The organism is Pseudomonas sp. AS2.8, assembly GCF_014190935.1.
Taxonomy (GTDB): Bacteria; Pseudomonadota; Gammaproteobacteria; order Pseudomonadales; family Pseudomonadaceae; genus Chryseomonas.
Map to the genome: position 1 here is coordinate 445,988 of NZ_JACHVV010000002.1, position 453,636 is coordinate 899,623.

The following is a 453,636-nucleotide window of genomic DNA, read 5'->3' on the forward strand; positions in this document are numbered from 1 at the left end:
TGGCCATGGCCCCGGTCTCCCCGGCCAGGGCGACGAATTCGCTACTGCGCGCCGCCAGGCCATCGGCGGCGGCCAGCAGACGGCGGCGGCGCTCTCCCGGCGGCAGCGCCGCCCAGGCGGGAAAGGCGGCCTGGGCCGCGGCCACCGCGGCGTCGGCATCGTCCAGGGTGGCGGCGGCCACCCTGGAGACCACCGCACCGGTCACCGGATGGCGACGCTGATAGCTGCGACCGTCGCCGGCCGGGCGGCTGGCGCCGCCGATGAGCAGGGATACCTCGACCATGACGCTACCTCTTGTTGTTGTGCATGGGGCGGTGGCGATCTAGCGCTTGTAGGTCTGCAGACCGGGCTTGATGCTCTTGTCGTCGAGGAACTGCTTCATGCCCTGCTCGCGACCGCCTTCCGGGTCCTGCAGCCGCGACTGGTCGAGCTTGGCGTAGAGGTAGTCCTCGTTCTGCTCCCAGGTCAGTTCGCGGCAGCGCTTGAAGCCGACCTTGGCGGCGCGCAGCACCACCGGATTCTTGTCCAGCAGCTCGCGGGCCAGGGCGGTGGTCACCTCGCGCAACTGGTCGCGCGGCACGCTCTGGTTGACCAGGCCCATGGCCGCGGCCTCGGGGCCGCTGAAGGTCTTGCCGGTCATCACATAGTAGAGGGCGGTGCGATGGCCCACGGTATCGGCCAGGGCCTTGCTCACCAAGTTGCCCGGCGGGATGCCCCAGTTGATCTCGGACAGGCCGAAGGTGGCCTCGTCGGCGGTGATGGCCAGGTCGCAGGCCACCAGCGGACTGAAGCCGCCGCCAAAGCACCAGCCGTTGACCATGGCGATGGTCGGCTTGGCGTACATGCGCAGGAGCTTCCACTGCCACTGGGAGGCTTCGCGGCGAATCTTTTCCTGCAGGATCTCGGGGCCGGCGTCGGTCTCGCGGAAGTATTCCTTGAGGTCCATGCCCGCGGTCCAGGCATCGCCGGCGCCGGTCAGCACCAGCACGCCGGCACTGGCGTCCTGCTCCAGGGTCTCCAGCACCTCGACCATCTCGCGGTTGAGGGTGGGACTCATGGCATTGCGTTTTTCGGGACGATTGAGCGTCACCCAGGCGATACCGTCCTCGATGTCCACTTTGACCGTCTGCCAGCGTCCGTCATAACTGCCCATGGCGTGTGCCTCTTGTTGTTGGGTGGGTATGGAGCTGAAGCTACGCCAGGGAATTAGTTAAGTCAATTAACTATTTTGCCGAGCGTGAACGATGCCGGTGAACGACAGGGGCGTCCGGGCAGACAGGATCCAATCGAGCGGCAACGGGTGCAAGACTCGTAACGCCATTCGTCCTGAGCGGGGCATTCCCAAGGCGAATGCCGTTGACAGAAAAGGTTAACCGTCATAACCATTGGATCCAATAGACAACAACAAGAGGTCCCGCTCATGTACCCGAAGAACGCCTGGTACGTCGCCTGTACCCCCGACGAAGTGCAGGACAAGCCTCTGGGTCGCCAGATCTGTGGCGAACCCCTGGTCTTCTATCGTGACGCCAATGGCCAGGTGGTGGCCCTGGAAGACTTCTGCCCGCATCGCGGCGCACCGCTGTCCCTGGGCTTCGTCCGCGACGGCACCCTGGTCTGCGGCTACCACGGCCTGGAGATGGGCTGCGGCGGCAAGACCCTGGGCATGCCGGGGCAGCGCGTCGGCGTCTTTCCCGCCGTACGCCCCTATGCCGCCGTCGAGCGGCACGGCTTCGTCTGGGTCTGGCCGGGCGACCAGGCCAAGGCCGATGCGGCGCTGATCCCCCACCTGGAATGGGCCGAGAGCCCCGACTGGGCCTATGGCGGCGGCCTCTATCACATCCAGTGCGACTACCGACTGATGATCGACAACCTCATGGATCTCACCCACGAGACCTATGTCCACGCCTCCAGCATCGGCCAGAAGGAGATCGACGAGGCGCCGCCGGCCACCCGCGTCGAGGGTGACGAGGTTATCACCAGCCGGCACATGGAAAACATCTCCGCCCCACCCTTCTGGCGCATGGCCCTGCGCGGCAACGGCCTGGCCGACGACGTCCCGGTGGATCGCTGGCAGATCTGTCGCTTCACCCCGCCCAGCCACGTGATGATCGAGGTGGGCGTGGCCCATGCCGGCCATGGCGGCTACGACGCCCCGGCCGCGGTCAAGGCCGCCAGTGTGGTGGTGGACTTCATCACCCCCGAGACCGAGACCTCCATCTGGTACTTCTGGGGCATGGCGCGCAACTTCAAGCCGGACGATGCCGAGCTCACCGCCAGCATCCGCGAGGGCCAGGGCAAGATCTTCGGCGAAGACCTGGAGATGCTCGAACGCCAGCAGCAGAACCTGTTGCGCTATCCCGAGCGCGGCCTGCTCAAGCTCAACATCGATGCCGGCGGCGTGCAGTCGCGGCAGATCATCGAACGGCTGCTGGCTGCCGAACAGGCCGCCACCGGCATCCCGGTCCGGCAGATCGCCTAGGAGACCCCTCATGCTCGATCTGATCGTCACCGCCATACAGCGCGAGGCGCCCACCATCCTGGCCTTCGACCTGGGCCGGGCCGACGGCGGCCCCCTGCCCGGCTTTGCCGCCGGCGCCCATCTGGAGATCGCCCTGGGCGACGGCCTGCTGCGCCACTATTCGCTGTGCGCCACGCCCGAACCCGCCCCGATCCGCTATCGCATCGCCGTTCTGCTCGTCCCCGACTCCCGCGGCGGCTCCCAGGCCATGCATCGCCTCCAGGTAGGCGATCGCCTGCAGGTCAGCGAGCCGCGCAATCTGTTCGCCTTGGTCCCCACTGCGCGTCGCACCCAGCTGCTGGCCGGGGGCATCGGCATCACCCCCATCCTGGCCATGGCCGAACAGCTCTATCAGCAGGGGGCGCACTTCACCCTGCGCTACCTGGTGCGCGACCGCGAACACGCGGCCTTCATCCCCTGGCTCAAGGCGGGGCCCTATGCCGAGCAGGTCAGGGTGCACTTCGACCAGCACGATCCGGCGCTGCGCCCCAATTTCCAGCACCTGCTCGGCCCGGCGGCACCGGACGACCACCTCTATGTCTGCGGCCCAGCCGGCTTCATGGCCGCGGTGGTGGACGCCGCCCAGGCCCAGGGCTGGCAACCCGGGCAGATCCATCGGGAATACTTCGCCGCCGATCCCGCCGCCCAGGGCGAGCAACGCCCCTTCGAGGTGGAACTGGCGCGCAGCGGGCGCCGCGTGCAGGTGCCGGCCGAGCGCAGCGTAGTCGAGGTCTTGGCCGATATGGGGGTCGTCCTGCCGGTGTCCTGCGGCCAGGGCCTTTGCGGCACCTGCCTGACCCCGGTGCTGGCCGGCGAACCCGAGCACCGCGACCTCTTTCTGTCCGCGGCCGAACACGCCGCCAACGACCGCTTCACCCCCTGCTGCTCCCGCGCCAAGGGCGAGCGTTTGGTGCTGGACCTCTGACGCCCCGAGCCCACCTAACCATCCCCTCTCCCTCCGGGAGAGGGCTAGGGTGAGGGCCGCCACGCCGTTAAACCAACACCCGCAACGCCCCCGCCTCACCCTCTTCCCCACCAAACCACCGCGCATACCCCAGAGTCGCCTGGGCATGCTCCCTCATGATGCCCTCGGCACGCGCCCCCTGGCCGCGCACCAGGGCGTCGAACAGCGCATGGTGCTGCAGGTGAGCGAAGTTGAAGCGGCGGTATTCGCGCTCGAGATTCCCGGCATCCACCGCCAGGGCACTCACCGAGGCGAAGGGCAGATGCTCGTGGCGCCCCAGGGCCAGGGCGATGGCCGGATTGCCGCTGGCCGCAACGATGGCCTGGTGAAAGGCCCGGTTGAGATCGTGGTACTCCTCCAGATCCTCCAGCAGCACATGGCCCTTGGCGAACAGCAGATCGCCGCGGCGCAGGCAGTCTTCCAGCCTGGCGCGCGTGGTCGCGTCCAGGCCACGTTCGGCGGCCTGGCGCGCGGCCAGGCCTTCCAGCACCCCGCGCACCTCCACCGCGCCCTCCAGATCGGCACCGGTCAGCGCCCGCACCTGATAGCCGCGGGCACCGCTACGCTCCAGCAAGCCCTCCTGGGCCAGGGTGCGCAGGGCCAGGCGCACCGGCATGCGCGACACGGCGAAGCGCTCGGCGGTGGGGATCTCCGCCAGGCGCTCGCCCGCGCCCAGCTCGCCGGACAGGATCATCTGCCGTAGGGCGGCCAGTACCCGCTGTCCCGGCTTGCTCATGGCTGTCCCTCTCCTTCATTGATCTCGGCCAGCAGCCACTGGCGAAAGGCCTGCAGCGACGGCAGTCCCTCGTTGCGCGGCGGATAGACCAGGTAATAGCTGCGGCGACTGACCAGCGCCGGGCCGCAGGCCAGCAACTCGCCCTGGGCCAATTCGTCTTCCACCAGCACCCGCGGCACCAGGCCGATGCCGATGCCGGCGCGCACCGCCTGGATCAGGTGCGAGGTCAACTCGAAACTCGGCCCCGGCCGCATCGCCCGGTGCGGCAGCTCGTGATGCCGGAACCACTCGCCCCAGGCCTGGGGATTGTTGGCCACACCGAGCAGCAGCTGGCCGGCGAGAGTGGCCGGTGTCGCGTCCGGCAAAGCGGCCAGGGTGGTCGGGCTGGCAATGACGACAAGCTGCTCGGCTTGCAGCGGATGGGCACGCAGCCCCGGCCAGTCGCCGCTGCCGACACTGATGGCGGCGTCGATCTCGCTGGCGGCGAAGTCCACCGCCTGGATGCGCGAATGCAGGTGCACCAGCATGCCGGGGTGGGCGGCGTAGAACCTGCCCAGGCGCGGCAGCAGCCACTTGGAACCAAAGGTCGGCAGCACCGCCAGGCGCAGGGTGCCCTGCCCGGAGGCGAAGGCCATGGCCTGCAGGGTGGCGCTGCGGATCTGCCCGAGCGCCAGGCCCAGCTCGCGACTGTAGGCGCGACCGACATCGGTGAGCACGATCTGCCGACCCTCGCGGCGAAACAGCGTCAACCCCAGCAACTGTTCCAGCGCCTGCACCTGGCGGCCGACGGCGCTCTGGGTCAGCGACAGCTCCTCGGCCGCCCGGGTGTAGCTCTCGTGGCGCGCCGCCGCCTCGAAGGACAGCAGCAGCGACATGGACGGCGTCAGGCGACGGTGATTCATTCAGGATCTTCCGGCATAGGCGGCGGAATCTTCGGTTGTGGCGCCGCCGCGCTGTGGTGAGAATGCCCACTATAGCCAGAAAAGGTCGACGCCATTCCTTCGCTCGCTGAAGGAGACGGCCGTCCGCCGCCAGAGAGCCCGCCTGATGAACATGATCGCCCGCCTGCCGGCCCCGGCGCCCCTCGCCGCCGCCTACACCGACTTCCTGACCACCCTCGCCGCCAGCGGCTTCCAGGGCGAGATCGCGCTGGACCATGCCAGTCGCACGGTCATGGCCACCGACAACTCCATCTATCAGCGCCTGCCCCAGGCGGCGGTCTTCCCCCGGGACAGCGCCGATGTCCAGCGCCTGGCCAGGCTGATGGGCGAGGCGCGCTTCCAGGGCGTGGTCCTGACCCCGCGCGGCGGCGGCACCGGCACCAACGGCCAATCCCTCACCGACGGCATCGTGGTCGACCTCTCCCGCCACCTGAACAAGATCCTCGAGATCAACGTCGCGGAGGGCTGGGTGCGGGTGCAAGCCGGCGTGGTCAAGGACCAGCTCAACGCCGCGCTCCGGCCCCACGGTCTGTTCTTCGCCCCGGAACTGTCCACCTCCAACCGCGCCACCCTCGGCGGCATGATCAACACCGACGCCAGCGGCCAGGGCAGCGTGACCTACGGCAAGACCCGCAACCACGTGCTGGAGCTGGACGCCTACCTGATCGGCGGCGAGCGCCTGCAGAGTCGCCCGGTGGACAGCGCCGAGCTGGACGCCCTCTGCGCCCGCGACGATCGCACCGGCGCCGTCTACCGCCGCGCGCGGGACATCGCCGAGAACCAGGCCGAACTGATCGAGGCGCGCTTTCCCAAGCTCAATCGCTGCCTGACCGGCTATGACCTGGCGCACCTGATCGAGGCGGATGGCCGCTTCAACCTCAACAGCGTACTCTGCGGCGCCGAGGGCTCTCTGGCCTTCATCGCCGAGGCCACGCTCAACGTCCTGCCGATTCCCAAGTATTCGGTATTGGTCAACGTCCGCTACGCCAGCTTCATGGACGCCCTGCGCGACGCCCGCGCCCTGATCGAACTGAAACCGCTGTCCATCGAGACGGTGGATTCCAAGGTGCTCCTGCTGGCCATGCAGGACATCGTCTGGCACAGCGTGGCGGAGTATTTTCCCGAAGACGTCGCGCGCCCCACCCTGGGCATCAACCTGGTGGAATTCAGCGGCGACGATCCCGAAGAAGTGGATGCCCGCGTCCAGGGCTTCCTCGAGCACCTGCGCCAGGACGATACCGTCGAGCGCCTCGGCCACACCCTGGCCATCGGCCGCAACGCCGTGACCCGCGTCTACACCATGCGCAAGCGCGCGGTGGGCCTGCTGGGCAACGTCCAGGGCGAGATCCGCCCGCAGCCCTTCGTCGAAGACACCGCGGTACCGCCCGAGCGCCTGGCCGACTTCATCGCCGAATTCCGCGCCCTGCTCGATGGCCACAACCTGCAATACGGCATGTTCGGCCACGTCGATGCCGGGGTGCTGCACGTGCGTCCGGCACTGGATCTCAAGGATCCACGCCAGGCGGCGCTGGTGCGGCCGATCTCCGACCAGGTGGCCGCGCTGACCCAGAAATACGGCGGCCTGCTCTGGGGCGAACACGGCAAGGGCGTGCGCTCGGAATACGCGCCAGCCTTCTTCGGTGACCTCTACCCCGCGCTGCAGGCGCTCAAGGGCGCCTTCGATCCGCACAACCAGCTCAACCCGGGCAAGATCGCCACCCCGCTCGCCAGCGGCGCCGAGCTGCTCAAGGTCGATGGCGTGACCCTGAGAGGCGAACTGGACCGTACCCTCGACGAGCGCGTCTGGCAGAGCTACGGCACCGCCATGCACTGCAACGGCAATGGCGCCTGCTACAACTATGACCCCGACGACGCCATGTGCCCGTCCTGGAAGGCCACCCGCCAGCGTATCCATTCGCCCAAGGGGCGGGCGGCGCTGATCCGCGAATGGCTGCGCCTGCAGGGCCAGGCCGGCATCGATGTGCTGGCCCCCGCCCCGCGTGGCGCGCTGAACTGGCTCAAGGCCCTGCCGCAACGCTGGCGCAATGGCCGCCAGGCCGAGGCGGACTTCTCCCACGAGGTCTATGACGCCATGGCCGGCTGCCTGGCGTGCAAGTCCTGCGCGGGCCAGTGCCCGATCAAGGTCAATGTGCCGGAATTCCGCTCGCGCTTTCTCGAGCTCTATCACCGTCGCTACCTGCGCCCGCTGCGCGACTACCTGATCGGCTCGCTGGAATTCAGCCTGCCGCTGTTCGCCCGCGCTCCGGGACTCTACAACGCCGTCATGGGTGCGACGCCCATCCAGCGGCTGTTCGCCGAGCGTATCGGCATGGTCGACAGTCCCCTGCTCAGCCGTTTCGACCTGGTGCCGGTCATGCATCAGTGGCAGGTCCAGATCGCCACCCCGGAACGCCTGTTGGCCTTGAGCGAGGAAGAGCGCGCCAGGACTATCGTGCTGGTGCAGGACGCCTTCACTCGCTATTTCGAGACGCCGCTCACCGCCGCCGTCCTCGAACTGGCCGCGCGGCTCGGCCAACGCGTCTTCCTCGCCCCCTATCGCGCCAATGGCAAGCCGCTGCAGGTGCAGGGCTTCCTCGGCGCCTTCGAGCGCACCGCAAGGCGCAACGCGGCCCAGCTGGCCAGCCTGGCCGGCTTCGGCGTCACGCTGGTCGGCCTCGATCCGGCCATGACCCTGGTCTATCGCCAGGAATACCCCAAGGTCCCCGGCATCGCCCGGATGCCCGAGGTGCTCCTGCCCCAGGAGTGGCTGCTACAGGTGTTGCCGAAAGAGCAGAAGGTAGTCGGCGACAAGGTGTATCGCCTGCTCGGCCATTGCACCGAGAAGACCAACGCCCCGGCCAGCGTCGGCCAGTGGCAGCAGGTGTTCGAACGCCTGGGGCTGGGCCTCAAGCCGGAGAGCACCGGCTGCTGCGGCATGTCCGGCACCTATGGTCACGAGGCACGCAACCTGGCGACCTCCAAGGTGATCTACGACCAGTCCTGGGCCCGCGCCCTGGCGGTACCGGCGGAACAGGGCGAAGCCCTGGCCACCGGCTACTCCTGCCGCAGCCAGGTCAAGCGCATCGACGACCGCCGCCTGCGTCATCCACTGGAAGCGGTGCTGGATGCGGTGCGGGGCTGACCGCCCTGTTGGGCTTCGCTGCGCTCAACCTAACCTCCAGGACGCACCCCTGCCGTAGGTTGGGCTGAGACAGCTCCATCGTCGAAGCCCAACAACCGGAGTTCGGCCCGAGGCGATGTTGGGCTTCGCTGCGCTCAACCCAACCTACAGGACGCATCCTTCCCGTAGGTTGGGTTGAGACAGCTCCATCGTCGAAGCCCAACAACAGCCGTAGGGTGGAAAACCGCGCAGTGTTTTCCACGCGTCCAGGCGCACGCTCGACCCGCCTGCTGGCAGATCGCTCGACAGAAGCGCGAGGAAAGAAAGGAAGGCACCAGACGACACGACCAGAAAAATCGCGCCCAAACAAAAAAGCGGCCACTAGGGCCGCTCTTCGATGGCTGCTGGCGTTCAGAACCAGACAACCTTTAAATGGCGCAGCGGACGGGACTCGAACCCGCGACCCCCGGCGTGACAGGCCGGTATTCTAACCGACTGAACTACCGCTGCGCATTACCTCGAGTGGTGGGTGATGACGGGATCGAACCGCCGACCCTCTGCTTGTAAGGCAGATGCTCTCCCAGCTGAGCTAATCACCCGTTTGCTCTCGAAGTGGGGCGCATTCTACGGAGGGGTTCCCGACCTGGCAACCCCTTTTTGAAAATAAATTTCCCAGCACTTCCAAAGGCTTAGCGCCGCCCTCCCGAGCAACCGGAGAAAGCGCGCATTCCCGACGACCACCGCGATCCGGGGTTGGCCTCCGGGGCGGGCGACGCGGATAATGCGCGCTTCGTTTTTGGGAGTGACACCATGTGGTTCCGTAATCTGCTCGTCTACCGTCTCACCCAGGAAGTCGCCTTCGAGACCGAAGCCCTCGAAGCCGCCCTCGCCGCCAAGCCGGCGCGCCCCTGTGCCAGCCAGGAGTTGTCCACCTACGGATTCGTCGCGCCCTTCGGCAAGGGCCCGGACCTGCCGCTGGTCCACGAAAGCCAGGGCTTCTTCCTGATCGCCGCGCGCAAGGAAGAACGCATCCTGCCCAGCAGCGTGGTCAAGGAAGCCGTGCAGGAAAAGGTCGACGAGATCGAAAACCAGCAGATGCGCAAGGTCTACAAGAAGGAGAAGGAGCAGATCAAGGACGAGATCGTCCAGGCCTTCCTGCCGCGCGCCTTCATCCGTCGCCAGACCACCTATGCCGCCATCGATCCCAAGCAGGGCTGGATCCTGGTCGACGCCTCCAGCGCCAAGCGCGCCGAGGACCTGCTCTCCACCCTGCGCGATGCCCTGGGCTCGCTGCCGGTCCGGCCACTGGGCGTCAAGCAGGCGCCGATGGCCACCTTCACCGACTGGGTCAAGGCCGGTGACGCCACCCATGGCCTCTATATCCTCGACGAGTGCGAGCTGCGCGATGCCGGCGAAGACGGCGGCGTGGTGCGCTGCAAGGGTCAGGATCTCACCAGCGAAGAAATCCAGAACCACCTGGGCGCCGGCAAGCTGGTCACCAAGCTGGCCCTGGCCTGGCAGGACAAGCTGGCCCTGCTGCTGGACGACAAGGTCACCATCAAGCGCCTGAAGTTCGAGGACCTCCTGCAGGATCAGGCCGAACAGGACGGCGGCGAAGACGCCCTCGGCCAGCAGGACGCCAGCTTCGTGCTGATGATGATGACCCTGGCGGAATTCCTGCCCCAGCTGATCGAAGCCCTGGGGGGTGAAGAATTGCCCCAGGGGCTCTAAGCTCACCTCAAGGCCGGCGCAGACCGGCCTTTTTTCTGCCTACCTGAAAAGGAGTTTGCCATGCGTGCCCTGGCCGCCTTCAGCCGTTTCGTCGGCAATACCTTCGCCTTCTGGGTGCTGCTCGCCGCCCTGCTGGCGTTCTTCGCCCCCGCGGTGTTCAAGCCGCTGAGCGTGGCCATCGTGCCGCTGCTGGGGGTGATCATGTTCGGCATGGGCCTGACGCTCAAGGTCGAGGATTTCGCCGCCGTCGGCCGCCACCCCTGGCGGGTGCTGCTGGGCGTGGTGGCCCACTTCGTCATCATGCCGGGCGTGGCCTGGGCGCTCTGTCAGCTGTTCCACCTGCCGCCGGAGATCGCCGTCGGCGTCATCCTGGTCGGTTGCTGCCCCAGCGGCACGGCGTCCAACGTTATGACCTGGCTGGCCAAGGGCGACTTGGCGCTGTCGGTCGCCATCGCCGCGGTGACCACCCTGCTCGCCCCCTTGCTGACCCCGGCGCTGATCTGGCTGCTGGCCTCTACCTGGCTGCCGATCTCCTTTGGCGGGCTGTTCTGGTCGATCCTGCAGGTGGTGCTGCTGCCCATCGCCCTGGGCCTGGTCGCCCAGCGCCTACTCGGCCATCGCGTCGGCGCCTTGGTCGAGGTGCTGCCGCTGGCCTCGGTGGTGAGCATCGTGGTGATCGTCGCCGCGGTGGTGGCCGCCAGCCAGGCGCGCATCGCCGAATCCGGGCTGCTGATCATGGCGGTGGTGATCCTGCACAACGGCTTCGGCTTCTTGCTCGGCTATCTCACCGGCAAGTTCTGCAAGCTGCCGGTGGCCCAGCGCAAGTCCCTGGCGCTGGAAGTCGGCATGCAGAATTCCGGGCTCGGCGCCGCCCTGGCCACGGCGCATTTCTCACCGCTGGCCGCGGTCCCCAGCGCCCTGTTCAGCGTCTGGCACAATATCTCCGGGGCGCTACTGGCGACCCTCTTCCGTCGCTTCAAGGACGACGACGCGCGTCCCTGAGGCCTCGTGCCACACCTGCCGGACCAGCGCCTGGCAGGTGGCTTCGGTAAAGGGCTGCGGCCGGGCGATGCCGTAGCCCTGGGCATAGTCGACCCCCAGGGCGGCCAGCGCCGCCACCACCGCCGCATTTTCGGCGAATTCGGCGATGGTCTTCTTGCCGGTGAGATGGCCGAGCTGGTTGATCGCCTCGACCATGGCGCTGTCCACGGCGTCCTCCAGGAGGTGACGGACAAAGCTGCCGTCGATCTTCAGGTAGTCCACCGGCAGGTGCTTGAGGTAGGTGAAGGACGACATCCCGGCGCCGAAGTCATCCAGCGAGAATCTCACCCCCAGGCCACGCAACTCGTCCATGAACAGCCGCGCCGCATCCAGATTGGCCACCGCGCTGGTCTCGGTGATCTCGAAGCAGATCCGCGTTGGCGCGATCTGCCAGCGCTGCAGTTGCTGCCTGACGAAATCCGCCAGGCCCGCCGCGCCCAGCGAATGTCCGGACAGGTTGATGGCCAGGGTGTCGAGCAACCCGTCGGGCAATTCGGCGAAACGTGCCAGGGCCGCGGCGATCACCCAGCGATCCAGGTCGGGCATCAGCCCATAGCGTTCGGCGGCCGGGATGAAGGCACCCGGCGCGATCAGCCGCTCGCCCTCCTCCAGCCGCATCAGCACCTCCACATGGCGATCCGCGACGGTCTCCTGACCCAGACCCAGGATCGGCTGGACGTACAGGCGGAAGCGGTCCTCGGCCAGCGCCCGGTGCAGGCGCTGCACCCAGGCCATCTCGCCATGGCGCTGGTCCAGCTCCACATCGCCCGGGGCGAAGACCTGGATGCGATTGCGCCCCTTGTCCTTGGCCGCGTAGCAGGCCAGGTCCGCCAGGCGCAGCGCCTCCTCGGGCGCCAGGGCCTGACCGCCCAGGTGCACCACGCCGATGCTCAGACCGACGCGAAAGCCCTGCCCGGCCGCTTCGAACTGCAGGGTACCCACGCAGCAGCGCAGGCGCTCGGCGACCGCCTCGACCTGCGCGGGCGTACGGTTTTCCAGCAGCACGCCGAATTCATCGCCGCCCAGGCGCGCCAGGCAATCGTCCTCGCCCAGCTGCTGACCGAGCAATTCGCACAGCTGGCGCAACAGGCGATCGCCATGGAAATGGCCGGAGGTGTCGTTGACGATCTTGAACTGGTCCAGATCGATGAACAGCAGCGAGGCACAGGCCAGGTCCTCGCGCGCCAGCAGGCGCTCCAGCCGGGTCTCGAATTCGCGGCGATTGACCAGACCGGTGAGGGCATCGTGACTGGCCTGCCAGGCCAGATCGTGCAGAAAGGCACGCTCGCGGGTCTGGTCGTGCATCACCAGCACCACCCCGGTGCCGGATTCGTCCCGCGGCAGCGTGGTCACCGTCAGGGCCACCGGCACCCGAGTGCCGTCGACGCGCACCAGCTGGTGCGCCTGGGGCTCGTCGCCCGCCAGCCAGTCCTGGCTGCGCAAGCGCTCGGCTAGCGGTCGGGTCGACGCCGGCTGATCCTCGGTCTGGATGTCGAACAGGTGGGTAACGGGCGTGCCCGCGGCCAGCCCCGGCCGCGCCAGCAGCCGTTCCGCCGCCGGGTTGTGATAGAGCAGCCGCCCCTGGGCATTCAGCGCCAGTACCGCATCGCCGAGGGACGCCAGGATGACCTGGATATGTTCCTTTTCAGCCTGCAGCGCCTGCTCGGAGCGCCAGCGCTGCTGCACCAGGCTGTGCATGCGCCAGAGGGCCAGCAGCACCAGCAAGGCGCCGACCAGGACGTTGGCGATGAACAAGGCCGCTACCAGTTGGCGGGACGCCACCCCCAGGCGCTCCGAGAAGGCCACCGTTTCCGGCATCATCCGGTCGTGCAGATCCAGCAGCTGCCGTTTCAGCGGAATCAGCGCCGGCCCCGGCCCCTGCAGCTTGATCAACTCGAAGCCTGTTCGCGCCAGGGCCTGAAATTCGTCCATGTAGGGATCGGTGATCTGCCAGCGGGCGATCACTCCCTCGAAGGGCTCCACATGACGGGCCATCTGGAAGAGCGCGATAAGACCGTCGATGTCGTCCGGGCTGTTGCCGGCCAAGCGCAGCAGCCGCGCCGCTTCGGCTCGGGAGCCGGCGCCATCGAGCTCCTGTCGCGCCGCCCGATCGAGATCGTTGACGCTGATGGACGCGAGATAGGCGTGATAGAACTCGGGACGCCCTTCATCCAGATAGGCGCCGAGCGACAGCATGGCGTTGCCTAGGCTCTTGCTCCACAGGCTTTCCGCAGAAACATAGGCGCGCACCGTCGACAGCAGTTGCAGGCTGACGATGGCGACCAGCGCCTGGCAGGACAGGATGATGACGAAGGGCCAGACGACCCGTAGCGTACGCAGCGCAGAGGAAGGCGACAGTGAAGACATACAGCGATCCGCAAAAGGAGACAGGCGAATTCTTGCCATTGAGCAGGCATGTCGGCCGTTTCGCGGAAAACTGTTGGTCTGGAAAACAGCGGCGCTGGATTACCGGCGCCAAACAAGCGACATAGACAGCCTCAGGCCATGCCGCTGCCGGAGGCTGCCGACGAACGGTAAGCCAAAGGCCACGGCTAGTTGAAGGACGCCTCCAGCCGCGCCTTCACCTCGGGCCATTCGCGATCGGTGATGCTGTACATCACGGTGTCGTCGAGCCGGCCATCCGCCAGCCGGCGATGATGACGCAGCAGCCCTTCGCGAACCGCGCCCAGCTTCCCGATGGCCGCCTGGGATCGGAGATTGGTCGCGGCGGTCTTGAGCTGCACGCGCACCAGCTGCCAGTGCTCGAAGGCATGGCGCAGCATCAGGTACTTGATGTTGCCGTTGAGTCCGCTGCCATGCTGCTCGCTGTCGAGCCAGGTCCAGCCGATCTCGGCGGCGGGGAGTGCCGGCAGGAAGTCGGCGAAGCGGGTGGTGCCCACCAGCCGGTCTGCGATGCGCACGGCGAAGGGCAAGGCGCGCCCCTCGCGCTGCTCGGCCAGCGCCTGGCGATACCAGTCCGGACGCAGGGGCCCGCTCAGGTAGTGCAGCGCTTCGCGATTGCGCTCGGCCAGGCTGACCAGCTCCAGCACGTCACCTTCCGCCAGGGGGTCCAGGCGCAGCGCACCACGTTGCAGGGAAATGGGCTGCGCTTGGAACATGACGGTCTCTCTCGCTTGAATCAGCCCGCAAACCTAACAGGGCCAGCCGTCCGGCTCAACCCACGGCGCCCCTCCACGCGCCGGAACTGACGTCTGGCGGCCCAAGGTGCGACACTTTGTCCGGGCGCGATGGGCGCCTGGAATGTCTGGAGTCGCCATGTCCCTGCCCAGCGGACTGATTATCACCGTTACCCTCGGCTATCTCGCCCTGCTGTTCGCCATCGCCTTCTACGGCGACCGCCGGCCACCGCTCAGGCCACGCCTGCGGGCCTGGGTCTACAGCCTGTCGCTGGCCGTCTACTGCACCAGCTGGACCTTCTTCGGCGCGGTCGGCCAGGCTGCCGATCAGCTCTGGTCCTTCCTGCCCATCTATCTGGGCCCCATTCTCTTCCTGCTGCTCGCGCCGCAACTGGTCAAGAAGATGGTGCTGATCAGCAAAAAGGAAAACATCACCTCCATCGCCGACTTCATCGCCTCCCGCTACGGCAAGTCCCAGACCCTGGCCATCGTGGTCGCGCTGATCTGCCTGGTCGGCGTCCTGCCCTACCTGGCGCTGCAGCTCAAGGGCATCGTCATCGGCGTCAACCTGCTGACCGGCATCAATGCCGAGTCCCTGAGCACCCGCGCCCAGGACACCGCGCTGTTCGTCTCCCTGGTGCTGGCGGTCTTCGCCATTCTCTTCGGCACCCGCAACCTGGACGTCACCGAGCACCATCGCGGCATGATGCTGGCGATCGCCTTCGAATCCCTGGTCAAGCTCGCCGCCTTCATCGCCGTCGGCCTCTGGGTCACCTATGGCCTGCACGACGGCTTCGCCGATCTGCTGACCCGTTCGCAGCAGGCACCGCAACTGCAGGAATACTGGCGCGAGACGCTGGACTGGCCGGGCCTGCTGATCCAGACCGGCGTGGCCTTCATCGCCGTGATGTGCCTGCCGCGCCAGTTCCATGTCACGGTGGTGGAAAACACCGATACCCGGGACGTCAACCTGGCGCGCTGGGTGTTTCCGCTCTACCTGGCGCTGGCCGCCCTGTTCGTCATCCCCATCGCCCTGGCCGGCCAACTGCACCTGCCCGGCGGCGTGCTGCCGGACTCCTTCGTCATCAGCCTGCCGCTGGCCCAGGAGCGTCCCTGGCTGGCCTTGCTGGCCTTCCTGGGCGGTGCCTCGGCCGCCACCGGCATGGTGATCGTCGCCTGCGTCGCGCTCTCCACCATGATCTCCAACGACATCGTCCTGCCCTGGCTGCTCAAGCGCCGGGGCCAGGTCGAGAGTCCCCATGCGGTGTTCAGCCACTGGATGCTCACGGTGCGCCGCGCCAGCATCGTGGTCATCCTGGTCCTGGCCTATTGCAGCTATCGCCTGCTGGGCTCCAATGCCAGCCTGGCCACCATCGGCCAGATCGCCTTCGCCGCCATCGCCCAGCTCGGACCGGCCATGGTCGGGGCGTTGTTCTGGAAGGCCGCCAATCGCCGGGGTGTCTTTGCCGGCCTCACCGCCGGGGCACTGCTCTGGGGCTACCTGATGGTGCTGCCGGTGGTGGCCAGCAGTCTGCAGTGGCCATTGCACGCCTTTCCCGGCCTCGCCTGGTTCGAGCAACCCGCGGGGGAGCGGACGCTGCAACCGACCACGGTCGGCGCCCTGGTCTCCCTGGCCGGCAACTTCCTGCTGTTCGCCCTGGTGTCGCTGCTCTCGCGCACCCGGGTCTCGGAGTACTGGCAAGCCGGGCGCTTCATCGCCCAGTACGCCCTGCCCCGGCCGCGCAATCGCGCCCTGCTGGCGGTCAAGCTGGAGGACCTGCGGCTGCTCGCCGCCCGCTTCGTCGGCGACGAGCGCGCGCGCCTGAGCTTCAGCCGCTTCGCCGAGCAGAGCGGCCTGACCTATCACCCCGCGATGAATGCCAACAGCGAATGGATCGCCCAGACCGAGCGCCTGCTGGCCGGGGTGATCGGAGCCTCCTCGGCGCGCGCCGTGGTCAAGGCCGCCATCGAAGGCCGCGACATGCAGGTCGACGACGTGGTGCGCATCGCCGACGAGGCCTCGGAGGTGCTGGAATTCAACCGGGCGCTGCTGCAGGGCGCCATCGAGAATATCTCCCAGGGCCTCAGCGTGGTCGACCAGTCGCTGCGCCTGGTGGCCTGGAACCAGCGCTACCTGGAGCTGTTCGACTATCCCGACGGCATGATCCAGGTCGGTCGGCCCATCGCCGAAATCATCCGCTACAACGCCCTGCGCGGCCTCTGCGGACCGGGCGATCCCGACGAGCACGTGGCCCGGCGGGTGGAGCGGATGCGCCAGGGCATTCCCCACACCTCGGAACGCACCTTTCCCAATGGCCGGGTGATCGAGCTGATCGGCAGTCCCATGCCCGGGCGCGGTTTCGTGATGAGCTTTACCGACATCACCGCCTTCCGCGAGGCCGAGCGCGCCCTGCGCGAAGCCAACGAGGGACTGGAGCAGCGCGTCGAGGAACGCACCCGCGAACTGTCCCAGCTCAACCAGGCGCTGGAGGAAGCCAAGGCCCATGCGGAAGCGGCCAACCAGTCCAAGAGTCGCTTCCTTACCGCGGTCAGCCATGACCTGATGCAGCCGCTGAGCGCCGCCCGCCTGTTCACCGCCGCCCTCGCCCACCAGGACGGCCTGGCCCAGGAAGCCCAGGAACTGGTGCGCAACATGGACAGCGCCCTGAGATCCAGCGAGGACCTGATCGCCGACCTGCTGGACATCTCGCGACTGGAGAACGGCCGCATCCTGGCCACGCCGGCCCCCTTCTCCCTGGCCACCCTGTTCGAGGCCCTGGGCGTCGAATTCAAGGCCCTGGCGCAGAATCAGGGCACCAGCCTGCGCATCCGCAGCAGTCGGCTGGTGGTCAACAGCGACAGCAAGTTGCTGCGGCGGGTGCTGCAGAACTTCCTCACCAATGCCCTGAGATACGCCCATGGCCGGGTACTGCTCGGCGTACGCCGCCAGGGCGAGAGCGTGAGCCTGGAGGTCTGGGACAGCGGCCCCGGCATCCCGGCGGACAAGCTGGAGCTGATCTTCGAGGAATTCAAGCGCCTGGACAGCCACCAGACCCGCGCGGAAAAGGGCCTGGGCCTGGGTCTGGCGATCGCCGACCGCCTCTGCCGGGTGCTGGATCACGAACTCTCGGTACGCTCCTGGCCGGGTCATGGCAGCGTCTTCAGCGTCAAGGTGCCCCTGGCGCCCGCCCTCGCCATCCAGGCGGCGGCCGCCAGCGAAGCCGCCCAGCCGCTGGCCGGCGATCCGGTGCTGTGCATCGACAACGAAGACAGCATCCTGCTCGGCCTGCGCAGTCTGCTGGGCCGCTGGGGCTGCCAGGTCTGGACCGCGCGCAGTCGCGAGGAATGCGCGGCCCTGCTCGCCCAGGGCGTGGTGCCGCGGCTGCTCATCGTCGACTACCACCTGAGCGATGCCGACACCGGCCCGGATGTCGCCGAGTGGATTCGCCAGGTCCTGGGTCAGGACATCCCCGGCATCGTCATCAGTGCCGATGGCCGTCCGGAATGCCTGGACCGGGTGCGCCAGGCGCGCCTGGATTTCCTGCCCAAACCGGTCAAGCCGGCTTCGCTGCGCGCCTTGCTGAGTCGGCAACTGGCCCTCTCCGGTTGAGGGAACACACAGGTGGCAGGGCAAGGCCTCGACTGACCTTTCGTTCAGCGCCGATTAAGGTTGCCGGAGGCCAGCGACACGGAACAATCCACAGCTTCTGTTGATAACTTTGTTGAAAACATGGTGGAAAAGAACCCGGAGCCTTGCTCTGCGGGCCCCCCAAACAAGTTGGTCATTTTTTAATCACTTTGATAAGTTCAACGTAATCAACAACTTAATTCAAAAGCAGGATTTTCGGCAGGGAAAACTCCGGTCCAGACAGGGCTTGACAAGCGCTAGCACAACTTGTGCACAACTCTAGGTAAAAATGACCAACGGATACCCTGGAGCCGTCGCATAATTGTCAAGTATTCGTGAAACAAATTTTTTCGAGCCGTCCGGGAGGCCGTATCGGGAGGCGGGCCGCAGGCTAGAGCCGACAGCTGCGGCCATACGCAGGCCAAAGGCTAGCCTTGTCCTCTGCCGGTCATCGGGTAGACTGCCTGCTTTTGCTCAGGGCTGTCGTGGCGACGCCCAACCTGTCAATCAGGCATGGACGCGCCAGCCCTTCTGGAATAGCTCAGTCACATGAACGTCTTCATCGCGGGTCAACACGGCCAACTTTCTCAGGCGCTGCAACAACTGCTGGCCGCCAAGGCCCAGGTAACCGTCATCGGCCGTGCCCAGGTGGATTTCACCCAGCTGGAGGCCCTTCATGAACGCGTCCTGGCCGCGAAGCCCGACGTCATCATCAATGCCGCCGCCTATACTGCCGTGGACGCCGCCGAGAGCGATCCCCAGACCGCCACCCTGATCAACGAGCGGGTGCCCGAGGTCTTCGCCCGGGCCGCCCAGCAGCTCGGCATCCCCCTGGTCCACTACTCCACCGACTACGTCTTCGATGGCAGCAAGGACGGTCGTTATCGGGAAGAGGATCCGACCTGCCCGCTCAATGTCTATGGCCGGACCAAGCTGGCCGGCGAGAACGCCGTGCGCGAACACGCCGAGCGTCATCTCATCCTGCGCACCAGCTGGGTCTATTCCTGGCAGGGCAACAACTTCCTGCGCACCATGGTGCGCCTGCTCAGCGAGCGCGACGAACTGAACATCGTCGACGACCAGATCGGCGCCCCCACCTGGACCCGCACCATCGCCGCCGCCACCGACCGCCTGCTGGCCCACAGCGGCAGGGACGAACTCTGGGGCACCTATCACCTGACCGCCAACGGCACCACCTCCTGGTTCGGATTCGCCGAGCAGATCGCCCAGCGCCTGCGCGAGACCGGTCAGCTGAAGGCCCGCCTCAATCCCATCCCCAGCAGTTCCTATCCCACCCCGGCCCATCGCCCCATCAATTCCCGGCTGTCCACCGAAAAGCTGGCAGCGGTGCTGGGCGAGCCGCTACCCGACTGGCAAGCGGCTTTCGGCCAGTGCTGGAGCGAGCGCGAACTTCAGGTGAGCGGCTGAAACGGGCCGTCGGTCATACTTCTGGGATCTGCTCCAGAACTACCCCAGCCTCTCGAAGTCAATGGCACTGACCCCGCTCACGCCAGTCAGGTACGTCATGGACAACCCTTTCCAACTCATCGCCGCGGCTTTCGAGCATGACTTCCGGGTCAATTTCCGGATCGAGCGCCTCGACGGCAGCGTCAGCCTGACGCTGTCCGACGACAGTGGCGTCAAGGTCAAGCGGTTGATCAGCAAGCAGCAATTGCATGACCATACCCGCCTCGCGCGATTGATCGACAGCATCCGGCTGGGTATCGCCATCGACGAAGGTCATGGCGTCACGGCCTTGCTGGCAGGTGGCAGCGGCACCGTGAATCGTCTGACCGTCGCGAACTGAGCAGGAAGCAGCACTATGCACACCATGGAAGGCGTCAGCGGCAGCCCGCTACAGGGCCCAAGTCCGGTCACCTTGCTCGATGGCCTGGCGGCGGCGGATTCGCTCATCCCACGCGCCTCGCTGTACCAGCTCACCTGCGCCCGTCTCGACGAGCAGCTGGCGCCGCTCAAGGTCTGGCCGACCCTGCCGGATCGTACCGGGCGCTTTTCCTTTACCTTGCTGGATCGCTGCGGACGCATCCTCTACCGCTCGCCGACCTTGCGTCAGGCGCTGTATCGGGAAGAGGAACTGCTCAATGGTGTGATCGCCAGTGCGCGGCTGGCTGCCGTGCAAGCCGGACAGGGCTTTCCGTCCTGGGGTGTGGTGGACGTCGCCTGCCCCATGTATGAGCTGCCTGTCACCCAACTCCCCTGTGCGGGATGTCGGCTGCTGAAGTGCAAGAGCTGAGAGAAGCCTTGCGGATAAATCGTTAACTGCTTGTTTATCATCTTTAAGTCTTCAACGTTCGAGACTAACGAATGCCAGGCATCCGTACTGCAAGTCTCGCGCTGAAGCGTTCTGCGCCGAGTCGTTACTCGGAATATCTCAGCATGTTGGCGCCCGTGGCCCGCAGCACCGCCATGGATTGCGGCGCCAGTGCGCCGGCCCGCAGCGATACGTCCTTGCGAACCTCGTCGATTACCGTTTTCAGCAGCTGGCTCTCGCCCAGTTGCCGGGCGCTGACCACCCGGTTGACCCGTGCGTCGTCACACTGCTGATCCTGCACCGTCAGCACAATACTGCCATCAGGGCGAGGCGCCGTGACCGAGCATTTATAAGTACTGAAAGCGGCAGTCAGTCTATCTATGGCGTTTTCCATTCTTCCCCCTCTTATTTGTCTAGAAGTGCATGGACGATCAAATACGACCCAACTGACAGTGATAGAAACAGCAAAGTTCTTGCGCTCTACTTGAATAAGACGAGCAATGGCGCTAGTGGCCGATTTTGTGAGCCAGCTCTTCTAATTGGCTTTTGCTGCGGAACTTTCAGCGAGGCAAAGTCGATAAGGTATGACCATTCATCCGCGTTGGTGGTCGTTTGGGTCCCTTTCTCCCAGCCCTGTAAAGGTGGCTGCAGAGCGCCCTCGGCACTCCGACCGGTGGAACCTTTGCTTCCGGCGCTCACTCGAAAGGGCTGAAACGGATACCCATCGCCTACCAGGAGCGCGCCATGAACGACAAAACCCCTCCCGTGATCAAAGACGAGCTTGCCGCTGACATCGATGAGCAGGCACACAAGCAGAACGCTGACCGGGTCCGTCGTCATCTGGGCGAGGCCGAGCAGGCACTGACCGACGAATTCCACACCCTGCTGGCGGACGCCGAGCATCTGCTCAAGCACACCGCCAGCATGGCCGGTGAGCAGGCGGACGAATTGCGCGCCAAGTTGAGCTCCAGTCTGGAGCGCTCCCGCGACGTGCTCAAGACCAAGCAGGACGACCTCTATCGCCAGGGTGTCGCAGCCAAGGAAACCACGGAGGAATACGTGGTCGACAACCCCTTCAAGGCCCTCGGCATCGCGGCTGGCGTCGGCTTCCTGATCGGTCTGCTGGCCTCGCGCCGCTAAGCCTGGGGGACTACCATGGACACCTCCTCTCCTCCACGGGAGTTGCCTGACGAGGCGCCCAAGCCATCGGTCAAGCGCCTCGCCGGCGCGGTGGTAGGACTGCTGCAGAGTCACCTGGAACTGCTGGGCATCGAGGTTCAAGAAGAGAAGGTTCGCACCTTCCAGCTGTTCCTCTTTACCGGCCTGAGCCTGATCTTCGGCTTGCTGGTGCTGGTCGGCGTCTCGGCGGCAGTCATCATCGCCTTCTGGGATACCTACCGCATGGCCGCCACGCTGGGTCTGTGCGCCTTCTATGCCGTGGCGCTGGTGATCTGCATCCTGCGGGCCCTGAGCCTGGTCAAGGGCGCAGCGCCCTTCCATGCCACCCTGGAAGAACTCAATCGCAACCGGGAGCGCCTACTGCCATGAACCAGCCGCTTACCTCTGCCACTAGCCAGGCGAAGCGCAAGGAACTGGTCCGGCTGCGCATGGAGATGTATCGCCAGCAGCTGATCTACAACGCCCAGCCCCTGCACAATCCCATCAGCCTCATCGGTGACCTGGTGCGACCGAACCGGGACAAGGTGGCCAACTCGGCGAAGAAGCCGCTGATGCTGGGTGCCACGGTGTTCCTGTCGCTGTTCGGCAAACGCCTTGGCGCGGTGGGCCGCCTGGCACGCATCGGCCTGGCGCTCTACCCGATCGTCAACCGCCTGCAGAATCGCCATCGCGAGCAGGCTGACCACCCGCTGCCGCCGCCGCGCTAGTGGCGTCGTGAAGAATGGCTCCCGCGGGAGCCATTCTGTCATCTGGCACCCTTATCGCATGGTTAAGCTGAATGCTCCGCCAACGATAAGGATAGCCCTGTGTTTTCTGGCCAGCCCACTGCCTTCTTCCAACCCTTCATCGACACCGCGACCGGGCGCATCGCTGGCGTCGAAGCCCTGGGCCGTCTGCGTCAGGCCGATGGCCGCCACCTCTCCGTGGGCCCCCTGTTCGCCGATCCCGACACCCCGACCGCGGAGCTGCTGCAGCTCGACCGCACCCTCAGGGACGATGCGCTGCGGCGCTTCGCCAGCGCGCCGGATGACTGGTTTCTCAGCCTCAACCTCTCGCCGCGCTGGATCAGCCAGCTGGACGATGGCGTCGCCTTGCCCAGCCTGGCGCAATTGCAGCGTTCCGGTATCAACCCGACGCGGATCGTCTACGAGATCACCGAGGCGGCCGGCGATCTGCCGAGCCTGACTCAGGCCGTCGCCCGCTACCGCGAACTCGGCATCCGCATCGCCATCGACGATTTCGGTTCCGGCTATTCGCAGCTGGATCGGGTACTGGATCTGCAGCCGGACATCCTCAAGCTGGACATGCGGCTGTTCCAGGCCGCCGCGCGGGGTGGCCCGCGGGGCGACGCGGTCAAGGCGTTGGCGCAGATGGCCGAAAAGACCGGCTGCTGGCTGATCGCCGAGGGTGTCGAAACCGAGACCGAACTCGACTTTGCCCTGGAGTGCGGCGCCCGCTACGTCCAGGGCTTTCTCTTCGCCGAGGCCACCGCCGAGATGGGCGCGAGCGACAGCCATCAGCAACGCTTCGCCGCGCTGCGCAGCCGCTTCGTCGATGGCAAGCTGGCCCAGCAGACGCGCTTGCTGGAGCTGCGCCAGCAACTCACCGAATTCGTCACCCAGCTCAAGCCCTGGGCGGAACACGGCGGCCCTCTGAGCGCCCTGCCCGATCCCCAGGCCTTTCCCGGACTGCTGCGCATCTACCAGTGCGACCGCGCCGGTACCCAGATCACCCCGAATCTGGAATGGAACGGCATGTTCTGGCGCGAAAATCGCCGCTATCTCAATCACAACTGGTCCTGGAGACCCTATTTCTACGCCCTGCTGGCCGAAGGCTGGAACGAGCGCCGCCTGGCGCTTTCGACGGTCTACCGCGACGCCACCACCAACCAGTACTGCCTGACCGCCAGCCAGTTCCTGGAAAGCGGTCAGCGCCTGCTGCTGATCGACCTGGACGCCAGCCAATTGCCGGGCTTTGCCAAGTAAGCGGTGATGATCGTATGTTGCCGAGGTCAGAACGCAGAAGCGCCGAACGGCAACCGCCGGCGCTCCCCTTATCGGTGATAGCTCGAGGACGGCCTTGGACTGGCAGACACTTCTTATCCGCGAACGGCTGGGCAAACCCCTGCACAGCCCGGATGAACTGGGGCGCAGCCCCTTTCACAAGGACCACGACCGCATCATCTTTTCCGGCGCCTTCCGCCGGCTGGGGCGCAAGACCCAGGTTCACCCCGTCACCAGCAACGATCATATCCACACCCGCCTGACCCACAGCCTGGAAGTCAGCTGCGTCGGGCGCTCCCTAGGTATGCGCGTGGGCGAGAGCCTGAGAGGCGCCCTGCCCGACTGGTGCGATCCGAGCGATCTCGGCATGGTGGTGCAGTCCGCCTGCCTCGCCCACGACATCGGCAATCCGCCCTTCGGCCACTCCGGCGAAGACGCCATCCGCTACTGGTTCACCCAGGCCGCCGGCCGCGGCTGGCTGGACGACATGAGCGAGGCGGAACGCCAGGACTTCCTGCACTTCGAAGGCAACGCCCAGGGCTTCCGGGTGCTGACCCAGCTCGAATACCACCAGTTCGACGGCGGCACCCGCCTGACCTACGCCACCCTCGGCACCTACCTCAAGTACCCCTGGACCTCGCGCTATGCCGCGGCGCCGGGGTACAAGAAGCACAAGTTCGGCTGCTACCAGAGCGAGCTGCCGCTGCTGGAACAGATCGCCGAGAAACTCGAATTGCCACTGCTGGGCCCGGAGCGCTGGGCACGGCATCCCCTGGTCTATTTGATGGAGGCCGCGGACGACATTTGCTACGGGCTGATCGATCTGGAAGACGGCCTGGAGATGGAGCTGCTGGACTATGCCGAGGTCGAGGCGCTGCTGCTGGGCCTGGTCGGCGACGACCTGCCGGAAACCTATCGGCAACTGGGCCCCAAGGATTCGCGGCGGCGCAAGCTGGCCATCCTGCGCGGCAAGGCCATCGAACACCTGACCAACGCCACCGCCCGCGCCTTCGTCGACCAGCAGGACGCCCTGCTCGCCGGCACCCTGGGCGATGACCTGGTCGAGCACATGGCCGGTCCGGCCAAGCTCTGCGTGCAGCGCGCCAAGGCCCTGGCCCGGGAGAAGATCTTCCACGACAAGCGCAAGACCCTGCACGAGATCGGTGCCTACACCACCCTGGAGATCCTGCTCAACGCCTTCTGTGGCGCCGCCCTGGAGCAGCATCGCGGGCGCGAGCCGTCGTTCAAGAGCCGCCGCATCCTCGACCTGCTGGGCAACAGCGCGCCCGATCCGTCCTGGACCCTGCACCAGGCCTTCATGCGGGTGATCGATTTCATCGCCGGCATGACCGACAGCTACGCCACCGCCATGGCGGCCGAGATGACCGGGCGTTCGAACCCGGTCTAAGGAGCGCCACGATGGCCACCGCACCCCATACGCGCAAGGGCCCTGGCAGTCGCTGGCTGGCCACCCAGGGCTGGAAGGCCTTTCCCTTCCAGCGCGAGGTGGCCAAGGCCATCGCCGCCGGCGAATCCGGTCTGCTGCACGCCACCACCGGCTCGGGCAAGACCTACGCCGTCTGGCTCGCCGCCCTGGACGCCTTCGTCGCGCCCAGGCCGACCACCGCCAAGGGCCTGCCCAGCAAGCGCAAGCAGGCACCACCGCCGCTCACCGTGCTCTGGCTGACACCCATGCGCGCCCTGGCGGCGGACACCCTGCGCGCCCTGGAGCGGCCGGTGCTCGACGAGGAGCTGGAGTGGACCCTGGGCCTGCGTACCGGCGATACCGGCAGCAGTGAGCGCGCCCGGCAGAATCGCCGCCTGCCGACGGCACTGGTGACCACCCCCGAAAGCCTGTCGTTGCTGCTGTCCCGCGAGGACGCCCAGGAAGCCCTGGGCCAGGTTCGCCTGGTGGTCATCGATGAATGGCACGAATTGCTCGGCAACAAGCGTGGCACCCAGACCCAACTCGCCCTGGCCCGTCTGCGTCGCTGGAATCCCGGACTGCAGACCTGGGGCCTCTCGGCCACCCTCGGCAACCAGGCCCATGCGCTGGACGTGCTGCTCGCCGGCGCCCCGGGCCAGCTGGTCCAGGGTCGTCAGGACAAGCGCCTGCAGGTGGACACCCTGCTGCCCGAAGGCGGCGTCGAACGCTTCGCCTGGGCCGGGCACCTGGGCATGCGACTGCTGCAGCAGGTGATCCGCGAACTGGAAGACAGCCCCACCACCCTGGTCTTCACCAACACCCGCGCCCAGACCGAACTCTGGTACCAGGCCCTGCTGCAGGCGCGCCCGGACTGGGCCGGGCTGATCGCCCTGCATCATGGCTCCATCGAGAAGCAGGCTCGCGAATGGGTGGAGGCCGGTCTCAAGAATGGCCAGCTCAAGGCGGTGATCTGCACCTCCAGCCTCGATCTCGGGGTGGACTTCCTGCCAGTGGAGCGGGTACTGCAGATCGGCTCGCCGAAGAGCATCGCCCGCCTGCTGCAACGCGCCGGCCGCAGCGGCCATGCCCCGGGCCGCGCCTCGCGGGCGACCCTGGTGCCCACCTACAGCCTCGACCTGCTAGATGCGGCGGCCACCCGTCGCGCCATCACCGCGGGCGAGATCGAAGCGCGCACGGCCCCGGCCAAGCCCCTGGACGTCCTGGTGCAGCATCTGGTGACCGTCGCCCTGGGTGGCGGCTTCGAACCGGACGACCTGCTACCGGAGATCCGCAGCGCCTGGGCCTATCGCCACCTCAGCGAAGGCGAGTGGATCTGGGCGCTGGCCTTCGTTCGCAACGGGGGCGCCTCGCTGTCGGCCTATCCGGACTATCGCCGTGCCGAGCCCGATGCCGAAGGCATCTGGAGGGTGCCCGACAAGCAGCTGGCCAAGCGGCATCGGCTGGGCATCGGCACCATCGTCAGCGAGACCAGCCTCAATGTGCAGTTCTGGTCCAAGGGCGGCGGCGGCAATCGCCTGGGCAACATCGAGGAAGGCTTCATCGCCCGACTACGCCCGGGCGACCACTTCCTCTTCGCCGGTCGTACCCTGGAACTGGTACGAGTGGAAAACATGACGGTGTACGTGCGCCGTGCCAGCGGGCGCAAGGCCGCCATCCCGCGCTGGAGCGGCAGTCGCATGCCCCTCTCGGATACCCTCGCCCAGCATGTGCTGGCCCTGCTCGAAGATGCCGAGGCGCAGCGCTACGAAAGCCCGGAAATGCGCCTGCTGCAACCTCTGCTGGATGTACAGCGGCAGTGGTCGGCGCTGCCCAGCGCCCATTACCTGCTTGCCGAGACCCTGGAATCCCGCGAAGGCTCGCACCTGTTCCTCTATCCCTTCGCCGGCCGCCATGCCCATCTGGGGCTGGCCAGCCTGCTGGCCTGGCGCCTGGCGCAGCGGCGTCCCTGCACCTTTTCCATCGCCGTCAACGACTACGGCCTGGAACTGGTCTCGCCGGTCAGCCTGGACTGGCAGGAACTGCTCGATGCCAGCCTCTTCACCACCGACAACCTGGTCAGCGATACCCTGGCCAGCCTCAACGCCGCCGAACTCGCCCAGCGTCGCTTTCGCGAGATCGCCCGCATCTCGGGGCTGATCTTTTCCGGCTATCCGGGGGCGCACAAGAGCAACCGCCAGCTGCAGGCCAGCAGCAGCCTCTTCTATCAGGTCTTTCGCCAGTACGACCCGGGCAACCTGCTGCTCGGCCAGGCCCAGACCGAGGTCCTGCGCCAGGAACTCGATGCCGATCGCCTGCAGCAGACCCTGACGCGGACCGGTGCCCTGCCCCTGCGCCTGGTGAATCTGGACCATCCCTCGCCCTTCGCGCTGCCACTCATGGTCGAGCGGTTGCGCGAGAGTCTGAGCTCGGAAAAGCTAGCCGACCGCATCACCCGCCTGGTCGGCGATCTGGAACGCGAAGCCGGGCCGGACGAGCGAGCACGCGCCTTCGATCCCGAATCCCTGGTGCAACCCAGCCATGACAGCGATCTGACGCCCCGCCGTGGCGCTACTGCGCGGCGTCCTCGCGTACAGAAATCCGGTCGTCCTCGATAACGATCCGGCCCTGGCGATAGAGATGGCCGATGGCCTTCTTGAAGTTGCCCTTGCTGACGCCGAACAACTGGTGGATCAGGGCTGGCGGACTGCTGTCGCTGAGCTCCAGCACCCCACCGCGCGCCTTGGCCAGGCTGATGATCTGCTCGGCGAGATCGGCGCCCGCGGCGGCTCCCTGGGCCTGCAGGGTCAGGCTGATCTTGCCGTCCGCCCGTATCTCGCGAATGAAGCCGCGCTCGCGCTGCCCCAGGCGCAACGGCTTGAAGGCCTCGTTGCGATGCACCAGGCCCCAGTGCTTGTTGTCGACGATCACCTTGTAGCCGAGGTCGGTCTGTTCGACGACCAGCAGCGGCACCGGCTGGCCGACCTTGTAGCGCGGCGGATCGCGATCCAGGTAGCGATCCAGGCGTGCGGTGGCGACGATGCGCCGGGTGCGGGCATCCAGGTGCACGTGCACCACGCAATGGTCGCCCACCTGCAGCGGACGCTTCTCTTCCGAGTGCGGCAGCAGCAGGTCCTTGGGCAGGCCCCAGTCGAGGAAGATCCCCACCCGGCCAACCTCCACCACCCGCAGACTGGCGAAACCGCCGACCTGCACCTTCGGCTTCTCGGTGGTGGCGATCAGGCGGTCTTCGCTGTCCAGATAGAGGAAGACGTTGAGCCAGTCGCCTTCGGCGCAGGGTTCGTCCCGCGGCGCATAGCGACGCGGCAGCAGCACCTCGCCGTCATTGCCGGCATCCAGGAACAGACCGATGGGGGTGTTGCGCAAAATCTGCAAGCTGTTGAAGCGACCCAACAAGGCCATGAACGGAGACTCCTGTAGAAAGCGGTCCATTTTACCGCGATCATCGAGGCCACTGCTTGGTCGCCAGCCTGCATCACCGAAAAGGTCGCTCGGCGGCACGCGCAGAGCTGATGGCGGCACGGCAGGGCTCGTGTGACGAGCCTCGACCCGACCTGACGTGATACCTGCCCCGCTCCGCGCTGGGAGTTGCCGAAGCCCCACCTGTGCTGCCTAGAACCGAAGCATCAGGTCATGGCGGATAGCGGCTGCTGGCGGCCTGGAACCACTGCCTGAGGGGAAGCCGCCCATGCTCGAGCGAGAGGTCCGCGCCTGTTGCTTCGGGTCACATCCGGTGCTCGCCTGACTCAGGCGGTCAGGCAGTCCGCGGCGAGCGGGATTTCGATGAAGAGACCAACGGTGTCAGCCTCGACCCGCATCGCGGCCACGACCGTATTCAACAGGAACGGATTGGTAGCCTGCTCGTTGGTCACTATGCGCTGGGTCAGCTTGATCGCCTGGTGGGCGTGGTAAACCGCTATCAGTATCTCATCGAGGTTCAGGCGACGAAGCTCGACGCGGTATCCGGCGAGGCCATGGCCCAGTGCGCGTCCTGCGCTTTCCAGTCCGTTTTTCACAGTAGATCCTTGGACCCTTGCGGTCCGGGGTAATGATTCGAACGAAATAATAGCACCTAGCCATTACCCAAATTGAGCACGTCATCACCGTTTCGACACCGCTGGCCTACAAGACCCGCCACGCCCGGGCTGAGCCCCTGCCTGCAACCGCTGGGCATCGCTTCGGCCGGTTGAACACGTACTCGTACAGCGACCTGGGTACGACCCGCGTTCGAATGCCTGAGCCACTGCCGGTATAGCTCGCGCCCCCCGGCATCTTCGTTCCAGCCGGCCAAGCGCTGCCCTCATGGCCACGGAAACGCTCTGCTTGAACGCTGGCGGGCGACATCTCGACGCTCAGGTCCCGAGTGCCGGCCTGCAATGAGGTATGGAGGAGGATGCAGGTGTGCATAGGCGCCTGAAAAACGTGGAGAACCAACAGGCGGTCACCACCGATTGCTGAATACGATGTAGTGCCCAGCTTCTCGCTTCCGACACTTTCTGTCCGGGAAACGATTCAGCACGGAGTGCTACTCGCAGTCGACCGGTCCAGGCCCGGGACCGCGCTCAGTGCCCCCTCCTCCAACAGCCATTTGCCCGCTCCAACTCGCGCTTCGACCATGGTCGGTAAAGTCAACATCGGGCAGCTCAAAGGTCTTGTTTTGCGCAAGCCAGTCTGAGACCATTCTTCGCTGTCAGGTGAGGCGGTCTCCACGGAGCTGCCGACCTGTCGAGAACCTGGAGTACATCAGGGCCAGCTTTCGCGGCATGGGTTTCTCCTCGTTTCAAAACTGTCGTCCTCGCGGACAACAACGTCATCTTATTCAAGGAGAAATCCATGTCTACTCGCCAAACTGGCACCGTCAAGTGGTTCAACGACGAGAAAGGCTTCGGCTTCATCACCCCCCAGAGCGGCCCGGACGTGTTCGTTCACTACCGTTCCATTCAGGGTAACGGCTTCAAGAGCCTGCAAGAAGGCCAGGCTGTTTCCTTCCTGGTCGTGCAAGGCCAGAAAGGCCTGCAGGCCGATGAGGTGCAGGTGATCTAATCACCCGCCTTCTCGAAAAAGCCCAACCCCCGGTTGGGCTTTTTTTTGCGCAGACGTTGGCCCCTTGCCAGCTTGCGCTATCGCCACTTAGGGATGAGGTGCGTTTCATGAAGACTCTCGCTGCCCTGCTCTGCCTGCTCCTGCTCGCCGGTTGCGCCGCCTTTCCCGGTGACGAACTCTCTTCCCAGCCGTTTCGCGCGCCCCTGAGCGAGCAACCGCAGCGCCCCAGGGTGCTGGTGGAATTTAACTTCTATCGCGGCACTGTCGAAGACGCCAAGGACGCGACGTCGATCGCCGTCGCCCGCGAAGGCCTGAAGCCGCGGCTGCGCGAGATCCTGGCAGGCTCCAGGCTGTTCGACCGCATCACCCTGGTGCCGGAACCCGGCAGACCCGACGACGCCCTGCTGCGCCTCAAGCTCTACAACAGCACCTCCTACGCCGCCGCCATCGCCAGTGGCCTGATTACCGGCGCCACCTTCTTTCTCGTCCCCGGTACCGCCAAGGACGACTACGTACTGACCGCCGAATGGATCGCGCCGGGAAGCGGTCCGTCCACCCGCGTACGCAACGCCAGCTCGGTGCGCACCTGGATGGGTGTCTGGTTCCTGCCGCTGGCCGCCAGCCATCAGGCGGGGACCGCCATCGAGGAAACCTTCGCCCGCCAGGTCAACGACGCCCTGCGCCAGCTGCAAAGCGCCGGCGTGTTCGCCGACCACTCCTCGCTCCAGGGGAACGGCGAAACGCCTGCGCCGGTCACACCTTGACCGGCAATCACGTAGACGAGGATCCCATGGCCGAAGAAAAGCGCAAAGCCGACGAACGCGAACTGCCCAAGGACGAAAAGCCCCTGCGCACCGAGCACGCCAAGACCGATGACGGGCGCGATCCCCCTTCGCCCAACAGTCCGGACCGCACCAAGGACGCCACGGGCTACAACTGATCCCGACCTTTTCGGAAACGACCGCCACGGCGGTCGTTTCTTTATGTACGCCCTGCCCCGCGGGGTTGGCTCGTTCCTCCCTCCTTACTGCATAATGCCCACACTCCGACGTCTATCGGCCCCTTTTCTCTTCAACTAGGCCGGTACCCTGCCAAGGTGTGTGTCCCGATGCGAAAGACCTTCCGATCTCTGGGCCTGCTGCTGAGCTGCTGCGCCCTGGGCTTTTCCCTGCCCGTCAGTGCCGATACCTCCTACCTGCCACCGCGAATCGAAAAGGCGATGCAGACCAACAAGATCCCCGGCAGCGACCTGTCGCTGGTGATGCTGCCCCTCGATGGGCCGGGCGAGAACGACTACTACAATGCCGACGTCTCGGTGAATCCGGCGTCGACCATGAAGCTGATCACCACCTTTGCCGCCCTGGAACTGCTGGGTCCCACCTACCAGTGGAAGACCGAGTTCTATACCGACGGCACGCTCAAGGACGGCATCCTCAACGGCAACCTCTACCTCAAGGGCGGCGGCGATCCCAAGCTGAACATGGAGCGGCTATGGCTGCTCATGCGCGACCTGCGCGCCAATGGCGTACTGGAAGTCACCGGTGACCTGGTGCTGGATCGCGGTCGCTTCGTGAAACCCAACCTGCCGGCCTTCAACGACGACGGCGAAGACGAGAACAAGACCTTCCTGGTCGGTCCGGACTCGCTGCTGGTCAATCTCAAGTCGGTGCGCATGGTGGTGCGTTCGGCCGATGGCCGGGTCAGCGTCTCCATGGATCCGCCGCTGACCAACGTCAACATCGACAACCAGATGCGCGCCACCGGCAAGAGCGGTTGCCCGGCCTGGCCCGAGGTGCGCTTCAATCCGGTGCCCCAGGCCGATGGCAGTACCAGCCTAGTGGTCAGTGGCCAGTTGCCGGATGGCTGCAACGCCCAGAGCTATCTGTCGCTGCTCGACCACCCGGCCTACACCGCCGGTGCGGTGCGGGCCATCTGGCAGGAACTGGGCGGCAGCATCAAGGGCCGTACCCGGGAGGGCAGCGTGCCGCGCAATGCCGAGGTGCTCGCCCGGGCCTTCTCGCCCGACGTGGTGGAGATCATTCGTGACATCAACAAGTACAGCAACAACACCATGGCCCAGCAGCTGTTCCTTTCCATCGGGGCGCAATTCCGCACCTCGGCGGATGCGGACGACAGCAAGGCGGCGCTGCGGGTCATCCGCTCGTGGCTGGCGCGCAAGGGCATCAATGCCAGTCACCTGATCATGGAGAACGGCTCCGGCCTGTCACGGACCGAGCGGGTCAGTGCCCGGGAGATGGCCGAGATCCTGCGCGCCGCCTGGCAGAGTCCCTATGGCCCGGAGTTCATCTCCTCGCTGCCACTGGCCGGCATGGACGGCACCCTGCGCAAGCGCATGAAGAATTCGCCGCTGACCGGCCAGGCGCACATGAAGACCGGCACCCTGAACAACGTACGGGCCCTGGCGGGCTTCGTCCGGGACGCCAACGCGCGCAACTGGGTGGTGGTCGCCATCCTCAACAGCAGCCGCCCCTGGGGTGCTTCGTCGATCCTCGACGAGGTGGTGCTGGATCTCTATCTGCGCAGCCGCCAGGACGGCGCGGTCGCCAACTGACGCGCAAAACAAAACCGGCGTCTGCTCGCGCAGACGCCGGTTTTGTTTACCACACTCGGCAAGGCAGGCCGGAAAGCCGACGTTACCGCGCTGCACCGCATTGGGCAAGAACTTTGTCCAACGCACCCTTGTGGGGCATTTTCGGGCCTTGAACGGGCCTAGATCATGCCGAGCAAGAGCAGTACCAGCAGGACGACCAGGATGGCGCCCACGATACCGGACGGGCCGTAGCCCCAGCTGCGCGAGTGCGGGAATACCGGAAGTCCGCCGATGAGCAGGACCAGCAGCACCAGAACCAGGATGGTCGAGAGAGTCATCTGCCATTCTCCATGAAGGCCAAAGGTCGACCGTCGCCGTAACAGGATGATACGAAGCGACGGGCTTATTCCATGGACCCGCGCCAGCGGCGGAAAATCCCGACGTCGTCAGCTAACCCTACCCGCCCTCGCCGCCTACCAGGTGACAGCGCACAAAAAAGCCTGGATCAGGGATCCGGGCTTGGTCTTGTCGCGGATGTCTGTCAGTGCGAGACGGCGCCGCTGGCGCCCAGACCGGTCTGGGATCTCACGAACTGCGGATAGAAGCGAGCACGCTCTTCTTCGGCCGCCGCCGATTTGTCGGTGATGGAGAAGAACCAGATACCAATGAAGGCCACGGCGATGGAGAACAGCGCCGGGTATTCATAGGGGTAGATCGGCTTGGCATGACCGAGGATGGTCACCCAGATGGTCGGGCCGAGCACCATCAGCGCCACTGCGGTAATCAGGCCGAGCCAGCCACCGATCATGGCGCCGCGGGTGGTCAGACGCTTCCAGTACATCGAAAGCAGCAGGATGGGGAAGTTGCAGCTGGCGGCGATGGAGAACGCCAGACCCACCATGAAGGCGATGTTCTGCTTCTCGAAGAGGATGCCCAGGGCGATGGCGACTACGCCGAGGGCCACGGTGGTCATCTTGGAGACGCGGATCTCGTCCTTTTCGTTGGCCTTGCCCTTCTTGATCACGCTGGCGTAGAGGTCATGGGAGACCGCCGAGGCACCGGCCAGGGTCAGACCGGCGACCACCGCCAGGATGGTGGCGAAGGCCACCGCCGAGATGAAGCCCAGGAAGATGCTGCCACCCACGGCGTTGGCCAGGTGCACCGCCGCCATGTTGTTGCCACCCAGCAAGGCGCCGGCGGCGTCCTTGAAGGCCGGATTGGTGCTGACCAGCAGGATGGCGCCAAAGCCGATGATGAAGGTCAGGATGTAGAAGTAGCCAATGAAGCCGGTGGCGTAGAACACGCTCTTGCGGGCTTCCTTGGCGTCGCTGACGGTAAAGAAGCGCATCAGGATGTGTGGCAGGCCGGCGGTGCCGAACATCAGCGCCAGACCCAGGGAGAAGGCCGAGATCGGATCCTTCACCAAGCCGCCGGGACTCATGATGGCCTCGCCCTTCGGGTGCACGGCGATGGCTTCGGCGAACAGGCGGTTGAAGTCGAAGCCGACGTGCTTCATCACCATGAAGGCCATGAAGCTGGCACCGGACAGCAGCAGCACCGCCTTGATGATCTGTACCCAGGTGGTGGCCAGCATGCCGCCGAAGAGTACATAGAGCACCATCAGGATACCCACCAGCACCACGGCGATGCTGTAGTCCAGGCCGAACAGCAGCTGGATCAGCTTGCCGGCACCGACCATCTGGGCGATCAGGTAGAGGGCGACCACTACCAGCGAACCGCAGGCGGACAGGGTACGGATGTCCTTCTGCTTGAGGCGATAGGACGCCACGTCAGCGAAGGTGTACTTGCCCAGGTTGCGCAAGCGCTCGGCGATCAGGAACAGGATGATCGGCCAGCCCACCAGGAAGCCGATGGAGTAGATCAGGCCGTCGTAGCCGGAGGTGAACACCAGGGCGGAAATGCCCAGGAAGGAGGCGGCCGACATGTAGTCGCCGGCGATCGCCAGGCCGTTCTGGAACCCGGTGATGCGCCCGCCGGCGGCATAGTAGTCCGCGGCGGAGCGATTGCGTTTGGAGGCCCAGTAGGTGATGCCCAGGGTGGCCCCGACGAAGGCCACGAACATCAGGATGGCGGAGACGTTCAGGGGTTGGCGCTGGACCGCGCCACTGATGGCATCGGCGGCCCAGAGCGAAGGCGAGAGGGCCAGCAGCGCAGCGGCCAGGGAAAGACGTCTCATGGCTGCACCTCCCGGAGGATTTCCGCGTTGAGCCGATCGAATTCCCCATTGGCCCGGCGCACATAGATGCCGGTCAGGACGAAAGCCGAAAGGATCAGACCGACGCCCAGGGGAATGCCCCAGGTCATGGCGGTCTCCGCATGGATACGGGTGCCGAGGACCTTGGGCGCGAAGGCGATCAGAAGGATGAAGGCGGAATAGAGTCCGAGCATGATGGCGGAAAGCGTCCAGGCGAATCGCCCGCGCTTCGCCACCAGTTCCTGGAAACGCGGACTGGCTTCAATCCGCCGGTAGGTGCTGTCATTCATTATTGTTGTTCCTTACAGCATGACGGGAGCGTCGAGCTCTACTCTAGGCCCGCCCGGTAAGGCTTCCAGACGACTTTAGTCGTACCCCTCCAGACCTCAGTAATCCCAGAGCCGACGCCAGCCCTGTAGCGGGTGGTGACCCTCGCCATCGACCACCGAAACGCTCGCCGTCATCCCCGCGCTGAGGTGGATATCCGCGGGTACGTCGAGTAGTTCGATACGCACTGGAATGCGCTGTGCCAGGCGCACCCAGTTGAAGGTCGGCTCGACGGTGGCCAGCAACTGGGCATCGTTGGCCGCATTGCGGTCGGTGATGCCGCTACTGATGCTCGCCACCCGTCCCTGCAGCGGCGCTGCCTGGTTCATCAGGCGCACCCGTACCGCATCGCCGGGATGGATGTGGGGAATCTTGGTCTCCTCGAAATAGGCCATGACGTAGAAGGAGCGGGTATCCACCAGCGCCATCACCGCCTGGCCGGTCTGCACATAGTTGCCCTCGGCGAATCTGAGGTTGGTGATCCGCCCCTCCCGTGGCGCCAGCACCCGGCTGCGATCCAGGTTGATCTGGGCCAGGTTCACGTCGCTCAGGGCTTCCTGGTACTGGCTGCGGGCGACCGCCACGTTGACCTGGGCGGTCTCGCGATCCTCGGCGCTGATGGCGCTGGAGCCCAGCCGCTGGCGCCGCGCCGACTCGCTCTCGCGCAGGCGCAACTGCTGCTGGCGCGTATCGGCCACCGCCTTGGCGTGGTCGAGATTGGCCTGGTAACGCTGCTGATCGATCTGCAGGAGCAGGTCGCCGCGCTTCACCAGCTGGTTGTCCACCACCGCCAGGCGCGTCACCCAGCCCGACACGTCGGGCGCCACCACCACCACATCCGCCCGCACCCGCGCATCGCGGGTCCAGGGTGTGTAGAGATAGAAATGCCACAGCCAGGTACCGGCCAGGATGGCCAGCAGTACCACGATCAGGGTTATCGCCACACGCAGGGTCTTGTGCATCGCCTTGGGGATCCTTTTGTAAGGGGCTCAGGTGGCCAGGACGGCAACGAGGCCGGCCAGCCAGAGCACGAACAGCGCACAGCCGAACAGGGCGCTGTGCCACAGATGGCGGCCGAGGCCGCTGCGCTGCAGCAGCCACAGCGACAGCGCCGTCAGCAGCAGCGCCAGGACGCCATAGACGAACAGCGGCCCCAGATAGACCCCGCCGATGGCCCATTCATGCAGATTCATCCGCGCCCTCCTCCGCTACTGCCTCTAGACAACAGCCACACCAGGTCTGCTGGAGCTGGCCGATGGCTCCGCGCGCCAGGCGACGCGGTTCATCGTCGGGAGCCTGGTCCAGCGCCAGGCGCAGGCGCTCCGCCGCCGTGTCCAGCGCCCCCGGCTGCAGGTCACCGAAGCCCACCGCCAGTTGCTCGGCGAAGCGCCCGAGAAAGGCATCCCGCGCCCGTGCCACTTCGCCCTGCGCCCCCGCCAGGCAGGCCCGCAGGTGCAGCAGTTCATTACCCAGGTCCAGTGCCAGCAGCCCCTGCTCCCAGCGCCCGCGCTCATCGGCCGACAACTGCTCGATATGCCGCGCCAGCAGCAGCAGGCGATCCGCCATGCGCCCGCCGAACCAGGTCTCGGCATTGGCCAGGGGGACCGTGGTCAGCCGCTGCAGGTCGTAGGTGGTGGCCTCGAGGATCCGGCGACTGGTGCGCCGCGGCGTGCGCAGGCTGATCAGGCGGAACATGAGCACGGCCGACCCGACACCGATCAATAGACTCTGCAGCTGGTTGAGCAAGGCGCCCATCTCCACCTGGCCGTGGTTGTTGGGCGAGACCAGCACCAGCAGATGGATGGCGAAGGCCGTCGCCGTTCCCACTACGCCGGGAGGCCCGGCCATCCCCAGGGCGGCGAAGAACAGCGGCACCCCCAGCACCAGGCACAGCAGCGGATAGCCGCTGATCTGCGGCAGCAGCACCTGGCTGATCAGGATGGCGACCGGCGCTGCATAGAGAATGCCCCGCAGGAAACCGAGGCCGATGGCGGCGGCGTTGTCGCGATTGGCGAACAGGCTGCAGATGACGCCGGCCATCAGCATGGCGCCGGGCGCGGACGGCCAGGCACTGGCCAGCCAGAACACGCCCACGGCCAGCAACGCACAGGCGCTGCGCAGGCCATAGAGCAGCGCCGTCTGGACATCGCGATGGCGGGCCAGCGCCGAGGGTGCCACGGCACTGAGCCGGGCCGTATGGACGCTGTCCAGGGCGCGACCGGCGAGCAGGATCTTGTCCAGCAAGATGGCGAAGCGGGCCAGCAGGTAGCGCTGGTCGTTGTCGAGCTGGGGCGAGGTGCCGGCAGCCGCTCTCAGACGCTGCAGAAGGGCCTCCAGCGCCGGAGCCTGGGGGTCGGCCAGGGTCACCAGCAGTTCGTCGCGCCAGGGCTGCAGCGCGGCCCTCCGTGGCTCGTCCAGGCCACGCCACTGGCGCATGGCGCCGCGAGCGGTGCGCAGCAGGCTGAGCAGGTCCCGCGATAACAGCCGCAACGCCCTGGCGCGCTGCCGGCCGCGTTGGCCTTCGAACCAGGCGTGATCGCGCTGCGCATCGACCGCCACCACCTGGCCGAGCATGGCCAGCAGCCCCTGGGTGGCATCCTGGGCCTCGGCCAGCTCCGCCCGGGCCGCCGCCACGCCCTGCTCCCAGGTGCGGCGTGCCTGGGCGGCCAGGTTCTGCTCCACCCGTTGCGGCCAGAACAGTGCGCTCACCGCCGAGGCCACGACGATCCCCAGGCAGATCTCGGTACAGCGGGCCACCGCCTGGTCGAACACCGTCAGCGGATGGGCGATGGCGGGCAGGCCGATGATGGCGACGGTATAGCCGGCCAGTACGAAGCCATAGGCGACGTGATTACGCAACAGCGTCGAGGCCGCCGTGCACAGCGCCATCCAGCCGGCCAGGGCGAGCAGGAACAGCCAGGGCGTCTGGGCGAAGAAGCCCATCAGCACCACCGCCATGCAGGTACCGGCGACGGTGCCGAGCAGGCGGAACAATCCTTTGGCCAGCACCATGCCGGACAGCGGCTGGGAGACGATCATTACCGTCATGCAGGCCCAGACCGGCTGTTCGAGACTGAAGCGGAAGGCCAGCCAGAGCGCCAGTCCGGCGGCGAACAGGGTCTTGCCGGCAAAGAGGAGCGCCGTCGGCGTGGGAGCGAGAAAGACCGTCCAGGGTAGACGCACGTCGGCTCTTGGATTGCGGGGGATCCAGCATAGGCCGCGCGGCCCAGGCGAAGTTCCAGCGGTTGTCCCGGACGAAAAAAAGGCGACCCGGGGTCGCCTGAAGTGCCTTGCGTGCTCGAGCGACGACGCTCCGTCGTCACCACTCCCTGCAGACTAGACGAGTTGCAGCCGCCGCTCTTGATCGAGATCAAGGTTTGCCGGGTTTTGTCCGGTCATGCCGAGCAGGCGGTCGATCAGGGCGCAGTCGGATTCGCGCCGCACCTGGGCGAACAGGGCCGCCGCCTCGGGATAGCTGCGCGTCAGCATGCCAAGCCACTGCTTGAGGCGTCCCGGGGCATAGCGCGGCGCCAGCTTGCGTTGCGCCATGCTCCAGAAGCGCTGCACCCGCGGCAGGATCTCGGCCCAGCTTTGCGGGACGGTCTCTTCTCCGCGTACGGCAGCGGCGATCTGCAGCGCCAGGTCCGGTCGCGAGACCAGGCCGCGCCCCAGCATGACCGAGGCCTGGCCGCTGACGCTGCGACAGCGCCAGTAGTCGTCCAGGGTCCAGATCTCGCCATTGGCCAGCACCGGCACGGACACCCGGTCCGCCACCCGCGCCACCCACTCCCAGTGCGCCGGCGGCTTGTAGCCCTCGACCTTGGTCCGCGCATGGACCACCAGCTGAGCCGCGCCACCCTCCGCCAGCGCCTCGGCGCAGGCCAGGGCGCTGTTCGGGCTGTCATAGCCCAGGCGCATCTTGGCGGTGACCGGAATGTGCGCCGGAACGGCCTGGCGCACGCTCGCGACGATGCGGTTGAGCAGCTCGGGCTCCTTGAGCAGCACCGCCCCGCCGCGCGACTTGTTGACGGTCTTGGCCGGGCAGCCGAAGTTGAGATCGATCACCGGCGCGCCCAGGGTGCAGGCGAAGGCCGCATTGTCGGCCAGGCAGGCCGGATCCGAGCCCAGCAGCTGCAGCCGCATCGGCGTACCGGACGGCGTACGCGCGCCCTGCTCCAGCTCCGGTGCCAGCTTGGCGAAGGCCGCCGCCGGCAGCAGACGATCGCAGACGCGGATGAATTCGCTCACGCACCAGTCGAGTCCACCCACCTCGGTCAGCAGTTCGCGCAGAATGTCGTCGACGAGGCCCTCCATGGGCGCCAGGGCGATCTCCATGCTCAGAGGTCCTCGTCAGGCAGCGCCTGGCCGTAGCCGGCCAGGAATTCGGGCGGCATGCGCCTGGGCTTGCCGGAAGACAGCTCGATACAAACGAAGGTCGTCCGGGCGCGCAGCAGGGTCACGCCATCGGCGGGGCGCTGCAGCTGGAATTGCCGGGTCATGCGCAGGCGGCGGTCCCAGTCCACCAGCCAGGTGCCCAGCACCAGCTCATCGTCCTGGTAGCCACTGCTGAGGTAGTCGATCTCGTGGCGCACCACGGCCATGGCGCGATCCAGGCGCTGGAAGGTGGCCAGATCCAGGCCCAGGGCCGCCGAATGCTGCCAGGCGCACTGTTCGAGCCAGCCGACGTAGACGGCGTTGTTGGCATGGCCCAGGCCGTCGATGTGCTCGGCACCGATGCGCAGCGGCAGGAGATGGGGCGTCGGTCTGTCCCACTGCATGAAGAGACCCTCTCGCGGGCAAGGTCGAAAGACGGGAAGCCGGACCGGATACGAACCTGGCCAGGTCATCGGTCGCGGATACTGGCACGAATCCACGGACAATAAAAAAGGGCCTGCATCGCTGCAGGCCCTTCTTCATGTTTGGCGCACTCGGGAGGATTCGAACCTCCGACCGCTCGGTTCGTAGCCGAGTACTCTATCCAGCTGAGCTACGAGTGCGTTTCGGTGCGTTTAGCCAGAACACCGCTGGTACTGCTGAAGCCAGAGGCTTCGTCGATTTGGCGCACTCGGGAGGATTCGAACCTCCGACCGCTCGGTTCGTAGCCGAGTACTCTATCCAGCTGAGCTACGAGTGCGTTGAAGCTGCGTATTCTAGCCTCCGTTTCTGACGTGTCAAGAAAATTTTCTTGTTTATCAGGTACTTACCAATCGGTCAGTACAGCGGAGCCAGTTTGAAGCAAATGGCGGTGAGGGAGGGATTCGAACCCTCGACACCCTTTTGAGGTGTACTCCCTTAGCAGGGGAGCGCCTTCGGCCACTCGGCCACCTCACCGCAACGGGGCGAAACTATATCGAAGGTTTGCCCGTTTGCAAAGAGAAAAATTCAAAAAAAATCAGTGGTTTGGTTCTTGGTCCTTTTCCTTCTGGATGCGCTGATAGATTTCCTCGCGATGAACCGCGACTTCCTTGGGTGCATTGACGCCGATGCGGACCTGGTTGCCCTTGACTCCCAGTACCGTCACGGTGACTTCATCACCCACCATCAGGGTCTCACCAACCCGACGAGTCAAAATAAGCATTCCATTCTCCTTAAGCTTTAACTCAGTCTGCACGTATGAACCGAAACGATCCCTGAATGGACCCTCTAGTCGCTATTGACCTCTGTCCATGCAAGTAAAGTTCCGCAGAACCCGCGTCAGATGAGGTCCCTGTGGCAGGGACCTCATCTGACCGGTCACTCGGCGCCGCGTGCGGGGGCGTCGAGCTCGAAAGCGGTATGCAGGGCACGGACGGCCAGCTCGAGGTATTTCTCCTCGATGACCACCGACACCTTGATTTCGGAGGTGGAGATCATCTGGATGTTGATGCTCTCCTTGGCCAAGGCTTCGAACATCTGGCTGGCCACACCGGCATGGGATCTCATGCCAACGCCGACGATAGAAACCTTGGCGATCTTGATGTCACCCACGGACTCCCGGGCACCGATCTCGACGCCGGTGCGCTTGAGGATCTCCAGGGCCGCCTGGTAGTCGTTGCGGTGCACGGTGAAGGTGAAGTCGGTGGTGTTATCGTGCGCGACGTTCTGCACGATCATGTCGACTTCGATGTTGGCCGCGCTGATCGGGCCGAGGATCTTGAAGGCCACGCCGGGGGTATCCGGCACACCGCGAATGGTCAGCTTGGCTTCGTCACGGTTGAAGGCGATGCCGGAGATGATCGGCTGTTCCATGGATTCCTCTTCATCAAGGGTAATGAGGGTGCCCGGACCCTCTTGAAAGCTGTGCAGCACGCGCAGCGGCACGTTGTACTTGCCGGCGAACTCCACCGAACGGATCTGCAGCACCTTGGAGCCGAGGCTGGCCATTTCCAGCATTTCCTCGAAGGTGATCTTGTCCAGGCGCTGGGCCTGGGGCACCACGCGCGGATCGGTGGTGTAGACGCCGTCGACATCGGTGTAGATCTGGCACTCGTCGGCCTTCAGCGCGGCCGCCAGGGCCACGCCGGTGGTGTCGGAGCCACCCCGGCCCAGGGTGGTGATGTTGCCCTGCTCATCGACGCCCTGGAAGCCTGCCACGACCACCACCTTGCGCGCCTTGAGGTCGGCGCGGATGCGGGCGTCGTCGATCTGCTGGATGCGCGCCTTGGTGTGGGCGCTGTCGGTGAGGATGCGCACCTGGCTGCCGGTATAGGACACCGCCTGGACGCCGCGCTTGAGCAGCGCCATGGCCAGCAGGCCGATGGTGACCTGCTCGCCGGTGGACACCATGACATCCAACTCGCGCGGATCGGGTTGCTCCATGATCTGCTTGGCGAGGCCGATCAGGCGATTGGTCTCGCCACTCATGGCCGATACCACCACCACGATCTGGTCGCCCGCCTCATGGAAGCGTTTCACCTTCTCGGCGACCTGCTCGATACGCTCCACCGTACCCACCGAGGTACCGCCGAATTTCTGTACGATCAATGCCATTGCTTGCTGCCCGTCCGCAGAAAAATCTGATTCAAGTTGTTGAGGGAGGAAGCGGGCCGCCCTCCCCGGCGACCCGCAGCGCTCTTAGAGGCTTTCCTCGGCGTACTGGCCGGCACAGGCCAGGGCCGCTTCGAGCTGGCTGGCATCGCTGCCGCCGCCCTGGGCCATGTCCGGACGACCGCCGCCCTTGCCACCGACCACGGCCGCGGCGCGCTTCATCAGCTCGCCGGCCTTGAGCCTGGCGGTCAGGTCGGCGGTGACGCCGGCCACCAGCACCACCTTGCCGTCGGCTTCGCCACCCAGCAGGATCATGCCGCTGCCGAGCTTGTTCTTGAGCTGGTCGACCAGCGCCAGCAGCGCCTTGCCGTCGAGGCCATCGAGGCGGGCGGTGAGCACCTTGGCGCCCTTGACGTCCTGCGCCTGGTCCACCAGGTCACCGGCCGAGGCACTGGCGGCCTTGGCCTTGAGCTGCTCGATTTCCTTTTCCAGCTGGCGATTGCGCTCGACCAGCGCGGCCAGCTTGTCCAGCACGTTGTCGCGACTGCCCTTGAGCAGGCTAGCGGCTTCGCGCAGCTGCTCCTCGGCGCCGTTGAGGTAGGCCAGGGCCGCCGTGCCTGTGATGGCTTCCACGCGGCGCACGCCGGAGGCCACGCCGCCTTCGCTGACCAGCTTGAGCAGGCCGATGTCGCCGGTCTGGGCGACGTGGGTACCGCCGCACAGCTCAACGGAGAATTCACCGCCCATGCCGACCACGCGCACCACGTCGCCGTACTTCTCGCCGAACAGCGCCATGGCGCCACGGGCCTTGGCCTCGTCGATGGCCATGACCTCGGTGGTCACCGCGCTGTTCTTGCGGATCTCTTCGTTGACGATGGTCTCGATGCGCTTGAGCTCCTCGGGTTTGATGGCCTCGAAGTGGCTGAAGTCGAATCTCAGGCGCTGGTCGTTAACCAGGGAGCCCTTCTGGTGGACGTGATCGCCCAGCACCTGGCGCAGCGCGGCGTGCAGCAGGTGGGTACCGGAGTGGTTCAGGGCGATGCCCTGGCGGCGGCTGGCATCGACCTGGGCCATGAGCGCGGTGCCGACGTTGAGGCTGCCCTTGGTGACCACGCCATGGTGCAGGAAGGCACCCTGGGTCTTGGTGGTGTCGCGCACGGCAAAGCCAACGCCGGCACTTTCCAGGGTACCGGTATCACCGACCTGGCCACCGGATTCACCATAGAACGGCGTCTGGTCGAGGATGACCACGCCCTCCTCACCTTCGGCCAGGCTGTCCACCGGCTGGCCGGCGCGGTACAGGGCGACGATGGTGCCCGAGGCACTGGTGGTGTCGTAGCCGAGGAAGCGGGTTTCGCCCTCGACCTTGACCAGGCTGTTGTAATCCACGCCAAAGGCGCTGGCGGAGCGGGCGCGCTCGCGCTGGGCTTCCATTTCGCGCTCGAAACCGGCCTCGTCGAGGTTGAGGTTGCGCTCGCGGGCGATGTCGTTGGTCAGGTCGACCGGGAAGCCGTAGGTGTCATAGAGCTTGAACACCACGTCGCCGGGGATGGTATCGCCCTGCAGTTGCGCCAGATCCTGTTCGAGGATCTTCAGGCCCTGCTCCAGGGTCTTGGCGAACTGCTCTTCCTCGGTGCGCAGTACGCGCTCGATGTGCGCCTGCTGCTGGACCAGCTCGGGATAGGCCTGGCCCATCTCGGCCACCAGGGCGGCGACGATCTTGTGGAAGAAGGTGCCCTTGGCACCCAGCTTGTTGCCGTGGCGGCAGGCGCGGCGAATGATGCGACGCAGCACGTAGCCGCGGCCTTCATTGGACGGCAGCACGCCATCGGCGATCAGGAAGCTGCAGGAACGGATGTGGTCGGCCACCACCTTGAGCGACGGAGCGTCGTCGTTGGCGCAGCCGATGGCTGCGGCCGAGGCCGCCAGCAGTTGCTGGAACAGGTCGATCTCGTAGTTCGAATGCACGTGCTGCAGCACCGCGCTGACCCGCTCCAGGCCCATGCCGGTGTCGACGCTGGGCGCCGGCAGCGGATGCAGGACGCCATCGGCGGTGCGGTTGAACTGCATGAAGACGTTGTTCCAGATCTCGATGTAGCGATCGCCGTCTTCTTCCGGCGAGCCGGGCGGGCCGCCCCAGATCTCGGCACCGTGGTCGAAGAAGATCTCGGTGCAGGGACCGCAGGGACCGGTGTCTCCCATGGTCCAGAAGTTGTCCGAGGCATAGGGCGCGCCCTTGTTGTCGCCGATGCGCACCATCTGCGCCTCGGGCACTCCGACTTCCTTGGTCCAGATGTCGTAGGCCTCGTCATCGGTGGCGTAGACGGTGACCCAGAGCTTTTCCCGGGGCAGACCCAGCCACTGGGGCGAGGTGAGGAATTCCCAGGCGAAGGTGATGGCGTCGCGCTTGAAGTAGTCGCCGAAGCTGAAATTGCCCAGCATCTCGAAGAACGTGTGGTGACGCGCCGTGTAGCCAACGTTCTCCAGGTCGTTGTGCTTGCCGCCCGCGCGCACGCACTTCTGGCTGGTGGCGGCGCGGGTGTAGCTGCGCTTTTCCATGCCGAGGAAGCAGTCCTTGAACTGGTTCATCCCGGCGTTGGTGAACAGCAGGGTCGGATCGTTCGCAGGGATCAGCGAACTGGAGGCGACCCGGGTGTGCCCCTTCTCTTCGAAGAAGCGGAGGAAGGCTTCACGGATTTCGGCGCTTTTCATATTCATTCCAGACAATGGGCTTTTCGACGCGCGTGACGGGCATCCGACTGGATCGCAGACGAGACGAACGGAGCGGGCGCCGCAGACGCGGCACGTGTGGAAAACGGACACGCATGTCTGGGAGTATATCGACGCCCGCGCCCCGGTGTCGCCCCGGTTGCGCAGGAAAAACGTCGTCGGAAGCCTTAGCGGCGGCGGTAGGCGGAGAAAGCGGCGATGACCGCCTCGATATCGGCCGCACTGACGTCCAGATGGGTGACCAGCCGCAGGCGCGCTGCCGGGCTGATACGGATGCCATGCTCGGCCAAAAAGGCCTGCAGGGCCGGCGCCTCGTCGCCCAGGGCGAGATAGACCATGTTGGTCTGCACCGGCTCCACCTGATAGCCGAGTTCGGCCAGGGCGGTGCCGAGTTGCGCCGCGTGGGCGTGGTCCTCGGCCAGGCGCTCGACCTGGTGGTCGAGGACATGCAGACCGGCGGCCGCGAGGATGCCGGCCTGGCGCATGCCGCCGCCCACCACCTTGCGCCAGCGCCGCGCCTTGGCGATGAGCGCGGCATCGCCGCAGAGCACCGAACCCACCGGCGCGCCGAGGCCCTTGGACAGGCAGACCGACACCGAGTCGAAATGCTGGCTGATCTCGCGCACCGTTACGCCGAGCTTGACCGCGGCGTTGTACAGCCGCGCGCCATCCAGGTGCAGGGCCAGGCCGTGCTCCCGGGTGAAGGCGCGTGCCGCCGCCAGATAGGCGAGTGGCAGCACCTTGCCGTGCATGGTGTTTTCCAGCGCCAGCAGCCGGGTGCGGGCGAAATGGAAGTCATCGGCCTTGATGTAGCTGCGCACCAGGTCAAGGTCGAGACTGCCGTCGGCGGCCATCTCGATGGGCTGCGGCTGGATGGAGCCGAGTACCGCGGCGCCGCCGCCCTCGTACTTGTAGGTGTGGGCCTGCTGGCCGACCAGGTATTCGTCGCCCCGCTCGCAGTGCGCCAGCAGGCCGAGCAGGTTGCTCATGGTGCCGCTGGGCACGAAGAGTCCGGCTTCCAGCCCGAGATCGCCTGCCAGACGCTGTTCCAGACGGGTGACCGTGGGGTCTTCGCCGTAGACGTCGTCGCCGAGTTCGGCGGCCAGCATGGCCTGGCGCATAGCTGGCGTGGGCTGGGTGACGGTATCGCTGCGCAGATCGATCATGAGGTCGCTCCTTATGCCGGGACCACGATGAGTCCGGCCCGCAGGCCGACGGCGACCTTGGGATTGGGGAAGATGATGCGCGCCTCGGCCTCGTCGACGATCCAGCGCTCGCTGCCGTCTTCGGCCAGCAGCGAACCCTGGCGCAGCGGCGAGAAGTTGGCCACGTCGTCGGCCAGGTGCAACTGGAAGCGCGGACTGGACTTGTACACCTGGCGCGCCACGCGGAATCTCAGCAGCGAGGAATCCGGTGGCGGCAGCTCGGCTTCGCGACCTTCGACCAGAGCTTCCAGCAGCAGGCGCAGGCGACTCAGGTCGAGCTCGCTGTTCTCGCCGAAGGGTCGTGCCTGGCCCAGCTCCAGGGTCAAGGCCTCGGCCTGGCATTCGGCGTAGGTATAGGCACTGAAGGTGATGCCCGGCTTGTCGTAGAGCAGCACGGCCTCGATGCCGGCGGCTTCGAGGCGCTGCAGCTCGGCTTCCGAGTGCTCGCGCCCGGCACTCCAGGGATACAGGGCGAAGCGCGGCAACGCCGAGGCGCGCAGCGCGGTGTGCAGGTCGTAGTGCAGTCGCGCCCGATCGGGCTTGCTGAAGAACTGCGCGGACAGGCGCTCCAGGTCGTTGGCGCGTTGCGCCTCGGAGCCCTCGGCCTGGGCATGGCGGCCATTGAAGAGGCGATTCAGATCCTGTTCGACATAGCGGGTGCCCCGGCGCATGGCGTCGGGATTGCCGTACATGAACAGCAGGCGGCAGGCGGGACGCAGGGCGCCGCTGGCGATGCCGCTGAGCAACGCGTCGAGCAGCTCCATGGGCGCCGTCTCGTTGCCATGGATGCCCGCCGAGAGCAGCAGGTCCATGCGGTTGTCGCGCGCCACCGGCGGGGTGACTTCCAGCACGCCTTCGGTCAGCCAGTGGAGACGGGTGCCGTCGGCAGTCAGTTGAATCTTCTCGGTCGGCTCGCGGCCGGCCAGGGTCAGGTCCAGCAGGCGGCCAAGCGCCAACCGATAACGTTCAGATGCAGCCATGCTCTACTCCGCTGAGCGACGTGTCGGGGCTAGATACTCAATGATCGTGGCCGCAACCGCAATCGGCGTCATGCACATGATTCTCATCGCCTTCGTCGGCGAAGGTCTCCAGGGCGATGGACAGGCCCAGGGCATTGAGTGCCTGGGGGCGCAGCACCAGGACCGGGGTCTGCTCTTCGTCATCCTGGGAGTCGGCGAAGATATTGAGGCCGCCAGCGCCATCGGCTTCCAGCCAGAGGTCGCGACCGGCCAGGCGGATGGCCAGGCGCTGGACCTGCAGCGTCTGCTGCTCGTCGGCGGTGGGTTCGAGGATGAGATCGAGAAGGTGGCTCATGGGGGCTCCGGACGTCAGGGCAATTGAAAGGGATAGACCGAGCCGAGGCCCAGCAACTGGGTCAACTCGTCGAGGGCGGTGCGGACTTCGCCCAGCAACTGGGGATCGGCGAGATCCGCAGGTGTCAGGCGGTCGCGGTAGTGGCGATCCACCCAGTCGAGCAGCTGGGCATGCAGCGCTGGAGTGAAGCGCACCCCCGGATTCACCGCGGCCAGCTCCTCGGCGGTGAGCGCCACCCGCAGGCGCAGGCAGGCGGGGCCGCCGCCGTTCTGCATGCTCTGCTTGAGATCGAAGACCTTGACCTCACCCAGCGGGCCTGCGCCCTTGACCTGGGCCTGCAGATAGTCCCAGACCACCGGATTCTGCCGGCACTCGTCGGGCACCACCAGCAATGCGCCCTGCCCCGGTCGATCCAGCAACTGGCTGTTGAACAGATAGGAGCGCACGGCGTCACCGACGCTGATCTCGCTGCGCCGCACGCAGAGGCGCTGCAAGGTGGCGCCGCGTCGGGCGAGCTTGGCTTGCAACTCGTCGAGCACGCGGTCGCTGTCGAGGAAGGCGTCTTCGTGGTGGAACAGCACCTGGGCATTGCCCACCGAGATGACGTCGTTGTGGAAGACGCCCTGGTCCACCACCGCCGGATTCTGCTGGGCGAACACCACGCCCTCCTCACTCAGGCCATGCAGGCGGGCGATGGCCTGGGAGGCTTCCAGGGTCTGCCGGGCCGGATAGCGATGGGGCTCGGGATAGCGCGGATCGAAGGCGCTGCGACCGAAGACGAAGAATTCCACGCCCGGGGCGCCGTGGTCGTGACTGAAGCGGGTGTGGTTGGCCGCGCCCTCGTCACCGAACTGGGCCACCGAGGGCAGCGGCGCATGGTGCTGGAAATGCGCGGGATCGCGAAACATCGCCTGGAGTATGCGCGCCGTGGTACTGGGCTCGAGACTGCGGTGGAACTTGCAGGCCAGGTTGGCCGGGGTGAAATGCACCCGGCCGTCTCGGGTATCGGCGCTGGGGCTGACGGTGGCGGCGTTGGCCGTCCACATGGCCGACGCGGAACTGGCGGACAAGAGCAGCGGCAAGGCTTCGCGCGCCGCGCCCTCCAGCACCTGGGCATCGCTGCCGGCGAACCCCAGGCGGCGCAGCGAGGCGATGTCGGGTCTTTCGTGGGGGGCCAGCACGCCCTGCTCGAAACCCAGCTCCATCAGCGCCTGCATCTTGGCCAGGCCCTGGCGCGCGGCCTCGCGCGGATTCGAGCACTGCTGCTTGCTGGCCTGGGAGGCCACGTTGCCATAGGACAGGCCGGCATAGTTGTGGGTCGGACCGACCAGGCCGTCGAAATTGACCTCCCGAGCAGCAGGGGCGTGGTGACTCATAGCTGTAGTCCTGGAGGCAGTTGGCTGGGCAGGGTCAGGGCGTCGCTTTCCAGCGAGGCGACCGGGAAGGCGCAGTAGTCCGCGGCGTAGTAGGCGCTGGGTCGATGGTTGCCCGAGGCACCGACGCCGCCGAAGGGCGCGGCACTGGCCGCCCCGGTCAGGGGCCGGTTCCAGTTGACGATGCCGGCGCGCACCCCCTGCCAGAAGCGTTCGTAGAGGGCCGGGTCGTCGGCCAGCAGCCCGGCCGCCAGGCCGAAGCGAGTGGCGTTGGCCAGCGCCAGGGCCTCGTCGAAGTCGCCGTAGCGCTGGACCTGCAACAGCGGCCCGAAGACCTCTTCATCGGGCAGGTCGGCGATCGCCGACACCTCGATGATCCCCGGCGTAAGCAACGCCCGCTGAGGTTCCGGCTGCCGCAGCTCCAGCAGTGCCCGACCTCCCTGCGCCAGGCGCTGTGCCTGGGTCTGCAGCAGGGCCTGGGCAGCAGCGAGGGAAATGACGGTGCCCATGAAGGGCGGCGGATCGGCGTCGAACGGACCGGTGCTGAGCCCGGCACTGACACTCACCAGGCGCGCCAGCAGAGCATCGCCCCAGGCCCCCTGGGGTACGAGCAGGCGGCGGGCGCAGGTGCAGCGCTGTCCGGCGGAGAGGAAGGCCGACTGGACGATGGTCACCACGGCGGCGTCCAGATCGGCCACCGGCGCCACCACCAGGGGATTGTTGCCACCCATCTCCAGGGCCAGCAATCGCTGAGGACGCTGCGCATTGAGACGATGCAGCGCCGCACCGGTGGCGCTGGAGCCGGTAAACAGGATGCCGTCCAGGCCCGGATGCGCGGCCAGGGCCTCGCCGGTGGTCCGGCCGCCCTGCACGAGATTGAGCACCCCGGCCGGCAGCCCGGCGGCGATCCAGCATTCCAGGGTCAGGGCGGCGAAACGCGGGGTCAGCTCGCTGGGCTTGAACACCACCGTGTTGCCAGCCAGCAGCGCCGGGACGATATGGCCATTGGGCAGATGACCGGGGAAATTGTAGGGGCCGAAGACCGCCAGGACGCCGTGCGGCCGATGACGGGTGACGCTGCGGGCGTCCGCCACGCTAGCTGAACGCTCGCCGCCACGGGCCGCCTCGGCCTGAGCGGAGATGGCCACCTTGGCGATCATGCTGCCGAGCTCGGTATCAGTCTCCCACAGCGGCTTGCCGGTTTCCTCGGCCAAGGCCCGGGTCAGCGCGGGACGGTGTTGCTGCAGCGCCTGGGCGAAGGCCTGCAGGATCTCCAGGCGCGCGGCCTGGCCGCGTCTTTCCCAGGCGGGAAACGCCTGGCGCGCCGCGGCGATCGCCTGGTCGACGTCCGCTGCGTCCGCGGCGGCGCCCTGCCAGAGCGCGGTACCGGCGTAGGGGTCGAGCGAGGTAAAGATCTCGCCGCGCCCGGGGCGCCACTGACCAGCGATATAGAGGCTATCCATGAGCTCTCCTCAGGGCATCAGGCGCACGGCGCGCACCTGGGCGCCGGCCATCAGCCGCAATTCGCGGGCAGTGGCCAGATCGACCACCAGGGTGCCGGACGCCAGGCGCGCGCGGGCGCTGGTGATGCGGCAGTCCTGGCATTTGCGGTTGTGGATCAGATAGACCTCGGCATCGTCGCCCGGCGTGCCGACAGCCAGCACCAGGCGCTGGCTGTCGCGGATCGCGCGCACCTTGGCGGTCTCGGCCTCGACGGTCGGACCCGCGTCGAAGATGTCGACGTAGCCCTGGTAGTTGAAACCCTCGGCCTCCAGCAGCCGGCGCGCGGCCTCGGTGTCCGGGTGTACCCGGCCGATCACCTGGCGCGCTTCCGGCGACAGGAAGCAGGTGTATAGCGGAAAGCGTGGCATCAGCTCGGCGATGAAGCCGCGATTGCCGATGCCGGTGAGATAGTCCGCCTGGGAGAATTCCATCTTGAAGAAGTGCCGGCCCAGCGCTTCCCAGAAGGGTGACCGGCCCTGGTCGTCGGACATGCCGCGCAATTCGGCGATGATGCGCTCGGCGAACAGCTCGCGGAATTCGGCGATGAACAGGAAGCGGGACTTGGACAGGAGCCGCCCGGCCGCGCCACCGCGCCGATCTGCGCGCAGGAACAGCGAGCAGAGTTCGGAGCTGCCGGTCATGTCGTTGGCCAGGAACAGCGTGGGGATCTGCCGATGGATGTCCAGTTCGCGCGAGGCGCTCACCGTCAGGCCGACCCGGTAGTTGTACCAGGGCTCACGGAGGCCGAGGGCGGCGGCGATCCCGGCGATGCCGATGACTTCGCCATCCTCTTCCAGGACGAACAGATAGTCCGCATCGGCGGATTCGACCTGGCGCAGAAAGCTGCGCTCGGCATTTTCCACCCGTTGCGCCAGGCGCTCTTCGCTGGCCGGCAGGGTGGTGAGACCGGCGCCGGCCGCCTGCGCCAGCTGCAGCAGCGCGGGCACATCGGCACGGGTGACGGGACGGACGATCATCGGACCTCCAAAGACGCTAGGGTCGGCTACAGCGCTACCAGACGAACCCGGTCGCCTTCGGCGATCTCCAGGGTGGCGATCTGCTCGGGGGAAAGGACGACGGCTTCGCCAGGCGTCCAGCGCAGCGGCGTGGCCAGCGCCCGGAAATTTTCCAGGCCATCGTTGGCGACCAGGAACCAGGGCGCTTCTTCGCCGGCCGGGTCACCTTCGCGCACCGGTGCCAGGCGGCTCTCGGCGATGGAGCGGATGGCCGTGGTGCGCGCGTGCAGGGTCGGACCGCCATCGAAGATATCGATGTAGTTGTCGGTCTCGAAGCCTTCACGGCTGAGGATGTCGAAGGTGATCTGGGCGCGGGGATGCACCTGACCCATGGCCTCCTGGGCGCTGTCGGGCAGCAGGGGCACATAGAGCGGATAGGTCGGCATCAGTTCGGCGAGAAAGGTGCGGCTCTTCTGTCCGGACAGGCGCTCGGCGGCGGCGTAGTCCATGTCGAAGAAGTTGCGCCCTACCCCGTTCCAGAACGGCGATTCGCCGTCGTCGTCCGCCAGCCCGACGATCTCCACCACCACCGTCTCGGCGAAGCGCGCCGGGTGGGCGGCCATGAACAGCAGGCGGGCGCGGGAATTGAGTTCGGCATGGGGGGTGTCGAGTAGCGGACGCTGGACGTAGAAGCTGCTCAGCACGCTGTTGCCGGTCAGGTCGTGACAGAGCGACAGCACATGGACCTTGTTGTGGATCTTCAGCTCGCGCGAGGCGTGGATGAAGGTCTCATTGCGAAAGCTGTAGAAAGGCTCGGAGAAACCGGCCGAGGCGACGATCGCCGAACAGCCCAGCAGCTCGCCGCTGCGGGTGTCTTCGAGCACGAAGAAATAGCTCTCCTCGCCATGAAAGCCCACCTCGGCCGCCAGCGACGACTCCGAGGTGCGGATCTTGTCGCGCAACCGTTCGGGGTTGTCGGGCAGCGAGGTGACACCAACCGGGCTATCCGCGGCGAGCCGCTGGACCAGGGGCAGATCCGCCGCGCGCGCAGGGCGCATTACCAGCATGAGAACTCCTTGTGTACGGATCCATCCCTGGATGCCAGCGGTACGCGTCCCGCGTCCGGAGATTAGCCTTGGGTGAGTCGCGCCAGGGCGCGATCCAGGCGGGCCAGGCCTTCGTCGATATCGGTGTCGGAGATGATCAGGCTTGGCGCCATGCGCAGCACGTCCGGGCCGGCCTGCAGGATCATCAGGCCTTCCTCGTTGGCGGCGGTGACGATGTCCTTGGCACGCCCCTTCCAGCGGTCGTTGAGCACCGCGCCGATCAGCAGGCCCAGGCCGCGGATCTGTTCGAACAGGGCATAGCGGGCATTGAGCTGCTCCAGACCGGCGACAAAGCGCTGATGGCGCGCGGCGACCCCAGCCAGGGTTTCCGGGGTGGCGACGATGTCCAGCAGCGCGGCGCCCACGGCGCAGCCCAGCGGATTGCCGCCATAGGTGCTGCCGTGCACGCCGGCGCTGAAGTGCTGGGCGACCTTCTCGGTGGTCAGCATGGCTGCCAGCGGGAAGCCGCCACCGATGCTCTTGGCGGTGGTGAGGATGTCCGGCACCACGCCATAGTGCTGGTAGGCGTAGAGATGACCGCTGCGACCGACCCCGCTCTGCACCTCGTCGAAGATCAGCAGGGCGCCATGGGCGTCGCACAGACGACGCGCGCCTTCCAGGTAGGCCTGGTCGGCCGGCAGCACGCCGCCCTCGCCCTGGATGGGTTCGAGGATGACCGCGCAGGTCTTGTCCGAAACCACGGCTTCGAGAGCGGCCAGGTCGTTGTAGGGCACGTGGCGGATGCCTTCGATCTTGGGACCGAAGCCATCGGAATACTTGGGCTGGCCCCCGACGCTGACGGTGAACAGGGTCCGGCCGTGGAAGCTGTTGGTGGCGGCGACGATCTCGTAGCGACTGCCGCCGCTGACGTCATGACCATAGCGACGGGCCAGCTTGCAGGCTGCCTCGTTGGCTTCGGCGCCGGAGTTGGCGAAGAACACCCGGTCGGCGAAGGTGTGGTCCACCAGCTTGCGCGCCAGGCGCAGCGCGGGCTCGTTGGTGTAGATGTTGGATACGTGCCAGAGCTTGCCGGCCTGCTCGGTCAGGGCGTTGATCAGCGCAGGATGGCCATGGCCCAAGGCGCTGACGGCGATACCGCCGGAGAAATCGACGTATTCGCGGTCGGCCTGGTCCCAGACGCGGGAACCCTCTCCTCGCACCGGAATGAACGCGGCAGGGGCGTAGGTCGGGACCATCACCTCATCGAAGGCGGCGCGTTGCACATTGGGTTGAGAGGCGGACATCGGGATTTCTCCTGCCGATCACGGCGGTGACTGAGGGGGATTGTAGGACGCCCTCCAAGCGCGGCATTGCGCCCAGGCGACAACTATTTACGGGCGAAAACGCAAACGGGCATCCGATTCGCAGTCTAGCGATTCGGACACCCGCTCTGGAAGTGCAAGGACGTACCTTCGGGTACGTCCGGGAGATCAGTTGGGCGCGACGCGGCTGGTGCCGTTGACGGTCATGATGCGCACCCGCTCGCCCACACGGAAGATCTCACCCTTGTTGACCGCCTGGACATAGGCGCGGGAGCCACCATCGTCTTCCTTCACGGTGATCTCGACACCGCTGGCCTTAGTGAAGCCTTCTTCGGTGGCCGCACCCAGCAGGCCGCCGGCGACCGCACCGATGATGGCGGTGACGAAGCTGCCACGACCGCCGCCAATGGCGCTACCGCCAATGCCACCGACCACGGCACCGGCACCGGCGCCGACGGGCGACTTGGTGCCCTCGATGGTGACCGGACGCAGGGCGGTAATGGTGCCGGTACGGACCGTCTGCACCTGCCGGGCCTCATCGCGCGAATAGACGTCGCCGGACTGATCGGAGGCGCAGCCGGCCAGCAGGGCGACGGCGGTCAGGGAAGCGGCGAGCTGAAGGACTCTGTTCATGGGGCAACTCCAAGGCAGTTGAAAGACTCTGGCCGTACCGAGCAGCGGTACGGGCACAGATCGCTATTATCCTTGACCCAGGGCGTCCGGGGAGGTTTCCGGCGACTGTAACGTCGGTACCTTGCGAACGCCTTAAGGTGCCAGGCGCTGGCGCTGCCAGCCGCCCTCTACGCGCTGGTAATCCAGCCGATCGTGGAGGCGGCTGGAGCGCCCTTGCCAGAATTCGATGCGCTGGGGCTTCAGGCGATAGCCGCCCCAGAACGGCGGCCGGCTGGGGTCACCGTCGGCGAAGCGCTGCTGCACTTCGGCCAGACGCTGTTCCAGCTCGTGCCGATCGGCGATGGGCTGGCTCTGCGGCGAGGCCCAGGCACCCAGGCGACTGCCCAGTGGACGGACCCGGTAGTAGGCGTCGGACTCCTCGGCGGACACCTGCTCCACCAGCCCTTCGATGCGCACCTGGCGCTCCAGCGCCGGCCAGAAGAAGGTCATGGCCGCACGCGGCTGCGCGGCCATCTGCCGACCCTTGGCGCTGTCGTAATTGGTATAGAAGACGAAGCCCTGGGCATCAACGCCCTTGAGCAGCAGCACGCGGCAATGGGGCTGGCCCTCGTCATCGACGGTGGCCAGCCAGCAGGCATTGGCTTCGACCGGAGGCTGCTCGGTACGCACTGCCTCTTCGAACCACTGCCCGAACAGGGCATAGGGATCGGCGGGCGCCTGGGCTTCGGTCAGGCCGTCGCGGGTGTAGTCGCGACGCATATCGGCGAGGGACGGTGACATGGAAGTCTCCTGCTAGGTCGGTATCGAACTAGCTTAACCAAGTCCCGCCCGGCCCGCCTGCTTCAGGACAAGCTTTGTGGCTAGCGCGCGGCCAGCGACTGCAGGCTGGCCAGCACGGTGGCGCGCGGCTGGATCAGCACCTCGACGCGGCGATTGACGGCACGACCGGCGGCGGTGGTGTTGTCGGCACGCGGGTGGGCAGCGGCCAGACCGCGCACGATCAGGCGATTGCCGCTGTAGCCGCTGAGACGGAAGATCGCCGCCACGGCCTGGGCACGCTGCAGGCTGATCTTATCGTTGAGCGCGGCGGCGCCGGTGCTGTCGCTGAAGCCGAGCACGATGACGGCGCTGTCTTCATCCACGCTCACCGACTTGGCCGAGCGGGACAGCGGGCCGAGCATCACCGGCAGCAGCATCTCGGCGCGATCTGGGTTGAAAGAGCTGTCCACCGGCGTGATCAGTACCAGGGCATCATCGCGACGCTCGACCTTGACGTTGCTGCCGGCCACGGCGACGCGCAGCTTCTGTTCGTGTTCATCCAGCCAGGCCTTGCTGACCTTGACCGGTACCGGCTTGAGGACTTCCGCCTTGGCCAGGGGCTTCACGTCTTCGCTGCCGAAGGGCCACCACCAGCGACTGCCCTTCTCGCCTGCCGCAGCGGCCTGTTCGGACTTGGCGGCGGGCGCCTTCGCCGCGACCTTGGCTTCGGCCTTGGGCTCGGCGGCCTTGGCCACCACCGGCTTGGCCGGCTCGGCCGCCTTGTCGCTGGCGCCGAACGGCCACCACCAGTGACTGCCGCTAGCGGCGGTGCTGGCCTGGGCGTTGCCCGGCTTGGTAGGCGCGGCGGCCTGGTCGCCAGTGCCCTGGAAGGAGCTGCAGGCGGATACGCCCATGCAGAGAATGAGGGTGGTGGATTTGATCAGCTTCATGCAAAGTTTCCCATCGGCAAGCCGGAGGACAGAGTGAATCAATGCCCCGGCCAGAGCCGGCGGCATGAGTGAACTTAAAGTAGTTTCGAGATTGTGGCCGCAAACCTACGCCGGGCAAAGCGGTGGAGTCACGAAATTTGCGCCTGTGCCGACCAGTGGCAGTGCCCCTGGCAGCGAGCGAAGGAAAATCCAGGCGAACCGTTGCGCCGTGCTGGGGGTACGCAAGACTGGAATGCTGCCGGCAAAACCCTACCAGCGCGATGCCGGTGGATTAGCGGCGAGCGAAGGTTCTGTTCAAGGCATGGCTATCCGCCAGGAGGCGAGAGCGTGGAAGGACTCATCGATGTCGCGACGCTGAAGCGCCTAGCCGCCAGCGCCGCAGCCATTACCCGGGACTGTCGTTGTCTGCAACGGGACCTGTCGGGGTGGACGGCGTGGCCGGTGGGCTACCGGGCAACGGAGTTCGCCCAGATCGGCACCCTGGCGCGTCACGCGCCCGAGGACGCCATTCTCGCGGAGTACCACCCGGCGGGCACTCACTACTGGTCGGCTGACGCCCCCATCGCGCCCCGCTTCTATCCCTACAACCAGAGCACGGTATGGCGGTGTCTGGGCTGCGAGCGCCTCTACCTGCGGCATGACGACGATGGCGCCTACCATGTGGCGCCGCGCATTCGCCTGCTGCAGAGCGCCCTGATCATCGATGCGCCCCACGCCAATGACGGGCGCGAAGCCGCGGCGACATGACCTCCGGCGTCCCGCGCCAGCGACCTGGCAAGGGTCGATCCGCAGGCCGTCTTTCGCCGTCCAAGGCCACTTTTGCGCCCTGGCGGATGCTCTAGATCGCAGCGTTTGGAATCCTCTCTCGTTACCTGAGGCGCAAACCGGGAATTAAGCCCACAATAGGCGCCGCGTATCCCGCGTGCGGGTGTGCGCCCATCAACGGTAAAAAACCTGGTCCCAGCAATACGATGGCAACTACAACTCGAACGGGCGTCGCTTGGTTTGTCGACGGTGCCTATGCCCTGAGCGCCTGGAATGGTTCGGTCTATGGCGCGAAATTCGACTATCTCAAGCTGCGGCTCTTCATCGAGCAGGATGCGGGCGAACCCATAGGCGACGCCTACTACTTCAACTGCGACAGCGACCCGCCCACCGTCGCCCAGACCAACTTCAACAAGTTTCTCAGCTCCGCGCCACCCAAGGGCGCCGGTCTCAGGGTCAAGCTCTATTGGCTGCAGAGCAAGGCTCATGAGTGGCCTGCCTCCGTGGGTGGCGGGCCGATCCTGCACCCGGTGACCGGTGAGCAGTACACCACCAAGAGCCAGAAAGGCGTGGATGTCGGCCTGGCGTTCAACCTGATGCGCTCCCATGCCAAGCGCGGCTGGAAGAAGCTCTACTTGGTGGCGGGCGACGGCGACTTCCACGAGGTAGTGCAGTACCTGGTGGAAAACGAAGGGGTCGAAGTCACGGTGATCGGCGCGCACTTCTCCATCAGTGGCGAGATCGCGCCCTATGTGCGGGTGATCGAGTTCAAGGACATCGAGGCGGCCATCGCCCGTTAGCCAACTGTCCTAGAGGCACTCCCCTACCGCGCGCGCTAGGGCTTGAGCGCGCGGATCCATCAGCACATAGGGGCCGAGGGTATTGGTGACGAAGCCAAAGGCCACCTCGCGTTCCGGATCGGCGAAGCCGGTCGAGCCACCCGCCCCCGGATGGCCGAAGGCCTGGGGGCCGAGGCCGTAGGTGGCATTGGCCTGGTCGGGTTGATCGAGCATGAAGCCCAGGCCGAAGCGGGTCGGCGTGAGCAAGGTCCGGTCCTCGCCCTGGCTGTGCTCCACCAGAGCCTCGCTGAGGGTCTCCCACTCCAGCAGATCGCCGGCGAGCAAACCGGCATAGAAGCCTGCCAGGCTGCGCGCATGGCCGTGGCCATTGGCGGCCGGCTGCTGGAAGCGGCGCCATTCGGCCCTGTTGGTGCTGGTGAGCACCCCGGACGGATTGCCGAAGGCCAGGGTCGACAGGGCCGCCGGATCGCTCATGGTGGTCTTGAGCAGGCGCTGCGCGGCGGCATCGCCCAGCACGCCCTTGCCCCGCACGATATGGGCGACGCGCTCGTCTTCGCTCGCCGGCAGGCCAATGTGGAAATCCAGGTCCAAGCGCCCGGCGGTCCGGGCCACGATGGCCTCGCCCGGGCCCCGGCCATCGGCGCGCCGGATCAGTTCGCCGAGCAGCCAGCCAAAGGTGATGGGGGCGTAGCCATGGGCGGTGCCGGGCGTCCACCAGGGGGCTTCGGCGGCAACCGCGGCGGTCATGGTGGACCAGTCATAGAGGGCATCACCCGCCAGGCGTTCGCGCAAGGCGGAGACGCCGGATCTGTGGCTGAGCAACTGTCGCAGGGTGATGTCGCCCTTGCCGGCCGCGGCGAATTCCGGCCAGCGTTCAGCGACCGGCGCATCGAGGGCCAGCTTGCCCTCCTCCACCAGTTGCAGCGCCGCTACCGTGGTGAAGGCCTTGGTGCAGGAGAACAGATTGAGCAGGGTATCGGTGTGCCAGGGTGTCTGGCCATCCTTGTCGGCCATGCCGCCCCAGAGATCCAGCACCGTTTCACCGCCGACCTGGACGCACAGCGCCGCGCCGCGGGTCTGGCCGGCCGCGAGCAACTCGGCGAAGGCTTCGCGGACGGATTCGAATCTCAGGTCGTGATAGCCGTGGACGGTCATAGGGTCTCCTGGATAGATGGGATAGTGCCGGGCACGGGGCCACGATCAGGCGGTTGATCATACCGCCAAGAGGGACGCCCTCACCCCAACCCTCTCGCGGAGGGAGAGGTAGCGGTCTGCGTAGGCGTTCAGCGGCAGGTTGGGTTGAGCCTGGCGAAGCCCAACGGCCATTGCCTCGGCGTCAGCCTGTTGGGCTTCGACGATGGAGCCGTCTCAGCCCAACCTACGGCTTATCGCAGCCAGGGCCATCCCCTACTGAATCTCCCGCCGGAACGGCGGCAGCGCATTGAGGATGGCCTTGCCGTAGCGTTGGGTCACCAGGCGGCGATCCAGCAGCGAGATGGTGCCGCTGTCCTGCTCGGTGCGCAGCAGCCGGCCGCAGGCTTGGATCAGTCGCAGCGAGGCGTCGGGCACGGCGATCTCCATGAAGGGATTGCCCCCGCGCGCCTCGATCCACTCGGCCAGGGCGGCTTCCACCGGATCGTCAGGCACGGCGAAGGGAATCTTGGCGATGACCACGTGCTCGCAATAGGCGCCCGGTAGGTCAACCCCCTCGGCGAAGCTGGCCAGGCCGAACAGCACGCTGGCCTCGCCGTCGTCGACGCGCTTCTTGTGCTTGTTCAGGGTCTCCTGCTTGGACAGGTTGCCCTGGATCAGCACCCGCTTGCGCCAGTCGCGCTCTAGGCCATCGAAGACGTCCTGCATCTGCCGCCGCGAGGAAAACAGCACCAGGGCGCCACGCGCGCCGTCGAGCATCGCCGGCAGTTCGCGGACGATGGCTGCGGTGTGCTCGGCGGCATTGCGCGGATCGGCCTTGAGATCCGGTACCCGCAGCACCCCGGCCTCGGCATGACGGAAGGGACTGGGCACCACGGCGGTGGCCGCCGAGCGCGGCAGGCCGGATCTCATGCGAAAGCGGTCGAAGGTGCCCAGGGCGGTCAGGGTGGCCGAGGTCACCAGGGCGCCGTAGGCGACGTTCCACAGGTGGCGGCGCAGCATCTCGGCGGCGAGGATGGGGCTGGCGTTGACCTCGATGTCGTACAGCGAACCTGTTTCGGCGAGGGTCATCCAGCGCGCCATGGGCGGGCTGTCTTCCGGGTCATCACAGGTAAAGGCCGTCCATAATTCCCAGTTGCCCTGGGAACGCGCCAGCAGACTGCCGAACAGCGGATACCACTCCTCGGCCTGATAGCTGGCCAGGCCGATGCTGGACTCACCGTCCATGGCCTGCTTGAGCATCTCGGTCAGGCGGGTGAAGAGGTCGGTGAGCTTGGCGAAGCCTTTCTTCAGCTCGATGCCCATCTCGCGCAGGTCTTCGGGGATCACCCCGCCGACGAATCTGTGCCGCGGCCGCTCGCGCCCTTCCATGTCCTCGCCCGCGCGAAAATCCGCCAGCGCTTCGCAGGCGGTGAACATGAATTGCTGCTGGGTGCGGATCTCCCGTGCCAGCTCCGGAACCTGCTCCACCAGCCGGCCGAGATCGCCCGGCAGGGGGTGCTGGGCAAGGAGCTTGGTGAGGTTCTTGGCGATCTGCTCCAGCCACTCGGCGGTGGACCTCAGCCGGGTGAAATGGGCGAAGTGGCCGATGGCCTTGTCCGGCAGGTGGTGGCCTTCGTCGAACACATAGAGGGTGTCGCGGGGATCAGGCAGGATGGCGCCGCCGCCCAGGGCCAGGTCGGCCAGCACCAGGTCATGGTTGGTGACGATGACATCGACCTTGGTCATGCCTTCGCGGGCGCGATAAAAGGCGCACTGCTGGAAATTCGGGCAATGGCGATTGGTGCACTGGCTGTGGTCGGTGGTGATGCGCGACCACTGGACGTCCTCGATGGCTTCCGGCCAGCTGTCGCGATCGCCGTCCCAGCGATTGCCGGCCAGGCGCTCGATCATCTTGCCGAACAATTCGTTGGACGCCTCGTCCACATCGATCTTGAAGCCATCCTCGGCGAACAGCTGGGCCGTGGCGTTCTGCGCCTGGCCCTCCTGCAGCAGCATGTCCAGCTTGGACAGGCACAGATAGCGCCCCCGGCCCTTGGCCAGGGCAAAGCTGAAGGACAGTCCGCTGTTGCGCAGGATGTCCGGCAGGTCCTTGTGCACGATCTGCTCTTGCAGCGCCACCGTCGCCGTGGCGATCACCAGGCGCTTGCCGGCCGCCTTGGCCGCGGGGATGGCGGCCAGGGCATAGGCCACGGTCTTGCCGGTCCCGGTACCCGCCTCCACCGCCACCACGGCGGGCTCGCCTTCGCGGTGGCCCTCCTCGTCCTGGGTGATGGCACCCAGGCCCTTGGCGGTCTCCGCGATCATCAGCCGCTGGCCATAGCGTGGCTTGAGCGACTTGGCTTCGAGGAAACGCGTGTAGGCGCCCTGGATCTGGGTCTTGAGTTCGGTGCTGAGCATGCCTGGTTCCGGGCGATGGCAAAGCAGCGCCACGTCCGGCGGACGAGCGCTGTATGCATCTACAGTAATGGATCTTGGGCGCTATGATAACGCGCCTGTCGTCAGGATGCGCCCGACGTTGAGGTCGCAGGCCGCTCAGGCACCCGGCAGCTGCGGCGGCAGCCGATGAAAGGCGCCAAAGATCAGCAAGCTCAGGCGGTCGAGCCAGGGATGGCGACGCAGGCGCAGGGCACGACGACTGGCGAAGACTTCACCCAGGTGCAGGAGCAGCAGGGCCAGGGCTACCAGGGCGAGCAATTGGGGGAAGGGACGAGCGAGAGGCAGGGCAATGGCGGCGGCTGCGGCGAGCCAGAACAGCAGGAGTAGAACTTTGCCGGTAAGGGACAGGGTTTTCATGGATTCCAGCAGGAGGACGAGATGGATCGGACCATAACGCCTGAAGCCGGAGAAAGTAAAGGCGGCGGACCAAGGTCCGCCGCCGGTGCATCACTCGCGGTCGATCTGGATCTCGACACGGCGGTTGGTGGCACGGCCTTCAGCGGTCTCGTTGGTGGCGATCGGTTGACGCTCGCCCATGCCTTTCACGGACACGACGCTGGCTGCCGGCACACCGGCCTGGATCAGGTAGTTGCTGACCGACTTGGCGCGACGCTCGGACAGACGCTGGTTGTAGGCGTCGGTACCCTTGCTGTCGGTGTGGCCGGTGATCGACAGACGAGTGCTGGCGGCTTCGCCACGCAGACGACCAGCGATACCGTCGAGCTGAGCACGATCCTGCGGACTGACTTCTGCAGAATCGAAGGCGAAGTGCAGGTCACGCGCGGTGATCACTTCCTGCTTCGGCAGTGGTGCCGGCGCGGGAGCCGGTGCGGGCGCCGGAGCCGGGGCCGGAGCGGGTTCCATGCGGGCGACCTGTTCGTTGCCCTTGCCATGCACCCAGCAATAGGCGCCAGCCGTGGTACCTATGCCCAGGGCCGCCATGCCAGCGACGTTACCACTCTGGGTAGCACCCGCCGCGCCGCCAACCAGGGCGCCTACGGCTGCGCAGACCGGCCAATCGGATTTCTGTACGCCGCCCGCACAACCAGCCAGCACGGTGCTTGCCAGGATGAGGGGTAAAGCTGTCCTTGCGATGCTCTTGCTCATGAAGGGTCTCCTATAGACCGGGTGCCGCGAGTTAGGCTCGTCTTTCGTTTTATGGCGCTGTCAGACTAATGGTGGCGTACACATCTTGACAACGCTGGTTGCTTAGTCAATCGCGATTTGATTAGGGTTCCCTTAATGGCAAACATATTCTCGTCCCGTACCCCGCAACAGGCTCTGGCAAGCCTGCTCGAACATCATCGGCCGGCGCGCCTGCTCTGCGTGGCGCGCAAGCCGCTACCGGCGCTGCAGGCCTATGCCGAGGCCCACCCCCACTGCCAGCTGGTGCAGGCCACGGTCCCTCTGGGCGAGCCGAGCCTACTGGGCGAACGCTACGATCTGGTGATCCTTGCCGACTGCCTGGAACATCTGCCGCTGCGAGCGGGCCGCGAATTGCTCGGCGGCCTGCGCAACCTCAATACCTCACGCCTGGCCGTGCTGGTGGACCTGGCCGCCAGCGAATGGCAGCTGACGGATTTCTACGCCCTGGCCCTGCAAGCCAGCGAGCGCTTCGCCCGCGACGGCCAGGTGGTCACCCTGTTCAGCTATGATCTGCACGACTACAAGCAGGTCCCGGACTGGCTCAACGCCCGGTTCTGGGCCAATCCGCAGAATTTCGGCAAGTACTGGTGGTGAGATGCAACCCATGGCCCCCTGCCCCTGTGGCTCGGACCGTCCGCTCGGCGACTGTTGCGGAGCCTTTCATGCCGGCACGCCGGCGCCCGATGCCGAGCACCTGATGCGCTCGCGCTACAGCGCCTATGTGCTGGGACTGATCGACTACCTGGTGGCCACCACGGCCCCTGCGCAGCAGGCGCTACTGGACCGGGAGGCCCTGGCGGCCTGGAGTCTGGGCAGTCGCTGGCAGGGTCTGCAGGTGCTGGATCATCGCCCCGAGCCCGGCGATCCTGACCATGCGCGGGTCAGCTTCGTGGCGCGCTGGGAAGATGGTCGTGGCGCCCACCGCCATGAAGAACGCTCGGGTTTCGTCCAGCGGGAAGGCCGCTGGTACTTTCTCGATCCGACCGCCAGGCCGCTGCCGGGGCGCAACGATGCCTGCCTGTGCGGCAGCGGCGCCAAGTTCAAGAAGTGCTGCGCCGGCTTCCTGTAACGCCGGCCGCGCCTATTCCCTGACCAGCGTCAGGTGATCGGTATCCGGCACCGCCACGGGTAACGCCTCGGAGGCCGGCCCCAGATCGCTGCCCACCGGCGCCAGGCTCAGGTGCGACAGCTCGACCCGCGGCGGCGCCACCGGCGCGGCCTGATCCTGCAGATCGGCGCCCACCGGTGCCAGGCCGAAATCCGGCGCCTGGACGTCGACGAAAGCCGCCATCACCGCATCCCGGGGCGCGACCGACAGCGCCCCGCGCTCGGTGGAAGACGCCGCGGTCGCCTCGGTGGCAGCTGGCGCCCGCGTCTCGACAGGTGCCGCAGCCGGCTCGCCTGTCTCGGCCATGGGCGCCACCTCGACCCGCGCCCCGGCCTGGGCCAGGGTGGCGCGATAGCGCTCGGCGGTGGCGGCGTCGAGGCGATTCTTGATGATCATGCGGCGACCGGAGAAGAGCACGGCGATGCGCTGTTCATCCGCCTGAAACAGCCGCATCAGATTCTGTCGGGTCTGCTGCGCATCGGCGCCAGCGACCAGCTCGCCCTGGAAGGCGATTTCATAGAGCACGGCGGACATGACGACCTCCTCGGTCACGACAAGAGCTGCAGGATGCAACGTCGCGCCGGAGGGGTCCAGTCCGCACGGTCGCCTGGCACCGGCGTTTTTTTGTTAGCCTGTGCCGAAGCGGCCCCGACTTGTGCAGCAATCGGTGCTTGTTAAACTGCGCAGAAAACGGGAGTGCCGCATGCTTCGCCAGGCCTTGTTCATTACCCTGCTCGGCGTCCTGCTGAGCAGCCTTGGCGGTTGTACCTACATCGGGCGCAACTATGAGGAGCCCCAGGTCGAACTGACCGGCGTGGAGCTGATCCGCGCACGGCTGTGGAGCCAGGACTTCGTGCTGCACTTCCGCGTCCAGAACCCCAACGACAGCACCCTGCCCGTGCGCAACCTGGCCTACACGGTCTACCTGAACGATCTGCTGCTGTCCCAGGGGACCGCCAACCTGCACTCGTCGGTGCCGGCCAATGGTCAGCGCAGCTTCTCGGTGCCAGTGCAGACTAATCTGTGGCGCTACGTGAAGGACGTCGGTCGCATGCTGGAAGACCCCAACCAGCCGATCAACTATCGGCTGCGCGGCCGAGTGAAGACCGGCTGGCTGTTCGGGCGCAGCGTCCATTTTTCTCGCCAGGGGCAGTTCGTGCCTGGCGCCTACATCCCGGAGTTATGAGATGAACCAGCACGTCCACGGTCCCGATTGCAATCACGACCATGACCACGATCACGGCCATACCCACCATGTGCATGGACCGCACTGCAACCATGGCCCGGCCCAGGAGCCGGTGCGCAATCCGCTGAAGGAAGTGGGTCGCAATGATCCCTGCCCGTGCGGCAGCGAGAAGAAATTCAAGAAGTGCCACGGCGCCTGATCCCTTCCCGGTAGGTTGGGCTGAGGCGGCTCTACCGTCGAAGCCCAACATAGCGGAGTCAGCCTGGACTGTTGGGCTTCGCTACGCGCAGCCCAACCTACTTCTGCGCGACCCTGGCGCGTTACCAGGGCTGTCCGCCGCGTTGCGACTCCAGCCGCCGGATGAATTCCTCCAGTACCAGGGCGTAGAGATCGTCCTTGAGCACCAGGTCCTCGACCCCGCAATCGATGTTGGGATTGTCGTTGACCTCGATCACCGCCAGCTTGTCGCCCGCCTGCTTGAGATCCACGCCATAGAGACCGTCGCCGATCAGGTTGGCGGTGCGGACCGCCAACTCGACCACCGCATGGGGTGCGTCCTGCACCGCCAGGGTGCGGAAATCGCCGCTGACCTCGGTGGCGCTGGCGCTGTGGTCGTAGATCTGCCAGTGGCCCTTGGACATGAAGTACTGGCAGGCGAAGATCGGCTCCTGGTTCAGCACGCCGATACGCCAGTCGTATTCGGTGTAGAAGAATTCCTGGGCCAGCAGCAGCACCGAGCGTTCGAAGAGTTCGGCGCTGGCCTTGCGCAGCTGGGCGGGGTCTTCGACCTTGATGACGCCGCGGGAAAAGGAGCCATCGGGAATTTTGAGCACCAGCGGAAAGCCCAGGCGCTCGCCAAGTCCTTCGAGTTGACCAGGATTGTCCTTGTAGAGGATCTCGGTCGCGGGCATGTCCAGCTTGTGGGCGCGCAGCAGGTCGGCCAGATAGACCTTGTTGGTGCATCTCAGAATCGAGCGTGGATCGTCCATCACCACCAGGCCTTCGCTTTCAGCCTTCTTGGCGAAGCGATAGGTATGGTGGTCGATGGCGGTGGTCTCGCGGATGAACAGGGCGTCGAATTCACCCAGCCGCGCGTAGTCCTTCTTTTCAATCAGCTCCACGTCCAGCCCCAGATGCTTGCCGACGCGCACGAAATTCTTTAGCGCCTTGGCATCGGAAGGCGGAAAGGCTTCCTTGGGGTCGTGCAGGATGGCCAGGTCGAAACGGTATTTCTCGCGGCGCCCCGGCTTGAGCCAGACGCGGCGACTGAAGCCGTCGAGGGCATTGGCGAAGAGGTCTTCCTGCTGTTCGTGCAGCTTGTGGATGCTGCCCAGCTTGAGGCCGCCGATGTGCCAGCCGGCGCGGTCGCGGCGGAATTCCACCAGCAGCAGCGGACAGGGAAAGGCCTCGAACACCTGACGCGCCAGGTCCTGCAGCGGCGCGATGTCGGTGTTGCCGAAATAGAGCGTGAGGGTGAAGCCGTCGGCGCTGCCATAGGGATGGCCAGCCAACGCCTTGGTCAGCAGTTTGTCCAGGTCCTCCAGCGCCAGGCCGTAGAGCGACTTGCGCGCCAGTTCGCTGATGGTGCGCACCGAGGGGATGACCTTGTGCCCGCGGGCTTCGGCGAGCAGCGAGCAGTAGTAGCCGTGGCCGAGGTACTTCTGGCTGCGGCAGAGATTGATCACCTGCACGCGTTTGCCGTTGTCCTGTTCGTTGGATTGCTCCAGGTATTCCTGGGCGGTGATGACGTCTTCGCTGGGATAGTAGGACGACCAGTCTTCCTTGCGTTCCACGACGATATACAGCTTGCTCACTGGACCTCCTGGTTGCGGGGCGTGGTCCCGGCGGAAACCCGGATGCCGCCGGACCACTCCAACTGTTGTAACGCGGGTGCTATTAACCGTTGCTTAACCATGCCAGGCTGCCCGCTCTGCTCCAGGAGAATCCTTCGCGATGAGTTTCATGCTCAGGCCCGCCGGGCTGGACGATCTGGCGGCGCTGGTCGATCTGGAAGCGCGCTGCTTCAGCTATGACCGCCTTTCCCGGCGCAATTTCCACTACATGCTCACCCGTGCGAACGCCGTGCTGATCCTGGCGGAAAATGACCGCCAGGTGGCAGGCTACGCCCTGGTGCTGTTCCACGAGAACACCTCGCTGGCGCGGCTCTATTCCATCGCCGTCGATCCCGAGGCGCGTGGCCATCGCCTGGGCCAGCGCTTGCTGGAGGCTGCCGAAGCCGAGGCGGTGGAGCGCGACTGCGCCTACCTGCGCCTGGAGGTCCGCCCGGACAACGCCGCCGCCATCGCCCTCTACGAGCGCAACGGCTACCTGCCCTTCGCCACGGTAGAGGACTACTACGAAGACCACAGCCAGGCGCTGCGCTTCGAGAAGCGCATCCGCCAGCCGCGCGAAGGCCAGGCCCGTCCGGTGCCCTTCTATCGCCAGACCACCGACTTCACCTGCGGACCGGCCAGCCTGCTGATGGCCATGGGCGCCCTGCAGCCCGGTCGCCCGCTGGAGCGCCGCGAGGAACTGCGGCTGTGGCGCGAAGCCACCACCATCTACATGACCGCCGGTCACGGCGGCTGCGGCCCCCACGGCCTGGCCCTGGCCGCGCTGCGCCGGGGCTTCAAGGTCACGCTGCAGGTCAATACCCGGGGCCCCCTGTTCCTCGATGGCGTGCGCAGCGAGGAGAAGAAGGAGGTCATGCGCCTGGTGCACGAGGACTTCAGCGCCGAGGTCAAGCAGTCGCCCATCGAGCGCCTCTACCGCACGCGCCTGGACATCGCCCACTGGGTCGACCAGGGCGCCTTCCCGCTGGTGCTGATCAGCTCCTTCCGGCTGACCAAGGCCAAGGGACCGCACTGGGTGCTGGTCACCGACTGCGATGAGGACTTCGTCTACCTGCACGATCCCGATGTCGACCACAGCCAGCATCGCCGTGAACTGGACTGCCAGCACATCCCGGTGTCCCACGCCGAGTTCGACAAGATGAGTCGCTTCGGCCGTGGCAAGCTGCGCGCGGCGGTGATCCTGCGCACGGGCTGAATCCGGGGTTGTACTGGACGTCGAACAGGGCCAGGATCAAGGCCGACAAGAACGACGGGGCGGTCCATGAGTCAGTCCGTGCGCAAGCGCAATCCCTCCTACGAATTGATGGAGGACCTGAGCGGTCACTCGGTGATCTATCGGGAGCATGGCTTTCCCTGTCCGCTGGTGCGCTGGCATTTCCACAAGGAATACGAGCTGCACCTGATCGTGGCCAGTTCGGGGACCGCCTTCATCGGCGACTACATCGGCAACTTCTATCCGGGCAGCCTGTTCCTCACCGGTCCGCATCTGCCGCACAACTGGATCAGCCGCGTCGCCGAGGGCGAGGTGGTGGCCAAGCGCGACATGCTGGTCAACTTCACCAACGAGACGGTGGACAACGCCACGGCGGTGTTTCCCGAACTCAGCGGCCTGGCGCCGCTGCTGGAACGCGCCCGCTACGGCATCGAATTCCAAGATCCGCAGCTGATCGCCCGCGCCCAGGCGTTGCTGCAACAGATCTCCGAGAGTGGCGGCGCCACCCGCCTCGGCCATTTCCTGGTGCTGATGGAGGCGCTGGCCACCTCGGAGCGCTACCAGCTGCTGTCCGGCAGCGTCGAGCCGGCCACCGCCAGCGAACAGGCGGTGGATCGCACCAACCGGGCGCTGAATTTCATCTTCGATCACTACCAGCGTGATTTCACCCAGGAAGAAGTGGCCGAGCACCTGGGCATGACACCGACCTATTTCTCGCGTTTCTTCCGCCAGGCCACGGGTCGCACCTTCGTCGAATTCGTCAACAGCCTGCGCATCAGTAAGGCCTGCGAGATGCTCTCCCACAGCAGCATGCCGGTCACCGACATCTGCTTCGAGGCCGGCTTCAACAACATCTCCAACTTCAATCGACGCTTCCACCAGCTCAAGGGCATGACCCCGCGCCAGTACCGCACCCTGACGGTACAGCGCCTGACCGAACAGAACGCCTGAGCGGCGATCCTGGATCCGGTTTGTTGCCAGCGTGAGCACCATTGAACAGACCTGGCGCAAAGTTCGGTTATGATCGAACTACCCATCCGTGCCGACCGAGGACAGAGCCATCATGAGCGAACCCTACACGCCCCCACGCGTCTGGACCCCCACCACCTCCGGCGGCAACTTCGCCAGCATCAACCGCCCCATCGCCGGGCCGACCCACGACAGGGAACTGCCGGTCGGTGAGCATCCCTTCCAGCTGTATTCGCTGGGCACGCCCAACGGCATGAAGGTGACCATTCTGTTGGAGGAATTGCTGGCGGCCGGACATGGCGACGCCGAATACGATGCCTGGCTGATCCGCATCAGCGAGGGCGAGCAATTCTCCAGCGGCTTCGTCGAGATCAATCCGAATTCCAAGATCCCGGCCCTGGTGGATCGCCGCGGCGCCGAGCCGCTGCGCGTCTTCGAGTCCGGCGCCATCCTGCTCTATCTCGCAGACAGCTTTGGCGCCTTCATCCCGAAGGATCACGCCGGTCGCACCGAGACGCTGAACTGGCTGTTCTGGCAGATGGGTTCGGCGCCCTTCCTGGGCGGCGGCTTCGGGCATTTCTATGCCTATGCGCCGGAAAAGCTCGAATACCCCATCAACCGCTACGCCATGGAAGCCAAGCGCCAACTCGATGTGCTCGACCGCCTGCTGGCCGAGCGTAGCTACGTGGCCGGCGAGGAGTACGGCATCGCCGACATCGCCATCTGGAGCTGGTACGGCAATCTGGTACTGGGCCAGCTGTACAACGCCGCGGAATTCCTCTCGGTGCAGGACTACACCCACGTGCAGCGCTGGGCCCAGGCCATCGCCGCCCGGCCGGCGGTGCAGCGCGGTCGGCGGGTAAATCGCACCTGGGGTGAGCCGGGCGAGCAACTGGCCGAGCGGCATTCGGCGGCCGATCTGGATTGACGCTCTATAGAAAGCAGCGGGGCCGTTGGGCTTCGCTGCGCTCAACCGCAACCTACGTGGACCGGGGTTGCAGCTCTCCCCGCAGTTGAACGCCCTTTCCATATTTCCTGCACATTTCCCCAGCAGCCTGACCGCTATATCAGTCAGGTCTGGCAGGCATGAGCAGGAAATCCCGCATTCTCGTCGTCGTTGTCTTGGTCGGTGCCGCCGTGGCGCTGGGGCTGGTGCTGCACGGGCGTTCGACCGATGCCGGTAGCGCCGCGCATGGCAGCCATGGCGGTCGGGCCTGGGGCGCGGCCGCCGGGCAAGGCCAGCCGATCACCGTGGCGGTGGGCCAGGCCGGGCATGCCGATGTGCCGGTCACCCTCACCGCCCTGGGCACCGTGGTGGCCAACGCCAGCGTTACGGTGACCACCCGGGTGGCCGGTCAGCTGGAGCAGGTGTTCTTCACCGAAGGTCAGCGGGTGAAGAAGGGCCAGCTCCTGGCGCAGATCGATCCGCGGCCCTACCAGGCCACCCTGGACCAGTATCGCGGTGACCTGGCGCAGAACCAGGCGCAGCTCAAGAGTGCCCAGCTGACCCTGGAGCGCTATCGCCGGCTGGTGGCCAAGGATTCGCTGGCCAAACAGGAGCTGGACACCCAGGTCGCCACCGTGGGCCAGTACCAGGGCGCGGTGCAGGCGGACCAGGCGCAGATCGCCGCCGCCCAGCTGAATCTGCAGTACGCCCGTATCACGGCGCCACTGGAGGGCTACGTCGGCCTGCGCCTGGTGGACCCGGGCAACTACCTGGCGGCCGGCGACACCACCGGCCTCGTCAGCATCACCCAGACCGATCCCATCGCCGTGACCTTCAGCCTGCCCCAGGCGACGCTCGCCAGCCTGCTGCCCAAGGTGCGCCAGGGCCGGACGCTGCCCGTCACCGCGCTGGGCCAGCTGGACAGCACGACGCTGGCCGAGGGCACGCTGAAGTTCATCAGCAACGAGATCGACACCAGCACCGGCAGCCTCAAGCTCAAGGCGCTGTTCGCCAACCCGGACGAGAAGCTCTATCCCAACCAGTTCGTCAACGTGCGCCTGCAGACCGACACCCTGAAGAACGCCGTGGTAGTTCCCGCCGCCGCGGTACAGCTGGGCAGCGACGGCAGCTTCGTCTATGTGGTGGGCGCCGATGACAAGGTGGAAAGACGCGGCGTGACCACCGGGCCGGCGCTGGGCGAGCGGCTGGCCATCACCCAGGGACTGGCGGGCGATGAGCGGGTGGTCATCCGCGGTATCGACCACCTGCGCGACGGCGCCCAGGTCCGCGTGGAAGGCGCGGCGGCGGCGGATGCCCGCCCATGAATCCGTCACGCCTGTTCATCCAGCGGCCGGTGGCCACGGTGCTACTGATGGTGGCGGTGCTGTTCGCCGGCCTCCTCGGCTATCGCCTGCTGCCGATCTCGGCGCTGCCGGAGGTCGACTATCCCATCATTCAGGTGACCACCCTCTATCCCGGCGCCAGCGCCAAGGTGCTGGCCACCGCCGTGACCGCGCCGCTGGAGCGCCAGCTGGGGCAGATGGCCGGCCTGGCGCAGCAGTACTCCACCAGCTCGGCCGGCGCCTCGGTCATTACCCTGAAATTCGATCTCAGCCTGTCGCTGGACGTCGCCGAACAGGAGGTGCAGGCCGCGATCAACGCCGCCAACAGCTATCTGCCGGACGACCTGCCCAATCCGCCCACCTACAAGAAGGTCAATCCCGCCGATGCCCCGGTGCTGACCCTGGCCGCCACCTCCGACAGCCTGCCGCTGACCCGGGTGCAGGACCTGGTCAACACTCGCCTGGCGCTGAAGCTGTCGCAGATCTCCGGGGTCGGCCTGGTGAGCCTGGCCGGCGGCCAGCAGCCGGCGGTGCGCATCGACGTCAACCCCAAGGCCCTGGCCGCCCACGGCCTGACCCTGGAAGACGTCTACACGGTGGTCAACGCCGCCAACGTCAACGGCTCCAAGGGCGGCTTCGACGGCCCGGACCACTCCATCACCATCGACGCCAACGACCAGCTGCGCAGCGCCGCCGAGTACGGCGAGCTGGTGCTCAGCTACGCGCAGGGCGCCGCCCTGCGGCTCAAGGACGTGGCCACCGTCGAGGAGGCGCCGGAAAACGCCTACCTGGCCGCCACGGCCAACGGCCGGCCGGCCATCGTCATCAACATCCAGCGCCAGCCGGGGGCCAATGTCATCGGCGTGGTCGACGCCATCCAGGCGCAACTGCCCAAGCTGCGCGCGGCCCTGCCCGACAACGTCCAGCTGACGGTGCTGGCCGATCGCACCCAGACCATCCGCGCCTCGCTTTCCGACGTGCAATTCGAATTGCTGCTGTCCATCGCCCTGGTGGTGATGGTGACCTTTCTGTTCCTGCGCAACGTCACCGCCACCCTGATCCCGAGCCTGGCGGTGCCGCTGTCGCTGGTGGGCACCTTCGGGATCATGTATCTGGCGGGCTTTTCGCTGAACAACCTGACGCTGATGGCCCTGACCATCGCCACCGGTTTCGTCATCGACGACGCCATCGTGGTGGTGGAGAACATCGCCCGCCACCTGGAAGAGGGCGAGCCGCCGCTGCAGGCGGCGCTGCGCGGTTCGCGGGAGATCGGCTTCACCATCATCTCGCTGACCTTCTCGCTGATCGCCGTGCTGATCCCGCTACTGTTCATGGGCGACGTGGTGGGTCGGCTGTTCCGCGAATTCGCCATCACCCTGGCGGTGGCCATCCTGGTCTCCATGTTCGTTTCCCTGACGCTCACGCCGATGCTCTGCGGCCGGCTGCTTCAGCATGTGCCGCCGGAGCGCCAGAGCCGCTTCGCGCGCTGGGGCGAGCGGCAATTCGAACGCCTGGTAGCGGGTTACGACCGCACCCTGAGCGTGGTGTTGGATCATCAGCGGCTGACCCTGGTGGTAGCCGTGGCCACCGTGGCGCTGACCGCCCTGCTCTATCTGCTGGTGCCCAAGGGCTTCTTTCCCAGCGAAGACACTGGACTGATCGTCGGTTTCACCCGTGCCTCCCAGGATGTCTCCTTCGACGCCATGGCCCGCCGCCAGCAGGCGCTGGTGCAAAGGGTGCTGGCCGATCCGGCGGTGGCCACGGTGACCTCGACCCTCGGCGTCGACGGCAGCAATGCCACCCTCAACCAGGGCCGCCTGCAGATCCAGCTCAAGCCCTTCGACGAACGCAGCGAGCGGGCGCCGGCCATTATCCAGCGCCTCAGGCAGGCCGCCGCAGGCGTTGCCGGCATTCGCCTGGACCTGGTGGCCAACCAGGAGCTGACGGTGGACGACCAGCTCACGCCCAGCCAGTACCAGTTCACCCTCGACGATGCCGACGGCACCCGGCTGGCCGCCCTGCTGCCGCGGCTGATGCCGCGTCTGCAGGCACGGCCGGAGCTGCGCGACGTGCTCGACGACTTGGAAGACCAGGGCCTCACCGCCCAGGTGGAACTGGACCGCGCCGCCGCCGCGCGCTTCGGCATCACCGCCGCCGACGTGGACACCGCGCTCTACAACGCCTTCGGCCAGCGGCTGATCTCCACCATCTTCACCCAGGCCAACCAGTACCGGGTGGTGCTGCAGGTACCCGGTGCCTTCCGGCAGACCCCGGCGGCCTTCGGCGACATCTATCTGGCGCCGGCGACCACCGCCACGGCCAGCGGCACCAGCACCAGCAGCACAAGCAGTAGCAGTAGCAGTAGCAGTAGCAGTAGCAGTAGCAGTAGCAGTAGCAGCAGTACGACAACTACCGGCAGCAGCCCCAAGGGCCTGGTACGCCTCACCGACATCGCCCGTATCGAGCAGCGCCCCGGCGCCCTGGCGCTGACGCGCCTGGGGCAATTCCCGGCGGTGACGCTGTCCTTCAACTTGGCCGACGGCTATTCCCTGGAGCAAGCGCAACAGGCCATCGCCCAGTGCCTGAGCGAGGCCCAGGCACCGAGCAGCGTCACCCTGAGGTACCAGGGCGCGGCCCAGGCCTTCCAGCAGGCGGCCGGCAACACCCTGTGGCTGATCCTGGCCGCGGTAGTGGTGATGTACATCGTGCTGGGGGTGCTCTACGAGAGCTTCATCCACCCGGTGACCATCCTCTCCACACTGCCCTCGGCGGCCATCGGCGCCCTGCTGCTGTTGTTGCTGACCGGCACCGAGTTCTCCCTGATCGCCCTGATCGGGGTGGTGCTGCTGATCGGCATCGTCAAGAAGAACGCAATCATGATGGTGGACTTCGCCCTGGAGGGGCGCCAGCAACTGCACCTGGCGCCGCGGGCGGCCATCCACCGCGCCTGCCTGCTGCGCCTGAGACCCATCCTGATGACCACCCTGGCCGCCCTGCTCGGCGCCCTGCCGCTGATGTTCGCCAGCGGCTCCGGCGCCGAGCTGCGCCGGCCGCTGGGGCTGGTGATCGTCGGCGGGCTGCTGGTCAGCCAGGTGCTGACGCTCTACACCACGCCGGTGATCTACCTGGTCTTCGATAGCCTCGGCGAGCGGCTGGGACGGCGTTGGCAGCGGAGCGGCGGACGATGAATCCCATCCGCCTGTTCGTGCTCAAGCCGATCGCCACCCTGTTGCTGAGTCTGGCGGTGCTGCTGCTCGGCCTGCTCGGCTACGCCCGCTTGCCGGTGGCGCCGCTGCCCAAGGTGGACTTCCCCACCATCGTGGTAAGCGCCAGCCTGCCCGGCGCCAGTCCCGAGACCATGGCCGCCACCGTGGCCACGCCGCTGGAGCGCAGTCTCGGCCAGATCGCCGGAGTCACCGAGCTGACCTCCAGCAGCAGTCAGGGCTCCACCACCCTGATCCTGCAATTCGACCTGTCGCGCAACATCGACGGCGCCGCCCGTGACGTCCAAGCCGGCATCAACGCCGCCCGCAGCCTGCTGCCCAGCGGCATGCCCAGCCTGCCTACCTATCGCAAGGCCAATCCCACGGAATCGCCGATCCTGATGCTGGCGCTCACCTCCAAGACGCGCAGCCCCGGCGAACTCTACGACCTGGCGTCGAGCATCCTGCAGCAGAAGATCGCCCAGGTGCAGGGCGTCGGCCAGGTGTCGATCCGCGGTAGCTCCTTGCCGGCGATCCGCATCGACCTGCAGCCCCAGCAACTGGCCCATGCCGGCATCGCCCTGGACAGCGTGCGCACGGCCATCGCCAATGCCACCACCCATGGCGCCAAGGGCGTGCTGCACGCCGAGGGCCAGACCTGGTCCATCGAGAGCAACGGCCAGCTGGAGCAGGCGGCGGACTATGCGCAGCTGATCGTCGGCTACCAGCAGGGCGCCGCGGTACGCCTGAGCGACGTGGCGCGGGTCTACGCCACCGTCGAGGACGTCTACGTCAGCGGCTCGCTGAACGGCCAGCCCTCGGTGACCCTGGGCGTCACCCGCCAGGCCGGCGCCAACATGCTGCAGACCCTGGACGCCATCAAGGCCCAGCTGCCGGTGCTGCAGGCGCTGGTGCCGGGCGACGTGGACCTGGTCCCGGTGATCGACCGCTCCGCCAGCATCCGCGCCTCGCTGCACTCAACCGAAGAGACCCTGCTGGTGGCGGTGGTGCTGGTGATCGCGGTGGTATTCGTCTTCCTGCGCGACCTGCGGGCTACCCTGGTACCGGCCGTGGCCTTGCCGCTGTCGCTGATCGGCACCTGCGCGGTCATGTACCTGCTCGATTACAGCCTGGACAACCTGTCGCTGATGGCGCTGATCATCGCCACCGGCTTCGTGGTGGACGACGCCATCGTGGGGCTGGAGAACGTCACCCGCCACCGCGAGCTGGGCCGCGGGCCGCTGCGCGCGGCCTTGATCGGCGGTCGCGAGGTGGCCTTCACCGTGCTGTCCATGACACTGTCGCTGATCGCCGTGTTCATTCCGCTGCTGCTCATGGGCGGCATCGTCGGCCGGCTGTTTCGCGAATTCGCCGTGACCCTCAGCGTGGCCCTGGTCATCTCCATGCTGCTGTCGCTGACCCTCACCCCCATGCTCTGCGCGCGGGTGCTGCGCGAGCGGTCACCCACGGCGCCGGTGCCGGCGCTCTATCGGTGGATCGAGCAGGGCCTCGCGCGCCTGCAAGGCGGCTATCTGCGCGGCCTGGACTGGGTCCTGCGGCACCCGCTGCTGACCCTGGCGAGCCTGGCGCTCACGGTGGTGCTCAACGTCTACCTCTATGTGGTGGTGCCCAAGGGCTTCTTTCCGGACCAGGACACCGGGGTGGTGCTCGGCGCCATCCGCGCCGACCAGAGCATCTCCTACCAGGCCCTGGCGCCCTATGTGAAGGAAATCGCCGCCCAGTTGCGTCGCGATCCGGACGTGGCCGCAGTGATAGCTTCCACCGGCGGCGGCATGTTCGGCTCGCGCAACTCGGCGCAATTCTTCATCCGCCTCAAGGACTATGGCGAGCGCAAGGACAGCGCCCAGCAGATCGCCAATCGCCTCAGCCAGCTCGGCAGCCGCCACGCCGGCATCCAGCTGTTCCTCATGCCGGCCCAGGACCTGCGGGTCGGGGGGCGTAGCGCCAACGCCACCTATCAATTCAGCCTGCAGGCCGACGACCTCGAGGCATTGCGCAGCTGGACGCCCAAGGTGGAAGCCGCCTTCAAGACCCTGCCGGAACTCACCGGGGTGGATTCCGATGCGCAGAACGGCGGCCAGGAAGCCCGTCTGGAGATCGACCGCGCCGCGGCCATCCGCCTGGGGGTGACCGTCAAGGAACTCGATACCTTCCTGGACAACGCCTTCAGCCAGCGCCAGGTCGCCACCCTCTATCGCACCCTCAACCAGTATCACGTGGTGCTGGGGCTGGCGCCGGCCTACACCCAGCACCCCGAGGTGCTCAAGCAGCTGTACGTGGTGACCGGCAGCGGCGCCCAGGTCCCGCTCGCCGCCTTCGCCCGCTTCACCGGCGGCAACGCGCCCCTGGCGGTGGCGCACCAGGGCCAGATGGCCACCAGTACCCTGGCCTTCAACCTGGCCGACGGTGTCTCCCTGGAGCAGGCCCAGGCGGCGATCCAGGCGGCGCTGGTCAAGGTCGGCCTGCCGCGGGAGATCCAGTCCGGCTTCCAGGGCACCGCCCAGGCCTTCGCTACCCTCGTCGCGCAGATTCCCTGGCTGGTGGCCGCGGCCCTGGCGGCCATCTACCTGGTGCTGGGCATGCTCTACGAGAGCTACATCCATCCGCTGACCATTCTTTCCACCCTGCCCTCGGCCGGGGTCGGCGCCCTGTTGCTGCTGCTGGCCACCGGCACCCAGCTGACCCTCATCGCCCTGATCGGCATCCTGCTGCTGATCGGCATCGTCAAGAAGAACGCCATCCTGCTGGTGGACTTCGCCCTGGTGGCCGAGCGCGACCGCGGCCTCTCGCCCGAGGCCGCCATCCGCGAGGCCTGCCGGCTGAGATTCCGGCCGATCCTGATGACCACCCTGGCCGCCTTCTTCGGCGCCCTGCCGCTGGCGCTGGGCAGCGGCGGCGACGACGCCCTGCGCCAGCCCCTGGGCCTGACCATCGTTGGCGGCCTGGCGCTGAGCCAGGTACTGACCCTCTTCACCACCCCGGTGGTGTTCCTCTGTCTCGACCGCCTGAGCCGCGCCAGCCGCCGGTTCTGGCGTCAGCATCTGCGCCGCGCCGCGGCCTGAAGGTAACGACCATGCCGCTCACGCGCCTCCTGCCCCCGCTGCTCCTGCTGACCCTGCTCACCGGCTGCACCGTCGGGCCCGACTACCAAAGGCCCAGCGCCCCGCTGTCGACCCAGTTCAAGGAAGCGGCCGGCTGGAAAGCCGCCCATCCGCGCGACGACCAGGCCAAGGGCGCCTGGTGGCAACGCTACGACGATCCCCAGCTCGATGCCCTGTTGAGCCAGGTGGCGGTCTCCAACCAGAATATCGCCCAGTATCAGGCGCTCTATCGCCAGGCTCGCGCCCTGGTCCGCGAAAGCCTCGCCGAGACCCTGCCCAGCGCCACCCTGGACGCCAAGACCACCCGCAGCGAAAACGCCAGCAGCAGCGACAGTGGCAGTACCGGTGCCAGCGGCGCCACGGTCAGGAACGCCGACAGCCTGAGCCTCGGCCTGAGCTGGGATCTGGACCTCTGGGGCAGGCTGCGCCGCACCCTGGAAGAAGACCGCGCCAGTGCCCAGGCCAGCGCCGCGGAGCTTGCCAACGCCACCCTCAGCGCCCAGGCGGAGCTGGCCCAGGACTACTTCCAGCTGCGCGTACTGGATCGGCGCCTGGCGCTCTATGAGCAGACCCTGGCCGATTACCGGCGCTATCTCGCGGTGATCCAGAACAAGTACGACGAACAGCTCGCCTCCCGTGCCGATCTGGCCCAGGCGCGGACCCAGCTGGAAAGCGCCGACGCCAATCGGCTGGCCCTGACCACCCAGCGCGCCCAGCTGGAACACGCCATCGCCCTGCTGCTGGGCAAGCCGCCAGCGGACTTCGCCCTGGCCGCCGATCCCCAGTGGCAGGCGCGGCTGCCGGAGATTCCCACGGGCCTGCCCACCGAGCTGCTGGAGCGCCGCCCGGACATCGCCCAGGCCGAGCGCCAGATGGCCGCCGCCAATGCCGCCATTGGCGTGGCCACTGCCGCCTATTACCCGGACCTGACCCTGAGCGCCAGCGGCGGCTACCAGAGCAGCCTGCTCGGCGAGCTGTTCAAGACGCCGAGCCGCTTCTGGTCGCTGGGACCGACCCTCTCCGGCACCCTGTTCGACTTCGGTGCCACCCGCGCGAGCGTCGACCAGGCCCGCGCGGCCTACGACGCCAAGGTGGCCAGCTACCGCCAGACGGTGCTCACCGCCCTGGGCGAGGTGGAAGACGACCTGGTGGCGCTGCACGTGCTCGGCCCCGAACTCGCCGCCCAGCGCCGCGCCGTGGCTGCCGCCCGCGATTCGGCCAGCGTGACCCGCGACCAGTACGAGGCCGGCATCATCGACTACCTGGACGTGGCCACCACCCAGGCGACCCAGCTGAGCCAGGAGCAGAGCCTGCTGCAGCTGGAATCCAGCCAGCTGGTGACCAGCGTGCAGCTGCAGATGGCGCTGGGTGGCGACTGGCAGGCCGCGCGCCTGGCCGACGCCCCCTGACAGTCATCTGCGGAGCTGCTAGCGTGCCCCTACCTTCCGCCGTCGAGATCCGCATGGGCCTGCTGCGTCTGTCCCTTTCCGCCAAGGTCTTCCTCGCCGCCCTGGCGCTCTGCGCCTTCGCCGTGCTGGGCATGGCCTGGGCTTCTTACCTGAGTTTCTCGCGGGATTTTCTCGGCTATCTCAATGGCCAGGCCGAACAGCGCCTGGATGCCCTGGTGCCACGCTTCGAGCACGCCTACGCCGAGCACGGCAACTGGAATTTCCTGCTCAACCAGCACCCGCCCGAGGCCTGGATCCAGCTGCTGCGACCGGAATTCCCCGCGAATACCAGCGTCCGGCCCTCCCCGCCGGTCTCGGATCTCACCGGCGCCTTTCTGCGCTTCTCGCTGCTGGATGCCGAGCATCGCTACCTGATCGGCTTTCGCGACCTGCCGCCCGTCCCGCTGTTGCGGGCCATCCGCTGGCAGGGCCAGGTCGTCGGCTGGCTGGCTCTGACGCCCTTCGAGGCGGTCATCAGCGACGGCGACCGCCGCTTCCAGCAGAGCCAGATCCGCTCCAGCCTGGTGATCGCCTTCGTCTGCCTGCTGCTGGCCGCCGCCCTGGCCTGGTGGATCGCCCGCACTCTGCTGCGTCCGATCCGGACCGTGGCCGCTGCCACCCATCGTCTGGCGGCCGGCGACTACGGCATCCAGCTACCCATCCGCTCCGCCGACGAGGCCGGTCAGCTGGCCCAGGACTTCAACCGCCTGGCCCGCGTCCTGGCCAGCAACGAGTTGCAGCGCCGCGCCTTCATGGCCGACATCTCCCACGAGTTGCGGACGCCCCTGGCGGTGCTCAGGGGTGAACTGGAAGCCATGGAAGACGGGATCCGCCCGCTGGATGTCGGTGGGCTGAAGTCGCTGCAGACCGAGGTCGGCTCGCTGAACAAGCTGGTGGACGATCTCTTCGAATTGTCGCTGGCCGAGGTGGGTGGCCCCACCTACCGCCACGAAGCGCTGGACCTGGCGACCCTGCTGGCGCTGACCGCCGATGCCTGGCGCCCGCGCTATCGCCAGGCCGGCCTGGAGCTGCGGCTGGAGCTGCCGGACACCCCGCTGCTGACCCGCGGCGACGAAGCGCGCCTGGGCCAGCTGTTCTACAACCTGCTGGAGAACAGCCTGAGGTACACCGAAGCCCCCGGCCAGGTGCACCTCGCCGCGCGCCAGGTCGGCAACCGGCTGCAGGTCGATCTGCAGGACTCCGCGCCCGGCGTTCCCGCGGCCGACCGCGAGCGGCTGTTCGAACGCTTCTACCGCGTCGAAGGCTCGCGCAGTCGCCGCAGTGGCGGTGCGGGCCTGGGCCTGGCGATCTGCCGCGGCATCGCCGAGGTCCATGGCGGACAGCTGCAGGCCCGGGCCTCGGCGCTTGGCGGCCTCTGGCTCGAATTGCGGTTGCCCGCCCTCGCTGACCGGAGCCCGGCATGAGCCAGACCATCCTGCTGGTGGAAGACGAACCCAAGCTCGCCGCCCTGCTGGGCGACTACCTCAAGGCCGCCGGCTTCAGCTGCGACTGGCACGCCGACGGCGAACGGGCCCTGGCCGCCCTCCGCGCCACACCGCCCGACCTGCTGCTGCTCGACCTCATGCTGCCCGGCCTCGACGGCCTGGAGGTCTGCCGCGCGGTACGTACCTTCAGCGCCCTGCCGATCATCATGGTCACCGCCCGGGTCGACGAGATCGACCGCCTGCTCGGCCTGGAGCTGGGCGCCGACGACTACATCTGCAAACCCTTCAGCCCGCGTGAGGTGGTGGCCCGGGTCAAGGCCGTGCTGCGCCGCAGCCGCGTGCCGGGCGGCGTGCCCGCGCCCAGCGGCCTGCAGCTGGACGCCGAGACCTACCAGGCCAGCTTCAACGGCCAGCCCCTGGAGCTGACCCCGGTGGAATTCCGCCTGCTGGCCACCCTGGCCCGGCACCCCGGCAAGGTGCTCTCGCGCGACCAGTTGCTCAACCACCTGCACACCGACTACCGCATCATCACCGACCGCACCGTCGACAGCCATGTGCGCAACGTCCGCCGCAAGCTGCACCGCCTCGATCCGGACTGCGAGCTGATCCGCTCCATCTATGGCGTGGGCTATTGCCTGGAGGCCTGACCCGCTCAGCCTGCCGTCGACCAGGCCGCACTCGCCGACCCCAGCCGCGTCGCCGGCCGCTGCCAGTGCAGGCGCAGGTCACCGATCTGCAGCGGCGGGCGCAACCGTAGCCCTGGACCCCAGGCGGTGGGCTCGGGTGCGGTGTCGTAGTCGGCCTCCCGCACGCCGGAATAAAGCGGCTCGCAGGCCACGGCGGGATGCTCGGTCAGCAGGCAGGCGGTGCGCGCCAGCGACAGGCGCGCACTCAGCGTACGGCCCTCGCGCAGGCGACCGGTGAGGCCGCGGATGACCGCGGCCGCCATCAGGTAGCCGGTGGCGTGGTCGAGCGCCTGGACCGGCAAGGGCACCGGTTGCTCACCGCCCTGCCAGTCGCGCCCGGCCGCGGCGATACCGCAGGACATCTGCACCAGGCTGTCGTAGCCGCGCCGCAGGGCCCAGGGCCCGGTCCAGCCGTAGGCGCACAGGGATACGTCGATCAGCGCCGGATTCAACGCCCGGCGCGCGGCGCTGCCATAGCCGAGCCGCTCTAGAGCGTCGGCGCGATAGCCATGCACCAGGACATCCGCGTCCGCCAGCAAGGCTTCGAACACCCGACGGTCGGCCGGCCGGCGCAGGTCCAGTCGCGCGCAGCGCTTGCCCAGGGTCACCTCGGGTGCCTGGGCCGGTTCGTCCCAGTCGGGCGGATCGATCCGCAGCACCTCGGCGCCCAGCCCGGCCAGCAGGCGGGTGGCGATCGGCCCGGCGAGAATGCGGGTCAGGTCGAGGACGCGGATGCCCTGCAACGGACGTTGTGGATCGGGCCGCCAACGGCTGGCGATATTCGCGGCTGTCCATTCCTGGGCCATCAGGGGTTCGGCGCCAACGGCCTGCCCCTGGGGATGCGCCTGCCACTCCGCCTGGGTGCGCAGCTTCGCCGCGCAGCCGCCCGCCGCGACGATGGCCGTCTCCAGGTCTTCGCCCAGGCCGCCCGCCATGGCCTGTGCCACGGCGTCATGGCTGTTGGCACAGCCGAGCACGGCGAGGGCGCGCTCCCGGTGATGGGGCGCATTGGCGTGCAACCGCAGCCAGCCGTCGCGGGTACGGTAGTCGCCGGTAACCGCATCCCAGACGGCGGGCAATTCCCAGCCCAGGGGACGCAGGGATGTCTTGAACCAGGCTGCGGCCAGGTGCCGGTCCACCTGCACCGGCAATCCGGGTGCCCCTTCGGCCAGCAGATCGGCGGCGGCCAGGCCGGTGACCCCGATCGCCGCCGTGGCGAGGTCGCTGACCGGAAAGCACGCGGCCAGGCTGTCGTTGCCCTGGACCTGCAGGGTGGCCGCCTGAGCGGTAGGCAGATCCAGGGCGGTGACGAGTTCGCCTAGCAAAGACGGGAAGGCGTCAGGCGTACGGGATGGATGGTTCAAGGGTCGATCCTCCACGGCAGCGGCAGGCAGTGTTGCCACAGTAGCCCTGCTGGTGCCCGCAGAACACAGGCGTTCGTCTGGCTACCGTCCAGCCCGACACGGGGACAAATCGCACTCTGCCTGGGTCTCCCCTTCATTGCCCCTCATCAGATCCGATCGGGAGACCCCATGACCGAACGTCAGCTGCTCATCGCCGGTGCCAGCGGCATCATTGGCCAGGCCGTGCTGGAAGCCTTTGCCCAGGCCGGCTGGTCCATCACCACCATCGGCCGCTCGCAACAGGCACCCAGTCGCTTTCCGCACCTGACCGCCGACCTGCTGGACCGGGACAGCCTGGCCGCGGCCAAGGCCGATCTCGCCGGCGTGACCCATCTCTTCTACAGCGCCCTCAAGCCCAACCCCGACCCGGGCGTCGAGGCGGACGAAAACGGCGCCATGCTGGAGAATCTGGTCGCCTCGGTACGGGATGCCGGCGCTCCCCTGGCCCGCATCACCTTCGTCCAGGGTGGCAAGATCTATGGCGCCCATCTCGGCGTCTACAAGACCCCAGCGCGGGAAGACGACAGCCGCCACTTCCCGCCCAACCTCTATTTCCGCCATGAGGACTTCGTGCGCAGCCTCGAAGCCGATGGCATTCGCTGGACCGCCCTGCGCCCCGACATCGTCATCGGCCATTCGCTGGGCTCGGCCATGAACCTCGGCAACCTGATCGGCCTCTACGGCGCCCTGTGCAAGGCGACCGGCACCGCCATGCAATTCCCCGGAACGGAGCAGGCCTATCGCGGCGCCCTGGTCAACGTCACCGCCGCGCCGCTGCTGGGTGAAGCCGCGGTCTGGGCCGCCGAAGAGGAGCGCGATGGCGCCTTCAATCTCACCAACGGCGATGTCTTTCGCTGGAGTCACGTCTGGCCGCAGTTGGCCGACTGGTTCGGGCTGGACGTCGGCGAGCCGCAACCCATCTCCCTGGCCCAGCGCCTGACCGCGCTGAAGCCGGTCTGGCAGACGCTGGCGCAACGCGAAGGACTGGCCGAGGCCGATCCCGAGCGGATCGCGCCCGGGGCCTTCGGCGATTTCATCTTCCATGTCGAGAAGGACGCCATCTTCGATGTGACCAAGGCACGGCAGGCCGGCTTCGGGCAGATGATGCTGAGATCGGACGAGGTCCTGCTCGCGCACCTGGAGGACATGCGTCGGCGGCGGCTGATTCCCTGAGGCATCCCGCTTCGTCCCGGGTGCGGGAAAACGCCCGGGACGGCGTGCGGTCTCAACCCCATCATCTCGCCATTGGAGTCCCACCTTGTACGCCGACACCCTCGCCTGGGGCCATGGCCCCCGTACCTTCGAAGTCTTTCTCGAGCCCACCTGCCCCTTTTCGGTCAAGGCCTTCAACAAGCTCGACGACCTGCTGGCCCAGGCCGGTCCGGACCGCATTACCCTGAAGATCCGCCTGCAATCCCAGCCCTGGCACCTGTTCTCCGGTGTGGTGGTGCGCTGCGTGCTGGCCGCGGCTACCCTCGACGGCGGCAAGGAGAGCGCCAAGGCGGTGCTGGCCGCGGTGGCGGCCCATCGCGAGGAATTCGAGTTCAAGGATCACGCCACCGGACCCAATCGCGACGCCACGCCCAATGACATCATTGCGCGCCTGGAAGGCTACAGCGGCCTGGCCCTGGCCGATGCCTTCGCCAATCCGGACCTGCAGCACGCCATCAAGTGGCACTGCAAGTACGCCCGGCAGAACGGCATCCACGTCTCGCCGACCTTCATGATCGATGGCCTGGTGCAGCCCGACATCAGTAGCGGGGATTCGGTCGTAGACTGGCTTGCGCGGCTGGAGTGAGCACCGGGTCTCAGGATCGCGAGGAGGCATAGTCCGGTCCCTCGCGCTATGCTCCGCGGCTTCCCCTCGACCCGAGACAGCCTCGTCATGGCTTGCCCTGCTGGAGCTCTATCCTGGAAGCCCTGAGCGTCTACCTGGGCCTGGCCGTTCTCGCCTTTGGCGCGGCCACCCTGTTGCCCCTGCAATCGGAAGCGGCCCTCGCCGGGCTGCTGCTCACCGAGCGCTATGCCACGCCACTCCTGCTGCTGGCCGCGACGCTGGGCAATGTCGCCGGCTCGACGCTGAACTGGTGGCTGGGTACCCATCTCGAACGCTTTCGCCAACGCCGCTGGTTTCCAGTGTCGGCGGAGCGCCTTGCGCGTATCCAGGCAGCCTATCAGCGCTGGGGCTGGTGGTCGCTGCTGCTCAGCTGGACGCCCGTGATCGGCGATCCCCTTACCCTGGTGGCCGGGGTGATGCGCGAACCCCTATGGCGCTTTCTAGTGGTGGTGACCCTGGCCAAGGCCACGCGCTACGCCGTGGTCTGGGGTCTTACCCTGGGCTGGCGCTGAACCGGCGCCCCACGTTGGCTTCCTGCGCATCCTGAAAGCATCCGTTGCCGCTGGCCACGGCGCGGACTGGCCGGTGTGGAATTTTCGACGGAATGCCGTGGCGCCTTAAGGCCTGCCGTAGACCTGCACAAGCGAGGCCCAGTGGGAGCCCAGCCGTATCAGCCCATGCACCTTGCGGCGGGTAGGAAGTCTGATGACTCTCAACAGCCTTCAGGAGCAGCTTTCCATGAGCGACAACATCCAAGACAAGGTCGTAGTCATTACGGGGGCCAGCAGCGGCCTGGGTGAGGCCACCGCCCGCATGCTGGCCCAGCACGGCGCGCATCTGGTACTGGGCGCTCGCCGGCTTGAACGCCTGGAGGCGCTGGCAACCGAGCTGCGGGCCACGGGCGCCCAGGTCGAGGTCAAGGCCACCGACGTGACCCGGGCCGAGCAGGTCCAGGCCCTGGTCGATCTGGCACTGGACCGCCATGGTCGCGTGGACGTCATGCTCAACAACGCCGGGCTGATGCCGCATTCGCCACTGGATCGGCGGCGCCTGGAAGACTGGGACCAGATGATCGACGTCAACATCAAGGGCGTGCTCTACGGCATCGCCGCGGTACTGCCGACCATGCAAACGCAGAAGAGCGGCCACATCATCAATGTCGCCTCGGTTGCCGGCCACAAGGTCCGCGCCGGCAGCACCGTCTATTCGGCCACCAAGCACGCCGTGCGGATCATCTCCGAAGGCCTGCGCCAGGAGGTCAAGCCCTATGGCCTGCGCACCACCATCCTCTCGCCCGGGGCGGTGGCCACGGAGTTGCCCAACACCATCACTGAAGCGGATATCGCGGAAAATGTCCGCAAGCTCTACGAGCTGGCCATCTCGGCCGACGCCTTTGCCCGGGCAGTCATCTACGCCCTGAGTCAGCCGGACGACGTGGATATCAACGAAATCCTCTTCCGCCCGACGCGGCAGGAATACTGACGCTTCTTCGTCAACCGGCCTGACGGGTCCGCTGGCCCAGCCAGGCCGCCTCGACGGCGGCCAGATCGGCCCGTGGGATGAGCTGCGCAGGAATGCAGCTGCAGCGCGACAGGTTAAAGACCTGGCGGCCCGCGGCGGTCATGACGTCCTGCATGACCTTGAGCCCGGGCAGGATACGGTTGTGCAGATGCTCGTCCAGGCCACAGGGCGATCTCGCGTCCGTGCTGCCTTCGTAGAAGCGTGGGGCCCGGGCATTGAGGTCGACGCCGGCCAGATAGATTTCGGTGAAACCCAGGTGATAGGCCAGTTGCAGGGCGATGAAGGCAACCGTCCGGACATCGAAGATGCCGTAGTCCATGTCCCGGCTGAAGCCGATGTCGCGGGCTCGACGACTGAGCAGGCTGAGCGTGCGTTCGGCCTGGTCGCGCTCCAGCCCCAGGTAGTGTTCCAGCCGGGTACTAGGCGCTCGTCGCAGCGCATGAGCCTTGGCCTGCCGGCTTCCGGCCAGCCGTTCGATCGCCGCGGGCCACAAGGCCAGCCGTTGCGCCTGCTCGATTCCGCGCGCGTAGAGATCAGGTTGCTGCTCGGCAAAGCTCAGGTCGCTGCAGACGTAGAAGAGCGGGCGGATGTCGGTCCCGCTCAGCTTGGCGATGGCGCCGTTCATGGTGATGATCGGCACGTCCTGCCAGGCGTCCAGGCAGAGTTCGGCAGCCGAAGGTCCAGAGGCCAGCAGCAGTACCGGGCCACGTTGGCTGTTGCGCAGGGGCGCGAAGTCCTGGCTCACAGCGGCGAGCCACCTGGACGCGCGTCATCAAGGCCCTTGGACAGGCGGTTTGAAAGCTGCTCGAGTGGCATACCACCAGCTCCCTGTACGGCAATGACGAAGGTTATTAGTCATACATATTCAACGGCCCCGATAAAAAAGTAACCGGCACCCTCGTGAATGACGCTACCAACGCTACGTTTTGCCGCTTAGGACTCACTTAAGGCGCCTGTACCTAATGTGGTGCCCATAGCAATTAAAAGACTTATCTATGAGCCAGCACGAGCCGAGGCAGCCCAGGGCTTGGAACGATCCGGAGATCCGCCTTGCCGCCCACCTGTATCGTGCCGGTCATGGGGCCTGAGGACGACTGCCTGGTCCTCAGGTGAGCTTTTAGCGGGTAGATAGGGATACCCCGGCGATCAGCGACATCGCGCGTCCAGGCGCCATCCACGCAGGGCCGCGGCCCTGCGTGGATGGCCCTCACACAACATGGCAGACTCCTGAGCCCGGAGGATCCGCACCCTGCCAACCGCGCTGTGCCTGCACAAGCGCGGTGGACAGGCGCGAGGACTATCGCCTCGCCGGCGAGCTAGGAACCGCGATAGGTGCTGAAGCCGTAGGGGCTGAGCAACAGCGGGATATGGTAGTGCTGCTCCGGCTGGGTGACGTCGAACACCACGGGGATTTCGGGGAAGAAGGCGCTGCGGCCCTGCTGGCGATAGTAATCGCCGGTCTTGAAGACCACCCGGTATTCACCCTTCTCGAAGGTCTTTTCCTTGGGAAACAGCGCCGGCACCCGGCCCTGCTCGTTGGTGACCTCTTCCGCCAGCGGCTGCCATCCCTGCCCTACCTGGCGCTCCAGGGTCACGTGCACTCCCGCCGACGGCTTGCCGTCTTCAAGGTTGAGCACATGGACACTCAGGGGGTTGGGCGCGGCGACCGCGAAGCCGGACAGGGCCAGGCCAGACAACAGCACGAACGTTTTCATGAAAATCTCCTTCAAGGATGAGAGGTGAGGTTGAGGTGTTCCGCGGCCGCCAGCGCACAGCGCTCGTCCGCCCCGCCACCGCCGGCACCGGCGATGCCCAGGGCGCCGACCAGCTGGTCGCCTTCGTAGAGCGGGATGCCACCGCCCAGCAGCAGCAATTCGGGCAGGGTGACGAGATTGGCCGCATCCGGGTTTTGCCGGGCACGCTCGGCCAGCGCCTGCGACGGGGTGCGGGTAGACAGGGCGGTAAAGGCCTTGCGCCGCGCCGCCTCGGCGTTGTGCGGTCCGACGCGGGTATCGCGTTGCAGGAGGATCAGTTGACCGCTGCGGTCGAGTACCGCGAGCGCGGCGCTGCAGGGCGCGGCCTGCGCCAGACGATGCGCGGCATCAAGGTCGAGATCGGGGTGCTGCGGCAGCGCCGCCTGCACCTGGCCGAGCAAGGCAGCGCCCAGCAGCGTGACGGTAAGGGAAGAAAGAAAGCGCGACATGATTCGAGGTCCAGAAGATGACCTCGCCAAATTATCTTGATCGTTCGGTCAGGAACGGGTACTGCGGGATGACAATTTTGTCAGAAGGATCAGCGGGATAGCTGTCCTGACCCGGCAAGTACCACTCCTTACCCGCGGCTTGAACATTCTTCCCTTGCGGCGCGTGAAGGCGGCACGCCGAGGCTCCCGTTGCGTTTATCCGTCTCTATTGCCGAGCAGCTTGAGTCGACAGTCGCCTCGCGAATGGCCCGTTGCCTTTAGAGGTGCACAGGCTCATCGAGCGCGAAAAATCATCGGACCACTATTGATCGATTAGATCAAAACATGCTTTATTGTGATCAGAACAATCACAAGGTAGGCATGACCATGAAATTCCGCGGCATCGTTCCCGCCCTCGTTACCCCTTTTGACGCCCAGCAACGGGTCGATGAAAACGCTTTGCGCGGTTTGATCGAAAACCTGATCGGCGCCGGCGTCCACGGCCTGTTCGTACTGGGCACCAACGGCGAGTTCTTCGCGCTCTCCGAAGCCGAAAAGCTGCGTATCGCCGAGCTCACCGTGGACGCCGCGGGCGGCCGGGTCCCGGTGGTGGCCGGTACCGGTGCCTTCGCCACGCATGAAGTGATTGAACTGAACAAAAAGATGGCGGATCGCGGCGTCGATGCCCTGTCGGTGATCACGCCCTACTTCAATGCCGTCAGCCAGAAAGAGCTGATCACGCATTACGAAGCCATTGGCGACGCCTCCCCGCTGCCGCTCATGCTCTACAACATTCCGGCCAAGACCGGCATGTCGATCGGTATCGGCGCCGTGGCCGCCTTGAGCCAGCACCCGCAGATCAAAGGGATCAAGGACAGCGCCGGCAACTTCGACGCCCTGGTGCAGATGCTGAAGTACCGCAGCGATGACTTCGCCGTCTTCGCCGGTACCGACTCCCTCATCTACTGGAACCTGCTGGCCGGCGGCGATGGCGCGGTGGCGGCCACGGCCAACGCGGTACCCCATGTGGTCATGACCATCTGGAACGCCTTCCAGGCCGGTGACCACACCACCGCCCGCGCCGCCCAGGAAAAGCTGCGGCCGCTGCGCGATGCCTTTGCCCTGGGCACCATGCCGTCGGTGCTGAAGAAGGCCGCCGACCTGCTCAACGTTCCGGTCGGCCCCTGCCGGGCCCCGGTCGCGCCGCTGGACGAAGCCACGGTGCACAAGCTCGAAGGCCTGCTGGCCATCTACCGCGACTGATCCGGAGCGCCCATGTCCCTCTATCATTTCCAGACCGTCAAACACCTGGTTCACGGCGCTGGCGCCCTGGATCAGCTCGGCGACAAGCTCGCCCTTCTCGACGTCCCGCTGCGCCGCGTGGTGCTGGTCACCCAGAACGCCATGCATGGCCTGGGCGTGACCGAGCGCGTCAAGGCGCAACTGGCCGCCCGCGACATCGACGTGGCGGTGATCGACAACGTCGAGATCGAGCCGACCCTTGAGAACATCGAGCAGGTCTTTCGCGAGCAGGTCGCGCCGCGCCAACCGGACGCCCTGCTGGCCATCGGCGGCGGCTCGGTGCTGGACGCCGCCAAGCTGTTCGCGGTCATGCTCACCAACGAGCAGTCGCTCAGGTCCATGCTCGGCATCGACCAGGTGGCCCGCGCCGGGCTGCCCACCGTGCTGGTCCCCACCACTGCCGGCACCGGCTCGGAAGTGACGCCCAATGCCATCGTCACCCTGCCCGACGAAGAGCTGAAAGTGGGCGTGGTCAGCCGCCACCTGCTGCCCGCTCTGGTGCTGCTCGATCCACTGCTGACCCTGAGCCTGCCCAAGGCCATCACTGCGGCTACCGGGATGGACGCCTTCACCCACTCCCTGGAGTCCTTCATCTCCAACAAGGCCAACCCGGTCAGCGATACCTTCGCCCTGGAGTCCATGCGCCTGATCGCCGGTAGCATCGTCGAGGCCTACCAGCAGCCGGATTCGGTACGCGCCCGCAGCGACATGCTGCTCGGCTCCACCTATGGCGGCGTGGCCCTGACCGCCGCCGGCACGGCCGCTGTCCATGCCCTGGCCTATCCCCTGGGCGGCAAGTTCCACGTCACCCATGGCGTGGCCAATGCCATGCTGCTGCCCCATGTCATGGCCTTCAACCTGGACAGTTGCGCGCCGCGCCTGAAGCGCGCCGCCCTGGTCTGCGGCCTGGCCCGCGAGGAAGACAGCGACGAAGCCGCCGCACACAAGTTGATCGAACAGATCGCCGCCTGGACCGCCACCCTGGAGATTCCGCAGGACCTGGCCGCCTTTGGTGTCCGCGAGGAACACCTGCCAGAGATGGCCGTGGCGGCGTCCAAGGTCACCCGACTGATGGTCAACAATCCCAAGCCGCTGAGCCTGGACGACATCCAGGCGCTCTATCGGCGGCTGCTGCCATGACCCGCCTGCTGATCCTGGCCGACGACCTCAGCGGCGCCGCCGACTGCGCCCTGGGCTTTGCCAAGGCCCAGGCGACCCGGGTGCTGCTCGACGCCGCGGCCCTGGATGCCCAGGCACCGGTGACGGCACTGGATCTGGACAGCCGTCGACTGGACGCGCGTGCGGCCGCCGCGCGCCATGCCGCACTGCTCGGGCACCCGGCGTTGGCGGGCGCCGCGCTCTACAAGAAGATCGACTCCACCCTGCGTGGCAATGTCGCCGCCGAGGTAGCGGCCCTCGCCCCGCGCGGCCTGGCCCTGGTTGCGCCCGCCTACCCGGCACTGGGCCGCACGACCCAGGGTGGCATTCAGTACCTGGACAGCGTACCGGTCGACCAGACCGATGTCTGGCGCAACGAGGGCCTGACCGGCAGTGCCGATCTGGTCGCTCAACTGACCGATCACGGCATCAGCTGTGCCCGGCTCGACCTCGCCACCCTGCGTCAGCCGGTGGCCCTGGCCGCCGCCCTGCGCCGCGCGCTGGACAGTGGTCTGCCCGCGCTGGTCTGCGACGCCGAGCGCCAAACGGACCTTGAGGCGCTGGCCCGGGCCTCCGCGCCCCTGGCGCAGCAGCTGTTCTGGGTCGGCTCCGCGGGCCTGGCCGAGGCGCTGCCTGCAGCGCTGGGCCTGACCGGCCACACCGCACTCCGCCCTCCAAGCGACGGCCCGATCCTTACGGTGGTGGGCAGCATGTCACGACACTCCCAGGCCCAGGCCGAGTGTCTGGTGGCGGGGAGCGGCCAGCACTGGCAGCGGCTGGCCCCTGCCTGGCTGCTGGAGCCGCAGCGCGCCGCCGAGCGTACCGCGCTGGCCGCAGCCCTCGCTCGGCAGCTCGCCCGCGGCGAAGACGTCCTGGTGAGTCTTGACCAGCAGGCCCGGGATCCGCGTCAGGCCGTGGCCCTGAGCCAGGCCCTGGCCGAACTGCTGCAGCCCGCCCTGCAGGAGGCCGCCGCCCTCATGGCCACCGGCGGCGAAACCGCTCGCGCCCTGCTCGCCCAGGCCGGCATCACCGCGCTGGACCTGCACAGCGCCCTCGCACCGGGCGTGGCCCTGGCCAGCACCCGCTGGCGTGGTCGCGCCCTGCGGGTAGTGACCAAGGCCGGCGGCTTTGGCCAACCCGACACCCTCCTCGACGCCTGGCGCCACCTGCGCGCCAGCCTACCCGCACAGGCCGCCACGGCCTGCCTGCAGAAGGAAGCCCACCATGTCTGAACGTCCCGTCATCGGCATCACCATGGGTGACGCCACCGGCGTCGGTCCCGAAATCATCATGAAGTCCCTGGCCCACGCCTCGGTGTACGACAGTTGCCGGCCGCTGGTCATCGGCGACGCCGGTCGCCTGGAGGATGCCAATCGCATCGTCGGCGGTCGCCTGCAGATCAACGCCATCGAGCGCCCCGATCAGGCACGCTTCCAACCCGGCGTGGTGGATTGCATCGACCTCGGGCTGATTCCCGCCGACCTGCCCTACGGCAAGCTGTCCGCCCTGGCCGGCGACGCCGCCTATCGCTACATCGAACGCACCGTGCAGCTCACCTCCGCCGGTGAACTCGATGCCATCTGCACCGCCCCGCTGAACAAGGAAGCCCTGCACGCGGGCGGCCATATCTTCCCGGGCCATACCGAGCTGCTGGCGCACCTCACCGGCACCGAGGAGGTGTCGATGATGCTGATGACGCCGATCCTCAAGGTCATCCACGTCACCACCCATATCGGCATCATCGACGCCATCGCACGCATTGAGCCGGGCCTGGTCAAGCGCACCATCGAACGCGCCCACGCCACCCTGCAGCGGGCCGGCATCCAGGATCCCCTGATCGCCGTCTGCGGCATCAACCCGCATGCCGGCGAGAACGGCCTGTTTGGCTACGGGGAAGAAGAAACCAAGATCCAGCCGGCCATCGACGAACTGCGCGCCCGTGGCTGGCGCGTGGAAGGCCCGCTGCCTGCGGACACCCTGTTCTTCCGCGCCGGTCGCGGCGATTTCGACTGCGTGGTGGCCATGTATCACGACCAGGGCCACGGCCCGGTCAAGGTCATGGGCCTGGAAGCGGGCGTCAATGTCACCGTCGGCCTGCCGGTGATCCGCACCTCGGTGGACCACGGCACCGCCTTCGACATCGCCGGTAAGGGCATCGCCGACGAGCGCAGCCTGATCGAGGCGCTGCGCCAGGCCACCGAACTCGCCAGCCGGCACCGCGCCAGCCAGGCCGCCTGAGGAGCCTGACCATGAAAGTCGTCTGCACCTCGCCGTCCTTCGCCAAGTACTCCCGGGAACCGCTCGAGCTGCTGGCCCGCCACGGCATCGACGTGGTGACCCTGCCCGCCGACATCGATGCCGAGGGTTTCATCGCCGCGGCCGCCGATTGCCAGGCGGCCATCACCGCCTTCAACGTCTTCGACGCCGCCACCTTCGCGGCCCTGCCGCAGCTGCGCCTGGTGTGCAAGCACGGCGTCGGGGTCGACAACATCGACCTGAACGCGGCCCGCGCCAACAGCGTGACCGTGTGCAACGTGCCCAACTCCAACCGCCATGCGGTGGCCGACTACACCTTCGCCCTGCTGCTGGCCTCGGCCCGCCAGGTGGCCCGCGCCGACCGCGAAACCCGCGCCGGCGAGTGGCCACGGTTGTTTGGCGCGGATGTCCATGGCAAGACCCTGGGCATCGTCGGCCTGGGCAGCATCGGCAAGGAAGTCGCGCGGCGCGCCAGTGGCTTCGCCATGCGCGTCATCGCCCATGACCCCTATCCCGATCAGGCCTTCGCCGACCGCGAACGCATCGAATTCCGCGCCCTCGACGAACTCCTCGCCGAAGCCGATTTCGTCACGCTGCACATCGGCCTGTCCGACGCCACTCGCCACCTGCTGGATACACGGCGACTAGGCCTGATGAAGCCGGGTGCCCACCTGATCAACGCCGCCCGCGGCGGCATCGTCGATGAAGAGGCGCTCTACCAGGCGCTGCACAGCGGCCACCTGGGCGGTGCAGCCCTGGACGTGTTCGAGGACGAGCCGGCCAGCCAGCACCCGCTGTACGAGCTGCCCACCGTGGTGGTGTCCCCGCACATCGCCGGCTACACCCCGGGCGCGCTGGACATCCTCAGTCTCACCTGCGCCCGCAACGTGGTCGCCGCCCTTACCGGCACCCGCACCCTGGAGTCCGTCGTCGTCGCCCCCTGACCCCCCTACCCCTTTCGGAACCTGATCATGGATAACAACAACAAGGCCACCAGGATTCGCTGGATCATCGCCGGACTGATGTGGACAGCGATCGCCATCAACTACATCGACCGGGTGGTGCTATCCGCCGCCGCGCCCTTCATCAGCAAGGAATTCGCCCTCAACGCGACCGAGATGGGGCTGATCATGTCGGCCTTCTTCTGGTCGTACGCCCTGCTGCAGTTGCCCGCGGGCTGGCTGGCCGACCGCTTCGGTCAGAAGGCCACCCTGGGCGGCGCGGTGCTCTGGTGGTCGCTGGCGACCGCTCTGACCGGCCTCGCCACGGGCTTCAAGTCGCTGTTCGCCTTGCGCATCGGCCTGGGCATCGGCGAGGCGGCGGCCTACCCGAGCAACGCCGGCATCACCTCGCGCTGGTTTCCCGACAAGGAACGCGCCACCGTCTCGGGCATCTTCGACAGCGGTTCCAAGTTCGGCGGCGCCGTGGCCATGCCGCTGATCGTCGGCCTGATCGCGCTGTTCGGCTGGAAGCTGACCTTCGTCATCAGCGGCGCCCTCGGCATCCTCTGGGCCCTGGCCTGGTTCGCCTTCTACCGCAACGACCCGGAAGACCATCCGCGCATCAACCAGGCCGAGCTGCGCTACATCCGCGAAGGCCAGCGGCGCCGCGAAGGTAATGGCGAGAAGCCGGCCATGCGCTGGTACGAGCTGCTGCGCTACCGCAACGTCTGGGCCATGTGCCTGGGCTTCTTCTTCATCAACTACAACTCCTACTTCTTCATCACCTGGCTGCCCACCTACCTGGTCAAGGAAAAGGGCATGGACCTCATCTCCATGGGCTTCATGGCGGCGCTGCCGCTGCTGATCGCCATGGTGGTGGAAGTCTTCGCCGGCTGGCTGTCGGATCGTATCTACCGCAGTGGCCGCTATTCGCTGACCACCATCCGCAAGACCTTCCTGATCGTCGGCCTGCTGATGGCTTCCTGCATCGGCCTGGCGGCCTTCGCCGAATCGGCCTGGATCGCCATCGTGCTGTTGTGCATCGCCAAATCCGGCACCACCGTGGCCGCCACCCAGGTCTGGGCCATGCCCGGGGATATCGCCCCGCGCGGCATGACCTCGATGCTGGCCGGCCTGCAGAACTCGGTGTCCAACATGGGCGGCGTGGTCGGCCCCATCGTCACCGGCTTCATCGTCGCCACCACCGGCTCCTTCAACATCGCCCTGCTGTTCTCGGCGGGGCTGATCGTGGCGGCCATCCTCAACTACCTGTTCCTGCTCGGTCGGGTGGAACCCATCGTCACCGAGGATGACCCGGAGGCGGACCTGCTGGGCGCTGGCCAACCCAGCCACTGACGTTTCTCGCTCAGGGCGTCGGCGGCCTGCCGGCGCCCTGTGAAAAAGCTCGTACAACAACAACACGGAGCGATTTCCATGCAGACGTTCGACGTGCAAAGCACCGCCATCATCATCGGGATGGTGGTGGCCTACATCCTCTTCACCACCTGGCTCAGCATCCGCCTGCGCAGCCGTACCAGCGGCGAGTTCATGGTGGCCGCGCGCAGCATGCCGGCCTTCGTGGTGGGCATCCTGATGATGTCGGAATTCATCGGCGCCAAGTCCACGGTGGGTACCGCCCAGGCGGCCTTCGAAAGCGGTTTCGCCGCCTCCTGGTCGGTGATCGCCGCGGCCATCGGCTTTCCGCTGTTCGGCCTGCTGATGGCGCGCAAGCTCTACGCCTCCGGCGAATTCACCATCTCCGGCTTCATCGCGCAGAAGTACGGCCTGTCCACCAAGCTGATGGTGTCGATCATCATGATCTACGCCCTCCTGCTGGTGAACGTGGGCAACTACGTCAGCGGCGCCGCGGCCATCGCCACGGTGCTCAAGATCAACCTGCCCACCGCCGCCTTCATTACCGCCATCGTCAGTACCCTGTACTACGCGTTCGGCGGGCTGAAGAGCGTGGCCTACGTCAGCATCCTGCACACCTCGGTCAAGTACGTGGGCGTGCTGATCGTCCTGGGCGTGGCCCTGCACATGACCGGTGGCTTCACCCCGGTCATGCAGAACATGCCGGAGCACTACTTCACCTGGGACGGCGCCATTGGCGGCAGCAAGATCTTCGCCTGGATCATCGGTACCGTCGGGGCGATCTTCTCCACCCAGTTCATCATCCAGGCGATCTCCTCGACCAAGGATGCGCGCGCCGCGCAACGCTCCACCTTCCATGCCTCGCTGCTGTGCATCCCCATCTCCCTGGCGCTGGGCTTCATCGGGGTCGCGTCCAAGTACCTGCATCCGGAGATGAGCAGCCTCTATGCCCTGCCCGTCTTCCTGCAGTCGATGCACCCGGTGCTGGCCGGCGTGGTGACCATTTCCCTGGTCGCCTCCATCTTCGTCAGCGTCAGCACCGTGGCCCTGGCCATCGCCTCGCTGGTGGTCCGCGACTTCTATGTGCCGCTGCGCAAGCCCACGCCCGAGCGTGAATTCAAGGCCACCCGGGTGATCTCGCTGATCATCGGCTTCGTGCCGCTGTTCTTCGTGTTCTTCGTCCCCGAGATCCTCAACCTGTCGTTCTTTACCCGGGCGCTGCGCCTGTCCATCGCGGTGATCGCCATGATCGCCATCTACCTGCCGCTGTTCGCCACCAACCGCGGTGCGACCCTGGGCCTGCTGGCCTCGACCATCACCACCAGCGTCTGGTATCTGCTTGGCAATCCCTATGGCATCGACAACATGTACGTTGCCCTGGCGACGCCCGCCATCGTCGTGGTCATCGAACGTCTCTTCCCCCAGCCCGCCGCCAAAGCCGCTCCTGCCGAGGTCCCCCATGTCCACCACTGAAATCGCCATCGCCGGCCGCCAGGACAGCTTCCTGCCGACGCCCTATCCACAGAACCACGCCGCCAACCTGCTGGCTCAGCCCGACGGCACCCTGCTGTGCACCTGGTTCGCCGGCACCCAGGAAGGCAAGGCCGACATCTCGGTGCTGCTGAGCCGCCGCGATCCGGCGAGCGGGACCTGGGGCGAGCCCGTACAACTGTCGGACGACCCCACTCGCTCCGAGCAGAACCCCATCCTGTTCCAGGCACCGAACGGTCCGCTGTGGCTGCTATGGACGGCCCAGGTGGCTGGCAATCAGGACACCGCTATCGTCCGTCGTCGGCTGTCCACGGATGGCGGCCACAGCTGGGGCGCCATCGAGACCCTGATTGACACCGCCGGGACCTTTGTTCGCCAGCCGCCGGTGGTGCTCGCCAATGGTGACTGGCTGCTGCCGATATTCCATTGCATCGCCCGCCCCGGCGAGAAATGGGTGGGTAGCCATGACACCAGCGCCGTGCTGATTTCGAGCGATCAGGGCCTTAGTTGGACCGAACATGCGGTACCGGAGAGCACCGGCTGCGTGCATATGAATATCCAGCCGCTGGGTGACGGCAGCCTGCTGGCGCTGTTCCGCAGTCGCTGGGCAGACTTCATCCACGCCAGCCGCTCCCAGGATGGCGGTCGCAGCTGGAGCGTCCCCACCCCGACGGCCCTGCCCAACAACAACTCGTCCATCCAGTTCGTTCGTCTCACCAGCGGCGAATTGGTCGTGGCCTACAACCCCACCAGCGCCGCCGACTACAGCGAACGCCGCGCCTCGCTCTATGACGAGATTGACGACGGCGACAGTCGAGTCGATCCGGTGGCGAAGGACGGTGAGCGCAGCGCCGTCTGGGGCGTGCCGCGCGGCCCCATGAGTCTGGCCGTATCCACGGACGAGGGTCACACCTGGCGACGCCTGGATGTCGAGGCCGGCGATGGCTATTGCCTGACCAACAACTCCACGGAGAAGCTCAATCGCGAGTACTCCTATCCGAGCCTGGTGCAGGCGGCCGACGGGGATGTGCACCTGGCCTTCACCTACTTCCGCCAGCGCATCAAGCACGTCCGGCTACCGCTGGCCGCGCTGCGTTAGAGGAGACGGCGATGACGACTCAGCCTCATGCCCTGGTCACCGGTATCAGCTCCGGCATCGGCGCGGCCATCACCCAGCGGCTGCTCGCCGAGGGCTGGCGGGTGACCGGCCTCAGCCGCCGCCCGCCGGAACAGTCCCATCCGGCGCTGACCTGGATCGGCGCCGACCTGGCCGATGACCAGGCACTGGATGCCGTGCTGGCTGATATTGGCCCGCTTGACGCCATCGTCCATGCGGCCGGCTTCATGCGCACTGCGCCGCTGGGCGCCCTGGATCCGGCCGATGGCGCCGCCATGTGGCACCTGCACGTGGCCGTGGCCAGTCGGCTGGTGGACCGCCTGATCGAGCGCCTCGCCGCAGGCGGTCGTATCGTGCTGATCGGCAGCCGCACTATGCAAGGCGCAGCTGGACGCAGCCAGTACGCCGCCACCAAGGCAGCGCTGGTTGGTCTGGTGCGCTCCTGGGCGCTGGAGTTGGCCTCGCGTGGAATCACTGTGAACCTGGTGGCGCCCGGGGCGACCGAGACACCCATGTTGCGCGACCCGGGTCGCGTAGGCACGCCGCCGCGGCTGCCCCCACTGGGCCGCTACGTGCAGCCTGAAGAGGTTGCGGGCCTGACCGCCTTCCTGCTCGGTCCGGATGCCGGCGCCCTCACCGGCCAGACGCTGACGGTCTGCGGTGGCACGTCGCTGTGATGTGGGGGAAGCGTGACTGCGCTAGAGTAGCGCAGTCTCTCCCGATGGATTCCCCATGAAGGTCGCCAAACGTCGCCAGGCCATCCTCGAACTGGTTCTCGCCGGTCACACCAACGTCGAAACCCTCTGCCGGCATCTGGGAGTGTCGGAAGCCACGGTCCGCCGCGACCTGACTGCCCTCGCAGAAGAAGGCCAGATCTTGCGGACCTATGGCGGCGCGACTCACATCGGCACCCGTGAGCCCGAGCCGTCCCTGGAGCAACGCAGCAACCAGTCCGGTCCGGAAAAGGCCCTGCTTGCCCGCGCCGCCCTCGCCCATATCAACGACCACGACACTCTGGTGCTGGACGGCGGCACCACCACCGCCGCCCTAGCGAAGCTGCTCAACGAAAGACGTGGTCTGCACGTCATCACCAACAACCTGCTGGCTGTGCCGCTGCTGCGTGACCTCCCTGAAGGCCATGTCACCCTGCTCGGCGGCGACCTGCGCCCTGGCAGCATGTCCACCTTCGGCCCGGCGGCCTTCACCATGCTGGAGCGGCTCTCGGCCGACAAGGTCTTCCTTAGCGCCGACGGCGTGGTGGCCGGCCGTGGCCTCTGCGAGGCCAGTACCGAGCAGGCGTACCTTAAGGAGCTGATGATCCAGCAGGCCGCCGAGGTCTTCGTGCTTGCCGACTCGACCAAGCTGGGTCGTGATCGCCAGCAACACTGGACGCCGCTCAAGACAGACTGGACCTTGATTACCGATGCTACGGCGACCGAGGTCCTGACCCCGTTTAGGCAGCAGGGCCTGGTTCGCGTCGAAGTGGTGTCCTGAGCGCTAACGCGCTGTCTACGCAGAGCCTTGGCGACAGGATCAGTCGTTGAACGCGGTAGGCGGCTGCGATCCACACGCCAGTTTCAGACCAGGCGTGCTCTGAGTGCCACCCCTAAACCGCTTCGCCGGCGCCTGACGCCAAGTATTGGCCAGCGCTTGGGCTGAGTGCATAGGGGCCACCTGCAGCCGATACGGCATTGGTTCGGTATGTGGCCACCCGGCGAAGCAGACGTACTCACACGCCTTTGCCGGCTTAGTTGGGTACCTACCCTGCGCAGCGAAAAGCGCGCTACTTACCCTTGCTCAGCTTCGAAGCTAAGGGCGGGCGGGCGGCTACGAAAACCTCCCGTCAGCCAAGCCAGATAGAGTCCACCGAGCATCAGCCAGCTGCAGCCAAGCATGATCGCCAAGCGGTCGAGGCTGATCATCAGCCAGAGCGTCGCCAACAGACCAATAAGCGGACACAGCAGATAGAGCACCAGTTGTAGGGGGCCACGCTTTTGGGGCTGACGCGCGAAGTGAACGATCACCGAGAGGTTCACCAGGCTGAACGCTAGAAAGGCGCCGAAGTTGATGAATGAGGTCGAGGTAGTGACATCGAGCCTCAGTGCTAGCAGCGCCACTACCGCACAGACCAGGATAGCGCCTACCGGCGTACCGAAGCGCGGGCTCAAGGTGCCCAGTAGCGCACGGGGCAGCACGCCATCGCGGCCCATGGCGAACATTAGGCGCGAGGCGCTGGCCTGCGCCGACAAGCCCGAGGTGAACTGGCCCACGATCAACCCGATCAGGAAGACCGACACAAACAGATCACCGCCGATATTGCGGGCGATCTCGTAAGCGGCCGCATCGCTGCTTTCAAATTGGGTAGACGGATGGGCCAACTGAACGAAATAGGCCGTGACCACGAAGATCAGTCCACCAATCAGGGTGATCAGCAGGATCGCCCGAGGAATGGTGCGCTGAGGGTCGCGGGTTTCCTCAGTCAGGGTGCTGACCGCATCAAAGCCTAGGAAGGAGTAGCAGGCTACCGCCGCGCCCGCCATCACCAGGGACAGGTTTACGCCTTCCCCCAGGAACGGCTGCAACGACAACAGCGGCTTGCTGGCATCGCCCAGCACGTAATGCACGCATAGCGCCACGAAGGCCAGCAGCACCAGAAACTGCACCAGCATCAGTACGCTGTTGATGCCCTTGGCCAGGTGCAGGCCCACGATGTTGATCACGCTGGTGACCAGGATGAACGTCAGCACCCAAAGCGCCTGGGGTAGCTGCGGGAACGCCGAATGGAGGTAGGCCGCGCCAATCAGCCAGATCGCCATCGGCAGGAAGAGGTAGTCCAGCAACACCGCCCAGCCGGCGATGAATCCGAGGTGATCGCTGATGCTGTGGCGCACATAGCTGTAGGCCGATCCCGCTACCGGAAACAGCTTGGCCATGCGCGCATAGCTTAGCGCAGTGAAGAACATTGCCACCGCAGCGGCCAGGTAGGCCGCCGATACGGCGCCGTGGGTGATCTCGGCAAGGATGCCGAAGGTGCCGAGCACGATAATCGGCGTCATGTAGGCGATGCCGAACAGCACCACCGCGCCTAGAGACAGGGATCGTTGCAGACGAGCCATTACTGGTTACTCCCATTTTATACGTTGTTATGGCAGGACCGAAGTCGGCAAAAGCGCGCGGCAAGGCCGCAAGGGGCGCGTCTGTGGCGCCCTTCAGAAAGGAAATGTCAGGGGATCAGTAGCTCACGCAGGCCATTGGCATGGTCGATACGCGTACCTGGCAGCGTCATGCGGCGCTCTTCCAGATAGCGGTAGTCACGGCGGGCTTCAGCTAGGCGATGAAAGTCCAAGGTAATGGACTGCGCGCAGGGCTCTCGACCGGCCTCCAGCAGCAGGCTGCCGTTGGGGTCGACCACCGCACTGCCGCCCGCGAATACCAGGCCGTCATCACCTACGCCGACCCGGTTGGTCATGACCGCATAAGCCTGGTTCTCCATCGCCCGCGCCATGATCGCGGTTCGGTGCGTCGGCCCGTAGGGGTCCATGTTGCCGTTAGTGACGATCAGCAGCTCTGCGCCGAGCTCGCCCAGGGCACGTGCGCTCTCCGGAAACTCGATGTCGAAGCACACCAGCAAGCCGACCCGTACGCCGTCCAGCAGCGCGGTAGCGTAGCGATCGCCCGGCGCGAACACGCCGCGATCCGACGCCCACAGGTGCGTCTTGCGGTAGGCCAGCACAATGTCCTGCCCGTCCATCAACACAGTAGTGTTATAGAACGTGCCGCCGTCGTCTTCGGCAAAACCGATGGCAACAGCCAGCCCACGCGCAGCCGCTGCCCTGCCGATGGCGGTCAGGCTCGGGCCATTCAAAGGCTCAGCCAGGGCTGCAACGTTTTCTGGCGTCGGAAAGCCCGTCAGGTAGGTCTCAGGGAACACCAGCAGGCGAGTGCCCGCCCTGCACGCCGCGATAGCCTGCAGGGCCTGGGCGAGATTGTGGGCCGTATCACCATCACGACCGGTGAGCTGAGCGAGTTCAACTTGCATGACGGGGCTCCGTTCTTGGTGTTGCATCAGGTGGGGGGCATACACAGAATGCGGACACCCCTCCGTCCGGAGTCGAGTATGGAGGCGGAGCCACACAGGCGGAATTACGCACGCGGGGTAACCCCATAGGGGTAGACAGATGACCATGACCTTGCACGACATCGCCTTCCATCAGACCGTGGCCGAACTCATCGAGGCGCTCGAACGCCCGCACTTTTGGCGTGCCATGACCCGCGCGCTGGCGCAGTACGTACATCACGACAGTTGGGTGGCCTTGATCTTTAGCGAGGGACGCCCGCAGGTGTTGGCTGAAAGTCCCAGCGACGACGGTGCACCGGACCGGCTCTTTCAGGACTACCTGCACGGCCTGTACCTGCTCGATCCCTTCTACATCGCCAGTCGCGAGAGCCAGCGGGAAGGTCTCGTGCGCTTGAGCGAAATTGCCCCGGACTGTTTCGAGCAAACGGACTACTACCAGCGCTACTTCAGCCTCAACGTGGTCGCTGACGAGGTCCAGTTCAATGTCGCCCTCCCCGGTGCTAGAACGCTGTGTCTGTCACTGGGTTCACGCCAGCGCTTCCAACCTGACCAGATAGCCCTGCTCTCTCTGGTAGCGCCCTGGGTTACCGCGTTGGTGCGCCAGCGCCTGCGCTACGAGCCGGAGCCCAGCGAGCCAACAGCCGCTCCCCCTTGGCAGGAGCGCCTTGAGCGGATGGCACGCCAAGTGGAAACGGCGCTGACCGGTCGCGAGCTGGAGGTGGCGCGTCTGGTCCTCAGCGGGTACTCCAGCAAAGAGGTGGCGCGCAAGTTAGCCATTTCGGCTGAGACCGTGAAGGTGCACCGCAAGCGCGTCTACAGCAAGCTGGGCATCAAGTCGCAGTCGGAGCTGTTCGCGGTGTTTCTGCAGGCTCAGCGCGGATGACGCCACAGATTTGCACCGCACAGTGCGATGAAGAAGGCAACCTGGGTCAGCATGACCATGAGGGGTCTCCTGTATGCGTGATGGGTTGATCAACCGGCGGTGACAGTCATGCCGCCATCGGCCATGACCACCGAGCCGACCATGAAGCTTGCGCGGTCCGAGGTGAGCAAGGCGACAATCTCGGCAGTTTCCTACGGCTGCGCAACACGGCCACTGGGCTCGGCGTCGCCGTGCTGGGCTAGATAACCCGGGCCGTCGCCGACCACATCATTAAGGATGTCGGTGACGACGTCGCCGACTCCGCCGCGTTGACGCAGATGCTGTGCTCTATGGCTTCGAGCGCGAACGTGCCGGTCAGTTGGGCTAGCGCGCCCCTTAGGCGCCGAGGGTGGGAAACGCACAGCCGGACGCGTATGAGGCCATGGTGACGATAGCTCCGGATTAGTTGGGCATCATTGTCTTGACGGCCTCGCGGCACCAGCATCGGTTGAAAGCGGTCGTAGCGAGGAAAGCCGGGAAGACGACTAGGTTTGCGCAGGTCGACACCGACCCGGAGTCGTTCGGCCGGGACCTAAATCAGCCACAGCCGCCAGGACCTACGTTCTTTGACCGACGACCGTGTCTGAGGGCCGGCGGATGTGGAAACGCGGCGCGAGTAGGTGGCGCGCCGCGCATGCTCACCGTGGGCCGGGCGCTGCCGCCCATCGTAAGAGGTGGCATAGCCCCCGCGTATTTTTTCCACCAATTAAAGATGGGTACTGCATGTCCAATAGACAAGAGCCGCCATTAGGGCTATCTGCGGGCGATTTCGATGAAGACCCTAGAGATCCGCGGCTCGAGCTGTCGCCTGCTGATGTCGCAGCCGAAGCGGAGCAAATTGCTCGGTACCAGGCTGAGCTGACGCTGGAGAAGACTCTGCTGGAGATCGACAAGCTCAACATCGAACTCACAGAGCTACGCGTCGACTCATTTCGAAAATGGGCCACGCTTGCAGCAGTAATCACAGGTATTATGATCACGCTTATATCGGCCTTGAATAAGGCCCCGGAGGCGCCGCCCTCCAAAGGAGTAGCGCATGAACGCACAAGCCATAAATGAGTCGAGACGCCGTCGGGTCGAAGCCACACGCGCTGAGGTTGACGCGGTCCTTGAGAAGTCTGCCAGGTACCGTAAGCGTCAGGCCAATCCTCTGTGGATCGCGGTGCCCGTACTCACCGGCGCGGCCTTTACTGCTGGCGTAGCCTATCTCGCCCACCTGCTCGTGTAACTCTGTCGCCGGTGAAGGAGCCCTCTCGCGAGGGCTTTTTTGTGCCCGCTATTCCTTCAAGCGCACAGACGCCAGGTCCCGTGGAGGAGCCGGCACTGCTCCTTCCCAGGCACCTGCCTGAGAGCCTAAAGGTGCGGGAATCAAGCACCCTAGTCGCTCGCTCAACCGCGTCCCAGTCGCTGAATCAGACTTTCAAGCAACTCCATGACCAGTTGGCGATCCTCGGCACTGAGGGTAGCCAGGCGCGTTTCGAGATGCCGGGCCTGATCCTGAGGACGGGCACTTGCCTCGGTCAGCAGGTCCGCTGCTTCACAGCCGAATACCTCCGCCAGGGACAATAAGCGCTCGATGTTAGGCATGACCAAACCGCGCTCGATGCGCGATACCGCCTCGTTGCCTATCCCCAATCGTTCGGCGATCTGCTCTTGGGTGAACCCGCAGCGAATGCGCTGCCGAGCAATAGCTCGCCCCACCAGACCTGCCAATGCCGCCGTATCGTACTCAGCCATGACGCCCTCCCTTCAACCTCAATGGTCGAGCGACACCCTGTTGACATGAAGAACATTTCAGGTTGAATATCAACCTATAGGGTTGTCTTGCTAAAGCTCGCCTAGCTGCTCATGGGCAGCTAGTGAGAGGGCTTGAATCCTCTTGGTCACCAGAGACATGGCTGGCTCGGCACCTTGGGCAATAGCACTTGTAAGGCTGCTGCTAACGCTGAGATACCTCCAAGCCAGCGAGTGCAGGCTGAAGTGCTGAGCGACCTGCCCGGACAGGATCGATTAATCGACCCCCAGACGGACGTTAGGAAAATCGAGGTATACGCATCATGACGCACACCAAGAACACGCGGATTTATCCGCTCCCGCAGAAAGGTATCGACGCCAGCTACTTCGCAAGCGACTTGTCGGACCTTTCAGATGACATCGAGCTGCGCTTTTCCATACTGAAGGACCTACTCGATCAGCTTGACGCGTGCACCCTGGAAACAGACTCGCTTCGCGCCACGATTATCAAGATGACCGCGCAAGATCTGTTGGATGAGATGGTCATCATCCATCGCCGCAGCAAAAGCATTACGAACGCCTCCGCACTGGGCCTATGAGCAGTCCAAGCCCGCAGAGTGGCTCGATAAATCTTGATTAACCGCCACTGGCTTCTTCGCCGCGCTGCTCGGACCGAGCTTTGATGTCGTCTAGCACACGCGACACCCTGACAGGCATGTTGAGCATCTTGCGAAGCGTCGCAATGTGGTTTTCAGCGACTTCGGGCGTTGAGCGCTTTGCGGGGACTACTCGATGTGCCGAGCGTGGACGATGGCCCATGCCGAGGTCTCTGTTCGCCACGGTCTGCACTGCCGGCCTGTCCCGCAATGCATAAGGCCGGAAACCTCCCGACTGCGCTCGTCTGATCAAGCCAAAAGCATAGGCCACCACGTTGCGTACCCCGCCGCTACGGTGTCTGGCGTCGAGCTCTGCCAACACCTGCTGACGCTGCTCCAAGGACAATTCATCAAGTGCCGTCAGCAGCTCCTGCAACTGCTCCTCATCAATTCCCGCGAGACAGGATGGAAGCGGAGCATTGCCCTTCGTGTTTTCCAGCTCTGAAGGATACGTACGTACTTTATACGTCTTACTACTGTACGTACTGTATTGGCCAATTGGTTCGTCGTGGACTTTGTTGGTCTGTGGCAGACCGGTTTGGCCTAAGCCGGACTCCACAGGTACCGCCCCGGAGATAGAGCTCCCAAACTCGCTTGGGATAGAAGCTCCAATAGGCACTGCCTCTTCACTGCGCTCACCCTGCGTGAACGCCTGACTTAGATGCTGCGCGATCCGCTGGATCGGATGCCCAGCCTCGTGCAGGCACGCTTGTAATAGACGGGCAAGCGTCTGGTCGGCAGTGCATGCCTGATCAAACGCTAAGGCACGCTCATGCACCCTGTAGCGCTCGCTCATCACCTTGCCCGTCATGGGGTCACGCTGCACACCGATCAGCGTGATCCAACCCGTCAGGCGCAGCACTTTCAGAACACGTCGCGCCGTCTCATAGCCCGCTCGCTGCCCTAACGGCGTGGTGGTGAGATAGCGTCGTAGCTGGCTCAGGCTCGTAAGCGAACTGACACCATCCGGGCCGCTCAGCACGCGCAAGACCTGCCAGCCGTTGCGCTCCAAGGGCGTCAGGCGCGGATCCACCAGCAGTGCGGTTGGCGTCGTGACCCAGTCAGTCGATGCGTAGCGCTCGTGTGCGGAATAGCTTGCCATTTCCTCTCCCCTACCAAGGCCTTTCGGCTGCCAGGCGAGTCTCTTTGGCACCAACTGGTCTGTCCCGGATAAATCCGGTTTGGCCCGTTACCGAATTTCTGTTGCATACCAAATGGTCTGCTGTAGACCAACATAGATGAGTCAGAGGTGGGGAGAGCCCCCTAGCTTCACGGCGGAGAAAGTCTAGGACTGTCTGGCAAGGCAAAGATTGGAACCAGTCTGGATGGCCTGACCACCAAACGGTCTTCACCCTGCCGCATGTCGCTCGTAATTAACGAGCCGCGATCATTGCTTGGTAGAGCCAAGGACGCTTGTGACCGGTTGCGGTCACGATTTGAGCGAGGTAGATTTGCCTGGTCATGGTCAATCCCATGACTAGGTGTAGCAACCTAAAGCGTTCGAGGCGCGGTAGCGCCATAGTCAGGGAGTCGTACGTGCGCGTATTGGCTTCATGATTCTATGGCGGGCCGTGTAGGGCAGGCTTTTGCCTGGCCGGTTCCCTCGGACGCCGGTTTGCTACCCCTGCACGGTCCGCCTCCCTTACCGTGTAGCAACGGCGGGTGGCGGCTCCTTAATCGTCCGAGGAGCAGTTAAAATGCCTATATCTCCTTTTAAGCCCGAGCTCCGCCTCGGCGCTACTTGCATGCCATATACCTCTACAACGGAGGTGTGCCATGGCTGAGAAGAAGCCCTGTGTCATCCCTTTCCCTAGCAAGCCAATCGCGCTTAACCAAATGGACCTTTCCACTCGGTCTATCGAAGCCGATGCGGATCTTCGTGCCTCGATGCTAGGTGACCTGCTAGTTCAGCTGGCAGAGCGCGATTCCGGTCATTCTGACGAGCTGCGGCTAAAGGTTGCCTGCAACATCGCTCAGGAATTGCTAGACGAGATGGTCACGCTATATCGCCGAGCGATCTCTAGTTCCCGGTGCGCCAACGCTCAAGCGACTATCGTCGATTAGAAGTTTTGACTGGGATGGTCTTTGACTGTCCCAGCCTAAAAAATCTTCACCCCTACACCTATAAAATTTTAGCGCCTAGCGTCTCATCTCAACGCTAGTGGTCGTTAAATGGTTAGACATATACACGCCACTACCACGCTATATAGGGCACTGCCCTCCGAAGGCAATACTCGTCGAGTTGAGAAGGGTGCCAGCTAATGTTCAAATAGACCGCCGCAACACATACGCACCAGTAGCTTAGCTGGATAGAGTACCGCCCTCCGAAGGCAGGGGTCGTGGGTTCGAATCCCGCCGAGTGCGCCATGTCCTTTCCCTTGTGACACAAGGGTTTAGCGCTTCTGACAGAAACCTGTCCTAGTCCTGAAAGTCGTTTTTGCCACAAATTTGCCACACGCAAGTGTGGCGGGAATGGTCGAAATGGCAACAATCAGGAATCGCGGCGAGTATCAGTGGGAAGCGCAAATTCGCCGTAAGGGCTATCCAGCCCAGCGCAAAACCTTTGAAACCAAAGCCGATGCCCAAGCCTGGGCACGCATGATCGAAAGCGAAATCGACCGGGGCATCTTTGTCTCTCGCGTTGAGGCTGAACGCACCGCCGTTCATCAACTCATTGATCGCTACATCTCCGAGATCGCTCCGAAACACAAAGGCGCGTACTCGGAAATCAAACGACTCGAAGCGCTCAAGCGCCATCCGTTGGCAACGCGCATCGTCGCCACCCTCACCTCCTCGGATTTTGCCCGCTACCGTGACGAGCGCTTGAAGATTCGCAAGGGCAACACGGTGAAGCGTGAGCTGGCTTTGTTCCAATGCGTAATCGAGGTCGCCCGCCGCGAATGGGGTATTCATCTCGCAGAAAACCCCGTGCGGATGGTTAGCCGCCCCCGCTACAACGACGAACGCTCGCGGCGGCTCGATCCGGTTGAAGAGCAATACATCCTCAGCGCGTTGGAGCTGTGCGAACGCCGTTCGGACGGCACCTATGCTGATGCCTCCCACAATCCTTGGATACGGCCCATTGTCCAGATAGCGATCGAGACAGCCATGCGCCGTGGCGAAATTTTCGAGCTGCGCTGGAAGCATGTGAACCTGGACCGCCGGACCGCGCATTTGCCAGCGACCAAGAATGGATTGCCGAGGACAATTCCGCTCTCACCGAACGCCATCCAACTTTTAAAAAGACTACAACGCTCGCTGTGCGGTCGAGTCTTCCCCACCACCACAGACGCTCTCAAAAAGGCTTTCGTAAGAGGTCTGGAGCGTGCGCGGGCAAAATACTTGGCAGACTGTGATCAAGCTGGTGTGGTGCCCCAAGGGGATTTCCTGCTGGACCTACGTTTTCACGACCTGCGGCATGAAGCTACTTGTCGGCTTGCCACCAAACTGCCGAACCTCATCGAGTTGGCTAGCGTGACTGGGCACCGTGAGGTCAACATGCTCAAGCGGTACTACAACATCACGGCTGAAGAGTTGGCGGCGAAGCTGGCGTAATAGGTGAGTTCCAAAATGCGGACGCCGTCGCGTATGCGTCTGCAGAACACACCTTCCCAACCCACACGCCGAAGGCCATGGTGTCCCCCTAATTTAAGTGGACGCCATTTCTGGCCCCTCGAGAGATGTGCAATTTGCCAATGTTTACGATGTTTAACCGGTGCCTAATGGCGCCTTAGCAGAGGCTTGAGCCGTGTACTGGGAAACTAGCATGCATAGTTTTTGGGGGATTGGACGCGGGTAACCGCGTCTGACTACCCAACAACCAGATCAGGGCGTAGGCGCTCGGTCGAACTGGCTCTTAGCTGGATCGCTGCGCAGCGGCAGACGAACTGCGGCGATCATGAGCCTAATCCAGTCGGCGCGCATGAACAGGCATGATCCGTACGCGTAACTCAAGGGATTGCTGATGCGGTTGCGGACTTAGAAGGTCAATGGGATTGGGCAACCGCTGCCGCATCGGTAGATGCCGGGCTAGCCTGCACAAAGCCTATTTCCCTCACGCTTACTTTTGGGCGACGGAATGTGGCTGTGATGCTCAAGTATCTATATAGGGGGCCGATAGAGACTAGCGTCTACGCCCTGATGCCGCTACGCCGCAGTGCCACGCTAAGCACATTCATTTGCATTGCTTAGGCGACCACTGGCCAGCGCTTGTGCCGAAGCTCGAATGCTGCGGCGCCTTGATGATTGAACGAGGAAACCACAGTGACCCTGCAGTCCCCGGAAGCCCTGCTTGAACACCTGAACAATGCCTTACGCCATCTACGTGGCGCCTGCACTGTCTTGGACAGTGATGACATTGACAGCAAGCTGTTGGCCGTGATGCGCCGTTTGCTACTGGCTCAGGTAATGGGCGACACCTGGGTGGTGGCGGTGGGCGGCTCCCAAGGGGCGGGCAAAACCACACTGATGGCCAGTCTGTACGGTTTGCTCGATGCCGAGCAAAAGTGGCTTGAGGGCAACGAGGGGCGCGGCGAGAAAATGCCCGTGTTAATCCTCGAACAAGACGGCGTGAAGCAGGTGCAAGGCTTCGTGCGTCGCCTGGTGCAGAATGAGAGCGCAGCAGGTTTCACGCTGCAGGATGTACAGGTTGAAGAGGCCGACTTTCAAAAAGCAATCAGCGACCCTAATGCTGAGGACCTACTGCCGGTGTTACGGGTGCCGCGGCGCTACTTCAACCGTGACAACCAGGCCTGGCTGCTGCTGCCCGGATATGAGCGGCAGGACCGTGAAAACCGCGCCTGGCAAGAGCTGATGCGCCAGGCCATGATCGCGGCCGGCGGCTGCATCGTGGTCACTGACGAAACCCGCATGGCCAACCAACAGCAGGTCGAGATCGTCAAAGACATGCTGGCAGGCGAGCTTGCCGGTGTGCACCCCTACGTAGTGGTTACCAAAACCGAGGCCAGCCAGGGCGACGACGCCAAGCGCCAGCAACTGCGCAACACTGCACAAGCCACGTTTCAAGTGGCGCCAGAGCGTGCCGAGACGCACATCATCCTTACCGGCACGGACGACCCTGCATACGTTAAGCAGTGGATAGAGCAGTTTGAGCGCGCACTGTACAACCTCAACTTCACTGGGCAGGCCAACCGCCACCTGCAGATCAGTGACTTGTCCGAGTTGCTAGGCAAAGACCTTACGCGCGTGCTCGGCCTGATCAGTGGCAAGGCGCAGTTGTACTTCAACAATGACACCAGTTCCGAAGGCGCGCGGGTGCTGGAGCTTGTACTAAGCGAGTTCGACGATGCGGCGCAGGCCCTGCGTGAAGAGCACCTAAAACAGGTCAATGAAGTGGTGGGCCATGCGCTGGACCGTGCCAGCAAAAAACTCGACGAAGCTCTCAAGACCGACCACGAAGGTTTCAAGAACTGGGTATCGAACGTGTTCGATACCACCAGTGAAACCAGGATAAAAATGAAGGCGTTGGTCACCAGCGCCTGGGCTGATGGCGCCGCACCACTGTTCACCCAGTATTCGCGGGAGTTAGAAAAACTGACGGCCAAACGCTTGGGCCGAGACGCCACAGCACCTACCGCAGGGGTCGCAAAACCATTGCTGACGGCAGCGCCGTCACGTGCGCTCAAGCAGGTCGGCTATATGCATAGCTCTGGGGAAATGGTGCGTTTTAATGCGCTGACGCCTGACGCCACCCACGATGTTCGGCAACTGCTGAGTGACCCTGTGCAGGATAGCAATGTCGTCTCGCAGCCGTTCAGCAAGGCGCTGAGCAAAAGTGTGAAGCTGATCCCGGCGCTCTCGCTGGAATACACCCGCTTGGTCTATGCGTTACCCGAGGTGGTAGGGCTCAAAGACGGCCTAGTGCCAGCCGATGCTGTACCGGCCGGCAATCTGGTTGAGGATGGTGTGCAAAGCCTGGGTGCAGGCGTTGAGCTGGGTAAAACCGCTATCAAGTCGTTGGCAGCAGTGATGGCGGTGGATGTGGCCAGCGATGGCAAGGCCGACATCCTCAATACCCTGCTTGGCAACACCCAGATCACCAGTGATGACCCAGGCGTCACCCTGCCTACAGTACCGCTTTCGCCGCACCCGGTGGCGATTGCAGCGACTGCCGCCGTTGCTGCGGCGTACCTGACTACGGTTGCAGTGACGCGGCTACGTTCGTTCGAGAAAGCCACCAGCGCCCAGGCGCATACCATGCTGCATGGGGTTCACGATGCCCATGTCGAGCACCTACGTGTGCAATTCGATCAGACTATGGCGGTAGCCCGGGCGCGCATCGTCGACTCGGTACGCGCACGCTACAAGATGGACGAAGCCTTGATGCTCAAGGATCGCCTAGCGTGCGCGCTAACAACGGTGAAATCACTGGCCGGCGACCTGCGCCATGACCTCGATGCCTCGGCCACCGGCCTGAACGTGCTTGCGGCCGGGCGCGATGTTTGAGATGTCGCCTGAACGCGCGCCCAACCTGGCCTTGGCGCACTGGCATGGCCTGAGAGCAGAGGATCCGCAGTGGGCCCTACGCGCCTATGCTCGGCTGGTGAGCACCTTTAGCTCGCAGGTGCAGCAGCGCTTGCAGGTCAAGGAGGCTGAGGCTGAGCCTTACGTGGTGGTGTTCGGCAAAACCCAGGTTGGCAAAACTACGCTGCTGCTCGACCTTATGGGGGTCGCCCCGGCGCAGATGACCAGGGTATCGACAGTGCTACGCGGTGGTCGCGAAGCCGGCCAGTCGGCGACAGCCACCACCATGGAGTACTGCCGCTCTGCCAGCGAGCAGTGGGGCCTGGGGTGCCAGGGTGAGCCTAAGTGGTTTGCCAGTGACCAGGCCATGGCTGAGGAACTTGGCAGTCTGCGCGCGCGCATGGAGGCCGGCAAGTTGCACACCAGCACTGCGCCTTGGGTAGTGCACATCCCAAGGGGCTGCTTTGTGGCCGATGCTAAAGGCCCGGGGGTACGCATGCTCGACCTTCCAGGAGACAAACCGTCCAACGAGCAAGAGCAGCGGCACGTGCATCTGATGGCCAAAACCTACTTGCCATTCGCAGACTTGATTCTGCTGGTGGGACGAGGTGATGACTTAAGCTTTTTGCGTGCCGGCGAACTTGCGCTGCCGGGCATCGAAGACTGGCAGGCCATGCCCTACCGGTTTCGGATCGTGACCACCTACTCGTACTTTGCCAAATCGGCGAAGGACTTTTTGCGCGAGCACCCCGATGCCGGCACGGCGCAGGTACGCCAACGGCTGTTAAACGAGGCACAACGTTTCGGCGCATTCAGCGAAGCGGCGCGGCAGAAGCGGTTGTTCTTCCCGCTTGAGTTCGGCAATAGCTGGCAGAACACCGCCAAGGATGACCCCCTGCTGCACACGCGCATGGCGCCGATCATTACTGGACTGCGCGATGAGCTACTGTCACAGATCCGCAGCAACACTACCCCCATGGGGCGCGTGCTCAGTACGCTCCAGGCCCACGTTAGCGTGCGCTACATTCAACAGCAGAAAACCTGCGCGGTTGAGCACGCGCTCAATGTGCTGGCCACTCGCCGGGATGCATCGGAAACCGAGGTAAAAAGTTGGGCAGCACTGAGCGAATCATCTACAACGCATTTTAAGGAAATATGCGACGTCATGGGCACACAGCCATGCCAGCAAGGCATTGCGGCCATCGACGCAGCGGCCGAGGCGTTGCAGGAAGACCTTGAAGAACACTACTGGCCGAAGGCCGGTAGTGTGGAGGACGATCGTGAAACCCTTTACACGTTGATCAGGGACTACCGCCGGGTACTGGCAGCCCTGCGCTTGGAAGTTATACCAGACAGTATCCCACCCAACTTTTGGCGGCAGGTGCGCAAGCAGTTCAACGAACCGTCAGCGCGCGCCATCGACAGTGCGCTGGAAGCTGCCTTTGGGCAGGTGCGCGGCGTACTCAACGGCTATTGGTTCGACACCTACCTGTCATCCGACAATTACCAGAAGGACCGAAAGCACGTACGTGCGGCCGGCACCGAGGCCCTAGAGCTGTTGGCCAGCCTATGGAAAAACCAGTGGCTCGAAGCCCTTATGGATACCGACCGTGCATTTACTAAGGCCACCAGCGCCGCTCACGCCCAGGCCGATGCGCACAAACAGGAAGCTGAGCACGCACTGCAACGACATCGCGTTATTACCCAGGCCATCGCCGAAAACGCCGCTGAGCTTGAACGAATTGCTCAGGATTCCAAGGATGACCTTGAGCGCTGCGAACGCTACGTTGGGCTTTTGAAAGACGAGTACGGCACTGAGCTTTGTCATCGCTACACCACGGCGCTAGCCGATGTCGAGCCGGTCGATTCATTGCTGGGGCTGTTGTCCTGCGTTGCGCTACGCCATCAGTACGCTGAGCTCATGCAGGTGTGCGGACCCGCGGCTGTCTGAGCCTCCAACATTCACTGTTTTAGAGTACCCATCGTGAGCGACCAAACCCAGGAAAAAGAAAATAGCCTTGCGGAGTTGATGGGCAGGATCTTAAAAGAGCCGCTAAAGCCGCTGGATGAGTCGGTCAGAGGCTTGAAGGATGAGCTTGCCGACATCAAAGAAGAGATTGAACACACGAAAAACTCCGTCGTCAGCGGTGTTGTCGAGGTGCTGAACAAACACGAGCGAAGCTCTAAAAACCGGGACGAAGAAACGCTGGAAGTTCTTCGCACCAGCCTCTCTGAGCAAGCGCAGGCGCTGGCGGGTACCGTAACCAGTCTGCAAGAGCATCTTCACGAACAGCAGGCAAGCTTGGCTGCCATGTTGGCACAGTGGCAAACCCATGCGAGCGCCGCCTATACCGAGCAGACCGCGAGCATAAACACTGCCGTCGCCGGCATCAGCCAGCGCCTTGAACAGCAGCAAAAAAGTACCCAGGCAGCGCAGCTAGCACTGCTCGGCGCCCTGAAGAGCGCTGCCGAGCACTCACAATCGGCCATGGCTAAAACCCACCATGACGGCCAAAAGCTGCGCGAGGCGTTTTCCGCCACACAGGCCGAGTTACTTGGCGCCTTGCACCAACAGGCCGAGGTGTTCAGTACCCGCCTCGACCAGAGCCAGGCTAAGGTACGTCAGCTAACCATCATCATTGGGGTGGTTTTCGGCTCAATGATCGCGTACGTAGTGTACGACCTGTTGGGCCGTGTCTAAAAATGTTTGTGAATCGCAAATTTGGCTTCGAGATGGCAAGGTCATTTGGGTATGAAGCCCTAACCAGTAAGTTCAGTCCCACCTAAAGCAAAGCTTGGTCGTAGTACCAAAATTTTCTAAAAGCTCGTTAAAAAACTGTCCTAGCTGGGTGCATCTAAACAAGTGAAAACTGATCTCTCAGATCAATTGAGAGATAACCAGATGCCAGTAGATTACGAAACCATTCAGAAAATACAGAAACTCGGTGATGACGTTCTCGTTGGTGTTACAGAGGTAGCCGCATTGACCGGGTTCAGCGTACTTACCGTACGCCAGCGGAAGCTGCCTGGCCTTGAGCCGGTACATGGATTATCAAGGCTTAGATGGAGGCTTGGGGACCTCAGGATCTGGATGCATACTGGAGATACGAGCACTCGCCCCCAACCTCCAAGGAAGGTTGTGCCTTCACAGCCGAAGCGCACGGGCAGACCTACGAAAAAGGCACAAGTAGAGGCGCGTCAGTGATCAATGCTTCCATCCAACCTCAATTTTTGCATGCGGGGAAGCAGTGACCATGGGCAGACAGAGAACCATCAGAGACCAGAACTTCTGGCGCTCGCCACGTCTCATGAATTGTACGACCGAAGATAAGGTTGCATTGCTTCACCTATTGACCGCGCCTGACAGCAACATCACTGGTGTCTACCCGCTCGTGCCGCGCATTGCGGGCGCAGAGCTCGGATGGACCGCAGATCAATGGCTACAGGTTATCCATCGGCTGCAAGATGAAGACCTTGTCAGGTATGACCACAGCCGCTTCGTTATCTGGGTGCGCCTTTGGTGGGACCATCATTCGGCAAGCCAAGTAACAGGTCCGAGACTGAGAGACCGCGCGGTCGGTGAAATCCGCCGTATACCTGGCGAATGGCTTGGTGAATTTCTAAATGACTTCAAAGAGCGACTGACCGGCGATCAGCAGCGCCTGGTTGAGGATTTGCTCCAATCAGACCGCATACGCGCACCTGAAGAGGTATCGATACCACAGCAATGCGGTATCGATACCCTATCTACTAACGCCCGCCCTAACAACAAACCTCAACCGAAAACACTAACCGAAACGTCGAGCGTGAGCTCCCGTGAGCTGGATATGTCGGGCATCCCTTCCGAATACCAGACTGATGTACACAGGGGGATAGTAAAAGCCATGACCAGCGGTAAGCTCAGCTTTGCGCCCCAGTTGGTCGTTGACGCGATAGCTGCAAATTACCGCTCGGCCTCAAGAAAGCCACAAAACGCAATGGCCCTCACGCTGTACTTAGCAGAGCACCTGAACAACGCTCCCTCAGCCAACCGCTTAAGGTCGTAAGCTCGTTCAAACGAGAAGCGCGGGATGACGGTTGCTTTCATTCGTCCGTGACTGATTCCAAACCTAGGATCCGGGCCAATTCGCGGTTGGATGAATCGACACGGAGGCGGCTAACTAGTCCCTGCTCTCGCTCCCGCTGCTTGAGCAGATAAGCCTCATCAAAGCACTGCACGATGTCATGCTCATTCAAGATCTTCGCCGAGACCTGTCGCTTCAGGCGGTTGATTATCTTTCGGGCGCTGAGCTGGGCTGCCTCTCGCACATGCGCACGCATTAGGAGATCTCGAAAAACCCAGTCCGAAATCCAACCTTTAGTGAATGCCCAAAACACCAAAAGCTGGAAAGTATCCCAAGCCATGCGCGATTGCCCGCTGAGGTAGCGCCTCAGCACTCGACCATCAGCATCACCGAAGCCGGACACTTTCAGCTCAGCAAGCTGACGTTCAAGCTTCATTTTGGACATGCCTGACTTCACGCCAACTCCGGCGAACAGATACTCGATCAAATCAACAGGCACGCGGATTACGAAGTTTTTCCTGCCGGTGCCTTGGTGATGCTTGATCTCACGAAAGACAGCCAGCAAGGCTTCAGACGGCTCGATATCCTGGGGACTTAGCTTCATGCAGCTATTGTTCAACTACTCCGCCGCTCTGTCAAAAGCATATTGACTTTCAAAAACGCGTGTTCCAGGCAGTACGGGACCCTTAGCTTATTTTAGAGCTTTCACCACATGCCGTAGCTGCAAGCAAAGCCCTGCAGCAAGCTGGGCACAATCTTGAGCTCCCCGGAGCAAACTCATGGTGTACCGCATTTGGTAAATACCTTACCCCGGTCCGCTTCGTCTTTTGGTGCCCGCCGAGATACCGACCGCCAATTTTTCTTCAACTATCCATTCAATATTGCACTACACCTTGTACCTAGCCATTTGCGCATTACCGATTGGCTAAAGATCCTCCACCCTTGCTACTTGATCGTTGCATCAATGATCTTGAAATGCTTCTTCAGGAAATTTATCGAGACATTGATTATTTACAAAAGTCCGCACACTCCCGAGATACCGAAAGTATTGCCGAACAGGTTTCCCCCACCACCCTCTCAAAGATGCTCTTCATGCTTACTAGCGCTCTGCCTTTGCATCCTCCTTACCTGTTCCCGCAGTTGTCACGCTAACGCGAGCAGCAACTGGGACAGGGTAGGGTTTGTACTCCCGCCATGAATGGCCTACGTACAACCGGCATAGCGGCAGTCGTTTCACTCCCTTGCTTTGCCTACCGTACCTCCTCAGGGCAAGCCCCGAGACCCGTTGAAGCGAAAAGCCCCATAATGTTGGTTTACACCCTTTAAAGCTGGTGTATCACAGACCTTCAGGTGTGCCACACAGAGCAAGAATCTCATGCTCAGCCAATCCTTGAACCCGCTGCGCCAGCCCGTGAAGCGATACGAGCGCCTTTTGCTCCAGACGTTGCTGTTTGAGTAATCGTTCCAGCAACAACAATTCGCCATCGGCTTCAAGTTCCGAAGTCGCCCAGAAGAATTGATTGCCCAGCGGTCAAGGACTTGCCAACCACGTGCGTGACACGGCGTCGACCGGAGGACAGAATCGAAGGTCGTACGCGCCAAGACCCAGAGGCAATTTTAACGGTTCGTGATCAGTCAGCATTGGCTAGTCCCGTTTTCTGCAAGAGATTGATCAATCGAGTGTTCTGCCTACTGGAGGATGATCGGAAACCACCTTTGATTTCCACCAGCCGGTAATTGGCTCATTGACCCGTGACCCCGCCCCAACGCTACATGCAAAGCCTTCGACTTGTTTTTACAATCAAAAAAAGACACGATCCAAGGACAGCCTTTGAGGCAGCTCACTCGTTCACAAAAAGGAATTATGTGTGCCGTTTGTCCAATGGATTTCAGACTTTTTATCTAGGCGTGGACTGCAAGAACCGGATAGTCGCCCGCTATTCGCCTATAAGACCTCATCAGAAGAATTCGAGACACTGCGTCAGCTTTTGCATGGGCTCAACGTGGGGCAACACGCGCACCCCAAATATGCTCAGGCCTGGCTACTCTTTGCGGCCGAATGGTGGAAGCGCGAATATCCGGGAGGAGCATGGCGTTGGGGACCACTGTGCGAGGCAGCCGGCCAGCAGGGGTTACCCTACGATAAGACCCGCAGACTGGTCATCGACGGACGCCACCTATGGCGTCTGCAGACCGCCATCAAGAATGAAGGTAAGCGTTTCATTGGCTTGGTCGCGGTGAATGGTGGCCTGCCCATGCGCCTGGTCGAGTCGGCACAAGGCGGGCTGTCCGGCCTGCTGCGCATGGTCACCGAACAGGCACTGCGTTACGAGCTGCAAGATGAGCAGCTACGTCAGGCCATCGAGGCCCAAGCCGAACTCCTACCCGCCTGCTACCAGCAGGCGCCGGTCTACGAGCTGCTCGACAATCTGGTCAAGGCGGTGCTGCACATACGCAAGACCTATGTCCTGCAGGGCGCCCAGGATCCGATCGCCAAGCTGCAGGAAGAATGCCCCCACTGGGAAGAACTCTTCCCCATCGCCCTCGACTCCCAGGCCGCCGCGAGCCTGATCAAGGGGCTGGTCAGAGGCGTCATCAGCATCACGCCGCAGTCCCGGCGGCCTCCTTTCCAGATCCAGCGCGGCCTACGCTTCAGTTCCGATGGATCCATGCCCGTATATGAGCTGTCCTTTGCGATGCAGGCCCAGGCTAGGCGCGATCAGGTTGCCGAGGCGCTGGGGATGGCCGTGGATACGCTGCCGCTACACTTCCAGCTACTGCTGCGTATCGGCGAGAAGGAGCACCTGGTTGGCGAAGCCCTGATCAGGGACGATGAATATCAGTTGATCGCCAGGCCACTGCCGGCCATTCACAATCTGCACGACGCAGCCCAGTTGATCGTCAGCCGCCGGGGCGCAACCTTTCACATCGCCGACCTGCCGGGCGGCGAAGCCCTGAGTCCTAACGAGCCGCTGATCTTCGAGAGTGCCTATCCCTTTGCCCGCCTGCTTGCCCAGGGCGATGCGCTGGTCAAAGGCGAGTCGGCACTGGCGGCCATGCCGGCAAAAACCGTCGTGTATACCGAAGAGGGCGAGGCTCGCGAGCTGTATGACTGCTTTGCCGACGGGCAAATGCTACTGGAGCTGCCCGCCGGCATTACCCGGCTCACCTATCGACAACAACCCTTCGTTGTCACCATCAGCGCCAGCGCTACCCGCCATCCCGATGCCTACTGGCAGGGGAACAGACTGGAGGCACTCTCCGTCCCGGGACCGCTGTTCCGCGGCACGCCGCGGCTGCGCATCGAGCAGGGGACAGGCTTCTCCGGCTATGCGCCCGCCCATGAGCTGTTTGTCCGCACGCAAGGCAAGGAGCTACCGCTCGCCCTGGCCCAGACGCCGGGGTTGTGCCGGCTGATCTGGCGCAAGGATGGCCATCGCCTACTGAACATCCGCGCCATGCTCCTCCCGGAGGAGGCGTCCATCACCTACGTTCCGGGCGCCAGCACCCTTGAGGGCAGCATTCGCCTTCACCTCTGGCCTGATGTGCCCGTGCGCTGCGAGAGCGAACAGATCGCGCTGGAGCGCCGCCATGACGGGACAGGCCTGACCCTCCGTCTGAAGAGCACCAGCAGCCGGCCGGCCACCACGGTTCCGCTCTGCCTGCAGTGGCCCGACGGCGAGCAGAGGCTCACGCTGCCCTTCCCGGGCTATGGTGTCACGCTGCTGCGCAACGAAACCCTTCTCAAACCGAATCAAGCCCTGACCCTCGAGGAGCTGATCGGCTGCCGCGCGGTGATGATGTCGGCACAGGGCGCCGAAAACTGGCAGATTCGCCTGACCTCCAGCGGCACCGACTCACGCTCCACCCTGTCGCAGGAAATTCGCTACACCGGGATCCGCGAAATCCGCCTGTTCGAGCTGATCCCGGCGATCCAGCAGATGATGTCCTGCCACCCGGGGCTCGATCATGCCGTGCAGCTGGAGCTGGTCCACGCCCACCAGACCCACGCCCGCCTGCAGGTGGGCCGCTACTCGACGCGCATCCGCCTGCACAGCCAAAGAGAGATGGCATCCCTGAGCGATGGTGGTCGTGATCTCCTACTTGAGCAGCCACAGGCCGAGGATCTGATCTTGGGCCTGCCGCTGGCCGAGCCGGAACATGACCCGGTCAGCCTGCCGCTGCATTTCTCCGAGCAGGTGTTCACCGGCAACTGGCTGGTCAGCCTGCCGACCGATGCCGTCGGTCCCTGGCTGCTGTACACCCCCGATGACTCCACGCTGCACAGCCGGCCGACCGTTGTGCCGCCGACCGCGAGCAGACTGTCAAAGCCCCTGACCCCGCTGCGTGAGGCGCTCTGCGAAGGCGATGGCGAAGAACGCATGCGCCTGCTCAGGGCCGCGCTGCGCACCATGGCCGCAGACCCGCAGGCTGACGACTGGCAGACGCTGGAGCTGCTGCTGGACCGGCTGCACCACCTGCCACTGGCCAGCCTGGATATCTGCCAGGCACTGATCCGCGAGCCGCAGGCGCTGGCCATGGCCACCCTGCTGCTGGACAATTTCTCCAGCCGCCTGGCCGAGCGCCTGCCCTGCGAGCTGCCCTTTGAGTGGCTGCTGATTGCCCCGGAGCACTGGTTCGACACCTTTGCGACACTGCGCCAGCGGCTGGCCGCCGACAATCCCCGCCTGCTGTCGCTGATCCGCACCGACATCCAGAGCAAGAGCCAGTTCCTGTCCCGCTGGCAGCCCGCGCTGCGCTTCATCTTCGATCAGGGCCTGCACCACTCCTTCGATCTGCAAAGCCCGGATGTGGGGTTCTTCCTGAAAAACCCAGCGATGCTCACCGCCTCCTGGCAGTCGCACCTGTTTGATGGCAAGAACTCGGCCATGCAGCAGATGTTCCGGCGCAACCCTGCCGAAACCCATCAATACACCGGCAGCGGCAATACGGATATCGGAGCCTTCCTGAAAACGCCCCACGGGCAAATGCTCCTCCGCTGCTGCAAGCTCCCTGCCAACGACTTCAAGCTAGCCACGGTCATACTGCCCTTCATGGCCGCCTTCGATACTTATGCCGGCCGTGGACGGCAATGGCAAGCCGACCCGGCACGCCTGTTCAGCCTCAGAAACGCTCGCCAGTTCGATAGCGTCTGGTTTGACTCCGCCTATCAACTCGGCCTGGCCATGGCGCAAGCCGCCTCGATGCAGAAGTGAATCCCATGCTCTATCAGAAGAACTATTTCTCCGCGCTTACCAGCAACCTGAGTACCCGCAGTGAGCGCGCCGCCCAGGGCCTGCTCAGCCTTGGAAACCCGCAGCTGCGCCAGTTTCTGCATGACCAGCTGACCGCCGCCCCTGGCACTCCGGGCGCCTGGCTGGCCGATCCGGTCTTCGAACCAACCTTCGGCTGGCAGGAAAGTGCTGAAACCATGGGTTCACTGGCCGGCGGCAACCTGCTGCACTGGCGCCTTGCCGATACGATGGCACACCCGCCCAAAAAGGAAGACGGAGAAGACCTTATAGATCCTTTTCCAAAAGACCGTAGATTGTTTACGCATCAGTTAGCAGCGTGGGAGATCCTCAACCGTGCCGAGCCGCAATCGCTGGTGGTGACCAGCGGCACCGGCTCAGGCAAGACCGAATGCTTCCTGGTGCCGGTCCTCAACCAGCTGGCCAAGGCCATCGACGCGGGCGAAGACCCAGAAAGCGTTCGCGCCCTGTTCATCTATCCGCTGAACGCGCTGATCAACTCGCAGCAGAACCGCCTGGATGCCTGGACCCACGGCTTCGGCGGGCAGATTCGCCACTGCCTGTACACCGGCGCGCTGGAGAATGAGCGCAAGACTTCCGACCGGCAGTACGATGGCCAGGTGATCGACCGCAAGAGCCTGCGCGCCAGCCCGCCGCAACTGCTGGTGACCAACGCGACCATGCTGGAGTACATGCTCATCCGCAAGGATGACGAGCCGATCCTGCAGAAGTCGGCCGGCAAGCTGCGCTGGATCATTCTGGACGAGGCGCACACCCACATCGGCTCCCAGGCCGCTGAGATGGCGCTGCTGCTGCGCCGGGTGATGCTGGCCTTCCAAGTCAAGCCGCAGGATGTGCGCTTCGTGGCGACCTCGGCCACCTTCGGCTCGGATACTCAGACCATCGAGAGCCTGCGCACCTTCCTCGCCGATATCGGCGGAGTGGATCCGCAGCAGGTGCATGTCGTGCAGGGACATCGGGATATCCCAGCGCTGCTGAACGCCACCCCGGTTGCCGAGCAGGACACCCCTGAAGCCATCGGTGCCATCGAGGCGGACCAGGAACAGTCGACGCTGCGCTACCAACGCTTGGAAGCCAGCCCCACCGCTCGGCGGCTGCGCGCCCTATTCATGCCTGATGGCCAGGTGAAACCACAAAACCTGCAAGGGCTGACCCGCGAGTCCGGTCTCACCCCGGCGCAGGTACTCGCCTGGCTGGATCTGCTGTCTGGCACCAAGAATGCCGAAGGGCTGTCCTTTCTGCCGCTGCGCGCGCACCTGTTCCATAACGTGATTCCGGCGATCCGCGCCTGTGTGAACCGCCACTGCAGTCACAAGGCCGGCACCGCGCTGGAGCATGCCGACTGGCCGTTCGGCATGGCCTATTTGGAGGAGCGGACTCACTGCCGCTGCGGTGCACCGCTGATGCCGCTGGTGTCCTGCGAGGAGTGCAACGAAAGCTTCCTGCAGGCGGCGACCAAAGGTAGCAGCGAGCTGGTCGACCCGACTCAGCAACAGGTCGACGAGTTTGCCCTCGACGAAGATTCTACGGGGGCCGAGGATCAGGCCGAAGATGCTGTGTCATCTATCCAGATCCTGATCACTAATCGCACCGTCAAGAATTACAGTGGCGACTTCCTCGATCGCACCACCCAGCGACTGACCCCCAATCGTCCAGAGGATGGCGGTATAGAGCTGCAGCTCTTCCGTACCATCAAGAACGAATGCCCTTGCTGTGGCGCCAATATCCAGGGCCGCAGCCTGCTACGTCCGGCGCGCATCGGCACGCCTTTCACCCTGAGCACGGTGATCGGCACCCTGCTGGAATTCTGTCCACCAGATCCGATGCCTACCGGCAAGCCTTTCCAGGGCCGCAAGCTGATCTCCTTCACCGATAGCCGCCAGGGCACGGCACGCATTGCAGTCAAGCTGCAGCAGGATTCCGAGCGCAACCGGATTCGCGGCCTGATCTATCAACGCCTGCTGCAGGCACACCCCGTCAACAGCCTTTCCGAAGAGGAGCTGCGCGAACTGCAGGAACTGCAGGAACTGGATGCCGCCCAGAAGCTGGGCCGATTCGAGCAGAAATACCTGGGGCAGTTGCTGGAGAAACAGGCCAATTCGGCAAAAGGCGCGGAAATCAGCTGGACCGACATGACCAACTATCTGGCCGGTACCCCAGAGCTGCAGATGGGCATGCTTGATTATTACAACAACCTCGCGCCGAACACCTTCGGCAAGCGGGACAGTGTCGCCTTGGCCAACATGCTGCTGGCCCGCGAGTTCTATCGCCGACCGAAACGCGCCAACAGCCTGGAAACTTTGGGCCTTGTGCAGGTGTGCTATTTCAAGCTGGCCAACGTTACCGGCAAACCCATGGCCTGGCCTGCGCACCTGGATATCGAGTCCTGGCGCATCTACCTGAAGGTACTGCTGGACTTCTTCGTCCGCGAAAATACTCTCCTGAACATCGACAAACACTGGCAGTCGTTGATCGGCGCACGCATCAGCCCCAAATGGGTCGTGGCGCCGGTCCTGGGGGAAAAGCCTGAAAAGCTGCATGGTCGCTTTGCCCGCTGGCCATCCGTCAATACCGTCAATGGCATCCAGTCGCGGGCCATCCTGCTGCTCTGCAAGGCATTCAACTGGTCGACCGCGCACCATCAGGACCAGATCGACTCGATCCTGAGCGAAGCCTGGCGGGTACTGACCCAGCAGGCAAAGCTGCTGATTTCGTCAGGCGACGGCTATCAGCTCGACCTCAAGGACCTGAGTTTCCGGCTGCCCGAAACGGTCTACCTATGCCCGGTATCGCGGCGCTTTATCGACACCCCGTTCGAGCAGCTCAGTCCCTATACGCCACGTACCGACCGCGAGATGGTCGTCAAGGTGACGCCCTACACCCTGCCGCGTCCGCCCGAGGCGCTCCTGCATGTGCCAGGTGATGAGGGCCTGCTGGCGGTCCGCGACTGGCTGAACAGCGAGCTGCAGATCCAGCAGTTGCGCAAGGATGCGCTCTGGTCGGACGTCATGGACCGGGTCATCGAGGGCGGCCACTACTTCCGCGCTGCCGAGCACTCGGCGCAGCAGTCGCAGCAGAAGCTAAAGGGCTACGAGAAGCTCTTTGAAAAAGGCAACCTGAACCTGCTGAGCTGCTCGACCACCATGGAAATGGGCGTGGACATCGGCGGCATCAGCGTGGTGGCGATGAACAACGTCCCCCCGCACCCAGCCAACTACCTGCAGCGCGCCGGCCGTGCCGGACGCCGCCGCGAGGGACGCTCGCTGGCCCTGGCCGTCTGCAAGAACACCCCGCACGACCAGAGCGTGTTCAACAACCCGCTCTGGCCGTTCAACACGCCTATGCGCATGCCAAAGGTGGCCCTGCAGAGCACCGATCTGGTGCAGCGCCACGCCAATGCCTGGCTGCTGTCGCACTGGCTCAAGCACGTGATCGCCGCCCAGGAAATCAAGTCGATGACCGCCGGTGCCTTCTTCCTCGACGGCGAACTGCCTATGTCGCTGGCCGCGCGTTTCTGCCTGTGGTGCGACAACCAGGCGGTCGATACCGAAACGCTGGTGGAACAGGCCCTCAAGGACATCACCCGCCGCAGCATCCTCGATACCGCCCCGCAGCGCGAGTTGTTCAAGCATTCCAGCCGCAGCATGGCCGAGATCATGCAGGCATGGCGGCAGGACCATTCGGCCAGCCACGCCCAGCTTCTGCAGATTGCAGACAAGAAGGCCGCCGCCACCCGCGCCATGGAGGCGCAACTCAACCGCATCGAGAAGGAGTACCTGCTCAGCGAGCTGGCTGACCGGCGCTTCCTGCCGGGCTACGGCTTCCCGACCGATATCGTCAGCTTCGACAACCGCTGCATGCAGACCTTGAAGCGGGAAGAAAACGACCAGCGCGAGGACAACCGCGCGCGCTACCGCTCACTGGCTTCCCGTGACCGCATAACGGGCCTGCGCGAATATGCACCGGGTGCCGAGCTGGTCATGGACGGGCTGATTTACAAATCCTCTGGCATCACGCTGAACTGGCACGCGCCTGCGTCTGCCGAAAACGTCAAAGAGCTGCAGCTGTTCAAGAAGGCCTGGCGCTGTGGGCAATGCGGTGCCAGTGACTCGGCCATCAATCCTGGACTGGAGATCAACTGCCAGGAATGCGGCGCCCCGATCGAGCGCGACAACATCCGTGAATACCTAGTGCCCGCCGGGTTTGCCGTGGACTTCTTCGACGAGCCACACAACGACGTCAGCCGCCTGCAGTATGTACCGGTCAAAGCGCCATGGCTGAACGTACCTGCCAACTGGGTCTGTCTGGTCAATCCGGCGCTCGGCCAGTTCCGCGCCAGCCAGCAGGCGCACTTGTTCAACTACACCTCGGGTGCCAATCAGCAAGGCTTTGCCATCTGCCTGGAGTGCGGCAAAGCTGAGCCCATGCTCAGCTATCCCGATGCATCCGCCCCTACCAATGAACAGTATCTGCCGGCTATTTTCCGCCAGAAGGCACAGCACCGCCGCCTGCGCGGTGGCAAAAGCAATGAACAAGGCGACGGGACAAACATCTGCCCCGGCAGCCACAATAGCTGGAAGATCAAGCACAACGTCCACCTTGGCCATGACAGCCTGACCGATGCGCTGGAACTGGTGCTGCGCAACCCTTCCAGCGGCGAACTTCTCAACGACGACATCACCGCCTATTCGATTGCCGTGGCGCTGCGCGAAGCGATTGCCGCCGAGCTTGGAATACAGACCGAAGAGCTGGGCTGTGACAGCCATCCGATCAAGGTCGATGGCCAGCCAGCTCGCGCTATTCGCGTATTCGACCTGCGCAGTGGTGGCTACACTACCCAGGCCGCAGAAAGGCTGAACGACGCCAGCCTGTGGCGGCGGGTCATCACCCGTCTAGACAGTTGCAACTGCTCGCATGCCTGCCAGCGCTGTCTGCTCAGCTTCGATACCCGCTTCGAAGCCGAGCGATTGAATCGTCATGTCGCGCTGGCATGGATCAACCCAGCCTGGCTGGCCGGTCTGGCGCTGCCCGCCGAACTCGCCGTCTTTGGCCCGCAAAGCCAGGCGGAAATCGCCACCCTGCAGGAAGCGGTCGAAAGATCGATTACTAGGGACGACAATGCGAAGACCGTAGCCATTTACTTCACTGCACCCGCCGAAGAGTGGGATCTTGCTGTCGCACGCCGCCTGAGGCATCAACTGCATAGTTGGGAAAGCGTCGGACACCTAGTGCAATTACATTTACTGGAAAGTACCGTTTCCAGCCTGCCAAGAGACCAAAAGGAATGGTTGGCAAAGCTAGCCTTCAACGGAGTACAGATATGCCTACACAATTCCGTACCGGATCTCGGGGCGCTGGCACTCAATGTCTCACTGCAAGGCCCACAAGGCTGCATTGCCTGGGCTAGCGACAATACGAACCTAGCCGCACCTGGCCACACATGGGATCTAGCGGAGGCCGGTGCACGGATTATCCGAGGCACCCCCTCCGACCTAAAGGCAGAGCGCATCTTGAATGCTGCCGATCTCATGCCGGCCCCACCCCCTGGCTTGATCAAGATCGAGATCGGCAATCAGATGGATGGCTCGCTCGACAACTTTGCTCGTCGGTTCTGGGAGCACCTAAGCACTGAGGCCAACGGCCTGATTAATGATGCTCTCACAGGCAAGGATCCGATTACCGAACTGGTCTACAGTGACCGCTACGTATGCAGTCCGCTAGTTGTGAATCTGCTGGTCAGCGTGATCCACGAGCTCGGGCGGCTGAGTGATGCAGATTTCGCTATCCGAATCCTAGGCCGACAATATCAGCGCGATGAAAAACGCTCGCCTTGGCAGTGCCGGCATGACTGGCTCTCTGCCCATGAGCGCGATGAGGCCCTCGGCCAGGCTCTGGAATACTGCGGCCTCGAAGGCGAGGTGCTAAGCCTGCCCTCCTTGCCGCACTACCGCCAGCTACAGCTTAAGCTGCGTTCCGGTAATCAACTGACTATCCAGTTTGATCAGGGACTTTCGTATTGGGAGCCCGAGCGCAGCGAAAAGTCTTATCAGCTGAGATTCGACTTTGCATCACGCGAGCTTGGAAAAGAAATCATGGAGCGCATTCGGTGTAAAGTTTCGGCGGCTGGGGAGGAAAATACCCAGATATTTCTCTCTTCCTCTTGAGAACGACTCAACCACTATGAATATCGGAGGAAATTGTCCAAACTACAAAGTTCACCGCGAGAGCTAGCCATCGTAGTTATTTGCTCCGTGATGGACAGTACCTCCAACTGTCAAGAAGAATACCAAGGCCAAATTAGGTGTAGTGAAACGTACTTTGCGATTCTTAGATGCCACAAATTTGCCATATTCGCCCCGCTAATCGGGGCGAAAACCTGCTAACATCAGCTGCCTCACCCCGTTGATTCTCGGCTAATCCCCGCTAACGTACTGATTCCAAACGCCGACTTTTAGGACTCCGAAGGTAGGGGTCGTGAGTTCGAATCATGCCGAATGCGCCATCTTCCGTTCACCGTCGTGAACCTCAACAAAGCCCGCCATCGAGCGGGCTTTGTTGTTTCTGACTGTTTATTCCTACTACCGAATCATCACGCGCTCAACCACATGATTTGGGAAAAGCGTGGGCGGAGTGCGACCAGCACTGACGGCTTAACATCAGGATTCAATTAATTAATAAACCGAACCCCATGAGCAGGAATAGGATGCGGCTAGCATATGCAGCAGACGAAGGAAATCCTCGCAGCTGCTTCAAGGCGGCCTAGCAGAGCTCGAATCACTAATGTCACCTCGATAAAGCCCTGCCTATTCCTACAAACTCTGATCAGGAGCGCTTGCTCCACGAGTTTTCAGCATTTTCAAAATCGTCAACGCGAACGCTTTCGTCTTTGTTTCACTATCTAGAACTTCCAACGACAGCTTTTCATGATCAGTGATGGAATCCAGCACCGTGTCCAATACCCGCTTGGGGAAAAGGCCATGCATAACCTGCTCGGTCGAGTGATTGTTGACCTGAGCCATCACATCTTCTTGCCGACTAATTCGCTTTGCAATGCCGGTTAAAAAGTGCAGTTGATCATCGTTACTCACCTCAGCTCCGAAGATATCGTTTAGCGCCTTAACGATCTCCGATAAGCGCTTCTTCTCGGGATCGTGAGGCTTGCCGCTGCCTACCTCACTCGCGGGTTGCAGCTTGTACTCACCATTATCAGCACTTAGCTGAAGCATCTGTTCTGCACGTTTGCTTAGCCGATAGTGGGTCAACTCCAGCTCGCCTAGATCTACATCGTCCCGCTCAAGCCGATCTACTCGAAGCAACGGATACAGGTGCTTGGCAAAGACACAAAGCTGCTCTAGCTCACGGTCTTCGTACGGGACAATTTGCGAGAGGAATTCATACAGACGCACAAAGCTTTGCAGGTTCTTTCGGAAGAGGTCGAGCTGATCCACCTGCTCGCCCGCCTCCCTTAGAGCATGCTCAGCCTTCTTCAAACCGGCGCTATCGCCATTGGCCTCAGCGATCCGCTTGTAATCCAGTGCTTGCTGGCGCGACTCGACGCTGAAGGCGTAACGCTTGGCAAAGCGCTCCTTTGCTGGCTGGCAGTAATAGCTGAGCTTGCTAGCGGCCGCTTTGGGGTCGAAGAACGCCAGGGCGAACGCCTCAACCTCCTGCCAGTGATAGACCCCTTCAGCATCTAGCCTTTTCTGCAGGTCATAGATGATCTGCGGATCGGTGACATCGCTCAACTCGGCCTTGGTGTAGTAAGGCAAGAAAGCATCGAGAATGTCCTGCGGCTCGTTGAAGAAGTCGAGGATGAAGGTCTGCTTGGCCGGGAAGGTTCGATTAAGGCGCGATAGCGTCTGTACGCAATCCACGCCCTGTAGCTTCTTATCAACGTACATGGCGCACAGCTTGGGCTGATCGAAACCAGTCTGGTATTTATTGGCCGCGATCATGACGTTGAAATCTTGAGTGTCGAAGGCCTTGGCTAGGTCGCGGCCATTTAGGCCTGCGTTAAGCAGGCTGCTAGTCTCGGTTACCTCCTCTGGAATCACATCGTCAGGCAGCACACTACCCGAGAAGGCCACCAGTGGATGCACATCGGCGTACCCCATCCGCTGTACATACTCTTTAACTGCGAGTTGGTAACGCACCGCCTCTTGGCGACTACTGGTGACTACCATCGCTTTGGCCTGGCCGTTGAGCAGATGAAGGATGTTGGCGCGAAAATGCTCGACGATGATCTCGACTTTCTTGTCGATATTGTAAGGATGCAGCCGCACCCAGCGTGCCAGTTTCATGCGCGCTTTCTTCGAGTCCACCTCCTCGTCTTCACCATCAGGGTGGGCGATCTTCCAGGCGGTGCTGTAAGTGGTGTAGTTCTGCAGCACATCGAGGATGAAGCCTTCCTCAATGGCTTGACGCATGGAATACAGATGGAACGCCTCGGGCTTATTGCTGGCACTCGGTGGCAACGTGGGGTCAGGCACCCGACCGAACAGCTCCAAGGTTTTAGCCTTGGGCGTGGCGGTAAAGGCGTAATAGCTGATGCGCTCGTTCGGTTTGCGCGCCTGCACGGCAGCGTCAAGCAGATCTTCAGCGCTGATCTCTTCAGCTTCGAGCGCATCGCTGCCGAGGATCTGCTTCAGCTTGCTGGCCGAGGAGCCGGTCTGGGAAGAATGCGCTTCGTCAGCGATCACCGCATAGCGCCCTGAGGCCAGCTTTGGATACTTTTCTAGCGCGTCGAACAGCGCCGGGAACGTCTGGATCGTGACGATGATGATGCGCGTCTGCTCAGCCAGCGCCTCCGCCAGTTGTTCAGACTTGCTCTGGTTGCCAACGTCGCGGGTAATCGGCCTCACCACACCCTGAGTGTGCTCGAACTGGTAGATAGTGTTCTGCAACTGGCTATCTAGCACCGTGCGGTCGGTGACCACGATCACCGAGCTGAACAGCCGCTGTCCGTCATCGCTGTACATCGAGGCAAGCTGGTGGGCAGTCCAGGCGATAGAGTTGGACTTACCAGAGCCAGCGCTGTGCTGAATCAGATACCGCTTGCCAGGTCCTTCAGTGTGAGTAGTTTCGATCAGCCGGTTGACCACATTCCACTGATGGTAGCGTGGGAAGATCATCGTCTCTTTGGTGGTGAGCGTACCGTCAAAACCCTCGCTGGTCTTCTTATCCAGGTGCAGGAAACGTCCAAGCACCTTGAGCCAGGCATCCGGCTGGAACAGCTGCTGCCACAGATAGCCAGTGGCGTACTGACTGTCGTCGGGCGGCGGCGGGTTGCCTGCTCCGCCCTCCAAGCTGCCAAGGTTGAACGGTAGGAAGAAGGTGTCCTTGCCGTCCAGCTTGGTTGTCATTGCCACCTCGTTCTGGCCGACGGCGAAATGCACCAGCGCGCCGCGCTTAAAGGTCAGCAGCGGCTCGGGCTTGCGGGTCAGCGGATCTTTTACCGGGCGGTCGTAGCGGTACTGGCGCTTGGCATTTTCTACCGACTGCTTAAATTCGCTTTTTAGCTCCAGCGTCGCTGTTGGGATGCCGTTGACGAATAGCACCAGATCCAACCGCGGGTTGTAGCTCTGCCCGCCCGCACCGGCTTCCCGTGCGCGGGGGGAGTAGGACACCTCCGGCACCACGCGCAGGCGGTTGTACCGGTAGCGCTTGAGCGTATCCGGGTTCATGCCGTGGTCGGGCTGGAAGCTGCATAGCTCGACCTTCACCGCCGGCAGCTTGAAGCCATGGCGCAGCACATCCAAGGTGCCGCTCTGCTCCAGCTCGCGCACCAGCTTTTGTACCAGCACATCATCCGGATTATTTGGGTTGGCCTTGGCGAACTTGCCCCACCGCTCCGGCCAGGCTTCCTTGAAGTAGCCGAGAAAGTCCTCGGTATACAGCGCCGTGCGCCGGTCATAGCCACTGCCCGGGCCGGTGAGCCAGCCCTGAGCAGTCATGGCGGTGATGATGTCCTGCTGGAATTGATATTCCTTACTGTCGGCCATGCTCAATCCTTTCTGCAGAAGCCTTAATGGCTTTCGTCCATTACTGCCTCAGCAGCTAAATCATCATTGCGACCTGAAGCAGGCCTCTCAGCGGACTGACTGTTTAGCCACGTTCCATAATCAATCGTCGTGCCCTGCAATCGCCAACTGGCTCGACCGTTGTCGGCTCTGCCAAGGATGACTGCAGACGCAGCGCTGGGGCTTTTGAAGGCCACGTCACGGGTGAATACCAAAAGCTCACCAGCGTCATCAAAATGGAAACATCCTTCCTCCATCAGCTGAGCATGCAACGAGGCGTAGTTATGCGGCACACCAATCCACTCCGGGCGTGCCTTCGAGCCCTTCAGTACTACAAACTCATTGCCCAATTCTCGGGCATTTGCCTCCAGCCCGCTTTTCGGCTGTTTGAGTTCGAACAGCGCCTCCGCCTCAGCAAGGGTTTGCAAAGCAATTTGCTGCATCGCTTGTTCAACGCTGGTGATACGGCCTTCTAGACGCCAGACCTGCTCAAGCTTGCTCAACAATGAAGCCTGTCTCCCCTTGATGACATCAGCCGTCCAGCAGTCGTGCTGCAGCACCTGTGTGGTCAGCGCAAACGACGAAACCCCACCTTTAGTGAAATAGGCCGTCTTTTTCTTGGGAAATTCGTAGTTACTGGCGGAGCTGTTCTTCCTCCGGCTCAGAAGGGCTAGATTACCCAATCGATGAACCCAATGCTGGTGCTGCTCCAGCTCTGGTACCCATTCCTTCCACTTGCTGCCCGATGCCGGCTGTCTCGGCAAAACGTGCTCCACACTTACGATGTCGTGTTGATAGCTTGCACTTCCATCGGAGAGCAAAGCATCCAGCCTTAACAAAAGAACCCCCAAGGCCTTCGGTGAGTGTGTCTCGTAGAGCGGGCCATTGAGTGCGTTATAGGTTTCATTCTGCTCGGCTGGCCGCAACTGGAGTGGCGATTGCTGCAACGCTAGATCGTCACCTTTTTCCACCGCCTCGATCAGTTTCGAAAACCGTTCAATGCGCGCGTTGACCCCAGCCTTACGCACCAGCATCGAATAAGCCAGCCGTTCCAAATCCTTGAAGAACGCCATCATGGCCATAGGCTCGTTGTGGTGGCGAATATAGAAGGACAACGCGGGCGGCACCCAGTCCTTAAACTCCAGGCGATTCAGCCAGCGCAGATGATTGTTGACCTCACCTGCCAGCGTGGGGCTGCTGTATTCCGCATCGGTTATAGCCCCGTAGGCCTCTGCCATAGGCAGCAGTACTTGCTCCATGAACAACTTGGGCTGGGCTGCAAGCGTAACGTGGGCGCGGAACTCTTTGAGAAGAGTCCCTTGCGGCTTGGCCTTGCGATAGACCATCCGAATATGACTAAATAGTTCACTGAAACTGCTCCGGCCCAACGACTCCTCAACATCCTCCCAACGCTTGGTGTAAGCGTCCCTTAGTGCTTCGGGCAGCGAGCCGATTATTTCTGCCTTAAGGATATCTGTTGCGCTGAGATCGAGCCCTCGGCTGTTCAATACGCCGAAGATTCGATACGCCGAGTCAAGGTCTGGTGTAGAGACGACCACCAGAAAGCAGCGTGTAACAATGAATTGCACGAGTCGAACCAACTCGGCTTCGTCCAATGCACTCAGCTCTCGTAGAAAGAGCCGAGCATTGGAGCGCATACGATTAGGGGCATCGTGGAGCGTGGCGTTTACCTCCACCAACTGGCCCAAGCCATTCTCGTGCTGTACGTACTTACGGAAAAACTCTCGGTCGCGTTCACGCAGCGATAGTCGATAGCGAGGCTCAACCGCTGCCACCACATCACCTGTCTCATAAATGCGCTTGGTGATGCCGGCCTGAACACTTGAGTCCTGAACCGTTGCCCGAATGGCCGATAAAAGCAGCGTCAATGTGGTCAGCCGCTGCTGACCGTCCACCACTGTCGCATCCGGCACGGCGTCGCGCTTGATCAGGACGATGCTACCGAGAAAATACGGCATGGAATCGGCCAGCTTCTCGGGCGCATCGCGCAAAGCGCCAAGTAGGTCATCCAGCAGCTCCTGAGCCTGTTCCTCGCCCCAAGCATAGGGACGCTGATAGCCTGGGATAGTGAACACGTAATCATCCGAGAAAACCTTGGACAGTGCCTGCTCTTTGGCACTAAGGGTATGGCTCATCAATTCATCCTTAAATCAAAAATCAAGCTTCTAGGATTTTGCAATGCTGCGCACTTTTTTCAGTAGCTGGTCGCCAACCGCGCACGTCAATTTTGCCGGTGACGGCGGCGGAGATTAGGGCTGAGCGGCGTTCCGAGAAAAGCTCAATTGCCTGCTCACAACACAAAATTAGTTCATTAACTTTTATTATCTGAGCTTCTAGGTAAGCAACAATCTCTAATTGCTCTGCTTTTCCAGGGAGAAACACTTCGACCTGTTCAAATTTCTCGGGCTCAATCCGCCACTGACTAGGACGAATACCGTTGGAAATGGAAAGGTAAACACGCGGCATATGACTGGCACGAAGTAAATAATGTATGAACCTCGGCATCTCGCCATGAGAGGGGCTGTAGACAACGTAGTCTGGGCTCGTTATACCTTGGTATTCGGACACACCCAGCGAGCCCTGCCAGGCCTTCATCTTATTAACCACCAAGTCGCCTTCCATCACCAACTGGTACAAAGACAAATCTTCAGGGGTTTTATTGTTATTGTCGTCGCGCGAATTTTTCTGAACAACGCCATAATCACGATAAACAGACAGCACCTCCATATCCGCGTACCCCTGCCGCTTGCTCTGCGTAAAAAGCCGCTTCACCTTTAGGCTTCGCCAATGCGCCGGTACCTCGCCTAGCCACTCTACGCCGGAGTCTTTCATAGGCACCGTGGGGTCGAGGCCTTTGGTGACGGCGTGGGAGATCACGGACTGGCGCTTTTCCTTGAGCAGTTCGATCAGGCGCTGTTGCTCTTCGATCAGCGCGTCGATGCGGGCGGTTTCGTGGTCGAGGAAGCGGGCGATTTGGGTTTGTTCTGTATAGCCCGGCCAACTTACTGGCATTCCCATCAAGCGGGACTGATTCAGCTTCTGCCTCGTAGAGCCTTCAATGTAATTCGCATAATCAGCAGCATTCATGGCGTAAACGAGAAACCGTACCCACTCAGGCTTGTTTGGACGTAATACATGGATATGGTTATTTGGCCATACCGGTCCTGATGAATGGAATGCTACGGGTTTAATAGGATCGAGAAAGGGAGCGCCATCCTCGCCGACCAAGAGCAACTCTTCGTCGAAGATTGCCTCGTCAACATAATCCATGATTGCGTTTGCGCCCCAATAGGGAATATCCCCTTGCTTATCAGCTCTCTGCTCCCCATTTAGAGGTATACGTTTGCCATCCAAGCAAACTGATAGATACCTCAGTGCTTTTATTTGCCAATGCAGAGGCACTTCGCCCATCCACTCAACGCCCGAATCTTTGCACGCCGGGTACGCGGTAAACGTACTCGGGCTTTCCATGCTCTCGCCCTGCAGGCCAACGGCTGCGCCGTTGTTCAAATTTGCTCCCGACAAATTTGTCATGCCGACAGCCCCTCGATCATCTGCTTGATGCGGTCGGTGCAGGCGTTCAGGTCGCTATCGATCTCGGCTAACGGGCGTGGTGGTTGGAACACATAGAAGTGGCGGTTAAAGGGAATCTCGAAACCGACAATGCCGACCTCGCCGTCCAGAGCATCGGTCTTGCTCTCGTCTATCCAGGCATCCGGCACATGGGGGATGACTTCGCGCTGGAAGTAGTCGTATATCGACTCGCCTAGCGGCACGTTCTCGTTATCGCGCAGGCCAGCATCCGCTTCCGGCTGGCCTTTCGTCATGCAGATATCTGCCTCGGGGTCGCGCTCGCTCAGGGCGCTCATCAAGGCTTTTAACTCCGGCGTGCTGAGGCTGACGCCGTGCGTGGTGAGGGATTTTTTCAGCAGCTTGCTGAACTGCTCGCGGTTGCGGTGCAACACGCTGGCGTCCATTGCTTGCAGGGCGGCCAACAGCTGTTGCTGGGCGATGCTATCGAGTTTCTGCAGGGCCTTTTCTTCCAGCACTTTAGCAACGCGCTCGGCACTGGTTTGGAAGTTCAGGCGCAGCGGGCGTTCGACGGTGATACGGCGGTAGCCGAAGGCTTCAATAGGGAAGATCTTGCTCTGTGCAGTTTGCTCGAAGCTGCCGTAGAGGCGCACCAGCTCGCTGATTTGATCTTCGGTAATGTACTGCCGCTTGCTGCCCAGCGACTTACGCATTTTGGCGTAGTGCTTGCTGCCGTCAATCAACTGCACCTTGCCCTGGCGCGCAGCGACCTTGTGGTTACTGAGTATCCACACATAGGTGGCGATGCCGGTGTTGTAGAACATGTCGGTGGGTAACGCGACGATGGCTTCGACCAAGTCGTTCTGCAGCAGGTAGCGGCGAATCTCCGACTCACCCGAACCTGCGCCGCCGGTGAACAGCGGCGAGCCGTTGAGGATGATGCCGATGCGCGAGCCACTGTCGCGCGGGTCACGCATCTTGCTGACCAGGTGCAGGAGGAACAGCAGCGAACCGTCGGACACGCGGGGCAGGCCTGGGCCAAAGCGGCCGCCGAACCCCTTCTCTGTATATTCGTCAGTAATCTGCTTCTGAACCTTCTTCCACTCGACGCCGAATGGCGGATTGCTGAGCATGAAGTCGAAGCGCTTGTCAGCAAGCTGGTCGTTGGAGAGGGTGTTGCCGAGTTTGATGCTGGTGACGTCTTGGCCCTTGATCAGCATGTCTGCTTTGCAGATGGCGTAGGACTCGGGGTTGAGCTCTTGGCCGTGCAGAGACACGGTGACCTTGTCGCTAATAGACTGTATGTACTCGTCGCCCTCAGACAGAAAGCCACCGGTGCCGGCGGTTGGATCGTAGATGGTGACGATGCTGTTGGGCCCGAGCTTGCCGTCCTGCCCGGTGATCACCAGCGAGGTAGTGAGGTGCACGATATCGCGGGGGGTGAAGTGCTCCCCGGCGGTTTCGTTGGAGCTTTCCGCGAATTTGCGGATCAGCTCCTCGAAGATGATGCCCATGCCGAAGTTGCTTATGCGCTCGGGGCTCAGATCGGTAGCAGCGAAGCGCTGTACGACTTGATATAGCAGGTTGGCGCTAGTCAGCTGCTGGACGAAATCTTCAAAGTGAAAGTGCTCAAATATCTCGCGAGCGTCCTTGCTGAACGCCTGCACATAGCTCATCAGGTCGGCGGCGGTCTGAGTATCAGACAGCGTGGCGAGGGTGAGCGACGAAGCATTGAAAAACTGTTGGCCAGCCGTGCGCAGCAGGATCATCTCGCGCACCGCGTCGGGACGACCCTCCTGCGCGAAGGTCTGTTTGATGACTTCATCCTTAGTAGGCGCAAGCACGCATTCCATCCGCCGTAGCAGCGTGAACGGCAGGATGATGCGACCGTACTGGGACTGCTTGAAGTCACCGCGTAGCAGGTCGGCAATCGACCAGAGAAAAGCGGCCGTTTGAGAATGGTTTTCCGTATTCACGTTGGAGCTCCAAGAATCGCTAGCAAAAACACTAGTTTAGCTTGGATGAATCAAACGATTAGACCTTACCCGTGCCTTCTAGCTACCTAGCGCTACCACTGGCCGGGCGATAGAAAAGCGTGTCTCCTCTCAGGATAGGGTAGCTACGCTCAGATAGTCCGCGAGCTAGAAAATTTTGGATCCCTGTGGCAACCCCTATCAACCTCAGTTGGCGAGGCGCTAAACACTCCTTGTGATGAGTCAAACGTCTCGAAGACAACCGCTGGCAAGCTATGCCACAAATTTGCCACACTCAACCCGCTAATCACGGCGAAATCGAGCTAACGCAAGCTAACTTAACTCTTTGATCAGCAAGCTAAATTCCGCTAACGTGTTGTTTCTAAACGTCGACTTTTAGGACTCCGAAGGCAGGAGTCATAGGCTCGACTAAAACTCGCTAAACGTCCGTTTTTTAGGCGCAGCGTCTCGCCTAAATCGAGATGCTGCGCTAAATCTCACTCCGCCGCTGCGACGATAGCGATCTCGACTAGCAATTCCGGCGCCGCCAGCTTGGACTCAACTGTAGCCCGTGCAGGTGCCTCCCCTTCCGGTGCCCAGGCGTCCCACACCTCGTTCATACCGGCGAAGTTGGCCTGGATGTCCGACAGCCACACCTGGGCGCTGAGGATGCGCGTCTTGTCCAGGCCGACCTTGGCCAGGTAGTCGTCGATCTTCTGCAGCACCTGCGCAGTCTGCCCCTTGATGTCCTGGGTGCGATCATTGGCGGTCTGGCCGCCGACGAAAGTGATACCGCCCTTGTACTGGACGACCCGGCTCATACGCTGGTTGGTTTCGATACGGGTAATGGGTTGCATATAGGCTCCTTGAGTGGCCTGGGGGTTGAGGAATCTTTGTGGAAGCGATCGATGGCAAAAGCCGTAAGATCGATCGGCGACGACTCGCCGAGCACCAGTTGCGCGACGCGCTGGCCAGTGCCGAAGCTCATCTGGAAACCGCTGCCGCAGTAACCGAACGAGTAGGTCAATCCACTGGCGCGACTGCTGTTCGAGATGACGGGTAGATCGTCTTCGGTAAAGGCTTCGATACCGGACCAGGCGCGGTTGATGCCCAGATGCCTGAGGTGGGGAAAGAGATCCGTCACGGTCTGGGCGCTGGTCACGAGACGAGCGATATCGACCTCGCCGTGGCGGGCATCGTAGTCCAGGGCACCGATCAGCTTGCCGCCAATGACCACTGTGCCGTTGTTGAATTGCTTGAAGGACAGGGCGCGACCGGTGGCGCCGAGTACCTGCTTGCAGAAGGGCGCCACGCGGTGGGTCACCATCAGCATCAGGCCTTGCGGATAGGTGGGTACCGGCTCACCCACCTCGGCAGCCAGGCGCCCCGCCCAGGCACCTGCCGTCACGACCAGCTGGCCCGCCTCGAACTTTCCCTTGCGCGTTTCGACCTGCCAGCGCGGGCCGCGCTGGGTGATGGATAGCGCAGGCGTCTGCTCGTGCAGCACCATACCCAGGCGCTCCGCCGCCTGCCGAACCGCCGTCACCACACGGTAAGGCGTCGCGTAGCCATCGTCTGCCACCCAGATGCCCCCCACCACATGGGGCGCCACCGTCGGCAAGAGTTCAAAAACCTCTTCCCGATCGATGAGCACCTCATGGGTGAAGCCATGGGCCTGAAGTTCGGCGACTCGATCCCGACAGTCCTGCAGCTCCTCGTCGGTTTCGGCCAGCTTGAGCTGGCCGCTGGCGACGAAACTGGCATCGGTTCCCAGCAGCTCCGGCAGGTTGTGCCAGAGCGCGCGCGACGCCAGCGCCAGGGGAATTTCCGCAAGATGCCGGCCGAGCGTCCGCACCCCGCCGGCGTTCACCCCAGAGGCATGCCGTCCGGCGTAATCGGCTTCGAGCACGATTACCCGAACGCCGCGCTGCGCAAGATGCCAGGCCGTGCTCAAGCCATGCAGGCCGGCGCCGATGACGATCACGTCCGCCGTCCTGTCAGCCACTGGCGAGCTCTCCCAGGGTGATGGGCTTGATCGGTGGCCGAATGCGGTAGTAGCCCACCTCGTCGGGCGTGAGTCCTCGGGACTTGGCGATGATCTCGGTGACGGTCAGTCCGCACATGCGCCCCTGACAGGGCCCCATGCCGCAGCGTCCGAAGGATTTCGCCTGATTGGGCCCGCTGCAGCCCAGCTCGACGAAGCGCCGGACGTCGCCCGCCGTTACCTCTTCGCAGCGACAGATGGTGACGTCGTCCCGGGCGGGAATGCGGTTCTCCTCGCGCGGGCGATACAGGGCATCGAGGAAGGGGCGGATACGCAGGTTGCGCTCCAGCTCCGCGCGCAAGGGCGCAGCCTGGGCATCGCGCTGGGCCGGCGTGATCTGGCCGAGGGTACGCGCCAGTCCCAGCGCCGCAAGCCGCCCCTGCAAGGCCGCGGCCTGGGCTCCACCGATGCTCGCGCCATCGCCGGCCACCGAGATGAAGGGCACATCGAGGGCTCCCCATTGATCGGTTTCCGGTACGAAGCACAGTTGCGCATCATCCCAGCGATGCTGGGCCCTGAGCGCCTGGGTGAACTGGATGTTCGGCACCACACCCTGATGCAGCAGCACGGTGTTAGCCGACACCCGTTGTGCCTTCCCGTCGACGACGAAGCGGAGCGCCTGGGCCTGCCCTTTCCCCTCGACCTGTAGCTGCTCGGCACCGGTGTAGTGCGGGACCTCGCCTTTGCGCAGAGCGCGTAACAGCGAGACACCCTTGCGCAGATAGGGCCAGGCCCGCAGCGCGGCCAGCAAGTGGCCGCGGGCGCGCCAATAGTCCTCACGGCGACTGGTGTCCACCAGGGCAGCGATGGGTATGCCCGCCCGCAGGTATTGCCAGCCGAGCAGATACAGCAGCGGTCCGCACCCGGCCAGCACCACCGGTCCCTGCGGACCGATGCCAGCGGTCTTGAGCAGAATCTGCGCGGCCCCAGCGGTCATCACCCCGGGCAGGGTCCAACCGGGAATCGGAAAGGGCCGCTCCATGGCGCCGGTCGCCAGCAGCACGGATCTGGCGGCAAAGGAACGTACCCGTCCGTTCTTGAGATAGTGCACCTGACGCTCGCGGGTGATCTGCCAGACGGACGCACCCGTTTCGTGGCGCACCGCCGTGCTCTTCACCGCATTCGCCAAGTCGGCGCCAGCCGCATAATCCGGCCCGAGCAGCGTGCGACGCGCGGGTGAGGCGCTGGCGATACCGCGATAGATCTGCCCGCCGACCGCGGCCTGCTCGTCGAGCAGCACGACGGAAAGCCCCAGGTCCGCCAGGGTTCGCGCCCCGGCCATTCCGGCCGGGCCCGCACCGATGACGACGACGTCTATAGGTTCGAGATTCATGGCTGCACCTCCATCACCACGGGTTCGGCAGCGGTGAAGGGCAGCTCCCGGGCGCCCTGCTGCGAACGGATGCGCATGCCGTCGGCCGCCTCGATCAAGCAACTCTGGCGACTCGGCACCCCATCGATCTCGATCAGGCATTCGAAGCACACCCCCATCATGCAATAGGGCGCACGGGCTTCACCGCCCACTGGCGAGGTGCGGAACTGACGCACGCCGGCGAGCAGCAAGGCGGCGGCAACCGTGAGGCCACTCGGTACCTGGAAGGCCTGGTCGTCGAAGGTCAGGGTGATGAGACGGCCGCCTTCGGCGTCCATGCGGCGAAACAAGGAATCAGTGGGCATGGGAAAACACCTCCCCCGTGAGAAAACGTTCGCCGGCGAACACCGCCAGCTCTTCCGGCTGTTCACCGCCCCGTACCCAGGGCGCGATCCGGGTCGCGTGCGCCGCGGCCAGGGTCACCCCGCTGTGGCAGGTGACGACGAAGGCACCGGGGTGCGACGCGGACTCCTGATAGATCGGATAGCCGTCCGGGCTCATGACGCGCAGGGCGCCCCAGGCGCGCACCAGGCGCACGTCAGCCAGCAGCGGAAAGGTGCTGACGCCGCGCTGGGCGATCCTGGCGAGCACGTCGGTGGTGGTGAGGTCGTTGAAGCCGACCTCCTCCATCGAGTCGCCAAGCTGCACACTGCCCTCGTCGGTCTGGCGCACATTGATGGTCGGGTAGTCCAAAAAGGGGCGAACCCGCTCGCTGACCAATACCTGCCCGCGATTCGGCGCGACCGGGGCATGCAGTCCGACCTGCTCCCCCAGCGGCCGATTGCCCAGGCCCGCCGCCAGCACCAGGCGCGGCGCGGTAAAGCGCTTACCGGGAGTAACCACAGTGAATTCGCCAGGCGCGGAGTCGATCCGCTCGACCGGCATCCGTCCCAGTACGGTCGCCCCGTGGTGCTGCGCTCCCGCATGCAGGGCCCGCAGCAGCTTGAGCGGATTCACGTGACCATCCATGGGCGTGTAGCTCGCCCCGACGACCTTCGGGCCAATACCGGGCAGGCGTGCCCGCAGATCCGCCTGATCCAGCATCTCGAAGGGGTAATCGCCTAAACCGGCTTGCATACCCGCCAACCGCGCCTGGCGCTCCGCCAATTCCTGATCGGAAAAGCACATGTGAAAGCCGCCGGGCTGCTTCAGGCGGACATCCACGTCCGTCTCCGCCAGCAGATCCTCGGCCAACCCGGCCCAGGCCAGCGCCGAGGACCGCGTCCAGCGGGAATATTCGAGACGATCGAATCCCTTGCCCTGTACCCAGACCAGACCGAAGTTGCCCCGGGAAGCGCGGAAGGCATCATCGCCCTGATCGAGTACGAGCGTCCTGGTGCCGGCCTTCGCCAGGCCATAGGCGACCGCCATGCCGACCAGTCCACCGCCAACCACGATGACCTCCGCCGAGGTGGGTACGCTGCTGTCGTTCATTGCTTCTCTCCGATCAGCACCCGATCCAGGCCGACGAGCCGATCCAGCAGCAGCATCACTGCCAGGGTGCCCAGGATCAGCACGGTAGAGGCTGCCGTGATCAGGGGATCGATGGTCTGGGAGATCTGGTTGTACATGGCGACCGGCAAGGTCGTGGTGCCAGGCGTGGCGACGAAGACCGTCATGGTCAGCTCGTCGAAACTCTGGATGAAGGCGAGCAGCCAGCCACCCACCACGCCGGTGCGGATCCGCGGCAGGATCACCCGCCAGAAGGTCTGCAACCGATTGGCGCCCAGGGACAGCGCCGCATGCTCCGCATCGCGCTCCAGGCCGATGGTGGATGCCAAGGTCAGCCGCAAGGCATAGGGCAGCACGACGATGACGTGGGTGATGCTCAGCGCCCACAGCGAGCCGCCCACCTGGGCGAGGGAAAAGAAGCGCAGGAAGGCGATCCCAAGCACCACTGAGGGAATCATCAGCGGCGACATCAGAAAGCCAGTAATCGCCCCGCGGCCGGGAAAGTTGTAACGACTAATCGCCAGCGCCGCAGGCACCGCCAGCAGGGTGGCGACCGTCGCCGACACCAGGCCCAGCTTGAGCGACAGCCAGAAGGCATCGACCATTTCCTGGTTGGCCCAGAGCGCCTCAAACCAGCGCAGCGACAGGCCACCGGAGGGCAGCGAAATGAAGCCTTCGCCGGTAAAGGACACCGCCATCACCACCACCAGCGGCGCCACGATGAAGGTGATGAAGAGCGCATGAAACGCAAGGGAGAAGAAACCGTTCCGGTACATGGCGATCACTCGAAGACGTGTTTGAAACGGCGCTCGGCCAGCCGGCTGCAGCCCACTACGATCACCAAATTGGCGATCAGCAGCAGTACCGCGATGGCGGCGCCCAGCGGCCAGTTCAGCGAACCGAGGAATTCGTCGTAGGCGGCCGTGGCGACCACCTTGAGGCGACGGCCGCCGATGATCGCGGGAGTGGCGAAGGCCGAGGCCGCCAGGGCGAAGACGATGATCGAGCCCGAGAGGATTCCCGGCACGATCTGCGGCAGCACCACCCGCCTGAAGGTCGTCATCCGCGAAGCGCCCAGCGACAGGCCGGCCTGCTCCACCTGCAGATCGAGCTTTTGCAGGCTGGCCCAGACGGCGATCACCATGAAGGGCACCAGCACATGGGTCAGCGCCAGCACCACACCGAACTGGGTGAACATCATGCGGATCGGGAAATCGATGATGCCCAGCGCCTGCAACGCCTGGTTGATCAGCCCGTTGTTGCCCAGCAGGATGGCCCACCCCAGGGTGCGCACCACCACCGAGATGAGTAGCGGGCCGAGTACCACCAGCAGGAACAGCGACCGCCAGGGTGCCCGCATGCGGGCGATGATGAGCGTCTCCGGCACACCGATGAGCACCGCGCAGACGGTCACCGCGAGCGCCATGCCGCCCGTACGCAAGAAGATCTCGTGGAAATAATCGTCGCCGAATACCTCCAGGTAGTTGGCGAGCGAGTACACGGAAATGACGCCCTTGGTGTCGCTAAACAGGTTCAACGACAGCATGGCCGTGAGCACCAGGGGCGCCGCCAGCAGGGTCAGGAACACGAGAAGCGCAGGACCCGTCAGCAGCCAGGGGGCGCTACCGACCCGTTCGGCGTCATAGGTGGCCATGGGACACCTCCCGGCCGAGCAGGCGCAGGTCATCGTCCAGCCAGGTCAGGCCCACCTCCTCCCCTTCCAGCGGCGGCGGCGCGCCGAGGTTCGGTTGCGTCAGATTCACCGGCCCCAGGGGGCTCTCGACACCGATCAGCCAGAGGTTGCCCAGGAACACCCGCATGCGCACCGTGCCACGCAAGCGCGCTTCGGCAGGATCGGTCAGGCGGATCTTTTCCGGACGCAGGTAGACGTTTACATCGCCGTCGAATTGATGCCCCTCATGAGGGATATGCAGCATCAGACCGTCGACCTTGACCTCGTAGCAGCGCGGCTTGCGGGTCTGGACGGCCCCGGGGAAGGCATTGGTCTTGCCCAGGAAGCTCGAGGCGAAGGGCGACTGGGGCCGCTCATAGGTCTCGAACGGCGAACCGATCTGCACGATGCGCCCGCCGTGCATCACCGCGATGCGGTCGCTCATGGTCATCGCTTCCACCTGGTCGTGGGTGACCAGGATGGTGGTGATACCCAGGTCGCGCTGGATGGCACGCAACTCGATGTGCATGTCCTCGCGCAACTTGGCGTCGAGGTTCGACATGGGCTCGTCCAGCAGCAACAGGTTGGGCCGGATCGCCAGGGCCCGGGCGATGGCCACCCGCTGACGCTGCCCGCCGGACAAGGCCTTGGGATGGCGCTCGCCCAGGCCCTGCAGCCGAACCATATCGAGCGCCGACTTTACCCGCTCCGCCCTGTTGCTGCGTGGTACGCCGCGCATCTCCAGGCCGAAGCTGACGTTCTCGGCAACGGTCATGTGGGGGAACAGGGCATAGCTCTGGAACACCATCCCCAGTCCGCGCTTTTCCGGGCGGACATGGGTGATGTCTCGCCCGTCCAGCACGATGCGTCCGGCGGTGGGCTGCACGAAGCCGGCAACGCTCTGCAGGGTCGTGGTCTTGCCGCACCCCGAAGGGCCGAGCAGGGACAGAAATTCGCCTTTCTCTACCGCGAGGTCGAGCCCGGCGATGGCGGTGAAGTCACCATAGGTTTTGACGAGGCCGTCGAGGATCAGGAAAGCCATGGTCATGCCTCCGGCGATCACGAGAGAGTGATCGCTGTTCGTCCAAGGGAGGTGGAAGCGACCGGTTAGTAAGGGGTAACCGGCGGCTCGATCATTGAGCGAGGTGGAACCGGACGATGGTGAAATGGACTCAGGACCTGCTGCTACATCGGGCGGAGGAATAGCCCGAAGCCACCCTCCTCTCCACTCGCAATCCCGCTGTCACTTCATCGCCGTCTGGTGGACACGCCCTCTACCGCTCGATGGTCCTGTTCCAGCGCGTCGTCCACTCGGAACGCTTCTGGTTGATGGTGTCCCAATCGACCTTGAGGAGACTGTCGACCTTTTCCTGGCCATAAGGCATACGCGCAGCGAGTTCCGGCGGCAGCTTCACAGTGCGATTCACCGGCGCAAAGCCGTTGCTTTCGGACTGGATCTTCTGGATTTTCGGTGACAGCACGTACTGAATGAATTGCTGGGAGAGTTCGGACTGCGCATTAGGCGTGACGGAGCAGGCGGCGACCTGGAGCGCTACGGCGCCCTCCTCCGGATAGATGAACTTGAGCGGAAAGCCGGTGTTCTGCAGCGCCACCGCACGGCCACTGCCATACACCGCCATGACCACATCACCGTTCTGCATCATCCCGTCCATCTCGCCCGGCGCACTGACCCAGGCCAGCACGTTGGGCGCGATCTTCTTCTCGAACACCGCGAAGCCCGGATCGATATCTTTCTCGCCGCCGCCATTCAGCCGCGCCATCTCGATCAACGAATGCAGCCCGTAGGTATTGGTGATCGGCGGCATGCCCAGTAGTTGCTGATACTTCGGATCTTCAAGGTCAGTCCAGGACGTCGGGGCCGCCCAACCGCGCTTCTTGAAGGCGTCTTCGTTGTAGCCGATCCCGGTGGCAACCATCCCCACTGCCGTCGCCTCGGGGCTCAGGCGCGCCAGTGGATACAGGTCTTGGTAGACAGGCGCATCCGTGAGCTTTTCGCAGAAGCCAAGCTGCAGTGCCTGATACATGGGGCCGTCGTCCATCATGGCGACGTTGATCTGTTGCCGCCCCTTCTGCGCCTGCAGCTTGGCCAGCGTTTCAGTCGAGTTGCCCGACACATACACGACCTTGACCCCATGCGCCTTCTCGAAGGCGGGAATGACGCGGGTCTTGTACATCTGCTCCGTTGAACCGCCGACGCCGGCCACGTAGAGCGTCGTTTCGGCATGAGCGGGAAGCGTCATGCCAGCGCCCGCTGCGGCCAACAGCAGCGCGGACAGAACCTGACGCAAGGAGATGGATGAGGTACGGGCGATATACGGACTGGTCACGGGCAATGCTCCCTTTTTTGCGTTGCGGCAGATCGAGAATGTCGTGAGGACACGACCGGAAGATCCAGGCATCCGCCTCCGAGGACATCGCGGTAACCGCCATTCGGAAACGCTTTCTTTTTATAGGGCCATTTGGCTTATGACCGAGTATTGTCAGCCTAAACCCATAGGGTCAAATACGAAGGTACGGGTTAAGTATTCATATTTGATATGGAGAGCTCTGTTGAATCTCAGACAGATCGAGGCCTTCCGCAGCGTGATGCGTCTAGGCTCAATGACCGCGGCCGCCGAAGCCCTGCACACCTCGCAGCCCAACGTCAGCCGATTAATCGCACAGCTGGAGCTGAGCACCGGACTCAAACTGTTCGAGCGCGCGGGGGTACGGCTGATACCCACGAAGGAAGGCAGCGCCTTCTTCCAGGAAGTGGAGCGCGCTTACGTAGGGCTGGATAGCCTGCGGCAATCGGCCAAGAACATCCGCAACCTGGGAACCGGCCGCCTGCGTATCGCGGCAGTACCCTCGACCGGCCTCACGCTCATCCCCCACGTCATCAAGGATTTCGTCGCGACCCGCCCTGAGCTGACCGTCTCCCTGCACATGAACGCCTCGCCCACTGTGGTGCAGTGGGTGCAATCTCAATTCTGCGATTTGGGCGTGGTGGTCCAGCCCAGCGACGCCGGGCCCCTGGAAACGCTGCTGATCACTCGACTCCGCGCCGTCTGCGTCCTGCCACCGGGTCACCGGCTAGCGTCACGAGAAGTCATCAGAGCGCAGGATCTTCACGGCGAGAACTTCGTATCCCTCTGCCATGGCGACGGCACCCGCGAGCAGATGGACAGGGTCTTCGAGCAGGCCGGTGTCGAACGCAAGCTCGCTGTGGAAGGCCAATACAGCTCAATCACCTGCGAGATGGTTGCCACCGGCATGGGTGCCGCCCTCATGAGTCCGAACGTTGCACAGGATTTCTTGCACAAGGGCATTACCATCCATCGCTTCGAGCCCGAGCTGTTGTTTCCGGTTTATGTTGTTGCCCCTGCGGGATCGGGTCAGACGCCGTTGGCAACAGACTTTATTCACGCGTTGCGAGGGTATTATGCAAAGCATTTTTCAGAATAGTGCTGCGCTAGGACTAAGCCTTCGCAGTAGATTTCACCAAACTTGTTTCTAAAGAACGGAAAAACAAAATCGTGGATAGATAGCCAGGCTATCGAGCTTATACTTGGACTCGCCCTGATTGTTTTCCGATACGCACAACCAAGCGTCCTGACCACCGCGATTGCGCCTCATCTATCTACTGGCACTTAAGGCCTCATCTTGCTACCTATATAATCTGCAGAGCGACGTCTCGATCCTGTTCCCACGCTGCAACGCGGCAATGACCGGAAATCAATAGCCTTAAAAAGAACTCTCGTGCTTTTACCTAACGGGTAATTTTCCGAGCAAAACCCGGTGCGCATCAAACATGATAAAACTTTTAACTCATTTTCATAATGAACCTGAATAGCGCTAACTCTTATGATTTGTAGAAACGTCAGCAACGCGCTTCGGTTGCGGCTATGACTTGGGCATGTCCTGCCAAAGCTGCAAGAAAGAACATAATACTAGTCTCTGGACTTATGTCACTATAAATTACGCCTTCGCCAGGCTCTCTGTGCGCACTGATAACGCATGCTGATGAGTAAAGTTTTTTCTTCATCAAATGCTTACACATCAAATCGAATCTTTTGAGATAAGATACGCCATCTATACTAGGAAATTCGCCTTTAGAGTTTCTTTTATATTTTGTATCTCTCTCCTCTGGCCTTTCCATAAAATCAGTCATTGCCCTGAAGCTCTTCATTTGTATCTTAACACTTCTAGTCGTCTTACTACACTCTTCAACCACTAGAATGTACCCAGAAAATGCACTATTCAGTCCTTCAAAAACATCTTCAGCAAAAGCTTCTTTGAGATCCACACCACTTCCCAATGCCTCCTCTACTCGGTTATTGGAATTTTTCCCGAAAGAATCAGCTATAGATTTTAGTTCAATTGCCGCAACGAGTATTTCTCCATTCATAATAAGCAAGTCCCAGCTCTTTGTTGGGCGAAAATAGCCTGGAACTCTAGCATTGCTCCCATGCACGATGCGCGCGTTAGGTAGACCGTTGCTATGAACTACCCATGTCAGCAAACTTACAAACTCATCAAGCGTTTTTCCGCTACGAACACCTGAAGCATGGCGAGTTCTCCAGAAAGACTGCACTGCCTTTTCAACGCGCTCTCTATAACCATCCATATTCAAAGCCATTTTACTTACCCACACTTTCTATTTGACTAAAATCCAGACCATAAATCCTTGCAGCTAACATATCGTACTTTTCCTTCTCATCCATTTCTCCAGCACTAATCAACTCAATGCGGTCAGCCATATCTATATCACTCCATCTAGGAATACGTATCTTACGCAGATGCTGAGCCTGAAACCTTAAATAACCGTTCGCAATCTTTGTGCTATAGGTGTTAATAAAAAGCCTCGCTATAGAGGACAACATTATTACCTTTAAAGCGTGAAGATCCCACTCTTCCGAGCATAGATAATATATAGAATTGTTCGGGTAGAACCTCCCACTGTCATATACCACAACGGGATCACTACTAATATCTGGAATTAGCAATTTAGGACGCCTAAAGCGCTCTTCGTAAACTCGATCGATGGTCTTATACCAATTACGCCTATCCATCTTTGCAACATGCCTAGCACTGAGCTTGTCTTTATGAGCATTTAAATATTTAGCCATCTTTGGATAATCGGACAAAGACACCAACCCATGCTCACTATAAGTATTGATCAAATATCTTTTTCGCCAATCGATTTTTCCATTTTTTATCTCAGATGCGGTAATCAATGGTAGAAGTCGCGAGTCTTCAATATCCACATCATCACGATTCACTATGTAAACGCTATTTGCGCCGGTTGCCGCCCCTATGTATACATTGCAACCAGCAGCCTCTAATGACGGAAAGCCATGCTCGATTCTACGGACAAGTTCGATTTCGTCTGCCCCGCCTAATAGCCAAGGCTGATAACTATTCACGACTCCTTTTCGCGTTACCAAACTGGTTTCCAGTCCACTAACAGCATTCCAAATCTCCATAGATTCGCGCTGATCGAATTTGGTACTATGAACTAAAATTGTTTCGCTTTCGCTAGATCTCGAAATCTGTGTTATTGCCGGATAAGTCATTACGCTACTTTCAAACGCATCCACCTCATACAAATCTACATATAACTTAAGCGAATAACAGTCGGAAATCAATGCTCTAAGAGAACGCCCATATGTATTTTTTGTCCAGCGATCTGTACAAATGAATGAAAGACTTCCCTCCGGCTCTAAAAGCGATAAAGCACGCTCATAAAAAGCAATATAGAGATCAGCTCTATCGGTCATAGTCAGAAATCGCTTCCGATACTCTGCCAATAGCCTCCGTGGAATGTTCTCCACTCTCACATATGGAGGATTACCCACTATATAACGAAAGCTTTTTGAAAAATTTGAAAGTAGAAAATCACCAACATGAAACCAGTTTTCTAGTAAAGTGCTAATTTCTGACAGAGTATATCCGTAATCCTGAAGAACATGGCTAGCTTTTCGCTTAGCGATATCAACACTTGCGCTTACCAAGTCAATCGCAAACAGTCGATCTTTTAGGTCAGCTAAAGATGGACGTTGCGAAGGAAGCGAAATTAGTCTTCTTATAATCTCGGTAGTGAACTCACCCTCGCCACATGATGGCTCAAGGATAGTCAGATCCTTTAAATCTGACACAACATTAAATCCTAAACAGGTCAACATATACCTAACAACTTCAGGGCGCGTGTAGACCTGGCCTTTTTCAGAACTGGACGCCTCCCAATTCATCACTTCCAAAGCGAGAGCGGCTTCTTCTTCAATCAAATCTTGCATAAAATTAACCAATTAAAATGCAGTTAATAATTAGAATTTAAGTATTTTATCAATATTCTCAAAAGCAATAATCGGCGCCATTTTTGGCGCGCAGCCTATAAAATAAATAAATCATTAAATGCATATCAGATCCCTGAGCACAGAGTCAATTAGTTAGCAATCGTGCCAGTTAGGTTTAACCTATAGCCTAATCAGCAACCACTGTCCGGACGGAATCATCTGCCTCCACTTCTTATTTGTGAAAGTTTTCCCTTAAGATTTTCCTCAGCAATGCCGATTTAGGCTGCCTATTTATTTCTTTCTATGGGCGAGACGCGAGATCTACCCAAGACTATCCATTAAAACAAAGAACCGAGCCATTTTATGAGCCCATCTCCAATACAATAAAAAACAGGCTATAATGTCGCATATCAAACCGAGTTAGCTACGCGCAAGAATTATAAAGGCAAAGAAACTAGTGAACACCTCAATCAGTGAAGCTGACCGCTATTGGATATTAGCAGACGTAACAAAAGGCTGTCTGATTGGTCATGATTTACTAAAGGCCGAGGGCGAAGCTAAGCGACACATCAGGTAACCGATGCTAGCCAAGAATGGCTACTACTCTCCATACCTCAAAAGCGCTTTGAAATCATTCAAGCATAAAAAAACCCGGCCACTTTTCAGTGACCGGGTTTTCAGATTTGGTCGGGACGGAGTGATTCGAACACTCGACCCCTTGCACCCCATGCAAGTGCGCTACCAGGCTGCGCTACGCCCCGACTGTGTTCCTCTAGGGAACGGCGTGCATCTTACTGCAACACTTTGATTAATGGAAGCTTTTTTTCACTTCTTCAGTACGACGAGGACTTCTTCGAGTTCGCTGATCATCTGGCGGATGAGTTGGTGGTACTGCGAACCCTCGTCACGGGTCTCGTCGCCCTGGGTGAGGCGCTGGCGCGCCCCGCCGATGGTGAAGCCTTCGTTGTACAGCAGCGAGCGGATCTGGCGGATCATCAGCACGTCGTGACGCTGGTAGTAGCGCCGGTTGCCGCGACGCTTCACCGGGTTCAGCTGGGGAAATTCCTGTTCCCAGTAGCGCAGCACGTGCGGCTTGACCAGGCAAAGGTCGCTCACCTCACCAATGGTGAAGTAGCGCTTGCCCGGTATGACCGGCAGTTCGTCGTTATGACTTGGTTCCAGCATAGGCCTCGACCCTGGCTTTGAGTTTCTGCCCGGGGCGGAAGGTCACCACACGGCGCGCCGTGATGGGTATCTCCTCCCCTGTCTTGGGATTGCGTCCGGGGCGCTGGCGCTTGTCGCGCAGGTCGAAGTTGCCGAAACCGGACAACTTGACCTGCTCGTTGCTTTCGAGCGCATGACGAATTTCTTCGAAGAACAGTTCGACCAATTCCTTGGCTTCACGTTTGTTCAGACCGAGCTCTTCAAACAGACGTTCGGCCATCTCAGCTTTCGTCAGGGCCCCCATGCGCTATTTCCTTAAGGTGGCGTTGAACCTTCTTTCCAGAGAAACGAGGATTTTCTGCGTCGTTTCGTTGACTTCTTCATCGGTTAATGTGCGCGATGGATGTTGCAAGGTCAAGCCGATGGCGACGCTTTTTCTATGTGGATCAATGCCTTTGCCTTGGTAGACGTCGAACAGACGCAGCTCCTTGAGGCCTTCTCCGGCGTTTTCGCGGATGTCGGCCAAGAGGTCGCCTGCGGCTACGGTTTCGTCCACCACCAGCGCCAGGTCACGACGCACTTCCGGGAAGCGCGACAGCTCGCCAAAGCGCGGCAGGCTGCCGGTGGTCAGGGCATCCAGGGCCAGCTCGAAGAGGACCACCGGACGATCCACGTCCAGTTCGCGCGCCACTTCCGGATGCAGGGCACCCAGGTAGCCCACTGGCTGCCCTGCCCTTTCGATCAGTGCAGCCTGCCCTGGGTGCAAGGCCGGATGCTCGCCTGCGACGAAGCGGAAGTCAGAACCCGCACCCGACTGGGCAAGCAGTGCTTCCACATCGGCCTTGACGTCAAAGAAGTCCACCGCCTCACGCCCGGAGGACCAGCTTTCCGGCAGACGTGAACCGCAGACCGCACCGGCCAGGACATTTTCCTGCACCAGGCCTTCCAGCTGACCGACGAATCTCAGCCCCGACTCGAACAGCCGGACGCGGTCCTGCTGACGGTTGAGGTTGTACTGCACGGCCTTGACCAGACCGGGCCACAGCGACGAGCGCATGGCGGCCATATCGGTGGAGATGGGATTGGCCAGCATCACCGGCTGCGCCTCAGGGGCGAACAGACGGAAAGTCTTTTCGTCGATGAAGCTGTAGGTGATGGCTTCCTGATAACCACGGGCCACCAGCAGGCGACGCAGCTGGCTCAGCTCGCCCTTGCTCTCGGGCAGGGGTTGCGGCGCCAGGCGGGCCTGAGGGAAGCGGATCGGCAGCTGGTTGTAGCCATAGAGGCGCGCCAGTTCTTCGATCAGGTCCACTTCGATGCTGATGTCGAAGCGGTGGCTGGGTACGCCCACCTGCCAACGACCGGCTTCCAGGCGGGCCACGGCCAGGCCGAGACCGCTGAGCAGACGCTCAACCTGTGCGTCATCTAGGGTCAGACCCAGGACACGCTCAATGCGCTCGGCGCGCAGCAGGATCGGCTCGACCTGCGGCAGGTGCTTGGCACTGACCGCCTCGATCACCGGGCCCGGTTCGCCGCCGACGATGTCCAGCAGCAGGCGGGTTGCGCGCTCCATGGCCTTGCGTGCCAGCTCGAAATCCACGCCCCGTTCGAAGCGGTGGGAGGAATCGGTATGCAAGCCATAGGAACGGGCCTTGCCGGCCACGGCGATGGTGTCGAAGAAGGCGCTTTCCAGGAACAGGTCACGGGTACCGGCGGCGACACCGCTGTGCTCGCCACCCATGACGCCGGCGATGGCCAGGGCGCGTTCGTGGTCGGCGATCACCAGGGTGTCGTTGCGCAGTTCGATGTCCTGACCATCCAGCAGCACCAGGCGCTCGCCGGCATCGGCCAGACGCACGCGGATGCCACCCTTGATCTGGTCCAGATCGAAGGCATGCATGGGCTGACCCAGTTCGAGCATCACGTAGTTGGTGACATCGACGGCGGCGTCGATGCTGCGCACGCCACTGCGGCGCAGGCGCTCGACCATCCAATCCGGCGTGGGACGGGACAGGTCAACGTTCTTGACCACTCGACCCAGGTAGCGCGGGCAGGCCTGGGGAGCCAGCACCTCGACCGGACGGGTCTCCTGGTGAGTAGCCGCCACGGCCTCGACCTGCAGGGGCTCGACCGTGGCGTTGTACAGGGCCCCCACTTCCCGCGCCAGACCGGCGATGGACAGGCAGTCGCCGCGGTTCGGAGTCAGGTCGACGTCGATGATGGCGTCGTCCAGTTGCAGGTAGCTGCGGATGCTCTCGCCCACCGGCGCAGCGGCCGGCAGTTCCAGCAGGCCGCTGTTGTCGTCGCTGATCTGCAGTTCGCTGGCCGAGCAGAGCATGCCGTGGGATTCCACGCCGCGCAGCTTGGCCTTCTTGATGGTGAAGTCACCCGGCAGGGTGGCGCCGACGGTGGCGAAAGGTACCTTCAGGCCCGCGCGCACATTGGGCGCGCCGCAGACCACCTGGAAGGATTCCTGACCGTTGCTGACCTGGCAGACATTGAGCTTGTCGGCATCGGGATGGCGCTCGACGGAAACTACCTCGCCGACGATGACGCCCTGAAAGCTGCCGGCCGCCGCTTCGACGCCGTCCACTTCCAGGCCGGCCATGGACAGCCGGGCAACCAGATCCTCGTGCGTAGCCGCAGGGTTCACCCAGCTACGCAGCCATTGTTCACTGAATTTCATAGGACTCCCGTCTGGCAGCTAGCGGAATTGCGCCAGGAAGCGCAGATCGTTGTCGAAGAAGAGGCGCAGGTCGTTGACCCCGTAGCGCAGCATGGCCAGGCGCTCGGCGCCCATGCCGAAGGCGAAGCCCTGGTACCTCTCCGGATCGATGCCGGCCATGCGCAGGACATTGGGATGGACCATGCCGCAGCCCAGCACCTCGAGCCAGCGCGAAGCCGGTTCGCCGTCACGACTCGGGCGGCGGATGTCCACCTCGGCCGACGGCTCGGTGAAGGGGAAGTAGGAGGGACGGAAGCGGACTTCCAGCTCTTCCTCGAAGAATTCGCGCAGGAAGGTCACCAGGGTGCTCTTGAGATCGGCGAAGCTGACTTCCTCGTCGATCACCAGGCCTTCGACCTGATGGAACATCGGCGAGTGGGTCTGATCGCTGTCGCAGCGATAGACACGACCCGGGCAGATGATGCGGATCGGCGGCTGCTGGCTTTCCATGGTGCGGATCTGCACCGGCGAGGTGTGGGTGCGCAGCAGCATGTTGGCGTTGAAGTAGAAGGTGTCGTGCATCGCCCGCGCCGGGTGGTGGCCGGGGATGTTGAGCGCTTCGAAGTTGTGGTAGTCGTCTTCGATCTCGGGACCGGTGGCGACGCCATAGCCGATGTTGGCGAACAGACGCTCGATCCGCTCCAGGGTGCGGGTGACCGGATGCAGACCACCCGAGACCTGACCGCGCCCGGGCAGGGTCACGTCGATGCGTTCCGCGGCGAGGCGAGCGGCCAGGGCGGCCTGCTCCAGCGTCGCCTTGCGGCTGTTGATTGCGTCCTGGACACGTTCCTTGGCGGCGTTGATCAGCGCGCCGGCCTGGGGACGCTCCTCCGCGGTGAGGTGGCCCAGGGTCTTCATGATCTGGGTCAGCTCACCCTTCTTGCCCAGGTAATTGACCCGGAGCTGTTCCAGGGCATTGGTGTCTTCGGTGTGCCGCACGGCCTCCAGTGCTTGGGAGACCAGCGCATCCAGGTTTTCCATCTAGGGACTCCAGATACAAAATAGGGGAAGAGCTATGAGGCTCTTCCCCTATTGATAACGTTGCTTCGCGCCAGAGGCGCGAGATTGCCGGGGGGCTTAAGCCAGCGAAGCTTTAGCTTTCTCGACAATCGCAGCAAACGCCGCTTTTTCGTTCACGGCCAGATCGGCCAGTACCTTGCGGTCGATCTCGATGGCCGCTTTCTTCAGGCCGGCGATCAGACGGCTGTAGGACAGACCGTTGATACGAGCACCAGCGTTGATACGAGCGATCCACAGAGCGCGGAACTGACGCTTCTTCTGACGGCGGTCACGGTAGGCGTATTGGCCTGCCTTGATTACCGCTTGCTTAGCGACGCGGAAGACGCGCGAACGGGCACCGTAGTAGCCTTTGGCGAGCTTCAGGATTTTCTTGTGACGGCGACGAGCGATGACGCCACGCTTAACACGAGCCATGAGTAACTTCCTCTAAATTCTTGACCAGGATTAACGAAGGCGCAGCATGCGCTCGACCTTTTGGACGTCGGATGCATGCATCAGCGACGTACCGCGCAGCTGACGCTTACGCTTGGTGGTCATCTTGGTCAGAATGTGGCTCTTGAAAGCGTGCTTGTGCTTGATGCCACCAGCAGTTTTCACGAAGCGCTTCGCAGCGCCGCTTTTGGTTTTCATCTTTGGCATGTTCGGATACTCCGCATTGAGTGATTACGCATAACAGCAAGGCCTGCCAGTGCCCTGGTAGTTACTTTTTCTTCTTGGGGGCGATGACCATGATGAGTTGGCGTCCTTCCATCTTAGGATGCTGCTCAACGGCGCCGTGTTCGACGAGGTCAGCTTCGACCCGCTTCAACAGCTCCATGCCCAGCTCCTGGTGGGCCATCTCCCGGCCGCGGAATCTCAACGAGACCTTGGCCTTGTCCCCCTCGGTTAGGAAACGTACCAGGTTGCGTAGTTTTACCTGGTAATCCCCTTCTTCCGTCCCTGGACGAAACTTGATTTCTTTGACCTGAGCCTGCTTCTGGTTCTTCTTCGCCGCCGCGACTTGCTTCTTCTTCTCGAAGACGTGCTTGCCGTAGTCCATGATCCGGCAGACCGGGGGTACGGCGTCGGCGGTGATTTCCACCAGATCCAGCTTGGCGTCTTCAGCAGCCTGCAGGGCCTCCTGGATGGAGACGATGCCTACTTGCTGACCATCGGCGCCAATAAGGCGAACTTCCCGGGCGGTGATATTTTCGTTGATCGGTGCCCGGGGTGCGGCTCGCTTGTCTTGTCTCATGTCACGCTGCTTGATAGTGATTACTCCGAATCTTGCCGGCCACGCCGGGAAACCGCTTGCGTGAGCAGCTCGCGGAAACGCTCGACGGGCATGGAGCCCAGGTCTACGCCTTCACGGGTACGCACGGCAACGGATCGTGTCTCAACCTCCCGGTCTCCAATAACCAGGAGATAGGGAACCTTGAGCAAAGTATGCTCGCGGATTTTAAAGCCGATCTTCTCGTTTCTCAAGTCGGCTTTCGCTCGGAAGCCCTCAGCGTTCAATTCGCCGACGACCTGCTGGGCAAAATCGGCCTGCTTGTCGGTGATATTGAGCACCACCGCCTGGGTCGGGGCGAGCCACGCCGGGAACAGACCGGCATAGTGCTCGATGAGCATGCCGATGAACCGCTCGAAGGAACCGAGGATGGCGCGGTGCAGCATCACCGGACGCTGACGGCTGTTGTCCTCGGAGATGTAGCTGGCGTCGAGGCGCTCCGGCAGGTTCGGATCGTACTGCAAGGTACCGCATTGCCATTGGCGGCCCAGGCAGTCCTTGAGGGTGAATTCGATCTTCGGCCCATAGAAGGCGCCCTCGCCGGGCTGGTATTCCCAGTCCAGACCCGAGGCATCCAGCGCATCGGCCAGGGCCTTCTCGGCGCGATCCCACAGCTCTTCAGAACCGACGCGCTTGGCCGGCCGGGTGGAGAGCTTCATGATCACGTCGGTGAAACCGAAGTCGGCATAAACCTGCAGGGTCAGCTTGATGAAGTTGTCGGCTTCCTGCTTGACCTGCTCCTCGGTACAGAAGATGTGGGCGTCATCCTGGGTGAAGCCGCGCACGCGCATGATGCCGTGCAGGGCACCGGACGGCTCATTGCGGTGGCAGGCACCGAACTCGGCCAGGCGCAGCGGCAGGTCGCGGTAGGACTTCAGACCCTGGTTGAACACTTGCACATGGCAGGGGCAATTCATCGGCTTGATCGCGAAGTCACGACTTTCCGAGGCCGTGGTGAACATGCCTTCGGCATAGTTGGACCAGTGACCCGAACGCTCCCACAGGACGCGATCGACCACCTGGGGCGTCTTGATCTCCTGGTAGCCGTGCTCGCGCTGGACCTTGCGCATGTACTGCTCTAGCACCTGGTAGACGGTCCAGCCGTTGGCGTGCCAGAACACCATGCCGGGCGCTTCTTCCTGCAGGTGGAAGAGATCGAGTTGCTTGCCGATGCGGCGATGGTCGCGCTTCTCGGCTTCCTCGATGCGCTGGATATAGGCCGCCAGCTGCTTCTTGTCCGCCCAGGCGGTGCCATAGATGCGCTGCAGCTGTTCGTTCTTGGCGTCGCCACGCCAGTAGGCGCCGGACAGCTTGGTCAGCTTGAACGCCTTGAGGAAGCGGGTGTTGGGCACGTGCGGGCCCCGGCACATGTCGACATATTCCTCGTGGTAGTACAGGCCCATGGCCTGCTCCTCGGGCATGTCGTCGATCAGGCGCAGCTTGTACTCCTCACCCCGGGCCTTGAACACCTCGATGACTTCGGCGCGCGGCGTCATCTTCTTGATGACGTCGTAGTCCTTGTCGATCAGCTCGCGCATCCGCGTCTCGATGGCCGAGAGGTCATCGAGGGTAAAGGGACGCTCGAAGGCGATGTCGTAGTAGAAGCCTTCATCGATCACCGGGCCAATGACCATCCTGGCGGTCGGGAACAGCTGCTTGACCGCATGACCCACCAGGTGGGCGCAGGAGTGGCGGATGATCTCCAGACCGGCCTCGTCCTTGGCGGTGATGATCTGCAGATTGGCATCCTGCTCGATGACATCGCTGGCATCGCACAGCTGACCATCGACGCGACCGGCGATGGTGGCCTTGGCAAGACCTGCGCCAATGGACTGGGCGACTTCGGCTACGGTGACGGGCTTGTCGAATGGACGTTGGCTACCGTCTGGGAGAGTAATGACAGGCATGGCGCCTCCTCAACTCAGTGGTGACCCATACCAAGGGCCACATGGTGGGATTGGCCAGTAAGCAGCCGCACCGCTGGAAATCCCGCCGCACAGTGGCAGGGCCGCAAGGCATTCCGGGCGACGCGAAAGGATCACTGGAAAGTTTGGGACGGAAATCCTTTCAGAAACTGAGACCTAGCGCAACCTCGCAAGGGACTGCCGTCTCTCTAGCGGGCTGCGTCGGGGTACTTCTTGAGGAACTGCTTCTGCATTTCCTGGCAGTTTTCCATCAGCGCCTGGCGATCCGCCGGCGAGGTGTCCGCGGCATTGGCCCGCGCCAGGCACTGGTCGATGGCCTGCTGCTCGTTGGCGCGGCTGACCGGTGTCGCATTGTGGCGATAGACGTAGATGATGGAGCCGAAGATCACGACCGCGAACAGGATCGACAGCAGGATCAATCCCAGGCAACCACCCTTGCCGATCTGCCGGCCTTCACCACCCTGCGTCATCACTCGCTCCTCGCGGTAACGGGCCTGCTCGCGCCTGGCGAAGCAACGAAGCCCCAAGAAAAATCGTCCGCCAGTCTACGTGAAAACCCGGGGCCTCACGACCGAGGCAAGCGGTCACACCCCTACTCGGGAGCCCTGCAGAAGACCGACGCGGACTTTCGGAAAGTTCTACCGCGCCAAACAAACTCACGCCGGACTTGATCAAATATGTACCTTGATCAGGTACGGCAAGTTCACCCGGATTTATCCACGCAAACGTGTTCAGCGGCCATTCAAGAAAAGCCCTGCTCTTATTAATCCAGTGTTAAGCGATACGGCGGAGTATCGATTCCAGGCACTGCAGAACTTGGTTCTGGCACCTGAGCGATAGCCTTACTTCAATTGCATATCCGCTGGAGGCAGCAAATGAACGTCAAGAACACACTGGCAAAGAGCATGCTGGTCGTCGCCATCGTAGCCGCCTGCTCGTCTGCGGCCATCGCCGCGAACCAAGCCCCCTCGGCAAACGAGCTGGGCAGCTTCCAGGCCCTGTCCACCCAGGGGCAACGGGCCTTCACCGACATCTCCGTAGCGCGCCTGGAACTCTTCCAGGGGCAAACTAAGCAAGCGGTGTCCCATGTCAAGGACGCCCAACAGGCACTCAAACTTGCGCAGTCGGATAATACCGCGCTGAAAAAAGCCGCGAGTGAATTACAGGTCAAGGACAATCAAGGCAAGGCCGATACCAGTACCACCGTAACTTCTTGGTTACCCATCTGGGGCGATACCGTGGTGCAGGACAGTTATATGGCCAGCCCGCAGAAAGTTAAGGCCGTGGCCGATGCCAATAACAAACTCAAACATGGCGACGCCAAGGGTGCTGCGGAAACCCTGCGCCTGGCCGATGTGGATATCGATACGGCCATTGCCCTGGCACCGCTCAAGCAGACCATGACAGACGTCGACCAGGCGGCCAAGCAGCTGGCCAGCGACAAGTTCTATGAGGCCAACCTGACGCTCAAGCAGGTTCAGGATGGCGTGCGCTACGCCTCGACGGCCCTGGACTTCACGGCGAACAAGCACGGGCTGCAGCCGGCAGGCTCCTTCACCGAGACCGTTACCCCGAGCAGCTGATGGATTGGGAGGTAAACAGGGCGATCGCAAGGTCGCCCCGCTAAACGACCCGATACCCAGCAAGTCCGCCTGGATCACCGCGTGCAGAACAGGCAGGCACAAAAAGGGCGATCTCTCGGATCGCCCTTTTCTATTACCCACCTCCAATATGGATTTTGTTTGCCAGGCCCGGCTGACTCCAAATCAATACGCCTCCCGCAAAAAGCCTCGGCGAGACCTGTTCAAAGCCGCCCGCGCCTAAAAACCAGACATAGGCTGCCGCTGCAGGAGAGGCCGTAGGTATAAAGCTGACACCCAAGCCTGTCGGCGTGCTGAAGCTCCGCTCCGCCCGCAGATTGCACAGGCCTTCACCTCTCCCCTCCCCGCAGGCAGAGCTACCACGTCCCGCCCATACCGCCATGCCAGGCGACTGCCAACCCGCTCGGATCAGGCATGGCCGTCCAGCTCTGCACATACAGCCATGAAATGCACGATTGTGCGTAATCTTGCTTAATCCTGCATGATCAGCTAACACTGGTATGAGGTGTGGTCACACCTACCGTCGTCTTATTTCGGAGCATTTCCAATGCAACACGTGCCACTCGCCGCCCAACAGCCTTCGGGAGTGATCGAGCAATGGGCGACCCGCGCCGGCTTCCTCATTGCGGGGTCCGCCATGGCCGCGTGGGCACCCCTGGTGCCCGTCGCCAAGGCGCGGATCGGCGCCGATGATTCGACGCTTGGCCTTCTGCTGCTTTGCCTGGGCCTGGGATCCATCGTCGCGATGCCCATCGTCGGCATCCTCGCCAGCCGCTTCGGGTGTCGCGCGGTGATCGCGACCAGCTCGGTGGCACTCGCCCTGGTACTGCCGCTGCTTGCCGTCGCCGATTCCATTTTCGGCATGGCCATAGCCCTGGCCCTGTTCGGGGCAAGCGTTGGCGCCCTGGACGTCGCGATCAACATCCAGGCCGTGATGGTCGAGAAAGACAGCGGTCGCAACATGATGTCCGGCTTCCACGGCCTGTTCAGTGTCGGCGGGATCGTCGGTGCCGGCGGCATGAGCGTTCTGCTGGGGGCTGGCATCCAACCGCTGGTGGCGACCCTGGTGTTCAGCGCGCTGCTGATCGCTCTACTCGCGGCTTCACTCAAAGGTCTGCTGCCCTACGGCAATCATGACGCCGGGCATACCCCGCTGTTCATGCTGCCGCGCGGGATCGTCGCCTTCATCGGCTTGCTCTGTTTTCTGATCTTCCTCGGCGAAGGCGCGATCCTGGACTGGAGCGCCCTGTTCCTGATCGATGCGCATGGCGTCGACCCGGCGCAGGCCGGCTTCGGTTACACGGTATTCGCGCTGGCGATGACCATTGGCCGCCTGACCGGCGACCGGATCGTGAAGACACTGGGCGGCCTGAAAGTGGTCGTAGGCGGCGGCTTCCTCGCCGCGGCAGGCTTTCTGATGGCGGTCCTGGCACCCACCCAGCCCTTTGCCTTCGTAGGCTTTCTGCTGGTTGGCCTCGGAGCTTCCAACATCGTCCCCGTGCTCTTCAGTGCCGCCGGGAGGCAGACCCGGATGCCGGCAAGCCACGCCATTGCAGCGATCACCACCATCGGCTACGCCGGCATTCTCATCGGCCCAGCCGCGATCGGCTTCGTCGCGCAGCATTGGAGCCTGAGTGCCGCGCTGCTGCTGGTGGGTGGCGGGATGGCCTTCGTTGCGCTCACGTGGCCGATGACCACCCGGCAGCGAGACGCCTAGCGCCTCGCCTTCGCCGAGGCAAAGACCAGGGCCGAGCAGTACGTCGCCAGGACCAAGCTAAAGCCCTCATCGCTGGGGCCCCAAATCAAATCCAAAACGAAAAAAGGCGACCCTTTCGGATCGCCTTTTTTCTTACCCGCCAGCAGTGCGGGTTTTGTTTGGTAGGCACGATTGGATTCGAACCAACGACCCCCACCATGTCAAGGTGGTGCTCTAACCAACTGAGCTACGTGCCTGCTGTGGGTGCGCATTCTACAGCGCGGGACTTTAGCGTCAAGCCCTTTTTTCAGCTAAACGCCTGAAAACGTGAAATTTTTTTGAAGGCTAGGACACCCGCCGGGCTGGACGCCGCGGATAGAGCAGGATTGAAAGCCAGAGCGCGAGGGTTTCCACCGTCACCGCCAAGGCCAATCCCAGCCCTACCCCCCAGCCGATGGCTTCGGGGGTGAGCACCACCTGATAGCGATACTGCTGCAGGGTCTCGTTCCGCAGTTCGGCGTTGGGTGACACCAGGATGTGCCAGGCCCGCTGGTACCAAGGACCCTGCAGCGCCTGCCACTCTTCGTTGAACAGCGCATTACGGCGCAGCAGTACGCCGAGGCTGTCGGCATCGCTGCGAAAGACCGGATCCTCGCTGGCCCGGTAATGCGCCAGCAAGCCGTCGAGACTGCCTTCGAAGTACTGCTGCGCGGTCCGCCTGAATCCGCTCAGGGCCTGATCGGACTCCAGGCGATGGGCATCGACGCGCTGCTCGTAGTCGAGCATGAAGCCGGGAATCTGTACCCCTACCAGCAAGGCCAGGGTAAACAACAGCAGACGAATATAACTACGCAGCATCGTGAAGTGGCTTCCTGTCTAGACGCGGCCCTGGGAGACGATCTCGCCATCCCACCAGAGATGCCATTCCCCTGGCTGGTGCAGGGTCCAGACCTCGTCGGAGGTCAAGGGCTCGGTGGCGATGATGGTGACGACGTCATTGGGCGTGGTCTCGGCCTTGAAGTCGATGTGGACTTCCGCATCGCGCAACTGGGCCGGACCGAAGGGGGCGCGGCGGGTGATATGGGCCAGCTTGGTGGTGCAGAAGCTGAACAGCCAGTCGCCGTCGCTGAGCAGGCAATTGAAAACGCCCTTCTTGCGAAAGCCATCGCAGGCGTTCACCAGTTGCGGCAACAGCATCTCCACCGGGACGGGTTCGGGAAAGCGCTCGCGGACCTGATCCAGCAGGCTGCAAAAGGCCGTCTCGCTGTCGGTATCGCCCACCGGCCGGTAGAACCGCGGCTCGGGATGGAAATCCTGCAGTTGGCCGTTATGGGCAAAGCTCCAGTAGCGACCGCCCAGTTCCCGCACGAAGGGGTGGGTATTGGCCAGATTGACCGATCCCACGTTGGCGTGACGGATATGGCCGATCACCGTATGGCTCTTGATCGGGTAGCCCTGGACCAGCTTGGCCACCTCGGAATCGGCGCCTGGCAGGGCATCCTTGAACAGGTGCAGGCCCCTGCCCTCGTAGAAGGCCACGCCCCAGCCGTCCCGATGCGGACCGGTGCGGCCGCCTCGCTGCATGAGGCCCTGGAGACTGAAGACCAGATCCGTGGGCACGTTGGCACTCATGCCCAGCAATTCGCACATGTCCGTCCCTCCGGGGTGGCTGCCTGGTTCAACGGCGGCTGCAGCCGCTGCCCTTCGCAATCATGCTGAAGGGGTCACGTCCTGGGCGCAAGCCTGGATTACAGACGGGGTTCGACGCGCTCGCCACGACCACGGGGTTCGCGGCGCTCGACCGGGGCTGCCGGGGGCCGTGGGGCCAGCGGCGATTCCGGTTGCGGATCATCCGTCGGCGCTGCTGCGGCGACCGGCGCCGGACGCGGATGGGAGCGCCGGTACAGCCAGCGACAGAGGACGAAGATCAGGTAGAGCACCACGCCGATGGTGCCGGCGGCAGCCAGGTTGGCCACGGCCGACCAGGCGCTGTTGCCCACCTTGAACACCAGGTCCAGCACCGTCACGGCAATGGCCGGGGCATAGAGGCCATGCTCGGCATCCACCAGGGCCGGCGTCACCAGCAGCACGGCCACCACCAGTCGGATGGGTTCGCGCAGCCAGCGCCAGAGCCAGCCGGTGGCCTTGAAAGACACCACCAACAGCAGCAGCGCGGCGATGGCGTAGACGGCCCAGGCGATCAGGTACTCTTGCTCGGTCATTGCGATCCATGGCGATAGCGGGAAGGGGAAGCCTATGATAGCGGTTTTGCCCCGCCCGCGTGCTCTTGCGCGGCGCCCAAGGAGCCCGCATGACCCAAGCCCCCACTGCCCGCCGCGCCGCCGGTGACGATCCCTACGTCTGGCTGGAGAGCCGCGACGCCCCCGAGGTGCTGGCCCACCTGGAAGCCGAGAACGCCTACCTGGAAGCCCAGCTGGCACCCGAGGCCGCCCTGCGCGAACAGCTGTTCGAGGAGATCCGCGCGCGCATTCGCGAGACGGATCTGTCGCTGCCCGTCCCCCGCGGCGACTATCTCTACTACCAGCGCACCCAGGCCGGCGACGAATACGGCCGCAACTATCGCTGCCGCCGCCCCGCCAACGGCGACCTGACGCCCGATCCCGCGACCGAAGAGCTGCTGTTCGACGGCAACGCCATCGCCGACGGCGGCTTTCTCTCCGTTGGCCGCTTCACAATCAGCCCGGACCAGACCCGGCTCGCCTACAGCCTCGACCAGGTCGGGGACGAGACCTACCGGCTCTATGTGAAGGAGCTGGCCACCGGCCTGGTGACCGAACTGCCCTTCGAGGAATGCGACGGCAGCCTGACCTGGGCCAACGACAGCCGCACCCTGTTCTTTGGCGAGCGCGACGAATCCCATCGTCCGCACAAGCTCTATCGCTACCACCTGGGCGACGCCGAGCCGCAACTGGTCTTCCACGAGACCGATGGGCGCTTCTTCCTCGGCTGCTATCGTTCGAGCTCCGAGCGCAAGCTGCTGCTGCTGTCGCACAGCAAGACCACCAGCGAAGCCTGGGTACTGGACGCGGATCGACCGGACGAGGCCTTTGTCTGCCTGGCGCCCCGCGAGGAAGGCCATGAGTATTTCCCCGATCATGGCGTCGATGGCTGGTACATCCGCAGCAATCAGGATGGCATCAACTTCGCGCTCTACCAGGCCGCCGAGGACAGTCCCACACGTGCGCACTGGCAGCTGGTGGTGCCCCATGACCCGGAGGTGATGCTGGAGGATGCGAGCCTCGGCGCCCAGGCGCTGGTGCTGAGCCTGCGCACCGCCGGCTTGCCGATTCTGGAGGTGCGGCCCTATGGCCAGCCGTCCTATCGCGTCGACCTGCCGGATGAGGTCTACAGCCTGGATGCCATGGACGTGCTGGAATTCAACAGCCCGGTCATGCGCCTGCGCTACGAGGCGCTCAATCGCCCCGCCGAGATCCGCGAACTGGAGCTGGCCAGTGGCACCCAGCGGGTGCTCAAGCAGGTGCCGGTGGAAGGTCCGTTCGACGCCGATGCCTATGAGAGCCGCCGCCTGTGGGCCACCGCCGCCGATGGCACCCGTATCCCCATCAGCCTGGTCGGTCGTCGCGACCTGCCGCAGAGCGCGCCGCTCTATCTCTATGGCTACGGCGCCTATGGCCACAGCCTCGATCCCTGGTTCTCCCATGCCCGCCTGAGCCTGCTCGATCGCGGCGTGCGCTTCGCCATCGCCCATGTGCGCGGCGGCGGCGAGCTGGGTGAAGCCTGGTATCGCAGCGGCAAGCTGGAACACAAGCAGAACACCTTCGACGACTTCATCGCCTGCACCGAGCATCTGCTTGAACAGGGCCTGACGACGCCGCAACAGGTGGTCATCAGCGGCGGCAGCGCCGGTGGCCTGCTGATCGGCGCCGTGCTCAACCAGCGGCCCGAGCTCTACGCCGCCGCCATCGCCGAGGTGCCCTTCGTCGACGTGCTCAACACCATGCTCAAGCCGGACCTGCCGCTGACCGTCACCGAGTACGACGAATGGGGCGATCCGAACGAGCCGGAGGTGCGCGCGCGCATCGCCGGCTATGCGCCCTACGAAAACGTGAAGGCCCAGGCCTATCCGGCCATCCTGGCGGTGGCGGGCTATCACGACACCCGGGTGCAGTACTGGGAAGCCGCCAAGTGGGTGGCGCGGCTGCGCGAGCGGCGGACCGATCAGGCGCCCCTGCTCCTGCTCAAGACCGAATTCGGCGCCGGCCATGGCGGCATGAGCGGGCGCTACCAGGCCTTGCGCGACGTGGCCCTGGAATACGCCTTCGTCTTCCGGGTACTGGGCCTGACCGGCTAGGGAACGGCGGGGGCTCTGGGCAGGTCTTTTCCACAGCTAAAGGAGAATCTGCCATGCACCTAGATGCCCCCACTCCCACTCTCGCTCCTCCGCCTCGCGACGCCGCCGCCATCAAGGGCGTCGAACGCCTGGCCTCCGTGGCCGGCGGTGGTTTGCTGATCAGCCGCGGCCTGGCGCGTGGCGGTCTGCTCGGCCTGCTGACCGGCGCGACCGGCGCCTGGCTGCTGAAACGCGGCCTGCGCGGTCACTGCTCGATCAAGAGCACCCTGACCAAGGTGCGTTTCGAGCGCGACGTCCGCCGTTCGCTGGCCTGGCATTCGGCGGCCTCCCAGACCCGCCGGATCGTCATCGCCCGCCCTCGCGATGAGCTCTATCGCTTCTGGCGCGACTTTTCCAACCTGCCGATCTTCATGCGCCATATCGAACGCGTTGACGTGCTCAACGACCGCTATTCCCACTGGGTGGTCAAGGCACCCATGGGGCGTTTCGAATGGGACGCCGAAGTCACCGACGACATTCCCGGCCAGTTGATCGGCTGGCGTTCCTGCGGTTACGCCGGCCTGAACAACCTGGGCTGGGTCAGCTTCGCCGACGTGCCCGGTGGCACCGAGGTGACCGCGGTCATGGCCTACGAGCCGCCGGCCGGTCGCCTCGGCCACCTGTTCGCCCGACTGCTGCGTCGCGACCCGGGCACCCGCATCGCCCAGGACCTGGCCGAGCTGAAGGTGCTGCTGGAACGCGCCCATGCGGTTGGCGATCGCTATGGCGCCGTCGAGCGCACCTCGCACATGGAGTCGCCGCTGGGCTGATCTCCTGCTGTGCCGCGGCGTCTCGTCCGGGACGCCGTCACCCTCCTCCCCAGCCATTCAGCCGCGACTGGCTTATCTCGCAACGACCCCAGATCCCGCTTTGCGACACTTCGGTAGCAACCGGCGTGCAGCGACTTGCGACGCCTGGAAAACCAATGTTAGCTTTCGAACAACGGAGCCGTTAATGACAGCTCGATAACATTGCGGGTCTACATCTTGACCAAGCCGTTGTTCTTCCAAGCCCTCGAAGGTGCCTTCGCCGACCTCACCCCCACCGGCAAACGCGTCGCGGGCTATCTGTTGGCCAACCCCGAGAAGCTGCCCTTCGAGACCGCCGACAGCATCGCCCAGCGCACCAACACCACCGGCATCTCCGTGGGTCGGCTGCTGCGTTCGCTGGGCTATCGCAACCTCGACGACGTCAAGCAGAGCCTGAGAGACGAAGGCCTGGAAGCCTGGCGCATCACCGACCGCTTCAGTGCCTTTCGCCAGCAGAGCGGACGCAGCGATGCGCTGGACCGTTCCCTGGCCGCCGAGCTCGCCGCCATCGAGGACGTCTACCAGCTGGCCCGCGGCCCGGTGTTCGAGCACGTGGTCCGGCAGCTGACCGGCGCGGACGCCGTGTTCATCGCCGGCATCCAGACCACCCGCGGGGTGCTCGGCAGTTTTCACAGCCTGCTGGAATACATCCGGCCCAAGGCCTTCTACGTCGACGGCCTGTCGGGCACCTATGCCGATATCTTCAACAGCGGCTTCGCCCAACCCTACCTGGTGGTGGCCGACTTTCGCGCCTATTCCAGCGTGACCCGCAAGCTCTGCGAGAGCGCTCGTGATGCCAGGCTGCCCATGGCGCTGATCACCGACTACCACTGCCCCTGGGCGCGGGACTATCCCGCCGACCTGCTGCAACTGCGCCTGGAGGTCGACCAGTTCTGGGATTCCATGGCCCCGCTGGCCTGCCTACTGAACCTGCTGGTGTCAGCGGTGGCGGATCGCTCGGGCGATGCCCTGGAACAGCGCCTGGCCAGCAACCGCGCCCTGCAGCAGCGCTTCGGGCAATTCGAATGAGCCCTGGCCCTCTTCTTCACCCCAAGGAAGCACCCCGTACCGTGAACCATCCAGAACTTGTCGAAATCGACGCCCACCACTACGGCGTGGACATCCACCTGGTCTATGCGACCGCCGACAACCTGGCCGGCAAGGTGCTCTACCAGGACGCCCACTGCCTGCTGCACCGGGATGCCGCCACCCGCTTGCACCGCGCCAGCGCGCTGGCGCAACAGGCCGGTCTGCGTCTGCAGGTGCTGGATGCCTACCGCCCGCCCTATGCCCAGCAACTGCTGTGGCGGGTGCTGCCCGATGCCCAGTACGTGAGCGATCCGGCGCAGGGTTCGCACCACAGCCGCGGCGTGGCCGTGGACGTGACCCTGCTCGACGAGGCCAGCGAGCCGCTGGACATGGGTACCAGCTTCGACGACATGCGCGAGCTGTCGCACCTGTTCAATCCGGCGCTGCCCGCCGCCGCCCAGCGCAACCGCCTGCTGCTGCTGGGCATCATGCAGAGCGCCGGCTTCTCCTTCATCCCCAGCGAGTGGTGGCACTTCGAATTGCCCGATGCCCGCCGCTATGCGCTGATCGACTATCACCATCTCAGCCAGGAGGAGCTCGCCGCCCTACTGAACTGATCCTGCCGGCGACCGGGTCATTCGAATCCGGCGCCGCGAGCCCTTCGCTCGACCGCCTTGCCCACTGCCGAAACACCCATAAACCCAAACAATCCGAGGTACCGGCATGTTCTCGTCTTCGCGCACCCACGTTTCATCGGCGTCCCGCGTGCTCGCCCTGGTTTCCCTGCTGGGCCTCGGCGCCTGGCAACCGGCCAGCGCCGCCACCGCGACCGACACCCTGGTCATCGGCAAGCCTGCGGATCTGCAGACCGTCGATCCGGGCGTGACCTTCGACAACAACGACTGGACCGTGACCTACCCGGCCTACCAGCGCCTGATGCGCTACAAGGTGGAAGACGGCAAGGGCAGCACCGACGTCGAGGGCGACCTGGCCAGCGGCTGGACCGTCTCCCCCGACAACCTGGTGTGGACCTTCACCTTGAAGCCCGGCAACAAATTCGACGATGGCAGCGAGGTCACCGCCGAGGCGGTCAAGTTCTCGGTCGAGCGCCTGATGAAGCTCAAGCAGGGCCCATCCAGCATCTTCCCGGCGGACATGACGGTGACCGTGGTGGATCCGCAGACGATCAGATTCACCCTGCAGAAACCCTTCGCGCCCTTCCTCTTCGCCTTGGCCCACGACGGCGCCAGCGTGATCAACCCCAAGGTGGCCAGCACCCATGGCAAGGACGTGGACGCCTGGCTGGCCGGGCATACCGCCGGCTCCGGCGCCTATCGCCTGGCCGCCTGGCAGAAGGGCCAGTCGCTGACCCTGGAGCCCAACCCGCACTACGCCGGCAAGGCCCCCACGCTCAAGCAGGTGGTGATCCGCATCATCGCCGAGCCTTCGGTGCGCCGCCTGCAGCTGGAACAGGGCGACCTGGACATCATCGAGGACCTGCCCGAAGACCAGGTCAAGGCGCTGGCGCAGAAGTCCGGCTTCGTCACCACCGCCTACCCCTCGCTGCGGGTGACCTACCTCTACCTCAACAACAAGCGCGCGCCCATGAACGACGTCAACGCGCGCAAGGCGGTGGTCGACTCCCTCGACTACCAGGGCATCGTCGAAGGCATCGCCATGGGCAAGGCCAAGCTCATGAACGGCCCGATCCCGGACGGCATGTGGGGGCATGATCCGAGCCTGCCAATGCCCAAGCAGGACCTGGAAGCCGCCCAGGCCGCCCTGGGCAAGGCGCCCAAGGTGCGGGAGCTGCAATTCCTCTACTCGGACAAGGATCCGGCCTGGGAGCCGATCGGCCTGACCCTGCAGGCCGGCCTGGGCACCCTTGGCGTCAACCTGAAGATGGAGAAGCTGGCCAACGCCACCTTCCGCGAACGCCTGGGCAAGGGCGACTTCGACGTCGCCATCGGCAACTGGAGTCCGGACTTCGCCGATCCCTACATGTTCATGAACTTCTGGTTCGACAGCACCAATGCGGGGCTGGCCGGCAACCGCGCCTTCTACAGCAATCCCAAGGTGGACCAGCTGCTGCGCGACGCCGCCAGCGTCAGCGACGTGGCCCAGCGCAAGGCGCTGTACCAGGAGGCCCAGAAGATCGTGGTGGGCGACGCCGCCTACGCCTACCTCTACCAGAAGGCCTACACGGTGCCGATGCGCGCCGCGGTCAAGGGGTACGTGTTCAACCCCATGCTCGAGCAGGTCTTCGATTTCGCTGCGATGTCCAAGTAAGGGCGACGGGTGCCGGCGCGCGCCGGCACTCGCCTCGCGAGGTATGCCATGGCCTTCTTCCATCTGCTGCGCAAGCAGCTGACCGATATCCTCATCGTGGTGATCGGGGTGTCCCTGATCACCTTCGTCATCTCCCACCTGATCCCGGGCGATCCGGCGCGGCTGATCGCCGGCGAGCGTGCCAGCGATGAAATCGTCGCCGGTATCCGCCAGCAGCTGGGCCTGGACCTGCCGCTCTACCAGCAATACTTCCGCTACATGGGAGACCTGCTGCAGGGGGATCTGGGCCAGTCGATCCGCACCCATCGGCCGGTGCTGGAAGACCTGCAGCTGTTCTTCCCGGCCACCCTGGAGCTGGCGCTGGCGGCGCTGCTGCTGTCGATCCTGATCGGCGTGCCGCTGGGCGTGCTCTCGGCGGTCTACAACAACCGCTGGATCGATCACATCAGCCGTACCCTGGCGGTGGCCGGCATCTCCACCCCGGCCTTCTGGCTGGGCCTGGGGCTGATCGTGCTGTTCTACGGGCACCTCGGCTGGCTGCCCGGCGGCGGACGCCTGGACCAGGGGCTGACGCCACCGCCCACGGTGACCGGCTTCTATCTGATCGACACCCTGCTGGCAGGGGATCTCACCGGCTTCGTCAGCGCGGCCAGGCACCTGCTGCTGCCAGCGGTGACCCTGGCCTTCGTCAACCTGGGCGTCATCACCCGGCAGATCCGCGGCGCCATGCTCGAACAGCTGGGCGAGGACTATATCCGCACCGCCCGCGCCTATGGCCTGTCGCAAGCCACCGTGGTGCTGCGCCACGCGCTGCCCAATGCGCTGATTCCCTCCATCACGGTGATCGGCCTGGCCCTGGGCGACCTGCTCTATGGCGCGGTGCTCACCGAGACCGTGTTCGCCTGGCCGGGCATGGGCGCCTACGTGGTCAAGTCGATCCAGGCACTGGATTTCCCGGCGGTCATGGGCTTCGCCATCGTGGTGTCCTTCATCTACGTCCTGCTCAACCGCTTCATCGACCTGCTCTACCGGCTGGTCGATCCCCGCATCGGCAAGGTGAACTAGCATGACGATCCTGACCGCTGCGCGCCCCGGCTGGCGCGAGCAGACCGCCTGGCTGGCCTGGCGCATCCGCCGCAATCCGCTGATGCTCACGGGGCTGGTGATCACCCTGCTGGTGCTGCTGTGCATGGTCGCCGCGCCCTGGCTCGCGCCCTATCAGCCCAACGCGCTGAAACTCACCGCCCGCCTGCAGGCACCCAGTGCCCTGCACTGGTTCGGCACCGACGAGGTGGGTCGCGACCTGCTCAGCCGAGTGATCTACGGCAGCCGCCAATCGGTAGGCGTCGGCCTGTTCGTGGCCTTTGCCGCCTGCGCCATCGGCGGCCTGCTCGGCTGCCTGTCGGGCATCGTCGGCGGCGCCTTCGACCGCCTGATGATGCGCCTGATGGACATCATCCTCTCGGTGCCTTCGCTGGTGCTGATCATGGCCCTGGCCGCCGCCCTCGGGCCGAGTCTGTTCAACGCCATGCTGGCCATCACCCTGGTGCGCATCCCCTTCTATGTGCGCCTGGCGCGCGGCCAGACCTTGAGCATCCGCCAGCTGGCCTATGTCCAGGCCGCACGCACCTTCGGCGCCGGCAAATGGCACCTGGTGCACTGGCACGTGGCACGCAACGCCATGCCGCCGCTGCTGGTGCAATTCAGCCTGGACATCGGCAACGCCATCCTCATGGCCTCGGCGCTGGGCTTCATCGGCCTGGGTGCCCAGCCGCCCACCGCGGAATGGGGCGTGATGGTCGCCAGCGGCCGCAATTTCATCCTCGATCAGTGGTGGTACTCGACCTTCCCAGGCCTGGCGATCCTGGTCACCGCCATCGGTTTCAACCTGCTGGGCGATGGCATCCGCGATCTGCTCGATCCCCGCCAAAAGGGCAAATGACATGGGCCAGCCCGTTCTGCACATCGACCAGCTGAATCTGGAATTCCCCGGCTTTCGCAGCAGCGCCAAAGCGCTCAACGGCGTCAGCCTGAGTGTGGCCCCCGGCGAGATCGTCGGCGTGGTGGGCGAGTCCGGCTCGGGCAAGTCGGTCACCGCCATGCTCACCCTCGGCCTGTTGCCCCCCGGCAGCTACCGGGTCACCGGCGGCAGCGTCAACCTGGTGGGCCACGACATGCTCGCCTTGAGCGAGCGCCAGCTGATGGAAGTGCGCGGCCGCGAGGCGGCGATGATCTTCCAGGAGCCGATGACCGCGCTCAATCCGACGCGGCGCATCGGTCGCCAGCTGCTGGACGTGATTCGCCGTCATACCGCGCTGGATGCCACCCAGGCCCGCGCCAAGGCGATCGAGTTGCTCAAGGACATGCACATCGCCGACCCCGAGCAGATCCTCGAACGCTATCCCTTCGAGCTGTCCGGCGGCATGCGCCAGCGCATCATGATCGCCCTGGCCTTCTCCTGCGATCCGCAACTGTTGATCGCCGATGAGCCGACCACCGCGCTGGACGTCACGGTGCAGCGTCAGGTGCTGCTCCTGCTGCGCGAGAAGGCGCGGGCGCGAGGCACCGCCATCCTGCTGATCACCCATGACATGGCGCTGGTCTCGCAATTCTGCGACCGCGTCTATGTGATGTACGCCGGCGGCATCGTCGAACAGGGGGCTACCGCGGCGGTCATGCAGGCACCCCGGCATCCCTATACCCAGGGCCTGATGGCCTGCCTGCCGGAAAAGGCGGTGCCGGGCAGCGACCTGGCCAGCATCCCCGGACAGGTGCCCAACCTCGCCCAGCTGCCTGGCGGCTGCAGCTTCAAGGATCGTTGCAGTCGGCGCCATGAGCGCTGCGAGACGCGCCCCGCGCTGCTGCCGACGGACACCCCCGATCACCTGAGCGCCTGCTGGCTGCAGGCGGAGGACGCCCCGGCATGAACACCCTTGCTCCGCCCGCCGTACCGCTGCTGGAACTCAGCGGCGTCGAAGTTCGCTATCCGGTGGGCCGCGACTGGCTCGGACGCAGCAAGGGCCAGGCCCATGCCCTCAACGGCATTGACCTGCGACTCTTTTCCGGCGAGACCCTGGGCGTGCTCGGTGAATCCGGCTGCGGCAAGAGCACCCTGGCCCAGGTCCTGATGGGGCTGGTGGCGCCGGTGAGCGGTACCCTCGCCGGCGCCGCCCGTGGCGAACGCAACATCCAGATCGTCTTCCAGGACCCGCAGTCCTCGCTGGATCCGCGCCTGCCGGTATGGAAGCTGATCACCGAACCGCTGGTGGTGCGGGGTCGCAGTTCCACCACGGCACTGCGCGCCCTGGCCGAGCGCCTGGCGCTGCAGGTCGGTATCCGTCCCGAATACCTGGATCGCTACCCGCACCAGTTCTCCGGCGGCCAGCGCCAGCGCATCGCCATCGCCCGGGCGCTGTCGTCGGATCCGGACGTCATCATTCTCGACGAGCCCACCTCGGCGCTGGACATCTCGGTACAGGCGCAGATCCTCAACCTGCTGGCCCAGCTGCAACGCGAACGCGGCCTGACCTTCGTGCTGATCTCCCACAACGTCTCGGTGGTGCGCCACCTGGCCGATCGGGTGGCGGTGATGTACCTGGGGCAGATCGTCGAGCTGGGGGCGGCGGCAGAGGTGCTGGAGCATCCCAGCCATCCCTATACCCGGCTCTTACTGGAGGCGGTGCCGCGACTGGATCAGCCGCTCACCGGCGATGCCGCGGCGCAGCGCACCGAGTTGCCGGGAAACCGGGTGCTGCCGACTGGCTGTTTCTTTCGGGATCGCTGTCCGCAGGCGGGCGCCGGTTGCGAACGACCTCAGACGCTATTGCCAGGTGAGTGGGCGGAGGTACGCTGCCATCGCGCAACGGGCCTGACCGCGCCACTGCGGACCAGCCCCGCGGTGGTCTGAAGCCGGGGTCAGCCCGCGCGAAAGATCAGATAGTCTTCCCAGTCGTCTTCGGCGACCTGGGTCTCGCTGAGCATGCGGCCGGACTGGGATATACCGGCCTTGTGCACCGCCTCGCGGTCGTCGCAGATCAGCGGGTGCCACTCCGGCAGATCCTTGCCTTCGGCCACCAGGCGATAGCCGCAGGTCGGCGGCAGCCAGGCGAACTGGTCGGCCTGGGCGGGAGTGAGCTGGATGCAGTCGGGGACGAAGCGGGTGCGCTCGGCGTAGCGGCTGCACTGGCAGGTCTTGAGATCCAGCAGCTTGCAGGCGATGCGCGTGTAGTAGACGGCGCCGTCGTCCTCGTCTTCGAGTTTCTGCAGGCAGCACAGGCCACAGCCGTCGCACAGCGACTCCCATTCCTGGGCATCGAGCTGGTCGAGGGTCTTGCGCTTCCAGAACGGCTGGGTGATGGCGGCCATGGCAGGGATCGTGGCAAAGAGACGGGGCGCGCAGTCTAGTGCCGCACGCCGCGAGCGCCAAGCACCGTTCGCGCCCTTGTCGACTCCGCCCGGCCGGATTACCGTGCCGGATTCCCTTTCCTCCTTGGTGAAGCCATGACCAGCACCAGCCGTACTCCGCAATACCCCGTCGACGCGCAATTCGTGCAGCGCTGGTCGCCGCGCGCCTTCGAACCGGTCGCCATCGAGGAAGAGACACTGCTCGGCTTCATCGAGGCCGCGCGCTGGGCGCCTTCGGCCTTCAACGCCCAACCCTGGCGCTTCCTCTATGCACGCCGCGACGATGCCCACTGGGAGCTGTTCCTGAGTCTGCTGGCCGAATTTAACCGCGGCTGGGCGCAACACGCCTCGGCGCTGGTGATCATCCTGTCGAAGACCACCCTGCTGCGCGCCAGCAGCGGTGAGGAAGTCCCCTTCCCCAGCCACAGCTTCGACGCCGGTGCGGCCTGGGCCTACCTCGCGCTGCAGGCGAGCAATGCCGGCTGGCACGCCCACGGCATGGCGGGCATCGATCGCGAAGGCATCCAGCGAGAGCTGAAGGTGCCGGCGGCGTTCAAGGTCGAGTTGGCGGTGGCCATCGGCAAGCTGGGCGACAAGGCCAGCCTGCCGGAGTCCCTGCAGGGGCGCGAGCTGCCCAGCCCACGCCTGACCGTCGAGGAGCTGGCGGTGGCCGGCCCCTATACCTTCGGCTGAGCGGCGAGCTCGACGGCGCCGCGCAGGGGTTGCCCCTGTTGCAGGCGCTGGAGATTGTCGAGGAACAACCGGACCGCCGCCGCCGGCGGCGTGGGTCCGGCGACATGGGCGGTGAGGTGCAGGTTGGGCGTCTGCCAGAAGGGATGCTCGATCGGCAGCGGTTCCTGACGGAACACGTCCAGCACCGCGCTGGCCAGTTGGCCGCTTTCCAGCGCGGCGATCAGATCGGCGTCCACCACGCTGATACCGCGTCCGGCATTGATGAACAAGGCACCGGCAGGCAAGGCGGCGAAGAAGGCCGCGTCGTAGAGATCGCGGGTGCTGGCGCTGTCCGGCAACAGGTTGACCACGAAGTCGGCCGCCCGCGCCGCCTGGTGCAGCTCGGAGAGCGATACCACCCGGGCAAAGCCGGGCAGGGTCCGCGCACTGCGGGCGACGCCGGTGAGGCTCATGCCGAACGGCGCGAACAGGCGAGCGATGTCCTGGCCGATGTCCCCTGCCCCGACCAGCAGCAGGCGCCGCCCGGCCAGGGTGCCTGGCGCCTGGGTATCCCAGCGTCCTTCCCGCTGGCTGAGCTGACGCGCAGACACCTGGCGCTCATGCTGCAACAGATAGGTCAGGACGTATTCGCCGATGCTTTGGCCGAACAGACCCACCGCCCGGCTGAAGCGATAGTCGCACGGCAGCTCCGCCGCCAGCAGCGGTGCGTAGCCGGCCCAGGTGGATTGCAGCCAGAGCGGTTTGACGCCCTCGCGCAACAGGGCCGCAGCGCGATCGGGTTGGCCCAGCCAGTAGCATGGCTGCTGCGCGAGACGCACGGCCGCGGCCGGGTCCGTCGGCACCTGCAGGTCCAGCTCCGGCGCCAGCTGGCGCCAGGCATCGACATAGCCGGCCGGCGCGTCTTCCAGCAGCAGGACGGCGGTCATAGCGGATCGTTGAGACGCAGCAGTTCTTCGGGCAGGTGCTCGATGTAGTCATCGCGCTCCAGCTCGGGTGGCGGCATCTGCAGGTGATAGCCCTGCTTGTCGATGTTCTCGAGGACCTTGGCGACGTCTTCCCGCGCCAGTTTGCGCTCCGGGGTCAGCACGAACTCGAAGGCCAGGGCCGGCGGGCCGAAGGCTGTGAGCAGGCCCTCGGGGACAGGTGTCAGGCCCTTGAGCTTGTCGACATAGAGGTACATTTCCGGCTTGCGCGGGCTTCGGTAGATAGAGCACAGCAGTTTCATGGGGTGTCTTCCAGGGGCGTCGGCGGGGTGCGTTGCGCCTGCAGGTGATCGAGAAGGGCCTGGCCGAAGCGCTCGCGGCGCCAGCCGCGCAGATTCGCCGGCAGCTGGTAGTCGCCATCGGGCCAGCCGGTGAGCAGCAGGGCTTCGAGCACCTTCTTGCGCAGCATCAGTTCCGGCGCCATGCCCAGGGCCTCGGCATCCCGTTCGCCGATGGCGCGCAGGGCCTTGAGCAGCGGCGACGCCTCGTGGGGCAAGGGCTCGGACTGCAGCGCCGGCCAGTGCTCAGCCGGGGTGGCCGCGCCTTCGGCGATCAGCGCCAGCAGGGTATCGCCATCCTGGCGCACGGTGCGCGGGTGCATGTCGTCGATGCGTGCCAGGGCCTGCTTGTCGGTGGGCTGGAAACGCGCCAGCGGCCATAGCGAGCGTTCGCGCAGGACATGGTTGCGCGGCTGGTCGCGCTCGCGGGCCTTGACCTCGCGCCAGTGGCAGAGCACCCGCAGCACCGCCAGTTGCTGGCGCGACAGGCGCCAGGCCAGCTTGACGTCGCGATAGGCTTCCCAGGGATCGCTGACGCGGCGCAGGTTGGCCACCAGCTCGGCGCCATCCTCCAGCAGCCAGGCACGTCGCTGGTCATCCAGGCGCGCGTCGAGATAAAGGTAGACGTCGACCAGATAGGTCACGTCGGCGGCCGCGTAACGCTCCTGCAGCGGCGTCAGGGGGCGTTGCAGCCAGTCGGAGCGGGTCTCATCCTTGGGTATGTCGATCTTGAGCACTTCGCCTACCAGACGCGAGTAGCCCATGGAGTGGGCCAGCCCCAGGTAGGCCGCCGCCAGCTGGGTGTCGTACAGCGGCTGCGGCAGGCTGCCGGTCAGGCGCAACAACACCTCCAGGTCTTCGCTGCAGGCGTGCAGCACCTTGACCACCGCCGGATCCTCCAGCAGCGCGGCAAAGGGTGTCCAGTCGCCGATGCACAGGGGATCGACCAGGTAGGCCTGTTCGCCGTCGCCGATCTGGATCAGGCCGGCCTTGGGATAGAAGGTGTCGACCCGCATGAATTCGGTATCGAGGGCGATGAAGGGCAGGGTCTGGCACCGCGCGCAGAGGGCGGCCAGCGCCGCGTCGTCGCGGATCCAGTGAGGGGCAGAAGTCAAGGGCGCACTCCGAACAGATGAGCCAACAGTATAAGCCACCCGGGCCGGTTCTTCGGTGCCGCTTGACGCCCCTGTCACGCGCCGGGAAGCGTGGCATTCAGCGGCTTTCCAGGCGGGTTCGTCGGATGAACGCCTGATGACCGCCCCGAACCAAACGTGACCGAATAGTTTTTTTTGTATTCGCAAGCAGGGCCTGCTAAAAGCTGAGTGTGCGCAGGTACTCACTCGGACTTGGGAATCCGCGGAGGTAAGCGCTTCTCGCCTTTCAATGGAGCTGCAAGAGCATGAAAACAATAAAACTGACCCTACTTGCATTGGCCGTTTCGAGCGCTTCCGGCTATGCCCTGGCGAACGGTCTGGCTATCAACGAACAGAGTGTCAGCGGGATGGGTACCTCCTTCGCCGGACGCTCTTCCTCCGCGCAGGACGCTTCCACAATCTATGGCAACCCGGCCGGCATGTCGCGCCTGGGCCGCGAGGTGTCCCTGGGCGGCGCCTACATCCATGCCAAGATCGACATCAAGGACGCCAGCGGTCGCTATGCCAACGGCCAGGCCGTCCAGGGCAGCAACGACGGCGACATGGTGCCCAACTCGGTGGTGCCCTTCGGCTACTTCGTGACTCCGGTGGATGACCGCCTGCACTTCGGCCTGGGTGTGTACGTCCCCTATGCGCTGATCAGCAACTACGAGCACGCCTTCCAGGGTCGCTACCAGGGCCAGGCGAGCAAGGTGGAAGTCATCACCATCCAGCCCACCGTCAGCTACAAGATCACCGACAAGGTCTCCGTCGGCTTCGGTCCGACCATCAACCGCATCGAAGGCAAGCTCAACAGCAACGTCAACTTCGGCAGCACCCAGGATGGCCAGGTCAAGATCGACGGCGACGACACCGCCTATGGCTTCAACGTCGGCCTGCTCGCGGACCTGACCGATGACCTGACCTTCGGTCTGACCTACCACTCCAAGGTCACCTACAAGCTCAAGGGCAATACCGAGGTCACGGGCGCCAACAGCCAGGCCAGCCCGGTCACCAACGCCCTGGTCAGCCGGCTCAATGGCAAGTATGACGCCAGCCTCAGCATCACCCTGCCGGAAAGCAGCGACGCCTCCTTCACCTACCGTCTGAACAACGACTGGACGATGTACGCCGGTGCCACCTGGACCCGCTGGAGTCGCCTGAAGTCGATCGACGTGGAGAACGAAGGTACTCCCACCCTGCCGGTGCTGGGTTCGCCCCTGGCGACCGTGACGGAAGAACTCAACTGGAAGGACACCTGGTCCTACGCCGTTGGCGCGGCCTATCAGCTGAATCCCCAGTGGGTACTACGCGCGGGCATGGCCATCGACCCCTCGCCGGCCGACAACGGCAACCGCAACGTGCGCATCCCGGTAGGCGATCGCAAGACCTTCTCGGTGGGCGCAGGCTGGTCGCCGACCAAGGACATGACCATCGACGTGGCCTATGCTTACCTCTGGGAAGACGACGTGTCGATCAATCGCCCCGCCACCTCCACCAAGGCCGGCTACAGCGCCAAGTACGACAACAGCGCCCACGGCCTGGGCGCCCAGCTGACCTACCGCTTCTAAGCGTCAGGGTCCGCTAGCGAAGCCGCCGCCAGGCGGCTTCGTGCTTTCCGGGGTAAGGATCGAGCTTACCTGCGGCGACGAACTGCCTCGGTCTTGACCTACGCCCTAAGCTCCCAGTGGCCCTGCTCCTGCTCCGCGTACCAGCGCTGGAAGTCTTCCAGCGACAGGGCGCCGGCCACCAGCTGGCCCTGGATCTGGTCGCAGCCCAGATCGGTGAGGACCTGCAGGGCCTGGGGGGTTTCCACGCCTTCGGCCACCACCCGCAACCCGCGCAACTGGCCGAGCTGGACCAGCAGCCTGATCACCTCCTGATCGCCGGGCAGCTGGCAGTGCTCGATGAATTGCCGATCGATCTTCAGCTCGTCGATGGGAAAGCTGCTCAGGCAGGCCAGCGAGGAATGCCCGGCGCCGAAGTCGTCCAGCGACAGTTCGAAGCCCATGGCCTTGAGCTGGCGCAGGCAGTCGAGCACCTGCACCGGATTGCTCATGGCGCGGGACTCGGTGATCTCCAGGCAGAAGCCGGCGGCCATGGCGCCGGTCTCGTCCAGCAGCCGGCCGATGCGGGCGATGAAGGCCGGGTGCTCGAGGTCCAGCAGCGACAGGTTGACGTTGAGCTTGAGGGCGCCCAGCTGTCGCTCGCGCTGCAGGCGCATGCAGCGCTCCAGCACCCAGAGGGTGATGTCGCAGATCTTGCGACTCTGTTCGGCGATGCCGACGAAGGCGTCCGGCTTGAGCAGGCCCAGTTCCGGATGCTGCCAGCGGATCAGCACCTCGGCGCCCTCCACGCGACCGTCGGGCAGGGCGATCTTGGGTTGCAGATAGAGGCGCAGCTGATCGTGGTCTACGGCCAGGTCCAGGGCGTCGAGCATGGCGATGCCCAGCTGCCGCTGGCGCTCCTGGTCCGGATCATGGAAGGCGAAGGGCAGCTGGCGCCGACGCGCGTCCTGCAGCGCAGTCTCGGCGTTGGCCAGCAGGGCTTCGGCGCTGGCACCGTGCTCGGGGTAGCAGGCGATGCCGAAGGTGATGCGCAGCGACACCCGCTGGTTGCCGCTGACGAAGGGCTTTTCCACCAGGTTGCGCAGCGACAGCAGCGCCGCCTCCGCCGAGGCATCGTCGAACCAGGGCAGCAAGAGAACGAAGGTGTCGGCACCGATCCGCGCCACGCCATTCTCTTCCGGCGCCGCGACCCTCAGCCGACGCGCCAGGTGACGCAGGATCTTGTCGCCGCCTTCCTGGCCGAGCAGTTCGTTGATGTTGCGGAAGTTGGCCACGTCCAGCAGCAGCACGGCGAAGCGCCCGGCCGCAGCGCGCTCGATGCGCTGGCGGATTTCCAGCACCAGCCGCACCTGGTTGGGCAGGCGGGTGAGCATGTCGCGAAACGCCAGCTGGCTGATGCGTCGCTCACGCGCGGCCAGGGCGGCGCCCATCTGGTTCATGGCGCGGCCCAGCCGGCCGACCGGATCGCGGCCTTCCTTGAGGCCCAGTTGATAGTCGCCGTCGGCGATGCGTTCGGTGGCCTGCCCGAGACGCGCCAGGTAGCGGTTGAGCGCGCCAGCCAGAATCCGGCTGACCAGGGCGCCCATCGCGAAGATGATCGCCCCTATGAGCAGCGAATCCAGCAGAGCCGACTGCTCCGCCGCTGCTATTCCTTCCATGAACATGTCCGCCCCTATGACGACTGCTTGCCCGTCCTGTCCTGGAATGGCCAGGAACAGGGAACGGAAACTGCCAAAGTTATCCTGGTATTCCGCGAAACGCGGTTGGTGATCGGCAAACACCGCCGCGAGTTCCGGGGGGGCCTGGTCGTAGAGCTGGCGATAGTCGCCGAAATAGCCAACGCGGATTTCTTCCTCGTTGGCCGAATCCATGATGAAGCGAAAGCTCGAGCCCTCCTTGACGAAGGCGTAGAGCGAGGCCAGCCCGGCCTTGCGGGCATAGCGATCCAGGGTGATCAGGGTTCGCTGGTAGCGTTCGGGATCGGCCTTGGCCGGATCCTGCAACTGAGCCAGATAGTCCTCGCCGAGAATTTCCGGCAGTGCCAGGGCCGCGCTCATCAGGCGATAGTCGATGCTCTGGCTGCTGGCTTCGCGCGCCTGGTGGTAGCTGTGCAGGGTGAACAGCAGGGTGCCCAGGGCATCCACCAGGATGAACGCCAGAAAGAACTTGGCGAACAGGCTGCGCGGTTTGAGGCGGAGCCGCGACGCGGGGGCGACATCCCGAGGCGTGGCGGCGCTTTGAGGCGCATCGAGCATTGGGGCTCCTTGTCCAACTGACGACGACTCCCCCTGGACCCGCGCGTACCGAGCGGTTTCGCTGGGCGCGCAACCAGGCGCCTTCTTAACGGTTTAATCGAGACCGTTCAAGGACCGAGGTCGCAAAATCCCGGGTATCTCACGCTTGGGCCGATTTTTCAGCCCAGCGTCAGGGCCAGCGCGACCAGCACCCCGGTCTCGGTGAGTTCCAGCAGAGCGCCGGCGGTATCGCCGGTGGTGCCGCCGAGACGCTGGCGCAAGGCGCGGCGCACCAGCAGCGCGATTCCGGCGGTCACCAGCAGTGCGGTCCAGCCCTGGGGTAGCAGGACGATGGCTAGCGCACCCAGCAGCAGCACCCGGGTCAGTATGTTCCGCGGCAGGTGGCGACTGAGCAGATCGCCCAGACCGCCAGGGCGTACATAGGGCGTGGTCAGCAACAGCCAGGGCAGCGCCAGGCGGCCGGCCAAGGGTGCCAGCCACAGCGCGGCGGGCGCGTGCGGCAGGAGCACCACCAGGGCGCTCCACTTGAGCAGCAGGGTCAGCAGCAGTGCCAGCACGCCCATGGGGCCGCAGGCCGGATCCTTCATGATGGCGAGGGTCCGCTCGCGATCGCCATAGCCGCCGATCCAGGCATCCACCGTGTCGGCCAGGCCATCCAGATGCAGGCCGCCGGTGAGGATCACCCAGCCGGCCAGCACCAGGGCCGCCTGCAGCAAGGCGCCGCCCGCAGCACCCAGCCAGGCGAGCAGACTGAGCAGCGCACCCAGCAGCAGGCCGACCGCCGGATACCAGAGCACCGAGCGGCCGACGGCCGCGGCTGGCGGCAGGCCGGGCAGCCGCACCGGCAGGCGGGTCAGAAACTGCACGGCGATCAGCAGTGGCAGTGGCATCAGTCTTCCTCCAGCGCCAGCGCCAGCGGTTGCAGGGTCGCGTAGGGCGCCTCGACCTGCAGCAGGTCTCTGGCAGCCAGTCCCCGCTGGCGGGCCAGCAGCAGGCGGATGACGCCGCCATGGGTGACGATCAGGCTGCGCCGGCCCTGCAGCCGGGGCCGCCAGCGCGTCACCGCCCCCAGCACCCGCTCGGCGAAGGCCGCCACGGGTTCGCCGCCGGGTGGGGTATAGGCATAGGGATCGGTCCAGAACCGTCCCAGGGCCTCCGCCTGGTCCTGCATGAGCTCCGCGGCGCTACGGCCTTCCCAGGCGCCGAAATCCAGCTCGCGCAGATCCGCTTCCAGCGCCAGCTCGGCGCCCTGCTCCGCCGCCAGCCACTCGGCGAAGCGCGCGCAGCGCTGCTGCGGCGACGTCAGGATCAGCTCGAAAGGCGGCTGCGCGGCGACGGCGGCGCGCAACTGCGCCCAGCCATGCTCCGCCAGCGGCGGATCGAGGCGTCCGCGAAAGCCTTCGGGGCCTTCGGTGACGCCATGGCGCAGCAGCCAGCAGTCAGTCATGGGCACGACTGGAGACACTGGCTTCGGCAAAGGTGGCCATCTCGCTGTGCAGGCGGCAGGACAGTTGCAGCAGCGGCACGGCCAGCGCCGCGCCGCTGCCTTCGCCCAGGCGCAGGCCGAGATCCAGCAGCGGCTCGCCGCCCAGTGCCAGCAGCACCGCGGCGTGGCCAGGCTCGGCGCCGCAGTGGGCGAACAGCAGCCAGTCGCGGGTATCGGGTTGCAGGCGCTGGGCGCAGAGCGCTGCCACCGAGCAGATGAAGCCGTCCACCAGGGTCGGCAGGCCCTGCTGGGCGCAGGCCAGATAGGCACCGGTCAGGGCGGCCAGCTCGAAGCCGCCCAGGCGGCGCAGCAACTCGTAGGGATCTTCCAGCGCGTCGCCATGGCGCAGCAGGGCGCGCTGGATGACCGCCACCTTGCGCGCCACGCCATCGGCGTCCAGGCCGGTACCGGGTCCGGCCAGGGCCAGCGGCGAGGTATCCAGCAGCACGCTGGCAATGGCGCTGGCGGCAGTGGTGTTGCCGATGCCCATCTCGCCGCCGATGAACAGGTCGGCGCCGCCGGCGCAGGCGCGCAGGACGGCGTCGCGACCGGCCTGCAGCGCGGCCTGGCACTGGTCATGGGTCATGGCCGGGGTCAGGGTGAAGTTGGCTGTACCGCGCCCCAGGGGCAGGTCGATGATCCCGGGCAGGGGTTCCAGCGGTGTGACGGTACCCAGGTTGATGACTTCCAGGGCGGCGTCCAGTTGCCGGGCGAGCACGCTAATGGCCGCCCCGCCACGCACGAAGTTGCGCACCATCTCGGCGGTCACCGACTGCGGATAGGCCGAGACGCCCTCTTCCACCACCCCGTGATCACCGGCGAAGACGGCGATGGCGGTCCGCTGCAGCAGCGGTCGCGGCGTGCCCTGCAGGGCCGCCAGCTGGATGGCCAGCACTTCCAGATCGCCGAGCGAACCGCTCGGCTTGGTCAATACCGCCTGCCGCTGGCGCGCGGCTTCGGCGGCGGCGGTATCGGGTTGGCGGCAGGGTCCTTGCCACCAGGGCATGCTCATAGCGGGGTTCCTTTGAGGGTCAGGGGGAGACCGGCGACGGTCAGCACCACGCGCTCGCAGCGCGCGGCCAGGGCCTGGTGCAATTCGCCGGCGGCATCGACATAGCGGCGTGTCAGCTCGCCCAGCGGGACGACGCCCAGACCGGTCTCGTTGCTGACGAAGATGAGATGGCCGGGCAACCGCGGCACGACTTCGAGCAAGGCCGCACAGGCACTGTCGAGGCGCCGGGGATCGTCGAGCAAGAGCAAGTTGGTCAGCCAGAGGGTCAGGCAATCCACCAGCAGGCAGCGCTCCGGCGCCGCCAGGGCCTCGAGGCGTTCGGCCAGCGCCAGGGGTTCTTCCACCAGCGCCCAGTGCGCCGGTCGGCGGGCGGCATGGCGTTCGATGCGCCGCGCCAGTTCGGCGTCGCTGCCGCCGGCGGTGGCGATATAGGTGACGGCAAGGCCGGACTCGGCGGCCAGGCGCTCGGCCAGGGCGCTCTTGCCGGAGCGAGCGCCACCCAGGATGAATTCGCGCATCTAGAGCTCGCAGAGGGCGCGCAGGCGCCCGGTGTCCAAATGGTGTTCGACCAGATCGGCCAGGCGCTCCAGATCGCGTTCGCGCAAGGCGTGGTAGTCCAGCTGCTGCGGCTCGGCCAGCCCCGCCCAGCGCAGCAGGGCGACGCTGGCGGCGGGCGATTCGAACAGGCCGTGCAGGTAGGTGCCCAGCACCTGGCCGTCGTCGCTGAGGCTGCCATCCACGTGGCCATCGGCGAAGCGCAGCACCGGCCGCTCCAGGGCCGGTCCCTGGCTGACGCCGGCATGGATCTCGTAGCCGGCCACCTCGGCATCGCCGTCGCAGAGCCAGCCGTGCACGTTGCGCAGCTGCTTTTCCGCCGCCAGCTCGGTGGTCATGGCCAAGAGGCCCAGACCGGCGCTGTCACCCGGCGCACCTTCCAGCCCGAGGGGATCGGCGATCCGCTCGCCGAGCATCTGGAAGCCGCCGCAGATGCCCAGCACCCGCCCACCGTATCTCAGGTGACGGGCAATGGCCGTGTCCCAGCCCTGGGCGCGCAGGAAGGCCAGGTCGCTGCGCACGCTCTTGGAGCCGCCGAGGATGATCAGGTCGGCGGCGGGCAGTTCCTCGCCCTGGCGGACGAACAGCAATTCCACCTGGGGGTGCAGGCGCAGGGGATCGAAATCGGTGTGGTTGCTAAGCCGCGGCATCACCGGCACCGCCACCCGCAGGCGCGGTCCCTGCTTGGCGACCTGGCCGGTGGCCAGGCGATCCTCGGCTTCCAGGTGCAGGTCGTGCAGATAGGGCAGCACGCCGAACACCGGCTTGCCGGTACGGGCTTCGAGCCAGTCCAGCCCGGGTTGCAGCAGGGCCAGGTCGCCGCGGAAACGGTTGATGATGAAGCCGGCGACGCGCGCCTGCTCGCTGGGTTCGAGCAGGTCCAGGGTGCCGACCAGATGGGCGAAGACGCCGCCCCGGTCGATGTCCGCCACCAGCAGCACCGGGCAGTCCACCGCCTCGGCGAAGCCCATGTTGGCGATATCGCCCTGGCGCAGGTTGATCTCGGCCGGCGAACCGGCGCCCTCCACCAGCACCACCTGATAGCCCGCCGAGAGTCGCGCATGGGAGGCCAGCACCGCTTCCCGCGCCACCGGCTTGTAGGCGTGATAGGCCTTGGCATCCATGCTGGTGACGGCGCGACCGTGGATGATCACCTGGGCGCCGACATCGGTATTGGGCTTGAGCAGCACCGGATTCATGTCGGTATGGGGCGCCAGGCCACAGGCCTGGGCCTGGACCGCCTGGGCGCGGCCGATCTCGCCGCCATCGGCGGTCACGGCGCTGTTGAGCGCCATGTTCTGGGGCTTGAAGGGCACCACGGCCACGCCCTGACGATGGAGCCAGCGGCACAGGGCGGCCACCAGGGTGCTCTTGCCGGCATCGGAGGTGGTGCCCTGCACCATCAGCGTACTCATAGGGGACTCCGGTAGCTGGCGAGGCCCTGGTCCAGACGCTGCCAGCCGGACTCGTCGCCGGGCAGACCGAATCTCAGGGCGCCAAGCGCGGGAAACAGGCGGGTCAGGATGGCCCGGCGGGCGAGGTGTTCATGCAGGTCCGCGACATCCGGGCGCTGCAGCAATTGAAAGAGGGCGCAGCCGCCGCTGGGCATCAGGGCGTGCCGGGCAAGCACCGCAGCCAGGCGTTCACCGGCCTCAAGCAGGGCCTCGCGCTGCCGCTGCTGGCCCGGCTGATCGGTCAGCAGTTGCCGGGCGAGATAACGACTGGGGCCGTTCACCGTCCAGGGCCCCAGCTGCTCGTCCAGCTGCGCCAGCAGGCTCGGCGCCGCCAGCACGAAGCCCAGGCGCATCCCGGCCAGCCCGAAGAACTTGCCAAAGGAGCGCAGCACGATCAGTCCGGGCAGATCGCTGAAGGGCGCAAGACTCGCTGCCGGCGTGGGATCCATGAAGGCTTCGTCCACCACCAGCCAGCCACCCCGGCGTTCGAGGCGGGCGTGCCAGTCCAGCAGGCGGGCCGGCGACAGGCGCTCCCCCGTCGGGTTGTTGGGATTGACCACCACCAGCACGTCCAGCTGGTCGAGACGGCTGGCGATCTGGGCTTCGTCCCCTTCCAGCACCTCGTGGCCGGCGCGACGCCAGGCCAGGGCGTGCTCGGCATAACAGGGCGCCAGCACCGCGACCCGCGCCGGTGCGCGCAGGGTCGGCAGCGCCTGGATGGCGGCCTGGGAGCCGGCCACCGGCAGCAGCGCGCTGGCCCGGTAACAGGCGCAGGCAGCTTCCACCAGGCCGTCGTCGGGCTCCGGCAGCCGTGCCCAGGCGCTGGCGGGAATCTCCGGCAGCGGCCAGGGCCAGGGGGCCAGACCGGTGGACAGGTCCAGCCAGTCGCCCAGGGGAATGTCGTAGGTGCGCGCCGCGCGCCTCAGGCGACCGCCGTGCTCAAGCAAGCAGCAATCCTCCCAGGGCGATCAGCGCGGTCCACAACCAGGCGCCACGCCGTACCAGTTTCAGGGCGCGGGTGATGGCCAGGAAGGTCGGCGCCGGACCGCGGCCGAGCACCGGACGCTCGTGCCACTCGCCGTGGTAGCGGGCCGCACCGCCCAGGCTCACGCCCAGGGCGCCGGCACCGGCCGCCATCACCGGACCGGCGTTAGGGCTGTCCCACAGCGGTGCCTGGCTCCGCCAGCTCTCGATGGCGCTCCAGAAGCGACCGAGGCCGGCATAGGTCAGGGCCACCAGCCGCGCGGGGATATAGTTGAGAACATCGTCCAGCCGCGCCGCGGCCCAGCCGAAGCGTTCCAAGCGCGGCGTGCGATAGCCCCACATGGCGTCCAGGGTATTGGCCAGGCGATAGAGCACCACGCCCGGGGCACCCAGCAGGGCGAACCAGAACAGCGCGGCAAAGACCGCATCGCTGCCATTCTCCAGCACCGACTCGGTGGCGGCGCGGGCCACGGCGGTCTCGTCCAGCTCGCTGGTTTCGCGACTGACCAGGTAGCCGACCCGGCGCCGCGCCTCGGGCAGATTGTTGCGTTGCAGGGCGCGCGCCACCGGCTCGGCGTGTTCGCCCAGGCTGCGCAGTCCCACGGCCAGATACAGCGCCAGGGGCTGGATGATCCAGGCCAGCCAGTCGAGCTGGCAGAGCAAGGCGGTGAGCAGCACCCAGGGCAGCACGGCCAGGCTCCAGGCCACCACGCCATGGCTGCGCCAGCCACGGCCACCGGGATTGAAGCGGGCTTCGAGGCTGTCGGCCAGGCGCCCGAACAGCACCAGGGGGTGAGCACGGCGGGGTTCGCCGAACAGCAGGTCGAGCAGCATGCCGCCGAAGACCGCGAAGGCCAGCATCATGGCTTCTGGCCCCAGCGATTCTCGAAGACCAGTTCCTCCAGCGGCCGCCCCTGGCGCCAGCCCTCTTCTTCCAGCATGGGGCGCGGATAGAAGGCTTCCACCGGTCCCAGGCAGAGAATGGCCGCCGGCTGGGCGCCTTCCGGCATCTCCAGCAGGCCGCGCACGGCTTCCGGTTCGAACAGCGACACCCAGCCCATGCCCAGGCCTTCGCAGCGCGCTGCCAGCCAGAGATTCTGGATGGCGCAGGACAACGAGGCCAGGTCCATCTCCGGCAGGGTACGGCGGCCGAAGACGTGGGCTTCGCGACCGTCCATGAGCGCCGCCACCAGCACCTCGGCGCAATCAAGGATGCCCTGCACCTTGAGTTTCATGAAGTCGTCGCTGCGCTCGCCGAGGACGTCGGCGGTGGCGCAGCGCTCTTCTTCCACCAGCTCATGCAGGCGCTGGCGCAGGGCCGGATCGCTGATGCGTAGGAAGCGCCAGGGCTGCATCAGCCCGACGCTGGGCGCCTGGTGGGCGGCACCCAGCAGGCGGGCCAGTTGTTCAGGAGGCACCTCGCCACCGCAGAAATGGCGCATGTCGCGGCGCTCGGCGATGGCTCGGTAGACGGCGGCTTGTTCGGCGGGGGTATAGGGGGTCGTGGTCACGGCTTGAGCATCGCGGCGGCCGCGGCGGGTGCCGACGGCATGTAGAAGTGAATATAGCTGGCGGTGAGGCGACCGTCTCGGTAGACCGCCTCGGCCACCGCCTTGCCGTTGGGGCACAGCCCGCGCGCCCAGGGCACTTCGGGTGACTCCAGGGCGGAGTGGTGATAGGTGTGGCCGCGCAGGGTGCCCTGCTCGAAGACCACCGACTGCAGGGCCAGGGCGGTGAGCCGCGCCTGCATCCGCGCGCTGCCGGGCAGCAGCCCGAGCAGGCTGGCGGATTCGCCGGCCTTGTCGGTCAGTTCGTCGAGCAGATAGAGCATGCCGCCGCACTCGGCGAGGATCGGCTTGCCGGCCGCGTGGTGGGCGCGGATGGCCGCGCGCATGCCCAGGTTGTTGGACAGCGTCCGCAGGTGCAGCTCGGGATAGCCGCCGGGCAGGTAGAGGCTGTCTACCGCCGGCAGCGCCGTGTCGGTGAGCACGGAAAAGAACTGCAGCTCGGCGCCCAGGGCGCGCAAGAGATCCAGATTGGCCTGGTAGATGAAGGCCAGTGCCGCATCCCGGGCCACACCGATCCGCACCCCGGCCAGCAGCGGCTCGACCGCGGTCGGCTCAGGTGCGGCAAAAGCTACCGGCGGCGGCAATTCGAGGGTGGAACTGGCGCCCAGGGCATCGGCCGCCATGTCCAGACGACGATCCAGGTCGGTGACCTCGTCGGCCTGGATCAACCCCAGGTGGCGACTCGGCAACTCGATGCCGGCATCGCGCGGCAGGCTGCCAAAGAAGGTCATGCCCGCCGGCAGGCTGCCGCGGATCAGCTGCGTCTGCCGCGGACTGCCACTGCGATTGGCCAGCACCCCGGCGAAGGGCAGGCTCGGCCGGTAGTGGGCGAGGCCATAGGCCAGGGCGCCAAAGGTCTGCGCCAGGCCGGCGGCGTCGATTACCCCCAGCACCGGTACGCCAAAGCGCTCGGCCAGGTCGGCCGCCGAGGGCTGGCCGTCGAACAGGCCCATGACCCCTTCGATAAGGATGAGATCGGCCTCCCCCGCCGCTTCCCACAGCAGGCGCCGACTCTCGGCCTCGCCGATCATCCACAGATCGAGCTGGTAGACCGGTGCGCCGCTGGCGCGCGCGAGGATCATCGGATCGAGAAAGTCCGGACCGCACTTGAACACCCGTACCCGCCGACCCTGGCGAACGTGCAGCCGGGCCAGGGCGGCGGTGACGCTGGTCTTGCCCTGACCGGAGGCCGGGGCGGCGATCAGCAGCGCCGGGCAATGCCGCGTCTGGCCTACCATTCGATGCCCTGCTGGGCGCGGACGCCGGCCTGGAAGGCATGCTTGACCAGACTCATGTCGGTCACGGTATCGGCGGCCTCGACCAGCGCCGGCGGCGCACCGCGCCCGGTCACCACCACGTGCTGGTGCGCCGGGCGCCCGGCCAGATCGGCCAGCACCTGGTCGACGTCCAGATAGCCGTGCTTGAAGGCGATGTTGAGTTCGTCCAGCAGCACCAGGCCGATGGCCGGATCGCGCAGCAGCTCCACCGCCACCGCCCAGGCCGCCGCCGCCGACTGCAGGTCGCGGGCCCGGTCCTGGGTATCCCAGGTGAAGCCCTCGCCCATGACGTGGTAGCGCACCTCGTCCGGGAAGCGCCTGAAGAAGAGTTGCTCGCCGGTGTCGCGGCGGCCCTTGATGAATTGCACCACGCCCACCTTCATGCCGTGGCCGAGGGCGCGCGCCGCCATGCCGAAGGCGGAGCTGCTCTTGCCCTTGCCGATGCCGGTATGGACCAGCAGCAGGCCACGCTCGTCCTGGGCTTCGGCGATGCGGGCATCGATCACCGCCTTCTTGCGCACCATGCGCGCGCGGTGGCGCTCGTCTCGCTCGGGGCTGGTCGAATCGGGGGTGTCGGTCATGGATGGTTCTCCGGGTGCGGGCGCGGCGGAGAAACGGGCAGAGACGCCGCCCGCGCAAGGCAGGTGGCGACGCCGCGCGACGCCCTCCGCATCGCCGAGATGAACGCAAGCGTGGCCGGTCTCCGGGCTGGTGAGCCGATGCCCTGGGGCATCCGCTGCGCCCCTTCCCGGCCAGGGCCAGTGGGCATCGCGCAGCTACTGCTCAACTACCGTTGCGGGGGCAGCGCCGGCTCGACCGGCTTCCCTGTTTCACCCCGCTCCAGGCGGGGCACCACGTGCAAGGGCGCAGGGTACGGACTACCCGGGAGAGCGTCAATCGATGGCGCCACCCGAACTCGGCGTCGCGCGGACGGGTCCACCCTAGGCACCCACCGCCAGGAGCTACCGGATGAACGATGCCACTCTCGCCGCCTGCATCAAGGCCTGCCTCGATTGCGCCGCCGCCTGTGAAACCTGCGCCAGCGCCTGCCTGGGCGAAGCCAATCTGGACATGATGCGCGACTGCGTCCGCCTGGACCGCGACTGCGCCGATGCCTGCCGCCTGGCCGCCACCTTCATGCAACGCGGCAGCGACCGCATCGCCGAAGCCTGCGCCCTGTGCCTGGCCACCTGCCGTGCCTGCGCCGCCGAATGCGGCAAGCACAAGGCCAATCACTGCCAGGCCTGCGCCCGGGCCTGCGCAGCCTGTGCCGACGCCTGCGCGGCCATGGCGGCCTGAGCGGGTCATTTTCCGCTACTGCGCGCTCCGGTCGCAGGCAAAACGGCCCGGCCGACCCACCGCTGGAGCGGTCGGCATTGGCATTACCCGTCGGCGCCAGGGATAATGCCCGCCCTTTAATCGATATCCAGGCCTTCGCCATGACCGATACCAACCAAGATCCCCGTTTGAGCCGCATGAAGCGTCGCCTGCGCAAGAAGCAGTACCTGGGCGAATTCCAGGAACTGGCCTTTGAAATCAAGGTGAGCTTCAAGAACGAACTCAGCGAAGACGATCTGGACACCTTCCTGGGCGACTTCATCGACTACGTCGAAGAGCGCAAGCTGGACTACATCGGCGGCTTCGACAACGCCTGGGTCGAAGGCACCATCATGGCCAACAAGCGCTACACCTCGCCCACCGCCGAAGACCGTACCGCCCTGCTGGACTGGCTCAAGGCCCGTACCGAAGTCGGCGAAGCCAACGCCTCCGATCTGCATGACGCCTGGCACCACGACGGCGAAGTCTAACTAGCCTTCGCCGGATAGCTTGGCGGCCGTTGCGGTCGTAAAGGGGAATCCGTTGGAAACCAGGTCCTCATGACGACCCTCCTGCAAATCTCCGATACCCACTTCGGCACCGAGCAACCCGCCGTGGTCGCGGCTCTGGAAGCCCATGTCCGCGAACACGGCGCCGATGTCCTCATCCTCTCCGGGGACATCACCCAGCGCGCCCGGCGCGGACAATTCGCCGCCGCCAAGACCTTCGTCGAACGCCTGGAAAGCTACGGCATCCCGCGAACCCTGGTGATCCCGGGCAATCACGACCTGCCGCTGTACAATGTCTTCGCGCGCTTCCTGACGCCCTATGGCAACTATCGCCGCCATTTCGGCCAGGATCTGGAGCCCAGTTTCGAAAACGACGAGCTGCTGCTGGTCGGGCTCAACACCACCGCTCCGCAACGCCACAAGGATGGCGCGGTAAGCACCGCGCAGATCGAGCGCGTGGCCGAGCGCCTGCGCCGCGCCGGTCCGGGCAAGCTGCGCATCGTCATCGCCCACCAGCCCTTCGGCGCCCTCGAACTCAGTGACCTGAGCAATCTGCAGCACAACGCCGATCACGCCCTGGCCACCTGGGCCGACGCCGGACTGGATCTGGTGATGGGCGGACATATCCACCTGCCCTATGTGTTGCCGCTGAGTCGCCAGTACCCCAGCCTGCCCCGCGAGGTCTGGATCGTCCAGGCCGGCACCGCCCTTTCTTCTCGCGTGCGCGGCACCTCGCCCAACTCCTTCAACCGCCTGCTGGTCGGCGAAGGGGCGGAAAAGACCGTGGACGTGGAGCGCTGGGACTTCCAGGGCGATCGTTTCGTCGTGGGCGAGCGTCACGCACTGCGCTGGCAAGTCGCTCAAGACGCCCTGGCGAAAAGCTGAGGCGTCCAGCCGGGGCGCCGATGCGCGCTCCCGCGCAGTTCCAGCAATGGAAATTGATTCAAGCTGTTGAAACGGCTGGCAGGGCACGGGCGCCGCGTAGTCTTAGGACTTTCGGTAAGAGTGGCCTCCCATGGAATCCCTGACGCAATCGCTGCTTGGCTTTATCGAAACCCACCAGGCCTGGGCACCGCTGCTCGTCGGCCTGCTCGCCTTTGGCGAGTCCCTGGTGCTGCTGGGCGTCTTCATTCCGGCCACGGCCCTGCTGCTGGTGGTCGGCGGCCTGGCCGGCTCCGGCGTGCTCTCGCCGGTGCCGCTGGTGTTGGCCGCCATCGTCGGCGCCATCCTCGGCGACATCTGCTCCTACATCATCGGCCGCTGGCTCGGTCCCAGCATCGTCCACCGCCCGCCCTTTCGCCGCTATCGCAAGCAGGTGGCCAGGACCCGACTGTTCTTTCGCCGCTATGGCTTCTTCGCGGTATTCGGCGGGCGCTTCCTGACCATGATCCGCAACACCGTGCCCCTGGTGGCCGGGATGATGGCGATGAACCAGCTGCGCTTCCAGTCGGCCAACGTGCTCTCGGCCATCGTCTGGGCGCCGCTGATGATGGGCCCGGGTTATCTGGCGGCCAAGGGCGCCAACCACTTCAGCTTCGCCGGCAACGAGTCGCTGTGGATCGGCGCGGCGGTGGTCGCCGTGCTGGGCGCCAGCGCCGCGCTGTTCTTCAAGCAGCGGCTGAAACGCGCCTAGCGACGGGCGGCCAGCGCCTCGCGCAAACGCTGGCGATTCAGCGGTACCTCGCGCAGGCGCAGGCCGGTCGCCGCCGCCACGGCATTGGCGATGGCCGCGGGGATGGCGGCGGTGGTGGCCTCCCCGGCCCCCACCGCCGGCTCTTCCGGCCGATCGATCAGCTCCAGTTCCAGCTCGGGCAATTCGTTGAAGGTCAGCGGCGGATAGGCGCCCCACTCCAGGCTGGTCACCCCCTGGTGATCGAAGCGCACCGCCTGCTTGAGGGTCCGGGCGATGCCTTGCACCACGCAGCCTTCCAGCTGATTGCGCAAGCCATCCGGATTGACGATCAGACCGCAGTCATGGGCCACCACCACGCGGGTGACCCGGATCTCCGTCGCCTCGCTCACCGCCACCTCGACCACCGCGGCCACATAGGCGTTCTCGTTTTCATAGCGCAGGAAGGCCAGGCCCTGACCTTTCGCCAGGGCGCCGTCCCAGGCCTTTTCCTGCCGGGTGGGTGGTTGCCAATTAGCCTTGGCGGTGGCGGCCTGCAGCACCGCCCGGGCGCGGGGGTCCTGCAGATAGCGCAGGCGGAATTCCAGCGGATCGACCCCGGCCGCCAGGGCCAGCTCGTCCATGAAGGACTCGTTGGCGAAGGTGTTGCCGACCGCTCCCAGGGCGCGCAGCGCCGAGGGTCGCAGCGGCGAATCCCCGGCTTCCAGCCAGTGGGTCGCCACCTGGACGTTGAGCAGGTCGTAGTCCAGCGGCGCATTGCGATTGCCACCGCCCCGCCCACCCTTGAGCGGCAGGTTGTAGGCCAGCTGCCCGGCGAGCAGCGCGGCCTTGCCGGTCTGGCCATTGGGTCGGGTCAGGTGGGTAGGCGTCCAGTTGGCGAACCGCCAGGCGAGCAGATCGCCAGCGGCGCTCAGGCCACCCGTCAGACGCAGCAGCATGGCCGGTCCCTTGGGATTCCAGCCGTGCTCGTCGGCCCGACTCCACTGCACCCGCACCGGACGGCCGCACAGCCTGGAAAGCAGCGCGGCATCGGCCGCCGCGTCATCGGCGCCGTTATGGCCATAGCAACCCGAGGCCTGCTGGTAGATGACATGGATGCTGTCTTCCGGCAGCGCCAGCAAATCCGCCAGCGCCGCCCGGAGCTGATAGACGCCCTGGGTACCGCTCCAGACCGTGGCACCGTCGGCACGCACGTCCGCCACCGCGCAGGAGGGGCCGATGGAATCATGGTTCTGATAGGGCCAGCGATACTCGGCGTCCAGCCGCTGCGCGGCGCTCGCCAATTCGCCTTCGACGTCACCGGCCTCCTGCTGGAGGTCGGCCGGTCCGGCCTTGGCTTCCAGCCGGGCATAGAGTTCGCCCGGCAGCGGCAGGTCCGGCACCAGGCTCCAGTCCACCCGCAGCGCCGCCGCGCCCTGGCGCGCCAGCCAGGGCTGCTCGGCCACCACCGCGACGAAGGCGCCTTCGTACACCAGCTGCGCGCCGGCCGGCAGCGCGCTGGCATCGATACCGCGAACACTCACCCCCGCCAACCGCGCCGAACCGATGCAGGGCGGCCGTACCATGCAGCCGTGCAGCATGCCGGGCAGGCGCAGGTCATGGACGTAAGCGAAGCTGCCGAACAGCTTGGCCGGAATGTCCTCGCGCGGTACCGAGGTGCCGACCAGGCGGTAGTCCTTGACGGCGCGGGTGCGCACCGCCTGATTGACCAGCCGTCCCAGGGGCCGTCCGCCGACCAGTTCGCCATAGCTGACAAAGCGTCCGGTGGGATCGCCACGATAGACCACCCGGCCATCCACAGTATCCACCACCGCCAGGTCCAGCCCCAGGCGCCGCGACCCTTCCAGAAACAGGAATTGCCGCGCACTGGCGGCGGCCTTGCGCAACTGGGCGCCGCCCACCTGCACACTCTTGCTGCCGGCGGTGATGCCCTGGTCCGGGGTCAACCGGGTATCGCCCTGGATCAGCCGGGTGGCGGCAAAGGCCACGCAGAGCTCCTCGGCCACGATCTGCCGCAGCGCCGTGCTGACTCCGGTACCCAGTTCCACCTTGCCGCTGTAGACGGTGACCTGGCCCTGGGCATCCACCGCTAGCCAGGCATCCAGTTGGCGCTGATCGAGGGTCTTGGCCAGGTCCGCAGCGTCAGCCGGTGTAGGCAGCACCTGGGCGGCGACCGGCCGCTGCAGGCTGAAGCCCAGCAGCAGCACCGCGCTGCCGCCGAGAAAGGCACGGCGTGACAGCGTCATGCCGGAGCCTGCCCGTCGCGCAAGAGCACCGCCGCCCGCTTGACCGCACGCAGGATGCGATAGTGGGTCCCGCAGCCACAGAAATTGGCCGCCAGCGCCTGGCGGATCTGCGCATCACTGGGATCGGGCACGCGTTCGAGCAACGCCCGGGCGGTCATCACCATCCCGGGGATGCAATAGCCGCACTGCGCCGCCTGCTCTTCGATAAAGGCCTGCTGCAGCGCATGGGGCGCCTTAGGCGTGCCCAGGCCTTCCAGGGTCAGCAACTCGCGACCGACGAAAGATACTGCCGGCAACAGGCAGGCGCGTACCGGCTTGCCATCCGCCAGCACCGTACAAGCGCCGCATTCGCCCAGGCCGCAGCCGAATTTCGGCCCCTTGAGACCCAGCTCGTCGCGCAAGGCCTCCAGCAAGGGCATGCGCGGATCGACGTCGAGTTGGCGCCGTTCGCCGTTGACCTGCAATTCGATGGCCGCCACCGCTATTTCTCTCCTTCGCGCGCGGCCGCCACGTCCGCGGGACGGATGTCGGCGGCGTGACCGCCAAAGCGGCGGCCGATGTAGGTGGCCAGATCGGCCAGTTGCCTATCGCTGAGCAACTCCCGATAGGCTGGCATGAAGGCGTGCTCGGTCCGCCCCTGACGATCGAGGCCGTCGAGCAGCACGCGCACCAGGTTGGTCCCCGCGGGATCGCGCACCGCCGAATAGTTGCTGAAGGAGCGCGGATAGGGACCGGCGGGCCCCTGGTCGTCCGGGGCATGACAGCTGGCGCAGGCGGATTGCAGCAAGGCCGCGCTTTCCGCCTCGGCGGCGGTAAGCGGTCCGGTCTCCCCGGGCGGCTGCACCTCGGCACGCGCCGGCACCGCTCCGGGCTGCGCCGGCAGGGTCCGCAGATAGGCGATCAGGGCGCCGAGGTCCGCATCGTTCAGATGGCGGGTACCGCCGCTCACCACCTCGGCCATGGGTCCCGCCGCCACGGCTTCGCCGCGCTGGTGCCCTTCGCGCAGATAGCTGGCCAGCTTGGCATCGCTCCAGCCACCGAGGCCGCGGGGATCCGCAGTGAGATTCCAGGCGGTCCAGCCCTGCTGGGTCGCGCCGGCATAAGCCCGGCCGCTGTCGAGACCCTGACTCCAGGTCCGCGGCGTATGGCACTCCTGGCAGTGTCCCACCGCCTCCGCCAGGTAGGCGCCCTGCGCCACCCGAGCGTCCGCCCCGGCGGGCAGCGGGCCCTGACTGAAGTTCAGCCATTTCCAGCCACGGATCAGCGCGCGCTGATCGAAGGGAAAACGCAGCGCGTTGGCCGGTGGGGCATAGGGCACGGGGCGCTGGACCTGCAGATAGGCGAAGATGGCCGCGACATCCTCGTCGCTCAAGCGGGTAAAGGCCGTATAGGGAAAGGCCGGATAGAGCTGCTCACCCTCGCGCCCGAGGCCTTCGTGCAAGGCCCGGCGAAACTCGTCCGCCGTCCAGTCACCCAGACCGTGCACGCGATCCGGGGTGATGTTGCTCGAATAGAGACGGCCGAAAGGCGTCTCGAAGGCGACGCCACCGGCGAACGGTGCGCCATCGGGACGGGTATGGCAGCCCTGGCAGTTGCCCAGGCGGGTCAGATATTCGCCACGCGCCAGGGTCGCCTCATCGGCGCGAACCAGCGCGGCCTTGGACAGGAGCAGCATCCCCGCCAGCAGGGGCAGGGCCAGGGATCTCATCAGCTCTCCTCGTGAGGTCGAACCGGACTGGCCGATTCCGCCGTGGCTTTGCCGTCATCCTAATCGCAGCGGCAAGCCGCCGTGACGCTCGCCCCCGGAGGTGAGATGCAGGCGACAGTTTCGACCCGCACCTTGACGACGGCCTTTACATTCCCACCCTGGTCCGGCTGCGCCCTGGTGCGAGCCACTGGAGCACAGCCCGCCTCGGACCCTGATTACCCCCCGCACAGGAAGGAAGCCCCTCAAATCGCAACATACTATAGGGGTGGTATTAATCAGCGCTTGGGGACGAAGCCATCGGGCTTGGCCGCCAGCCAGTCGACGAACTGGCGAATGCGCGCATCGCTGAGCAGCAACTCGCGGCTGTTGTATTCCAGCGCCAGGGTCTTTTCGTCGAAGGTCTGGTGGATGTGGTTGTGGCAGGGTCGGCAGACCCAGAGGGTGGCGGTGATCCGGCTGACGCGGTCGAATCTCTTGCGCACGTAGGCCTTGTCGTGCAGCGAGCGAGGGATCAGGTGATGGCGGGTGAGCGGCGCCGCCCGACCGCACAGCTCGCAACGAGCCGGCTGGGGCGGCAGACGTATCGCCTGGGGCATGATGGGCTCCGCACGGGCTGGATGCCCATTCGAGCGGCCCGGGCGGAACGGGGTTCAATAGCCGCCGGCGAGACTCGGCGTGACCAGCACCCGCTTGGCCTGCAGGTAGCTGTTCTGCCAGTAGGGCTTGGCCAGGCTGTCCAGGCGCACCGTACCGCCGGTACGCGGCGCGTGCACGAAGCGCCCTTCCCCGACATAGATGCCGGCATGGCTGACCTGACGGCCACCGGCCGTGGCGAAGAAGATCAGATCACCGGGCTGCAGGGCATTGCGCGCCACATTGGGCGAGCCGAGGGTGATCATCTCGCGGGTCGAGCGCGGCAGGGTCACCCCGGCCGCATCGCGATAGACGTAGCCGATAAGGCCGCTGCAGTCGAAACCACCGGCCGGGGTGTTGCCGCCGTAGCGATAGGGAGTGCCGACCAGGCCGATGGCCCGAAAGAGTACATCGTTGGCGGCCTGGGCCTGGCTCTCCAGCAGGGGGCGAGAGACGACCGAGGCGACCGGTGCGGGTGCCTGGGGCGGCCTGCCGGCACAGGCGGCCAGCAGCACGAAGACGCAATACAATCCGAGGCGAGCCGCATGCGGCATTGGAGACATCCTTAGTTATCCATCGATCACCGTCGGCCTGCCACGCAGCCTCGACGGGTCCTCGAAGCGCACCGGCGAAGATCGCGGCGATACGCCTCAGCGCAATACGCGCTTGCCTTCCAGGAAACTCACCTTCCAGTACTGGTCGTTCAGGCTGTCCACCCGCACCCCGCCGCTCCGGCGGCTGGAGGAATGGATGAACTTGCCCTCGCCCATGTAGATACCGGTGTGACTGACCCGGCCACGGCCGTTGCTATTGAACAGCAACAGATCGCCAGGTTCCAGATCGTTCTTGCTGACTACCGGTACTTCGAGATCGATGATCTCGCGGGTGGAGCGCGGCAGGGTCATGCCGGCGCGCTCGCGAAAGACGTAATTGACGAAACCACTGCAATCGAAACCGGCCAGGGTGCTGCCGCCGCGGCGATAGGGCGTACCCACCAGCTGGGTGGCACGATTGAGGATCTGGTCCGCCAGATTCGGCAGCGCCTGGCGCGGGCCGACCTCGCGCTCCCAGTCGAGCTGATGCGGCGACTGGGTATGGGGAAAGACCGGACGTTGCTGAGCGCCCTCGGTTTCCACGGGCGCGGAGCTATTGCCAGCGCCACCCAGGCCATGCAGCGAAGCGGTCTGGAAGGTCCGGGAGGTATTGGACGAATCCTGGGTAACGACCGCGTCGGGACTTTGCGGCGCACTCGCACAGGCGGCGAGCAGACAGACAAAAGACAGGGGCACGAGGGGTGCGAGGCGGTTCCTTGGCATGAGCACGACCGTGTCGTTTTTTCAAAGTTTCGACACCTTGCCGACCCGGATCACAGATGGCAAGTTTTTTTAGCCCTCGATGTGACTCAAAAGCCGAGGAAGGACGTCTACGGCCCTTTTTTTGATCTGAACGGTCGCCAGGCCACTCAGCGACGAGCGGTCCGGATTGATCTCGATGAGGTCGCCACCCTGCGCTAGGGTCCGGCCGATCGGCGCCTGGATATAACCGAAGGCGGCCGTGGTGCCAACGGCGATCACCAGGTCGAAGCCCTCCTCCACCGCCTCCTGCAGACGCTGCAGCTCGCTGACCGGCAAGGCTTCCTCGAACAGCACCACGGGTGGCCGCAGAATGCCGCCGCAAGCAGGACAACGCGGCGGCAACGGACCGGCCAGATGGCCTTGCGCCTCCTCGACGGCCTGCGCGCAGCTCATGCAGGCGAGCGGCTCCAGCTGTCCGTGGATCTCGATCAGCCGCTCTGGCGGAAAGCCCGCCTGCCGATGAAAGCCGTCGATGTTCTGCGTCAGCACCCAGCTGCCGGGGTGACTGACGCCGAAGTCGGTGATCGCCTGGTGCGCCGCATTGGGCCTGGCCGCGGCGCAGGCCCGGCCGAGTTGCGCCAGGTAGCGCCAGCAGAGCTCCGGACGCTGCCGGAGCATGCTGCCCGAGAGCGCCGCCTCGATGGAGATGCCCTCTTCGGTGAGGCCGTTGTACAGCCCGCCCAGGCCGCGATAGGTCGGCAGTCCGGAATCGGCGGACAGCCCCGCCCCGGTGATGAACAGCACCCGCCCGGCCCGCGCGAGCAGACCCCGGGCGCGGGCCAGGGCGTCAGTCAATGATTCACCGTCAGGGCCAGCATCACCGACAGCTGGCAGAGCGGACGCCCGCTCTGTTCCTGCCAGAGGTTGAAAGCCTCCTGCATCTTCTGCCGATCGCGCTTGGCGGTGGGCGCCTTATCGAGGATGTTCTGCGCCTTGAGCGCCGTCACCACGTCGTCGGTCGCCAGGAAGGTGTCCTTGCCGGCCATGCGCAGGAACCGCTGCGCCGACAAGCCGCCCAGCTGATTGCCACGCTTGGTCAGCAGCTCCCACAGGCCGACGATGTCCTGCGTCGGCCATTCGGCCAGCAACTGGCCGAAGCTGCCGTGGCTACGCTGGAAGTCGAGCACCATCTGGGCATTGATCGGCACGCTGCGCAACTTGCCCAGGTGGCGGATCAGCCGCGCGTCCTGCATCAGCCGCTCCAGGCGCTCGCCGCCCATGAGCACCACCTTTTCCGGATCGAAGCCGAAGAAGACCTCCTCGAAGGCCGGCCACTTGGCGTCCACCAGGCTGTGCTTGAGTCCGGCGCGAAAGATGCGCCGGGTCAGCAGCGAGAGGTAGCGGTCATCGCCTACGGCCTTCAGGGTCGCGGCGTCCACCGGTTGCGGCAGTCGCGCTTCCAGGGCCGCGCGCGAGCCACAGCGGTTGAGGGCATATTCGAGCAGCCAGGCGTAGTCCCGCATCAGAGATTCATCACCTGGACGAAGCGCGGCGTCGCGCTGTCATCGATCTTGAGACTGGCGAAGTCGAATAGCTCGCGATCCGCCAGCTGCGAGGGAACCACGTTCTGCAGGGCGCGGAACATGATCTCGGTACGCCCCGGCGTCTTGCGTTCCCATTCCAGCAGCATCTCCTTGACCACCTTGCGCTGCAGGTTTTCCTGGGAGCCGCAGAGGTTGCAGGGAATGATGGGGAATTCGCGCAGGACGGCGTAGGCCTCGATGTCCTTCTCGTTGCAATAGGCGAGCGGGCGGATCACCACGTTGCGGCCATCATCGGCGCGCAACTTCGGCGGCATGGCCTTGAGGGTGCCGCCATGGAACAAATTGAGGAAGAAGGTTTCTACCATGTCGTCGCGATGATGGCCGAGCGCCATCTTCGTCGCGCCGATTTCGTCGGCGAAGGTATAGAGGATGCCCCGGCGCAGGCGCGAGCACAGCGAACAGGTGGTCTTGCCCTCGGGGATCTTTTCCTTCACCACGGAATAGGTATCACGTTCCAGAATGTGGTACTCGACCCCCAGTTCCTTCAGATACTGGGGTAAAACGTGTTCAGGAAAGCCCGGCTGCTTCTGGTCGAGGTTGACCGCCACGATCTCGAAGCGAATCGGTGCGACCTTCTGCAGATAGAGCAGCATGTCGAGCAGGGTGTAGCTGTCCTTGCCACCGGACAGGCAGACCATGACCTTGTCACCGTCCTCGATCATGTTGTAGTCGGCGATGGCTTCGCCGGTAAGACGGCGCAGGCGTTTTTGCAGCTTGTTCTGGTTGACCGAAAGGGTGCCCATGGATGAATCCGCGAAAGGAAAAAACGAAAGGCCGGCATTTTACGCGCAAAGCTTCCGCCGCCCTACCCCGAACGTCAGTCCGCGGCGACCGGCAGCCATGAGCGAGACCCAGGCGCTCATGACGGCGCTGTATCAGGAACTGCTCGGGGCTCAGGCCAGCCTGTCGGAGTACGAGTTGCTGCAGGCCTTGCGCCGCGCCGGTTCGCCCCTCGTACCCCCGCGCCCGGTAACCGACAACTACGAACTCTTCCGCCTGCATTTTCGCGTCTTCAACGCCCTCTACCAGTTGCGCGACCGGTTGCGTGCCGAACAGCGCGCCGAACTGGTCATCAGCGCCCTGCGCATCGAACTGCGGCCCTATCTGCGCGCCCGGCCCGGACTGGTGGTGGCCGATCCACTGCGCGCCTATTACCTGGATCTCACCCAGCTGGAGACCACCACTGCGGAAGACGTGGCCAACCTGCTCAATCACTTCTGGGCGCTGGTCAATGGCGAGTCCGAACTGCTGGAAGCCCTGCGCCTGCTGGGCCTGGATCGTTCGGCGGACTATGGCCAGATCCGCCGCCGCTATCGCCAGCTCGCCAGCCGTCACCATCCGGACCATGGCGGCAGCACCGGCCGGCTGCAGACCATCAACGCGGCCATGGATACGCTGCGCAGGCACTATGGCCACCAGCCGACCGCGGACGCTAGGGTGCAGGCACGAGCTTCGGCATAATCACCCGCCTCGCCAGAGGTTGCCCATGCCTGAACAACTCCAAGCCCGGGTCGAAGACTGCTATCGGCAGGCCGAGGCCTTCTTCAAACGTCGCTTCGCGCGCCCAGACGTCAGCCTGGCCCTGCGCGGCCAACGCGCCGGCGTCGCCCATCTCACCGAGAACCGGTTGAGATTCAACGGGCAGCTCTATCAGGAAAATCGCGCTCACTTTCTCGAACAGACCGTGGCCCATGAGGTAGCGCATCTGGTGGCGCACCAGCTGTTTGGTGGCGGCATCCGCCCCCATGGCGAGGAGTGGCAGCTGATCATGCGCGGCGTCTATGGCCTGCCGCCGGATCGCTGCCATACCTACGCATTGCCGCAACGGGCACGCACCCTGTACCTGTATCGCTGCAACTGCCCGGACGGTCGCTTCGAATTCACCGCCCAGCGTCACGCCTTGGTGCGCAAGGGGCGGCGCTATCTGTGTCGACGCTGCCGCGGCCCCCTGGATTTCACCCAGGAAGTTATCCGCGGCTGACCCTGCCGGGCCCGACCCGGGCTCCGGCCGGCAGCGAACCTCATCAGCCCTGGGCGAAGACTTCGTCGAACACGTTGTGCATCGCCAGGAAGGCGCGCTTGGCCACCACCGGGTGATACTGCTGCTTGCCCGGGTTGTTGGCTTCGGGATCGGTGAAGGAATGCACCGCGCCGCCATAGCTCAACAGTTGCCAATCCACCTGGGCGGCATCCATCTCCTGGCGGAAGCCGGTCAGTTGCTCGTCCGGCACCAGCGGATCGGAAGCGCCGTGCAGCACCAGCACCGGGCCGGTGATACGGGCCGCATCGGCCGGGTTGGGCGTGTCCAGGTTGGCATGGAAGGTCACCACCGCGCTCAGCGGGGCGCCGTCGCGCGCCAGTTCCAGGGCCGCGCAGCCGCCAAAACAGAAGCCGATGGCCGCGATCTGGTGGACGTCCACCGCCGCCGTCTCGGCCTGGGCGACCAGCGCCGCATGGGCTGCCTGCATGCGCTGGCGCAACAGGGCGCGATCGCCGCGGATCGGCGTCATGGCCGCCAGGGCCTCGTCGGCGTTCTGCGGACGCACATTGCGACCGTAGAAATCCACTACCAGGTAGGCCAGGCCGTCGGCCTCGGCCAGCGCCTTGGCCTGCTCGACGGCGCCATGGGACACCCCCATCCAGTTGGGCGCGAAGAGCACGCCCGGGCGGGTGGGATTACCACTGGTGGCGTACACCAGCTGACTCTCGAACGGCTGACCATCAATTTCGTAGGCAACGGGTTTTACAGTGACATCGACCATGGGGTCCTCCAAAGGGTGGATAAGAAGAAGCCCGCCGAGGCGGGCTTCTCTATCTTCAAGCGGACAATTCCACCAGCAGTTTGTTTAACCGGCGGACATAGGCGGCGGGGTCCTTGAGGCTGTCGCCCGCGGCCAGCGCAGCCTGATCGAACAGGATGTGCGACAGGTCGGCGAAGCGGTCCTCGTCGGGCTCGCCATCGAGTTTCTCGATCAGCGGGTGCTGCGGATTGATCTCGAAGATCGGCTTGGAATCCGGCGCCTTCTGACCACTGGCCTCCAGGATGCGGCGCATCTGCAAACCGAGGTCCTGCTCGCCGATGGCCAGGATCGCCGGCGAATCGGTCAGGCGATGGGAAACGCGGACTTCGCTGACCTGGGCATCCAGGGCCTGCTTGAGGCGCTCCACCAGCCCTTCCTTGGTCTTAGCGACCTCTTCCTGAGCCTGCTTGTCTTCTTCGCTGTCCAGCTTGCCGAGATCCAGATCGCCACGGGCGACATCGACGAAGTGCTTGCCGTCGAATTCGGTGAGATAGCTCATCAGCCACTCGTCGATGCGATCGGTCAGCAGCAGCACCTCGACACCCTTCTTGCGGAAGACCTCCAGGTGCGGGCTGTTCTTGATCTGGGCGTGGCTCTCGCCGGTCAGGTAGTAGATCTTGTCCTGACCTTCCTTCATCCGGCCGATGTAGTCGGCCAGGGACACGTTCTGGGCATCGTCGCCGTTCTGGGTCGAGGCGAAGCGCAGCAGGCCGGCGATCTTCTCGCGGTTGGCGAAGTCTTCCGCCGGACCTTCCTTGAGCACCTGGCCGAAGTGGCCCCAGAACGACTGGTACTTCTCCGGCTCGCTCTTGGCCAGCTTCTCGAGCATGTCCAGCACGCGCTTGGTCAGCGCCGACTTCATCGAGTCGATCACCGGATCCTTCTGCAGGATCTCGCGGGAGACGTTGAGCGACAGGTCGTTGGAATCCACCACACCCTTGATGAATCTCAGGTACAGCGGCAAGAACTGGTCGGCCTGGTCCATGATGAAGACGCGCTGCACATAGAGCTTGAGGCCCTTGGGCGCTTCGCGCTGATAGAGATCGAAGGGCGCGCGGGCCGGCACGTACAGCAGCGAGGTGTATTCGAGCTTGCCCTCGACCTTGTTGTGGCTCCAGGTCAGGGGATTCTCGAAGTCATGGCCGACGTGCTTGTAGAACTCCTGGTAGTCCTCGTCCTTGAGTTCGGTACGCGGACGGGTCCAGAGCGCGCTGGCACGGTTGACGGTCTCCCACTCGGCTGCGGCCGGCTGCTCGTCCTCGCCACCCTGCTGCTCCTTGGGCAGCTCGATGGGCAGGCCGATGTGGTCGGAGTACTTCTTGACCACGTTGCGCAGGCGCCAGCCATCGGCGAACTCGGTTTCCTCGGGCTTGAGGTGCAGCACGATGCGGGTACCGCGCTCGGGCTTGTCGATGTTGGCGACCTCGAACTCCCCTTCCCCCTTGGACGACCAGTGCACGCCTTCGGCGGCGGGCTGGCCGGCACGGCGGCTGTAGACGTCGACCTGGTCGGCGACGATGAAGGCCGAATAGAAGCCCACGCCGAACTGGCCGATGAGGTTGGAATCCTTCTTCTGGTCACCGCTGAGGTTCTTCAGGAAATCGGCGGTACCGGACTTGGCGATGGTGCCGAGGTGAGCGATCACCTCTTCGCGGCTCATGCCGATGCCGTTGTCTTCGAGGGTGACCGTGCCGGCCTCCTTGTCGAAGCTCAGGCGAATCTTCAGCGTATCCCCGCCTTCGAGCAGTTCGGGCTTGGACAAGGCCTCGAATCTGAGTTTGTCGGCCGCGTCGGAGGCGTTGGAAATCAATTCGCGCAGGAAGATTTCCTTGTTGGAATACAGCGAGTGAATCATCAGGTGAAGCAGCTGCTTCACTTCGGTCTGGAAGCCTAAGGTTTCCTTTTGAGTCTCCACACTCATGCTACAAACTCCGCTATCGATAGGTACGCACCAGATGCCTGGCGATGTCGCGGAGATGGGGGCGCCCGGTGACATTTCAACCTTGGTGCGCTCGGTTCGCGATGCAGGTAGGAATTTGCGCGATGCTTGGGCTAGACGCGGAACTTAACTTTTAACGGTGCGCTCGAACGGCTGTCGTGTAGTTCATAAGGAGAAAACACATGAAAAAGCCCTTCGCCATCGCCCTGCTCTTCACTGCCGCCTTCGGCCTCGCCGCCTGTGACAAGCCTTCCGAAAACAAGGCTCAGGATGCTGCCAAGACCGAACAGAAAGCTCAGGAAAACCTGAACAAAGCCGCCGAGCAGAGCAACAAGGCTGCCGAGCAGCGCAACGAAGCTGCCAACGAGGCTGCCAAGGAGCAATCCAAAGGCGAAGCCACCTCGGTCAGCCCGGCCACTGGCACCACCAACGGCACCGCGCCGGCTACCCAGCCCAAGCCGTAAGCCGATCGGATATGAAAAAAGCCCGCTGCTGCGGGCTTTTTTGTGGGCGCCTGATTCAGGAGCGCGAGGGATCCGGCTCGGCTTCACCCTCAGGCGCACGCCCGCCATGCCTCAGACGTTCCAGCGCCAGGGCGACCAGGCCCACCACCACGGCCGGCAACAGCCAGCCCAGGCCCGAGTCGGCCAGCGGCAGCCACTGCACCGCACCGCTCAGGTAGGGTACCGTCAGGTGCGCGGCCTGCAGGCCGTCGAGGATGCCAAAGGCCAGGGCCACCAGCAGCACCGGTCCGAGGATGCGCCCGGGCGCCGCCCAGCGGGCGGTGAAAAAGCTCATCACCACCAGGGCGATGCAGGGCGGATAGATGGCGGTCAGGATCGGCACCGAGATCTGGATCAGCTGGGTCAGGCCCAGGTTGGACACCAGCAGGGAGAAGGCCGCCAGCAGGACCACCAGACTGCGATAGCTGAACGGCAGGAATTCGCTGAAGAACTCCGCGCAGGCGCAGGTCAGGCCCACCGCCGTGACCAGGCAGGCCAGGGTGATCAGCACCGCGAGGAAGTCGCTGCCGACGCTGCCGAAGGTGTGCTGCACATAGGCATGCAGGACCTCGGCGCCATTGCTGGCATGGGGTACCAGCACCCCGCTGCCGGCACCGAGCTGGAACAGACTCAGGTAGACCAGCACCAGCCCTGCCCCGGCGATGAGGCCGGCGATGATGGTGTAGCGCGTCAGCAGCTGCGGCGCCGTCACGCCCCGGGCACGAATGGCGTTGACGATGACGATGCCGAACACCAGGGCGCCCAGGGTATCCATGGTCAGGTAGCCGTTGACGAAGCCCTGGGACAGCGCCCGGGACGCATAGTCCGGTGCCGCCGTGGCGGGGCCCCCGGCGGGCCAGAACAGCGCCGCCCCGCCCAGCACCGCCAGGGCGAGGATCTTCAGCGGACCGAGAAAGCGCCCCACGGTGTCGAGCAGGCGTCCCGGATAGAGCGAGACCACCAGCACCACCAGGAAATACGCCAGGCTGTAGAGGAACAGCGGTATGGGTCCGTTGCCCAGCAGCGGCGCGACGCCGACCTCGAAGGACACCGTGGCGGTGCGCGGCGTGGCGAACAGCGGGCCTACCGACAGGTAGCAGACGATGGCCAGGGTGCGGGCGGCGGTCTGGCCGAGCGGCTTGCTCAGGGCGTCCATGCCGCCGCCGACCCGCGCCAGGGCGATCAGCGTCAGCACCGGCAGGCCGACGGCGGTCAGCAGGAAGCCCAGGGCGGCGCTCCAGACATGCTCGCCTGCCTGCAGACCGACGATCGGGGGAAAGATGATGTTGCCCGCGCCGACGAACAACGCGAACGTCATGAATCCAAGGGCCAGGACATCCCGGCTTTGCAAAGCTTTCATGGAAGGCAGTACCAGCAATGAGGAAAACAAGGCAGCCCGCCCTCATGGGAGCAGGTCTTGGCGGGGCCACGGCGTGGCCGTTGGAGCGGAAGGTTGCCATCCTAACGAATTACCGGCGAAAAGGCAGCCGGCAGCTGATGAGGCGTCGTGGTCGCGCCCATGAAAAAGGCCGCCCGAAGGCGGCCTTTTCTGGAGTCAGTCAGGCTCAGGCCTTCTTGACTTCCCAACCGGTCAGCTCAGCCAGGGCCTTGCCGATGTCGGCCAGGGAACGCACGGTCTTCACACCCGCGTCCTGCAGGGCGGCGAACTTCTCGTCCGCAGTGCCCTTGCCGCCGGAGATGATGGCGCCGGCGTGGCCCATGCGCTTGCCGGGCGGTGCGGTGACACCGGCGATGTAGGACACCACCGGCTTGGTCACGTTGGCCTTGATATAGGCCGCGGCTTCTTCTTCAGCGCTGCCACCGATCTCGCCGATCATCACGATGGCTTCGGTCTGCGGATCTTCCTGGAACAGCTTCAGGATATCGATGAAGTTCGAACCCGGGATGGGGTCGCCGCCGATGCCCACGCAGGTGGACTGGCCGAAGCCGGCGTCGGTGGTCTGCTTCACGGCTTCATAGGTCAGGGTGCCGGAACGCGACACGATACCGACCTTGCCCGGCAGGTGGATGTGACCGGGCATGATGCCGATCTTGCACTCGCCGGGGGTGATGACGCCGGGGCAGTTCGGGCCGATCAGGCGTACGCCCAGCTCGTCGCACTTCACCTTGGCATCCAGCATGTCGAGGGTGGGGATACCCTCGGTGATGCAGACGATCAGCTTGATGCCGCCCTGCGCCGCTTCCATGATGGAGTCTTTGCAGAAGGGAGCCGGCACGTAGATCACCGAAGCGTCGGCGCCAGTGGCTTCGACGGCTTCACGCACGGTGTTGAACACCGGCAGACCCAGGTGGGTGGAGCCGCCCTTGCCGGGGGTCACGCCGCCGACCATCTGGGTGCCGTAGGCGATGGCCTGTTCGGAGTGGAAGGTACCTTGGCTACCGGTGAAGCCTTGGCAGATGACCTTGGTGTCTTTGTTGATCAGGACGCTCATTACTTACCCTCCGCGGCCTTGACGACCTGCTGGGCAGCGTCGGTCAGGCTGGTTGCCGCGATGATGTTCAGGCCGCTTTCGGCCAGGACCTTGGCACCGAGTTCGGCGTTGTTGCCTTCCAGGCGAACCACGACCGGCACCTTCACGCCAACTTCTTTCACGGCACCGATGATGCCTTCGGCGATCATGTCGCAGCGCACGATGCCGCCGAAGATGTTGACCAGAACGGCCTTCACGTTGCTGTCGGACAGGATGATCTTGAACGCCTCGGTCACGCGCTCTTTGGTCGCGCCACCGCCAACGTCCAGGAAGTTGGCCGGCTTGCCGCCGTGCAGGTTGACGATGTCCATGGTACCCATGGCCAGACCGGCACCGTTGACCATGCAGCCGATGCTGCCTTCCAGGGCCACGTAGTTCAGTTCCCATTTCTGCGCATGGGCTTCACGGGCGTCGTCCTGCGACGGGTCGTGGAAGGCGCGCAGCTTGGGCTGACGGTAGATGGCGTTGCTGTCGATGTTGATCTTGGCATCCAGGCAGTGCAGGTTGCCGTCCTTCTTGATCACCAGCGGATTCACTTCCAGCAGAGCCAGGTCGTAGTCCTGGAACAGCTTGGCCAGACCGACGAAGATCTGGGTGAACTGCTTGATCTGGTCACCTTTCAGGCCCAGCTGGAACGCCAGGTCGCGACCCTGGTAGGGCTGAGCGCCCACCAGCGGATCGATGGTGGCCTTCAGAATCTTTTCCGGAGTGTCGTGAGCGACTTTCTCGATGTCCACGCCACCTTCGGTGGACGCCATGAACACGATACGGCGGCTGGAACGATCGACCACGGCGCCCAGATAGAGCTCCTGATCGATGTCGGTGCAGGATTCGACCAGGATCTTGGTGACCGGCTGACCGTTGGCGTCGGTCTGGTAGGTCACCAGACGCTGGCCCAGCCACTTGGCGGCGAATTCCTTGGCTTCTTCCTTGCTCTTGACCAGCTTCACACCACCGGCCTTACCACGGCCACCGGCATGTACCTGGGCCTTGACGACCCACTCGTCGCCGCCGATACGGCCGCAAGCCTCGTAGGCCTCCTGGGGGGTGTCGACAGCGTAGCCTTTGGAAACGGGCAGGCCGTATTCAGCGAACAGCTGCTTACCCTGATACTCGTGGAGATTCATGCTTGTCTACCGTCTTCGTTGGGTATTGCGCATTCGACGCTGTGCGTTCTCCGAGCCGTCCTCCGGACGATCGCGGGCACCGCGCCACCTGTGACCCCTGCCCTCGCAAGGGTCCGAGGTGCCTTCCTGCGGTGGAGCCCTGGAGCTCCACGGCGGTCGGCGACCCCGTGGTTCCGTAAATCTCTTACCGCTTCTTGCGATTCACTGCGTGGATCGCATGACCGTTCACCGCCAGGGCCGCTTCGTGCAGCGCCTCGGACAGCGTCGGGTGCGAGAACACCATCATGCCCAGGTCTTCGGCACTGGAGCCGAATTCCATGGCGATGGCGCCTTGCTGCACCAGCTCCGCCGCGCTCGGGCCGACCACATGGACGCCCAGGACGCGATCGGTCTTGGCATCGGCCACGACCTTGACGAAGCCGGCGGTGTCGTTGGCCGCCAGGGCACGACCGCTGACCGCGAAGGGGAAGGTGCCGACGTTGACTTCGACGCCTTCGGCCTTCAGGGCCTGCTCGGTCTTGCCGACCCACGCGATTTCCGGGTGGGTGTAGATCACCGAGGGGACCAGATCATAGTTCATCTGGGCCTTGTGACCGGCGATGCGCTCGGCAACCATCACGCCCTCTTCCGAGGCCTTGTGGGCCAGCATCAGACCGCGCACGCAGTCACCGATGGCGAACACGCCCGGTACGCTGGTAGCGCAATGGTCGTCGACATAGATGTAGCCACGCTCGTCGCTTTCCACGCCGCTGTCGGATGCCAGCAGGTCGGTGGTGACCGGACGACGGCCCACGGCGACGATCAGGCGATCGAAGGTGATCTGCTTTTCTTCACCGGCTTCGGTGTAGTTGACGGTGACTTCTTCGCCGTTGACCTGGGAGCCGGTTACGCGAGCCCCCATGCGGATGTTCAGACCCTGCTTGGAGAGGATCTTGTAGGCTTCCTTGGACACCTGCTCGTCGGCGGCGACCAGGAACTTGTCCAGGGCCTCCAGCACGGTGACTTCGGCACCCAGGCGAGCCCAGACCGAACCCAGTTCCAGGCCGATGACGCCGGCACCGATCACGCCCAGACGCTTGGGCACGCTCTGGAATTCCAGGGCGCCGGTGGAATCGACGATGACCTTCTGGTCCACCGGAGCCGGCGGGATGTCGATGGGACGCGAGCCGGACGCCAGGATGACGTTCTCGGCCTCGACCACCTGGACGTTGCCGTCCAGACCGGTGACTTCGACCTTCTTGCCGGACAGCAGCTTGCCGTTGCCTTCCAGCAGGGTCACGCCGTTCGCCTTGAACAGGGTGGCCACGCCGCCGGTGAGGTTCTTCACGATCTGGTCCTTGCGGCCGATCATAGTGGGCACGTCGATGGTGACGTTCGGCGCGTCGATGCCGTGGACCTTAAAGCCCTCGTGGGCCTCGTGGTACTTGTAGGAGCTGTCCAGCAGCGCCTTAGAGGGAATGCAACCCACGTTCAGGCAGGTGCCGCCCAGGGCGACCTTGCCTTCCTTGCCCTTGTAGCGCTCGACACAGGCCGTCTTCAGACCGAGCTGCGCGGCGCGGATAGCGGCCACGTAGCCGCCAGGGCCGGCGCCGATCACCACTACGTCGAATTTGTCGCTCATACACTAATCCCCTTGGAGCAGCTTCAGGCAGGAAAACTTGAAGCGGTGCGTGGCCCCTGCCCCGCACCGCGAGAGCCGGATCAGATGTCCAGCAGCAGACGAGCCGGGTCTTCCAGCAGGTCCTTCATGGTGACCAGGAAGGTCACGGCTTCCTTGCCATCGATCAGGCGATGGTCGTAGGACAGCGCAAGATACATCATCGGCAGGATCACCACCTGGCCGTTCACCGCCATGGGACGTTCCTGGATCTTGTGCATGCCCAGGATCGCGGTCTGCGGCGGGTTGACGATGGGGGTGGACAGCAGCGAACCGAAGACACCACCGTTGGAGATGGTGAAGGTACCGCCCTGCATGTCTTCCATGGTCAGCTTGCCGGCCTTGGCCTTCTTGCCGAAGTCGGCGATGGTGCCTTCCACTTCCGCCAGGCTCATGAACTCGGCGTTGCGCAGCACCGGCACCACCAGGCCGCGGTCGCTGGACACGGCCACGCCGATGTCCTGATAACCGTGGTAGACGATGTCGTTGCCGTCGATGGAGGCATTGACGCCCGGCTGACGCTTGAGCGCCTCGGTGGCAGCCTTGACGAAGAAGGACATGAAGCCCAGGCGCACGCCGTTGTGCTTCTTCTCGAACATGTCCTTGTACTTGGAGCGCAGGTCCATGATCGGCTTCATGTTGACCTCGTTGAAGGTCGTCAGCATGGCCATGCTGGACTGGGCTTCCACCAGGCGCTCGGCGACCTTGGCCCGCAGGCGGGTCATGGGCACGCGCTTCTCGGTACGGTCGCCAGCGGCGGTCACCACCGGAGCGGCAGCGGCAGCGGGCTTGGCAGCCGGAGCGGCGGCGCCGGACTTCTTGGCCTCGACGGCGGCGACGGCGTCTTCCTTGGTGATGCGGCCGCCCTTGCCGGTACCGACCAGGGTAGCCGGATCGATGCCGTTCTCTTCGGCGATCTTGCGCGCAGCGGGAGCCAGGATCGGATCCTCGTCACCACCGGCGGCCGGGGCGGCGGCCGGAGCGCTGGCAGCGGCCGGCTGGGCAGCCGGCGCGGCGGCGGCAGCGCCCTCTTCCACGCGAGCGATGACTTCTTCGCTCAGCACGGTATCGCCTTCGTTCTTCAGGACTTCGGCCAGGACGCCATCCACGGGTGCCACGACTTCCAGCACGACCTTGTCGGTCTCGATGTCGACCAGCAGTTCGTCACGCTTGACTGCTTCGCCGGGCTTCTTGTGCCAGGTGGCGACGGTGCCGTCAGCGACCGATTCCGGGAAGGTAGGGGCTTTGATCTCGATAGCCATTCTATGAATTTCCTTAGTGATCTCTAGTAGTCGCGTGGCGAATCAAACGGAGAAAGCATCTTGCAGCAGTTTTTCCTGCTGCTCGGCGTGCATGGAGGCATAGCCACAGGCCGGTGCGGCGGACGCATCGCGACCGGCGTATTCCAGACCCAGGCCCTGCTTGTACCCGGACACGGCGCGGCGCATGTGATGCTGGCTGCAGTACCAGGCGCCCTGGTTCATCGGCTCTTCCTGGCACCAGACCACGCGCTCGAGGTTCGGATAACCCGCCAGCACCTCGGCCAGATCGTCTTCCGGGAACGGATAGAGCTGCTCCAGACGCACGATGGCGATGTCCTGGCGATTCTCGCTGCGGCGCTTTTCCAGCAGGTCGTAGTAGACCTTGCCGCTGCACAGGACCAGGCGCTTCACCTGCTGGGCATCGAGCTGATCCAGCTCGTTGATCACGGTCTGGAACGAACCATGGGCCAGGTCTTCCAGGGTCGAGATGGCCAGCTTGTGGCGCAGCAGCGACTTGGGCGTGAGCACCACCAGCGGCTTGCGCAGCGGGCGGATAACCTGGCGACGCAGCAGATGATAGATCTGCGCCGGGGTGGTCGGGACGCAGACCTGGATGTTCTGCTCGGCGCACAGCTGCAGGTAACGCTCCAGACGGGCCGAGGAGTGCTCCGGACCCTGGCCTTCGTAGCCATGGGGCAGCAGCATGGTCAGACCGCAGAGACGACCCCACTTGATCTCGCCGCTGGTGATGAACTGGTCGATGACGACCTGGGCACCGTTGGCGAAGTCACCGAACTGGGCTTCCCAGACCACCAGCGCATTGGGCGTGGTGGTGGCATAGCCGTATTCGAAGCCCAGCACCGCTTCCTCGGAAAGGAAGGAGTCGTAGATCTCGAACGACGGCTGATCTTCGGCCAGGTGCTGCAGGGGCACGTAGGGCACGGCGTCCTTCTGGTTGTGCAGCACCGCGTGACGGTGCGAGAAGGTGCCACGACCGACGTCCTGACCGGTGATGCGGATCGGATGGCCTTCGTGCAGCAGGGTGGCGTAGGCCATGGTCTCGGCGAAGCCCCAGTTCAGCGGCAGGCCGCCGGCGGTCATCTTCTGCCGATCCTCGAGGATCTTGCCGACCTGACGCTGGACCACGACGCCTTCCGGGATCTCCAGCAGCTTGTTGGCCAGGTCCTGCAGGGTCTTGAGGTCGAAGCCGGTGTCGTGACGCGCGGTCCAGGCATGGCCGAGGTAGGGTTTCCAGTCGACGAACAGGTCGCGATTGGGTTCCTTGACCAGGCTGGCCACCACGTGACGGCCCTCGTCGAGGGCGCCGCGATAGGCTTCGAACTGCGCCTGGACCTGCTCGGCGGTGACGACGCCGGCCTGGGTCAGGGCGTCGGCGTAGAGATCGCGGGTAGTGCGCTGCTTGGCGATCTGCTGGTACATCAGCGGCTGGGTGCCGCTCGGCTCGTCGGCCTCGTTGTGGCCGCGACGGCGGTAGCACACCAGGTCGATGACGATGTCACGCTTGAACTGCATGCGGTAGTCGACCGCCAGCTGGGTGACGAACAGCACCGCCTCGGGATCGTCGCCGTTCACGTGGAAGATCGGCGCCTGGATCATCTTGGCGACGTCGGTGGCGTACTCGGTGGAGCGCGCGTCTTCCTGGCGGTTGGTGGTGAAACCGACCTGGTTGTTGATGACCAGGTGCAGGGTACCGCCGGTCTTGTAGGCGCGGGTCTGCGACATCTGGAAGGTTTCCATGACCACGCCCTGGCCCGCGAAGGCGGCGTCGCCGTGGATGGCCACGGGCACGACCTTGTCGCCGGAACGATCGCCGCGGCGATCCTGGCGGGCACGCACCGAGCCTTCCACCACCGGAGAGACGATCTCCAGGTGCGAAGGGTTGAACGCCAGCGCCAGGTGGACTTCGCCGCCCTGGGTCATGACGTTGGAGGAGAAGCCCTGGTGATACTTGACGTCACCGGAGCCCAGCTCGACCAGCTTCTTGCCTTCGAACTCGTCGAACAGGTCGCGCGGGTTCTTGCCCAGGGTGTTGACCAGCACGTTGAGGCGGCCACGGTGGGCCATGCCGATCACCAGCTCCTTGACGCCATAGGAGCCGGAACGCTGGATGATCTCGTCGATCAGCGGGATCAGGCTCTCGCCCCCTTCCAGACCGAATCGCTTGGTGCCCGGGTACTTGGTGCCCAGGTACTTTTCCAGGCCCTCGGCGGCGGTCAGACGCTCCAGCAGATGGGTGCGGACTTCCGGCGAATACTGCGGGCGGCCACGGACGCTTTCCAGGCGCTGCAGGAACCAGCGGCGCTCTTCGGAATCGACGATGTGCATGAACTCTGCACCGACCGTGCGGCAATATGTCTCTTGCAGCGCATCCCTGATTTCGCGGAGAGTTGCCTCCTCTTTGCCGATGAACAATTCACCGGTGCGGAAGGTGGTATCCAGATCGGCGTCGGTCAACCCATAGTGGTTGAGCAGCAGATCGGCAGGCGGCTGACGCTTCCACAGACCCAGGGGGTCGAGTTGGGCAGCCTGATGGCCCTGCAGGCGGAACGCCTGGATCAGACGCAGGACTTCGACCTGCTTCTTCTCGTGTTCGGAACTGACGGTACCGGCCGAGACCGGTTGAGCTCGCCGCTGGTTCTTGCCCAACAGCACGAAATGGTCGCGGATCGCGGAATGCGCGACGTCCGGCGAATTGCCAGTGACCGCAGGCAGCTTCTGGAAGTAGGTGCGCCACTCTTCCGGCACAGCGTTGGCATCGTGCAGAAACAGCTCATAGAGCTCTTCCACATAGGCAGCGTTACTGCCGGACAGGTGAGCGCTGTCCCACAGTTGCTGCATCTGACTTTCGTGCATCTAGTTCACCCCTTCGGCAGAGATAGCATCAGCCGATGACCTGTCTCGACGCGAGACCTGGCCTCACTGCGGCTGCGCCAATGCCCGGATGCTGTTCCGGGTATCCCTGAATGGACATTGGTTGAATCAAGCTATCAAGGTCGCTAACGAACCCGCCCGGCACAACAGGCCGGGCGGGACGTGGATCAGGTACCGCTCTGCAGCAGCATCGCCCGCACATGGCCGATGGCCTTGGTCGGGTTCAGCCCCTTGGGACAGACCGCCACGCAGTTCATGATCGAACGGCAGCGGAACACGCTGAACGGATCGTCCATGGCCGCCAGACGCTCCTGGGTCTTGGTGTCACGGCTGTCGGCCAGGAAGCGATAGGCCTGCAGCAGTGCAGCGGGACCGAGGAACTTGTCGGGGTTCCACCAGAAGGACGGGCAGGACGTCGAGCAGCAGGCACACAGGATGCACTCGTACAGACCGTCGATCTTCTCGCGATCTTCCGGGCTCTGCAGGCGCTCGATGGCCGGGGCCGGGGTCTCGTTCTGCAGGAACGGCTTCACCTTCTCGTACTGCTTGTAGAAGATGCTCATGTCGACGACCAGGTCACGAATGACCGGCAGGCCGGGCAGCGGACGCACGACCAGCTTGTCGTTCTTGACCACGGCCGACAGCGGCGTGATGCACGCCAGGCCGTTCTTGCCGTTGATGTTCATGCCGTCGGAGCCGCACACGCCTTCGCGGCAGGAACGACGGTAGGAGAAGCCTTCATCCTGCTCTTTGATCAGAGCCAGGACGTCCAGCACCATGAGGTCCTTCCCACCGGTATCGACCTGGAACTCCTGCATGGACGGCAGGCCGTCCTGATCCGGGTTGTAACGATAAACGCTGACTTTCAACATGGTGGTCACCTTTAGTAAGTCCGAACCTTGGGTTCGAACATCGGTACGGTCTTGGGCGCGAAGTTGACTCCACGCTTACTGACCCGCTTTTCACCGGGGAAATAGAGGGTGTGGCACAGCCAGTTCTCGTCGTCACGCTCTTCGAAGTCTTCGCGGGCGTGAGCACCACGGGACTCCTTGCGGTTCTCGGCGGCGATGGCGGTCGCTTCGGCCACTTCCAGCAGGTTCTGCAACTCGAGCGCCTCGATACGGGCGGTGTTGAAGCCCTGGCTCTTGTCGTTGATCTTGACCTTGGCGATGCGCTCGCGCAGATCGGCCAGCTCGGCGATGCCCTTCTGCATGTACTCGCCGGTGCGGAACACCCCGAAGTAGTTCTGCATGCAGGTCTGCAGTTGCTTGCGCAGCGTGGCGACGTCGTCGCCAGTGGTCCGCTCGTTGACGCCGGACAGGCGCTGCAGCGAGGCTTCCAGGTCGCTCTCCGACGCACCGCGGTGCTCGATGCCGTCCTTAAGCGCCTTCTCCAGGTGCAGACCGGCGGCACGACCGAAGACCACCAGGTCCAGCAGCGAGTTGCCACCCAGACGGTTGGCGCCGTGCACGGACACGCAGGCCACTTCGCCCACGGCGAACAGGCCTTCGATGATCCTGTCGTTGCCGTTGGCATCCTGAGTGATGGCCTGACCATGAATGTTGGTGGCGATGCCGCCCATCATATAGTGGCAGGTCGGGATCACGGGCACCGGCGCGACGACCGGGTCGACGTGGGCGAAGGTCTTGGACAGTTCGCAGATGCCGGGCAGACGGCTGTGCAGCACGTCTTCACCCAGGTGGTCCAGCTTCAGCAGCACGTGATCGCCATCCGGACCGCAACCGTTGCCGGCCAGCACTTCCTTGACCATGGAACGGGCGACCACGTCGCGACCGGCCAGGTCCTTGGCGTTGGGCGCATAGCGCTCCATGAAGCGCTCGCCGTGCTTGTTGATCAGGTAGCCACCCTCACCGCGGCAACCCTCGGTGACCAGTACCCCGGCACCGGCGATGCCGGTGGGGTGGAACTGCCACATCTCGATGTCCTGCACGGGCACGCCGGCGCGCAGCGCCATGCCGACGCCGTCACCGGTGTTGATCAGGGCGTTGGTGGTGGAGGCATAGATACGGCCCGCACCGCCGGTGGCCAGCACGGTGGCCTTGGCCTTGACGTAGACGGTCTCGCCGGTCTCGATGCAGATGGCGATGACCCCGACGATGACGCCGTCCTGGTTCTTCACCAGATCCACGGCGTACCACTCGTTGAGGAACACGGTGTTGTTCTTCAGGTTGCCCTGATAGAGGGTGTGCAGCAGGGCGTGACCGGTACGGTCGGCCGCGGCGCAGGTCCGCGCGGCCTGGCCGCCCTTGCCGTAGTCCTTGGACTGGCCGCCGAAGGGACGCTGATAGATGCGGCCCTGCTCGGTGCGGGAGAACGGCAGACCCATGTGCTCGAGCTCGAAGACCGCTTCCGGGCCTACGGAGCACATGTACTCGATGGCGTCCTGGTCACCGATGTAGTCCGACCCCTTGACGGTGTCGTACATGTGCCAGCGCCAGTCATCGTTCGGGTCGGCCGAGGCGATGGCGCAGGTGATGCCGCCCTGGGCGGACACGGTGTGGGAACGGGTCGGGAAGACCTTGGTGATCACCGCGGTCTTGTGACCGGACTGGGCCAGTTGCAGCGCTGCGCGCATACCGGCGCCGCCGCCACCTACGATGATGGCATCAAACGAAATATGACGAATTGTGGACATAGATCAAACACCCCAGAAGATCTGCACGCCCCAGACGAAGAACGCGAACATCGCGAACCCGCATACCGCCTGGAAGAGGAAACGCACGGCGGTAGCACCCTTGCCGATAGCCATGGTGGTCAGGTAGTCGGTGGAGATGGTCCACATACCAACCCAGGCATGAACGCAGACGGACACCAGCGCCAGCAGGCTGAAGATGCGCATCAGGGTGTGGGAGAACAGGCCGTGCCATTGCTCGAAGGTGAGCCCTGGATGAAGGATCAGGTAGCCGATGATAAAGAGGAAGTAGACCGCAAGGACGACTGCCGAGACCCGTTGAGCCATCCAGTCGTAGAGACCGGAACGCGAAAGATTGGTGACGTTGGTTACCATACCCAAACCCCTGCCAGAATGATCAGAACTGCGGAAATGACCAGCACGAGCTGCGCACCCAGCTTGCCGCCCTGCAGGGTTTCGCCGGCGCCACCATCCATGATCAGGTGCCGAATGCCGGCGACCAGGTGGTAGAGCAATGCAGACAGCAGACCCCAGATCACGAGCTTGACCAGCGGATAGGCCAGAAAAGCTTTCACTTGGCCGAAGCCTTCCGGACTGCCCAGCGACAGGTGCAGGCCATAAAGCATGACTGCAATGCCGAGGAACAGGATGACGCCGGAGATACGGTGAAGAATCGAGGTATAAGCTGTGATAGGTAGTTTGATGGTCCTGAGATCTAGGTTTACAGGTCGTTTGCTATTCACGGCTTCTTTCACACTGAGGGCCCAATTGCGGTCGGGCTAGTTATAGGAGATTCCACATCTGCTACACGCTTCCTGTTGGAGGCGTCTCGACCGCTCGGCATCAGCTCGCCGACCCGGTACGGTCGGGCGGGAATTATAGACAGTTAGCCTACTCATGACAAACGCGGATGCCCGATTCCGACGTCGCCAGCTGATATTCAGAAGCCTGCGTGTTAATGTCTTTTCGCCGCACAATCTGCCCATAAAGCGCCTCTAGGGTGATATTTTCGTAAATTGACTTTCAAATTTATCCCTCTATAGTGGGCGAGGCCCTGAGTGGAGGGTTTATTGATGATTTCAAAGCAAAATAAGGAGGCCTAATGGCTGACAAGAAAGCGCAGTTGATCATCTCGGGAGCGGATCCGGTTGACCTGCCCGTTATGTCCGGCACCCTTGGCCCGGACGTGATCGATGTTCGCAACCTCACCTCCACTGGTGTGTTCACCTTTGACCCGGGCTTCATGTCCACTGCCTCGTGCGAGTCCAAGATCACCTATATCGATGGTGACAAGGGCATCCTGCTGCACCGCGGCTACCCGATCGAGCAATTGGCGGAGAAATCCGACTATCTCGAGACCTGTTACCTGCTGCTCAAGGGTGAATTGCCGAACGCGCAAGAAAAGGCGCAATTCGTCGACACCATCAAGAACCACACCATGGTTCACGAGCAACTGAAGAACTTCTTCAACGGCTTCCGTCGCGATGCGCACCCCATGGCCATCATGTGCGGTGTGGTCGGCGCGCTGTCGGCCTTCTACCACGACTCCCTGGACATCACCGATCCGCAGCACCGCGAGATTTCGGCGATGCGCCTGATCGCCAAGATGCCGACCCTGGCAGCGATGGTGCACAAGTACTCCATGGGTCAGCCGATGATGTATCCCCGCAACAACCTGGGATACGCGGAAAACTTCCTGCACATGATGTTCAACACCCCGTGCGAGGAAAAACCGATCAGCCCGGTGCTGGCCCGCGCCATGGATCGCATCTTCATCCTGCATGCCGACCATGAGCAGAACGCCTCCACCTCCACCGTCCGCCTGGCCGGTTCCTCGGGCGCCAACCCCTTCGCCTGTATCGCTGCCGGTATCGCCGCCCTCTGGGGCCCGGCGCACGGTGGCGCCAACGAAGCGGTGCTGAAGATGCTGGACGAGATCGGCGATGTGGCCAACATCGACAAGTTCGTGGCCAAGGCCAAGGACAAGAACGATCCGTTCAAGCTGATGGGCTTCGGCCATCGCGTCTACAAGAACTTCGATCCGCGCGCCACGGTGATGAAGCAGACCTGCGACGAAGTCCTGGCCGAGCTCGGCATCAACGATCCGCAGCTGGAACTGGCCATGCGCCTCGAAGAACTGGCCCGCAAGGACCCCTACTTCGTCGAGCGCAACCTCTATCCGAACGTGGACTTCTACTCCGGCATCATCCTCAAGGCGATCGGCATCCCGACCAGCATGTTCACCGTGATCTTCGCCATGGCGCGGACCGTCGGCTGGATCTCGCACTGGCAGGAAATGCTGTCCGGCCCCTACAAGATCGGCCGGCCGCGTCAGCTGTATACCGGCGTCGCCCAACGCGACATCCCGGACGATCGCGGCTGATCGATCCGTTAGGAAGAACCCCGCTTCGGCGGGGTTTTTTTATGCCTGTAGCACCTGGCCGGAGTCGGGTGCAAGAAACGCCAGGCATGAAAAAGCCCGCACTAGGCGGGCTTTTTCGAGTCTGGATCAGGCAGCTTACTTGGCCTGAGCTTCGACTTCGGCTTCTACGCGACGGTTAACAGCGCGACCGGCTTCGGTGGCGTTGTCAGCAACCGGGCGGGATTCGCCGTAACCAACAGCGTTCACGCGGCTGCCCTGCACGCCGTACTGGTTGACCAGGACGTTACGCACGGCGTTGGCACGACGCTCGGACAGCTTCTGGTTGTAGGCGTCGGTGCCGACGGAGTCGGTGTGGCCTTCAACGGTGGTCGAGGTCTGCGGGTACTGCTGCATGAAATCAGCCAGGTTCTTGATGTCGGCGTAGCTGTTGGGCTTGACCACGGCCTTGTCGAAATCGAACTTCACGTCCAGCTCGACGCGAACGGTTTCGGCGGCAGCCGGGCAGCCGGTAGCGTCAACGGTGACGTTGGCCGGGGTGTTCGGGCACTTGTCGACGTTGTCGCAGACGCCGTCGTTGTCGGAATCGGTGCAGACGTCAGCAACGGGGGCCGGAGCCGGAGCCGGAGCGACTTCTTTCTTGGTGGAACCACCGAAGTTCAGACCCACACCTACAGCAGCGCTCCACTCGGTGTCGCCGTAGTCGATGTTGTAGTTGGCTTGCACGCCGGTACGGGCATACAGGTTCTCGGTGAAGTAGTACTTCAGGCCGGCACCCAGGTTGGCGTAGGTGGAACGGTCACGACCACCTTCGTTGATGTCGCGGTTGCTGATGGACTGGTGAGCGAAGCCACCGGACACGTACGGACGCAGGCCGACGCCGGGCTGACCGAAGTGGTAGTAGGCGTCCAGAGCGGCCAGGCTGCCCTTGATGTTCTTGTGGCCCAAGTCGTGGTCGCCACGGGCGTTGTGGTACTCACCGTAGGACAACGCCAGCTCAACGTCGTCGGTCAGGAAGTAGCCAACGGAACCGCCGTACAGGTCAGCGTTGGTCATGTTGCGCTGGCTGTCGGTGAACAGACGGCTGCCGAACAGCTCGGTCTCGACGGCGCCTTGACCTTGTGCCAGGGCGCTCAGCGAGGCGCTTGCCAGCAGGGAGCCGATAACGACGCCCAAGGTGCTCTTCAGTTTCATCCTTTGTATCCCCATTTTAGTGGTACTAATTCCGGCAATCTCCGGAGGCTTCGACAACAAGTTTTCGTGAAGTTCAAAAACTTACGGCTGACACATCCGGTCAGCCCTCAACTTCAGCTGCGAACTTGTCACGCAGTTTGTCGAGTGCCCGCTTGTACCGCATCTTGGTGGCGCTGAGGCCCATGTGCATGATGTCGGCGATCTCTTGGAACTCCAGCTCTGCGACGAAGCGCAGCACCAGGATCTCCCGATCGACCTGACCCACATGGACCAGCCAGCGATCCATCCCTCCCTTCTCTTCCAGCTTCGGCGCCCGTTCCTCGGAGGCTTCCTCCATCGGATCGAGACTTAATGCCTCCACCAGCCGCCGCTTGCGGCGTTCCTTGCGGTACTGAGTGATGCACTCGTTGTAGGTGATGCTGTACAGCCAGGTCTTGAATTTCGATTTCCCCTCGAAATTCTTCAAACCGTAAAGCACCTTCAGCATGATCTCCTGGCAGACATCGTCTGCATCCCGGTCGTTCCCCAGGTAGCGGGCGCAGACGTTGAACAGGGTGCGCTGATAACGGCGCATCAGTTCTTCGTAGGCTCGCGTCACGTGGAAGAGTTCACCATGCGCGCGCTGGACCAGCTCTTCATCACTGAGCGTAGTCGGGTCGTAGGCATGAGGGGCAGGCTTGTTCAAGACGGAGTAGGCTACCAAAAAGTGGCGGGCATGATAGCCATCTCCGCGGCGCCTGTCAGCGGCTGCGCACCGGAGCCTCCAGCAATAGACGGTTCGGAACCGAAACGATATCGCCTTCTTCGGTCATGATGAGGGTCTTGGCGGTGCCGATTTCCTCGATCTCGCCTTCGACATCCGCCAGGGTCACCCACTGGCCGACTTCGTAGAGTTCGCGCACATAGATGCCGGCCAGAATCTGCGACACCAGGCCCCGGCTGCCCAGCCCCAGGGCCAGGGCCGCGGCCAGGGCAAAGGCGGTGAGCACGATGGCGATGACCAGGTTCAGCAGCTCGGTCTTGATCTCCAGCTGACCTACCGCGACCGAGATCGAAATGATGATGACCAGCCCTTGGGCCAGGCGCCCCAGCCCCGCGGCGTAGTCCAGGCCGACACCTTCGGCGGCGCCATGGACCAGGCCACTGACCAGTTGCGCCAGTAGCACGCCAACGATGAGCACCAGGGCAGCACCAAAGATCTTGGGTACATAGAGCGCCATGACGTCCAGGGTGGAGGACACGCGCTGCAGACCCAGGGATTCGGCGGCCGACACCAGGAACACCAGCAGCACGAACCAGTAGACGATCCGGCCGATGAGGGTGGTGACCGGGATGCGGATGCCGATCTTGGCCAGCTGCTTGGTCACACCGGCACCGGCAAGGATGCGATCCAGGCCGAGTTTGGCGAGTACCTTCGACAGCACGGTGTCGAGAATCTTGGCGACGGCGAAGCCGGCGAGGATCACCACCAGGGCGCCGAAGACGTTGGGAATGAAACCGGCCACCTTGCTCCACAGGGTGGTCATGGCGGACAGCAGACTCTGGGTCCAGATATCGAATTCCATCTACTTCAGGATCTCCGGGGAAGATTCGCTACGCCGGGTGCGACGTGAGCGCGGCTTCAGATGAGGGGTACCGTTGCCCAGCGCCAGCAGCAGCACCGATACCCAGTGCCGCCCGATCAGATCGAACAGCGCACCCGCGCCCACCTGACGGTTGGCGGTCTTGAGCACCCGGTGCAAGCGCGCCTGGTCATCGCCCTCCTCGTCCTGAGCGTCGGCCGGGGTATTGAGGAGCGCCTTGAGGGACGCTTCGAAAGGATCGTGCATAAGCACCTCGCTGGTCGTTTCCTCTTGACGCAGCGAGGTGGAGGCGGGTCACAGCCAGCGCAGTCGGCGAAACAGCCAGACCTGGAAGATCGACACCGCCGCGATCAGCAGGCAGGCGGCCACGAAGCCGAAGGGAGACGACGAACCCGGCAGGCCGCCCATGTTCATCCCGAGCAAGCCGGTGATGAAGCTGATGGGCAGGAAGAAGCCGGTGATGATGGCCAGCAGATAGAGAGTGCGATTGGTCTTTTCCGTGGTCGCCCGCTGTTCGGCGTCCTGCAGCAGCGCCACCCGCTCGCGCATCACCTCGAGCTCTTCCAGGTTGCGCACCAGGCTGTTGTGCAATTCGCTCCAGTACCCCTGGCTGGCCGCCTCGACGAACCAGGCGGGCTTGCCACGGGCCAGATCGCCATAGATGTCGCGCTGCGGGGCCAGATAGCGGCGCAGCCCGGTCGCGCGGCGCCTGAGCGTGAGCACCTGGGCATGGTCGGGCAGGCTGTTCTCGTCCTGGTCGACCTGCTCTTCGAGGCCATCGAGCTGATCGGACAGGTCGCGCACCAGGTCATCGACGCGGCTGGTCATGTAGCTCGCGAGGTAGAGCACCAGTTCTTCGGCGCTCTGGGCGCCGATGCCCGCCTCCAGGTCTTCCTGGACCTCGGCGGCGGCCTTCATGGGTCTCATGCGCAGGGAGATCACCCGGCGTTTGTCGACGAACACCCGCAGCGACACCATGTCCTCGGGCACGGCGCCGGGATTGAGATTCACCCCGCGCAGGAACAGCAGCAGGCTGTCGTCGGGCTGATTGACCAGGCGCGGGCGGGTCGCCTCTTCCAGCAGCAGGTCGCAGGCGAATTCGCTCAGGCCGCTGGATTGCCGGAGCCAGGCCTGGGCTTCGGGGACACTACGATCCCAGTGCAGCCAGAGCACCTCGCCGGGGCCCGGTTCGGCCTCGGCCAGCTCTCGGCGACTCAGGCGTCTTCCGCCGCCGCGGCCATCGAGGAGATAGCCGTAGATGAGGCCCTGTTCCACATCGCTGTCGTACTGCTGCATCTGGGATCTCTTGCAGGGATCGCGACCGCTTCCGGTCAGGCGATCCGGCGAAGGTGGCCCTGGACAGGGCGCAGACGCCACCTTCGTGGGGAAATGAGGGGATTAATCCTGCAAAGGATCACCCCGCCTTTGCCAGGCGGGGTGATCCCCGGGGTCAGGCGTTGCCTTCAGCCAGGAAGAACCAGGTGTCGAGCACGGAGTCGGGGTTGAGCGAGACGCTCTCAATGCCCTGCTCCATCAGCCACTTGGCCAGATCCGGGTGATCCGAGGGACCCTGACCGCAGATGCCGATGTACTTGCCGGCCCGATTGCAGGCGGCGATGGCATTGGCCAGCAGTTTCTTGACCGCCGGATTACGCTCGTCGAACAGGTGGGCGATGATGCCGGAGTCGCGATCCAGGCCCAGGGTGAGCTGGGTCAGGTCGTTGGAGCCGATGGAGAAGCCGTCGAAGTGCTCGAGGAATTCGTCCGCCAGCAGGGCGTTGGAGGGCAGCTCGCACATCATGATCACGCGCAGGTCGTTCTCGCCGCGCTTGAGGCCGTTCTCGCCGAGCAGCTCGACCACCCGCGCCGCCTCGTCCAGGGTGCGCACGAAGGGCACCATGAGCTCGACGTTGGTCAGGCCCATCTCTTCGCGCACCTTCTTCATGGCGCGACATTCCAGCTCGAAGCAGTCGCGGAAGTTCTCGCTGATGTAGCGGGAGGCGCCGCGGAAGCCCAGCATGGGGTTCTCTTCCTCGGGTTCGTAGAGCTTGCCGCCGATGAGGTTGGCGTACTCGTTGGACTTGAAGTCCGACAGGCGCACGATGACCTTTTTCGGCCAGAAGGCGGCGGCCAGGGTGGAGACCCCTTCCACCAGCTTCTCGACATAGAAGCCGACCGGATCCGAATAACCGGCGATGCGCTTGTCGACGCTCTCCTTCACCTCGAAGGGCAGGCTGTCGTAGTTCAGCAGCGCCTTGGGGTGCACGCCGATCATGCGATTGATGATGAATTCGAGGCGCGCCAGACCCACGCCGGCATTGGGCAGCTGGGCGAAATCGAAGGCGCGATCGGGGTTGCCGACGTTCATCATGATCTTGAACGGCAACTCGGGCATGGCATCCACCGAGCTCTTGCGGATGTCGAAGTCCAGCTCGCCTTCGTAGATCAGGCCGGTATCGCCCTCGGCGCAGGAGACGGTGACGGTCTGGCCGTCCTTGAGCAGGCTGGTGGCATTGCCGCAGCCGACCACCGCCGGGATACCCAGCTCACGGGCGATGATGGCGGCGTGGCAGGTACGACCGCCACGGTTGGTGACGATGGCGCTGGCGCGCTTCATCACCGGCTCCCAGTCGGGATCGGTCATGTCCGAGACCAGCACATCGCCGGGCTGGACGCGGTCCATCTCGCTGACGTCGCGGATGATCTTGACCTTGCCGGCGCCGATGCGCTGACCGATCGAACGGCCTTCCACCAGCACCTGGCCCTTGTCCTTGAGCAGATAGCGCTCCATGACGGTGGCACTGGCCCGGCTCTTCACCGTTTCGGGGCGTGCCTGGACGATGTAGAGCTTGCCGTCGTCGCCGTCCTTGGCCCATTCGATGTCCATCGGGCGACCGTAGTGGCGCTCGATGATCAGCGCCTGCTTGGACAGTTCGGTGACCTCGGCGTCGGTGATGGAGAAACGCGCGCGATCCGCCGGCTCGACATCGACGGTGCGGACGGAGCGACCGGCCTTGGCTTCTTCGCCATAGACCATCTTGATCGCCTTGCTGCCCAGGTTGCGCCTGAGGATGGCCGGACGACCGGCTTCCAGGGTCGGCTTGTGGACATAGAATTCGTCCGGGTTCACCGCGCCCTGCACCACGGTCTCGCCGAGACCGTAGGCGGCGGTGACGAAGACCGCATCGCGGAAACCGGATTCGGTATCCAGGGTGAAAAGCACGCCGGCAGCGCCGGTTTCCGAACGCACCATGCGCTGCACGCCGGCGGACAGGGCGACCAGCTTGTGATCGAAGCCCTGGTGGACGCGGTAGGCGATGGCGCGGTCATTGAAGAGGGAGGCGAAGACTTCCTTGGCCGCGCGAATGACGTTGTCGACGCCGCGGATGTTGAGGAAGGTTTCCTGCTGGCCGGCAAAGGAGGCATCCGGCAGGTCTTCGGCGGTCGCCGAGGAGCGTACGGCCACGGCGAGATTGGGGTTGCCGGCCGAGATCTCGGCGAAGGCCCGGCGAATCTCGGCGTCCAGGCGCTCGGGGAAAGGGGCGTCCATGACCCACTGGCGGATCTGGGCGCCGGTCTTGGCCAGGGCGACGACGTCGTCGACATCCAGGGCGTCGAGGGCCGCATGGATACGCTCGTTCAGCCCACTCTGTTCAAGGAAGTCGCGATAGGCCTGGGCCGTGGTGGCGAACCCGCCCGGCACGGACACGCCCGCGTTGGCCAGGTTGGCGATCATCTCGCCGAGAGATGCGTTCTTGCCGCCCACGCGCTCGACGTCGTGCACGCCAAGCTGCTCCAGTGAAATTACATACTCGTCCAAGGTCTTCTCTCCATCTTGTGTCTTTGTGGGAAAGCAGTACGCCTCGGCGCTCGCCCCATGGACAGTGGACGGCGGTAGGTTACAGTGCAGCGATCCCTGCCCCGTACGCCACCAGGACGTCCCTCCATGCAACGAACCGCCTTTTTCATTTCCGACGGTACCGGCATCACGGCCGAAACCCTCGGTCAGAGCCTCCTGGCCCAGTTCGGGGACATCACCTTCAGAAAGGTCACCCGCCCCTACGTGGATACGCTGGACAAGGCCAGGGCGATGGTACAGCAGATCAATGCCGCCGCCGTCCAGGACGGTGCGCGACCCATCATCTTCGATACCATCGTCAACCGTGACATCCGGGCCATTCTGGACCAGTCGAACGGGTTCATGATCGACATCTTCTCCACGTTTTTATCCCCACTCGAAAGGGAACTTTCCGCCGAATCTTCGTATTCGGTAGGGAAGTCACATTCGATCATGCACAATAGTCACTACATGGAGCGGATCGAGGCCGTCAATTTCGCACTCGAAAACGACGACGGCGCCCGCACGACCCACTATGCGCAGGCCGATCTGATCCTGGTGGGGGTCTCGCGCTGCGGCAAGACGCCGACCTGCCTCTATATGGCGCTGCAATACGGCATCCGCGCGGCGAACTATCCGCTGACCGAAGAGGACATGGAGCGCCTGCAGCTGCCCGCCTCGCTGAAGACCTACAAGGACAAGCTGTTCGGCCTGACCATCGATGCCGAGCGCCTGGCGGCGATCCGCCACGAGCGCCGGCCCAACAGCCGCTATGCGAGCTTCGCCCAGTGCGAATTCGAACTGCGCGAGGTGGAGAGTCTGTTCCGCCGCGAGAACATCTCCTTCATCAACACCACGCATTTTTCCGTGGAAGAAATCTCGGCGAAGATTCTGGTGGAGAAAGGCGTGGAAAGACGGTTTAAATAGCCCACCACCCCTCTTCTTCGGCGCCCGCGCGGCGCGCCAGGCGACCGCCATGAACCTCGTCGATGCCCTGCTGTTCTTTCCGGTCGCCCTGCTCATCGCCCTGACCCCCGGCCCCAACAACTTCTGCTCGCTCGGCAATGGCATCCGCCATGGCGCGGTGACGGCGGGACTGGCGGCCCTGGGGCGCGATGTGGCCTTCGTGATCTTCCTAGTGATCTCGGCGGTGGGCCTGGGCGCCATGCTGCTGGCTTCGGAGACGGCCTTCACCGTCATCAAGTGGATAGGCGCGCTCTACCTGCTCTACCTTGGCGTGAAGAGCTGGCGCAGCCGGGCCTTCGACGGCCTGGACCTGACCGAGAGCGGCACGGCGCAACCGCGGGCGCTGCACCGGCTGATGCTGCAGGAATTTCTCATCGGCATCAGCAATCCCAAGGCGATCCTGCTGTTCGCCGCGGTCTTTCCGCAGTTCATCGACCCCACTCAGCCGACGACCCAGCAGTTCGTCTACCTGGGTGGCACCCATCTGTTCGCGGAAATGGTCGCGGCCTTCATCTACGGCCTGTTCGGCCGGCAGATCCGCCGCTTCATCCGCGGCCCCCGTGGCGTGCGCCGCCTCAACCAGGCTACCGGGGCCTTCTTTGCCGGCGCCGGCGGTCTGTTGCTGACCGCCCACCGCTGATTCAGGACGCCACCAGCCCGGACTGGGCGGCGCCCAGCTTGGCCAGGGCCGCCTCGATCGCCGACCAGGGTTTTTCCGCGGGCGCTACGGGCGTGGCCAGGGCTGCCTGGCGAGCGGTGCGCACCAGCGTGTTGAATTCGGCTGTCAGTGCCGCGGCCTGGGCCGTGTCGGCATCTCCGGACAAGACCGCGGGCGACAGCCAGAGGCGCTCCTGCAGGCGTTCGCCGACCTGGCGGGCGAATTGCAGCCGCCGCTGCTGGCCGATCTGCCCGGGCTCGGCGTCTTCGACCAGGCCCAACGACAGCGTCTTGTAGGCCGGCAGCCGATCGAGCAGACCCTGCTGGACCTGGACCGAGCGCGGCCAGTCGACATGCAGCCCCTCCACCGGCAGACCGGCAGCCAGCCCCAGGTTGTCGATCAATTCACCGTGACGCACACCCAGCAGCTTCTTCAGCGGCTCGCGCTGCAGCAGGTTGTAGGCCCTTTCGAAGGCGGTACGCCAGGCTAGCGGCAGCTCCAGTGCCAGCAACGGCTCGTCGAGCTGGATCCATTCCACGCCCTGAGCGGCCAACCGCGCGAAGATTTCGCCATAGACCGGCAGCAGCGATTCCAGCAGCTCGAGACGGTCGAAGGCGGGATCGAGCGAGCGACCGAGCCACAGATAGCTCAGCGGCCCGAGGATCACCGGCTTGACGGCGAGACCGAGCGCCTGGGCCTCGGCGACCTCGTCGAACAGCTGTTCCCAGCCAAGGGCGAAGGACTGGTCCGCGGTGAATACCGGGACCTGACAGGGGCCGACGAATCCCTGAGCGTCTGCCGCCTCGGTGCGAGTGGCGGCGCCGACCAGATACGAGTGCGCCAGAACCCGATCACCCCAGCCGAAGTCGCCTACCGCGAGCCACTCGCAACCCGCGGCCTGCTGGGCACGCCACGCCTGCCGACGCTGCTGGCGCCCCTGGTCGATCAGGGCGGCACGGTCACACTCGTCGGGAGAGGCCATCGTCGCCAGGAACGTGTCACCCTGTTGCTCGCGCCGCGCGGAACCCTGGGAATGAATCTTGACCATCGCACACCTCCACCTGACAAGGTGGAGATTGTCGTCGCGCGCGCCGCATGAAACAAACTCAGGTTTCTTGTGATGAAATCAAGTTTCTCTCATACACCTGGATCAGGGTTTGAAGCGCGCCATGCTGTAGGCGTCGGTGAACGCCCCATCGCGCAGGGCATAGCGACGCAACAGCCCTTCTTCCTCGAAACCCAGCTTGCGATAGAGCGCCAGGGCCGGCTCGTTGTCGCTGAAGACGGTCAGCTCGACCCGTTGCAGATTCATCCAGTTGTCGGCGAGGTCGAGCAGGGCCGTCAGCAGCTGGGTGCCTATGCCCTGCCCCTGGCAATCGCGGGCCACGCCCATGCCGAGGGCCCCACAGTGCTGGCGGCGAATGCGCGGCTGTTGCTCGAGACTGGCGCTGCCCACCACCCGTCCCTGCTGCAGGGCGACCAGTCCTATCCGCCCTTCGCGTTCGCCGCTCAGACGCTGCCGCCATTGCTCGGCGCTCTGATAGGGCAATTGCAGCACCTGTCGCGCCACTGACGGATCGCCATAGAGGGCAGCGAGGCCCTCGGCATGACGATCGGCATAGCGTTCAAGGTGGACGAGCGAGCTGGACATGGGTGGCACTCCTTCGCGAAAGTCCGCAGCTTCGCCCAGGTCCGGGGGCTCGGACAAGGGCGAAGGGTGCGAGTCACGCGCCGGTTACAGCGTCCACTTCAGGCTGAGCATGACGTTGCGGGGATCGCCGTAGGTGCCGAAACCCGTGCCGCTGGGAATGCCCTGCCAGTACTTCTCGTCGAAGATGTTGTTGAAGTTGACGCGACCATCCCAGTGGTCGTTGAAGCGGTAGCCCGCCATCAGGCCGACCACGGAGTAGCTGTCCTGCTTGGCCTCGCCGTTACCCACCCGCTTGAAGGTCTCGCTCTGCGCCAGCACATCGGCGCCGATGCGCCAGTTGCTCAGGTTACCGGTCAACTGGTAGCTGGTGGCGGCCTTGAACAGGTGCTTGGGCTGCTCCGGAGCGAAGCGGCGGTCTTCGTAGACCAGATCCTTGGTGTATTCGCTCAGCACCAGGGTATAGGCCGCCGAGGCCTGCCAGTTGGGCGCCAGTTGACCGGAAATCTCCGCATCGATGCCGCGGCTGCGCACTTCGCCGGCGGTGTCGTAGCAGGTACGGCTCTGCCGGGTGCACTCGATCGGCTGAGGGGACAGCTCATAGGCGCGGCCCTCCTGAACGGTCTCGAAGAGCGCCACGGAGGCATTCAGCGCACCGTCAAAATAAGCGCCCTTCAAGCCAATCTCGTAGCTCTTGCCCGTCATGGGGGCGAGCACCGAGTTACCGGTGTTCTGCTGGCTCTGCGGCTTGAAGATATCGGTGTAGCTGGCGTAGACCGAATAGGTGTCGTTCAGATCGTAGATGATGCCGGCATAGGGCGTGAATTCACGCGTGGCCTTGTAATCATCATCGCTGTAGAGATTGTCGAAGTCATACCAGCTGACGCGGCCGCCGACGATGACGTGCAGCGGATCTATGGGGTTGAAGCGCGCCGCCGCGTAGATCGCCTCTTCGGTCGTGGTGTTCTTGCTGGCATAGGGGGTAAGGCTGTCCTTGGCGGGCTTGGGGATGCTGCTGGGGCGAAAGTTGTAGATGTCGATCGGTGTCGCGCCTGAGTAGCCGCCACGCTGATAGAACTTCTCCTGACGGCGACTCAACCCCGCCATCAGTTCGTGCTCGCGACCCAGCAACTGGAAGGGACCGCTGACCGAAGCATCAATGTTGAGCTGGTCGGAATCGGTACGGTAGGCACCAGAAGCAGTACCGAGATCGGCCACCGTGTTGTAGGCGTAGTTGTTGCTCGGCAGGGTGGTGACGTAGTTGGAATAGGTATCGGAATTGGCCCAGACCTGCTGCGCCGCCAGCTTGGCCTTCCAGCCGTTGTCGAAGGTGTGGGTGATGTCCGAGAACAGGGTGTAGTTGTCCTGATCCCAGTAGGCCCAGTCGCCGCTCAGGAAGGTGGAACGTGACAGATGCAGGTTTTCACCATTGGGCCCGCTGGGCAGGCTGCCCCAGTCGGAGGTCTTGTCCTCGCGCTGCTTGGACGCGCCGATGGTCCAGGTGGTGGAGTCGCTGAGATCCGCCTCGAGGACGCCATAGAAGGTCTGGCGCTTGCGCTCGCGCACGTCCTGGAAACTGTGGCCGTCCTCGTAGGCGGCCACGGCGCGACCGCGCAGGGTGCCGGCTTCGTTGAGCTTGTTGGAGGCGTCGACCTCGGTGCGGTAGCGATCCCAGCTGCCGGCGCTGGTGGTGACGCTGACCTGGGGGAAGGCGGTCGGGCGCTTGCGCACCAGATTCAGGGTGGCCGAAGGATCGCCGGCGCCGGTCATCAGGCCGGTGGCGCCGCGGACCACCTCGACGCGGTCGTAGATGGACAGGTCCGCCGAGGACAGAGTGTCGAGGGTAAAGGTCCCGGCCGTGGTGGGCAGGCCGTCGTACATGATGTTGTCGATGCGGAAGCCGCGGGAGAGGAATTCCTGACGGTCGCCGCCGAACTTGTTCAGCGTCACCCCCGGGGCGTATCTGACCACATCGTTGAGGTCGGTCATGCCCTGGTCTTCCATGCGCTGCCGGGTGATGACGCTCACCGACTGGGGCGTCTCCCGGATCGACAGCGGCAGGCCGGTGGAGGTGCTCATGGCGCCGGTGGTGTAGGAGCGCGTCCCTTCGGTGGTCGTCCGGCCTGTCAGGGAGCCATCGTCCGCACTGATGGTGGTGGCCTCCAGCGCCACGCTGCCGGCTGCCGCCTGGGTGGCCACCGGGGCTACGGTCGCGACCGAGCCACTGACCGAGGCCGCCAGGCCACTGCCCGCCAGCAGACGCTGCAGGGCGACATCCGGCTCCATCCGCCCCGCCAGTGCCGGCGCCCGCTTGCCCACCAGGGCGGCAGGATCGTAGTTCACCTGGAAGCCGCTCGCGCGCGCGAAGCTCTGCAAGGCGTCAGCCAGCGGCTGCGCCGGTTGCGACAGCGCCACGGGGGCGGCCTGGGCGAGCGTCGCCACGCCCAGGGAAACGGAAAGCGCGATGAGGCGAAGGGAGAAGAGCTGCATGTCGTTGGTCGTCCTCTAGGGAAACACCGACCCGTCCGTACCCCACGTAAGGACTCGCTGGAGGCTTTCCAGGGACCGGTATCCGTTGCCGTCTTGCGCGGCGGAACGCAGGCTATGCAACCTGGATGCATCTGTAAATGCAAATTAATATCATAAGCGAACGCAAGTCAGTAGGTAGCGTCGAGGAAGGGCTCAAGGACGCGCCTCTGCAGGCGTCAGCCTTCCATCGCCCTACCGGGACTATTTTCGAGGAAATGTTTCAAGAAAACAGGGACTGCCCTGCCCACCTTGCGTAGCAGTGGGCAACGCTGTTGCGCGAGAGGCACTCTGCTGGCGTTGTGAAGGCGGATTTGGATAGAGGGCTGCAGCAAGGGAAGCTGCAGGTGGTGGCGGACCGGTCAGACCAGCCGCTTGGAAGCGCCCACACCCTCATCGTGAAAGCGCTGGGCAATGGCGCAGATCTGCGGCTCGATGGCCAGGAAGGCGTCGAGCACCAGGGGATCGAAGGTACTGCCGCGCATCTCGCGCATCATCTGCAGCGAGTCTTCGTGGCTGAACGGCTCCTTGTAGCAGCGCCGACTGATCAGGGCGTCGTAGATATCGGCCACCGCCATGATCCGGCCGGCCAGCGGGATGCCGGTACCGGACAGTCCGTTGGGATAGCCGCTGCCATCCCACTTCTCGTGGTGGGTGCTGGCGATCTCGGCGGCCAGGGCGAGGAAGTTGTCATCCTCCAGATGGCTGGCCGTGCTGAGGATGATCTGCCGACCGAATTCGGCATGCCGCTGCATCACCTGCATCTCCTCCGGCGTCAGCCGGCCGGGCTTGAGCAGGATGGCATCCGGTACGCCGACCTTGCCGATGTCGTGCAGGGGCGCGGACAGGAACAGCAACTTGATGTAATCGGGCGTGAGTTGCTCCGGTGCATGGCCGGACTGCCGCAACTGCTCGGCGATGGCGCGGACGTAGTACTGGGTGCGCTTGATATGGGCACCGGTCTCGGGATCCCGGGTCTCGGCGACGGCGGCCATGGACTCGATGGTGACCTGCCGCGAGCGTTCCAGCTGCCGGCGCCAGCGCTCTTCGTGCTGGCGCGCCAGGATGATCCGAGTGATCAATGCCAGCGCCGATAGCATCGCCACCAGCAACAGGGGCGCGGCCAGCGGCAGGAAGACGTTATGGCAGACGAACAGCCAGGCGCCCAGCAGTTGCGGCAGGACGATCAAGGTGGCCGCCAACAGGGCGAAGCGACGCTGACTGCGATTGAAGAGAAAGCCAACGGCAAGCAGCAGGCCGCCTGCCAGGCATAGCACCAGTTGCAGCACGCCGGCGAACTGGGGAATCCGGACCAGGGCATCGTCCAGCAGGTCCTGGGTCAGGGCCGCCTGCAGTCTGACGCCGGAAAAGATCTGGCCCAGCGCCGTCGTGTGCAGGTCATTGAAGCCCGCGGCCGAGACGCCGACGAAGACGACCTTGCCCTTGAGCATGTCCGGTGCCACCGCGCCGCTGAGCACCGCGACTGCCGAGACCTCCGGATAGTGCTCGGCCGCGCTGTGCAGCCGCAGCAGCGCCCGGCCTTCACGATCAAGTGGCAACCGGTGATCGCCGAGTCGCAGCGTCGGCCCGGCAAGGCCGCTCTCCACCACGCCCTCGTTCAGCCCCAGGGCGCGCAGGGTGGCGGCCAGCGCCAGACTCGGATGGAGGATGCCCTGGTGGCTGAGCAGCAAAGGCACGCGCCGCAGGATGCCATCGCTGTCACGCTGGCTGTTGATGAAACCGGTGACGCGCGTCTGGCTGGCGATGGGGGCCACGTTGTCCAGCGCGCCTCTGGCTTCGGGCAGCTGGAGGGCGTCGAGGGCGCCGGTGAAGCCCACCCCTGGCCGTAGCCCGCCGGAGACGGGCTGCTGCAGATCGAGAAAGAAGAAACGGGCACCGACGGCCCCCGTCTGCCCCATGACGTAGCCAAGATAGCCGTCGTTGTCCTGCAATTCCGCAGGCACCTCGGAAAAGCTCAGGTCCACGCCGAAGTCGTCGCGGAAACTCTGCTGCAAGGCCTTGAGCGAGGTCCGGTCCGGCTCGCTGAACAGGACATCCACGGCGATCGCCGCCGGCTCGGCCTCGGCGATCCGCGAGAGCAGCTGAGCGACCCGGTAGCGGGGCCAGGGCCACTGTCCGAGCGCCGCCAGACTCGCCTCGTCGATGCTGACCACCTGGACATCCGTGGCATCCTCGGTGCTGGCCGCGAGGCGGCTGAGCTGGTCGTAGGCCAGGCGATCGAGGTACTGCAACGGCGTCAACTGCGCCAGAGCAGCGAGGCCGAAGGCCAGCGACAGCCCCAGGCTGACCAGGAACATCCAGGGCGCGCGCCGGCGCAGCAGGGTCGCAACCGAGTTCATGCGCGAGATCCTAGAGAATCAGGACTTCGACACGCCGGTTGCGCGGCTCGGATTTGCCGGGACGGGTCGGTACCAGGGGCACGGTATCACCGAAAAACTCGACGTTGATGCGCAACTTGGGATCGAGCCGCTGCAGCAGACCGGCCACCTTGCGGGCACGCTGGCCCGAGAGGTCGAGGTTGTAGGAAGGCGCCCCCGAGCCATCCGCATGGCCGAATACCGAAATTTCCGTGGGGATGCGCTGCCGCGCAGTTTCCAGCATCTCGGGCAGGAGCGCCTTGGACTGCGGCGTGAGCTCCATGCTGTCGGAGAGGAAGTTGAGAAGGTAGGTCTTCGGCGGCGACGGCTGGGCCGCCAGCACCTGTCGATGCTGCTGCTCGAACAGGGGTTGGGCCACCGCCTGCACAGCGGTCGGCGCCTGCCCCGGTGCGCCCACCGTGACCTCGCCAAAACCCTGGTCGATGGCCTGGCGACCCGCCGCGCTGGTCACCGAAACGGCGCCGACATGGCCGTCTTCATCGGGCATCAGGATGACCCTTGTCTGCGGTGGCGGAGGGCTGGCACAGCCGCCCAGCAGCAGTGCGGACAGCAGCAGGCTAAGCAGCAGGCGAGCGGAGGACGCGGCAGAGCTTGCGGGCCTCATTGCGCCTGGACCAGGAAGCGGGTGCCGCGCACGCCGATGGTGGCGGTCGGCGTTTCGATCTTCACCGAATCGGGTGCGACCTTGCCGATCTTGCCGGACGAGTAGATGGCCGAGCCCTTGGTCAGGTACAGCGAGAAGCCATAGCGACTGCGCTTGGGCTCGAACAGATAGTCACGCAATTGCACATCGGCGTCGCTGCCCAGGGTGAGCAGGGTGCCGTCGAGAAAGACGATGGCGGCGGTGGCGTCAGGGCCGGCCTGCAGGCGATCGGCCACCTCCAGGGTGGTGCCGGCCTGGGCCTCCAGAGTGGTTGTCTGCCGCAGCACCTTGACGCTGCCCGAGACGCTCTTGATCAGCGCCACGTGCGCCTCTTCGGTGGCCGTGACCTGTGGAGATCCCAGCAGCTGCAGCCCGAGCAGCGCCAATGCGAACAGTGTTCTCTTCATGCTTTCCTGGTCCCTGGATGGAAAGGCGTGGCCGTCGCGGGGAGCGACGGATTACCGGCAGGACCTCGGATGGCACCTTGAAGCGGCCTGCTGTGCAGCGGTCAGGGCTCCAGACTCGTGAACCCAGTCACCTTCTACCAGATAAACAAGCCAGGCGGCACGCAAAGTAGTACGAATGGCACCTGGCCACTACTCATGCCATCACGACCCAGCGAGACGAACGGCACGGGCAGTGGTCTAGTGAGCATCTTTCCCAGGTTACCTTTTCATGCAGATCATTCTGGTCCGTCACGGCAAGCCCGATCTATCCAGCAAGGCCCGCTGCACTCCCAGGGAGATGAAGGACTGGGTCGCGCGCTACCAGAAGGCGCCGGTCCCCCCGGGCCAGGAGCCCGCGGAGACGCGGCGGCTGGCGCAAGAGGCGGGTCATGTGGTGAGCAGCCCCCTGAGTCGCTGCGTGCGCTCGCTGGAGTACCTGATGGGCCGCCCCGGCAGCCCGGTGGATGACCGCTATGCCGAAGCCCACCTGCCCTATCTGGAGCTGGATGTGCCGCGCCTGCCGGTCAAGGCCTGGCGACTGCTGTTCAGATCCGCCTGGTTCCTGGGCTTCGCCGCCCATACCGAGTCCATCGGCAGCTCGTCGGTACGCGCCAGCCAGGCGGCCGATCACCTCATCGAACTGGCCGAACGCCACGGCTCGGTGCTGCTGCTGGGACACGGCATCATGAACGTGCTGATCGCCTGGCAGTTGCGCAAGCGCGGCTGGCGCGGGCCCCTGCACCTGTTGCTCAAGGACTACTGGAAGCCGAGCATCTATCGCAAGGAGACGCGCTGAGATCGCTTTAGTGGCTCGCCCTGGCGCGAGCCTCTTCCAATTCGCGACGCGCCTCGTCCAGCTTCCTGGTCCGCACCCGGATCTTGTCGGCGTCGCCCTTGGCCTGGGCGCTGCGCAGATCCCGCTCTCGCTCGGCCACCTCGCGACTCCGGGCCTGGATGACATCCAGCCGCTGCTGGCGCAGGCCGGCGTCGGTGCAGTGCGCCTGTACCGCGGCAAGTGCCCGCCGCAACCCGGCCAGCCGCCCTGCATCGCCCTGTGCCTGAGCCTGGGCGATCTGCCGTTCCAGCGTCAGGCGTTTCGCCGCACAGCCCCCGTCGGCCGCGCTAGCCAGACCGGGCAGCAGCAAGGCGGCCGCGAACAGCACTGCTTTGGTTCGATCTTTCATCGGCATTCCTCCGGGCGTTGAAAGGCGAGCGTACCTGGATCGTCCCGCTCAACCGTCCAGCGACGGCCCGACCAGCGCGGCGAGCTGATCGTAAACGCCTGGCGCTGCCACCAGCAGGGGATTGCCATTGACCAGGCCGTCGTTGCGCAGGAAGGCGTTGTGGCGCCCCCCCGCCTCCTGGATCAGGACCAGGCCCGCCAGGCAGTCCCAGCCATGGATCAGGGTTTCGTAATAGCCGATCAGCCGGCCGGCGGCGACATAGGCGGTCATCAGGGCACCCGAGCCATTGCGGAAGAATTGCCCACCCTCGGCCAGCAGACCGGTCACGAACGGCAGGAAGTGTTCCTTGCCGCGTCTGTGGGTGGTACCCAGCCCGGTCAGGCCCTGGCGGATCTCGGTGGCCGCATGGACGCGCAGCGGCTGGTCGTTGACGAAGGCGCCGTGCCCGCGCAGGCCATGGAAGAGCTCGTCGTGATTCGGATCCATGATGGCGCCGAGCAAGGGCTCGCCCTCGTGCATCAGGCCGATGGACACGCACCAGTTGTGCAGGCCGTTGAGAAAGGGCGCGGTGCCGTCGATGGGGTCTATGACCCAGAGGTAGGGCGCGGACAGGTCGGTGGCACCGCCCTCCTCGCCCAGCAGGCCATCCTGCGGAAAGCGCTCGCTCAGGCGTTGGCGGATGAGCTCCTCCAGCGTCTTGTCGGCGATGCTCACCACGTCCTGCAGGTCGCTGCCCTTGTGGTCCACCTGCAGCGCACCGCGCCGGCGATAGAAATCGAGGCCGAGTTGCGCCGCTTCCCGGGCAATGTCCTGGACAGCGCGGTAGCGTTCGGCGATGGCGGGGGCGATGGCGGTCATGGGCGCTCCTGGAACGGGAAAAGGCGTCAGGGTGCCAGTTCCACCGGTGGAAAAGAATAGTCGCGGTCTTGCCCGTCAGCGCCGTTGCCGCCGAACCCGGTCAGGCCGCGGCCGCCCGCTGGCCAAATTCTGCCGATTTCGGCAAAGGTCCGACTAGAGGCCCCTGGTAATGGCCGTGTCATCTCAGGGGCGCAGGCTGTCGGGTATTGGCAATCAGGACGGCGAAATGCAGCGGCGGACCGCACCAAATCCGCCCGCCGCCGTCAGAACCTTTGAGTGCTCGTTGTACCGGGAGGACGCCATGACCGCACAAACTTCGCTATTCCACGGCAATGGTCAGCTGCAGCAGTTGCGGCGACTGATTCCCAGACAGCATTTCGAATGTCTGGAGCGCCACCTCGAGTTGCTGTCGCGCGAATTTCCGCTGTTCGACCATCCGCCGTTGAGCATCGACTGTGCCGTGGCCGAAACCTTGGAAAACCTGGGTATCCGTGCCTTCCAGTGGCAGGGCAACTGCAACCTGCCGCAGCGGATGGCCCTGGGCAGCGCCCTGATGGGCGAGGGCTTCATGGCCCAGTCCAGCACCCCGGAATACACCCTCTATCTCAATGCGCGAGGCGAGAAGGTGCTGTTGCGACAAGAACCCGCAGCCGGCCAGACCCTGGTCAGCCTGGTGTCGGATTGCGCGCCGCTGTTCGCCTACCTGGCGGCCAAGCACCGAGAGGCGGCACCCGTCGCCTGAGCGGCTCGATGTAGGCCCGCCACCGCGTGATGCACGGGCCGCCCGGATGACGAACAGAGTCACAAATACGCATTAACGTCAGACTAACCGGGAACCAAATAGGCAGTGGAATGGTAGATTCGCGCTTCGGATCTACCAGGAGACCCAAGGAATGGGAATTCGTATTCTGGCCAGTGTCATCGTGACCTTTGCCGCCTTCAATGGCGAAGCAGCCTCCCTCCCCGCGATACCCCCGCTCAAGCTGGCGGACCTCGTTCTGCAGGTTCCGGCTTCAGCCACTCACAGTCTTCCCTCCAGCCGCGAGACTTCGTTTCGCGATACACGTCAGCCGGTCAATGCCGCGCGCTGGTTGAACGAACGTCAGACGTTGGTCCAGGAACAGCGCTGGGTCTTCTAGATCAACCGCCGATGGCACCCGATGATCTGATAACCGTCTGTCTTTTTGTTGCTGCCCCGGGAATGAATCCGCTTTTCGCGGGTCCGTCTGGTTCTACGGGCAGCTCATTTGTCTGCCCATTTGACGTACCCGCGGAGCTGCCATGAAACGCTTATTCCCTCTTTTGCTGGCCGCCCTGTCGGCGTGCAGCTCGGCGCCTACCTCTCCCCCGGCCGATCCGTCGCAATTCGGCGGCCGTACCCAGGAACAGCTCAGGCAGAGTTTCGGCTCGCCGCAGCGGGTCGCGCAGCTTGATCGCCTGGTGGTCTACGAGTATCGCAACCTGCGCGCGCCGGGCAGTGCGACGCCGGTCTATTCCTTTCTCATCGAAAACGAGCGGGTGATCGAATCCACACCCGGAACCTTGCAGCTTTATCGCGAGGACGGCATCACCAAGGTCAAGGCGGAAAGTCTCTAGCCAGAGCCGCTGGCCGGATCGCGCGTCCCGCGCAGCCTCGCGGGGATGTGCAAAAAAATACTGATTTTGGTGTCTTCCAGCATTTGTTTCCCAGGCGGCAACGGGCTGTAATCGGTCCGTGGCTTCCGCTGCAAAGGCCGTCACAGCCGGCCGCGTGGTGGGTTACAACAACAAGAAAAGCGTCTGCTGCAGTTGCACAGGACGCGGAGTGCAAGATGAAAACAACACCAAAAGCGCTTTTATTGTCCGCTGTTACCCTCTCTGCAGGCCTGACCTTCTCGCTGGCCCTCCAGGCCGCCGAAACGGTCACCATCGCCACCGTCAACAACAGTGACATGATCCGCATGCAGCGGCTGTCCAAGACCTTCGAAGAACAGCACCCCGACATCAAGCTCAACTGGGTGGTGCTCGAAGAGAACGTGCTGCGTCAGCGCCTGACCACCGACATCGCCACCCAGGGCGGTCAGTTCGACGTATTGACCATCGGCATGTACGAGACCGGCCTCTGGGGCGCCCAGAACTGGCTGGAGCCCATGAAGGACCTGCCCGCCAACTACGACCTGGACGACCTCTTCCCGTCGGTTCGCGAAGGCCTGTCGGTCAAGGGCACCCTCTATGCGCTGCCCTTCTATGCCGAAAGCTCCATCACCTACTACCGCAAGGATCTGTTCCAGCAGGCCGGCCTGACCATGCCCGCCCAGCCCACCTGGACCCAGATCGCCGAATTCGCCGGCAAGCTGCACCAGCCGGACAAGGACCAATACGGTCTCTGCCTGAGAGGCAAGGCCGGCTGGGGCGAGAACATGGCCCTGGTCACTACCATGGCCAACGCCTTCGGCGCGCGCTGGTTCGACGAGAAATGGCAACCGGAATTCACCGGTCCGGAATGGACCGCGGCGGCCAACTACTACGTCACCAACATGAAGAAGTACGGCCCGCCCGGCGCCTCCAGCAACGGCTTCAACGAGAACCTGGCGCTGTTCAACAGCGGCAAGTGCGCCATCTGGGTCGATGCCAGCGTCGCCGGCTCCTTCACCATGGACAAGAGCCAGAGCAAGGTCGCCGACAGCGTCGGCTTCGCCGGCTCGCCGCGCGAGGTCACCGACAAGGGCTCTTCCTGGCTGTACGCCTGGTCGCTGGGTATCCCGACCTCCTCCAAGCACAAGGATGCCGCCAAGACCTTCGTGACCTGGGCCACCTCCAAGGACTACGCCAAGCTGGTCGCGGACAAGGACGGCATCGCCAACGTGCCGCCGGGTACCCGCAAGTCCACCTACAGCCAGGCCTACATGGACGCGGCGCCCTTCGCCAAGGTCTCGCTGGACATGCTGCAGCACGCCGACCCGGCCCATCCCTCGGCCAAGCCGGTGCCCTATGTGGGCATCCAGTACGTGACCATTCCCGAGTTCCAGGCCATCGGCACCTCGGTGGGCAAGCTGTTCGCCGCGGCCCTCACCGGGCAGATGTCGGTCGAGCAGGCCCTGCAGGCGGCGCAGCAGTCCACCGCCCGGGAAATGAAGCGCGCCGGCTATCCCAAGTAGCGCTGGAGCCCTGGGTCCGCGCCACGCGGACCCAGGCCTAGCGGCTTTTCCTGCCTGATCCGTCGCTGGCGTCGCGAGACGCCAGTGCCTCGTCACGGCCTACTGCCTTGCGGAGCATCGCCATGCAGACCTCCACCCTCAAGACGCCCGCCGTCGAAACCCCTGCCGCTCCCGCCCGTCGTCAACGACGTCGTGCCGGTCCCGGCTGGTTCCTGATCAGTCCTTCGGTGGCTCTGCTGCTGGTGTGGATGCTGGTGCCCCTGGGCATGACCATCTGGTTCTCGCTGATCCGCTACAACCTGCTCTACCCGGGCGAGCACGCCTTCGTCGGTCTGGAAAACTTCGAATACTTCGTCACCGATGCCGGCTTCTGGCCCGGCATGACCAACACCCTGCTGCTGGTGGGCAGCGTGCTGCTGATCAGCGTGGTCTTCGGCGTGCTGATCTCGGCGCTGCTGGAGGCCAGCGAGTTCTTCGGCCGCGGTATCGTCCGCGTCCTGCTGATCTCGCCGTTCTTCATCATGCCCACGGTCAGCGCCCTGATCTGGAAGAACCTGATCTTCCATCCGGTCTCCGGCATTCTCGCCGCGGTCTGGAAACTGTTCGGCGCCACCCCGGTGGACTGGCTGGCCACCCATCCGCTGCTGTCGATCATCCTGATCGTTTCCTGGCAGTGGCTGCCCTTCGCCATCCTCATCCTGATGACCGCCATGCAGTCGCTGGACCAGGAGCAGAAGGAAGCGGCCCGCCTGGACGGCGCCGGTCCGGTCGCCATCTTCTGGCACCTGACCCTGCCGCACCTGGCGCGTCCCATCGCCGTGGTGGTGATGATCGAGACGATCTTCCTGCTGTCGGTGTTCGCCGAGATCTACACCACCACCAGTGGTGGTCCGGGCTTCGCCTCCACCAACCTCGCCTACCTGATCTACAACCAGGCCCTGCTGCAGTTCGACGTCGGCCTGGCCTCCGCCGGCGGCCTGATCGCCGTGCTCATCGCCAACATCGCCGCCATCATCCTGGTGCGGATGCTCGGCAAGAACCTGACCCAACAGTGAGGACCCTGACATGCTGACGCTCAAGCAATCCCGGCGCCTGCAGAGCCTGCTGCTGGGCCTGCTCGCCTGGCTGGTGGCCCTGGTGCTGTTCTTCCCGATCTTCTGGATGGTGCTGACCAGCTTCAAGACCGAGATCGACGCCTTCGCCACGCCGCCGCAGTTCTTCTTCATGCCCACGCTGGAGAACTACCTGACCATCCAGGCGCGCAGCGACTACTTCCACTTCGCGCTGAATTCGGTGGTGATCTCCTTTGGCGCCACCCTGCTCAGCCTGTTGCTGGCGCTGCCGGCAGCCTACTCGATGGCCTTCCACGAGACCCGCAACACTCAGCGCCTGCTGCTGTGGATGCTGTCCACCAAGATGCTGCCGGCGGTCGGGGTGCTGGTGCCCATCTACCTGCTGGCCAAGCAGTTCGAACTGCTCGACAGCCGGCTGCTGCTGATCGCCGTCTACACCCTGATCAACCTGCCGATCGTGGTCTGGATGGTCTACACCTACTTCAAGGACATCCCCAAGGACATCCTCGAGGCGGCGCGCCTGGATGGCGCCACCACCTACCAGGAGATCGTCCGGGTGCTCTTGCCGATCAGCAAGGGCGGCATCGCCTCGACCATGCTGCTGTCGCTGATCCTCTGCTGGAACGAGGCCTTCTGGTCGCTGAACCTGACCTCGTCCAACGCCGCCCCGCTGACCGCGCTGATCGCTTCCTACTCCAGTCCCCAGGGACTGTTCTGGGCCAAGCTGTCGGCCGTCTCGACGCTGGCCTGCGCGCCCATCCTGATCTTTGGCTGGATCAGCCAGAAACAACTCGTCCGCGGCCTGTCGTTCGGCGCGGTGAAATAAGAACAAGAGGACTCCTGTCATGGCCAATCTGAAAATCCGCAGCCTGCGCAAGGGCTTCGACTCGCTGGAAATCATCAAGGGCGTCGACCTCGACATCAACGACCGCGAATTCGTGGTCTTCGTCGGCCCGTCCGGGTGCGGCAAGTCCACCCTGCTGCGCCTCATCGCCGGCCTGGAAGAGGTCAGCAGCGGCACCCTGGAACTGGACGGCCGCGACATCACCGAGGTGTCGCCGGCCAAGCGCGACCTGGCCATGGTGTTCCAGACCTATGCCCTCTACCCACACATGAGCGTGCGCAAGAATCTGTCCTTCGCCCTCGACCTGGCCAAGATCGACAAGCAGGAAGTGGAGCGCAAGGTCACCGATGCCGCTCGCATCCTCGAACTGACGCCGCTGCTGGAGCGCAAGCCGCGCCAGCTCTCCGGTGGTCAGCGGCAGCGGGTGGCCATCGGCCGCGCCATCGTCCGCCAGCCAAAGATCTTCCTGTTCGACGAACCCCTGTCCAACCTGGACGCCGCCCTGCGCGTGCAGATGCGCCTGGAACTGGCGCGCCTGCACCAGGAATTGCAGGCCACCATGATCTACGTGACCCACGACCAGGTGGAAGCCATGACCCTGGCGACCAAGGTGGTGGTGCTCAACGGCGGTCGCATCGAGCAGGTCGGCTCGCCCCTGGAGCTCTATCACCATCCGGCCAACCTCTTCGTCGCCGGCTTCCTGGGTACGCCGAAGATGGCCTTCCTCAAGGGCAAGGTGGTGGCCACCGACCCCCAGGGCGTGGAGGTGGAGCTGGCAGCCGGTCCACGCCTGCACCTGCCACGCCGCGGCGACGACCTGGCGGTCGGCAGCCAGGTGACCCTAGGCATTCGCCCGGAACACCTGCGCCTGGCCGCCGACGGCCAGTTACCGGTGATCAGCGATGTGGCCGAGCGCCTGGGCAGTGACACCTATTGCCACATGGTCACCGAGGCCGAGGAGCCGTTGACCGTGCGCGTGCCGGGTGACTGCGCCGTCGCCTACGGCGAACGCCAGCGCCTGGCCCTGGACGTCGACTTCTGCCACCTGTTCGACGAGCAGGGCCGCGCCGTGGCGCCGCTGCTGCGCAAAGCCGCCTGACCCCTCTCCCCTTTCCTGCCCCGGCGCCCTGCGCGCGCCCGGGGCGCCGCCTTGCAGGATCGCCATCGTGAAACTCAATCGCCAGCACCTCGAACAACTTCCCGACTACATCGCCAAGCCCGGCTACGCCGCCTGCCAGTTGCGCCAGGGCATCGTCCATATCGGCGTCGGCGGCTTTCACCGCGCGCACCAGGCCATCTACACCGAGGCGCTGCTGAATCAGGGGCGCGACCTGGACTGGAGCATCTGCGGCGTCGGCCTGCGCGCCGAAGACCGCGCCATGCGTGATGCCCTGGCCGGCCAGGACTATCTCTACACCCAGGTGGTGCTGGCCGACGAGCCGGACACCGAGGTGCGCGTCGTCGGCGCCATCAGCGGCATGCTGCTGGCCGAGGACGGCACCCAGACGCTGATCGACAAGCTGGCCCATCCCGGCACCCGCATCGTCTCCCTCACCATCACCGAGGGCGGCTACTGCATGGATGACAGCACCGGCGAATTCAACTTCAAGCTGCCGCTGATCCAGCACGACCTGCAGCATCCGGGCGATCCGCGCAGCGTCTTCGGCTTCCTGCTGGCGGCCCTGGCCAAGCGCCGCGCCGAGGGCACCGGGCCCTTCACCGTGATGTCCTGCGACAACCTTCCGCACAATGGCCAGGTCACCCGCAAGGCCCTGCTGGCCTACGCCGCCCTGGTGGACGAAGAGCTGCACGGCTGGATCGCCGAGCACGTCAGCTTCCCCAACGCCATGGTCGATCGCATCACCCCCATGACCAGCACCGCCCATCGCGAGGCGCTGCTGGCCGAACACGGCATCGAGGACGCCTGGCCGGTGGTCTGCGAGCCCTTCCTGCAGTGGGTGCTGGAAGACAAGTTCGTCGCCGGCCGCCCGGCCTGGGAAGACGTCGGCGTCCAGTTCACCGATGACGTCACCCCCTACGAGGAGATGAAGATCAAGCTGCTCAATGGCAGCCACCTGGCGCTGACCTACCTCGGCTTCCTCAAGGGCTACCGCTTCGTTCACGAGACCATGGCCGATCCGCTGTTCGTGCGCTACATCCGCGCCTACATGGACAAGGACGTGACCCCGCAGCTGGCACCGGTGCCCGGCATCGATCTCGACCAGTACAAGGACACCCTGATCGAGCGCTTCTCCAATCGCGCCATCGCCGACCAGCTGGAGCGGGTCTGCTCGGATGGTTCGTCGAAGTTTCCCAAGTTCACCGTGCCGACCATCAACCGCCTGATCGAAGACGGCAAGGACCTGGACCGCGCCGCCCTGGTGGTGGCCGCCTGGGCGGTCTACCTGCGTGGCGTGGACGAGACCGGGGCGACCTATCGCATTCCCGATCCGCGCGCCAACTACTGCGAGGAGCTGGTGCAGGATCAGAAGAATCTCACCGAGCGCCTGCTGGGCGCCGAGGAAATCTTCGGTAAGCACATCCCGAAATCCGCGGCCTTCGTTGCCGCCTTCGAGCGGCAGCTGTACAACTTGCGTACCCATGGGGTCAGCGCCACATTGCAGACCCTGCTCGGCGACTAGCCTTGGCAAAAAACTGCCTGGGCAGCGTCGACTTTTCATACAAGCCCTAACAACAACAAGGAGCGGCCAGGCATGAAGTTTCTCGGCATAGACTGCGGCACCCAGGGCACCAAGGCGGTGATCCTGGATGTCGAGCGTGGGGTGGTACTGGGCGAAGGCAGTGCGCCTCACCCCTTGACCGAGGCCGCCAACGGCCGCCGCGAGCAGAATCCGGCGGACTGGATCCGGGCGCTGGTGGCGGCCACCCGCGCCGCCCTGGCGCAGGCCGGCAGCGATGGCCAGGACATCCTCGGCGTCGGCGTCTCCGGCCAGCAGCATGGACTGGTACTGCTCGACGACAGCGGCAAGGTCCTGCGGCCGGCCAAGCTCTGGTGCGACACCGAATCCACCCCGGAAAACCAGCGCCTGCTGGAACACCTGGGCGGCGTCGAAGGCTCCATCGAGCGCCTGGGCCTGGCCATCGCGCCGGGCTACACCGTCTCCAAGCTGCTCTGGACCAAGGAACAGCACCCGGAGGTGTTCGACCAGATCGCCCAGGTGCTGCTGCCCCACGATTACCTGAACTTCTGGCTGACCGGACGCGCCGTGGCCGAATACGGCGACGCCTCGGGTACCGGCTATTTCAATGTGCGTACGCGCCAGTACGACCTGGAACTGCTGCGCCACATCGATCCCAGTGGGCGCCTGGAGCGCGCCCTGCCGGCGCTGATCGAAGCCGACCAGCCGGTCGGGCGGCTGCGGCCGGAGGTCGCCAGCCAACTGGGCATCAACGTCCAGGCGCTGGTCTCCAGCGGTGGCGGCGACAACATGATGGGCGCCCTGGGCACCGGCAACAGCCGCGCCGGCCAGATCACCCTGAGCCTGGGCACCTCGGGCACCCTCTATGGGTATTCCGACGAACCTCGCATCAGCGACCATCCCGCCGTGGCGGGCTTCTGCTCGTCCAACGGCGGCTGGCTGCCGCTGATCTGCACCATGAACCTGACCAATGCCAGCGGCCAGATCCGCGAGCTGCTGGGCCTGGACCTGGCGGAATTCACCCGTCTGGTGGCGGAGTCGCCCATCGGCGCGGAAGGGGTGCTGATGCTGCCCTTCCTCAATGGCGAACGGGTACCGGCGCTACCGACCGCCACCGCCAGCCTGCATGGCCTCACCGCCACCAACCTGACCCGTGCCAACCTGTGCCGGGCGGTGGTCGAGGGGGTGAGCTTCGCCCTGAGATATGGCTTCGATCTGCTGCGCGACCTGGGCATGCCCGGCGACACCCTGAGACTCATCGGCGGCGGCGCCAAGAGCCCGGTGTGGCGGCAGCTGATCGCCGACCTGATGAACACCCCGGTGGTCTGCCCGGTGCACGGCGAAGCCGCGGCCCTGGGTGGCGCACTGCAGGCCGCTTGGTGCTGGAGTCGCGAACAGGGCCGCCCGGAGTCGCTCGACAGCCTCACCGAACGCTGCGTGCACCTGGACCCGGCCAGCCGTGCCGAACCGGATCCGGCGCGGGTCGCCGAGTACGAGGCGGCCTACCAGCGCTACCGGCAGCAGTTGCGTGAGAGCTACGCAATAGCCTAGCGGGCGGATGGGGTGGAAATCGCCAGGCGATTTTCACCCCATCGAAGAGCAGGGCGTAGGTTGGGCTGAGCACCGCGAAGCCCAACAAAACACCGCCGCACCCTTACCTCGTTGGGCTTCGCTGCGCTCAGCGCCAACCTACGTGTCAGGCCTTGCCGATCGGTACGAAGGGCGCATCCAGCAAGCGGGCGAGGTCCGCCGGTGCCAGGGCGACTTCCAGCCCGCGGCGTCCGGCGCTGACATGGATGCCCGGCAACGCCGCCGCGGACGCGTCGATGAAGGTCCGCAGCCGCTTCTTCTGCCCCAGCGGACTGATGCCGCCCACCAGGTAACCGGTGCTGCGCTGGGCCTGGTCGGGCTTGGCCATCTCCAGCTTCTTGACGCCGGCCGCCTGGGCCAGGGCCTTGAGATCCAGGGTCCCGGCGACCGGCACGATGGCCACCAGCAACTCCTGCTTCTCGCTCGCCGCCAGCAGGGTCTTGAACACCGTCGCCGGCGCCAGACCGAGTTTCTCGGCGGCCTCCAGGCCGTAGGAGGCGGCCTTGGGATCATGGTGGTAGCTCAGCACCTCGTGGGGCACCTGGCGCTTCTTGAGCAGTTCTATCGCCGGGGTCATGCCAGCACTCCTTCGGGATCGGCCACCTCGGCCCGTCCGCGGCCCTGCGCCTTGGCCCGGTAGAGGGCGAAGTCGGCGGCCTGCAGCCAGTGCGCGACGTCATCGTAGGCCCGGTCGAATCCGGCGATGCCGCAGCTCATCCCGACGCGGACGTTCTGGCGATCGCCGGGGCCGCCCGCCTGCATCTCGTGCAAACGCTCCTGCAGCCGCCGAATCAGGTCCAGGGCCCGCTCGGGCGAGGTGTCGGGCAAGAGGATACCGAATTCATCGCCACCAAAACGACCGGCCAGGTCGCTGGTGCGGATGGTCCGCGCCAGCAGGCCGGAAAATTGCCGCAGCATCTCGTCACCGGCCTGGTGACCGAAGCGGTCGTTGACCAGCTTGAAGTTGTCCAGGTCGATCATCACCAGGCTGGCCGCGGCGCCACTGCGCTTGCAGCGGGCGAATTCGCGCTGCAGCAGCTGATCCCAGTGGGTTCGGTTGTGCAGACCGGTCATGCCGTCCTGTTTGCTGATCAGCTCCAGCTCCTGCTGGCGCCGCGACAGCTGCTGCGCCAGGCGAAAGCTCACCAGGCCCAGCGCCCAGGGATAGGCGACGATCATCGGCAGGCAGGCATAGATCTGCGCGGTGGAGGTCTCGAGGGCGACCGGATGGCGCAGCACCACGAGGCCGACCAGGATGCCCGCCAGTTGCGCGAGCAGTCCCCGGCGCCAGAACGCCAGGCCGCCGGCGCCAAGCATGTTCAGGCCGGTCATGGCGAGCAGGGTCACGCTGGGCAGGAGATTGAAGCCCATGCTCGCCGCCCAGAAGCCGGCCGAGCCGCAATCCAGCAGCAGATTGCCCAGTTCGGCGCGATAGGGATCGCGCGCGCGAACGGCGCGCCAGTAGGCCAGCGGCGACCAGCACAGCGCATTGGCCAAGAGCAGGAGCCACAGCCCGATGGACACCGGCTGGGTGAGCTGCACCGAGACGATGCAACTGAGGCTGAGCAACAGACCTGTCGCACGGGGTAGCCAGAGCCGCCGGGCAAAACTGCGGCCACGCGTGAGCACATCTGGCATTGACGATCCCCACTGCGACGGACGATGAAAGGTCGCGCATTATCAGTGGATAAGGGCAAAACGCCAGCGACCCGCGACCTGAGCGTCGTTTTCCGATAGTTGCGACGCCCCTGAACACTGCCAGAAGGAAACATCGGGTGACACGCACACCGGACGAACAGCCTTGAACCTCGGCCTGACCGGCCTCATCCAATGGTCAGGCCCGTCAAAAAGAGGAAGCCGCATGCAAGTCCAAGTCAACAGTGATCACAACATCGAAAGCAGTGCCGGTTTGCAGAACTGGGTGGCGTCCGTGGTGGAAGACCGCCTGGATCGCTTCGACGAACTCCTGACCCGCGTCGAGGTGCACCTCAACGACGAGAACGCCGGCAAGTCCGGCGCTCAGGACAAGCGGTGCCAGATGGAGGCCCGTATCAAGGGGCACCAGCCGCTCTCGGTAACCCACAAGGCCGACTCCCTCGACCTGGCAGTGGAAGGCGCAGCGGACAAGCTGCTGCGCGCCATCACCCACCTGTCCGGCAAACTGGAGAAGAAGCGTCTCTCCGGTGGCGAACTCAATGACCCCCTGGCCCTGGAGGACTCCGAAGAATTCAAGGACTCCCTGCGGCAGGACGAATTCCTCGAAAGGGAGCAACTGGCTCACGATCACGAGTTGAAATAGGGCAACCTCTTACTTTCGCGTTCAACCGAGGCCGCTCTCTGAGCGGCCTCGCTCTTTTCCACCCCGGCACAAGGATGCCTCATGCCCTCGCCCTTTCGCGTCGCCCTGATCGGTTACGGCTTCGTCGGTCAGACCTTCCATGGCCCCCTGCTACGTTCGATTCCCGGTCTCAGCCTGGAGCTGGTGGCCTCGCGGGATGCCGCGCGTGTGCAGACCGACCTGCCCGGGGTGCGCGTCACCGCGGACTACCTGGCCGCCGTGCAGGATCCGGCCATCGACCTGGTGGTGATCGCCTCGCCCAACCAGACCCATGCGCCCCTCGCCAGCGCCGCCCTGGCCGCCGGCAAGCACGTGGTGGTCGACAAGCCCTTTACCGTCACCCTCGCCGAAGCCCGGCAACTGGCCGCGGAAGCCGAACAGGCCGGCCGGTTGCTGTCGGTGTTCCAGAATCGTCGCTGGGACAGCGATTTCCTCGGGCTGCAGGCGGTACTCGCCAGTGGCGCCCTGGGTGAACTGACCAGCCTGGAATCGCGCATCGAGCGCTTTCGTCCCGAGGTGCGGACGCGCTGGCGCGAAGCGGCGCTCCCCGGCAGTGGCCTCTGGTTCGATCTCGGTCCCCATCTGCTGGATCAGGCCCTCTGCCTGTTCGGCCTGCCGCTGCGCCTGCAAGCGCAGCTGGTGCGGCAACGACCCGGCGCGCTCACCGACGACTGGTTCCAGGTGCAACTGGACTACGGTACCCGCCAGGTGACCCTCAGAGCCGGGATGCTGGCCGCCGGCGGCGTGCCGCGCTTTCTCGCCCAGGGCACCGCAGGCAGCTGGATCAAGCAGGGTGCGGATCGCCAGGAAGACGCGCTCAAGGCCGGCGTGCGCCCCGGTGGTCCGGACTGGGGCCAGGATCCGGATCCGGGCTGGCTGATCGACGCCAGCGGCGAGCGCCAGGCGCTGCCGACGCCGGCGGGCGATCACCGCCGCTACTACCTCGCCCTGGTGGAGGCCCTCGCCGGGCGCGCCGCCAATCCCGTTCCTCCTGCCCAGGCCTGCGCCCTGATGGCTCTGCTGGAAGCGGCCCAGCGCTCCTCGGCGGAAGGTCGCGCCCTGCTGCCCGAACTCACCGCCGCCGAACGCGCGGCCTACTGACTGGCCACCCACTGCGGACGCCGTCCCGCCAGGCGTTCGCCCAGCTGGCGCAGAGTGCGCGACAGGCGTCGCTCGATCCACTCGTAGCTGGCCCAGGCCAGCAGCAGGATCACCGGCAGACAGACCGCCAGGGTCTGGTAGGGGCTGAGGCCCCACTGCTGGTGCAACCAGTAGTCGCCCAGCCAGAGCACGATGACGTGCACCAGATAGACCGAATAGGACCAGTCCCCCAGCGCCTTGCACAGCCGCGAGCCGGCGAACCAGGGTTCGAGGATCACGCAGGCGCCGACCAGTACCGCACTGGGCACGCCCCAGGTCAGCAGGCGCCAGGGATGGTCGGCCGGAAAGGCCACCAGGCAGGTCAGGGCTGCCAGGGCCGCCGCCAGGGCCAGCGGTCTGGGTCCGCGCAGGGCACCGCGGCGATAGAGCGCGGCCAGGCTCACGCCCAGCAGGAATTCGAAGATGATCGGATTGCGATAGAAGCTGCTGACAAAGGACTCGCGGGCCAGCACCAGGCTGACCAGGATCACCAGCAGGCTGACCACGCCAATGCGCCAGCGCTCGGCCACGCCAAAGGACAGGGCGAAGAGCAGGTAGAACAGCATCTCGAAGTTGAGCGTCCAGCCCACCGGCAGGATCGGATAGTGGCCGAAGCCGGCCGGATTCTCGCTGGGAATGAAGAACAGCGAGAGCAGCAGTTCGCGTGCGGCGACGCCATAGATGGGCATCACGTCGCTGGCGAGATAGAGGATCAGCGCCGTCACCGCGGTGTACAGCCAATAGGCCGGGACGATGCGGGCGATGCGGTGCCAGAGGAAGGTGCTGCGCCTGAGCGGTCGGCCGGCGGTAGACAGGTGGATCACGAAGCCGCTGAGCACGAAGAAGATGTCGACCCCGACCTGACCTCTCGTGGAGAGCAGATGGCCGCCGAGGCTGTCGGCGTGGAAATCGAAGAACACCTGCATGAAGTGATGAAAGACCACCAGCCAGGCGGCCATGGCCCTGAGAGCCTGCAGTGAAACCAGCATTGTAGAACCTTTCCCTCCTCGTCCCGCCAGGCACGACCCAGCGCCGCGCCGTCATTGTGGACGGCATGGGCGGGTCGGGTGTCGCCGGGAAAAGGCTGGATTGCGCCGGATCACAGGCTGAACGGTTCGATGCCCAACCCGTTCAGCGGCAGTTCAGGCGGCCGACCTCATTGCAGGCTGAAACGCCAGGCGCGATGGATCTTGGGATTGCGCGCGAAATCCGGATCCAGGGTGCTGGCACTAATTTCCTCGACGCGATAGCGCTCGCCAAGGCCTGCGTCCAGTTCGAACTTGCGGAAGTTGTTGGAGAAGTACAGCACGCCGTTGCGACTCAGGTGGGCCATCGCCGAGTCGATCAGGGCGACGTGATCGCGCTGGACGTCGAACACCCCTTCGAGGCGCTTGGAATTGGAGAAGGTCGGCGGATCGACGAAGATCAGATCGTATTCACCGCGATCGTTCTCCAGCCAATGCAGCACATCTCCCTGCTCCAGGCGATGGCGCTCGGAGAAGCCGTTGAGGGCCAGGTTACGCCGGGCCCAGTCCAGGTAGGTGCGCGAGAGGTCGACGCTGGTGGTGCTGCGCGCCCCGCCTACCGCAGCCTGCACCGTGGCGGCACCGGTGTAGCAGAACAGGTTGAGGAAGCGCTTGCCCTGGGCTTCCTGGCGCAGCCGCAGGCGCAGCGGACGGTGATCGAGGAACAGACCGGTATCCAGGTAGTCGGTGAGGTTGACCAGCAGCTTGGCGCCCGCTTCTTCCACCTGCAGGAATTCACCCTGGGCGGCCTGGCGTTCGTACTGCTTGGTGCCACTCTGTCGCTCGCGGCGCTTGACCACCACCAGTGACGGATCGATGTTCAACGCCTGGGGAATGGCCGCCAGGGCATCGAGCAGACGCGCCTGGGCCTTCTCCGGATCGATGGAGCGCGGCGGCGCGTATTCCTGCACGTGCACGCGATCGCCATAGAGATCCACCGCCACCGCGTACTCGGGCATGTCGGCGTCATAGAGGCGATAGCACTGCACGCCCTGGTTGCGCGCCCACTTGCCGAGCTGCTTGAGATTCTTCTGCAGGCGATTGGCGAACATCTGCCCGCCCTCGCTGAGCTTGGCCGGCTCTGCCGCCTGGTCGGAAGTCGAACGCTCGCCGTTGCGGCTGCCGGTGACGAACTGCCGTGTCTCGACCTCGAACATCAGCAGCTTGCAGGGCAAGGCGCCGTTCCAGAAGGCGTATTGCTTGTGACTGCGGATGCCCATGCGCTTGCCCAGTTCGGGCGCGCCGGTAAAGACCCCCGCGCGCCAGCCGAGGCAGGCCTGGCGCAACCGCTCGCCGAGATTCTGGTAGAGGTACAGCAGGCTGGCTTCGTCACCCAGGCGCTCGCCATAGGGCGGGTTGCAGATCACCAGGCCGGTCTGGCCCTTGTCCGGACGCGGCTCGAAGCTCGCGACCTCGCCCTGGTAGACCTTGATCCACTCGGACAGCCCGGCCCGCTCGATATTGTTGCGCGCCGGCTGGATCAGTCGCGGATCGGCTTCGTAGCCGCGGATCCAGGCCGGTGTGCTGGCCAGACCGGCGGCGGCTCGCGCCTCGGCCTCCTGGTGCAGCTGCTGCCAGAGCGCGGGCACGTGGCCCAGCCAGGCGGAGAAGCCCCAGCGCTCGCGGCGCAGGTTGGGGGCGATGTCCGCCGCCATCAGCCCGGCCTCGACCAGAAAGGTACCCACCCCGCACATGGGATCGGCCAGGGCGCCACCGGCCGCCGCCAGGGCCGGCCAGCCGGCGCGGATCAGCACGGCAGCCGCCAGGTTTTCCTTGAGCGGCGCGGCGCCCTGCTGCAGGCGATAGCCGCGCTGGTGCAGACTCTGACCGGAAAGATCCAGCGACAGGATGGCCTGGCCACGCTCAAGGTGCAGGTGGACGCGCAGGTCCGGGGCGATCTTGTCGACCGTGGGCCGCTGCCCGGTGCGCTCGCGCAGGCGGTCGACGATGGCGTCCTTGACCTTGAGGGCACCGAAATGGGTGTTGTCGATGCCGGCGCCCTGGCCGCTGAAACCCACCGCCAGGGTCCCGTCGGGGGCCAGGTGCTCTTCCCATTCCACGCCGTGCACGCCCAGGTACAGCCCCTGGGGGTCTTCCACCGGGAAACGCGCCAGCACCAGCAGCACCCGGTTGGCCAGGCGCGACCAGAGGCACAGGCGGTAGGCGTCCGCGAGACTCGCCTCGCCGCGCACCGCCGCGGTCTGGCTGCGGGCTTCCTGCAGGCCGAGGCCCTGGGCCTCTTCCAGCAGCAGGGTCTCGAGCCCCTTGGGACAGGTGAGGATGAGTTGTTGCATCGCGGACATCGTTGAATCCATAGGTTAGCGCAAGGAACTTTCTGCCTTTGGTCGGATTGACCGCTAAGGACAGCTCCTCGCGAGAAGGTTTGACTGCGTCTCAACAAGCCGCAGTGACGGCATTCCAGCGGCGGTTTATCGCCATTTCATTTCGATTTGATTACGGCTTATAGCTAAAAGGTCGTTCCCAGCCAGAGCCCCTTTGGTTAGTAATTGACCACCCGCAGCGCTAAGGTGCGGGGCGGATGTCAGGACGCCGGCTCTGGCATCCAGGCCTGCAACGGGCCATGGACAATCTGCAAGTCAACCTACGAGGGCACTACCCTATGAGAAGACTCAAGCGTGATCCAATGGAACGAGCTTTCCAGCGTGGTTATCAGCACGGCATCGTGGGCAAATCGCGAGACCTCTGCCCCTTCACCCAGGACGCCGTCCGGCAGGCCTGGCTCAATGGCTGGCGTGAGGGCCGTAGCGACCAATGGGACGGCTACGTAGGCACCGCCGGTCTTCAACGCATGAATCAACTTCAAGCCGCAGGCTAATTCGATTTCACTAGCGGAAGCCTAGGGCTTCCACAGCGTTCTGGTTTCTTTCCAGTCAGATCCTCTTCCGGGATCAGGGACCCGGTCCCACGGGGGCTCCCAGCGAGCCCCCTCTCCCTCAGGGGCGCGCCGCGGCAATCGCATCCACGGCTTCCCGGATCAACGCCGGTCCGCGATAGATGAAGCCGCTGTAGAGCTGCACCAGACTGGCGCCCGCCGCGATCTTTTCCGCCGCGTCTTCCCCGGACAGGATGCCACCCGCCGCGATGATCGGCAGCCGGCCACCCAGCTCACCGGCCAGCACCCGTACCACATGGGTGCTCTTCTCCCGCACCGGAGCCCCCGACAGGCCACCGGCCTCGGCGGCATAGGGCAGATTCTCCACCCCTTCCCGGCCCAGGGTGGTGTTGGTGGCGATGATGGCGTCCATCCCGGCATCGCGGATCGCCTGGGCGGTCAGCACGATCTCTTCATCGGTCAGGTCCGGGGCGATCTTGATGGCGATGGGCACCCGCCGGCCGTGCTGGACCGCGAGGTCTTCCTGACGCTGGCGCAGGGCTTCCAGCAGGCTCTTGAGCGCATCGCCGAATTGCAAGCTGCGCAGGCCGGGCGTGTTGGGCGAGCTGACGTTCACCGTGATGTAGCTGGCATGGGCATAGACCCGGTCCAGGCCGATCAGGTAGTCGTCCACCGCCCGCTCCACCGGGGTACTGGCGTTCTTGCCGATGTTGATCCCCAGTACGCCCTGGAAGCGCGCGGCCTTGACCCGCTCGATCAGCGCATCCACGCCCGCATTGTTGAAACCCATGCGGTTGATGATGGCGTCGGCCTGCTCCAGGCGGAACAGCCGCGGCTTGGGATTGCCCGGCTGCGGCCGTGGCGTCACGGTACCGATCTCGATGAAGCCGAAGCCCAGGCCGGCGAAGCCGTCGATGGCGGCGCCATTCTTGTCGAGTCCGGCGGCCAGGCCCACCGGATTGGGAAACTCCAGGCCCATGACCTGGACCGGCAGCCGGCCCGGCCGCCGACCGAGGCCAGTCAGGCCCAGACGCCCCGCGGCACCGATCAGGTCCAACGCCAGATCGTGCGATCCTTCGGGAGACATTTTGAAAAGCAGAGGACGGAGCGCGTCGTACATGGCGGACTCACAGGCAATTCGGAAAGCGCGCATTATACAGGCTTGCCACCCGCCATACGTCGCTCGCTCCGGACTGGAACGGTCACTCGCACAAAAGATCCTACCTTTCAGGAATCATTTGACGATAACGCGGTCTGTCCCACGCTAGAATCGGTCGTGCAGTTCCTATCCGCCCCGGAGACCTCATGAGCAACAGTGCCAACCTCCTGGGCAGCCCCTGGTCTTCACTGGCCTTGCATCTGCATCCCTCGCTCGCCAGCCGTCGTATTGAGCGGTGCCTGGAGCGCCTGGCCGACGCCTTCGTCCCCCTGCCCGCGCCCAACGCCCGTCTTTGGTGGGATGAAGGCCATCCACTGCATCTGCTGCTCGGCCTGCCACGCGCCGCGCTATCCGGCCCGACCCAGGAAATCAAGAGCCGCGCCCATGCCCTGCTCAGCCAGTTGGTGATCGCCGATACCCAGCAGGTTGCCGCCCTGGACCTGCGCGCCATCGAAGGCCTCTGCCAGCGGCTGGGCGACGACGCCACCGACTCGGCGGTGCAGCTGGAAGAGCTGGCCGCCTTGCCCGCCGCTCGCGAGCAGGTCCGGATCATCGGCTATCGGGATTTCCAGGCGGCGCTCTATCGCACCCTGCCAAATCTCTCTGCGGAGCAGCCCTTGCGCCTGCGCCAGGCCAGCTGGCGGGGTACGCGGCTATTTTTGGAAAACGAGGCGGCCACCACCCTCGCCTTTGCCAGCATCATCGCCTACGCCCGCATCCGCGGCGTCGCCGTGGAAGTGCCGGCGCAGATCCAGTGCCTGAGCCTGGATCAGGCGGCCATCAACCGGCTGCAGGAGGCTTTCGCGGTCTATGCCCTGCCCAACGCGGTCTGGAATCACCCGGACTTCGTCCAGGTGCTGCTGGGGCTGAAGCTCGACTATGCCCGCCTGCCGCTGCCCGCGCCGGGCCAGGATCTGGAGTGGTTGTTGCTACCCAACGAGGTGGCGAGCACCCGGGTCCTCGCCGAGATTCTCGAACGCCTGGGCGCCGCCGAGGTGATCGGCTATCTGCAGGCGTTCTAGGCAACCTTCCTAGCTGGCGGCAACCTCAGGCGCGTGACGCTGCCCCGCCGCCAGGAAAACCTCGAAGGCCAGGCGCTGGCCGGCCAGCATCGCCGGGTGCAGTCGCGCATCGCTGCCCGCCTCGTCCAGGCGCTGCAGGAATCCCGGCCAGGCACCGGTGGGCGGCACATGCCCCAGATAGGCCCGGGCCTCGCGCACCGCTTCGTCCGGACTCTCGCCGGCATGACGATCCAGCAGGCGCGAGCCCAGGCGGGAACCCTCCAGCACATAGGCCACGCCCCAGCATTCGCCTTCGTCGAGCAGGCGCTCGAGGACGACGGGCTCAGGCCTGTCGGCGGCCAGACGCTGCAGATCCTCCGCCAGCACCGAGCGACGGCGACGCTCCGCCCAGTCCGGCAACAGGCGCTGGATGCCAGAGCGCTCCAGCAACTCCTCGAGGCCGATCAGCGCCTGGGCATGGGCCTGGAGAAAGGCGGTGTAATGGGGCCGCGTCTGCAACGCATAGCGGCCAAAGGTGGCATCGACCTGCTGGTGCAGGGCACCGCCCTCGGCGCGCAACATTTCACGGATGGTGGACACGCAAATACCTCGTAGTGACGGCGGCCTTCAAAGTGGTGAAGGCTGGGGCTTCTCGCCGCGCAGGGCGGCCTGCAGCCGTGCGGCCAGATCCGCCTCGCGAAAGGGCTTGGGCACAATGAATGACTGTTCGGGATCGAGTTCGCCCAGTTCGGCGTAGCCGGTGATGAAGACCACCGGCAACCGCGGCAGGCGCTTGCGCACCTGGCGGGCCAGCTCGGCACCGTTCATGCCGGGCATGGCGAAATCGGCCAGCAGCAGATCGATCTGCGGATCGCGCTCCAGGGCGCTCAGGGCGGCGAAGCCATTGCTGGCCTCCACCACCTGGTAGCCGAGATCCGCCAGCAGAGCGGCGGTCACGTTGCGCACCGCATGGTCATCGTCGACCAGCAGGATGCGTCGCTCGGCGGCCTGCTCGTCACGCCCCGGGGTCGGCAATCCGATCGGATCCACCGCATCTTCCGCGTCGGTACGCGGCAGATAGACCAGCACCGTGGTGCCGCTGCCCATCTGCGTCTCGATGCGCACGCCACCCCCGGACTGCTTGGCGAAGCCGAACACCTGGGCCAGGCCCAGACCGGAGCCCTTGCCCACCTCCTTGGTGGTGAAGAAGGGTTCGAAGGCCTTGGCCAGCACCTCTTCGCTCATGCCGGTGCCGGAGTCCTGCACCGCCAGCAGCACGTACTCGCCCGGCTCCGGCTCTTCCGGGCGCTGGGGCGGCTCGCTGATGGTCTGGTTGGAAGTGCTCAGCCGCAGGGTGCCGCCGACCGCCATGGCATCCCGGGCATTGATCGCCAGATTGAGGATGATGAGTTCGATCTGGGTCGGGTCGACCAGGGCGTGCCAGCAATCGGCGCGCAGGTGGGTCTCGATCCAGACGCTGCCCCCCATGGTGCTGCGCAGCAGTTCGAGCATGCCTTCGACGGTTTCGTTGAGCTTGACCGGCTTGGGCGCCAGCCGCTGCCGGCGGGAGAAGGCCAGTAGCTGGGCGGTGAGCTTAGCGCCCCGCTCGCCCGCTTCGCGGATGTTCTGCACCCGCCCCTGAGTCTTGTCGCTCGCTTCGAGGCGCGTCAGATCCCGCTCGAGGAAGCTGGCGCTGCTGAGCACCACGGTGAGCAGGTTGTTGAAGTCATGGGCCACGCCAGCGGTGAGCTGACCCACGGCCTCCAGGCGCTGCATCTGCTGCAGGGTGTCTTCCACCCGCTCGCGCTCGTCGATCTGCTCGCGCAACTGGCGGTTCGCCGCGGCCAGCTCCTCCATCGCCAGGACCTCCGAGGAGATGTCCCGTCCGGAGCAATAGGTCATGCCGGCATCCGGCACCGCCGTCCAGGAAATCCAGCGATAGCTGCCGTCACGGTGGCGGATACGATTGACGAAGCGCTGACTGGTCGCCCCGGTGGCCAGTTGCTTGAGTTCGTTGTCGGTGATGAAACGCTCGTCGGAATGCACCAGCGCCAGCAGCGAGGAGTCGAGCAGCTCCACTCGTGACCAGCCCAGATTTTCTTCCCAAGCCGGGTTGAGCGCGACCAGGGTGCCGTCGGGTTTGCACACCAGCAGCAGATCGCGGGTCAGATCCCAGGTCCGGTCGCGCTCCCGGGTACGCTCCTCGACGCGCTCGCCGAGACTGACGTTGAGTCGTTCGAGCTTTTCCGCGGCGTCGCGCTGCTGGGTGATGTCGAGCATCACGCCCAGGAAGCGGGTGCAGACGCCGGCATCGAAAAACGGCTGGCCGCGGGTCTCGACCCAGCGCTGGGCGCCATTGTCGAGGCGGATGCGGTATTCGCTGCGGTAGTCGTCGTCGCGCTCGTCGGCGCCCGCCTGGCGGACCGTGTCGAGAAAGCGTTCGAGGCCATCGCTGCCGCACAGGCGGGCGAACACCTCGAGATCGACCACCGCATCGGCCGGCAGGCCGAACATGGCCTTGCAGCGCTCGTCCCAGACCAGGGTCCGGCTGGCCGGCAGATACTCCCACATGCCCAGCCGGGAGGCGTCCATGGCCAGGCGGGATCTGACTTCCAGGCTGTGCAGGGCCTCTTCGGCGCGGCGCCGCTCGCGGCGCTCGTGCACCACCAGCAGCGCCCGCTCGACCGCCTTGGCCAAGAGCTCCATGCTCTGCTTGAGCACATAGTCGTTGGCGCCCAGGCGCATCATCTCCACCGCGTGCACTTCACCGAAGATGCCCGAAACGAAGATGAAAGGGGTTTCCGGCGTCAGCGCCCGCGCGACGCGCAGGGCTTCGGCACCGGAGAAGCCCGGCAGGATGATGTCGGAGAGGATGATGTCGTAGGTCTGCTGGCTCAGCGCCAGGGTCAGACCGGTACGTTCATAGACGATCTTGGATTGCAGCTCGAAGCCGTGCCTTTCCAGCTCGATCAGGATCAGCTCGGCATCGAGCTTGCTGTCCTCTACCAGGAGGATCTTGATCTGTTTCGAGAGAGGCATAAACGGACGTCGGCCTTGGATCTGTTCGCTCAGGGGAGCCGGATAGCGCATGTCTGCCGGTCGCGGATGACTGGATAAGGATGCACTGATCTTCACTCGTTAGCGGCCAGTGCGCCTGGTGACGCGACGCGATCCGGGCGGCGGCTCGTTGAGCACGGCCCAGAATACGCCGAGGTCGCTGATCGCAGCGACGAAATCGCGAAACTCGACCGGCTTGACCACGTAGGCGTTCACGCCCAGCTCGTAGGCCTTTTCCAGATCGGGTTCTTCCCGGGACGACGTCAGCATAACCACCGGGATGCTGCACAGCTCCGGGGTCTTGCGCACCAGCTCCAGCACCTCGAGGCCATCGACCTTGGGCAGCTTGAGATCCAGCAGCATCACGGCGGGGTTGCCCGGTTCGCGATCGGCATAGGGCTCGCGGCGCAGCAGGTAACTGACCGCCTCGGCGCCGTCGCGCAGCACCACGACATCGTTGGCCAGCTGGCTGCGCTCCAGAGCCACCAGGGTGAGCTCCAGATCGTGCGGATTGTCTTCGACCAGCACAATGGGTTTGAGCATGAACAGAACTACCTTTTGTGTACCGGCGACGGTCGTTGTTTGGGAAGGGCGAAATAGAAGGTCGCGCCCTCGCCGATGGCACCCTCGGCCCAGACGCGGCCGTCATGGCGCTCGATGATGCGTCGGACACTGGCCAGACCGATGCCGACCCCTTCGAATTCGTCGGCATGGTGCAGGCGCTGGAAGACGCCGAACAGCTTGCCCACGTAGTCCATGTTGAAACCGACGCCGTTGTCCCGGACAAAGATGATGTCTTCGGAATCGCTCGGCAAGGTGCCGATCTCGATCACCGCCGGTTCTTCGTAGCGACTGTATTTGATGGCATTGGCCAGCAGATTGCGCAAGGCGAGATGGACGAAGGCAGCATCGGCGATGACGACAGGCAGGGGGCCGATGTGCCACTCCACCTGCCGCTCGGCGTAGTCCGGCGCCATCTCTTCGCGAATGGCTTCCACCAGGGCGGTGAGATTGACGTCGGAATAGCGGATCGCCGCCCGTCCCATCTGCGAGAAGCTCAGCAGGTTGTCGACCAGGCTGCCGGCGAAGCGTGCCGACGACCCGATGTTTTCCAGGAAGCGCCGACCCCGGTCCGACAGCTTGCCACCCTCGATGTCGCCCAGCAGCTCGGCATAGCCGGCGATGTGGCGCAGCGGCGCGCGCAGGTCGTGGGACACGCTGTAGGAAAAGGCCGCCAGCTCCTTGTTGCTGCGTTGCAGCTCCTCGGCCAGCTCGGCCATCTCCTCGGCCTTGCGCAGGACGATCCCGCGCACCGCATTGCGCAATTCGATGGCGCTTTCCAGCTCGAGCGGCGACCAGGGTAGCGACAGTCCGCGGACCGTCTCCTGCCAGAGCACGAAACTCTGCCGGGGCGACAGGCGTCCGTCGCTGCCTTCCTGCTTGGCTGGCCGTCCGGCCCAGTTGACCACCTGGACCAGTTCGCTGCGGAACCAGATCAGATAGTGGGAATGCAATTCGGAAATGGGTACGGCAAGCACCCCGGCCGCATACTGGGCCAGCTGCGGCAGCTCGGCGATGTCCTTGGCCAGGTTGTCGGTGACGTAGTGATCCTTGACGTTGACCGACAGCCATTCGACCAGGCTGTCCACCACTTCGCGGGGCGGCGCCTGGCCGATCAGTTCGGTGCCGTCGGAGGAGATGATGGCAGCGCCCTGGGCCCGGGCGAAATCCAGATAGACCTGGGGCAGTTCCAGCAGCCCCTGGCAGACGCTGTCGCGGTCGGCCATGGTCGAGAGCATCTGCACCATGGCTTGACGCAGCGCCAGCCGACGATCGGATTCCGCGTGGGTCTCGGCAGCATCGATCTGCAGCGACAGCACCCGACCGAACAGTTCGCAGGCGGTCCGCGTCTGGAAGGATACCCGCTGCGGCTGGCGGTCGTGACAGAGCACCAGACCCCAGAGGCGCCCGCCAACCACGATGGAAACCGACATGGAGGCCAGGGTGCCCATGTTTCTCATGTACTGCAGGTGCACCGGCGACACGCTGCGCAGTTGCGCGAAGCTGAGGTCGAGCGGCTGGCCGGTCAGCGGATTGGTCTGCGGCTGCAGCGGCGACGGCTGGTAATAGGCATTGCCGATCACCCGGATGCGGTTGGCCAGGTACAGGAGACGGGCCTGGGCCGGGATGTCCGAGGCGGGAAATCTTAGTCCCAGATAGCTCGGTACGCCGGGGTCGCACTCCTCGGCCAGCACCTGTCCGTGACCATCCTCGTCGAAGCGATAGATCATGGTGTGGTCGAAGCCGGAGATGCGCTTGGCTTCGCGCACCGCGAGCTTGGCGATGGCATCCACGGTTTCGGCCTGGTGCAGTTGCTCGATGAACACCCGCACCATGGGATAGAGGGTATTGAGGCCAAGCCGACTGTCCACCGGCGCCTCGAATTCGACGATCAGCACCCCGCCGAAGCGGTGCATGAACAGCGCGAAGGTCTGCTGCTGCGGCCCCAGCGTCACGTCACCCTGATAGATGGGATTCTGCTCTTCCTGGGTCAGGGCCCCGAGCATGGCGGGCAGATTCTGCTCCGGCAGCAATTCGCCGAGCGTGCGACCCAGCACCTCCTCCACGGCGACGCCTAGGTACTCCCGCACGTTGGCACTGGCCTGGACGATGCGCAGATCCGGTTCTTCCACGGCGAACAGGAAGCCATGTTCCTGGATACTGCCGGGAATGTGGATCGGCTCGTTGGCACAATCGGCCAGAGCGTCGGGCTGCGTCTTGGAAGGTGACTCGAGCGCCAAACCGGGAACCTCGTGTGATCGGGAAGAAGCGCAGGGAAAGCGGTGCGCCAAAACGGAAACAAAGGTCATCCAGACTATCAGACCCGGGGCGGGAGGCGAAGCGAAACGGCGCGCAGCCCGGACACCGGCAGCAAGGGCGACAGTGCTCGAGCGGGCGACCCGGAATCTTCTCCGCCGACGTCCGGTCGGAGCTGGTTTAGCCCCAGGATCCTGCCCATGTCCCTGCGCCTCGCCCTCCCCCTGGCCGCCCTGCTGCTGAGTCCGCTCAGCCAGGCGGCGACCGTCTATGGCGAACGTCTCGAAGGCTTCGCCTACGACTACCCGGTCAAGACCTTCAGCTTCGACTCCCAGCGCCAGCCTCTGGAAATGGCCTATCTCGACGTCGCGCCGAGCGGAAAACCGAACGGCCGGACCCTGGTCCTGCTGCACGGCAAGAACTTCTGCGCCGGTACCTGGGCGCACAGCATCCAGGTGCTGAGCGCTGCCGGCTATCGGATAGTGGCCCCGGACCAGATCGGTTTCTGCAAATCGAGCAAACCGGCGCACTATCAATACAGCTTCCAGCAACTGGCCGCCAACACCCGCGCCCTGCTCGACCACCTGGGCATCGCCCGGGCGACGCTGATCGGTCATTCGACCGGCGGCATGCTGGCGACCCGCTATGCCCTGCTCTATCCCGAAGCCACCGAACATCTGGTACTGGTCAATCCCATCGGCCTGGAAGACTGGAAGGCGTTAGGCGTGCCCTATCGCAGCGTCGACCAGTGGTATGCCCGGGAGCTCAAGACCTCGGCCGCCGCCATCCGCGACTACGAGCGCAGCACCTATTACGCCGGCCAGTGGTCTCCCGCCTATGATCGCTGGGTGGACATGCTCGCGGGTCTCAACGAAGGACCGGGCAAGGAACGGGTGGCGTGGAACTCCGCCCTGATCTACGACATGATCTACAGCCAGCCGGTGGTCTACGAATTCGACCGGCTCCGCATGCCCACCCTGCTGCTGATCGGCCAGCGCGACACCACCGCCATTGGCAAGGATGCGGCGCCCGCCGCGCTCAAGGCGCAGCTGGGGCACTATCCCGAACTCGGCAGGGCAGCGGCGCAGCGCATTCCCCAGGCGACCCTGGTGGAATTCGCGGACCTGGGCCACGCGCCGCAGATGCAGGCGCCGGAACGCTTTCACCAGGCGCTGCTGCAAGGGCTGAGCGCCCTCGAAGCTCCCGCGACCCAGCCGAAACCTTGAGCTGATCCAGGCGCAAAAAAAAGGCGGCGTACCCAGGGGTACGCCGCCTTCGCTGTCGTTTCATCGGATCAGGGCATCCGCGATGACCACTCGCGAATGCCCGTCGCCTCAGACGCTGCTGCTGGCCAGATCCGCCAGTTCACGACTGGCGACGCTGTACATCGCATAGTCCTGACCGCTGGCATTGCGCAGATCCACCAGCAGACCGCGCCAGCGCTCCACCGCCGCCCGGTGACGCTCCAGCCACAGCGACAGCCGTGCTTCCGGATCGCTCGGCGCCTCGCTCAGATTGAGCATGGCCACGGTGATGGTGCGCTGCTGCACATCCACCTCGTCGCGGAAGGCCTCGCGTGCCAGGGCCTGCCAGGCATTGGCGACCGGCAACTGGTTGAGCTGCTGCTGATACCAGGCCAGATCCAGCACATCACCCGCGGCGAACCAGGTGGCCGCCACTTCCAGCGGATCCTGGGCGGTGACCTCTGCGGCCTGGATCACCGGCAACAGGGTATAGATGTGGTTGGTCCCGGCGACGACCCGCGCCAGCAGTTCAGGCACGCCTGCCTCGGTGTAGGCGCGGAAGCGCTCTTCCCAGTCCTGGCGTGGCTCGCCCTGCAGCAGCTCGTCCAGCCGTACGCCCAGCGCAGCGATGCGCGGCCCGAAGAAGGCCGCCACGGCACCCGCGTCCAGGCCACTGCGATGGCTGCGCAGGAACCAGCGGGTCGCCCGCCGCCCCAGGCGCATCAGCTCGCTCATCAGGCGCAACTGCAATTCGGCCGGCACCTGATGATCCAGGGCCTCCACCTGACGCCACCAGTGCGGCAGGTGCAGCACATCGCGCATCACCACATAGGCGCGGGCGACATCGGCCGCGCTCATGCCGGTGGATTCGCACAGGCGCTGCACGAAGGTGATGCCCATGTGGTTGATCAGGTCATTGGCGATCTGGTTGGCGACGATCTCGCGCTTGAGGCGATGGCGCGCCATGGCCTCGGGGAACTGTTCGGTCAGGCGCTGCGGGAAGGCACCCTGCATGTCCCGGGCGAGGTAGTCGTCGTCCGGCACCGAAGAGGCCAGCAACTGCTCCTTGAGGTCGATCTTGCTGTAGGAGATCAATACCGACAGCTCGGCCCGGGTCAGCCCCTGCTCCTTGGCGGCGCGCTCGGCGAGCACCTCGTCGCTGGGCAGGAATTCGAGGGTGCGATCCAGCTTGCCGCGTCCCTCGAGATCCACGATCAGCCGCTGGTATTCGGCCAGGTGGGTCCGTGCGCGGTATTCCGCCAGGGACAGGGCACCGGTCTGCATGTAGTTGTTGGCGACCACCAGTTCGCCGACCTCGTCGGTCATCTCGCCCATCAGCGTGTTGCGCTGCTTGACGGTCATGTCGCCAGCGGAGACCACGTCACCCAGGAGGATCTTGATGTTGACCTCGTGGTCGGAGCAGTCCACGCCGCCGGCGTTGTCGATGAAGTCGGTGTTACAGGCGCCGCCGTGCAGGCCGAATTCCACCCGCGCCAGCTGACTCATGCCCAGGTTGCCACCCTCGCCGATCACCTTGGCGCGCAGGTCGCAGCCGTCCACGCGCAGGGCGTCGTTGGCCTTGTCGCCGATGTCGGCGTGGCTTTCGAAGCTGGCCTTGACGTAGGTACCGATGCCGCCGTTCCAGATCAGGTCCACCGGGGCCTTGAGCAGGGCGTTGATCAGTTCGTTGGGCGTCAGGTGATCGGCCTGCAGCTCGAAGCGCGCCTTCATCTCGGGGCTGATGGCGATACGCTTGGCGCTGCGCGGGAAGATGCCACCGCCCTGGGAGATCAGGCTGGCATCGTAGTCAGTCCAGCTGGAGCGCGGCAGATTGAATAGCCGCTCGCGCTCGACATAGCTGCGCTCGGCGTCCGGATTGGGATCGATAAAGATGTGCAGGTGGTTGAAGGCCGCCACTAGCTCCAGGCTGCGCGAACGCAGCAGACCGTTGCCGAAGACGTCGCCGGCCATGTCGCCGATGCCCACCACGGTGACCGGATCGGTCTGGACGTCGATGCCACGCTCGCGGAAGTGGCGCTGCACGCTGACCCAGGCGCCCCGCGAGGTGATGCCCATCTTCTTGTGGTCATAGCCTGCCGAACCACCGGAGGCGAAGGCATCGTCGAGCCAGAAACCGTAGTCCTGGGCGATGCCGTTGGCGATGTCGGAGAAGGTCGCGGTGCCCTTGTCGGCGGCCACCACCAGATAGGGGTCGTCGCCGTCGTAGCGCACCACGGCAGCCGGCGGGACCACTTCACCCTCCTTGAGGTTGTCGGTGATGTCCAGCAGACCGCTGATGAAGATGCGGTAGCAGGCGATGGCCTCGGCCTGGATGTCGTCGCGGGAGCCTCCGGTCGGCAGACGCCGCGGCACGAAGCCGCCCTTGGCGCCCACGGGGACGATCACTGAGTTCTTGACCTGCTGCGCCTTGACCAGGCCCAGCACCTCGGTGCGGTAGTCTTCCTCGCGATCCGACCAGCGCAGGCCGCCGCGGGCGACGTTGCCGAATCTCAGGTGCACCCCTTCCACGCGCGGGCTGTAGACGAAGATCTCGTAGCGCGGCACCGGGCGTGGCAGCTCGGGAATGGCCTTGGGGTCGAGCTTGAAGCTGAAGTAGGCCTTGGGCTTGCCGGCGGCGTCGGTCTGGAACACGTTGGTTCTCAGGGTCGCCTTGATCAGGTCCAGGTAGCGCCGCAGGATGCGGTCTTCGTTGAGCACCGCCACGTCGTCGAGGGCGCTGAGGATGGCCTGCTCCAGACGCTGCTGCTTGTCGTCCAGGTCCTCGCTGGTCATGCGCCGCGCCAGGTAGAACTTCATGCGGAACAGCCGCACCAGTTCGCGGGCGATGTCGACGTGGGCATTGAGGGTGGCGGCGATGTAGCCGATGTCGAAGCCGATGCGGATCTGCTTGAGATAGCGCGCATAGGCGCGCAGCACCGCGACGTCCCGCCAGGGCAGCCCGGCGGTCAGTACCAGGCGGTTGAAGCTGTCGTTTTCCGCCTGGCCGTCCACCACCTGGACGAAGGCGTCCTGGAAGGTGTCGTTGAGTTGCTGCAGATCCAGCTCCAGGCCGGCCACGGTGGTGAAGGCGAAATCGTGGATCCAGTAGCGGCGGCCATTGCGATGGCGCAGCTCATAGGGGAATTCGCCGAGCACGCGCAGACCGAGATTTTCCAGGATCGGCAGGACGTCCGACAGCGCCAGGGGCGTGTCGGCGTGGTAGAGCTTGCAGTGCAAGATGTTGTCGCCGGTCTGGGTCAGCGGCTGGTAGAAGCCCATGGCCAGACGGCGATCGTCCTTCAGGGCCAGCAGGTGACGCATGTCCACCACGGCCAGATGCGGGGCGAAGCGCTCACGGTAGCCGGCCGGGAAGCCCAGCGGATAGTCGGCCAGGATGGAGGTGCCCTGGGCTTCGCCGAAGCTGTCCACCATCAGGCTGGCGAAGTCGTCCTTCCAGCTGCGGCAGGCCTGCACCATCTCCTGCTCCAGGCGCGCCGGATCGACGTCCTGCGGCTGCAGCGGATCGACGCGCAGGATGAACTGCACCCGCGCCAGCACGGATTCGGAGAAGAAGGTCCAGAATTCGCAGTCGGTGCCATGCAGGCGATCCATGAGGATCTGCTGCATGCGCTGGCGCACTTCGGTGGAATAGATGTCGCGCGGTACATAGGCCAGGCAATAGAAGAACTGGCCATAGGGATCGCGGCGCAGGAAGACGCGGACCTTGCTGCGCTCCTGGATCTGCACGATGGCCATGGCCGTGCTGAACAGATCGTCCACCGGGGTCTGGAACAGATCGTCGCGCGGCAGGCCTTCGAGGACCTGGGCCAGTTCCTTGCCCAGGTGGGCGCTGCTGTCGAAGTCGGCGCGCCGGCGCACCTCGTCGACCTTGCGGCGGATATAGGGAATCTCGCGCACGCTGTCGTTGTAGACGCTGGAGGTATAGAGGCCCATGAAGCGGTGCTCGCGCACCACCCGGCCGCTGGCGTCCACTTCGCGCAGGGAAACAAAATCGGGATAGGCCGGGCGATGCACCCGGCTCGGGTCGGCCGCCTTGGCGAAGGACAGCAGCACCGGTTCGCGCAGATAACGCAGCGGCTCACCGGACAACGTGATCTCGGCGGTCTCGGGGCGACCGCGCAGGCGGCGCGACAGGCCAAGCAGGGAGTCGGGCACATAGCGTTGCACCGCGGTCTCGCCGTCGCCTTCGACGGTGAATTCCTCATAGCCGAGGAAGGTGAACCTGTCGTCGCGGAGCCAGTCGAGGAAGGCCTTCACCTCGGCCAGTTCACCCTCCTCCACGCCGGCCGGACGTCGATCCAGCCAGGTCAGCAGGTCGGCGACCTTGGCCTTCATGGCGGCGTAGTCACCGACGGTCAGCCGGACCTCGCCGAGGATCTCCTGCAGCGCAGCTTCGAGGGTGCGCAACTCGGTGGCGGCCGCACAGCGGTCGATCTCGAGGAACATCAGGGCTTCGCGGGTGACCCCCTCGCCCTGCTGGCCCTTGGGCAGCAACTCGAGCAGGCGACCCTGGGCGTCCCGGCGCACGCTGAGGACACTGTTCTGCAAGGTATGGACGCTATAGCCCTGGCGGTTGAGCTCCATCCGCACCGAATCCACCAGGAAGGGAGAGTCGGCGTGGAGCACCTCGACCACGGTGTGGCTCGATTGCCAGCCGTGTCGTTCGTAGTCCGGATTGAAGACCTGCACCCGCGGCTCGGCCGGATCGAAGACATCCAGCAGGCGCCAGGCCGACAGCACGCAGCCGACCAGATCGGACAGCCGACGCTGGGTGAGTTCTTCCAGCGGGACGATGCCGAAGAACTGGGCGGTGAAGCGATCCAGTTGTTCGAGGGTGTCCCCTTCGACATGGGCCGCGAGGGCATTCTTGAGTTGTTGTTGGAAATCCGCTTGGCTGGCAGCGGTGAAAAACGCCATAACCGTACTCCGTCCTGAAGGTGCTGTGGGCTTCGCTCCGCAGAGGACAGGCCTCTCCCGGAGCGAGTTCCACGAGGGACGAGGCCGGACTGCACCAAAAAAGTGCAAGGATGCAGTGCCGCTAGAGTAGCCGGCAAAGCCGCCTGCGCACGTACGTCAGGGCGACAACAAGATTCAGCTGCGGAACGGATCTCAATAGTGCGGCGGCGGGGCTTCGTCCGGCATGCCGCCACCGCCTGTGCTCTGCAACTCCGCCTGGCGTTCGGCCAGCATGCGGATCTGCGCCGCGCAGCGATCCAGGGTCCGCTGCTGCTCGACGATGATGTCGTTCAGGGTCTGGATGGTGTCGTCCTGGAAAGCCTGGCGCATCTCCAGGTCGGCGATACGTTCTTCGAGGGTCATGCCTGTGCCTCCTGTTCGAGCTGCACCCGCCAGCGCTCGGCAGCGGCATGGCCGGCTTCGGCGACATAGGGCTCGCGTGGCGAGTGTCCCCATACCGGACCGGGCCAGGCCGGATCACCCTCCTGCCGCAGCAGGACATGCAGGTGCAATTGCCGGACGACGTTACCTAGGGCGCCGATGTTCAATTTGCAGTCAGGGTGAGCGTTACGCAACACCTGGGCAACAAGTGTCACCTCTCGCCACAGTTGTGCCTGGTCCCGGGGTGACAGGTCGAGGACCTCGGTAACACTTTCCCGACGGGGCACCAGCACCAGCCAGTCATAGCGGCGATCGTTCAGCAGCAACACCTGGCACAGCGTCAAGGACGCCACTTCCAGGGAATCGCCGGCCAGTCGTGGATCTATTTGGAACATCTCATCTCCTGCTAACACCAGTCAGCACTAAAAGTGTGCACGGCTTGGGGAACGTGAAACCTTTGGTGTCACAAAGGTGCAACCAACCCTCCCGAAACTGCCCGTCACCTGGGGAGTGGCCTGGCGATAGACAGGCGGGCTCGGTGTTTGAGGATTTGTGCACGCTTTTTGCTATCACGATCCGGGTACGACGATCGGACGGGAACTCTTAAAGAGCTTTCTTAAGAGTTCTGGTTAATCCGCTCATCACACGCAAAATTTTGATGAAGCCTATCGCCCCTCCGAGAGAGGTGCTATATGTGCCGCCATTAGAACAAACAGCCACGGCTGACACGATGGCTGACTTTCAACCCAAAGGAGCATTTCTGATGCAAGCGATGAAGTGGAGCATTCTCGCCCTGGCAGTAGCCGCAGGGACCACTCAACTGGCTTTCGCCGACCAGCAGTCCGAATCCAAGGGCTTTGTCGAAGACAGCAAGCTGACCCTGTTGAACCGCAACTACTACTTCAACCGGGATCTCAAGAACGGCGCCAACGATCGTAAAGATTGGAGCCATGGCTTCCTGATGAACTACGCATCGGGCTTCACTCAGGGCACCGTGGGTGTCGGTGTGGACGCCTTTGGCTACCTGGGTCTGAAACTGGACGGTGGCCGCGGCCACGTCGGTTCCGGCAACCTGCAGATCGACAGCGACGGTCGCAACAAGGACGAGTACTCCACTGCTGGCGCCGCCGTCAAACTGCGCGTCTCCAACACCGTCCTGAAGTACGGCAACGTGCAGCCCACCTCCCCGGTCTTCGCCGTGGGTGGCAGCCGCCTGTTCCCGCAGACCGCTACCGGCTTCATGCTGACCAGCGAAGAGATCGAGAATCTGTTCCTGGAAGCCGGCCACATCACCGCTGCGCGTGACCGTACCAACACCTACCACGATGGCAACCTGGGCTCGACGTACGCTTCCGGCATTACTTCCAGCTCCGGCGATTACGTAGGTGGCAAGTACAAGATCAACGATCAGCTGAATGCGTCGCTGTACTACGGCCGTCTGGAAGATCTGTGGAACCAGTACTACGCCAACGTCAACTTCGTGCAGCCGCTGAGTGCCAATCAGGCGCTGACCTTTGACTTCAACTACTACCACACCAAGGACACCGGCAGCGCCAAGCTGGGCGACTTCAGCAACAACGCCTACTCGCTGGCCGCCGCCTACAGCATCGATGCCCACACCTTCACCCTGGCCTACCAGGGCGTAAGTAGCGATGCGCCGTTCGACTACGTCGGCGTGGGTGGCAGGGGCGCCAATACCGGCAACGGTGGCGACAGTATCTTCCTGGCCAACTCCATCCAGTACTCCGACTTCAACGCCTCCGGCGAGAAGTCCTGGCAGGCGCGCTACGACCTGAACATGGCGACCCTGGGCGTACCCGGCCTGAGCTTCATGGCCCGTTACATCTACGGTCACGACATCGACGCTCCCAAAGGCGGCACCGCCTACGCTGGCCTGTACCAGGATGGCGACAAAGAGCGCGAGACCAACGTCGAAGCCAAGTACGTCCTGCAAAGCGGCCCGGCCAAGGACCTGTCCTTCCGCGTCCGCCAAGCCTGGCACCGTGGCGACGCCAGCACCGGCGGCACCGTCAACGAGTTCCGCCTGATCACCGAGTACCCGCTGAACATCCTCTAATAGAGGCCAGCGTCTCGCACGATCCAGCAGCCCGGCATTCGCCGGGCTGTTCTTTTCCGGCCTCCGGTCGGCGCCACCCGCGTCCCTGTACGCCCTGCCCCACCCCGCCGTACAATGCCGGTCCCGTCTCGATGCCGACAGACCGCCTAGCCATGCGTACCAGCCAGTTCCTGCTGTCCACCCTCAAAGAAACCCCTTCCGATGCCGTGGTGATCAGCCACCAGCTGCTGCTGCGTGCCGGCATGATCCGCAAGCTGGCCTCAGGTCTCTATACCTGGCTGCCGCTGGGCCTGCGCGTGCTGCGCAAGGTGGAAGCCGTGGTCCGTGAGGAAATGAACGCCACCGGCGCCCTGGAGGTGCTGATGCCGGCGATCCAGCCCGCCGAGCTGTGGCAGGAATCCGGTCGCTGGGAACAGTACGGCCCCGAGCTGCTGCGCCTGAAGGACCGTCATCAGCGCGATTTCTGCGTGGGTCCGACCCACGAGGAAGTCATCACCGACCTGATGCGCAACGAGTTGAACAGCTACAAGCAGCTGCCGATCAACCTGTACCAGATCCAGACCAAGTTCCGTGACGAGATCCGCCCGCGCTTCGGTCTGATGCGCGGCCGCGAATTCGTCATGAAGGATGCCTACTCCTTCCACCTGAACCAGGCGTCGCTGCAGCAAACCTACGACGCCATGTACCAGGCGTACTGCAACGTCTTCAGCCGCCTGGGCCTGAATTTCCGTCCGGTGCAGGCCGACAACGGTTCCATCGGTGGCAGCGGTTCCCACGAATTCCATGTGCTGGCCGGCTCCGGTGAAGACGACATCGCCTTCAGCGACAGCTCCGACTACGCCGCCAACATCGAGAAGGCCGAGGCCCTGCCGCGGGAAACCGCGCGCGGCGCCGCCAGCGAAGAGTTGCGCCTGGTCGATACCCCCGACACCAAGACCATCGCCGATCTGGTGGAGAAATTCGGTCTGGCCATCGAGAAGACCGTGAAGACCCTGGTCGTGCGTGGCGCCGAGGAAGGCACCCTGGTCGCCTTGGTGGTGCGTGGCGATCACGAACTCAACGAGATCAAGGCGGCCAACCTGCCGGAAGTCGCCAGCCCTCTGGTGTTCGCCACCGAACCGGAAATCCGTGCGGCCATCGGCGCCAGCCCCGGCTCCCTTGGCCCGATGAATCTGTCGATTCCCTGCATCGTCGATCGCTCGGTGGCCCTGATGAGCGACTTCGGCATCGGCGCCAATCAGGAAGACAAGCACTATTTCGGCGTGAACTGGGAGCGTGATCTGCCGCTGCCCCAGGTCGCCGACCTGCGCAACGTGGTGGCCGGCGATCCGAGCCCCGATGGCCAGGGCACCCTGGTGATCAAGCGCGGCATCGAAGTGGGCCACATCTTCCAGCTAGGCACCAAGTACAGCGAGGCGATGAAGCTGTCGGTCCTGGGCGAGGAAGGCAAGCCTACCCTTCTCACCATGGGCTGCTACGGTATCGGGGTGTCCCGCGTGGTCGCCGCCGCCATCGAGCAGAATCACGACGAGCGTGGCATCCGCTGGCCGGCTGCCCTGGCACCCTTCCAGATCGCCCTGGTGCCGATGAAGTACGAGAACGCCGCGGTGAAGGAGGCGACCGATCGCCTCTATGCCGAGCTGAAGGCCGCCGGCTTCGACGTGCTGCTGGACGACCGTGACAAGAAGACCAGCCCCGGTGTGAAGTTCGCCGACATGGAGCTGATCGGTATCCCCCATCGCCTGGTGGTGGGTGAGCGCGGTCTCAATGAAGGCCTGGTCGAATACAAGGGCCGTACCGATAGCGACAGCCAGAACATCGCCCTGGCCGAAATCGTCGGCTTCCTCAAGGCCCGCTGAGGGCTACCGCTCCAGGTCAGGCGTCCGTGCGCCTGACCTGGAACTCGGTCAGGCCTGCGCAGGCCACCTCCTCCAGCTCCACCCCGGTCACCTCGGCCGCTGCCGGTCCCTGCCAGAGCCAGAGCTCCAGCCGGGCCAGGGCTTCGACCGAACCTTCCAGGTGGCACTCCACCCGGCCATCCGCCAGATTCCGCACCCAGCCGGTGACGCCCAGTCGCTGCGCCTCCTGCCGCGTGCTCTCGCGGTAGTAGACGCCCTGTACGCGGCCACTGATCAGGCCACGATACGCCGCGCTTTTCGTCATCGCGGGGCGCTCCTTTCTTCCAGCGCCGGCGCGACCTTGAGCCACTGGGCCACGCTTCCGGCGAGCAGGTCATGACGTTGTGCCTGCAGCTGTGCGAAGGCCTCCTGCAACTGCGGATACCAGTCACCGGGAAAACGTTCGGCGGGCGGCCAGCAATCCGGCGCAGGCGGTGCCCAGGGCGCGCGATCCAGCAGATCCAGGAGCGCATAGCCATGCAGGTCGCGGCAGAGCACCCAATGGCCACTGTCGTTCTGGCACACCAGGCGTTCCTGTTGCAGGAAAGCCAGCACCGCGTGCCATTCATGCTCCGGCAGCTTCCAGCCGGCCTGGTGCAGTCGCCCCAGGTGCAGGCTGGAGCCGCTCTGCTGGCGCTCCAGGAAGGCCCGCAGCACGGCGAGCAGGATGAAGAAGGCCGGCAGGGGCGCGCGGCGCCAGTGATGGGTGGTGGACAGGCTGCAGACCACCTCCGCGCCCAGCAGCACGATCAGCCAGCAGACATAGATCCAGACCAGGAACAGCGGCACCGTGGCGAAGGCGCCATAGATCAGTTGGTAGCCGGGGAAATAGAAGACATAGAGGCCGAACAGGCTCTTGGCCGCCTCGAACAGCACGCCGGTCAGGGCTCCGCCGATCAGTGCGTGGCGCAGCGGGACCCGGGTATTGGGCACGGCCGCGTACATCAGGGTGAAGGCGGCGATGCTGAACAGCAGCGGCGTGACCTTGAGCAGCGCTTGGGCGCCGGACATGCCGTAGGAGCCGAACACCAGGGCCACCGAGGCCAGGTAGGTGCTCATGGCGAAACCGGCGCCCAGCAGCAGGGGCCCCAGGCTGAGCACCGCCCAGTAGAGCAGGAAGCTGGAGACCCCGCGCCGCGGAATGCGCACGCGCCAGATGTCATTGAAGGTCTTTTCCACCGTCACCAGCATGAAGAAGGACGTCACCGCCAGCAGGCCCACGCCCAGCCAGGTCAGATGGCGGGCCTGCTCGATGAAGTTGCGCAGGTACTCTTCCAGGGTCGCCCCGGTGGAGGGCACGAAATTGCGGAAGATGAAGGCCTGGATCTGCACTTCCGTACCCTGGAAGGCAGGAATCGCCGAGAGCATGGCGAAGGTCACGGTCATCACCGGGACCACGGCGAACAGCGTGGTGTAGGTCAGGGCCGCGGCGTTGTTGGGCGCGCGATCCTCGATGAAGCGGTCGGCGAGATAGCGAACGAAGGACAGCAGTTCACGCAAGCGGGCCGGCATTGGCGGTTCCTCGAAAGGCACGGTCAAGGGCTGGCGCGGCAGTCCTCGCCAACCCGCTACAATGGGCATCTTACCTTCTATGGATCTGCCCATGAGTGAAATCGTCCTCTATCACAACCCGCGCTGTTCGAAATCGCGCGCGGCGCTTGCGCTGCTGCAAAGCCGCGAGCTAGCCGTATCCGTGGTGCCCTACCTGGAGACGCCGCCGGATGCCAGCGCCTTGCGCGAGCTGCTCGCCAAGCTGGGCCTGGAGGCGCGCCAGTTGCTGCGCACCGGCGAGGAGGCCTATCGCGAGTTGAACCTGGCCGATCCGACGCTGGACGAAGACGCCCTGATCGCGGCCATGGCCGCCCATCCCAAGCTGATCGAAAGACCCATCGCCGTGTGCGGCGAACGCGCCGTCGTCGGTCGTCCCCCCGAGCGTGTCCTGGAGATCCTGCAATGACCGCCGAAGCCTACGTGCTGGTGCTCTACTACAGCCGCCATGGCGCCACCGCCGAGATGGCCCGGCAGGTCGCCCGCGGGGTGGAAATGGGCGGCATGGCCGCACGCCTGCGCACAGTGCCGGCGGTATCCGCCGAATGCGCCGCCGTCGCCCCGGCGGTGCCCGAGCAGGGCGCGGTCTACGCGACACTCGATGACCTGCGCGATTGCGCGGCCCTGGCTCTGGGCAGTCCGACGCGCTACGGCAACATGGCCGCCGCCATGAAGTACTTTCTCGACGGCACCAATAGCCTCTGGCTGACCGGGGCCCTGGTGGACAAGCCCGCCGGCGTCTTCACCTCCACCGCCAGTCTGCACGGTGGTCAGGAGAGCACCCTGCTGTCCATGGCCCTGCCGCTGCTGCACCACGGCATGCTCATCACCGGCCTGCCCTACAGCGAGAGCGCCCTGCTGGAAACCAAGGGGGGCGGTACACCCTATGGGCCGAGTCATTTCGCCGGAGCGGATGGCAAGCGCGCGCTGGACGATCAGGAGACGGCGCTGTGCCGGGCCCTGGGCAAGCGCCTGGCGACCCTGGCGGGTCGCTTGCAGAAGCAGTAGTAGCGGTAGCCGACGCGGCTACCAGCCCATGATTTCCTTGACGAAGGGAATGGTGAGCTTGCGTCGCGCCTGCAGCGACGCCTGATCCAGGCGTTCGAGCATGTCGAACAGGGCGTCCATGCTGCGGGTGTTGCGCGAGAGGATGAAGCGGCCGACCTCGTCGGTCAGGTGCAGGCCGCGGCGGGAGGCACGCAGCTGCAGGGCGCGCAGCTTGTCTTCGTCGGACAGCGGGCGCAACTGGAAGACCAGTGCCAGGGTCAGGCGCGACTTGAGGTCGGCCAGTTGCACCGGCAATTGCCGCGGCGCGGCGGTACTGGAGATCAGCAGCCGCTTGCCGGCATCGCGCAGGCGATTGAACAGGTGGAAGAGCGCCTCTTCCCAGCGTCGCTGACCGGCCAGGGCGTCGAGATCATCGAGGCAGACCAGTTCGCACTGCTCGAGGTTGTCGAACAGCTCGACGCCGTAATCGGCCAGTTCGCCCATGGGCAGGTAAATGGCGCGCTCGCCCAGTTCCTCCAGACGGTGACAGGCGGCCTGCATCAGATGGCTGCGACCGGCGCCAGCGCCACCCCAGAGATAGATCAGACTTTCCGTCCAGCCGGCGTCCGCATCGCAGAGACGCTCGACATAGCCGAGCGCCGCGGCATTGGCGCCAGGGTAGTAATTGACGAAGGTGGCGTCGTCACGCAGACGAATGCCCAGGGGCAGCTGTAAAGGCATCATGCCAGCTCGAACGGCTCTTGGCAGTTTCGCGAGGGCGCCAAGTCTAACCAAATCCCGGGCCCCTCGCAGCAGCCGCTTCAGTGTTGGGCGCCAGCCCTCATGGCCAGCGGAAGTACAGGGTGGTGCGCGCCGGTTGCGCGACCGGTGCCGACGGCGTCGGCGCGGCATTGGCGTCCACCGGGGCTGCGGGTGTGGTGGCAGGTGCAGCCGGGGCAGCCGGGGCAGCCGGCGCCGAGGCGGGCTGCAGACCGGCCAGCGTCAGTTGCGCCTGCAACTGGTCGGGATTGGCGGTGAGGTCGTAGGTCAGCTGGGTGCCCTCGACCTTCACCAGCCGGCTCGACAGGGGCTCCAGCACCTTCTGCAGCTGGGCATAGCGCTCGAAGTTGGAGTTGTCGGCCACCAGCGTCAGCGGCTGGGTGGTACCCGGGCGGGAGACGAATTTCTTCGACAGGCGCGCGGCGACGTCCTGCAGCACGGCGGCGGCCAGGGCGTCCTGATCGGCCGCCTGGCTGGTGCCCTGCTCGGCGGCGGTGCCGTTCCACAGGCGCCACTGGGCCTGCCAGCCATTGCCCTGCGGCTTGGCGTGCACCGCCAGCAGGGCATTGGCGCCATAGCGCTCGGAGGCCTGGCGCAGGGCGGTCGGATCGCTGGCGTCGATGTTGGCGGCGGTGCCGGCCAACTGTTCGCTGAGGTCGGCCAGCGGCAGGCGGATCGGCAGGCCGGCACGCTGGGCGCCGCGTTGGACCCCGCTGCTGGCGGGCTGGCCGTCACCGACCAGGGTCGCCCCGCTGTCGGCGTCATTGAGCCACCAGATCATCACCACCGGGCGATTGGCGCCCCACACCGAGAGACCCGCCTGACCCAGGGCACGCTCGGTGGCGGCCGGGTCGAAGTTGGCCACCAGCACCTGCGGCGGACCGGCGTCATAGCCGTACTGGGTGATCAGGGATTCGGGCGCCGCCAGGGCACTGGCGAGACCCGGGGTCTGGCCGGCCTGGGGATTGCCGGTCAGGCGTCCTGCCAGCACCTGCAGGGCGCGCTTGAGGGCGGCAGTGCGCTCGTCCGGCTGTTGCGAGGTCACCGGCTCGCGGACCTGGTAGAGGTTGTCCACCACCTCGGCGCGGGCGAGCGGACTCAGGACCAGCAGCGAAGCGAGCAACGGAAGGACGAGACGGCGCATGGCGATTCCATAGAAAGGGCAAGGGGCATACCTTAAAAGCCGCCCGATCCGCGGGCAAGGGCACTGGGTCGCGGGCTGTGCAGAAGATAGCGGCGGAGACTGCCCGTCCGGCGAACGGACGGGCGATCAGGCTCAGACCACGGCAGGCTGGCCGGGTGCCATCGCCACCCGGACCGGAGGCCGCGGCGGGCCGCGTGCTTTGGCACGGCTTCTGGTAAAATCGCCCGCCTCATTGCCGGCTGGCGCCAGCCGGCTCGTTTCGCCATTAGCCAAAGGCCAGGATTCATGAGCAAACAACCCCAGCTGAGCTACAAGGACGCCGGTGTAGACATCGACGCCGGTGAGGCTCTGGTAGAACGCATCAAGGGCGTCGCCAAGCGCACCGCCCGCCCGGAAGTCATGGGCGGCCTGGGGGGCTTCGGTGCCCTGTGCGAGATCCCGGCAGGCTATCGCCAGCCGGTACTGGTCTCCGGCACCGACGGTGTCGGCACCAAGCTGCGCCTGGCCATGAACCTGGCCAAGCACGACAGCATCGGCATCGACCTGGTCGCCATGTGCGTCAACGACCTGGTGGTCTGCGGCGCCGAGCCGCTGTTCTTCCTCGACTACTACGCCACCGGCAAGCTCAATGTCGACGTCGCCGCCCAGGTGGTGACCGGCATCGGCACCGGTTGCGAACAGGCCGGCTGCTCCCTGGTGGGCGGCGAGACCGCCGAGATGCCCGGCATGTACGAAGGCGAAGACTACGACCTGGCCGGCTTCTGCGTCGGCGTGGTAGAGAAGTCCGAGATCATTGACGGTTCCAAGGTGGCCACCGGAGACGCCCTGATCGCCCTGCCCTCCTCCGGTCCGCACTCCAACGGCTATTCGCTGATCCGCAAGATCATCGAGGTGGCCGGTGCCGACATCGAGAACATCCAGCTCGACGGCCAACCGCTGACCGAATTGCTGATGGCGCCCACCCGCATCTATGTGAAGCCGCTGCTCAAGCTGATCAAGGACACCGGCGCGGTCAAGGCCATGGCCCACATCACCGGCGGCGGTCTGCTCGACAACATCCCGCGCGTGCTGCCCGAGGGCGCCCAGGCGGTGCTCGACGTGGCCAGTTGGCAGCGTCCGGCGGTGTTCGACTGGCTGCAGCAGCAGGGCAACGTCGACGAGACCGAGATGCACCGCGTGCTGAACTGCGGCGTGGGCATGGTCATCTGCGTGGCCCAGGATCAGGTCGAAGGCGCCCTGCAGGTGCTGCGTGCCGAGGGTGAGCAACCCTGGGTCATCGGCCGTATCGAACAGGCCGCCGAGGGTGCCGACCAGGTCGTGCTGAACAATCTGAAACAGCACGGATGAGTCAAGCCGACTGCGCCGTGGTGGTGCTCATATCCGGCCACGGCAGCAACCTGCAAGCCCTGCTCGACGCCGCGACGCCGCCCGTGCGGATCGCGGCGGTGATCGCCAACCGCGCCGAGGCCTATGGCCTGGAGCGGGCCCGCCAGGCCGGGATCGCCACCCAGGTGATCGATCACCGCGAACACGGCGATCGCGACAGCTTCGATGCGGCCCTGGCGGCCGCCATCGACGCCCAGGGCGCCCATCTCGTGGTCCTGGCCGGCTTCATGCGCATCCTCACGCCCGCCTTCGTGCGGCGCTACCAGGGTCGCCTGCTCAATATCCATCCCTCGCTGCTGCCCCTCTACAAGGGGCTGCACACCCACCAGCGCGCCCTCGATGCCGGCGATGCCTGGCACGGCTGCAGCGTGCACTTCGTCACCGAAGAACTGGATGGCGGGCCGGTCGTCCTGCAATCGCGGGTACCGGTGCAGCCTGAAGATACGGCGGAGAGCCTCGCGACACGGGTACACGCCGCCGAGCACCTCCTTTATCCTGTGGCCGTGCGGTTGTTCGCCGAAGGTCGTCTGCGGCTGGGTACCCTGGGTGCCGAGCTCGATGGCGAGGCGCTGCCGCCTACCGGGGCCGAGTTGCCGTCGCTGACGGCTTTGGCCTCCCCTTCCTGATCCAAGGAGAAACTGATGCGACGTCTGTTGTTCCTATTGGCCACCCTCTGCAGCGCCTCGGCCTTTGCCTTCGACCTGCAGCCGTTCACGGCCAGCTACACCGCCGACTGGAAGCAGATGCCGGTCAGCGGCTCGGCCGAGCGCTCGCTGCAGAAGGAAGCCGATGGCCGCTGGGAGCTGAAATTCGAAGCCTCCATGCTGGTCGCCGGCCTCAACGAGTCCAGCACCTTCCGCCGGGAAGGCGAGGCCTTCCTGCCGGACACCTATCAGTACAAGCGCAGCGGCCTGGGCAAGAGTCGCGAGAGCGAGCTGACCTTCGACTGGGCCGGCAAGAAGGTCACCGGCAAGGACAAGGATGATCCGGTCAGCCTGACGCTGGATCGCGGTCTGCTGGACAAGTCGACCTACCAGCTCAAGCTGCAGCAGGACGTGGCCGACGGCAAGAAGAGCATGAGCTACCAGATCGTCGACGGCGACAGCATCGACACCTACGACTTCCGCGTCATCGGCCCGGAGCGCATCCGCACCCCGCTGGGCCTGTTCGATGCCATCAAGGTCGAGCGCGTGCGCGATCCCACCAAGAGCAGCCGCAAGACCGAACTGTGGTTCGCCAAGGACTGGGACTATCTGCTGGTGCGCCTCTACCAGCAGGAGAGCGACGGCAAGGAATACCAGACCAGCCTCAAGGAAGGCTCGGTCAACGGGCGCACGGTGAAGGGCGCCAACTGATCTGGTCTGCAGGCAAAACGCCCTCTTCGGAGGGCGTTTTCCTTTATCCACCAAGCAGGCGTGGTAGCTGTCTCAACAGAAAGAAGATGCGTATCAAGCAGCCCTCTTCTGGCGTTTTACCGCCGCTCCTACATTTTTGCGGATCCTGCAGGAGCGGCCCAAGGCGGTGACGCCGCTGCCGGATGACAATCGCAGACGCGACAGATTGTCGCAGAAGTTGTAACGACTTGTTGCCGAGATACGCCTTGGTCCTGAAGCGAAACGCTCTAGTATGGGTTTTCAAGCCCAGCCGTAGCGCGGGCTCGACCAAGGAGATTCAGCATGACCATTACCGTAACCGAACGTGACGAAGACCATATGTCCCGCGAAGCCCGTGGCCTGGGCATGCATCTGTGGGACGTGAAACAGGAAGGGGAATTGGTCGGCGTCTACCAGAGCGAAGCCGATGCCCTGGAGTACAAGGAGCAGATCGAACACGAAGGCGCGTCGCACGCCGAGTGAAGCGAAAGACCTTTTTACCGACTGCCTGAAAAAGGCCCGCCTCTTGGAGGCGGGCCTTTTTCGTTCCAGGGTGGGGCGAGGCATTGCGGTAGGTTGGGTTGAGCGGAGTGAAGCCCAACGTCACTTGGTCCAGCGGTGTGCTCGGCATCCCTCACCCCAGCCCTCTCCCAGTGGGAGAGGGGGTAGCCTGGCGTGGGTGAGTGTCCCGTAGGTTGGGCTAAGACGGCTTCATCGTCGAAGCCCAACAATTTCAGGTCAGTGCACCAGCTCGTCGGCGAAGACCTTGTCCAGGGTGATGGGCAGATCCCGGACCCGCTTGCCCGTGGCATGGAAGATGGCGTTGGCGATGGCTGCCGCCACCCCGACGATCCCGATCTCGCCGATACCCTTGGCGCCCAGCGGATTGACGATCTCATCATCCTCCTCGACGAAGATCACCTCCAGCTGCTGGATGTCGGCCTGCACCGGGAAGTGGTACTCCGCCAGGCTGTGGTTCATCCAGCGCCCCTCGGTGGTGTCCATCATCCCCTCTTCCTGCAGGCCCATGCCGATGCCCCAGACGATGCCGCCGGCTACCTGGTTCTCGCCGGTCCTGAGGTTGAGGATGCGGCCGGCAGCCACCGCGGTGACCACGCGACTGACCTGGACGCTGCCGAAGTCTTCGTCGACCTTGACCTCGACGAACACCGCCGAGTGGGTACCGGTGGCGTAGTTGTCGCGCTCTTCGGCCGGTTCCGCGCTGGCCAGGGTTTCCATGGACGGCGACCCCGAGGCCTTGAGGATGGCGGTGAAGTCGACACGCTGGGCCGGATCGGTCTTGAGGCTGATGCCGCCGTCGGCGAACACCACCTGCTCCAGCTCGGCCTTGGCCAGCGGCGAGTCATCCATTTCCTTGGCCGCATCCAGCAGTTGCTGACGCAGCTGGTCGCAGGCCAGTTTCACGGCGGTGCCCACCGAGGACACGGTAAAGGAACCGCCCTCGAGGGGTGCCTTGGGCAGGGTGGAATCGCCGAGCTTGAAGGTCACCTTGTCCAGCGGCAGACCGAGGTTCTCGGCGGCGATCTGGGTCATCACCGTATAGGTGCCAGTGCCGATGTCGGCCGTGGCGCTGGCCACTACCAGACTGCCATCGATGTTCATCACCGCCTTGGCGGTGGCGGGTTGTTGCATGGCTTCCCAGACCCCGGTGGCCATGCCCCAACCCACCAGCTGGTTGCCGTCGCGCATGGAACGCGGCGCCATGCTGCGCTGTTCCCAGCCGAAGCGCTCGGCCGCCTGGCGATAGCACTCCAGCAATTCCTTGCTGGAATAGGGCTTGCCCTTGGCCGGATCGGTGTCGGTGAAGTTGCGGATGCGCAATTCCAGCGGATCGATGTCGGCGGCGTAGGCCAGTTCGTCCAGGGCGCTTTCCAGCGCATAGACGCCCAGCACCGCACCTGGGGCGCGCATGTCCAGCGGGGTGTAGACGTCCAGCGCGGCCAGCTGATAGGCCAGCTTGACGTTGGGGCAGGCATAGAGCGACGCCGACCAGACCAGCACCATCTCGGTGAAATCTTCGAAGCGCGAGGTGATGCCCAGGGCGCTGTGGTCGATGGCCTGCAGCTTGCCGTCGCTGTCGCAGGCCAGCTTGATCCGCTGGTAGGTCTCGGGGCGATAGCCGAAGGTGAACATCTGCTGGCGGGTCAGGGTCACCCGCACCGAGCGTTTGAGCTGCAGCGCCGCCATGGTCGCCAGTACCAGCTGGTACTGGGGACGCAGACCGGAACCGAAGGCCCCGCCAACGAAGGGCGAGATGACCTTCACGTCGCCCTCGCCCAGACCGAAGATGCTGCTGACGAACTGGGCGCTGTTCTGCACGCCTTGGGTCTTGTCGTGCACCGTCAGCTTGCCATCCTTGTGGTAGATGACGGTGGAGGCATGCATCTCCATGGGATTGTGGAATTCCGCGGCCGAGTGGTATTCGGCTTCGATGCGGGTGGGTGCGGCAGCCCAGGCCGCCGGGGCATCGCCGCGATTCTCCGGCAATTCCATGGGGGCTTCGTGGGCCTGGTCGCGGGCCTTGGCGAGGTCGGTGGCGTGGTCTTCCTCGCTGTACTGGGCGCGGATCAGGGAGGCGGCGTGACGGGCAGCCTCGAAGGTCTCGGCCACCACCAGGGCGATGGGCTGGCCACTGTAGAGGATGCGATCGTTGTAGAGCGGCCGGAAGGGCTTGCCATCAGCCGCGTCCATGTCGGTGTAGCTTTCGTCGTAGCTGGCCATCTCTGGTCGATTGAGATGGCTGAGCACCTCGAGCACGCCTGGCTGGGCCAGGGCTTCGCTAACGTCCAGGCCGAGCAGGCGACCCTTGGTGATGGTGGCGTTGACCACGAACCCGAAGGCCAGATCCGGTACGCTGAATTCGCCGGCATAGAGCGCCTGGCCGGTGACCTTGAGCGGACCGTCGACGCGGGGAACGGCTTTTTGCAGATGGACGACGGTCATTGCAGGGTACCTCCAGCGGCTTCGGTGAGGGCACGTACGATGGCGCGCCGGGCCAGTTCGATCTTGAAGCTGTTGTGGGCGAAGCCCTGGGCGCCCTGCAGCAGGCGATCGGCCAATTGGCCAAAGGCCGCCTTGTCCGCCACCTGACCGACCAGCGCCTGTTCGGCCTCCGGCAGGCGCCAGGGCTTGTGGGCCACGCCGCCCAGGGCGACACGGACCTGCTTGATGCGCTCGCCATCCAGTTCCAGCGCTGCTGCGACCGAGACCAGGGCGAAGGCATAGGAAGCGCGATCGCGGATCTTCAGGTAGGCACTGTGGGCGGCCAGGCTCTCGGCCGGCAGGGTCACGGCGGTGATGAGTTCGTCGGCGGCGAGGTTGGTATCGCGCTCGGGGGTGTCGCCGGGCAGCCGGTGGAAATCGGCGAAGTCGATGACCCGCTCGCCATTCGGACCGCTCACCTCGACCCGGGCTTCCAGCGCAGCCAGGGCCACGCACATGTCCGAGGGGTGGGTGGCGATGCACTGTTCGCTGTGGCCGAGGATGGCGTGGATGCGATTCTGCCCGTCACGGGCGCCGCAGCCGGAGCCGGGTTCACGCTTGTTGCAGGGGGTGCCCACGTCATAGAAGTAGTAGCAGCGGGTGCGCTGCAGCAGGTTGCCACCGGTGGAGGCCATGTTGCGCAATTGCGGGGAGGCACCGGCGAGGATGGCCTTGGCCAGCAGCGGATAGCGACGCTGCACCTCGGAGTGGTAGGCCACCTCGGCATTCTTGACCAGGGCGCCGATGCGCAGACCGCCTTCGGCGGTGGTCTCGACCTCGCGCAGGGGCAGGCCGTTGACGTCGATCAGTTGCTCGGGGCGCTCGACGTTTTCCTTCATCAGGTCCAGCAGGTTGGTGCCGCCGGCGATGAAATGGGTCTGGGGGCCATGCTGGCGGATGGCATCGGGCACGGCGTTGGGCTTGGCATAACCGAAGCGGTTCATTCGCGGCCCTCCCCCTGCTGGCAATCCGGACGCGCCCGCTCGATGGCGGCGCGGATGTTGCGATAGGCGCCGCAGCGGCAGAGGTTGCCGCTCATCTGCTCGGCCACCTCGGCCTCGCTGTGGGCATGGCCCTCCTTGAGCATGCCGATCGCCGAGCAGATCTGCCCGGGGGTGCAATAGCCGCACTGGAAGGCGTCTTCGGCGACGAAGGCCGCCTGCATGGGGTGCAGCTGGTCGCCCTGGGCCAGGCCCTCGACGGTGGTGACCTCGGCGCCGTCCTGCATGACCGCCAGGGCCAGACAGCTGTTGATGCGGGTGCCATTGACCAGGACGGTGCAGGCGCCGCACTGGCCATGATCGCACCCCTTCTTGGTGCCGGTCAGGTCGAGGTGGTCGCGCAGGAGGTCCAGCAGGGTGGTCCAGGGCTCGACCGCCAGTTGCAGCTGCTTGCCGTTGAGGGTCAGGGCGATGGTATGGGACTCGGGTTCGGCCAGGGGCTGAACCTGGCGCGCGGGGGTGGCGTTCATGGCGGACCTCACGGTTGGAGCCGCGGGGTGCAGATTGCCCCCGTGGTCGGAATAGGCGGTGGCAGCGAAGGGCCACCTCAGGTAAGGGACTGTCCCCGACCGGAACCGGTTCAGCACCCCTGCCCAGCGGTATTCAACGTAACGTTGAAAGTCGCTCAGCGAAGCGGCGAGAGTGCCTTTCCAGAGCCTTTTTCCAGGGGCAAGACACATTCGGTATGGCGCCTGCTCGGGTCAGCGGCCCAGTGGCCTGAACCCCACTGGCACCGGGGTAGTCATCAGAACTCCCGTGATATGCCCCTAACGATGAGAATCCGACCATGGCTTCCGACTCCGATTCACGCTGGCGCCTGTCGCGACGGCAGTTTCTCGGCACCTCCGCGGTGCTGGTGGCGACCAGCGCCATTCCCGGCTACACCTTCGCCCAGGCCAGTGGTGGCGCGCCCCTGACGCCCCGGGCCATCGCCGCGCGTCTGCCGCAGCTGCTGCCGCTGACCCTGCAGATCAATGGCGAGGCGCGCCGGCTCCGGGTCGACAGCCGCACCACCCTGCTCGATGCCCTGCGCGAGAACCTGCATCTCACCGGCACCAAGAAGGGCTGCGATCATGGCCAGTGCGGTGCCTGCACGGTGCTGGTGAACGGCCAGCGCATCAACAGCTGCCTGAGCCTGGCGGCCATGCACGAAGGCGACGCCATCACCACCATCGAAGGCCTGGGCCAGGCCGAGCGCCTGCATCCGATGCAGGCAGCCTTCCTGGCCAAGGACGGCTTCCAGTGCGGCTATTGCACGCCCGGGCAGATCTGCTCGGCGGTGGCGCTGCTGGAAGAGGTCAAGGCCGGCATGCCCAGCCATGTCTCGGCACGCCTGGACGGGCCGATGCGGCTGAGCGAGGAAGAGATCCGCGAACGCATGAGCGGCAACCTCTGTCGCTGCAGCGCCTATCCCAACATCGTCGCGGCCATCCAGATGGCGGGGGGCCAGGCATGAGAGTCTTCGACTATCAGCGGGTGCAGAACGAAGCCGATGCCAGCCGCCAGGGGGCCCAGGCCGGCAGTCGCTTCATCGCCGGGGGCACCAACCTGCTGGACCTGATGAAGCTGGAGATCGAAACGCCCAGCCAGGTGCTGGACATCAATCGCCTGCAGCTGGATCAGATCAGCGCCACCGCGGACGGCGGCCTGCGCATCGGTACCCTGGTGCGCAATTCCACCCTGGCCGCCGACGCCCGGGTCCGGGAGCGCTATCCGGTGCTCTCCCGCGCGCTGCTGGCCGGCGCTTCGGCGCAGCTGCGCAACAAGGCCACCACTGGCGGCAATCTCCTGCAGCGCACCCGCTGCTCCTACTTCTACAACACCGCCATGCCCTGCAACAAACGTAAGCCCGGCAGCGGTTGCGCGGCCCTGGGCGGCTTCAATCGGATGAACGCGGTGCTCGGCGCCAGTGACCAGTGCATCGCCGTACACCCCTCCGACATGGCGGTGGCCATGCGGGTGCTGGACGCCACGGTGGAAACCCGGGAAGCCAATGGCCGCACCCGGCGCATCCCCCTTGTCGACTTCCATCGCCTGCCCGGTGACACCCCGCAGATCGAGACGGTGCTGCAACCCGGCGAACTCATCACCGCCGTGACCCTGCCGCCGCCACCGCCCGGCATCCAGGTCTACCGCAAGGTGCGCGATCGCGCCTCCTATGCCTTCGCCCTGGTATCCATGGCCGCCATCGTCGAGCTGGACGGCACGCGCATCCGCAGCGGTCGCGCCGCCTTCGGCGGCCTGGCGCACAAGCCCTGGCGAGTGGCGGCGGCCGACCAGGCCTTTGCCGGCCAGGCCGTGGACAGCGATCTGGCGGCCGTGGGCGATGCCCTGCTCGCCGGTGCCCGTGGCTATGGCCACAACGATTTCAAGCTCGAGCTGACCCGCCGCATCCTGCGCGCCGGGGTGGCCGACGCCCGCCAACAGGCCTGAGGACAGCAGCATGGAAATGAATGAACCCGCTGGCCGCAACCTGATCGACGAGAATCGCGGCGGCCTGATCGGCAAGCCCATCGACCGCGTCGACGGCCTGCTCAAGGTCACCGGCCAGGCGCCCTACAGCTTCGAATTCCGCAACGATCGCGTCGCCTATGGCTTCATCGTCGGTGCCACCATCGCCAAGGGCCGCATCCGGCGCCTGGACACCTCGGCCGCGGAGAGCGCGCCGGGCGTGCTCAGCGTGCTGACCTATCGCAACGCGCCGCGCCAGGCCGCCCGCGAACCGGACAACAGCGGTCGCTTCACCCGGCCCAAGCCCTATCTGGACAGCGACCAGGTGCGCTATTTCGGCGAACCCGTGGCCTTCGTGGTGGCCGAGACCTTCGAGGAGGCACGCCTGGCGGCGGCCCTGGTGGAGATCGACTACGCGGCCGAACCCGGTGTCTTCGACCTCGCCGCCAATCTCGGCCAGGCGGTCAAGCCGCCGGATGCCGATCAGCCCACCGACACCGCCTCGGGCGATGTGGATGCCGCCTTTGCCCGGGCGCCGATCAAGCTCGACGAGCGCTACACCACGCCCTACCACATCCATGCGCAGATGGAGCCCCACGCCAGCCTCGCCCAGTGGGACGGCGACCGGGTGACGATCTATTGCTCCACCCAGTTCGTCGAGCAGGCGCAGAGTTGCGTGGCCAATACCCTGCAACTGCCCAAGGAGAACGTGCGTATCGTGGCGCGCTATATCGGCGGCGGCTTCGGCGGCAAGTTGCCAATCTACGCCGATGCCCTGATCGGCGCCATGGCCGCCCGCGCCATCGGCCGGCCGGTCAAGGTCACCCTCACCCGCCAGCAGATGTTCCAGATCACCGATCACCGCTCGGCCACCATCCAGCGCATCCGCCTGGGTGCCGACCGCGACGGTCGTATCCAGGCGATGGCCCATGAGGGCTGGTCCCATTCCGCCCGTGGCCTGACCTACTACGAACCTACCGGCCTGTCCTCGCGCACCCTCTATACCGGCGACGACCGCCTGGTGGCGCACCGCATGGTCGAGCTGGATCTGCCCGAGTCCGGCTCCTGCCGGGCGCCCGGCGAAGCCGTGGGAATGCTCGCCAGCGAAAGCGCCATGGACGAGCTGGCGGTCATGCTCGCTCTCGATCCCATCGAGCTGCGGATCCGCAACGAGCCCAGCCAGGACCCGGAAAAGCACATCCCCTTCTCTTCCCGCAAGCTGGTGGAGTGCATGCAGGACGGCGCCCGTCGCTTCGGCTGGAACCGGCGCAACGCTACGCCCGGTCAGGTACGCGACGGCGACTGGCTGATCGGCCTGGGCATGGCGGCGGCCAGTCGCGCCAACATGCTCAGGCCGTCCCAGGCCGGGGTACGCCTGGAAGCCGATGGCACGGCCACGGTGAAGACCTCGATGACCGACATCGGCACCGGGACCTACACCATCCTGGCGCAGATCGCCGGCGAGTCGCTCGGCTTGCCGGTGGAGCGGGTCAAGGTGCTGCTGGGCGACAGCGATGATCCGGCCGGGGCCGGCTCCGGCGGTTCCTTTGGCGCCGCCAGTTCCGGTTCCTCGGTCTATGTCGCCTGCGAGAATCTGCGCCTGAAGGCGGCGCAGGCGGCCGGTCTGGATCCGGCCAGCGCCCGCTTCGTCGGTGGCCGGCTGATCGCCGACAACGGCAGTCGCGACCTCGCAGAGCTGGCGCGCCAGCACGATCTCCAGGCCATCGGCGAGATCAAGCCGGGGCAGACGCTCAAGGACTATTCGCAGCAGGGCTACGGGGCCTTCTTCGCCGAGGTGGGGGTACACGCCCTCACCGGCGAGATCCGCCTGCGGCGGATGCTCGGGGTGTTCGCCGCGGGCCGCATCCTCAACGAGAAGACCGCCCATTCGCAGATGCTCGGCGGAATGATCTGGGGGGTGGGCAGCGCCCTGCACGAAGACGGGGTGATCGATACCCGCCACGGCCACTTCGTCAACCATGACCTGGCCGACTATCACTACCCCTGCCACCTGGATATCCCGGCCATCGAAGCCCACTTCCTGCCGGAAGTGGACGACAAGGCCAATCCGCTGAAGATCAAGGGCGTCGGCGAACTGGGGATCTGCGGCGCCGGGGCCGCCCTCACCAATGCCGTCTACAACGCCTGCGGGGTGCGCATCCGCGACTATCCGCTGACGGTGGACAAGGTGCTGGCGGGGCTGAAGACGGCCTGACGGCGAGCGGCGCGACTCAGCGCGCCGCCTTGCCCCCTGCCCGGGTCGCCAGCAGCACCCCACCGATGGCGATGACCATGGCCACCCAGGCCAGCGGTGGCAGGGTCTCGCCCAGCAGTAGCCAGGCGCTCAGGGCGGCGCCCGGCGGCACGCAGAAAAACAGCGCACTGACTCGCGCCGCCTCGCCGGCGCGGATCATCCACACCAGCAGGCTGATGGCCAGCAGCGAATTGGCCAGTACGAGGTAGGCCAGGGCACCGATGAAAGCGGGCGCCCAGTGCACCGGACTGTCCTCGAACAGCAGCGCCAGGGGCGCGCAACACACCAGGCCGACGCTGTACTGCACCAGGTTGTTGGTAACCGGATGCTGGGCCACGCCCAGGCGCTTTTCGTAGAGCACGGCGCTGGTCATGCCCAGCAAGGCGCCCACCGCCAGGCAGATACCGAAGAGGGATTCCACGGCGACGCTGGCCCGCGCCAGGATCACGCCGACGGCGCCGAGCAGTCCCAGGGCCAGTCCCAGCCACTGCAGCGGCGCCACCCGCTCACCCACCAGCAGGGGGGCGCCCAGGGCCACCAGGATGGGTTGCAACGAGGCGACCATGGCCACCACGTTGGCCGACGCGCCCATCACCAGGGCGCCATAGCTCATGCCGAAATAGACGCCCTGGATCAGAAAGCCCACTACCGCCAGATTCGCCCATTCCCGCCGGGTGCGCGGCAGCGGCGGACGCAGCACCAGGAAGGCGATCAGCAGCACGCTGAACGCCAGCGCATAGCGCATCGCCAGCAGGGTGAAGGGCGGTGCATAGGCCAGGCCCACCTTGGACACGGCGAAACCGGCGGACCACAGGGCCAGGAACACCAGGGGGATGAGGCGCAGCAACCAGGGATTCAGCGAAGTGGACGACATCGGACACTCAGGGCCAGGCGAGTCAGCGGGACGCGACTCGCGAGCGGGAAGGATAGCTGACGATCAGCAGACCACTGAGCACCAGGGCCGCGCCGGCGAGAAATCCCGGACCCGGGGTCTCGTCCAGCAGCCAGACGCCCATCAGCACACCGAACAGCGGTGTCAGCAGGGTCAGCACGCCCAGGGGCGCCGCGCGATAGCGACTGAGCAGCACGAACCAGCCCAGCAGACTGATGCCGGCGACGATAAACACCTGGAACGCCAGGCTCGACCAGGCCAGGGAATCCAGCCCGGCCAGATCCAGGCGCTTGCCGAGCGGCAGGGCCAGCGCCAGCAGCACCACCCCGGTCACCCCGAGTTGATAGAACAGGGTGCGCAGCGGCGGCGCCTCGGCCAGGGCGCTGCGGCGGATCAGCACCGTGGTGGCACCCCAGGCGGCGCCGCCGGCCAGGCCGATCAGATCGCCCTGCCAGCTGGTGCCGCCGCTTGGCTTGCCGACCAGGAAGGCACAGACCACGCCACTGGCCGCCAGCAGCATGCCCAGCCACTGCCGCCCCGACAGCCGCTCCCCGGGCACCAGCCAGTGCAGACCGCAGGCGGCGAATAGCGGCGCCGTGTAGATGAACACCACCATGTGCGCGGCGCTGGTGTATTTCAGGCCCACCGCCATGCAGAGGAATTCCAGGGCGAACAGCGACCCGGCGAGCAGGCCGGGAATCAGCGTCTGGTCGCGGCCCAGGCAGCGGATGCCGCGCCAGCGCGCCAGGCCATAGAGCAGCCCGGCCGCCAGCAGCGAACGCCAGCCGATCTGCAGCAGGGGATCCACCTGCTCGGCGATGGCCTTGATCGCCGTCTGCTGCAGCCCCCAGACCAGGCAGAGCACTAGCATGACCAGCACGGCGGGGAGATCGAGCTCCTTGCGCATGAGCGTCGCTCCAGGAAAAAAAGTGAGCCTGCAGGATGACGGTGGCTGAACAGGTCGGACAAACGATGTTTAATGGGCGTCAGGCTCAGGAAAACTAAGGCTCCGCGTGACGACCGCCCTCCCCCTAAACGCCCTGCGCGCCTTTGCCGCCGCCGCGCGACATCAGCACTTCGCCAAGGCCGCGGACGAGTTGCATGTCACGGCCGGTGCCATCAGCCGGCAGATCCGCCTGCTCGAAGAGGAGCTGGGGCAGCCGCTGTTCGAGCGCCTGCCCCAGGGCGTACGGCTCACCGCCCAAGGGCGCGCCTTGGCCGCGGAGATCGCGCCGCACCTCGACGGCCTGACCCGCGCCGTCGCCCGGGCGCGGGTCAAGAGTAGCGTCCTGACCGTCAGCGCACCGCCCACCTTTGGCCAGGAATGGCTGTTGCCGCGGCTGGAAGACTTCCAGCGCCAGCATCCGGACATCGAGGTCTTTCTCGACGCCTCGTCCGCCATCGTGCCCCTGGGCACCGAGGGCGGTGCCCAGGCGGCGATCCGCTATGGCCGGGGCGACTGGCAGGACGGCGAGACCCGCCTGCTGCTGCGCGAATGGATCTTTCCGGTGTGCAGCCCGGCACTGATCCCGGCGCCGCTGGCAGAACCCACTGCCTTGCTGGACTATCCGCTGCTGCATGCCGAATGGCCCGGCGGCTGGCGTTCGGGTCGCCCCAGCAGCCGGTCCAACGCGTGGCAGGACTGGTTCGCCAGCCAGCAGGTGCCCCTGGGCGACAGTCTGCGCGGCCCGCGCTATTCACTGAGCGGCATGGCCCTGCAACAGGCGGCGGCCGGCAAGGGCGTGGCGCTGGGCGGCTGCGTGCTGGCCCAGCGCCTGCTGGCCAGCGGCGCCCTGGTCCGCCCGCTGCCGGATCGGTTCAACCAGCTGTCGGCCCAGGCCTACTTCCTGGTGTTGCCCAAGGGCCCGGTGGACGCGCCGGTACAGCGCTGGATCGACTGGCTGCTGGTGCAGATCCGCCAATTCCGCGAGACCCAGGGCGAGCCGCAGGAGACCGGCGGCGCCTGGTGAGGGCCGCGCTTTTGCGGCAGTCTAAGCGGCCTGCCCCTGCAATAGTCAGCCTGCATGATCACCTGTCGCCTGTCCGCCCTGCTCGTCCTGCTGCTCTCGACCGCCGCCCTGGCCGCCGAACAGGCCCCGGCCGACTGCGATCGCCAGGGCAGCGAGGCGCAGCTGGCGGCCTGCGCCAGCCAGGACCTGGCCGTGGCCGAAGCCCGGCTGGCCGACGTCTACGGTCGCCGGCTGGCCGGTCTCTCCACTGAACAACGACCTGCCTTCGAACGTCTGCAACGACTCTGGCAGGACGACCGGGCGCCCCGCTGCGCCACCGCGACTCGCGGTTTCCAGGGCGACATGCAGCAGCTGCAGTATCTGAGTTGTCTGAAGTCGGTGACCCTGCTGCGGCTGGACGATCTGCAACGGCAACTACCGCGGCGCGACTGACGCTTCGTCGCCACCGCTGCTGTCCGGCGCCGGAACTCACTATCATGGCGCCCCGCTGTTGGAGTTCGAGATGTACGAGCGTTACCTGCCCCTGCTGGTCCCGGCCGGACTGCTGCTTCTGGGGGCTTTGTGGTGGTGGCAGCGCCGGCGTCAGGCCGCCTTTCCCTATCGCCAGGTCGAAGCCCTCTTCACCCCCGCCGAACAGGCCTTTCTCGCCGTGCTCGACGAAGCCGTGGGCGACGACTACCGGGTGTTCGGCAAGGTGCGCATCGCCGATGTGGTCCAGACCCTGCCGCTGCGCGACCGCCGCCGCTATCTGATCGCGCAGAATCGCATCAACTGCAAGCACTTCGACTTCGCCATCTGCCGACGCGACGACCTCGCGGTGCACGCCGTGGTCGAACTCAACGACAGGTCGCACCTGCAGCGTCATCGCCAGCAGCGCGACCGCTTCGTCCGCGCGGTGTGCGAGGCCGCCCAGTTGCGCCTGGTGGAGATTCCGGCGGCGGCGCGCTATTCCGCCACCGCCGTACGTGACGCCGTGTTCGGCGGGCGCCGTCCGCGCACTCGGGTAGCGCCCCCCAGCCAGGCGCTGGCGCCGGAATGCCCGGAGTGCCAGGCGCCCATGGTCCGCCGTCGCGCGCGCAGCGGTCGCCACCAGGGCCGGGAATTCTGGGCCTGCTCGAACTACCCGGATTGTCGCGGCCTGCTCGACATCGACGACTGACCAAGGGACCCCTGCCATGCGCTATCCCACCACCCCGGACGGACGCTACTTCGTGGTCAGGGGCCGGCTCTGGCGCTGCACCGATCCCAGCCTGCCCGCCGACCGCCGTGACGTGCTGACCCATGAGCTGATGGATGCGCGCCGCCAGGTGGGCGTGGCCAAGCGCCAGGGTGACGAGGCCGCCCTGCGCACGGCGCGCGCCGCGGTGGACGCCGCCAAGCACGCCCTGGGCGAGCGCGGACCGGTCTGGTGGACCGACGGCGCGCTCGACTACAACCGGCGGATGGCCCGGAACACCCCCTATGCCGACTGGTACCGGCAGCTGGATGCCGAGGCTTCCTGACCCGCTCCGCGCGGCGTAAGGTGAACGGCTGAATCCTCTTGCGAGCTCCGCTCTTGCGTATCCGCCCCGCCTTCGTCACCGATCTCGCCGCCATCTGCTGGCTAGCCGAACAACTCGCCGAGCAGCATCACCGGCAGGCCCCGGCGACCTTCGCCGAGCCCTCCGGCGGCTGGCGCGACCAGGACTACTGGGCCGCCCAGCTCGAGCCGGAAGACGGGGTGCTGTTGGTCGCTGAGGCCCGCGACGAACTGGTCGGCTTCGTCACCGCACGCCTGTCCGATACCCGCTCGATTTCCTTTCTGCAGCCGCTGATCCTCTGCCGCATCGGCACCCTGGTGGTCTCGGCCAGCCACCGACGGCTGGGCGTGGGTGCCCGGCTGCTGGACGCCGTGGAAGCCTGGGCCCGGGACAACGACGTCGACGAATTGCGCCTGGAGGTCATGGAATTCAACGAGGACGCCCAGGCCTTCTATGCCCGCCAGGACTTCCAGGGGCAGTCGCGGATTCTGGCCAAGGCGTTGCGGTAGGGTTGGCTGCAGCGCGATCAAAGTCAGGGTCGCGACAGACCGGCACCCTCACCCCAGCCCTCTCCCAGGGGGAGAGGGGGTGATCGGAGCGGTCGGTGGTCACAGCGCAGTTCCGGTAGGTTGGGTTGAGCGCAGCGAAGCCCAACACGACCGACTCCAGGCCCTCACTGTTGGGCTTCGATGATGGAACCGTCTCAACCCAACCTACAAGGGCGCCGTAGGTTGGGTTGAGCGCCGCGAAGCCCAACACAACCAACTCCAGATCCTCACTGTTGGGCTTCGGCGATGGAGCCGCCTCAACCCAACCTACAAGGGCACCGTAGGTTGGGTTGAGCGCAGCGAAGCCCAACAGGCCCTATCGCCACCTCAAGCTTCGACGACGATCCTACACACTCTCCCGACTCACCAACTCGAATCCCAGGTCCACGCAGGTCGGTTGGCTGCGGCCGTCGAGCAGCCCCAGCAGGAGGGCCGCGGCCTGGCGCCCTACCGCGGCGCGGGGGGTCTGGATGGAGGTCAGCCGGGGCACCGTATGCGCCGAGCCGGGCAGGTCGTTGAAGCCCAGCACCGAGATCCGTTCGGGGATGGCGATGCCCAGCCGCTGGGCTTCGAACAGCGCGCCCTGGGCCAGGTCGTCGTTGCAGAAGAACAGCCCGTCGACGTCCGGCCGGCGGGCCAGCAGCTCGCGAAACTGCCGGGCGCCCAGCCCCACGGACGACGGCTGCGGATCCAGCACGTCCAGACTCGGGTCATAGCAGCCCGCCGCGCGCAGCACCTCGCGAAAGCCCTCGCCCCGGGCCAGCGCCCGCGGGTCGAGCTGGGCCGCGACGTAGCCCAGGCACTTGCGCCCGGCCGCCAGCAGATGCCGCGCCGCGGCGGCGCCGGCGGCGTGCTGGGAAAAGCCGACGCTGGGCACCGCCCCCGCCGGATCCAGCTCCATCATGTGCACCCGCGGCACGCCACTGGCTGCCAGCAGCTGGCGGGCGTTCTCGGTGCGGTCGAAGCCGGTCAGCAGCAGTCCCCGGGGCTGATAGGCCAGGTAGTTGCGGATCAGCTTTTCCTCTTCCGCGGGATCGTAGTGGTAGTTGCCGATCAGCACTTCCAGGCCGCGAGGGCGCAGAACCTCGTGGATGGCCTCCAGCGGCTCGATGAACAGATGGTTGGACAGCGAGGGCACCAGCACCACCACCGAGTGCCCCTGGGCCGAGGCCAGGGCGCGGGCGGCCGGATTGGTGACATAGCCGAGGCGCGCGGCAGCCTCCTGCACGCGGGTGACCAGCTCGGGCGCCACACTGGCGACACCGCGCAGGGCACGCGAGGCCGTGATGGGGGAAACACCGGCCTGCAGCGCCACCTCGGTGAGGGTGGGCCGACCGGAACTACGAGAACCCGTTCGATTCATTGTTATGGTTTCAGGCTTGTCAGAGACGGAGAACGCGCCTAAGGTAGCGCTGTCTCACCAGACACTACAAGCCTGACGTGGCCTTCTGGAGCGCGTCGGCATTCGGCCTAACAAGATCGACAAGAACTGGAAGCCGCTCCCTTTTTCCCTTTTCGGGGTAGCGCTGTCTCCAGACCGGAGGTGACGATGAACACTCCCATTCCCGCACTGGTGGTCATGGGCGTCGCAGGCTGCGGCAAGAGCAGCGTCGGCGCGGCCATTGCCGAGCAGGACGGTGGCCGCCTGATCGAAGGCGACACCTTCCACCCCGCCGCCAACATCGCCAAGATGAGCGCCGGCATCCCCCTCGACGATGAAGATCGCGCCGGCTGGCTGACCCGCCTCGGTGAGGAACTGGCCGCCGCCGTGGCCGCGGGCGAACGCCCGGTACTCACCTGTTCCGCGCTCAAGCGCCGCTACCGTGACCAGCTGCGCCACGCCGTGCCCGGTCTCGGCTTCGTCTTTCTCGAACTGACCCGCGAGACCGCGGCCCAGCGCGTCGCCAATCGCCCGGGGCACTTCATGCCCGCCAGCCTGATCGACAGCCAGTTCGCCGCCCTCGAAGCACCCCACGGTGAACCGGCTACGCTGGTAGTGGACGCACGCGACACCCTGCCCGCCATCGGCACCCAGGTGTCGGCCTGGTGGAACACCTCGGCTCGCCTGGCCCAACCGGCCTGACGAGACAGCGCTACCCAATTCAATCACCCGCAACGCCCACAACAACAATAGGAGAGGCGCCATGTTCGGCATGGACCACAATAGCTTCCTTCTGCTCGACGCCCTGGTCACCATCATCGGCCTGGTGCTGCTGATCACCAAGTTCAAGGTCCATCCCTTCATCGCCCTGACCATCGCCTCGGGCTTTCTCGGCCTGACCTCCGGCATGCCGGTGGAAAAGGTCATGAAATCCTTCCAGGACGGCTTCGGCGGCGTGCTCGGCTTCGTCGGCATCCTGCTCGGCCTGGGCACCATGCTCGGCAAGCTGATGGCCGATTCCGGCGGCGCCGACCAGATCGCCCAGACGCTGATCCGCGCCTTCGGCATCAAGCGCGTGCACTGGGCGATGATGTTCGCCGCCTTCCTGGTGGGCATCCCGCTGTTCTTCGAGATCGGCTTCGTGCTGCTGGCGCCCCTGGTGTTCATCGTCGCCCGCCGTACCGGGCTGTCGCTGGTCAAGCTGGGCATTCCGCTGCTGGCCGGCCTGTCCGCCGTGCACGGCCTGGTGCCGCCGCACCCGGGTCCGCTGCTGGCGGTCGGGGTGTTTGGCGCCGACATCGGCAAGACCATCTTCTATGGCCTGCTGGTCGGCCTGCCCACCGCCATGATCGCCGGTCCCCTCTTCGGCGCCTGGATCTCCAAGCGCATCCCCGGTTCGGCCAACCCCGAACTGGTCGCCCAGATCGCCCAGGAGACCGACAACCGCAACCTGCCGGGCTTCGGCATCACCGTCTTCACCGTGCTGCTGCCGGTGATCCTGATGCTGCTCAAGGCCTTCGCCGACATCTTCTTCGCCGCCGACAACCATTTCCGCATCTGGATGGACTTCATCGGCCACCCCATCACCGCCCTGCTCGCCGCCCTGCTGCTGAGTTTCTACAGCTTCGGCACCGCCTGTGGCTTCTCTCGCGAGAAGATCGTCAAGCTGCTCGACCAGAGCCTGGCGCCGGTGGCGGCCATCGTGCTGATCGTCGGCGCCGGCGGTGGCTTCAAGCAGATGCTGGTGGCCAGCGGCGTGGGTGAGGTGATCGGCAACCTGGCGGTGCAGACGCAGATCTCGCCGATCCTGCTGACCTGGCTGGTGGCGGCGGTGATCCGCGTGGCCACCGGTTCCGCCACCGTGGCGACCATCACCGGCGCCGGCATCGTCGCCCCCGTGGTGGCGCTGATCCCCGGCGTGAACAAGGAATTGCTGGTGCTGGCCGCCGGCGCCGGCTCGGTGATCCTCTCCCACGTCAACGACGCCGGCTTCTGGCTGGTGAAGCAGTACTTCAACATGACCGTGGCCGAGACCTTCAAGACCTGGTCGATGATGGAAACCATCCTCTCGGTGGTGGCCCTGGCCTTCATCATGCTGCTGTCGCTGTTCGTCTGATCCGCTAGGCCGGGACGGCGCCGGGCCGTCCCGCTTCCACCACGAAGCTCGCCCGAGTGCCCCGTCCGGCATCCGGGCGCGTTCGATCACTGATGGTGCGCAGGTCCACCTGCAACCGCTCCCGCGTCAGCTCCAGGGCCAGATAGCCACGCTCCCGGCTGTCGAAGAAGCGCACCTGGGGATTCTCCGGCAACAGCGCCTGGAAGCGGCGGTAGTCCGGTCCATCCGAGGTGATGGAGGTGCCAACGAATTCGCTCGCCACCACCGGGCTCCGCTCGTCCTCCGGATCGCGGTGCAGATCCGTCACCCAGAAGGAGTGGATGTCCCCGCCCAGGGTCACCGGATTGGCCAGGCGACTGTCGGCCATGGCCGCGAGCAGGCGCTCGCGGGTGGCCGGATAGCCGTCCCAGCCATCGGTCCAGCGCGCCGGATCGCCATTCGGCAAGCGCTGCCGCAGGGGTGCCAGCAGGAGATCCTGGGCGAGCAGATTCCAGCGGGTGGCATTGTGGCGAAAGCCGTCCAGCAGCCAGCTTTCCTGCGCCTGACCGAGCATGCTGCGCGCGGCATCGCGCAGACCCGGGCAATCCGGGGCGACCAGCTGGCCACCGCGGGTCCTGGCCGTCACGCAGGCCGGTTCGCTGCGGTATTGCCGACCATCGAGCAGATAGATCTCCGCCAGGTCGCCGAAGCGCCACCGGTCATAGAGGCGCAGCGCGCTGCCCTGGGTCCGCCAGGCGCGCAGCGGGGCATGTTCGCGAAAAGCCTGGTAGGCCGCCTGCCGTCGCGCGGCAAAGGCGGCCAGGCCGACCCGGGGATCCGCCGCCCAGGGGCCGGAATAGTCGTTCTGCACCTCGTGATCGTCCCAGGTCATGAGACTGGTGACATTGGCGTGCAGGTACTGCAGATCGGGATCGGTGCGGTACAGGGCATGGCGCCGGCGGTAGCTGGCCAGGTCGCGGGCCTCCGGCAGACCGTGGCGGCGGACCGCTGGCAGCAGCAGCGGCACATTGGACTCATAAATGTAGTCGCCGAGGAACAGCGCCAGATCCGGCTGTTCGTCGGCCATGTGCCGATAGGCACTGAAGAAGCCCTTCTCATAGTGGGAGCAGGAAGCCGCCACCAGCTTGAGACGCTGCGGCGCGCTGGCCGGCGACGGCAGCGTGACGGCGCGACCGATGCGACTCTGATGCCTCAGGGCGGTGAAGCGGTACCAATAGGGACGCCCCGGCAGCAGACCGACCAAGGTGATAGGTACGCTGAAGGCCGCCTGGAGCTGCGCCTGGACCGTACCGCGCTGTATGACCTGGCGCAGCCCCGGGTCCAGGGCGACTTCCCACTGCACCTCGACAGGATGACGCAGACCACCCAGGCCGTCTTCGGCCAGGGGATCGGGCGCCAGGCGGGTCCAGATGACGAAGCCATCGACAGCGGGATCGCCACTGGCGACGCCGAGGGTGAAGGGATCCAGCTGCGGCGTGTGAGCGCTGCACCCGGCGAACCAGGGCGCGCTCAGACCCAGGCCGAGCAGGCCCAGCGCTTGACGTCGAGAGGTACTCATCCAGGCCTCCGGGAAAAGAGGCCAGGGTGGCTCAGGCAGGTGACAACAGGATGTCGGCGGCCTAGGCCAGCGGCAATTCCTCGAGGATCATGACCTGCGGGGCGTCGACGAGCAGGCCGTCGAGATCGCTCAGCAGCTGCTTGAAGTGAGGGGTTTGCTCGTGCTCGGCCAGGGCTTCGCGGCTGGCCCAGCGCTCGACGAACACATAACGGCCCTCGTGGCTCGGATCACGGTGCGGGGTATAGAAGTGACAGGCGGCTTCGGCGCGGGATGGAGCGACGATGGCACGCAGAGCGTTTTCGACAGCCTCGGCCTGGCCGGGTTTGGCCTGCAGGATGGCGACGACACGAATTTCACTGGTCATGAAAAAACTCCGGAAGGGGTGCTTCAGCCTGATGCCTGGACACCCCGAATATCACCGGGGTCGAGAATCGGCCCCGGCCATGGTGAATCACTGCTTGGCTTTGACGATCTTGTCGATCACCGCATTGCTGCGCTTGATCAGCACATAGTCGGAGCCGATCTTGACCCACTGGCTGTCTTCGCCCGGCTGTTCCAGGCCGTGCTTCTTGAAGTCCTTAATCACGTACTCGTCACGGATGTACTTGCGCGGCGCCCGGCCACCCTCTTCGAGCTCAAAGGTAGGATGATCAGGATCGTGGGTGACGGCCTCATCGCTCTGGTTGGCGTCCTTCTTGTTGACCTTGTTCTGGTACTGCGAGCTGGTGGGCTCGGAAGCGGCCTTGTCCGCGGCCGGCTTGACCGGGGTCATGGACTCGGGCGCGGCCTGGACTTGCAGGGCGCCTGCCAGTACGACGGTACCCAGGGCCATAGAGAGCAGCGATTGCTTGATCATGGGGGTGTTTCTCCTCTGCGTTCGAGGTTTTGACCCCGGGGCTGGAGGAAAAGCTCCACGAATACCTGCGGTCGCGCGGTTGGCCTTACAACCGTTCGTCCTGGTCGGCCTTCACCAGGGTCAGCACCGGCGGCAACTGGCGCGAGCGTTGGGTGGAAAAGGCGTCCAGCGAACAACTCAGCCGATAGGACTGCTGAGTGAGTCGCGAGGTCTCCTGGCGCAAGGTGAGGAAGTTGAGGAAATAGCGCTGGTGCTGGCGCTTGGCCTGGCTACCCCGCTCAAGCAGGCGCCGGGCTTCCGCCATGGCCACGATGTGGCTATCGGTCACGTCCTTCATGCAACGGCTTCCTCGTGGCGGTGACGATTATCGAACCTGTCTCCTCTCGACTTTAGCAGTCCGTCCGGGACGCGGTGATGAATCCTTTGACTTTTTATCGGCAAGCCAGGACTGGCGCGCCTTGCGGCACCTCAGGCAGAGTAGCCCACCCCCCCTGGCCAGAGGTGCAGCCCCTTGGAACGCTGGAAGATTCTCGCCGGCCTGGTGAGCTTCACCTTTTTCATGGAAAACCTGGACGCCACGGTGATCGCCACGGCCCTGCCGCAGATGGCCCTGTCCTTCGGCCGCGATCCGGTGGATCTCAACCTGGGCATCAGCGCCTATCTGCTGGCCATCGCCGTGGGCATCCCGGTGAGTGGCTGGATCGCCGAGCGCTTCGGTCCCCGCCCGGTCTTTACCCTGGCGATCGGCGTCTTCACCCTGGCCTCGCTGCTCTGCGGGATGGCCCTGTCCCTCGAGCAGTTCATCGCCGCGCGCATCCTCCAGGGGCTCGGCGGCGCCCTGATGGTGCCCGTGGGGCGCCTGGTGGTGCTGCAGGTCACCGAGAAGCACGAGCTGGTGCGCGCCATCGCCCTCATCACCTGGCCAGGCCTGGTGGCCCCCGTGCTCGGTCCGCCCCTGGGGGGGCTGATCACCACCTATGCCGACTGGCGCTGGATCTTCTATCTCAATCTGCCGCTGGGGTTGATCGCCCTGCTGCTGGCCTGGCGCCTGGTGCCCGCCGACCTGCCGACCCAGCGCCATCCGCTGGACTGGCGCGGCTTCCTGCTGCTGGGCGGCGCCTGCGTGGCCTTCATGTGGGGCGTGGAGCGCCTCGGCCAGAACCACGGCAGCCTGGGCGCCAACCTGGCCTGGATGGGCGTAGGGCTGATCCTCGGCACCAAGGCGGTGCGCCACATGACCCGGATCGAACGCCCGCTGATCGATTTTGGCACATTGCGCATCCCCACCTACCGCGCCGCCCTCCTCGGTGGCGGCCTGTTCCGCGTCACCATCGCCACGGCGCCCTTCCTGCTGCCCCTGCTGTTCCAGCTGGCCTTTGGCCTGGACGCCTTCCAGGCCGGCCTGCTGCTCCTGGCGCTGTTCGCTGGCAACCTGGCGGCCAAGCCCTTCACCACCGCCACCATGCATCGCTTCGGCCTGCGCACCATCCTGACCGTCAACGGCCTGCTCAGCGCGTTCAGCCTGCTGGCCTGTGGCCTGCTCACCCCGGACTGGCCCTTGCCGGCGATCCTGCTCCTGCTGTTCTTCAGCGGGGTGTTCCGCTCGCTGCAATTCACCGCCAGCAATGCCCTGGCCTTCGCCGACATCCCCAAGTCGCGGCTGAGCCATGCCTCCACCCTGTTCAGCACCAATTTCCAGCTGGCCATGGGCCTGGGCGTGGCCATCGCCGCCCTGCTGCTGCGTGCCTCGATGGAATGGCACGGTCACCTCGACCCGCAACTGGCGGACTTTCGGCTAGCCTTTTGCATAGTGGCCGTGCTCGGCATCCTGAGCACCCTGGATGCCTTCCGCCTGGCCCGCAACGCAGGCGATTCGGTCAGCGGCCATAGCTCTGGAAGTTGACCAGGCGGACAGGGCTCCAGCCGATGTCGATTGGGGGTTAGGGCTTACCGTCTTACCCGTGTTTACCGACCTGTTATGATGCGCGCCTTTTTCCGATCAGACCGGCGCGCACGAGGCATCCCATGCTGGAAAGACTCTTCCAACTCAAGGCCCACAACACCTCTGTCCGCACCGAACTGCTGGCCGGGGTCACCACCTTCCTGGCCATGGCCTACATCCTGTTCGTCAACCCGAGCATCCTCGGCGCCACCGGCATGGACAAGGGCGCGATCTTCGTTGCCACCTGCCTCGCCGCCGCCATCGGCTCGGCGCTCATGGGACTCATCGCCAACTACCCCATCGCCCTCGCCCCGGGCATGGGCCTCAACGCCTTCTTCACCTACACCGTGGTCCTGCACCTGGGCCATACCTGGCAGGTGGCCCTGGGCGCGGTGTTCCTCTCGGCGCTGATGTTCTTCCTGCTGTCGATCTTTCGCATCCGCGAATGGATCATCAACAGCATCCCGCTGCCGCTGCGCTCGGGTATCGCCGCCGGCATCGGCCTGTTCCTGGCGCTGATCGCCCTGCAGACCGCCGGCATCGTGGTGGGTAATCCGGCTACCCTGGTGGGCCTGGGCGACCTGTCCAAGCCCGGTCCGCTGCTGGCCATCCTCGGCTTCTTCCTGATCGTCGTGCTCGAGGCGCGCAAGGTCACCGGCGCGGTGCTGATCGGCATCCTGGTGGTCACCGTGATCGCCATCGCCCTGGGCGTCAGCGCCTTCGGCGGCGTGGTCTCCATGCCGCCGTCGCTGGCACCGACCTTCCTGCAGCTGGACATCCGGGGCGCCCTGGACGTCGGCCTGATCAGCGTCATCTTCGCCTTCCTGTTCGTCGACCTGTTCGACAACTCCGGCACCCTGATCGGCGTGGCCAAGCGCGCCGGCCTGATGGGCAAGGACGGCCATCTGCCGAAGATGGGCCGCGCCCTGATCGCCGACAGCTCCGCCGCCATGTTCGGCTCGCTGCTGGGCACCTCCACCACCACCAGCTACATCGAATCCGCCGCCGGCGTTTCCGCGGGGGGTCGTACCGGCCTCACCGCCGTGGTGGTCGCGGTGCTGTTCCTGCTGGCGCTGTTCTTCGCTCCCCTGGCCGGTAGCGTGCCAGCCTTCGCCACCGCCCCGGCGCTGTTCTTCATCGCCGTGCTGATGACCTCCGGCCTGGCCGAGATCGAGTGGGACGACCTGACCACCGCCGCCCCGGTGCTGGTCACCGCCCTGGCCATGCCGCTGACCTATTCCATCGCCAACGGCATCGCCTTCGGCTTCATCACCTGGACGGTCATCAAGCTGCTGTCCGGCCGTACCCGCGAGCTGAATTCGGCGCTGATCGTGCTGTCGATCCTGTTCGTCATCAAGCTGGGCTGGTTCAACGCCTGACCCCTCTCCTCGGGGCTCCGGCCCCGAGGTCTCCCCGCCTCACCCTGCTTCGGATCTACCATGTCCCAACCTTCCTTCGTTCCCGCCGACTACCAGGCTCAACTCGACGCCAAGGCCGACCGCCTGCGCGAACTGCTGGCGCCTTTCCAGGCCCCCGAGCCGGAGGTCTTCGCCTCGCCGCTGCAGCACTACCGGCTGCGCGCCGAATTCCGCCTGTGGCGGGAGAACGAGGAACGCCACTACGCCATGTTCGCCCCGGGCGACAAGCACACCCCGATCCTCATCGAGGACTTCCCCATCGCCAGCCAGCGCATCAACGACCTGATGCCGCGGCTCAAGGCCGGCTGGCAGGCGGACGTGGCGCTGTCGTTCAAGTTGTTCCAGGTGGAGTTCCTCACCACCCTGAGTGGCGACGCGCTGATCACCCTGGCCTACCACCGCCCGCTGGACGCCGCCTGGCAGGCCGCCGCCGAGCGTCTGGCCGCCGAGCTCGGCGTCAGCCTGATCGGCCGCTCCCGCGGTCAGCGCCTGGTGATCGGGCGTGACCATGTGGTCGAAGAACTGGAGGTGGCCGGCAAGACCTACAGCTACCTGCAACCCGAGGGCGGCTTCACCCAGCCCAATGGCACCGTCAACGGGAAGATGCTGAGCTGGGCCCACACCGCCCTGGGCGAGCGCGAAGACGATCTGCTCGAGCTCTATTGCGGCAACGGCAACTTCACCCTGCCGCTGGCCAGCCGCGTGCGCAAGGTACTGGCCACCGAGGTGAGCAAGACCTCGGTCAACGCCGCCTTGTACAACCTGGCCAGCAATGGCGTGGACAACGTCACCCTGGTACGGCTCTCCGCCGAGGAGCTGACCCAGGCGCTCAACGAGGTCCGCCCCTTCCGGCGCCTGGCCGGCGTGGATCTCAAGAGCTATGAGTTCGGCACCGTGTTCGTCGACCCGCCGCGCGCCGGCATGGACCCCGACACCTGCGAGCTGACCCGCCGCTTCGAGCGCATCCTCTACATCTCCTGCAACCCGGAGACCCTGGCCGAGAACATCGCCCAACTGCAGGACACCCACCGCATCACCCGCTGCGCCCTGTTCGACCAGTTCCCCTGGACGCATCACATGGAGAGTGGCGTGTTGCTGGAGCGGCGGTGAAGGCCTTGCGCGGCGAGCCAGCCCGCGTGGAAAAGGCTGCGCCGTTTTCCACCCTACGCAAGGGGTGAGGGAAGCCACCGAGCCGTAGGTTGGGTTGAGACGGCCTTATCGTCGAAGCCCAACAGCCAAGCCTCCCGTTGGGCTTCGCTACGCTCAGCCCAACCTACCAGAGCCCATCATGACGCCCCCTCCCCCCTCGGGGAGAGGGCTGGGGTGAGGGTCGCCCTACTCGTGAAACTCCGCCACCGTCTCGCGACGGCCATAGAGGAAGGCGTCCGCCACATGGCGCAGGGGGGCCACGTCGACGTCGGAGCGATTCGCGGCGACCAGCTCGGCGAAGCGGGCATAGAGACCGGCGTACTCCTCGTCCGGGCCCTGGTGGCTCAGTTGGCCATCCAGGTACAGCTCGCTGCCGCCCTTGCTCAGGGTCAGCCGACCGCCATCGGTGTCGACGTGGATGTCCCAGGTCTGGGGACCGGTCTGCAGGAAGTCGAAGTCGGCAGCGATAGGCACCCCGGCGCTGTCGACGAAGGCCAGTTGCGCCGCCACCGGGGTCTGGCAATTGCCTGGGACCTGCAGGGTCGCCTCCTTGAGAAAGAACGGCCGCGGCAGGATGGCGGTGACGATGGACAGGGCATTGATGCCCGGATCGAAGACGCCCATGCCGCCCGGCTCCCAGATCCAGCCCTGGCCGGGATGCCAGACGCGCACGTCCTCCTTCCACTCGATCCGCACCGCCTGGATGCGCTTGCCTTCCAGCCACTCGCGCGCCGGCTGCACGCCCTGGGCATAGCGGGAGTGCCAGGTGGCGAACAGCGAAAGACCAGCCGCCTCGGCCTGGCGGGCCAGGGCATCCACCTCGCTGAGGGTCGCCCCCGGCGGTTTCTCCAGCATCACGTGCTTGCCCGCCGCCAGGGCCTCGCGGGCCTGTTCGTAGCGCACCGCCGCAGGGGCGCAGAGCGACACGGCGTCGATCGCCGGACCGTTTTCGAGCAGGGCGCTCAGACTGGGATAGTGGGCGACGCCGTCGAGCTGGGCGTTGCGGCTGGCCACGGCGACCAGCTCGTAGTCAGGATTGGCGGCGAGCGCCGGCAGGTGCTGGTCACGGGCGATCTTGCCCAAACCGACGATGGCTATTCTTATCATGATCGTCCTCGGTAGACGGTAGGAGTCCGCCGCCTAGGATCGGGCAATCATCACACCAAAGCAACAGCTTCGCGGTCGGTCTGCAGGCTCTCGCGCAACTCCAGCCAGCTACGCAGATTGGCGCCCTCGCGGCCCTTGCGCCACATCAGCCAGGTGGTGGCCCGGGCGAAGCGCGCCTGGATCGCATGACGCTGCACCCGCTCGCGGCCCGGCAGGCTGTCGAGCATGGATTCCGGCATCAGCGCCACTCCGCCGGTGATCACGCAGGCCAGCATGCTGTGGTAGGACTCGATCTCCATCACCGGTCCGCTGGGCACTCCGGCGGCGGCGTACCAGGTATCCAGGTAGCGGCGATAGGAGCAGCCGGCGCGAAAGCCGAATACCGGGCGCCCCGCCACGTCGGCCGGCGAACGCACCGGACCGAGTTCCAGCCCGGTGATCAGCACCAGCCGTTCCTCGAACCAGGGCTGGCCTTCCAGCGCCGCGTCGGGCGCCGGGCCGTCCACCAGGGCGGCGTCCAGGCGACCGGCCAGCAGGCCCTCCACCAGTTCGCCGCTGGGGCCGCTGTGCACCTGCAGATTCACCTTGGGATAGCGCTGGTGATAGCGGGCCAGCAGCCCCGGCAGGTGGATGGCCGCGGTGCTGAACATGGAGCCCAGCACGAAGGTGCCGGCCGGTTCGCCGCCCTGCACCGCGCTGCGCGCCTCGTCGGCCAGGGCGAACAGGCGGTGGGCGTAGTCCAGCATTCGGTGACCGGCGGCGGTCAGGTGCAGCCGCTGGCGCTCGCGCAGGAACAGCTCCACCCCCAGCTTGTCTTCCAGCTGGCGCAGGCGCGTGGAGAGATTGGACGGCACCCGGTTGAGCCGTTCGGCGGCCTTCACCAGGGAACCTTCCTCGGCCACCGCCTGGAAGATGCGTAGCTCAGCGAACTCCATCGGACACCGCCTTTCTCTTTGGCTGAACATCTATTTCTCTATTATTCGTTTTTATTGATTAACTTCAAGGCCTAGGCTGTACCTATCTGCTCGCTACTGGAGTCCCGCGATGACCGCCACCACCCGCCTGCTGGCCTGCCTGCTCGCCCTGGCCACCGCCATGGGCATCGGCCGCTTCGCCCTTACCCCCGCCCTGCCCCACCTGATCGCCGAGGGCCAGATCGACCTCACCGGCGCCAGCCTGCTGGCCGCGGCCAACTACCTGGGCTATCTGCTCGGTGCCCTGGATGCCCTCTTCGCCCGCCGTACCCACGCGCGCCTGGTCGGGGGACTCTGGCTCTGCGCCGGCCTGACCCTGGCCTCGCTGCTGGCCGACGGCCTGGCCGCCCAGGCGCTGCTGCGCTTCGGCACCGGCCTGGCCAGCGCCTGGGTGCTGGTGATGGTGACCGGCCTAAGCCAGCCCCTGGCCGCCGAAGCCGGACGGCCGCGCCTCGGCGCCCTGGTCTTTACCGGACCCGGGGTAGGCATTCTCATCAGTGGTCTGATGGCCCTGGTCAGCAATCGCCTGGGCGGTGATTCCAACCAGCTGTGGCTGAGCTACGGCGTGCTGGCCAGCGTGGCGACCCTGGCGCTGCTGCCCCTACTGCCACGGCGCGGGCCGGCCACCCCGCTAGCCAACGCCGCCACGGCACCGGCCAAGCGTTCCCCGGCCTTCAACCGCCTGATCCTGGCCTATGGCCTGGTGGGCGTCGGCTACATCCTGCCGGCGACCTTTCTCTCGCAGATGGCCGCCAGCCGCTTCCACGGCCAGTGGCAGGCCGACCTCTTCTGGCCCGGCTACGGCCTGGCGGCAGCCCTGGGCGTGGTACTGGTCAGCCTGAGACGTCCGGGCACCGATACCCGGCGCTGGCTGATCGCGACCCTCTGGCTGCAGGCCGCCGGCGTGCTGCTCTGCCTCCTGCCCGGCAGCCTGGCGCTGTTCCTCGGCGTGCTGCTCTGCGGCGGTCCCTTCCTCGCCTGCATGCAGCTGGTGATGCAATACGGCCGCGAGTTGGCACCGGCCACGCCGCAACGCAACGCCGGGGTGCTCACCGCCAGCTTCGCCAGCGGCCAGTTGCTCGGCCCGCTGCTGGGTGCGGCCAGCAGCCACTATGCCGGCGATCTGCAACCGGCCCTGGTGATTGCTGCGCTGGGCCTGCTGTTCGCCGGTCTGCAACTGCGCCGCGCCCGGGCGTCGCTGCAGCGCTGCGTCGCCTGAATCGTTTCCGCTGCGGCCTTTCGTCACAGAAGTAAAACTGGGTGGTTCCTTGTTTTGAAATGTTTCGCCGTTCCTGAGTACAGTGATCGCCGCGCCTCATAGAGGAGGCGCCTCAGGCGCTCGCCATCCACCCAACAAGGAATACAACACTCATGATGAAGGCCTCCGATCTGGTCGTTCGCTGCTTGGAAAACGAGGGTGTGGAATACATCTTCGGCATTCCCGGCGAAGAGAACCTGGACCTGCTGGAATCCCTGCGGCGCTCCTCGCAGATCAAGCTGATCCTGACTCGCCACGAGCAGTCCGCCGGCTTCATGGCCGCCACCTACGGCCGTTTCACCGGCAAGACCGGTGTCTGCCTTTCCACCCTCGGTCCAGGTGCCACCAACCTGGTCACCGCCGGCGCCTACGCCTACCTGGGCGGCATGCCGATGCTGATGCTGACCGGCCAGAAGCCGATCAAGAAATCCAAGCAGGGGCGTTTCCAGATTCTCGACGTGTGCCGCATGATGGCGCCGCTCACCAAGTACACCCATCAGTTCGCCTCCGCCGACAACATCCCGTCGCGCATCCGCGAAGCCTTCCGCCTCGCCGAGGAAGAAAAGCCCGGCTCCGTGCACCTGGAATTGCCGGAAGACATCGCCGACGAGCACACCGAGAGCCTGCCGGTACCGCCGAGCCTGAGCCGTCGTCCGGTCGCCGAAGCCAAGGCCATCGCCGCCGCCGTCTCCAAGCTGGAAAACGCCCGCAGCCCGGTGCTGGTACTGGGCGCCGGCACCAACCGCAAGATGACCGCGCGGGTGCTGCGTCAACTGATCGAGAAGACCGGTATCCCCTTCGTCACCACCCAGCTCGGCAAGGGCGTGGTCGACGAGCGCCATCCGCGCTTCCTGGGCAACGCCGCACTCTCCGCCGGTGACTTCGTGCACCGCGCCCTGGAGTCCGCCGACCTCATCGTCAACATCGGCCACGATGTGATCGAGAAGCCGCCGTTCTTCATGACCCGTGGCGGCACCGAGGTCATCCACATCAACTTCCGCTCCGCCGAAGTCGATCCGGTGTATTTCCCCCAGGTCGAGGTGGTCGGCGACATCGCCAACGCCATCTGGGAGATCAAGGAGCGCATCGAAGTCCAGCCCACCTGGGACTTCGACCGCCTGCTGCACATCCGCGAAGCCAACGAGGCCCATGTCGCCGAAGGCGCCACCGATGACCGCTTCCCGGTCTATCCGCAGCGCCTGGTGGCCGATCTGCGCCACGTGCTGCCGTCCGACGGCATCGTCGCCCTGGACAACGGCATCTACAAGATCTGGTTCGCCCGCAACTACAAGGCCTACATGCCCAACACGGTGCTGCTGGACAACGCCCTGGCCACCATGGGCGCCGGTCTGCCGTCGGCCATGGCCGCGCGCCTGGTGCATCCCAGCACCCCCATCGTCGCGGTCTGCGGCGACGGCGGCTTCATGATGAACAGCCAGGAGCTGGAAACCGCGGTGCGCCTGAAGATGAACCTGGTGGTCATCATCCTGCGCGACGACGGCTACGGCATGATCCGCTGGAAGCAGGCGCAGATGGGCTTCGAGGACTTCGGCCTGGACTACGGCAACCCGGACTTCGTCCGCTACGCCGAAAGCTACGGCGCCCACGGCCATCGCGTGGAAAGCGCGGCGGCCTTCGCGCCGCTGGTGCAGCACTGCCTGGACACCCCTGGCGTCCACGTCATCGACTGCCCGGTGGACTACTCCGAGAACGACCGCATCCTGCACCAGGACATCAAGGAACGCAGCGCGGCGGTGTGATCGGTTAGCTCCGGCGATCCCGTTGACGCCCCGGCCTCCAGGCCGGGGCGTTTTTCATTGCGGCCGAAGAAAATAACCCGTCCGCTCCGACTCTCAATCCACCGCCAATATCGTCAAACTAATAGGCAGGAAAACCCAGAAAAAACAAACAGATACGACATGGGATCACTCCAGACCCTGCCGAATATCCAGGTAATCACGCAGCCTATCGTCCAGATTCGAATATCGCGGCGATTCGAGTTCTATTAAGCAGCCCTTAAGGATCGTGGTCGCGGATGCGTCCATCTTCAAGCCCTCGCCGCCCGCCCTTCCCTTGGCGCGGTGATGGATCGAGAGCCAAGCGCACGACGATTCCCTGGGGCCAATCCGTGGTTACCCGCACAAGCTGCCAAGCGCCCCTTCGCACCGACCGGTTCTGCCGGTCGGCTGACGAATCGACAGAGGCTGCCGTAACCGCGAAGCATGAGGTGCGAGGTTTCAGACCCCGTACCTTCCAACGCTCCGCTATCCAGGTAGTCCACATGCAGCAAGTTGGCTGGAATCCATTAAGCAATATAAGCGTCAGGGCCAAGCTGGGCCTTGGCTTCGCCCTGCTCATCGGCATGATCCTGCTGGTGGCCTACACCGGCTGGTCGGCCACCGATACCCTGCGCGATCGCAGCGAGCGCATGAACGATATCGCCGGCTACAGCACCCTGGCCCGTGACATGCGCATCGAGCGGCTGGTGTACTTCACCAAGGCCGATGACGCCCAGGCGGCCAAGTGGCTCGCCGCCCTGGACAAGACCGAAGGCCAGTTGCAGACCATCATCCCGCACTTCAACTCGCCGGCGAACAAGGCCCTGCTCAATGAGGCCGGCGCCGCGCTCAAACGCTATCGCGACTTCTACAACCAGACGATCACCGCCACCCGCGAGCGGGAATCCATCCGCAAGATCGCCAGCAGCGCGGCAGAAGCAGCCAATGCCCATTTGCTGACACTGGCCGAGGAAGCGAATGGCGAGACCGGTCGCCCGGCCGATCGCCAGCAGCTGGCGACGCTCTTCATCGGTGTACAGCGGATGAGGGTTGATTTCCGCGGCTATGCCGCCGCACCCGGCAAGGACAGCGAACAGACCGCGCGTAACTCCGTCAACGCCGTGCTGACCCAGGCCAAGGCGCTCGGCACCACGGCGTTGCCGACCGAGACCGTGCAAAAGCTCTTCGGTGAAGTCTCCGGCTACGGGCAGCGTCTCGACCAGCTGGTGGCCGCGCAGGCGCAGGTGGATCAGGCGCAGGGCGGTATCACCACGACCATCACCACCCTGCTCGGCATCGCCGACAAGCTCACCGCCATCCAGCAGGAATTTCGCGCGGCCGACGTGGCCGGTGCCCGTCAGCTGCTGTTGATCTGGTTGGCCGTCGCCATCGCCCTGGGTCTGGCCTGTGCCTGGCTGATCACCCGTTCCATCGTCAAGCCCTTGCAGGACACCGTGGCCTTGGCCGAGCAGGTCGCCAGTGGCGACTTCACCCATCAGCAGCAGATCACCCGCAAGGATGAACTGGGCGCCCTGCAGACCAGCATGCAAGGCATGACCGGCAACCTGCGGCGGCTGATCGGCGAGGTGCGCGACGGGGTGGTCCAGGTGGCCAGTGCCGCCGAGCAGCTGTCGGCGGTCACCGAACAGACCAGCGCTGGAGTCCAGTCACAAAAGGTCGAGACCGACCAGATCGCCACCGCCATGCAGGAGATGACCGCCACCACCCACGAGGTGGCGCGCAACGCCGGGGACGCGGCCAAGTCCGCGCTGGAAGCCAGTCGCCAGGCCCAGCAGGGCGAGCAGTCGGTGAGCAAGGCGGTCGACCAGATCGAGGTGCTGGCCCGGGAAATGGAATCGACCAAGGCCGCCATGGCCACCCTGCGTGATCACGCCGACAGCATCGGCGGCGTACTCGACGTGATCAAGGCCGTTTCCGAGCAGACCAACCTGCTGGCGCTCAACGCCGCCATCGAAGCCGCCCGCGCCGGCGAGGCGGGACGCGGCTTCGCCGTGGTCGCCGACGAGGTTCGCGGCCTGGCCCAGCGCACCCGCTCCTCGACCGACGAGATCGCCCAGCTCATCACCGGTCTGCACCAGAGCACCGACCGCATGGGCACGGTGCTCGACCACAACATGCAGCTGACCGAGAGCAGCGTCGGCCTGTCGCGCGAAGCGGGTGAGATGCTCAAGCGCATCACCCGGTCGGTCAAGGACATCGAATCGATGAACGAGCAGATCGCCTGCGCCGCCGAACAGCAGAGTTCGGCCGGCGAAGAGATCAGCCGCAATGTCACCAACGTCCGCGACATCTCCGACCAGACCGCCGCGGCCAGCGAAGAGACGGCCTCTTCGAGCATGGAGCTGGCCCGCATCGGCGTGCACCTGCAGGAGATGACGGCGCGCTTCAAGGTGTGAGTCTGGCGCCTTCCCTCACCCCGACCCTCTCCCACGGGGAGAGGGGGCGCACCCGGTGTGGCCCGCGTAGCGTGGAAAACGGCGCAGCCTTTTCCACGCGGACGAACCCGCTGCGATAGCGGCTTCGCTGCAAACCAGCCTGCAGCCCCCCTCACCCCGATCCTCTCCCCAGGGAGAGGGGCGCATCCGGTGTGTCACTGCGTAGGGTGGAAAACGGCGCAGCCTTTTCCACGCGGACTAATCGTTACCTCAGGCTCGGACAGGCCCAGCGCGGTTCGACGCCGGCTGCCTGACGCCCAGTTCGGCGGGTTTCGACGATTGCCCCTTCTCAGCCCAACCTATCCTTCACCTAGTCCGCGAGCGCACTCGGGCCAGGTGGCAACTCGCCTGCAACCCTCTTCAGCGCCCTCCGCCATCGGTGATGAAATAGGTGGCTCGGTCGCTGCCACGCGGTAGCTGGTCCGACGCCCGAGTGATCAGGCCGAGGGCCTTGGCGGCGTCGTAATCCAGGCGCCGTCTGTTGCTTTCCGAGGACAGCAAGGCCGCGCGGTCTTCCGGCGTCAGCTTGAGGCAGCCCTGGTAGATCTCGCTGAACTTGAGGTTCGCCCGTTCCGCATCCTCGAAGGCCTGCCTGGCCTGGTCGGGTTTCATGTAGCCATTGACGGCGATGGATGTCGCGGCCGGATGCAGGAGAAAGGTCGACAACGGCGCGGCATAGCGATCCTCGGTCGCGCAATAGATCAGCGTGGCGGAAGAGTCCGTCGCGGCGGCATTGATGGTGTTGAGATGCAGCGGATAGTGCCGGATGAATTCGTAGGCGACATAGCCCGCCTCCAGGTCGCCACCATGGCTGTTGAGATAGAGATTGACGTTCTTGACGGCGGGGTATTTCAAAGCGATATCGCTCAGGGCGGCCAGCAGGGAGCTGACCGCTCGATCATTGATGCCGCTGTTGAAGTACACCGAGGCGGTATCGGCAGTGGCCGCCCCGCCTTCCCCGCGGATAACGGTCATTTCGGCCGCGGCCTCCGTCAGCCAGCTCGCGGTCAGCAGCGCCAGGACGACCCTGGACAGCCGTGGCGCACGCGTCGAACGTCCCATCCCCGCTCGCTCCCTTTTCGGCATCAGGTTTGAAAAGGTAGATAGCGAGCCTTAAGGTCGGCTTAACCCGCCAGGACGCCTCAGCGTTCGGTGCCCTCAGTCCTTTTTCAGCAGACCGGCCAGCCCGGCGAAGGGATTGTGGGTGGCCTGGGCCACCTTGGGCGAGCTCAGGGAGCTGTCGCTGAAATACTGCTGATCGGTATAGCGACTGTGCTCGTTGTCGTGGCAGTACAGGCACAGCAATTCCCAGTTGGAGCCGTCCTGAGGATTGTTGTCGTGGTTGTGGTCACGATGGTGCACGGTCAGTTCGCTCAGGCGCTTGCCAGCGAACTCCCGGGCGCAGCGACCACAGACGTGGGGATACATCTTCAGCGCCTTGTCGCGATAGCCGCGTTCGCGCTCGCGCTGGGTCTCGGCGAGGATTCGATCCAGCTTCGAGGTATCGGTAGCCATGCTGCACCTGGAGGGTCGGGTAGAAAGGCGCAGTATAGCCTGGGCCCGGCCTTCCCGGTGAGCGTCTATCACTGGCTCCGGCTGCCGAGTGCCCTGCTTGCGGGGAGCGCAGCGAAGTCCTGAAATCCACCCTCGCTGCGACCTGCCACCGCCCTATAGCCGCATCCCCACTGCCAGCCGGTTGAAGGCATTCATCAAGGCCACCGCAAAGGTCAGGTCGGCGATTTCCGCGTCGCTGAATTGCGCCCTGAGCGGTTCGTAGGCCGTGTCGGGGGCGCCCTTCTCGGCGACGGCGGTCAGGGTCTCGGCCCACTCCAGGGCCGCGCGCTCGCGGGCGTCGAACAGGTTGCTGATGCGCCAGCCGGCCAGGCGATCCAGCTTGGCCTGGCTGACACCCTGCTCGCGCAGGGTTTCGGCGTGCTTGCCCAGGCAGAAGGCGCAGCCATTGATCTGGGAGACGCGCAGATAGATCAGCTCCACCAGCTCCAGGCCGAGCGAACTCTGCGCCAGGGCCTGGCCTGTGGCGATCAGGCCTTGATAGGCGGCGGGCGAGAGGGTGGAAAACGGCAGGCGCAATTGGCTCATGGCTTACTCCAGGGTAAAGGTCACAGGGTGGGCGAGATGGCCTCGCGGAGATGTCGTTCACGGGTGGTCGCCCGGGTCTCGGCAACGTCGGCCGGGCCCTCCAGGTAGCTGAATGCTGAGGCCCTGGCGGGCGCCTCCGGGAAAGCTGCGCCCACTCTAGGCGGCCAATGGCCTAGGCTATAGGGCCAAGAAAGAACCAAACGACCAGGCCATGACCCTTACCGCCGCCCTCGACAGCCGCCTTGCCCTGCCGCTCTATCGGCAGCTCTACCAGCGCTTTCGCCAGGCACTGGACGACGGCCGCCTGCGGCCCGGTGATCGGGTACCCGCGGTGCGCGCCCTGGCGGCGGAGCTGAACGTGGCCCGGGGGACGGTGGAGATGGCCTACCAGCAGCTGATCGCCGAGGGCTTTCTGCTGCCGCGCGGTCCGGCCGGAACCATCGTCTCGCCCCAGTGGAGTCGCCCGGCCGCTGCACCACCCGCCGTGCCCTCTTCACCGGACGCCTCGGCGACCCATGCCGGCGGCGCGCCCCTGCCGCTGCAGCTGGGCCTGCCGGCGCTGGACGCCTTTCCGCGCAAAGGCTGGACGCGCCTGGCCGCGCGACAGTTGCGCAGCCAGGGCCTGGAAGGGCTGGTGTATCCCGATGCCCGGGGTCACGCCGGTTTGCGCACCGCCCTCGCCACCTACCTGGGCCTGTCCCGCGGGATCGCCTGTGGTCCGGAGCAGGTGTTCGTCTGCGCGGGCTATCGCGCCTGCCTGGATCTGATCGTCCAGACGCTGCTGGCGCCCGGCGATGCCTGCTGGTTCGAGGAGCCCGGTTATTTCATCGCCCGCCAGGCGCTGCAGGACGCCGGCCTGGCACTGGTGCCGGTGCCCGTGGACGCGGCGGGACTGGACGTCGACGCCGGTCTCGCCCGGGCGCCGGCTGCCCGTTGCGCCCTGGTCACCCCCAGTCACCAGAGTCCGCTGGGCGTGTCCCTCGCCCTGCCCCGGCGGCTGGCATTGCTGGATTGGGCGGGGCGGCAGGACGCCTGGATCATCGAGGACGACTACGACAGCGAATACCGCTACCAGGGCAAGCCGCTGCCCGCGCTCAAGAGCCTGGATGATGGCGGTCGGGTCCTCTACAGCGGGACCTTCAGCAAGGTGCTGTTTCCCGGCCTGCGCCTCGCCTACCTGGTGGTGCCGCCCGCGCAGGTCGCGGCCTTCGGCCACAGCGCCGACCGGCTGCACAACCACGCGCCCCTGCTGCTGCAGGCCACGGTCGCGAGCTTTCTGGAAGAGGGGCATTTCGCCCGCCATCTCAACCGCATGCGCAGTCTCTACCGGCAGCGCCGCCAGTGGCTGGCCGAGGCGCTGACGACCGCCCTGGGCGACGCGGCGCGGATCGATCTGCAGGCCGGCGGCCTGCACCTGCTGGCACGCCTGACCCAGGGCGATGATCGCCGCTGGGCGGAGGCCGCCCGGGCTGACGGCCTGGCGGTCCAGGCCCTGTCGCGCTGGTATCTGGAAGCGCCCCAGGCCCAGGGGCTGCTGCTGGGCTTCACCAATGTCGCCAGCGCGGCGCAAGCCGGCGAACTGGCCCGGCGACTGGCCCGACTGGAACGCTGACGGCGCGTTCTTCGCCCTTGTCCTCCGCGGCGGGCCTTCCGCCAGCGCCGCTCCGAAGCGCAAGAATGTTTACTGAGTCACATAAAACTTTTTCAGGGGCGACCACTCAAAGACCAGGCTCGGAGGCTCTAGCCTGCCCCTCTCGATCGGAAAGCCACCTTTTTTCGGCACCTATTCCGCAGGGAGCGGCGCGAGCGGCGTCACCTGCGGTACCCGCACTACCAGGAGCCACGCTTCCCCGCCGTCGGCGCAAGACACGGATCAGTCGCGTTCCCCTCCGCTAGCTCGCTGTACCCCAAACGTCTGCCCCCTGGGCGTGAGTCGATAACCTGGCGCGTGAGGCCTTTGCATGCTGCAACAGCTGACCATCTCGAACAAACTCAGACTCGGCTTCGGCGCCATTCTGGTCGTTATCCTGGCACTGATCCTGGCAGCCTGGCAGGGCTTCACCCAGGTCAACCAGGCCGTCCGGCAGAACATCCACTCCTACCACGTCCTGCAGGATTCGGACGCGGCCCTGCTGGCGCTGGTCAACATGGAAACCGGCATGCGTGGTTTCGCCCTGACCGGCAAGGAGGAATTTCTCGATCCCCTGAACAAGGGCGAGCAGCAATTCGCCGAGCAGTTGCAGGAACTCACCCAACTCACCCGCGACAATCCCGAGCAGCAGGCCGGCCTGGCTCAGCTGGGCCAGGCCAAGCAGCAGTGGAACAATGAGTCCGTGCAGCAGATCCTGGCGCTGCGCCGGCAGGTCAATGCCGGTACCCAGCCGCTGGATGCCCTGATCGCGCGCATCGCCACCGCCCAGGACAAGGGCAGGATGGATGGCATGCGCGAGTTGCTGGCGCAGCTCAAGACCCGCGAAAACCGCCTGCTGGACGACCGCACCCAGTCGATGGACGACGCCAAGCAGCAGGCCATGACGATCCTGATCAGTGGCGGCCTGCTCGCCACCCTGCTGGCGCTGGGCATCGCCTGGTCGCTGACCCGCACCATCGTGGGCCGGCTGGCCCAGACCGTCGCCGTCGCCCGCACCATCGCCGCCGGCCAGCTGGATTCGCCGATTCCGGCCGGTGGGCGCGACGAGCTGGGCCAGCTGCTGACCGCCTTCGGCCAGATGCAGGACAAGCTGCGCGGCATGATCCAGGGGATCAAGCAGGGCACCGATCACCTGGTCGCCGCCTCCCACAGCATCTCGGCCAATTCCCAGCAGCTGTCCGCCGCCGCCCAGGAACAGTCCAGCGCCGCCTCCAGCATGGCGGCCACCGTGGAAGAGCTGACCGTGAGCATCAACCACGTCTCGGACAATGCCGGGGAAGCCCATGACCTCTCCAGCCAGTCGTGCCGGCTGGCCCAGGATGGCGGCCAGACCATCCAGGCCTCGGTGGACAGCATGAGATCCATCGCCGGTACCGTGCAGTCCTCGGCCACCCGCATCGGCGAACTGGGGGAGCATTCCGAGCGGGTGTCCTCCATCGTCAGCGTGATCAAGGGCATCGCCGACCAGACCAACCTGCTGGCGCTGAATGCCGCCATCGAGGCGGCGCGGGCCGGCGAACAGGGACGCGGCTTCGCCGTGGTGGCCGACGAGGTGCGCCAGCTGGCGCAACGCACCACCAATTCCACCCAGGAGATCGCCGCCATGATCGAGAAGATCCAGGCCGCGACCCAGGCGGCCATGAGCGACATGGAAGTGGGCGTCCGCCAGGTCAACGGCGGGGTCGACCTGGCCAACCAGGCGGGTGAGGCGGTGGTCAGCATCAACACCGCCTCGGACAAGGTGGTGCGGGTGGTCAACCAGATCTCCCTGGCCCTGCGCGAGCAGACCGCTGCCAGCCACGACGTCGCCCGTACCGTGGAACGCCTGGCGCAGATGGCCCAGCAGAACAGCGAAGCCATCGGCGAGACGGTGCAGACCGCGGCGTCCCTGGACGCCCTGGCCAACGACCTGAATCGCCAGATCAGCCAGTTCCGCTGCTAGCGCCAGGCCTCCCCCGCCCCGCACTTCATCGATCCCGGCACCTGCCCGGGATCGACTTGCCGAAACACCTCGCAACATTCTCTTGGCGCAACGGTCACAAAGGCGTCTCCCTCAAGGCCTGCGCCCTGCATGAAAACCCCGCGTCCCATCGATCGTCTGCCCCGCCTCAACCAGCTGCGCAATCTGAAAATGGCCCGTTCCGCCCATGCCTACGTGCGCGGCAGCACGGTGCAGTTCTACGAGTGGCTGCACAGCCAGCCCGGTCGCAACCTGCCCAATGGGCCGGCGGTGTGGATCTGCGGTGATTGCCATGCCGGCAACCTGGGGCCCACCGGCGATCTGCACGGCTCCACCGAAGTCAACATCCGCGACCTGGACCAGACCGTGGTCGGCAATCCGGCCCACGATCTGGTACGCCTGGCACTGTCGCTGGCGACGGCGGCGCGCGGCTCCGACCTGCCCGGGGTGACCACGGCGCGGATGCTCGAAGAGATGATGCGCGGCTACGAGGTGGCCTTCGAAGACGATCTCGAACGCGAGGTGCCACGGCCGGCCCAGGTCAAGGCCGGGATGCGCAGCGCGGTGCAGCGCACCTGGAAGCACCTGGCCAAGGAGCGCATGGAGCACACCCGGCCCAAGCTGCCGCTGGGCAAGCATTTCTGGCAACTGAGCAAGGCCGAGCGCCTGGCCATCGCCGAGTTGTGCGAGAGCCCGGGCATCCATGCCCTGGTGACCTCGCTCAAGGGTCGCAGCCATGACAGCCGCGTCGAACTGCTCGACAGCGCCTACTGGGTCAAGGGCTGCAGCTCCCTGGGGCTGCGCCGCTACGCCGTGCTGCTGGGCGTGGACGATGGCGACGACCAGGACTACTGCCTGATCGACGTCAAGCAGGCAGTGGCCGCCGCCGCCCCGCGCGTGGCCCATGCCACCATGCCCCGCGACAACGGCAAGCGGGTGGTGGAAGGCGCGCGCCAACTCTCCCCGGCCCTGGGCAATCGCATGCTGGCGGTGCGCATGCTGGAGCATTCCTTCTTCATTCGCGAATTGCTGCCCCAGGATCTCAAGCTGGAGCTGGACGAACTCAGCGCCCGCGAAGCCATGAGCGCCGCGGCCTACCTGGCCCGGGTGGTCGGCCGCGCCCACGCCCGGCAGATGGACCTGGCCACCCGCGTCGAGTGGATGAGCGATCTGCAACGCAATCGCACCCGCACCCTGGATGCGCCCTCCTGGCTGTGGAGCAGCGTAGTGCAGCTGGTGGGCGCCCACGAGATGGGCTATCTGGCCCACTGCCGCGCCTATGCGCTGGAGCATGCGCAGGACTGAGGCCACCGTGAGACCGGCCCGAGGCTAACCGCCTCGGCCCGCGCTTCTCGCTCACGCCCCTTCTCCAACGGCCTGCCCGGTCCACCCCGGGAGCGGCAGGCGGCGCCCACCTGCCCTTCGGCCACCTGCCCGCTTCGTCGATCCGCTCGATCACGCATTGTGCGACCTCCAGCCTTTAACTAAAATGAGACGCTTTATCATTTAAGACCGGCGTTCGCGCCAAGGATCTTCCATGCGCCCTGCCCTGTCTTCCGGCTCGCCCACCGTTGCCCTGGATCGGCTCTATCGCGATCATCACGGCTGGCTCAGCGGCTGGCTGCGCGGGCGGCTGGGCAACGCGCCGGATGCGGCGGACATCGCCCAGGACACCTATCTGCGCATCCTCAGCTCCGGACGGTTGCCGCTGCGTGAGGACTCGCGGCGCTATCTGGTGCAGGTGGCCAAGGGGCTGGTGATCGACCTCTGGCGACGCCAGGAGGTGGAGCGCGCCTATCGCGAAGCCATCGCCCATCTGCCTGAGGCCCAGGTGCCTTCGCCAGAGACGCACTGGCTGATCGTCGACGCCCTGCTGCGCATCGATGCCATGCTCGACGGCCTGCCCGGCCCGGTACGGGAGGCCTTTCTGCTGGCGCAATTCCAGCGGTTGACCCTGGCCGAGATCGCCGTGCGGCTGGATCTGGCGGTGATCACCGTACGCCGCTACATCCAGCGCGCCCTGGTGGCTTGCCTGGTGGCCGGCGAAGCATGAATCCTCCCGCGCCGCAGCTGCTCGAAGAAGCGGCCGAGTGGCTGCTCGCGCTGAACTTCGACGACACCGACGAGGCGCAGCGCCAGGCCTTCGAGCGCTGGCGGGCGCAGAGCGAGGCCCATCGCGCGGCCTGGGCACGGGCCGAGCGGATCATGGGTACCTTCGCCAGCGTTCCGCCGGATATCGGTCAGCCGGCGCTACGCCGCGCAGGTGACCGCGCCCTCAGCCGGCGGCGCACCCTGCGCCTGCTTACCGCCCTGCTGGTAGGGGCTCCCAGCGGCTGGCTGGCCCTGCGCACCCTGCCACTGGACGCGCGGGGCGACGAGCTGACGACCGCCATCGGCGAGCGGCGCTCCCTGCTGCTCGCCGATGGCAGCCACTTGGTGCTGAACAGCGACTCCGCCCTGGACGTACGCTTCGACGAAGGCATCCGCCGCCTGCACCTGCGCCGCGGCGAGGTGCTGGTGACCACCCATGCCGATCCGGTCGTGCCGCGCCGCCCCTTCGTGATCGACCTGGCGCAGGGCGAGATCGAGGCCCTGGGTACCCGTTTCAGCGTGCGGTTGGAAGAGGGGTTGTGCCAGGTCGCGGTCTTCGCCCACGGCGTGGAGCTGCGTCCGCAACGGGGCGCTGCCGTGCGGCTGGCTGCCGGGCAACAGGCCTGGTTCGATGCCCGCGGCGTGCAGCGCCGCGCTCCGGTGGACGAGGATGCCAGCCTCTGGACGCGCGGCATGCTGGTCGCCCACGACCGCCCGCTGGCCGAGGTACTGGCCGAACTGGGTCGCTATCGCCCTGGCCTGCTGCGCTGCGATCCGGCTGTCGCCGGGCTGCGGGTGTCCGGCGCCCTGTCACTGGACGACACCGACCAGGCCCTGCTGGCGCTGCAACGCACCCTGCCGATCCGCATCACCCGCCGCACCCGCTACTGGGTGGCGGTGGGCGCGCCTTGAACGTCAACGACGTCGCAAAAAAAGTCCGCGCCCCCTGAGCACTTTGCCGCGCTCGTCCGGGATAGCTGCAGACACCCTCATGGGGAGCGGTGGCAGCCCGCGCCTGGTGCGCTTTAGAGGACGGCAACACGACATGGCAAAGATCCACCGGCAGCAACCCGGCACCCGACGCTTCACCCCGCTGATCCTGGCCGTCGCCCTGCAGGGCGTGCCCCTGCCCGGTGCCGGACTGGCCCTGCTGCCCCTGCCGGCCCTGGCCGCCGCGGAGGGGCGTGACTACCGGATTCCCGCGGGTCCGCTGAACGCCGTGCTGGCGCGCTTCGCCGCCACGGCCGGCGTCCAGCTGGTGTTCGATCCGGCGCCGCTGGCCGGTCGCAGCAGTCCGGGGCTGCAGGGCCGCTATACCCTCGACCAGGGCTTCGAGCACCTGCTGCGTGGTAGCGGCTATCGCTGGAGCGAACGCGGTGCCGGTATCTACGCCCTGGAAGGTGGCAGCGCCGAGGCCACCCTGGCCATGCCCGAGACCGTCATCCAGGCCAGTGCCGCAGGCGGCGGCGCCGATGTCGGCTACCGGCGCCCCGTCAGCACCAGCACCACGCGCCTGGGTCTGAGCGAACGCCAGACGCCCCAGGCGATCACCACCCTGACGCGCGATCAGGTCGAGGACTTCCGCCTGCAGAGCATCAAGGAAGCCCTGCGCGCCGCGCCATCGGTGACCGTCGAGCAAATCGAGACCGATCGTACCCAGTTCACCTCGCGCGGCTTCGACATCAACAGCTTCCAGTACGACGGCATGGGCATGCCCTTCGTCAGCACCACCCTGGTGGGCGATCAGGATCTGGCGGAATACGAGCAGGTGGATGTCCTGCACGGGGCCAATGGCCTGATGAGTGGCACCGGCAACCCCTCCGCCGCGGTCAACTTCGTCCGCAAGCGGCCCACCGCCGAATTCCAGGCCAAGCTCGGCGCCAGCGTCGGTTCCTGGGACAACCGCCGGGTGGATGCCGATGTCTCCGGCCCCCTGACCGAGACCGGCAACGTGCGCGGACGCTTCATCTACGCCCACGACAAGGGCAATTCCTGGCTGGATCGCTATGGCCATGAAAAGAACATAGCGGCCGGTCTGGTGGCCTTCGACCTCAGCGACGCCGACACCCTGACCCTGGGTTTCTCCCAGCACAACAGCGATGCCAATGGCAGCTCCTGGGGCAACCTGCCGCTGGCCGACGCGAGCGGCGATCCGCTGCACTACGGCCGTCGCAGTTCCAGCATCGGCCAGGACTGGACCTACTGGAATCTGGATACCCAGCGGGTCTTCGGTGAATTCACCCACGACTTCGGCAACGGCTGGCAGGGTATCCTCACGGCGACCGGCGTGACCGAGCGGCAGAACGCCGACATGTACTACATCTTCGGCGTCAACGGCGACGACGCCACCGCCTTCGGCGACCACTCCGCCAGCAAGGCGCACCAGCTGATCGGCGAGGCCCGGCTGTCCGGTCCTTTCGAACTGTTCGGCCGCGACCACGAACTCACCCTGGGCGCCAGCTACGGCCGGACCCACCAGAAGCTGCGGGAAAAGATCCTCGCCGAGGACGGCTACTACCCCACCACGCTCTCCGGCTCCCTGGCCGGCGTTCCCGAGCCGTCGCTGCACTACACCGACGACATTGGCCATACCCAGGACTTCACCGACCGCCAGAAGAGCCTGTTCGCCGGCGCCCGCTTCAACCTGATCGACGACCTGCACTGGATCGTCGGTGCGCGGATGCTCAGCGCCGATGCCAGCGGCCTGAGCTATGGCGATGCCTACTACACCCGTGCCCATGGCGAGGTCACGCCCTACACCGGCCTGGTCTATGACCTGGGTCCGCAATGGAGCCTGTATGCCAGCTGGACCAAGATCTTCAGCCCGCAATACAGCTTCGGCCTGGACGGTCGGCTGCTCGATCCGCTGGAGGGCAAGAGTCTGGAAGCCGGGGTCAAGGGCAGCCTGTTCGACGATCGCCTGAGCCTGACCGCCGCGGTGTTCAAGACCGAGCAGCGCAACGTGGCCGCCACCTCGGTGCTCGCCGGTTCACGCTATCTCTATGACACCACCGACTACCGCAGCCATGGCCTGGAACTCCAGGTCTCCGGCGAGGCGCTGCCCGGCCTGGACCTGCTGGCCGGCTACACCTATGTCCGCATCGACGACGCGGACGGCGAGCGGGCCCGCAAATTCGTGCCCAGCCACAGCCTGCGCGGCCTGGCGACCTATCGCCTGCCAGGCCTGCCCCAGGCCAAGGTCGGCGCGCGGCTGAGATGGCAGAGCGGTATCGAGAACGACAACAACAGCCGTATCCACCAGAACGCCTATGCCTTGGTCGATGTGCTGGGCAGCTACGATTTCGACGAGCACTGGAGCACCCAGCTCAACGTCAACAACCTCACCGACCGCAAATACCTGCTGTCGCTGTACAACAACGCCACCAGTGGCAACTACGGTGCGCCGCGCAACGCGACGCTGTCGGTCAGCTACAACTTTTGAGCCTGGACAGGCGGGCGCCGAGACCTCCGTCCCGGCGTCCGCCATCGCCCAGCGATCCTTTGCCCCCTGACGCGGTCCGAGTCTGCACGCTCTCAGCCAAGGTTTCCGCACGCCATGCCCTCTTCCCCCCGTCCCGGTTTCGTCTCCGTCCGCGGTGCCCGCGAGCACAACCTGAAGAACGTCGACGTGGACATCCCCCGCGATGCCCTGGTGGTCTTTACCGGGGTGTCCGGCTCGGGCAAGTCGTCGCTGGCCTTCGGCACCCTCTATGCCGAGGCCCAGCGCCGCTATTTCGAATCCGTGGCGCCCTATGCGCGGCGACTGATCGACCAGGTCGGGGTACCCCAGGTGGAAGCCATCGAGGGCCTGCCACCGGCGGTGGCCCTGCAACAGCAGCGTGGCCAGCCCAACAGTCGTTCGTCCATGGGCAGCGTAACCGGGCTGTCCAGCCTGGTGCGGATGCTCTACTCCCGCGCCGGGCGCTATCCCGCCGACCAGCCGATGCTCTATGCCGAGGACTTCTCGCCCAATACGCCCCAGGGTGCCTGCCCCGAGTGCCACGGCCTGGGCCGGGTCTACGAGGTGACCGAGGCCTCCATGGTGCCGGATCCCGCGCTGACCATCCGCCAGCGCGCCATCGCCGCCTGGCCCACCGCCTGGGGCGGGCAGAATCTGAGGGACATCCTGGTGACCCTTGGCTATGACGTCGACATCCCCTGGCGCGACCTGCCGCAACGGCAGCGTGACTGGATCCTCTTCACCGAGGAGCAGCCCACCGTCCCGGTCTATGCCGGCCTAACCCCCGAACAGACCCGCGCCGCGCTCAAGCGCAAGGCCGAGCCCAGCTACCAGGGCACCTATACCGGGGCGCGGCGCCATGTGCTGCACACCTTCGCCAATTCCCAGAGCGCCAAGATGAAGCAGCGCGCGGCGCGCTTCATGATTGGCCAGACCTGTCCGCTGTGCCACGGCAAGCGGCTGACCCGGGCGGCGCTCTCGGTGACCTTTGCCGGCCTGGACATCGGCGAGCTGTCGCGGCTGCCGCTGGACGACCTCACCGTGCTGCTGCGCCGGGTCGCCGCCGGCGATTTCGACGAGGCGAAGGATGCCCGCGTGCTGGACGCCAAGGCCGGCCAGCAGGATCGCGCCCGGCGCAAGGCCGCCGGCGGCAGCGACCACGCCGGCGCGCCGGACGTGCGCCGTACTCCCGATCTGTCCCCGGAAAAACGCCTGGCCGCCCAGCGCATGGCCAGCGAATTGCTGGAACGGCTGCAGACCCTGACCCGCCTCGGCCTCGGTTACCTGGCGCTGGAGCGCAGCACCACCACCCTGTCCTCCGGTGAATTGCAGCGGCTGCGCCTGGCGACCCAGCTGGTGTCCCAGCTGTTCGGCGTGGTCTATGTGCTGGACGAACCCTCCGCCGGCCTGCATCCGGCCGATGGCGAATCCCTCTTGGAAGCCCTCGACGGGCTCAAGGCCCAGGGCAACTCGCTGTTCGTGGTGGAGCACGACCTGGCCACCATGAAGCGCGCCGACTGGCTGGTGGATGTCGGTCCCGCGGCCGGCGAAGGCGGTGGCCGGGTGCTCTACAGCGGTCCGCCCGCCGGCCTGGCCGAGATCGAGGAATCGGTGACGGCGCGCTATCTGTTCGCCGCCCCGCAACGCGAGACCCGGCCGCCCCGTGAACCCCAGGGCTGGCTGCGGCTGGCCGGGGTCACCCGCAACAACCTCGTGGACCTGGATGCCGCCTTTCCGCTGGGCTGTCTGACCGCGGTGACCGGCGTCTCCGGTTCGGGCAAGTCCAGCCTGGTCAGCCAGGCGCTGCTGGAACTTGTGGGCGCCGAGCTGGGCCAGCGCGCCGCCGAGGACGGTGACGACGCCCCGGAACTGGACGGCGACGCCTTGCCCGCCACCACTGGCCAGGTGGTCGACGGCCTTGGCGGCATCCGCCGGCTGGTGCCGGTGGACCAGAAGCCCATCGGCCGTACCCCGCGCTCCAACCTGGCCACCTACACCGGCCTGTTCGACGGGGTGCGCAAGCTGTTCGCCGCCACCCCGGAGGCCCGGGAAAGAGGTTTCGACGCCGGACGCTTCTCCTTCAACGTCGCCAAGGGCCGCTGCCCGACCTGCGAGGGCGAAGGCTTCGTCAGCGTCGAACTGCTGTTCATGCCCAGCGTCTATGCCGCCTGCCCCACCTGCCAGGGCGCCCGCTACAACCCCGAGACCCTGGAGGTGCGCTGGCAGGGCAAGACCATCGCCGAGGTGCTCGGCCTGACGGTGGACGAAGCCCTGGCCTTCTTCGCCGAGGAAGCCGCGGTGGCGCGAGCGCTGCGGGTACTGGCCGACATCGGCCTGGGCTATCTGCGGCTCGGCCAGCCGGCCACCGAGCTCTCCGGCGGCGAGGCCCAGCGCATCAAGCTGGCCACCGAGCTGCAGCGCACCAGCCGCGGCACCACCCTCTATGTGCTGGACGAACCCACCACCGGTCTGCACCCGGCCGACGTGGAGCGCCTGATGCGCCAGCTGCACGGCCTGGTCGACGAAGGCAACACGGTGGTGCTGGTGGAGCACAACCTGCAGGTGGTGGCCGGCAGCGACTGGCTGATCGACATCGGCCCCGGCGCCGGCACCGCCGGCGGCCGCATCGTGGCCTGCGGCACGCCACGAACGGTGGCGGACGATCCCGCCAGCCCTACGGCGCCCTATCTGCGGCCCTTGTTCGACTAGCTGGCCAGCGGTGCCACGCTGCGGCGGCAGGCCGCCAGCACCAGCAGGGTCAGCGCTGCCGCCAGGGCGCCGAACTGGAAGGTGGCGGCGGAGCCGAGGAAGTGCCAGAGCGCGCCGGCGATGCTGCTGGCCAGCAACAGGGCGATGCCGCTGACCAGGTTGAACAGGCCGAAGGCGGTGCCGCGCAACTCGGCCGGGGCGGTGCGGGCGACCATGGCGGCGAGCAGGCCCTGGGTCATGCCCATGTGCAGGCCCCAGAGCACGACGCCCACGGCCAGGCCGGTCCAGCCGCTGCTGAAGGCCAGGGCCAGGTCGGCCAGGATCAGCAGCACCAGGCCCCAGGCCAGCAGCGCGCGATGGCTGACCCGGTCGGACAGCGCCCCCAGCGGATAGGCCGACAGCGAGAACACCAGCTGCATGCCCACCATCACCAGCGGCACCAGCGCCAGGGGCACGCCCACCTGCTCGGCCTTGAGCACCAGGAAGGCTTCGCTGAAGCGCGCCAGGGTGAAGACGCCACCGAGCAGCGCCACCTGCCAGAAGGCCGCCGGCAGCTTGCGCAGCTGGCTGCGAGTCAGCGGATTGGTGCGCGCCTGGACGATGGCCGCCTTGGGTTCGTCCAGTCCGAAATACAACAAGGCCACGGCGATGAAGGCCGGGATCACCGCCACCCAGAACACCGCGCGGAAATCGTTGGCCCAGAGCAGCATCAGCCCCACCGCCAGCAGCGGGCCCAGAAAGGCACCGAAGGTGTCCAGCGACTGGCGCAGGCCATAGGCGGCGCCGCGGATCTCCGGCGGCGTGACGTCGGCCACCAGGGCGTCGCGCGGCGCCCCGCGGATGCCCTTGCCGATGCGATCCATGAAGCGCGCGCCGAACACCAGGCCGGCACCGCTGGCCAGGGCGAACAGCGGCTTGCTCAGGGCGCCCAGGCCATAGCCCAGCACCGCCAGGCCCTTGCGCTTGCCCAGGTAGTCGCTGATTACGCCGGAAAAGATTTTGGTGATGAGCGCGGTCGCCTCGGCCACCCCTTCGAGAATGCCGATATAGAGCACGCTCAGGCCCAGGCCGGTGGCCAGAAACAGCGGCAACAGGCTGTGGATCATCTCCGAAGAGATGTCCATGAACATGCTCACCCCACCCAGAATCCAGACCCCGCGGGGTATCCGTCGCCAGCTCGCCGTCATCGTCACGCGCCTGTCCCCCTCGATCCTGTCCATCCCTGCCTGGCGGCAGGCAAACCGGTCGAAAGTAGCATGACGATTGCCCGAGTCTCTACGGACGAGACATCCCCCGTTACACTGGGCGCTGCTCTTTTCCTCGAGGCCACCCCATGAAGACCCTGCTGGTCATCGGCATCGGCGCCGGCGATCCCGACTACCTCACCCTCCAGGCCGTCGCCGCCCTCAATCGTGCCAGTACCTTCTTCCTGTTCGACAAGGGCACGGAAAAGGACAGCCTGATCCACCTGCGCGAAACCATCTGCGCCCGCCACATCCGCCAGGCGGACTATCGCTTCGTCACCGCGCCCATCCCCGAGCGCCGCCGCGAAGGCGACTATCGCCAGGCGGTAGACGACCTCAATGCCGCCAAGCAGGCGCTGATGGTGGAGATGATCGAGCAGGAGCTGGCGGACGACGAATGCGGCGCCTTCCTGGTCTGGGGCGATCCGGCGCTGTACGACAGCACCCTGCGCATCCTGGCGGCGATCCGGCGCGAGGGCCGGCTGGACTTCGACTACGAGGTGATCCCCGGCATCTCCAGCGTCCAGGCCCTGGCCGCGCGCCACCGGGTGCCGCTCAATCGCATCGGCCAGGCCCTGGAGATCACCCCCGGCCGGCGGCTGGAGCGCTTTCCGGAGCACCTGGACAGTCTGGTGGTGATGCTCGATTCCCACGAAGCCTATCGCCGCCTGGACGAGCCCGGCCTGCACATCTACTGGGGTGCCTATGTGGGCACGGCGGACGAGATCCTCATCGCCGGTCCGCTGCAGGAGGTGGCCGAGGAGATCCATCGGGTCCGCAGCGCCGCGCGCGAAGCGCACGGCTGGATCATGGATACCTATCTGCTCTGTCGGGGCCCGGCGGACGCCTGAGGGCTGTCCAGGCGTCGATCCAGATGGAGGGTCTGCCAGGGCAAGGCCGTCTCCCGTACGACGACCTGGAAGCCCTGGCCCAGCCAGAAGGCTTCGGCCCCGGGCAGGAAGGGATGGGTGTGCAGATAGAGGCGCTCGACCGCGTCGCGCCGCGCCTGGGCCAGCAGCGCCGCGAACAACCGTCGCGCCAGGCCCTGGCGCCGCAGTCGGGGCGCCACGAACAGCCGCACCACCTCCACCACCCGCTCGCCGGGATAGGCCAGCTGGGGAAAGCGCCGGTCGTAGGGTCGATAGGCGATACTGCCAATAGGCTCTCCGGCGCTGCCCCGGGCGAGCAGCAGGCAGCCACGACCCGCGCCATAGTGGTCGGCGAAGCGCTGTAGATCCCGCGGTACGGCCGTCGCCTCGATCCGGCTACCGAACACCTCGCGATAGCTCGCCAGCAGAAAGCCCAGCGTCTCGTCATCCGCCACGGTGAGCCGTTCGAGGGTGAGGGGTGGCGCTTCGCTCATGTCCTGTTCGTCTCTCCGGCAGCGGCAGGGGCGCGACATTTCGGCGCAGGGCCGCGCCGGCCGGGCTGTGCGTCGCCCGCGACGATGATACAGTCCCTCGCCATGATAACCGTCCGTTCCCCGCGCGCTTCGCTCGCCTGGATGCTGCTCGCCTGCATCCTGCTGAACGGACTCGTCTGCGCCCTGGGCCACGGCCAGATGCTGGCGCGCTTGACCCTGCCGGTCCTGCCGCCACTGGCCCAGGCACACGAGCACCATCACGGTCTGCACGCCCAGACCGCCCAGGGCGACATGGCCGGCATGCATGCGGGCCTGCCGGGCGGCGCCGTGACCACCCTTTCCCCCACGGGTGATTGCGTCTTCGCCGCCACCCTGTTCCTCGCCACGCTGACCGCCGTCGTGCTGCAGTGGCTGCTGCGCCCCGGCGATCCTCATCGTCCTCACTACCGGAGCGCCCTGCCGCCGCCACCCCGCGCGCGGCGCTCCACGCTGCATCCCCAGGCTCCCTGACACCCGGCCACGAAAACTGCTGTCCTCCCTTTTTCGTAATCCCGTACGCGGCTGTGTCCTGGCCGCGTGCCGATCCGTGGTGAACGCTATGACTTCGCACCCCTCCGCTCCGGTCGCCAAGACGCCGGGGCCGCTGCTGCAGCTGTTGGCGCGGCTGCATTTCCTCATCGGTCTGTTCGTCGGCCCCTTCCTGCTGGTGGCCGCTGCCAGTGGCCTGATCTATGCCCTCACGCCGCAACTCGAGGCGCATCTCTATGCCGAGGCCCTGCATACCCCCAGCCGTGGCAAGCCCCTGCCGCTGTCCGAGCAGATCCATATCGCCCAGGCAGCGGTAGGTCCCGCCCTGACCCTGGGCGCGGTGCGCCCGGCGCCTGCCGAGGGCGATACCACCCGGGTGATGTTCAACGATCCATCGCTGGGCGAGTCGACCCACCGGGCGCTGTTCATCGATCCGGTCACCGGCGCCATCCGCGGCGATCTGCCGGTCTATGGCACCAGCGGCATCCTGCCGCTGCGCACCACCATCGACCAGTTCCATCGCAGCCTGCTGCTGGGCGAGCCCGGTCGTCTCTACAGCGAACTGGCCGCCTCCTGGCTGTGGGTCGCGGCCCTCGGCGGCCTGACCCTGTGGCTGGTGCGCCGCCGCCAGCGCCGCCCGGCCCGCGGCCTGCGCGGCCTGCATGCCAGCACCGGCGTCTGGCTGCTGGGTGGCCTGCTGTTCCTCTCCGCCACCGGCCTGACCTGGTCGCGCTTCGCCGGCGACAACATCGGTGTCCTGCGCGCCCACTACGGCTGGTCCACACCGGGCGTGAAGACCGCCCTGGGCACCGCCCCCGCGCCGGCTATGGCCCATGACGAGCACGCCGACCACCATGGCGCCATGCACATGGCCATGGCGCCGCCGCTGGATCCGGCGACCTTCGATCAGGTGCTGGCCAGCGCCCGCGCCGCCGGCATCGACGCCGGCAAACTGGAGATCCGTCCGGGGCGCAGCGCCGACAAGGCCTGGACGGTCAGCGAGATCGACCGCCGCTGGCCGACCCAGGTGGACGCCGTCGCCGTCGACCCGACCAGCTTCAGGGTGATCGATCAGGTGCGCTTCGCCCAGTACTCGCTGCCGGCCAAGCTGACCCGCTGGGGCATCGATGCCCACATGGGCGTGCTGTTCGGCCTGGCCAACCAGCTGGTGCTGGTGGCCATCGCCCTCGGTCTGCTGGTGATGACCGTCTGGGGCTATCTGCTCTGGTGGCGCCGCCGCCCCAGCCGCGATCCGGCACAACCCGGCCTGATCGCCCTTTGGCGCCAGCTGCCGCCGCTGCCGCGTCTGCTGGTGCCGGTGACGGCCGTGCTGCTCGGCCTGAGCCTGCCGGTGCTGGGCGGCAGCCTGCTGCTGTTCCTGGTGGTGGACACCCTGCTCGGCCTGCGTGGTCCGGCCCTGCGCACCGAGGCCGGTTCGGCCTGAGGTGGGGGTGGGTGGTTGTTGGGCTTCGCTGCGCTCAACCCAACCTACGTAGCCTCGCCCAGCCGTAGCGTGGAAAACCGCGCAGCGTTTTCCACCTGTGCCATGCCGGACGCGTGGACAAGGCTGCGCCGTTGTCCACCCTACGAGGAGCGCAGCCTCCCGCCCACACCAAACCACCCCCTCTCCCTCTAGGAGAGGGCTGGGGTGAGAGCCCGCGCCAAATCGCAGCCGTAGCGTGGAAAACCGCGCGGCGTTTCCCCCCGTGCCCATGCCAAACGCGTGGACAAGGCTGCGCCGTTGTCCACCCTACGAGGAGCGCAGCCTCCCGCCCACACCAAACCACCCCCTCTCCCTCGGGGAGAGGGCTGGGGTGAGGGCCCGCCCCAAGTCGCAGCCGTAGCGTGGAAAACCGCGCAGCGTTTTCCACCTGTGCCCATGCCGAACGCGTGGACAAGGCTGCGCCGTTGTCCACCCTACGAGGAGCGCAGTCTCCCGCCCACGCCAAACCGCCCCCTCTCCCTCGGGGAGAGGGCTGGGGTGAGGGCCCGTCCCACACCCAACGTCACGCCAGGAACCGCCTCCCAGACCATCCATCGGCACACCTCACCTGAGGCTGGCGCACCCCAGCGAGACGCTTATAGTTATCGCAATCCCCATCCTCCGAGGATCTGCCATGCCCCGTCTGTTGCACGTGATAGGTTCGCCCCGCCAGGATCGCTCCGCCTCGCTGGAAGTCGCCACTGCCTTCATCCAGGCCTGGCAGGGCAAACATCCCGACGCCGAGGTCGATACCCTCGACGCCTGGCAGTGCGACCTGCCGGAATTCGACGGCCCCATCCTCGACGCCAAGTACGCCGGCATCCAGGGCGAGTCCCTCAGCAACGAGCAGGAGCACGCCTGGAAGGTGGCCAAGGAACTGGCTCAGCGCTTCAAGGCCGCCGATGTGCTGGTGTTCGGCGTGCCCTGCTGGAATTTCGGCATCCCCTACAAGCTCAAGCAGCTGTTCGACGTGGTCAGCCAGAAGGACCTGCTGTTCACCTTCGACGACCGTGGCCTCAACGGCATGCTCGGCGGCCGCCAGGCATTGGTGATCGCGGCCCGCGGCGCAGCCCTGGATCGCCAGGAGCACCAGGAGTCCTATCTGCGCACCTGGTGCGAGATGGTCGGCATCGACCGGATGCATACCGTGGTGGTGGAAAAGACCCTGTTCGGTGCCGAGGTCGACCAGGCTTCACGCGACCAGGCCAAACAGGACGCCGTGGCCCTGGTGGGCAAGCTCTGATCGCTGGCTGCAGGGGCTACCCTCACCCCAGCCTTCTCCCAAGGGGAGAGGGGGCGGTAAGGCGCGTGCGAACAGTCGCGTAGGTTGGGTTGAGCACAGCGAAGCCCAACAGCGATGCCGAGCCCCCTCACCCCAGCTCTCTCCCAAGGGGAGAGGGGGCGGTAAGGCGCGTGCGAACAGTCGCGTAGGTTGGGTTGAGCGCAGCGAAGCCCAACAGCGATGCCGAGACCCTTCACCCCAATTCTCTCCCCCGAGGGAGAGGGGGCGGTACTACCCAGGCGATGCCCTCGTAGGTTGGGTTGAGCGCAGCGAAGCCCAACACCCCTCCTCACTCCATGCCCCTCAGCGATGCCGGGTCGTCGAGCTCAGCTTGTACCTGTCGCCCGGATGCAACAGCCGCACGTAACTGACCAGGTGCTCGTCCGACCAGGTCCGGCGGATCATCGACAGGCAGGCCGCCCCCTCGGCGATCTCCAGCCAGCGGGCGGTCTGGGCGTTGGCCAGCACCGCCTCGACGATGTGTTCCACATCGCTGATCGGACAGCTGGTCACCAGCACCTCGTTGGGGGTCTGGCGGCTGAAGTCGCTTTCCAGGTAGTGCGGTACCCAGCGCGGATTGACGTAGCGGTCTTCCAACTGGATGGGCAGGCCATTCTCGCGATGTACCAGGATGCTGTGAAACACCTGGCTGCCGATCCGCAGCCCCAGGCGCAAGGCCACCTCGTCGTCGGCGGCGATGGCCTCGCTGCGCAGCACCTCATTGGAATACGCATGCCCCCGGGCGCGCACCTCGGCGGCGATGTTCATCACCTCATGCAGCGAGGACTCGGCCTTGCGCTCGATGACGAAGGTGCCGAGGCCGGCCTGGCGCGTCAGGTAGCCCTGCTGCACCAGGCGGGTGATGGCCTTGTTGGCGGTCATGCGGCTGACGGCGAAATCCCGCGCCAGCTGCTCCTCGGTGGGGATCTGGTGATGCACCGGGTAGGCACCACCCTGGATGCGTTCGAGCAGGAAGTCCTCGATCACCTTGTAGCGTGGGGGTGTCGTGCTGCTCACGCGAGCTCCGGGCCGGAAAATGGGAAGCCGATGATAACGCGCGGTCCGGCGCTCTGGCTGCCGGACCGCGTCATCCTCAGAGACTCGGCAGCAGCCGCGGCGTGACCAGCGCGTTCAGGCAACCGCTGGCCAGCAGCGCGCTGGCCGCCTCGATGTCGGGGGCGAAGAAGCGGTCTTCCTGGTAATAGGGCACCTGCTCGCGCAAGAGGCTGCGCGCCCTTTCCAGACGTTCCGAACTCTTCAGGCCATGCCGGAAGTCCAGGCCCTGGCAGGCCCCCAGCCACTCGATGGCGAGGATGCCGCGCACATTCTCGGCCATGGCCCACAGCCGCTTGCCGGCGTTGGGCGCCATGGACACGTGGTCTTCCTGGTTGGCCGAGGTGGGCAGGCTGTCGACGCTGGCCGGATGGGCCAGGGCCTTGTTGTCGCTGGCCAGGGCCGCGGCGGTGACCTGGGCGATCATGAAGCCGGAATTGACCCCGCCGTTCTCCACCAGGAAGGGCGGCAGCTGGGACATGTGCCGGTCCATCATCAGCGAGATGCGCCGCTCCGACAGGGCGCCGATCTCGGCCAGCGCCAGCGCCAGGTTGTCGGCGGCCATGGCCACCGGCTCGGCGTGGAAGTTGCCGCCGGAGATGACGTCGCCCTCCTCGGCGAATACCAGGGGATTGTCGGACACGGCGTTGGCTTCCACCTCCAGCACCTCGGCGGCCTGGCGCAACTGGGTCAGGCAGGCGCCCATCACCTGGGGCTGGCAGCGCAGCGAATAGGGATCCTGGACCTTGTCGCAATTGGCATGGGAGCGGGACACCTCGCTGCTGTCGGTGAGCAGTTCGCGATAGGCCGCGGCCACGTCGATCTGGCCACGCTGGCCCCGCGCGGCATGGATGCGCGCATCGAAGGGCGCCCGGGAACCGAGCATGGCCTCGACGCTCAAGCCGCCGCAGACCGTGGCCGCGGCGAACAGGTCTTCACCCTCGAACAGGCCGCGCAAGGCATAGGCGGTGGACACCTGGGTGCCATTGAGCAGCGCCAGGCCCTCCTTGGCCGCCAGGGTCAGGGGCGCCAGGCCCGCCACCGCCAGCGCCTCGCGGGCCGGCAGCCACTGGCCCCGGTAGCGCGCCTTGCTCTCGCCGATCAGCACCAGCGACATGTGCGCCAGCGGCGCCAGGTCACCCGAGGCCCCCACCGAGCCCTTGAGCGGGATGTGCGGATAGACCTCGGCATTGATCAGGGCGATCAGCGCCTCGATGACCTGGCGGCGAATGGCGGAGAAACCGCGGGCCAGGCTGTTGACCTTGAGCAGCATGATCAGCCGCACCAGGTCATCGTCCAGCGCCTCGCCCACGCCGGCGGCATGGGACAGCACCAGGGAGCGCTGCAGCTTTTCCAGATCCGCCGGCGCGATCCGCGTCGAGGCCAGCAGGCCGAAGCCGGTGTTGATGCCATAGGCGGTCCGGCCTTCGGCCAGGATGCTTTCCACGCAGGCCACGCTGGCGTCGATGGCGGCATGAGCGGCCGGATCCAGCTCGACGCGCAGCGGCTGCCGATAGGCCTGGCGCAGCTGGGCCAGGTCGAGGGTGCCAGGTTTCAGGGTCAGGGTGTTCATCTAGGACTCCAGAGCCGGGCCATCGGGACGCCGGCATTGATCAAGGGCATTCAGGCTGCGACCGGTCGTGCGCTCTGCAGCGCGTGGCGACGGGCAAGCAGGTAATAGAGGATCGCCGGCACCAGCAGGCCGATGATCCAGGAGATGTCCACACCACCCAGGTGTGCTACCAGCGGGCCGGTGTAGAGCTTGGTCGAGAGAAACGGCAGCTGGATCAGCACCCCGACGCCATAGGCGAGCAGGCCGGCAGGGTTCCAGCGGCCGTAACGTCCGTTCGGATCGGCGAGGGCTGCCAGGTCGTAGCGACCGTGATTGATGGCGTAGTAGTCCACCAGGTTGACCGCGCTCCAGGGCGTGAAGAAGGTCAGCAGGAAGAGGATGAAGGACTTGAAGGCACCGAGGAATTCTCGCTGGCCCAACAGCGCCACCAGGGTGGCGGCCCCGACGATGACGAGCACGAAGCCCAGGCGCTGCAGCCGCGAAACCTCCAGATGACCACGAAAGCCGCTGATCACCGTGGCAATGCACATGAAGCTGCCATAGGAGTTGAGCGTGGAAATGGTGATCTTGCCGAAGGCGATGCTGAAGTACAGCAACGCCGCGGTCACACCGCTGCCGCCAAGGCCGACGATGTAGGCCACCTCGCGCCCGGCGAACTGCCCGTTCGCCAGGGCTGCAGCCAGCACACCGAGGATCATGGCCACCTGGGCGCCGAGTACCGAACCGGCCCCTACCGCCGCAAAGGTCTTCCAGCTGGAGGTCGCGCTCGGCAGGTAGCGCGAATAGTCCGCCACATAGGGGCCATAGGCGATTTGCCAGGAGGCGGCCAAGGACACGGCCAACAGAAAGGATGCCCAGCTGAAATGGCGGATCTGCAACAAGGCGCCCAGGTCACCGAGGCTGATCAGCCGGGCGAACAGATAGCAGAAGGCCAGGATGCCCAGCACGCTGGCCAGCCGACCGACCCAGTGGATCATGCGGTAGCCGAGCACCGTGGCCACCACGATGCAGGCGGCAAAGACCAGGATGCCGGCGCTGTCGCTGATGCCGACCAGTTGCGCGATCGCCTGGCCGGACAGCACGGTACCGGTGGCGGTGAAACCCAGGTACATCAGGCACACCAGCACGATGGGGATCGCCGCGCCGTAGACGCCGAACTGTACCCGACTGGAAATCATCTGCGGCAGGCCGAGCCGCGGACCTTGGGCGGCGTGCAACGCCATCACCCCGCCCCCCAGAAGCTGGCCGATGAACAGCCCGATCAGCGACCAGAAGACGTCGCCCCCCAGCACCACGGCGAGGGCACCCGTGACGATGGCGGTGATCTGCAGATTGGCGCCCAGCCAGAGGGTGAACTGGCTGTAGAGCCGGCCGTGACGCTCGGCCTCGGGGATGAAATCGATCGAGCGGCGCTCGATCACGGGGGTACCGGTCTTTGCCATGGGTCGCGCTCCACCGCGCCGCAGGACGGCGCTCTTGTTGTTGTCGGGAACGGCGCGCCGGTGCTACCCACCGGCGCCAGGTTGCTCAGCCCTTGAGCATGGGCAGATTCAGGCCCTGCTCGCGGGCACAGTCGATGGCGATGTCATAGCCGGCGTCGGCGTGGCGCATCACCCCGGTGGCCGGGTCGTTGTGCAGCACCCGGGCGATACGGGCGGCGGCGGCGTCGGTGCCGTCGCAGACGATGACCATCCCGGAATGCTGGGAGAAGCCCATCCCTACCCCGCCGCCGTGGTGCAGCGAGACCCAGGTGGCGCCACTGGCGGTGTTGAGCAGGGCGTTCAGCAGCGGCCAGTCGGAGACGGCGTCGGAGCCGTCCCGCATGGCCTCGGTCTCGCGGTTGGGGCTGGATACCGAACCGCTGTCCAGGTGGTCACGACCGATGACGATGGGTGCCTTGAGTTCGCCGCTGCGCACCATCTCGTTGAAGGCCAGCCCCAGCTTGGCGCGCTGACCCAGGCCGACCCAGCAGATGCGCGCCGGCAAGCCCTGGAAGGCGATGCGCTCGCGGGCCATGTCCAGCCAGCGGTGCAGGTGGGCATCATCGGGAATCAGTTCCTTGACCTTGGCATCGGTGCGATAGATGTCCTCGGCATCGCCCGACAGCGCGGCCCAGCGGAAGGGACCGATGCCGCGGCAGAACAGCGGACGGATATAGGCCGGCACGAAGCCCGGGAAGGCGAAGGCATCGGCGACGCCGGCTTCCTGGGCCATCTGGCGGATGTTGTTGCCGTAGTCGAAGGTGGGGACGCCCCTCTTCTGGAAGTCGAGCATGGCCTGCACATGCGCGGCCATGGATTGCTTGGCGGCCTTGACCACGCCAGCCGGATCGGTGACCGCGCGATCCTTGTATTCGGCCCAGCTCCAGCCGATCGGCAAATAACCATTGAGCGGGTCGTGGGCGCTGGTCTGGTCGGTGACCATATCCGGGCGCACGCCACGGCGGACCAGTTCCGGCAGGATTTCGGCGGCATTGCCCAGCAGGGCGACGGAGATGGCCTTGCCTTCGCGGGTCTTGGCTTCCTCGGTGTAGCGGGCGATCCGCGCCAGGGCGTCATCGAGGTCGGTGGCCTGCTCGTCGACATAGCGGCTGCGCAGGCGAAAGTCGATGCTGGTCTGCTGGCACTCGATGTTCAGCGAACAGGCGCCGGCCAGGGTCGCGGCCAGGGGCTGGGCGCCGCCCATGCCGCCGAGGCCGGCGGTCAGTACCCAGCGGCCGCGCAGGTCGCCCTGATAGTGCTGGCGCCCGGCCTCGACAAAGGTCTCGTAGGTGCCCTGGACGATGCCCTGGCTGCCGATGTAGATCCAGCTGCCGGCGGTCATCTGGCCGTACATGGCCAGGCCCTTGGCATCCAGTTCGTTGAAGTGCTCCCAGCTGGCCCAGTGCGGCACCAGGTTGGAGTTGGCGATCAGCACGCGCGGGGCGTCGGCGTGGGTCTTGAACACCCCGACCGGCTTGCCCGATTGCACCAGCAGGGTTTCGTCGTCACCCAGCGCCTTAAGGCTCTCGACGATCCTGTCGTAGCACTCCCAGTTGCGCGCCGCCCGGCCGATGCCGCCGTAGACCACCAGCTCCTGGGGATTTTCCGCGACCGCGGGATCGAGATTGTTCATCAGCATGCGCAGCGGCGCCTCGGTCAGCCAGCTCCTGGCATTGAGCTGGGTGCCGCGGGGGGCGCGAATCTCACCTTCACGAAAACGGGTCATGGGATCTTCCTCTCTTGTTGTTCGCGGCAGGCCCTAGAGGTCCAGTGCCAGGGTATGGATCAGCCGCGCCGCGACCCGGGCCGTGCGGCCGTCCTGGTCGAGCGCGGGATTGAGTTCGGCCACGTCGGCCAGGCGCAACTTGCCACTGGCCTTGAGCCGGCGAATCAGGGGTTCCAGCAGTGCGATACCTACGCCATGAGCGGCGGGCGCGCTGACCCCGGGCGCCTCGCCCGCGGGCAGCACATCCAGGTCGAAGGTCAGATAGAGGGCATCGCAACCGGCGGCGAAGGTGTCCAGTTCGGCGCCGATCCGTTCCAGGCTGCACTCGCGGATCTCATGGTCTTCGTGGATCAGCACGTCCAGCTCGGCGGCGCGCCTGAGCAGCGTGCGAGTATTGGCCGCCAGGCTCAGGCCCAGGCAGGCATAGCGGAAGGGCCAGTCGTGGTGGGCGCAGTGCGCGGCGATCTGGGCGAAGGGCGTACCGGAGGTGGGCCCCCGCGTCGGGTCGCGCAGGTCCAGGTGGGCATCGAAATTGACGATGCCGATGCGCGGCTTGGGCAGCGTCTTGGCCAGGTGCAGCGCCAGGCCCGACCAACTGGCCCAGGCCACCTCGTGGCCGCCGCCCAGCACCAGCGGCAGATGACCGCCGTCCAGCAGACCGCACACGGCCCCGGTCAGGCGCGTCTGGGCGCCTTCCAGATCGCCGTCGGCGCAGCGGACATCACCGGCGTCATAGGCCGGGCCCTGCCGCTGCCAGGCGACATTGGCCAGGGCGCGCCGCAGAGCTAAGGGCCCCTCGGCAGCGCCGGTGCGACCCTGATTGCGCCGCACCCCCTCGTCGCAGGCGAAACCCAGCAGCGCCATACCCGGCGCGCTGTCCGCGGCCAGCGGCTGGATGCACTGGTGCCAGCGCAAGGCGTCGGCTTCCGGATCGGTACGGCCAGTCCAAAGCTCCAGGGTCTGGTGATCAGCGAACATGCTGCACCTCCCCGCCGAAGACGCGCTGCCGCAGGCGCCCCGGACGCACCTCATAGGCCAGCTCCGCCGGCTGACCGACGTCCCACAGGCAGAGATCCGCCGGGGCGCCGACGTGGATGCGGCCCAGTTCCGGGCGACCCAGGGCCTGGGCCGCATGGGCGGTCATGCCGGCCAGGGCCTCGCGGGGGGTCAGGCGAAACAGGGTGCAGCCCAGGTGCGCGATCAGGGTCGGCAGATAGAGCGGCGAGGTGCCCGGATTGGCGTCGCTGGCCAGGGCCATGGGCACCCCGTACCGACGGAGCAATTCCACCGGCGGATGCTGTGTTTCGCCTAGCATCAGGAAGGCACCGGGCAGGAGCACGGCGACGGTGCCGGCGGCGGCCATGGCACGCACCCCGGCTCCGTCGAGGTATTCCACGTGATCCGTGGACAGGGCGCCCAACCGGGCGGCCAAGACGCTGCCACCCAGATTGGACAGCTGCTCGGCATGGGCCTTGATCGGCAGGCCGTGCTCGCGCGCCGCCAGGAATACCCGCTCACACTGGGCCGGCGAAAAGGCGATGCCCTCGCAGAAGACGTCCACCGCGTCGGCCAGGCCCTCGGCCACCGCGGCCGGGATCATCTCCTGGCAGACCAGGTCGACGTAGCGGTCGGCATCGCCCTGGAATTCCGGCGGTACGGCATGGGCGCCCAGCAGCGTGGTGATCACCCGGGCCGGCAGCGCCTCGCCCAGCTGGCGGGCGACCCGCAATAGCTTGAGTTCGTCGGCCACCGTGAGGCCATAGCCGGACTTGATCTCCACGGTGGTGACGCCCTCGTCGGTCAGGGCCTGCAGGCGCGGCAGGCTCAGGGCGAAGAGTTCCGCCTCACTGGCTGCCCGGGTGGCCCTTACGGTGCCGAGGATGCCGCCACCGGCGCGGGCGATCTCCGCGTAGCTGGCGCCCTCCAACCGCTGCTCGAATTCTCCGGCACGCTGACCGGCATAGACCAGATGGGTATGGCAATCCACCAGGCCGGGCGTCATCACCCCACCCACCTCCGTCCGCTCGACCCCCGGGGCCAATTCGGAACGGAACTCGGACTCCGGCCAGACACCGGCAATCTGGCCGTTTCTGACCCAGACCGCCATGGGCTTGGGCAGCGTCTGCAAACCATCGAACAGGGTGACGTGACGCCAGAGCAGCGATTGGGTAGCGGCGGACATGGTGACCTCTCCGGTTAATGTATATACATTTAATCCAGAGTCGATTGATCGTCAAGTACGGGGGAGCTGTCCATAGCTACGGCTCCAATTGAATGCGGATGGCGATCCAACGAAGCCTTAATAGCCGTAAAAAAGACATCTACCTTGTATAGACAATAAGAAAACAGCCGAGACACGAGAGCCAATCGCCCATTGCCACGACCAAGCAACGGCCGGCCGCACCTCTGGCTCTATCTTGAAAATCGCCACAGTCACAGCCGCTTCTACACGCGGGCGCGACAGTTGCTCGCGATCTTTCCCGGACTGATAGAGCTGAACACCTGCTCGGACAACCCCCTCCCCCCGTGGGAGAGGGTTGGGGTGAGGGCGACCCTCGCCACGCAGTCCCGAGTGGAAAAGGCTGTGCCGTTTTCTACGCTATGGCGCTGTAGGGAAGCGTTTCATCGCTGGAGTCCTTTCCAAACCAGTACGTTACAGCGGCGTCACCGTCACCTCGACTACCGGATCGTGGTCGCCGCCGCCGAGGATCACCCCGCGCAGTGGCGAGACGTCGGTGAAGTCGCGGCCCCAGGCCAGGGTGATGTGCTCCAGATCCGGCAGGACATCGTTGGTGGGATCGAAGTCGACCCAGCCCAGCAGCGGACAGTGCACGCTGACCCAGGCGTGGGAAGCATCGGCGCCGATCAGCCGCGGCTTGCCCGGTGGCGGACGGGTCAGCAGATAGCCACTGACATAGCGCGCCACCAGCCCCAGGGCGCGCAGGCAGGCCAGCATCAGGTGGGCGAAGTCCTGGCAGACCCCATGGCGGTGTTCCAGCACCTCGCGCAGCGGCGTCGCCACCTGGGTGGCGGTGGCGTCGAAGCGAAATTCGCGGTGGATCTTTTCCATCAATGCCCGGCAGCCCAGCAGCAGGGGGCGGCCCGGCGGGAAGCAGTCCTCGGCGAAACGGGCGAAGATGCCGTCCAGGGGCACCGCCGGCGACTCGAAACGGAAGTGATGGACGTCCAGCGGCACCCGGGCGGCGGGATAGCGCAGGCCGTCACGCACCCCCTCCCAGGCGGGCGAATCCGCCAGCCCGAGACCGGCGCGGGAATCCACCTCCACCTCCAGCTCGGTGCCGACATAGAGTTCGTCGTGGGGCCGCTCGAAGGACAGCCGGGTCAGCGGATTGCCGAAGGCATCCCAGGCGTCCTGGCGCTGGGTCGGCTGCGGCAGGATCACCAGTTGCCGGGACAGGCAGCGTTGCCAGGCGCAGTCGCGCGGCAACAGGTGCAGCAACTGCTGCGACAGCGACACCGGCGCCGCGTAGCGATAGTGGGTGTCGTGCTGGATGCGATAGCGGACTTGGTTCCTCACATGGATACCGTGCGCTGACTGACGGCGTCGACATGGGCGAAGCAGCGATAGATGACCCGCTCGGACAGCTGGCTGCTGGCCTCGGCGATCTGTCGCAGCAGGCGCGTCAGCCCCTGCTGCACCTCGACCCGCCCGGCATCGCCGAACAGGGTGTTCTCCAGGGTCGCGAGGTCGAAGCGACGCAGGCGATCGTAGGTATCGTGCAGCGCCGGATCGCGGGGCAGGCCGTAATAGCGTTCCAGGTGCTCCACGGCGTTGATCAGCGCATGCAGCTGGAAGCGGATCGAATAGGGGTTGTGCTCGTGCAGCATCAGCAGGTCCAGCACCGGAATCAGCTGGGGCGCCGCCTGGTAGCGCGAACGATAGGTGATGATGCTGTTGCCCAGTTCCAGCAGCCATTCCAGGCCGGCCGCGTCCCAGGTGGCGCCGCCTTCGAGAAAGTGCGCCAGGCTGCCGGCGAGGAATTGCACCCGCTCGATGCGCCGGCCGATCATCAGGAAGCGCCAGCTCTCGTCGTGGGTCATGTCGTCGAAGGTGAAGCCGGCCACCGCCGCCAGCGCCATCACCAGGCGGTTGAGACTCTGCAGTGCCTCGCCCGGCTCGCTGCCGACTTGGCCCAGGCCATGGGCCTCGCGCTCCACCTCGCGGATGGCGCGCCAGTTCTCCGGTGACAGCCGTCCGCGCACCTGGGCCGCGGCCCAGTGCAGCCGTTGCAGATTGGCGCCCAGGCCGCTGGGAAAGTCACCCGGTCCCAGGGCCGCGTGCAGTTGCTCCGCCAGCCGGCCGCCGGCCGGCAGCAATTCCAGGGCCGTGGCCAGATCGATGGCCGACTGCACCGCCGGCCCGCCGTCATCGGCGTCCAGGTAGCGACTCAGGACGATGCGTAGCAGACGCGCGGCATCCTCGCAGCGCTCGCTGTAGCGGCCGTACCAGAACAGATTCTCGGCGGTCCGCGAGGGCAGGAAGGGGTCCTTGCGCACCAGGTCGCGCACCCCCAGCACCCGCGCCCCGGGCACCTCGGCGGTGCCGCGACTGCCGCCCAGCACCCAGGTGTCCTTGCTCGACCCGCCGCGCTGCATGGACACCACCGCGGCGCCCTCGTGGGCGACCCGGGTCAGGCCGCCGGGCATCACCCAGTAGCCGTCTTCGCTGGCCACCGCATAGACGCGCATGCCGATGGCACGCGACTGCAGACTGCCGCCCTGCCAGACCGGCGCCTGGGACAGCTGGATGCGTTCCTGCGCCACATAGGCATGGGGCGTGGCCAGGATGCGCGCGCGCAGCTCGGCCAGCCCCGCGGCATCCAGCGCCTTGCCGAACACCGGCTCGAAGCCCTGGGCCGGATAGGCCGGCTTGATCACCAGCTCCGCCAGCCGTGCCAGGGCCGCTTCCCGCACCGGCGTCTCGCCGCACCACCAGGTGGCGACGGAAGGCAGCGCCAGGGTCTCGCCCAGCAGCGCCTGGCAGACGCCGGGCAGAAAGCCCAGCAGGCCGGGCGACTCCAGCAGGCCACTGCCCAGGGCATTGGCCATGATGACGTTGCCCTGGCGCACCGCTTCCAGCAGGCCAGGTACGCCCAGCGCCGAATCGGTGCGCAATTCCAGCGGATCGCAGAAGTCGTCGTCCAGCCGGCGGAACACCGCGTGGACGCGCCTCAGCCCGCTCAGGGTCTTCAGATAGAGGCAGGCATCGCGCACCGTGAGGTCCTGGCCTTCCACCAGCGGAAAGCCCAGTTGCCGCGCCTGGTAGAGGTGCTCGAAGTAGGTCTCGTTGTAGCGTCCCGGCGTCAGCAGCACCGCCAGCCGCGCCTCCTCGCCGGCGTCCAGGCCCGTGCTCAGGGTGCGTTGCAGCGCCTGGAAGTAGCCGTTGAGCGGCTGGACCTGCAGATCGCGGTGCAACTCGGGAAAGGCCCGCGCCACGATATGGCGGTTCTCCAGGGCATAGCCAGCGCCGGAGGGCGCCTGGGTGCGATCGGCCAGCACCCACCAGCGACCATCGGGGGCACGTGCCAGATCCACCGCATAGACGTGCAGCCAGGTATCGCCCGGCGGGCGCAACCCCTGGCAGGCCCAGAGAAAGTTGTTGTGCCCGAACACCAGCTCCGGCGGCAGCAGCCGCTCGTGCAACAGGCGCTGTTCGCCATAGAGATCGCCCAGTACCCGATTCAGCAGGCGGGCCCGCTGCGCCACGCCGGCCGCCAAGGGCGCCCACTCCTCAGCCGAGATCAGTTGCGGCAGCAGGTCCAGCGCCCAGGGCCGGTCGCTGCCCTTGGGATCGGCGTAGACATTGTAGGTCACGCCGTTTTCCTGGATCTGCCGGGCGATCAACGCCTGGCGCTGATCGAGCTGCGCGGGTCGCAGCCCGGCCAGATGACCGTAGAAACGGCGCCAGGGCGGCCGCACGCCACCCCGCGGACTCCAGAGTTCGTGGTAGCTGCCGGTCATGTCACTGGCATTGCGGGAAGCGTTCGGGGGCATGGTCGGAGGACGGCTGACAGGGTGCGCGAGCAGGTTCGGAAGGGTCGCCTCGACGGGCGCGCCAGAACGCACGCGCCGGTCGCGACCGGTAACCTAGGGTAGTGATGTGCGTCGGGATGCGCCACCGCTAACGCTGGCCGCCGCGGCCAGCGAAGCGTCGCCCGGCGCCGGAGCCGATCCCAGAGCCCCCGCCGGCCGTCCCAGGCGACGAACAACCCGGAACTCCAGGGTCGGGCCGCTCTACTAATTCGCTAGCAAGACGCCGGCGCTCCGCCGGCGTCCGACGCGGCCGCTCTCGCCAGGTATTAGCCCCATGCGCAATTTTCTCGGAAGCTACAGTTCGAATCGTCAGCAACGCAACGCCCTGCGCGCCCTGCCCGTCCAGCGCAAGGTCGCCAACTGCACCTGCGGCCAGGCCATCTTCTTTCCCAACAGCGAGTGCCTGGCCTGCGGCAACGCCCTGGGCTACGCCCCGGACCAGGGCACGCCGACGGCGCTGCTGCCGGGCGAAGGCGGTCTCTGGCAGCTGCCCGAGGCAACCAGCGCGCTCTATCGCCGCTGCGCCAACCTGGACACGCCCGCCGCCTGCAACTGGCTGGTACCGGCCGACTCGGGAGAAAACTTCTGCGTGGCCTGCCAGCTCAACCACACCATCCCGGATCTGTCCTTCGAGGGCAACGGCGAGCGCTGGCGCAAGCTGGAGCTGGCCAAGCGGCAACTGGTCGCCCAGCTGCTGGGCCTGGGGCTGCAGGTAATCCCCCAGACGGTGGATGCCGAGCACGGACTCGCCTTCGACTTCCTCGCCCCCGACGCCACCGGCACCCCCACCACCGGGCACGCCAATGGCCTCATTACCCTGAACATCCTCGAAGCGGACGATGCCCACCGGGAAAAGGTCCGCGCCGACATGCACGAGCCCTATCGCACCCTGCTCGGCCATTTCCGTCATGAGGTCGGGCATTACTACTTCGATCGCCTGGTCGCCGGCACCGACTGGGAAGAGCCCTTCCGCGCCCTGTTCGGCGACGAGCGCGCCGACTATGGCGAAGCCCTGCAGCGCCACTATGAGCAGGGCGCGCCGGCCGGCTGGGAAAGCCAGTACGTCAGCGCCTACGCCACCATGCACCCCTGGGAGGACTGGGCGGAAACCTGGGCGCACTACCTGCACATGATGGACACCCTGGCCACCGCCGCCAGCCTGGGCATGAACGCCGGCAGCCTGCAGCTCGACTTCCAGCCCTTCACCCGCGAGGCGCTGTACGAAGCCGAGGATCGCAGCGACGACGAATTCCTCGGCTTCGCCAATGCCTGGATCGAACTGGCGGCCATGCTCAACGAATTGTCCCGCAGCATGGGCCAGCCGGACTTCTATCCCTTCGCCCTGCCCGCCCCGGTGATCGCCAAGCTGCATTTCATCCATAAGGTCATCCACTCGGCCCAGCCCAGCGTGCTGGAACAGGGTGTGGCCGCGGACGACACGGCGGCGGGTGCCACCCTGGGCGCCACCGTCTGATCAGGGTCCTGCTCAACCGAGCAGGACGATGCCCCACACCGCGGCGATGATGATCATGGCCACGAACTGCGCAGCGCTGCCCAGATCCTTGGCGTTCTTCGACAGTTCGTGCCAGTCCAGGGAAATGCGATCCACCACCGCCTCGATGGCGGCGTTGAACAGTTCGACCACCAGGGACAGCAGGCAGACCGCCACCAGCAGCGCCCGCTCGCCGCGACTCACCTCCAGCCAGAAGGCCAGGGGCACCAGCACCACGTTGAGCGTCACCAGCGAACGAAAGGCCGCCTCCTGGCGAAAGGCCGTGCGCAGCCCGGCCAGGGAATAGCCGGTGGCGTTGATGACCCGGCGCAGACCGGTCTTGCCTTTGTAGGGAGAGATCACGGAAAAGCTCCATCCGGCAGGGGCGAACCGCCGATCCAAGCGGACGGCAGTTGCGGGAAAGTGAAAGTCGACGGTCGCGCCCGATTCAGGCGCCGACTGCGCCGGGGTCAGCTGGAGGTGCTCTCCAGTTGCTGCAGCAGGAGCGCCGCCTGGGTGCGGGTGCGGACGCCGAGCTTGCGGAAGATGGCCGTGGCATGGGCCTTGACCGTGGCCTCGGAGACATTGAGTTCGAAGGCGATCTGCTTGTTGAGCAGCCCTTCGCAGAGCATGGTCAGCACCCGGAATTGCTGCGGCGTGAGACTGGCGAGTCCGGCGCTGGCGGCCTTGGCTTCCTCGCTCAGGGCGGCGGCGCCTTCCACCTGCGGCGGCCACCAGGTATCGCCATCCAGCACCTGACTGACCGCCTGTTGCAGGGTGCTCAGATCGCTGGACTTGGGAATGAAGCCACTGGCGCCGAATTCCCGGGCGCGCTGCACCACCGCCGGTTCTTCCTGGGCCGAGATCATCACCACCGGCACCTGGGGATACTGGCCGCGCAGGAGGACCAGTCCGGAAAAGCCATAGGCGCCGGGCATGTTGAGATCGAGCAGGACCAGATCCCAGTCGGTGCGCTCGGCCAGGCAGGCCTGGAGTTCGGCGATGTCGGCCACCTCGGTGAGCCGTGCCTGGGCGCCCAGGCCCAGGGTCAGGGCCTGATGCAGCGCGCTGCGAAACAGCGGATGATCGTCGGCGATCAGGATCTGGTAGGCAGCCGCCATGGTGTAGCTTTCCTTGTTGTCGTGAGGCCCGGGTCGACCAGGTGGCTGGCGCACGGGCTGCACGCAAGCATGCCGAACGGCGCGGACGGGAGCAAGGCCGGGCGGACCGCGGACGGTAGGCAAGGCCCTGCGGTTTGCGGCACAGTTGCCGTTTTGCCCAAGAGACGCCCCATGCCCAGCGCCGCCCTGCGTGCCGATCTGCTCATGCTGCTCACCGCCCTCATCTGGGGCAGCGCCTTCGTCGCCCAGACCGGCGGCATGGAGCACATCGGTCCCTTTCTCTACACCGGCCTGAGATTCGCCCTGGGCGCCCTCACCCTGCTGCCGTTGCTCCTGTTCCTGCGCCGCCGCGGCCGCCAGCAGCGCCTGACCCGCGACACCTTCAAGGGCGGTCTGCTGATGGGCCTGGTGCTGACCCTGGGCATCAACCTGCAGCAAGTCGGCCTGCTGTTCACCAGCGTGACCAATTCCGGCTTCATCACCGGCCTCTATGTCATCGTGGTGCCACTGCTGGGTCTGCTGCTCGGCCAGCGCAGCCATCTGGGCACCTGGATCGGCGCCAGCCTGGCGGTGGTCGGCATGGGGCTGCTGAGCATTGGCGACAACTTCCACGTGGCCTCGGGCGATCTGCTGCAACTGGCCGGCGCCCTGGCCTGGGGTGTCCATGTCCTGCTGGTGGGGCACTATTCCAGTCGCCACGACGCCACGGTGCTGTCGATCTTGCAATTCGGCGTCTGCGCCTTGCTCAGCCTGGCGCTGGCACTGGCCTTCGAGCCGATCCAGTCGGCCGGGATCGTCCTGGCCCTGCCCGAGTTGCTCTATGGCGGGGTGATCGCCGCCGGCATCGGCTACACCCTGCAGGTGTTCGCCCAGCGCGGCGCCATCGCCTCCCATGCGGCGGTGATCTTTTCCCTGGAGGCGGTGTTCGCCGCCTTCTTTGGTGCCTGGCTGCTGGGCGAGGCCCTCAGCGGTCGTGGCTACCTGGGCTGCGGCCTGATGTTCGCCGGCATGCTGGCTGCCCAGCTCTGGCCGCGCCAGGCGCCGGTGGAGGTCAAGCCGGTCAACTAGCGCGCAGGGCCTTCAGTTGCCGGCTGGCCGGGCTGTCCGCCGCCAGCGGCAGGTGATGCTTGGCATCCAGGTAGCGTTCGCTGAAGACATCCAGGTAGGCCTCCAGCAGGCGACCGGCCGGTGCCTCGCCAGCCAGCTCCAGGCACAGGGCAGCGACCTCGGCGGTGCACAGGTGCTCGCCGCGGGTGGAGCGCCGCAACCGGTAGCGCGACAGGGCGTTGGGCTGGAAGCTCAGCACCGGCAGGCTATCCAGATAGGGACTCTTGCGAAACATCTTGCGCGCCTCGGTCCAGGTGGCATCCAGCAGTACGAACAGCGGGCGCTGACCGGGCGCCAGCGGCAGGCTCTCCACCACCCGTCCGGGCGCGGCGTATTCGCCGGGAAACACCAGCAGCGGCTGCCACTCGGGCTGCGCGAGCAATTCCGGCAGCGCCGGATCCACCACCGTGCGACTCCAGCCGAAGGCGTGGGTGTCGGCCACCACGTCGGCGATCAGCCAGCCGGTGTTGCTCGGCTTGAGCGGCTCGACGTCGTGCATCAGCAGGCACATGCCGGCCTGGGTCTGGCGCAGGGGACGCAGGTCGCAGAGGCAGTGGCTGGGTGCCAGGCGGCAATTCGGGCAGCGCGCCATGCGCGAGCCACGGGCGATGAAGGGCTTGATGCTGCGCGCCAGGCGTTCCTGGCGCAGACGGGCCACGGCATGCAGAGGGGTGTCGCTGATCGGGGTCATGCCGGGCTCGCGGGCAAAAGCGCAGTTTACCAGAGCGATCGGGATGCCCGCGGCGGCCAGGCAGGTTACCCTGCGCAGACGCCTTGCGAACCCCCGCCCGCGACCACGGTCGAAACGGGCTCCTCTACGCTGGAGAACACGATGCCTCGTTTTGCTTTGCTCGCCCTGACCCTCGCCCTGCCCTTCACCGTCCAGGCGGCCGAGTCGCTCAAGGACCACGAGCTCAACCAGATGCTGCGCAAGGTGGCTACCGAAAGCAGCCAGGGCACGCCCCGCGCCATCAACGAGGACATCCTCGACCGCGGCTACACCGTGCAGGGCAAGCAGCTGATCAACAACCTCAGCGTCCGCCCGGCCCACGCCGCCCGCATGCGCGAAAATCCAGCCACGGTGCGGGTGCAGCTCGCCGAGAGCGTCTGCCAGAACAACGGCTATCGCCAGTTGCTGGCCCGCGGCGCCACCCTGGTCTATGACTTCACCGAATACCAGACCAACAAGCCGGTCATGGTCGAACGCTTCCAGGCGGCCGACTGCGGCCTGGGCAAGTAAGCGGAGACCGCGGCCATGACCGAGGACAGCGACGACAGCTACCTGGCCCGCCATGTGGAGCCCAGCGCCGCCGATCTCGGTCAGCGCATCGACGACTTGCTGGAGCACGCCCTGCCGGGCGGCAGCCCCAACCTGGGCCTCTATCGCGAGATGCTGGTGACGGTGGTGCGCATGGCGCAGACCAATCCGGCGCGCTGGGACGCCAAGATCATGCTGCAGACGCTCAAGGAGCTGGAGCAGGCCTTCCGCACCCTGGAGCGCTTTCGCCGACGGCGCAAGGTCACGGTGTTCGGCTCGGCGCGGACCCGCATCGATCATGGCCTCTATGCCCTCGCCCGCGAACTGGGCAGCGCCCTGTCCCGCCGCGACATGATGGTCATCACCGGCGGCGGCGGCGGCATCATGGGCGCCGCCCACGAGGGCGCCGGACCCGAGGCCAGCCTGGGCTTCAACATCACCCTGCCCTTCGAACAGCGCGCCAATCCGACCATCGAAGGCACGGATCACCTGCTGTCCTTTCACTTTTTCTATGTGCGCAAGCTGTTCTTTTTGAAGGAGGCGGATGCCCTGGTGCTCTGTCCCGGCGGCTTCGGCACCCTGGACGAGACCTTCGAGGTGCTCACCCTGATCCAGACCGGCAAGAGTCCGCTGGTGCCGCTGGTCCTGCTGGACACCCCCGACGGCCACTTCTGGGACGACACCCTGGCCTATCTGCAGCGCAATCTGCTGGAGGAAGGCTACATCCTGCCCGCCGACCTTAAGCTGGTCCGGCTGGTACGCTCACCGGAAGCCGCCGCCGCCGAGATCGAGCATTTCTACGGCAACTACCACTCCACCCGCCGGCGTGACGGCCTGTTCCATATCCGCCTCAAGCACGCCCTGACCCAGGCCTGTCTTGAACGCCTGGCAACGGATTTCGGCGATCTCTGCCGGACCCCGGGCTTCACCCAGCTGGCGCCGGGCGAAGGCCAACCCGACGAAGCGGAATTCGCCCATTTGACGCGCCTCGCCTTCGACTTCCACGGCCGTCACTACGGTCGTCTGCGCGAACTGGTGGACGAACTCAATCGGCCCGAGCATTGGGCATCCACGTAGGTTGGCGCTGAGCACTGCGAAGCCCAACGTATCTAGACTCTGGCGCTCATGTTGGGCTTCGACGATGGAGCCGTCTCAACCCAACCTACGTCGGCCGCTCTCGTAGGTTGGGCTGAGCACAGCGAAGCCCAACTCCCCCGGCACCCATGTTGGGCTTCGACGATGGAGCCGTCTCAACCCAACCCACATCGGCTGCTCCTGTAGGTTGGGTTGAGCGCAGCGAAGCCCAACGTTCCCGGCACCAGACCCCATGTTGGCCGCTCTCGTAGGTTGGGTTGAGCGCAGCGAAGCCCAACACCGCAAGCCACACCCCACTACCGCCGGCTCAGCACCCGGTTGATCCCGTCCATGGCATAGCCCCGATAGGCCAGGAAGCGCCCCTGCTTGGCGCGCTCCTTGGCGTCGGCCGGGGGCGTGCCGAATTTTCTGCGCCATACCTCTTCCAGCTGTGCCTGCCAGTCCACGTCCGCTTCGCGCAGGGCCCTCTCCACCTGCTCTCTTTTCAGGCCACGCTGGCCGAGTTCCTCGCGGATGCGCATGGGCCCGTAACCGGAGCGGGCACGGCTGGCGATATAGCTCTCCAGATAGCGACTTTCATCGAGCAGGCCATCCTCGGCCAGGCGATCCAGCACCGGACCGAGCAGTTCCTCCTCGGCCCCGCGCCGACGCAGCTTGCGCGACAGCTCTTCACGGCCATGCTCGCGACGCGCCAGCAGATCCATGGCGGCGAAACGGATGGCAGCGGTGGTATCCAGCGGATTGCCCAAGGGTGATCCTCCTCATACGAAAACCCCCGCACGGGGCGGGGGTCGTCTAGCGCACTGGCAGGCGATCAGAGATCGACGTCAGCACCTTCTTCAGCAGCCACTTCGGCCTTCTGATTGGTCGGCTGGCTCAGCAGCTTCTCGCGGATCGCCTTGTCCACGGCGCCCTTGATCTCGGGATTGTCTTCCAGGAACTTGGCAGCGTTGCCCTTGCCCTGGCCGATCTTGCTGCCCTGGTAGCTGTACCAGGCACCCGACTTCTCGATCAGACCCAGCTGCACGCCCAGATCGATGATCTCACCATTCAGGTAGATACCCTTGCCGTAGAGGATCTGGAACTCGGCCTGGCGGAACGGCGGCGCCACCTTGTTCTTGACCACCTTGACGCGGGTTTCGCTGCCGATCACCTCGTCGCCTTCCTTCACCGCGCCGATGCGACGGATATCCAGACGGACCGAGGAGTAGAACTTCAGGGCATTACCGCCGGTGGTGGTTTCGGGGTTGCCGAACATCACACCGATCTTCATGCGGATCTGGTTGATGAAGATGACCAGGCAGTTGGCGTTCTTGATGTTGCCGGTGATCTTGCGCAGCGCCTGGGACATCAGACGCGCCTGCAGACCCACGTGCATGTCACCCATCTCGCCTTCGATCTCGGCCTTGGGCACCAGGGCGGCCACGGAGTCGACGATGATGACGTCGACCGCATTGGAGCGCACCAGCATGTCGGTGATTTCCAGGGCCTGTTCACCGGTATCCGGCTGAGACACCAGCAGGTCGTCGACATTGACGCCCAGCTTGCCGGCGTAGTCCGGATCCAGCGCGTGCTCGGCGTCGACGAAGGCGCAGGTGGCGCCCTGCTTCTGGGCCTGGGCGATGACCGACAGGGTCAGGGTGGTCTTGCCCGAGGACTCGGGACCGTAGATTTCGACGATCCGGCCCTTGGGCAGGCCACCGATGCCAAGGGCGATGTCCAGGCCCAGGGAGCCGGTGGAAATCGCTGGAATGGCCTGGCGATCATGATCGCCCATGCGCATCACGGTGCCCTTGCCGAATTGCTTTTCGATCTGTCCCAAGGCCGCGGCCAGGGCACGCTTTTTGTTGTCGTCCATTAGATTCCTCTCGGAGAAAGAAGGGCCAGACGGCCGTGGATACCTGTATAAGTGAACAGTATTAAACCATATTCACCCCCTGGTTGCTACACCCGAGGGCCTTTTTCCTCGGCCAAAAAGGCCAATAAAACCTCCAGCGCGCGGACCTGGGCCTGCTGGCGAACGGCGGCGCGATCACCGGCAAAGACCTGCCGTTCAGTGCGCAATTTCTCGCCGTCGCGCCAGGCCAGCCAGACGGTGCCGACCGGCTTGCCCGGCACCCCGCCGCCCGGCCCGGCGATCCCGCTCACCGCCACCGCGAAGCGGGCCCCGGCGCGCCGTTGCGCACCCAGCGCCATGGCCGTAACCACCGCCTCGCTGACCGCCCCGACCTGTTCGAACAGGGCTTCGGGCACGTCCAGCTGCAGGGTCTTCTGGCGGTTGGAATAGGTGACGAAGCCAGCCTCGAACCAGGCCGAGCTGCCGGCGACGCGGGTGATCGCCTCGGCGATGCCGCCACCGGTGCAGGATTCGGCAGTGGTGACCTGGGCGCCGGCCGCCTGCAGGGCTTCACCCAGTTGCCGGGCGAGACTGTCGAGGGAGTCCATCGAGACCTTCCTGTGAAAAAGAGAACATAAAAGGTGACCGCGGCAAGCGACCGCCTGCGGCGACCACTGGTCGGCCTGCACCTTAGACCGGCTTGCCGGCCCGCGTGAGAAAAGATTTACTGAAACCGGTTTCAGGCACCTACAAAATCCTAACAGCGGTACGCCATGAACGATGTCTTTCTCCCAGGTCCGCGCGCCACCCGTGCGACCATCGCCGAAGTGGCCGCCGCCGCCGGCGTGTCCAAGGCCAGCGTGTCTCGCTACATCAGCGGCGATCGCCGCCTGCTGTCCGACTCCCTCGCCGCGCGCATCGAGCAGGCCGTGGTCGCCCTCGATTTCCAGCCCAACCAGATGGCCCGTGGCCTCAAGCGCGGTCGCAGTCGCCTGATCGGCATGCTGGTGGCCGATCTGCTCAATCCCTATTCCACGGCGGTGATGCATGGCGTGGAAACCGCCTGCCGCCAGCAGGGCTATTCGCTGCTGATCTGCAACACCGACCAGGATGCCCGCCAGGAGCGCCAGCAACTGGCCGCGTTGCAGTCCTACAGCATCGAAGGCCTGATCGTGAACACCTTCGGCCAGCACGCCGCCGACCTGCGCCACCTGGGCAGCCGCCTGCCGCTGGTGCTGCTGGATCGCGAATTGCCAGGCGTCGAGGCCGATCTGGTCGGCCTCGACAACCACCAGGCCATCGCCGATGGCGTGGCCCACCTGCAGCGCCAGGGGTATCGCGACCTGCTGCTGGTGAGCGAACCCCTGGACGGCACCAGCTCCCGCCGCCAACGTCTGACGGCCTTCGACGCGGCCCTGGCCGAACACCCCGGCTGTCGTGGCGGGCATTGCGCCCAGGCCGACGATGCCCTGGCCCTGCAGACGGCACTGGCCGCCTTCCTCGCCAGCCCCGGGCCCGGTCCCAAGGCGCTGCTCACCGCCAATGGCGTGGCGACCCTGGCGACGACCCTGGCGTTGCAGGCCCTGGACGAGCCCCTGTTCGAACGCCTCGGCCTGCTGGCCCTCGACGACCTCGACTGGTTTCCCCTGGTGGGCGGCGGCATCAGCGCCCTCGCCCAGCCAACCCATGCCCTGGGCATAGCCGCCTTCGAGCGGTTGCAACGGCGGATCGACGGGGATCGCAGCGCCCCGGTGCAGCAGACCTTCGGCGCGGAACTGCGCATCCGTCAGTCGACTCGCGCCCGAATCTAGAGGCACCTTTCGCCCTTTTGCTCGTCTTTTGTTGAAACCGGTTTCAGGAGAACAACAATGCCACCGGAGATCGCCATCACCACCTCGGCCTTTGGTGCCGACGGGGTCCGTACCCAGGGTCAGGCCGCCTGGCTCGACCTGATCGCCGCCGCGGGCGCCACCCATGTGGAAATCCGCGCCGAACTCTTCACCGATGCGCCCGATTTTGCCGCCCTGGGCGCCGCCATCCAGGCGGCTGGTCTGGGCTGTGTCTATTCGGTCCCCCTCGAACTCTGGCCCGAACCCGGCGCGGCCCTCTCGCCGCGCCTGCCCGCAGCCCTTGCCGAGGCCCGCCTGCTGGGCGCCGATACGCTCAAGGTGTCCCTCGGGCACTACCGCACAGCGGCCGACCTGACGACGCTTGCCAGCCTGCTGACAGGCGATGGCCCGCAGCTGCTGGTGGAAAACGACCAGACCGCCCAGGGCGGCCGGGTCGAGCCACTGCGCGCCTTCATCCAGGCGGCCCGGACAATCCAGTTGCCGGTGGCGCTAACCTTCGACGTCGGCAACTGGCGCTGGCAGGACGAAGACCCGCTGCAGGCGGCTCGCCTGCTCGGCCCCGACGTCCGCTACCTGCATTGCAAGGCGGTGCGCCGGCGCGCCGGTGGCCTGCACGCCGTGCCGCCGGAAGCCGCCGACCTGCTGGCCTGGCAGGGCCTGATGGCGCACTTCCCCAGCGGCCTGCGCCGCGCCATCGAATTTCCGCTGATGGGAGCGGATCTGCTGGCCGAGACCCGCCGCCAGGTGGCGGCGCTGCGCACCCTGGATGGCCAGGCCCAGGAGGAGCGCCGTCATGGCTGACATCGACATCCTCGCCTTTGGCGAAACCATGACCATGTTCGTCGCCGAGACCCCCGGCGAGCTGGCCACGGTCGGCCAGTTCGGCAAGCGCATCGCCGGCGCCGACAACAACGTGGCCATCGGCCTGAGTCGCCTGGGCTTCAAGGTCGCCTGGCTGTCGCGGGTGGGCGATGACTCCTTTGGCCGCTTCGTGCGTGCCAGTCTCGAGGCCGAAGGGCTGGACTGCCGCCGCCTCACGGTCGATCCCCGACACCCCACCGGCTTCCAGCTCAAGTCCCGCGCCACCGATGGCAGCGATCCGGTGGTCGAGTACTTCCGCCGCGGCTCGGCGGCCAGCCACCTCAACATCGAGGAAGACTTCGATCCCAGCCTGCTGCAGGCGCGTCACCTGCACGCCACCGGTATTCCACCCGCCCTGTCGCCCAGCGCCCGCGCCTTCAGCCGCCACCTGCTGCAGGCCATGCGCGACGCCGGCCGCAGCATCTCCTTCGATCCCAATCTGCGGCCGTCGCTGTGGGACAGCGAAGAGCAGATGCGCCGCGAACTCAATGACCTCGCCGCCCTGGCCGACTGGGTGCTGCCCGGCCTGGCCGAGGGCCGGCTGCTGACCGGTTACGACACCCCGGCGGACATCGCCGCCTTCTACCTCGACCGTGGCGCCAAGGCCGTGGCCATCAAGCTCGGCCCCGAGGGCGGCTACTGGCGCACGCCCGAGGCCGAGGGCGAGGTCCCCGGCGTAGCGGTGGCCGAGGTGGTCGACACCGTCGGCGCCGGCGATGGCTTCGCCACGGGCTTCGTCAGCGCCCTGCTCGACGGCCTCGACGTCGCCGCCGCCGTCGCCCGCGGCAACTGGATCGGTGCCCGCGCCGTACAGGTGGTCGGCGACATGGAAGGACTGCCCTACCGCCACGAACTCCCCTGATCGACTCCAACCCCCTGACAAGAACAATCAAGCAGGTGACCCCATGAACGCTTCCCCTCTCGCTCCACGCCGCTGGTGGTATCTGATGCCGGTGGTCTTCATCACCTACAGCCTGGCCTATCTCGATCGGGCCAACTACGGCTTCGCCGCGGCCTCGGGCATGGCCGACGACCTGGGCATCACCCCGGCGATGTCCTCGCTGCTCGGCGCGCTGTTCTTTCTCGGCTACTTCTTCTTCCAGGTGCCCGGCGCCATCTATGCCGAGAAGCGCAGCGTCAAGCGACTGATCTTCTGGAGCCTGATCGGCTGGGGCGGTCTGGCGACCCTGACCGGCATGGTGCCCAACGTCACCCTGCTGATCGCCATCCGCTTCCTGCTCGGCGTGGTGGAAGCCGCGGTGATGCCGGCGATGCTGGTCTATCTCTGCCACTGGTTCACCAAGCGCGAGCGCTCCCGGGCCAACACCTTTCTGATCCTTGGCAATCCGGTGACCATCCTCTGGATGTCGGTGGTCTCGGGTTATCTGATCCATGCCCTGGACTGGCGCTGGATGTTCATCATCGAAGGCCTGCCGGCGGTGATCTGGGCCTTCATCTGGTGGCGCCTGGCCGCCGAGCGGCCCAAGGATGCCAAGTGGCTCGCCGCTGACGAAAAGGCCCGCCTGGAAGAGGCCCTGAAGGCCGAACAGCAGGGCATGAAGCCGGTCAAGAACTATGCCGAAGCCTTCCGCTCGCCCAAGGTCATCCTGCTGTCGCTGCAGTATTTCTGCTGGAGCATCGGTGTCTATGGCTTCGTCATCTGGCTGCCCTCGATCCTGCGCAAGGGTGCCCAGCTGGACATCGTCCAGGCCGGCTGGCTGTCTTCGCTGCCCTACCTGGCGGCCGTACTGGCCATGCTCGGGGTGTCCTGGGCCTCGGACCGCATGCAGAATCGCAAGCTGTTCGTCTGGCCGCCGCTGCTGATCGCCGCCCTGGCCTTCCTCGGCTCCTTTGCCCTCGGCACCCAGCACTTCTGGTGGTCCTATGCCCTGCTAGTGGTCGCCGGTGCCTGCATGTACGCCCCCTACGGCCCCTTCTTCGCCATCGTTCCGGAAATCCTGCCTGGCAACGTCGCCGGCGGCGCCATGGCGCTGATCAACAGCATGGGTGCCCTGGGCTCCTTTGCCGGTTCCTACCTGGTGGGCTATCTCAACGGCGTGACCGGCGGTCCCGGGGCGTCCTTCGGCTTCATGGGCGGCGCCCTGCTGGTGGCCGTGGTCCTGACCCTGCTGCTGCGCCAGGAACCGGTCACCCGCGCCGCGGCGCTCAAGCCCGCCACCAGTCACTAGAGGAAGCGCTGTCCATGAAAAAGAAGGTGATCCACTACAAGGCCCTGTCGCCGGCACTGACCGCGCGCCTGGAAGAGGCCTTCGACCTGGAATACGTCGACGTCAAGGCGCCGGGCGGCGAGGCCCGGCTGCGCGAACGCCTGCCCGAGGCCCAGGGTCTGCTCGGTTCCAGTTTCAAGCTGACCCCCGAGTTGCTGGACCTGGCCCCCCGGCTGGAAGCCATCGCCAGTGTCTCGGTCGGCTTCGACAGCTATGACCTGCCCTATCTGCAGCAACGCGGCATCCTGCTCTGCAACACCCCGGATGTGCTCACCGAAAGCGTCGCCGATGCCGCCTTCGCCCTGCTGCTCGCCACCGCGCGGCGCATCGTCGAACTGGCGGACTGGGTGCGCGCAGGCCAGTGGCAGGCCAGTCTGGGCGAGGCGCATTTCGGTTGCGACGTCCATGGCAAGACCCTGGGCCTGGTGGGCATGGGCCGCATCGGCCAGGCCATCGCCCGCCGCGCCCACCTGGGTTTCGGCATGCAGGTCAACTACACGGCCCATGCCGCCAAGCCCGCGGTGGACGAACGCTTCGGCGCGCGCTTCCTGGCGCTGCCCGAGCTGCTGGCGGAGTGCGACTTCCTCTGCGTCACCGTGCCCCTGAGCGACGAGACCCATCACCTGCTGGGCGCCGCCGAGCTGGCCCGGTTGCCGGCCCGGGCCATCCTGATCAATGTCTCGCGCGGCCCGGTCATCGACGAAGCCGCCTTGATCACCGCCCTGCAGGAAGGCCGGCTGCGGGGCGCCGGGCTGGACGTCTTCGATCGGGAACCCGTGGCGCCGGACTCGCCCCTGCTGCAGCTGCCCAACGTGGTGCCTACGCCGCACCTGGGTTCGGCGACCCGGGAGACGCGCGAGGCCATGGCCCGCTGTGCGGTGGACAACCTGCTGGCCGCCTTGGGCAGTCAGCGACCGGCGAATCTGGTAAATCCAGAGGTCTGGACGCGGCGCGAGTGAGCCTTGGCCGTCATTTGTGGTCAGACAAGTATCATCCCCACGGAGAATGCCCCATGACCGCCTTCGACGATCCCCAAGCCTTCGTCAACCGCGTGCGCGAGCAGGCCGCCGATGCCGAACGCAGCGGCGACATCCCGCGCCTGCTGCAACTCGTCAATGAGCTGGCCACCGCCTTCGAGCGCCAGGCCCGCAGCACGGCAGCGGACAACGCCGGCGTGGTGCGCGCCGTCGAGGAATTCGAGCGACACGAGGGCACCTGATCCGGCCTGCCGGTCGTGCACCCTTTCGGTACCGTGAACGACCAGCGCCCCGAGGTCTAGCGCCAGTGCCCATTGCCACCCATACCCTGCTCGGCCGGCTGCTCAAGCTGGCCCCGCGGGACGCCCCGGCGCCATTGCGCTACCTGGGCGCCACCCTGCTGATCGCCGTCGCGGCCGGGATCCGGCTGAGCCTGGGCATCGACAGCCTACCCTATCTGCTGTTCATTCCCTTCATCATGGCTGGCGCCTTCTGGTTCGGCCTGGGTCCCGGCATCTTCGCCACCCTCTTGTCGGTGCTGCTGGCAGAGACCCTCTTCGTCAAGGCGCCCGCCTATTTCGCGCTGTTCTCCGAGCGCTGGGTGTCCCATGCGCTGTTCGTGCTGGTCAACGTGATCATGGCGATGGTCTGCGCGGCCCAGCGCCGCAGCCTGGAGTCCCTCTATCGCTTCGCCGGCAATCTTGGCGAAGAGGTGACCCTGCGTACCCGCCAGCGCGATCTGATCTGGCAGGCCAGCCCCGACCTGCTCTGCACGGCAAGCCTGGACGGCCAGTTGCTGGACCTCAATCCGGCCTGGACCAGCACCCTCGGCTGGAGCATCGAGCAGCTGCACCACGAGCCCTTCATGGCCTTTGTCCACGTCGAGGATCGCGCCCGCACCGAGGCGGCGCTGGAGCGCCTCACGCGCGGTGAGCCGGTGTTCGGCTTCGAGAATCGCTATCGGCATCGCACGGGCGGCTATCGCTGGCTGTCATGGAACGCGGTGCTGCAGGACGGCCTCATCTATGCCGCGGTGCGTGAAGTCACCGCCATCCGCGAGCAACAGGAAGCCCTGCGCCAGACCGAGGAACAGCTGCGCCAGAGCCAGAAGATGGAAGCCGTGGGCCAGCTGACCGGGGGCATCGCCCATGACTTCAACAATCTGCTGACCGGCGTGATCGGCAGCCTCGACATGCTCAGTCTGAGACTCGAACAGGGTCGCTTCACCGACCTCGAGCGCTATGCCACCGGCGCCAAGGGTGCCGCCGAACGCGCCGCGGCCCTGACCCACCGGTTGCTCGCCTTTTCCCGCCGCCAGGCGCTGGACCCCTCGGCCACCCAGACCAACGCCCTGGTGCTAGGCATGGAAGAACTCATCCGCCGTTCGGTCGGCCCCCAGGTCGAGATCCATATCGAATTGGCGGAGGCGCTGAACCTCACCCTGTGCGATCCCCACCAGCTGGAGAACGCCCTGCTCAACCTGTGCATCAACGCCCGGGATGCCATGCCCGAGGGCGGGATGCTGCGCATCGTCACCGCCAATCGCCGGCTCAACGAAGCCCAGGCTGCGGCCCTGGAATTGCCGCCTGGCGACTATGTGACCTTGGCGGTGCTCGATACCGGTTCCGGAATGCCGCCCGCGGTGCTGGCCCGGGCCTTCGATCCCTTCTTCACCACCAAGCCGGTGGGCATGGGTACCGGCCTTGGCCTGTCGATGATCTATGGCTTCGCCAAGCAGTCCGGCGGCGTCGCCCATATCGCCTCGGCATCCGGTCGAGGCACCACCGTGACCCTCTATCTGCCGCGCCTGATGGAGTCCCTCGCACCATCGCTTGAGGCGCCGCCGCCTCCAGCGCTGCGCTATCCCGACGGCATGACGGTCCTGGTGGTGGACGACGAACCCCTGGTGCGCATGCTGGTGGACGAAGCCCTGCGCGAACACCGCATCCAGACCCTGGAGGCGACCGATGCCGCCGCGGCGCTGCAGGTACTGGAATCGGGTACGCCGCTGGACCTGCTGATCGCCGATGTCGGCCTGCCGGGCGGGCTGAGTGGCTGCCAGCTCGCCGCCCTGGCCCGGGAGCGCCGCCCGGGTCTGATGACCCTGCTGATCACCGGCTATGCCGAGGCAAACCTGCCTGGCGAATCCCTGCCTGTCCCGGACGTCGAGGTACTGGCCAAGCCCTTCACCCTGGAAAGGCTGATGGCCCGCATCGATCTGTTGCTGGCCGCCCGCGAACAGAGGCCGCAGGCCTGATACCGCGGCCCCGGAGCCGAGCGGGGCCGACAAACGCCGCCAGTTGGTGGACAATACGCGGCTATCCACAGGCAACCGGATCGAAGCACCCGCATGAGCGATCTCTCCGCGCACACGCCCATGATGCAGCAGTACCTCAAGATCAAGCATCAGCATCCCGAACAGCTGCTGTTCTATCGCATGGGCGATTTCTACGAGCTGTTCTATGACGACGCCCGACGTGCCGCCAAGTTGCTCGACATCACCCTGACCGCCCGCGGCGCCTCGGCCGGCAAGTCCATCCCCATGGCCGGCATCCCCTTCCACTCCGCCGAAGGCTACCTGGCCAAGCTGGTCAAGCTCGGCGAATCCGTGGTGATCTGCGAGCAGATCGGCGATCCCGCCACCAGCAAGGGCCCGGTGGAGCGCCAGGTGGTGCGCATCATCACCCCCGGCACCGTCAGTGACGAGGCGCTGCTCGACGAGCGCCGCGACAACCTGCTGACCGCCGTGCTGGGCGACGAGCGCCTGTTCGGCCTGGCCGTGCTGGACATCGCCAGCGGCCGCTTCACCGTGCAGGAACTGGCCGGCTGGGAGACCCTGCTGGCCGAGCTGGATCGTCTCAATCCCGCCGAGCTGCTGATCCCCGACGACTGGCCCGCTGGCCTGCCCGCCGAGAAGCGCCGCGGCGTGCGGCGTCGCGCGCCCTGGGACTTCGACTGCGATTCCGCGCTCAAGAGTCTCTGCCAGCAATTCGGCACCGGTGACCTCAAGGGCTTCGGCTGCGACAAGCTGGGCCTGGCCCTCGGCGCCGCCGGCTGCCTGCTGGCCTACGCCAAGGAAACCCAGCGCACCGCCCTGCCGCACCTGCGCAGCCTCAGGCACGAGCGCCTGGACGACACCGTCATCCTCGACGGCGCCAGCCGCCGCAACCTGGAACTGGACGTCAACCTGGCCGGTGGTCGCGACAACACCCTGCAATCGGTGGTGGACCGCTGCCAGACCGCCATGGGCAGCCGCCTGCTGACCCGCTGGCTGAATCGCCCGCTGCGCAATCGCGCCATCATCGAGGCCCGCCAGGACGCCATCACCTGCCTGCTGGAAGGCTATCGCTTCGAGACGCTGCAGCCGCAGCTCAAGGACATCGGCGATCTAGAGCGCATCCTCGCCCGCATCGGCCTGCGCAACGCCCGCCCGCGCGACCTCGCCCGCCTGAGAGACGCCCTGGCCGCACTGCCGGCGCTGCAGGAAGGGCTGACGCAGATGATCGCCCCGCACCTGCTCGAGCTGGCCCGGAGCATCCAGACCTATCCGGAGCTGGCCGCCACCCTGGCCCGCGCCATCATCGACAACCCGCCCGCGGTGATCCGCGACGGCGGCGTCATCAAGCGCGGCTACGACGCCGAGTTGGACGAGCTGCAGACCCTGAGCGAAAACGCCGGCCAGTTCCTCATGGACCTGGAGGCGCGGGAAAAGGCCCGCACCGGCCTGCAAGGCCTCAAGGTCGGCTACAACCGCGTCCACGGCTATTTCATCGAGATCCCCAGCCGCCAGGCCGAGTCGGCCCCGGCCGACTACATCCGTCGCCAGACCCTCAAGGGCGCCGAGCGCTTCATCACCCCGGAGCTCAAGGCCTTCGAAGACAAGGCGCTGTCGGCCCAGAGTCGCGCCCTGGCGCGGGAAAAGGCACTTTACGAGGCGCTGCTGGAGGAACTGATCGGTCACCTGGCACCGCTGCAGGACAGCGCCGCCGCCCTGGCCGAGCTGGATGTCCTGGCCAACTTCGCCGAGCGCGCCCTCAACCTAGATCTGAACAAGCCGCGCTTCGTCGCGGAGCCCTGCCTGAAGATCGGTCAGGGGCGTCACCCGGTGGTGGAGCAGGTGCTGGAAACGCCCTTCGTCGCCAACGACGTCACCCTCGACAACGACACCCGCATGCTGGTGATCACCGGTCCGAACATGGGCGGCAAGTCCACCTACATGCGCCAGACCGCGCTGATCGTGCTGCTGGCCCATGTCGGCAGCTTCGTCCCGGCGGCGAGTTGCGAGCTGTCGCTGGTGGATCGCATCTTCACCCGCATCGGCTCCAGCGACGACCTGGCCGGCGGCCGCTCCACCTTCATGGTGGAGATGAGCGAGACCGCCAACATCCTGCATAACGCCAGCGAACACAGCCTGGTGCTGATGGACGAAGTGGGCCGCGGCACCAGCACCTTCGACGGCCTGTCCCTGGCCTGGGCCGCCGCCGAGCAACTGGCCCGCCTGCGCGCCTGGACGCTGTTCGCCACCCACTACTTCGAGCTGACCGTGCTGCCGGAAGGCCAGCCGAGCGTGGCCAACGTCCACCTCAACGCCACCGAGCACAACGACCGCATCGTCTTCCTGCACCATGTGCTGCCCGGCCCGGCCAGCCAGAGCTACGGCCTGGCCGTGGCGCAACTGGCCGGGGTGCCGGAGGACGTCATCCTGCGCGCGCGCGAACACCTCGCCCGTCTGGAAGCGGCCAGCTTCAAGGGTGAGGTGGGTGCACCCCTGCCGGTGAGCGCGCCAGCCCGGGATCGTCCGTTGCAGGCCGACCTGTTCGCCAGCGCCGTCCATCCTCTCATCGAGGAACTGGAACGCCTGCAGCCTGACGACATCACACCCAGACGGGCCCTGGAGCTTATCTACGAATGGAAAAAGCGTATCTGAGTTAACGGATACGAGGGTTCCGGCAATGCTGCTAGAATCCGCCGCCTTAGCCTGAGGAGAACGAGCAGATGACCTTCGTCGTCACTGACAACTGCATCAAATGCAAATATACCGACTGCGTGGAAGTCTGCCCGGTGGACTGCTTCTACGAAGGCCCCAACTTCCTGGTGATTCACCCGGACGAGTGCATCGACTGCGCCCTGTGCGAGCCCGAATGCCCGGCCCAGGCGATCTTCTCGGAAGACGAGGTACCGGCCGGCCAGGAAGCCTTCATCGAACTCAACAGTGAGCTGGCCAACATCTGGCCGAACATCACCGAGAAGAAGGACGCCCTGCCCGACGCGGCCGAATGGGATGGCAAGACCGGCAAGCTCGCCCAGCTCGAACGCTAGGCCTTGCCTGGAACATCCAGGCCATAAAAAAAGGGGGCGGATCGCTCCGCCCCCTTCGTCCTTGTCCCTGTAATCCTGTCACCGTCCTGGTGAACCTCGTCCTGAGGTGATCCCGATCCGCATCCTGCCGATCCGTGTCGTCCCAGACACAGCGCCGATAGTACGCTTCTCCCGGAGGCTGGCAATCTGCCACAGTCCGTCACGGCGAACGTCCCAAGCGCTCTCCTCGAAACAAAAAAGCGTTATGCAGCAAGCACTTGGCTATTAGTCGGGCTGCTCAAGCGGTGCTTTCCGGCAGCCTCAAGCGATGCAAGCTTACGCGGACTGTAAGCCATGGCTTACAACGACACGCAGAAAAAAGCCCGGATAAATCCGGGCTCCGTTTGGCTGACATTCAGCTGGGCGCGTTCAGAACAGCGAGTCGCTGGACAGGCCATTGCGCTCGAAGATCTCGCGCAACCGCTTGAGTGCCTCGACCTGGATCTGCCGGACCCGCTCGCGGGTGAGCCCTATCTCCTGCCCCACTTCTTCCAGGGTGCAGGCTTCATGGCCACGCAGGCCGAAGCGACGCACCACCACCTCGCGCTGCTTTTCCGGCAGCTCCAGCAGCCACTGGTCGATGCTCTGGTTGAGATCCGAATCCTGCAGCAATTCGCAGGGGTCGGTGGGTCGGTCGTCGGTCAGGGTGTCGAGCAGGGTCTTGTCGGAATCGGGACCGAGGACCATGTCCACCGAGCTGATCCGCTCGTTGAGGCCCATCACCCGCTTGACGTCCGCCACTGGCTTTTCCAGCAGGGCGGCGATTTCCTCGGGTGAAGGCTCGTGGTCGAGCTTCTGGGTCAGTTCGCGCGCGGCGCGCAGGTGCAAGTTGAGCTCCTTGACCACATGGATCGGCAGGCGAATGGTGCGGGTCTGATTCATGATCGCCCGCTCGATGGTCTGCCGGATCCACCAGGTGGCATAAGTGGAGAATCTGAAACCCCGCTCGGGATCGAATTTCTCCACGGCGCGAATCAGCCCGAGATTGCCCTCCTCGATCAGATCGAGCAGCGACAGCCCCCGGTTGATGTAGCGTCGGGCGATCTTCACCACCAGGCGCAGGTTGCTTTCGATCATGCGCTTGCGACCGGCGGGGTCGCCACGCTGGGCGAGACGGGCGAAATGCACTTCCTCCGCCGGTGACAGCAGCGGCGAGAAGCCGATTTCGTTGAGATAGAGCTGAGTGGCGTCGAGCGCCCGGCCATAGTCGGCCAGTTTTGCCCCCCGCAAGACCTGGTTACCGCGCCCGGAGAGCGCCTTGGTCATGGCTGAATCGGCGGATTCCTCACCGAAGGGATTGGAATCTAGAAGCAGGACATCATCGCCGAGGTCGTACTCGGTTTCTTGTTTGTTCTGGATCATCTTGAGTAACCCTTGCTCGTCTGCGCTTCGAGCCAGGGCGTATCGATACGTTGCCGATGCGCCATGACTCGCCCCCAAAAAGCTGCGGGATCGAGTCGGCGCCTAGCGAATCAGCGATTGGGCAAAAACTGCAAGGGATCCACCGGCTTGCCCTGACGGCGAATCTCGAAATGGAGCTTGACCCGATCAGTCCCGGTCGAACCCATCTCGGCAATCGTCTGCCCTATCTTGACACGCTCACCTTCCCGAACCAGCAACCTACGATTGTGACCGTAGGCACTGACGTAGGTTTCGCTGTGTTTGACGATAACCAGTTCACCATAACCGCGTAGACCATTTCCCGCATAGACCACGGTGCCGTCGGCGGCGGCCATCACCGGCTGACCTTCCTGCCCGGCGATGTCTATTCCCTTGTTTAGGCTGCTGCTGGCCGAGAAGCGGCTGATCAACGTACCTTTCGTCGGCCAAGCCCAACCGGATGCGGATTGGGGGACATCACGGGTCGGGGTCTGCGCGGGCGTCACCGGCGTCGGCGGCGGCGCGGCGGGCAGATTGGGGGTCACCACCGGGGTGGCGACGGTGGGACTGGAGGTGACGGGCGGCGGGATGGGCACCGGTGTCGCCACCGGAGTGCCGGGTGCCGGACCGGAAGCCACCGTGGTGCTCGATCCCGCAGCCGGACGCCGGATGATCCGACTGGACCCGCTGGCACTGGCGCTGGAGCCGTTGCCGAAGCGGATCACCTGACCGACATGGATGACATAGGGCGCACCGAGACCGTTCTGGGCCGCCAGGGCACGCCATTCCCAGCCGTTGCGGGACGCGATGGAGAACAGGGTGTCACCGCGCTTGACGCGGTACTGTCCGGAAGTGACCTGGGGCACGCTGCTGCGGCCATCGCCACGGTCGACCACCGGCGCTCGCGAACCGTTGCTCGAACAGCCCGCCAGCAGCAGGGCCACGAGCACCCCCGCCAGCCAGCCTGAACGCCCTCGTCCTGGAAATCCTTGCGCTCGGGCCTTCACCCGTTCCTCCCGCAGAGTCTGATCATCTACCGTCCGGCCATCCCGCCGGCCTCAAGCTGCCGCAGCCGCCAGGCAGCCTTGGAGCGCGGTACCGGGGTAACGTTCCCTGTCGCTCACTGGGCCAGGGGTCCATTGAGCAGGGGCACGAAACGGACGGCATTGAGTTCGTGGCGGACGAAGCCTTCGGCTTCGCGCACGATCAGCAGCAGCTTCTGCTCCTCGTCGACGCCTACCGGGATCACCAGGCGACCGCCGGGTGCCAGCTGGTCGAGCAGCGCCTGGGGCACTTCCCGCGCCGCGGCGGTGACGATGATGCCGTTGTAGGGCGCCAGCGCCGGCCAGCCTTCCCAGCCATCGCCCCAGCGAAACACCACGTTGCGCAGATTGAGTTCGAGCAGGCGCTCCTTGGCCCTGTCCTGCAGCGACTGGATGCGCTCAACGGAAAACACCCGCTCCACGGTCTGCGCCAGGATGGCGGTCTGGTAGCCGGAGCCGGTGCCGATCTCCATGACCTTGTCCAGCGGACCACCGGCCAGCAGCAGCTCGGTCATGCGCGCCACCATGAACGGCTGGGAGATGGTCTGGTTGTGTCCGATGGGCAGCGCCGTGTCCTCGTAGGCCCGATGGGCCAGGGCCTCGTCGACAAACAGGTGACGCGGCGTACGACGGATCACCTCCAGCACCTGGGCGTTGGACAGCCCCTCTTCGTAGAGGCGCTGGATGAGCCGCTCCCGGGTGCGCTGGGAGGTCATGCCGATGCCGTGTCTTTGCATATGCTCTTGCCCCTGAGTCATGCCAGCAGCTCCGTCAGTGCCTGCAGGCCGGCGAAGCCCTCGCGGAAGGTGCGATCGAACTGCAGCGGCGTCACCGAGACATAGCCTTCCAGCACGGCATGGAAGTCGGTGCCCGGCCCGCCATCCACCGCATCGCCGGACACCGAGATCCAGTAGCCGGCCTTGCCACGCGGATTGACCTCGCGCACCGGCGGCTTGGCCTGGGCGCGGTGACCCAGGCGGGTCAGCTGCAGACCCTTGATCTGCGCAAGCGGCAGATCCGGGATGTTGACGTTGAGGACGGTGCGCGGCGGCAGATCGAAGCGCTCGTGCAGGGCAACGATGCGGGCAGCGATCTCGGCCGCCACCGCCATGTTGTCGGCACTGCGCGACACCAGCGAGAAGGCCAGTGCCGGACGGTTGAGGAAGCGCCCTTCCATGGCCGCGGCCACGGTACCGGAATAGAGGACGTCGTCGCCGAGGTTGGCGCCCAGGTTGATGCCGGCCACCACCATGTCCGGCGTCTCTGCCAACAGGCCATTGAGGCCGAGGTGAACGCAATCGGTAGGCGTGCCGTTGACGCCCAGGAAGCCGTTGGGCAGGCGCTGCGGATGCAGGGGGCGGTCCAGCGTCAGGGCACTGCTCACGCCGCTCATGTCATAGAGCGGCGCGACTACCTGGCACTCGTAGTCCGCACGGGCGGAGAGCGCGGCATGCAGCGCGGCGATACCGGGGGCCAGCACCCCATCGTCGTTGGCGATCAGAAGTCGCATGGATGTTCCGTCTGCCCTGCCTCGCCAAGCGTTACCAGCTCGCGAACCACTGCGGTGGCGAAACAGCCGGCCGGCAGGACGAATTCGAGTTGCAGAATGTCAGGAGCGGGATAATGCCACGTCAGGCCGCCGATGGGGAGGCGCAGGATGCGCCGTTCATGCGAGAGGCCGGCACCGGCCAGCCAGGCGGGCAGCTCTCCGGCGGCCCTGGCCACTTCCTGTTCCAGGGCCGCAGCCGGTCCCTGCACCGGGGATTCACCGGCGCCCCACAGCGGGCCGGTGGGGTGCAGATCGAGCGCCGTCAGGCGCGGATCCGCCAGATCGGCGGCGGTCGCCGGAAAGTGGCTGCGACTGTCGGTGAAGGCCAGCAGATCGCCCTCCTGCGCCCGATTCCAGGAGCCGTCGGCGATACGCCCAGCCAATACCTGATTGAACATCCAGCTGCGCGCCGCGGACAGGGTGCGCGAGCGCCGATTGCGTTGCTCGGGCAGGCGCTGCTCGCGCGCGCACTGCTGAGCGTCCGCCAGGTTGCCGCCCTGATAGCCGAAGCGCTGCGGGCCGAAATAATTGGGTACGCCGCCGGCGGCGATGGCCTGCAGCCGCGCCTCCAGCGCTGCCGGATCGGCCTGGAGCCCGGTCAGGCGCAGGCGGAAGCCGTTGGCGGCATGGGCGCCGCGCTGCAGCTTGCGGCGGTGGCGTCCCTGCTGGAGGATCACCAGCGTCTCGTCGCAGGCGGCTGCCAGGTCCGGATCGGCCTTGCCGGGCAGGTGCAGGCTGAACCACTGGCGGGTCAGCGCCTGGCGATCCTTGAGGCCGGCATAGCTGATCGCCCGCTGCGGCACCCCGGCGGCGCGCGCCAGGCGGCGCACGGCTTCCTCGGTGTTGAGGCCGCGCTTCTCGACCCACAGCCAGAGGTGCTCGCCATCACCGCTGAGCGGGATGTCCAGCACCTCGTCCACCTGGAAGTCCTCGGCGCTGGCCTTGAGGATCGCCTGGCCGCAGGGCTCGCCATGGGCACGTGGCCCGAGCAGCTGGTCTTCGGTCATAGCGGCAGCAGCAGGGCCACGGCGTGCACGGCGATGCCCTCTTCGCGCCCGACGAAACCCAGGCGCTCGGTGGTGGTGGCCTTGACGTTGACCTGGCCCAGCTCGACCTGCAGGTCTTCGGCGATGGCCTGGCGCATGGCCTCGATGTGTGGCGCCATCTTGGGCGCCTGGGCGGCGATGGTGCCGTCGACGTTACCGACCTTCCAGCCCTGTTCACGGACCAGCCCGACCACAAGACGCAGGAGCACCCGGCTGTCGGCGCCCTTGAAGCGCGGATCGGTATCGGGGAAATGCTTGCCGATGTCGCCCAGGGCGGCCGCGCCCAGCAGGGCATCGGCCAGGGCGTGCAGCAGGACGTCGCCGTCGGAATGGGCGACCAGGCCATGGTGGTGGGGAATACGAATGCCACCGAGGGTGATGAAGTCACCCTCGCCGAAGGCGTGAACGTCGAAACCGTGACCTATGCGCATGAAGAGAGACGCCCTTGAGACTGACAGGGCGTCGATTCTACCGGCTGGCAACGGCTCCCGTCGCCCTCAGGGGGCCGTGAGCGCCGCCGCGTGATGCCGCAGGTGGTCGTCGATGAAGCTGGTGACGAAGAAGTAGCTGTGGTCATACCCCGGTTGCAGACGCAGTTCGAGCGGATGACCCGCGGCTTCCGCCGCCCGCTGCAGGGCCTGGGGCTTGAGCTGTTCGGCGAGGAAGCTGTCCTGCTCGCCCTGGTCGACCAGCAGCGGCAGGCGCTCCTCGGCCTTTGCCAGCAGCGCGCAGGCATCCCACTCCGCCCAGCCGCTGCGGTCGTCACCCAGGTAGTTGGAGAACGCCTTGTGGCCCCAGGGACAATCCAGCGGATTGACGATGGGCGAGAAGGCCGACACCGAACGATAGCGCCCCGGATGCCGCAGGGCGCAGATCAGGGCGCCATGGCCGCCCATGGAATGACCGCTGACGCCGCGGCGATCCGAGACCGGGAAGTTGGCCTCGATCAATGCCGGCAGCTCCTCCACCACATAGTCGTGCATGCGGTAGTGCCTGGCCCAGGGCTGCTGGGTGGCATTGATGTAGAAACCGGCGCCCAGGCCGAAATCCCAGGCCTTGTCGGGATCGTCCGGTACCCCTTCACCGCGCGGACTGGTGTCCGGCGCCACCAGCACCAGGCCCAGCTCGGCCGCCAGGCGCTGGGCGCCGGCCTTCTGCATGAAGTTCTCGTCGGTACAGGTCAGTCCCGACAGCCAGTAGAGCACCGGCAGGTCGCTCCGGGCTTCCGCCTGGGGCGGCAGGTAGACGGCGAAGGTCATGTCGCAGTCGAGACTGCGTGCGCGATGGCGATAGCGCTTGTGCCAGCCGCCAAAACTCTTGTTGCTGGAGAGCAGTTCGAGACTCATGGTCATCTCCCGTGCAGAGGGCGCCCACGGGCGCCCACCTGGCGATCAGTAATGGACGACGGTGCGGATGCTCTTGCCTTCGTGCATCAGCTCGAAGGCCTCGTTGATCTGCTCCAGGCCCATGGTGTGGGTGATGAAGGTATCCAGCGGGATCTCGCCGCTCTGCGCCTTGCGCACATAGCCGGGCAGCTCGCTGCGGCCCTTGACGCCGCCGAAGGCGCTGCCGCGCCAGACGCGCCCCGTCACCAACTGGAACGGGCGGGTGCTGATCTCCTGGCCGGCTCCGGCCACGCCGATGATCACCGACTCGCCCCAGCCCTTGTGGCAGCATTCCAGGGCCGCGCGCATCAGGTTGACGTTGCCGACGCACTCGAAGCTGTAGTCGACGCCGCCGTCGGTCAGCTCGACGATGACCTCCTGGATCGGTTTCTGGTGATCCTTGGGATTGACGAAGTCGGTGGCGCCCAGCTCGCGGGCGATGTCGAACTTCGAGGGATTGATGTCGATGGCGATGATGCGGCTGGCCTTGGCCATCTTGGCGCCGATGATGGCCGCCAGGCCGATGCCGCCCAGGCCGAAGACGGCGACGGTGGCGCCCTCTTCCACCTTGGCGGTGTTGAGTACCGCACCGATGCCGGTGGTCACGCCGCAGCCCAGCAGGCAGACCTTTTCCAGCGGCGCTTCCTCAGGAATCTTCGCCACCGAGACTTCGGGCAGCACCGTGTACTCGGAAAAGGTGGAGCAGCCCATGTAGTGGTAGATCGGCTCGCCGTTGTAGGAGAAACGGGTGGTGCCATCGGGCATCAGGCCCTTGCCCTGGGTGGCGCGCACCGAGCTGCACAGGTTGGTCTTGCCGGATTTGCAGAATTTGCACTGGCCGCATTCGGCGGTGTACAGCGGGATGACGTGATCGCCCACGGCGACCGAGGTCACGCCCTCGCCCACCGCCTCGACGATGCCACCGCCCTCGTGACCGAGGATGCAGGGAAAGACGCCTTCGGAATCCTGGCCCGACAGGGTGTAGGCATCGGTGTGGCAGACGCCGGTGGCGACGATGCGGATGAGCACCTCACCGGCCTTGGGCGGCTCGACGTCCACTTCGACGATCTTCAGGGGCTCGTTGGGCGCGAAGGCTACGGCGGCGCGGGACTTGATCATGGTCGACTCCAGAGGGGCGAAAAAACGAGAGACTAGTTTAGACGCCAGAATTCCTGGAACAATCGGGCATACTGGAATTCATTTTTGCCACAGGGAAACAATCATGGGCTGGGAGGGCATCGATGAATTCGTCTCGGTGGCGAGTACCCTGCACTTCGGCCAGGCCGCCGATCGGCTGGGCACTTCGACCTCCCATGTCAGTCGCCAGGTCGCTCGCCTGGAGGAGCGTCTACAGGCGCGCCTGCTCTATCGCAGCACCCGCAGCGTCGCCCTCACCGAAGCCGGCCACACCTTTCTGCAGCACTGCCGCCGGCTGCAGGAGGCGCGCGACGAAGCCCTGCGCGAGGTCAGCGATCTCTCCAGCCAGCCCAAGGGGCTGATCCGCATGACCTGCGCGGTGACCTATGGCGAGCGTTTCGTCGTACCGCTGGTCAACGACTTCCTCGCCCGCCATCCCGAGGTGAGTCTGGAGCTGGACCTGACCAACCGCACCGTCGACCTGCTGCACGAAGGCTACGACCTGGCCATCCGTCTGGGCCGCCTGGCCGATTCCCGCCTGGTGGCGACCCGCCTGGCGCCGCGCGAGCTCTATCTGTGCGCCGCGCCCAGCTACCTTGAGCGCTTCGGCGCGCCCCACACCCTGTCCGAGTTGAGTCGCCATCGTTGCCTGGTGGGCACCAGCGACATCTGGAGCTTTCGCGAAAACGATCGCGAGGTATTGCACCGCGTTCAGGGGTCCTGGCGCTGCAACAGCGGCCAGGCGGTGCTCGACGCCGCCCTGCGCGGCTTCGGCCTGTGCCAGCTGCCGGACTACTACGTCCTGCCGCATCTGGCCCGCGGCGAGCTGCGCGCCCTGCTGGACAACCGTCAGCCACCCAACAGCGCGGTCTGGGCGCTCTATCCGCAGCGGCGCTTTCTCTCGCCGAAGATTCGCCTGCTGGTGGAGCACCTCAAGCAGGGCCTGAGCACCCCGCGCCCCGGCGCTCGCCACCCATCCGGAAGCTGAGCGCAGCGGAGGAACCGGGTCTTTCGGGCGGCCTTCGAAAGGGGTGTCGGTCGCCCTGACTCCGCCCTGCCGGTGGTGTCACGGCGACTCCTGCAGCCGGAGGTCCCATGAACGACACCCTCGATCATCACGCACTCACCACCTGGATGAAGGAGGCGACGCCGCCCTGCCTGTCTCTCTACATGCCCACCGAGCGCGCCTTTCCGCAGCGTGAGCAGAATGTCATCCGCTTCAAGAATCTGCTGCGGCAGCTGGAAGCGGAACTCGTCGAGCGCTTTCCCGAAGCCGATCACGCCGCGCTACTGGCGCCGCTGCAGGCCCTGGTGGACAACGCCGATTTCTGGCACTACCCGCGCGGCGGCCTGGCCATCCTGCGCGACCGCGATCAGCTCAGGGTGCTCAAGGTACTGGACCCCCTGGAAGAGACCGCGCGGGTCAATCACCACTTTCAGTTGCAGCCGCTGCTGCGCCTGGCTCAGGCGCGGGATCGCTATCAGGTGCTGTGCCTGACCCGTAACCAGGCGCACCTGTTCGAAGGCAGCCGAGACAACCTGGTGGAGGTGGAACTGGGCGAAGGGGTGCCCCGCACCCTGGAAGACGCCCTCGGCACCGAGCTGACCGAAGGCAACCAGCGCGGCCTGCCCCAGGGCTTCAGCCGGGCCGGCGAGCGTGGCGACTCCATGCAGCACAACGCCGGCGGCATCAGCAAGCATGACGAGCAGGACGCCGATCGCGAGCGCTACTTCCTGGCCCTGGACCGCGCCCTGACCCGGGTGCACAGCAACACCGCCCGCCTGCCCCTGGTGCTGGCCGCCCTGCCGGAGCATCAGGCCGCCTTTCGCCGCCTGAGTCAGAATCCCCAGTTGCTGCCGGAAGGCATCACCGGCGATCCCGGCCCAATGGACAACGACATGCTGCGCGCCAAGGCGTGGGCGGTGATGGCACCTCGCCTGGAGCAGCGCCTCGATGACCTGCTGGACACCTACGCCCAGCGCTATGGCCAGGGACTGGCCTCGGATCGCCTGGAAGACATCGGCGGCGCGCTGCTGGATGCCCGGGTCGACACCCTGCTGGTGGAAGCCGATCGGCATATTCCCGGCTATCTGGATTTGGAGCGGCGCCTGCTGGTCCCCGCCAAGCCGGAAGGCGCCAATGCCGATGACCTGCTGGACGAGTTCAGCTTTCAGGCCCTGCAGCAGGGTGGCGAGGTGCTGGTCCTGCCACGCGAGCGGATGCCTGGCGGCACCGGCGTGGCGGCCATCTATCGCTACTAGCCGCTGCGCTGGACCGGATTGGTGCTTGAACTAGACTTCAGCGCCAATCCGCCCCTGCCAAGGATGTCACCATGTCTGCCCTAGCCGCCTTTCGCGAGCGCTATCTGCTACGCTTCTGGGCGCCCCTGCCCACGCTAATCGCCCTCGGCGTCGCTTCGGCCTACTACTTTGCCCTGACCGGAACCTTCTGGGCCGTGACCGGCGAATTCACCCGCTGGGGCGGCCATGTGCTGGCCTGGTTCGGCGTCCCGGTACGGGACTGGAGCTATTTTCGGCTGATCGGCCTGCAGGGCACGCCCCTAGATCGCATCGACGGCGTCATGATAATCGGCATGCTCCTGGGCGCCCTGGCCTGCGCCCTCTGGGCCGGCAACGTCGGCCTGCGCTGGCCAACCAGTCGCCGCCGGCTGCTCCAGGGCCTAGTCGGCGGCATCATCGCCGGCTTTGGTGCCCGCCTGGCCATGGGTTGCAACCTGGCGGCCTTCTTTACCGGCATTCCCATGTTCTCGCTGCATGCCTGGGCCTTCATGCTGGCCACGGTGGCCGGCGCCTGGCTTGGCGTGAAGCTGACCCTGCTGCCCTGGCTGCGCATTCCGCTGAAGGTCACCGCCCGCGCCGCCACCCTGCCCGATGCCGGGCAACTGGCCCGGCGCGCACGTCGCCAGGGGCGGCTGGGCCTGGCCGTGCTGGTGGTGGCGCTGCTCTTCGCCGCCTGGCGTTTCGAGGTCTCCCTGGTCCTGGGTCTGGCCACCCTCTTCGGCCTGGTCTTTGGCGGCCTGATCGAGCGGGCGCAGATCTGCTTCACCAGCGCCGCCCGCGACCTCTGGACCACTGGCCGTACCCAGGCGGCGACCGGCATCCTGCTGGGCATGGCGGTGGCCTGCCTTGGCACCTTCGGCGCCATCCAGCTCGGCATGGCGCCCAAGATCTTCTGGATGGGCCCCAACGCCGTGATCGGCGGCCTACTGTTTGGCGTCGGCATCGTCCTCGCCGGTGGCTGCGAGACCGGCTGGATGTACCGCGCGGTGGAAGGCCAGCTGCATTTCTGGGTGGTGGGCCTGGGCAACGTCATCGGCGGGACCCTGGTGGCGGTCTACTGGGACCGTCTGGGCAGCGCACTCGCCCTGCCCTATCCCAGGATCAATCTGCTGCAGCAGGCAGGCCCCGGCAGCGGCCTGCTGCTGACCTTTGCCGGTCTGGCCCTCTGCCTGCTGCTGGTGCAACTCAACGCCCGCCGTTTCACTCGTCCCCGGAAGCCTGTCCATGACGCTCGCCAAGACGCCGACGCTGTCGCTTGATCTACGGGGCGAACACTGCCCCTACAACGCCATCGCCACCCTGGAGACCTTGCAGACCCTGCAGCCCGGCGATCTCCTGGAGGTGATCACCGATTGCGCCCAGTCGATCCACGGCATTCCGGAAGATACCCGGCGCCAGGGCTACGATTGCCAGGCGGTGGAACAGCATGGCGCACTGTTCCGCTTTCTCATCGAGGTGCCGCTGCGGGCCTGAGGGTTAGACCTCGGCGAAGACCCGTTGCAGCCGCTGCAGGTCCTCGGGAGTGGTGACCTTGATGTTGTCCGCGCGGCCTTCGACCAGGCGCGGCGCATGCCCGGCCCACTCCATGGCCGAAGCCTCGTCGGTGATGGCGGCGCCCGCTGCCAGGCCGGCGCTCAGGGCGTCACGCAGGGCGCCGAGGCGAAACATCTGCGGCGTATAGGCCAGCCAGACCTGGCTGCGATCCACGGTCTCGCTCACCCGGCCATCGCGGCCGACGCGCTTGAGGGTATCCCGCGCCGGTACGCCCAGGAGGCCACCCACCGGGTCCTGGGCCAGCTCGGCCAGCAGCCGGTCGAGATCCTCGCGGTGGAGATTGGGCCGCGCGGCATCATGCACCAGCACCCAGTCACCGTCGGTGGCGCCCTGCTCGCTCAGCAGCAACAGGCCCCCCAGCACGGAGTCGGCCCGTTCGCGACCACCGGGGGCGCGCAGGATGCGGGCATCGCGGGCGCAGGCCAGCGTCGGCCACCAGGGGTCTTCCGGCGCCAGGCTCACCGCCAGGCCGCGCAGGCGCGGGTGGTCGAGAAAACAGTCGAGGGTGCGTTCCAGCAGGCTGCGGCCGCACAGGTCGAGGTATTGCTTGGGTCGGTCGGCACGCATCCGCGCACCCACGCCCGCGGCGGGGATGACCGCCCAGAAGGAAGGCAGAAGGGACATTATTTGGATTGCAGGAAAAGGGTTTCGCCTTGTTTGACCATGCCGAGTTCGTGGCGGGCACGCTCCTCGACGGTCTCCATGCCTTTCTTGAGCTCGACGACCTCAGCTTCGAGGATCTCGTTGCGCTCCAGCAGGCGCTTGTTCTCACCATTCTGGTCGGCGATCTGCTGCTTGAGTTCGCGCACCTGGGCGAAGCTGCCATCACCGACCCACAGGCGATACTGAAGACCGCCGAGCAGCAGAAGCAGGAAGGGGAACAGCCAGTAGGGACTTCGCATGGGAGATAACGGATTCGCGGACGGCGGATGCCGCAAAGGCGGCGGCAGAGACGAAAACAGGATAGAAGCCCAGCTCTACGCTTGTAAACTGGGCATCTATCCTGTGGTCCGTCGGACGTGGCGGGAGGCGATGACGCGAGTCATCGCCTCCGCGGTCGCACAGCTCTTAGCTGCGGAACTCGGCACGACCGCGGTAAGGCGCCTTGGCACCCAGCTGCTCTTCGATGCGCAGCAGCTGGTTGTACTTGGAGACGCGGTCGGAACGGCACAGCGAACCGGTCTTGATCTGACCGGCGGCGGTACCCACGGCCAGGTCGGCGATGGTGGAGTCCTCGGTCTCGCCGCTGCGGTGCGAGATCACCGCGGTGTAGCCGGCGGCCTTGGCCATCTGGATGGCTTCCAGGGTCTCGGTCAGGGAGCCGATCTGGTTGAACTTGATCAGGATCGAGTTACCGATGCCCTTCTCGATGCCTTCCTTGAGGATCTTGGTGTTGGTGACGAACAGGTCGTCGCCCACCAGCTGCACCTTGCTGCCGATCTTGTCGGTCAGGGCCTTCCAGCCAGCCCAGTCGGACTCGTCCATGCCGTCTTCGATGGAGATGATCGGGAATTGCTCGGTCAGCCCGGCCAGGTAGTCGGCGAAACCGTTGGCGTCGAAGGCCTTGCCCTCGCCGGACAGGTCGTACTGGCCGTCCTTGTAGAACTCGCTGGAGGCGCAGTCCAGGGCCAGGGTCACGTCGGTGCCCAGTGCGTAGCCGGCGTTCTTCACCGCTTCGGCGATGGCCGCCAGGGCGTCGGCGTTGGAGGCCAGGTTCGGCGCGAAGCCGCCTTCGTCACCCACGGAGGTGCTCAGGCCACGGGCCTTGAGCACGGCTTTGAGGTGATGGAAGATCTCGGCACCCACGCGCAGGGCGTCGGCAAAGCTCTTGGCGCCGACCGGCTGGACCATGAATTCCTGGATGTCGACGTTGTTGTCGGCATGCTCGCCGCCATTGATGATGTTCATCATCGGCACCGGCATGGAGTACTGACCGGGGGTGCCGTTCAGGTTGGCGATGTGGGCGTAGAGCGGCAGGTCCTGGTCTTCGGCAGCGGCCTTGGCGGCCGCCAGGGACACGGCCAGGATGGCGTTGGCGCCCAGCTTGGCCTTGTTGTCGGTACCGTCCAGCTCGATCATGGCGCGGTCCAGGGCCTTCTGGTCGCTCGGATCCTTGCCCAGCAGCAGGTCGCGGATCGGGCCGTTGATGTTGCCCACGGCCTTCAGCACGCCCTTGCCCAGGTAGCGGCTCTTGTCGCCGTCGCGCAGCTCCAGTGCCTCGCGCGAACCGGTGGACGCGCCGGACGGCGCGGTGGCGCGACCGACGATACCATTGTCCAGGATCACGTCCGCTTCAACGGTGGGGTTGCCGCGGGAATCCAGGACCTCACGTCCCTTGATGTCGACGATGTTAGCCATTTTTGTATCGATCTCCATGTTACCGGTCATTGACGGATCAGCCTTCGGCTGCGCCTGGGCCTTTTGGTTCAGCCGCCGCTTAGGCAGTTTCGATCGGCGTGAACGACTTCACCAGCTCGTCCAGCGCCTTGAGCTGGGCCAGGAAGGGCTCCAGCTTCTCCAGGCGCAGGGCACAGGGGCCGTCGCACTTGGCATGTTCGGGATCCGGATGGGCTTCGAGGAACAGACCGGCCAGGCCCTGGCTCATGCCGGCCTTGGCCAGGTCGGTGACCTGGGCGCGGCGGCCGCCGGCGGAGTCGGCACGCCCGCCCGGCATCTGCAGGGCATGGGTCACGTCGAAGAACACCGGGTAGCCGAAGCTCTTCATGATGCCGAAGCCGAGCATGTCGACCACCAGGTTGTTGTAGCCGAAAGAGGAGCCCCGCTCGCAGAGGATCAGCTGGTCGTTGCCGGCTTCTTCGCACTTGGCGAGGATGTGCTTCATCTCCTGGGGCGCGAGGAACTGGGCCTTCTTGATGTTGATCACGGCGTCGGTCTTGGCCATGGCCACCACCAGGTCGGTCTGCCGCGAAAGAAAGGCCGGCAGCTGGATGATGTCGCACACCGCCGCCACCGGAGCCGCCTGGTAAGGCTCGTGGACGTCGGTGATCACCGGCATGCCGAAGGTGGCCTTGAGCTCTTCGAAGATGCGCAGGCCGGCTTCCATGCCCGGACCGCGATAGCTGGTCACCGAGGAGCGGTTGGCCTTGTCGAAGCTGGCCTTGAAGACATAGGGGATGCCCAGCTTCTCGGTCACCTTGACGTATTGCTCGCACACCTGCATGGCCAGGTCGCGGGATTCCAGCACGTTCATGCCGCCGAACAGCACGAAGGGCTTGTCGTTGGCGATCTCGATGTTGCCGACGCGGACGATCTTCTGCACGGTCATGCTCAATCCTTCTTGGCGTAACGCAGGGCGGCGTTGACGAAGCCGCTGAACAGCGGATGGCCGTCACGCGGGGTGGAGGTGAACTCCGGGTGGAACTGGCAGGCGACGAACCAGGGATGATCCGGGGCCTCCACCACTTCCACCAGGGCGCCGTCGCCCGAGCGACCAGAGATCTTCAGGCCGGCGGCCTGGATCTGCGGCAGCAGGTTGTTGTTGACCTCGTAGCGGTGACGATGGCGCTCGACGATGACGTCCTGGCCGTAGCAGTCGTGCACCAGGGTGCCGGCGCTGAGCTGGCACTCCTGGGCACCCAGGCGCATGGTGCCGCCCAGGTCGGAGCCTTCGGTACGGATCTCGGTGGCGCCGGTGGCGTCCTGCCACTCGGTGATCAGGCCGACCACCGGGTGGCCGCTGGCCTTGTCGAATTCGGTGGAGTTGGCGTCTTTCCAGCCCAGCACGTTACGGGCGAATTCGATGACCGCCACCTGCATGCCCAGGCAGATGCCCAGGTAGGGAATCTTGTTCTCGCGGGCGTACTGCACGGTGGCGATCTTGCCTTCCACGCCGCGCAGGCCGAAGCCGCCGGGGACCAGGATGGCGTCCACGCCCTTGAGCAGATGGGTGCCCTGCTGCTCGATGTGCTCGGAGTCGATATAGCGCAGGTTGACCTTGGTGCGGCTCTGGATGCCGGCGTGGGTCATGGCCTCGATCAGCGACTTGTAGGCGTCGAGCAGTTCCATGTACTTGCCGACCATAGCGATGGTGACTTCCTGCGCGGGGTTGAGCTTGGCGTCCACCACGCGATCCCACTCGGACAGATCGGCCGGCTTGCACTCCAGGCCGAAGCGCTCGACGACGAACTCGTCCAGGCCCTGGGCGTGCAGCACGGAGGGAATGCGGTAGATGGTGTCGACGTCTTCCAGGGAGATGACCGCGCGCTCTTCGACGTTGGTGAAGAGGGCGATCTTGCGCCGCGAGGAGCTGTCGACGGTGTGGTCGGAACGGCAGATCAGCACATCGGGCTGCAGGCCGATGGAGCGCAGTTCCTTGACCGAATGCTGGGTCGGCTTGGTCTTGGTCTCGCCGGCGGTGGCGATGTAGGGCACCAGGGTCAGGTGCATCAGCATGGCGCGGCGCGCCCCGATCTCCACCCGCAACTGGCGGATGGCTTCGAGGAAGGGCTGCGACTCGATGTCGCCGACGGTACCGCCGATCTCCACCAGGGCCACGTCGGCATCGCCGGCGCCCTTGATGATGCGCCGCTTGATCTCGTCGGTGATGTGCGGGATCACCTGCACGGTGGCGCCCAGGTAGTCGCCACGACGCTCCTTGCGCAGGACGTCCATGTAGATGCGACCGGTGGTGAAGTTGTTGTTCTGGGTCACGGTGGTGCGGATGAACCGCTCGTAGTGACCCAGGTCCAGGTCGGTCTCGGCGCCGTCATGGGTGACGAACACCTCGCCGTGCTGGAAGGGGCTCATGGTGCCGGGATCCACGTTGATGTAGGGATCCAGCTTGAGCATGGTGACCTTCAGCCCTCTCGCTTCCAGAATGGCGCCCAAGGAGGCCGAGGCGATGCCTTTCCCCAAAGAAGAAACAACACCGCCCGTGACGAAAATAAAGCGCGTCATGAAAATTCCTAGAATCTGCGTTGAGGCGGAGAGCCGCCGATGAAAGCGAGAGCGGTCGGCCTGGCGCCGGACCAATGCACACCGTCCACTCGGGGCGAGCGGAAAATGCGGTATAAGACGGGAGCGTAGTCTAGCCTAAAGGTCATCCCAGCTCAAACCCACCCATGCCGTCTGCGGGCTGCCACTCAAGCCGCCCTCCCTCTGGCAGAGCACTCAGACCGGGCAGATTGGCCACGGCCAGCAGTTCGTCGCCTCGCCAGAGCAGCGGCAAACGGCCGCGCAGAAAAGGCGGGACCTCCCGTTCATTGAGCAGGCGCTTGAGATCGCGAAGGCCGCGACCGGGTACGACCAGCCGCTCGCCCCCCTGGCGATAGCCGATCCGCCAACCGGCTTCGGCGCCCTGCCCAGTGAAGATCAGACGACCATTGCCCCTCAGCTCCAGGGTGCTGACCTGAGCGGCGATCGCCTGCGGCGACGGCCTGACCTGCCAGGCGTCCGGCACCCACCAGATCCGTCCTGCTCCACGGCGCACACTGCCGCCTTCGAGGCGCCAGACGGGATCGCTGGCCGCGCCCGCCTCGCGCACCGCCTGCCAGCCGGCCCAATGGGCGCTGTCGGGTTGGCGCGTCAGCGCATCCAGCCAGGCGCGCAGGGCATTGCGCTGGCGGGCTGCGCTCAAGCTCTGCAAGGGGGCCAGGGCCAGACTGGGCAAGGGAATCCAGGAGAAAGGCTGTTCGCCGAGGCGCGCTCGCTGCAGATCCAGGCTGGCCAGTTCGCCGAGCAGTTCGTCGGCTTCGGCCAGGTGACGGCCGCTGCGCGCCATGACCTGATCGACCCCCGGCCAGCGCTGGCGCAGCCGTGGCAGCACCTCATGCCTCAGGTAATTGCGATCCAGCCCGGTATCGGCATTGCTGGGGTCTTCGATCCAGTCCAGCCCTTCGGCTTCGGCATAGGCCAGCAGTGCGGCACGGGGCTCGTCCAGCAGCGGGCGCCAGAGGCGACCGGCCGCCAGCGACCGGGTCTCAGGCATGCCGGCCAGGCCCTTCACACCTGCGCCGCGTACCAGCCGCTGCAACAGGGTCTCCAGCTGATCGTCGCGATGCTGGCCCAGCACCAGGCAGCCATCGGCAGGCAGCACCTGCGTGAAGGCGGCATAGCGCGCCTCGCGGGCAGCCCGTTCGAGACTGGCGGCGCCATCGGCGCGGACGTGCAGGATATCGAGAGGAATGGCCAGCGCTTGGCAGACCCGGGTGCAATGCGCGACCCAGGCATCCGCCGCGGCCTGCAGGCCGTGGTGCACATGCACCGCCTGCAGGTCGGCCAGCAGCCCGCGCGCACGTAGTTGCGCGAAAAGGTGCAGCAGAACGGTGGAGTCGAGTCCGCCGGAAAAACCCACCCGCCAATGACGGGTGGGCGGCTGCCGCTCCAGGCGGGCGTGCAACCGGTCCAGCAGACTCATAGCAGCGGTATCAGGAAATGCCGTAGCTCATCAGGCGCTTGTAACGACGGTCCAGCAGCGCCGGCAGGTCGTAGCCCTTGAGTTCATCCAGCTGCTCCAGCAGTGCGCTGCGCAGGCTATTGGCCATGGTCTGGGGATCGCGGTGGGCGCCACCCAGGGGCTCGTCGATCACCTGGTCGACGATGTTCAGGCTCTTCAGTCGCTCGGCGGTGATGCCCATGGCCTCGGCGGCATCGGGCGCCTTCTCGGCGGTCTTCCACAGAATCGAGGCGCAACCTTCCGGCGAGATCACCGAGTAGGTGGAATGCTGCAGCATGTTGAGCTGGTCGCAGACGCCGATGGCCAGGGCGCCACCGGAACCACCCTCGCCGATCACGGTGGCGATGATGGGGGTCTTCAGGCGCGCCATGACCCGCAGGTTCCAGGCGATGGCCTCGCTCTGGCCGCGCTCTTCGGCGTCGATGCCCGGGTAGGCGCCGGGGGTGTCGATGAAGGTCAGGATCGGCATCTTGAAGCGTTCGGCCATTTCCATCAGGCGGCAGGCCTTGCGATAGCCTTCCGGACGCGGCATGCCGAAGTTGCGGCGGACCTTCTCGCGCACTTCACGGCCCTTCTGGTGACCGATGATCATCACCGGACGGCCTTCCAGGCGGGCGATGCCACCGACGATGGCGGGATCGTCGGCGAAGTGGCGATCACCGTGCAGCTCTTCGAAATCGCTGAACAGGTAGCTGATGTAGTCGAGGGTGTAGGGACGCAGCGGATGCCGGGCCAGACGGGCCACCTGCCAGCTGGACAGGTCGCTGAAGATGCTCTTGGTGAGCGCCTGACTCTTCTCCTGCAACCGGGCGATCTCGTCACTGATGTTCAGCGCATTGTCGTTACCGACCAGTCGAAGTTCTTCGATCTTGGCCTGGAGATCGGCGATAGGCTGTTCGAAATCGAGATAGTTCGGGTTCATGGGCATCCGTTAGTGCAATCTAGAGCCAGGGGCCGGGGCGCCTACCTTAAGGGATCGGACGGGACAGGTCGAGACTCCTGCCACGTCACCGGCACCCGCCGCTGGCGAGGGTTGGGACGGAGCGCACGAGGCGCTCGGACTTAACGATAGTTCAGAAAGACGTTCTCCCTGCCGAACTGGTCACGCAGGGTTTGAATCAGGCCATCGGCCGGGTCGATCCGGTAGTTCTCGCCAAACTGCAGCAGCGCCCGCGCGGTGGGCCCCTGGTAGTCGATGGTGACCGGACAGGCGCCACGATGGCGACCGCACAACTCGCCCAGCCAGCGCAGCCGATCGCCGGCCAGCGCCTCGCTGCGCACGGCGATCCTGAGGCTTTCCGCCAGGGCGGTACGGGCTTCCTCCAGCCCCAGCACCCGCTTGGCGCGCAGGCGCAGGCCACCGGAGAAGTCGTCCTGGCTGACCTCGCCCTCGACGATCACCAGGGCATCGGTCTGCAGCAGCGCCTGGGCGGCATTGAAGGCCTCGGCGAACAGCGAGGCCTCGATGCGCCCGGAGCGATCGTCCAGGGTGACGAAGCCCATCTTGTCGCCACGCTTGTTCTTCATCACCCGCAGGTTGACGATCAGCCCGGCCACGGTCTGGGTTTCGCGCGACGGCTTGAGGTCGACGATGCGCTGGCGCGCCAGGCGGCGCACCTCGCCTTCGTATTCCTCGATGGGGTGACCGGTCAGGTACAGCCCCAGGGTCTCCTTCTCGCCGCGCAGACGCTCCTTGAGATTGAGCTCGCGGGCACGCCGGTGGTTGGCATAGACGTCGGCCTCGGGTTCGGCGAAGACGCCGCCGAAGAGGTCCACGTGACCACTGTTGTGGCTGCGGGCAGTCTGCTCGGCGGAGGCGATGGCCTCTTCCATGGCGGCCAGCAGCACGGCGCGATTCTGGTCGATGGTCGCCTGATAGGCCTTGATCTCGTCATGGTAGTGCGGGCCCAGGCGGTCCAGGGCACCGGAGCGGATCAGGGCTTCCAGGGTGCGCTTGTTGATGCGCTTGAGATCCACCCGCGCGCAGAAGTCGAAGAGGTCCTTGAAGGGCCCTTCGGCACGCGCCTCGACGATGGCCTCCACCGGCCCCTCGCCCACGCCCTTGATGGCACCCAGGCCATAGACGATGCGCCCGCCGTCGTTCACGGTGAACTTGAACTCGGAGATGTTCACGTCCGGCGTGTCGATGCGCAGCTTCATGTGGCGGCATTCCTCGATGAGGATCACCACCTTGTCGGTGTTGTGCATGTCCGCCGACAGCACCGCGGCCATGAAGGGCGCCGGGTAATGGGTCTTCAGCCAGGCGGTCTGGTAGGACACCAGGCCGTAGGCGGCCGAGTGCGACTTGTTGAAGCCGTAACCGGCGAATTTCTCCACCAGGTCGAAGATGTTGCCGGCCAGCTCGCCATCGATGCCGTTGTTGGCGCAGCCCTCGATGAAGCCACCGCGCTGCTTGGCCATCTCCTCGGGCTTCTTCTTGCCCATGGCCCGGCGCAGCATGTCCGCCTGGCCGAGGGTGTAGCCGCCCATGACCTGGGCGATCTGCATCACCTGTTCCTGGTAGAGGATGATGCCGTAGGTGGGCGCCAGCACCGGCTGCAGGCCGTCGTACTGGTAGTCCGGATGCGGATAGGCCAGCTCGGCGCGGCCGTGCTTGCGGTTGATGAAGTCGTCCACCATGCCCGACTGCAGCGGACCGGGGCGGAACAGCGCCACCAGGGCGATGAGGTCTTCCAGGCAGTCCGGCTTGAGCTTCTTGATCAGCTCCTTCATGCCGCGGGATTCCAGCTGGAAGACGGCGGTGGTCTCGGCCTTCTGCAGCAGGGCGTAGGTCGGCTTGTCGTCCAGCGGGATGAAGTCGATGTTGATCGGCTCCAGGTCCTGCTTGGCTTGCTCGCGGTTGATCGTCTCCAGCGCCCACTTGATGATGGTCAGGGTGCGCAGGCCGAGGAAGTCGAACTTGACCAGACCGGCCTGCTCGACGTCGTCCTTGTCGAACTGGGTCACCAGGCCGTTGCCGTCCTCGTCGCAGGCGATGGGCGAGAAGTCGGTCAGCTTGGTCGGCGCGATCACCACGCCCCCGGCGTGCTTGCCGGTCCCGCGGGTGATGCCCTCGAGCTTGAGGGCCATGTCCCAGATTTCCTTGGCGTCCTCGTCGGTCGCCAGGAAGTCGCGCAGCACCTCTTCCTGCTCGAAGGCCTTCTGCAGGGTCATGCCCACTTCGAAGGGGATCATCTTCGACAGGCGATCGGCCAGGCCATAGGACTTGCCCTGCACCCGCGCCACGTCGCGCACCACCGCCTTGGCGGCCATGGTGCCGAAGGTGATGATCTGGCTCACCGCCTCGCGACCATAGAGATCGGCCACGTATTCGATCACCCGGTCGCGCCCGTCCATGCAGAAGTCGACGTCGAAGTCGGGCATGGAGATCCGTTCGGGGTTGAGGAAGCGCTCGAACAGCAGGTCGTAGGCCAGCGGATCGAGGTCGGTGATCTTGAGTACGTAGGCGACCAGGGAGCCGGCACCCGAGCCCCGGCCGGGGCCGACCGGCACGCCGTTGTTCTTCGCCCACTTGATGAAGTCCATCACGATGAGGAAGTAACCGGGGAAGCCCATCTGGATGATGATGTCGAGTTCGAAGTTGAGTCGGTCGACGTACTCCTGGCGCTTCTCTTCGTAATTCGGCGTGGTCTCCCGCGGCCAGAGCACGGCCAGGCGCTCTTCCAGGCCCTCGAAGGACACATGGCGCAGGTAATCGTTGATGGTCATCCCGTTGGGAATCGGGAAGTTGGGCAGGAAGTACTTGCCCAGCTGGATCTCGATATTGCAGCGCTTGGCGATCTCGACGGTGTTTTCTAGCGCCTCGGGCAGGTCGCTGAACAGCTCGGCCATCTCGGCCGCCGACTTCAGGTACTGCTGGTCGCTGTACTTGCGCTCGCGACGGGGATCGTCCAGCGGACGGCCCTCGCCGATGCAGACGCGGGTCTCGTGAGCCTCGAAGTCCTCGGCCTTGAGAAAGCGCACGTCGTTGGTCGCCACCAGGGCGCCCCCGCAGCGATCGGCCAGGGCCACGGCGGCATGCAGGTGCTCCTCGTCACCGACTCGCTCGGTGCGCTGCACCTCCAGATAGAAGCGATCCTGGAAGACCTGCTGCCATTCCTCGAACAGCTGATCGGCCAGGGCCAGATCGCCTTCGAGCAGCGCCAGGCCGATCTCGCCTTCCTTGGAACCGGACAGGGCGATCAGGCCTTCGCTGGCGGCCTTCACCCAGTCGCGCTGGATAACGATCTGGCCATCCTGCTGACCTTCCTGGAAGCCCCGCGACAGCAGCTCGGTGAGGTTGCGATAACCCTTGGCGTTCATGACCAGCAGGGTCATGCGGCTCAGCGGCGCATCGCCATCGCGACCGGCCAGCCAGATGTCGGCGCCGGCGATGGGCTTGATCCCGGCACCCATGGCGGCCTTGTAGAACTTGACCAGCGAGCAGAGGTTGCCCTGGTCGGTCACCGCCACGGCCGGCATCCCGGCCGCTTCGGCGGCCTTGACCAGCCCCTTCACCCGCACGATCCCGTCGACCAGGGAGTATTCCGTGTGCAGGCGCAGGTGGACGAAGGATGCGGACATGGCAGAGACCCCTTGATGCATGAGGCGCGAGATTGTACTGGATTGTCGACCCGGGGTCAGACCGCCGCGACGGCCGTCAGTAGGTCGCGATGATCTGGGTGGAGGCCTGGGTCTCGAGGGCGTGCCAGGCGTCACGCACCGGCGCGAAGGAACGCCGATGGATGGGCGTGGGCCCCAGGCGCCTGAGCGCGTCCAGGTGTTCGGCGGTGGGATAGCCCTTGTGCCCGGCCAGGCCATAGCCCGGATAGAGGGCATCCAGCGCCTGCATCTCGCGATCGCGGGTCACCTTGGCCAGGATGGAGGCCGCGGCGATCGCCGGGACCTGGCTGTCGCCCTTCACCACCGGTGAACTGGGCACCGCCAGCCTGGGACAGCGATTGCCATCGATCAGGGCCAGCCGCGGCTGCACCCTCAGGCCTTCCACCGCACGCTGCATGGCCAGCATGGTGGCGTGCAGGATGTTGAGCTGGTCGATCTCGGCGACCTCGGCACGGGCCACGCACCAGGCCAGGGCCTTTTCCTGGATCTCGTCGAACAGGGCTTCGCGGCGCGTCAGCGACAGCTTCTTCGAATCGTTCAGGCCGAGGATGGGCTTGCCCGGATCGAGGATCACCGCGGCCGTGACCACGGCGCCGCACAGCGGACCGCGGCCGACTTCGTCGACCCCGGCGACCAGCGCCTCGACCAGGTTGAAATCTAGGCCCAGTTGCATCAGCTGCGCGACCGCAGGAGATCCAGCACGGCAGCGGCCGCCTGCACCGAGGCATCGCGCCTCAGGCTGTGATGGATGGCCGCGAAGCTGTCGGTCTGCTGCTCCGGCTGTTCCAGCAACGGCAGGAGTTCGGCCACCAGCCGTTCCGGCGTCGCCTCGTGCTGGATCAGCTCGGGCACCAGCTTGCGCCCGGCCAGCAGGTTCGGCAGCGAAATGTAGGGACTCTTCACCAGCTGCTTGAGGATCAGATAGGTCAGGGGCGCCACCCGATAGGCGACCACCATGGGTCGCTTGAACAGCAGCGTCTCCAGGGTCGCGGTGCCCGAGGCGATCAGCACGCCATCACAGGCGGCCAGCACCTCATGGGAACGGCCATCGGTCAGCAGCAGCGGCAAGGGCGGCCGCCCTTCCAGCAGCTGCTCCACCTGCGCCCGCCGCGCGGCATTGGCACAGGGCAACACGAAGCGCATATCGGGACGCACAGCCAGCAACTGGGCGGCCGCGTCGAGGAACAGCGCCCCCAGGCGCCCCACTTCGCCACCGCGGCTGCCGGGCAGCAGGGCGACGACCTGCCCCTCTTCCGGCAAACCCAGGGCCTGCCTAGCCGCCAGGCGGTCGTTGTCCAGCGCAATGGTGTCGGCCAGCGGATGGCCGACGAAGCGCACCGGCACCTGCTGCTCTTCGTAGAAGCGCGCCTCGAAGGGGAACAGGGTCAGCATCAGGTCGCAGCCGTCGCGGATCTTCAATACGCGCTTCTGCCGCCAGGCCCAGACCGAGGGGCTGACGTAATGCACCGCGGGAATGCCCGCGCGATGCAGCTGGGCTTCGATCTCGAGAACGAAGTCCGGGGCATCGATACCGATGAAGACATCGGGACGGGCGCCGAGCAACCCGGCGATCAGCGTCTTGCGCCGACCCAGGAGTTCACGCAGGCGGCCGAGCACCTCGACCAGCCCCATGACCGCCAGGCGCTCCATGGGAAACTCGGACACCAGGCCCTCGGCTTCCATCCGCGGACCGCCCACCCCCATGAAGGAGATATTCGGGTGTTGCTCACGCAGCGCCTGCATCAGGCCGGCGCCCAGCAGATCACCCGACGCCTCCCCTGCCACCAGCGCCACGCGCAGCGGGCGCTGGGCGAACTCAGCGGGTGATGCCACGCGTCGCACTCAGGATGGAATCGCGGAAGACCGCCACTTCGGGAAACTGCTGAGCCACCGGCTCCAGCTCGCGCAGGGCATCATCGACGGTCAGGCCCTGGCGGTAGACCACCTTGTAGGCGCGGCGCAACTCCTTGATGGCTTCGGCCGAGAAACCCCGACGGCGCATGCCTTCGAAGTTCATGCTGCGGGCTTCGGCCGGATTGCCGAACACCGTGACATAGGCCGGAACATCCTTGCCGATGGCCGTGCCCATGCCGGAAAAGCTGTGGGCGCCGATGCGGCAGAACTGATGCACCAGGGTATAGCCGGACAGGATCGCCCAGTCATCGACGTGCACGTGCCCGGCAAGGGCCGTGTTGTTGACCAGGATGCAGTGATTGCCGATCACGCTGTCATGCCCGATGTGCACATAGGCCATCAGCAGATTGTGATCGCCAATGGTCGTCTCTTCCCGATCCTGCACGGTACCGCGATGGATGGTGACCCCTTCGCGAATGGTGTTGTGATCGCCGATCCGCAGCCGGGTCGGTTCGCCCTGATACTTGAGGTCAGGGGTGTCCTCGCCGATCGACGAGAACTGGAAGATACGATTGTGACGCCCGATCACGGTCGGCCCCTTGAGGATGACGTGAGGGCCGACGACGGTCCCCTCGCCAATCTCGACATCGGGCCCGATGATCGACCAGGGGCCGACCTGGACATCGGCAGCGAGCCGTGCCTGGGGGTCGACGATAGCCCTGGGGTCGATCAACGTCATAGCTTGCGTTCCGCACAGATGATTTCAGCCGAGCAGACCGGCTTGTCGTCCACACTGGCGTGGCATTCGAATTTCCAGATACCGCGCTTGGTGCTGATGAAGCGAGCGTCGAGCATCAGCTGATCACCCGGCGTCACCGGCTGGCGAAAACGCAGCTTATCCGATCCGACGAAGTAGTACAGGGTGCCATCGGCCGGCGAGGAATTCATCATCTTGAAGCCGAGCACGCCGGCGGCCTGCGCCATGGCCTCGACGATCAGCACGCCCGGCATGATGGGGTGCTGGGGAAAATGGCCGGTGAAGAACGGTTCGTTGATGCTGACGTTCTTGTAGGCACGAATGCGCTTGGCTTCGATATCCAGCTCCAGCACGCGATCCACCAACAGAAAGGGATAGCGATGCGGGAGATATTCACGGATCTCGTTGATGTCCATCATGGTCGGGGAAGGCCTGTTAAGAAAGGGGGAACATCCGATGCAGAATCAAGCATCAGAAGCAGCGTCATCCCGCGAGGTCACGGTAGCAACGATTTTTTCCAGATGTTGCAGACGGCGGGCCATGTCGTCGAGGTGACGAATCCGCGCGGCACTCTTCTTCCATTCACCGGCCGGCTGCATGGCCGTACCGGAGGAATAGGCGCCGGGCTCGGTAATCGAGCGAGTCACCATGGTCATACCGGTGACGAACACGTGGTCGCACACCTCGATATGACCGACCATGCCCACGCCACCGGCGATGGTGCAGTGTTTGCCGATCTTGGTACTGCCAGAGATGCCGACGCAGGCGGCCATGGCGGTGTGCTCACCGACCTGGACGTTGTGCGCGATCATGATCTGGTTGTCGAGCTTGACGCCATTGCTGATGACCGTGTTCGCCAGCGCGCCGCGGTCGATGGTAGTGTTGGCACCGATCTCGACGTCGTCGCCGATCAGCACGCCACCCAGCTGGGCAATCTTCTGCCACTGGCCGCGCTCATTGGCGAAGCCGAAGCCTTCGGCGCCGATCACGGCACCGGATTGCACGACGGCGCGCGCGCCGATGGTCACGTCGTGATAGAGCGTGACCCGCGGTGCCAGCCAGCTGTCGGCGCCGATGACGCTGCGCGCACCCACCACGCAGTGAGCGCCGAGGCTGACGCCTGCGCCAATGCATGCCTGTGCTTCGATCACCACATAGGGACCGATGGCCGCAGTCGGATCGACCTGGGCATCCGCCGCGACCAGCGCCGTGGGATGGATGCCCGCCGCACTGCGCGGCTTGCGATCGAACAGGTGGGAAAGCCGCGCGTAGGCCAGATAGGGATTCGCCAGGATCAGGGCATCGCCGGCAAACCCGTCGGCGTCCTTTTCCGTCAGCAGCACGGCCCCGGCCTGGGTATCGGCCAGGTAGCGGCGGTACTGCGGATTGGCGAGAAAACTCAACTGGTCAGGACCGGCCTCGGGCAAGGTAGCCAGACCGGTGACCAGGCGCTCGGGCGAACCGCGTAACTCCACGGTCAACTGGCGGCTGTCCAGCCACTGCGCCAGTTCGCCCAGCGTAAAGGTGCTATGACTCATCAACGACCCGCGTTCATGCGCTCGATGACCTGGCGCGTGATGTCGTATTGCGGCTTCACGTCAACCACGGCGCCACGCTCGAGCACCAGATCGTAATCACCCTTCTTCAGCACCTCTTCCACGGCCTTGTCCAGGCGCGGCTTGAGCAGCTTGAGCATGTCGCGATCCGATGCGGCCTTGGCGTCGTTGAGTTCCTTGGACTGGAACTGGAAGTCACGGGCCTTCTGGCGGAAGTCGTTCTCCAGGCGGGTGCGATCGGCCTGGGCCATCTTGTCACCGCCCTTGTTGAGCTTGTCCTGGATATCCTTGGCGGAGCTTTCCAGACCCTTGAGCTTGTTCAGCTGGGGACCGAACTTCTTCTCGGAATCCACCGCGTACTTCTTGGCGGCATCGGATTCCAGCAGGGCCATCTGGTAGTTCAGGACAGCGATCTTGGTATCGGCGAAAACCGGAGCGGCAACGAGAACGGCAGCGAACAGAGCGTAACGGGTGTACTTGTGCACAGTTGACTCCTGCGTAGAGCGCAAAGGTGTTGCCTGGGTCAGAACGTCTGACCCAGCGAGAACTGGAAGACCTGTGGATCGGAATTGCTCGGCTTCTTGACCGGGACGCCCAGGCTGAAGCTCAGCGGGCCCAGGGCGGTAACCCAGGTCACACCGACGCCGACGGAACTGGCCATGTTGGAGAAGCTGATGTCTCCGCAATTCTTGGTTCCATCCTGACCATCGGGCGTCTTGTAGCAATTGCCCGTCGAGAACACGTTACCCACGTCCCAGAACAACACGGTGCGCAGGGATTTCTGATCCTTCACGAAGGGTAGCGGGAAGAGATACTCCACACCGCCGGTGATGAGCACGTTGCCACCGAAAGCTTCGGACTTGTCACGATCGCGGTAGCCCTGACCCTTTCCACTAAATGTTGGCGGATCCCTAGGCGGGGTAGTACGCGGACCCAAGCTGCTGTCCTCGAAGCCCCGTACCGAGTTGAAACCACCGGCGTAGTAGTTCTCATAGAACGGCAGGCCGTCGGTGCTGCCATAGCTGTCGCCATAGCCCAGCTCGGTATGGAAGCGCAGTGCAGTATTGTCGGTCAGCGGGGTAAACAGCTGGCCGCGATAGTCGAGCTTGTAGAAGCTCAGGTCACTGCCCGGGATGGTGATCTGGCCGGTCATGCTCTGAGAGGCACCACGGGTCGGCAGCACACCACGGTTCAGCGTCGAGCTCGACCAGCCGATGCTGGCCTTGAAGTTGGTGAAATCCTTACCTTCGCGGTCTACGAAATCGTAAATCTCGTCGGCGCTGTAGGTACCGGGATTGATCTCGTCGTTCTGCACGCTCAGACCATAGGTCAAGCGCGAGGTCTCGCTGATCGGATAGCCCAGAGTGACACCGGTACCCAGGCTGTTGATCGAGTAGTAGGAGACATCGCTGTCGTACAGTTTGCTGTAGTCGGTGCTGCGATAGAAGATGTTGTAGCCCAGGCTCACGCCATCCGGCGTGAAGTAGGGATCGGTGAAGCTGAAGTTGTAGCGACTCTGGTACTGGGAACGGGTCAGACCGATGCTGACCTGGTTGCCGGTGCCCAGGAAGTTGTTCTGGCTGATGGAACCACCGAGGATCAGACCGGCGCTCTGGGCGAAGCCGATGCTGGCGGTGATGGAGCCCGACGGCTGCTCTTCGACGTTGTAGTTGACGTCGACCATGTCGTCGGTACCAGGTACCTGGGGCGTCTCGACCTTGACTTCCTTGAAGTAGCCCAGGCGCTCGAGGCGGGTCTTGGACTGGTCGATGAGATAGGTGGAAGCCCAACCGCCTTCCATCTGGCGCATCTCGCGACGCAGCACCTCGTCCTCGGTCTTGGTGTTGCCGCGGAAGTTGATGCGATTGACGTAGGCACGCTTGCCCGGATCGACCACATAGGTCAGGGACACGCTGTGGTCGTCGTCATGGGGCTCGGGCAGGCCGTTGACGTTGGCGAAGGTATAGCCTTCGTTGCCCAGCCGGCGGGTGATCAGATCCGAGGTGCTGGTCATGACCTTGCGCGAAAAGACCTGGCCCGGCTGGACCAGCATCAGTTTGCGCAGCTCTTCCTCCGGCACCTTGAGGTCGCCGGACAGCTTGACCTCACGAACGGTGTACTTCTGCCCTTCGTTGACGTTGACCGTGATGTAGACGTGCTTCTTGTCGGGCGTGATGGACACCTGGGTCGAGGTGATGTCCATGTTGATGTAGCCACGATCCAGGTAATAGGAGCGCAGGCGCTCGAGGTCACCTGACAACTTTTCCCGGGAGTACTTGTCATCGTTACGGAAGAACGACAACCAGTTGCTCGGCTTGAGCTCGAACAACGAGGTCAGGTCGTCCTCGGCGAAGACCGTGTTGCCCACCACGTTGACGTGGGAGATGGTCGCGACCTCGCCCTCGTTGATGGTGATCTTCAGCTGCACCCGGTTACGGGGCTGAGGGACCACTTCGGCATCGATGCTGGCGGAATAACGGCCCTGGGCGACGTACTGGCGCAGCAACTCGTTGCGCACGCCTTCCAGCGTCGCACGCTGGAAGATCTCGCCTTCGGCGAGACCGGCCTGCTTGAGACCCTTCATCAGGTCGTCGCTGGAGATCGCCTTGTTGCCTTCCAGGGTGATGCTGGAAATGGAGGGACGCTCGACCAGGTTCACGACCAGGACGTTACCGTCACGACCCAGCTGGATGTCCTGGAAGAATCCGGTACGGAAGAGCGAGCGCGAGGCTTCGGCCAGCTTGTTGTCGTCGACCGACTCGCCGACGTTGAGCGGCAGGGCACCGAAGACGCTGCCGGACGATACTCGTTGCAGTCCGTTGACGCGGATATCGGAGATGGTGAAGGACTCGGCGTGTACCTCGCCGATCATCAGCGCGGCTATTACCGCAGGTAGCAGCAGGCGTTTCATGAGTCCCTTTTATTCCAACTGGCAAATAAAGAATCTGCCGCACGGGGCGGCAGATTCGGCAATCAGCAGAGTGTCAGAGGCGACCAAGGTCATTGACCAAGGCCAGCAGCATCACACCCACGACGAGGCTAATACCGATCTGCATGCCCCATGTCTGTACACGCTCGGACAAGGGCCGCCCGCGAATCCACTCGACGAAGTAGAAGACCAGATGACCACCGTCGAGCACAGGGATAGGCAACAGATTCAGAACCCCCAGGCTTATGCTCAGGTACGCCAGAAAATTGAGGAAATCCCCCAGGCCTGACTGAGCTGAAGCGCCCGCCACTTTAGCAATGGTTATCGGCCCGCTCAAGTTTTTTACCGACAGCTCTCCCAAGAGCATCTTCTTCAGGGAAACCAGCGTCAGCACGCTCATCTGCCAGGTTCGGCTGATACCTTCGCCCACGGCAGCCACGGGTCCATAGCTGATTTCGCGAACCATTTCCGCTGGCCACTTGACCGGCGCCACACCCGCGCCAAGGTAACCGGTCTCGGTGGAGTCGACGCGCCGCGCGCCCAGGCGCAGGGTCAGGTCCCGCTGCTGGCCCGCGCGCTCATAGGCCAGCCTGACCTGCTGACCGGGGTGCGCCCGCACCCAGTCCACGGCCTGTTGCCAGTCGCCGATAGGGGTATCGTTCAAGGCGATCAGGCGGTCTCCCGCTTGCAGGCCGGCGGCTTTCGCCGGACCGGCCGGATCCAGCTCGGCGAAGATCGCAGGAATCTGCGGCCGCCAGGGCTTCAGGCCCAGAGCCTGGATCGGATCCGGATCTTCCGCACCGCGCAGCCAGGCATCGAGCTGGATGACGGTGCTCTGCTCGGCGGTGGTGTCCGGTACCCGGTAGCTCAGGCGCAGCGGACCGCTTTCACCCAGGCGATCGACCAGACGCAGATTGACCGCCGACCAGCTATCCACCGCTGCATCATCGACCGCGGTCAACTCCGCACCGACCGGAATGCCTGCGCTGGCAGCCGGGGTATCGGGCGTGATCGCCCCCACGACCGGGCGCGGCTGCTGAGAGCCAAGCATGGCCAGCAGCCAGAAGAACAGGATGGCGAGCAGGAAGTTGGCGATCGGGCCGGCGGCGACGATGGCGATACGCTGGCGGACCGTCTTGCGATTGAAGGCCGCATGCTGCTCTTCGGGCGCCACCGGCGCTTCGCGCTCGTCCAGCATCTTCACATAGCCGCCCAACGGGATCGCGGCCACCACGAATTCGGTGCCGCGGCGGTCGTGCCAGCGCAGCAGCGGCTTGCCGAAGCCTACGGAAAAGCGCAGGACCTTGACGCCGCAACGGCGCGCCGTCCAGAAATGGCCATACTCGTGGATGGTCACCAGGACGCCCAGGGCGATCAGGGTTCCCATAATCGTATAAAGGATGGACATTGGCTGCCTCCGCTACCTCAGTGTGCAGATTCTGCGGACTCGCAGGCCAGGTGTCGAGGCGCGGGATCAGCGTCTCGACAGCCACTCACGAGCCAGCTGCCGAGCGGTGCTATCGGCCGCGAAGACCGCAGCGAGATCAGTGGCCGCACCGGGCTCGACACCCTGGAGTACCGACTCGATCAGCAGGGGAATTTCGGTGAAGCCCAGCCGGCCTTCGAGAAAGGCTTCGACGGCGACCTCGTTGGCGGCATTGAGCGTCGCCGGCATGCAACCACCCGCCTGAGCCGCCTCTCGCGCCAGGCGCAGGCAGGGAAAGCGATCTTCGTCGGGCCGCTCGAAGTCGAGTCGGCCGATCTCGAACAGATCCAGCGCCGAAACACCGGAATCGATCCGCTCGGGCCAGGCCAGGGCATGGGCGATCGGGGTGCGCATATCGGGATTGCCCAGCTGGGCCAGCACCGAACCATCCACGTAGTCCACCAGCGAATGGATCACGCTCTGGGGATGGATGACCACCTCGACCTGCTCTGGCGTCGCCTCGAACAGCCAGCAGGCCTCGATCAGCTCCAGTCCCTTGTTCATCAGGGTCGCGGAATCCACCGAAATCTTGCGACCCATGGACCACTTGGGATGGGCACAGGCCTGGTCCGGTGTCACCCCAGCCAGCTGCTCGGCCGGCGTCTCGCGGAACGGCCCACCCGAGGCGGTAAGCAGGATACGCCTTACGCCCTTGCGTGCCAGTCCGGGCGTCGCCGGATCGGCCAGGCACTGGAAGATGGCATTGTGCTCGCTGTCGATGGGCAGCAGGGTCGCGCCACTGGCCTGCACCGCCTCGATGAAGAGCGCGCCGCTCATGACCAGGGCTTCCTTGTTGGCCAGCAGCACGCGCTTGCCGGCCTTGACCGCGGCCAGCGTCGGCTTCAGACCCGCCGCGCCGACAATCGCCGCCATGACGGTATCGACCTCCGGGTGAGCAGCGATGGCCTCCAGGCCACCCTCCCCCACCAGGATCTCGGGGCGCAGCTCGACGTCGTGCAGCAGACTGGCCAGCTGCTCGGCGGAGGCCTGGTCCGGCACGGCCGCATAGACCGGCTGGAAACGCCGGCAAAGGTCAGCCAGCTCCTTCAGCCGACGATGTCCGCTGAGGGCGAAGATGCGATAGCGGTCAGGGTGCCGGGCCACGACATCCAGGGTGCTGGCGCCGATGGAGCCGGTCGCACCCAGCACGCACAGCTGCTGGAGACTCACTGAACACCCCAGCCAGCCCACCAGAGCAGCAGGGCGAACAGCGGAACGGCGGCCGTGAGGCTGTCGATGCGATCCAGCACGCCGCCGTGTCCCGGCAGCAACTGACTGCTGTCCTTGAGTCCGGCCTGGCGCTTGAACATGCTCTCGGTGAGATCGCCGACCACGGAGATCAGCACCACGCAGGCGGCGCCGATGAGCGCTTGCAAGAGGTCACCCAGGCCCCAGCCACGGACCAGGCCGAGCACCAGGGTCGCCACCAGCGCGGCGGCCAGGCCGCCATAAAGGCCTTCCCAGCTCTTGCCCGGACTCACGGCCGGCGCCAGCTTGCGCTTGCCGAAGGCCCGTCCGGAGAAATAGGCGAAGATGTCGGCCAGCCACACCAGCATCATCACTTCGAGAATCAGCAGATTGCCACCCGGTGCCGCCTTGAGCAGCATCAGCCCCTGCCACGCCGGAACCAGCACCACCAGACCGATCAGCAGACGTCGCCAGGAAGCCTGCCAGGCCCGGGCGCTGTCGGGATAGGTGAGCACCAGCACGGTCGCATAGAGCCACCAGGCCAGACTGATGAACAGCAGGCCATGGGCACCACCGGGCAACCACCAGCAGAGCAACAGCGCCAGCGCGACCACGGCGGCATAGGCGCAGCGCAACGGCTGGGTTTCCAGACCCGCCAGGCGCGCCCACTCCCAGGCGCCCAGGACCACGACCGCACCGATGAACAGGGCGAAGGTCGCCCCTTCCAGCCAGAAAAATCCGGCCAGGGCGATGGGCAGGAGCACCATCGCCGTGATAACTCGCTGCTTCAGCATTAGGCGCGTAGCTCCGCTTCCACCTGTTCGCAGGTCCGACCGAACCGCCGCTGGCGGGTGGCGAAGTCGGCCAGCGCGGCATGCATGGCCTCGTGCTTGAAGTCCGGCCAGAACAGGTCGGAGAAATACAGCTCGGCATAGGCGATCTGCCAGAGCAGGAAGTTGCTCACCCGCCGCTCGCCGCCGGTGCGGATGCACAGATCGGGCAATGGCAGGTCGGCCGTCGCCAGACGGCCCTGCAACAGCTCGGGGGTGATCTCACCCGGCTGCAGCGTGCCCTGCTGGACCTGCAGCGCCAGCTGCTGGGCGGCCTGGGTGATGTCCCACTGCCCCCCGTAGTTCGCGGCGATCTGCAGCACGAACCGGGTGTGATGGGCAGTGAGTGCCTCGACTTCCGCCATGGCCGCCTGCAGTTCCGGATGGAACAGCGAGCGATCGCCGATGATACGCAGCCGGATGCCGTTCTGATGCAGCTTCTTGGCCTCCCGCCGCAGGGCGGACAGGAAGAGCTCCATCAGGGCGCCGACCTCGTCGGCCGGACGCCGCCAGTTCTCGCTGGAGAAGGCGAACAGCGTCAGCACCTCGACGCCCGCATCGCCGCACACCTCGATGACGGCGCGCACGGCGTCCACTCCGGCCTTGTGACCGGCGACGCCCGGCAGCAGCCGACGGCGCGCCCAGCGATTGTTCCCATCCATGATGATCGCCACGTGACGCGGCACCACCTTGCCTGGCTTGCTCATGCCCATGTTACGTCCCAACCGTTGTCAAACAGCCATCAAGTCGGCTTCCTTGGCCTCCAGAGCCTTGTCCACCTCGGCGACGAATTTATCAGTCAGCTTCTGGACTTCATCCTGAGCGCGACGATCCTCGTCTTCACTGATTTCCTTTTCCTTGAGCAGATCCTTGAGCTGAGCCAGGGCATCGCGGCGGATGTTGCGCACGGAAACGCGCGCCTGCTCGGCCTCGGAACGCGCCTGCTTGGTGAAGCCCTTGCGGGTCTCTTCGGTCAGCGCCGGCATCGGCACGCGAATGGTGGTGCCGGCAGTGGCCGGATTGAGGCCCAGGTCGGAGGTCATGATGGCCTTCTCGACTGCCTGGATCATGCTCTTGTCGAACACGCTCAGGGCCAGGGTCCGCGAATCCTCGACGGTGACGTTGGCCACCTGACGCAGCGGAGTGTCGCTGCCGTAGTAGGACACCATGACGCTATCCAGGATGCTCGGATGAGCGCGTCCGGTACGGATCTTGGCAAAGGCGTGGCCCAGGGCTTCCAGGGTCTTGGTCATGCGCGTCTGCGCATCCTTCTTGATCTCGTTGATCATGCTGCTCCCTCCTCGATCAGGGTGCCCTCACCTCCGCCCACCACGATGTTGAGCAGGGCGCCGGGCTTGTTCATGTTGAAAACCCGCAGGGGCATGTTGTGATCACGGCAGAGACAGATGGCCGTGAGATCCATGACACCCAGCTTGCGGTCGAGCACCTCGTCGTAGGTCAGACGCTCGAATTTTTCGGCGTTGGGATCCTTGAAGGGATCTGCCGTGTATACACCATCCACCTTGGTGGCCTTGAGCACCAGATCGGCTTCGACCTCAATGGCCCGCAGGCAGGCGGCGGAATCGGTGGTGAAGAACGGATTGCCGGTGCCGGCAGAGAAGATGACGACTTCGCCGTCCTTCAACTGACGCAGGGCCTTGCGGCGATCGTACTGGTCGGTCACGCCGACCATGGAGATGGCGGACATCACCGTGGCGGGAATATTGGAACGCTCGAGCGCGTCGCGCATGGCCAGGGCGTTCATCACGGTAGCCAGCATGCCCATGTGGTCGCCGGTCACCCGGTCCATACCCACGGCGGACAGCGCCGCACCGCGGAACAGGTTGCCACCGCCGATCACCAGACCGACCTGGACACCGATGCCCACCAGTTGGCCGATCTCCAGCGACATCCGATCCAGCACCTTCGGATCGATCCCGAAGTCTTCACTTCCCATCAGGGCTTCGCCACTGAGCTTCAGCAGAATACGCTTGTAACGGGGTTGGCGACCACTCATCTGCTGTGCCATTCACTCTCTCCTGTGGCGATGAACATGTGCGGGGGATTTTGATCCAGCGATAGGAAAGCGCAACCGCAGTTGCGTTCACTCCAATCGGCAAAAAACTCCTTGGAAGACCAGAAATCAGACCTGCCTTCCAATTTGACAAAGAGGCCGCGCGCTCGAAGCGGGCGGCCTCCTGGTCAACGGCGGATGCCGGTCTTACTGCTTGCTGGCAGCCAGCTGGGCAGCGACTTCGGCAGCGAAGTCGACTTCAGCCTTCTCGATGCCTTCGCCCACTTCGTAACGCACGAAGGAAACGATTTCGGCGCCGGCTTTCTTGGCCAGTTCACCGACCTTGACTTCCGGATCCTTGATGAAGGGCTGCTCAACCAGGCTGGCTTCGGCCAGGAACTTGTTGATACGACCCTTGACCATGTTCTCCACGATGTTTTCCGGCTTGCCGGCGATCTTGTCGGCATTCAGCGCCAGGAAAATTTCCTTTTCCTTGGCGACGGCTTCTTCGGAAACCTGGGAGGGATTCAGGAACTGGGGGTTGCTCGCCGCGACGTGCATGGCGATTTCCTTGGCCAGTTCGGCGGTGCCACCCTGCAGGGTAACGACCACACCGATGCGGTGACCGTGGAGATAGGCGCCAACGACATCGCCTTCGACACGGGTCAGGCGGCGGATGTTGACGTTCTCGCCGCACTTGGCGACCAGAGCCTCACGGGCGCTTTCCTGAGCGGCGATCAGCGGAGCGGCATCGCTCATCTTCTCGGCGAAGGCCTTGTCCAGGCTGGCGGCGACGAAGCCCTTGAAGTCGTCCTGCAGAGCCAGGAAATCGGTCTGAGAGTTGACTTCGATGATGACGGCAGCCTTGTTGTCGTCAGCGACCTTGACCGCGATGGAGCCTTCGGCAGCCACGTTACCGGCCTTCTTGGCAGCCTTGATGGCACCAGCGGCACGCATGTCGTCGATGGCTTTCTCGATGTCGCCACCGGCAGCGGTCAGGGCCTTCTTGCAATCCATCATGCCTTGGCCGGTGCGCTCGCGCAGTTCTTTGACCAGGGCTGCAGTGATTTCTGCCATGTTTGAAATCCTCTTGAATCGGTTTCGAGGTCACTCCGCACGCAGGCGGAGCCAATGAAACGCCAGTAGGCAAAAAGGGGGCTAGGCCCCCTTCTCGCACGTCGAACCGCTCGACCCTAGGGTCGAAATGCTCAGCCCTCGACGGCTTCGGCAGCGGGTTCTTCGACGAATTGCTCGTTGGCACCGCCGTTGCTGCCACCACGGATCACGGCATCGGCAACGCTGCTCAGGTACAGAGTAACGGCGCGGAAGGCGTCATCGTTGCCGGGGATGATGTAGTCAACACCTTCCGGGCTGCTGTTGGTATCGACGACGCCGATGACCGGGATGCCCAGCTTGTTGGCTTCGGTGATGGCGATGCGCTCGTGGTCAACGTCGATCACGAACAGGGCATCCGGCAGACCGCCCATGTCCTTGATACCACCCAGGCTGCGCTCGAGCTTCTCGAGGTCACGGGTGCGCATCAGGGCTTCTTTCTTGGTCAGCTTGTCGAAAGTACCGTCCTGGGACTGAACTTCCAGATCGCGCAGACGCTTGATCGAGGCACGGATGGTCTTGTAGTTGGTCAGCATGCCGCCCAACCAGCGATGGTCAACGAAGGGCTGACCGCAACGCGCGGCTTCTTCGCGAACGATCTTGCCGGCAGCGCGCTTGGTGCCGACGAACAGGATCTTGTTCTTGCCGGACGCCAGGCGCTCAACGAAGGTCAGGGCCTCGTTGAACATCGGCAGGGTCTTTTCGAGGTTGATGATGTGGATCTTGTTACGCGCGCCGAAGATGTACTTGCCCATCTTCGGGTTCCAGTAACGGGTTTGGTGGCCGAAATGCACGCCGGCTTTCAGCATGTCACGCATGGAGACTTGAGACATTTAGATGTTCCTCGTAGTCGGGTTGGGCCTCCACGCATCCCAATGACCAACTTCCCATCGGGAAGCACCCAGGTCATCGTGTCGATGCGTGTGTGGGGTTAGGAGCGCTGAAGGGCATAGCCCCGAAAAAGCGCGCGACTTTATATCACGCCTCGCCAGATACCACCAGTGGCGATTGCCGCATACCGGAGGTCCGGGGTACCGGCGGCAGCCACAGTGCAGGCGCCGGCTCTGATAGAATAGCGGATCGAAAGCTAACGCCCGGCGTGATACCTAGAGATTTCCGATGACCGTCATCCTCAAGACCCCTGAAGACATCGCCAAGATGCGCATCGCCGGCCAACTGGCCGCCGAAGTGCTCGAAATGCTGGACGAACACGTGCGTCCCGGCATCACCACCGAAGAACTGGATCGGCTGGCCCATGACTACATCGTCAACGTGCAGCAGGCCATCCCCGCCCCGCTGAACTACAAGGGCTATCCGAAATCCATCTGCACCTCGCTGAACCACGTGGTCTGCCACGGCATTCCCAATGACAAGCCGCTCAAGAGCGGCGACATCATGAACGTGGACATCACCGTCATCAAAGACGGCTACCACGGCGACACCAGCAAGATGTACCTGGTGGGCGACGTGCCCGAGTGGGCCGACCGGCTCTGCCAGGTCACCCAGGAATGCCTCTACAAGGGCATCGACCTAGTGCGCCCAGGCGCGCGCCTGGGCGATATCGGCGAGGTCATCCAGAAGCACGCCGAGAAGAACGGCTTCTCGGTGGTTCGCGAATACTGCGGCCACGGGATCGGCAAGGGCTTCCACGAGGAGCCGCAGGTGGTGCACTACGGCCGGGCCGGCACGGGCCTCGAGCTACAGGCCGGGATGATCTTCACCATCGAGCCGATGATCAACCAGGGCCGCTACGAGACCCGCCTGCTGGGCGATGGCTGGACCGCCATCACCAAGGACCGCAAGCTGTCCGCGCAGTGGGAACACACGGTGCTGGTCACCGAAGCGGGTTACGAGATCCTGACCCTGCGAAAGGACGAAACCTTTCCCCGCGTTTCTGCGTGAGTGAGCGCCCATGCCCCAGGTCGATTCGGAGTTGTTCGACGCCGGCCAGTTCCAGGCTGAGCTTTCTCTGAAAGCCAGCCCCCTCGCGGCCTTCAAGAAATTCATCCGGGCCGCGAACGCCACCCTCGATGCCCGCTTCATGGCGGGCCGCAGCGTGCGCCGGCTGGTCGAGGACCGCGCCTGGTTCATCGACCAGATGCTGATCGCCGCCTGGAATCGCTTCAGCTGGCCGGATGACGGCATCGCCCTGCTCGCGGTGGGCGGCTATGGTCGCGGCGAACTGCATCCGCATTCGGACATCGACTTGCTGATCCTGCTGGCCGAAGAGGAACAGGAACGCTTCCGCGAATCCATCGAGGGTTTCCTGACCCTGCTGTGGGACGTGGGCCTGGCCGTGGGGCAGAGCGTCAGATCCCTGCGCGAATGCACCACCGAGGCGCTGGCCGACCTGACGGTGATCACCAACCTGATGGAAAGCCGTACCCTCGCCGGCCCCGAGCACCTGCGTCAGGCGATGCTGGCGGCCACGAGTGTCGAGCACCTCTGGCCGGGACGCGCCTTCTATCTGGCCAAGCGTGCCGAGCAGAGTGCGCGGCACGCCAAGTACAACGACACCGAATACAACCTGGAACCCAACGTGAAGGGCTCGCCCGGCGGCTTGCGCGACATCCAGACGCTGCTGTGGATCGCCCGGCGGCAGTTCGGCACCCTCAACCTGCAGGCGCTGGTCGGCCAGGGCTTCCTGACCGAAAGCGAATGCAGCCTGCTGATCTCGGCGCAGGAATACCTGTGGAAGGTCCGTTATGCCCTGCACATGCTGGCCGGGCGCGCCGAGGATCGGCTGCTGTTCGACCACCAGCGGCGCATCGCCAGCCTGCTCGGCTACGAGGACAACGACGCCAAGCTGGCGGTAGAACGCTTCATGCAGAAGTACTACCGGGTGGTGATGGACGTCTCCCAGCTCAGCGATGTGGTCATGCAGCACTTCGAGGAAGTGAATCTGCGCGACGAGCAGGTGCCGGCCGCGGTGACTCCGCTCAACAACAGATTCCAGATCCGCAACGGTTACCTGGAGGTGGTGCACCCCCAGGTATTCCTGCGCACCCCCTTCGCGCTGATGGAGCTGTTCGTGCTGCTGGCACAGAATCCGGCGATCAAGGGGCCCAGTGCCGGTACTATCCGCCTGCTGCGCGACAGCCGTCACCTCATCGACGACGCCTTTCGCCAGGACATCCGCAACACCAGCCTGTTCATCGAACTGCTCAAGAGCGAATCCGGCATCCATCGCAACCTGCGCCGGATGAATCGCTACGGCCTGCTGGGGCTCTACCTGCCCGAGTTCGGCCAGATCGTCGGCCAGATGCAGCATGACCTCTTCCACATCTATACGGTGGACGCCCACACCCTCAATCTCATCAAGCACCTGCGCAAGATGAGCTACGACGTCCTGGCGGAGAAATATCCGTTGGCGACGCGGGTGATCCACAAGCTGCCCAAGCCGGAGCTGATCTACATCGCCGGTCTCTACCACGATATCGCCAAGGGCCGGGGTGGCGATCACTCGGAACTGGGCGCGGAAGACGTCGAAGCCTTCGGTCGCCGTCACCAATTGCCGGAGTGGGACACCCGCCTGGTCAGCTGGCTGGTGCGCAATCACCTGGTGATGTCCACCACCGCCCAGCGCAAGGATCTTTCCGACCCCCAGGTGATCCACGATTTCGCCCTGACGGTCGGTGATCACACCCACCTGGACTATCTGTACGTCCTCACCGTGGCCGACATCACCGCGACCAATCCGTCGCTGTGGAATTCCTGGCGCGCGACCCTGCTGCGCCAGCTCTACACCGAGACCAAGCGCGCCCTGCGTCGCGGCCTGGAGAATCCGGTCAATCGCGAAGAGCAGATCCGCAGCACCCAGCAATCGGCGCTGGACACCCTGATGCGTCGCGGTATCGATGCCGATGACGCCGAGCAGCTCTGGTCGCAGCTGGGCGACACCTATTTCCTGCGGCATACCGCACTGGACGTCGCCTGGCACACCGAGGCCATCCTCGGCCACGGCGATACCGCCGAGCCGCTGGTGCTGATCCGCGAGACCACCCAGCGCGATTCCGAAGGCGGCACCCAGATCTTCATCTATGCCGCGGACCAGCACGACTTCTTCGCGGTGACCGTGGCGGTGATGGACCAGCTCAACCTAAACATTCAGGACGCGCGCATCATCACCTCCAGCAGCCAGTTCACCCTGGACACCTACATCGTGCTGGATACCGATGGCGGCTCGATCGGCAACAATCCCGCGCGCATCGCCCAGATCCGTGCCGGCCTGATCGAGGCGCTCAAGCATCCCGAAGAATACCCAAGCATCATCAACCGCCGCGTGACCCGCCAGCTCAAGCATTTCGCCTTCTCGCCCCAGGTGAACATCTACACCGACACCACACGTTCGGCGAGCCTGATCGAACTGACGGCACCGGATCGACCCGGCCTGCTGGCGCGGGTGGGGCGGATCTTCCTCGACTTCGACCTGTCCGTGCTCAACGCCAAGATCGCCACCCTCGGCGAACGCGTGGAAGACGTCTTCTACGTTACCGACGCCGAGGGTCGTCCGCTGGCCGATCCCGGCCTGTGCAGCGCCCTGCAGCAGGCCCTGATCAAACAGCTGCGCGAGCCGGACAGCCAGACGCCGCCGCTCAGTCGCATCAGCATCTAGCTCCCTGATCTAACGCCTCGAACGAAGGACCACCCGACGATGAATCCCACCCTCGACCTGCTGCAGCCCTATCCGTTCGAGAAGCTCCGTGCCCTCCTCGCTGGCGTGACCCCGCCGGCGGCGCTCAAGCCGATCCCGTTGTCGATCGGCGAGCCCAAGCACCCGTCACCGGCCTTCGTCGCCGAGGCCCTGACCGCCAACCTGGATCAGCTGGCGGTCTACCCGACCACCCTCGGCATCGCCGAGTTGCGCGAGGCCATCGCCGCCTGGGCCGGCCAGCGCTTCGGCGTACCCGCGGGCTGGCTGGACCCGGCGCGTCACGTGCTGCCGGTGACCGGTACCCGGGAGGCGCTGTTCTCCTTTACCCAGGCGGTGGTGGATCGCAGCCAGGCGGGCCTGGTGCTGAGTCCCAACCCCTTCTATCAGATCTACGAAGGCGCGGCCCTGCTCGCCGGTGCCGAGCCCCACTACCTGCCGTGCCTGGCGGACAAGGGCTTCAATCCCGATTTCGACAGCGTGCCGGACGAGGTCTGGCAGCGCTGCCAGCTGCTGTTCCTGTGCTCGCCCGGCAATCCCACCGGTGCCCTGCTGCCGGTGGCGACGCTGAAAAAGCTCATCGCCCTGGCCGACCGGCACGACTTCGTGATCGCCGCCGACGAATGCTACAGCGAACTCTACTTCGACGAAGCCAGCCCGCCGCCTGGCCTGCTCACCGCCTGCGCCGAACTGGGCCGCAGCGACTTCGCCCGCTGCGTGGTCTTCCACAGCCTGTCCAAGCGCTCCAACCTGCCGGGCATGAGATCGGGTTTCGTCGCCGGCGATGCCGCCATTCTCAAGCGCTTCCTGCTCTATCGCACCTACCACGGTTGCGCCATGCCGGTGCAGGTGCAAAAGGCCAGCGCCGTGGCCTGGCGCGACGAGGCCCATGTCCGTGAGAACCGCGAGCTCTATCGGCAGAAGTTCGCCGCCGTGCTGGATATCCTGCAGGGCAGCCTGGAGGTGACGCTGCCGGATGGCGGTTTCTACCTCTGGGCCAGGACGCCGGGCGATGACGAAGCCTTCGCCCGCGACCTGTACGCCCGCGAACACGTGACCGTGGTACCGGGCTCCTACCTGTCGCGCGAAGTCGCGGGCGTCAATCCGGGCGCCGGACGCATCCGCATGGCGCTGGTCGCGCCTCTGGCCGAATGCGTGGAAGCAGCGGAGCGCATCCGCCGCTTCTGCCAGGGCTAGCGGTTGCCCTGATCGCGCATCAGCGCGGTCTCCTGGATGTCCAGCTCTCGCAGGAATTCAGTGACCACCAGGTCATCGATCACGCCGGCGATTCGAAGTCGATAGAGTTCTCGGCGCTGGGCGCGGATGGCGAGCAGGCGCAACTCGCCATCCAGGGTGTCCCTCAGTCGCGCCAGGGAGCGGGCATCCTCGCTGTCATCGGCGGAACTCAGTTCGTCACGGAATTCGGCGATGATGCCGGCCTTGATCTCGGCCTGCAGCGCCGCCCGCGCCGGCTCGTCGGCTTCGTTCGATTCCACGTCTTCCAGCGCCGTGATGGCGGCCCGGGCGGCGTTGATCCGCACCTCGCAACGCTCCCGCTCCAGCAGGTCGTTGGATTGCTCCGGCAAGCGCGCCAGCAGCAACGGGATACCGATGCTCGCCACCACCAGTGACAGCAGGATCACGCCCGCGGCGATGAATACCAGGATGTCCCTCAGGGGAAAGGGCGTGCCATCCGAGAGCAGCAGCGGCAGCGACAACACACCGGCCAGGGTCACGGCGCCGCGCACCCCGCTGAGGGAGGCGATGGCGGCGATCAGGCGGGGGTCGCCCGCGATGGTGATGGGCCCGCTGCCAGGCTGGGTCAGGTGCCAATAGCCGAGGATGACGCCGAAGCGAATGGCCATGATCACCAGATAGGCACCCAGCACATAGAGCGTCAGCCAGCCCGCGGCGGGCCAGAGCGCCTGGGAGGCTGGCAGCGCGGCCGCCAGGATGTCGGGCAGTTGCAGACCCAGGATCAGGAACACCAGGCCGTTGAAGGCGAATTCCACCAGCCCCCAGACGCTGTGATTGAGCAGGCGGGTAGCGGTCTGGCGGGGCAGCATGTCGACCCGGCTCTGCATCATCCCGGCGGCCACGGCAGACAGGATGCCGGAAACGCCCAGGCGCTCCGCCAGCACGTAGGCGGCGAAGGGCAGCAACAACATGAACACGACATGGGGCGCGGCGTCGCTCCAGCCGCGCTTCACTACCATCCAGGCGCGCGCCCGACCGACCAGCCAGCTCAGCACCCCGCCGACCAGCACGCCGCCCACCGCGACGATGACGAATTCCAGACTGGCCTGGCTCAGCGAAAAGGCGCCGGTCAAGGCGGCCGCCACGGCGAACTTGAAGGTCACCAGACCCGAGGCATCGTTGAGCAGGGCCTCGCCCTGGATCACGTGCAGCAGGGCGCTGGGCAGCCGGCCACGGACGATGCTGGAGACCGCCACGGCATCGGTGGGCGACAGCACCGCCGCCAGGGCGAAGGCCACCGCCCAGGGCAGGTGCAGCATCAGGTGCAGGAACCAGCCGGCGCCCAGCACCGTGAGGAATACCAGGCCGAAGGCCAGGACGAAGATCGGTCGGCGCAGGCGCCAGAACTCCCGCTTGGGCATGCGCCAGCCATCGGAGAACAGCAGCGCCGGGATGAACAGCAGCAGGAAGAGTTCCGGGTCCAGGGCGACATGCAGCCCCAGGGTGGGCCAGGCGAGCAAGGCGCCGACCACCACCTGGATCAGCGGCAGCGGGATGGGAATCAGATGGGCGCCGAGACGGGTGGCACCCACCATCAGCAGGAGGATCAGAGCGGTATAGAGAATCTGCACGGTGGTCTCGTGGTCAGGGCACCGGTCGCGGTACCAGATACAGGAGATGCATCCCGCGGGAGTGGGGACACGTCGACCTCGAGTTGTTGGGACTGATGTCCCCGGATTTGGTTTTACCCAAACTTTACCCGCGTCGATCTAGGCGACTCGCCGCCCTTGCGGTCTGATAGACATACCCGGTTTCATTTCCCCGGGCTGCAGGAGAATGATCATGCTACGTCGCATCACTCAAGTCGTGGTGCTTGCCGGTTGCCTCGCCATCGCCGGTCAGGCGTCCGCCCACGGTCGTGGCCCCGGTCCGGCCTTCCTTGGTGCCGTGGTGGGCGCCGTGGTCGGCGGAGCCATCGTCTCCCATTCCTACGCCCGCGAGCCGGTCTATGTCGAAGGGCCACCGCCGCCGCCCCCGCCGCGCGTGGTCTACTACGAACCGGCACCGGTCTACGAATACCGCGTGGTGGAGCCGCGCCCCGTGTATTACGGCCCGCCGCCCGGCGCCTACTACTACGGCCCGCCCCCGCGCTGGTAAGGGCCCATGAAAAAACCCGCCGAGAGGCGGGTTTTTTCATGGCTGAACGCCCTAGATCACCTGACGCCGACGCAGGACGTCGAGGATCTGCTGGACGCCCTCCTCCACCGACAGCTCCTCGGTGTCGATCACCAGATCGGCGTCTTCCGGGGCGTCGTAGGCGAAGGACAGGCCCGGGATGTTGTCACCACCGGCCGCATAGAGTCCCTGGGGATCGCGCTCGGCACAGGCCTTGGGCGACGCCTTGACATGCACGGTCAGCAGACGCTCGGCGCCGATCAGCGCCTGGGCCTGGGCCCGGCCCTCGGCATCCGGCGCAACGAAGGCGGCCAGGGCGATCAGGCCGGCCTCGTTGAACTGGCGGGCCACCTGGGCGGCGCGCAACCAGTTCTCGCGACGACCGGCGCGATCCTGCGGCAGACCCTTGTTCAGGTCGTGGCGCAGATTCTGGCCGTCCAGCACGAAGACCGCACGACCGGCATCGAACAGCCGGCGCTCCAGGGCATAGGCCAGAGTGGTCTTGCCGGCACCGGAGAGACCGGTGAAGAGCACCGTGGTGGGCTGCTGACCGAAACGGGCCGACCGCTCGCTGGTGGCGACGTGCAACTGATGCGCGCCCTGGCCGTGACCGGTAGCGTCCACCGGTTCGGCGATGATCATGCCGGCACCCACGGTGCCGTTGGTCAGGCGGTCGATGACGATGAAGGCGCCGGTGGTGCGGTTGACGCCATAGCCGTCCAGGGCGATGGCGGCATCCAGGGCCACCCTGACCCGGCCGATCTCGTTGAGCTTGAGTTCGCTGGCAGCGCCGTGCTCCAGGGTGTTGACGTCCACCGTGTGCACGATGCTCGGCAGCGAACCCGGCACATAGCTGGTGGCGCGCTTGATGTCGTACTTCTTGCCAGGGCGCATGGGCTCCTCGGCCATCCACACCAGCATGGCCTCGAAGCTGTCGGTCACCTGCGGCCGATTGTCGGCATGCACCAGGACATCGCCGCGGGAGATGTCGATCTCGTCTTCCATGGTAAGGGTCACCGCCTGGCCAGGACCCGCCTGCTCCAGCTCGCCTTCGTAGGTAACGATGGACTTGACCCGGCTGCCCTTGCCCGACGGCAGGACCACCACGGCATCGCCCTTGGTGACCACGCCCGAGGCCAGGGTCCCGGCGAAGCCACGGAAGTTGAGGTTGGGCCGGTTGACGTACTGCACCGGAAAGCGCAGGTCGTCCAGGTTGCGATCCGCGGCGATCTCGACGGTCTCGAGGATCTCCATCAGCGGCTTGCCGCTGTACCAGGGCGTCTGCTCGCTGCGGTTGACCACGTTGTCGCCCTTGAGCGCCGACATGGGCACGAAATGGATGTCCCTGGCGTTCAGGTCGATGCGCTGGGCGAAGGCCAGGTAGTCGTCCTTGATGCGCTCGAACACCGCCTCGTCGAAGCCCAGCAGGTCCATCTTGTTGATGGCGACCACGATGTGCTTGATGCCCAGCAGCGAGGCGATGTAGCTGTGCCGACGGGTCTGGGTCTGGATGCCGTAGCGGGCGTCGACCAGGATGATCGCCAGGTCGCAGGTGGAGGCCCCGGTGGCCATGTTGCGGGTGTACTGCTCATGGCCGGGGGTATCGGCGATGATGAATTTGCGCTTGGCGGTGGAGAAGTAGCGATAGGCCACATCGATGGTGATGCCCTGCTCGCGCTCGGCCTGCAGGCCGTCCACCAGCAGCGCCAGATCGACCTCTTCGCCGGTGGTCCCCACCTTCTTGGAATCACGGGTGATGGCTTCCAGGTGATCCTCGTAGATCATCTTGGAATCGTGCAGCAGCCGCCCGATCAGGGTGCTCTTGCCGTCGTCGACGTTGCCGCAGGTGAGAAAGCGCAGCAGCTCCTTGCGTTCGTGCTGCGCCAGGTAGGCCAGGATGTCCTGGCCGATCAGATCGGATTGGTGCGACATCTTAGAAATACCCCTGACGTTTCTTCTCTTCCATGGATCCGGCGCCATCGTGGTCGATGACCCGGCCCTGGCGTTCGGAGGTGCGGGTGAGCAGCATCTCCTGGATGATGTCCGTCAGCGTGGTCGCCTGAGACTCCACCGCACCGGTCAGGGGGTAGCAGCCAAGGGTACGGAAGCGCACCTGGCGCTTGTGGATGCGCGCCTTCTCCTCGGGCGAGAGGTGCTCGAGGATACGGTCGTCGTCGATCATGAGCAGGGTGCCGTTCTTCTCGATCACCTCGCGCTCGGCGGCGAAGTACAGCGGCACGATCGGGATGCCTTCGAGATAGATGTACTGCCAGATGTCCAGCTCGGTCCAGTTGGACAGCGGAAAGACACGGATCGACTCGCCCTTGTTGGTCTTGCCGTTGTAGATGTTCCACAGCTCGGGGCGCTGGTTCTTCGGGTCCCAGCGGTGCTTGCTGTCACGGAAGGAGTAGACGCGCTCCTTGGCCCGGGACTTCTCCTCGTCACGGCGGGCGCCGCCGAAGGCCGCGTCGAAGCCGTACTTGTCCAGCGCCTGCTTGAGGCCCTGGGTCTTCATGATGTCGGTATGCTTGGCGCTGCCATGGGTGAAGGGGTTGATGCCCTGGGCGACCCCTTCCGGATTCTTGTGCACCAGCAGATCGAGACCCATGTCGGCGACCATGCGATCGCGGAATTCGTACATGGCCTGGAATTTCCAGCCGGTGTCCACGTGGAGTACCGGGAACGGCAGCTTGCCGGGAAAGAAGGCCTTGCGGGCCAGGTGCAGCATCACGGCCGAGTCCTTGCCGATGGAATACAGCATGACCGGATTGTCGAACTCGGCGGCCACTTCACGGATGATGTGGATGCTTTCCGCCTCAAGCTGTTTGAGGTGCGTCTGTTTGTCGAGCATGGCTACTCACGATTGCAGAAAGGTGGCCTAGGAGATGTCCGTTGCGGCATCCAGTCGACTGGACACACCGGACGGAGCGGGCCGTGGACGAACCTCAACCTTACCATAGGCGCTGGTTATGGCCCGCCAGGCCATCTAGATCCAGAAGTTATATGCTTATGACGCTCAGGCGGGATTGTCGCAGTCGATGAAGCGATGCTCGATGCCCAGTTGCGCGGCCAGAAAGTCGCCCAGCGCCTGCACGCCATAGCGCTCGGTGGCATGGTGGCCGGCAGCGAAGAAACTCACCCCGTTCTCGCGAGCGCTGTGCACCGTCTGCTCGGATACCTCGCCGGTGAGATAGGCATCCACCCCCGCCGCAATGGCCTGATCGATGTAGCCCTGGGCGCCGCCGGTGCACCAGGCCAGGCGCCGGATCGACCGCCCGCCATCGACCACCAGTGGCTCGCGCTGCAGCACATGCGCCACCTGCCGACCAAAGTCCGCGGCGGATTGCGACCGCGGCAACTCGCCCTGCCAGATCAGTCCCTTGGCATCGCCCGGCAACGGCCGGATATCCTGCAGGCCCAGGCGACGACCCAACTGGACGTTGTTGCCCACCTCGGGATGAACGTCCAGCGGCAGGTGGTAGGCCAGCAGGCTGATGTCGTGGCCCAGCAGCGTCTTGATCCGCCGGTGCTTCATGCCGATGAGGCGGGCGTCCTCGTTCTTCCAGAAATAGCCATGGTGCACCAGGATGGCATCGGCCCCGGCCGCCACGGCGGCGTCCAGCAGCTGCTGGGAGGCGGTGACGCCACTGACCAGCAGGCGCACCTGCTCGCGGCCCTGGACCTGCAGGCCATTGGGGCAATAATCCTGGATACGGGCCGACTCCAGGTAGCGGTCGGCGGTCTCCACCAGTTGATCAAGGGACAGGGTCACGGACGGCTTACCTCCTCGCTGGCGGCGCCACAGCGTGTCTTCGGGTGGCGCCGCTCCTTATAATGCCCGCCAGCTTATCCGGCGCACCCCGGGTGGACAAATTCAAGGATGTGATCGATGTACAAGGCTTTGCGTTATCTCGGCTGGCCCGTGCTGTGCGGTCTGCTCGTTGCGGCCCTGATCATGCAGCGCTATCCGCAATGGCTCGGCCTGCCTGCCCAGCCGCCGCTGTTCGAGGCGGCCCAGGCGCCCGCGACTTCACGCCAGCAGGGACCGGTCTCCTATGCCGACGCGGCGAGTCGCGCCGCGCCGGCGGTGGTGTCGCTGCGTTCGACCAAGGCAGCCAAGCCGGGCAAGGCCGGCGACACGGCCAGTGACCGCAAGGGCGCGACCAAACCGGTGGAAGAACTCAGCCTGGGCTCGGCCGTGCTGATGAGCCATGACGGTTATCTGCTGACCAACAACCACGTGACCCTCGACGCCGAATCCATCGTGGTAGCGCTCGCCGACGGTCGCCAGACCCTGGCCAAGCTGATCGGCAACGATCCGGCCACCGACCTCGCCGTGCTCAAGATCGACCTGCCCAACCTGCCGGCCATCTCGGTGGGCGATTCGACCGCCATCCGCATCGGCGACGTGGTGCTGGCCATCGGCAATCCCTTCGGCGTCGGCCAGACCGTGACCATGGGCATCATCAGCGCCACCGGCCGCAACCAGCTGGGTCTCAATACCTACGAGGACTTCATCCAGACCGATGCGGCGATCAACCTGGGCAATTCGGGCGGGGCGCTGGTGGATGCCAACGGCAATCTGATCGGCATCAACACCGCCATCCTCTCCGGCGGCTCCCAGGGCATCGGCTTCGCCATCCCGATCAAGCTGGCCATGGAGGTCATGCGCTCGATCATCCAGCACGGCCAGGTCATCCGCGGCTGGCTGGGGGTTGCGGTGGAGGTGATCACACCAGAGCTGGTCAAGACCTATGGCCTCAAGGTCGACCAGGGCATCGTGGTGACGGATATCGATCCGGAAGGACCGGCGCACAAGGGCGGTCTGCGCGCGGGCGACGTGCTGGTCAAGCTGGCCGGCCAGCCGATCAGGGACGGCCGACTGGCGATGAACCAGATCGCCCGCAAGCAGCCTGGCGACAGCATCCCCATCGAGGTGCTGCGCCAGGACAAGACCGTGCAGGTCAAGGTTACCGTCGGGCTGCGCCCCCTGATGGAGAAGGCGCGCTAGCCGTGGGCGTCCCTCAGAGGGTATCGAGGGCCGCGATCAACGCCTGATTCTGCGCGGGCGTGCCGATGGTGATGCGCAGGAAGTCGGCGATGCGTTCGGGGCGGCTGAAGTGGCGCACGATGACGCCATGCTCGCGCAAGCCCGCGGCCAGCACCGCCCCACCCTTCTGCACATGCCGGGCGAAGATGAAGTTGGCGGCCGAGGGCAGGACCTCGAAACCGCGCTCCAGCAACTGGCCGACCAGCGCTTCGCGGCTTTCGACCACCTGCCGGCAGGTCTCGTCGAAGTAGGCGCGATCCTCGAAGGCAGCGGTCGCGCCGGCCAGGGCCAGGCGATCCAGCGGATAGGAGTTGAAGCTGTTCTTGATTCGCTCCAGGGCCTCCATCAGCGGCGCCTGACCCATGGCCAGGCCCACCCGCAGACCGGCCAGGGAACGGGACTTGGACAGCGTCTGGGTCACCACCAGATTGGCATGGCGCTCGATCAGGGCGACCGCGGACTCCGCCCCGAAGTCGACATAGGCTTCGTCCACCACCACTACCGAGGTCGGATTGCCGGCGACGATGCGCTCGATGGCATCCAGCGCCAGGGCGCTGCCGGTCGGCGCATTGGGGTTGGGGAAGATGATCCCGCCATTGGGCCGCAGGTAGTCCTCGGGGACGATCTGGAAATCCTCGTCCAGCGTCGGGGTCTCGAAGGCGATGTCGTAGAGGCCGCAATAGACCGGATAGAAGCTGTAGCTGATGTCCGGGAACAGCACTGTTCGGCCATGGCCGAACAGGCCCAGGAAGATGTGCGCCAGCACCTCGTCCGAGCCGTTGCCGACAAACACCTGGTCGCTCTGAATGCCGTAATACTGAGCGACGGCATCCTTCAGCGCCTGGCCGTTGGGGTCGGGATAGAGCCGCAGGTCGTCGGTGGCCGCGGCGCGGATGGCGTCCAGCGCCCGCGGCGACGGACCGTAGGGATTCTCGTTGGTGTTGAGCTTGACCAGGTTGGTCAGCCTGGGCTGCTCACCCGGCACATAGGGCACCAGGTTCTTGACGAAGGGACTCCAGAGTTCGCTCATGCCTGCTCCTCCTGAATACGGTATTCGGCGCTGCGGGCGTGGGCGGTCAGGGACTCGCCACGCGCCAGGACCGAGGCGACCCGGCCCAGCGCGGAAGCGCCAGTGGCCGAGCAGTGGATGATCGAGGAACGCTTCTGGAAGTCGTACACGCCCAGGGGCGAGGAGAAGCGTGCGGTACCCGAGGTCGGCAGCACATGGTTGGGACCGGCGCAGTAGTCGCCCAGGGCCTCGGCGGTGTAGCGACCCATGAAGATGGCGCCAGCGTGGCGGATCTTGGGCAGCCACTGCTCGGGCTCGGCGACGGACAGTTCCAGGTGTTCGGGGGCGATGCGGTTGGCCACCTCAATGGCCTGGGCCATGTCGGCGACCTGGATCAGGGCACCGCGACCTTCCAGGGAGGCGCGGATGATGTCGGCGCGCTCCATCTCCGGCAACAGACGAGCGATGCTGGCCGCCACGGCGTCGAGGAAGGCGGCGTCCGGACTGACCAGGATGGCCTGGGCATCTTCGTCGTGCTCGGCCTGGGAGAACAGGTCCATGGCGATCCAGTCGGGATCGGTCTGACCGTCGCAGACCACCAGGATCTCCGACGGGCCGGCGATCATGTCGATGCCGACCTTGCCGAACACGTGGCGCTTGGCGGTGGCGACATAGATGTTGCCGGGACCGACGATCTTGTCCACCGGCGGTACGCTTTCGGTGCCATAGGCCAGGGCGGCCACGGCCTGGGCACCACCGATGGTGAAGACGCGATCGACACCGGCCAGGGCCGCGGCGGCCAGCACCAGTTCGTTGACCTCGCCGCGGGGCGTCGGCACCACCATGACCACCTCGGGCACGCCGGCGACCTTGGCGGGAATGGCGTTCATCAACACCGAGGAGGGATAGGAGGCCTTGCCCCCCGGCACATAGAGACCGGCACGATCCAGCGGGGTGACCTGCTGACCGAGCACGGTGCCGTCGGCCTCCTGGTACTGCCAGGAATCCTGGCGCTGCTTTTCGTGATAACGACGGACGCGCTCGGCGGCGGCTTCCAGCGCGGTACGCTGCTCCGGCGTGATCCGGGTCAGGGCCTCTTCCAGGCGCGCACGCGGCAGGATGAGATCGCTCATCGAGGTCGTTTCGACACCGTCGAAGCGCCGGGTGTATTCCAGCAGCGCCTGATCGCCCTGATGACGGACGTCGGCGATGATCGCCAGGACCCGCTGGTTGATGTCGGCGTCGGACACCCCTTCCCAGCTCAGCAGATGATCCAGATGCTCGGCGAAATCCGGAGCGGCGGCGGCGAGTCGGCGGATGGCGAGCGGAGCGGTCATGGCGGATCCTCTTCAGGAGAGCGAAAGGGGCGCCCGAGAGTAACAGCCGGCTCCGTGTGGGCGCCCGACAATTTGGCTATGGCACGGATAGGCGAAGCTGGAGGGATGGAAGCGGTTCGGGCCGGCACTCAGCCACCGGCCAGAACGTAGAGCCTGTTCAAAGTCTCGCGAGCTAGAGACAAACAAGGCAAAAATGGCTGAGGAAGCGGACCGGGCTCGCGAACGAGTTTACGAGTGGTAAATGAGCATTCCGAAGCCATTTTTAACGCAGTTTGGCCGACGCGCAGCAGGCTTTGAACAGGTTCTCAGGCGCCGCGCGCCTCGACGGCGTGTCTCAGGGTCTCGATGAGCGCCTGGATACGGCCATGCTGCATCTTCATCGAGGCCTTGTTGACGATCAAGCGCGAGCTGATGTGGGCGATCAGCTCCTGGGGTTCGAGACCGTTGGCCTTGAGGGTATTGCCGGTGTCGACCACGTCGATGATTTTGTCGGCCAGCCCCACCAGCGGTGCCAGCTCCATGGAGCCGTACAGCTTGATGATGTCGACCTGGCGACCCTGCTCGGCATAGTAGCGCTTGGCGACGTTGACGAACTTGGTCGCCACCCGCAGCCGGCCACGCGGTGCCGGGGCGCCGACGGCACCCGCGGTCATCAGCTTGCAGCGGGCGATGCGCAGGTCCAGCGGCTCATAGAGGCCATCGCCGCCGTATTCCATCAGCACGTCCTTGCCGGCCACGCCCAGGTCCGCGGCGCCATGCTCCACATAGGTGGGTACGTCGGTGGCGCGGACGATGAGCAGGCGCACATCGTCCTGGGTGGTCGGGATGATGAGCTTGCGGCTCTTGTCCGGATTCTCGGTCGGGGCGATCCCCGCCGCCGCCAGCAGCGGCAGGGTGTCGTCGAGGATACGGCCCTTGGACAGGGCGATGGTCAGCATCGGAGGTCCTTACTTGGGCGTACGACGGATCTTGGCACCGAGCAGCTGGAATTTCTCCTCGATGCATTCGTAGCCGCGGTCGATGTGGTAGATGCGATCGATCAGGGTATCGCCTTCGGCCACCAGGGCGGCGATGACCAGGCTCGCCGAGGCGCGCAGGTCGGTCGCCATGACCGGAGCGGCCTTGAGGCTCTGGACCCCGGTGACGATGGCGGCATTGCCTTCGATGGCGATGTTGGCGCCCATGCGCACCATTTCGTGAACGTGCATGAAGCGGTTCTCGAAGATGGTCTCGACCACGGTACCGGTGCCTTCGGCGACGGCGTTCATGGAGATGAACTGGGCCTGCATGTCGGTGGGGAACGCCGGGTAGGGCGCCGTGCGGATGTTGACCGCACGGGGGCGATTGCCCTTCATGTCCAGCTCGATCCAGTTGCTGCCGGTCGAGATGTGGGCACCGGCCTCTTCCAGCTTGGCCAGCACGGCCTCGAGGATGGTCGGATCGGTGTCCTTGAGCTTGACGCGGCCGCGGGTGGCAGCGGCGGCGACCAGGTAGCTGCCGGTCTCGATGCGGTCCGGCAGCACCGAATAGGTGGCGCCGCCCAGGCGCTCGACGCCTTCCACGGTGATGGTGTCGGTACCGGCACCCTGGATGTTGGCACCCATGGCGATCAGGCAGTTGGCCAGATCGACGACCTCGGGCTCGCGGGCGGCGTTCTGGATCACGCTGCGACCCTTGGCCAGGGTGGCGGCCATCAGCACGTTCTCGGTACCGGTCACGCTGACGGTATCGAAGTAGTAGTGGGCACCGCGCAGGCCGCCGGCCGGCGCCTTGGCCTTGATGTAGCCGCCTTCGACGGTGATCTTGGCACCCATGGCTTCCAGGCCGCGCAGGTGCAGATCGACCGGACGCGAGCCAATGGCGCAGCCGCCGGGCAGGGCGACTTCCGCTTCGCCGAAGCGCGCGACCATCGGGCCCAGCACCAGGATCGAGGCGCGCATGGTCTTGACCAGTTCATAGGGCGCGACCAGGGTCTTGATGCTGGACGCATCCACCTCGACATTGAGCTTTTCGCCGATCACCGGCTGGACTCCCATGCGACCGAACAGCTCGATCATGGTGGTGATGTCGTGCAGGTGCGGCAGGTTGGCGATGGTCACCGGGGTGTCGGCGAGCAGGGTCGCGGCCAGGATCGGCAGGGCGGAGTTCTTGGCCCCGGAAATGCGAATTTCACCGTTCAGGCAGTTGCCGCCGGTAATGATCAGTTTGTCCATAGCGAGTTCTCGGCGCTGCGAATCAGGCGCGTTCGGCCCAGGCAGCACGGGTGAAGAATTTCATGGTGACAGCATGGATGCTGCCATCGGCGATCTGCGGCTGGAGATGGGAGTAGACCTGCTGCTGACGCTTGACCGGGCTGAGTGCCTGGAGCTCGTCGCTGATCAGGTAGAGCTGGAAGTTGCAGCCCTCGCCTTCCACTTCGACCTGGGTATCGGCCAGTTTTGCCTCCAGGAGGCTTTTGACTTCTTGGGCCTGCATGGCGGCACCTCGGCAATCTAGTACAGCCGGCGATCATACAAAAAAACCGGCTGTACGGCGACTGCGATGACCACTACCCGTGAGCGTCGTCCGCCAGGGGCAGCAGTTCGAGGGCATCCGAGACGTCGGCGATCTGCCGCAACTCGGAGGGCAGGCCGGCGATGGTCAGCGGGCGACCCGCGGCCTGGGCATCGCGCAGCCAGGCCAGCAACAGCGCCAGGCCGGCGCTGTTGGAGCGTTCGACACCGGCGCAGTCGAGTACCAGCGGCCCGCTGCCCTGGCCGATCAGCGCCCTGCCCTGCTCGCGCAGGGTGGGCACATTGGCGTGCTCGAGAACGCCCGACAGCTGCAGTCGGGCGCCTTCACCGGTGATGGTGGCGCGACTCACGAACCGACCTTGGCCTTCTGGGCCTCGGGAGAATCCTTGGCCTTGGCCACGGTGCCCGCCCAGTTGTTGATGGTCTTGTCCAGGTCGTTGCCGTTTTCCTGCATCGCCTGGGCGAACTGGTCGCGGAACAGCTTGCCGAGGTTCAGGCCATTGATGATGACGTTGCGCACCTTCCACTCATTGCCCTGCTTGACCATGCTGTACTGCACCGGGTACACGGCGCCGTTGTTGCCCTTGACCTCCATGCCCACGCTGGTGCGATCGGGACCGTCGGACGGCCCTTCGGGCAGCACCCGGATACCCTGGTTGTTGTACTCCAGCAGCGCATTGCCATAGAACTGCATCAGGCTGCGCTTGAAGTTCTCCTGGAAGCGCGCCATCTGCTCGGGCGAGGCGCTGCGGCTGTAGCGCACGGTCATGATGCTGCGCGAGATGCCTTCGGCATCCACCACCGGGCCGAGGATGTTGTTGAGCGACTCGTAGAAGGCTTCCGGGCTGCTGCGATACCGGTCGCGATTGGCCTCGAGATCGCTGAGCAGGGTGCTGGTGGTCTGCTGGATCACGTCGTGGGCCGAGGGCGCCGCCTGGGACACCAGTGGCAGCAGGGCCAGGATCGCGATCACTCCGTGACGAAGTAGCTTGAGCATGGAGAAGCCTCTCATCATTTATTGGCGGAAGAGTCTTTATTGACCGAATTGAGCAGGAATTTGCCGATCAGGTCTTCGAGAACCAGGGACGATTGTGTATCTCGAATGGTCGAGCCTTCCTTGAGCACCTGCTCGTCACCGCCCACGCTGATGCCGATGTATTTCTCGCCGAGCAGGCCGGCGGTCAGGATCGAGGCGATGGAATCGGTCGGCAGGTTGTCCACCTGCTTGTCGATCTGCATGGTGACCCGGCCGCGGTAGCTGTTGCGGTCGAGATCGATGGCGGTGACCTTGCCGATGGTCACGCCCGACATGGTCACCCTCGATCTCACGGTGAGACCGGCGATGTTGTCGAAGTAGGCATAGACCTTGTAGGTATCGTGATGGTCGCTCATCGTCAGACCGCTTACCCGCAGCGCCAGCAGCAGCAGTGCGAGCACGCCGGCCAGCAGGAAGAGTCCGACACCGATTTCCTGGGTGCGGGTTTGCATCAGAGATCTCCAAACATCAGGGCGGTAAGAATGAAGTCGAGGCCGAGCACGGCGAGCGACGCATAGACGACGGTACGGGTGGTGGCGCGGCCGATGCCTTCGGAGGTCGGCTCGCAGTCATACCCCTGGAAGACGGCGACCCAGGTCACCACGAAGGCGAACACCAGACTCTTGATCACGCCATTGAGCACGTCGCTGAGCATCACGCTGTTCTGCATGGTGGCCCAGAAGGAGCCGTCATAGACGCCGAGCCAGTCGATGGCGACCATGGCCGCGCCCCAGATACCCACCACGTTGAACATGGCGGCCAGCAGCGGCATGGAAATGAAGCCGGCCCAGAAACGTGGCGCGACGATGTACTTGAGCGGATCCACGCCGATCATTTCCAGGCTGGACAGCTGCTCGGTGGATTTCATGTTGCCGATCTCGGCAGTCAGGGCGGAACCTGCCCGTCCGGCGAACAGCAGGGCCGTCACCACCGGGCCGAGTTCGCGCAGCAGGGTCAGGGCGACCATCTGCCCTACCGCCTGCTCGGAGCCGTACTTGACCAGGATGTTGTAGCCCTGCAGGGCGATCACCATGCCGATGAAGAAGCCCGACACCACGATGATCGGCAGCGACATCACGCCTACGGAATAGAGTTGCTTGCCCAGCAGCTGCAGGCCGCTGCCCGCGCCACCGCGACCGAACACCGCCAGCAGCAGGACGATGACCGAGCGGCCGATGGCCGCCACGACATCCAGCCCGGCGCGGCCCAGTCGACGAATCCGCTCCACGGCGGAGACCTTACGCATCAGTGTTTCCCCAGCAAGGCATCGCGCAGATCCGGCGCGGCGAAGTGGAAGGGTACCGGGCCATCGGGGATGCCCTGCATGAACTGGCGAACCCGCGGATCCGGCGATTCGCGCAATTCCTTTGGCGTGCCCTGTCCCAGCACCCTGGTATCGCCCACCACATAGAGGTAGTCGGCGATGCTGGCGGTCTCGGCCAGGTCGTGGGAGACCACGATGCTGGTCAGCCCCAGCGCCTGGTTGAGCAGGCGGATGAGCCGCACCAGCACGCCCATGGCGATGGGGTCCTGGCCGACGAAGGGCTCGTCGTACATGAGGATCTGCGGATCCAGGGCGATGGCCCGCGCCAGGGCGACCCGGCGCTTCATGCCGCCGGACAGCTCGTCCGGCATCAGCTCGACGGCACCGCGCAGGCCCACCGCCTGCAACTTGAGCAGGACGATGTCGCGGATCATCTCTTCGGGCAGCTTGGTGTGCACGCGCAGCGGAAAGGCCACGTTCTCGAAGACATCGAGATCGGTGAACAGCGCGCCGCTCTGGAACAGCACGCCCATCTGCCGGCGCATGTCGAACAGCTCACCCCGGGACAGCTGCGGCAGGTTGGCGCCATTGACCCAGATCTCGCCGCTGCTCGGTCGCAACTGGGCGGCGATGAGGCGCAACAGGGTGGTCTTGCCACTGCCGGACGGTCCCATGATCCCGGTGACCTTGCCCCGCGGGATGCGGATATCGACCCGGTCGTAGATGAGACGCGTGCCGCGCTTGAAGGAAACGCCCTTTAGCTCCACGGCGTACGGGCTATCGACGGTCATCGAGACTCCTAAGGTTCAACTCTGTGCAGGGAGACGCCGCTCCGCCGCTTCAGGGCACGCGGCTCTCGCGTTCGGCGGCCCCGGCAAAAGGGCGGCACTATAGCATTCGTGCCGATGAGACTCCTGAACTGCGGGCGACGTTGCTGAGTGTCGCGGCTTTGCGCATATAATTTCCGATTGTCCCGTCACCTGCCTTCTGACCCATGCCCGACTCAATAGATTTCATCGCTTCCGCCAAGCGCACCATAGATGTAGAGCGAGCGGCAGTGGCCGCCCTGGGCGAACGCATCGACGAAAGCTTCGCCGCCGCCTGTCGCCGACTGCTCGACTGCCGCGGACGCATCGTGGTCCTGGGCATGGGCAAGTCCGGGCATGTCGGCAACAAGATCGCCGCGACCCTGGCCAGCACCGGCAGTCCGGCCTTCTTCGTGCACCCGGCGGAAGCCAGCCATGGCGACATGGGCATGATCACCCGCGATGACGTCATCATCGCCATCTCCCAGTCGGGCACCTCCAGCGAGATCCTGACCCTGCTGCCGCTGATCAAGCGCCTCGGCGTCCCGCTGATCAGCTTTGCCGGCAATCCCGCCTCGCCGCTGGCCAAGGCCGCGGACGTCAACCTGGACACCAGCGTCGCCACCGAGGCCTGCCCGCTCAACCTGGCGCCCACCTCCTCCACCACCGTCGCCCTGGTGCTGGGCGACGCCCTGGCCATCGCCCTGCTCGAGGCCCGTGGCTTCACCGCCGAGGATTTCGCCTTTTCCCACCCGGGTGGCGCCCTGGGTCGGCGCCTGCTGCTCAAGGTGGAAGACGTCATGCATGCCGGCGCCGACCTGCCGCAGGTCGGCGAAGACACCCTGGTCTCCGATGCCCTGCTGGAGATGTCGCGCAAGGGACTGGGCATGACCAGCGTGCTCGCCACCGATGGCCGTCTGGCCGGCATCTTCACCGACGGTGATCTGCGCCGGGCCCTGGATCGCGGCATCGACGTGCGCGCCACGGCGATCGCAACCGTGATGACCCGCGGTGGTCGAACCGCCAGGGCGCAGATGCTTGCCGCCGAGGCGCTGAAGATCATGGAAGAGCACAAGATCAACGCGCTGGTGGTGATCGATGACGAGCGCCGGCCGATCGGCGCCCTCAACATGGGTGACCTGCTACGCGCCGGGGTGCTGTAGGCCGGGTTATACTGCCCGACTAATACGCCGCACTCCCGTGTTCAACCCGCCGCCCCCTGGTGCGGCCCACCACAGGTACCCTCATGTTTCGCAGCTTGCGCCGCCCCGTGCTGTTGGTCCTGATCGCCGCCGCGCTCATCGCGATCGGCTACTGGAACATCCTGCCGCAGCGCTTCGTCGATGCTCCGGCCTCGTCGACCCCGCAAGACAGCGCCATCGACGGCTATGCCCTCAATACCCGGACGATCCAGTATCGCCTGGACGGCAAGATCCAGTACGAACTCAAGGCCGAGCGCAGCGAACACGTCAAGGCGACCGACGTCACCCTGGTGACCCGGCCCGACATGCTGGCCTTTCGCGGTACCGACTATCCCTGGCACATTCGCAGTGCCCGCGCCGAGGTCGCCCCCGGTGGCAGTCAGGCGGAGCTGATCGATGACGTGCGCGTCGAGCGTACCGATGAAAAAGGCCGCCCGGTGGTGTTGACCACCACCCGCATGACCGTCTTTCCTGACAAACAATATGCGCAAACCGAGCAAGCCGTTAGAATCGAGGCCGCCAATGGGGTGACCACGGCCAATGGCATGAAAGCGTATCTAGAAGACGGCAGAATGCTCCTGCTGTCCAACGTAAGAGGCCAGCATGAGGTTCGTTAAAACCCTCCCCTTCCTGTTCACCCTCGGCGCCACCTTTGGCAGTGCCGCGGCTTGGGCCCTGCCGACCGATCGCACCCAGCCGATCCGCGTGCAGGCCGACAGCGCCGAGCTCGACGACAAGCAGGGCGTGGCCGTGTACCGCGGAGACGTGGTCATCACCCAGGGCAGCATGAAGATCACCGGCAACACGGTGACCTTGACCCAGGACAACCAGGGCAACATCAAGGTCGCCACCGCAGTGGGCAAACCGGCCTACTACGAGCAGAAGCCCTCGGCGGACAAGGACATCGTCAAGGCCTATGGTCTGACGATCCAGTATTTCGCCCAGGAAAATCGCATCATCCTGATCGATCAGGCCAAGGTGGTCCAACAGGGCAACACCTTCGAAGGCGAGAAGATCGTCTACGACACCCAGCGCCAGATCGTCAACGCCGGGCGCGCCAACGGCAGCAAGGTCACCACGCCGCGGCCGCGGATCGACATGGTCATCCAGCCCAAGGATCAGCAGCAGTCGGGGCAGGGACAATGACGGTCACGCTCAAAGCCCAGCATCTGGCCAAGAGCTACAAGGGTCGTCAGGTCGTTCGCGACGTCAGCGTCAGCATCGACAGCGGTCAGATCGTCGGCCTGCTCGGTCCGAACGGTGCCGGCAAGACCACCTGCTTCTACATGATCGTCGGCCTGGTCAAGGCCGATCAGGGTCGGGTGCTGATCGACGACCAGGACGTCACCGCCCTGCCCATGCATGGCCGGGCCCGCGCCGGGATCGGCTATCTGCCGCAGGAAGCCTCGATCTTTCGCAAGCTGACCGTGGCCGACAACATCCTCGGCATCCTGGAAACCCGCAAGGACCTGGACAAGGCCGGCCGCCTGCGCGAGCTGGAAAGCCTGCTGCAGGAATTCCACATCACCCATATCCGCGACAACCGCGGCATGAGTCTGTCGGGTGGTGAGCGGCGCCGCGTCGAGATCGCTCGCGCCCTGGCCACCGCGCCCAAGTTCATCCTGCTGGACGAACCCTTCGCCGGCGTGGACCCCATCTCGGTGGGCGACATCAAGCAGATCATTCGCCACCTCAAGGCCAAGGGCATCGGCGTGCTCATCACCGACCACAATGTCCGGGAAACCCTGACCATCTGCGAAACGGCCTACATCGTTAACGACGGCCAGCTCATCGCCGAAGGTACCGCCGAGGAAGTCCTCGCCAACGACCTGGTCAAGGAAGTCTATCTGGGCCACGAATTCCGCCTCTAGGCAAACCCGGGGAAACAAGGCATATAATTTGCTAACGCTCGCAGGGTTCGCGAGGTTCGGTGGCGCTGTTCGCGTCGGTAGACAAGGTGTATTTCCGCAGCCATGAAACCATCGCTAGTCCTCAAGATGGGCCAGCAGCTGACGATGACGCCGCAGCTGCAACAAGCCATACGTCTGCTTCAGCTCTCGACGCTCGACTTGCAACAGGAAATCCAGGAAGCCCTGGAATCCAATCCGATGCTGGAACGTCAGGAAGAAGGTGAAGACTTCGACCAGAGCGAAGCCTCGAGCGAAGGCGATGAGAGCTCAGGCTCGGGCAACCTGGAAACCACCTTCAAGGAAACCTCGGTCGCCACCAACGAGATGGCCGACGAATCCGAGTGGAGCGAGCGCATCCCCAGCGACAGCGAGCTGCCGGTCGATACCGCCTGGGAAGACATCTACCAGACCAGTGCCAGCAGCCTGCCCAGCAATGACGACGACGAGTGGGACTTCACCACTCGCACCTCGGCGGGCGAGAGCCTGCAGACCCACCTGCTCTGGCAACTCAACCTGGCACCCATGTCGGATCTCGATCGCCTGATCGCCGTGGCGATCATCGACGGCATCGACACCGACGGCTATCTGCAGGAGAGCCTCGAAGATATCCATGCTTCCCTCGATCCCGAGCTGGAAGTCGATCTCGATGAAGTCGAGGTGGTCCTCAGGCGCGTCCAGCAATTCGAGCCGGCCGGGGTCGCCGCGCGCAATCTGCGCGAATGCCTGCTGATCCAGCTGGCCCAGCTACCGGCCAACCTCCCCCTGCTCGGCGAGGCCAGGCGCCTGGTCAGCGATTACCTCGACCTGCTCGGCAGCCGCGACTATGCGCAGCTGATGCGGCGCATGAAGATCAAGGAAGACGAGCTCAAGCCCGTCATCGAACTGATCCAGACGCTGCATCCGCGCCCCGGCTCGCAGATCGAATCCGGCGAAGCCGAATACGTGGTGCCGGACGTCATCGTCCGCAAGCACAACGAGCGCTGGCTGGTGGAGCTCAATCAGGAAGCCGTGCCGCGCCTGCGGGTCAATCCCCAGTACGCCGGCTTCGTCAAGCGCGCCGACAGCAGCGCCGACAACACCTATATGCGCAACCAGCTGCAGGAAGCCCGCTGGTTCATCAAGAGCCTGCAGAGCCGCAACGAGACCCTGATGAAGGTGGCGACCCAGATCGTCGAGCACCAGCGCGGTTTTCTCGAATACGGCGAAGAGGCGATGAAGCCGCTGGTCCTGCATGACATCGCCGAGGCGGTGGGCATGCACGAATCGACCATCTCCCGGGTGACCACCCAGAAGTTCATGCACACCCCGCGTGGCATCTACGAACTCAAGTATTTCTTCTCCAGCCACGTCAGCACCGCCGAGGGGGGCGAATGCTCCTCCACCGCGATCCGCGCGATCATCAAGAAATTGGTGGCGGCGGAAAACGCGAAAAAGCCGTTGAGTGACAGCAAGATCGCTGGTTTACTGGAATCGCAAGGTATACAAGTCGCTCGTCGCACGGTGGCTAAGTATCGGGAATCCCTGGGTATCGCTCCGTCCAGCGAACGCAAGCGTCTCATCTGACGCGTCCTGATGTGTGACCGTGCTTCGTTCGATCCTTGTCATGTCGGCGAGCAGCTTCGCCGATGCAGCCCGGCAATAAGGAGAAGCGGTATGCAAGTCAACATCAGTGGCCATCAGCTTGAAGTGACAGAAGCCCTGCGTGACTACATCGGCGAGAAACTCGCCCGCCTCGAACGGCACTTCGACCGTATTACCAACGTCCAGGTCATCCTGGAAGTGGACAAGCTCAAGCAGAAAGCCGAAGCCACCCTGCACGTCGCCGGCGCCGCCGTGGTTGCCAATGCCGAGCACGACGACATGTATGCCGCCATCGATCTCCTGGCCGACAAGCTCGACCGCCAACTGATTAAACACAAGGAAAAATCGATCGAACGCCAGCAGGGCGTCGGCGTCCGCTGAGGTTTCGATCGCCGCTTTATGATCAGACTCGAAAACATCCTGACCCCCGGCCGCACCCAGACGGGTGCGCCGGGTGGCAGCAAAGCCGCTGTACTGGAACGCATCGCCGAGCTGGCCGCGCAGGAACTGCCCGGCCACGACGCGGCGCACATCCATGAATGCCTGATGGCGCGCGAGCGCCTGGGCTCGACCGGTTTCGGCAATGGCATCGCCATTCCCCACTGCCGCCTGGCGGGTCTGCAGCAACCGCTGTGCGTGCTCTTCCACCTGCAGCAGCCGGTGGACTTCGATTCCCTGGACGGCGCTCCGGTAGACCTGGTGTTCGTCCTCCTGGTCCCGGAAGCCGCCACCGAGCAGCACCTCACCCTGCTACGCCAGATCGCCGGCATCCTCGATCGCGCCGACATCCGCGAGCGGCTGCGCAAGGCGAGGGACAGTCAGGCGCTCTATCAGATCGTCGTCGAGGCCCAGAGCGGACACTGACATGCACCTCATCATCGTGAGCGGACGTTCCGGGTCGGGCAAGAGTACGGCGCTCAACGTGCTTGAGGACAATGGCTTCTATTGCATCGACAACCTGCCGGCCAGTCTGCTGCCCGATCTGGCCCAGCATGCGCTGACCGACATGGAGCGCCCCCAGCCCAAGGTCGCCCTGTCCATCGATGCGCGCAACCTGCCCAGTCAGTTGCAACGCTTTCCCGAATTGCTCGAACAGGTGCGCAGTCGCAACATCCGCTGCGACGTCCTCTATCTGGACGCCGATGACCAGGCGCTGCTCAAGCGTTTTTCCGAGACGCGCCGCCGGCATCCGCTGTCGAACCAGGAAAGGTCCCTGGCCGAAGCCATCCATGACGAGCAGGTGCTGCTGTCGCCCATTGCCGACCTGTCCGACCTGAAGATCGACACCACCCATCTCAATCTCTATCAGCTGCGCGACATCCTCAAGTTGCGCCTGCTGAACGCGCCGGAGCCCGGCACCGCCTACCTGGTGGAATCCTTTGGCTTCAAGCGCGGGCTGCCAGTGGACGCGGACATGGTGTTCGATGTGCGCTTCCTGCCCAATCCCTACTGGAAACCGGACCTGCGCGACTTTTCCGGACTGGATGCCCCGGTACGCGACTATCTCGAGCAACAGCCCGAGGTAGAGACCCTGTACAATGACATCCGCGATTACCTGGTGAAGTGGCTGCCGCGTTTTGCCGCCAACAACAGGTCCTATGTGACCGTGGCCATTGGCTGTACCGGTGGTCATCACCGTTCGGTCTATCTGGCCGATCGCCTGGGTCGCGAACTCAAAGACCTGCTCAAGAACGTCCAGATTCGTCACCGCGATCTCTGACGCCCGTTTTGTTTCGACAAGGACAGACTCAATGCCTGCCCAACAGATCACCATCATCAACAAGCTGGGCCTGCACGCCCGTGCGGCTGCCAAGTTCGTCGGCGTGGCCGGCCGCTATCCTGCCAGCATTCGCGTCGGCCGCAGCGGCGAACCGCCCGTGGACGGCAAGAGCATCATGGCGGTCATGATGCTGGCCGCTGGCAAGGGCACGGTGCTGCAACTGGAAACCGAGGGTGAACAGAGCGACGAGGCCATGCGCGCCCTGGTCGAGCTGATCAACAACTACTTCGACGAAGGTGAGTGATCAGCCCTGCTCCAGCGTTGCCCAATAAGAAAGCCGCCCGAGGGCGGCTTTTTCATTGGGCGTCGATCAGGCGTTCAGCGCCGTGTCGTAGCGACGGGACACTTCCGGCCAGTTGATGACGTTGAAGAAGGCACCGATGTACTCGGGACGGCGGTTCTGGTAGCGCAGGTAATAGGCGTGCTCCCAGACGTCCAGGCCGAGGATCGGGGTGTTGCCGGTCATCAGCGGGCTGTCCTGGTTGCCGGTGCTCTCGACCACCAGCTTCTTCTCGGGGGTGACGCTCAGCCAGGCCCAGCCACTGCCGAAGCGGGTCAGGGCAGCCTTGGTGAAGGCTTCCTTGAAGGCATCGAAGCCACCCAGCTGGGACTCGATGGCTTCGGCCAGGGCGCCTTCGGGCTTGCCACCGGCGTTGGGGGCCATCACGGTCCAGAACAGGCTGTGGTTGGCATGGCCGCCACCGTTGTTCTGCACGGCGCCGCGCTTGTCCTGGGGCAGCTTGTCCAGCTGGCGAACCACGTCTTCGGCCGACAGGTTGGCGAACTCGGTGCCTTCCAGCGCCGCGTTCAGGTTGTTGATGTAGGTCTGGTGGTGCTTGGTATGGTGGATTTCCATGGTCTGGGCATCGACGTGCGGTTCCAGCGCGTCGTAGGCGTAGGGCAGCTGAGGCAGAGTATGCGGCATGCGGATTGTCTCCATGGTGGCTTTGGTATGGACCCAGCGCCCTTGGGCGATGGGGTGTACGGCTGGTGCGCCACGGCGCACCGTCTGAAGCCTGGGCCGTCCGGTCAGCGAATTCGACCGCACGGCTATGTCCTAGTGCATTGCTAGGATACTAACGAGTAACGGGGTGGGCTGTCTCCCGTTCGACAGGATTTTCCTCTCCACGACCTCTCCGGCGACCTTCACTAGCTGCCGGCCAGGGTCATGCCATCGATCAACACCGAGCCGGTGCGCAGACTGCCGCGGCGTTCCACGTCGCTGCCCACCGCCAGGATCTGGCGGAACATGTCGCCGAGACGGCCGGCGATGGTGACCTCCTGGACCGGAAACTGGATCTCGCCATTCTCGATCCAGAAGCCGCCGGCGCCACGGGAATAGTCGCCGGTGACCAGGTTGGTGCCCTGCCCCATCATTTCCGTGACCAGGAAGCCGGTGCCCATCTGCCGGATCAGTTCGGCCTGGTCGGCGGTACCGTGGCTGACATGGAGGTTGTGCACGCCGCCGGCATTGGCCGTGCTCTGCATGCCCAGCTTGCGCGCGGAGTAGCTGCCGAGCACATAGGACACCAGTCTGCCGTTCTCGACGAAGGGCTTGGCGTAGGTGGCCAGGCCCTCGCCGTCGAAGGCGGCGCTGCCCAGGGCGCGCGGCAGGTGCGGCCGCTCGTCCAGGGTCAGCCAGTCGGGAAACACCTGCTGGCCCAGGGCGCCTTCGAGGAAGGACGACTTGCGATAGAGGTTGCCGCCGGAGATGGCGGCGAGGAAGGTACTGAACAGGCCGGCCGCCATTTCCGGGGAAAACAGCACCGGGACCTTGGCGGTGGGCACCGGCCGCGCGCCCAGGCGACTCACGGCGCGCTCGGCGGCGCGGCGGCCGATCTCTTCGGCGCTCATCAGCTGAGTGCCGATGCGGTTGACGTCATAGTAGTAGTCGCGCTGCATGGCCTCGCCACTGCCGGCGATCATCACGCAGCTCAGGCTGTGGCGGGTGCTGGCATAGCCGCCGACGAAGCCGTGGCTGTTGCCGTATACCCGGCAGCCCTGGTGGGTATTGAGGGTGGTGCCGTCGGCGTTGCCGATGCGGCTGTCGGCGGCATAGGCCGCCGCTTCGCAGGCCAGGGCCTGCTCGATGGCCTGTTCGGGGGTGATGTCCCAGGGATGATAGAGGTCGAGATCGGGCAGCTCGCCGCGCGCCATCAAGTCGGCGTCGGCCAGGCCCGCGCAGGGGTCTTCGGAGGTGTGCTTGGCGATGGCCAGGGCCGCGGCCACGGTTTCGCGGATCGCTTCGGGACCGGTGGCGGAGGTGCTGGCCGAGCCCTTGCGCTGACCGGCATAGAGGGTGATGCCGAAACCCTGGTCGCGATTGAATTCGACCGTTTCCACCTCGCCCTTGCGGACCGAGGTGGACAGGCCCTGGTCGACCGAGACGGCCACTTCACCGGCACTGGCGCCCTGGCGCCGGGCCTCGGCCAGGATGGCCTCGACCTGTTCGCGCAATTCGGGGAGCGCAGCGGGACCCACGGCGGCGTTGCGATTCATGACGTTCTCCTTACGGACGGCGCCGGCCAGGCCGGACAACCGTGCGGCAACTCGTTATGATGGCGCCCATTCTTAGCTGGACCCCATAGTTCATGGTTGATTCTTACGACGACGACGCGCCGCTGGGCGAAAAGAGCAAGACACAGGTCAAGCGCGAGCTGCATGCGCTGCAGGATCTGGGCGAACGCCTGGCCGGTCTGCCGGCCGAGCAGCTGGACCGCCTGCCGCTCACCGATCCGCTGCGCAAGGCCCTGGCCGAAGCGCCCAAGCACAAGACGCACATCGCGCGCAAAAGGCATGTCCAGTACCTGGGCAAGCTGATGCGCGACCAGGACCTGGAAGCCATCCTGGCGCTGGCCGATCAGATGGACACCTCGACGCGGCAATACAACGAGCGCTTCCACGCCCTGGAGCGCTGGCGCGACCGTCTGATCGCCGAGGGCGACCAGGCGCTGGAAGCCTTCGTGGCGCTGTATCCGGAGACCGATCGCCAGCACCTGCGCGGCCTGGTGCGACATGCCCAGCACGAGGCGGCGCACAACAAGCCGCCCGCGGCGGCGCGCAAGGTCTTCAAGTACATCCGCACCCTCGACGAGAGCCAGCGCGGTCTGCGCTAGGTCCCTGTCCGCGATGGCCACGGCCGGCGCCCGCATCAGGCGCCGGTGCCGCCCACGGTGATGGCATCGATCTTCAGGGTCGGCTGACCCACGCCCACCGGCAGTGACTGGCCGTCCTTGCCGCAGGTCCCCACCCCCGCATCCAGCGCCAGGTCGTTGCCGACCATGGACACCCGGTTCATGACCTCGGGGCCGTTGCCGATCAGGGTGGCACCCTTCACCGGGCGACCGAGCTTGCCGTTCTCGATCAGATAGGCCTCGTTGGTGGTGAAGACGAACTTGCCGCTGGTGATGTCCACCTGACCGCCGCCCAGGCTGGCGCAATAGATGCCCTTCTCCACCGAGGCGATGATCTCGGCCGGATCGCTCTGGCCGGCCAGCATGTAGGTGTTGGTCATGCGCGGCATGGGCAGGTGCGCATAGGATTCGCGCCGCCCATTGCCGGTAGGCGCCACGCCCATCAGCCGGGCGTTGAGCTTGTCCTGCATGTAGCCCTTGAGGATGCCGTTCTCGATCAGCACGTTGTAGCCGCTGGGGGTGCCCTCGTCGTCGATGGACAGGGAGCCGCGGCGATCCGGCAGGGTACCGTCGTCGACGATGGTGCACAGCGAGGACGCCACCTGGCGACCGAGCTGGCCGCTGTAGTTGGAGCTGCCCTTGCGGTTGAAGTCGCCTTCCAGGCCATGGCCGACCGCTTCGTGCAGCAGCACGCCGGACCAGCCGGCGCCCAGCACCACCGGCAGGGTGCCGGCCGGGGCCGCGGTGGCTTCGAGATTGACCAGCGCCTGGCGCACCGCTTCGCGGGCATAGCCCAGGGCACGGTCGTCACGCTGGAAATAGCGGTAGTCGCAGCGACCGCCGCCGCCGCTGTTGCCGCGCTCGCGGCGGCCGTTCTGCTCGACGATGACACTGACGCCCAGGCGCACCAGCGGGCGTACGTCGGCCGCCAGGGTGCCGTCGACCGCGGCCACCAGGGTGCGCTCCCAGACCCCGGCCAGGCTGATGGTGACCTGCTGGATGCGCGGATCCAGGGCGCGGGTCGCCTCGTCCAGCTGCTTCAGGAAGGCGACCTTGGTGGCGCGATCCAGCACGTCCAGCGGATTGTCCTGGGCGTAGAGGCGCTGCGCCGGCTCCACCGCACGAAACGCCTGGACCTGGCCCTCGGCGCCACTGCGGGAAATGGAACGCGCGGCCTGGGCAGCCAGATCCAGGGCCTCGCCGGTAATGGCGTTGCTGTAGGCGAAACCGGTCTTCTCGCCGGACAGCGCCCGCACCCCGACGCCCTGGTCGAGGTGGAAGCCACCTTCCTTGACGATGCCGTCTTCCAGCAGCCAGGACTCGGAGACGATGCTCTGGAAATACAGGTCGGCGGCGTCGATGCCGGGCCCGGCCAGACGCTGCAGCACGGGTTGCAGATCGTCCACCGCGAGTCCGCCGGGACCCAGCAGGGCCGAGCCGACGCTATTCAGGTAATCACTCATGGAAACTCCAGACGACGCCACAGTGGGCGTCGGAACGTTGAAAGGGTCGCAACCTGGCCTCTAGCCTACTCGCGGAAGTCTCGGCGCCCTGATGCAAAAGACCAATGGCCGTCATTGCCGTTCGGCCAGGCGCGCCGGCAGGAAGCGGCGGTGCTGGGTCACCGGCATCCGCTGCCGCAACGCCGCCTGGCGCTCGGCATCGCGCTCGATGAGCAGCACCGCCTCGCCGCTGGCCTGGACGGCGAGCACCTCGCCCCAGGGATCCACCGCCATGGCATGCCCCCAGGTGCTGCGGCCATTGGCATGGACCCCGCCCTGGGCGGCGCCCAGCAGATAGCTCTGGGTCTCCACCGCCCGAGCGCGCAGCAGCAGCTCCCAGTGGGCCTGGCCGGTGGGCACGGTAAAGGCGGAGGGCGCGCTGATCAGCTCTGCCCCGGCGGCGCGCAGGGCGCCGTAGAGTTCCGGAAAGCGCAGGTCGTAGCAGACGCTCAGGCCCAGGCGACCGACCGGGGTGTCCACCACCGTGAGGGTCTGGCCGGCGGCATAGTGGTCGGATTCGCGATAGCTGCCCTGGCTGTCGCCGACGTCGGCATCGAAGAGGTGCAGCTTGTCGTAGCGGGCGACGCGCTGCCCCTGGTCGTCGAACAGCAGCGAACAGGCGCAGGGCTTGCCCTCGGTGGCACCGTCGGGCAGCAGCGGCAGGGTGCCAGCCAGCAGCCAGAGACCCAGCCCGCGCGCCCGCTCGGACAGCCAGGGCAGGATCTCGCCCTGCCCGAGCGCCTCGGCCCGCGCCAGTTCGGCGGGCGCCGGATGGCCGATGGCGACGAAGTTTTCCGGCAGCACCGCCAGGCGTGCGCCCGCTTCGGCAGCGCGTTCGAGCAGTCGCTCGGCGGCGCGCAGGTTGGCCGCCACCGCGGGGCCGCTGACCATCTGCAGGATGGCTATGGACATGCAGGCACTCCTGAAGGGAGCGTCCATCCTAAGCAGCGGTGCGGCCGCAGGGCAATGCTCAATCGCGCTTGCCCGTGGTCATGGTCGGATTCTGCCAGGGGCCTTCGATGTGGTAGTTGATGCTGGCCATGCGCGTGATGCGATCGCCGATCAGCCGATCGACGATGAACAGCGCGCCACCGATGGCCGGTGCCCCGGCGATCAGCGCGGCCAGCGGCAGGGAGTTGCTGACCGGCAGCCCGACCTTGAGGTTGGCATCGACCCGGTTGCTGGCCATGTCCAGCAGGCCCTGCAGACTCATCTCGGCACCTGGTCCGCTGAGGCTGATGGGCTTGCGGGTGCGGAAGGCACCCTGCTGGGCGTCGAGCACCCCGGTGATGCTGTCGTAGCTCAGGCCCTTGCCGAACAGATCGGAGAAATCCAGCCGCAGGCGGCGGCGGATGGATTCGAAATTGAGCAGGCCGAAGATGCGCAGCGCCGAGGCCGTGCCTTCTACCTGGCGCAACTGGCCGTCGTTGAAGCGCGCATCGAGGCTGCCATTGAGGCGGGCCAGGGCGACATAGGCCGGCGAGCCGGGCCAGTCGACGCGGGCATCCAGGCGGAAATCGCGACTGGTGACGCTGGAGGCGAAATTCCAGCCCAGCAGGATATCGGCGATGTTGCCGCCCGACAGGCGCCCCTGGTAGTAGCTGTGGGTCGCGCCCGGCGCGCCTTCCCAGCGCAGCGCGCCCTGCACCTTGAGGCCCCGCAGATCGAGATCCAGGGCGTTGAAATTGGCACCTGAGGGCGAAGGCCTGAGCTGCAGGCGCTGGGCACCCACCAGGCGGCCACCCAGCTCCAGGCGATCGATGACCAGATTCAGCGCCGGCAGGCTGCGCGGATCGACGTCGGCCAGCGGATCGGGGCGCGGCGCCTCGCTTTCCACCGAGGGATCCGCCGGCGTCTGGGGAATGCGCAGGTGCTGCAGGTTGATGTCGATCGGCTGGCCGGTCTGGCGCGGGATGCGCACCTGGCCGGCGATGGTCTGGCTGGCCAGGCCGAGTTGCCAGGCAGTGCCCTGGGGTTCATAGGTGAGGCGCAGGTTGTCGATCTGTTGCCCGAATGCCAGGAAGCGGCCGAAGTTGAGATCGCCCCGCCCGAGGCTGGAGACGTCCAGGGTGTTGCCACCGCCCTGCCCTGCACTGCCGCCGCCCGCCGCCTTGCCATAGCGCTGGTAGATGTCCTGCCAGGCGGCCAGGTCGAATTCCGCCAGTTGCCCGCGCAGGTCGTAGCCGGCGGCGCTGGGCAGATTGGCGGTACCACCGCCCAGCACGATCTCGCCGCGGCCCTTGGCGATGGCCTTGGGATCGAGCAGCAGCACGGCATCGGCGAGGCCCTTGTAGGTCGCCTCCACCCGCCGCTCGCCATCGTTGAGCGCCAGGCTGAAGAAGCCGTCACGCGCCTCCTCGGCGTTCTTGCCGAAAGGCGCGGGCAGATCGATGGTCACCCCGCGCAGATCCGAGGTGACCGCCAGTTCGCTGTGCTCGGCCAGGGTCAGGCCGAGGCGATAGCCAAGCAGGCCACGCGCCGGGATGGGTCGCCCTTCGCTGCCCAGCCAGCGCGCCAGCTGGTCGACGTCGACCCGACCGTCCACCACCAGCCGGGTGCGCGGATCGTCGGGCTTACCCTCGGCCAGGGCCTGCCCGCGAATGGGCTGGTCGAAGACCCGCGCCTGGATATCGGGGGCACTGAGGCCGCTGCGGGTGTCGTAGCGGAAGCTGCCACGCAGGTCGGTGAGGGTCAGCTGGGGATCGGCCAGTTCCAGGCGCGCCTTGTCCGGTGCCAGCTCGACCACCACCACCGGGGGCTGCCCCTTGGCCAGGGGGATGTCTAGATTCAAGCTGCTGTTGGCGAGCGCGCCCTCGCCCTTCCAGCCGGCGAACACCTTGGCGGTCGGCAGCGGCGTTTCCTGGAGGATCTTCAGGCCATCGCGCACGCTGCTGTCGAGCCGCGCGCTGAGTCGCAGGTGCGGCGCGCTGCCATCGTGCAGCAGCGGGATGCGCGCCTCGACCTCCCGGACCCGGGTGTCGAGGATGCGCCCTTCGGGGACCTGCACCTTAACTCCATCGCTTTCGATGAAGACATCGCCGCGTGCCTCGCGCAGGGCGGGCCAGCCGGGCTGATAGGCCAGTTGGGCGTCGTGCACCCGGAAGAACAGACTCATGGTGCGCGAGTGCGCCGGCGAGCCGTGGCGCAGCGAACCCTGGTACTGGTAGATGCCCTCATCGATGCGGCCGCCGACGATGGCGGTGGTCAGCCACTGGGCCAGCTCCGGACTGAAATCCGTGGCCGGCAGCCTGGTCGGCAGGTACTTGCGGGTGTAGCTGGCGTCGCCGTCCTTGAGGCCGACGCGCAGGTCCATGTAGCTGTCCACCTCGGGATGCAGACCGAGCTGGATATGCATGTCGCCACTGGCGGCACCTTCCGGCCCGGTGACCTGCATCAGGGCACTGCCCAGGGTGAAGCGCTGGTCGTCGAGACTCCAGGTCAGCCGCGCCCTGGCGGTGCGATAGCGCCAGGGTTCGGGAAAGAGATCGCTCAGGTGCAGCATGAAGTCGGTGGTATCCAGGCGCAATTCGCCACCACCCAGGCTGCCGCTCAGGCTGCCGGTGACACCCTCGGCGGCCGGGGCGCCGTGATAGGCGGCAAAGCCCACCCGTTCCAGGTTGGCCGCATAGGAGAGGCGCTCGCGCAACGGCTTCTGCGGATAGAAGTCGGCGTTGAGGTTGCGCAGCTGGCCATGGGGCGCCAGGGCCTGGAGCGCCTGGGCGACCGGCGCCGGCAGGGGCGCCAGGTCCCGCGCCAGCCGGGCGGCCTGCCGCAGATCCAGCTGGTCGCCACGCACCTGCAGGTGCTGGGCGGTGCTGTCATAGCCCAGGCCATAGCGGGCCTCCAGCGGCTTGCCATCGAGCTGGGCCTTGAGCGCCAGGGCCCCGTTATACTGGCTGGCGTCGCCGGCCTGCTGGTCGGCGTCCAGGGTCAGGGCCTGCAGGCGCACCGGAGGATGATCGGCATAGGCGAGCGTCAGGTCATCCGCCTTCAGCCGCAGGTGGGAGCGCTGCAACCGCCCTTCGCCCCAGGCGAACCAGAGTTCGCCTTCCGCCTGGGCACGCCGCAGTTGCCACTGCCGGGTCAGGGCCGCCGGCACCCAGCGAGACCAGTCGCTGGCGGGCAGGCTGAGATAGCCTTCGACGGTGCTGGCACGCCAGTCTTCGGGACGCGGCATGGCAGTGACATGCGCCGCGACCGTGCCGCCATCGGGCAACCGGAAACGGGTCGCCAGTTCCAGAGCGCCATTGAGCTGCCGGGACAGACTGGCCTCGGCATACCTCAGGGTCACCGGCGATCCCTGCTGGGGAATCAGGCTGAGCTGGCTGTCCAGCAGACTGGCATGGCCCAGGCGCGCCAGGCCATCGAGCAGCGGACCCGGATCGAAGGGCTTGGCATCCGGCGCTCGCGGCGGCAGGCCGCGCAGTTGCCAGTGCCCCTGGGCGTCTTCCTGCAGGACCAGATGGACGCCATCGACCTGCACGGACTTGAGTCGCAGCTGGCGATGCCAGAGGCTGCCGAAGACATCCGGCACCACCTGGAGATGATCCAGCTGCACCATGCCCTCGCCGCGACCCAGGGACAGGTCGCGCAGGATCAGTACCGGATTCCAGCGGGCCCAGCGCCCTTCGAGCCGGCCCAGGCGCACCGGCTCGCCGAGCGCCGCCGCGGCGCGCGACTCGACTTCGTTGCGGTATTCGCCGACCCAGGGCATGAGCAACCGCCCCAGGCCGAGGTAGAGCGTCAACAGGACGAGCACCAGCAGCGCCAGTCCCAGCGCGCCGCGTTTGAGCAGGGACATCAAGACCCGGACCTAGAGCAGCACGACATCGTACTGCTCCTGGGAATACATGGTCTCGACCTGGAATTTGACGGTGCGGCCGATGAAGGCTTCGAGGTCGGCGACATTGCCCGATTCCTCGTCCAGCAGCCGATCCACCACCTTCTGGTTGGCCAGCACCAGGTAGGAATTGGCCTGGTAGGCCCGCGCCTCGCGCAGGATCTCGCGGAAGATCTCGTAGCAGATGGTTTCGGCGGTGCGCAGGATGCCGCGCCCCTGGCAGTTGGCGCAGGGCTCGCAGAGCACCTGGGACAGGCTCTCGCGGGTGCGCTTGCGGGTCATCTGCAGCAGGCCCAGCTCGGTGATGCCGATGATGTTGGTCTTGGCATGGTCGCGTTCGAGCTGCTTTTCCAGGGTGCGGATTACCTGGCGCTGGTGCTCTTCGTCTTCCATGTCGATGAAGTCGATGATGATGATGCCGCCGAGATTGCGCAGCCGCAGCTGGCGGGCGATGGCGGTGGCCGCCTCCAGATTGGTCTTGAAGATGGTCTCTTCCAGATTGCGGTGACCGACGAAGGCGCCGGTGTTGACGTCGATGGTGGTCATGGCCTCGGTGGGATCGATCACCAGATAGCCACCGGACTTGAGCAGCACCTTGCGCTCCAGGGCTTTCTGGATCTCGTCTTCCACGCCATAGAGGTCGAAGATCGGCCGTTCGCCGGGATAGTGCTCCAGCCGCGCCGCCACCTCGGGCATCAGCTCTTCGACGAACTGGCCGATGCGCTGGAAATTCTCGCGACTGTCGACCCGGATCTTTTCCGTGCGCGGTCCGACCAGGTCGCGCAGGGCGCGCAGGGCCAGGGTCAGGTCTTCGTAGATGGGCACCGGCGTCGGGCCCTGGAGATTGCCGGAGATCTGCTGCCAGAGCCGCCGCAGGTAGCGGATGTCGGCGAGGATGTCTTCTTCGCGCGCCGCCTCGGCGGCGGTGCGCAGGATGAAGCCGCCCTCGTGTTCGATGCCCTCGCTCTCCACGCAGCGCGCCATGATCGCCTTGAGTCGCTCGCGCTCGGCTTCGTCCTCGATCTTCAGCGAGATGCCGACGTGGGAGGTGCGCGGCATGTAGACCAGGTAGCGCGAGGGGATCGACAGGTGGGTGGTGAGGCGGGCGCCCTTGGTGCCTATGGGGTCCTTGGTGACCTGCACCACCAGCGTCTGGCCCTCGCGTACCAGGGCGCTGATGCTTTCCACCGCCGCCCCTTCGCGCTGGGATATCTCGGCGGCGTGGATGAAGGCCGCGCGAGCCAGGCCGATGTCGACGAAGGCCGCCTGCATGCCGGGCAGCACCCGCACCACCCGCCCGCGATAGATGTTGCCGACGATGCCGCGTCTCAGGGTGCGCTCGACGTGCACCTCCTGCAGCACACCGTTTTCCACGACGGCGACACGGGACTCCATGGGAGTGATGTTGATGAGGATCTCTTCGCTCATGGAGGACTCTTGGACGACGTGGAAGGGCGGAATGGGGACCAAGGCGCCAGGCGCCCCAGCGCTAGGAGGTCGGCCGTCCGACAGACCGCCAACAAGGGATGGCGAAAGCGCTCAGCAGTTCCGCGGTCTCGCACAGCGGCAGCCCTACCACGGCGCTGTAACTACCTACCAGGCCGCGCACGAAGACCGCGCCGGCGCCCTGGATGGCATAGCTGCCGGCCTTGTCGGCCGGCTCGCCGGTGTCCCAGTAGCGTTCGGCCTCGCCGGGCGCCAGGGGGCGGAATTCCACCTCGGCGGACACCACGCGACTCAGGCAGCGCTCGCCATCGGCGACGGCGACGCCGGTCACCACCCGGTGCCGGCGCCCGCCGAGGGCGGCGAGCATGGCCAGGGCGTCGGCGCGATCCCGGGGTTTGCCGAGCAGCTGGTCATCGAGCACCACGCAGGTATCGGCGCCCAATACGCAGCCGGCGGAGGCACCGGCCAGCACCTGCCGGCCCATGGCCGCCTTGGCTCGCGCCAGGCGTTCGACATAGGCGTCCGCCGCCTCCCCAGGATGCGGGGTTTCGTCCACGGTTGCGGCGACCTTCTGGAAGGCCACGCCGATCTGTTCGAGCAGTTCGGCGCGGCGGGGCGAGGCGGAGGCGAGGTAGAGCTGGGACATCGACAACAACCAGACGGCAGGGGGATGACGGGAGAATGCCAGCCTGTCGCAGGTGAAACCAGCTTAGGCTTTGTCCGAGAAGTGCCTGCGCTCGGTCATGCGGCGTTAAAAATCAACTCGGAATGCTCATTTACCCTTCGTAAACTCCGCTTCCTCGCTGATTTTTGCCTTGCCTGACCTTCGCTCGGCGACTTTTCAGACAAGCCTTAGTTGACGCCGAATCTGAGGCGCAGCCCGCGGAGCAGCAGATAGATCCACGGCCAGAGCAGCGCGCTGACCAGCGAGGGGGTGAGAAACACCAGGGTCGGTGGCCGGCTGCCGGACAGGGCGTTGAGCCACAGCGCCAGCAACTGGGCGATGCCGTAGACCACCAGCAGCACGAAGCTCTGCTGCCAGATGGGAAAGGCCCGCAGCCGCTGCGCCAGGGAGCGCACGAGAAAGACCACCAGGCTCAGCACCAGGGCGGTCTGGCCCAGCAGGTTGCCGTAGAGGACGTCTTCGGCGATGCCCATCGTCCAGGCGGTGAACAGGCCGACGCGGTGCGGCAGGGTCAGGGTCCAGAAGGTCAGCAGCATGGCCAGCCACAGCGGCCGGCCGATCTCCATGAACTCGGGCATGGGCACGACGGACAGCAGCAACCCGACCAACAGGGTGAGCCAGATCACCCACCCGTTGTGGCCGATGCGCAGCGCCATCAACGATCACCCTCGTCCGGCAATTCCGGCGCGGGTTGCTGGACCCGGCGTTGTGGCTGAGTGGGCGTCGCCGCCGGATGAGCGGGCGTGGCGGTCGCGCCCTGCGCCGGCGGCCTGGCCGGTGTCGCCGGATGCGCCGCGTTGCCGCTCGCGTTCGCCGGCGGCTTGGTCGGCGTGGCGGGATGGGCCGCGCTGCTGCCCTGGCCCGCGGGCGGCTTGGCCGGCGTCGCGTTGCGACTGCCGGTACCGGTGGCGGGCGCCGGCGTGGCAGTGGCGGCCGCCGGCTGCGCAGCCGAGGCGCCGGCCGGCGGCGGATTCGCCGGCGCGGCCGGGCGCTGGGCCGCATGGCGATCGGCGGCCTCCTGGGCCTCGGCGGCGTCGTTGGCGCGCTGTTCGGGCGTGCGGGTATCGCTGAACACCAGCAGCATGTAGCGACTGCGATTGAGCTTGGCGGTGGGAATGGCGCGCACCACGGCGAAGGGTTGCCCCGAGTCGTGGATCACCTTGGAGACGGTGGCCACCGGATAGCCGGCGGGAAAGCGCTGGCCGAGGCCGGAGCTCACCAGCAGGTCGCCTTCCTTGATGTCGGCGGTGTCGGCCACATAGCGCAGTTCCAGCCGCTCAGGATTGCCGGTGCCGACGGCGATGGCGCGCAGGCCGTTGCGATTGACCTGCACCGGAATGCTGTGGGTCACGTCGGTGAGCAGCAGCACCCGCGCCGAATAGGGCATCACCTCCACCACCTGACCCATCAGGCCGCTGGCGTCGAGCACCGGCTGGCCGACGAAGACGCCGTCCTTCGCGCCCTTGTCGATGATGATGCGGTGGGTATAGGGATTGGGGTCGACGCCGATCAGTTCGCCGACCAGCACCTTGTCGTCCACCAGGGCGGCGGAGTTGAGCAGCTCGCGCAGGCGCACGTTCTGCTCGGTGAGGGCGGCGAGTTTCTGCAGGCGGCGCTGCAGCAGCAATTGCTCGGCCTTGAGCCGCTCGTTTTCCGCCATCAGTTCGGTGCGGCTGGAAAACTGGTCGCTGACGCCTTCCCAGGCGCGCAGGGGAAAGCCCGCCACCTCATAGAGGGGCGAGAGGACCAGCGCCAGTTCGCTGCGTACCGGTTTCAGGTAGTCGAAGCGCGCGTCGGTGACCATGACACCCACCGAAAGGGCGGCCAGGATCAGCAGACGAATGCCCAGCGCCGGGCTTTTGCTGAAAATCGGCTTGATGGTGAGTTCCTCGCAGAACGCGCCCGGCGCACCGGCCGCCAGGGGCAGCCGGTGCGGGGCCTGTAGCCTGGAACTGCCTTATTCGGTGGACAGCAGGTCCATGGCGTGGCGATCCATCATGTCCAGCGCCTTGCCGCCGCCACGGGCCACGCAGGTCAGCGGGTCTTCGGCGACGATCACCGGCAGGCCGGTTTCCAGCGACAGCAGCTTGTCCAGGTCGCGCAGCAGGGCGCCACCACCGGTCAGCACCAGGCCACGCTCGGCGATGTCGGAGGCCAGCTCCGGCGGCGACTGCTCCAGGCAGCTCTTGACCGCCTGGACGATGGTGGCCAGGGATTCCTGCATGGCTTCGAGCACCTCGGTGGAGTTGAGGGTGAAGCTGCGCGGTACGCCTTCGGCCAGGTTACGGCCACGGACGTCGATCTCGCGGACCTCGCCGCCCGGGTAGGCGGTGCCGATTTCCTGCTTGATGCGCTCGGCGGTGGATTCGCCGATCAGGCTACCGTAGTTGCGGCGCACGTAGGTGACGATGGCTTCGTCGAAGCGATCGCCGCCGACACGGACGGATTCGGCATAGACCACGCCGTTCAGCGAGATCAGGGCGATCTCGGTGGTGCCGCCGCCGATGTCGACGACCATGGAGCCATGGGCTTCCTCGACCGGCAGACCGGCGCCGATGGCCGCGGCCATCGGCTCCTCGATCAGGAACACCTCACGGGCACCCGCGCCCAGCGCGGATTCGCGAATGGCGCGGCGCTCGACCTGGGTCGACTTGCAGGGCACGCAGATCAGCACCCGCGGACTGGGCTGCAGGAAGCTGTTCTCGTGCACCTTGTTGATGAAGTATTGCAACATCTTTTCGCAGACGCTGAAGTCGGCGATGACGCCATCCTTCATCGGCCGGATGGCGGCAATGTTGCCCGGCGTCCGACCGAGCATGCGCTTGGCGTCGGTACCGACGGCGACGACGCTCTTCTGGTTGCCATGGGTACGGATGGCGACGACCGACGGCTCGTTGAGCACGATGCCACGCTCGCGGACATAAATCAGGGTGTTGGCGGTTCCCAGGTCGATCGACAGATCGCTGGAGAACATGCCACGCAATTTCTTGAACATGAGGTGACCCTAGGCGGTGACAAGCAGGCACGCGACAGGACAAACGTGCGGGTAAAAAAGTGCGGCAGACTCTAACAATCGCAGGGATTTAGGGCAAGGCGCCGATATGCTAGATTGAGAGCTTTTCCGGGCCGTTAAGCCCCTGTTCAACGCGGCGCCCGACCCGCCCAGCCCGTCTCCAGCATACGCGGCCGCCAACCGGGTCACGCCGCCTTCCTGCTTGGAGAAGCCGATGGCGCTCGAACGCACCGACGTCGAAAAGATCGCTCACCTGGCCCGTCTGGGTCTCGATGAAGCGGATCTCGCCGCTACCACCGCCACCCTCAACGACATCCTCGGCCTCGTCGACCAGATGCAGGCCGTGGATACCACGGGTATCGCCCCCCTCGCCCACCCGCTGGAAGCCACCCAGCGCCTGCGACCCGACCAGGCCACCGAAGGCGACCGGCGCGAGGCCTACCAGGCCATCGCCCCGGCCGTGGAAGCCGGCCTGTACCTGGTCCCCAAGGTGATCGAGTGAGACACGACATGCATCAGCTGACCCTGACCGAAATCGCTGCCGCCCTGGCCGCCAAGGATTTTTCCGCCGAGGAACTGACCCGCGGCCTGCTGCAGCGGATCGAGCAGCTCGACCCGCGGCTCAACAGCTTCATCACCGTGACCGCCGACCAGGCGCTGGCCCAGGCCCGCGCCGCCGACGCCCGGCGCGCCGCCGGCGAAACCGGCGCCCTGCTCGGTGCGCCTCTCGCCCACAAGGATCTGTTCTGTACCCAGGGGGTGCTGACCAGCTGCGGCTCGAAGATCCTCACCGGTTTCAAGGCACCCTATGACGCCACCGTGGTGGAGCGACTGGCCGCGGCGGGCGCCGTCACCCTCGGCAAGCTGAACATGGACGAATTCGCCATGGGTTCGGCCAACGAGTCCAGCCACTACGGCCCGGTGAAGAATCCCTGGGACGTCACCCGGGTACCGGGCGGCTCTTCCGGTGGCTCCGCCGCGGCCGTGGCCGCGCGCCTGCTGCCGGCCGCCACCGGCACCGACACCGGCGGCTCGATTCGCCAGCCGGCGGCCCTGACCAACCTCACCGGCATCAAGCCCACCTACGGCCGGGTCTCGCGCTGGGGCATGATCGCCTACGCCTCCAGCCTCGACCAGGGCGGCCCGCTGGCGCGCACCGCCGAGGACTGCGCGCTGCTGCTGCAGGCCATGGCCGGTTTCGATCCCAAGGACTCCACCAGCGTCGACCAGCCGGTGGACGACTATCGCGCCGCCCTGCAGCAGCCGCTGAGCGGCCTGCGCATCGGTCTGCCGCGGGAATACTTCGGTGCCGGCCTGGATGCCCGCATCGGCGAGAAGGTGCTGGCCGTGGTCGAGGAGCTCAAGAAGCTCGGCGCCACCGTCAAGGACATCTCGCTGCCCACCCTGCAGCACGCGATTCCGGCCTACTACGTCATCGCCCCGGCCGAGGCCAGCTCCAACCTGTCGCGCTTCGACGGCGTGCGCTTCGGCTACCGCTGCGAGAATCCGGTCAACCTGGAAGATCTCTACAAGAGATCCCGTGGCGAAGGCTTCGGCGCCGAGGTGAAGCGCCGCATCATGGTCGGCACCTATGCCCTGTCGGCCGGTTACTACGACGCCTACTACCTCAAGGCCCAGCGCATCCGCCGGCTGATCAAGAACGACTTCGTCGCGGCCTTCGCCGAGGTCGACGTCATTCTCGGCCCGACCACGCCGAATCTGGCCTGGAAACTCGGCGAGAAGAGCAACGACCCGGTCTCCGCCTATCTCGAAGACCTCTACACCATCGCCGCCAACCTCGCCGGCATTCCCGGCCTGTCGATGCCGGCCGGCTTCGTCGACGGCCTGCCGGTGGGCGTGCAATTGCTCGGCAACTATTTCCAGGAAGGCCGTCTGCTCAACGTCGCCCACCAGTACCAGCAGGTCAGCGACTGGCATCGCCAGGCGCCGAGCGGCTTCTGAGGAAGGATAGAGACATGCAATGGGAAACCGTGATCGGGCTTGAGATCCACGCTCAGCTCAGCACTCAATCGAAGATTTTCTCCGGCAGCGCCACCAGCTTCGGCGCCGAGCCCAACGCCCACGCCAGCCTGGTCGACCTCGGCATGCCCGGCACCCTGCCGGTGCTCAACGCCGAGGCCGTGCGCATGGCCTGCAAGTTCGGCCTGGCCATCAATGCCGAGATCGCCGAGCGCAACGTCTTCGCGCGCAAGAACTACTTCTACCCGGACCTGCCCAAGGGCTACCAGACCAGCCAGATGGACCATCCCATCGTCGGCAAGGGCCACCTGGACATCACCCTGGAAGACGGCACCGTCAAGCGTATCGGCATCACCCGCGCGCACCTGGAAGAAGACGCCGGCAAGAGCCTGCACGAAGACTTCCACGGCATGAGCGGCATCGACCTGAACCGCGCCGGCACGCCGCTGCTGGAGATCGTCTCCGAGCCGGACATCCGCAGCGCCAAGGAAGCCGTGGCCTATGTGAAAGCCATCCATGCCCTGGTGCGCTACCTGGGTATCTGCGACGGCAACATGGCGGAGGGTTCGCTGCGTTGCGACTGCAACGTCTCGGTCCGGCCCAAGGGCCAGTCCGCCTTCGGCACCCGCGCCGAGATCAAGAACGTCAACTCCTTCCGCTTCATCGAGAAGGCCATCAACCACGAGGTCCAGCGCCAGATCGAACTCCTCGAGGACGGTGGCAAGGTCGTGCAGGAAACCCGTCTGTACGATCCCAACAAGGACGAGACCCGCTCCATGCGGAGCAAGGAAGAAGCCAACGACTACCGCTACTTCCCGTGCCCTGACCTCTTGCCGGTGGTGATCGAGCCGGCCTTCCTGGCCGAGGTGCGCAGCCAGCTGCCCGAGCTGCCGACCGAGAAGCGCGACCGCTTCCAGAGCGAGTACGGCCTGTCGGTCTATGACGCCAGCGTGCTGTCCGCCAGCCGCGAACTGGCCGACTACTTCGAGGAAGTCCAGCAGGTGAGCGGCGACGCCAAGCTGGCGGCCAACTGGGTGATGGGCGAGCTGTCGAGCCTGCTCAACAAGCAGGACCTGGACATCGCCCAGGCGCCGGTGAGCGCGGCCCAGCTGGGCGGCCTGATCCTGCGCATCAAGGACGACACCATCTCCGGCAAGATCGCCAAGATGGTCTTCGAGGCGCTGGCCGCCGGCGAAGGCGCGAGCGCCGATGCCATCATCGAAGCCAAGGGCCTCAAGCAGGTCACCGACAGCGGCGCCATCGAGGCCATGCTGGACGAAGTCCTGGCCGCCAACGCCGCGCAGGTCGAGCAATACCGCGCCAGCGACGAAGCCAAGCGCGGCAAGATGTTCGGCTTCTTTGTCGGCCAGGCCATGAAAGCCTCCAAGGGCAAGGCCAACCCCGGCCAGGTCAACCAGCTGCTCAAGCAGAAACTGGAAGGCTGACGGCGGTCGCACGGCTCTGTACGAAAAGTCGCCGAGCGAAGGTCAGGCGAGACGAAAAGCGCTGAGGAAGCGGAGTTTACGAGCGGTAAATGAGCATTCCGAAGCGTTTTTCAACGAAGCATCACCGAGCGCAGGCACTTTTCGTACAGAACCTAGGGGTTACGGAGCGGGGCTGACAGCTCTGCTCCGACCCCTTAAGCTGCTGCCGGTCGTTTTGCCAGGAGGCATCGAGATGCATCGGATCCACCGTGCCGGACTGCTGTCGCTGGTCCTGCTGTTCGCCGGTTGCGCCAGTCAGGAAAGCTTCCCGCCCACGCTGTCCTCCAGCGCTGCCCATGACTATCAGGACACCGGCATGGCGTCCTTCTACTCCAAGTGGCACGCCGGTCGCCGCACCGCCAGCGGCGAAAAATACGATCCGGGCGCCCTGACCGCCGCCCACCGCACCCTGCCCTTCGGCACCCGTGTCCAGGTCACCAACCTGGCCAACGGCCGCAGCGTGGTGGTGCGCATCAACGATCGCGGCCCGACGGTTCGTCGACGCCTGATCGACCTGTCGCGCAGCGCGGCCGATCGGCTCGACATGGTGGCCGACGGCACCTCCCGGGTCAGCATCCGCAGCCTGGACTGAGATCTCCGGGACTAGCCCTGACAGGCCGGGGCATAGGCCCACAGCAGCCGGGGCGGTGTCGCCGCGAGCTGGCGGGCGATGGACGCATAGCGCGGGTCGAGCAGACTGGCTGACCAGTACAGGTTTCTGGCGTTCTGCGGCTGCCAGGTGCCTGCATAACCTGGCAGCCCGGCCTGGGCACGCTGTACATCGAAGCGTACCGTCGTATTGCGGAATTCCTCGTGGCTGCGCTGGCCGCGCGCATAGGGCAGCAGCCAGTCGAGCGCCCTGGCCAGGGTCTGGCCTTCAGCGCCCGGTAAGTGCAACCAGTCCTCGCCGCGACCCTGGGCCACCGCCGCCGCCAGCACCAGGGGTTCGAGGTCGTAGACGACATAGTGCAGGGCATCGCGCTCGTTGAAGTCCAGCACCTCGCCATCGGGCTGGAGATTGACCGACAGCTGCGCCACGAAGGCTGCCCGCGCCCGAGCGAACAGCGCCGGATCATCCAGCGCACCGGCGGCCAGGGTCGCCAGCTTGATCCTGTGGCTCTGCCAGTTGTTGCTCCAGACCCCGTGGGCATCCCCGCGATGCGCCTCCATCTGCTGCAGATAGCCCTCGGCCAGGGTCTCGATGAAGGCGCGGGAACGCCGGGCCGTCGCCGCGGGCAGGTCCGCCACGGTCAGCTGATAGGCGACGATGAGACTGCTCAGGTTGGTTTCGTCGATGGGCTGGAAGCTGGGCCGATACCCGGGTAGCCAGGCATCGAGATAGCGGGCCAGACGCGCCAGGGCCGCGGCATCGCGACTATCCCGCCAGGCCAGCGCCAGATCGAGCATATAGCCGAAATCCCGTACCGCCGCGGCGGACTGGTCGTGGATGCCGGTATGCGGCAGGGTCCCCGCGGTATGGATGACCGGCAGCGCCTGGGGCCCGGCCGCTGGAGGATGACTGACCGCTCGCGTCAGCGCCGCGGCCGAGGGCGGTCTTGCCGCCAGGCAGGTGGTGTGCCCGGGTGAAGCAGCCAGGGCGAGGTACAGCAGGGCGGCGCTCATGGCGGGGACCTCCAAGCGAAGGGTTGCTCAGAAAAGGGCTGGAGCACCACCCTGCCCGGCTTCGCGCGCAGAGGCGCTGAGTTGCTCAGCTTCGCACCCGGTCCTTAGCGATGGCTTAAGCCGGTCGCTCCCCGCATCCTGCTGCCCAACCCTGGCGAGCGGGCAAAAAAAGCCCGCGACCAAGCGACTGGCCGCGGGTTGTGCAACGGGCGGAGAGATGCCGGAGCACCTCCCGGATAGCGGACCTTACTGCGGACCGAGCTTGTCCATCAGCGCGGCCAGTTGCTCGTATTCGTCCCGCTTGAGATCGGTCAGCGGGGTCCGCACGGGACCGGCGTCGTAACCGGCGATCTTGGCGCCCGCCTTGACGATGCTGACGGCATAGCCGGCGCAGCGGTTGCGGATTTCCAGGTACGGCAGGAAGAAGTCATCGATCAGCTTGCCAACCGCCTCGTGATCGTCACGGGCGATGGCTTCGTAGAACTGCACGGCGGTCTTGGGCACGAAGTTGAACACGGCCGAGGAATAGACCGGCACGCCCAGCGCCTTGTAGGCGGCGGCATAGACTTCGGCGGTGGGCAGGCCGCCCAGGTAGCTGAAGCGATCGCCCAGGCGACGGCGGATGGCGACCATCAGTTCGATGTCACCCAGGCCGTCCTTGTAGCCGATCAGGTTCGGGCAGCGCTCGGCCAGTTGCTCCAGGTGATGGGGCTGCAGGCGGCAGACGTTGCGGTTGTAGACGACCACGCCGATCTTGACCGACTTGCAGACGGCTTCGACATGGGCGGCCACGCCGTCCTGGCTGGCTTCGGTCAGGTAGTGCGGCAGCAGCAGCAGACCCTTGGCGCCCAGCCGTTCGGCTTCCTGGGCATAGGCGATGGCCTGGCGAGTGGAGCCACCGACACCGGCGAGGATCGGCACGCTGCCCTGGCAGGTGTCCACCGCGGTCTTGATGACGCCGCTATATTCGCTGGCTTCCAGCGAGAAGAATTCACCGGTGCCACCAGCGGCGAACAGCGCGGTCGCGCCGTAGGGGGCCAGCCACTCCAGGCGCTTGGCATAGGTGTCGGGGCGGAAGTCGCCGTTGGCATCGAAGTCGGTCAGCGGGAAGGACAGCAGACCGGAAGAGAGGACGTGTTTGAGTTCTTGTGGAGTCATCTTGAGTGCCTCGGCATAGGTTGGACTGAGGTGCGGCAGGTCCGCCACCTGTTGTAAGTCATCGTACAACCTCTTTTATGGAAGGGGCAAGCCCCAACCAGAAAAATGCTCTCCAAGCCGGTGAAGCCCTGTTTCAGACCTCTTCCGCCTGCCGCTCCATTTCTTCATGGGCGCGTCTCAGGCGTTCGCGGCTGTTGCTCAGGTGCAGGCGCATGGCGGCGCGGGCCGCTTCCAGGTTGCCGTCTTCGATGGCTTGGACGATGGCTTCGTGCTCGGCATCCAGACGGCGCTGGTAGAGCTGCTGGTCATCATGGGCGAGATAGGCGGAATTGAGGCGCGTACGGGGAATCAGCACCGTGCCCAGGTAGCTCATGATGTCGCTGAAATAGCGATTGCCGGTCGAGCTGGCGATCAGCAGGTGCAGCTCCAGGTCGGCACTCACCGCGCGATCGGGCTCTTCGACGCCGGTGCGCATGGCTTCCAGCAATGCCCACATGGCCTGCAGTTGCTCGGCCGAGCGGCGCTGGGCGGCCAGGCCGGCGGCCTCGACTTCCAGGCTGATGCGCAACTCGAGCATCGCCAGCACGTCCTTGAGGGTGGTGATGGTGGCCGGATCGATCGGCAGCGGCGACTCGGGGCGCCGCTCCAGCACGAAGGTGCCGATGCCGTGGCGAGTCTCCACATAGCCACCGGCCTGCAGTCGCGAAATGGCCTCGCGTACCACGGTACGGCTCACGCCCTGGGCCTGCATGATGGCCGACTCGGTGGGGAGCTTGTCGCCGGGCTGGAACTGGCCGTCGCCGATCTGCTGAATCAGCACCCCGACGACCTCTTCTGCCAGGCTACGGGGTCTTTTTCGGGGGCGGGATACGGTGGGTGCTGACATGGATTCTCGTACCGATTGAAGGGACTCTGGAATCATAGCACCCACCTCCTCCCAAACGCCCGATTTAGACCGCTTAGTCCATGTCAGGATGCTTCACCGACCGCTCTAGGACGCAACTCTTGGCCCTCCAGCAGCAGGTGGCGACGGTGGTAGGCGCGCAGACTCGGACGATGGCCGACACTGACCAAGGTCAGGCCGGGGTTTTCCGCCAGCAGGCGCTCATAGAGGGCCCGCTCGTCCGCTTCGCTGAGCGCCGAGCTGGCTTCGTCGAGAAACAGCCAGTCGGGGGCATAGAGCAGCGCCCGGGCCAGGGCGACGCGCTGCTGCTCGCCCGGCGACAGGGTACGCTCCCAATGACGGCTTTCGTCGAGGTGCTCCACCAGCTGGTCCAGGCGACAGTGCCGCAGGACTTCGGTCAGGCGCTCGTCGGTGTAGGCCTCCACCGGCTGCGGATAGGCCAGGGCTTCGCGCAGGGTACCGATGGGCAGATAGGGTTGCTGCGGCAGGAACAGCTGGCGCCCCGGCGGTACGGCGATACCGCCCTGCCCTTGCCGCCAGAGGCCGGCCAGGGCCCGCAACAGGGTGCTCTTGCCACTGCCCGAGGCGCCTTCGATCAGCAGATGTTCGCCACGGGCGATGCGCAGATCGGTGGGATGCAGCAGCAAGCGGCCGGCGGCGCCCAGGGAGAGTCCTTCCAGGATCAGGTCGCTGTCGCTGGCATGGGGCACCAGGATGTCGGTCTCCTGGCTGAATTCGGCCATGGTCTCGCGAAAGGTCAGCAGACGGTCGGAGACGGCGCGCCAGCCGGCCAGGCTGACATAGGCGTCGACGAACCAGCTGAGACTCTCCTGGACGTTGCCGAAGGCCGAGTTGATCTGCATCAGGTCGCCCAGCTGGATCTTGCCGGAGAAGTAGCGCGGTGCCGCCAGCACGAAGCCGGCGATGATGGCGATCTGGCTGTAGCCGGCGGTGAAGAAGGTCAGCCGCTTGGTGTAGTTCATCACCAGGTGGTAGTTGCCCCAGACGTAGCCGAAGCGATCCAGCAGGCGCCGGTGCTCGTTGGCTTCGCCGCGGAACAGCGCCACGCTCTCGGCCTTTTCGCGGACGCGGATCAGGCCGAAGCGCAGATCGGCTTCATAGCGTTGCTGCTGATTGTAGAGGCCGATCAGCCGCCGGCCGATCAGATGCGTCAGCCAGGTGCCGATGGTGGCGTAGATCAGCGCGGCCCAGAACATGTAGGCCGGGATGGTGATGCCGAACAGGGTGATGTCGCCGGAGATGCCGAACAGGATGACGCTGAAGGACACCAGGCTGACCACGGTACGGATGAAGCCCAGCCCCAGGCTCAGGGTGGTTTCGGCGAAGTCGCGGATGTCTTCGGTGAGGCGCTGGTCGGGGTTGTCGGCGCCGCCTTCGCGTTCCAGCTGGTAGTAGTTGCGATCGGACAGCCAGAGGCCGAAGTGCTTTTCGGTCAGCCAGCGGCGCCAGTTGATGGTCAGCGCCTGGGTCAGATAGAGCCGGTACACGGCCAGCAGGATGGCGGTGGCGGCCAGTCCGCAGAAGTACAGCATCAGCCGGATGAAGGCGGCCAGATCGCGATTCTGCAAGGCATCGTAGAAGTAGCGGTACCAGGTGTTCAGGGCCACCGACAGGCCGACCCCGGCGAGGGACAGGGCGATGACCACGGACAGCAGGAGCCAGGCCTTGCCTTTCTCTTCGCTGCGCCAGTAGGGGATGATCAGGGCCCAGACGCGGGCCAGGAAATGCCCACGGGAAGCCCCGTAGACGGAGGGCACGGGTACGGCGGATTCGGACATGCTCGGACTCTCATGGACTGCTCAACGAGACGCCTGCACAGCCTATGCCGGAAAGCCTGAACGAATTCTGACTGAAACAATGTAACAGTTTGTCGCCCACGGCGATCGTGGGCGATGAAAGCCCTCAGCGACGTACCGGACGCTTCTGCAGCTTGCGCTGCAGGGTACGGCGATGCATGCCCAGGGCACGCGCGGTCGCCGAGATGTTGCCTTCGTGCTCGGCCAGCACCCGCTGGATGTGTTCCCACTGCAGGCGATCCACCGACATGGGATTGTCCGGCACCAGGGTGTCGAGATCGGCGTGCTGGGCGAGCAGGCCGGCCAGGACATCGTCGGCATCGGCCGGCTTGCACAGGTAGTTGGTGGCGCCGCGCTTGATGGCTTCCACCGCGGTGGCGATGCTGGAATAGCCGGTGAGGATCACCACGCGCATCTCCGGATGCAGCTCCAGCAGCTGGGGCAGCAGCACCAGCCCCGAGTCGCCTTCCATCTTCAGGTCGAGCACCGCGTAGTCCGGCAGGTCTTCCTTGGCCAGCTGCAGGCCTTCCTCGGCGCTGTCGGCGATGGACACGCGCAGGCCGCGGCGATCCATGGCGCGGGCCATCACCCGGGTAAAGGTGGGATCGTCGTCGACCAGCAGGATGTGGGGCTGGTCGTCGAAACCGCTGTTGAGGTCGTCAGTCATAGAATTCTCCAGGCATTCACGCCAGGGCGTAGTGCCGCGGCAGGCGCAATTCGGTCAGGGTGCCGCCTTCTTCGTGATTGTAGAGCTTCACCGTGCCGCCGGCGCGGGTGACGCTTGCCTGGCTGAGGAACAGGCCCAGCCCGAAGCCCTTGCCCTTGGTGGTGAAGAACGGCTTGCCGAGCTGCTCGGCGATGGCCAGGGGTACCCCGGCGCCGTGATCGCGGATCGACAGGCACAGTTCGCGGGCATCCCAATGCAGACGGATGGCCAGGTTTTCCGGGCAGGCGTCGGCGGCGTTGTTGAGTAGATTCAGCAGCGCCTGGGTAAGTTCGACCGGCGGCGTCAGGCGCGGCGGCGTGCCCAGACTGACCACCTCGAAGCTGTAGGTGGCTTCCGGTCGCATCAGGTGCCAGCGATCCATGGTCGCCTCCAGCCACTCCACGGCGGTCTGCTCCTGCACCGTCTGGCGACGGTCGGCCTCGGCGGCGCGCACCAGTTGCTGCAGGGTCTGCTTGCACTGCCCGACCTGGGCCTGCAACAGCGCCAGGTCTTCGCTCAGGGTCGGCTGACCGGCGTACTCCTGTTGCAGCTCCTTGAGCAGCACGCTCATGGTGGACAGCGGCGTACTCAACTCGTGGGCGGCGCCGGCGGCCTGGGTGGCCACGGCCAGCAGTTGCTGATCGCGCATGGCCTGTTCGCGGCGCTGGGCCTGCAGGCTCTCCTGCTCGCGCAGGGCGGTGGCCATGCGCGCCACGAACAGGGTGATGACGGCGGCTGACAGGGCGAAGCTCAGCCACATGCCGTAGCTGAGCACCGCGCCATCGTTGGCCACCAGCAGATGCAGCGGCTCGTAGGAGAGCAGCATCAGCGAGAAGACCGCCAGGGTCAGGGCGGCCAGGACCAGGGTATAGAGCCAGGGCAGCGTGGCCGCGGCGATGGTCAGGGGCACCAGGTAATAGGAGGCGAAGGGGTTGGTCGGGCCGCCGGCGAAATACAGCAGGGCGCTGTGGATGGCCAGGTCGCAGCCCAGGTGCGCCGCGTACTCCTGCTCGGTGACTGGCCAGGGGCGGGTCAGTCGCAGGGCGGCGAACAGGCAGAGCACCGCCGAGACGCCCAGGGTGATGGCCAGGGCCGTCCAGGGCAGCTGGACGATGCCCGACAGCCGGGCGATCCCCACCGAGCCAGCCTGGGCGGCCAGTACCAGCACGCGGATAAGGACCAGGCGCCCGAGATTCTGGCGATTGGCGGACAACCATTGAACGGGCAAGGAGAACATGCGAGGTTCCAGGCGCAAGAAACGATCGAGACGGCAGCCCCTGGCGGGCCTGCCGGTCAGAGCAGACTTGGCATTATAGCGATGGGTATCCGCCCGCAGCCGCCGACGCGGCAAAGCGACGCACCATCCGCCGGGTCCGTGGTCACACCGCTTTCGTACTGCCACTCAGGAGAACACCATGACCCCTTCCCTACGTCCGCTCGTGCTGGGCGCCGCGCTGTTCAGCACCCTGCTCGCCACCGGCGTCCAGGCCGACGAAGCGCGCTACAACCAGATCAGCCTGAGGGCCGAGGTCAGTCGTGAGGTGCCGCGCGACCGCATGCAGGTCATGCTCTATACCGAAAGCCAGGGCCAGGATCCGGCGACCCTGGCCAGCGACACCACCAAGACCCTCAATGCCGCCCTGGAACAGGCGCGCAAGGTCGCCGGCGTGGACGTTTCCCTGGGCAATCGCAACACCTACCCGGTCTATGAAGACCAGGGCCGCGCCATCAATGCCTGGCGCGAGCGCGGCGAACTGCGCCTGGAAAGCGCCGACTTCGCCGCCCTGTCCAAGCTGACCGGCGAGCTGCTGGGCAACCTGAAGATGGGCAACCTGCAGTTCACCATCGCCGATGGCACCCGCAAGCAGCAGGAGGATGCCTTGTTCAAGGACGCCGTGGCCGCTTTCAAGGCCCGCGCCCAGCTGGCCACCGAAGCCCTGGGTGGCTCGGGCTATCGCATCGTCAACCTGGACCTGGGCACCAGTGGCGTACCCCAGCCGCTGCCGATGCTGCGCATGTCGGCGATGAAGGCCGCCAGCGACGCCGTGACCCCGGACGTTGCCCCCGGTACCACCACCGTCGAAGTGACCGCGGGCGGTACCATCGAAGTACAGATGCCCTGATCTAGTGCAGAAAAGTAACAACGCTGTTTCGGTGCGCACTTTTAGTGCGCACCGGCTTCCTGCCACCCCGCCTCGTCTTACATCTTTGCGACATCTGTTTCCTGTTTGGGTCTCTCGGGGTCAATAGCTCGCCTGAGCTATGGACATGGGCATAAGCTGTGCATGTGGGCTCATCTGTCCACAAGACATCGGCATTCTGTTTCGCAACGCCACATCGTGTTGCGCCGTCCCCGACATGAGGTCTCCATGCACAAGAACGTACTCGCTGCCCTCTTCGCTTCCGGTCTGCTGGCCGGCGCACCCCTGGCCCAGGCAACCAACTTGGTGTTCTGCTCCGAAGGTAGCCCGGCCGGTTTCGATCCGGCGCAATACACCACCGGCACCGACTTCGATGCGTCGGCGGAAACCATCTTCAACAAGCTGACCCAGTTCGAGCGCGGCGGTACCCAGGTCAAGCCGGGTCTGGCGGAGAGCTGGGACATCAGCGAAGACGGCAAGGTGTACACCTTCCACCTGCGCAAGGGCGTGAAATTCCACACCACGGACTACTTCAAGCCGACCCGCGACTTCGATGCCGATGACGTCCTCTTCACCTTCCAGCGCATGCTGGACAAGGACAATCCGTTCCGTAAGGCCTACCCCACCGAATTCCCCTACTTCACCGACATGGGCCTCGACCAGAACATCGCCAAGGTGGAAAAGGTCGACGACTACACGGTGCGCATGACCCTCAACGAAGTGGACGCCGCCTTCCTGCAGAATCTGGCGATGCCCTTCCCGTCGATCCAGTCGGCCGAATACGCCGACAAGCTGCTCAAGGCCGGCAAGGCTGCCGAGATCAACCAGAAGCCGATCGGCACCGGTCCCTTCGTCTTCAGCCGCTACCAGAAGGATGCGGTGATCCGCTACAAGGCCAACCCGGACTACTGGGACAAGGCCGAGGGCGCCAAGGTGGACAACCTGATCTTCTCCATCAACACCGATCCCTCGGTACGGATGCAGAAGCTCAAGGCCGGCGAGTGCCAGATCACCGTCTATCCGCGTCCGGCGGATCTGGACGGCCTGAAGAAGGATCCGAATCTCAAGCTGCCGTCGCAGCCGGGCTTCAACCTCGGCTACATCTCCTACAACACCCAGCACGGCGATCTGGGCAACCTCAAGGTGCGTCAGGCACTGGACATGGCCGTCAACAAGCAGGCCATCATCAACGCCGTCTACCAGGGCGCCGGCCAGGTGGCGGTCAACGCCATGCCGCCGACCCAGTGGTCCTATGACAAGTCCATCAAGGACGCGCCCTACGATCCGGAAAAGGCCAAGGCCCTGCTCAAGGAAGCCGGCTTCAAGGAAGGCACCGAATTCACCCTCTGGGCCATGCCGGTGCAGCGCCCCTACAACCCCAACGCCCGCCTGATGGCGGAAATCCTCCAGCAGGACTGGGCCAAGATCGGCGTCAAGACCAAGATCGTCAGCTACGAATGGGGCGAGTACAACAAGCGCGCCAAGGCCGGCGAGCACGACATCATGCTGATCGGCTGGAGCGGCGACAACGGCGACCCGGACAACTGGCTGGCGACCCTCTTCGGCTGCAACGCCATCGGCGGCAACAACTATTCCCGCTGGTGCTACAAGCCGTTCGACGATCTGGTGGTCAAGGCCAAGCGCGTGACCGACCAGGGCGAGCGCACCAAGCTCTACGAACAGGCCCAGCAGGTGCTCAAGCAGCAGGTGCCCATGACGCCCA

The 453,636-nt window shown here is 65.3% G+C and carries 402 protein-coding genes, 8 tRNA genes, 1 pseudogene and 1 riboswitch (2 of these 412 only partly in view); of the genes and pseudogenes, 172 read left to right on the forward strand and 239 right to left on the reverse strand.

Features of this window, described 5'->3' with window-relative positions; genetic code table 11:
• Window positions 1-283, reverse strand: partial view of an aldehyde dehydrogenase gene (locus FHR73_RS09070; protein ID WP_183630577.1) — the start only. 1,166 nt of this gene lie to the left of the window's left edge; only the first 283 of its 1,449 coding nucleotides appear in the window; the start codon lies at window positions 281-283; its stop codon lies off the left edge, out of view.
• A 39-nt stretch (window positions 284-322) separates the two neighbouring features.
• Window positions 323-1,153 (reverse strand): p-hydroxycinnamoyl CoA hydratase/lyase, encoded by an 831-nt coding sequence (locus FHR73_RS09075; RefSeq protein ID WP_058792502.1) that lies wholly within the window; start codon window positions 1,151-1,153, stop codon window positions 323-325.
• A 267-nt stretch (window positions 1,154-1,420) separates the two neighbouring features.
• On the opposite strand from FHR73_RS09075, the gene FHR73_RS09080 reads away from it, so the two are divergent.
• Window positions 1,421-2,479, forward strand: a complete 1,059-nt coding sequence (locus FHR73_RS09080) for an aromatic ring-hydroxylating dioxygenase subunit alpha (RefSeq protein ID WP_183630579.1) — start codon at window positions 1,421-1,423, stop codon at window positions 2,477-2,479.
• Window positions 2,480-2,489: 10 nt separating this feature from the next.
• Window positions 2,490-3,443 carry a PDR/VanB family oxidoreductase gene (locus tag FHR73_RS09085; RefSeq protein ID WP_183630581.1) on the forward strand — a complete coding sequence of 318 codons (954 nt, stop codon included), beginning with the start codon at window positions 2,490-2,492 and terminating at the stop codon, window positions 3,441-3,443.
• Between the two features lie 67 nt (window positions 3,444-3,510).
• Here FHR73_RS09085 and FHR73_RS09090 read toward each other — a convergent pair whose 3' ends face one another.
• Both FHR73_RS09090 and FHR73_RS09095 read right to left on the reverse strand, forming a co-directional pair.
• Window positions 3,511-4,218 carry a GntR family transcriptional regulator gene (locus tag FHR73_RS09090; RefSeq protein ID WP_183630582.1) on the reverse strand — a complete coding sequence of 236 codons (708 nt, stop codon included), beginning with the start codon at window positions 4,216-4,218 and terminating at the stop codon, window positions 3,511-3,513.
• Complete coding sequence (locus FHR73_RS09095; RefSeq protein ID WP_183630584.1) at window positions 4,215-5,120, reverse strand: LysR substrate-binding domain-containing protein; 906 nt, start codon at window positions 5,118-5,120, stop codon at window positions 4,215-4,217. Before FHR73_RS09095 ends, FHR73_RS09090 begins: the two co-directional genes overlap by 4 nt.
• Before the next feature lie 151 nt (window positions 5,121-5,271).
• Here FHR73_RS09095 and FHR73_RS09100 point away from each other — a divergent pair, with 151 nt between their 5' ends.
• Window positions 5,272-8,301 carry an FAD-binding and (Fe-S)-binding domain-containing protein gene (locus tag FHR73_RS09100; protein ID WP_183631534.1) on the forward strand — a complete coding sequence of 1,010 codons (3,030 nt, stop codon included), beginning with the start codon at window positions 5,272-5,274 and terminating at the stop codon, window positions 8,299-8,301.
• Between the two features lie 412 nt (window positions 8,302-8,713).
• On the opposite strand, the gene FHR73_RS09105 is transcribed toward FHR73_RS09100, so the two are convergent.
• A tRNA-Asp gene (locus FHR73_RS09105) sits at window positions 8,714-8,790 on the reverse strand.
• 13 nt (window positions 8,791-8,803) lie between these two features.
• A tRNA-Val gene (locus tag FHR73_RS09110) sits at window positions 8,804-8,879 on the reverse strand.
• A 211-nt stretch (window positions 8,880-9,090) separates the two neighbouring features.
• Here FHR73_RS09110 and rdgC point away from each other — a divergent pair.
• A complete protein-coding gene (rdgC, locus tag FHR73_RS09115; protein WP_007159072.1) occupies window positions 9,091-10,011 on the forward strand; it encodes a recombination-associated protein RdgC in 921 nt (306 codons plus the stop codon).
• A 60-nt stretch (window positions 10,012-10,071) separates the two neighbouring features.
• Window positions 10,072-11,013 (forward strand): bile acid:sodium symporter family protein, encoded by a 942-nt coding sequence (locus FHR73_RS09120; RefSeq protein WP_183630586.1) that lies wholly within the window; start codon window positions 10,072-10,074, stop codon window positions 11,011-11,013.
• Here the strand turns inward: FHR73_RS09120 and FHR73_RS09125 are convergent.
• Window positions 10,963-13,419 (reverse strand): bifunctional diguanylate cyclase/phosphodiesterase, encoded by a 2,457-nt coding sequence (locus FHR73_RS09125; protein WP_183630588.1) that lies wholly within the window; start codon window positions 13,417-13,419, stop codon window positions 10,963-10,965. The genes FHR73_RS09120 and FHR73_RS09125 overlap by 51 nt on opposite strands.
• 185 nt (window positions 13,420-13,604) lie before the next feature.
• Window positions 13,605-14,171, reverse strand: coding sequence for a GNAT family N-acetyltransferase (locus FHR73_RS09130; RefSeq protein WP_183630590.1), 567 nt, complete (start codon window positions 14,169-14,171; stop codon window positions 13,605-13,607).
• 157 nt (window positions 14,172-14,328) lie between these two features.
• Between FHR73_RS09130 and FHR73_RS09135 the strand changes: the two genes are divergently transcribed.
• The 4 genes from FHR73_RS09135 (at window position 14,329) to FHR73_RS09150 (ending at window position 20,071) form a co-directional block, all read left to right on the forward strand.
• The gene (locus FHR73_RS09135) at window positions 14,329-17,799 is read left to right on the forward strand and encodes a NahK/ErcS family hybrid sensor histidine kinase/response regulator (protein WP_183630597.1); all 3,471 of its coding nucleotides are present in this window, start codon (window positions 14,329-14,331) and stop codon (window positions 17,797-17,799) included.
• 567 nt (window positions 17,800-18,366) lie between these two features.
• Complete coding sequence (gene rfbD, locus FHR73_RS09140) at window positions 18,367-19,245, forward strand: dTDP-4-dehydrorhamnose reductase (protein ID WP_183630599.1); 879 nt, start codon at window positions 18,367-18,369, stop codon at window positions 19,243-19,245.
• Between the two features lie 97 nt (window positions 19,246-19,342).
• Window positions 19,343-19,624, forward strand: coding sequence for a DUF3509 domain-containing protein (locus FHR73_RS09145; RefSeq protein ID WP_064306571.1), 282 nt, complete (start codon window positions 19,343-19,345; stop codon window positions 19,622-19,624).
• 15 nt (window positions 19,625-19,639) lie between these two features.
• Window positions 19,640-20,071 (forward strand): hypothetical protein, encoded by a 432-nt coding sequence (locus tag FHR73_RS09150; RefSeq protein ID WP_260175669.1) that lies wholly within the window; start codon window positions 19,640-19,642, stop codon window positions 20,069-20,071.
• Window positions 20,072-20,195: 124 nt separating this feature from the next.
• On the opposite strand, the gene FHR73_RS09155 is transcribed toward FHR73_RS09150, so the two are convergent.
• The gene (locus FHR73_RS09155) at window positions 20,196-20,483 is read right to left on the reverse strand and encodes a DUF3509 domain-containing protein (RefSeq protein WP_007159080.1); all 288 of its coding nucleotides are present in this window, start codon (window positions 20,481-20,483) and stop codon (window positions 20,196-20,198) included.
• Between the two features lie 350 nt (window positions 20,484-20,833).
• On the opposite strand from FHR73_RS09155, the gene FHR73_RS09160 reads away from it, so the two are divergent.
• The 6 genes from FHR73_RS09160 (at window position 20,834) to FHR73_RS09185 (ending at window position 27,312) form a co-directional block, all read left to right on the forward strand.
• Window positions 20,834-21,229: a YqjD family protein gene (locus FHR73_RS09160; RefSeq protein ID WP_183630601.1), complete on the forward strand. Its 396-nt coding sequence runs from the start codon at window positions 20,834-20,836 to the stop codon at window positions 21,227-21,229.
• 15 nt (window positions 21,230-21,244) lie between these two features.
• Window positions 21,245-21,637, forward strand: coding sequence for a phage holin family protein (locus FHR73_RS09165; protein ID WP_133859534.1), 393 nt, complete (start codon window positions 21,245-21,247; stop codon window positions 21,635-21,637).
• The gene (locus FHR73_RS09170; protein WP_183630603.1) at window positions 21,634-21,975 is read left to right on the forward strand and encodes a hypothetical protein; all 342 of its coding nucleotides are present in this window, start codon (window positions 21,634-21,636) and stop codon (window positions 21,973-21,975) included. The genes FHR73_RS09165 and FHR73_RS09170 overlap by 4 nt, the downstream gene beginning before the upstream one ends.
• 99 nt (window positions 21,976-22,074) lie before the next feature.
• Window positions 22,075-23,253, forward strand: a complete 1,179-nt coding sequence (locus FHR73_RS09175) for an EAL domain-containing protein (protein WP_183630605.1) — start codon at window positions 22,075-22,077, stop codon at window positions 23,251-23,253.
• 94 nt (window positions 23,254-23,347) lie between these two features.
• Window positions 23,348-24,679, forward strand: coding sequence for a deoxyguanosinetriphosphate triphosphohydrolase (locus FHR73_RS09180; protein WP_007159085.1), 1,332 nt, complete (start codon window positions 23,348-23,350; stop codon window positions 24,677-24,679).
• Window positions 24,680-24,690: 11 nt separating this feature from the next.
• A complete protein-coding gene (locus FHR73_RS09185) occupies window positions 24,691-27,312 on the forward strand; it encodes a ligase-associated DNA damage response DEXH box helicase (protein WP_183630607.1) in 2,622 nt (873 codons plus the stop codon).
• On the opposite strand, the gene FHR73_RS09190 is transcribed toward FHR73_RS09185, so the two are convergent.
• Together FHR73_RS09190 and FHR73_RS09195 are read right to left on the reverse strand one after the other, a co-directional pair.
• Complete coding sequence (locus FHR73_RS09190) at window positions 27,266-28,117, reverse strand: S1 RNA-binding domain-containing protein (protein ID WP_183630609.1); 852 nt, start codon at window positions 28,115-28,117, stop codon at window positions 27,266-27,268. The genes FHR73_RS09185 and FHR73_RS09190 overlap by 47 nt on opposite strands.
• A gap of 344 nt (window positions 28,118-28,461) precedes the next feature.
• On the reverse strand, window positions 28,462-28,731 hold the full coding sequence (locus FHR73_RS09195) for a hypothetical protein (protein ID WP_273809285.1): 270 nt from the start codon (window positions 28,729-28,731) through the stop codon (window positions 28,462-28,464).
• Window positions 28,732-29,548: 817 nt separating this feature from the next.
• Here FHR73_RS09195 and FHR73_RS09200 point away from each other — a divergent pair.
• The 4 genes from FHR73_RS09200 to dacB all read left to right on the forward strand — a co-directional run bounded on the left by FHR73_RS09200 (window position 29,549) and on the right by dacB (window position 32,330).
• Window positions 29,549-29,758: a cold-shock protein gene (locus FHR73_RS09200; RefSeq protein WP_007159089.1), complete on the forward strand. Its 210-nt coding sequence runs from the start codon at window positions 29,549-29,551 to the stop codon at window positions 29,756-29,758.
• A gap of 107 nt (window positions 29,759-29,865) precedes the next feature.
• Complete coding sequence (locus tag FHR73_RS09205) at window positions 29,866-30,522, forward strand: hypothetical protein (protein ID WP_183630611.1); 657 nt, start codon at window positions 29,866-29,868, stop codon at window positions 30,520-30,522.
• A gap of 26 nt (window positions 30,523-30,548) precedes the next feature.
• A complete protein-coding gene (locus FHR73_RS09210) occupies window positions 30,549-30,698 on the forward strand; it encodes a hypothetical protein (protein ID WP_017639713.1) in 150 nt (49 codons plus the stop codon).
• Between the two features lie 168 nt (window positions 30,699-30,866).
• Complete coding sequence (gene dacB, locus FHR73_RS09215) at window positions 30,867-32,330, forward strand: D-alanyl-D-alanine carboxypeptidase/D-alanyl-D-alanine-endopeptidase (RefSeq protein WP_007159092.1); 1,464 nt, start codon at window positions 30,867-30,869, stop codon at window positions 32,328-32,330.
• 158 nt (window positions 32,331-32,488) lie between these two features.
• Here the strand turns inward: dacB and FHR73_RS09220 are convergent, their stop codons facing one another.
• From FHR73_RS09220 to FHR73_RS09340, 25 genes are all read right to left on the reverse strand, one after another.
• Window positions 32,489-32,647, reverse strand: coding sequence for a DUF3309 family protein (locus FHR73_RS09220; protein WP_007159093.1), 159 nt, complete (start codon window positions 32,645-32,647; stop codon window positions 32,489-32,491).
• A 203-nt stretch (window positions 32,648-32,850) separates the two neighbouring features.
• Window positions 32,851-34,506 carry a cation acetate symporter gene (locus FHR73_RS09225; RefSeq protein ID WP_183630613.1) on the reverse strand — a complete coding sequence of 552 codons (1,656 nt, stop codon included), beginning with the start codon at window positions 34,504-34,506 and terminating at the stop codon, window positions 32,851-32,853.
• Window positions 34,503-34,814 carry a DUF485 domain-containing protein gene (locus FHR73_RS09230; RefSeq protein WP_133859542.1) on the reverse strand — a complete coding sequence of 104 codons (312 nt, stop codon included), beginning with the start codon at window positions 34,812-34,814 and terminating at the stop codon, window positions 34,503-34,505. The genes FHR73_RS09225 and FHR73_RS09230 overlap by 4 nt, the downstream gene beginning before the upstream one ends.
• Before the next feature lie 96 nt (window positions 34,815-34,910).
• Complete coding sequence (locus FHR73_RS09235; protein WP_183630615.1) at window positions 34,911-35,813, reverse strand: HlyD family secretion protein; 903 nt, start codon at window positions 35,811-35,813, stop codon at window positions 34,911-34,913.
• A gap of 27 nt (window positions 35,814-35,840) precedes the next feature.
• Window positions 35,841-36,044, reverse strand: a complete 204-nt coding sequence (locus tag FHR73_RS09240; protein ID WP_042135685.1) for a DUF1656 domain-containing protein — start codon at window positions 36,042-36,044, stop codon at window positions 35,841-35,843.
• The gene (locus FHR73_RS09245; RefSeq protein WP_183630616.1) at window positions 36,031-38,034 is read right to left on the reverse strand and encodes an FUSC family protein; all 2,004 of its coding nucleotides are present in this window, start codon (window positions 38,032-38,034) and stop codon (window positions 36,031-36,033) included. The genes FHR73_RS09240 and FHR73_RS09245 overlap by 14 nt, the downstream gene beginning before the upstream one ends.
• Before the next feature lie 153 nt (window positions 38,035-38,187).
• Complete coding sequence (locus FHR73_RS09250) at window positions 38,188-39,186, reverse strand: tRNA-dihydrouridine synthase (protein WP_183630618.1); 999 nt, start codon at window positions 39,184-39,186, stop codon at window positions 38,188-38,190.
• 2 nt (window positions 39,187-39,188) lie between these two features.
• A complete protein-coding gene (locus tag FHR73_RS09255) occupies window positions 39,189-39,629 on the reverse strand; it encodes a thioesterase family protein (RefSeq protein ID WP_183630619.1) in 441 nt (146 codons plus the stop codon).
• 142 nt (window positions 39,630-39,771) lie between these two features.
• Window positions 39,772-39,848 (reverse strand) — tRNA-Arg (locus tag FHR73_RS09260).
• A 60-nt stretch (window positions 39,849-39,908) separates the two neighbouring features.
• Window positions 39,909-39,985: transfer RNA gene (locus FHR73_RS09265), tRNA-Arg, on the reverse strand.
• Window positions 39,986-40,091: 106 nt separating this feature from the next.
• Window positions 40,092-40,182: transfer RNA gene (locus FHR73_RS09270), tRNA-Ser, on the reverse strand.
• A gap of 61 nt (window positions 40,183-40,243) precedes the next feature.
• Window positions 40,244-40,429, reverse strand: coding sequence for a carbon storage regulator CsrA (csrA, locus tag FHR73_RS09275; RefSeq protein ID WP_007159101.1), 186 nt, complete (start codon window positions 40,427-40,429; stop codon window positions 40,244-40,246).
• Between the two features lie 155 nt (window positions 40,430-40,584).
• Window positions 40,585-41,820: an aspartate kinase gene (locus tag FHR73_RS09280; protein WP_183630620.1), complete on the reverse strand. Its 1,236-nt coding sequence runs from the start codon at window positions 41,818-41,820 to the stop codon at window positions 40,585-40,587.
• A gap of 84 nt (window positions 41,821-41,904) precedes the next feature.
• Window positions 41,905-44,529, reverse strand: a complete 2,625-nt coding sequence (alaS, locus tag FHR73_RS09285; RefSeq protein ID WP_183630621.1) for an alanine--tRNA ligase — start codon at window positions 44,527-44,529, stop codon at window positions 41,905-41,907.
• A gap of 185 nt (window positions 44,530-44,714) precedes the next feature.
• On the reverse strand, window positions 44,715-45,713 hold the full coding sequence (gene ltaE, locus FHR73_RS09290; protein ID WP_183630622.1) for a low-specificity L-threonine aldolase: 999 nt from the start codon (window positions 45,711-45,713) through the stop codon (window positions 44,715-44,717).
• Window positions 45,714-45,724: 11 nt separating this feature from the next.
• The gene (astE, locus tag FHR73_RS09295) at window positions 45,725-46,732 is read right to left on the reverse strand and encodes a succinylglutamate desuccinylase (RefSeq protein ID WP_133859551.1); all 1,008 of its coding nucleotides are present in this window, start codon (window positions 46,730-46,732) and stop codon (window positions 45,725-45,727) included.
• Window positions 46,733-46,769: 37 nt separating this feature from the next.
• Entirely contained in the window at window positions 46,770-47,066 is a 297-nt protein-coding gene (locus FHR73_RS09300) for a GTPase (protein WP_183630623.1), read from the reverse strand.
• Window positions 47,067-47,080: 14 nt separating this feature from the next.
• Entirely contained in the window at window positions 47,081-48,442 is a 1,362-nt protein-coding gene (astB, locus tag FHR73_RS09305; protein WP_183630624.1) for an N-succinylarginine dihydrolase, read from the reverse strand.
• Window positions 48,439-49,902 (reverse strand): succinylglutamate-semialdehyde dehydrogenase, encoded by a 1,464-nt coding sequence (gene astD / locus FHR73_RS09310; protein ID WP_183630625.1) that lies wholly within the window; start codon window positions 49,900-49,902, stop codon window positions 48,439-48,441. Before astD ends, astB begins: the two co-directional genes overlap by 4 nt.
• Before the next feature lie 9 nt (window positions 49,903-49,911).
• A complete protein-coding gene (gene astA / locus FHR73_RS09315; RefSeq protein WP_183630626.1) occupies window positions 49,912-50,919 on the reverse strand; it encodes an arginine N-succinyltransferase in 1,008 nt (335 codons plus the stop codon).
• Between the two features lie 26 nt (window positions 50,920-50,945).
• Complete coding sequence (gene aruF, locus FHR73_RS09320; protein ID WP_183630628.1) at window positions 50,946-51,965, reverse strand: arginine/ornithine succinyltransferase subunit alpha; 1,020 nt, start codon at window positions 51,963-51,965, stop codon at window positions 50,946-50,948.
• Window positions 51,966-52,027: 62 nt separating this feature from the next.
• Complete coding sequence (locus tag FHR73_RS09325; protein WP_183630630.1) at window positions 52,028-53,248, reverse strand: aspartate aminotransferase family protein; 1,221 nt, start codon at window positions 53,246-53,248, stop codon at window positions 52,028-52,030.
• Window positions 53,249-53,434: 186 nt separating this feature from the next.
• Window positions 53,435-53,899 (reverse strand): hypothetical protein, encoded by a 465-nt coding sequence (locus FHR73_RS09330; protein ID WP_183630632.1) that lies wholly within the window; start codon window positions 53,897-53,899, stop codon window positions 53,435-53,437.
• A gap of 132 nt (window positions 53,900-54,031) precedes the next feature.
• Window positions 54,032-54,679 (reverse strand): pyridoxamine 5'-phosphate oxidase, encoded by a 648-nt coding sequence (gene pdxH, locus FHR73_RS09335; protein ID WP_183630634.1) that lies wholly within the window; start codon window positions 54,677-54,679, stop codon window positions 54,032-54,034.
• 80 nt (window positions 54,680-54,759) lie between these two features.
• Window positions 54,760-55,608: an OmpA family protein gene (locus FHR73_RS09340; RefSeq protein WP_183630636.1), complete on the reverse strand. Its 849-nt coding sequence runs from the start codon at window positions 55,606-55,608 to the stop codon at window positions 54,760-54,762.
• Between the two features lie 327 nt (window positions 55,609-55,935).
• Here FHR73_RS09340 and FHR73_RS09345 point away from each other — a divergent pair, with 327 nt between their 5' ends.
• Window positions 55,936-56,355, forward strand: coding sequence for a hypothetical protein (locus FHR73_RS09345; RefSeq protein WP_183630638.1), 420 nt, complete (start codon window positions 55,936-55,938; stop codon window positions 56,353-56,355).
• 224 nt (window positions 56,356-56,579) lie between these two features.
• Complete coding sequence (locus FHR73_RS09350) at window positions 56,580-57,173, forward strand: NYN domain-containing protein (RefSeq protein ID WP_183630640.1); 594 nt, start codon at window positions 56,580-56,582, stop codon at window positions 57,171-57,173.
• Between the two features lie 9 nt (window positions 57,174-57,182).
• Here FHR73_RS09350 and FHR73_RS09355 read toward each other — a convergent pair whose 3' ends face one another.
• The 4 genes from FHR73_RS09355 to FHR73_RS09370 form a co-directional block, all read right to left on the reverse strand.
• The gene (locus tag FHR73_RS09355) at window positions 57,183-58,328 is read right to left on the reverse strand and encodes a serine hydrolase domain-containing protein (RefSeq protein WP_183630641.1); all 1,146 of its coding nucleotides are present in this window, start codon (window positions 58,326-58,328) and stop codon (window positions 57,183-57,185) included.
• A gap of 252 nt (window positions 58,329-58,580) precedes the next feature.
• Window positions 58,581-60,725 carry an ATP-dependent DNA helicase DinG gene (gene dinG / locus FHR73_RS09360; RefSeq protein ID WP_183630643.1) on the reverse strand — a complete coding sequence of 715 codons (2,145 nt, stop codon included), beginning with the start codon at window positions 60,723-60,725 and terminating at the stop codon, window positions 58,581-58,583.
• Window positions 60,726-60,860: 135 nt separating this feature from the next.
• The gene (locus FHR73_RS09365; RefSeq protein WP_183630645.1) at window positions 60,861-61,121 is read right to left on the reverse strand and encodes a DUF1145 domain-containing protein; all 261 of its coding nucleotides are present in this window, start codon (window positions 61,119-61,121) and stop codon (window positions 60,861-60,863) included.
• Window positions 61,122-61,211: 90 nt separating this feature from the next.
• Window positions 61,212-61,871 (reverse strand): OmpA family protein, encoded by a 660-nt coding sequence (locus FHR73_RS09370; RefSeq protein WP_064306594.1) that lies wholly within the window; start codon window positions 61,869-61,871, stop codon window positions 61,212-61,214.
• 135 nt (window positions 61,872-62,006) lie between these two features.
• Here FHR73_RS09370 and FHR73_RS09375 point away from each other — a divergent pair, with 135 nt between their 5' ends.
• Window positions 62,007-62,504 (forward strand): DUF6231 family protein, encoded by a 498-nt coding sequence (locus FHR73_RS09375; protein WP_183630647.1) that lies wholly within the window; start codon window positions 62,007-62,009, stop codon window positions 62,502-62,504.
• A gap of 1 nt (window position 62,505) precedes the next feature.
• Window positions 62,506-62,979 (forward strand): YchJ family protein, encoded by a 474-nt coding sequence (locus FHR73_RS09380; protein ID WP_183630650.1) that lies wholly within the window; start codon window positions 62,506-62,508, stop codon window positions 62,977-62,979.
• Window positions 62,980-62,991: 12 nt separating this feature from the next.
• On the opposite strand, the gene FHR73_RS09385 is transcribed toward FHR73_RS09380, so the two are convergent.
• Window positions 62,992-63,552 carry a hypothetical protein gene (locus FHR73_RS09385; protein ID WP_183630652.1) on the reverse strand — a complete coding sequence of 187 codons (561 nt, stop codon included), beginning with the start codon at window positions 63,550-63,552 and terminating at the stop codon, window positions 62,992-62,994.
• Between the two features lie 169 nt (window positions 63,553-63,721).
• Between FHR73_RS09385 and FHR73_RS09390 the strand changes: the two genes are divergently transcribed.
• Window positions 63,722-64,204: an LEA type 2 family protein gene (locus tag FHR73_RS09390; protein ID WP_183630654.1), complete on the forward strand. Its 483-nt coding sequence runs from the start codon at window positions 63,722-63,724 to the stop codon at window positions 64,202-64,204.
• A gap of 1 nt (window position 64,205) precedes the next feature.
• Entirely contained in the window at window positions 64,206-64,403 is a 198-nt protein-coding gene (locus FHR73_RS09395; protein ID WP_183630655.1) for an SEC-C metal-binding domain-containing protein, read from the forward strand.
• Between the two features lie 121 nt (window positions 64,404-64,524).
• Here FHR73_RS09395 and FHR73_RS09400 read toward each other — a convergent pair whose 3' ends face one another.
• Window positions 64,525-66,018, reverse strand: coding sequence for a RimK family protein (locus FHR73_RS09400; RefSeq protein WP_183630657.1), 1,494 nt, complete (start codon window positions 66,016-66,018; stop codon window positions 64,525-64,527).
• 139 nt (window positions 66,019-66,157) lie between these two features.
• On the opposite strand from FHR73_RS09400, the gene FHR73_RS09405 reads away from it, so the two are divergent.
• The 9 genes from FHR73_RS09405 to FHR73_RS09445 all read left to right on the forward strand — a co-directional run bounded on the left by FHR73_RS09405 (window position 66,158) and on the right by FHR73_RS09445 (window position 80,393).
• Window positions 66,158-67,252 carry a GNAT family N-acetyltransferase/peptidase C39 family protein gene (locus FHR73_RS09405; RefSeq protein ID WP_183630659.1) on the forward strand — a complete coding sequence of 365 codons (1,095 nt, stop codon included), beginning with the start codon at window positions 66,158-66,160 and terminating at the stop codon, window positions 67,250-67,252.
• 66 nt (window positions 67,253-67,318) lie between these two features.
• A complete protein-coding gene (locus tag FHR73_RS09410; protein WP_183630661.1) occupies window positions 67,319-68,221 on the forward strand; it encodes an AraC family transcriptional regulator in 903 nt (300 codons plus the stop codon).
• Between the two features lie 112 nt (window positions 68,222-68,333).
• Window positions 68,334-69,167: a glutathione-dependent disulfide-bond oxidoreductase gene (yghU, locus tag FHR73_RS09415; RefSeq protein ID WP_183630663.1), complete on the forward strand. Its 834-nt coding sequence runs from the start codon at window positions 68,334-68,336 to the stop codon at window positions 69,165-69,167.
• 158 nt (window positions 69,168-69,325) lie between these two features.
• Window positions 69,326-70,510 (forward strand): MdtA/MuxA family multidrug efflux RND transporter periplasmic adaptor subunit, encoded by a 1,185-nt coding sequence (locus FHR73_RS09420; RefSeq protein WP_183630665.1) that lies wholly within the window; start codon window positions 69,326-69,328, stop codon window positions 70,508-70,510.
• On the forward strand, window positions 70,507-73,716 hold the full coding sequence (locus FHR73_RS09425) for an efflux RND transporter permease subunit (protein ID WP_183630667.1): 3,210 nt from the start codon (window positions 70,507-70,509) through the stop codon (window positions 73,714-73,716). Before FHR73_RS09420 ends, FHR73_RS09425 begins: the two co-directional genes overlap by 4 nt.
• Window positions 73,713-76,814 (forward strand): efflux RND transporter permease subunit, encoded by a 3,102-nt coding sequence (locus FHR73_RS09430; protein WP_183630669.1) that lies wholly within the window; start codon window positions 73,713-73,715, stop codon window positions 76,812-76,814. The genes FHR73_RS09425 and FHR73_RS09430 overlap by 4 nt, the downstream gene beginning before the upstream one ends.
• An 11-nt stretch (window positions 76,815-76,825) precedes the next feature.
• Window positions 76,826-78,262, forward strand: a complete 1,437-nt coding sequence (locus FHR73_RS09435; RefSeq protein ID WP_183630671.1) for an efflux transporter outer membrane subunit — start codon at window positions 76,826-76,828, stop codon at window positions 78,260-78,262.
• A 62-nt stretch (window positions 78,263-78,324) separates the two neighbouring features.
• Window positions 78,325-79,725, forward strand: coding sequence for an ATP-binding protein (locus tag FHR73_RS09440; protein ID WP_183631540.1), 1,401 nt, complete (start codon window positions 78,325-78,327; stop codon window positions 79,723-79,725).
• Window positions 79,722-80,393: a response regulator gene (locus FHR73_RS09445; RefSeq protein WP_183630673.1), complete on the forward strand. Its 672-nt coding sequence runs from the start codon at window positions 79,722-79,724 to the stop codon at window positions 80,391-80,393. The genes FHR73_RS09440 and FHR73_RS09445 overlap by 4 nt, the downstream gene beginning before the upstream one ends.
• Window positions 80,394-80,398: 5 nt before the next feature.
• Here FHR73_RS09445 and FHR73_RS09450 read toward each other — a convergent pair whose 3' ends face one another.
• The gene (locus FHR73_RS09450) at window positions 80,399-81,796 is read right to left on the reverse strand and encodes a CoA transferase (protein WP_183630675.1); all 1,398 of its coding nucleotides are present in this window, start codon (window positions 81,794-81,796) and stop codon (window positions 80,399-80,401) included.
• 168 nt (window positions 81,797-81,964) lie between these two features.
• On the opposite strand from FHR73_RS09450, the gene FHR73_RS09455 reads away from it, so the two are divergent.
• From FHR73_RS09455 to FHR73_RS09470, 4 genes are all read left to right on the forward strand, one after another.
• Complete coding sequence (locus FHR73_RS09455) at window positions 81,965-83,008, forward strand: SDR family oxidoreductase (RefSeq protein ID WP_183630677.1); 1,044 nt, start codon at window positions 81,965-81,967, stop codon at window positions 83,006-83,008.
• Between the two features lie 85 nt (window positions 83,009-83,093).
• Window positions 83,094-83,633 carry a thioredoxin domain-containing protein gene (locus FHR73_RS09460; protein WP_183630679.1) on the forward strand — a complete coding sequence of 180 codons (540 nt, stop codon included), beginning with the start codon at window positions 83,094-83,096 and terminating at the stop codon, window positions 83,631-83,633.
• Between the two features lie 113 nt (window positions 83,634-83,746).
• Entirely contained in the window at window positions 83,747-84,184 is a 438-nt protein-coding gene (locus tag FHR73_RS09465) for a YqaA family protein (RefSeq protein WP_183631542.1), read from the forward strand.
• A gap of 226 nt (window positions 84,185-84,410) precedes the next feature.
• Complete coding sequence (locus FHR73_RS09470) at window positions 84,411-85,154, forward strand: SDR family oxidoreductase (RefSeq protein ID WP_183630681.1); 744 nt, start codon at window positions 84,411-84,413, stop codon at window positions 85,152-85,154.
• A 10-nt stretch (window positions 85,155-85,164) separates the two neighbouring features.
• On the opposite strand, the gene FHR73_RS09475 is transcribed toward FHR73_RS09470, so the two are convergent.
• From FHR73_RS09475 to FHR73_RS09485, 3 genes are all read right to left on the reverse strand, one after another.
• Entirely contained in the window at window positions 85,165-85,938 is a 774-nt protein-coding gene (locus FHR73_RS09475; protein WP_183630683.1) for a lipopolysaccharide biosynthesis protein, read from the reverse strand.
• 571 nt (window positions 85,939-86,509) lie between these two features.
• Entirely contained in the window at window positions 86,510-86,908 is a 399-nt protein-coding gene (uraH, locus tag FHR73_RS09480) for a hydroxyisourate hydrolase (RefSeq protein ID WP_027602718.1), read from the reverse strand.
• A gap of 11 nt (window positions 86,909-86,919) precedes the next feature.
• Window positions 86,920-87,396, reverse strand: coding sequence for a heme-binding protein (locus FHR73_RS09485; RefSeq protein ID WP_133859586.1), 477 nt, complete (start codon window positions 87,394-87,396; stop codon window positions 86,920-86,922).
• 366 nt (window positions 87,397-87,762) lie between these two features.
• Between FHR73_RS09485 and dapA the strand changes: the two genes are divergently transcribed.
• The 10 genes from dapA (at window position 87,763) to FHR73_RS09535 (ending at window position 98,508) form a co-directional block, all read left to right on the forward strand.
• Window positions 87,763-88,638, forward strand: a complete 876-nt coding sequence (gene dapA / locus FHR73_RS09490; RefSeq protein ID WP_183631544.1) for a 4-hydroxy-tetrahydrodipicolinate synthase — start codon at window positions 87,763-87,765, stop codon at window positions 88,636-88,638.
• 12 nt (window positions 88,639-88,650) lie between these two features.
• Window positions 88,651-89,817, forward strand: coding sequence for an iron-containing alcohol dehydrogenase (locus FHR73_RS09495; RefSeq protein ID WP_183630685.1), 1,167 nt, complete (start codon window positions 88,651-88,653; stop codon window positions 89,815-89,817).
• Complete coding sequence (locus tag FHR73_RS09500) at window positions 89,814-91,067, forward strand: four-carbon acid sugar kinase family protein (RefSeq protein WP_183630687.1); 1,254 nt, start codon at window positions 89,814-89,816, stop codon at window positions 91,065-91,067. Before FHR73_RS09495 ends, FHR73_RS09500 begins: the two co-directional genes overlap by 4 nt.
• Window positions 91,060-92,073 carry a 4-hydroxythreonine-4-phosphate dehydrogenase PdxA gene (gene pdxA, locus FHR73_RS09505; RefSeq protein WP_074584374.1) on the forward strand — a complete coding sequence of 338 codons (1,014 nt, stop codon included), beginning with the start codon at window positions 91,060-91,062 and terminating at the stop codon, window positions 92,071-92,073. Before FHR73_RS09500 ends, pdxA begins: the two co-directional genes overlap by 8 nt.
• Before the next feature lie 11 nt (window positions 92,074-92,084).
• Window positions 92,085-93,035, forward strand: coding sequence for a phosphoglycerate dehydrogenase (locus FHR73_RS09510; RefSeq protein WP_183630689.1), 951 nt, complete (start codon window positions 92,085-92,087; stop codon window positions 93,033-93,035).
• A gap of 27 nt (window positions 93,036-93,062) precedes the next feature.
• On the forward strand, window positions 93,063-94,388 hold the full coding sequence (locus tag FHR73_RS09515) for an MFS transporter (protein ID WP_042135746.1): 1,326 nt from the start codon (window positions 93,063-93,065) through the stop codon (window positions 94,386-94,388).
• A gap of 78 nt (window positions 94,389-94,466) precedes the next feature.
• Window positions 94,467-95,879 (forward strand): sodium:solute symporter family protein, encoded by a 1,413-nt coding sequence (locus FHR73_RS09520; protein WP_183630691.1) that lies wholly within the window; start codon window positions 94,467-94,469, stop codon window positions 95,877-95,879.
• Window positions 95,866-96,996: an exo-alpha-sialidase gene (locus tag FHR73_RS09525; protein ID WP_183630693.1), complete on the forward strand. Its 1,131-nt coding sequence runs from the start codon at window positions 95,866-95,868 to the stop codon at window positions 96,994-96,996. The genes FHR73_RS09520 and FHR73_RS09525 overlap by 14 nt, the downstream gene beginning before the upstream one ends.
• Window positions 96,997-97,007: 11 nt before the next feature.
• The gene (locus tag FHR73_RS09530; RefSeq protein WP_183630695.1) at window positions 97,008-97,691 is read left to right on the forward strand and encodes an SDR family NAD(P)-dependent oxidoreductase; all 684 of its coding nucleotides are present in this window, start codon (window positions 97,008-97,010) and stop codon (window positions 97,689-97,691) included.
• Between the two features lie 55 nt (window positions 97,692-97,746).
• On the forward strand, window positions 97,747-98,508 hold the full coding sequence (locus FHR73_RS09535) for a DeoR/GlpR family DNA-binding transcription regulator (RefSeq protein WP_042135751.1): 762 nt from the start codon (window positions 97,747-97,749) through the stop codon (window positions 98,506-98,508).
• 293 nt (window positions 98,509-98,801) lie between these two features.
• Here FHR73_RS09535 and FHR73_RS09540 read toward each other — a convergent pair whose 3' ends face one another.
• The gene (locus tag FHR73_RS09540; RefSeq protein WP_183630697.1) at window positions 98,802-100,130 is read right to left on the reverse strand and encodes an APC family permease; all 1,329 of its coding nucleotides are present in this window, start codon (window positions 100,128-100,130) and stop codon (window positions 98,802-98,804) included.
• Window positions 100,131-100,237: 107 nt separating this feature from the next.
• On the reverse strand, window positions 100,238-101,053 hold the full coding sequence (locus FHR73_RS09545) for a carbon-nitrogen hydrolase family protein (RefSeq protein ID WP_183630699.1): 816 nt from the start codon (window positions 101,051-101,053) through the stop codon (window positions 100,238-100,240).
• Between the two features lie 139 nt (window positions 101,054-101,192).
• Between FHR73_RS09545 and FHR73_RS09550 the strand changes: the two genes are divergently transcribed.
• Window positions 101,193-101,975: a LuxR C-terminal-related transcriptional regulator gene (locus FHR73_RS09550; RefSeq protein ID WP_183630701.1), complete on the forward strand. Its 783-nt coding sequence runs from the start codon at window positions 101,193-101,195 to the stop codon at window positions 101,973-101,975.
• Between the two features lie 89 nt (window positions 101,976-102,064).
• Here FHR73_RS09550 and FHR73_RS22555 read toward each other — a convergent pair.
• Window positions 102,065-102,479: pseudogene (locus FHR73_RS22555) on the reverse strand (SDR family oxidoreductase); the annotation flags it as partial.
• 258 nt (window positions 102,480-102,737) lie between these two features.
• Here FHR73_RS22555 and FHR73_RS09555 point away from each other — a divergent pair.
• Window positions 102,738-103,073, forward strand: a complete 336-nt coding sequence (locus tag FHR73_RS09555) for a hypothetical protein (RefSeq protein ID WP_160922928.1) — start codon at window positions 102,738-102,740, stop codon at window positions 103,071-103,073.
• Window positions 103,074-103,403: 330 nt separating this feature from the next.
• On the opposite strand, the gene FHR73_RS09560 is transcribed toward FHR73_RS09555, so the two are convergent.
• A complete protein-coding gene (locus FHR73_RS09560) occupies window positions 103,404-103,751 on the reverse strand; it encodes a helix-turn-helix domain-containing protein (protein WP_007159148.1) in 348 nt (115 codons plus the stop codon).
• Window positions 103,752-104,071: 320 nt separating this feature from the next.
• On the opposite strand from FHR73_RS09560, the gene FHR73_RS09565 reads away from it, so the two are divergent.
• Window positions 104,072-104,347 carry a hypothetical protein gene (locus tag FHR73_RS09565; RefSeq protein WP_115946085.1) on the forward strand — a complete coding sequence of 92 codons (276 nt, stop codon included), beginning with the start codon at window positions 104,072-104,074 and terminating at the stop codon, window positions 104,345-104,347.
• 37 nt (window positions 104,348-104,384) lie between these two features.
• Here the strand turns inward: FHR73_RS09565 and FHR73_RS09570 are convergent, their stop codons facing one another.
• Window positions 104,385-105,506, reverse strand: a complete 1,122-nt coding sequence (locus FHR73_RS09570; RefSeq protein WP_183630703.1) for an STY4528 family pathogenicity island replication protein — start codon at window positions 105,504-105,506, stop codon at window positions 104,385-104,387.
• A gap of 674 nt (window positions 105,507-106,180) precedes the next feature.
• Between FHR73_RS09570 and FHR73_RS09575 the strand changes: the two genes are divergently transcribed.
• The 7 genes from FHR73_RS09575 (at window position 106,181) to FHR73_RS09610 (ending at window position 114,933) form a co-directional block, all read left to right on the forward strand.
• Entirely contained in the window at window positions 106,181-106,468 is a 288-nt protein-coding gene (locus tag FHR73_RS09575; RefSeq protein ID WP_183631587.1) for a hypothetical protein, read from the forward strand.
• Between the two features lie 226 nt (window positions 106,469-106,694).
• A tRNA-Arg gene (locus FHR73_RS09580) sits at window positions 106,695-106,771 on the forward strand.
• A 105-nt stretch (window positions 106,772-106,876) separates the two neighbouring features.
• Window positions 106,877-107,959 carry a site-specific integrase gene (locus tag FHR73_RS09585; protein ID WP_260175671.1) on the forward strand — a complete coding sequence of 361 codons (1,083 nt, stop codon included), beginning with the start codon at window positions 106,877-106,879 and terminating at the stop codon, window positions 107,957-107,959.
• 708 nt (window positions 107,960-108,667) lie between these two features.
• A complete protein-coding gene (locus tag FHR73_RS09595) occupies window positions 108,668-110,869 on the forward strand; it encodes a sugar kinase (protein WP_183630705.1) in 2,202 nt (733 codons plus the stop codon).
• A gap of 1 nt (window position 110,870) precedes the next feature.
• Window positions 110,871-112,838, forward strand: coding sequence for a hypothetical protein (locus FHR73_RS09600; RefSeq protein WP_183630707.1), 1,968 nt, complete (start codon window positions 110,871-110,873; stop codon window positions 112,836-112,838).
• 33 nt (window positions 112,839-112,871) lie between these two features.
• On the forward strand, window positions 112,872-113,588 hold the full coding sequence (locus FHR73_RS09605; protein ID WP_183630709.1) for a hypothetical protein: 717 nt from the start codon (window positions 112,872-112,874) through the stop codon (window positions 113,586-113,588).
• Window positions 113,589-114,141: 553 nt separating this feature from the next.
• Window positions 114,142-114,933, forward strand: a complete 792-nt coding sequence (locus FHR73_RS09610) for a hypothetical protein (protein WP_183630711.1) — start codon at window positions 114,142-114,144, stop codon at window positions 114,931-114,933.
• A 37-nt stretch (window positions 114,934-114,970) separates the two neighbouring features.
• Here FHR73_RS09610 and FHR73_RS09615 read toward each other — a convergent pair whose 3' ends face one another.
• Window positions 114,971-115,555, reverse strand: a complete 585-nt coding sequence (locus FHR73_RS09615) for a hypothetical protein (RefSeq protein ID WP_183630713.1) — start codon at window positions 115,553-115,555, stop codon at window positions 114,971-114,973.
• A gap of 1,264 nt (window positions 115,556-116,819) precedes the next feature.
• Here FHR73_RS09615 and FHR73_RS09620 point away from each other — a divergent pair.
• On the forward strand, window positions 116,820-120,167 hold the full coding sequence (locus tag FHR73_RS09620; protein ID WP_311629523.1) for an STY4851/ECs_5259 family protein: 3,348 nt from the start codon (window positions 116,820-116,822) through the stop codon (window positions 120,165-120,167).
• 5 nt (window positions 120,168-120,172) lie between these two features.
• Complete coding sequence (locus FHR73_RS09625) at window positions 120,173-126,388, forward strand: DEAD/DEAH box helicase (RefSeq protein WP_183630715.1); 6,216 nt, start codon at window positions 120,173-120,175, stop codon at window positions 126,386-126,388.
• Between the two features lie 645 nt (window positions 126,389-127,033).
• Here FHR73_RS09625 and FHR73_RS09630 read toward each other — a convergent pair.
• From FHR73_RS09630 to FHR73_RS09690, 13 genes are all read right to left on the reverse strand, one after another.
• Window positions 127,034-130,225 carry a type I restriction endonuclease subunit R gene (locus FHR73_RS09630; protein ID WP_183630717.1) on the reverse strand — a complete coding sequence of 1,064 codons (3,192 nt, stop codon included), beginning with the start codon at window positions 130,223-130,225 and terminating at the stop codon, window positions 127,034-127,036.
• Window positions 130,226-130,248: 23 nt separating this feature from the next.
• Complete coding sequence (locus FHR73_RS09635; RefSeq protein ID WP_183630719.1) at window positions 130,249-132,399, reverse strand: DUF4357 domain-containing protein; 2,151 nt, start codon at window positions 132,397-132,399, stop codon at window positions 130,249-130,251.
• 22 nt (window positions 132,400-132,421) lie between these two features.
• On the reverse strand, window positions 132,422-133,798 hold the full coding sequence (locus FHR73_RS09640; RefSeq protein ID WP_221191485.1) for a restriction endonuclease subunit S: 1,377 nt from the start codon (window positions 133,796-133,798) through the stop codon (window positions 132,422-132,424).
• Window positions 133,795-135,771 (reverse strand): class I SAM-dependent DNA methyltransferase, encoded by a 1,977-nt coding sequence (locus FHR73_RS09645; RefSeq protein ID WP_183630721.1) that lies wholly within the window; start codon window positions 135,769-135,771, stop codon window positions 133,795-133,797. The genes FHR73_RS09640 and FHR73_RS09645 overlap by 4 nt, the downstream gene beginning before the upstream one ends.
• A gap of 494 nt (window positions 135,772-136,265) precedes the next feature.
• Window positions 136,266-136,625, reverse strand: a complete 360-nt coding sequence (locus FHR73_RS09650) for a RidA family protein (protein ID WP_133859603.1) — start codon at window positions 136,623-136,625, stop codon at window positions 136,266-136,268.
• Window positions 136,586-137,752: an FAD-binding oxidoreductase gene (locus FHR73_RS09655; RefSeq protein WP_311629530.1), complete on the reverse strand. Its 1,167-nt coding sequence runs from the start codon at window positions 137,750-137,752 to the stop codon at window positions 136,586-136,588. The genes FHR73_RS09650 and FHR73_RS09655 overlap by 40 nt, the downstream gene beginning before the upstream one ends.
• 13 nt (window positions 137,753-137,765) lie before the next feature.
• The gene (locus FHR73_RS09660) at window positions 137,766-139,145 is read right to left on the reverse strand and encodes an NAD(P)/FAD-dependent oxidoreductase (protein ID WP_183630725.1); all 1,380 of its coding nucleotides are present in this window, start codon (window positions 139,143-139,145) and stop codon (window positions 137,766-137,768) included.
• Complete coding sequence (locus tag FHR73_RS09665) at window positions 139,142-139,489, reverse strand: (2Fe-2S)-binding protein (RefSeq protein WP_183630727.1); 348 nt, start codon at window positions 139,487-139,489, stop codon at window positions 139,142-139,144. Before FHR73_RS09665 ends, FHR73_RS09660 begins: the two co-directional genes overlap by 4 nt.
• Window positions 139,479-140,618, reverse strand: a complete 1,140-nt coding sequence (locus FHR73_RS09670; protein WP_183630730.1) for an FAD-binding oxidoreductase — start codon at window positions 140,616-140,618, stop codon at window positions 139,479-139,481. Before FHR73_RS09670 ends, FHR73_RS09665 begins: the two co-directional genes overlap by 11 nt.
• On the reverse strand, window positions 140,615-141,412 hold the full coding sequence (locus FHR73_RS09675) for an ABC transporter permease (RefSeq protein WP_183630732.1): 798 nt from the start codon (window positions 141,410-141,412) through the stop codon (window positions 140,615-140,617). Before FHR73_RS09675 ends, FHR73_RS09670 begins: the two co-directional genes overlap by 4 nt.
• 5 nt (window positions 141,413-141,417) lie before the next feature.
• Window positions 141,418-142,290 (reverse strand): ABC transporter permease, encoded by an 873-nt coding sequence (locus FHR73_RS09680; RefSeq protein ID WP_183630734.1) that lies wholly within the window; start codon window positions 142,288-142,290, stop codon window positions 141,418-141,420.
• Complete coding sequence (locus FHR73_RS09685; protein ID WP_183630736.1) at window positions 142,277-143,350, reverse strand: ABC transporter ATP-binding protein; 1,074 nt, start codon at window positions 143,348-143,350, stop codon at window positions 142,277-142,279. Before FHR73_RS09685 ends, FHR73_RS09680 begins: the two co-directional genes overlap by 14 nt.
• A 232-nt stretch (window positions 143,351-143,582) precedes the next feature.
• Complete coding sequence (locus tag FHR73_RS09690; RefSeq protein WP_311629534.1) at window positions 143,583-144,656, reverse strand: ABC transporter substrate-binding protein; 1,074 nt, start codon at window positions 144,654-144,656, stop codon at window positions 143,583-143,585.
• 223 nt (window positions 144,657-144,879) lie between these two features.
• Here FHR73_RS09690 and FHR73_RS09695 point away from each other — a divergent pair, with 223 nt between their 5' ends.
• Window positions 144,880-145,773, forward strand: coding sequence for a LysR substrate-binding domain-containing protein (locus FHR73_RS09695; RefSeq protein WP_183630740.1), 894 nt, complete (start codon window positions 144,880-144,882; stop codon window positions 145,771-145,773).
• Between the two features lie 415 nt (window positions 145,774-146,188).
• Here FHR73_RS09695 and FHR73_RS09700 read toward each other — a convergent pair whose 3' ends face one another.
• The 12 genes from FHR73_RS09700 to FHR73_RS09755 all read right to left on the reverse strand — a co-directional run bounded on the left by FHR73_RS09700 (window position 146,189) and on the right by FHR73_RS09755 (window position 157,178).
• Window positions 146,189-146,947 (reverse strand): PaeR7I family type II restriction endonuclease, encoded by a 759-nt coding sequence (locus tag FHR73_RS09700; RefSeq protein ID WP_183630742.1) that lies wholly within the window; start codon window positions 146,945-146,947, stop codon window positions 146,189-146,191.
• A gap of 1 nt (window position 146,948) precedes the next feature.
• The gene (locus tag FHR73_RS09705) at window positions 146,949-148,604 is read right to left on the reverse strand and encodes an Eco57I restriction-modification methylase domain-containing protein (RefSeq protein ID WP_183630744.1); all 1,656 of its coding nucleotides are present in this window, start codon (window positions 148,602-148,604) and stop codon (window positions 146,949-146,951) included.
• 684 nt (window positions 148,605-149,288) lie between these two features.
• Window positions 149,289-149,365, reverse strand: a tRNA-Pro gene (locus FHR73_RS09710).
• A 64-nt stretch (window positions 149,366-149,429) separates the two neighbouring features.
• On the reverse strand, window positions 149,430-149,789 hold the full coding sequence (locus FHR73_RS09715; protein WP_007159195.1) for a MerR family transcriptional regulator: 360 nt from the start codon (window positions 149,787-149,789) through the stop codon (window positions 149,430-149,432).
• A complete protein-coding gene (ihfA, locus tag FHR73_RS09720) occupies window positions 149,770-150,072 on the reverse strand; it encodes an integration host factor subunit alpha (RefSeq protein ID WP_007159196.1) in 303 nt (100 codons plus the stop codon). Before ihfA ends, FHR73_RS09715 begins: the two co-directional genes overlap by 20 nt.
• A 3-nt stretch (window positions 150,073-150,075) precedes the next feature.
• Window positions 150,076-152,454, reverse strand: coding sequence for a phenylalanine--tRNA ligase subunit beta (pheT, locus tag FHR73_RS09725; protein ID WP_183630746.1), 2,379 nt, complete (start codon window positions 152,452-152,454; stop codon window positions 150,076-150,078).
• 18 nt (window positions 152,455-152,472) lie between these two features.
• Complete coding sequence (gene pheS / locus FHR73_RS09730) at window positions 152,473-153,474, reverse strand: phenylalanine--tRNA ligase subunit alpha (RefSeq protein ID WP_183630748.1); 1,002 nt, start codon at window positions 153,472-153,474, stop codon at window positions 152,473-152,475.
• Window positions 153,475-153,570: 96 nt separating this feature from the next.
• Complete coding sequence (gene rplT, locus FHR73_RS09735) at window positions 153,571-153,927, reverse strand: 50S ribosomal protein L20 (protein ID WP_007159199.1); 357 nt, start codon at window positions 153,925-153,927, stop codon at window positions 153,571-153,573.
• A 30-nt stretch (window positions 153,928-153,957) separates the two neighbouring features.
• A complete protein-coding gene (gene rpmI, locus FHR73_RS09740) occupies window positions 153,958-154,152 on the reverse strand; it encodes a 50S ribosomal protein L35 (protein WP_007159200.1) in 195 nt (64 codons plus the stop codon).
• 61 nt (window positions 154,153-154,213) lie between these two features.
• A complete protein-coding gene (gene infC / locus FHR73_RS09745) occupies window positions 154,214-154,747 on the reverse strand; it encodes a translation initiation factor IF-3 (protein WP_017638835.1) in 534 nt (177 codons plus the stop codon).
• Window positions 154,748-154,767: 20 nt separating this feature from the next.
• Complete coding sequence (gene thrS, locus FHR73_RS09750) at window positions 154,768-156,690, reverse strand: threonine--tRNA ligase (protein ID WP_183630750.1); 1,923 nt, start codon at window positions 156,688-156,690, stop codon at window positions 154,768-154,770.
• 206 nt (window positions 156,691-156,896) lie between these two features.
• Window positions 156,897-157,178: a hypothetical protein gene (locus tag FHR73_RS09755; protein WP_133859623.1), complete on the reverse strand. Its 282-nt coding sequence runs from the start codon at window positions 157,176-157,178 to the stop codon at window positions 156,897-156,899.
• Between the two features lie 405 nt (window positions 157,179-157,583).
• On the opposite strand from FHR73_RS09755, the gene FHR73_RS09760 reads away from it, so the two are divergent.
• Complete coding sequence (locus FHR73_RS09760) at window positions 157,584-158,291, forward strand: YfdX family protein (RefSeq protein WP_183630752.1); 708 nt, start codon at window positions 157,584-157,586, stop codon at window positions 158,289-158,291.
• Window positions 158,292-158,856: 565 nt separating this feature from the next.
• On the forward strand, window positions 158,857-160,026 hold the full coding sequence (locus FHR73_RS09765; RefSeq protein WP_183630754.1) for an MFS transporter: 1,170 nt from the start codon (window positions 158,857-158,859) through the stop codon (window positions 160,024-160,026).
• A gap of 159 nt (window positions 160,027-160,185) precedes the next feature.
• On the opposite strand, the gene FHR73_RS09770 is transcribed toward FHR73_RS09765, so the two are convergent.
• From FHR73_RS09770 to FHR73_RS09785, 4 genes are all read right to left on the reverse strand, one after another.
• Window positions 160,186-160,262, reverse strand: a tRNA-Val gene (locus tag FHR73_RS09770).
• A gap of 88 nt (window positions 160,263-160,350) precedes the next feature.
• Window positions 160,351-160,863: a DUF2937 family protein gene (locus FHR73_RS09775; RefSeq protein ID WP_183630756.1), complete on the reverse strand. Its 513-nt coding sequence runs from the start codon at window positions 160,861-160,863 to the stop codon at window positions 160,351-160,353.
• 18 nt (window positions 160,864-160,881) lie between these two features.
• Complete coding sequence (locus tag FHR73_RS09780) at window positions 160,882-161,655, reverse strand: class II glutamine amidotransferase (protein WP_027596905.1); 774 nt, start codon at window positions 161,653-161,655, stop codon at window positions 160,882-160,884.
• 98 nt (window positions 161,656-161,753) lie between these two features.
• Window positions 161,754-162,227: an MFS transporter gene (locus FHR73_RS09785; protein ID WP_183630758.1), complete on the reverse strand. Its 474-nt coding sequence runs from the start codon at window positions 162,225-162,227 to the stop codon at window positions 161,754-161,756.
• 89 nt (window positions 162,228-162,316) lie between these two features.
• Here FHR73_RS09785 and FHR73_RS09790 point away from each other — a divergent pair, with 89 nt between their 5' ends.
• From FHR73_RS09790 to FHR73_RS09830, 9 genes are all read left to right on the forward strand, one after another.
• Window positions 162,317-164,338 (forward strand): S9 family peptidase, encoded by a 2,022-nt coding sequence (locus FHR73_RS09790; protein WP_183630760.1) that lies wholly within the window; start codon window positions 162,317-162,319, stop codon window positions 164,336-164,338.
• Between the two features lie 53 nt (window positions 164,339-164,391).
• Complete coding sequence (locus FHR73_RS09795) at window positions 164,392-165,147, forward strand: SRPBCC family protein (RefSeq protein WP_183630762.1); 756 nt, start codon at window positions 164,392-164,394, stop codon at window positions 165,145-165,147.
• 216 nt (window positions 165,148-165,363) lie between these two features.
• Entirely contained in the window at window positions 165,364-166,215 is an 852-nt protein-coding gene (locus tag FHR73_RS09800) for a MurR/RpiR family transcriptional regulator (RefSeq protein ID WP_183630764.1), read from the forward strand.
• Between the two features lie 41 nt (window positions 166,216-166,256).
• Window positions 166,257-166,832 carry a D-alanyl-D-alanine dipeptidase gene (gene ddpX / locus FHR73_RS09805; RefSeq protein WP_183630766.1) on the forward strand — a complete coding sequence of 192 codons (576 nt, stop codon included), beginning with the start codon at window positions 166,257-166,259 and terminating at the stop codon, window positions 166,830-166,832.
• Between the two features lie 106 nt (window positions 166,833-166,938).
• Entirely contained in the window at window positions 166,939-168,504 is a 1,566-nt protein-coding gene (locus FHR73_RS09810; RefSeq protein WP_183630768.1) for an ABC transporter substrate-binding protein, read from the forward strand.
• Between the two features lie 48 nt (window positions 168,505-168,552).
• Window positions 168,553-169,569 (forward strand): ABC transporter permease, encoded by a 1,017-nt coding sequence (locus tag FHR73_RS09815; RefSeq protein WP_183630770.1) that lies wholly within the window; start codon window positions 168,553-168,555, stop codon window positions 169,567-169,569.
• A gap of 1 nt (window position 169,570) precedes the next feature.
• Window positions 169,571-170,446 carry a D,D-dipeptide ABC transporter permease gene (gene ddpC / locus FHR73_RS09820; RefSeq protein WP_183630772.1) on the forward strand — a complete coding sequence of 292 codons (876 nt, stop codon included), beginning with the start codon at window positions 169,571-169,573 and terminating at the stop codon, window positions 170,444-170,446.
• A gap of 1 nt (window position 170,447) precedes the next feature.
• The gene (locus FHR73_RS09825; RefSeq protein ID WP_183630774.1) at window positions 170,448-171,431 is read left to right on the forward strand and encodes an ABC transporter ATP-binding protein; all 984 of its coding nucleotides are present in this window, start codon (window positions 170,448-170,450) and stop codon (window positions 171,429-171,431) included.
• Window positions 171,428-172,411 (forward strand): oligopeptide/dipeptide ABC transporter ATP-binding protein, encoded by a 984-nt coding sequence (locus tag FHR73_RS09830; RefSeq protein ID WP_183630776.1) that lies wholly within the window; start codon window positions 171,428-171,430, stop codon window positions 172,409-172,411. Before FHR73_RS09825 ends, FHR73_RS09830 begins: the two co-directional genes overlap by 4 nt.
• A gap of 8 nt (window positions 172,412-172,419) precedes the next feature.
• On the opposite strand, the gene FHR73_RS09835 is transcribed toward FHR73_RS09830, so the two are convergent.
• Entirely contained in the window at window positions 172,420-172,869 is a 450-nt protein-coding gene (locus tag FHR73_RS09835) for a YcgN family cysteine cluster protein (RefSeq protein ID WP_058762427.1), read from the reverse strand.
• Between the two features lie 135 nt (window positions 172,870-173,004).
• On the opposite strand from FHR73_RS09835, the gene FHR73_RS09840 reads away from it, so the two are divergent.
• Entirely contained in the window at window positions 173,005-173,601 is a 597-nt protein-coding gene (locus tag FHR73_RS09840; protein WP_183630778.1) for a nitroreductase family protein, read from the forward strand.
• Here the strand turns inward: FHR73_RS09840 and FHR73_RS09845 are convergent.
• Genes FHR73_RS09845 through rnd form a run of 3 tightly spaced genes read right to left on the reverse strand, consistent with a single transcriptional unit; the run spans window position 173,586 to window position 175,977 of the window.
• On the reverse strand, window positions 173,586-174,527 hold the full coding sequence (locus FHR73_RS09845; protein ID WP_183630780.1) for a D-2-hydroxyacid dehydrogenase: 942 nt from the start codon (window positions 174,525-174,527) through the stop codon (window positions 173,586-173,588). The genes FHR73_RS09840 and FHR73_RS09845 overlap by 16 nt on opposite strands.
• Window positions 174,524-174,826 (reverse strand): YcgL domain-containing protein, encoded by a 303-nt coding sequence (locus tag FHR73_RS09850; protein WP_183630782.1) that lies wholly within the window; start codon window positions 174,824-174,826, stop codon window positions 174,524-174,526. Before FHR73_RS09850 ends, FHR73_RS09845 begins: the two co-directional genes overlap by 4 nt.
• Window positions 174,823-175,977 (reverse strand): ribonuclease D, encoded by a 1,155-nt coding sequence (rnd, locus tag FHR73_RS09855; RefSeq protein ID WP_183630784.1) that lies wholly within the window; start codon window positions 175,975-175,977, stop codon window positions 174,823-174,825. Before rnd ends, FHR73_RS09850 begins: the two co-directional genes overlap by 4 nt.
• Window positions 175,978-176,261: 284 nt before the next feature.
• On the opposite strand from rnd, the gene FHR73_RS09860 reads away from it, so the two are divergent.
• A complete protein-coding gene (locus tag FHR73_RS09860; RefSeq protein WP_183630786.1) occupies window positions 176,262-177,566 on the forward strand; it encodes an OmpP1/FadL family transporter in 1,305 nt (434 codons plus the stop codon).
• Window positions 177,567-177,664: 98 nt separating this feature from the next.
• Here the strand turns inward: FHR73_RS09860 and FHR73_RS09865 are convergent, their stop codons facing one another.
• The 11 genes from FHR73_RS09865 to cobO form a co-directional block, all read right to left on the reverse strand.
• The gene (locus FHR73_RS09865; protein ID WP_183630788.1) at window positions 177,665-179,818 is read right to left on the reverse strand and encodes a bifunctional diguanylate cyclase/phosphodiesterase; all 2,154 of its coding nucleotides are present in this window, start codon (window positions 179,816-179,818) and stop codon (window positions 177,665-177,667) included.
• Between the two features lie 158 nt (window positions 179,819-179,976).
• On the reverse strand, window positions 179,977-180,708 hold the full coding sequence (locus FHR73_RS09870) for an adenosylcobinamide-GDP ribazoletransferase (protein WP_183630790.1): 732 nt from the start codon (window positions 180,706-180,708) through the stop codon (window positions 179,977-179,979).
• Window positions 180,708-181,265 carry a histidine phosphatase family protein gene (locus FHR73_RS09875; protein ID WP_183630792.1) on the reverse strand — a complete coding sequence of 186 codons (558 nt, stop codon included), beginning with the start codon at window positions 181,263-181,265 and terminating at the stop codon, window positions 180,708-180,710. Before FHR73_RS09875 ends, FHR73_RS09870 begins: the two co-directional genes overlap by 1 nt.
• The gene (gene cobT, locus FHR73_RS09880; RefSeq protein WP_183630794.1) at window positions 181,258-182,316 is read right to left on the reverse strand and encodes a nicotinate-nucleotide--dimethylbenzimidazole phosphoribosyltransferase; all 1,059 of its coding nucleotides are present in this window, start codon (window positions 182,314-182,316) and stop codon (window positions 181,258-181,260) included. The genes FHR73_RS09875 and cobT overlap by 8 nt, the downstream gene beginning before the upstream one ends.
• Window positions 182,313-182,834, reverse strand: coding sequence for a bifunctional adenosylcobinamide kinase/adenosylcobinamide-phosphate guanylyltransferase (cobU, locus tag FHR73_RS09885; RefSeq protein WP_183630796.1), 522 nt, complete (start codon window positions 182,832-182,834; stop codon window positions 182,313-182,315). Before cobU ends, cobT begins: the two co-directional genes overlap by 4 nt.
• A complete protein-coding gene (locus FHR73_RS09890) occupies window positions 182,835-184,286 on the reverse strand; it encodes a cobyric acid synthase (protein WP_183630798.1) in 1,452 nt (483 codons plus the stop codon).
• The gene (gene cobD, locus FHR73_RS09895; RefSeq protein WP_183630800.1) at window positions 184,283-185,272 is read right to left on the reverse strand and encodes a threonine-phosphate decarboxylase CobD; all 990 of its coding nucleotides are present in this window, start codon (window positions 185,270-185,272) and stop codon (window positions 184,283-184,285) included. The genes FHR73_RS09890 and cobD overlap by 4 nt, the downstream gene beginning before the upstream one ends.
• Window positions 185,265-186,173, reverse strand: coding sequence for an adenosylcobinamide-phosphate synthase CbiB (gene cbiB, locus FHR73_RS09900; RefSeq protein ID WP_183630802.1), 909 nt, complete (start codon window positions 186,171-186,173; stop codon window positions 185,265-185,267). The genes cobD and cbiB overlap by 8 nt, the downstream gene beginning before the upstream one ends.
• Entirely contained in the window at window positions 186,170-186,820 is a 651-nt protein-coding gene (gene bluB / locus FHR73_RS09905; RefSeq protein ID WP_183630809.1) for a 5,6-dimethylbenzimidazole synthase, read from the reverse strand. The genes cbiB and bluB overlap by 4 nt, the downstream gene beginning before the upstream one ends.
• On the reverse strand, window positions 186,817-188,115 hold the full coding sequence (locus tag FHR73_RS09910; protein ID WP_183630811.1) for a cobyrinate a,c-diamide synthase: 1,299 nt from the start codon (window positions 188,113-188,115) through the stop codon (window positions 186,817-186,819). The genes bluB and FHR73_RS09910 overlap by 4 nt, the downstream gene beginning before the upstream one ends.
• Window positions 188,109-188,735, reverse strand: a complete 627-nt coding sequence (cobO, locus tag FHR73_RS09915) for a cob(I)yrinic acid a,c-diamide adenosyltransferase (protein ID WP_183630813.1) — start codon at window positions 188,733-188,735, stop codon at window positions 188,109-188,111. The genes FHR73_RS09910 and cobO overlap by 7 nt, the downstream gene beginning before the upstream one ends.
• A 95-nt stretch (window positions 188,736-188,830) precedes the next feature.
• A riboswitch (cobalamin riboswitch) is annotated at window positions 188,831-189,026 on the reverse strand.
• 97 nt (window positions 189,027-189,123) lie between these two features.
• Here cobO and FHR73_RS09920 point away from each other — a divergent pair.
• From FHR73_RS09920 to FHR73_RS09935, 4 genes are all read left to right on the forward strand, one after another.
• Complete coding sequence (locus tag FHR73_RS09920; RefSeq protein WP_183630815.1) at window positions 189,124-189,453, forward strand: four-helix bundle copper-binding protein; 330 nt, start codon at window positions 189,124-189,126, stop codon at window positions 189,451-189,453.
• Between the two features lie 140 nt (window positions 189,454-189,593).
• The gene (locus FHR73_RS09925) at window positions 189,594-189,962 is read left to right on the forward strand and encodes a YggL family protein (protein ID WP_183630816.1); all 369 of its coding nucleotides are present in this window, start codon (window positions 189,594-189,596) and stop codon (window positions 189,960-189,962) included.
• 69 nt (window positions 189,963-190,031) lie between these two features.
• Window positions 190,032-190,865: a metallophosphoesterase gene (locus tag FHR73_RS09930; protein ID WP_183630817.1), complete on the forward strand. Its 834-nt coding sequence runs from the start codon at window positions 190,032-190,034 to the stop codon at window positions 190,863-190,865.
• 130 nt (window positions 190,866-190,995) lie between these two features.
• Window positions 190,996-191,613: a DedA family protein gene (locus tag FHR73_RS09935; protein WP_183630818.1), complete on the forward strand. Its 618-nt coding sequence runs from the start codon at window positions 190,996-190,998 to the stop codon at window positions 191,611-191,613.
• Here the strand turns inward: FHR73_RS09935 and FHR73_RS09940 are convergent.
• The 9 genes from FHR73_RS09940 to ttcA all read right to left on the reverse strand — a co-directional run bounded on the left by FHR73_RS09940 (window position 191,610) and on the right by ttcA (window position 199,839).
• Window positions 191,610-193,856, reverse strand: coding sequence for a molybdopterin cofactor-binding domain-containing protein (locus tag FHR73_RS09940; protein WP_183630819.1), 2,247 nt, complete (start codon window positions 193,854-193,856; stop codon window positions 191,610-191,612). The two genes, FHR73_RS09935 and FHR73_RS09940, sit on opposite strands and share 4 nt — an antisense overlap.
• Entirely contained in the window at window positions 193,853-194,335 is a 483-nt protein-coding gene (locus tag FHR73_RS09945; RefSeq protein ID WP_183630820.1) for a (2Fe-2S)-binding protein, read from the reverse strand. Before FHR73_RS09945 ends, FHR73_RS09940 begins: the two co-directional genes overlap by 4 nt.
• Window positions 194,336-194,337: 2 nt before the next feature.
• On the reverse strand, window positions 194,338-195,564 hold the full coding sequence (locus tag FHR73_RS09950; protein WP_183630822.1) for a cytochrome c: 1,227 nt from the start codon (window positions 195,562-195,564) through the stop codon (window positions 194,338-194,340).
• Between the two features lie 275 nt (window positions 195,565-195,839).
• Complete coding sequence (locus FHR73_RS09955) at window positions 195,840-196,160, reverse strand: hypothetical protein (protein ID WP_007159236.1); 321 nt, start codon at window positions 196,158-196,160, stop codon at window positions 195,840-195,842.
• Between the two features lie 54 nt (window positions 196,161-196,214).
• The gene (locus FHR73_RS09960) at window positions 196,215-196,751 is read right to left on the reverse strand and encodes a C40 family peptidase (protein ID WP_183630824.1); all 537 of its coding nucleotides are present in this window, start codon (window positions 196,749-196,751) and stop codon (window positions 196,215-196,217) included.
• A gap of 96 nt (window positions 196,752-196,847) precedes the next feature.
• Window positions 196,848-197,486 carry a C40 family peptidase gene (locus tag FHR73_RS09965; RefSeq protein WP_409258672.1) on the reverse strand — a complete coding sequence of 213 codons (639 nt, stop codon included), beginning with the start codon at window positions 197,484-197,486 and terminating at the stop codon, window positions 196,848-196,850.
• Window positions 197,487-197,582: 96 nt separating this feature from the next.
• On the reverse strand, window positions 197,583-198,347 hold the full coding sequence (locus tag FHR73_RS09970) for an NAD-dependent protein deacylase (protein ID WP_183630828.1): 765 nt from the start codon (window positions 198,345-198,347) through the stop codon (window positions 197,583-197,585).
• The gene (locus FHR73_RS09975; protein WP_183630830.1) at window positions 198,344-199,015 is read right to left on the reverse strand and encodes a DNA-3-methyladenine glycosylase I; all 672 of its coding nucleotides are present in this window, start codon (window positions 199,013-199,015) and stop codon (window positions 198,344-198,346) included. Before FHR73_RS09975 ends, FHR73_RS09970 begins: the two co-directional genes overlap by 4 nt.
• Entirely contained in the window at window positions 199,015-199,839 is an 825-nt protein-coding gene (gene ttcA / locus FHR73_RS09980) for a tRNA 2-thiocytidine(32) synthetase TtcA (protein ID WP_007159241.1), read from the reverse strand. The genes FHR73_RS09975 and ttcA overlap by 1 nt, the downstream gene beginning before the upstream one ends.
• A 97-nt stretch (window positions 199,840-199,936) precedes the next feature.
• On the opposite strand from ttcA, the gene FHR73_RS09985 reads away from it, so the two are divergent.
• Window positions 199,937-200,557 (forward strand): DNA-J related domain-containing protein, encoded by a 621-nt coding sequence (locus FHR73_RS09985; RefSeq protein WP_183630832.1) that lies wholly within the window; start codon window positions 199,937-199,939, stop codon window positions 200,555-200,557.
• The gene (locus tag FHR73_RS09990; protein WP_260175672.1) at window positions 200,505-201,077 is read left to right on the forward strand and encodes a SprT family zinc-dependent metalloprotease; all 573 of its coding nucleotides are present in this window, start codon (window positions 200,505-200,507) and stop codon (window positions 201,075-201,077) included. Before FHR73_RS09985 ends, FHR73_RS09990 begins: the two co-directional genes overlap by 53 nt.
• A 43-nt stretch (window positions 201,078-201,120) precedes the next feature.
• Here FHR73_RS09990 and FHR73_RS09995 read toward each other — a convergent pair whose 3' ends face one another.
• Together FHR73_RS09995 and htpG are read right to left on the reverse strand one after the other, a co-directional pair.
• Window positions 201,121-201,858, reverse strand: a complete 738-nt coding sequence (locus tag FHR73_RS09995) for a dienelactone hydrolase family protein (RefSeq protein ID WP_183630836.1) — start codon at window positions 201,856-201,858, stop codon at window positions 201,121-201,123.
• 55 nt (window positions 201,859-201,913) lie between these two features.
• Entirely contained in the window at window positions 201,914-203,818 is a 1,905-nt protein-coding gene (gene htpG, locus FHR73_RS10000) for a molecular chaperone HtpG (RefSeq protein ID WP_183630838.1), read from the reverse strand.
• Window positions 203,819-204,018: 200 nt separating this feature from the next.
• On the opposite strand from htpG, the gene FHR73_RS10005 reads away from it, so the two are divergent.
• Entirely contained in the window at window positions 204,019-204,300 is a 282-nt protein-coding gene (locus FHR73_RS10005; RefSeq protein ID WP_027596949.1) for a hypothetical protein, read from the forward strand.
• A gap of 55 nt (window positions 204,301-204,355) precedes the next feature.
• On the opposite strand, the gene brnQ is transcribed toward FHR73_RS10005, so the two are convergent.
• The 10 genes from brnQ to sdhC all read right to left on the reverse strand — a co-directional run bounded on the left by brnQ (window position 204,356) and on the right by sdhC (window position 217,177).
• Window positions 204,356-205,699: a branched-chain amino acid transport system II carrier protein gene (gene brnQ / locus FHR73_RS10010; RefSeq protein ID WP_183630840.1), complete on the reverse strand. Its 1,344-nt coding sequence runs from the start codon at window positions 205,697-205,699 to the stop codon at window positions 204,356-204,358.
• A gap of 205 nt (window positions 205,700-205,904) precedes the next feature.
• Window positions 205,905-206,792 (reverse strand): succinate--CoA ligase subunit alpha, encoded by an 888-nt coding sequence (gene sucD / locus FHR73_RS10015; protein WP_183630842.1) that lies wholly within the window; start codon window positions 206,790-206,792, stop codon window positions 205,905-205,907.
• Window positions 206,792-207,958 carry an ADP-forming succinate--CoA ligase subunit beta gene (gene sucC, locus FHR73_RS10020; RefSeq protein WP_064306646.1) on the reverse strand — a complete coding sequence of 389 codons (1,167 nt, stop codon included), beginning with the start codon at window positions 207,956-207,958 and terminating at the stop codon, window positions 206,792-206,794. The genes sucD and sucC overlap by 1 nt, the downstream gene beginning before the upstream one ends.
• Window positions 207,959-208,142: 184 nt before the next feature.
• On the reverse strand, window positions 208,143-209,579 hold the full coding sequence (gene lpdA, locus FHR73_RS10025) for a dihydrolipoyl dehydrogenase (protein ID WP_133859672.1): 1,437 nt from the start codon (window positions 209,577-209,579) through the stop codon (window positions 208,143-208,145).
• Between the two features lie 80 nt (window positions 209,580-209,659).
• Window positions 209,660-210,877 carry a 2-oxoglutarate dehydrogenase complex dihydrolipoyllysine-residue succinyltransferase gene (gene odhB, locus FHR73_RS10030; RefSeq protein WP_183630844.1) on the reverse strand — a complete coding sequence of 406 codons (1,218 nt, stop codon included), beginning with the start codon at window positions 210,875-210,877 and terminating at the stop codon, window positions 209,660-209,662.
• A 42-nt stretch (window positions 210,878-210,919) separates the two neighbouring features.
• Window positions 210,920-213,751, reverse strand: coding sequence for a 2-oxoglutarate dehydrogenase E1 component (locus tag FHR73_RS10035; RefSeq protein ID WP_183630846.1), 2,832 nt, complete (start codon window positions 213,749-213,751; stop codon window positions 210,920-210,922).
• A gap of 185 nt (window positions 213,752-213,936) precedes the next feature.
• A complete protein-coding gene (locus FHR73_RS10040) occupies window positions 213,937-214,641 on the reverse strand; it encodes a succinate dehydrogenase iron-sulfur subunit (RefSeq protein WP_007159253.1) in 705 nt (234 codons plus the stop codon).
• Between the two features lie 11 nt (window positions 214,642-214,652).
• On the reverse strand, window positions 214,653-216,425 hold the full coding sequence (gene sdhA, locus FHR73_RS10045; RefSeq protein WP_133859675.1) for a succinate dehydrogenase flavoprotein subunit: 1,773 nt from the start codon (window positions 216,423-216,425) through the stop codon (window positions 214,653-214,655).
• Window positions 216,426-216,428: 3 nt separating this feature from the next.
• Window positions 216,429-216,797, reverse strand: coding sequence for a succinate dehydrogenase, hydrophobic membrane anchor protein (gene sdhD / locus FHR73_RS10050; protein ID WP_133859676.1), 369 nt, complete (start codon window positions 216,795-216,797; stop codon window positions 216,429-216,431).
• Window positions 216,791-217,177, reverse strand: coding sequence for a succinate dehydrogenase, cytochrome b556 subunit (sdhC, locus tag FHR73_RS10055; RefSeq protein ID WP_026083585.1), 387 nt, complete (start codon window positions 217,175-217,177; stop codon window positions 216,791-216,793). The genes sdhD and sdhC overlap by 7 nt, the downstream gene beginning before the upstream one ends.
• Before the next feature lie 347 nt (window positions 217,178-217,524).
• Here sdhC and gltA point away from each other — a divergent pair, with 347 nt between their 5' ends.
• Window positions 217,525-218,805, forward strand: coding sequence for a citrate synthase (gene gltA, locus FHR73_RS10060; RefSeq protein WP_183630848.1), 1,281 nt, complete (start codon window positions 217,525-217,527; stop codon window positions 218,803-218,805).
• 135 nt (window positions 218,806-218,940) lie between these two features.
• Here the strand turns inward: gltA and FHR73_RS10065 are convergent, their stop codons facing one another.
• The 6 genes from FHR73_RS10065 to ppsA all read right to left on the reverse strand — a co-directional run bounded on the left by FHR73_RS10065 (window position 218,941) and on the right by ppsA (window position 225,399).
• The gene (locus tag FHR73_RS10065; RefSeq protein WP_183630850.1) at window positions 218,941-219,996 is read right to left on the reverse strand and encodes an OmpA family protein; all 1,056 of its coding nucleotides are present in this window, start codon (window positions 219,994-219,996) and stop codon (window positions 218,941-218,943) included.
• Between the two features lie 100 nt (window positions 219,997-220,096).
• Window positions 220,097-220,681 (reverse strand): RNA polymerase sigma factor SigX, encoded by a 585-nt coding sequence (gene sigX / locus FHR73_RS10070; RefSeq protein ID WP_007159259.1) that lies wholly within the window; start codon window positions 220,679-220,681, stop codon window positions 220,097-220,099.
• A 55-nt stretch (window positions 220,682-220,736) separates the two neighbouring features.
• Window positions 220,737-221,561 carry a mechanosensitive ion channel family protein gene (locus tag FHR73_RS10075; protein WP_183630852.1) on the reverse strand — a complete coding sequence of 275 codons (825 nt, stop codon included), beginning with the start codon at window positions 221,559-221,561 and terminating at the stop codon, window positions 220,737-220,739.
• A complete protein-coding gene (locus tag FHR73_RS10080) occupies window positions 221,562-221,825 on the reverse strand; it encodes a CrfX protein (protein WP_183630854.1) in 264 nt (87 codons plus the stop codon).
• A 48-nt stretch (window positions 221,826-221,873) separates the two neighbouring features.
• Window positions 221,874-222,875, reverse strand: a complete 1,002-nt coding sequence (locus FHR73_RS10085) for a zinc transporter ZntB (RefSeq protein ID WP_183630855.1) — start codon at window positions 222,873-222,875, stop codon at window positions 221,874-221,876.
• A gap of 154 nt (window positions 222,876-223,029) precedes the next feature.
• A complete protein-coding gene (ppsA, locus tag FHR73_RS10090; RefSeq protein WP_183630856.1) occupies window positions 223,030-225,399 on the reverse strand; it encodes a phosphoenolpyruvate synthase in 2,370 nt (789 codons plus the stop codon).
• A 126-nt stretch (window positions 225,400-225,525) separates the two neighbouring features.
• On the opposite strand from ppsA, the gene FHR73_RS10095 reads away from it, so the two are divergent.
• Together FHR73_RS10095 and FHR73_RS10100 are read left to right on the forward strand one after the other, a co-directional pair.
• On the forward strand, window positions 225,526-226,344 hold the full coding sequence (locus FHR73_RS10095) for a pyruvate, water dikinase regulatory protein (RefSeq protein WP_007159264.1): 819 nt from the start codon (window positions 225,526-225,528) through the stop codon (window positions 226,342-226,344).
• 49 nt (window positions 226,345-226,393) lie between these two features.
• Window positions 226,394-227,023: a LysE family translocator gene (locus tag FHR73_RS10100; RefSeq protein WP_183630857.1), complete on the forward strand. Its 630-nt coding sequence runs from the start codon at window positions 226,394-226,396 to the stop codon at window positions 227,021-227,023.
• Between the two features lies 1 nt (window position 227,024).
• Here FHR73_RS10100 and FHR73_RS10105 read toward each other — a convergent pair whose 3' ends face one another.
• From FHR73_RS10105 to FHR73_RS10130, 6 genes are all read right to left on the reverse strand, one after another.
• On the reverse strand, window positions 227,025-228,089 hold the full coding sequence (locus FHR73_RS10105) for a hypothetical protein (protein WP_183630858.1): 1,065 nt from the start codon (window positions 228,087-228,089) through the stop codon (window positions 227,025-227,027).
• 102 nt (window positions 228,090-228,191) lie between these two features.
• Entirely contained in the window at window positions 228,192-228,692 is a 501-nt protein-coding gene (locus tag FHR73_RS10110; RefSeq protein WP_183630859.1) for a GNAT family N-acetyltransferase, read from the reverse strand.
• Window positions 228,693-228,776: 84 nt separating this feature from the next.
• Window positions 228,777-231,179, reverse strand: coding sequence for a TonB-dependent siderophore receptor (locus FHR73_RS10115; RefSeq protein ID WP_183630861.1), 2,403 nt, complete (start codon window positions 231,177-231,179; stop codon window positions 228,777-228,779).
• 398 nt (window positions 231,180-231,577) lie between these two features.
• Window positions 231,578-233,575: a CHASE2 domain-containing protein gene (locus FHR73_RS10120; protein ID WP_183630863.1), complete on the reverse strand. Its 1,998-nt coding sequence runs from the start codon at window positions 233,573-233,575 to the stop codon at window positions 231,578-231,580.
• 10 nt (window positions 233,576-233,585) lie between these two features.
• Window positions 233,586-234,101 (reverse strand): OmpA family protein, encoded by a 516-nt coding sequence (locus FHR73_RS10125; RefSeq protein WP_183630865.1) that lies wholly within the window; start codon window positions 234,099-234,101, stop codon window positions 233,586-233,588.
• Between the two features lie 113 nt (window positions 234,102-234,214).
• On the reverse strand, window positions 234,215-234,664 hold the full coding sequence (locus FHR73_RS10130) for a FecR domain-containing protein (RefSeq protein ID WP_183630867.1): 450 nt from the start codon (window positions 234,662-234,664) through the stop codon (window positions 234,215-234,217).
• A 268-nt stretch (window positions 234,665-234,932) separates the two neighbouring features.
• Here FHR73_RS10130 and FHR73_RS10135 point away from each other — a divergent pair, with 268 nt between their 5' ends.
• A complete protein-coding gene (locus tag FHR73_RS10135) occupies window positions 234,933-235,499 on the forward strand; it encodes a histidine phosphatase family protein (protein ID WP_183630869.1) in 567 nt (188 codons plus the stop codon).
• Window positions 235,500-235,506: 7 nt separating this feature from the next.
• Here FHR73_RS10135 and FHR73_RS10140 read toward each other — a convergent pair whose 3' ends face one another.
• Window positions 235,507-235,887, reverse strand: a complete 381-nt coding sequence (locus tag FHR73_RS10140) for a DUF1090 domain-containing protein (protein ID WP_260175673.1) — start codon at window positions 235,885-235,887, stop codon at window positions 235,507-235,509.
• Between the two features lie 48 nt (window positions 235,888-235,935).
• Complete coding sequence (locus FHR73_RS10145) at window positions 235,936-236,745, reverse strand: inositol monophosphatase (protein ID WP_183630873.1); 810 nt, start codon at window positions 236,743-236,745, stop codon at window positions 235,936-235,938.
• Between the two features lie 301 nt (window positions 236,746-237,046).
• On the opposite strand from FHR73_RS10145, the gene FHR73_RS10150 reads away from it, so the two are divergent.
• From FHR73_RS10150 to xylB, 9 genes are all read left to right on the forward strand, one after another.
• Window positions 237,047-237,487 (forward strand): hypothetical protein, encoded by a 441-nt coding sequence (locus FHR73_RS10150; protein ID WP_183630875.1) that lies wholly within the window; start codon window positions 237,047-237,049, stop codon window positions 237,485-237,487.
• Between the two features lie 151 nt (window positions 237,488-237,638).
• Window positions 237,639-237,884, forward strand: a complete 246-nt coding sequence (locus FHR73_RS10155; protein ID WP_183630877.1) for a hypothetical protein — start codon at window positions 237,639-237,641, stop codon at window positions 237,882-237,884.
• Window positions 237,885-238,026: 142 nt separating this feature from the next.
• Window positions 238,027-238,341, forward strand: a complete 315-nt coding sequence (locus FHR73_RS10160) for a hypothetical protein (protein ID WP_183630879.1) — start codon at window positions 238,027-238,029, stop codon at window positions 238,339-238,341.
• Between the two features lie 215 nt (window positions 238,342-238,556).
• Window positions 238,557-239,882: a sugar ABC transporter substrate-binding protein gene (locus tag FHR73_RS10165; protein ID WP_068385265.1), complete on the forward strand. Its 1,326-nt coding sequence runs from the start codon at window positions 238,557-238,559 to the stop codon at window positions 239,880-239,882.
• A gap of 122 nt (window positions 239,883-240,004) precedes the next feature.
• Complete coding sequence (locus FHR73_RS10170; protein WP_183630881.1) at window positions 240,005-240,937, forward strand: carbohydrate ABC transporter permease; 933 nt, start codon at window positions 240,005-240,007, stop codon at window positions 240,935-240,937.
• Between the two features lie 10 nt (window positions 240,938-240,947).
• Window positions 240,948-241,781, forward strand: a complete 834-nt coding sequence (locus FHR73_RS10175) for a carbohydrate ABC transporter permease (RefSeq protein WP_007159281.1) — start codon at window positions 240,948-240,950, stop codon at window positions 241,779-241,781.
• A gap of 19 nt (window positions 241,782-241,800) precedes the next feature.
• Window positions 241,801-242,898: an ABC transporter ATP-binding protein gene (locus FHR73_RS10180; protein ID WP_183630883.1), complete on the forward strand. Its 1,098-nt coding sequence runs from the start codon at window positions 241,801-241,803 to the stop codon at window positions 242,896-242,898.
• 67 nt (window positions 242,899-242,965) lie between these two features.
• Window positions 242,966-244,441, forward strand: a complete 1,476-nt coding sequence (locus tag FHR73_RS10185) for a mannitol dehydrogenase family protein (RefSeq protein WP_183630885.1) — start codon at window positions 242,966-242,968, stop codon at window positions 244,439-244,441.
• A 72-nt stretch (window positions 244,442-244,513) separates the two neighbouring features.
• Window positions 244,514-246,010: a xylulokinase gene (gene xylB, locus FHR73_RS10190; protein ID WP_183630887.1), complete on the forward strand. Its 1,497-nt coding sequence runs from the start codon at window positions 244,514-244,516 to the stop codon at window positions 246,008-246,010.
• A 145-nt stretch (window positions 246,011-246,155) separates the two neighbouring features.
• On the opposite strand, the gene ybaK is transcribed toward xylB, so the two are convergent.
• Window positions 246,156-246,626, reverse strand: a complete 471-nt coding sequence (ybaK, locus tag FHR73_RS10195) for a Cys-tRNA(Pro) deacylase (protein WP_183630894.1) — start codon at window positions 246,624-246,626, stop codon at window positions 246,156-246,158.
• Window positions 246,623-247,687 (reverse strand): diguanylate cyclase, encoded by a 1,065-nt coding sequence (locus FHR73_RS10200; protein WP_260175674.1) that lies wholly within the window; start codon window positions 247,685-247,687, stop codon window positions 246,623-246,625. Before FHR73_RS10200 ends, ybaK begins: the two co-directional genes overlap by 4 nt.
• 223 nt (window positions 247,688-247,910) lie before the next feature.
• Between FHR73_RS10200 and FHR73_RS10205 the strand changes: the two genes are divergently transcribed.
• Both FHR73_RS10205 and FHR73_RS10210 read left to right on the forward strand, forming a co-directional pair.
• The gene (locus FHR73_RS10205; RefSeq protein ID WP_183630898.1) at window positions 247,911-248,348 is read left to right on the forward strand and encodes an HPF/RaiA family ribosome-associated protein; all 438 of its coding nucleotides are present in this window, start codon (window positions 247,911-247,913) and stop codon (window positions 248,346-248,348) included.
• An 81-nt stretch (window positions 248,349-248,429) separates the two neighbouring features.
• Window positions 248,430-249,488, forward strand: a complete 1,059-nt coding sequence (locus FHR73_RS10210) for an oxidoreductase (protein ID WP_183630899.1) — start codon at window positions 248,430-248,432, stop codon at window positions 249,486-249,488.
• Here FHR73_RS10210 and FHR73_RS10215 read toward each other — a convergent pair.
• Window positions 249,482-250,516, reverse strand: coding sequence for an acyltransferase (locus FHR73_RS10215; RefSeq protein ID WP_183630900.1), 1,035 nt, complete (start codon window positions 250,514-250,516; stop codon window positions 249,482-249,484). The two genes, FHR73_RS10210 and FHR73_RS10215, sit on opposite strands and share 7 nt — an antisense overlap.
• 167 nt (window positions 250,517-250,683) lie before the next feature.
• On the reverse strand, window positions 250,684-252,855 hold the full coding sequence (gene rlmKL, locus FHR73_RS10220; RefSeq protein ID WP_183630901.1) for a bifunctional 23S rRNA (guanine(2069)-N(7))-methyltransferase RlmK/23S rRNA (guanine(2445)-N(2))-methyltransferase RlmL: 2,172 nt from the start codon (window positions 252,853-252,855) through the stop codon (window positions 250,684-250,686).
• Window positions 252,856-253,172: 317 nt separating this feature from the next.
• Between rlmKL and rmf the strand changes: the two genes are divergently transcribed.
• Window positions 253,173-253,388 carry a ribosome modulation factor gene (gene rmf / locus FHR73_RS10225; protein ID WP_059232223.1) on the forward strand — a complete coding sequence of 72 codons (216 nt, stop codon included), beginning with the start codon at window positions 253,173-253,175 and terminating at the stop codon, window positions 253,386-253,388.
• Between the two features lie 118 nt (window positions 253,389-253,506).
• On the opposite strand, the gene FHR73_RS10230 is transcribed toward rmf, so the two are convergent.
• The gene (locus tag FHR73_RS10230; protein ID WP_183630902.1) at window positions 253,507-254,526 is read right to left on the reverse strand and encodes a quinone-dependent dihydroorotate dehydrogenase; all 1,020 of its coding nucleotides are present in this window, start codon (window positions 254,524-254,526) and stop codon (window positions 253,507-253,509) included.
• Between the two features lie 185 nt (window positions 254,527-254,711).
• Here FHR73_RS10230 and FHR73_RS10235 point away from each other — a divergent pair, with 185 nt between their 5' ends.
• Window positions 254,712-255,587, forward strand: a complete 876-nt coding sequence (locus FHR73_RS10235; protein WP_183630903.1) for a hypothetical protein — start codon at window positions 254,712-254,714, stop codon at window positions 255,585-255,587.
• Window positions 255,588-255,596: 9 nt separating this feature from the next.
• On the opposite strand, the gene FHR73_RS10240 is transcribed toward FHR73_RS10235, so the two are convergent.
• From FHR73_RS10240 to FHR73_RS10255, 4 genes are all read right to left on the reverse strand, one after another.
• A complete protein-coding gene (locus tag FHR73_RS10240; protein ID WP_183630904.1) occupies window positions 255,597-256,166 on the reverse strand; it encodes a biliverdin-producing heme oxygenase in 570 nt (189 codons plus the stop codon).
• 27 nt (window positions 256,167-256,193) lie between these two features.
• On the reverse strand, window positions 256,194-258,605 hold the full coding sequence (locus FHR73_RS10245) for a response regulator (protein ID WP_183630905.1): 2,412 nt from the start codon (window positions 258,603-258,605) through the stop codon (window positions 256,194-256,196).
• Between the two features lie 99 nt (window positions 258,606-258,704).
• Window positions 258,705-259,166, reverse strand: coding sequence for a response regulator (locus FHR73_RS10250; RefSeq protein ID WP_183630906.1), 462 nt, complete (start codon window positions 259,164-259,166; stop codon window positions 258,705-258,707).
• Window positions 259,167-259,174: 8 nt separating this feature from the next.
• Entirely contained in the window at window positions 259,175-261,424 is a 2,250-nt protein-coding gene (locus FHR73_RS10255; protein WP_183630907.1) for an ATP-binding protein, read from the reverse strand.
• Between the two features lie 216 nt (window positions 261,425-261,640).
• Here FHR73_RS10255 and FHR73_RS10260 point away from each other — a divergent pair, with 216 nt between their 5' ends.
• Window positions 261,641-262,666, forward strand: coding sequence for an alpha/beta fold hydrolase (locus tag FHR73_RS10260; protein ID WP_183630908.1), 1,026 nt, complete (start codon window positions 261,641-261,643; stop codon window positions 262,664-262,666).
• Between the two features lie 108 nt (window positions 262,667-262,774).
• Here FHR73_RS10260 and FHR73_RS10265 read toward each other — a convergent pair whose 3' ends face one another.
• The 3 genes from FHR73_RS10265 to FHR73_RS10275 all read right to left on the reverse strand — a co-directional run bounded on the left by FHR73_RS10265 (window position 262,775) and on the right by FHR73_RS10275 (window position 268,437).
• Entirely contained in the window at window positions 262,775-267,622 is a 4,848-nt protein-coding gene (locus FHR73_RS10265) for an NAD-glutamate dehydrogenase (protein ID WP_183630909.1), read from the reverse strand.
• Between the two features lie 192 nt (window positions 267,623-267,814).
• A complete protein-coding gene (locus FHR73_RS10270) occupies window positions 267,815-268,024 on the reverse strand; it encodes a SlyX family protein (protein WP_183630910.1) in 210 nt (69 codons plus the stop codon).
• A complete protein-coding gene (locus FHR73_RS10275) occupies window positions 268,021-268,437 on the reverse strand; it encodes an HIT domain-containing protein (protein ID WP_183630911.1) in 417 nt (138 codons plus the stop codon). Before FHR73_RS10275 ends, FHR73_RS10270 begins: the two co-directional genes overlap by 4 nt.
• A gap of 368 nt (window positions 268,438-268,805) precedes the next feature.
• Between FHR73_RS10275 and FHR73_RS10280 the strand changes: the two genes are divergently transcribed.
• Together FHR73_RS10280 and FHR73_RS10285 are read left to right on the forward strand one after the other, a co-directional pair.
• A complete protein-coding gene (locus tag FHR73_RS10280; protein ID WP_183630912.1) occupies window positions 268,806-270,119 on the forward strand; it encodes an OprD family porin in 1,314 nt (437 codons plus the stop codon).
• A 152-nt stretch (window positions 270,120-270,271) separates the two neighbouring features.
• Complete coding sequence (locus FHR73_RS10285; protein WP_183630913.1) at window positions 270,272-271,978, forward strand: proline--tRNA ligase; 1,707 nt, start codon at window positions 270,272-270,274, stop codon at window positions 271,976-271,978.
• 16 nt (window positions 271,979-271,994) lie between these two features.
• Here FHR73_RS10285 and FHR73_RS10290 read toward each other — a convergent pair whose 3' ends face one another.
• Together FHR73_RS10290 and FHR73_RS10295 are read right to left on the reverse strand one after the other, a co-directional pair.
• Window positions 271,995-272,282 (reverse strand): acylphosphatase, encoded by a 288-nt coding sequence (locus FHR73_RS10290; RefSeq protein WP_183630914.1) that lies wholly within the window; start codon window positions 272,280-272,282, stop codon window positions 271,995-271,997.
• Window positions 272,279-273,529: a YihY family inner membrane protein gene (locus FHR73_RS10295; protein WP_183630915.1), complete on the reverse strand. Its 1,251-nt coding sequence runs from the start codon at window positions 273,527-273,529 to the stop codon at window positions 272,279-272,281. Before FHR73_RS10295 ends, FHR73_RS10290 begins: the two co-directional genes overlap by 4 nt.
• A 91-nt stretch (window positions 273,530-273,620) precedes the next feature.
• Between FHR73_RS10295 and arsC the strand changes: the two genes are divergently transcribed.
• Both arsC and wrbA read left to right on the forward strand, forming a co-directional pair.
• Complete coding sequence (gene arsC / locus FHR73_RS10300) at window positions 273,621-273,974, forward strand: arsenate reductase (glutaredoxin) (protein WP_183630916.1); 354 nt, start codon at window positions 273,621-273,623, stop codon at window positions 273,972-273,974.
• On the forward strand, window positions 273,971-274,573 hold the full coding sequence (gene wrbA / locus FHR73_RS10305; protein ID WP_183630917.1) for an NAD(P)H:quinone oxidoreductase: 603 nt from the start codon (window positions 273,971-273,973) through the stop codon (window positions 274,571-274,573). Before arsC ends, wrbA begins: the two co-directional genes overlap by 4 nt.
• A gap of 18 nt (window positions 274,574-274,591) precedes the next feature.
• Here the strand turns inward: wrbA and hda are convergent, their stop codons facing one another.
• Window positions 274,592-275,296 carry a DnaA regulatory inactivator Hda gene (hda, locus tag FHR73_RS10310; protein WP_064306685.1) on the reverse strand — a complete coding sequence of 235 codons (705 nt, stop codon included), beginning with the start codon at window positions 275,294-275,296 and terminating at the stop codon, window positions 274,592-274,594.
• Between the two features lie 97 nt (window positions 275,297-275,393).
• A complete protein-coding gene (locus FHR73_RS10315; RefSeq protein WP_183630918.1) occupies window positions 275,394-276,476 on the reverse strand; it encodes a DUF2066 domain-containing protein in 1,083 nt (360 codons plus the stop codon).
• Between the two features lie 285 nt (window positions 276,477-276,761).
• Between FHR73_RS10315 and purM the strand changes: the two genes are divergently transcribed.
• From purM to FHR73_RS10335, 4 genes are all read left to right on the forward strand, one after another.
• Window positions 276,762-277,823 (forward strand): phosphoribosylformylglycinamidine cyclo-ligase, encoded by a 1,062-nt coding sequence (gene purM, locus FHR73_RS10320; protein WP_133859721.1) that lies wholly within the window; start codon window positions 276,762-276,764, stop codon window positions 277,821-277,823.
• Window positions 277,820-278,488 (forward strand): phosphoribosylglycinamide formyltransferase, encoded by a 669-nt coding sequence (gene purN, locus FHR73_RS10325; RefSeq protein ID WP_183630919.1) that lies wholly within the window; start codon window positions 277,820-277,822, stop codon window positions 278,486-278,488. The genes purM and purN overlap by 4 nt, the downstream gene beginning before the upstream one ends.
• Before the next feature lie 15 nt (window positions 278,489-278,503).
• Window positions 278,504-279,217 (forward strand): DUF3108 domain-containing protein, encoded by a 714-nt coding sequence (locus FHR73_RS10330; RefSeq protein ID WP_183630920.1) that lies wholly within the window; start codon window positions 278,504-278,506, stop codon window positions 279,215-279,217.
• 321 nt (window positions 279,218-279,538) lie between these two features.
• Window positions 279,539-279,718 (forward strand): hypothetical protein, encoded by a 180-nt coding sequence (locus tag FHR73_RS10335; protein ID WP_133859723.1) that lies wholly within the window; start codon window positions 279,539-279,541, stop codon window positions 279,716-279,718.
• 255 nt (window positions 279,719-279,973) lie between these two features.
• Here the strand turns inward: FHR73_RS10335 and FHR73_RS10340 are convergent, their stop codons facing one another.
• Genes FHR73_RS10340 through FHR73_RS10350 form a run of 3 tightly spaced genes read right to left on the reverse strand, consistent with a single transcriptional unit; the run spans window position 279,974 to window position 283,709 of the window.
• Window positions 279,974-282,199, reverse strand: coding sequence for a xanthine dehydrogenase family protein molybdopterin-binding subunit (locus FHR73_RS10340; RefSeq protein ID WP_183630921.1), 2,226 nt, complete (start codon window positions 282,197-282,199; stop codon window positions 279,974-279,976).
• On the reverse strand, window positions 282,196-283,182 hold the full coding sequence (locus FHR73_RS10345; RefSeq protein WP_183630922.1) for a xanthine dehydrogenase family protein subunit M: 987 nt from the start codon (window positions 283,180-283,182) through the stop codon (window positions 282,196-282,198). Before FHR73_RS10345 ends, FHR73_RS10340 begins: the two co-directional genes overlap by 4 nt.
• Entirely contained in the window at window positions 283,179-283,709 is a 531-nt protein-coding gene (locus FHR73_RS10350; protein WP_133859726.1) for a (2Fe-2S)-binding protein, read from the reverse strand. The genes FHR73_RS10345 and FHR73_RS10350 overlap by 4 nt, the downstream gene beginning before the upstream one ends.
• A gap of 317 nt (window positions 283,710-284,026) precedes the next feature.
• Here FHR73_RS10350 and paoA point away from each other — a divergent pair, with 317 nt between their 5' ends.
• Genes paoA through FHR73_RS10365 form a run of 3 tightly spaced genes read left to right on the forward strand, consistent with a single transcriptional unit; the run spans window position 284,027 to window position 287,905 of the window.
• Complete coding sequence (paoA, locus tag FHR73_RS10355) at window positions 284,027-284,695, forward strand: aldehyde dehydrogenase iron-sulfur subunit PaoA (protein WP_183630923.1); 669 nt, start codon at window positions 284,027-284,029, stop codon at window positions 284,693-284,695.
• The gene (locus tag FHR73_RS10360; protein ID WP_183630924.1) at window positions 284,692-285,672 is read left to right on the forward strand and encodes a xanthine dehydrogenase family protein subunit M; all 981 of its coding nucleotides are present in this window, start codon (window positions 284,692-284,694) and stop codon (window positions 285,670-285,672) included. Before paoA ends, FHR73_RS10360 begins: the two co-directional genes overlap by 4 nt.
• A gap of 10 nt (window positions 285,673-285,682) precedes the next feature.
• Window positions 285,683-287,905 carry a xanthine dehydrogenase family protein molybdopterin-binding subunit gene (locus tag FHR73_RS10365; RefSeq protein WP_183630925.1) on the forward strand — a complete coding sequence of 741 codons (2,223 nt, stop codon included), beginning with the start codon at window positions 285,683-285,685 and terminating at the stop codon, window positions 287,903-287,905.
• Window positions 287,906-287,921: 16 nt separating this feature from the next.
• Here the strand turns inward: FHR73_RS10365 and FHR73_RS10370 are convergent, their stop codons facing one another.
• Both FHR73_RS10370 and FHR73_RS10375 read right to left on the reverse strand, forming a co-directional pair.
• Window positions 287,922-288,818, reverse strand: coding sequence for a DMT family transporter (locus tag FHR73_RS10370; RefSeq protein ID WP_183630926.1), 897 nt, complete (start codon window positions 288,816-288,818; stop codon window positions 287,922-287,924).
• A gap of 22 nt (window positions 288,819-288,840) precedes the next feature.
• Entirely contained in the window at window positions 288,841-289,743 is a 903-nt protein-coding gene (locus FHR73_RS10375; protein ID WP_183630927.1) for a DMT family transporter, read from the reverse strand.
• Between the two features lie 106 nt (window positions 289,744-289,849).
• Here FHR73_RS10375 and FHR73_RS10380 point away from each other — a divergent pair, with 106 nt between their 5' ends.
• From FHR73_RS10380 to FHR73_RS10400, 5 genes are all read left to right on the forward strand, one after another.
• On the forward strand, window positions 289,850-290,806 hold the full coding sequence (locus FHR73_RS10380; RefSeq protein ID WP_183630928.1) for a LysR substrate-binding domain-containing protein: 957 nt from the start codon (window positions 289,850-289,852) through the stop codon (window positions 290,804-290,806).
• Window positions 290,807-290,860: 54 nt separating this feature from the next.
• The gene (locus tag FHR73_RS10385) at window positions 290,861-291,238 is read left to right on the forward strand and encodes a lysozyme inhibitor LprI family protein (protein ID WP_183630930.1); all 378 of its coding nucleotides are present in this window, start codon (window positions 290,861-290,863) and stop codon (window positions 291,236-291,238) included.
• A 70-nt stretch (window positions 291,239-291,308) separates the two neighbouring features.
• The gene (locus tag FHR73_RS10390; RefSeq protein ID WP_183630932.1) at window positions 291,309-291,965 is read left to right on the forward strand and encodes a DUF2726 domain-containing protein; all 657 of its coding nucleotides are present in this window, start codon (window positions 291,309-291,311) and stop codon (window positions 291,963-291,965) included.
• Between the two features lie 16 nt (window positions 291,966-291,981).
• Window positions 291,982-292,308 (forward strand): hypothetical protein, encoded by a 327-nt coding sequence (locus FHR73_RS10395; protein WP_183630934.1) that lies wholly within the window; start codon window positions 291,982-291,984, stop codon window positions 292,306-292,308.
• Window positions 292,309-292,361: 53 nt separating this feature from the next.
• On the forward strand, window positions 292,362-292,835 hold the full coding sequence (locus tag FHR73_RS10400; RefSeq protein ID WP_183630936.1) for a GNAT family N-acetyltransferase: 474 nt from the start codon (window positions 292,362-292,364) through the stop codon (window positions 292,833-292,835).
• Window positions 292,836-293,220: 385 nt separating this feature from the next.
• Here the strand turns inward: FHR73_RS10400 and FHR73_RS10405 are convergent, their stop codons facing one another.
• Window positions 293,221-294,237 (reverse strand): LacI family DNA-binding transcriptional regulator, encoded by a 1,017-nt coding sequence (locus tag FHR73_RS10405; protein WP_183630938.1) that lies wholly within the window; start codon window positions 294,235-294,237, stop codon window positions 293,221-293,223.
• A gap of 186 nt (window positions 294,238-294,423) precedes the next feature.
• On the opposite strand from FHR73_RS10405, the gene FHR73_RS10410 reads away from it, so the two are divergent.
• On the forward strand, window positions 294,424-294,957 hold the full coding sequence (locus tag FHR73_RS10410) for a gluconokinase (protein ID WP_183630940.1): 534 nt from the start codon (window positions 294,424-294,426) through the stop codon (window positions 294,955-294,957).
• 61 nt (window positions 294,958-295,018) lie between these two features.
• The gene (locus tag FHR73_RS10415; protein WP_133859739.1) at window positions 295,019-296,371 is read left to right on the forward strand and encodes a GntP family permease; all 1,353 of its coding nucleotides are present in this window, start codon (window positions 295,019-295,021) and stop codon (window positions 296,369-296,371) included.
• A 4-nt stretch (window positions 296,372-296,375) separates the two neighbouring features.
• Here FHR73_RS10415 and FHR73_RS10420 read toward each other — a convergent pair whose 3' ends face one another.
• The 4 genes from FHR73_RS10420 to FHR73_RS10435 all read right to left on the reverse strand — a co-directional run bounded on the left by FHR73_RS10420 (window position 296,376) and on the right by FHR73_RS10435 (window position 299,122).
• Entirely contained in the window at window positions 296,376-297,929 is a 1,554-nt protein-coding gene (locus FHR73_RS10420; RefSeq protein WP_183630942.1) for an alkaline phosphatase, read from the reverse strand.
• 61 nt (window positions 297,930-297,990) lie between these two features.
• Entirely contained in the window at window positions 297,991-298,293 is a 303-nt protein-coding gene (locus FHR73_RS10425) for a putative quinol monooxygenase (protein ID WP_183630944.1), read from the reverse strand.
• 87 nt (window positions 298,294-298,380) lie between these two features.
• Window positions 298,381-298,785, reverse strand: coding sequence for an RcnB family protein (locus FHR73_RS10430; protein WP_183630946.1), 405 nt, complete (start codon window positions 298,783-298,785; stop codon window positions 298,381-298,383).
• Between the two features lie 85 nt (window positions 298,786-298,870).
• Entirely contained in the window at window positions 298,871-299,122 is a 252-nt protein-coding gene (locus tag FHR73_RS10435; protein ID WP_183630948.1) for a hypothetical protein, read from the reverse strand.
• 174 nt (window positions 299,123-299,296) lie between these two features.
• Here FHR73_RS10435 and FHR73_RS10440 point away from each other — a divergent pair, with 174 nt between their 5' ends.
• The 3 genes from FHR73_RS10440 to trmA all read left to right on the forward strand — a co-directional run bounded on the left by FHR73_RS10440 (window position 299,297) and on the right by trmA (window position 303,255).
• Entirely contained in the window at window positions 299,297-300,688 is a 1,392-nt protein-coding gene (locus FHR73_RS10440) for an MFS transporter (protein ID WP_221191487.1), read from the forward strand.
• A 122-nt stretch (window positions 300,689-300,810) separates the two neighbouring features.
• On the forward strand, window positions 300,811-302,106 hold the full coding sequence (locus FHR73_RS10445) for an NCS2 family permease (protein ID WP_183630950.1): 1,296 nt from the start codon (window positions 300,811-300,813) through the stop codon (window positions 302,104-302,106).
• Window positions 302,107-302,166: 60 nt separating this feature from the next.
• Window positions 302,167-303,255 carry a tRNA (uridine(54)-C5)-methyltransferase TrmA gene (gene trmA, locus FHR73_RS10450; protein WP_183630952.1) on the forward strand — a complete coding sequence of 363 codons (1,089 nt, stop codon included), beginning with the start codon at window positions 302,167-302,169 and terminating at the stop codon, window positions 303,253-303,255.
• Between the two features lie 225 nt (window positions 303,256-303,480).
• On the opposite strand, the gene FHR73_RS10455 is transcribed toward trmA, so the two are convergent.
• Window positions 303,481-304,401, reverse strand: a complete 921-nt coding sequence (locus FHR73_RS10455; protein ID WP_183630954.1) for a Gfo/Idh/MocA family protein — start codon at window positions 304,399-304,401, stop codon at window positions 303,481-303,483.
• A 50-nt stretch (window positions 304,402-304,451) separates the two neighbouring features.
• Window positions 304,452-305,336: a putrescine utilization regulator PtrR gene (ptrR, locus tag FHR73_RS10460; RefSeq protein ID WP_183630956.1), complete on the reverse strand. Its 885-nt coding sequence runs from the start codon at window positions 305,334-305,336 to the stop codon at window positions 304,452-304,454.
• A gap of 109 nt (window positions 305,337-305,445) precedes the next feature.
• Between ptrR and FHR73_RS10465 the strand changes: the two genes are divergently transcribed.
• The 3 genes from FHR73_RS10465 (at window position 305,446) to FHR73_RS10475 (ending at window position 310,828) form a co-directional block, all read left to right on the forward strand.
• Window positions 305,446-306,594, forward strand: a complete 1,149-nt coding sequence (locus tag FHR73_RS10465) for a YbfB/YjiJ family MFS transporter (protein ID WP_183630958.1) — start codon at window positions 305,446-305,448, stop codon at window positions 306,592-306,594.
• A 152-nt stretch (window positions 306,595-306,746) separates the two neighbouring features.
• Complete coding sequence (locus FHR73_RS10470) at window positions 306,747-308,393, forward strand: acetolactate synthase large subunit (RefSeq protein ID WP_183630960.1); 1,647 nt, start codon at window positions 306,747-306,749, stop codon at window positions 308,391-308,393.
• Window positions 308,394-308,914: 521 nt separating this feature from the next.
• On the forward strand, window positions 308,915-310,828 hold the full coding sequence (locus FHR73_RS10475) for a methyl-accepting chemotaxis protein (RefSeq protein WP_183630969.1): 1,914 nt from the start codon (window positions 308,915-308,917) through the stop codon (window positions 310,826-310,828).
• Window positions 310,829-311,227: 399 nt separating this feature from the next.
• Here the strand turns inward: FHR73_RS10475 and FHR73_RS10480 are convergent, their stop codons facing one another.
• The 3 genes from FHR73_RS10480 to FHR73_RS10490 all read right to left on the reverse strand — a co-directional run bounded on the left by FHR73_RS10480 (window position 311,228) and on the right by FHR73_RS10490 (window position 312,967).
• Entirely contained in the window at window positions 311,228-311,929 is a 702-nt protein-coding gene (locus FHR73_RS10480; RefSeq protein WP_183630971.1) for an ATP-dependent Clp protease proteolytic subunit, read from the reverse strand.
• 96 nt (window positions 311,930-312,025) lie between these two features.
• Entirely contained in the window at window positions 312,026-312,382 is a 357-nt protein-coding gene (locus FHR73_RS10485) for a YajD family HNH nuclease (RefSeq protein WP_183630973.1), read from the reverse strand.
• Between the two features lie 153 nt (window positions 312,383-312,535).
• Window positions 312,536-312,967 carry a carboxymuconolactone decarboxylase family protein gene (locus FHR73_RS10490; RefSeq protein ID WP_183630975.1) on the reverse strand — a complete coding sequence of 144 codons (432 nt, stop codon included), beginning with the start codon at window positions 312,965-312,967 and terminating at the stop codon, window positions 312,536-312,538.
• A 211-nt stretch (window positions 312,968-313,178) separates the two neighbouring features.
• Between FHR73_RS10490 and FHR73_RS10495 the strand changes: the two genes are divergently transcribed.
• From FHR73_RS10495 to FHR73_RS10525, 7 genes are all read left to right on the forward strand, one after another.
• On the forward strand, window positions 313,179-314,579 hold the full coding sequence (locus FHR73_RS10495) for a PLP-dependent aminotransferase family protein (protein ID WP_183630977.1): 1,401 nt from the start codon (window positions 313,179-313,181) through the stop codon (window positions 314,577-314,579).
• Window positions 314,580-314,928: 349 nt separating this feature from the next.
• Entirely contained in the window at window positions 314,929-316,560 is a 1,632-nt protein-coding gene (locus FHR73_RS10500; protein WP_183630979.1) for a methyl-accepting chemotaxis protein, read from the forward strand.
• 129 nt (window positions 316,561-316,689) lie between these two features.
• On the forward strand, window positions 316,690-317,883 hold the full coding sequence (locus FHR73_RS10505; RefSeq protein WP_183630981.1) for a DUF2252 family protein: 1,194 nt from the start codon (window positions 316,690-316,692) through the stop codon (window positions 317,881-317,883).
• A gap of 232 nt (window positions 317,884-318,115) precedes the next feature.
• Window positions 318,116-318,631 (forward strand): sigma-70 family RNA polymerase sigma factor, encoded by a 516-nt coding sequence (locus FHR73_RS10510; protein WP_074584476.1) that lies wholly within the window; start codon window positions 318,116-318,118, stop codon window positions 318,629-318,631.
• A complete protein-coding gene (locus tag FHR73_RS10515) occupies window positions 318,628-319,581 on the forward strand; it encodes a FecR domain-containing protein (RefSeq protein WP_183630983.1) in 954 nt (317 codons plus the stop codon). The genes FHR73_RS10510 and FHR73_RS10515 overlap by 4 nt, the downstream gene beginning before the upstream one ends.
• A gap of 133 nt (window positions 319,582-319,714) precedes the next feature.
• Entirely contained in the window at window positions 319,715-322,111 is a 2,397-nt protein-coding gene (locus tag FHR73_RS10520) for a TonB-dependent receptor (RefSeq protein WP_183630985.1), read from the forward strand.
• A 114-nt stretch (window positions 322,112-322,225) separates the two neighbouring features.
• Window positions 322,226-324,838: an excinuclease ABC subunit UvrA gene (locus tag FHR73_RS10525; protein WP_183630987.1), complete on the forward strand. Its 2,613-nt coding sequence runs from the start codon at window positions 322,226-322,228 to the stop codon at window positions 324,836-324,838.
• Here FHR73_RS10525 and FHR73_RS10530 read toward each other — a convergent pair.
• Complete coding sequence (locus FHR73_RS10530) at window positions 324,835-325,968, reverse strand: MFS transporter (RefSeq protein ID WP_260175675.1); 1,134 nt, start codon at window positions 325,966-325,968, stop codon at window positions 324,835-324,837. The genes FHR73_RS10525 and FHR73_RS10530 overlap by 4 nt on opposite strands.
• 203 nt (window positions 325,969-326,171) lie before the next feature.
• On the opposite strand from FHR73_RS10530, the gene cobF reads away from it, so the two are divergent.
• The gene (cobF, locus tag FHR73_RS10535) at window positions 326,172-326,933 is read left to right on the forward strand and encodes a precorrin-6A synthase (deacetylating) (RefSeq protein ID WP_183630990.1); all 762 of its coding nucleotides are present in this window, start codon (window positions 326,172-326,174) and stop codon (window positions 326,931-326,933) included.
• On the opposite strand, the gene FHR73_RS10540 is transcribed toward cobF, so the two are convergent.
• Complete coding sequence (locus FHR73_RS10540; protein ID WP_183630991.1) at window positions 326,900-327,445, reverse strand: GNAT family N-acetyltransferase; 546 nt, start codon at window positions 327,443-327,445, stop codon at window positions 326,900-326,902. The genes cobF and FHR73_RS10540 overlap by 34 nt on opposite strands.
• Before the next feature lie 102 nt (window positions 327,446-327,547).
• On the opposite strand from FHR73_RS10540, the gene FHR73_RS10545 reads away from it, so the two are divergent.
• The 3 genes from FHR73_RS10545 (at window position 327,548) to FHR73_RS10555 (ending at window position 330,699) form a co-directional block, all read left to right on the forward strand.
• Window positions 327,548-327,955 carry a hypothetical protein gene (locus FHR73_RS10545; protein WP_183630992.1) on the forward strand — a complete coding sequence of 136 codons (408 nt, stop codon included), beginning with the start codon at window positions 327,548-327,550 and terminating at the stop codon, window positions 327,953-327,955.
• Between the two features lie 88 nt (window positions 327,956-328,043).
• Entirely contained in the window at window positions 328,044-329,417 is a 1,374-nt protein-coding gene (locus tag FHR73_RS10550; protein WP_183630993.1) for a PepSY domain-containing protein, read from the forward strand.
• Window positions 329,418-330,090: 673 nt separating this feature from the next.
• Window positions 330,091-330,699 (forward strand): FMN-dependent NADH-azoreductase, encoded by a 609-nt coding sequence (locus FHR73_RS10555; RefSeq protein ID WP_183630994.1) that lies wholly within the window; start codon window positions 330,091-330,093, stop codon window positions 330,697-330,699.
• A gap of 342 nt (window positions 330,700-331,041) precedes the next feature.
• On the opposite strand, the gene hutC is transcribed toward FHR73_RS10555, so the two are convergent.
• The 8 genes from hutC to FHR73_RS10595 all read right to left on the reverse strand — a co-directional run bounded on the left by hutC (window position 331,042) and on the right by FHR73_RS10595 (window position 342,586).
• On the reverse strand, window positions 331,042-331,755 hold the full coding sequence (gene hutC, locus FHR73_RS10560; protein WP_183630995.1) for a histidine utilization repressor: 714 nt from the start codon (window positions 331,753-331,755) through the stop codon (window positions 331,042-331,044).
• A 76-nt stretch (window positions 331,756-331,831) separates the two neighbouring features.
• The gene (hutH, locus tag FHR73_RS10565) at window positions 331,832-333,364 is read right to left on the reverse strand and encodes a histidine ammonia-lyase (protein WP_183630996.1); all 1,533 of its coding nucleotides are present in this window, start codon (window positions 333,362-333,364) and stop codon (window positions 331,832-331,834) included.
• 50 nt (window positions 333,365-333,414) lie between these two features.
• Window positions 333,415-334,806 (reverse strand): cytosine permease, encoded by a 1,392-nt coding sequence (locus FHR73_RS10570; RefSeq protein WP_183630997.1) that lies wholly within the window; start codon window positions 334,804-334,806, stop codon window positions 333,415-333,417.
• 85 nt (window positions 334,807-334,891) lie between these two features.
• Window positions 334,892-336,571, reverse strand: a complete 1,680-nt coding sequence (hutU, locus tag FHR73_RS10575; protein ID WP_183630998.1) for a urocanate hydratase — start codon at window positions 336,569-336,571, stop codon at window positions 334,892-334,894.
• 33 nt (window positions 336,572-336,604) lie between these two features.
• Window positions 336,605-337,549 carry a formimidoylglutamase gene (gene hutG, locus FHR73_RS10580; protein WP_183630999.1) on the reverse strand — a complete coding sequence of 315 codons (945 nt, stop codon included), beginning with the start codon at window positions 337,547-337,549 and terminating at the stop codon, window positions 336,605-336,607.
• Window positions 337,539-338,753 carry an imidazolonepropionase gene (gene hutI, locus FHR73_RS10585; protein WP_183631000.1) on the reverse strand — a complete coding sequence of 405 codons (1,215 nt, stop codon included), beginning with the start codon at window positions 338,751-338,753 and terminating at the stop codon, window positions 337,539-337,541. Before hutI ends, hutG begins: the two co-directional genes overlap by 11 nt.
• A 471-nt stretch (window positions 338,754-339,224) precedes the next feature.
• Complete coding sequence (locus tag FHR73_RS10590; RefSeq protein WP_183631001.1) at window positions 339,225-340,109, reverse strand: transglutaminase family protein; 885 nt, start codon at window positions 340,107-340,109, stop codon at window positions 339,225-339,227.
• The gene (locus FHR73_RS10595) at window positions 340,106-342,586 is read right to left on the reverse strand and encodes a circularly permuted type 2 ATP-grasp protein (protein ID WP_183631002.1); all 2,481 of its coding nucleotides are present in this window, start codon (window positions 342,584-342,586) and stop codon (window positions 340,106-340,108) included. The genes FHR73_RS10590 and FHR73_RS10595 overlap by 4 nt, the downstream gene beginning before the upstream one ends.
• A gap of 313 nt (window positions 342,587-342,899) precedes the next feature.
• Here FHR73_RS10595 and FHR73_RS10600 point away from each other — a divergent pair, with 313 nt between their 5' ends.
• On the forward strand, window positions 342,900-344,099 hold the full coding sequence (locus tag FHR73_RS10600; RefSeq protein ID WP_183631003.1) for a putative zinc-binding metallopeptidase: 1,200 nt from the start codon (window positions 342,900-342,902) through the stop codon (window positions 344,097-344,099).
• A 12-nt stretch (window positions 344,100-344,111) separates the two neighbouring features.
• On the opposite strand, the gene FHR73_RS10605 is transcribed toward FHR73_RS10600, so the two are convergent.
• Together FHR73_RS10605 and erdR are read right to left on the reverse strand one after the other, a co-directional pair.
• The gene (locus FHR73_RS10605) at window positions 344,112-344,480 is read right to left on the reverse strand and encodes a diacylglycerol kinase (protein WP_183631004.1); all 369 of its coding nucleotides are present in this window, start codon (window positions 344,478-344,480) and stop codon (window positions 344,112-344,114) included.
• A gap of 107 nt (window positions 344,481-344,587) precedes the next feature.
• Complete coding sequence (erdR, locus tag FHR73_RS10610) at window positions 344,588-345,238, reverse strand: response regulator transcription factor ErdR (RefSeq protein ID WP_183631005.1); 651 nt, start codon at window positions 345,236-345,238, stop codon at window positions 344,588-344,590.
• A gap of 171 nt (window positions 345,239-345,409) precedes the next feature.
• On the opposite strand from erdR, the gene FHR73_RS10615 reads away from it, so the two are divergent.
• On the forward strand, window positions 345,410-346,306 hold the full coding sequence (locus FHR73_RS10615; RefSeq protein ID WP_183631007.1) for a DMT family transporter: 897 nt from the start codon (window positions 345,410-345,412) through the stop codon (window positions 346,304-346,306).
• On the opposite strand, the gene FHR73_RS10620 is transcribed toward FHR73_RS10615, so the two are convergent.
• Window positions 346,299-347,036 carry a tRNA-uridine aminocarboxypropyltransferase gene (locus FHR73_RS10620; protein ID WP_183631008.1) on the reverse strand — a complete coding sequence of 246 codons (738 nt, stop codon included), beginning with the start codon at window positions 347,034-347,036 and terminating at the stop codon, window positions 346,299-346,301. The two genes, FHR73_RS10615 and FHR73_RS10620, sit on opposite strands and share 8 nt — an antisense overlap.
• Before the next feature lie 141 nt (window positions 347,037-347,177).
• Here FHR73_RS10620 and FHR73_RS10625 point away from each other — a divergent pair, with 141 nt between their 5' ends.
• A complete protein-coding gene (locus FHR73_RS10625) occupies window positions 347,178-347,585 on the forward strand; it encodes a quorum-sensing-regulated virulence factor family protein (RefSeq protein WP_027597050.1) in 408 nt (135 codons plus the stop codon).
• 15 nt (window positions 347,586-347,600) lie between these two features.
• Window positions 347,601-348,680: a TIGR00730 family Rossman fold protein gene (locus FHR73_RS10630; RefSeq protein ID WP_183631009.1), complete on the forward strand. Its 1,080-nt coding sequence runs from the start codon at window positions 347,601-347,603 to the stop codon at window positions 348,678-348,680.
• A 314-nt stretch (window positions 348,681-348,994) separates the two neighbouring features.
• Here FHR73_RS10630 and recX read toward each other — a convergent pair whose 3' ends face one another.
• From recX to FHR73_RS10645, 3 genes are all read right to left on the reverse strand, one after another.
• The gene (gene recX / locus FHR73_RS10635; RefSeq protein WP_183631010.1) at window positions 348,995-349,447 is read right to left on the reverse strand and encodes a recombination regulator RecX; all 453 of its coding nucleotides are present in this window, start codon (window positions 349,445-349,447) and stop codon (window positions 348,995-348,997) included.
• 65 nt (window positions 349,448-349,512) lie between these two features.
• Window positions 349,513-350,556, reverse strand: a complete 1,044-nt coding sequence (recA, locus tag FHR73_RS10640; protein WP_183631012.1) for a recombinase RecA — start codon at window positions 350,554-350,556, stop codon at window positions 349,513-349,515.
• Between the two features lie 86 nt (window positions 350,557-350,642).
• Window positions 350,643-351,143 (reverse strand): CinA family protein, encoded by a 501-nt coding sequence (locus FHR73_RS10645; RefSeq protein ID WP_183631014.1) that lies wholly within the window; start codon window positions 351,141-351,143, stop codon window positions 350,643-350,645.
• Between the two features lie 165 nt (window positions 351,144-351,308).
• Between FHR73_RS10645 and FHR73_RS10650 the strand changes: the two genes are divergently transcribed.
• From FHR73_RS10650 to fdxA, 9 genes are all read left to right on the forward strand, one after another.
• Window positions 351,309-352,346, forward strand: a complete 1,038-nt coding sequence (locus FHR73_RS10650; RefSeq protein WP_183631015.1) for a substrate-binding domain-containing protein — start codon at window positions 351,309-351,311, stop codon at window positions 352,344-352,346.
• Window positions 352,347-352,403: 57 nt separating this feature from the next.
• Complete coding sequence (locus tag FHR73_RS10655) at window positions 352,404-353,186, forward strand: sugar phosphate isomerase/epimerase (RefSeq protein ID WP_183631016.1); 783 nt, start codon at window positions 352,404-352,406, stop codon at window positions 353,184-353,186.
• Complete coding sequence (locus FHR73_RS10660; protein ID WP_183631017.1) at window positions 353,179-354,108, forward strand: sugar kinase; 930 nt, start codon at window positions 353,179-353,181, stop codon at window positions 354,106-354,108. Before FHR73_RS10655 ends, FHR73_RS10660 begins: the two co-directional genes overlap by 8 nt.
• Before the next feature lie 43 nt (window positions 354,109-354,151).
• A complete protein-coding gene (locus FHR73_RS10665) occupies window positions 354,152-355,435 on the forward strand; it encodes an MFS transporter (protein ID WP_183631018.1) in 1,284 nt (427 codons plus the stop codon).
• 14 nt (window positions 355,436-355,449) lie between these two features.
• Complete coding sequence (locus FHR73_RS10670) at window positions 355,450-356,433, forward strand: NAD(P)-dependent oxidoreductase (RefSeq protein ID WP_183631019.1); 984 nt, start codon at window positions 355,450-355,452, stop codon at window positions 356,431-356,433.
• A gap of 53 nt (window positions 356,434-356,486) precedes the next feature.
• Complete coding sequence (locus tag FHR73_RS10675) at window positions 356,487-356,693, forward strand: hypothetical protein (protein ID WP_158895980.1); 207 nt, start codon at window positions 356,487-356,489, stop codon at window positions 356,691-356,693.
• A gap of 65 nt (window positions 356,694-356,758) precedes the next feature.
• A complete protein-coding gene (locus FHR73_RS10680) occupies window positions 356,759-358,708 on the forward strand; it encodes an ATP-binding protein (protein WP_183631021.1) in 1,950 nt (649 codons plus the stop codon).
• A gap of 93 nt (window positions 358,709-358,801) precedes the next feature.
• The gene (gene mutS / locus FHR73_RS10685) at window positions 358,802-361,378 is read left to right on the forward strand and encodes a DNA mismatch repair protein MutS (protein WP_183631023.1); all 2,577 of its coding nucleotides are present in this window, start codon (window positions 358,802-358,804) and stop codon (window positions 361,376-361,378) included.
• A gap of 68 nt (window positions 361,379-361,446) precedes the next feature.
• Window positions 361,447-361,770: a ferredoxin FdxA gene (gene fdxA / locus FHR73_RS10690; protein ID WP_058762009.1), complete on the forward strand. Its 324-nt coding sequence runs from the start codon at window positions 361,447-361,449 to the stop codon at window positions 361,768-361,770.
• 408 nt (window positions 361,771-362,178) lie between these two features.
• Here the strand turns inward: fdxA and rpoS are convergent, their stop codons facing one another.
• The 8 genes from rpoS to FHR73_RS10730 form a co-directional block, all read right to left on the reverse strand.
• A complete protein-coding gene (gene rpoS, locus FHR73_RS10695) occupies window positions 362,179-363,171 on the reverse strand; it encodes an RNA polymerase sigma factor RpoS (protein WP_133859798.1) in 993 nt (330 codons plus the stop codon).
• 110 nt (window positions 363,172-363,281) lie between these two features.
• A complete protein-coding gene (locus tag FHR73_RS10700; RefSeq protein WP_409258673.1) occupies window positions 363,282-364,133 on the reverse strand; it encodes a peptidoglycan DD-metalloendopeptidase family protein in 852 nt (283 codons plus the stop codon).
• A gap of 176 nt (window positions 364,134-364,309) precedes the next feature.
• Entirely contained in the window at window positions 364,310-364,948 is a 639-nt protein-coding gene (locus tag FHR73_RS10705) for a protein-L-isoaspartate(D-aspartate) O-methyltransferase (protein WP_007159462.1), read from the reverse strand.
• Window positions 364,949-364,986: 38 nt separating this feature from the next.
• Window positions 364,987-365,742 carry a 5'/3'-nucleotidase SurE gene (gene surE / locus FHR73_RS10710; protein ID WP_183631027.1) on the reverse strand — a complete coding sequence of 252 codons (756 nt, stop codon included), beginning with the start codon at window positions 365,740-365,742 and terminating at the stop codon, window positions 364,987-364,989.
• Window positions 365,730-366,788 (reverse strand): tRNA pseudouridine(13) synthase TruD, encoded by a 1,059-nt coding sequence (gene truD, locus FHR73_RS10715; RefSeq protein ID WP_183631029.1) that lies wholly within the window; start codon window positions 366,786-366,788, stop codon window positions 365,730-365,732. The genes surE and truD overlap by 13 nt, the downstream gene beginning before the upstream one ends.
• Window positions 366,785-367,258 (reverse strand): 2-C-methyl-D-erythritol 2,4-cyclodiphosphate synthase, encoded by a 474-nt coding sequence (gene ispF, locus FHR73_RS10720; protein ID WP_183631031.1) that lies wholly within the window; start codon window positions 367,256-367,258, stop codon window positions 366,785-366,787. Before ispF ends, truD begins: the two co-directional genes overlap by 4 nt.
• A 66-nt stretch (window positions 367,259-367,324) precedes the next feature.
• Window positions 367,325-368,179, reverse strand: coding sequence for an S-formylglutathione hydrolase (fghA, locus tag FHR73_RS10725; protein WP_183631032.1), 855 nt, complete (start codon window positions 368,177-368,179; stop codon window positions 367,325-367,327).
• Between the two features lie 39 nt (window positions 368,180-368,218).
• Complete coding sequence (locus FHR73_RS10730) at window positions 368,219-369,331, reverse strand: S-(hydroxymethyl)glutathione dehydrogenase/class III alcohol dehydrogenase (protein WP_183631033.1); 1,113 nt, start codon at window positions 369,329-369,331, stop codon at window positions 368,219-368,221.
• Window positions 369,332-369,434: 103 nt separating this feature from the next.
• Between FHR73_RS10730 and FHR73_RS10735 the strand changes: the two genes are divergently transcribed.
• The 4 genes from FHR73_RS10735 (at window position 369,435) to yedF (ending at window position 373,123) form a co-directional block, all read left to right on the forward strand.
• Window positions 369,435-370,337, forward strand: a complete 903-nt coding sequence (locus FHR73_RS10735) for a LysR substrate-binding domain-containing protein (protein WP_221191489.1) — start codon at window positions 369,435-369,437, stop codon at window positions 370,335-370,337.
• Window positions 370,338-370,444: 107 nt separating this feature from the next.
• Window positions 370,445-371,611 (forward strand): hypothetical protein, encoded by a 1,167-nt coding sequence (locus tag FHR73_RS10740; RefSeq protein ID WP_183631034.1) that lies wholly within the window; start codon window positions 370,445-370,447, stop codon window positions 371,609-371,611.
• Window positions 371,612-371,682: 71 nt separating this feature from the next.
• A complete protein-coding gene (gene yedE / locus FHR73_RS10745) occupies window positions 371,683-372,909 on the forward strand; it encodes a selenium metabolism membrane protein YedE/FdhT (protein WP_183631035.1) in 1,227 nt (408 codons plus the stop codon).
• Window positions 372,875-373,123 carry a sulfurtransferase-like selenium metabolism protein YedF gene (yedF, locus tag FHR73_RS10750; RefSeq protein ID WP_007159471.1) on the forward strand — a complete coding sequence of 83 codons (249 nt, stop codon included), beginning with the start codon at window positions 372,875-372,877 and terminating at the stop codon, window positions 373,121-373,123. The genes yedE and yedF overlap by 35 nt, the downstream gene beginning before the upstream one ends.
• A 3-nt stretch (window positions 373,124-373,126) precedes the next feature.
• On the opposite strand, the gene ispD is transcribed toward yedF, so the two are convergent.
• The 23 genes from ispD to rpsB all read right to left on the reverse strand — a co-directional run bounded on the left by ispD (window position 373,127) and on the right by rpsB (window position 398,802).
• A complete protein-coding gene (ispD, locus tag FHR73_RS10755) occupies window positions 373,127-373,828 on the reverse strand; it encodes a 2-C-methyl-D-erythritol 4-phosphate cytidylyltransferase (protein WP_183631036.1) in 702 nt (233 codons plus the stop codon).
• Window positions 373,828-374,106 (reverse strand): septum formation initiator family protein, encoded by a 279-nt coding sequence (locus FHR73_RS10760; RefSeq protein ID WP_007159473.1) that lies wholly within the window; start codon window positions 374,104-374,106, stop codon window positions 373,828-373,830. The genes ispD and FHR73_RS10760 overlap by 1 nt, the downstream gene beginning before the upstream one ends.
• A gap of 166 nt (window positions 374,107-374,272) precedes the next feature.
• Complete coding sequence (gene eno, locus FHR73_RS10765) at window positions 374,273-375,562, reverse strand: phosphopyruvate hydratase (protein WP_183631037.1); 1,290 nt, start codon at window positions 375,560-375,562, stop codon at window positions 374,273-374,275.
• A 79-nt stretch (window positions 375,563-375,641) separates the two neighbouring features.
• Entirely contained in the window at window positions 375,642-376,490 is an 849-nt protein-coding gene (gene kdsA / locus FHR73_RS10770; RefSeq protein WP_183631039.1) for a 3-deoxy-8-phosphooctulonate synthase, read from the reverse strand.
• 2 nt (window positions 376,491-376,492) lie between these two features.
• Window positions 376,493-378,121, reverse strand: coding sequence for a CTP synthase (locus FHR73_RS10775; protein WP_183631040.1), 1,629 nt, complete (start codon window positions 378,119-378,121; stop codon window positions 376,493-376,495).
• Between the two features lie 142 nt (window positions 378,122-378,263).
• Entirely contained in the window at window positions 378,264-379,580 is a 1,317-nt protein-coding gene (gene tilS, locus FHR73_RS10780) for a tRNA lysidine(34) synthetase TilS (RefSeq protein ID WP_183631047.1), read from the reverse strand.
• Window positions 379,581-379,590: 10 nt separating this feature from the next.
• Window positions 379,591-380,541, reverse strand: coding sequence for an acetyl-CoA carboxylase carboxyltransferase subunit alpha (locus FHR73_RS10785; RefSeq protein WP_133859810.1), 951 nt, complete (start codon window positions 380,539-380,541; stop codon window positions 379,591-379,593).
• Between the two features lie 140 nt (window positions 380,542-380,681).
• On the reverse strand, window positions 380,682-384,203 hold the full coding sequence (gene dnaE, locus FHR73_RS10790; protein ID WP_183631049.1) for a DNA polymerase III subunit alpha: 3,522 nt from the start codon (window positions 384,201-384,203) through the stop codon (window positions 380,682-380,684).
• A 76-nt stretch (window positions 384,204-384,279) separates the two neighbouring features.
• On the reverse strand, window positions 384,280-384,915 hold the full coding sequence (gene rnhB / locus FHR73_RS10795) for a ribonuclease HII (RefSeq protein WP_183631051.1): 636 nt from the start codon (window positions 384,913-384,915) through the stop codon (window positions 384,280-384,282).
• Window positions 384,915-386,042 carry a lipid-A-disaccharide synthase gene (gene lpxB / locus FHR73_RS10800; RefSeq protein WP_183631556.1) on the reverse strand — a complete coding sequence of 376 codons (1,128 nt, stop codon included), beginning with the start codon at window positions 386,040-386,042 and terminating at the stop codon, window positions 384,915-384,917. The genes rnhB and lpxB overlap by 1 nt, the downstream gene beginning before the upstream one ends.
• A 16-nt stretch (window positions 386,043-386,058) precedes the next feature.
• Window positions 386,059-386,835 carry an acyl-ACP--UDP-N-acetylglucosamine O-acyltransferase gene (lpxA, locus tag FHR73_RS10805; protein WP_183631053.1) on the reverse strand — a complete coding sequence of 259 codons (777 nt, stop codon included), beginning with the start codon at window positions 386,833-386,835 and terminating at the stop codon, window positions 386,059-386,061.
• Entirely contained in the window at window positions 386,832-387,272 is a 441-nt protein-coding gene (gene fabZ / locus FHR73_RS10810) for a 3-hydroxyacyl-ACP dehydratase FabZ (protein ID WP_007159483.1), read from the reverse strand. Before fabZ ends, lpxA begins: the two co-directional genes overlap by 4 nt.
• A gap of 45 nt (window positions 387,273-387,317) precedes the next feature.
• A complete protein-coding gene (gene lpxD, locus FHR73_RS10815) occupies window positions 387,318-388,391 on the reverse strand; it encodes a UDP-3-O-(3-hydroxymyristoyl)glucosamine N-acyltransferase (protein ID WP_409258674.1) in 1,074 nt (357 codons plus the stop codon).
• On the reverse strand, window positions 388,391-388,894 hold the full coding sequence (locus FHR73_RS10820) for an OmpH family outer membrane protein (RefSeq protein ID WP_133859814.1): 504 nt from the start codon (window positions 388,892-388,894) through the stop codon (window positions 388,391-388,393). Before FHR73_RS10820 ends, lpxD begins: the two co-directional genes overlap by 1 nt.
• Before the next feature lie 38 nt (window positions 388,895-388,932).
• Complete coding sequence (gene bamA, locus FHR73_RS10825; RefSeq protein WP_183631055.1) at window positions 388,933-391,320, reverse strand: outer membrane protein assembly factor BamA; 2,388 nt, start codon at window positions 391,318-391,320, stop codon at window positions 388,933-388,935.
• Between the two features lie 73 nt (window positions 391,321-391,393).
• Complete coding sequence (gene rseP, locus FHR73_RS10830) at window positions 391,394-392,746, reverse strand: sigma E protease regulator RseP (protein ID WP_183631057.1); 1,353 nt, start codon at window positions 392,744-392,746, stop codon at window positions 391,394-391,396.
• A 66-nt stretch (window positions 392,747-392,812) separates the two neighbouring features.
• On the reverse strand, window positions 392,813-393,994 hold the full coding sequence (gene ispC / locus FHR73_RS10835) for a 1-deoxy-D-xylulose-5-phosphate reductoisomerase (RefSeq protein ID WP_183631059.1): 1,182 nt from the start codon (window positions 393,992-393,994) through the stop codon (window positions 392,813-392,815).
• A complete protein-coding gene (locus FHR73_RS10840) occupies window positions 393,991-394,806 on the reverse strand; it encodes a phosphatidate cytidylyltransferase (protein WP_183631061.1) in 816 nt (271 codons plus the stop codon). The genes ispC and FHR73_RS10840 overlap by 4 nt, the downstream gene beginning before the upstream one ends.
• Complete coding sequence (uppS, locus tag FHR73_RS10845; RefSeq protein ID WP_183631063.1) at window positions 394,806-395,555, reverse strand: polyprenyl diphosphate synthase; 750 nt, start codon at window positions 395,553-395,555, stop codon at window positions 394,806-394,808. The genes FHR73_RS10840 and uppS overlap by 1 nt, the downstream gene beginning before the upstream one ends.
• Before the next feature lie 18 nt (window positions 395,556-395,573).
• A complete protein-coding gene (gene frr, locus FHR73_RS10850) occupies window positions 395,574-396,131 on the reverse strand; it encodes a ribosome recycling factor (RefSeq protein WP_133859819.1) in 558 nt (185 codons plus the stop codon).
• Window positions 396,128-396,871, reverse strand: a complete 744-nt coding sequence (gene pyrH, locus FHR73_RS10855) for a UMP kinase (RefSeq protein ID WP_017639054.1) — start codon at window positions 396,869-396,871, stop codon at window positions 396,128-396,130. The genes frr and pyrH overlap by 4 nt, the downstream gene beginning before the upstream one ends.
• A gap of 192 nt (window positions 396,872-397,063) precedes the next feature.
• Window positions 397,064-397,933 (reverse strand): translation elongation factor Ts, encoded by an 870-nt coding sequence (tsf, locus tag FHR73_RS10860; RefSeq protein ID WP_183631065.1) that lies wholly within the window; start codon window positions 397,931-397,933, stop codon window positions 397,064-397,066.
• Between the two features lie 131 nt (window positions 397,934-398,064).
• Entirely contained in the window at window positions 398,065-398,802 is a 738-nt protein-coding gene (gene rpsB, locus FHR73_RS10865) for a 30S ribosomal protein S2 (RefSeq protein WP_183631067.1), read from the reverse strand.
• Between the two features lie 286 nt (window positions 398,803-399,088).
• On the opposite strand from rpsB, the gene map reads away from it, so the two are divergent.
• From map to dapC, 3 genes are read left to right on the forward strand one after another with little or no spacing between them, the layout of a single operon-like run.
• A complete protein-coding gene (gene map / locus FHR73_RS10870) occupies window positions 399,089-399,871 on the forward strand; it encodes a type I methionyl aminopeptidase (protein WP_183631069.1) in 783 nt (260 codons plus the stop codon).
• 10 nt (window positions 399,872-399,881) lie between these two features.
• Window positions 399,882-402,584: a [protein-PII] uridylyltransferase gene (locus tag FHR73_RS10875; RefSeq protein WP_183631071.1), complete on the forward strand. Its 2,703-nt coding sequence runs from the start codon at window positions 399,882-399,884 to the stop codon at window positions 402,582-402,584.
• 39 nt (window positions 402,585-402,623) lie between these two features.
• Window positions 402,624-403,817 (forward strand): succinyldiaminopimelate transaminase, encoded by a 1,194-nt coding sequence (gene dapC, locus FHR73_RS10880; RefSeq protein WP_183631073.1) that lies wholly within the window; start codon window positions 402,624-402,626, stop codon window positions 403,815-403,817.
• Here the strand turns inward: dapC and FHR73_RS10885 are convergent.
• Window positions 403,814-405,448, reverse strand: coding sequence for a Na+/H+ antiporter (locus tag FHR73_RS10885; RefSeq protein WP_183631075.1), 1,635 nt, complete (start codon window positions 405,446-405,448; stop codon window positions 403,814-403,816). The genes dapC and FHR73_RS10885 overlap by 4 nt on opposite strands.
• 211 nt (window positions 405,449-405,659) lie before the next feature.
• Here FHR73_RS10885 and FHR73_RS10890 point away from each other — a divergent pair, with 211 nt between their 5' ends.
• A complete protein-coding gene (locus FHR73_RS10890; RefSeq protein WP_007159499.1) occupies window positions 405,660-405,974 on the forward strand; it encodes a hypothetical protein in 315 nt (104 codons plus the stop codon).
• Window positions 405,975-406,025: 51 nt separating this feature from the next.
• Here the strand turns inward: FHR73_RS10890 and cysN are convergent, their stop codons facing one another.
• The 3 genes from cysN to FHR73_RS10905 form a co-directional block, all read right to left on the reverse strand.
• On the reverse strand, window positions 406,026-407,924 hold the full coding sequence (gene cysN, locus FHR73_RS10895; RefSeq protein WP_183631077.1) for a sulfate adenylyltransferase subunit CysN: 1,899 nt from the start codon (window positions 407,922-407,924) through the stop codon (window positions 406,026-406,028).
• Window position 407,925: 1 nt separating this feature from the next.
• Window positions 407,926-408,843: a sulfate adenylyltransferase subunit CysD gene (gene cysD / locus FHR73_RS10900; RefSeq protein ID WP_007159501.1), complete on the reverse strand. Its 918-nt coding sequence runs from the start codon at window positions 408,841-408,843 to the stop codon at window positions 407,926-407,928.
• Between the two features lie 165 nt (window positions 408,844-409,008).
• Window positions 409,009-409,764 carry a Nif3-like dinuclear metal center hexameric protein gene (locus FHR73_RS10905; RefSeq protein ID WP_183631079.1) on the reverse strand — a complete coding sequence of 252 codons (756 nt, stop codon included), beginning with the start codon at window positions 409,762-409,764 and terminating at the stop codon, window positions 409,009-409,011.
• Between the two features lie 117 nt (window positions 409,765-409,881).
• Between FHR73_RS10905 and FHR73_RS10910 the strand changes: the two genes are divergently transcribed.
• Complete coding sequence (locus FHR73_RS10910; protein WP_183631080.1) at window positions 409,882-411,003, forward strand: S1C family serine protease; 1,122 nt, start codon at window positions 409,882-409,884, stop codon at window positions 411,001-411,003.
• A gap of 13 nt (window positions 411,004-411,016) precedes the next feature.
• On the opposite strand, the gene hisC is transcribed toward FHR73_RS10910, so the two are convergent.
• The 10 genes from hisC to FHR73_RS10960 all read right to left on the reverse strand — a co-directional run bounded on the left by hisC (window position 411,017) and on the right by FHR73_RS10960 (window position 418,992).
• A complete protein-coding gene (gene hisC, locus FHR73_RS10915; RefSeq protein ID WP_183631081.1) occupies window positions 411,017-412,072 on the reverse strand; it encodes a histidinol-phosphate transaminase in 1,056 nt (351 codons plus the stop codon).
• On the reverse strand, window positions 412,069-413,388 hold the full coding sequence (gene hisD / locus FHR73_RS10920; RefSeq protein WP_183631082.1) for a histidinol dehydrogenase: 1,320 nt from the start codon (window positions 413,386-413,388) through the stop codon (window positions 412,069-412,071). Before hisD ends, hisC begins: the two co-directional genes overlap by 4 nt.
• Window positions 413,389-413,693: 305 nt before the next feature.
• Entirely contained in the window at window positions 413,694-414,326 is a 633-nt protein-coding gene (gene hisG / locus FHR73_RS10925) for an ATP phosphoribosyltransferase (protein ID WP_007159506.1), read from the reverse strand.
• 9 nt (window positions 414,327-414,335) lie between these two features.
• Window positions 414,336-415,601, reverse strand: a complete 1,266-nt coding sequence (gene murA / locus FHR73_RS10930; RefSeq protein ID WP_183631083.1) for a UDP-N-acetylglucosamine 1-carboxyvinyltransferase — start codon at window positions 415,599-415,601, stop codon at window positions 414,336-414,338.
• A 22-nt stretch (window positions 415,602-415,623) separates the two neighbouring features.
• On the reverse strand, window positions 415,624-415,863 hold the full coding sequence (locus tag FHR73_RS10935) for a BolA family protein (RefSeq protein WP_007159508.1): 240 nt from the start codon (window positions 415,861-415,863) through the stop codon (window positions 415,624-415,626).
• Between the two features lie 73 nt (window positions 415,864-415,936).
• Window positions 415,937-416,251, reverse strand: coding sequence for a lipid asymmetry maintenance protein MlaB (locus tag FHR73_RS10940; RefSeq protein ID WP_183631084.1), 315 nt, complete (start codon window positions 416,249-416,251; stop codon window positions 415,937-415,939).
• Window positions 416,248-416,898: a phospholipid-binding protein MlaC gene (locus FHR73_RS10945; RefSeq protein WP_183631085.1), complete on the reverse strand. Its 651-nt coding sequence runs from the start codon at window positions 416,896-416,898 to the stop codon at window positions 416,248-416,250. Before FHR73_RS10945 ends, FHR73_RS10940 begins: the two co-directional genes overlap by 4 nt.
• 14 nt (window positions 416,899-416,912) lie before the next feature.
• A complete protein-coding gene (gene mlaD / locus FHR73_RS10950) occupies window positions 416,913-417,389 on the reverse strand; it encodes an outer membrane lipid asymmetry maintenance protein MlaD (RefSeq protein ID WP_007159511.1) in 477 nt (158 codons plus the stop codon).
• Window positions 417,389-418,183 (reverse strand): lipid asymmetry maintenance ABC transporter permease subunit MlaE, encoded by a 795-nt coding sequence (mlaE, locus tag FHR73_RS10955; RefSeq protein ID WP_183631086.1) that lies wholly within the window; start codon window positions 418,181-418,183, stop codon window positions 417,389-417,391. Before mlaE ends, mlaD begins: the two co-directional genes overlap by 1 nt.
• Window positions 418,183-418,992: an ATP-binding cassette domain-containing protein gene (locus FHR73_RS10960; RefSeq protein ID WP_183631087.1), complete on the reverse strand. Its 810-nt coding sequence runs from the start codon at window positions 418,990-418,992 to the stop codon at window positions 418,183-418,185. Before FHR73_RS10960 ends, mlaE begins: the two co-directional genes overlap by 1 nt.
• Window positions 418,993-419,195: 203 nt before the next feature.
• Between FHR73_RS10960 and FHR73_RS10965 the strand changes: the two genes are divergently transcribed.
• From FHR73_RS10965 to FHR73_RS11005, 9 genes are all read left to right on the forward strand, one after another.
• Window positions 419,196-420,170: a KpsF/GutQ family sugar-phosphate isomerase gene (locus FHR73_RS10965; RefSeq protein WP_183631088.1), complete on the forward strand. Its 975-nt coding sequence runs from the start codon at window positions 419,196-419,198 to the stop codon at window positions 420,168-420,170.
• Between the two features lie 83 nt (window positions 420,171-420,253).
• Window positions 420,254-420,826, forward strand: coding sequence for an LPS export ABC transporter periplasmic protein LptC (gene lptC / locus FHR73_RS10970; protein WP_007159515.1), 573 nt, complete (start codon window positions 420,254-420,256; stop codon window positions 420,824-420,826).
• Window positions 420,813-421,355: a lipopolysaccharide transport periplasmic protein LptA gene (lptA, locus tag FHR73_RS10975; RefSeq protein WP_007159516.1), complete on the forward strand. Its 543-nt coding sequence runs from the start codon at window positions 420,813-420,815 to the stop codon at window positions 421,353-421,355. The genes lptC and lptA overlap by 14 nt, the downstream gene beginning before the upstream one ends.
• Window positions 421,352-422,080 (forward strand): LPS export ABC transporter ATP-binding protein, encoded by a 729-nt coding sequence (lptB, locus tag FHR73_RS10980; RefSeq protein ID WP_017640054.1) that lies wholly within the window; start codon window positions 421,352-421,354, stop codon window positions 422,078-422,080. The genes lptA and lptB overlap by 4 nt, the downstream gene beginning before the upstream one ends.
• Window positions 422,081-422,182: 102 nt before the next feature.
• A complete protein-coding gene (locus FHR73_RS10985) occupies window positions 422,183-423,682 on the forward strand; it encodes an RNA polymerase factor sigma-54 (protein ID WP_183631089.1) in 1,500 nt (499 codons plus the stop codon).
• A 90-nt stretch (window positions 423,683-423,772) separates the two neighbouring features.
• Window positions 423,773-424,081: a ribosome hibernation-promoting factor, HPF/YfiA family gene (hpf, locus tag FHR73_RS10990; RefSeq protein WP_007159519.1), complete on the forward strand. Its 309-nt coding sequence runs from the start codon at window positions 423,773-423,775 to the stop codon at window positions 424,079-424,081.
• Window positions 424,082-424,099: 18 nt separating this feature from the next.
• A complete protein-coding gene (ptsN, locus tag FHR73_RS10995) occupies window positions 424,100-424,564 on the forward strand; it encodes a PTS IIA-like nitrogen regulatory protein PtsN (protein ID WP_133859840.1) in 465 nt (154 codons plus the stop codon).
• 1 nt (window position 424,565) lies between these two features.
• Window positions 424,566-425,420: an RNase adapter RapZ gene (rapZ, locus tag FHR73_RS11000; protein ID WP_133859841.1), complete on the forward strand. Its 855-nt coding sequence runs from the start codon at window positions 424,566-424,568 to the stop codon at window positions 425,418-425,420.
• A gap of 31 nt (window positions 425,421-425,451) precedes the next feature.
• Window positions 425,452-425,724, forward strand: coding sequence for an HPr family phosphocarrier protein (locus tag FHR73_RS11005; protein WP_133859842.1), 273 nt, complete (start codon window positions 425,452-425,454; stop codon window positions 425,722-425,724).
• A gap of 66 nt (window positions 425,725-425,790) precedes the next feature.
• On the opposite strand, the gene FHR73_RS11010 is transcribed toward FHR73_RS11005, so the two are convergent.
• Together FHR73_RS11010 and pmbA are read right to left on the reverse strand one after the other, a co-directional pair.
• Complete coding sequence (locus tag FHR73_RS11010; RefSeq protein WP_183631090.1) at window positions 425,791-426,405, reverse strand: superoxide dismutase; 615 nt, start codon at window positions 426,403-426,405, stop codon at window positions 425,791-425,793.
• Window positions 426,406-426,629: 224 nt separating this feature from the next.
• Entirely contained in the window at window positions 426,630-427,979 is a 1,350-nt protein-coding gene (pmbA, locus tag FHR73_RS11015) for a metalloprotease PmbA (RefSeq protein ID WP_183631091.1), read from the reverse strand.
• A gap of 92 nt (window positions 427,980-428,071) precedes the next feature.
• On the opposite strand from pmbA, the gene yjgA reads away from it, so the two are divergent.
• Window positions 428,072-428,596: a ribosome biogenesis factor YjgA gene (gene yjgA / locus FHR73_RS11020; protein ID WP_133859845.1), complete on the forward strand. Its 525-nt coding sequence runs from the start codon at window positions 428,072-428,074 to the stop codon at window positions 428,594-428,596.
• A gap of 35 nt (window positions 428,597-428,631) precedes the next feature.
• Here yjgA and tldD read toward each other — a convergent pair whose 3' ends face one another.
• The 8 genes from tldD to mreB all read right to left on the reverse strand — a co-directional run bounded on the left by tldD (window position 428,632) and on the right by mreB (window position 440,082).
• A complete protein-coding gene (gene tldD, locus FHR73_RS11025; protein ID WP_183631092.1) occupies window positions 428,632-430,077 on the reverse strand; it encodes a metalloprotease TldD in 1,446 nt (481 codons plus the stop codon).
• 111 nt (window positions 430,078-430,188) lie between these two features.
• Complete coding sequence (locus FHR73_RS11030) at window positions 430,189-431,028, reverse strand: carbon-nitrogen hydrolase family protein (RefSeq protein WP_183631094.1); 840 nt, start codon at window positions 431,026-431,028, stop codon at window positions 430,189-430,191.
• A gap of 58 nt (window positions 431,029-431,086) precedes the next feature.
• Window positions 431,087-434,917, reverse strand: coding sequence for a YhdP family protein (locus tag FHR73_RS11035; protein ID WP_183631096.1), 3,831 nt, complete (start codon window positions 434,915-434,917; stop codon window positions 431,087-431,089).
• 12 nt (window positions 434,918-434,929) lie between these two features.
• Window positions 434,930-436,384 (reverse strand): ribonuclease G, encoded by a 1,455-nt coding sequence (gene rng, locus FHR73_RS11040; protein WP_183631098.1) that lies wholly within the window; start codon window positions 436,382-436,384, stop codon window positions 434,930-434,932.
• 61 nt (window positions 436,385-436,445) lie between these two features.
• Window positions 436,446-437,048 carry a nucleoside triphosphate pyrophosphatase gene (locus FHR73_RS11045; RefSeq protein ID WP_183631100.1) on the reverse strand — a complete coding sequence of 201 codons (603 nt, stop codon included), beginning with the start codon at window positions 437,046-437,048 and terminating at the stop codon, window positions 436,446-436,448.
• Between the two features lie 206 nt (window positions 437,049-437,254).
• A complete protein-coding gene (gene mreD, locus FHR73_RS11050) occupies window positions 437,255-437,743 on the reverse strand; it encodes a rod shape-determining protein MreD (protein ID WP_183631102.1) in 489 nt (162 codons plus the stop codon).
• Window positions 437,743-438,918 (reverse strand): rod shape-determining protein MreC, encoded by a 1,176-nt coding sequence (gene mreC / locus FHR73_RS11055; protein ID WP_409258680.1) that lies wholly within the window; start codon window positions 438,916-438,918, stop codon window positions 437,743-437,745. Before mreC ends, mreD begins: the two co-directional genes overlap by 1 nt.
• A gap of 126 nt (window positions 438,919-439,044) precedes the next feature.
• Window positions 439,045-440,082 (reverse strand): rod shape-determining protein MreB, encoded by a 1,038-nt coding sequence (gene mreB / locus FHR73_RS11060; RefSeq protein WP_133859853.1) that lies wholly within the window; start codon window positions 440,080-440,082, stop codon window positions 439,045-439,047.
• A 232-nt stretch (window positions 440,083-440,314) separates the two neighbouring features.
• Between mreB and gatC the strand changes: the two genes are divergently transcribed.
• The 4 genes from gatC (at window position 440,315) to FHR73_RS11080 (ending at window position 444,156) form a co-directional block, all read left to right on the forward strand.
• Window positions 440,315-440,602, forward strand: a complete 288-nt coding sequence (gene gatC / locus FHR73_RS11065; RefSeq protein ID WP_133859854.1) for an Asp-tRNA(Asn)/Glu-tRNA(Gln) amidotransferase subunit GatC — start codon at window positions 440,315-440,317, stop codon at window positions 440,600-440,602.
• An 8-nt stretch (window positions 440,603-440,610) separates the two neighbouring features.
• Window positions 440,611-442,062: an Asp-tRNA(Asn)/Glu-tRNA(Gln) amidotransferase subunit GatA gene (gene gatA / locus FHR73_RS11070; protein ID WP_183631104.1), complete on the forward strand. Its 1,452-nt coding sequence runs from the start codon at window positions 440,611-440,613 to the stop codon at window positions 442,060-442,062.
• Window positions 442,063-442,076: 14 nt separating this feature from the next.
• Window positions 442,077-443,525 carry an Asp-tRNA(Asn)/Glu-tRNA(Gln) amidotransferase subunit GatB gene (gene gatB / locus FHR73_RS11075; RefSeq protein WP_183631106.1) on the forward strand — a complete coding sequence of 483 codons (1,449 nt, stop codon included), beginning with the start codon at window positions 442,077-442,079 and terminating at the stop codon, window positions 443,523-443,525.
• Between the two features lie 232 nt (window positions 443,526-443,757).
• Window positions 443,758-444,156, forward strand: coding sequence for a septal ring lytic transglycosylase RlpA family protein (locus FHR73_RS11080; protein ID WP_007159537.1), 399 nt, complete (start codon window positions 443,758-443,760; stop codon window positions 444,154-444,156).
• 11 nt (window positions 444,157-444,167) lie between these two features.
• Here the strand turns inward: FHR73_RS11080 and FHR73_RS11085 are convergent, their stop codons facing one another.
• The 6 genes from FHR73_RS11085 to FHR73_RS11110 form a co-directional block, all read right to left on the reverse strand.
• Window positions 444,168-445,187, reverse strand: a complete 1,020-nt coding sequence (locus FHR73_RS11085; RefSeq protein ID WP_260175676.1) for an alginate lyase family protein — start codon at window positions 445,185-445,187, stop codon at window positions 444,168-444,170.
• A gap of 246 nt (window positions 445,188-445,433) precedes the next feature.
• Window positions 445,434-446,345 carry a 5-dehydro-4-deoxyglucarate dehydratase gene (kdgD, locus tag FHR73_RS11090; RefSeq protein ID WP_133859859.1) on the reverse strand — a complete coding sequence of 304 codons (912 nt, stop codon included), beginning with the start codon at window positions 446,343-446,345 and terminating at the stop codon, window positions 445,434-445,436.
• Between the two features lie 133 nt (window positions 446,346-446,478).
• Window positions 446,479-447,231, reverse strand: a complete 753-nt coding sequence (locus FHR73_RS11095; protein ID WP_026083998.1) for a FadR/GntR family transcriptional regulator — start codon at window positions 447,229-447,231, stop codon at window positions 446,479-446,481.
• A gap of 83 nt (window positions 447,232-447,314) precedes the next feature.
• Window positions 447,315-449,048, reverse strand: a complete 1,734-nt coding sequence (locus tag FHR73_RS11100) for an ABC transporter ATP-binding protein/permease (RefSeq protein WP_183631108.1) — start codon at window positions 449,046-449,048, stop codon at window positions 447,315-447,317.
• A gap of 124 nt (window positions 449,049-449,172) precedes the next feature.
• Window positions 449,173-449,733 (reverse strand): response regulator transcription factor, encoded by a 561-nt coding sequence (locus FHR73_RS11105; protein WP_183631110.1) that lies wholly within the window; start codon window positions 449,731-449,733, stop codon window positions 449,173-449,175.
• Between the two features lie 16 nt (window positions 449,734-449,749).
• Window positions 449,750-451,009 carry an ATP-binding protein gene (locus FHR73_RS11110; RefSeq protein ID WP_183631112.1) on the reverse strand — a complete coding sequence of 420 codons (1,260 nt, stop codon included), beginning with the start codon at window positions 451,007-451,009 and terminating at the stop codon, window positions 449,750-449,752.
• Between the two features lie 178 nt (window positions 451,010-451,187).
• Between FHR73_RS11110 and FHR73_RS11115 the strand changes: the two genes are divergently transcribed.
• Complete coding sequence (locus tag FHR73_RS11115; protein ID WP_183631114.1) at window positions 451,188-451,895, forward strand: SIMPL domain-containing protein; 708 nt, start codon at window positions 451,188-451,190, stop codon at window positions 451,893-451,895.
• Window positions 451,896-452,141: 246 nt separating this feature from the next.
• Window positions 452,142-453,636, forward strand: the 5' portion of a protein-coding gene (locus FHR73_RS11120) for an ABC transporter substrate-binding protein (protein WP_183631116.1). The gene runs 104 nt beyond the window's last position; only the first 1,495 of its 1,599 coding nucleotides appear in the window; the start codon lies at window positions 452,142-452,144; its stop codon lies beyond the right edge, outside the window.

What these genes read in the sequence shown, in the direction of transcription:
- FHR73_RS09075 (WP_058792502.1), bottom strand. Translation starts at nt 1,153, where the DNA reads ATGGGCAGTTATGACGGACGCTGGCAGACGGTCAAAGTGGACATCGAG.
- FHR73_RS09080 (WP_183630579.1), top strand. Translation starts at nt 1,421, where the DNA reads ATGTACCCGAAGAACGCCTGGTACGTCGCCTGTACCCCCGACGAAGTG.
- FHR73_RS09085 (WP_183630581.1), top strand. Translation starts at nt 2,490, where the DNA reads ATGCTCGATCTGATCGTCACCGCCATACAGCGCGAGGCGCCCACCATC.
- FHR73_RS09090 (WP_183630582.1), bottom strand. Translation starts at nt 4,218, where the DNA reads ATGAGCAAGCCGGGACAGCGGGTACTGGCCGCCCTACGGCAGATGATC.
- FHR73_RS09095 (WP_183630584.1), bottom strand. Translation starts at nt 5,120, where the DNA reads ATGAATCACCGTCGCCTGACGCCGTCCATGTCGCTGCTGCTGTCCTTC.
- FHR73_RS09100 (WP_183631534.1), top strand. Translation starts at nt 5,272, where the DNA reads ATGATCGCCCGCCTGCCGGCCCCGGCGCCCCTCGCCGCCGCCTACACC.
- rdgC (WP_007159072.1), top strand. Translation starts at nt 9,091, where the DNA reads ATGTGGTTCCGTAATCTGCTCGTCTACCGTCTCACCCAGGAAGTCGCC.
- FHR73_RS09120 (WP_183630586.1), top strand. Translation starts at nt 10,072, where the DNA reads ATGCGTGCCCTGGCCGCCTTCAGCCGTTTCGTCGGCAATACCTTCGCC.
- FHR73_RS09125 (WP_183630588.1), bottom strand. Translation starts at nt 13,419, where the DNA reads ATGTCTTCACTGTCGCCTTCCTCTGCGCTGCGTACGCTACGGGTCGTC.
- FHR73_RS09130 (WP_183630590.1), bottom strand. Translation starts at nt 14,171, where the DNA reads ATGTTCCAAGCGCAGCCCATTTCCCTGCAACGTGGTGCGCTGCGCCTG.
- FHR73_RS09135 (WP_183630597.1), top strand. Translation starts at nt 14,329, where the DNA reads ATGTCCCTGCCCAGCGGACTGATTATCACCGTTACCCTCGGCTATCTC.
- rfbD (WP_183630599.1), top strand. Translation starts at nt 18,367, where the DNA reads ATGAACGTCTTCATCGCGGGTCAACACGGCCAACTTTCTCAGGCGCTG.
- FHR73_RS09145 (WP_064306571.1), top strand. Translation starts at nt 19,343, where the DNA reads ATGGACAACCCTTTCCAACTCATCGCCGCGGCTTTCGAGCATGACTTC.
- FHR73_RS09150 (WP_260175669.1), top strand. Translation starts at nt 19,640, where the DNA reads ATGCACACCATGGAAGGCGTCAGCGGCAGCCCGCTACAGGGCCCAAGT.
- FHR73_RS09155 (WP_007159080.1), bottom strand. Translation starts at nt 20,483, where the DNA reads ATGGAAAACGCCATAGATAGACTGACTGCCGCTTTCAGTACTTATAAA.
- FHR73_RS09160 (WP_183630601.1), top strand. Translation starts at nt 20,834, where the DNA reads ATGAACGACAAAACCCCTCCCGTGATCAAAGACGAGCTTGCCGCTGAC.
- FHR73_RS09165 (WP_133859534.1), top strand. Translation starts at nt 21,245, where the DNA reads ATGGACACCTCCTCTCCTCCACGGGAGTTGCCTGACGAGGCGCCCAAG.
- FHR73_RS09170 (WP_183630603.1), top strand. Translation starts at nt 21,634, where the DNA reads ATGAACCAGCCGCTTACCTCTGCCACTAGCCAGGCGAAGCGCAAGGAA.
- FHR73_RS09185 (WP_183630607.1), top strand. Translation starts at nt 24,691, where the DNA reads ATGGCCACCGCACCCCATACGCGCAAGGGCCCTGGCAGTCGCTGGCTG.
- FHR73_RS09190 (WP_183630609.1), bottom strand. Translation starts at nt 28,117, where the DNA reads ATGGCCTTGTTGGGTCGCTTCAACAGCTTGCAGATTTTGCGCAACACC.
- FHR73_RS09200 (WP_007159089.1), top strand. Translation starts at nt 29,549, where the DNA reads ATGTCTACTCGCCAAACTGGCACCGTCAAGTGGTTCAACGACGAGAAA.
- FHR73_RS09205 (WP_183630611.1), top strand. Translation starts at nt 29,866, where the DNA reads ATGAAGACTCTCGCTGCCCTGCTCTGCCTGCTCCTGCTCGCCGGTTGC.
- FHR73_RS09210 (WP_017639713.1), top strand. Translation starts at nt 30,549, where the DNA reads ATGGCCGAAGAAAAGCGCAAAGCCGACGAACGCGAACTGCCCAAGGAC.
- dacB (WP_007159092.1), top strand. Translation starts at nt 30,867, where the DNA reads ATGCGAAAGACCTTCCGATCTCTGGGCCTGCTGCTGAGCTGCTGCGCC.
- FHR73_RS09220 (WP_007159093.1), bottom strand. Translation starts at nt 32,647, where the DNA reads ATGACTCTCTCGACCATCCTGGTTCTGGTGCTGCTGGTCCTGCTCATC.
- FHR73_RS09225 (WP_183630613.1), bottom strand. Translation starts at nt 34,506, where the DNA reads ATGAGACGTCTTTCCCTGGCCGCTGCGCTGCTGGCCCTCTCGCCTTCG.
- FHR73_RS09230 (WP_133859542.1), bottom strand. Translation starts at nt 34,814, where the DNA reads ATGAATGACAGCACCTACCGGCGGATTGAAGCCAGTCCGCGTTTCCAG.
- FHR73_RS09235 (WP_183630615.1), bottom strand. Translation starts at nt 35,813, where the DNA reads ATGCACAAGACCCTGCGTGTGGCGATAACCCTGATCGTGGTACTGCTG.
- FHR73_RS09240 (WP_042135685.1), bottom strand. Translation starts at nt 36,044, where the DNA reads ATGAATCTGCATGAATGGGCCATCGGCGGGGTCTATCTGGGGCCGCTG.
- FHR73_RS09250 (WP_183630618.1), bottom strand. Translation starts at nt 39,186, where the DNA reads ATGGAGATCGCCCTGGCGCCCATGGAGGGCCTCGTCGACGACATTCTG.
- FHR73_RS09255 (WP_183630619.1), bottom strand. Translation starts at nt 39,629, where the DNA reads ATGCAGTGGGACAGACCGACGCCCCATCTCCTGCCGCTGCGCATCGGT.
- csrA (WP_007159101.1), bottom strand. Translation starts at nt 40,429, where the DNA reads ATGCTTATTTTGACTCGTCGGGTTGGTGAGACCCTGATGGTGGGTGAT.
- FHR73_RS09280 (WP_183630620.1), bottom strand. Translation starts at nt 41,820, where the DNA reads ATGGCATTGATCGTACAGAAATTCGGCGGTACCTCGGTGGGTACGGTG.
- alaS (WP_183630621.1), bottom strand. Translation starts at nt 44,529, where the DNA reads ATGAAAAGCGCCGAAATCCGTGAAGCCTTCCTCCGCTTCTTCGAAGAG.
- ltaE (WP_183630622.1), bottom strand. Translation starts at nt 45,713, where the DNA reads ATGATCGATCTGCGCAGCGATACCGTCACCCAGCCCACGCCAGCTATG.
- astE (WP_133859551.1), bottom strand. Translation starts at nt 46,732, where the DNA reads ATGGCTGCATCTGAACGTTATCGGTTGGCGCTTGGCCGCCTGCTGGAC.
- FHR73_RS09300 (WP_183630623.1), bottom strand. Translation starts at nt 47,066, where the DNA reads ATGAGCCACCTTCTCGATCTCATCCTCGAACCCACCGCCGACGAGCAG.
- astB (WP_183630624.1), bottom strand. Translation starts at nt 48,442, where the DNA reads ATGAGTCACCACGCCCCTGCTGCTCGGGAGGTCAATTTCGACGGCCTG.
- astD (WP_183630625.1), bottom strand. Translation starts at nt 49,902, where the DNA reads ATGGATAGCCTCTATATCGCTGGTCAGTGGCGCCCCGGGCGCGGCGAG.
- astA (WP_183630626.1), bottom strand. Translation starts at nt 50,919, where the DNA reads ATGATCGTCCGTCCCGTCACCCGTGCCGATGTGCCCGCGCTGCTGCAG.
- aruF (WP_183630628.1), bottom strand. Translation starts at nt 51,965, where the DNA reads ATGCTGGTAATGCGCCCTGCGCGCGCGGCGGATCTGCCCCTGGTCCAG.
- FHR73_RS09325 (WP_183630630.1), bottom strand. Translation starts at nt 53,248, where the DNA reads ATGTCCGCCTCTCAACCCAATGTGCAACGCGCCGCCTTCGATGAGGTG.
- FHR73_RS09330 (WP_183630632.1), bottom strand. Translation starts at nt 53,899, where the DNA reads ATGAACAGAGTCCTTCAGCTCGCCGCTTCCCTGACCGCCGTCGCCCTG.
- pdxH (WP_183630634.1), bottom strand. Translation starts at nt 54,679, where the DNA reads ATGTCACCGTCCCTCGCCGATATGCGTCGCGACTACACCCGCGACGGC.
- FHR73_RS09340 (WP_183630636.1), bottom strand. Translation starts at nt 55,608, where the DNA reads ATGAAGCTGATCAAATCCACCACCCTCATTCTCTGCATGGGCGTATCC.
- FHR73_RS09350 (WP_183630640.1), top strand. Translation starts at nt 56,580, where the DNA reads ATGGCAACTACAACTCGAACGGGCGTCGCTTGGTTTGTCGACGGTGCC.
- FHR73_RS09355 (WP_183630641.1), bottom strand. Translation starts at nt 58,328, where the DNA reads ATGACCGTCCACGGCTATCACGACCTGAGATTCGAATCCGTCCGCGAA.
- dinG (WP_183630643.1), bottom strand. Translation starts at nt 60,725, where the DNA reads ATGCTCAGCACCGAACTCAAGACCCAGATCCAGGGCGCCTACACGCGT.
- FHR73_RS09365 (WP_183630645.1), bottom strand. Translation starts at nt 61,121, where the DNA reads ATGAAAACCCTGTCCCTTACCGGCAAAGTTCTACTCCTGCTGTTCTGG.
- FHR73_RS09370 (WP_064306594.1), bottom strand. Translation starts at nt 61,871, where the DNA reads ATGAGCAAGAGCATCGCAAGGACAGCTTTACCCCTCATCCTGGCAAGC.
- FHR73_RS09375 (WP_183630647.1), top strand. Translation starts at nt 62,007, where the DNA reads ATGGCAAACATATTCTCGTCCCGTACCCCGCAACAGGCTCTGGCAAGC.
- FHR73_RS09380 (WP_183630650.1), top strand. Translation starts at nt 62,506, where the DNA reads ATGCAACCCATGGCCCCCTGCCCCTGTGGCTCGGACCGTCCGCTCGGC.
- FHR73_RS09385 (WP_183630652.1), bottom strand. Translation starts at nt 63,552, where the DNA reads ATGTCCGCCGTGCTCTATGAAATCGCCTTCCAGGGCGAGCTGGTCGCT.
- FHR73_RS09390 (WP_183630654.1), top strand. Translation starts at nt 63,722, where the DNA reads ATGCTTCGCCAGGCCTTGTTCATTACCCTGCTCGGCGTCCTGCTGAGC.
- FHR73_RS09395 (WP_183630655.1), top strand. Translation starts at nt 64,206, where the DNA reads ATGAACCAGCACGTCCACGGTCCCGATTGCAATCACGACCATGACCAC.
- FHR73_RS09405 (WP_183630659.1), top strand. Translation starts at nt 66,158, where the DNA reads ATGAGTTTCATGCTCAGGCCCGCCGGGCTGGACGATCTGGCGGCGCTG.
- FHR73_RS09410 (WP_183630661.1), top strand. Translation starts at nt 67,319, where the DNA reads ATGAGTCAGTCCGTGCGCAAGCGCAATCCCTCCTACGAATTGATGGAG.
- yghU (WP_183630663.1), top strand. Translation starts at nt 68,334, where the DNA reads ATGAGCGAACCCTACACGCCCCCACGCGTCTGGACCCCCACCACCTCC.
- FHR73_RS09420 (WP_183630665.1), top strand. Translation starts at nt 69,326, where the DNA reads ATGAGCAGGAAATCCCGCATTCTCGTCGTCGTTGTCTTGGTCGGTGCC.
- FHR73_RS09425 (WP_183630667.1), top strand. Translation starts at nt 70,507, where the DNA reads ATGAATCCGTCACGCCTGTTCATCCAGCGGCCGGTGGCCACGGTGCTA.
- FHR73_RS09430 (WP_183630669.1), top strand. Translation starts at nt 73,713, where the DNA reads ATGAATCCCATCCGCCTGTTCGTGCTCAAGCCGATCGCCACCCTGTTG.
- FHR73_RS09435 (WP_183630671.1), top strand. Translation starts at nt 76,826, where the DNA reads ATGCCGCTCACGCGCCTCCTGCCCCCGCTGCTCCTGCTGACCCTGCTC.
- FHR73_RS09445 (WP_183630673.1), top strand. Translation starts at nt 79,722, where the DNA reads ATGAGCCAGACCATCCTGCTGGTGGAAGACGAACCCAAGCTCGCCGCC.
- FHR73_RS09455 (WP_183630677.1), top strand. Translation starts at nt 81,965, where the DNA reads ATGACCGAACGTCAGCTGCTCATCGCCGGTGCCAGCGGCATCATTGGC.
- FHR73_RS09470 (WP_183630681.1), top strand. Translation starts at nt 84,411, where the DNA reads ATGAGCGACAACATCCAAGACAAGGTCGTAGTCATTACGGGGGCCAGC.
- uraH (WP_027602718.1), bottom strand. Translation starts at nt 86,908, where the DNA reads ATGAAAACGTTCGTGCTGTTGTCTGGCCTGGCCCTGTCCGGCTTCGCG.
- FHR73_RS09485 (WP_133859586.1), bottom strand. Translation starts at nt 87,396, where the DNA reads ATGTCGCGCTTTCTTTCTTCCCTTACCGTCACGCTGCTGGGCGCTGCC.
- dapA (WP_183631544.1), top strand. Translation starts at nt 87,763, where the DNA reads ATGAAATTCCGCGGCATCGTTCCCGCCCTCGTTACCCCTTTTGACGCC.
- FHR73_RS09495 (WP_183630685.1), top strand. Translation starts at nt 88,651, where the DNA reads ATGTCCCTCTATCATTTCCAGACCGTCAAACACCTGGTTCACGGCGCT.
- FHR73_RS09500 (WP_183630687.1), top strand. Translation starts at nt 89,814, where the DNA reads ATGACCCGCCTGCTGATCCTGGCCGACGACCTCAGCGGCGCCGCCGAC.
- pdxA (WP_074584374.1), top strand. Translation starts at nt 91,060, where the DNA reads ATGTCTGAACGTCCCGTCATCGGCATCACCATGGGTGACGCCACCGGC.
- FHR73_RS09510 (WP_183630689.1), top strand. Translation starts at nt 92,085, where the DNA reads ATGAAAGTCGTCTGCACCTCGCCGTCCTTCGCCAAGTACTCCCGGGAA.
- FHR73_RS09515 (WP_042135746.1), top strand. Translation starts at nt 93,063, where the DNA reads ATGGATAACAACAACAAGGCCACCAGGATTCGCTGGATCATCGCCGGA.
- FHR73_RS09520 (WP_183630691.1), top strand. Translation starts at nt 94,467, where the DNA reads ATGCAGACGTTCGACGTGCAAAGCACCGCCATCATCATCGGGATGGTG.
- FHR73_RS09525 (WP_183630693.1), top strand. Translation starts at nt 95,866, where the DNA reads ATGTCCACCACTGAAATCGCCATCGCCGGCCGCCAGGACAGCTTCCTG.
- FHR73_RS09530 (WP_183630695.1), top strand. Translation starts at nt 97,008, where the DNA reads ATGACGACTCAGCCTCATGCCCTGGTCACCGGTATCAGCTCCGGCATC.
- FHR73_RS09535 (WP_042135751.1), top strand. Translation starts at nt 97,747, where the DNA reads ATGAAGGTCGCCAAACGTCGCCAGGCCATCCTCGAACTGGTTCTCGCC.
- FHR73_RS09540 (WP_183630697.1), bottom strand. Translation starts at nt 100,130, where the DNA reads ATGGCTCGTCTGCAACGATCCCTGTCTCTAGGCGCGGTGGTGCTGTTC.
- FHR73_RS09545 (WP_183630699.1), bottom strand. Translation starts at nt 101,053, where the DNA reads ATGCAAGTTGAACTCGCTCAGCTCACCGGTCGTGATGGTGATACGGCC.
- FHR73_RS09550 (WP_183630701.1), top strand. Translation starts at nt 101,193, where the DNA reads ATGACCATGACCTTGCACGACATCGCCTTCCATCAGACCGTGGCCGAA.
- FHR73_RS09555 (WP_160922928.1), top strand. Translation starts at nt 102,738, where the DNA reads ATGTCCAATAGACAAGAGCCGCCATTAGGGCTATCTGCGGGCGATTTC.
- FHR73_RS09560 (WP_007159148.1), bottom strand. Translation starts at nt 103,751, where the DNA reads ATGGCTGAGTACGATACGGCGGCATTGGCAGGTCTGGTGGGGCGAGCT.
- FHR73_RS09565 (WP_115946085.1), top strand. Translation starts at nt 104,072, where the DNA reads ATGACGCACACCAAGAACACGCGGATTTATCCGCTCCCGCAGAAAGGT.
- FHR73_RS09570 (WP_183630703.1), bottom strand. Translation starts at nt 105,506, where the DNA reads ATGGCAAGCTATTCCGCACACGAGCGCTACGCATCGACTGACTGGGTC.
- FHR73_RS09575 (WP_183631587.1), top strand. Translation starts at nt 106,181, where the DNA reads ATGGCTGAGAAGAAGCCCTGTGTCATCCCTTTCCCTAGCAAGCCAATC.
- FHR73_RS09585 (WP_260175671.1), top strand. Translation starts at nt 106,877, where the DNA reads ATGGTCGAAATGGCAACAATCAGGAATCGCGGCGAGTATCAGTGGGAA.
- FHR73_RS09600 (WP_183630707.1), top strand. Translation starts at nt 110,871, where the DNA reads ATGTCGCCTGAACGCGCGCCCAACCTGGCCTTGGCGCACTGGCATGGC.
- FHR73_RS09610 (WP_183630711.1), top strand. Translation starts at nt 114,142, where the DNA reads ATGGGCAGACAGAGAACCATCAGAGACCAGAACTTCTGGCGCTCGCCA.
- FHR73_RS09615 (WP_183630713.1), bottom strand. Translation starts at nt 115,555, where the DNA reads ATGAAGCTAAGTCCCCAGGATATCGAGCCGTCTGAAGCCTTGCTGGCT.
- FHR73_RS09625 (WP_183630715.1), top strand. Translation starts at nt 120,173, where the DNA reads ATGCTCTATCAGAAGAACTATTTCTCCGCGCTTACCAGCAACCTGAGT.
- FHR73_RS09630 (WP_183630717.1), bottom strand. Translation starts at nt 130,225, where the DNA reads ATGGCCGACAGTAAGGAATATCAATTCCAGCAGGACATCATCACCGCC.
- FHR73_RS09635 (WP_183630719.1), bottom strand. Translation starts at nt 132,399, where the DNA reads ATGAGCCATACCCTTAGTGCCAAAGAGCAGGCACTGTCCAAGGTTTTC.
- FHR73_RS09640 (WP_221191485.1), bottom strand. Translation starts at nt 133,798, where the DNA reads ATGACAAATTTGTCGGGAGCAAATTTGAACAACGGCGCAGCCGTTGGC.
- FHR73_RS09650 (WP_133859603.1), bottom strand. Translation starts at nt 136,625, where the DNA reads ATGCAACCCATTACCCGTATCGAAACCAACCAGCGTATGAGCCGGGTC.
- FHR73_RS09660 (WP_183630725.1), bottom strand. Translation starts at nt 139,145, where the DNA reads ATGAATCTCGAACCTATAGACGTCGTCGTCATCGGTGCGGGCCCGGCC.
- FHR73_RS09665 (WP_183630727.1), bottom strand. Translation starts at nt 139,489, where the DNA reads ATGCCCACTGATTCCTTGTTTCGCCGCATGGACGCCGAAGGCGGCCGT.
- FHR73_RS09670 (WP_183630730.1), bottom strand. Translation starts at nt 140,618, where the DNA reads ATGAACGACAGCAGCGTACCCACCTCGGCGGAGGTCATCGTGGTTGGC.
- FHR73_RS09675 (WP_183630732.1), bottom strand. Translation starts at nt 141,412, where the DNA reads ATGTACCGGAACGGTTTCTTCTCCCTTGCGTTTCATGCGCTCTTCATC.
- FHR73_RS09680 (WP_183630734.1), bottom strand. Translation starts at nt 142,290, where the DNA reads ATGGCCACCTATGACGCCGAACGGGTCGGTAGCGCCCCCTGGCTGCTG.
- FHR73_RS09685 (WP_183630736.1), bottom strand. Translation starts at nt 143,350, where the DNA reads ATGGCTTTCCTGATCCTCGACGGCCTCGTCAAAACCTATGGTGACTTC.
- FHR73_RS09700 (WP_183630742.1), bottom strand. Translation starts at nt 146,947, where the DNA reads ATGGCTTTGAATATGGATGGTTATAGAGAGCGCGTTGAAAAGGCAGTG.
- FHR73_RS09705 (WP_183630744.1), bottom strand. Translation starts at nt 148,604, where the DNA reads ATGCAAGATTTGATTGAAGAAGAAGCCGCTCTCGCTTTGGAAGTGATG.
- FHR73_RS09715 (WP_007159195.1), bottom strand. Translation starts at nt 149,789, where the DNA reads ATGCTGGAACCAAGTCATAACGACGAACTGCCGGTCATACCGGGCAAG.
- ihfA (WP_007159196.1), bottom strand. Translation starts at nt 150,072, where the DNA reads ATGGGGGCCCTGACGAAAGCTGAGATGGCCGAACGTCTGTTTGAAGAG.
- pheT (WP_183630746.1), bottom strand. Translation starts at nt 152,454, where the DNA reads ATGAAATTCAGTGAACAATGGCTGCGTAGCTGGGTGAACCCTGCGGCT.
- pheS (WP_183630748.1), bottom strand. Translation starts at nt 153,474, where the DNA reads ATGGAAAACCTGGATGCGCTGGTCTCCCAAGCACTGGAGGCCGTGCGG.
- rplT (WP_007159199.1), bottom strand. Translation starts at nt 153,927, where the DNA reads ATGGCTCGTGTTAAGCGTGGCGTCATCGCTCGTCGCCGTCACAAGAAA.
- rpmI (WP_007159200.1), bottom strand. Translation starts at nt 154,152, where the DNA reads ATGCCAAAGATGAAAACCAAAAGCGGCGCTGCGAAGCGCTTCGTGAAA.
- infC (WP_017638835.1), bottom strand. Translation starts at nt 154,747, where the DNA reads ATGAGACAAGACAAGCGAGCCGCACCCCGGGCACCGATCAACGAAAAT.
- thrS (WP_183630750.1), bottom strand. Translation starts at nt 156,690, where the DNA reads ATGCCTGTCATTACTCTCCCAGACGGTAGCCAACGTCCATTCGACAAG.
- FHR73_RS09755 (WP_133859623.1), bottom strand. Translation starts at nt 157,178, where the DNA reads ATGACGCAGGGTGGTGAAGGCCGGCAGATCGGCAAGGGTGGTTGCCTG.
- FHR73_RS09760 (WP_183630752.1), top strand. Translation starts at nt 157,584, where the DNA reads ATGAACGTCAAGAACACACTGGCAAAGAGCATGCTGGTCGTCGCCATC.
- FHR73_RS09765 (WP_183630754.1), top strand. Translation starts at nt 158,857, where the DNA reads ATGCAACACGTGCCACTCGCCGCCCAACAGCCTTCGGGAGTGATCGAG.
- FHR73_RS09775 (WP_183630756.1), bottom strand. Translation starts at nt 160,863, where the DNA reads ATGCTGCGTAGTTATATTCGTCTGCTGTTGTTTACCCTGGCCTTGCTG.
- FHR73_RS09780 (WP_027596905.1), bottom strand. Translation starts at nt 161,655, where the DNA reads ATGTGCGAATTGCTGGGCATGAGTGCCAACGTGCCCACGGATCTGGTC.
- FHR73_RS09785 (WP_183630758.1), bottom strand. Translation starts at nt 162,227, where the DNA reads ATGACCGAGCAAGAGTACCTGATCGCCTGGGCCGTCTACGCCATCGCC.
- FHR73_RS09790 (WP_183630760.1), top strand. Translation starts at nt 162,317, where the DNA reads ATGACCCAAGCCCCCACTGCCCGCCGCGCCGCCGGTGACGATCCCTAC.
- FHR73_RS09795 (WP_183630762.1), top strand. Translation starts at nt 164,392, where the DNA reads ATGCACCTAGATGCCCCCACTCCCACTCTCGCTCCTCCGCCTCGCGAC.
- FHR73_RS09810 (WP_183630768.1), top strand. Translation starts at nt 166,939, where the DNA reads ATGTTCTCGTCTTCGCGCACCCACGTTTCATCGGCGTCCCGCGTGCTC.
- FHR73_RS09815 (WP_183630770.1), top strand. Translation starts at nt 168,553, where the DNA reads ATGGCCTTCTTCCATCTGCTGCGCAAGCAGCTGACCGATATCCTCATC.
- ddpC (WP_183630772.1), top strand. Translation starts at nt 169,571, where the DNA reads ATGACGATCCTGACCGCTGCGCGCCCCGGCTGGCGCGAGCAGACCGCC.
- FHR73_RS09825 (WP_183630774.1), top strand. Translation starts at nt 170,448, where the DNA reads ATGGGCCAGCCCGTTCTGCACATCGACCAGCTGAATCTGGAATTCCCC.
- FHR73_RS09830 (WP_183630776.1), top strand. Translation starts at nt 171,428, where the DNA reads ATGAACACCCTTGCTCCGCCCGCCGTACCGCTGCTGGAACTCAGCGGC.
- FHR73_RS09835 (WP_058762427.1), bottom strand. Translation starts at nt 172,869, where the DNA reads ATGGCCGCCATCACCCAGCCGTTCTGGAAGCGCAAGACCCTCGACCAG.
- FHR73_RS09840 (WP_183630778.1), top strand. Translation starts at nt 173,005, where the DNA reads ATGACCAGCACCAGCCGTACTCCGCAATACCCCGTCGACGCGCAATTC.
- FHR73_RS09845 (WP_183630780.1), bottom strand. Translation starts at nt 174,527, where the DNA reads ATGACCGCCGTCCTGCTGCTGGAAGACGCGCCGGCCGGCTATGTCGAT.
- FHR73_RS09850 (WP_183630782.1), bottom strand. Translation starts at nt 174,826, where the DNA reads ATGAAACTGCTGTGCTCTATCTACCGAAGCCCGCGCAAGCCGGAAATG.
- FHR73_RS09860 (WP_183630786.1), top strand. Translation starts at nt 176,262, where the DNA reads ATGAAAACAATAAAACTGACCCTACTTGCATTGGCCGTTTCGAGCGCT.
- FHR73_RS09865 (WP_183630788.1), bottom strand. Translation starts at nt 179,818, where the DNA reads ATGCTCGATGCGCCTCAAAGCGCCGCCACGCCTCGGGATGTCGCCCCC.
- FHR73_RS09870 (WP_183630790.1), bottom strand. Translation starts at nt 180,708, where the DNA reads ATGCCACTGCCACTGCTGATCGCCGTGCAGTTTCTGACCCGCCTGCCG.
- FHR73_RS09875 (WP_183630792.1), bottom strand. Translation starts at nt 181,265, where the DNA reads ATGACTGACTGCTGGCTGCTGCGCCATGGCGTCACCGAAGGCCCCGAA.
- cobT (WP_183630794.1), bottom strand. Translation starts at nt 182,316, where the DNA reads ATGAGCATGCCCTGGTGGCAAGGACCCTGCCGCCAACCCGATACCGCC.
- cobU (WP_183630796.1), bottom strand. Translation starts at nt 182,834, where the DNA reads ATGCGCGAATTCATCCTGGGTGGCGCTCGCTCCGGCAAGAGCGCCCTG.
- FHR73_RS09890 (WP_183630798.1), bottom strand. Translation starts at nt 184,286, where the DNA reads ATGAGTACGCTGATGGTGCAGGGCACCACCTCCGATGCCGGCAAGAGC.
- cbiB (WP_183630802.1), bottom strand. Translation starts at nt 186,173, where the DNA reads ATGATGCTGGCCTTCGCGGTCTTCGGCGGCATGCTGCTCGACCTGCTG.
- FHR73_RS09910 (WP_183630811.1), bottom strand. Translation starts at nt 188,115, where the DNA reads ATGGTAGGCCAGACGCGGCATTGCCCGGCGCTGCTGATCGCCGCCCCG.
- cobO (WP_183630813.1), bottom strand. Translation starts at nt 188,735, where the DNA reads ATGACCGACACCCCCGATTCGACCAGCCCCGAGCGAGACGAGCGCCAC.
- FHR73_RS09920 (WP_183630815.1), top strand. Translation starts at nt 189,124, where the DNA reads ATGAACGATGCCACTCTCGCCGCCTGCATCAAGGCCTGCCTCGATTGC.
- FHR73_RS09925 (WP_183630816.1), top strand. Translation starts at nt 189,594, where the DNA reads ATGACCGATACCAACCAAGATCCCCGTTTGAGCCGCATGAAGCGTCGC.
- FHR73_RS09930 (WP_183630817.1), top strand. Translation starts at nt 190,032, where the DNA reads ATGACGACCCTCCTGCAAATCTCCGATACCCACTTCGGCACCGAGCAA.
- FHR73_RS09935 (WP_183630818.1), top strand. Translation starts at nt 190,996, where the DNA reads ATGGAATCCCTGACGCAATCGCTGCTTGGCTTTATCGAAACCCACCAG.
- FHR73_RS09940 (WP_183630819.1), bottom strand. Translation starts at nt 193,856, where the DNA reads ATGACGCTGTCACGCCGTGCCTTTCTCGGCGGCAGCGCGGTGCTGCTG.
- FHR73_RS09950 (WP_183630822.1), bottom strand. Translation starts at nt 195,564, where the DNA reads ATGAGATCCCTGGCCCTGCCCCTGCTGGCGGGGATGCTGCTCCTGTCC.
- FHR73_RS09955 (WP_007159236.1), bottom strand. Translation starts at nt 196,160, where the DNA reads ATGCCCCAGGCGATACGTCTGCCGCCCCAGCCGGCTCGTTGCGAGCTG.
- FHR73_RS09960 (WP_183630824.1), bottom strand. Translation starts at nt 196,751, where the DNA reads ATGCCGCATGCGGCTCGCCTCGGATTGTATTGCGTCTTCGTGCTGCTG.
- FHR73_RS09975 (WP_183630830.1), bottom strand. Translation starts at nt 199,015, where the DNA reads ATGCGGGACTACGCCTGGCTGCTCGAATATGCCCTCAACCGCTGTGGC.
- ttcA (WP_007159241.1), bottom strand. Translation starts at nt 199,839, where the DNA reads ATGGGCACCCTTTCGGTCAACCAGAACAAGCTGCAAAAACGCCTGCGC.
- FHR73_RS09985 (WP_183630832.1), top strand. Translation starts at nt 199,937, where the DNA reads ATGAGCGAGACCCAGGCGCTCATGACGGCGCTGTATCAGGAACTGCTC.
- FHR73_RS09990 (WP_260175672.1), top strand. Translation starts at nt 200,505, where the DNA reads ATGGCCACCAGCCGACCGCGGACGCTAGGGTGCAGGCACGAGCTTCGG.
- FHR73_RS09995 (WP_183630836.1), bottom strand. Translation starts at nt 201,858, where the DNA reads ATGGTCGATGTCACTGTAAAACCCGTTGCCTACGAAATTGATGGTCAG.
- htpG (WP_183630838.1), bottom strand. Translation starts at nt 203,818, where the DNA reads ATGAGTGTGGAGACTCAAAAGGAAACCTTAGGCTTCCAGACCGAAGTG.
- FHR73_RS10005 (WP_027596949.1), top strand. Translation starts at nt 204,019, where the DNA reads ATGAAAAAGCCCTTCGCCATCGCCCTGCTCTTCACTGCCGCCTTCGGC.
- brnQ (WP_183630840.1), bottom strand. Translation starts at nt 205,699, where the DNA reads ATGAAAGCTTTGCAAAGCCGGGATGTCCTGGCCCTTGGATTCATGACG.
- sucD (WP_183630842.1), bottom strand. Translation starts at nt 206,792, where the DNA reads ATGAGCGTCCTGATCAACAAAGACACCAAGGTCATCTGCCAAGGCTTC.
- sucC (WP_064306646.1), bottom strand. Translation starts at nt 207,958, where the DNA reads ATGAATCTCCACGAGTATCAGGGTAAGCAGCTGTTCGCTGAATACGGC.
- lpdA (WP_133859672.1), bottom strand. Translation starts at nt 209,579, where the DNA reads ATGAGCGACAAATTCGACGTAGTGGTGATCGGCGCCGGCCCTGGCGGC.
- odhB (WP_183630844.1), bottom strand. Translation starts at nt 210,877, where the DNA reads ATGGCTATCGAGATCAAAGCCCCTACCTTCCCGGAATCGGTCGCTGAC.
- FHR73_RS10035 (WP_183630846.1), bottom strand. Translation starts at nt 213,751, where the DNA reads ATGCACGAAAGTCAGATGCAGCAACTGTGGGACAGCGCTCACCTGTCC.
- FHR73_RS10040 (WP_007159253.1), bottom strand. Translation starts at nt 214,641, where the DNA reads ATGTTGAAAGTCAGCGTTTATCGTTACAACCCGGATCAGGACGGCCTG.
- sdhA (WP_133859675.1), bottom strand. Translation starts at nt 216,425, where the DNA reads ATGTCCACAATTCGTCATATTTCGTTTGATGCCATCATCGTAGGTGGC.
- sdhD (WP_133859676.1), bottom strand. Translation starts at nt 216,797, where the DNA reads ATGGTAACCAACGTCACCAATCTTTCGCGTTCCGGTCTCTACGACTGG.
- gltA (WP_183630848.1), top strand. Translation starts at nt 217,525, where the DNA reads ATGGCTGACAAGAAAGCGCAGTTGATCATCTCGGGAGCGGATCCGGTT.
- FHR73_RS10065 (WP_183630850.1), bottom strand. Translation starts at nt 219,996, where the DNA reads ATGAAACTGAAGAGCACCTTGGGCGTCGTTATCGGCTCCCTGCTGGCA.
- FHR73_RS10075 (WP_183630852.1), bottom strand. Translation starts at nt 221,561, where the DNA reads ATGGAATTCGATATCTGGACCCAGAGTCTGCTGTCCGCCATGACCACC.
- FHR73_RS10080 (WP_183630854.1), bottom strand. Translation starts at nt 221,825, where the DNA reads ATGCACGATCCTTTCGAAGCGTCCCTCAAGGCGCTCCTCAATACCCCG.
- FHR73_RS10085 (WP_183630855.1), bottom strand. Translation starts at nt 222,875, where the DNA reads ATGCAGCAGTACGACAGCGATGTGGAACAGGGCCTCATCTACGGCTAT.
- FHR73_RS10095 (WP_007159264.1), top strand. Translation starts at nt 225,526, where the DNA reads ATGCAACGAACCGCCTTTTTCATTTCCGACGGTACCGGCATCACGGCC.
- FHR73_RS10100 (WP_183630857.1), top strand. Translation starts at nt 226,394, where the DNA reads ATGAACCTCGTCGATGCCCTGCTGTTCTTTCCGGTCGCCCTGCTCATC.
- FHR73_RS10105 (WP_183630858.1), bottom strand. Translation starts at nt 228,089, where the DNA reads ATGGTCAAGATTCATTCCCAGGGTTCCGCGCGGCGCGAGCAACAGGGT.
- FHR73_RS10110 (WP_183630859.1), bottom strand. Translation starts at nt 228,692, where the DNA reads ATGTCCAGCTCGCTCGTCCACCTTGAACGCTATGCCGATCGTCATGCC.
- FHR73_RS10115 (WP_183630861.1), bottom strand. Translation starts at nt 231,179, where the DNA reads ATGCAGCTCTTCTCCCTTCGCCTCATCGCGCTTTCCGTTTCCCTGGGC.
- FHR73_RS10120 (WP_183630863.1), bottom strand. Translation starts at nt 233,575, where the DNA reads ATGAACTCGGTTGCGACCCTGCTGCGCCGGCGCGCGCCCTGGATGTTC.
- FHR73_RS10125 (WP_183630865.1), bottom strand. Translation starts at nt 234,101, where the DNA reads ATGCCCGATGAAGACGGCCATGTCGGCGCCGTTTCGGTGACCAGCGCG.
- FHR73_RS10130 (WP_183630867.1), bottom strand. Translation starts at nt 234,664, where the DNA reads ATGAAGAGAACACTGTTCGCATTGGCGCTGCTCGGGCTGCAGCTGCTG.
- FHR73_RS10135 (WP_183630869.1), top strand. Translation starts at nt 234,933, where the DNA reads ATGCAGATCATTCTGGTCCGTCACGGCAAGCCCGATCTATCCAGCAAG.
- FHR73_RS10140 (WP_260175673.1), bottom strand. Translation starts at nt 235,887, where the DNA reads ATGAAAGATCGAACCAAAGCAGTGCTGTTCGCGGCCGCCTTGCTGCTG.
- FHR73_RS10145 (WP_183630873.1), bottom strand. Translation starts at nt 236,745, where the DNA reads ATGACCGCCATCGCCCCCGCCATCGCCGAACGCTACCGCGCTGTCCAG.
- FHR73_RS10150 (WP_183630875.1), top strand. Translation starts at nt 237,047, where the DNA reads ATGACCGCACAAACTTCGCTATTCCACGGCAATGGTCAGCTGCAGCAG.
- FHR73_RS10155 (WP_183630877.1), top strand. Translation starts at nt 237,639, where the DNA reads ATGGGAATTCGTATTCTGGCCAGTGTCATCGTGACCTTTGCCGCCTTC.
- FHR73_RS10160 (WP_183630879.1), top strand. Translation starts at nt 238,027, where the DNA reads ATGAAACGCTTATTCCCTCTTTTGCTGGCCGCCCTGTCGGCGTGCAGC.
- FHR73_RS10165 (WP_068385265.1), top strand. Translation starts at nt 238,557, where the DNA reads ATGAAAACAACACCAAAAGCGCTTTTATTGTCCGCTGTTACCCTCTCT.
- FHR73_RS10170 (WP_183630881.1), top strand. Translation starts at nt 240,005, where the DNA reads ATGCAGACCTCCACCCTCAAGACGCCCGCCGTCGAAACCCCTGCCGCT.
- FHR73_RS10175 (WP_007159281.1), top strand. Translation starts at nt 240,948, where the DNA reads ATGCTGACGCTCAAGCAATCCCGGCGCCTGCAGAGCCTGCTGCTGGGC.
- FHR73_RS10180 (WP_183630883.1), top strand. Translation starts at nt 241,801, where the DNA reads ATGGCCAATCTGAAAATCCGCAGCCTGCGCAAGGGCTTCGACTCGCTG.
- xylB (WP_183630887.1), top strand. Translation starts at nt 244,514, where the DNA reads ATGAAGTTTCTCGGCATAGACTGCGGCACCCAGGGCACCAAGGCGGTG.
- ybaK (WP_183630894.1), bottom strand. Translation starts at nt 246,626, where the DNA reads ATGACCCCGGCGATAGAACTGCTCAAGAAGCGCCAGGTGCCCCACGAG.
- FHR73_RS10200 (WP_260175674.1), bottom strand. Translation starts at nt 247,687, where the DNA reads ATGCCAGATGTGCTCACGCGTGGCCGCAGTTTTGCCCGGCGGCTCTGG.
- FHR73_RS10205 (WP_183630898.1), top strand. Translation starts at nt 247,911, where the DNA reads ATGCAAGTCCAAGTCAACAGTGATCACAACATCGAAAGCAGTGCCGGT.
- FHR73_RS10210 (WP_183630899.1), top strand. Translation starts at nt 248,430, where the DNA reads ATGCCCTCGCCCTTTCGCGTCGCCCTGATCGGTTACGGCTTCGTCGGT.
- FHR73_RS10215 (WP_183630900.1), bottom strand. Translation starts at nt 250,516, where the DNA reads ATGCTGGTTTCACTGCAGGCTCTCAGGGCCATGGCCGCCTGGCTGGTG.
- rlmKL (WP_183630901.1), bottom strand. Translation starts at nt 252,855, where the DNA reads ATGTCCGCGATGCAACAACTCATCCTCACCTGTCCCAAGGGGCTCGAG.
- rmf (WP_059232223.1), top strand. Translation starts at nt 253,173, where the DNA reads ATGAGAAGACTCAAGCGTGATCCAATGGAACGAGCTTTCCAGCGTGGT.
- FHR73_RS10230 (WP_183630902.1), bottom strand. Translation starts at nt 254,526, where the DNA reads ATGTACGACGCGCTCCGTCCTCTGCTTTTCAAAATGTCTCCCGAAGGA.
- FHR73_RS10235 (WP_183630903.1), top strand. Translation starts at nt 254,712, where the DNA reads ATGAGCAACAGTGCCAACCTCCTGGGCAGCCCCTGGTCTTCACTGGCC.
- FHR73_RS10245 (WP_183630905.1), bottom strand. Translation starts at nt 258,605, where the DNA reads ATGCCTCTCTCGAAACAGATCAAGATCCTCCTGGTAGAGGACAGCAAG.
- FHR73_RS10250 (WP_183630906.1), bottom strand. Translation starts at nt 259,166, where the DNA reads ATGCTCAAACCCATTGTGCTGGTCGAAGACAATCCGCACGATCTGGAG.
- FHR73_RS10260 (WP_183630908.1), top strand. Translation starts at nt 261,641, where the DNA reads ATGTCCCTGCGCCTCGCCCTCCCCCTGGCCGCCCTGCTGCTGAGTCCG.
- FHR73_RS10265 (WP_183630909.1), bottom strand. Translation starts at nt 267,622, where the DNA reads ATGGCGTTTTTCACCGCTGCCAGCCAAGCGGATTTCCAACAACAACTC.
- FHR73_RS10270 (WP_183630910.1), bottom strand. Translation starts at nt 268,024, where the DNA reads ATGACCCTCGAAGAACGTATCGCCGACCTGGAGATGCGCCAGGCTTTC.
- FHR73_RS10275 (WP_183630911.1), bottom strand. Translation starts at nt 268,437, where the DNA reads ATGTTCCAAATAGATCCACGACTGGCCGGCGATTCCCTGGAAGTGGCG.
- FHR73_RS10280 (WP_183630912.1), top strand. Translation starts at nt 268,806, where the DNA reads ATGCAAGCGATGAAGTGGAGCATTCTCGCCCTGGCAGTAGCCGCAGGG.
- FHR73_RS10285 (WP_183630913.1), top strand. Translation starts at nt 270,272, where the DNA reads ATGCGTACCAGCCAGTTCCTGCTGTCCACCCTCAAAGAAACCCCTTCC.
- FHR73_RS10290 (WP_183630914.1), bottom strand. Translation starts at nt 272,282, where the DNA reads ATGACGAAAAGCGCGGCGTATCGTGGCCTGATCAGTGGCCGCGTACAG.
- FHR73_RS10295 (WP_183630915.1), bottom strand. Translation starts at nt 273,529, where the DNA reads ATGCCGGCCCGCTTGCGTGAACTGCTGTCCTTCGTTCGCTATCTCGCC.
- arsC (WP_183630916.1), top strand. Translation starts at nt 273,621, where the DNA reads ATGAGTGAAATCGTCCTCTATCACAACCCGCGCTGTTCGAAATCGCGC.
- wrbA (WP_183630917.1), top strand. Translation starts at nt 273,971, where the DNA reads ATGACCGCCGAAGCCTACGTGCTGGTGCTCTACTACAGCCGCCATGGC.
- hda (WP_064306685.1), bottom strand. Translation starts at nt 275,296, where the DNA reads ATGATGCCTTTACAGCTGCCCCTGGGCATTCGTCTGCGTGACGACGCC.
- FHR73_RS10315 (WP_183630918.1), bottom strand. Translation starts at nt 276,476, where the DNA reads ATGCGCCGTCTCGTCCTTCCGTTGCTCGCTTCGCTGCTGGTCCTGAGT.
- purM (WP_133859721.1), top strand. Translation starts at nt 276,762, where the DNA reads ATGAGCAAACAACCCCAGCTGAGCTACAAGGACGCCGGTGTAGACATC.
- purN (WP_183630919.1), top strand. Translation starts at nt 277,820, where the DNA reads ATGAGTCAAGCCGACTGCGCCGTGGTGGTGCTCATATCCGGCCACGGC.
- FHR73_RS10330 (WP_183630920.1), top strand. Translation starts at nt 278,504, where the DNA reads ATGCGACGTCTGTTGTTCCTATTGGCCACCCTCTGCAGCGCCTCGGCC.
- FHR73_RS10335 (WP_133859723.1), top strand. Translation starts at nt 279,539, where the DNA reads ATGACCATTACCGTAACCGAACGTGACGAAGACCATATGTCCCGCGAA.
- FHR73_RS10340 (WP_183630921.1), bottom strand. Translation starts at nt 282,199, where the DNA reads ATGACCGTCGTCCATCTGCAAAAAGCCGTTCCCCGCGTCGACGGTCCG.
- FHR73_RS10345 (WP_183630922.1), bottom strand. Translation starts at nt 283,182, where the DNA reads ATGAACCGCTTCGGTTATGCCAAGCCCAACGCCGTGCCCGATGCCATC.
- FHR73_RS10350 (WP_133859726.1), bottom strand. Translation starts at nt 283,709, where the DNA reads ATGAACGCCACCCCCGCGCGCCAGGTTCAGCCCCTGGCCGAACCCGAG.
- paoA (WP_183630923.1), top strand. Translation starts at nt 284,027, where the DNA reads ATGGCTTCCGACTCCGATTCACGCTGGCGCCTGTCGCGACGGCAGTTT.
- FHR73_RS10360 (WP_183630924.1), top strand. Translation starts at nt 284,692, where the DNA reads ATGAGAGTCTTCGACTATCAGCGGGTGCAGAACGAAGCCGATGCCAGC.
- FHR73_RS10365 (WP_183630925.1), top strand. Translation starts at nt 285,683, where the DNA reads ATGGAAATGAATGAACCCGCTGGCCGCAACCTGATCGACGAGAATCGC.
- FHR73_RS10370 (WP_183630926.1), bottom strand. Translation starts at nt 288,818, where the DNA reads ATGTCGTCCACTTCGCTGAATCCCTGGTTGCTGCGCCTCATCCCCCTG.
- FHR73_RS10375 (WP_183630927.1), bottom strand. Translation starts at nt 289,743, where the DNA reads ATGCGCAAGGAGCTCGATCTCCCCGCCGTGCTGGTCATGCTAGTGCTC.
- FHR73_RS10385 (WP_183630930.1), top strand. Translation starts at nt 290,861, where the DNA reads ATGATCACCTGTCGCCTGTCCGCCCTGCTCGTCCTGCTGCTCTCGACC.
- FHR73_RS10390 (WP_183630932.1), top strand. Translation starts at nt 291,309, where the DNA reads ATGTACGAGCGTTACCTGCCCCTGCTGGTCCCGGCCGGACTGCTGCTT.
- FHR73_RS10395 (WP_183630934.1), top strand. Translation starts at nt 291,982, where the DNA reads ATGCGCTATCCCACCACCCCGGACGGACGCTACTTCGTGGTCAGGGGC.
- FHR73_RS10405 (WP_183630938.1), bottom strand. Translation starts at nt 294,237, where the DNA reads ATGAATCGAACGGGTTCTCGTAGTTCCGGTCGGCCCACCCTCACCGAG.
- FHR73_RS10410 (WP_183630940.1), top strand. Translation starts at nt 294,424, where the DNA reads ATGAACACTCCCATTCCCGCACTGGTGGTCATGGGCGTCGCAGGCTGC.
- FHR73_RS10415 (WP_133859739.1), top strand. Translation starts at nt 295,019, where the DNA reads ATGTTCGGCATGGACCACAATAGCTTCCTTCTGCTCGACGCCCTGGTC.
- FHR73_RS10420 (WP_183630942.1), bottom strand. Translation starts at nt 297,929, where the DNA reads ATGAGTACCTCTCGACGTCAAGCGCTGGGCCTGCTCGGCCTGGGTCTG.
- FHR73_RS10425 (WP_183630944.1), bottom strand. Translation starts at nt 298,293, where the DNA reads ATGACCAGTGAAATTCGTGTCGTCGCCATCCTGCAGGCCAAACCCGGC.
- FHR73_RS10430 (WP_183630946.1), bottom strand. Translation starts at nt 298,785, where the DNA reads ATGATCAAGCAATCGCTGCTCTCTATGGCCCTGGGTACCGTCGTACTG.
- FHR73_RS10435 (WP_183630948.1), bottom strand. Translation starts at nt 299,122, where the DNA reads ATGAAGGACGTGACCGATAGCCACATCGTGGCCATGGCGGAAGCCCGG.
- FHR73_RS10445 (WP_183630950.1), top strand. Translation starts at nt 300,811, where the DNA reads ATGCTGGAAAGACTCTTCCAACTCAAGGCCCACAACACCTCTGTCCGC.
- trmA (WP_183630952.1), top strand. Translation starts at nt 302,167, where the DNA reads ATGTCCCAACCTTCCTTCGTTCCCGCCGACTACCAGGCTCAACTCGAC.
- FHR73_RS10455 (WP_183630954.1), bottom strand. Translation starts at nt 304,401, where the DNA reads ATGATAAGAATAGCCATCGTCGGTTTGGGCAAGATCGCCCGTGACCAG.
- ptrR (WP_183630956.1), bottom strand. Translation starts at nt 305,336, where the DNA reads ATGGAGTTCGCTGAGCTACGCATCTTCCAGGCGGTGGCCGAGGAAGGT.
- FHR73_RS10465 (WP_183630958.1), top strand. Translation starts at nt 305,446, where the DNA reads ATGACCGCCACCACCCGCCTGCTGGCCTGCCTGCTCGCCCTGGCCACC.
- FHR73_RS10470 (WP_183630960.1), top strand. Translation starts at nt 306,747, where the DNA reads ATGATGAAGGCCTCCGATCTGGTCGTTCGCTGCTTGGAAAACGAGGGT.
- FHR73_RS10475 (WP_183630969.1), top strand. Translation starts at nt 308,915, where the DNA reads ATGCAGCAAGTTGGCTGGAATCCATTAAGCAATATAAGCGTCAGGGCC.
- FHR73_RS10480 (WP_183630971.1), bottom strand. Translation starts at nt 311,929, where the DNA reads ATGGGACGTTCGACGCGTGCGCCACGGCTGTCCAGGGTCGTCCTGGCG.
- FHR73_RS10485 (WP_183630973.1), bottom strand. Translation starts at nt 312,382, where the DNA reads ATGGCTACCGATACCTCGAAGCTGGATCGAATCCTCGCCGAGACCCAG.
- FHR73_RS10490 (WP_183630975.1), bottom strand. Translation starts at nt 312,967, where the DNA reads ATGAGCCAATTGCGCCTGCCGTTTTCCACCCTCTCGCCCGCCGCCTAT.
- FHR73_RS10495 (WP_183630977.1), top strand. Translation starts at nt 313,179, where the DNA reads ATGACCCTTACCGCCGCCCTCGACAGCCGCCTTGCCCTGCCGCTCTAT.
- FHR73_RS10500 (WP_183630979.1), top strand. Translation starts at nt 314,929, where the DNA reads ATGCTGCAACAGCTGACCATCTCGAACAAACTCAGACTCGGCTTCGGC.
- FHR73_RS10505 (WP_183630981.1), top strand. Translation starts at nt 316,690, where the DNA reads ATGAAAACCCCGCGTCCCATCGATCGTCTGCCCCGCCTCAACCAGCTG.
- FHR73_RS10510 (WP_074584476.1), top strand. Translation starts at nt 318,116, where the DNA reads ATGCGCCCTGCCCTGTCTTCCGGCTCGCCCACCGTTGCCCTGGATCGG.
- FHR73_RS10515 (WP_183630983.1), top strand. Translation starts at nt 318,628, where the DNA reads ATGAATCCTCCCGCGCCGCAGCTGCTCGAAGAAGCGGCCGAGTGGCTG.
- FHR73_RS10520 (WP_183630985.1), top strand. Translation starts at nt 319,715, where the DNA reads ATGGCAAAGATCCACCGGCAGCAACCCGGCACCCGACGCTTCACCCCG.
- FHR73_RS10525 (WP_183630987.1), top strand. Translation starts at nt 322,226, where the DNA reads ATGCCCTCTTCCCCCCGTCCCGGTTTCGTCTCCGTCCGCGGTGCCCGC.
- FHR73_RS10530 (WP_260175675.1), bottom strand. Translation starts at nt 325,968, where the DNA reads ATGTTCATGGACATCTCTTCGGAGATGATCCACAGCCTGTTGCCGCTG.
- cobF (WP_183630990.1), top strand. Translation starts at nt 326,172, where the DNA reads ATGAAGACCCTGCTGGTCATCGGCATCGGCGCCGGCGATCCCGACTAC.
- FHR73_RS10540 (WP_183630991.1), bottom strand. Translation starts at nt 327,445, where the DNA reads ATGAGCGAAGCGCCACCCCTCACCCTCGAACGGCTCACCGTGGCGGAT.
- FHR73_RS10545 (WP_183630992.1), top strand. Translation starts at nt 327,548, where the DNA reads ATGATAACCGTCCGTTCCCCGCGCGCTTCGCTCGCCTGGATGCTGCTC.
- FHR73_RS10550 (WP_183630993.1), top strand. Translation starts at nt 328,044, where the DNA reads ATGACTTCGCACCCCTCCGCTCCGGTCGCCAAGACGCCGGGGCCGCTG.
- FHR73_RS10555 (WP_183630994.1), top strand. Translation starts at nt 330,091, where the DNA reads ATGCCCCGTCTGTTGCACGTGATAGGTTCGCCCCGCCAGGATCGCTCC.
- hutH (WP_183630996.1), bottom strand. Translation starts at nt 333,364, where the DNA reads ATGAACACCCTGACCCTGAAACCTGGCACCCTCGACCTGGCCCAGCTG.
- FHR73_RS10570 (WP_183630997.1), bottom strand. Translation starts at nt 334,806, where the DNA reads ATGGCAAAGACCGGTACCCCCGTGATCGAGCGCCGCTCGATCGATTTC.
- hutU (WP_183630998.1), bottom strand. Translation starts at nt 336,571, where the DNA reads ATGACCCGTTTTCGTGAAGGTGAGATTCGCGCCCCCCGCGGCACCCAG.
- hutG (WP_183630999.1), bottom strand. Translation starts at nt 337,549, where the DNA reads ATGTTCGCTGATCACCAGACCCTGGAGCTTTGGACTGGCCGTACCGAT.
- hutI (WP_183631000.1), bottom strand. Translation starts at nt 338,753, where the DNA reads ATGTCCGCCGCTACCCAATCGCTGCTCTGGCGTCACGTCACCCTGTTC.
- FHR73_RS10595 (WP_183631002.1), bottom strand. Translation starts at nt 342,586, where the DNA reads ATGCCCCCGAACGCTTCCCGCAATGCCAGTGACATGACCGGCAGCTAC.
- FHR73_RS10600 (WP_183631003.1), top strand. Translation starts at nt 342,900, where the DNA reads ATGCGCAATTTTCTCGGAAGCTACAGTTCGAATCGTCAGCAACGCAAC.
- erdR (WP_183631005.1), bottom strand. Translation starts at nt 345,238, where the DNA reads ATGGCGGCTGCCTACCAGATCCTGATCGCCGACGATCATCCGCTGTTT.
- FHR73_RS10615 (WP_183631007.1), top strand. Translation starts at nt 345,410, where the DNA reads ATGCCCAGCGCCGCCCTGCGTGCCGATCTGCTCATGCTGCTCACCGCC.
- FHR73_RS10620 (WP_183631008.1), bottom strand. Translation starts at nt 347,036, where the DNA reads ATGACCCCGATCAGCGACACCCCTCTGCATGCCGTGGCCCGTCTGCGC.
- FHR73_RS10625 (WP_027597050.1), top strand. Translation starts at nt 347,178, where the DNA reads ATGCCTCGTTTTGCTTTGCTCGCCCTGACCCTCGCCCTGCCCTTCACC.
- FHR73_RS10630 (WP_183631009.1), top strand. Translation starts at nt 347,601, where the DNA reads ATGACCGAGGACAGCGACGACAGCTACCTGGCCCGCCATGTGGAGCCC.
- recA (WP_183631012.1), bottom strand. Translation starts at nt 350,556, where the DNA reads ATGGACGACAACAAAAAGCGTGCCCTGGCCGCGGCCTTGGGACAGATC.
- FHR73_RS10645 (WP_183631014.1), bottom strand. Translation starts at nt 351,143, where the DNA reads ATGGACTCCCTCGACAGTCTCGCCCGGCAACTGGGTGAAGCCCTGCAG.
- FHR73_RS10650 (WP_183631015.1), top strand. Translation starts at nt 351,309, where the DNA reads ATGAACGATGTCTTTCTCCCAGGTCCGCGCGCCACCCGTGCGACCATC.
- FHR73_RS10655 (WP_183631016.1), top strand. Translation starts at nt 352,404, where the DNA reads ATGCCACCGGAGATCGCCATCACCACCTCGGCCTTTGGTGCCGACGGG.
- FHR73_RS10660 (WP_183631017.1), top strand. Translation starts at nt 353,179, where the DNA reads ATGGCTGACATCGACATCCTCGCCTTTGGCGAAACCATGACCATGTTC.
- FHR73_RS10665 (WP_183631018.1), top strand. Translation starts at nt 354,152, where the DNA reads ATGAACGCTTCCCCTCTCGCTCCACGCCGCTGGTGGTATCTGATGCCG.
- FHR73_RS10670 (WP_183631019.1), top strand. Translation starts at nt 355,450, where the DNA reads ATGAAAAAGAAGGTGATCCACTACAAGGCCCTGTCGCCGGCACTGACC.
- FHR73_RS10675 (WP_158895980.1), top strand. Translation starts at nt 356,487, where the DNA reads ATGACCGCCTTCGACGATCCCCAAGCCTTCGTCAACCGCGTGCGCGAG.
- mutS (WP_183631023.1), top strand. Translation starts at nt 358,802, where the DNA reads ATGAGCGATCTCTCCGCGCACACGCCCATGATGCAGCAGTACCTCAAG.
- fdxA (WP_058762009.1), top strand. Translation starts at nt 361,447, where the DNA reads ATGACCTTCGTCGTCACTGACAACTGCATCAAATGCAAATATACCGAC.
- rpoS (WP_133859798.1), bottom strand. Translation starts at nt 363,171, where the DNA reads ATGATCCAGAACAAACAAGAAACCGAGTACGACCTCGGCGATGATGTC.
- FHR73_RS10705 (WP_007159462.1), bottom strand. Translation starts at nt 364,948, where the DNA reads ATGACCTCCCAGCGCACCCGGGAGCGGCTCATCCAGCGCCTCTACGAA.
- surE (WP_183631027.1), bottom strand. Translation starts at nt 365,742, where the DNA reads ATGCGACTTCTGATCGCCAACGACGATGGGGTGCTGGCCCCCGGTATC.
- truD (WP_183631029.1), bottom strand. Translation starts at nt 366,788, where the DNA reads ATGACCGAAGACCAGCTGCTCGGGCCACGTGCCCATGGCGAGCCCTGC.
- ispF (WP_183631031.1), bottom strand. Translation starts at nt 367,258, where the DNA reads ATGCGCATAGGTCACGGTTTCGACGTTCACGCCTTCGGCGAGGGTGAC.
- fghA (WP_183631032.1), bottom strand. Translation starts at nt 368,179, where the DNA reads ATGACCATGAGTCTCGAACTGCTCTCCAGCAACAAGAGTTTTGGCGGC.
- FHR73_RS10730 (WP_183631033.1), bottom strand. Translation starts at nt 369,331, where the DNA reads ATGATCAAGTCCCGCGCCGCCGTAGCCTTCGCGCCCAACGAGCCCCTG.
- FHR73_RS10735 (WP_221191489.1), top strand. Translation starts at nt 369,435, where the DNA reads ATGGGCTGGGAGGGCATCGATGAATTCGTCTCGGTGGCGAGTACCCTG.
- FHR73_RS10740 (WP_183631034.1), top strand. Translation starts at nt 370,445, where the DNA reads ATGAACGACACCCTCGATCATCACGCACTCACCACCTGGATGAAGGAG.
- yedE (WP_183631035.1), top strand. Translation starts at nt 371,683, where the DNA reads ATGTCTGCCCTAGCCGCCTTTCGCGAGCGCTATCTGCTACGCTTCTGG.
- yedF (WP_007159471.1), top strand. Translation starts at nt 372,875, where the DNA reads ATGACGCTCGCCAAGACGCCGACGCTGTCGCTTGATCTACGGGGCGAA.
- ispD (WP_183631036.1), bottom strand. Translation starts at nt 373,828, where the DNA reads ATGTCCCTTCTGCCTTCCTTCTGGGCGGTCATCCCCGCCGCGGGCGTG.
- FHR73_RS10760 (WP_007159473.1), bottom strand. Translation starts at nt 374,106, where the DNA reads ATGCGAAGTCCCTACTGGCTGTTCCCCTTCCTGCTTCTGCTGCTCGGC.
- eno (WP_183631037.1), bottom strand. Translation starts at nt 375,562, where the DNA reads ATGGCTAACATCGTCGACATCAAGGGACGTGAGGTCCTGGATTCCCGC.
- kdsA (WP_183631039.1), bottom strand. Translation starts at nt 376,490, where the DNA reads ATGACCGTGCAGAAGATCGTCCGCGTCGGCAACATCGAGATCGCCAAC.
- FHR73_RS10775 (WP_183631040.1), bottom strand. Translation starts at nt 378,121, where the DNA reads ATGACGCGCTTTATTTTCGTCACGGGCGGTGTTGTTTCTTCTTTGGGG.
- tilS (WP_183631047.1), bottom strand. Translation starts at nt 379,580, where the DNA reads ATGAGTCTGCTGGACCGGTTGCACGCCCGCCTGGAGCGGCAGCCGCCC.
- FHR73_RS10785 (WP_133859810.1), bottom strand. Translation starts at nt 380,541, where the DNA reads ATGAACCCGAACTATCTCGATTTCGAACAGCCTATCGCCGATCTCCAG.
- dnaE (WP_183631049.1), bottom strand. Translation starts at nt 384,203, where the DNA reads ATGTCCGCATCCTTCGTCCACCTGCGCCTGCACACGGAATACTCCCTG.
- rnhB (WP_183631051.1), bottom strand. Translation starts at nt 384,915, where the DNA reads ATGCAACTGGGCCTAGATTTCAACCTGGTCGAGGCGCTGGTCGCCGGG.
- lpxA (WP_183631053.1), bottom strand. Translation starts at nt 386,835, where the DNA reads ATGACGTTGATCGACCCCAGGGCTATCGTCGACCCCCAGGCACGGCTC.
- fabZ (WP_007159483.1), bottom strand. Translation starts at nt 387,272, where the DNA reads ATGATGGACATCAACGAGATCCGTGAATATCTCCCGCATCGCTATCCC.
- lpxD (WP_409258674.1), bottom strand. Translation starts at nt 388,391, where the DNA reads ATGAGTCATAGCACCTTTACGCTGGGCGAACTGGCGCAGTGGCTGGAC.
- bamA (WP_183631055.1), bottom strand. Translation starts at nt 391,320, where the DNA reads ATGAAACGCCTGCTGCTACCTGCGGTAATAGCCGCGCTGATGATCGGC.
- rseP (WP_183631057.1), bottom strand. Translation starts at nt 392,746, where the DNA reads ATGTCCATCCTTTATACGATTATGGGAACCCTGATCGCCCTGGGCGTC.
- FHR73_RS10840 (WP_183631061.1), bottom strand. Translation starts at nt 394,806, where the DNA reads ATGCTGAAGCAGCGAGTTATCACGGCGATGGTGCTCCTGCCCATCGCC.
- uppS (WP_183631063.1), bottom strand. Translation starts at nt 395,555, where the DNA reads ATGGGCATGAGCAAGCCAGGCAAGGTGGTGCCGCGTCACGTGGCGATC.
- frr (WP_133859819.1), bottom strand. Translation starts at nt 396,131, where the DNA reads ATGATCAACGAGATCAAGAAGGATGCGCAGACGCGCATGACCAAGACC.
- pyrH (WP_017639054.1), bottom strand. Translation starts at nt 396,871, where the DNA reads ATGGCACAGCAGATGAGTGGTCGCCAACCCCGTTACAAGCGTATTCTG.
- tsf (WP_183631065.1), bottom strand. Translation starts at nt 397,933, where the DNA reads ATGGCAGAAATCACTGCAGCCCTGGTCAAAGAACTGCGCGAGCGCACC.
- rpsB (WP_183631067.1), bottom strand. Translation starts at nt 398,802, where the DNA reads ATGTCTCAAGTCTCCATGCGTGACATGCTGAAAGCCGGCGTGCATTTC.
- map (WP_183631069.1), top strand. Translation starts at nt 399,089, where the DNA reads ATGACCGTCATCCTCAAGACCCCTGAAGACATCGCCAAGATGCGCATC.
- FHR73_RS10875 (WP_183631071.1), top strand. Translation starts at nt 399,882, where the DNA reads ATGCCCCAGGTCGATTCGGAGTTGTTCGACGCCGGCCAGTTCCAGGCT.
- dapC (WP_183631073.1), top strand. Translation starts at nt 402,624, where the DNA reads ATGAATCCCACCCTCGACCTGCTGCAGCCCTATCCGTTCGAGAAGCTC.
- FHR73_RS10890 (WP_007159499.1), top strand. Translation starts at nt 405,660, where the DNA reads ATGCTACGTCGCATCACTCAAGTCGTGGTGCTTGCCGGTTGCCTCGCC.
- cysN (WP_183631077.1), bottom strand. Translation starts at nt 407,924, where the DNA reads ATGTCGCACCAATCCGATCTGATCGGCCAGGACATCCTGGCCTACCTG.
- cysD (WP_007159501.1), bottom strand. Translation starts at nt 408,843, where the DNA reads ATGCTCGACAAACAGACGCACCTCAAACAGCTTGAGGCGGAAAGCATC.
- FHR73_RS10910 (WP_183631080.1), top strand. Translation starts at nt 409,882, where the DNA reads ATGTACAAGGCTTTGCGTTATCTCGGCTGGCCCGTGCTGTGCGGTCTG.
- hisC (WP_183631081.1), bottom strand. Translation starts at nt 412,072, where the DNA reads ATGAGCGAACTCTGGAGTCCCTTCGTCAAGAACCTGGTGCCCTATGTG.
- hisD (WP_183631082.1), bottom strand. Translation starts at nt 413,388, where the DNA reads ATGACCGCTCCGCTCGCCATCCGCCGACTCGCCGCCGCCGCTCCGGAT.
- hisG (WP_007159506.1), bottom strand. Translation starts at nt 414,326, where the DNA reads ATGCTGACCATCGCCCTGTCCAAGGGCCGTATCCTCGACGACACCCTG.
- murA (WP_183631083.1), bottom strand. Translation starts at nt 415,601, where the DNA reads ATGGACAAACTGATCATTACCGGCGGCAACTGCCTGAACGGTGAAATT.
- FHR73_RS10935 (WP_007159508.1), bottom strand. Translation starts at nt 415,863, where the DNA reads ATGCAGGCCCAAGAAGTCAAAAGCCTCCTGGAGGCAAAACTGGCCGAT.
- FHR73_RS10945 (WP_183631085.1), bottom strand. Translation starts at nt 416,898, where the DNA reads ATGCTCAAGCTACTTCGTCACGGAGTGATCGCGATCCTGGCCCTGCTG.
- mlaD (WP_007159511.1), bottom strand. Translation starts at nt 417,389, where the DNA reads ATGCAAACCCGCACCCAGGAAATCGGTGTCGGACTCTTCCTGCTGGCC.
- mlaE (WP_183631086.1), bottom strand. Translation starts at nt 418,183, where the DNA reads ATGCGTAAGGTCTCCGCCGTGGAGCGGATTCGTCGACTGGGCCGCGCC.
- FHR73_RS10960 (WP_183631087.1), bottom strand. Translation starts at nt 418,992, where the DNA reads ATGACCGTCGATAGCCCGTACGCCGTGGAGCTAAAGGGCGTTTCCTTC.
- FHR73_RS10965 (WP_183631088.1), top strand. Translation starts at nt 419,196, where the DNA reads ATGCCCGACTCAATAGATTTCATCGCTTCCGCCAAGCGCACCATAGAT.
- lptC (WP_007159515.1), top strand. Translation starts at nt 420,254, where the DNA reads ATGTTTCGCAGCTTGCGCCGCCCCGTGCTGTTGGTCCTGATCGCCGCC.
- lptA (WP_007159516.1), top strand. Translation starts at nt 420,813, where the DNA reads ATGAGGTTCGTTAAAACCCTCCCCTTCCTGTTCACCCTCGGCGCCACC.
- lptB (WP_017640054.1), top strand. Translation starts at nt 421,352, where the DNA reads ATGACGGTCACGCTCAAAGCCCAGCATCTGGCCAAGAGCTACAAGGGT.
- FHR73_RS10985 (WP_183631089.1), top strand. Translation starts at nt 422,183, where the DNA reads ATGAAACCATCGCTAGTCCTCAAGATGGGCCAGCAGCTGACGATGACG.
- hpf (WP_007159519.1), top strand. Translation starts at nt 423,773, where the DNA reads ATGCAAGTCAACATCAGTGGCCATCAGCTTGAAGTGACAGAAGCCCTG.
- ptsN (WP_133859840.1), top strand. Translation starts at nt 424,100, where the DNA reads ATGATCAGACTCGAAAACATCCTGACCCCCGGCCGCACCCAGACGGGT.
- rapZ (WP_133859841.1), top strand. Translation starts at nt 424,566, where the DNA reads ATGCACCTCATCATCGTGAGCGGACGTTCCGGGTCGGGCAAGAGTACG.
- FHR73_RS11005 (WP_133859842.1), top strand. Translation starts at nt 425,452, where the DNA reads ATGCCTGCCCAACAGATCACCATCATCAACAAGCTGGGCCTGCACGCC.
- FHR73_RS11010 (WP_183631090.1), bottom strand. Translation starts at nt 426,405, where the DNA reads ATGCCGCATACTCTGCCTCAGCTGCCCTACGCCTACGACGCGCTGGAA.
- pmbA (WP_183631091.1), bottom strand. Translation starts at nt 427,979, where the DNA reads ATGAATCGCAACGCCGCCGTGGGTCCCGCTGCGCTCCCCGAATTGCGC.
- yjgA (WP_133859845.1), top strand. Translation starts at nt 428,072, where the DNA reads ATGGTTGATTCTTACGACGACGACGCGCCGCTGGGCGAAAAGAGCAAG.
- tldD (WP_183631092.1), bottom strand. Translation starts at nt 430,077, where the DNA reads ATGAGTGATTACCTGAATAGCGTCGGCTCGGCCCTGCTGGGTCCCGGC.
- FHR73_RS11030 (WP_183631094.1), bottom strand. Translation starts at nt 431,028, where the DNA reads ATGTCCATAGCCATCCTGCAGATGGTCAGCGGCCCCGCGGTGGCGGCC.
- FHR73_RS11035 (WP_183631096.1), bottom strand. Translation starts at nt 434,917, where the DNA reads ATGTCCCTGCTCAAACGCGGCGCGCTGGGACTGGCGCTGCTGGTGCTC.
- rng (WP_183631098.1), bottom strand. Translation starts at nt 436,384, where the DNA reads ATGAGCGAAGAGATCCTCATCAACATCACTCCCATGGAGTCCCGTGTC.
- FHR73_RS11045 (WP_183631100.1), bottom strand. Translation starts at nt 437,048, where the DNA reads ATGTCCCAGCTCTACCTCGCCTCCGCCTCGCCCCGCCGCGCCGAACTG.
- mreD (WP_183631102.1), bottom strand. Translation starts at nt 437,743, where the DNA reads ATGGCGCTGCGCATCGGCCACAACGGGTGGGTGATCTGGCTCACCCTG.
- mreB (WP_133859853.1), bottom strand. Translation starts at nt 440,082, where the DNA reads ATGTTCAAGAAATTGCGTGGCATGTTCTCCAGCGATCTGTCGATCGAC.
- gatC (WP_133859854.1), top strand. Translation starts at nt 440,315, where the DNA reads ATGGCGCTCGAACGCACCGACGTCGAAAAGATCGCTCACCTGGCCCGT.
- gatA (WP_183631104.1), top strand. Translation starts at nt 440,611, where the DNA reads ATGCATCAGCTGACCCTGACCGAAATCGCTGCCGCCCTGGCCGCCAAG.
- gatB (WP_183631106.1), top strand. Translation starts at nt 442,077, where the DNA reads ATGCAATGGGAAACCGTGATCGGGCTTGAGATCCACGCTCAGCTCAGC.
- FHR73_RS11080 (WP_007159537.1), top strand. Translation starts at nt 443,758, where the DNA reads ATGCATCGGATCCACCGTGCCGGACTGCTGTCGCTGGTCCTGCTGTTC.
- FHR73_RS11085 (WP_260175676.1), bottom strand. Translation starts at nt 445,187, where the DNA reads ATGAGCGCCGCCCTGCTGTACCTCGCCCTGGCTGCTTCACCCGGGCAC.
- kdgD (WP_133859859.1), bottom strand. Translation starts at nt 446,345, where the DNA reads ATGACTCCACAAGAACTCAAACACGTCCTCTCTTCCGGTCTGCTGTCC.
- FHR73_RS11095 (WP_026083998.1), bottom strand. Translation starts at nt 447,231, where the DNA reads ATGTCAGCACCCACCGTATCCCGCCCCCGAAAAAGACCCCGTAGCCTG.
- FHR73_RS11100 (WP_183631108.1), bottom strand. Translation starts at nt 449,048, where the DNA reads ATGTCCGAATCCGCCGTACCCGTGCCCTCCGTCTACGGGGCTTCCCGT.
- FHR73_RS11105 (WP_183631110.1), bottom strand. Translation starts at nt 449,733, where the DNA reads ATGACTGACGACCTCAACAGCGGTTTCGACGACCAGCCCCACATCCTG.
- FHR73_RS11110 (WP_183631112.1), bottom strand. Translation starts at nt 451,009, where the DNA reads ATGTTCTCCTTGCCCGTTCAATGGTTGTCCGCCAATCGCCAGAATCTC.
- FHR73_RS11115 (WP_183631114.1), top strand. Translation starts at nt 451,188, where the DNA reads ATGACCCCTTCCCTACGTCCGCTCGTGCTGGGCGCCGCGCTGTTCAGC.